459 protein-coding genes, 10 tRNA genes, 5 pseudogenes, 2 riboswitches and 1 other annotated feature (2 of these 477 only partly in view) are annotated in these 461,373 nt (G+C 41.7%); of the genes and pseudogenes, 411 read left to right on the top strand and 63 right to left on the bottom strand.

The features are described 5' to 3' along the window. Positions 1-934: the 3' portion of an N-acetyldiaminopimelate deacetylase gene (locus ABFG93_RS03185; RefSeq protein ID WP_347550587.1), read on the top strand. Its footprint begins 182 nt before the window's first position; only the last 934 of its 1,116 coding nucleotides appear in the window; the start codon falls outside the window, past its left edge; its stop codon occupies positions 932-934. 171 nt (positions 935-1,105) lie between these two features. Continuing rightward, entirely contained in the window at positions 1,106-1,348 is a 243-nt protein-coding gene (locus tag ABFG93_RS03180) for a YkuS family protein (protein WP_347550585.1), read from the top strand. A gap of 32 nt (positions 1,349-1,380) precedes the next feature. On the opposite strand, the gene ABFG93_RS03175 is transcribed toward ABFG93_RS03180, so the two are convergent. Both ABFG93_RS03175 and ABFG93_RS03170 read right to left on the bottom strand, forming a co-directional pair. Further along, complete coding sequence (locus ABFG93_RS03175; RefSeq protein ID WP_347550584.1) at positions 1,381-1,587, bottom strand: ChaB family protein; 207 nt, start codon at positions 1,585-1,587, stop codon at positions 1,381-1,383. A gap of 63 nt (positions 1,588-1,650) precedes the next feature. Beyond that, positions 1,651-2,487, bottom strand: a complete 837-nt coding sequence (locus tag ABFG93_RS03170; protein WP_347550583.1) for a mechanosensitive ion channel family protein — start codon at positions 2,485-2,487, stop codon at positions 1,651-1,653. 290 nt (positions 2,488-2,777) lie between these two features. Between ABFG93_RS03170 and ABFG93_RS03165 the strand changes: the two genes are divergently transcribed. The 6 genes from ABFG93_RS03165 (at position 2,778) to ABFG93_RS03140 (ending at position 10,532) form a co-directional block, all read left to right on the top strand. Beyond that, positions 2,778-3,323: a peroxiredoxin gene (locus ABFG93_RS03165; protein WP_347550581.1), complete on the top strand. Its 546-nt coding sequence runs from the start codon at positions 2,778-2,780 to the stop codon at positions 3,321-3,323. Between the two features lie 291 nt (positions 3,324-3,614). Then, positions 3,615-5,369, top strand: a complete 1,755-nt coding sequence (locus ABFG93_RS03160; protein ID WP_347550579.1) for an ABC transporter ATP-binding protein — start codon at positions 3,615-3,617, stop codon at positions 5,367-5,369. Positions 5,370-5,383: 14 nt separating this feature from the next. Further along, entirely contained in the window at positions 5,384-7,186 is a 1,803-nt protein-coding gene (locus ABFG93_RS03155; RefSeq protein WP_347550577.1) for an ABC transporter ATP-binding protein, read from the top strand. A gap of 201 nt (positions 7,187-7,387) precedes the next feature. Further along, positions 7,388-8,722, top strand: a complete 1,335-nt coding sequence (locus ABFG93_RS03150; protein WP_347550576.1) for a cytochrome ubiquinol oxidase subunit I — start codon at positions 7,388-7,390, stop codon at positions 8,720-8,722. Between the two features lie 22 nt (positions 8,723-8,744). Beyond that, positions 8,745-9,761, top strand: a complete 1,017-nt coding sequence (locus tag ABFG93_RS03145; RefSeq protein ID WP_347550574.1) for a cytochrome d ubiquinol oxidase subunit II — start codon at positions 8,745-8,747, stop codon at positions 9,759-9,761. 105 nt (positions 9,762-9,866) lie between these two features. Continuing rightward, the gene (locus tag ABFG93_RS03140) at positions 9,867-10,532 is read left to right on the top strand and encodes a potassium channel family protein (protein WP_347550573.1); all 666 of its coding nucleotides are present in this window, start codon (positions 9,867-9,869) and stop codon (positions 10,530-10,532) included. Between the two features lie 175 nt (positions 10,533-10,707). Here ABFG93_RS03140 and rnjA read toward each other — a convergent pair whose 3' ends face one another. Both rnjA and ABFG93_RS03130 read right to left on the bottom strand, forming a co-directional pair. Then, a complete protein-coding gene (gene rnjA, locus ABFG93_RS03135) occupies positions 10,708-12,375 on the bottom strand; it encodes a ribonuclease J1 (RefSeq protein WP_347550571.1) in 1,668 nt (555 codons plus the stop codon). Between the two features lie 3 nt (positions 12,376-12,378). After that, positions 12,379-12,588, bottom strand: a complete 210-nt coding sequence (locus ABFG93_RS03130) for a DNA-dependent RNA polymerase subunit epsilon (protein ID WP_347550569.1) — start codon at positions 12,586-12,588, stop codon at positions 12,379-12,381. A 369-nt stretch (positions 12,589-12,957) separates the two neighbouring features. On the opposite strand from ABFG93_RS03130, the gene ABFG93_RS03125 reads away from it, so the two are divergent. Next, complete coding sequence (locus ABFG93_RS03125) at positions 12,958-13,863, top strand: DMT family transporter (protein WP_347550567.1); 906 nt, start codon at positions 12,958-12,960, stop codon at positions 13,861-13,863. A 23-nt stretch (positions 13,864-13,886) separates the two neighbouring features. After that, on the top strand, positions 13,887-14,663 hold the full coding sequence (locus ABFG93_RS03120) for a Cof-type HAD-IIB family hydrolase (RefSeq protein ID WP_347550565.1): 777 nt from the start codon (positions 13,887-13,889) through the stop codon (positions 14,661-14,663). Positions 14,664-14,711: 48 nt separating this feature from the next. On the opposite strand, the gene def (ABFG93_RS03115) is transcribed toward ABFG93_RS03120, so the two are convergent. Beyond that, the gene (def, locus tag ABFG93_RS03115; protein WP_347550564.1) at positions 14,712-15,254 is read right to left on the bottom strand and encodes a peptide deformylase; all 543 of its coding nucleotides are present in this window, start codon (positions 15,252-15,254) and stop codon (positions 14,712-14,714) included. Between the two features lie 283 nt (positions 15,255-15,537). On the opposite strand from def (ABFG93_RS03115), the gene ABFG93_RS03110 reads away from it, so the two are divergent. The 6 genes from ABFG93_RS03110 (at position 15,538) to ABFG93_RS03085 (ending at position 23,065) form a co-directional block, all read left to right on the top strand. Beyond that, positions 15,538-16,206 (top strand): YkyA family protein, encoded by a 669-nt coding sequence (locus ABFG93_RS03110; protein ID WP_347550563.1) that lies wholly within the window; start codon positions 15,538-15,540, stop codon positions 16,204-16,206. A 455-nt stretch (positions 16,207-16,661) separates the two neighbouring features. Further along, positions 16,662-17,744 (top strand): pyruvate dehydrogenase (acetyl-transferring) E1 component subunit alpha, encoded by a 1,083-nt coding sequence (gene pdhA, locus ABFG93_RS03105; protein WP_347550561.1) that lies wholly within the window; start codon positions 16,662-16,664, stop codon positions 17,742-17,744. A 3-nt stretch (positions 17,745-17,747) separates the two neighbouring features. Then, the gene (locus tag ABFG93_RS03100) at positions 17,748-18,725 is read left to right on the top strand and encodes an alpha-ketoacid dehydrogenase subunit beta (protein ID WP_347550559.1); all 978 of its coding nucleotides are present in this window, start codon (positions 17,748-17,750) and stop codon (positions 18,723-18,725) included. A gap of 97 nt (positions 18,726-18,822) precedes the next feature. Then, a complete protein-coding gene (locus ABFG93_RS03095) occupies positions 18,823-20,142 on the top strand; it encodes a dihydrolipoamide acetyltransferase family protein (RefSeq protein ID WP_347550557.1) in 1,320 nt (439 codons plus the stop codon). Positions 20,143-20,146: 4 nt separating this feature from the next. Then, positions 20,147-21,556: a dihydrolipoyl dehydrogenase gene (lpdA, locus tag ABFG93_RS03090; protein WP_347550556.1), complete on the top strand. Its 1,410-nt coding sequence runs from the start codon at positions 20,147-20,149 to the stop codon at positions 21,554-21,556. Positions 21,557-22,204: 648 nt separating this feature from the next. Further along, entirely contained in the window at positions 22,205-23,065 is an 861-nt protein-coding gene (locus ABFG93_RS03085; RefSeq protein WP_347550554.1) for a polysaccharide deacetylase family protein, read from the top strand. A gap of 148 nt (positions 23,066-23,213) precedes the next feature. Here the strand turns inward: ABFG93_RS03085 and ABFG93_RS03080 are convergent, their stop codons facing one another. Then, positions 23,214-23,597 (bottom strand): DUF1885 family protein, encoded by a 384-nt coding sequence (locus tag ABFG93_RS03080; RefSeq protein ID WP_347550553.1) that lies wholly within the window; start codon positions 23,595-23,597, stop codon positions 23,214-23,216. Positions 23,598-23,803: 206 nt separating this feature from the next. Here ABFG93_RS03080 and ABFG93_RS03075 point away from each other — a divergent pair, with 206 nt between their 5' ends. After that, entirely contained in the window at positions 23,804-23,917 is a 114-nt protein-coding gene (locus tag ABFG93_RS03075; RefSeq protein WP_347550551.1) for a GapA-binding peptide SR1P, read from the top strand. A 93-nt stretch (positions 23,918-24,010) separates the two neighbouring features. Here ABFG93_RS03075 and ABFG93_RS03070 read toward each other — a convergent pair whose 3' ends face one another. Continuing rightward, on the bottom strand, positions 24,011-25,483 hold the full coding sequence (locus ABFG93_RS03070) for an aminotransferase class I/II-fold pyridoxal phosphate-dependent enzyme (RefSeq protein ID WP_347550549.1): 1,473 nt from the start codon (positions 25,481-25,483) through the stop codon (positions 24,011-24,013). Positions 25,484-25,755: 272 nt separating this feature from the next. On the opposite strand from ABFG93_RS03070, the gene ABFG93_RS03065 reads away from it, so the two are divergent. Together ABFG93_RS03065 and ABFG93_RS03060 are read left to right on the top strand one after the other, a co-directional pair. Then, on the top strand, positions 25,756-26,715 hold the full coding sequence (locus ABFG93_RS03065) for an NAD(P)H-dependent flavin oxidoreductase (RefSeq protein WP_347550547.1): 960 nt from the start codon (positions 25,756-25,758) through the stop codon (positions 26,713-26,715). Between the two features lie 14 nt (positions 26,716-26,729). Further along, a complete protein-coding gene (locus tag ABFG93_RS03060; protein ID WP_347550545.1) occupies positions 26,730-27,002 on the top strand; it encodes a UPF0223 family protein in 273 nt (90 codons plus the stop codon). Between the two features lie 63 nt (positions 27,003-27,065). Here the strand turns inward: ABFG93_RS03060 and ABFG93_RS03055 are convergent, their stop codons facing one another. Then, entirely contained in the window at positions 27,066-27,695 is a 630-nt protein-coding gene (locus tag ABFG93_RS03055; RefSeq protein WP_347550544.1) for a YktB family protein, read from the bottom strand. A gap of 255 nt (positions 27,696-27,950) precedes the next feature. Between ABFG93_RS03055 and ABFG93_RS03050 the strand changes: the two genes are divergently transcribed. The 3 genes from ABFG93_RS03050 (at position 27,951) to ABFG93_RS03040 (ending at position 29,535) form a co-directional block, all read left to right on the top strand. Further along, positions 27,951-28,139: a hypothetical protein gene (locus ABFG93_RS03050; RefSeq protein ID WP_347550542.1), complete on the top strand. Its 189-nt coding sequence runs from the start codon at positions 27,951-27,953 to the stop codon at positions 28,137-28,139. A gap of 92 nt (positions 28,140-28,231) precedes the next feature. Then, positions 28,232-29,074, top strand: a complete 843-nt coding sequence (locus tag ABFG93_RS03045) for an inositol monophosphatase family protein (RefSeq protein WP_347550540.1) — start codon at positions 28,232-28,234, stop codon at positions 29,072-29,074. After that, positions 29,071-29,535 carry a hypothetical protein gene (locus ABFG93_RS03040; protein WP_347550539.1) on the top strand — a complete coding sequence of 155 codons (465 nt, stop codon included), beginning with the start codon at positions 29,071-29,073 and terminating at the stop codon, positions 29,533-29,535. The genes ABFG93_RS03045 and ABFG93_RS03040 overlap by 4 nt, the downstream gene beginning before the upstream one ends. Before the next feature lie 68 nt (positions 29,536-29,603). Here ABFG93_RS03040 and ABFG93_RS03035 read toward each other — a convergent pair whose 3' ends face one another. Then, positions 29,604-29,777: a DUF5325 family protein gene (locus tag ABFG93_RS03035; protein ID WP_347550538.1), complete on the bottom strand. Its 174-nt coding sequence runs from the start codon at positions 29,775-29,777 to the stop codon at positions 29,604-29,606. A gap of 151 nt (positions 29,778-29,928) precedes the next feature. Between ABFG93_RS03035 and typA the strand changes: the two genes are divergently transcribed. The 3 genes from typA to ABFG93_RS03020 all read left to right on the top strand — a co-directional run bounded on the left by typA (position 29,929) and on the right by ABFG93_RS03020 (position 32,501). Beyond that, a complete protein-coding gene (typA, locus tag ABFG93_RS03030; protein WP_347550536.1) occupies positions 29,929-31,761 on the top strand; it encodes a translational GTPase TypA in 1,833 nt (610 codons plus the stop codon). A gap of 121 nt (positions 31,762-31,882) precedes the next feature. Beyond that, the gene (locus ABFG93_RS03025) at positions 31,883-32,206 is read left to right on the top strand and encodes a YlaH-like family protein (RefSeq protein WP_347550534.1); all 324 of its coding nucleotides are present in this window, start codon (positions 31,883-31,885) and stop codon (positions 32,204-32,206) included. Between the two features lie 22 nt (positions 32,207-32,228). After that, entirely contained in the window at positions 32,229-32,501 is a 273-nt protein-coding gene (locus ABFG93_RS03020) for a hypothetical protein (protein ID WP_347550532.1), read from the top strand. A 56-nt stretch (positions 32,502-32,557) separates the two neighbouring features. Here ABFG93_RS03020 and ABFG93_RS03015 read toward each other — a convergent pair whose 3' ends face one another. Beyond that, positions 32,558-32,857: a hypothetical protein gene (locus tag ABFG93_RS03015; protein ID WP_347550531.1), complete on the bottom strand. Its 300-nt coding sequence runs from the start codon at positions 32,855-32,857 to the stop codon at positions 32,558-32,560. 96 nt (positions 32,858-32,953) lie between these two features. Then, positions 32,954-33,154, bottom strand: a complete 201-nt coding sequence (locus ABFG93_RS03010) for a YlaI family protein (protein ID WP_347550529.1) — start codon at positions 33,152-33,154, stop codon at positions 32,954-32,956. A 95-nt stretch (positions 33,155-33,249) separates the two neighbouring features. On the opposite strand from ABFG93_RS03010, the gene ABFG93_RS03005 reads away from it, so the two are divergent. Beyond that, positions 33,250-33,714 (top strand): pyridoxamine 5'-phosphate oxidase family protein, encoded by a 465-nt coding sequence (locus tag ABFG93_RS03005; protein WP_347550527.1) that lies wholly within the window; start codon positions 33,250-33,252, stop codon positions 33,712-33,714. A gap of 55 nt (positions 33,715-33,769) precedes the next feature. Here ABFG93_RS03005 and ABFG93_RS03000 read toward each other — a convergent pair whose 3' ends face one another. Next, positions 33,770-34,360, bottom strand: coding sequence for a YhcN/YlaJ family sporulation lipoprotein (locus tag ABFG93_RS03000; RefSeq protein ID WP_347550526.1), 591 nt, complete (start codon positions 34,358-34,360; stop codon positions 33,770-33,772). Positions 34,361-34,531: 171 nt separating this feature from the next. On the opposite strand from ABFG93_RS03000, the gene ABFG93_RS02995 reads away from it, so the two are divergent. Then, positions 34,532-35,860, top strand: a complete 1,329-nt coding sequence (locus ABFG93_RS02995) for a PhoH family protein (protein WP_347550524.1) — start codon at positions 34,532-34,534, stop codon at positions 35,858-35,860. Here ABFG93_RS02995 and ABFG93_RS02990 read toward each other — a convergent pair. Further along, entirely contained in the window at positions 35,857-36,351 is a 495-nt protein-coding gene (locus ABFG93_RS02990) for a hypothetical protein (RefSeq protein WP_347550522.1), read from the bottom strand. The genes ABFG93_RS02995 and ABFG93_RS02990 overlap by 4 nt on opposite strands. A gap of 117 nt (positions 36,352-36,468) precedes the next feature. On the opposite strand from ABFG93_RS02990, the gene glsA reads away from it, so the two are divergent. From glsA to pyc, 5 genes are all read left to right on the top strand, one after another. After that, on the top strand, positions 36,469-37,398 hold the full coding sequence (gene glsA / locus ABFG93_RS02985; RefSeq protein ID WP_347550520.1) for a glutaminase A: 930 nt from the start codon (positions 36,469-36,471) through the stop codon (positions 37,396-37,398). A gap of 135 nt (positions 37,399-37,533) precedes the next feature. Continuing rightward, a complete protein-coding gene (locus ABFG93_RS02980; RefSeq protein WP_347550518.1) occupies positions 37,534-37,842 on the top strand; it encodes a YlaN family protein in 309 nt (102 codons plus the stop codon). Between the two features lie 129 nt (positions 37,843-37,971). Beyond that, positions 37,972-38,406: a site-2 protease family protein gene (locus tag ABFG93_RS02975; RefSeq protein WP_347550516.1), complete on the top strand. Its 435-nt coding sequence runs from the start codon at positions 37,972-37,974 to the stop codon at positions 38,404-38,406. A 222-nt stretch (positions 38,407-38,628) separates the two neighbouring features. Further along, positions 38,629-39,789 carry a putative lipid II flippase FtsW gene (ftsW, locus tag ABFG93_RS02970; protein ID WP_347550514.1) on the top strand — a complete coding sequence of 387 codons (1,161 nt, stop codon included), beginning with the start codon at positions 38,629-38,631 and terminating at the stop codon, positions 39,787-39,789. Between the two features lie 22 nt (positions 39,790-39,811). Next, entirely contained in the window at positions 39,812-43,252 is a 3,441-nt protein-coding gene (pyc, locus tag ABFG93_RS02965) for a pyruvate carboxylase (RefSeq protein ID WP_347550512.1), read from the top strand. Between the two features lie 30 nt (positions 43,253-43,282). Here pyc and ABFG93_RS02960 read toward each other — a convergent pair whose 3' ends face one another. Continuing rightward, positions 43,283-44,173, bottom strand: coding sequence for a COX15/CtaA family protein (locus tag ABFG93_RS02960; RefSeq protein WP_347550510.1), 891 nt, complete (start codon positions 44,171-44,173; stop codon positions 43,283-43,285). Positions 44,174-44,548: 375 nt separating this feature from the next. Here ABFG93_RS02960 and cyoE point away from each other — a divergent pair, with 375 nt between their 5' ends. The 5 genes from cyoE to ABFG93_RS02935 all read left to right on the top strand — a co-directional run bounded on the left by cyoE (position 44,549) and on the right by ABFG93_RS02935 (position 49,456). Next, entirely contained in the window at positions 44,549-45,490 is a 942-nt protein-coding gene (gene cyoE, locus ABFG93_RS02955; protein ID WP_347550509.1) for a heme o synthase, read from the top strand. A 113-nt stretch (positions 45,491-45,603) separates the two neighbouring features. Beyond that, positions 45,604-46,629, top strand: coding sequence for a cytochrome c oxidase subunit II (gene coxB, locus ABFG93_RS02950; RefSeq protein ID WP_347550508.1), 1,026 nt, complete (start codon positions 45,604-45,606; stop codon positions 46,627-46,629). 26 nt (positions 46,630-46,655) lie between these two features. Next, a complete protein-coding gene (gene ctaD / locus ABFG93_RS02945; protein WP_347550506.1) occupies positions 46,656-48,494 on the top strand; it encodes a cytochrome c oxidase subunit I in 1,839 nt (612 codons plus the stop codon). Next, positions 48,491-49,108, top strand: a complete 618-nt coding sequence (locus ABFG93_RS02940; protein ID WP_347550504.1) for a cytochrome c oxidase subunit 3 — start codon at positions 48,491-48,493, stop codon at positions 49,106-49,108. Before ctaD ends, ABFG93_RS02940 begins: the two co-directional genes overlap by 4 nt. Before the next feature lie 3 nt (positions 49,109-49,111). Next, positions 49,112-49,456, top strand: coding sequence for a cytochrome C oxidase subunit IV family protein (locus ABFG93_RS02935; RefSeq protein ID WP_347550503.1), 345 nt, complete (start codon positions 49,112-49,114; stop codon positions 49,454-49,456). A 76-nt stretch (positions 49,457-49,532) separates the two neighbouring features. Here the strand turns inward: ABFG93_RS02935 and ytvI (ABFG93_RS02930) are convergent, their stop codons facing one another. Then, complete coding sequence (gene ytvI, locus ABFG93_RS02930; protein ID WP_347550502.1) at positions 49,533-50,591, bottom strand: sporulation integral membrane protein YtvI; 1,059 nt, start codon at positions 50,589-50,591, stop codon at positions 49,533-49,535. Positions 50,592-50,745: 154 nt separating this feature from the next. Here ytvI (ABFG93_RS02930) and ABFG93_RS02925 point away from each other — a divergent pair, with 154 nt between their 5' ends. Beyond that, positions 50,746-51,105: an Asp23/Gls24 family envelope stress response protein gene (locus ABFG93_RS02925; protein ID WP_347550501.1), complete on the top strand. Its 360-nt coding sequence runs from the start codon at positions 50,746-50,748 to the stop codon at positions 51,103-51,105. A gap of 80 nt (positions 51,106-51,185) precedes the next feature. On the opposite strand, the gene safA is transcribed toward ABFG93_RS02925, so the two are convergent. Beyond that, a complete protein-coding gene (safA, locus tag ABFG93_RS02920) occupies positions 51,186-51,815 on the bottom strand; it encodes a SafA/ExsA family spore coat assembly protein (protein WP_347550500.1) in 630 nt (209 codons plus the stop codon). A 203-nt stretch (positions 51,816-52,018) separates the two neighbouring features. Here safA and ABFG93_RS02915 point away from each other — a divergent pair. The 3 genes and pseudogenes from ABFG93_RS02915 to ABFG93_RS02905 form a co-directional block, all read left to right on the top strand. After that, positions 52,019-52,360 (top strand): annotated as a pseudogene (locus ABFG93_RS02915) (YugN family protein); the annotation flags it as partial. A 21-nt stretch (positions 52,361-52,381) separates the two neighbouring features. After that, a complete protein-coding gene (locus ABFG93_RS02910) occupies positions 52,382-52,753 on the top strand; it encodes a CBS domain-containing protein (RefSeq protein ID WP_347552738.1) in 372 nt (123 codons plus the stop codon). 171 nt (positions 52,754-52,924) lie between these two features. Then, entirely contained in the window at positions 52,925-54,004 is a 1,080-nt protein-coding gene (locus ABFG93_RS02905; RefSeq protein WP_347550499.1) for a CAP domain-containing protein, read from the top strand. Here ABFG93_RS02905 and ABFG93_RS02900 read toward each other — a convergent pair. Further along, positions 53,991-54,491, bottom strand: coding sequence for a PaaI family thioesterase (locus tag ABFG93_RS02900; RefSeq protein WP_347550497.1), 501 nt, complete (start codon positions 54,489-54,491; stop codon positions 53,991-53,993). The two genes, ABFG93_RS02905 and ABFG93_RS02900, sit on opposite strands and share 14 nt — an antisense overlap. 148 nt (positions 54,492-54,639) lie before the next feature. Between ABFG93_RS02900 and ylbD the strand changes: the two genes are divergently transcribed. The 3 genes from ylbD (at position 54,640) to ABFG93_RS02885 (ending at position 55,781) form a co-directional block, all read left to right on the top strand. Further along, complete coding sequence (gene ylbD / locus ABFG93_RS02895) at positions 54,640-55,035, top strand: spore coat protein YlbD (RefSeq protein WP_347550495.1); 396 nt, start codon at positions 54,640-54,642, stop codon at positions 55,033-55,035. Between the two features lie 11 nt (positions 55,036-55,046). Next, entirely contained in the window at positions 55,047-55,280 is a 234-nt protein-coding gene (locus ABFG93_RS02890; RefSeq protein ID WP_347550493.1) for a YlbE-like family protein, read from the top strand. 105 nt (positions 55,281-55,385) lie between these two features. Continuing rightward, positions 55,386-55,781, top strand: coding sequence for a hypothetical protein (locus ABFG93_RS02885; RefSeq protein ID WP_347550491.1), 396 nt, complete (start codon positions 55,386-55,388; stop codon positions 55,779-55,781). Positions 55,782-55,808: 27 nt separating this feature from the next. On the opposite strand, the gene ABFG93_RS02880 is transcribed toward ABFG93_RS02885, so the two are convergent. Beyond that, on the bottom strand, positions 55,809-56,621 hold the full coding sequence (locus ABFG93_RS02880) for an ATP-grasp domain-containing protein (protein WP_347550490.1): 813 nt from the start codon (positions 56,619-56,621) through the stop codon (positions 55,809-55,811). A 160-nt stretch (positions 56,622-56,781) separates the two neighbouring features. Here ABFG93_RS02880 and ABFG93_RS02875 point away from each other — a divergent pair, with 160 nt between their 5' ends. Continuing rightward, complete coding sequence (locus ABFG93_RS02875) at positions 56,782-57,222, top strand: YlbF family regulator (RefSeq protein ID WP_347550488.1); 441 nt, start codon at positions 56,782-56,784, stop codon at positions 57,220-57,222. 23 nt (positions 57,223-57,245) lie between these two features. Here ABFG93_RS02875 and ABFG93_RS02870 read toward each other — a convergent pair whose 3' ends face one another. Further along, entirely contained in the window at positions 57,246-57,566 is a 321-nt protein-coding gene (locus ABFG93_RS02870; RefSeq protein WP_347550487.1) for a hypothetical protein, read from the bottom strand. A gap of 140 nt (positions 57,567-57,706) precedes the next feature. Between ABFG93_RS02870 and ABFG93_RS02865 the strand changes: the two genes are divergently transcribed. Together ABFG93_RS02865 and ABFG93_RS02860 are read left to right on the top strand one after the other, a co-directional pair. Then, on the top strand, positions 57,707-57,982 hold the full coding sequence (locus ABFG93_RS02865; RefSeq protein WP_347550486.1) for a YlbG family protein: 276 nt from the start codon (positions 57,707-57,709) through the stop codon (positions 57,980-57,982). Positions 57,983-58,157: 175 nt separating this feature from the next. Next, positions 58,158-59,387: an MFS transporter gene (locus ABFG93_RS02860; protein WP_431522037.1), complete on the top strand. Its 1,230-nt coding sequence runs from the start codon at positions 58,158-58,160 to the stop codon at positions 59,385-59,387. A gap of 207 nt (positions 59,388-59,594) precedes the next feature. Here ABFG93_RS02860 and ABFG93_RS02855 read toward each other — a convergent pair whose 3' ends face one another. Beyond that, positions 59,595-59,981, bottom strand: coding sequence for a DUF7147 family protein (locus ABFG93_RS02855; RefSeq protein WP_347550484.1), 387 nt, complete (start codon positions 59,979-59,981; stop codon positions 59,595-59,597). A 113-nt stretch (positions 59,982-60,094) separates the two neighbouring features. Between ABFG93_RS02855 and ABFG93_RS02850 the strand changes: the two genes are divergently transcribed. From ABFG93_RS02850 to coaD, 3 genes are all read left to right on the top strand, one after another. Then, positions 60,095-60,415, top strand: coding sequence for a hypothetical protein (locus ABFG93_RS02850; protein ID WP_347550483.1), 321 nt, complete (start codon positions 60,095-60,097; stop codon positions 60,413-60,415). Between the two features lie 256 nt (positions 60,416-60,671). Beyond that, positions 60,672-61,250: a 16S rRNA (guanine(966)-N(2))-methyltransferase RsmD gene (rsmD, locus tag ABFG93_RS02845; protein WP_347550482.1), complete on the top strand. Its 579-nt coding sequence runs from the start codon at positions 60,672-60,674 to the stop codon at positions 61,248-61,250. 2 nt (positions 61,251-61,252) lie between these two features. Continuing rightward, positions 61,253-61,747 carry a pantetheine-phosphate adenylyltransferase gene (gene coaD, locus ABFG93_RS02840; RefSeq protein ID WP_347550480.1) on the top strand — a complete coding sequence of 165 codons (495 nt, stop codon included), beginning with the start codon at positions 61,253-61,255 and terminating at the stop codon, positions 61,745-61,747. Positions 61,748-61,784: 37 nt separating this feature from the next. On the opposite strand, the gene ylbJ is transcribed toward coaD, so the two are convergent. Then, a complete protein-coding gene (gene ylbJ, locus ABFG93_RS02835) occupies positions 61,785-63,008 on the bottom strand; it encodes a sporulation integral membrane protein YlbJ (RefSeq protein WP_347550478.1) in 1,224 nt (407 codons plus the stop codon). Positions 63,009-63,135: 127 nt separating this feature from the next. Here ylbJ and ABFG93_RS02830 point away from each other — a divergent pair, with 127 nt between their 5' ends. Both ABFG93_RS02830 and ABFG93_RS02825 read left to right on the top strand, forming a co-directional pair. Next, positions 63,136-63,924 carry a patatin-like phospholipase family protein gene (locus tag ABFG93_RS02830; RefSeq protein ID WP_347552736.1) on the top strand — a complete coding sequence of 263 codons (789 nt, stop codon included), beginning with the start codon at positions 63,136-63,138 and terminating at the stop codon, positions 63,922-63,924. Further along, positions 63,921-64,949 carry a SepM family pheromone-processing serine protease gene (locus tag ABFG93_RS02825; protein ID WP_347550476.1) on the top strand — a complete coding sequence of 343 codons (1,029 nt, stop codon included), beginning with the start codon at positions 63,921-63,923 and terminating at the stop codon, positions 64,947-64,949. Before ABFG93_RS02830 ends, ABFG93_RS02825 begins: the two co-directional genes overlap by 4 nt. A 49-nt stretch (positions 64,950-64,998) precedes the next feature. Here the strand turns inward: ABFG93_RS02825 and ABFG93_RS02820 are convergent, their stop codons facing one another. Continuing rightward, positions 64,999-66,213, bottom strand: coding sequence for a nucleotidyltransferase (locus tag ABFG93_RS02820; RefSeq protein WP_347550474.1), 1,215 nt, complete (start codon positions 66,211-66,213; stop codon positions 64,999-65,001). Between the two features lie 187 nt (positions 66,214-66,400). Here ABFG93_RS02820 and ABFG93_RS02815 point away from each other — a divergent pair, with 187 nt between their 5' ends. From ABFG93_RS02815 to ABFG93_RS02800, 4 genes are all read left to right on the top strand, one after another. Continuing rightward, positions 66,401-66,937 carry a YceD family protein gene (locus ABFG93_RS02815; protein WP_347550473.1) on the top strand — a complete coding sequence of 179 codons (537 nt, stop codon included), beginning with the start codon at positions 66,401-66,403 and terminating at the stop codon, positions 66,935-66,937. 52 nt (positions 66,938-66,989) lie between these two features. After that, a complete protein-coding gene (gene rpmF, locus ABFG93_RS02810; protein WP_048309912.1) occupies positions 66,990-67,163 on the top strand; it encodes a 50S ribosomal protein L32 in 174 nt (57 codons plus the stop codon). A 63-nt stretch (positions 67,164-67,226) separates the two neighbouring features. Further along, positions 67,227-67,991: an enoyl-CoA hydratase/isomerase family protein gene (locus ABFG93_RS02805; protein WP_347550471.1), complete on the top strand. Its 765-nt coding sequence runs from the start codon at positions 67,227-67,229 to the stop codon at positions 67,989-67,991. Positions 67,992-68,093: 102 nt separating this feature from the next. Next, entirely contained in the window at positions 68,094-68,657 is a 564-nt protein-coding gene (locus tag ABFG93_RS02800) for an RsfA family transcriptional regulator (protein WP_347550469.1), read from the top strand. A 58-nt stretch (positions 68,658-68,715) separates the two neighbouring features. On the opposite strand, the gene ABFG93_RS02795 is transcribed toward ABFG93_RS02800, so the two are convergent. Further along, positions 68,716-69,189 (bottom strand): N-acetyltransferase, encoded by a 474-nt coding sequence (locus ABFG93_RS02795; protein WP_347550467.1) that lies wholly within the window; start codon positions 69,187-69,189, stop codon positions 68,716-68,718. 299 nt (positions 69,190-69,488) lie between these two features. Here ABFG93_RS02795 and ABFG93_RS02790 point away from each other — a divergent pair, with 299 nt between their 5' ends. From ABFG93_RS02790 to ABFG93_RS02560, 47 genes are all read left to right on the top strand, one after another. Beyond that, the gene (locus ABFG93_RS02790) at positions 69,489-70,829 is read left to right on the top strand and encodes an acetyl-CoA carboxylase biotin carboxylase subunit (protein ID WP_347550466.1); all 1,341 of its coding nucleotides are present in this window, start codon (positions 69,489-69,491) and stop codon (positions 70,827-70,829) included. Positions 70,830-70,848: 19 nt separating this feature from the next. After that, entirely contained in the window at positions 70,849-71,061 is a 213-nt protein-coding gene (locus tag ABFG93_RS02785; RefSeq protein ID WP_347550464.1) for a biotin/lipoyl-binding carrier protein, read from the top strand. 53 nt (positions 71,062-71,114) lie between these two features. Further along, the gene (locus ABFG93_RS02780; protein WP_347550463.1) at positions 71,115-72,647 is read left to right on the top strand and encodes an acyl-CoA carboxylase subunit beta; all 1,533 of its coding nucleotides are present in this window, start codon (positions 71,115-71,117) and stop codon (positions 72,645-72,647) included. Between the two features lie 119 nt (positions 72,648-72,766). After that, positions 72,767-73,642, top strand: a complete 876-nt coding sequence (locus ABFG93_RS02775) for a 2-dehydropantoate 2-reductase (RefSeq protein WP_347550461.1) — start codon at positions 72,767-72,769, stop codon at positions 73,640-73,642. A gap of 17 nt (positions 73,643-73,659) precedes the next feature. Then, positions 73,660-74,043, top strand: coding sequence for a DUF3397 domain-containing protein (locus tag ABFG93_RS02770; RefSeq protein WP_347550459.1), 384 nt, complete (start codon positions 73,660-73,662; stop codon positions 74,041-74,043). Positions 74,044-74,145: 102 nt separating this feature from the next. After that, positions 74,146-75,768, top strand: a complete 1,623-nt coding sequence (gene bshC, locus ABFG93_RS02765; RefSeq protein ID WP_347550457.1) for a bacillithiol biosynthesis cysteine-adding enzyme BshC — start codon at positions 74,146-74,148, stop codon at positions 75,766-75,768. A 146-nt stretch (positions 75,769-75,914) separates the two neighbouring features. Continuing rightward, complete coding sequence (gene mraZ / locus ABFG93_RS02760; RefSeq protein WP_347550455.1) at positions 75,915-76,346, top strand: division/cell wall cluster transcriptional repressor MraZ; 432 nt, start codon at positions 75,915-75,917, stop codon at positions 76,344-76,346. A 33-nt stretch (positions 76,347-76,379) separates the two neighbouring features. After that, entirely contained in the window at positions 76,380-77,309 is a 930-nt protein-coding gene (gene rsmH, locus ABFG93_RS02755) for a 16S rRNA (cytosine(1402)-N(4))-methyltransferase RsmH (RefSeq protein WP_347550453.1), read from the top strand. 34 nt (positions 77,310-77,343) lie between these two features. Further along, on the top strand, positions 77,344-77,712 hold the full coding sequence (ftsL, locus tag ABFG93_RS02750; protein ID WP_347550451.1) for a cell division protein FtsL: 369 nt from the start codon (positions 77,344-77,346) through the stop codon (positions 77,710-77,712). 19 nt (positions 77,713-77,731) lie between these two features. Then, a complete protein-coding gene (locus ABFG93_RS02745; RefSeq protein WP_347550450.1) occupies positions 77,732-79,930 on the top strand; it encodes a penicillin-binding protein in 2,199 nt (732 codons plus the stop codon). Between the two features lie 62 nt (positions 79,931-79,992). Next, the gene (locus ABFG93_RS02740; RefSeq protein ID WP_347550448.1) at positions 79,993-81,912 is read left to right on the top strand and encodes a stage V sporulation protein D; all 1,920 of its coding nucleotides are present in this window, start codon (positions 79,993-79,995) and stop codon (positions 81,910-81,912) included. A gap of 97 nt (positions 81,913-82,009) precedes the next feature. Beyond that, complete coding sequence (locus tag ABFG93_RS02735; RefSeq protein WP_347550446.1) at positions 82,010-83,473, top strand: UDP-N-acetylmuramoyl-L-alanyl-D-glutamate--2,6-diaminopimelate ligase; 1,464 nt, start codon at positions 82,010-82,012, stop codon at positions 83,471-83,473. After that, on the top strand, positions 83,470-84,822 hold the full coding sequence (locus ABFG93_RS02730; RefSeq protein WP_347550445.1) for a UDP-N-acetylmuramoyl-tripeptide--D-alanyl-D-alanine ligase: 1,353 nt from the start codon (positions 83,470-83,472) through the stop codon (positions 84,820-84,822). The genes ABFG93_RS02735 and ABFG93_RS02730 overlap by 4 nt, the downstream gene beginning before the upstream one ends. Before the next feature lie 18 nt (positions 84,823-84,840). Next, the gene (gene mraY / locus ABFG93_RS02725) at positions 84,841-85,815 is read left to right on the top strand and encodes a phospho-N-acetylmuramoyl-pentapeptide-transferase (RefSeq protein ID WP_347550443.1); all 975 of its coding nucleotides are present in this window, start codon (positions 84,841-84,843) and stop codon (positions 85,813-85,815) included. Next, positions 85,815-87,155 (top strand): UDP-N-acetylmuramoyl-L-alanine--D-glutamate ligase, encoded by a 1,341-nt coding sequence (murD, locus tag ABFG93_RS02720; RefSeq protein WP_347550441.1) that lies wholly within the window; start codon positions 85,815-85,817, stop codon positions 87,153-87,155. The genes mraY and murD overlap by 1 nt, the downstream gene beginning before the upstream one ends. A 69-nt stretch (positions 87,156-87,224) precedes the next feature. Continuing rightward, positions 87,225-88,325 (top strand): stage V sporulation protein E, encoded by a 1,101-nt coding sequence (gene spoVE / locus ABFG93_RS02715; RefSeq protein ID WP_347550439.1) that lies wholly within the window; start codon positions 87,225-87,227, stop codon positions 88,323-88,325. 38 nt (positions 88,326-88,363) lie between these two features. Next, positions 88,364-89,275 carry a UDP-N-acetylmuramate dehydrogenase gene (gene murB, locus ABFG93_RS02710; RefSeq protein ID WP_347550437.1) on the top strand — a complete coding sequence of 304 codons (912 nt, stop codon included), beginning with the start codon at positions 88,364-88,366 and terminating at the stop codon, positions 89,273-89,275. A 252-nt stretch (positions 89,276-89,527) separates the two neighbouring features. Then, a complete protein-coding gene (locus ABFG93_RS02705) occupies positions 89,528-90,310 on the top strand; it encodes a cell division protein FtsQ/DivIB (protein WP_347550435.1) in 783 nt (260 codons plus the stop codon). Positions 90,311-90,788: 478 nt separating this feature from the next. Further along, positions 90,789-92,066, top strand: coding sequence for a cell division protein FtsA (ftsA, locus tag ABFG93_RS02700; protein ID WP_347550434.1), 1,278 nt, complete (start codon positions 90,789-90,791; stop codon positions 92,064-92,066). Between the two features lie 30 nt (positions 92,067-92,096). Continuing rightward, on the top strand, positions 92,097-93,239 hold the full coding sequence (ftsZ, locus tag ABFG93_RS02695; RefSeq protein ID WP_347550433.1) for a cell division protein FtsZ: 1,143 nt from the start codon (positions 92,097-92,099) through the stop codon (positions 93,237-93,239). 169 nt (positions 93,240-93,408) lie between these two features. Continuing rightward, complete coding sequence (locus tag ABFG93_RS02690; protein WP_347550432.1) at positions 93,409-94,701, top strand: homoserine dehydrogenase; 1,293 nt, start codon at positions 93,409-93,411, stop codon at positions 94,699-94,701. After that, positions 94,701-95,759 (top strand): threonine synthase, encoded by a 1,059-nt coding sequence (gene thrC, locus ABFG93_RS02685; protein ID WP_347550431.1) that lies wholly within the window; start codon positions 94,701-94,703, stop codon positions 95,757-95,759. The genes ABFG93_RS02690 and thrC overlap by 1 nt, the downstream gene beginning before the upstream one ends. After that, positions 95,756-96,670, top strand: coding sequence for a homoserine kinase (gene thrB, locus ABFG93_RS02680; RefSeq protein ID WP_347550430.1), 915 nt, complete (start codon positions 95,756-95,758; stop codon positions 96,668-96,670). The genes thrC and thrB overlap by 4 nt, the downstream gene beginning before the upstream one ends. A 169-nt stretch (positions 96,671-96,839) precedes the next feature. Continuing rightward, entirely contained in the window at positions 96,840-97,757 is a 918-nt protein-coding gene (gene spoIIGA, locus ABFG93_RS02675; protein WP_347550429.1) for a sigma-E processing peptidase SpoIIGA, read from the top strand. Between the two features lie 28 nt (positions 97,758-97,785). Then, positions 97,786-98,505 carry an RNA polymerase sporulation sigma factor SigE gene (gene sigE / locus ABFG93_RS02670; RefSeq protein ID WP_347550428.1) on the top strand — a complete coding sequence of 240 codons (720 nt, stop codon included), beginning with the start codon at positions 97,786-97,788 and terminating at the stop codon, positions 98,503-98,505. Positions 98,506-98,588: 83 nt separating this feature from the next. Continuing rightward, the gene (gene sigG / locus ABFG93_RS02665) at positions 98,589-99,368 is read left to right on the top strand and encodes an RNA polymerase sporulation sigma factor SigG (protein ID WP_347550427.1); all 780 of its coding nucleotides are present in this window, start codon (positions 98,589-98,591) and stop codon (positions 99,366-99,368) included. 70 nt (positions 99,369-99,438) lie between these two features. Further along, positions 99,439-99,708, top strand: a complete 270-nt coding sequence (locus ABFG93_RS02660; RefSeq protein WP_347550426.1) for a YlmC/YmxH family sporulation protein — start codon at positions 99,439-99,441, stop codon at positions 99,706-99,708. An 88-nt stretch (positions 99,709-99,796) separates the two neighbouring features. Beyond that, the gene (pgeF, locus tag ABFG93_RS02655; protein WP_347550425.1) at positions 99,797-100,624 is read left to right on the top strand and encodes a peptidoglycan editing factor PgeF; all 828 of its coding nucleotides are present in this window, start codon (positions 99,797-99,799) and stop codon (positions 100,622-100,624) included. Between the two features lie 7 nt (positions 100,625-100,631). Then, positions 100,632-101,309 (top strand): YggS family pyridoxal phosphate-dependent enzyme, encoded by a 678-nt coding sequence (locus tag ABFG93_RS02650; protein ID WP_347550424.1) that lies wholly within the window; start codon positions 100,632-100,634, stop codon positions 101,307-101,309. Between the two features lie 27 nt (positions 101,310-101,336). After that, the gene (locus tag ABFG93_RS02645; RefSeq protein WP_347550422.1) at positions 101,337-101,768 is read left to right on the top strand and encodes a cell division protein SepF; all 432 of its coding nucleotides are present in this window, start codon (positions 101,337-101,339) and stop codon (positions 101,766-101,768) included. Positions 101,769-101,789: 21 nt separating this feature from the next. Next, positions 101,790-102,053 (top strand): YggT family protein, encoded by a 264-nt coding sequence (locus ABFG93_RS02640; protein ID WP_347550420.1) that lies wholly within the window; start codon positions 101,790-101,792, stop codon positions 102,051-102,053. Then, on the top strand, positions 102,053-102,826 hold the full coding sequence (locus ABFG93_RS02635) for an RNA-binding protein (protein ID WP_347550419.1): 774 nt from the start codon (positions 102,053-102,055) through the stop codon (positions 102,824-102,826). Before ABFG93_RS02640 ends, ABFG93_RS02635 begins: the two co-directional genes overlap by 1 nt. An 89-nt stretch (positions 102,827-102,915) precedes the next feature. Further along, positions 102,916-103,434, top strand: coding sequence for a DivIVA domain-containing protein (locus ABFG93_RS02630; RefSeq protein WP_347550417.1), 519 nt, complete (start codon positions 102,916-102,918; stop codon positions 103,432-103,434). A 74-nt stretch (positions 103,435-103,508) separates the two neighbouring features. Next, positions 103,509-103,723: a binding site (T-box leader), on the top strand. Positions 103,724-103,805: 82 nt separating this feature from the next. Beyond that, entirely contained in the window at positions 103,806-106,562 is a 2,757-nt protein-coding gene (gene ileS, locus ABFG93_RS02625; RefSeq protein ID WP_347550416.1) for an isoleucine--tRNA ligase, read from the top strand. Positions 106,563-106,777: 215 nt separating this feature from the next. Continuing rightward, a complete protein-coding gene (lspA, locus tag ABFG93_RS02620) occupies positions 106,778-107,239 on the top strand; it encodes a signal peptidase II (protein ID WP_347550415.1) in 462 nt (153 codons plus the stop codon). Continuing rightward, positions 107,239-108,153 (top strand): RluA family pseudouridine synthase, encoded by a 915-nt coding sequence (locus ABFG93_RS02615; protein WP_347550414.1) that lies wholly within the window; start codon positions 107,239-107,241, stop codon positions 108,151-108,153. Before lspA ends, ABFG93_RS02615 begins: the two co-directional genes overlap by 1 nt. A gap of 195 nt (positions 108,154-108,348) precedes the next feature. Then, entirely contained in the window at positions 108,349-108,891 is a 543-nt protein-coding gene (gene pyrR / locus ABFG93_RS02610) for a bifunctional pyr operon transcriptional regulator/uracil phosphoribosyltransferase PyrR (protein ID WP_347550413.1), read from the top strand. Between the two features lie 142 nt (positions 108,892-109,033). Further along, entirely contained in the window at positions 109,034-110,350 is a 1,317-nt protein-coding gene (locus ABFG93_RS02605) for a solute carrier family 23 protein (protein ID WP_347550412.1), read from the top strand. Positions 110,351-110,490: 140 nt separating this feature from the next. Beyond that, positions 110,491-111,390: an aspartate carbamoyltransferase catalytic subunit gene (locus tag ABFG93_RS02600; protein ID WP_347550411.1), complete on the top strand. Its 900-nt coding sequence runs from the start codon at positions 110,491-110,493 to the stop codon at positions 111,388-111,390. After that, the gene (locus ABFG93_RS02595) at positions 111,390-112,670 is read left to right on the top strand and encodes a dihydroorotase (protein ID WP_347550410.1); all 1,281 of its coding nucleotides are present in this window, start codon (positions 111,390-111,392) and stop codon (positions 112,668-112,670) included. Before ABFG93_RS02600 ends, ABFG93_RS02595 begins: the two co-directional genes overlap by 1 nt. Then, on the top strand, positions 112,670-113,758 hold the full coding sequence (locus ABFG93_RS02590; RefSeq protein WP_347550409.1) for a carbamoyl phosphate synthase small subunit: 1,089 nt from the start codon (positions 112,670-112,672) through the stop codon (positions 113,756-113,758). Before ABFG93_RS02595 ends, ABFG93_RS02590 begins: the two co-directional genes overlap by 1 nt. Next, positions 113,751-116,960 carry a carbamoyl-phosphate synthase large subunit gene (carB, locus tag ABFG93_RS02585; protein WP_347550408.1) on the top strand — a complete coding sequence of 1,070 codons (3,210 nt, stop codon included), beginning with the start codon at positions 113,751-113,753 and terminating at the stop codon, positions 116,958-116,960. The genes ABFG93_RS02590 and carB (ABFG93_RS02585) overlap by 8 nt, the downstream gene beginning before the upstream one ends. Further along, positions 116,957-117,724, top strand: coding sequence for a dihydroorotate dehydrogenase electron transfer subunit (locus ABFG93_RS02580; protein ID WP_347550407.1), 768 nt, complete (start codon positions 116,957-116,959; stop codon positions 117,722-117,724). Before carB (ABFG93_RS02585) ends, ABFG93_RS02580 begins: the two co-directional genes overlap by 4 nt. Further along, positions 117,721-118,662, top strand: coding sequence for a dihydroorotate dehydrogenase (locus ABFG93_RS02575; RefSeq protein WP_347550406.1), 942 nt, complete (start codon positions 117,721-117,723; stop codon positions 118,660-118,662). Before ABFG93_RS02580 ends, ABFG93_RS02575 begins: the two co-directional genes overlap by 4 nt. Then, the gene (gene pyrF, locus ABFG93_RS02570; protein WP_347550405.1) at positions 118,635-119,360 is read left to right on the top strand and encodes an orotidine-5'-phosphate decarboxylase; all 726 of its coding nucleotides are present in this window, start codon (positions 118,635-118,637) and stop codon (positions 119,358-119,360) included. Before ABFG93_RS02575 ends, pyrF begins: the two co-directional genes overlap by 28 nt. Beyond that, complete coding sequence (gene pyrE, locus ABFG93_RS02565; protein ID WP_347550404.1) at positions 119,344-119,991, top strand: orotate phosphoribosyltransferase; 648 nt, start codon at positions 119,344-119,346, stop codon at positions 119,989-119,991. The genes pyrF and pyrE overlap by 17 nt, the downstream gene beginning before the upstream one ends. Before the next feature lie 10 nt (positions 119,992-120,001). After that, complete coding sequence (locus ABFG93_RS02560) at positions 120,002-120,658, top strand: class I SAM-dependent methyltransferase (protein WP_347550403.1); 657 nt, start codon at positions 120,002-120,004, stop codon at positions 120,656-120,658. A 61-nt stretch (positions 120,659-120,719) separates the two neighbouring features. Here ABFG93_RS02560 and ABFG93_RS02555 read toward each other — a convergent pair whose 3' ends face one another. Further along, positions 120,720-122,417: an Rqc2 family fibronectin-binding protein gene (locus ABFG93_RS02555; protein ID WP_347550402.1), complete on the bottom strand. Its 1,698-nt coding sequence runs from the start codon at positions 122,415-122,417 to the stop codon at positions 120,720-120,722. Between the two features lie 116 nt (positions 122,418-122,533). Here ABFG93_RS02555 and ABFG93_RS02550 point away from each other — a divergent pair, with 116 nt between their 5' ends. From ABFG93_RS02550 to spoVM, 17 genes are all read left to right on the top strand, one after another. Then, the gene (locus ABFG93_RS02550) at positions 122,534-125,227 is read left to right on the top strand and encodes a calcium-translocating P-type ATPase, SERCA-type (RefSeq protein ID WP_347550401.1); all 2,694 of its coding nucleotides are present in this window, start codon (positions 122,534-122,536) and stop codon (positions 125,225-125,227) included. 380 nt (positions 125,228-125,607) lie between these two features. Continuing rightward, on the top strand, positions 125,608-126,486 hold the full coding sequence (locus ABFG93_RS02545; protein WP_347550400.1) for a YicC/YloC family endoribonuclease: 879 nt from the start codon (positions 125,608-125,610) through the stop codon (positions 126,484-126,486). 70 nt (positions 126,487-126,556) lie between these two features. Beyond that, a complete protein-coding gene (remA, locus tag ABFG93_RS02540) occupies positions 126,557-126,817 on the top strand; it encodes an extracellular matrix/biofilm regulator RemA (protein ID WP_159782328.1) in 261 nt (86 codons plus the stop codon). A 22-nt stretch (positions 126,818-126,839) separates the two neighbouring features. Continuing rightward, the gene (gmk, locus tag ABFG93_RS02535; protein ID WP_347550399.1) at positions 126,840-127,454 is read left to right on the top strand and encodes a guanylate kinase; all 615 of its coding nucleotides are present in this window, start codon (positions 126,840-126,842) and stop codon (positions 127,452-127,454) included. Beyond that, a complete protein-coding gene (rpoZ, locus tag ABFG93_RS02530) occupies positions 127,454-127,660 on the top strand; it encodes a DNA-directed RNA polymerase subunit omega (protein WP_431522036.1) in 207 nt (68 codons plus the stop codon). The genes gmk and rpoZ overlap by 1 nt, the downstream gene beginning before the upstream one ends. Positions 127,661-127,869: 209 nt before the next feature. After that, positions 127,870-129,075, top strand: coding sequence for a bifunctional phosphopantothenoylcysteine decarboxylase/phosphopantothenate--cysteine ligase CoaBC (gene coaBC / locus ABFG93_RS02525; RefSeq protein ID WP_347552734.1), 1,206 nt, complete (start codon positions 127,870-127,872; stop codon positions 129,073-129,075). Next, a complete protein-coding gene (gene priA / locus ABFG93_RS02520; RefSeq protein ID WP_347550398.1) occupies positions 129,072-131,471 on the top strand; it encodes a primosomal protein N' in 2,400 nt (799 codons plus the stop codon). Before coaBC ends, priA begins: the two co-directional genes overlap by 4 nt. A gap of 24 nt (positions 131,472-131,495) precedes the next feature. Beyond that, positions 131,496-131,975, top strand: coding sequence for a peptide deformylase (def, locus tag ABFG93_RS02515; protein ID WP_347550397.1), 480 nt, complete (start codon positions 131,496-131,498; stop codon positions 131,973-131,975). Positions 131,976-131,977: 2 nt separating this feature from the next. Next, on the top strand, positions 131,978-132,916 hold the full coding sequence (gene fmt / locus ABFG93_RS02510; protein ID WP_347550396.1) for a methionyl-tRNA formyltransferase: 939 nt from the start codon (positions 131,978-131,980) through the stop codon (positions 132,914-132,916). 3 nt (positions 132,917-132,919) lie between these two features. Beyond that, positions 132,920-134,254, top strand: coding sequence for a 16S rRNA (cytosine(967)-C(5))-methyltransferase RsmB (gene rsmB / locus ABFG93_RS02505; RefSeq protein ID WP_347550395.1), 1,335 nt, complete (start codon positions 132,920-132,922; stop codon positions 134,252-134,254). A gap of 78 nt (positions 134,255-134,332) precedes the next feature. Further along, positions 134,333-135,091 carry a Stp1/IreP family PP2C-type Ser/Thr phosphatase gene (locus ABFG93_RS02500; protein WP_347550394.1) on the top strand — a complete coding sequence of 253 codons (759 nt, stop codon included), beginning with the start codon at positions 134,333-134,335 and terminating at the stop codon, positions 135,089-135,091. After that, positions 135,085-137,136, top strand: coding sequence for a Stk1 family PASTA domain-containing Ser/Thr kinase (gene pknB / locus ABFG93_RS02495; protein WP_347550393.1), 2,052 nt, complete (start codon positions 135,085-135,087; stop codon positions 137,134-137,136). Before ABFG93_RS02500 ends, pknB begins: the two co-directional genes overlap by 7 nt. A gap of 10 nt (positions 137,137-137,146) precedes the next feature. Further along, a complete protein-coding gene (gene rsgA / locus ABFG93_RS02490) occupies positions 137,147-138,034 on the top strand; it encodes a ribosome small subunit-dependent GTPase A (RefSeq protein WP_347550392.1) in 888 nt (295 codons plus the stop codon). Position 138,035: 1 nt separating this feature from the next. Continuing rightward, the gene (rpe, locus tag ABFG93_RS02485) at positions 138,036-138,683 is read left to right on the top strand and encodes a ribulose-phosphate 3-epimerase (protein WP_347550391.1); all 648 of its coding nucleotides are present in this window, start codon (positions 138,036-138,038) and stop codon (positions 138,681-138,683) included. A gap of 89 nt (positions 138,684-138,772) precedes the next feature. Beyond that, the gene (thiT, locus tag ABFG93_RS02480) at positions 138,773-139,324 is read left to right on the top strand and encodes an energy-coupled thiamine transporter ThiT (protein WP_347550390.1); all 552 of its coding nucleotides are present in this window, start codon (positions 138,773-138,775) and stop codon (positions 139,322-139,324) included. Beyond that, a complete protein-coding gene (locus ABFG93_RS02475) occupies positions 139,321-139,986 on the top strand; it encodes a thiamine diphosphokinase (RefSeq protein ID WP_347550389.1) in 666 nt (221 codons plus the stop codon). Before thiT ends, ABFG93_RS02475 begins: the two co-directional genes overlap by 4 nt. A 99-nt stretch (positions 139,987-140,085) precedes the next feature. After that, positions 140,086-140,169 carry a stage V sporulation protein SpoVM gene (gene spoVM, locus ABFG93_RS02470; RefSeq protein ID WP_347552733.1) on the top strand — a complete coding sequence of 28 codons (84 nt, stop codon included), beginning with the start codon at positions 140,086-140,088 and terminating at the stop codon, positions 140,167-140,169. 44 nt (positions 140,170-140,213) lie between these two features. On the opposite strand, the gene rpmB is transcribed toward spoVM, so the two are convergent. After that, positions 140,214-140,399: a 50S ribosomal protein L28 gene (gene rpmB / locus ABFG93_RS02465; protein ID WP_347550388.1), complete on the bottom strand. Its 186-nt coding sequence runs from the start codon at positions 140,397-140,399 to the stop codon at positions 140,214-140,216. Between the two features lie 456 nt (positions 140,400-140,855). On the opposite strand from rpmB, the gene ABFG93_RS02460 reads away from it, so the two are divergent. The 11 genes from ABFG93_RS02460 to rnc all read left to right on the top strand — a co-directional run bounded on the left by ABFG93_RS02460 (position 140,856) and on the right by rnc (position 151,192). Continuing rightward, positions 140,856-141,218: an Asp23/Gls24 family envelope stress response protein gene (locus tag ABFG93_RS02460; RefSeq protein ID WP_347550387.1), complete on the top strand. Its 363-nt coding sequence runs from the start codon at positions 140,856-140,858 to the stop codon at positions 141,216-141,218. 22 nt (positions 141,219-141,240) lie between these two features. Continuing rightward, positions 141,241-142,917, top strand: a complete 1,677-nt coding sequence (locus tag ABFG93_RS02455; RefSeq protein WP_347550386.1) for a DAK2 domain-containing protein — start codon at positions 141,241-141,243, stop codon at positions 142,915-142,917. A 90-nt stretch (positions 142,918-143,007) separates the two neighbouring features. Then, positions 143,008-143,670 carry an L-serine ammonia-lyase, iron-sulfur-dependent subunit beta gene (sdaAB, locus tag ABFG93_RS02450; protein WP_347550385.1) on the top strand — a complete coding sequence of 221 codons (663 nt, stop codon included), beginning with the start codon at positions 143,008-143,010 and terminating at the stop codon, positions 143,668-143,670. Between the two features lie 14 nt (positions 143,671-143,684). Next, positions 143,685-144,572: an L-serine ammonia-lyase, iron-sulfur-dependent, subunit alpha gene (sdaAA, locus tag ABFG93_RS02445; protein WP_347550384.1), complete on the top strand. Its 888-nt coding sequence runs from the start codon at positions 143,685-143,687 to the stop codon at positions 144,570-144,572. Positions 144,573-144,578: 6 nt separating this feature from the next. Further along, positions 144,579-146,609 (top strand): ATP-dependent DNA helicase RecG, encoded by a 2,031-nt coding sequence (recG, locus tag ABFG93_RS02440; protein ID WP_347550383.1) that lies wholly within the window; start codon positions 144,579-144,581, stop codon positions 146,607-146,609. A 122-nt stretch (positions 146,610-146,731) separates the two neighbouring features. After that, positions 146,732-147,289, top strand: a complete 558-nt coding sequence (gene fapR, locus ABFG93_RS02435; protein WP_347550382.1) for a transcription factor FapR — start codon at positions 146,732-146,734, stop codon at positions 147,287-147,289. A 16-nt stretch (positions 147,290-147,305) separates the two neighbouring features. Continuing rightward, the gene (plsX, locus tag ABFG93_RS02430) at positions 147,306-148,304 is read left to right on the top strand and encodes a phosphate acyltransferase PlsX (protein ID WP_347550381.1); all 999 of its coding nucleotides are present in this window, start codon (positions 147,306-147,308) and stop codon (positions 148,302-148,304) included. After that, positions 148,304-149,245: an ACP S-malonyltransferase gene (gene fabD, locus ABFG93_RS02425; RefSeq protein WP_347550380.1), complete on the top strand. Its 942-nt coding sequence runs from the start codon at positions 148,304-148,306 to the stop codon at positions 149,243-149,245. The genes plsX and fabD overlap by 1 nt, the downstream gene beginning before the upstream one ends. A 2-nt stretch (positions 149,246-149,247) precedes the next feature. After that, positions 149,248-149,988 (top strand): 3-oxoacyl-[acyl-carrier-protein] reductase, encoded by a 741-nt coding sequence (gene fabG / locus ABFG93_RS02420; protein WP_347550379.1) that lies wholly within the window; start codon positions 149,248-149,250, stop codon positions 149,986-149,988. 67 nt (positions 149,989-150,055) lie between these two features. Then, positions 150,056-150,289, top strand: coding sequence for an acyl carrier protein (acpP, locus tag ABFG93_RS02415; RefSeq protein ID WP_048309824.1), 234 nt, complete (start codon positions 150,056-150,058; stop codon positions 150,287-150,289). A gap of 111 nt (positions 150,290-150,400) precedes the next feature. Beyond that, complete coding sequence (gene rnc / locus ABFG93_RS02410) at positions 150,401-151,192, top strand: ribonuclease III (RefSeq protein ID WP_347550378.1); 792 nt, start codon at positions 150,401-150,403, stop codon at positions 151,190-151,192. A 34-nt stretch (positions 151,193-151,226) separates the two neighbouring features. On the opposite strand, the gene ABFG93_RS02405 is transcribed toward rnc, so the two are convergent. Further along, positions 151,227-151,451 carry a DUF1128 domain-containing protein gene (locus ABFG93_RS02405; protein ID WP_347550377.1) on the bottom strand — a complete coding sequence of 75 codons (225 nt, stop codon included), beginning with the start codon at positions 151,449-151,451 and terminating at the stop codon, positions 151,227-151,229. Between the two features lie 249 nt (positions 151,452-151,700). Here ABFG93_RS02405 and smc point away from each other — a divergent pair, with 249 nt between their 5' ends. From smc to hfq, 84 genes are all read left to right on the top strand, one after another. Next, positions 151,701-155,264 carry a chromosome segregation protein SMC gene (gene smc, locus ABFG93_RS02400; RefSeq protein WP_347552732.1) on the top strand — a complete coding sequence of 1,188 codons (3,564 nt, stop codon included), beginning with the start codon at positions 151,701-151,703 and terminating at the stop codon, positions 155,262-155,264. Between the two features lie 18 nt (positions 155,265-155,282). Beyond that, positions 155,283-156,278: a signal recognition particle-docking protein FtsY gene (ftsY, locus tag ABFG93_RS02395; RefSeq protein ID WP_347550376.1), complete on the top strand. Its 996-nt coding sequence runs from the start codon at positions 155,283-155,285 to the stop codon at positions 156,276-156,278. Positions 156,279-156,380: 102 nt separating this feature from the next. Continuing rightward, positions 156,381-156,710: a putative DNA-binding protein gene (locus tag ABFG93_RS02390; RefSeq protein ID WP_347550375.1), complete on the top strand. Its 330-nt coding sequence runs from the start codon at positions 156,381-156,383 to the stop codon at positions 156,708-156,710. A gap of 12 nt (positions 156,711-156,722) precedes the next feature. Further along, a complete protein-coding gene (gene ffh, locus ABFG93_RS02385) occupies positions 156,723-158,072 on the top strand; it encodes a signal recognition particle protein (RefSeq protein ID WP_347550374.1) in 1,350 nt (449 codons plus the stop codon). Between the two features lie 83 nt (positions 158,073-158,155). Next, complete coding sequence (rpsP, locus tag ABFG93_RS02380) at positions 158,156-158,428, top strand: 30S ribosomal protein S16 (protein WP_347550373.1); 273 nt, start codon at positions 158,156-158,158, stop codon at positions 158,426-158,428. 83 nt (positions 158,429-158,511) lie between these two features. Then, a complete protein-coding gene (locus tag ABFG93_RS02375; RefSeq protein ID WP_347552731.1) occupies positions 158,512-158,739 on the top strand; it encodes a KH domain-containing protein in 228 nt (75 codons plus the stop codon). A gap of 123 nt (positions 158,740-158,862) precedes the next feature. After that, positions 158,863-159,279, top strand: coding sequence for a YlqD family protein (locus tag ABFG93_RS02370; RefSeq protein ID WP_347550372.1), 417 nt, complete (start codon positions 158,863-158,865; stop codon positions 159,277-159,279). Further along, a complete protein-coding gene (gene rimM, locus ABFG93_RS02365; protein WP_347550371.1) occupies positions 159,276-159,791 on the top strand; it encodes a ribosome maturation factor RimM in 516 nt (171 codons plus the stop codon). The genes ABFG93_RS02370 and rimM overlap by 4 nt, the downstream gene beginning before the upstream one ends. Before the next feature lies 1 nt (position 159,792). Beyond that, on the top strand, positions 159,793-160,524 hold the full coding sequence (trmD, locus tag ABFG93_RS02360; RefSeq protein WP_347552730.1) for a tRNA (guanosine(37)-N1)-methyltransferase TrmD: 732 nt from the start codon (positions 159,793-159,795) through the stop codon (positions 160,522-160,524). 126 nt (positions 160,525-160,650) lie between these two features. After that, positions 160,651-160,995, top strand: coding sequence for a 50S ribosomal protein L19 (gene rplS, locus ABFG93_RS02355; RefSeq protein WP_347550370.1), 345 nt, complete (start codon positions 160,651-160,653; stop codon positions 160,993-160,995). A gap of 165 nt (positions 160,996-161,160) precedes the next feature. Then, entirely contained in the window at positions 161,161-161,721 is a 561-nt protein-coding gene (lepB, locus tag ABFG93_RS02350) for a signal peptidase I (RefSeq protein WP_347550369.1), read from the top strand. 18 nt (positions 161,722-161,739) lie between these two features. Continuing rightward, positions 161,740-162,588, top strand: coding sequence for a ribosome biogenesis GTPase YlqF (gene ylqF / locus ABFG93_RS02345; protein WP_347550368.1), 849 nt, complete (start codon positions 161,740-161,742; stop codon positions 162,586-162,588). A 94-nt stretch (positions 162,589-162,682) separates the two neighbouring features. Next, the gene (locus ABFG93_RS02340; protein ID WP_347552729.1) at positions 162,683-163,420 is read left to right on the top strand and encodes a ribonuclease HII; all 738 of its coding nucleotides are present in this window, start codon (positions 162,683-162,685) and stop codon (positions 163,418-163,420) included. 71 nt (positions 163,421-163,491) lie between these two features. Next, positions 163,492-163,671: a hypothetical protein gene (locus ABFG93_RS02335; protein ID WP_347550367.1), complete on the top strand. Its 180-nt coding sequence runs from the start codon at positions 163,492-163,494 to the stop codon at positions 163,669-163,671. Between the two features lie 211 nt (positions 163,672-163,882). Next, on the top strand, positions 163,883-165,043 hold the full coding sequence (gene sucC, locus ABFG93_RS02330; protein WP_347550366.1) for an ADP-forming succinate--CoA ligase subunit beta: 1,161 nt from the start codon (positions 163,883-163,885) through the stop codon (positions 165,041-165,043). A gap of 16 nt (positions 165,044-165,059) precedes the next feature. After that, positions 165,060-165,968, top strand: coding sequence for a succinate--CoA ligase subunit alpha (gene sucD, locus ABFG93_RS02325; protein ID WP_347550365.1), 909 nt, complete (start codon positions 165,060-165,062; stop codon positions 165,966-165,968). Between the two features lie 85 nt (positions 165,969-166,053). Further along, on the top strand, positions 166,054-166,947 hold the full coding sequence (gene dprA / locus ABFG93_RS02320; protein ID WP_347550364.1) for a DNA-processing protein DprA: 894 nt from the start codon (positions 166,054-166,056) through the stop codon (positions 166,945-166,947). Positions 166,948-167,018: 71 nt separating this feature from the next. After that, a complete protein-coding gene (gene topA / locus ABFG93_RS02315; protein WP_347550363.1) occupies positions 167,019-169,091 on the top strand; it encodes a type I DNA topoisomerase in 2,073 nt (690 codons plus the stop codon). Between the two features lie 15 nt (positions 169,092-169,106). Then, positions 169,107-170,411: an FADH(2)-oxidizing methylenetetrahydrofolate--tRNA-(uracil(54)-C(5))-methyltransferase TrmFO gene (gene trmFO / locus ABFG93_RS02310; protein WP_347550362.1), complete on the top strand. Its 1,305-nt coding sequence runs from the start codon at positions 169,107-169,109 to the stop codon at positions 170,409-170,411. 61 nt (positions 170,412-170,472) lie between these two features. After that, complete coding sequence (gene xerC / locus ABFG93_RS02305; protein ID WP_347552728.1) at positions 170,473-171,378, top strand: tyrosine recombinase XerC; 906 nt, start codon at positions 170,473-170,475, stop codon at positions 171,376-171,378. A 20-nt stretch (positions 171,379-171,398) separates the two neighbouring features. After that, a complete protein-coding gene (gene hslV, locus ABFG93_RS02300) occupies positions 171,399-171,938 on the top strand; it encodes an ATP-dependent protease subunit HslV (protein WP_347550361.1) in 540 nt (179 codons plus the stop codon). Between the two features lie 30 nt (positions 171,939-171,968). Continuing rightward, the gene (gene hslU, locus ABFG93_RS02295; protein WP_347550360.1) at positions 171,969-173,360 is read left to right on the top strand and encodes an ATP-dependent protease ATPase subunit HslU; all 1,392 of its coding nucleotides are present in this window, start codon (positions 171,969-171,971) and stop codon (positions 173,358-173,360) included. Positions 173,361-173,382: 22 nt separating this feature from the next. Next, positions 173,383-174,159 carry a GTP-sensing pleiotropic transcriptional regulator CodY gene (gene codY, locus ABFG93_RS02290; RefSeq protein ID WP_347550359.1) on the top strand — a complete coding sequence of 259 codons (777 nt, stop codon included), beginning with the start codon at positions 173,383-173,385 and terminating at the stop codon, positions 174,157-174,159. A gap of 232 nt (positions 174,160-174,391) precedes the next feature. Next, a complete protein-coding gene (gene rpsB / locus ABFG93_RS02285) occupies positions 174,392-175,123 on the top strand; it encodes a 30S ribosomal protein S2 (protein WP_347550358.1) in 732 nt (243 codons plus the stop codon). A gap of 100 nt (positions 175,124-175,223) precedes the next feature. Then, positions 175,224-176,105 (top strand): translation elongation factor Ts, encoded by an 882-nt coding sequence (gene tsf / locus ABFG93_RS02280; protein WP_347550357.1) that lies wholly within the window; start codon positions 175,224-175,226, stop codon positions 176,103-176,105. A gap of 73 nt (positions 176,106-176,178) precedes the next feature. After that, positions 176,179-176,904 carry a UMP kinase gene (gene pyrH / locus ABFG93_RS02275; protein ID WP_347550356.1) on the top strand — a complete coding sequence of 242 codons (726 nt, stop codon included), beginning with the start codon at positions 176,179-176,181 and terminating at the stop codon, positions 176,902-176,904. A 1-nt stretch (position 176,905) separates the two neighbouring features. Next, positions 176,906-177,463, top strand: a complete 558-nt coding sequence (gene frr, locus ABFG93_RS02270) for a ribosome recycling factor (protein WP_347550355.1) — start codon at positions 176,906-176,908, stop codon at positions 177,461-177,463. 91 nt (positions 177,464-177,554) lie between these two features. After that, the gene (locus ABFG93_RS02265; protein WP_347552727.1) at positions 177,555-178,322 is read left to right on the top strand and encodes an isoprenyl transferase; all 768 of its coding nucleotides are present in this window, start codon (positions 177,555-177,557) and stop codon (positions 178,320-178,322) included. A 21-nt stretch (positions 178,323-178,343) separates the two neighbouring features. Continuing rightward, positions 178,344-179,150 carry a phosphatidate cytidylyltransferase gene (locus ABFG93_RS02260; protein ID WP_347550354.1) on the top strand — a complete coding sequence of 269 codons (807 nt, stop codon included), beginning with the start codon at positions 178,344-178,346 and terminating at the stop codon, positions 179,148-179,150. A gap of 45 nt (positions 179,151-179,195) precedes the next feature. Further along, positions 179,196-180,344 carry a 1-deoxy-D-xylulose-5-phosphate reductoisomerase gene (locus ABFG93_RS02255; protein ID WP_347550353.1) on the top strand — a complete coding sequence of 383 codons (1,149 nt, stop codon included), beginning with the start codon at positions 179,196-179,198 and terminating at the stop codon, positions 180,342-180,344. 15 nt (positions 180,345-180,359) lie between these two features. Then, positions 180,360-181,613 (top strand): RIP metalloprotease RseP, encoded by a 1,254-nt coding sequence (gene rseP / locus ABFG93_RS02250; protein ID WP_347550352.1) that lies wholly within the window; start codon positions 180,360-180,362, stop codon positions 181,611-181,613. A gap of 47 nt (positions 181,614-181,660) precedes the next feature. Further along, a complete protein-coding gene (locus ABFG93_RS02245; RefSeq protein ID WP_347550351.1) occupies positions 181,661-183,280 on the top strand; it encodes a proline--tRNA ligase in 1,620 nt (539 codons plus the stop codon). Positions 183,281-183,383: 103 nt separating this feature from the next. Then, entirely contained in the window at positions 183,384-187,673 is a 4,290-nt protein-coding gene (locus tag ABFG93_RS02240) for a PolC-type DNA polymerase III (protein WP_347550350.1), read from the top strand. A gap of 158 nt (positions 187,674-187,831) precedes the next feature. Then, positions 187,832-188,302 carry a ribosome maturation factor RimP gene (gene rimP, locus ABFG93_RS02235; RefSeq protein ID WP_347550349.1) on the top strand — a complete coding sequence of 157 codons (471 nt, stop codon included), beginning with the start codon at positions 187,832-187,834 and terminating at the stop codon, positions 188,300-188,302. Between the two features lie 19 nt (positions 188,303-188,321). After that, positions 188,322-189,431 carry a transcription termination factor NusA gene (nusA, locus tag ABFG93_RS02230; protein ID WP_347550348.1) on the top strand — a complete coding sequence of 370 codons (1,110 nt, stop codon included), beginning with the start codon at positions 188,322-188,324 and terminating at the stop codon, positions 189,429-189,431. 29 nt (positions 189,432-189,460) lie between these two features. Beyond that, complete coding sequence (gene rnpM, locus ABFG93_RS02225) at positions 189,461-189,721, top strand: RNase P modulator RnpM (protein ID WP_347550347.1); 261 nt, start codon at positions 189,461-189,463, stop codon at positions 189,719-189,721. Continuing rightward, positions 189,718-190,020, top strand: coding sequence for a YlxQ family RNA-binding protein (locus ABFG93_RS02220; RefSeq protein ID WP_347550346.1), 303 nt, complete (start codon positions 189,718-189,720; stop codon positions 190,018-190,020). Before rnpM ends, ABFG93_RS02220 begins: the two co-directional genes overlap by 4 nt. A 16-nt stretch (positions 190,021-190,036) precedes the next feature. Continuing rightward, positions 190,037-192,115, top strand: coding sequence for a translation initiation factor IF-2 (gene infB, locus ABFG93_RS02215; RefSeq protein ID WP_347550345.1), 2,079 nt, complete (start codon positions 190,037-190,039; stop codon positions 192,113-192,115). Further along, positions 192,112-192,387, top strand: a complete 276-nt coding sequence (locus tag ABFG93_RS02210; protein ID WP_347550344.1) for a DUF503 domain-containing protein — start codon at positions 192,112-192,114, stop codon at positions 192,385-192,387. The genes infB and ABFG93_RS02210 overlap by 4 nt, the downstream gene beginning before the upstream one ends. Positions 192,388-192,407: 20 nt before the next feature. Beyond that, the gene (rbfA, locus tag ABFG93_RS02205) at positions 192,408-192,758 is read left to right on the top strand and encodes a 30S ribosome-binding factor RbfA (RefSeq protein WP_347550343.1); all 351 of its coding nucleotides are present in this window, start codon (positions 192,408-192,410) and stop codon (positions 192,756-192,758) included. Positions 192,759-192,826: 68 nt separating this feature from the next. Further along, on the top strand, positions 192,827-193,723 hold the full coding sequence (gene truB, locus ABFG93_RS02200) for a tRNA pseudouridine(55) synthase TruB (RefSeq protein ID WP_347550342.1): 897 nt from the start codon (positions 192,827-192,829) through the stop codon (positions 193,721-193,723). Between the two features lie 18 nt (positions 193,724-193,741). Continuing rightward, a complete protein-coding gene (gene ribF / locus ABFG93_RS02195; protein ID WP_347550341.1) occupies positions 193,742-194,674 on the top strand; it encodes a bifunctional riboflavin kinase/FAD synthetase in 933 nt (310 codons plus the stop codon). A 131-nt stretch (positions 194,675-194,805) separates the two neighbouring features. Continuing rightward, positions 194,806-195,075 carry a 30S ribosomal protein S15 gene (rpsO, locus tag ABFG93_RS02190; RefSeq protein ID WP_048309782.1) on the top strand — a complete coding sequence of 90 codons (270 nt, stop codon included), beginning with the start codon at positions 194,806-194,808 and terminating at the stop codon, positions 195,073-195,075. 137 nt (positions 195,076-195,212) lie between these two features. Beyond that, positions 195,213-197,330, top strand: coding sequence for a polyribonucleotide nucleotidyltransferase (locus ABFG93_RS02185; protein ID WP_347550340.1), 2,118 nt, complete (start codon positions 195,213-195,215; stop codon positions 197,328-197,330). Between the two features lie 110 nt (positions 197,331-197,440). Continuing rightward, positions 197,441-198,403, top strand: a complete 963-nt coding sequence (locus ABFG93_RS02180; RefSeq protein WP_347550339.1) for a polysaccharide deacetylase family protein — start codon at positions 197,441-197,443, stop codon at positions 198,401-198,403. Between the two features lie 81 nt (positions 198,404-198,484). Beyond that, entirely contained in the window at positions 198,485-199,723 is a 1,239-nt protein-coding gene (locus tag ABFG93_RS02175; RefSeq protein ID WP_347550338.1) for a M16 family metallopeptidase, read from the top strand. A gap of 111 nt (positions 199,724-199,834) precedes the next feature. Continuing rightward, positions 199,835-200,077 carry a YlmC/YmxH family sporulation protein gene (locus tag ABFG93_RS02170; protein ID WP_347550337.1) on the top strand — a complete coding sequence of 81 codons (243 nt, stop codon included), beginning with the start codon at positions 199,835-199,837 and terminating at the stop codon, positions 200,075-200,077. 105 nt (positions 200,078-200,182) lie between these two features. Continuing rightward, positions 200,183-201,085: a dipicolinic acid synthetase subunit A gene (dpaA, locus tag ABFG93_RS02165; RefSeq protein WP_347550336.1), complete on the top strand. Its 903-nt coding sequence runs from the start codon at positions 200,183-200,185 to the stop codon at positions 201,083-201,085. Beyond that, the gene (gene dpaB / locus ABFG93_RS02160) at positions 201,082-201,675 is read left to right on the top strand and encodes a dipicolinate synthase subunit B (RefSeq protein ID WP_347550335.1); all 594 of its coding nucleotides are present in this window, start codon (positions 201,082-201,084) and stop codon (positions 201,673-201,675) included. Before dpaA ends, dpaB begins: the two co-directional genes overlap by 4 nt. A 133-nt stretch (positions 201,676-201,808) precedes the next feature. Further along, the gene (gene asd, locus ABFG93_RS02155) at positions 201,809-202,855 is read left to right on the top strand and encodes an aspartate-semialdehyde dehydrogenase (RefSeq protein ID WP_347550334.1); all 1,047 of its coding nucleotides are present in this window, start codon (positions 201,809-201,811) and stop codon (positions 202,853-202,855) included. Positions 202,856-202,874: 19 nt separating this feature from the next. Next, positions 202,875-204,125, top strand: coding sequence for an aspartate kinase (gene dapG / locus ABFG93_RS02150; protein WP_347550333.1), 1,251 nt, complete (start codon positions 202,875-202,877; stop codon positions 204,123-204,125). A gap of 23 nt (positions 204,126-204,148) precedes the next feature. Beyond that, positions 204,149-205,015, top strand: coding sequence for a 4-hydroxy-tetrahydrodipicolinate synthase (gene dapA / locus ABFG93_RS02145; RefSeq protein WP_347550332.1), 867 nt, complete (start codon positions 204,149-204,151; stop codon positions 205,013-205,015). A 108-nt stretch (positions 205,016-205,123) separates the two neighbouring features. After that, complete coding sequence (locus tag ABFG93_RS02140; protein WP_347550331.1) at positions 205,124-205,876, top strand: ClpP family protease; 753 nt, start codon at positions 205,124-205,126, stop codon at positions 205,874-205,876. Beyond that, a complete protein-coding gene (locus ABFG93_RS02135; protein ID WP_347550330.1) occupies positions 205,873-206,100 on the top strand; it encodes a YlzJ-like family protein in 228 nt (75 codons plus the stop codon). Before ABFG93_RS02140 ends, ABFG93_RS02135 begins: the two co-directional genes overlap by 4 nt. 111 nt (positions 206,101-206,211) lie before the next feature. Beyond that, entirely contained in the window at positions 206,212-208,545 is a 2,334-nt protein-coding gene (locus tag ABFG93_RS02130; RefSeq protein WP_347550329.1) for an FtsK/SpoIIIE family DNA translocase, read from the top strand. 320 nt (positions 208,546-208,865) lie between these two features. After that, entirely contained in the window at positions 208,866-209,963 is a 1,098-nt protein-coding gene (locus ABFG93_RS02125; protein ID WP_347550328.1) for a BMP family lipoprotein, read from the top strand. 129 nt (positions 209,964-210,092) lie between these two features. Further along, positions 210,093-211,622 (top strand): ABC transporter ATP-binding protein, encoded by a 1,530-nt coding sequence (locus ABFG93_RS02120; protein WP_347550327.1) that lies wholly within the window; start codon positions 210,093-210,095, stop codon positions 211,620-211,622. Further along, positions 211,619-212,677 carry an ABC transporter permease gene (locus ABFG93_RS02115; protein WP_347550326.1) on the top strand — a complete coding sequence of 353 codons (1,059 nt, stop codon included), beginning with the start codon at positions 211,619-211,621 and terminating at the stop codon, positions 212,675-212,677. Before ABFG93_RS02120 ends, ABFG93_RS02115 begins: the two co-directional genes overlap by 4 nt. Further along, on the top strand, positions 212,677-213,639 hold the full coding sequence (locus ABFG93_RS02110; RefSeq protein ID WP_347550325.1) for an ABC transporter permease: 963 nt from the start codon (positions 212,677-212,679) through the stop codon (positions 213,637-213,639). Before ABFG93_RS02115 ends, ABFG93_RS02110 begins: the two co-directional genes overlap by 1 nt. A 210-nt stretch (positions 213,640-213,849) precedes the next feature. After that, positions 213,850-215,127 carry an EF-P 5-aminopentanol modification-associated protein YfmF gene (gene yfmF, locus ABFG93_RS02105; protein WP_347550324.1) on the top strand — a complete coding sequence of 426 codons (1,278 nt, stop codon included), beginning with the start codon at positions 213,850-213,852 and terminating at the stop codon, positions 215,125-215,127. Between the two features lie 2 nt (positions 215,128-215,129). After that, entirely contained in the window at positions 215,130-216,416 is a 1,287-nt protein-coding gene (gene yfmH / locus ABFG93_RS02100) for an EF-P 5-aminopentanol modification-associated protein YfmH (protein ID WP_347550323.1), read from the top strand. 49 nt (positions 216,417-216,465) lie between these two features. Beyond that, positions 216,466-217,176: an elongation factor P 5-aminopentanone reductase gene (ymfI, locus tag ABFG93_RS02095; protein WP_347550322.1), complete on the top strand. Its 711-nt coding sequence runs from the start codon at positions 216,466-216,468 to the stop codon at positions 217,174-217,176. Positions 217,177-217,246: 70 nt separating this feature from the next. Further along, positions 217,247-217,498 carry a DUF3243 domain-containing protein gene (locus ABFG93_RS02090; protein ID WP_347550321.1) on the top strand — a complete coding sequence of 84 codons (252 nt, stop codon included), beginning with the start codon at positions 217,247-217,249 and terminating at the stop codon, positions 217,496-217,498. Positions 217,499-217,656: 158 nt separating this feature from the next. Then, the gene (locus ABFG93_RS02085; protein WP_347550320.1) at positions 217,657-218,439 is read left to right on the top strand and encodes a YmfK family protein; all 783 of its coding nucleotides are present in this window, start codon (positions 217,657-217,659) and stop codon (positions 218,437-218,439) included. Between the two features lie 17 nt (positions 218,440-218,456). After that, positions 218,457-219,374 (top strand): helix-turn-helix domain-containing protein, encoded by a 918-nt coding sequence (locus tag ABFG93_RS02080; RefSeq protein ID WP_347550319.1) that lies wholly within the window; start codon positions 218,457-218,459, stop codon positions 219,372-219,374. 241 nt (positions 219,375-219,615) lie between these two features. Next, positions 219,616-220,194 carry a CDP-diacylglycerol--glycerol-3-phosphate 3-phosphatidyltransferase gene (pgsA, locus tag ABFG93_RS02075; protein WP_347550318.1) on the top strand — a complete coding sequence of 193 codons (579 nt, stop codon included), beginning with the start codon at positions 219,616-219,618 and terminating at the stop codon, positions 220,192-220,194. Between the two features lie 191 nt (positions 220,195-220,385). Then, positions 220,386-221,615 (top strand): competence/damage-inducible protein A, encoded by a 1,230-nt coding sequence (locus ABFG93_RS02070; protein ID WP_347550317.1) that lies wholly within the window; start codon positions 220,386-220,388, stop codon positions 221,613-221,615. Positions 221,616-221,626: 11 nt separating this feature from the next. Beyond that, positions 221,627-223,195, top strand: coding sequence for a DEAD/DEAH box helicase (locus tag ABFG93_RS02065; protein ID WP_347550316.1), 1,569 nt, complete (start codon positions 221,627-221,629; stop codon positions 223,193-223,195). A gap of 199 nt (positions 223,196-223,394) precedes the next feature. Further along, positions 223,395-224,441 (top strand): recombinase RecA, encoded by a 1,047-nt coding sequence (recA, locus tag ABFG93_RS02060; RefSeq protein ID WP_347550315.1) that lies wholly within the window; start codon positions 223,395-223,397, stop codon positions 224,439-224,441. Positions 224,442-224,831: 390 nt separating this feature from the next. Beyond that, the gene (rny, locus tag ABFG93_RS02055; RefSeq protein ID WP_347550314.1) at positions 224,832-226,394 is read left to right on the top strand and encodes a ribonuclease Y; all 1,563 of its coding nucleotides are present in this window, start codon (positions 224,832-224,834) and stop codon (positions 226,392-226,394) included. An 89-nt stretch (positions 226,395-226,483) separates the two neighbouring features. Next, complete coding sequence (locus ABFG93_RS02050) at positions 226,484-227,278, top strand: TIGR00282 family metallophosphoesterase (protein ID WP_347550313.1); 795 nt, start codon at positions 226,484-226,486, stop codon at positions 227,276-227,278. A 107-nt stretch (positions 227,279-227,385) separates the two neighbouring features. Continuing rightward, positions 227,386-227,646 carry a stage V sporulation protein SpoVS gene (spoVS, locus tag ABFG93_RS02045; RefSeq protein WP_044391806.1) on the top strand — a complete coding sequence of 87 codons (261 nt, stop codon included), beginning with the start codon at positions 227,386-227,388 and terminating at the stop codon, positions 227,644-227,646. A gap of 121 nt (positions 227,647-227,767) precedes the next feature. Next, positions 227,768-228,691: a dipeptidase gene (locus tag ABFG93_RS02040; RefSeq protein WP_347552726.1), complete on the top strand. Its 924-nt coding sequence runs from the start codon at positions 227,768-227,770 to the stop codon at positions 228,689-228,691. A 109-nt stretch (positions 228,692-228,800) separates the two neighbouring features. Further along, the gene (locus tag ABFG93_RS02035; RefSeq protein ID WP_347550312.1) at positions 228,801-230,552 is read left to right on the top strand and encodes a 2-oxoacid:acceptor oxidoreductase subunit alpha; all 1,752 of its coding nucleotides are present in this window, start codon (positions 228,801-228,803) and stop codon (positions 230,550-230,552) included. After that, positions 230,539-231,405, top strand: a complete 867-nt coding sequence (locus ABFG93_RS02030) for a 2-oxoacid:ferredoxin oxidoreductase subunit beta (protein WP_347550311.1) — start codon at positions 230,539-230,541, stop codon at positions 231,403-231,405. Before ABFG93_RS02035 ends, ABFG93_RS02030 begins: the two co-directional genes overlap by 14 nt. Positions 231,406-231,585: 180 nt before the next feature. Further along, positions 231,586-232,626: an L-threonine 3-dehydrogenase gene (tdh, locus tag ABFG93_RS02025; RefSeq protein WP_347550310.1), complete on the top strand. Its 1,041-nt coding sequence runs from the start codon at positions 231,586-231,588 to the stop codon at positions 232,624-232,626. A 36-nt stretch (positions 232,627-232,662) separates the two neighbouring features. Further along, positions 232,663-233,838 (top strand): glycine C-acetyltransferase, encoded by a 1,176-nt coding sequence (locus ABFG93_RS02020; protein ID WP_347550309.1) that lies wholly within the window; start codon positions 232,663-232,665, stop codon positions 233,836-233,838. Positions 233,839-234,169: 331 nt separating this feature from the next. Then, the gene (gene miaB / locus ABFG93_RS02015) at positions 234,170-235,702 is read left to right on the top strand and encodes a tRNA (N6-isopentenyl adenosine(37)-C2)-methylthiotransferase MiaB (protein ID WP_347550308.1); all 1,533 of its coding nucleotides are present in this window, start codon (positions 234,170-234,172) and stop codon (positions 235,700-235,702) included. Beyond that, positions 235,702-236,118 carry a RicAFT regulatory complex protein RicA family protein gene (locus ABFG93_RS02010; protein ID WP_347550307.1) on the top strand — a complete coding sequence of 139 codons (417 nt, stop codon included), beginning with the start codon at positions 235,702-235,704 and terminating at the stop codon, positions 236,116-236,118. The genes miaB and ABFG93_RS02010 overlap by 1 nt, the downstream gene beginning before the upstream one ends. A 267-nt stretch (positions 236,119-236,385) precedes the next feature. After that, complete coding sequence (locus ABFG93_RS02005; protein ID WP_347550306.1) at positions 236,386-236,934, top strand: outer spore coat protein CotE; 549 nt, start codon at positions 236,386-236,388, stop codon at positions 236,932-236,934. A gap of 287 nt (positions 236,935-237,221) precedes the next feature. Further along, complete coding sequence (gene mutS / locus ABFG93_RS02000; protein ID WP_347550305.1) at positions 237,222-239,828, top strand: DNA mismatch repair protein MutS; 2,607 nt, start codon at positions 237,222-237,224, stop codon at positions 239,826-239,828. 21 nt (positions 239,829-239,849) lie between these two features. After that, a complete protein-coding gene (gene mutL / locus ABFG93_RS01995) occupies positions 239,850-241,718 on the top strand; it encodes a DNA mismatch repair endonuclease MutL (protein ID WP_347550304.1) in 1,869 nt (622 codons plus the stop codon). A 42-nt stretch (positions 241,719-241,760) separates the two neighbouring features. Continuing rightward, complete coding sequence (miaA, locus tag ABFG93_RS01990; RefSeq protein WP_347552725.1) at positions 241,761-242,705, top strand: tRNA (adenosine(37)-N6)-dimethylallyltransferase MiaA; 945 nt, start codon at positions 241,761-241,763, stop codon at positions 242,703-242,705. Positions 242,706-242,751: 46 nt separating this feature from the next. Continuing rightward, on the top strand, positions 242,752-242,985 hold the full coding sequence (hfq, locus tag ABFG93_RS01985; protein ID WP_347550303.1) for an RNA chaperone Hfq: 234 nt from the start codon (positions 242,752-242,754) through the stop codon (positions 242,983-242,985). Between the two features lie 64 nt (positions 242,986-243,049). Here hfq and ABFG93_RS01980 read toward each other — a convergent pair whose 3' ends face one another. Continuing rightward, positions 243,050-244,030: a tyrosine-type recombinase/integrase gene (locus ABFG93_RS01980; RefSeq protein ID WP_347550302.1), complete on the bottom strand. Its 981-nt coding sequence runs from the start codon at positions 244,028-244,030 to the stop codon at positions 243,050-243,052. Positions 244,031-244,156: 126 nt separating this feature from the next. On the opposite strand from ABFG93_RS01980, the gene ABFG93_RS01975 reads away from it, so the two are divergent. From ABFG93_RS01975 to glnA, 6 genes are all read left to right on the top strand, one after another. Then, positions 244,157-244,342 (top strand): cold-shock protein, encoded by a 186-nt coding sequence (locus ABFG93_RS01975; protein ID WP_224600068.1) that lies wholly within the window; start codon positions 244,157-244,159, stop codon positions 244,340-244,342. A gap of 13 nt (positions 244,343-244,355) precedes the next feature. Then, positions 244,356-244,712, top strand: a complete 357-nt coding sequence (locus ABFG93_RS01970) for a hypothetical protein (RefSeq protein ID WP_347550301.1) — start codon at positions 244,356-244,358, stop codon at positions 244,710-244,712. A 94-nt stretch (positions 244,713-244,806) separates the two neighbouring features. After that, positions 244,807-245,730, top strand: a complete 924-nt coding sequence (gene spoVK / locus ABFG93_RS01965) for a stage V sporulation protein K (protein WP_347550300.1) — start codon at positions 244,807-244,809, stop codon at positions 245,728-245,730. 55 nt (positions 245,731-245,785) lie between these two features. After that, positions 245,786-247,048, top strand: coding sequence for a GTPase HflX (gene hflX / locus ABFG93_RS01960; RefSeq protein WP_347550299.1), 1,263 nt, complete (start codon positions 245,786-245,788; stop codon positions 247,046-247,048). A gap of 12 nt (positions 247,049-247,060) precedes the next feature. Continuing rightward, entirely contained in the window at positions 247,061-248,326 is a 1,266-nt protein-coding gene (locus ABFG93_RS01955) for an aminotransferase class I/II-fold pyridoxal phosphate-dependent enzyme (RefSeq protein WP_347550298.1), read from the top strand. Between the two features lie 289 nt (positions 248,327-248,615). Continuing rightward, positions 248,616-249,953, top strand: coding sequence for a type I glutamate--ammonia ligase (gene glnA / locus ABFG93_RS01950; RefSeq protein ID WP_347550297.1), 1,338 nt, complete (start codon positions 248,616-248,618; stop codon positions 249,951-249,953). 622 nt (positions 249,954-250,575) lie between these two features. On the opposite strand, the gene ABFG93_RS01945 is transcribed toward glnA, so the two are convergent. Beyond that, entirely contained in the window at positions 250,576-251,343 is a 768-nt protein-coding gene (locus ABFG93_RS01945; protein WP_347550296.1) for a PAS domain S-box protein, read from the bottom strand. Between the two features lie 163 nt (positions 251,344-251,506). On the opposite strand from ABFG93_RS01945, the gene ABFG93_RS01940 reads away from it, so the two are divergent. Beyond that, positions 251,507-251,752, top strand: coding sequence for a MerR family DNA-binding protein (locus ABFG93_RS01940; RefSeq protein WP_347552724.1), 246 nt, complete (start codon positions 251,507-251,509; stop codon positions 251,750-251,752). Then, positions 251,749-253,313, top strand: a pseudogene (locus ABFG93_RS01935) (acyl-CoA dehydrogenase family protein). The gene ABFG93_RS01940 and the pseudogene ABFG93_RS01935 overlap by 4 nt, the downstream one beginning before the upstream one ends. A 248-nt stretch (positions 253,314-253,561) precedes the next feature. Here the strand turns inward: ABFG93_RS01935 and lexA are convergent. Beyond that, a complete protein-coding gene (lexA, locus tag ABFG93_RS01930) occupies positions 253,562-254,182 on the bottom strand; it encodes a transcriptional repressor LexA (protein WP_347550295.1) in 621 nt (206 codons plus the stop codon). A 152-nt stretch (positions 254,183-254,334) separates the two neighbouring features. On the opposite strand from lexA, the gene yneA reads away from it, so the two are divergent. From yneA to ABFG93_RS01880, 10 genes are all read left to right on the top strand, one after another. Next, positions 254,335-254,655, top strand: a complete 321-nt coding sequence (gene yneA, locus ABFG93_RS01925; protein ID WP_347550294.1) for a cell division suppressor protein YneA — start codon at positions 254,335-254,337, stop codon at positions 254,653-254,655. 3 nt (positions 254,656-254,658) lie between these two features. Next, a complete protein-coding gene (locus tag ABFG93_RS01920; RefSeq protein ID WP_347550293.1) occupies positions 254,659-255,309 on the top strand; it encodes a YneB family resolvase-like protein in 651 nt (216 codons plus the stop codon). Positions 255,310-255,375: 66 nt separating this feature from the next. Next, the gene (locus ABFG93_RS01915) at positions 255,376-255,612 is read left to right on the top strand and encodes a DUF896 domain-containing protein (RefSeq protein WP_347550292.1); all 237 of its coding nucleotides are present in this window, start codon (positions 255,376-255,378) and stop codon (positions 255,610-255,612) included. Positions 255,613-255,734: 122 nt separating this feature from the next. Continuing rightward, positions 255,735-256,019: a HesB/YadR/YfhF family protein gene (locus ABFG93_RS01910; RefSeq protein WP_347550291.1), complete on the top strand. Its 285-nt coding sequence runs from the start codon at positions 255,735-255,737 to the stop codon at positions 256,017-256,019. A 159-nt stretch (positions 256,020-256,178) separates the two neighbouring features. Then, on the top strand, positions 256,179-256,622 hold the full coding sequence (gene sirA, locus ABFG93_RS01905) for a sporulation inhibitor of replication protein SirA (protein WP_347550290.1): 444 nt from the start codon (positions 256,179-256,181) through the stop codon (positions 256,620-256,622). Between the two features lie 92 nt (positions 256,623-256,714). Beyond that, positions 256,715-256,942 (top strand): YneF family protein, encoded by a 228-nt coding sequence (locus ABFG93_RS01900; protein WP_347550289.1) that lies wholly within the window; start codon positions 256,715-256,717, stop codon positions 256,940-256,942. A 116-nt stretch (positions 256,943-257,058) separates the two neighbouring features. Next, complete coding sequence (locus ABFG93_RS01895) at positions 257,059-257,961, top strand: M15 family metallopeptidase (protein WP_347550288.1); 903 nt, start codon at positions 257,059-257,061, stop codon at positions 257,959-257,961. A gap of 106 nt (positions 257,962-258,067) precedes the next feature. Next, on the top strand, positions 258,068-258,778 hold the full coding sequence (locus tag ABFG93_RS01890) for a cytochrome c biogenesis CcdA family protein (protein ID WP_347550287.1): 711 nt from the start codon (positions 258,068-258,070) through the stop codon (positions 258,776-258,778). A 19-nt stretch (positions 258,779-258,797) separates the two neighbouring features. Beyond that, positions 258,798-259,253: a Na(+)/H(+) antiporter subunit B gene (locus tag ABFG93_RS01885; RefSeq protein WP_347550286.1), complete on the top strand. Its 456-nt coding sequence runs from the start codon at positions 258,798-258,800 to the stop codon at positions 259,251-259,253. A gap of 109 nt (positions 259,254-259,362) precedes the next feature. Continuing rightward, on the top strand, positions 259,363-259,851 hold the full coding sequence (locus tag ABFG93_RS01880; RefSeq protein WP_347550285.1) for a CcdC family protein: 489 nt from the start codon (positions 259,363-259,365) through the stop codon (positions 259,849-259,851). Between the two features lie 34 nt (positions 259,852-259,885). Here ABFG93_RS01880 and ABFG93_RS01875 read toward each other — a convergent pair whose 3' ends face one another. Both ABFG93_RS01875 and ABFG93_RS01870 read right to left on the bottom strand, forming a co-directional pair. Beyond that, the gene (locus ABFG93_RS01875) at positions 259,886-260,314 is read right to left on the bottom strand and encodes a DUF2621 domain-containing protein (RefSeq protein WP_347550284.1); all 429 of its coding nucleotides are present in this window, start codon (positions 260,312-260,314) and stop codon (positions 259,886-259,888) included. Between the two features lie 218 nt (positions 260,315-260,532). After that, positions 260,533-260,629, bottom strand: a tRNA-Sec gene (locus ABFG93_RS01870). Between the two features lie 493 nt (positions 260,630-261,122). Between ABFG93_RS01870 and selB the strand changes: the two genes are divergently transcribed. From selB to phnC, 4 genes are read left to right on the top strand one after another with little or no spacing between them, the layout of a single operon-like run. Continuing rightward, complete coding sequence (gene selB, locus ABFG93_RS01865) at positions 261,123-263,006, top strand: selenocysteine-specific translation elongation factor (RefSeq protein WP_347550283.1); 1,884 nt, start codon at positions 261,123-261,125, stop codon at positions 263,004-263,006. 40 nt (positions 263,007-263,046) lie between these two features. Further along, the gene (gene phnD, locus ABFG93_RS01860; protein ID WP_431522074.1) at positions 263,047-263,931 is read left to right on the top strand and encodes a phosphate/phosphite/phosphonate ABC transporter substrate-binding protein; all 885 of its coding nucleotides are present in this window, start codon (positions 263,047-263,049) and stop codon (positions 263,929-263,931) included. A gap of 2 nt (positions 263,932-263,933) precedes the next feature. Continuing rightward, positions 263,934-264,686 (top strand): phosphonate ABC transporter, permease protein PhnE, encoded by a 753-nt coding sequence (gene phnE, locus ABFG93_RS01855; protein WP_347550281.1) that lies wholly within the window; start codon positions 263,934-263,936, stop codon positions 264,684-264,686. After that, positions 264,676-265,428: a phosphonate ABC transporter ATP-binding protein gene (gene phnC / locus ABFG93_RS01850; RefSeq protein WP_347550280.1), complete on the top strand. Its 753-nt coding sequence runs from the start codon at positions 264,676-264,678 to the stop codon at positions 265,426-265,428. Before phnE ends, phnC begins: the two co-directional genes overlap by 11 nt. Positions 265,429-265,450: 22 nt before the next feature. Here the strand turns inward: phnC and selD are convergent, their stop codons facing one another. Next, the gene (gene selD / locus ABFG93_RS01845; protein WP_347550279.1) at positions 265,451-266,512 is read right to left on the bottom strand and encodes a selenide, water dikinase SelD; all 1,062 of its coding nucleotides are present in this window, start codon (positions 266,510-266,512) and stop codon (positions 265,451-265,453) included. 193 nt (positions 266,513-266,705) lie between these two features. Between selD and ABFG93_RS01840 the strand changes: the two genes are divergently transcribed. Next, positions 266,706-266,849, top strand: a complete 144-nt coding sequence (locus tag ABFG93_RS01840; protein ID WP_347552723.1) for an Rdx family protein — start codon at positions 266,706-266,708, stop codon at positions 266,847-266,849. Between the two features lie 49 nt (positions 266,850-266,898). Further along, the gene (selA, locus tag ABFG93_RS01835; RefSeq protein ID WP_431522035.1) at positions 266,899-268,293 is read left to right on the top strand and encodes an L-seryl-tRNA(Sec) selenium transferase; all 1,395 of its coding nucleotides are present in this window, start codon (positions 266,899-266,901) and stop codon (positions 268,291-268,293) included. Between the two features lie 41 nt (positions 268,294-268,334). Here selA and ABFG93_RS01830 read toward each other — a convergent pair whose 3' ends face one another. Beyond that, positions 268,335-268,472 (bottom strand): small acid-soluble spore protein P, encoded by a 138-nt coding sequence (locus tag ABFG93_RS01830; protein WP_347550277.1) that lies wholly within the window; start codon positions 268,470-268,472, stop codon positions 268,335-268,337. A gap of 115 nt (positions 268,473-268,587) precedes the next feature. On the opposite strand from ABFG93_RS01830, the gene ABFG93_RS01825 reads away from it, so the two are divergent. Next, positions 268,588-268,848 carry a hypothetical protein gene (locus ABFG93_RS01825; protein WP_347550276.1) on the top strand — a complete coding sequence of 87 codons (261 nt, stop codon included), beginning with the start codon at positions 268,588-268,590 and terminating at the stop codon, positions 268,846-268,848. A gap of 36 nt (positions 268,849-268,884) precedes the next feature. Here ABFG93_RS01825 and sspO read toward each other — a convergent pair whose 3' ends face one another. Beyond that, a complete protein-coding gene (gene sspO / locus ABFG93_RS01820; RefSeq protein WP_347550275.1) occupies positions 268,885-269,034 on the bottom strand; it encodes a small acid-soluble spore protein O in 150 nt (49 codons plus the stop codon). 190 nt (positions 269,035-269,224) lie between these two features. Here sspO and acnA point away from each other — a divergent pair, with 190 nt between their 5' ends. The 8 genes from acnA to ABFG93_RS01780 all read left to right on the top strand — a co-directional run bounded on the left by acnA (position 269,225) and on the right by ABFG93_RS01780 (position 274,836). Further along, entirely contained in the window at positions 269,225-271,936 is a 2,712-nt protein-coding gene (acnA, locus tag ABFG93_RS01815; protein WP_347550274.1) for an aconitate hydratase AcnA, read from the top strand. Between the two features lie 221 nt (positions 271,937-272,157). Continuing rightward, positions 272,158-272,286 carry an FbpB family small basic protein gene (locus tag ABFG93_RS01810; RefSeq protein ID WP_347550273.1) on the top strand — a complete coding sequence of 43 codons (129 nt, stop codon included), beginning with the start codon at positions 272,158-272,160 and terminating at the stop codon, positions 272,284-272,286. Positions 272,287-272,343: 57 nt separating this feature from the next. Next, the gene (gene sspN, locus ABFG93_RS01805) at positions 272,344-272,487 is read left to right on the top strand and encodes a small acid-soluble spore protein N (protein WP_347550272.1); all 144 of its coding nucleotides are present in this window, start codon (positions 272,344-272,346) and stop codon (positions 272,485-272,487) included. Between the two features lie 139 nt (positions 272,488-272,626). Further along, entirely contained in the window at positions 272,627-273,148 is a 522-nt protein-coding gene (locus ABFG93_RS01800; protein WP_347550271.1) for a hypothetical protein, read from the top strand. A 49-nt stretch (positions 273,149-273,197) separates the two neighbouring features. After that, complete coding sequence (locus tag ABFG93_RS01795) at positions 273,198-273,686, top strand: hypothetical protein (RefSeq protein WP_347550270.1); 489 nt, start codon at positions 273,198-273,200, stop codon at positions 273,684-273,686. 79 nt (positions 273,687-273,765) lie between these two features. Beyond that, complete coding sequence (gene tlp / locus ABFG93_RS01790; RefSeq protein ID WP_347550269.1) at positions 273,766-273,981, top strand: small acid-soluble spore protein Tlp; 216 nt, start codon at positions 273,766-273,768, stop codon at positions 273,979-273,981. A gap of 106 nt (positions 273,982-274,087) precedes the next feature. Then, positions 274,088-274,522: an acyl-CoA thioesterase gene (locus ABFG93_RS01785; RefSeq protein WP_347550268.1), complete on the top strand. Its 435-nt coding sequence runs from the start codon at positions 274,088-274,090 to the stop codon at positions 274,520-274,522. A gap of 2 nt (positions 274,523-274,524) precedes the next feature. Continuing rightward, complete coding sequence (locus ABFG93_RS01780) at positions 274,525-274,836, top strand: hypothetical protein (RefSeq protein WP_347550267.1); 312 nt, start codon at positions 274,525-274,527, stop codon at positions 274,834-274,836. Positions 274,837-274,853: 17 nt separating this feature from the next. Here the strand turns inward: ABFG93_RS01780 and ABFG93_RS01775 are convergent, their stop codons facing one another. Further along, positions 274,854-275,165 carry a HesB/YadR/YfhF family protein gene (locus tag ABFG93_RS01775; RefSeq protein WP_347550266.1) on the bottom strand — a complete coding sequence of 104 codons (312 nt, stop codon included), beginning with the start codon at positions 275,163-275,165 and terminating at the stop codon, positions 274,854-274,856. A 155-nt stretch (positions 275,166-275,320) separates the two neighbouring features. Between ABFG93_RS01775 and ABFG93_RS01770 the strand changes: the two genes are divergently transcribed. From ABFG93_RS01770 to ABFG93_RS22995, 6 genes are all read left to right on the top strand, one after another. Continuing rightward, positions 275,321-276,256, top strand: a complete 936-nt coding sequence (locus ABFG93_RS01770; protein ID WP_347550265.1) for a GDSL-type esterase/lipase family protein — start codon at positions 275,321-275,323, stop codon at positions 276,254-276,256. 68 nt (positions 276,257-276,324) lie between these two features. Beyond that, positions 276,325-276,849, top strand: coding sequence for a GDSL-type esterase/lipase family protein (locus ABFG93_RS01765; protein ID WP_347550264.1), 525 nt, complete (start codon positions 276,325-276,327; stop codon positions 276,847-276,849). After that, positions 276,819-277,154 carry a GDSL-type esterase/lipase family protein gene (locus ABFG93_RS23000; protein WP_431522073.1) on the top strand — a complete coding sequence of 112 codons (336 nt, stop codon included), beginning with the start codon at positions 276,819-276,821 and terminating at the stop codon, positions 277,152-277,154. Before ABFG93_RS01765 ends, ABFG93_RS23000 begins: the two co-directional genes overlap by 31 nt. Positions 277,155-277,170: 16 nt before the next feature. Further along, entirely contained in the window at positions 277,171-277,824 is a 654-nt protein-coding gene (locus ABFG93_RS01760; protein WP_347550263.1) for a uracil-DNA glycosylase family protein, read from the top strand. A 136-nt stretch (positions 277,825-277,960) separates the two neighbouring features. Beyond that, positions 277,961-278,098 carry a hypothetical protein gene (locus ABFG93_RS01755; RefSeq protein ID WP_347550262.1) on the top strand — a complete coding sequence of 46 codons (138 nt, stop codon included), beginning with the start codon at positions 277,961-277,963 and terminating at the stop codon, positions 278,096-278,098. Positions 278,099-278,191: 93 nt separating this feature from the next. Next, entirely contained in the window at positions 278,192-278,287 is a 96-nt protein-coding gene (locus ABFG93_RS22995; RefSeq protein WP_425589651.1) for a putative holin-like toxin, read from the top strand. A 1-nt stretch (position 278,288) separates the two neighbouring features. Here the strand turns inward: ABFG93_RS22995 and ABFG93_RS01750 are convergent, their stop codons facing one another. Next, a complete protein-coding gene (locus ABFG93_RS01750) occupies positions 278,289-279,179 on the bottom strand; it encodes a helix-turn-helix domain-containing protein (RefSeq protein ID WP_347550261.1) in 891 nt (296 codons plus the stop codon). Positions 279,180-279,320: 141 nt separating this feature from the next. On the opposite strand from ABFG93_RS01750, the gene ABFG93_RS01745 reads away from it, so the two are divergent. Then, positions 279,321-280,088, top strand: coding sequence for an SDR family NAD(P)-dependent oxidoreductase (locus ABFG93_RS01745; RefSeq protein ID WP_347552722.1), 768 nt, complete (start codon positions 279,321-279,323; stop codon positions 280,086-280,088). Between the two features lie 71 nt (positions 280,089-280,159). On the opposite strand, the gene ABFG93_RS01740 is transcribed toward ABFG93_RS01745, so the two are convergent. Next, complete coding sequence (locus ABFG93_RS01740) at positions 280,160-280,711, bottom strand: hypothetical protein (RefSeq protein WP_347550260.1); 552 nt, start codon at positions 280,709-280,711, stop codon at positions 280,160-280,162. A gap of 193 nt (positions 280,712-280,904) precedes the next feature. Between ABFG93_RS01740 and dat the strand changes: the two genes are divergently transcribed. The 4 genes from dat (at position 280,905) to ABFG93_RS01720 (ending at position 287,973) form a co-directional block, all read left to right on the top strand. Continuing rightward, the gene (gene dat, locus ABFG93_RS01735; RefSeq protein ID WP_347550259.1) at positions 280,905-281,738 is read left to right on the top strand and encodes a D-amino-acid transaminase; all 834 of its coding nucleotides are present in this window, start codon (positions 280,905-280,907) and stop codon (positions 281,736-281,738) included. 197 nt (positions 281,739-281,935) lie between these two features. Then, entirely contained in the window at positions 281,936-283,426 is a 1,491-nt protein-coding gene (locus ABFG93_RS01730) for a DEAD/DEAH box helicase (RefSeq protein WP_347550258.1), read from the top strand. A gap of 116 nt (positions 283,427-283,542) precedes the next feature. Continuing rightward, positions 283,543-287,157, top strand: a complete 3,615-nt coding sequence (locus ABFG93_RS01725) for a dynamin family protein (RefSeq protein WP_347550257.1) — start codon at positions 283,543-283,545, stop codon at positions 287,155-287,157. A gap of 3 nt (positions 287,158-287,160) precedes the next feature. Beyond that, positions 287,161-287,973, top strand: coding sequence for a sulfurtransferase (locus ABFG93_RS01720; protein ID WP_347550256.1), 813 nt, complete (start codon positions 287,161-287,163; stop codon positions 287,971-287,973). A gap of 58 nt (positions 287,974-288,031) precedes the next feature. Here the strand turns inward: ABFG93_RS01720 and ABFG93_RS01715 are convergent, their stop codons facing one another. Together ABFG93_RS01715 and ABFG93_RS01710 are read right to left on the bottom strand one after the other, a co-directional pair. After that, the gene (locus tag ABFG93_RS01715) at positions 288,032-289,189 is read right to left on the bottom strand and encodes an aminotransferase A (RefSeq protein WP_347550255.1); all 1,158 of its coding nucleotides are present in this window, start codon (positions 289,187-289,189) and stop codon (positions 288,032-288,034) included. Between the two features lie 721 nt (positions 289,190-289,910). Next, positions 289,911-291,356, bottom strand: a complete 1,446-nt coding sequence (locus tag ABFG93_RS01710) for a PucR family transcriptional regulator (protein WP_347550254.1) — start codon at positions 291,354-291,356, stop codon at positions 289,911-289,913. Positions 291,357-291,488: 132 nt separating this feature from the next. Here ABFG93_RS01710 and ABFG93_RS01705 point away from each other — a divergent pair, with 132 nt between their 5' ends. The 11 genes from ABFG93_RS01705 to ABFG93_RS01655 all read left to right on the top strand — a co-directional run bounded on the left by ABFG93_RS01705 (position 291,489) and on the right by ABFG93_RS01655 (position 301,251). Continuing rightward, the gene (locus ABFG93_RS01705) at positions 291,489-292,859 is read left to right on the top strand and encodes an aspartate aminotransferase family protein (RefSeq protein WP_347550253.1); all 1,371 of its coding nucleotides are present in this window, start codon (positions 291,489-291,491) and stop codon (positions 292,857-292,859) included. Positions 292,860-292,874: 15 nt separating this feature from the next. After that, positions 292,875-293,570: a CoA transferase subunit A gene (locus tag ABFG93_RS01700; RefSeq protein ID WP_347550252.1), complete on the top strand. Its 696-nt coding sequence runs from the start codon at positions 292,875-292,877 to the stop codon at positions 293,568-293,570. After that, the gene (locus tag ABFG93_RS01695) at positions 293,540-294,202 is read left to right on the top strand and encodes a 3-oxoacid CoA-transferase subunit B (protein ID WP_347550251.1); all 663 of its coding nucleotides are present in this window, start codon (positions 293,540-293,542) and stop codon (positions 294,200-294,202) included. The genes ABFG93_RS01700 and ABFG93_RS01695 overlap by 31 nt, the downstream gene beginning before the upstream one ends. Next, positions 294,199-295,449, top strand: a complete 1,251-nt coding sequence (locus ABFG93_RS01690; protein WP_347550250.1) for a peptidase — start codon at positions 294,199-294,201, stop codon at positions 295,447-295,449. The genes ABFG93_RS01695 and ABFG93_RS01690 overlap by 4 nt, the downstream gene beginning before the upstream one ends. Before the next feature lie 122 nt (positions 295,450-295,571). Next, positions 295,572-296,426 (top strand): putative beta-lysine N-acetyltransferase, encoded by an 855-nt coding sequence (gene ablB / locus ABFG93_RS01685; RefSeq protein WP_347550249.1) that lies wholly within the window; start codon positions 295,572-295,574, stop codon positions 296,424-296,426. A gap of 43 nt (positions 296,427-296,469) precedes the next feature. After that, on the top strand, positions 296,470-297,855 hold the full coding sequence (locus tag ABFG93_RS01680; RefSeq protein WP_347550248.1) for a sigma-54 interaction domain-containing protein: 1,386 nt from the start codon (positions 296,470-296,472) through the stop codon (positions 297,853-297,855). A gap of 142 nt (positions 297,856-297,997) precedes the next feature. Then, positions 297,998-299,407, top strand: coding sequence for a lysine 2,3-aminomutase (ablA, locus tag ABFG93_RS01675; RefSeq protein WP_347550247.1), 1,410 nt, complete (start codon positions 297,998-298,000; stop codon positions 299,405-299,407). Beyond that, positions 299,404-299,691, top strand: a complete 288-nt coding sequence (locus ABFG93_RS01670) for a YokU family protein (RefSeq protein ID WP_347550246.1) — start codon at positions 299,404-299,406, stop codon at positions 299,689-299,691. The genes ablA and ABFG93_RS01670 overlap by 4 nt, the downstream gene beginning before the upstream one ends. 111 nt (positions 299,692-299,802) lie before the next feature. Beyond that, positions 299,803-300,060 (top strand): IDEAL domain-containing protein, encoded by a 258-nt coding sequence (locus ABFG93_RS01665; protein ID WP_347550245.1) that lies wholly within the window; start codon positions 299,803-299,805, stop codon positions 300,058-300,060. Positions 300,061-300,119: 59 nt separating this feature from the next. Then, entirely contained in the window at positions 300,120-300,248 is a 129-nt protein-coding gene (locus ABFG93_RS01660; RefSeq protein WP_347550244.1) for a hypothetical protein, read from the top strand. A 124-nt stretch (positions 300,249-300,372) separates the two neighbouring features. Continuing rightward, entirely contained in the window at positions 300,373-301,251 is an 879-nt protein-coding gene (locus ABFG93_RS01655; protein WP_347550243.1) for a 5'-3' exonuclease, read from the top strand. 36 nt (positions 301,252-301,287) lie between these two features. On the opposite strand, the gene ABFG93_RS01650 is transcribed toward ABFG93_RS01655, so the two are convergent. Further along, positions 301,288-301,680, bottom strand: a complete 393-nt coding sequence (locus ABFG93_RS01650; protein WP_347550242.1) for a reverse transcriptase-like protein — start codon at positions 301,678-301,680, stop codon at positions 301,288-301,290. Between the two features lie 126 nt (positions 301,681-301,806). On the opposite strand from ABFG93_RS01650, the gene ABFG93_RS01645 reads away from it, so the two are divergent. Together ABFG93_RS01645 and ABFG93_RS01640 are read left to right on the top strand one after the other, a co-directional pair. Continuing rightward, positions 301,807-301,983: a zinc-finger domain-containing protein gene (locus tag ABFG93_RS01645; RefSeq protein WP_347550241.1), complete on the top strand. Its 177-nt coding sequence runs from the start codon at positions 301,807-301,809 to the stop codon at positions 301,981-301,983. Positions 301,984-302,000: 17 nt separating this feature from the next. After that, entirely contained in the window at positions 302,001-302,663 is a 663-nt protein-coding gene (locus tag ABFG93_RS01640; protein WP_347550240.1) for a reverse transcriptase-like protein, read from the top strand. 25 nt (positions 302,664-302,688) lie between these two features. Here the strand turns inward: ABFG93_RS01640 and ABFG93_RS01635 are convergent, their stop codons facing one another. Together ABFG93_RS01635 and ABFG93_RS01630 are read right to left on the bottom strand one after the other, a co-directional pair. Continuing rightward, positions 302,689-302,937 (bottom strand): DUF2564 family protein, encoded by a 249-nt coding sequence (locus ABFG93_RS01635; RefSeq protein WP_347550239.1) that lies wholly within the window; start codon positions 302,935-302,937, stop codon positions 302,689-302,691. 123 nt (positions 302,938-303,060) lie between these two features. Beyond that, positions 303,061-303,261: a cold-shock protein gene (locus ABFG93_RS01630; RefSeq protein WP_347550238.1), complete on the bottom strand. Its 201-nt coding sequence runs from the start codon at positions 303,259-303,261 to the stop codon at positions 303,061-303,063. Between the two features lie 219 nt (positions 303,262-303,480). On the opposite strand from ABFG93_RS01630, the gene ABFG93_RS01625 reads away from it, so the two are divergent. Beyond that, positions 303,481-305,169 (top strand): formate--tetrahydrofolate ligase, encoded by a 1,689-nt coding sequence (locus ABFG93_RS01625; protein ID WP_347550237.1) that lies wholly within the window; start codon positions 303,481-303,483, stop codon positions 305,167-305,169. 130 nt (positions 305,170-305,299) lie between these two features. Further along, complete coding sequence (locus tag ABFG93_RS01620; RefSeq protein ID WP_431522034.1) at positions 305,300-305,704, top strand: acyl-CoA thioesterase; 405 nt, start codon at positions 305,300-305,302, stop codon at positions 305,702-305,704. Between the two features lie 32 nt (positions 305,705-305,736). Here ABFG93_RS01620 and ABFG93_RS01615 read toward each other — a convergent pair whose 3' ends face one another. After that, on the bottom strand, positions 305,737-306,006 hold the full coding sequence (locus ABFG93_RS01615; RefSeq protein ID WP_347550235.1) for a DUF2524 family protein: 270 nt from the start codon (positions 306,004-306,006) through the stop codon (positions 305,737-305,739). Positions 306,007-306,137: 131 nt separating this feature from the next. Between ABFG93_RS01615 and ABFG93_RS01610 the strand changes: the two genes are divergently transcribed. The 8 genes from ABFG93_RS01610 to ABFG93_RS01575 all read left to right on the top strand — a co-directional run bounded on the left by ABFG93_RS01610 (position 306,138) and on the right by ABFG93_RS01575 (position 314,912). Further along, positions 306,138-306,998: a CvfB family protein gene (locus tag ABFG93_RS01610; RefSeq protein WP_347550234.1), complete on the top strand. Its 861-nt coding sequence runs from the start codon at positions 306,138-306,140 to the stop codon at positions 306,996-306,998. A gap of 81 nt (positions 306,999-307,079) precedes the next feature. Beyond that, on the top strand, positions 307,080-307,337 hold the full coding sequence (locus ABFG93_RS01605) for a YhdB family protein (protein WP_347550233.1): 258 nt from the start codon (positions 307,080-307,082) through the stop codon (positions 307,335-307,337). Positions 307,338-307,433: 96 nt separating this feature from the next. Next, positions 307,434-308,444: a glycoside hydrolase family 15 protein gene (locus ABFG93_RS01600; protein ID WP_347550232.1), complete on the top strand. Its 1,011-nt coding sequence runs from the start codon at positions 307,434-307,436 to the stop codon at positions 308,442-308,444. 257 nt (positions 308,445-308,701) lie between these two features. Further along, complete coding sequence (gene glgB, locus ABFG93_RS01595; protein ID WP_347550231.1) at positions 308,702-310,609, top strand: 1,4-alpha-glucan branching protein GlgB; 1,908 nt, start codon at positions 308,702-308,704, stop codon at positions 310,607-310,609. Further along, entirely contained in the window at positions 310,602-311,741 is a 1,140-nt protein-coding gene (locus ABFG93_RS01590) for a glucose-1-phosphate adenylyltransferase (RefSeq protein WP_347550230.1), read from the top strand. The genes glgB and ABFG93_RS01590 overlap by 8 nt, the downstream gene beginning before the upstream one ends. Positions 311,742-311,758: 17 nt before the next feature. Next, entirely contained in the window at positions 311,759-312,865 is a 1,107-nt protein-coding gene (gene glgD / locus ABFG93_RS01585; protein ID WP_347550229.1) for a glucose-1-phosphate adenylyltransferase subunit GlgD, read from the top strand. A gap of 15 nt (positions 312,866-312,880) precedes the next feature. Next, complete coding sequence (gene glgA / locus ABFG93_RS01580) at positions 312,881-314,314, top strand: glycogen synthase GlgA (RefSeq protein ID WP_347550228.1); 1,434 nt, start codon at positions 312,881-312,883, stop codon at positions 314,312-314,314. 124 nt (positions 314,315-314,438) lie between these two features. Next, on the top strand, positions 314,439-314,912 hold the full coding sequence (locus ABFG93_RS01575; protein WP_347550227.1) for an EAL domain-containing protein: 474 nt from the start codon (positions 314,439-314,441) through the stop codon (positions 314,910-314,912). Positions 314,913-315,167: 255 nt separating this feature from the next. On the opposite strand, the pseudogene ABFG93_RS01570 reads toward ABFG93_RS01575, so the two are convergent. Next, a pseudogene (locus ABFG93_RS01570) lies at positions 315,168-316,554 on the bottom strand (IS4 family transposase). A gap of 278 nt (positions 316,555-316,832) precedes the next feature. Between ABFG93_RS01570 and ytvI (ABFG93_RS01565) the strand changes: the two are divergent. The 6 genes from ytvI (ABFG93_RS01565) (at position 316,833) to ABFG93_RS01540 (ending at position 321,935) form a co-directional block, all read left to right on the top strand. Further along, positions 316,833-317,939 carry a sporulation integral membrane protein YtvI gene (ytvI, locus tag ABFG93_RS01565; RefSeq protein ID WP_347550226.1) on the top strand — a complete coding sequence of 369 codons (1,107 nt, stop codon included), beginning with the start codon at positions 316,833-316,835 and terminating at the stop codon, positions 317,937-317,939. 15 nt (positions 317,940-317,954) lie between these two features. After that, a complete protein-coding gene (locus ABFG93_RS01560; protein WP_347550225.1) occupies positions 317,955-318,548 on the top strand; it encodes a lytic transglycosylase domain-containing protein in 594 nt (197 codons plus the stop codon). Between the two features lie 62 nt (positions 318,549-318,610). After that, the gene (locus ABFG93_RS01555) at positions 318,611-319,741 is read left to right on the top strand and encodes a conserved virulence factor C family protein (protein WP_347550224.1); all 1,131 of its coding nucleotides are present in this window, start codon (positions 318,611-318,613) and stop codon (positions 319,739-319,741) included. A 16-nt stretch (positions 319,742-319,757) separates the two neighbouring features. Continuing rightward, entirely contained in the window at positions 319,758-320,186 is a 429-nt protein-coding gene (locus ABFG93_RS01550) for a BrxA/BrxB family bacilliredoxin (RefSeq protein ID WP_347550223.1), read from the top strand. A 177-nt stretch (positions 320,187-320,363) separates the two neighbouring features. Beyond that, positions 320,364-320,807: an OsmC family protein gene (locus ABFG93_RS01545; protein WP_347550222.1), complete on the top strand. Its 444-nt coding sequence runs from the start codon at positions 320,364-320,366 to the stop codon at positions 320,805-320,807. 159 nt (positions 320,808-320,966) lie between these two features. Then, the gene (locus ABFG93_RS01540) at positions 320,967-321,935 is read left to right on the top strand and encodes a rhodanese-related sulfurtransferase (protein ID WP_347550221.1); all 969 of its coding nucleotides are present in this window, start codon (positions 320,967-320,969) and stop codon (positions 321,933-321,935) included. Positions 321,936-321,971: 36 nt separating this feature from the next. On the opposite strand, the gene ABFG93_RS01535 is transcribed toward ABFG93_RS01540, so the two are convergent. Together ABFG93_RS01535 and ABFG93_RS01530 are read right to left on the bottom strand one after the other, a co-directional pair. After that, the gene (locus ABFG93_RS01535) at positions 321,972-322,835 is read right to left on the bottom strand and encodes a hypothetical protein (RefSeq protein WP_347550220.1); all 864 of its coding nucleotides are present in this window, start codon (positions 322,833-322,835) and stop codon (positions 321,972-321,974) included. A gap of 17 nt (positions 322,836-322,852) precedes the next feature. Beyond that, positions 322,853-323,917 (bottom strand): toxic anion resistance protein, encoded by a 1,065-nt coding sequence (locus tag ABFG93_RS01530; protein ID WP_347550219.1) that lies wholly within the window; start codon positions 323,915-323,917, stop codon positions 322,853-322,855. Positions 323,918-324,298: 381 nt separating this feature from the next. On the opposite strand from ABFG93_RS01530, the gene ABFG93_RS01525 reads away from it, so the two are divergent. The 19 genes from ABFG93_RS01525 (at position 324,299) to ABFG93_RS01435 (ending at position 331,548) form a co-directional block, all read left to right on the top strand. Continuing rightward, positions 324,299-324,532, top strand: coding sequence for a glutaredoxin domain-containing protein (locus tag ABFG93_RS01525; RefSeq protein WP_347550218.1), 234 nt, complete (start codon positions 324,299-324,301; stop codon positions 324,530-324,532). A 40-nt stretch (positions 324,533-324,572) separates the two neighbouring features. After that, complete coding sequence (locus tag ABFG93_RS01520) at positions 324,573-325,721, top strand: acyl-CoA dehydrogenase family protein (protein ID WP_347550217.1); 1,149 nt, start codon at positions 324,573-324,575, stop codon at positions 325,719-325,721. Positions 325,722-325,861: 140 nt separating this feature from the next. Beyond that, positions 325,862-326,470, top strand: coding sequence for a cell wall hydrolase (locus ABFG93_RS01515; RefSeq protein WP_347550216.1), 609 nt, complete (start codon positions 325,862-325,864; stop codon positions 326,468-326,470). Between the two features lie 78 nt (positions 326,471-326,548). Next, on the top strand, positions 326,549-326,944 hold the full coding sequence (locus ABFG93_RS01510) for a kinase-associated lipoprotein B (protein ID WP_347550215.1): 396 nt from the start codon (positions 326,549-326,551) through the stop codon (positions 326,942-326,944). Between the two features lie 74 nt (positions 326,945-327,018). Beyond that, entirely contained in the window at positions 327,019-327,915 is an 897-nt protein-coding gene (locus ABFG93_RS01505; RefSeq protein WP_347550214.1) for a rhodanese-related sulfurtransferase, read from the top strand. Positions 327,916-327,983: 68 nt separating this feature from the next. Next, on the top strand, positions 327,984-328,742 hold the full coding sequence (locus tag ABFG93_RS01500; RefSeq protein ID WP_347550213.1) for an NRDE family protein: 759 nt from the start codon (positions 327,984-327,986) through the stop codon (positions 328,740-328,742). Positions 328,743-328,872: 130 nt separating this feature from the next. After that, the gene (locus tag ABFG93_RS01495; RefSeq protein WP_347550212.1) at positions 328,873-329,028 is read left to right on the top strand and encodes a hypothetical protein; all 156 of its coding nucleotides are present in this window, start codon (positions 328,873-328,875) and stop codon (positions 329,026-329,028) included. A 211-nt stretch (positions 329,029-329,239) separates the two neighbouring features. Then, a tRNA-Val gene (locus ABFG93_RS01490) sits at positions 329,240-329,315 on the top strand. 17 nt (positions 329,316-329,332) lie between these two features. Beyond that, a tRNA-Thr gene (locus ABFG93_RS01485) sits at positions 329,333-329,408 on the top strand. 5 nt (positions 329,409-329,413) lie between these two features. Next, positions 329,414-329,498 (top strand) — tRNA-Leu (locus ABFG93_RS01480). A gap of 7 nt (positions 329,499-329,505) precedes the next feature. Beyond that, positions 329,506-329,580: transfer RNA gene (locus tag ABFG93_RS01475), tRNA-Gly, on the top strand. Positions 329,581-329,588: 8 nt separating this feature from the next. Continuing rightward, positions 329,589-329,665, top strand: a tRNA-Arg gene (locus ABFG93_RS01470). A 20-nt stretch (positions 329,666-329,685) separates the two neighbouring features. After that, positions 329,686-329,761, top strand: a tRNA-Ala gene (locus ABFG93_RS01465). A gap of 10 nt (positions 329,762-329,771) precedes the next feature. After that, positions 329,772-329,864: transfer RNA gene (locus tag ABFG93_RS01460), tRNA-Ser, on the top strand. A 3-nt stretch (positions 329,865-329,867) separates the two neighbouring features. Further along, positions 329,868-329,941: transfer RNA gene (locus ABFG93_RS01455), tRNA-Gly, on the top strand. Between the two features lie 6 nt (positions 329,942-329,947). Then, a tRNA-Glu gene (locus tag ABFG93_RS01450) sits at positions 329,948-330,022 on the top strand. Positions 330,023-330,142: 120 nt separating this feature from the next. Continuing rightward, positions 330,143-330,478, top strand: a complete 336-nt coding sequence (locus tag ABFG93_RS01445; RefSeq protein ID WP_347550211.1) for a transporter — start codon at positions 330,143-330,145, stop codon at positions 330,476-330,478. 146 nt (positions 330,479-330,624) lie between these two features. Next, complete coding sequence (locus tag ABFG93_RS01440) at positions 330,625-331,269, top strand: YpjP family protein (protein WP_347550210.1); 645 nt, start codon at positions 330,625-330,627, stop codon at positions 331,267-331,269. A gap of 51 nt (positions 331,270-331,320) precedes the next feature. Next, positions 331,321-331,548 carry a hypothetical protein gene (locus tag ABFG93_RS01435; protein ID WP_347550209.1) on the top strand — a complete coding sequence of 76 codons (228 nt, stop codon included), beginning with the start codon at positions 331,321-331,323 and terminating at the stop codon, positions 331,546-331,548. 188 nt (positions 331,549-331,736) lie between these two features. Here ABFG93_RS01435 and ABFG93_RS01430 read toward each other — a convergent pair whose 3' ends face one another. After that, positions 331,737-331,973 (bottom strand): YuzB family protein, encoded by a 237-nt coding sequence (locus ABFG93_RS01430; protein WP_347550208.1) that lies wholly within the window; start codon positions 331,971-331,973, stop codon positions 331,737-331,739. A gap of 197 nt (positions 331,974-332,170) precedes the next feature. Between ABFG93_RS01430 and trxB the strand changes: the two genes are divergently transcribed. Continuing rightward, positions 332,171-333,112 (top strand): thioredoxin-disulfide reductase, encoded by a 942-nt coding sequence (gene trxB, locus ABFG93_RS01425; RefSeq protein ID WP_347550207.1) that lies wholly within the window; start codon positions 332,171-332,173, stop codon positions 333,110-333,112. Between the two features lie 31 nt (positions 333,113-333,143). Here the strand turns inward: trxB and ABFG93_RS01420 are convergent, their stop codons facing one another. Next, the gene (locus ABFG93_RS01420) at positions 333,144-333,587 is read right to left on the bottom strand and encodes an Hsp20/alpha crystallin family protein (RefSeq protein ID WP_347550206.1); all 444 of its coding nucleotides are present in this window, start codon (positions 333,585-333,587) and stop codon (positions 333,144-333,146) included. 154 nt (positions 333,588-333,741) lie between these two features. On the opposite strand from ABFG93_RS01420, the gene ABFG93_RS01415 reads away from it, so the two are divergent. Continuing rightward, on the top strand, positions 333,742-334,536 hold the full coding sequence (locus ABFG93_RS01415; protein ID WP_347550205.1) for a thymidylate synthase: 795 nt from the start codon (positions 333,742-333,744) through the stop codon (positions 334,534-334,536). Continuing rightward, the gene (locus ABFG93_RS01410) at positions 334,533-335,018 is read left to right on the top strand and encodes a dihydrofolate reductase (RefSeq protein ID WP_347550204.1); all 486 of its coding nucleotides are present in this window, start codon (positions 334,533-334,535) and stop codon (positions 335,016-335,018) included. Before ABFG93_RS01415 ends, ABFG93_RS01410 begins: the two co-directional genes overlap by 4 nt. Before the next feature lie 36 nt (positions 335,019-335,054). On the opposite strand, the gene ABFG93_RS01405 is transcribed toward ABFG93_RS01410, so the two are convergent. Beyond that, positions 335,055-335,888, bottom strand: coding sequence for a YitT family protein (locus tag ABFG93_RS01405; protein ID WP_347550203.1), 834 nt, complete (start codon positions 335,886-335,888; stop codon positions 335,055-335,057). A 153-nt stretch (positions 335,889-336,041) separates the two neighbouring features. On the opposite strand from ABFG93_RS01405, the gene ABFG93_RS01400 reads away from it, so the two are divergent. Beyond that, the gene (locus ABFG93_RS01400; RefSeq protein WP_347550202.1) at positions 336,042-336,713 is read left to right on the top strand and encodes a GntR family transcriptional regulator; all 672 of its coding nucleotides are present in this window, start codon (positions 336,042-336,044) and stop codon (positions 336,711-336,713) included. Positions 336,714-336,755: 42 nt separating this feature from the next. On the opposite strand, the gene ABFG93_RS01395 is transcribed toward ABFG93_RS01400, so the two are convergent. Then, positions 336,756-337,076: a 2Fe-2S iron-sulfur cluster-binding protein gene (locus ABFG93_RS01395; RefSeq protein ID WP_347550201.1), complete on the bottom strand. Its 321-nt coding sequence runs from the start codon at positions 337,074-337,076 to the stop codon at positions 336,756-336,758. 165 nt (positions 337,077-337,241) lie between these two features. On the opposite strand from ABFG93_RS01395, the gene ABFG93_RS01390 reads away from it, so the two are divergent. The 9 genes from ABFG93_RS01390 (at position 337,242) to ABFG93_RS01350 (ending at position 347,417) form a co-directional block, all read left to right on the top strand. Beyond that, positions 337,242-337,673: a DUF2203 domain-containing protein gene (locus tag ABFG93_RS01390; protein WP_347550200.1), complete on the top strand. Its 432-nt coding sequence runs from the start codon at positions 337,242-337,244 to the stop codon at positions 337,671-337,673. A gap of 347 nt (positions 337,674-338,020) precedes the next feature. Beyond that, on the top strand, positions 338,021-339,904 hold the full coding sequence (locus ABFG93_RS01385) for an ABC-F family ATP-binding cassette domain-containing protein (RefSeq protein WP_347550199.1): 1,884 nt from the start codon (positions 338,021-338,023) through the stop codon (positions 339,902-339,904). A gap of 165 nt (positions 339,905-340,069) precedes the next feature. After that, positions 340,070-340,891 carry a M55 family metallopeptidase gene (locus ABFG93_RS01380; protein WP_347550198.1) on the top strand — a complete coding sequence of 274 codons (822 nt, stop codon included), beginning with the start codon at positions 340,070-340,072 and terminating at the stop codon, positions 340,889-340,891. 15 nt (positions 340,892-340,906) lie between these two features. Then, positions 340,907-341,836 (top strand): ABC transporter permease, encoded by a 930-nt coding sequence (locus ABFG93_RS01375; protein WP_347550197.1) that lies wholly within the window; start codon positions 340,907-340,909, stop codon positions 341,834-341,836. A gap of 70 nt (positions 341,837-341,906) precedes the next feature. Continuing rightward, positions 341,907-342,794 (top strand): ABC transporter permease, encoded by an 888-nt coding sequence (locus tag ABFG93_RS01370; protein ID WP_431522072.1) that lies wholly within the window; start codon positions 341,907-341,909, stop codon positions 342,792-342,794. 57 nt (positions 342,795-342,851) lie between these two features. Continuing rightward, complete coding sequence (locus ABFG93_RS01365; protein WP_347550195.1) at positions 342,852-344,483, top strand: peptide ABC transporter substrate-binding protein; 1,632 nt, start codon at positions 342,852-342,854, stop codon at positions 344,481-344,483. A 159-nt stretch (positions 344,484-344,642) separates the two neighbouring features. After that, positions 344,643-345,743, top strand: a complete 1,101-nt coding sequence (locus ABFG93_RS01360) for a dipeptide epimerase (protein ID WP_347550194.1) — start codon at positions 344,643-344,645, stop codon at positions 345,741-345,743. Next, entirely contained in the window at positions 345,730-346,638 is a 909-nt protein-coding gene (locus tag ABFG93_RS01355) for a C40 family peptidase (RefSeq protein WP_347550193.1), read from the top strand. Before ABFG93_RS01360 ends, ABFG93_RS01355 begins: the two co-directional genes overlap by 14 nt. Next, on the top strand, positions 346,635-347,417 hold the full coding sequence (locus ABFG93_RS01350; protein WP_347550192.1) for a serine hydrolase: 783 nt from the start codon (positions 346,635-346,637) through the stop codon (positions 347,415-347,417). The genes ABFG93_RS01355 and ABFG93_RS01350 overlap by 4 nt, the downstream gene beginning before the upstream one ends. A 58-nt stretch (positions 347,418-347,475) precedes the next feature. Here the strand turns inward: ABFG93_RS01350 and ABFG93_RS01345 are convergent, their stop codons facing one another. Then, positions 347,476-347,976: a L,D-transpeptidase family protein gene (locus ABFG93_RS01345; protein ID WP_347550191.1), complete on the bottom strand. Its 501-nt coding sequence runs from the start codon at positions 347,974-347,976 to the stop codon at positions 347,476-347,478. 42 nt (positions 347,977-348,018) lie between these two features. Here ABFG93_RS01345 and ABFG93_RS01340 point away from each other — a divergent pair, with 42 nt between their 5' ends. The 8 genes from ABFG93_RS01340 (at position 348,019) to ABFG93_RS01305 (ending at position 352,720) form a co-directional block, all read left to right on the top strand. Then, the gene (locus ABFG93_RS01340; protein ID WP_347550190.1) at positions 348,019-348,519 is read left to right on the top strand and encodes a metallophosphoesterase family protein; all 501 of its coding nucleotides are present in this window, start codon (positions 348,019-348,021) and stop codon (positions 348,517-348,519) included. A 205-nt stretch (positions 348,520-348,724) separates the two neighbouring features. After that, a complete protein-coding gene (locus ABFG93_RS01335) occupies positions 348,725-349,153 on the top strand; it encodes a phytoene/squalene synthase family protein (RefSeq protein WP_347550189.1) in 429 nt (142 codons plus the stop codon). A gap of 479 nt (positions 349,154-349,632) precedes the next feature. Continuing rightward, a complete protein-coding gene (locus ABFG93_RS01330) occupies positions 349,633-350,079 on the top strand; it encodes a GNAT family N-acetyltransferase (RefSeq protein ID WP_347550188.1) in 447 nt (148 codons plus the stop codon). Position 350,080: 1 nt separating this feature from the next. Further along, the gene (locus ABFG93_RS01325; RefSeq protein WP_347550187.1) at positions 350,081-350,347 is read left to right on the top strand and encodes a hypothetical protein; all 267 of its coding nucleotides are present in this window, start codon (positions 350,081-350,083) and stop codon (positions 350,345-350,347) included. 10 nt (positions 350,348-350,357) lie between these two features. Continuing rightward, positions 350,358-350,852, top strand: coding sequence for an aminoglycoside adenylyltransferase domain-containing protein (locus tag ABFG93_RS01320; RefSeq protein WP_347550186.1), 495 nt, complete (start codon positions 350,358-350,360; stop codon positions 350,850-350,852). A 41-nt stretch (positions 350,853-350,893) separates the two neighbouring features. Then, positions 350,894-351,448: a GNAT family N-acetyltransferase gene (locus ABFG93_RS01315; protein ID WP_347550185.1), complete on the top strand. Its 555-nt coding sequence runs from the start codon at positions 350,894-350,896 to the stop codon at positions 351,446-351,448. Positions 351,449-351,527: 79 nt separating this feature from the next. Beyond that, entirely contained in the window at positions 351,528-352,463 is a 936-nt protein-coding gene (locus ABFG93_RS01310) for an alpha/beta hydrolase (RefSeq protein WP_347550184.1), read from the top strand. 80 nt (positions 352,464-352,543) lie between these two features. Next, complete coding sequence (locus ABFG93_RS01305; protein ID WP_347550183.1) at positions 352,544-352,720, top strand: hypothetical protein; 177 nt, start codon at positions 352,544-352,546, stop codon at positions 352,718-352,720. Between the two features lie 122 nt (positions 352,721-352,842). Here the strand turns inward: ABFG93_RS01305 and ABFG93_RS01300 are convergent, their stop codons facing one another. Next, complete coding sequence (locus ABFG93_RS01300) at positions 352,843-353,253, bottom strand: phytoene desaturase family protein (RefSeq protein ID WP_347550182.1); 411 nt, start codon at positions 353,251-353,253, stop codon at positions 352,843-352,845. A 234-nt stretch (positions 353,254-353,487) separates the two neighbouring features. Between ABFG93_RS01300 and ABFG93_RS22990 the strand changes: the two genes are divergently transcribed. From ABFG93_RS22990 to msrA, 4 genes are all read left to right on the top strand, one after another. Then, positions 353,488-353,856, top strand: coding sequence for a hypothetical protein (locus ABFG93_RS22990; protein WP_431522033.1), 369 nt, complete (start codon positions 353,488-353,490; stop codon positions 353,854-353,856). Then, on the top strand, positions 353,837-354,880 hold the full coding sequence (fni, locus tag ABFG93_RS01295; protein WP_347550181.1) for a type 2 isopentenyl-diphosphate Delta-isomerase: 1,044 nt from the start codon (positions 353,837-353,839) through the stop codon (positions 354,878-354,880). Before ABFG93_RS22990 ends, fni begins: the two co-directional genes overlap by 20 nt. 123 nt (positions 354,881-355,003) lie before the next feature. Beyond that, a complete protein-coding gene (locus ABFG93_RS01290; protein ID WP_347550180.1) occupies positions 355,004-356,359 on the top strand; it encodes a Na+/H+ antiporter NhaC family protein in 1,356 nt (451 codons plus the stop codon). Between the two features lie 84 nt (positions 356,360-356,443). Continuing rightward, positions 356,444-356,558: riboswitch (SAM riboswitch) on the top strand. A gap of 102 nt (positions 356,559-356,660) precedes the next feature. Continuing rightward, entirely contained in the window at positions 356,661-357,305 is a 645-nt protein-coding gene (msrA, locus tag ABFG93_RS01285; RefSeq protein WP_347550179.1) for a peptide-methionine (S)-S-oxide reductase MsrA, read from the top strand. Between the two features lie 48 nt (positions 357,306-357,353). Here the strand turns inward: msrA and ABFG93_RS01280 are convergent, their stop codons facing one another. Then, positions 357,354-359,594, bottom strand: a complete 2,241-nt coding sequence (locus ABFG93_RS01280; RefSeq protein WP_347550178.1) for a hypothetical protein — start codon at positions 359,592-359,594, stop codon at positions 357,354-357,356. A 242-nt stretch (positions 359,595-359,836) separates the two neighbouring features. On the opposite strand from ABFG93_RS01280, the gene cydD reads away from it, so the two are divergent. The 23 genes from cydD to ABFG93_RS01165 all read left to right on the top strand — a co-directional run bounded on the left by cydD (position 359,837) and on the right by ABFG93_RS01165 (position 389,722). Further along, complete coding sequence (gene cydD, locus ABFG93_RS01275) at positions 359,837-361,570, top strand: thiol reductant ABC exporter subunit CydD (protein ID WP_347550177.1); 1,734 nt, start codon at positions 359,837-359,839, stop codon at positions 361,568-361,570. Next, entirely contained in the window at positions 361,567-363,276 is a 1,710-nt protein-coding gene (cydC, locus tag ABFG93_RS01270; RefSeq protein ID WP_347550176.1) for a thiol reductant ABC exporter subunit CydC, read from the top strand. Before cydD ends, cydC begins: the two co-directional genes overlap by 4 nt. A gap of 273 nt (positions 363,277-363,549) precedes the next feature. Beyond that, positions 363,550-365,697, top strand: coding sequence for a DNA topoisomerase III (locus ABFG93_RS01265; RefSeq protein WP_347550175.1), 2,148 nt, complete (start codon positions 363,550-363,552; stop codon positions 365,695-365,697). 178 nt (positions 365,698-365,875) lie between these two features. Then, positions 365,876-366,913, top strand: coding sequence for an N-acetyl-gamma-glutamyl-phosphate reductase (argC, locus tag ABFG93_RS01260; protein WP_347550174.1), 1,038 nt, complete (start codon positions 365,876-365,878; stop codon positions 366,911-366,913). A gap of 28 nt (positions 366,914-366,941) precedes the next feature. Continuing rightward, a complete protein-coding gene (gene argJ, locus ABFG93_RS01255; protein WP_431522032.1) occupies positions 366,942-368,174 on the top strand; it encodes a bifunctional ornithine acetyltransferase/N-acetylglutamate synthase in 1,233 nt (410 codons plus the stop codon). Continuing rightward, on the top strand, positions 368,137-368,973 hold the full coding sequence (argB, locus tag ABFG93_RS01250) for an acetylglutamate kinase (protein ID WP_347550173.1): 837 nt from the start codon (positions 368,137-368,139) through the stop codon (positions 368,971-368,973). The genes argJ and argB overlap by 38 nt, the downstream gene beginning before the upstream one ends. Beyond that, positions 368,964-370,130 (top strand): acetylornithine transaminase, encoded by a 1,167-nt coding sequence (locus ABFG93_RS01245; protein WP_347550172.1) that lies wholly within the window; start codon positions 368,964-368,966, stop codon positions 370,128-370,130. Before argB ends, ABFG93_RS01245 begins: the two co-directional genes overlap by 10 nt. A 2-nt stretch (positions 370,131-370,132) precedes the next feature. After that, positions 370,133-371,206: a carbamoyl phosphate synthase small subunit gene (locus ABFG93_RS01240; RefSeq protein ID WP_347550171.1), complete on the top strand. Its 1,074-nt coding sequence runs from the start codon at positions 370,133-370,135 to the stop codon at positions 371,204-371,206. Further along, complete coding sequence (gene carB, locus ABFG93_RS01235; protein ID WP_347550170.1) at positions 371,193-374,396, top strand: carbamoyl-phosphate synthase (glutamine-hydrolyzing) large subunit; 3,204 nt, start codon at positions 371,193-371,195, stop codon at positions 374,394-374,396. Before ABFG93_RS01240 ends, carB (ABFG93_RS01235) begins: the two co-directional genes overlap by 14 nt. Positions 374,397-374,400: 4 nt before the next feature. Further along, positions 374,401-375,372, top strand: coding sequence for an ornithine carbamoyltransferase (argF, locus tag ABFG93_RS01230; RefSeq protein ID WP_347550169.1), 972 nt, complete (start codon positions 374,401-374,403; stop codon positions 375,370-375,372). Positions 375,373-375,442: 70 nt separating this feature from the next. Beyond that, positions 375,443-376,654 carry an argininosuccinate synthase gene (locus ABFG93_RS01225; RefSeq protein WP_347550168.1) on the top strand — a complete coding sequence of 404 codons (1,212 nt, stop codon included), beginning with the start codon at positions 375,443-375,445 and terminating at the stop codon, positions 376,652-376,654. 12 nt (positions 376,655-376,666) lie between these two features. Beyond that, complete coding sequence (argH, locus tag ABFG93_RS01220; RefSeq protein WP_347550167.1) at positions 376,667-378,055, top strand: argininosuccinate lyase; 1,389 nt, start codon at positions 376,667-376,669, stop codon at positions 378,053-378,055. 322 nt (positions 378,056-378,377) lie between these two features. Next, the gene (locus ABFG93_RS01215; protein ID WP_347550166.1) at positions 378,378-378,515 is read left to right on the top strand and encodes a hypothetical protein; all 138 of its coding nucleotides are present in this window, start codon (positions 378,378-378,380) and stop codon (positions 378,513-378,515) included. 130 nt (positions 378,516-378,645) lie between these two features. Beyond that, a complete protein-coding gene (locus ABFG93_RS01210) occupies positions 378,646-379,515 on the top strand; it encodes a patatin-like phospholipase family protein (protein WP_347550165.1) in 870 nt (289 codons plus the stop codon). Between the two features lie 72 nt (positions 379,516-379,587). Continuing rightward, a complete protein-coding gene (gene aldA / locus ABFG93_RS01205; RefSeq protein ID WP_347550164.1) occupies positions 379,588-381,036 on the top strand; it encodes an aldehyde dehydrogenase in 1,449 nt (482 codons plus the stop codon). Positions 381,037-381,140: 104 nt separating this feature from the next. Then, the gene (locus ABFG93_RS01200; RefSeq protein WP_347550163.1) at positions 381,141-382,256 is read left to right on the top strand and encodes an aminopeptidase; all 1,116 of its coding nucleotides are present in this window, start codon (positions 381,141-381,143) and stop codon (positions 382,254-382,256) included. Between the two features lie 201 nt (positions 382,257-382,457). Next, on the top strand, positions 382,458-382,664 hold the full coding sequence (locus ABFG93_RS01195; RefSeq protein WP_347550162.1) for a hypothetical protein: 207 nt from the start codon (positions 382,458-382,460) through the stop codon (positions 382,662-382,664). Positions 382,665-383,024: 360 nt separating this feature from the next. Then, the gene (gene egtB / locus ABFG93_RS01190) at positions 383,025-384,311 is read left to right on the top strand and encodes an ergothioneine biosynthesis protein EgtB (RefSeq protein ID WP_347550161.1); all 1,287 of its coding nucleotides are present in this window, start codon (positions 383,025-383,027) and stop codon (positions 384,309-384,311) included. A gap of 394 nt (positions 384,312-384,705) precedes the next feature. Continuing rightward, a complete protein-coding gene (locus ABFG93_RS01185) occupies positions 384,706-385,020 on the top strand; it encodes a thioredoxin family protein (protein ID WP_347550160.1) in 315 nt (104 codons plus the stop codon). 481 nt (positions 385,021-385,501) lie between these two features. Beyond that, a riboswitch (cyclic di-GMP riboswitch) is annotated at positions 385,502-385,591 on the top strand. 24 nt (positions 385,592-385,615) lie between these two features. Then, a complete protein-coding gene (locus ABFG93_RS01180) occupies positions 385,616-385,765 on the top strand; it encodes an anti-repressor SinI family protein (RefSeq protein ID WP_347550159.1) in 150 nt (49 codons plus the stop codon). Between the two features lie 461 nt (positions 385,766-386,226). After that, positions 386,227-387,609, top strand: a complete 1,383-nt coding sequence (locus ABFG93_RS01175) for a glycine--tRNA ligase (RefSeq protein ID WP_347550158.1) — start codon at positions 386,227-386,229, stop codon at positions 387,607-387,609. Positions 387,610-387,672: 63 nt separating this feature from the next. Next, complete coding sequence (locus tag ABFG93_RS01170) at positions 387,673-388,239, top strand: HAD-IA family hydrolase (RefSeq protein ID WP_347550157.1); 567 nt, start codon at positions 387,673-387,675, stop codon at positions 388,237-388,239. A 76-nt stretch (positions 388,240-388,315) separates the two neighbouring features. Beyond that, positions 388,316-389,722 carry an MFS transporter gene (locus ABFG93_RS01165; RefSeq protein WP_347550156.1) on the top strand — a complete coding sequence of 469 codons (1,407 nt, stop codon included), beginning with the start codon at positions 388,316-388,318 and terminating at the stop codon, positions 389,720-389,722. Positions 389,723-389,764: 42 nt separating this feature from the next. Here ABFG93_RS01165 and ABFG93_RS01160 read toward each other — a convergent pair whose 3' ends face one another. Further along, the gene (locus ABFG93_RS01160; RefSeq protein WP_347550155.1) at positions 389,765-390,670 is read right to left on the bottom strand and encodes a LysR family transcriptional regulator; all 906 of its coding nucleotides are present in this window, start codon (positions 390,668-390,670) and stop codon (positions 389,765-389,767) included. Between the two features lie 177 nt (positions 390,671-390,847). Here ABFG93_RS01160 and gltB point away from each other — a divergent pair, with 177 nt between their 5' ends. Both gltB and ABFG93_RS01150 read left to right on the top strand, forming a co-directional pair. Then, positions 390,848-395,440 (top strand): glutamate synthase large subunit, encoded by a 4,593-nt coding sequence (gltB, locus tag ABFG93_RS01155; protein WP_347550154.1) that lies wholly within the window; start codon positions 390,848-390,850, stop codon positions 395,438-395,440. 14 nt (positions 395,441-395,454) lie between these two features. After that, positions 395,455-396,939, top strand: coding sequence for a glutamate synthase subunit beta (locus ABFG93_RS01150; RefSeq protein ID WP_347550153.1), 1,485 nt, complete (start codon positions 395,455-395,457; stop codon positions 396,937-396,939). A 49-nt stretch (positions 396,940-396,988) separates the two neighbouring features. On the opposite strand, the gene ABFG93_RS01145 is transcribed toward ABFG93_RS01150, so the two are convergent. Next, the gene (locus tag ABFG93_RS01145; protein ID WP_224880206.1) at positions 396,989-397,078 is read right to left on the bottom strand and encodes a putative holin-like toxin; all 90 of its coding nucleotides are present in this window, start codon (positions 397,076-397,078) and stop codon (positions 396,989-396,991) included. A 200-nt stretch (positions 397,079-397,278) separates the two neighbouring features. Between ABFG93_RS01145 and ABFG93_RS01140 the strand changes: the two genes are divergently transcribed. The 4 genes from ABFG93_RS01140 (at position 397,279) to ABFG93_RS01125 (ending at position 400,226) form a co-directional block, all read left to right on the top strand. Beyond that, on the top strand, positions 397,279-398,223 hold the full coding sequence (locus ABFG93_RS01140; RefSeq protein WP_347550152.1) for a ring-cleaving dioxygenase: 945 nt from the start codon (positions 397,279-397,281) through the stop codon (positions 398,221-398,223). Beyond that, positions 398,223-398,834: an alpha/beta hydrolase gene (locus tag ABFG93_RS01135; RefSeq protein ID WP_347550151.1), complete on the top strand. Its 612-nt coding sequence runs from the start codon at positions 398,223-398,225 to the stop codon at positions 398,832-398,834. The genes ABFG93_RS01140 and ABFG93_RS01135 overlap by 1 nt, the downstream gene beginning before the upstream one ends. A 120-nt stretch (positions 398,835-398,954) precedes the next feature. Further along, entirely contained in the window at positions 398,955-399,725 is a 771-nt protein-coding gene (locus ABFG93_RS01130) for a class I SAM-dependent methyltransferase (protein WP_347550150.1), read from the top strand. Between the two features lie 12 nt (positions 399,726-399,737). Next, positions 399,738-400,226 carry a mismatch-specific DNA-glycosylase gene (locus ABFG93_RS01125; RefSeq protein WP_347550149.1) on the top strand — a complete coding sequence of 163 codons (489 nt, stop codon included), beginning with the start codon at positions 399,738-399,740 and terminating at the stop codon, positions 400,224-400,226. A gap of 45 nt (positions 400,227-400,271) precedes the next feature. Here ABFG93_RS01125 and ABFG93_RS01120 read toward each other — a convergent pair whose 3' ends face one another. Both ABFG93_RS01120 and ABFG93_RS01115 read right to left on the bottom strand, forming a co-directional pair. Beyond that, positions 400,272-402,155, bottom strand: coding sequence for a vWA domain-containing protein (locus ABFG93_RS01120; RefSeq protein ID WP_347550148.1), 1,884 nt, complete (start codon positions 402,153-402,155; stop codon positions 400,272-400,274). Further along, positions 402,156-403,061, bottom strand: a complete 906-nt coding sequence (locus tag ABFG93_RS01115) for an ATP-binding protein (protein WP_347550147.1) — start codon at positions 403,059-403,061, stop codon at positions 402,156-402,158. It lies immediately after the preceding gene. 175 nt (positions 403,062-403,236) lie between these two features. Here ABFG93_RS01115 and ABFG93_RS01110 point away from each other — a divergent pair, with 175 nt between their 5' ends. The 3 genes from ABFG93_RS01110 (at position 403,237) to ABFG93_RS01100 (ending at position 405,959) form a co-directional block, all read left to right on the top strand. Continuing rightward, positions 403,237-403,578, top strand: a complete 342-nt coding sequence (locus ABFG93_RS01110; RefSeq protein WP_347550146.1) for a YojF family protein — start codon at positions 403,237-403,239, stop codon at positions 403,576-403,578. 10 nt (positions 403,579-403,588) lie between these two features. Next, complete coding sequence (bshB2, locus tag ABFG93_RS01105; RefSeq protein ID WP_347552720.1) at positions 403,589-404,257, top strand: bacillithiol biosynthesis deacetylase BshB2; 669 nt, start codon at positions 403,589-403,591, stop codon at positions 404,255-404,257. Positions 404,258-404,339: 82 nt separating this feature from the next. Continuing rightward, the gene (locus ABFG93_RS01100) at positions 404,340-405,959 is read left to right on the top strand and encodes an ABC-F family ATP-binding cassette domain-containing protein (RefSeq protein ID WP_347550145.1); all 1,620 of its coding nucleotides are present in this window, start codon (positions 404,340-404,342) and stop codon (positions 405,957-405,959) included. A gap of 36 nt (positions 405,960-405,995) precedes the next feature. On the opposite strand, the gene ABFG93_RS01095 is transcribed toward ABFG93_RS01100, so the two are convergent. After that, a complete protein-coding gene (locus ABFG93_RS01095) occupies positions 405,996-407,348 on the bottom strand; it encodes an MATE family efflux transporter (protein ID WP_347550144.1) in 1,353 nt (450 codons plus the stop codon). A 129-nt stretch (positions 407,349-407,477) separates the two neighbouring features. Between ABFG93_RS01095 and ABFG93_RS01090 the strand changes: the two genes are divergently transcribed. Continuing rightward, complete coding sequence (locus ABFG93_RS01090; RefSeq protein WP_347550143.1) at positions 407,478-407,885, top strand: thiol-disulfide oxidoreductase DCC family protein; 408 nt, start codon at positions 407,478-407,480, stop codon at positions 407,883-407,885. Here the strand turns inward: ABFG93_RS01090 and ABFG93_RS01085 are convergent. Next, positions 407,816-408,837: pseudogene (locus ABFG93_RS01085) on the bottom strand (alanine/glycine:cation symporter family protein); the annotation flags it as partial. The gene ABFG93_RS01090 and the pseudogene ABFG93_RS01085 sit on opposite strands and share 70 nt — an antisense overlap. 136 nt (positions 408,838-408,973) lie before the next feature. Here ABFG93_RS01085 and ABFG93_RS01080 point away from each other — a divergent pair. From ABFG93_RS01080 to ABFG93_RS00935, 30 genes and pseudogenes are all read left to right on the top strand, one after another. Further along, positions 408,974-409,555 carry a cell wall hydrolase gene (locus ABFG93_RS01080; RefSeq protein WP_347550142.1) on the top strand — a complete coding sequence of 194 codons (582 nt, stop codon included), beginning with the start codon at positions 408,974-408,976 and terminating at the stop codon, positions 409,553-409,555. A 232-nt stretch (positions 409,556-409,787) separates the two neighbouring features. Continuing rightward, positions 409,788-410,678 carry a nitrilase-related carbon-nitrogen hydrolase gene (locus ABFG93_RS01075; RefSeq protein WP_347550141.1) on the top strand — a complete coding sequence of 297 codons (891 nt, stop codon included), beginning with the start codon at positions 409,788-409,790 and terminating at the stop codon, positions 410,676-410,678. A gap of 74 nt (positions 410,679-410,752) precedes the next feature. Then, entirely contained in the window at positions 410,753-412,105 is a 1,353-nt protein-coding gene (locus ABFG93_RS01070) for an NAD(P)-dependent oxidoreductase (protein ID WP_347552719.1), read from the top strand. 20 nt (positions 412,106-412,125) lie between these two features. After that, the gene (preA, locus tag ABFG93_RS01065) at positions 412,126-413,406 is read left to right on the top strand and encodes an NAD-dependent dihydropyrimidine dehydrogenase subunit PreA (RefSeq protein WP_347552718.1); all 1,281 of its coding nucleotides are present in this window, start codon (positions 412,126-412,128) and stop codon (positions 413,404-413,406) included. A 16-nt stretch (positions 413,407-413,422) separates the two neighbouring features. Then, a complete protein-coding gene (gene hydA / locus ABFG93_RS01060) occupies positions 413,423-414,841 on the top strand; it encodes a dihydropyrimidinase (RefSeq protein ID WP_347550140.1) in 1,419 nt (472 codons plus the stop codon). A 23-nt stretch (positions 414,842-414,864) separates the two neighbouring features. Further along, positions 414,865-416,337 carry an NCS1 family transporter gene (locus ABFG93_RS01055; protein WP_347550139.1) on the top strand — a complete coding sequence of 491 codons (1,473 nt, stop codon included), beginning with the start codon at positions 414,865-414,867 and terminating at the stop codon, positions 416,335-416,337. Positions 416,338-416,351: 14 nt separating this feature from the next. Continuing rightward, complete coding sequence (locus ABFG93_RS01050; protein WP_347550138.1) at positions 416,352-416,582, top strand: hypothetical protein; 231 nt, start codon at positions 416,352-416,354, stop codon at positions 416,580-416,582. Between the two features lie 15 nt (positions 416,583-416,597). Beyond that, entirely contained in the window at positions 416,598-416,840 is a 243-nt protein-coding gene (locus tag ABFG93_RS01045) for a hypothetical protein (RefSeq protein ID WP_347550137.1), read from the top strand. Positions 416,841-417,100: 260 nt separating this feature from the next. Next, a complete protein-coding gene (locus tag ABFG93_RS01040) occupies positions 417,101-418,702 on the top strand; it encodes a PucR family transcriptional regulator (RefSeq protein WP_347550136.1) in 1,602 nt (533 codons plus the stop codon). Between the two features lie 111 nt (positions 418,703-418,813). After that, positions 418,814-420,280, top strand: coding sequence for a CoA-acylating methylmalonate-semialdehyde dehydrogenase (locus ABFG93_RS01035; protein ID WP_347550135.1), 1,467 nt, complete (start codon positions 418,814-418,816; stop codon positions 420,278-420,280). A 16-nt stretch (positions 420,281-420,296) separates the two neighbouring features. Continuing rightward, a complete protein-coding gene (locus ABFG93_RS01030) occupies positions 420,297-421,634 on the top strand; it encodes an aspartate aminotransferase family protein (RefSeq protein WP_347550134.1) in 1,338 nt (445 codons plus the stop codon). Between the two features lie 113 nt (positions 421,635-421,747). Beyond that, a pseudogene (locus tag ABFG93_RS01025) lies at positions 421,748-422,733 on the top strand (quinone oxidoreductase family protein). Between the two features lie 360 nt (positions 422,734-423,093). Continuing rightward, positions 423,094-425,952, top strand: coding sequence for a 2-oxoglutarate dehydrogenase E1 component (locus ABFG93_RS01020; RefSeq protein WP_347550133.1), 2,859 nt, complete (start codon positions 423,094-423,096; stop codon positions 425,950-425,952). Further along, positions 425,945-427,234 carry a 2-oxoglutarate dehydrogenase complex dihydrolipoyllysine-residue succinyltransferase gene (odhB, locus tag ABFG93_RS01015; protein ID WP_347550132.1) on the top strand — a complete coding sequence of 430 codons (1,290 nt, stop codon included), beginning with the start codon at positions 425,945-425,947 and terminating at the stop codon, positions 427,232-427,234. Before ABFG93_RS01020 ends, odhB begins: the two co-directional genes overlap by 8 nt. Positions 427,235-427,346: 112 nt before the next feature. Next, positions 427,347-427,517: a hypothetical protein gene (locus tag ABFG93_RS01010; protein WP_347550131.1), complete on the top strand. Its 171-nt coding sequence runs from the start codon at positions 427,347-427,349 to the stop codon at positions 427,515-427,517. Positions 427,518-427,519: 2 nt separating this feature from the next. Continuing rightward, positions 427,520-428,197, top strand: a complete 678-nt coding sequence (locus ABFG93_RS01005) for a GNAT family N-acetyltransferase (RefSeq protein ID WP_347550130.1) — start codon at positions 427,520-427,522, stop codon at positions 428,195-428,197. 68 nt (positions 428,198-428,265) lie between these two features. Next, a complete protein-coding gene (locus tag ABFG93_RS01000) occupies positions 428,266-428,472 on the top strand; it encodes a DUF6501 family protein (RefSeq protein ID WP_347550129.1) in 207 nt (68 codons plus the stop codon). A 373-nt stretch (positions 428,473-428,845) separates the two neighbouring features. Then, positions 428,846-429,913, top strand: a complete 1,068-nt coding sequence (locus tag ABFG93_RS00995; protein WP_347550128.1) for a nitric oxide synthase oxygenase — start codon at positions 428,846-428,848, stop codon at positions 429,911-429,913. 19 nt (positions 429,914-429,932) lie between these two features. Next, a complete protein-coding gene (locus ABFG93_RS00990; RefSeq protein ID WP_347550127.1) occupies positions 429,933-430,229 on the top strand; it encodes an antibiotic biosynthesis monooxygenase family protein in 297 nt (98 codons plus the stop codon). Between the two features lie 107 nt (positions 430,230-430,336). Beyond that, positions 430,337-430,759, top strand: a complete 423-nt coding sequence (locus tag ABFG93_RS00985) for a DUF4395 domain-containing protein (RefSeq protein WP_347550126.1) — start codon at positions 430,337-430,339, stop codon at positions 430,757-430,759. 105 nt (positions 430,760-430,864) lie between these two features. Further along, complete coding sequence (locus ABFG93_RS00980; RefSeq protein ID WP_347550125.1) at positions 430,865-432,169, top strand: lysine N(6)-hydroxylase/L-ornithine N(5)-oxygenase family protein; 1,305 nt, start codon at positions 430,865-430,867, stop codon at positions 432,167-432,169. 85 nt (positions 432,170-432,254) lie between these two features. Beyond that, entirely contained in the window at positions 432,255-432,875 is a 621-nt protein-coding gene (locus ABFG93_RS00975) for a methanogen output domain 1-containing protein (protein WP_347550124.1), read from the top strand. Between the two features lie 113 nt (positions 432,876-432,988). Then, complete coding sequence (locus tag ABFG93_RS00970; protein ID WP_431522031.1) at positions 432,989-433,156, top strand: hypothetical protein; 168 nt, start codon at positions 432,989-432,991, stop codon at positions 433,154-433,156. 90 nt (positions 433,157-433,246) lie between these two features. Next, positions 433,247-433,381, top strand: a complete 135-nt coding sequence (locus ABFG93_RS00965; RefSeq protein WP_347550123.1) for a hypothetical protein — start codon at positions 433,247-433,249, stop codon at positions 433,379-433,381. A 428-nt stretch (positions 433,382-433,809) separates the two neighbouring features. Beyond that, on the top strand, positions 433,810-434,637 hold the full coding sequence (locus tag ABFG93_RS00960; protein ID WP_347550122.1) for an aldo/keto reductase: 828 nt from the start codon (positions 433,810-433,812) through the stop codon (positions 434,635-434,637). A 265-nt stretch (positions 434,638-434,902) separates the two neighbouring features. Continuing rightward, positions 434,903-435,649: a pirin family protein gene (locus ABFG93_RS00955; RefSeq protein ID WP_347550121.1), complete on the top strand. Its 747-nt coding sequence runs from the start codon at positions 434,903-434,905 to the stop codon at positions 435,647-435,649. Positions 435,650-435,743: 94 nt separating this feature from the next. Further along, positions 435,744-436,922, top strand: coding sequence for an acyl-CoA dehydrogenase family protein (locus tag ABFG93_RS00950; RefSeq protein WP_347550120.1), 1,179 nt, complete (start codon positions 435,744-435,746; stop codon positions 436,920-436,922). 176 nt (positions 436,923-437,098) lie between these two features. Further along, the gene (locus ABFG93_RS00945; protein ID WP_347550119.1) at positions 437,099-437,245 is read left to right on the top strand and encodes a hypothetical protein; all 147 of its coding nucleotides are present in this window, start codon (positions 437,099-437,101) and stop codon (positions 437,243-437,245) included. Positions 437,246-437,371: 126 nt separating this feature from the next. Continuing rightward, positions 437,372-438,844 (top strand): D-alanyl-D-alanine carboxypeptidase/D-alanyl-D-alanine endopeptidase, encoded by a 1,473-nt coding sequence (gene dacB, locus ABFG93_RS00940; RefSeq protein ID WP_347550118.1) that lies wholly within the window; start codon positions 437,372-437,374, stop codon positions 438,842-438,844. A 186-nt stretch (positions 438,845-439,030) separates the two neighbouring features. Beyond that, a complete protein-coding gene (locus ABFG93_RS00935) occupies positions 439,031-439,651 on the top strand; it encodes a hypothetical protein (RefSeq protein WP_347550117.1) in 621 nt (206 codons plus the stop codon). Here ABFG93_RS00935 and ABFG93_RS00930 read toward each other — a convergent pair. After that, entirely contained in the window at positions 439,648-440,673 is a 1,026-nt protein-coding gene (locus ABFG93_RS00930; RefSeq protein WP_347550116.1) for a YeiH family protein, read from the bottom strand. The two genes, ABFG93_RS00935 and ABFG93_RS00930, sit on opposite strands and share 4 nt — an antisense overlap. A 112-nt stretch (positions 440,674-440,785) precedes the next feature. Between ABFG93_RS00930 and ABFG93_RS00925 the strand changes: the two genes are divergently transcribed. From ABFG93_RS00925 to ABFG93_RS00910, 4 genes are all read left to right on the top strand, one after another. Continuing rightward, positions 440,786-441,655: a LysR substrate-binding domain-containing protein gene (locus ABFG93_RS00925; protein WP_347550115.1), complete on the top strand. Its 870-nt coding sequence runs from the start codon at positions 440,786-440,788 to the stop codon at positions 441,653-441,655. Between the two features lie 85 nt (positions 441,656-441,740). Continuing rightward, on the top strand, positions 441,741-442,487 hold the full coding sequence (locus tag ABFG93_RS00920) for an AAA domain-containing protein (RefSeq protein WP_347550114.1): 747 nt from the start codon (positions 441,741-441,743) through the stop codon (positions 442,485-442,487). Positions 442,488-442,503: 16 nt separating this feature from the next. Beyond that, positions 442,504-443,967 (top strand): DEAD/DEAH box helicase, encoded by a 1,464-nt coding sequence (locus ABFG93_RS00915; protein ID WP_347550113.1) that lies wholly within the window; start codon positions 442,504-442,506, stop codon positions 443,965-443,967. A gap of 97 nt (positions 443,968-444,064) precedes the next feature. Next, positions 444,065-444,454 (top strand): VOC family protein, encoded by a 390-nt coding sequence (locus ABFG93_RS00910; protein WP_347550112.1) that lies wholly within the window; start codon positions 444,065-444,067, stop codon positions 444,452-444,454. A gap of 372 nt (positions 444,455-444,826) precedes the next feature. On the opposite strand, the gene ABFG93_RS00905 is transcribed toward ABFG93_RS00910, so the two are convergent. After that, positions 444,827-445,996, bottom strand: coding sequence for a lactate 2-monooxygenase (locus ABFG93_RS00905; RefSeq protein ID WP_347550111.1), 1,170 nt, complete (start codon positions 445,994-445,996; stop codon positions 444,827-444,829). A gap of 176 nt (positions 445,997-446,172) precedes the next feature. Here ABFG93_RS00905 and ABFG93_RS00900 point away from each other — a divergent pair, with 176 nt between their 5' ends. The 5 genes from ABFG93_RS00900 (at position 446,173) to kynA (ending at position 451,029) form a co-directional block, all read left to right on the top strand. Next, positions 446,173-447,546: a bifunctional metallophosphatase/5'-nucleotidase gene (locus tag ABFG93_RS00900; RefSeq protein ID WP_347550110.1), complete on the top strand. Its 1,374-nt coding sequence runs from the start codon at positions 446,173-446,175 to the stop codon at positions 447,544-447,546. 791 nt (positions 447,547-448,337) lie between these two features. Next, complete coding sequence (locus ABFG93_RS00895) at positions 448,338-448,688, top strand: DUF4440 domain-containing protein (protein ID WP_347550109.1); 351 nt, start codon at positions 448,338-448,340, stop codon at positions 448,686-448,688. A gap of 272 nt (positions 448,689-448,960) precedes the next feature. Further along, positions 448,961-449,503, top strand: coding sequence for a site-specific integrase (locus ABFG93_RS00890; RefSeq protein ID WP_347550108.1), 543 nt, complete (start codon positions 448,961-448,963; stop codon positions 449,501-449,503). Between the two features lie 44 nt (positions 449,504-449,547). Beyond that, positions 449,548-450,162, top strand: a complete 615-nt coding sequence (locus tag ABFG93_RS00885; protein WP_347550107.1) for a zinc dependent phospholipase C family protein — start codon at positions 449,548-449,550, stop codon at positions 450,160-450,162. 21 nt (positions 450,163-450,183) lie between these two features. After that, positions 450,184-451,029 carry a tryptophan 2,3-dioxygenase gene (kynA, locus tag ABFG93_RS00880; RefSeq protein WP_347550106.1) on the top strand — a complete coding sequence of 282 codons (846 nt, stop codon included), beginning with the start codon at positions 450,184-450,186 and terminating at the stop codon, positions 451,027-451,029. A gap of 58 nt (positions 451,030-451,087) precedes the next feature. Here the strand turns inward: kynA and ABFG93_RS00875 are convergent, their stop codons facing one another. Together ABFG93_RS00875 and ABFG93_RS00870 are read right to left on the bottom strand one after the other, a co-directional pair. Continuing rightward, on the bottom strand, positions 451,088-452,137 hold the full coding sequence (locus ABFG93_RS00875; protein WP_347550105.1) for an iron-containing alcohol dehydrogenase family protein: 1,050 nt from the start codon (positions 452,135-452,137) through the stop codon (positions 451,088-451,090). Further along, positions 452,137-452,787 (bottom strand): MtnX-like HAD-IB family phosphatase, encoded by a 651-nt coding sequence (locus tag ABFG93_RS00870; RefSeq protein WP_347550104.1) that lies wholly within the window; start codon positions 452,785-452,787, stop codon positions 452,137-452,139. The genes ABFG93_RS00875 and ABFG93_RS00870 overlap by 1 nt, the downstream gene beginning before the upstream one ends. A 169-nt stretch (positions 452,788-452,956) precedes the next feature. Between ABFG93_RS00870 and ilvA the strand changes: the two genes are divergently transcribed. The 7 genes from ilvA to ABFG93_RS00835 all read left to right on the top strand — a co-directional run. Continuing rightward, complete coding sequence (ilvA, locus tag ABFG93_RS00865) at positions 452,957-454,213, top strand: threonine ammonia-lyase IlvA (RefSeq protein WP_347550103.1); 1,257 nt, start codon at positions 452,957-452,959, stop codon at positions 454,211-454,213. Between the two features lie 102 nt (positions 454,214-454,315). Then, a complete protein-coding gene (locus ABFG93_RS00860; RefSeq protein ID WP_347550102.1) occupies positions 454,316-455,278 on the top strand; it encodes an LLM class flavin-dependent oxidoreductase in 963 nt (320 codons plus the stop codon). A gap of 151 nt (positions 455,279-455,429) precedes the next feature. Continuing rightward, positions 455,430-457,355 (top strand): ATP-dependent DNA helicase, encoded by a 1,926-nt coding sequence (locus ABFG93_RS00855; RefSeq protein ID WP_347550101.1) that lies wholly within the window; start codon positions 455,430-455,432, stop codon positions 457,353-457,355. A gap of 76 nt (positions 457,356-457,431) precedes the next feature. Continuing rightward, positions 457,432-458,379, top strand: coding sequence for a phosphotransferase family protein (locus tag ABFG93_RS00850; RefSeq protein ID WP_347550100.1), 948 nt, complete (start codon positions 457,432-457,434; stop codon positions 458,377-458,379). A 29-nt stretch (positions 458,380-458,408) separates the two neighbouring features. Continuing rightward, positions 458,409-458,984 carry a histidine phosphatase family protein gene (locus tag ABFG93_RS00845; protein ID WP_347550099.1) on the top strand — a complete coding sequence of 192 codons (576 nt, stop codon included), beginning with the start codon at positions 458,409-458,411 and terminating at the stop codon, positions 458,982-458,984. Between the two features lie 108 nt (positions 458,985-459,092). Next, positions 459,093-460,052, top strand: a complete 960-nt coding sequence (locus tag ABFG93_RS00840) for an MBL fold metallo-hydrolase (RefSeq protein WP_347550098.1) — start codon at positions 459,093-459,095, stop codon at positions 460,050-460,052. A 102-nt stretch (positions 460,053-460,154) separates the two neighbouring features. Then, positions 460,155-461,373 carry the 5' portion of a TrkH family potassium uptake protein gene (locus ABFG93_RS00835; protein ID WP_347550097.1) on the top strand. The gene runs 95 nt beyond the window's last position, so 1,219 of the gene's 1,314 nt are visible here — the first part of the coding sequence; the start codon lies at positions 460,155-460,157; its stop codon lies off the right edge, out of view.

Raw genomic sequence — 461,373 nt, 5'->3', positions numbered from 1 at the left:
TGGTTACCGAACAGATATTGATGGTCTACCTATCAATGAAGAGACCGGCTATGATTACCAATCTGACCATGAAGGATATATGCATGCGTGTGGTCATGATTTTCATATGACGATCGCGCTTTCACTTCTTGAGTATTATGCGAATCATAAAGTTAAAGACAATTTGCTGTTCATTTTCCAACCGGCAGAAGAAGGACCTGGTGGTGCGCTCCCAATGCTTAAGAGTGAAGAATTAACGGCGTGGAAGCCAGATCAAATGGTAGCATTACACATCGCACCAGAGTATCCTGTCGGAACAATTGCGACAAGACCTGGATTGCTGTTCGCGAATACGTCTGAGCTGTTTATTAATTTAAAAGGCAAGGGCGGTCATGCAGCATATCCTCATCACACGAGGGATATGGTTGTCGCGGCCAGCCATCTTGTTACACAGTTTCAGTCTATTGTAGCGAGAAATGTAGATCCACTTGATTCAGCTGTTGTAACAGTTGGTAAAATTGAGGGAGGCACCAAGCAAAATATTATTGCTGAGACGGCTAGAGTAGAAGGGACGATTAGAACTCTTACAGCAGATTCTATGTCCCTCGTAAAGAAACGAATTGAAGCAATAGTGAAAGGGATTGAGGCTTCATTTGAGTGTGAGGCTTCCATTGATTATGGTTCGAATTATTATCAGGTCTATAATGATACTGAACTAGTTCGAGCATTTATGGAAGAAGCTAGAAAACTTTCCGATATAGCTGTTGTTGAATGTCGTGAAGCCATGACTGGAGAAGACTTCGGGTATTTCCTAAAAGAAATTCCGGGATTTATGTTCTGGCTTGGTGTCAATTCAGAATCCGGTCTTCATTCGTCAACTCTAAAGCCGGATGAAGGAGCGATTGATACAGCAGTCCATGTGATGACAGCTTACTTAAATAAGATAGCGAATTAACGTGACGTAATCCTCGAGCAAATGCTCGGGGATTTTTCCGTGTCGTTTGGTGTTTTATACAATAAACTGTTAAAGGTGAATTCATTCTATTCACGTATAATCCTCCTTCCTGTGGTGATGATAATAGTGTTAGAGAGGATACATAATTGGATGGTGAAAGGAGTGAAGAATATGAAGAGAATTGCTGTAGAAGATACGCTTTCTGATGTAGCGCAGGCGCTCCAGGCAAAAGGTTACGAGGTTGTACCTTTGAAACAGGAGAGTGATGCGAATGGCTGTGATTGCTGTGTCGTATCCGGACAGGACCAAAATGTGATGGGAATGCAGACAGTGAGTACAAAGGGGTCTGTCATTAACGCAGATGGAATGACAGCTGATCAGGTGTGTCAGCAGGTAGATAGTCGTTACCAGTAAACATAGAAAAGAACCCCGAGAGGGGTTCTTTTTTATTCATTATCTTTTTTAACCCAGTTGCTATTGTCGTTCTTTTGATACTTTTCCTCGACTGCACTCCAGGCTACTTTAAACGCGGTTTTCTCCGAGTCATATTGCTTTGAAGCAGAATTAAACGCTTCTTTAAAGATATCTTGTGCGTGAGCGGGTAAGTTGTCTTTCACTTGCTCCGGAAGATCGTTTCGTGAATTGTAAGGCAAGGTAATCACACTCCTTTAGAAGGTCTGTGATTACTTTACCCATGCAAGTCGGTGAATAAACGATTACTGTTCTTTCTTCTCGATATAAACTTGGTGTGGGAAAGGAATTTCAATTCCGTTAGCATCAAGCGCTTCTTTAATTTCCTTGCGCAGCTGGCGCTCTACACCCCATTGTTCCATATTCTTTGTTCGACAAAGAACACGAAGCACAACATCTGATGAACCAAGACTTTGAACGCCAAGTACGTCAGGACCTTCAAGTACTGCTTCGTTCGAACTTGCTACATTGTCACATACGCTCTGGATGACTTTAATCGCTTCATCAATATTATCATCATAAGAAATACCGATATCTACGAGTGCACGCATGTTTCCTCGAGAGTGATTGCTTAATGAACTAATTTCTCGGTTTGGCACATAGTTCAGCGTACCGTCAAATGAACGAATATGAGTCGTTCTAAGACCAACTTCTTCTACGATGCCATCGAATCCGCCTGCTGTTACGTAGTCTCCAACATCCATCTGCTTTTCAAGTAGTATGAAAAACCCGGTTACCACGTCACTTACTAGACCTTGAGCACCAAATCCAACAGCAAGTCCGATAATACCTGCTCCGGCAATGAGTGCTTTAATATCAAATCCGAAAGTTTCAAATATGATAGCAACTGCCATGAAGATTAGAACATATGATAAGATGCTTTTCGCTAAATTTTTAAGCGTATTCGCTCTACCGGGGCTCATGTTTTGTCTTTCTGATACCTGACCAAATGTTCTCTCAATAAACCGATTTCCAATTGTTTTTACGATTGCATAAACGATTAGAATAGCGATTAGCTTCAATAAAATCAATCCGGTTGATACGAGGAGTCCTGCCCAGTCAATGTTTTCAAAGAGTTCCAATAAACTTCCTCCTTCAATTACGTCTCTAATATAGAGATAGTATACGGTCAAAGTATATCGAAAGCTGTCGTGTAAATTCAAGTAAAGTGTTGAAACAAGACGAATGAAACGATTTTCGGTATACTAAAGTTACCTTGTTTAGTTGCCTGTAAACGTGGGTACGATAGTGAGGGCAGGGTTATTGCGTACATTAAATTAATTATTAGTTAATATTGACTAAAAATAACTCGTGTACTATAATGGCATTTGTAGGCGAAAGCCGCAGGATATTTTCTAGGAGGGATTTACACATGGTAGAACGCATGGTAGGTAAACAAGCACCTCGCTTCGAAATGGAAGCAGTTATGACAGACAAAGAATTTGGTAAAGTAAGTCTTGAAGAAAATATGAAAAACGATAAATGGACAGTCCTTTTCTTCTATCCAATGGACTTCACATTCGTTTGTCCAACTGAAATTACAGCACTTAGCGATCGTTTCGAAGAGTTCGATGATCTAGATGCAGAAGTAATCGGTGTATCAACTGATACTATCCATACTCACCTTGCATGGATCAACACTGCTCGTGACGCAAATGGTCTAGGTGACCTTAACTACGCACTTGCTGCTGACACAAACCATAAAGTTTCTAAAGAATACGGCGTATTCATTGAAGATGAAGGTGTTGCACTTCGCGGACTATTCATCATCAATCCTGAAGGTGAACTTCAGTACTCTGTTGTTAACCACAACAACATTGGTCGCGACGTAGACGAAACACTACGCGTCCTTCAAGCACTTCAAACTGGCGGACTTTGCCCAGCAAACTGGAAGCCAGGTCAAGAAACACTTAAATAGAATGCAAACCAAACTCCAGGGAGGACAACCTCTCTGGAGTTTTTTTTGTATTAATTATTATAGTTAACCTTATGTTATCTTCAAAGGTGGGTTACGACGATATCTGGCTCATTCGAGTGGAACCTTCCTTCCACGGCTTAAGCCAAATATCAACTCCGCATCTTCGATAGGTACGTCATTTAAATAATTCAAAATTTTAGTCCTAATAGGTGGTTATTTATTTCGAAATCCGATATATTATGTATATTGTCACTAATTTCAAAATTTTTTATTGTCAGAGGGTGGTGTGGGATGGATACGTTTAAGAGATTAAAGGATTTTTACTGGCCATATAAGAAGCTTTTTCTTTGGTCCGTTTTCTCATTGGTGTTTGTGACGGGAATTACAGTTCTATATCCAATGGTATTACAATTTACAATTGATGATGTCATTCTAAAGCAGGAGTACAAATGGGTTCCATATCTAGCATTTGGCTTCATTGCCATTATGATCGTGAAAGGGATCGCTACTTTTTTCCATCAATATCTCGGTGATTTATTTGGAGTAACAGCAGTTTACAGATTAAGAGAAGAGCTTTATAAAAAACTACAATATTTACCTTTCCGTTATTACGATAATGCGAAGACCGGTGATTTGATGTCCCGTTTGACAGCTGACGTAGAAGGATTTCGTTTTTTTCTTTCGTTCGGATTTGCACAGGTCATCAACTTCATATTGATTGTTAGTTTTAGTTTGGTTGTCATGTTCAGTTATTCGGTACCGCTTGCTATCGTAACGCTTGGGATGCTGCCTTTCCTTGCGATAACAGTGTATCAGTTTGATAAACGCGTGCACCCTGCCTTCAGGGGAATTCGTAAATCGATGGCCAGGCTAAATACGAAAGTGCAAGAAAATATTAGCGGTATTAATACCGTTAAATCTTTATCACGAGAAGATTTTGAAATCAATAAGTTTGTTGATAGCAATACTGACTATCGTGATAATTACTTAACAACTTCTTATATCTGGGCAAAATTCTTCCCGCTAATGGAGTTTATCGGGAACTTATGTGTTGTGTTCCTACTATCGTATGGCGGCTACTTAGTATTTCAAAATCAGCTACAACCAGGTGAGCTTGTTGCGTTCTTCAGCCTTGTCTGGTATATCATATGGCCAATTATGAACCTCGGATTTGTCATTAATACGTTTTCGCAATCAAAGGCATCCGGAGAACGTCTGCTTGAAATTCTAGATGAATCGGAAGATATTTATGATAGAGATGGAGCCGTTGAGGTTGAGCGCATGGAAGGGCATGTTGTATTCAACCATGTGACACACAAATATGCTTCTGAAGATGATGAAGCTTTAAAGGATATTTCATTTGATGCACCAAAAGGAACGACGATTGGGTTGCTTGGTGCAACAGGTGCAGGTAAGACGACCATTACTCAATTGATTGCTCGTTTCTATGAGCCTAATCAGGGAGAAGTTCATATTGATGGAAGAAATATCAATGACTATACAGTTAAATCACTTCGAAGAAATATAGGTGTTGTATTACAGGAAACGTTCTTATTCTCATCAACGATACGAGACAACATTGCATACGGCGATCCAGACGTGTCATTTGAGAAAATAGAAGACGCTGCAAAGCGAGCGCAAGCTCATGAATTCATTATGGAAATGCCAGATGGGTACGATACGGTACTCGGGGAGCGCGGGATGGGACTTTCTGGTGGTCAGAAGCAGAGAATTGCCATTGCACGAGCGATTCTTACTGATCCGAGTATACTCATTCTTGATGATGCGACGAGTGCCGTTGATATGCAAACGGAAGGAAAGATTCAAAAAGCGTTCCAGGAAGTGATGAAGGGAAGAACAACTTTTATCATAGCTCACCGTATTTCATCTCTTAAGCATGCAGATGAAATTCTAGTGTTGAGTCAAGGAGAAGTTGTTGAAAGAGGAAAGCACGACGAACTAATTGAAAGCGATGGCTATTATCGCAGCATTTATGATATTCAGTATCAGGATCGGAAGGAAATACTAGCACGACAAACGGGTTGAAATGAGGTGAAGGAATGAAACAAAATCGTAGAGAGAGATTTCACTATTCACAGGATACTGCTATTGAGAAACAATTTAATTGGAAGCAAATGACGCGGTTACTAGGTTACATGGAGCCTTATAAGAAGAAATTAGTGCCTAAAGCGATCATTGCAATGCTTTTATCAACGGCTGTTAGATTAATCGTACCGATTTTTATCGGGGTCTTACTTTTTGACCACGCCATTAAGAACAAAGATCAAATGCTCCTTATTCAGTTAATAGTGGGAATTGCGGGGCTATATTTGATCTCCTGGATTGCCAATACGTATCGTATTAAATGGACTAACCAACTCGGGCAGTATATTATTTATGACATCAGGCAGGGGCTGTTTAAGCATATCCAGCGTCTGTCCCACGGTTTCTTTGATAAACGTTCTGCTGGGTCCATTCTTGTAAGAATCATTAATGATGTTAACTCTATGCAGGAATTGTTTACAAGCGGTGTTATTAATCTTCTGATGGACATTGTTCTACTTATGGGTATAATTGTGATCATGTTTGTGCTTAGTCCGCAATTAACACTAGCAATCATGATTATTCTTCCGCTTATGTTCTTAATTTCTACAAGCCTAAGGAAAAGAATCCGTCGCTCCTGGCAACAGGTGCGTATTAAACAGGCGAAAATCAACTCGCATTTGAATGAGAGCATTCAGGGGATTCGTGTAACACAGTCTTACACTCAAGAGAAAGGTAACATGGAATTCTTTGAAGGTGTGAATCATGAGAATTATGCTAGCTGGAAAGATGCGACACAGAAGAGTGCAATGTTTAGGCCCTTCGTTGAAATGTCAAACGCGATCGGGACTGCTATTCTAATTTGGTTTGGAGTTTACCTAATTCAAAATGGGATGGATTACGGGGTATTCGTTACATTTGCTTTTTATCTTGGTATGTTCTGGGAGCCAATTTCTCGTCTTGGCCAGGTATACAATCAGCTTCTTGTAGCGATGGCTTCATCTGAACGGATATTTGAATTTCTTGATGAACAGCCGAATGTCCCTGAGAAAAAAGATGCAGTAGAGCTTAAGGAAATGAAAGGTGAAATTACTTTTGAGAATGTGGAATTCTCCTATGATGAAAGCCGCAAAGCACTTCATGAAATGAGCCTTACTATGAAGGCTGGTGAGACGGTTGCGCTCGTCGGTCATACGGGTTCAGGTAAATCAACTATCGCGAATCTTATCAGTCGCTTTTACGATCCAACTAAAGGAACGGTGAAAATTGATGGGATGGACCTAAGAGACCTTAAGCTCGATAGTTTACGAGAAAAGGTTAGCGTCGTTCTTCAGGATACGTTTATCTTCTCTGGAACCATCATGGAAAACATCCGTTTCGGGAGACCCGATGCAAGTGATGAGGAAGTGATTGAAGCTGCAAAAGCAGTTGGCGCTGAACAATTTATTCAACGATTAAACAATGGATTTGAAACAGAGGTGGAGGAAAGAGGAAATGTGTTATCTGTCGGTGAACGACAACTGTTATCGTTCTCTCGTGCTCTTCTTGCTGATCCAAGAATACTTATCCTTGATGAAGCAACGGCAAGTATTGATACAGAGACAGAGCTGAAGATTCAACAGGCTCTAAACGTCGTTCTAAAGGGTAGAACAGCGATCATGATTGCCCACCGACTCTCTACAATCCGTGAAGCAGATAATATTATTGTCCTTGATCATGGGCGTATTCTTGAACAGGGCAACCACAGGGAGCTTATACAAAAAGGTGGAACGTACTACGAACTTGTTCGATCACAGTTTAATATGATGGATGCTGGATAAAGGAGCCAACTCGGCTTCTTTATTTTTTTTGCTCATTTCCTTACCGTTTTTTTTTAAAAAGTTTGTGATACTTGTCACAAACACGTCAATGATTCATAATAAAGTTGTCAAGAGTTTCACAGACTGTCTCGTTTCTATTGATTATAATGAGGGAAGTAGAGTAAAAATAGGTAGAAAACGTAAGTAAAGGGGATGAACGATTTGGAATTGGATTCAGCGATGCTAAGCCGCCTATTAACAAGCTTAACACTCGGGTTTCATATTATTTTTGCAACGCTTGGAGTTGGAGTGCCGCTCATGATCAGCCTGGCTGAATGGATTGGTATAAAGCGAAACGATCCTTACTACACATTGCTTGCTCGTCGTTGGACGAGAGGTTTTGTTGTGACCGTTGCAGTTGGAGTTGTTACAGGAACGGCCATAGGTCTCCAACTATCGTTATTATGGCCGAATTTTATGCAGCTTGCCGGACAGGTAATCAGTTTACCACTTTTTCTTGAAACGTTCGCATTCTTTTTTGAAGCCATATTCCTTGGAATCTATCTTTATACATGGGATCGATTCAAGAAGCCAATTTATCACTGGTTAATCTCAATTCCAGTTGTAATAGGATCAACATTGTCAGCTGTGTTTATTTCTACCGTGAATGCTTTTATGAATGCACCGCAGGGCTTTAATATGGTAGACGGAGTTTTAACGGATATAGAACCGCTTGTAGCAATGTTTAATCCAGCAACGCCAACGAAGGTAGGGCACGTTGTGATGTCTGCCTATTTGACGTCAGCTATCGTACTTGCAGCCATTACGGCTTTCCATATGTTGAGAGGGAAACGAAGCACTTATTACAAAAAAGCATTAAAGCTCACAATGACTGCAGGCTTTATATTTGCGATTGGAACTGCAATGATTGGAGACTTTGCTGGTAAATTCCTTGCGGAATACCAGCCTGAAAAACTAGCTGCAGCTGAGTGGCATTTTGAAACATCTGAAAATGCAGATCTTGTTGTAGGAGGGTTTTTAGATCAGGAAACGGAAGAAGTGAAGTATGGCCTCGTACTGCCTAATTTCTTAAGCATCCTTGCCCATGGTAATCCTAGTGCAGAGGTTATGGGCCTTGATCAGGTACCTGAAGACGAAATCCCGCCGTTATATATTCATTACCTGTTTGATGGTATGGTTGGGATAGGAATGTTCCTGGCGGCATTAACATTTTTCTATATGATTGCGCTACGTTTAAAGCGATTTAATTCAGAAAATAAGTGGCTGTTAAGGCTAATTGTACTTGCAGGACCACTCTCTATCTTTGCGATTGAGTTTGGCTGGATCTTCTCGGAGGTTGGACGTCAGCCATGGATACTCTGGGATATTCTCAGGACAGGCCATGCCGCTACAACTTCAGATCATGTCGGATTAATGTTAATTCTTTTTCTTCTGTTATATATCGTTCTGGGTACTCTTTGTGTCACAGTACTTCGTAAAATGTTTAATTCTAATCCTGCTGAGAATGAACTGGAAGAAATTGCAAGAACGAAATAAGTAGATAGAGAGGGGTGAAGGAATGGATATACAACTAGTAGGAATAACGGTATTATGGGTTTTCCTTTACGGTTATTTAATCACAGCATCAATTGATTTTGGCGCAGGTTTCTTTGCTTATTACGGTGAGCTTACCGGGCGTGAGCATATCATTAACAAAATTATTAGCAGGTACCTGTCCCCGGTCTGGGAAGTAACAAATGTATTTTTTGTATTCTTTTTTGTAGGATTGGTCGGTTTCTTCCCTGACACAGCCTATTATTACGGTACGGCTCTTCTAGTTCCCGGCAGTGTTGCGATTATATTGCTTGCGATTAGGGGATCATTCTATGCGTTCGGGAACTATGGAGCTAAGAAGAGCAGGGTGTATACCTTTTTGTATGGTGTAACAGGACTTCTTATTCCTGCTTCACTCTCAACAGCATTGACGCTCTCCGAAGGTGGCTTTATTGAGGAGGTAGACGGAAATGTTACCTTTCTTGCGGGTGAACTATTTACAAATTTTTATTCCTGGTCAGTTGTGCTTCTTGCAATTGTTTCAGTACTCTTTATAAGTGCAGCGTTTCTAACGTATTATGCCAATAGAGCAGGGGATGAGCCTGCTTTAGAACTACTCAGGAAGTATGCTTTATTCTGGAGTGCGCCAACAATCCTTGCAAGTATCCTTGTATTCGTTGCCCTTCAGCAGCATAACCCGGTTCATTTCGAAAGCATTCTCGATTATGCCTGGTTCTTTATTGCATCACTGTTCTGCTTTTTGGCTGCAACCTATCTAATTTTCAATAAGAAAAGATTTGGGACGGCGTTTATTTTCGTTATGCTACAATTCTTCTTTGCCTTCTTCGGATATGGGATTTCACACCTCCCGTATCTTCTGTACGATTACATTACAATTTATTCTGGTTATACGAATGAGACGATGGGCGTTTATCTCGTAATTGCCTTTATAGCAGGGTTATTCCTGCTTGTACCATCGCTTATCTTATTGATGAGATTGTTCCTGTTTGATGCGGAATATGTCAAAGGAAATAAGTCGTAAGGAAGAGATATTGACACAGGAAACCAACGTGATAGGATAGAAATGATAGTGCGTTAGCATACTTGCTGGCGTGGGTTTCTTTCTGGAAGAGTAGGAGGAGTAACGTTGAAAAAGCAATTTGCTGTTATAGGACTCGGCCGTTTTGGTGGGAGCATATGTAAGTCATTAAGTCAGCAAGGTATGGAAGTTCTCGCGATTGATATGGATGAGGACAAAGTAAACGAGTTTTCCTCGGTGGCAACACATGCAGTAATCGCTGATTCAACTGACGAGAGTGTTCTTAAAAACCTTGGTATTCGGAATTTCGATCATGTCATTGTAGCGATTGGTGATAATATCCAATCCAGTATTCTAACAACGTTGATATTGAAGGAACTTGGCGTTAGTAAAATTACAGTAAAAGCACAAAATGATTATCATGAAAAAGTTTTAAATAAAATTGGTGCGGATAAAATCGTCCATCCAGAACGAGATATGGGTGTTCGAATTGCACATAATATCATTTCGAATAGCGTTCTTGATTATTTAGAGCTATCAGATGAGCATAGCATTGTCGAGCTCATAGCCAACTCTCGAATGGATAACAAGACGATTATTGAATTGGACATCCGGGCAAAATATGGTGCTAATATTGTAGCGATTAAAAAAGGTGAAGAAATCATTGTTTCACCACAGGCGGACCAAAAGATCTATAAAGGTGATATTCTCATCGTGATCGGATCCGACCAGGATATCAATCGCATGGAACGTCAGTTATTAAATCGTGACTAGGATTAGATAACTCTTTATTAAACATTTCTAAGCGGTTGATATTTGGTTCATTTACGCCGTATGAGCATAGCTGAAAGTATAATGAAACTTAAGTTTAACTTCGAGAGTCACAAACAAAGATTAATCAATACAAAAAACAGCCTGTCAAATTGACAGACTGTTTTTTTGTATTGAATTAAATTTCCATAATGATCGGAAGGATCATTGGGCGACGCTTTGTTTTTTCATAAAGGAAAGGCGCAAGCGTATCAGTGATCTCGTTCTTAATTTCTGACCACTGACTTGTCCGTTTTTCCATGACGCCATTAAGGTGCTTATTTAGAAGCTCTTGAGCATCGTTAATCAAGTCTCCAGATTCTCTCATGTAAACAAATCCGCGAGAGATTATATCCGGTCCTGATAGGATTTTAAATTCTTTCATGTTGATGGAAACGACGACAATCACGAGACCTTCCTCAGATAGAATTTTACGGTCACGTAGAACGATATTACCGATGTCACCGATTCCTTTACCGTCTACATACACGGAGCCGGATGGGATTTTACCACTGATGGATGCTTCATTTTCGCTAAGAGCGAGAACTTCACCATTGTCCATGATGAATGAATGGTCCTGTGGAATGCCACAATCCTGTGCAAGCTTCGTGTGCATCTTAAGCATTCTATACTCACCGTGAATTGGCATAAAGAATTTAGGCTTGATCAGGCGAAGCATAAGCTTTTGCTCGTCCTGGCCACCGTGTCCGGAAGTGTGAATGTCACTAAGTTTATGGTGAATCACATCTGCCCCTGCACGAGAAAGCTGGTTGATGATTCTCGAAACGCTAACCTGGTTACCAGGAATAGGTGAAGAAGAGAATACAACTGTATCTCCAGGAATGATTTGAATTTGACGATGAGTTGCGTTCGCAATTCTTGAAAGAGCTGCCATCGGCTCGCCCTGACTTCCTGTACAAAGAATCGTTATTTTGTTCTCCGGAAGACGATTAATTTGATTCGCATCAATAAATGTATCTTTTGGAGCGCTGATGTAGCCAAGTTCCTGGCCGAGTGTAATGTTTGACTCCATACTGCGTCCGAACACAGCTACTTTACGGCCGTTTGCAACTGCCGCTTCAACTACTTGCTGAAGACGATGGATGTTGGATGCGAATGTTGCGAAAATAACACGTCCGTCAACTTTCCTAAAGATATCCTGAATTGTTTCACCAACGCGACGCTCGGACATGGTGAATCCTGGGACTTCACTATTTGTACTATCTGAAAGAAGGGCAAGAACGCCTTCTTTTCCGATTTCAGCCATCTTAGTTAGGTTAGCAGGCTCGCCAACAGGGGTGAAGTCGAACTTAAAGTCGCCTGTATGAACAATGTTACCTGGAGGTGTTTTCACTACAACACCAAACGAATCAGGAATACTGTGTGTTGTTCTGAAGAACGCAACAGATGTTTTTCTGAACTTAATAATGTCTTCTTCCGAAATTTCATTAAGTGATGCTCCGCGCAGCAGGCCGTGCTCTTCAAGTTTGTTTCTAATGAAACCTAAAGCAAGCTTACCGCCATAGATTGGTACATTGATTTCACGAAGTAAGTAAGGGATGCCGCCTATGTGGTCTTCGTGACCGTGCGTAACAAATAATCCTTTAATCTTATCCTGGTTCTTTACAAGGTAAGAGTAATCGGGAATAACATAGTCAATTCCTAGTAATTCTTCTTCAGGAAACTTAATTCCCGAATCGACCAGGATGATTTCATCCTGAAATTGAATACCGTACATGTTTTTACCGATTTCTCCGAGTCCACCAAGTGCGAATACGGCTGTTTGATGATTTTTAACAAATTTCATAGTCTATACATTCTCCAATTCAAAGTGCTCTGATTTTTGCTCAAACTCAAGAAAGTCATCTTCTACGGTTTGAATAAATTCGATATTAAGGTTGCGTTCCTTTAATTTGAAGCGAACTTCCCGTTCAGAATTAGCCTCTACGTAAAGGCTCTTTGTTCGCTCTCTTACAGGAACCTCCCTTTTCGTATCTTGATAAAAAACCTTATAAATCATTCTAAATCTCTCCTTAACTCAGACAATTTGTGTGCATCTTCGTTTATTATATAGGAAATTGGTTTCTTTTTCATGTTTCTAATAAATTTTCCACGATAATTAGGAGAATTTGCACGATTTTATCCCTATTATTACTTATTCAATCATATATTTGGGTTGCGGTAAAAGCATGTTTCTCCACGAGTTCTTTAATTTTCGTTTTAATTTTCGATACATTTTGATCATCCTTTCCTTTTTTCGTGTCTGCTTATAGTATTTAACAGCTAATCGCTAATTAGTTTGGGAAAAGATGGGGATGTGTGTTGAGAGACATAAATTTCCTTTTCATGTAACATAAGGTTGTAAATCACTCATTGGAGGAGGGGAGCTATGAGACTGTTTTCAGCTCTGTTCTCATTAAGTTTGATATGGGGCATGTCTTTTATGTTTATTAAATTGCTTGTTCCTGTTTTAGGACCATGGGGAGTAGTGTTTTACCGCTGTCTCCTTGGTGCATTGGCGATCTTTCTTTATTTAGTAATAAGAGGCAGGCTAAAAGAAGTAAAACGGAACCTGCCATGGAGAAGCTTGCTTCTGGTTGGTTTGCTGAATGCGCTTGTTCCCTGGGGGATGATTGCGCTTAGTGAAGAACGGATTTCGAGTAGTCTTGCAGCTACTTTGAATGCGACAACTCCTCTCTTCACGAGTGTGCTAGGCGCTATTTTCTTTAGCCGTAACCTTTATAAAAAACAGTGGTTGGGTGTTGGCGTAGGCTTCATAGGTATTCTTTTTTTAATTGATCTAGATCTAAATGCTTTATTTGAAGAGGATTGGCGTGGCATTCTTCCTATGCTCATTGCCACCGCATGCTATGGATTCGCTTCTCAATATACTAAGCATCACTTAAAAGGGGTATCCGTTGATATTCTCGCATTCATAACTCTTTCATTTGGTGCCTTAGGTGGTCTTATTATAATGATTATTACTGGTGGTGGGTCTGTTCAGTTTACGCCACTCCTTCAACGTGATATTCTAATATCGCTATTTGGTCTTGGTATACTTGGTTCGGGGATCGCATACTTACTTTTCTATTATATGATTCAAAAAGGAAGTGCAGAGTTTGCAACGCTTGTTACCTACCTCGTGCCTGTAACCGCCCTAATCTGGGGGAGCGTTTATTTGAATGAAATCATAACGCTACCAATGATCGTTGGATTGTTATGTATCTTTGCGGGTGTTTATTTGTCAGGGCGAACAAATGGTTCAGGACAAACGTTAATGAAAAAATCTGCATAAATTCAAAAAGACAGGTGAAAAAGATGAACAATGAAAAAATTGTATTCTTTGATATTGATGGAACATTGCTCGATCATGAGAAACAAATTCCAGCTTCTACAAGAGCTTCATTAAAAGAACTTACTAATAATGGTATCCACGTGGCCATCGCAACTGGTAGAGCACCCTTTATGTTCACTGATCTTCGTGAAGACCTTGGAATCGATACTTTTATAAGTTTTAACGGACAATACGTCATGCATAATGAGGACATTGTTCTAACAAATCCGCTCAGTAAAGAAGAAATCACTTCATTAGAAGAAGCAGCGAAAGAGAAGGGACACCCAATGGTCTTTCTAGATCATGAAGCCATGATGAGTAATCATGACCAACACTCTCACATTATAAGAAGTATGGATGATCTAAAAATGCACTATCCGGGTTTTGATCCTTCTTATTATCATTCTCGTGATATTTATCAAGCTTTATTATTTTGCGAAAGCAAAGAAGAAGCGAACTATAGAAACTCTTATGGAAACCTTGATTTTATTCGCTGGCATGATTTCTCTATGGACGTTATACCACCAGGAGGTTCAAAAGCAAGAGGAATCGAGGCTATGATTAAGCACCTTGGTTTCAAACGTGAAAACACCTATGCGTTTGGAGATGCACTCAACGATATTGAAATGCTTCAATTTGCTGGTACTGGTATTGCGATGGGAAATGCCTATAATGAAGTAAAAAAGGTGGCGGATCTCATAACCGACCCTGTTGATCAAAATGGGATTCAAAAAGGGCTGCAAAAAGCAGGCTTGCTTTAATAGAAAAGGATCGCGCATTTAGCGCAATCCTTTTTTGAATAAGTAAGTTTATCTAGTTAATGGAGAAAGTCCGTTTGCTTCTTCATTATCAATTCGATCATAAAACATGATGCCGTCTAGATGATCGATTTCGTGTTGCACGACGATGGAGGGCAGTCCTTTTAAGCGAAGCTTAACAGAATTTCCATCAGCATCTATGCCTTTAACTGTGATCCGCGCATAGCGTGGTACAGCTCCAGGTATTTCGCGGTCAACAGAGAGACAACCTTCACCGCCATCCAGGTATGTTTTCTCCACTGAGTGACTAATAATTTTAGGGTTCATAATACCGAAGCTGTATAACGTCCCTTTATGATCTGTTACGTGAATCGCAATCATACGTTTGCCTATTCCTATTTGAGGTGCAGCAAGACCTATGCCAGAACGAAGTTCGTATTTAATAGCTGCTTCTGGGTCTTGACTGTTCTTTAAGAACTCCAGCATCTCGCGGAGCGTCTTTTTTTCTTCGTCTGTTCCAGGAGGAACTACTTCATCTGCTTGCTTCTCTAAAATGGGATCGCCTTCTCTGCGAATATCTTTCATTGTTAACATGTAACCATTCACTCCTATTCAAAACCTTCACTTAAATAAGTATATTCAACTTCGCGGTAGGTTTAAAGTAAAAGAAATTAAAAACTTTCAGTTGTAGTTTAGCATACCACCCTTAAACAGGAAATCTTTCACCTTAATAAATAAATGTATGAATTACCGAATCCGTTACTAGTAAAATGGAACAGTCTTGAAAATGAACTATTCTATTGAGGAATGTATTATGGTATAGTAATCAAGGATAAAAAAACATTGGTATGAATTGGATATGTGGGGGGGACTTATTTTGTTTCGAAAATATCGAATGGGGATTATTTCAGTTTTTTACTGTTTTCTACTTGCTGGGTTAGCAGGCTGTCAATTTGGTGGTAGTACTGAAGAAAAAATGTATGATCATTTAGAAGAGGCTGTGGCTTTAGAGGATCAATTTAGAGAACAGCAAGAGCCGCTGGCTAAAGCGGAGAAAAAAGAGCAGGAGCTCTATAATGAAATTGTAGCACTTAGCATGGATGAATTTAATAAAATCGAATCGCTTTCTAAGGAAGCTGAAGAATATACGGATAAACGACTGGAGTATTTAAAGAAAGAAAAAGAAAGCATTGATAAAGCGTACGAAGAATTTGAAGAAGTTAAAGACTTAGCAGAAGATCTTGAATCTGATGCTGCCAAAGAAGCTGCAAATACGCTAATTGATAAGATGGATAAGCGTTATAAAGCATATCAGCAGTTAAGTAAAGAATATAAAGCTGCAGTAGAGCAGGATAAAAAGCTATATAGCTCTCTTCAAGATAAAGAGCTTACGCTTGAGCAGCTTCAAGAACAGATTAAAGGGGTAAACGAGCAATATAGTAAAGTTGCAGAACAAAAAGATGCGTTTAATACGTATACGACAGAATTTAATGAAGCAAAAAGAGCTTTCTATAAAGCAGCAGAGTTGAATGTGAATTACGAATAATACTGCAAACCGCTCATATGAGCGGTTTTTTTGTGTCTTGAAAATAATTTGTGTAAACATTCTCCAGGCTTCAGAACTGATACAGTTGAAGCAAATGGATTGTAACAGTTTAAGTATAATGGTCCGAAATGGATTTATAAATCAATTAATTGACTTGAAACTTACTGTATTGTAAACTTAAAAACGAACTTACTCATGAAGAGAAGCACTCCCTTAAACTTACTGATACAGACCATTTAACACAGTAATACATAGCGCCAGGGATTATTTCTTCAGAATTAAGGGTATGACATTGAGTGTTGTCTAGTGAAGCAAATTTAATGAATGCAAACAGTCATTTAATAAGGTTGAAATGGACATGCTAGTGATGTCTGTAAACTGAACGACCCACTCACTATTGCTTACTGCAATTCAATAATCTATCTCTTTATGAATGAAAGGATGAGGTGAAAAGTATGGGAACAAAAACCATCGAAAACATCGAAGGCCAATTTGAAATGTTCCAGATTCTAAATGAAAATGGCGAAATCGTAAATGAAGAAGCGATGCCTGAATTAACAGACGAGCAGCTTCAGGAACTTATGCGCCGCATGGTTTACACACGTATTCTTGATCAGCGTTCAATCTCCTTGAACCGTCAAGGACGACTTGGCTTCTACGCTCCAACAGCAGGACAGGAAGCTTCACAACTTGGAAGTCAATTCGCACTTGATAAAGAAGATTGGATTCTTCCTGGTTACCGTGATGTACCACAAATTATCTGGCACGGCCTTCCACTATATAAAGCGTTCTTATTCTCACGTGGTCACTTTGTAGGAAATCAGGCTGATGGCCTGAACGTATTGAGCCCACAAATCATTATTGGTGCTCAAATCACGCAAACTGCCGGTGTTGCACTTGGACTTAAGAAAAAAGGCAAGAAGAACATAGCAATCACTTACACTGGTGATGGTGGTGCTTCTCAAGGTGACTTCTACGAAGGAATGAACTTTGCAGGTGCATATGCGGCTCCGGCCATCTTCGTTGTTCAAAATAATCGTTTTGCTATTTCTGTACCAGTTGAAAAGCAATCTGCAGCGAAAACAATCGCTCAAAAAGCAGTTGCAGCCGGAATTCAAGGTGTACAGGTAGACGGTATGGACGTTCTTGCTGTTTATAAAGCAGTTACTGACGCTCGTGAGCGTGCGATCAATGGTGAAGGTCCAACGCTAATTGAGACTATGACTTACCGTTATGGTCCACATACAATGGCTGGTGACGATCCAACACGTTATCGTTCTGAAGATCTTGATAGCGAATGGGAAAAGAAAGACCCAATCGTTCGTTTCCGCAAGTATCTTGAAAGCAAAGATCTTTGGTCTGAAGAAAAAGAAACCGAAGTTGTTGATAATGCCAAAGAAGAAATAAAAGCTGCGATTAAAAAAGCAGATGGCACTCCGAAGCAGAAAGTAACGGATCTCATCTCTAACATGTATGAAGAGCTTCCTTACAACCTTCGTGAGCAATACGAACACTATAGTGCAAAGGAGTCGAAGTAAGCTATGGCGCAAATGACAATGATTCAAGCAATCACTGATGCGATGCGTACGGAGTTGAAAAATGACGAGAACGTACTCGTATTTGGTGAAGATGTAGGTCAAAACGGCGGCGTATTCCGTGCGACAGAAGGACTTCAAAAGGAATTTGGTGAAGATCGCGTATTCGATACTCCACTAGCTGAATCAGGTATCGGCGGTATGTCTATCGGACTTGCGCTTACTGGATTCCGTCCAGTACCAGAAGTTCAGTTCTTTGGCTTCGTATATGAAGTAATGGATGCAATTTCTGGTCAAATGGCTCGTCTTCGTTATCGCTCTGGTGGTTCTTTCCATGCACCAATTACAGTGCGTTCACCATTTGGTGGCGGCGTTAAAACCCCTGAACTACACGCGGATAGCCTTGAGGGACTTATGGCTCAACAGCCTGGACTAAAAGTTGTTATTCCTTCAAACCCATATGATGCAAAAGGACTTCTTATTTCTGCGATTCGTGACAATGATCCAGTTATTTTCCTTGAACACATGAAACTTTACCGTTCTTTCCGTCAGGAAGTTCCTGAAGAGGAATATACAATTGAAATTGGTAAAGCTGAAGTGAAACGTGAAGGCTCTGACATTACGATCGTTACTTATGGAGCAATGGTACAAGCTTCTCTTAAAGCGGCTGAAGAGCTTGAGAAGAATGACATCAGTGCAGAAGTAATCGACCTTCGTACAGTAAGCCCACTCGACATTGAGACGATTATCGCTTCTGTTGAGAAAACGAATCGTGCAATTGTCGTGCAAGAAGCTCAAAAGCAAGCTGGAATCGCTGCAAACGTTGTTGCTGAAATCAGTGACCGAGCTATTCTTAGCCTAGAAGCTCCAGTGCTTCGTGTAACGGCTCCTGACACTGTATTTGCATTTTCAGCTGCAGAAGATGTATGGCTTCCAGATCATACTGACATCGTTGAAAAAGCAACACAGGTGGTTAACTTTTAATTTACATTTATAAAACAACATGAAGTGAAGCTGCACAGTGCGCTTCGCTTCAGAACTTATAAGAGCAAATTTTTCTACAATTAGGAGGCGAAGTCCCGTGGCATTTCAATTCAAGATGCCGGATATCGGTGAAGGTATCCATGAAGGCGAAATCGTAAAATGGTTTGTTAAATCAGGAGACGAAGTAAAAGAAGACGACATTCTTGTTGAAGTTCAGAATGACAAAGCAGTCGTAGAAATTCCTTCTCCAGTAGACGGTACGGTTAAAGAAGTTCATGCTGAAGAAGGCGCTACTGTAATTGTTGGAGATGTAGTGATTACATTCGATGCTGAAGGCTATGAAGATGCAGAAGAAGAACCTGAAGCAGAACAGCCACAGGCAGAAGAAGAAGCTCCTAAAGCAGAAGCTAAATCTGAAGCTAAAGAAGATAGCGCTGGATCTAAGCCACTTCCAGAAGAAGAAGAGACTGATCCGACAAAACGTGTAATCGCTATGCCTGCAGTTCGCAAGTACGCTCGCGAAAACGGTGTTAGTATTTCTAAAGTGTCTGGCTCAGGTAAAAATGGCCGTGTACTAAAAGAAGACATCGATAACCATGTAAATGGTGGCGGAGAAGAAACAGCCTCGCCAGCTACTGAAGAAAAATCTGAATCAGCTGAAGCAGCGAAAGAAACAAAAGAAGCAGCTCAGCAGCCTTCAGCGGCAGCATCTGCACAACCAGAAACTCGTGAGAAAATGAAAGGTATGCGTAAAGCAATTGCGAAAGCGATGGTTAACTCGAAGCATACTGCTCCTCACGTAACACACATGGATGAAGTAGTTGTTACGGACCTTGTAGCTCATCGTAAGAAGTTCAAACAGTATGCTGCTGACAAAGATGTGAAGCTAACTTACCTTCCATACGTTGTTAAAGCACTCGTTTCGGCACTACGCGAATTCCCAATGTTGAATGCTTCAATTGATGATTCTACAGAAGAAATCGTACACAAGCATTATTACAACATCGGTATTGCTGCTAACACGGATGCAGGACTAGTTGTCCCTGTCGTGAAAGAAGCAGATCGCAAGCCACTTCTTAATGTTTCATCTGAAATTAATGAGTTGGCTAAAAAAGCTCGTGATGGTAAACTATCAGGGGACGATATGAAAGGTAGCACATGCACAATTTCTAACCTGGGTTCTGCAGGCGGGCAGTGGTTCACGCCAATCATCAACAACCCGGATGCTGCTATTCTTGGTATCGGTCGTATTGAGGAGAAACCGGTTGTTATCGACGGAGAAATCGTTGCAGCACCTGTACTTGCTCTATCGATCAGCTACGACCACAGACTTATTGATGGTGTAACAGCACAACTTGCACTTAACCACATCAAACGTCTGTTGAACGATCCACAACTCTTAATGATGGAGGCGTAATAATATGGTAGTAGGAGATTTTCCAATCGAATTAGACACACTTGTTGTAGGAGCTGGACCAGGCGGATATGTAGCTGCAATTCGGGCAGCGCAGCTTGGACAGAAAGTTGCAATTGCTGATAAAGGTACTCTAGGCGGTGTTTGTTTAAACGTCGGCTGTATCCCTTCAAAAGCAATGATTAATGCTTCTCATAAATATGAATCTGCAAAACATTCTGATGATATCGGAATTACAGCAGAGAACGTCAGCGTTGACATGAAGAAAGTCCAAGAATGGAAATCTTCTGTAGTCGACAAGCTTACTGGCGGAGTTGCAGGATTAATGAAATCTAACAAAGTTGATGTGATTAGCGGAGAGGTTTATTTCGTTGATAAGAACACGGTTCGGATCATGGATGATAAGAACTCTCAAACATACACATTCAATAACTGCATCATCGCAACTGGATCACGTCCAATCGAGCTTCCAAGCTTTAAATGGAGCAAACGCGTTATTTCTTCAACTGGTGCCCTTGCACTTGAAGAAGTTCCTGAAAAAATGGTTGTTATCGGTGGCGGATATATCGGTATTGAGCTAGGTACTGTATATGCAAACTTCGGTACAGAAGTAACAATCCTTGAAGGTACTAAACAGATCCTTCCAGGATTCGAAAAGCAAATGAGCTCTTTAGTTTCTCGTCGTCTTAAGAAGAAGGGCAATGTAGAGATCATCACTCAAGCGCTTGCCCAGGGCGTCGAAGAAACAGAAGATGGTGTAACAGTTACAGCTGAAATCAAAGGTGAAACGAAAACGTTTGACGCTGATTACGTGCTTGTAACAGTTGGCCGTAAGCCAAATACAAACGAAATTGGTCTTGAAGAGCTTGGCGTTGAAATGACGGACAAAGGTCTTGTGAAGATCGATAAGCAGTGTCGTACAAACTTTGATAACATTTATGCTATTGGTGATATTGTTGAAGGTCCTGCACTTGCTCATAAAGCTTCTTACGAAGGTAAAGTTGCTGCTGAAGTGATCAGTGGTGAAAACTCTGTGATCGATTATCTGGCAATCCCTGCGGTTGTATTCTCAGATCCAGAACTCGCTTCTGTTGGTTACACTGAACAAGAAGCTAAAGACCAGGGATTTGAAGTAAAAGCTGCTAAATTCCCGTTTGGTGCTAATGGTCGTGCACTATCCCTTAACGACAGTGAAGGGTTCTTGAAACTCATTACTCGTAAAGAAGATGGTCTAGTGATCGGTGCTCAAATTGCTGGTCCTAACGCTTCTGACATGATTGCTGAGCTTGGCCTTGCAATTGAAGCTGGTATGACAGCTGAAGACATTGCACTGACAATCCATGCTCACCCGACTCTTGGAGAAATTACAATGGAAGCTGCTGAAGTAGCTCTAGGTACTCCAATTCACATCGGTTAATTCTTATTTAAGACGCGGTTGAGTTTCTCACCGCGTCTTTTTCTATGTCTCTGTTAATGAACAGTGTTGATACTAACAGGGCTTTATTCTAAGGAATGAAATATGAAAGAAGAGAATTGGACATACTGAGGCGGAGTGTAACATATACCTTAGAAACAATTCTACGTGGAGGGCTTTTGTATGGTCAGATCTGGGATTGTATTATTTGTTCAATTAACGATCTGGTACGCCTTTTATCTTATTGTTCACAGTTCTGTACATGACCACTCAATCTTCAAAATTCTATTGTTTTTCGTATTTCTATACTTAGTCTGTACAATCACTGTTAAGATGATCTCACGTTTGAGAATCGTACTGGTATTAATGATAGTTTCGACGTCATTTTACATCATTGTTGAATTAACGATTTCTTTCATATGATGTCTTACTTTTATATTACAACAAAACACCATCGAGTCGAGTCAGTGGTGTTTTTAATTGCGTTGTATTAGTTGTTTTTCTTCCATGTCAAGGGAAATCGCAGATCTTCCGAATCAAAATTATAGTTTAATAATGAAAGTGAAAATTTGGTTAAATGTTACAATAATCTCTTTATCCTGAAGCACTTTTCATATATGATAAGGAAAGAATACATAGGGAGAGAGAGAAATGAAACTAACTATCAAATGGATGATGCTAGCTATACTACTGTTTACTGTAGCTTGCTCATCGAATGCTAGTTCTGAGAGTGAGAAGGCAGAACAGGAAAGTAATACTCAGGAAACAAATAAAGAAACGACAAGCGAGGATAGTAAAGAAAAAGCAGATGAACCAGGGGAATCAGAAGAAACAGAAGATGCGCAGGAAGAGGAAGAAGCTGTTGCTGAACCTGCTGAAGCTCAGTATCGCCTGAATGAAGCTTTCTGGGGCTTTGAACCGATTAACGATTCACCTGCTGAAGCTGTTCTACTAACGATTGATGATGCACCGGATAAGAATGCTGTTGAAATGGCAAAGACGCTTAAAGAACTGGAAGCTCCAGCAATCTTTTTTGTCAATGGGCATTTTATTGATACCAAGGAAGAGAAAGCACGTTTGAAAGAAATATACGATATGGGCTTTGAAATAGGTAACCATACGATGACGCATTCTGATCTTAAAACATTATCTGAAGAGGAACAAAGAGAAGAAATTGTGAAGCTAAACGATATCATTGAAGAAGTAATCGGTGAGAGACCGACGTTTTTCCGAGCGCCATTTGGGTCGAACACAGATTTCTCTAAGTCACTTGCAGAAGAAGAAGGCATGCTGGTAATGAACTGGACTTATGGTTATGACTGGGAAGAGCAGTACCAGGAAGAAGCTGCTATCGCAGACATTATGGTTAATACACCGCTTTTACAGAATGGAGCAAACTTATTAATGCATGACCGTGATTGGACTGCGGCAGGACTAGAAGAGATCGTCAAAGGATTACGAGGTAAAGGTTTTGAAATGATTAATCCTGAGGAAATTGAACCGGTACAATAAATTTCTGGTTCTTAAAACGGGCTGTCAAGTACCTCACGACAGCCTGTTTTTTTTGTTTAGTAAAGTTCAGCAATCCTATAATCAAGTTAAAGGTTGGTTGTGAATTCATAAATTTCACTCCACAAAAATAAACAATCGAAACGACTGTTTATTTTTGTGAGTAATACATTGTTCTCCCATTGAATAAGATTAAATCTGCGGTAATCTTATTAGCTAAAAATTTACATAGCTCATTTGCTTTGGCTTTATCTCCGTGGGTTGATTGGTCAGGTAAAACAACCTGAATACGGTCCTTAACTAAACCGATGATAATCATGTGGTAACCGTCAGTGATCCCTTTCAGATAAAACCAGTTATTCTCTGCTTCAGGCTTGTCGATAAGTGTATAAGGAAAAGCTGACTGCTCGTATGACCATGAAAGCTGCTTACCGGTTCTGGTTGTCAGTTCTACATAATAGTGAAGAAGGTCTTTAATCTGATTAAGCTCAATCAAGCTGTCCGTTTTGGGAATGAGATAGGCACTTTGTGGCAAATGAATTCCCCCTTCCTTTATATAGGTAGTTTACATCTGAATTAGTTTTCTGACAATTAGTTCACCAAAATAAAATGACACATATTAAAACGAAAAAGAATATAATGTGATATACAATATAGTGTTGACAAAACAATTGTGACACACTATTATGAAGTTAAGCGAAACGGAAGCGTTTTCAAAAAACTACTTAAGGGGTGTTTTGGATGGGAATCATTATTTGCCAGACTTGTGAAAAGACGATTGATCATGTACATGATGAAAAAGTAAGTACACTTTATAGCAGATGCCCGGATTGCAATACGAAAGATAAGAAATAACATATAAGCATAAGAGGAGGCCAATTGGCCTCCTCTTATTTATTTGGGTCTGTTAATGATTGATGTTGATATTTGGTAGCACACTAACACCATTTATTTAATTGCTTTATATTCTTTGATAACGCGAATATTTTTCAATTCATCATCTTCAGGTCCCTGAACAGGAAGGCCAGCTTCGATATTTTCTTCTATATACTGAAGATTTTCCTCTGTGATAATTTCTCCAGGAATGAAGATCGGGATGCCGGGAGGATAAATCATTACAAACTCTGCAATGATTCTACCAGCTGATTCTTTAAAAGGGATGACTTCTGTTTCAGAATAGAAGGCATCACGCGGTGAAACGGCTAAAATAGGAATGTCAGGAGCGTGTACCTCAACTTTCTGTAACCCTCCATTATTTTCCTTAAAAGCCTCAACCATGTCTTTTAGTGAATACACCAGTGCCTGCGTTGTTTCTTCTGTATCTCCCGGAGTTACAATACACAACAGGTTATATAGATCTGAAAGCTCAACTTCAAGATTAGCCTGTTTTCTTAACCATACTTCAGCTTCATAGCCTGTAATTCCGAGATCATGAACAGAAATGATTAGCTTAGTTGGATCGTAGTCATAGGTGGCATTTGTTCCAAGGATTTCTTTCCCAACACAATAGAGTGGAGAAATCGCATTAATTTGTTCGCGAGTTTTCTCAGCGAGTCCAATCGCCTGTTCCACAAGTTCATAACCTTCCATAAACAGTCTCTTTCTCGCAACATCAAGGGATGCGAGTAGAAGGTATGAGGTTGATGTTGTTGTTAGCATGCTGATAATGGTTTGAACTCGCTTTGCCGATACAAGTCCTTCCTTAACATTAAGGACTGAGCTTTGTGTCATCGAGCCCCCCAATTTGTGCACGCTTGTTGCAGCCATATCAGCACCGGCCTGCATGGCCGATACAGGCAAACGGTCGTGAAAATGGATATGAACACCATGTGCTTCATCGACTAGTACAGGAACATCATATTCGTGTGAAATGGAGACAATTTCTTTAAGGTTTGCAGATATGCCAAAATAAGTAGGATTGATAACAAGGACACCTTTTGCATCAGGATGTTGCTCGAGTGCTTTTTGGACAGCCACTGGTGTAATGCCATGTGAAATGCCTAGCTTTGAATCAATTTCTGGATGGATAAAGACCGGAGTTGCTCCAGAGAAGATAATCGCAGACATGACTGATTTGTGAACGTTCCTTGGTACGATGATTTTGTCGCCTGGTGAGCAGACTGTCATAACCATTGTCATGATTGCACCACTTGTTCCCTGGACAGAGAAGAACGTTGCATCAGCGCCAAAAGCCTCAGCCGCAAGATCCTGTGCCTTTTTAATCATACCGTGTGGGTGATGGAGATCATCAAGCGGTTGAATGTTTATTAAATCAATAGAAAGGGCGTTATCACCGATAAAAGAACGAAACTCAGGATCCATCCCTGTTCCTTTCTTGTGACCTGGTATATGAAATTGAATCGGGTTTTTGTTTGCGTGGTTGACTAATCCTGTGAATAATGGTGTTTCGTTTTGTTGCAAATCCAGCACCTCTTTATTTATACTTTAATAGTTAAAGCTTTCCACAAAATTTGTGGAAAGCCAGTTTGTTAGTGAATGGTATTCCAAATCCCCAGATGCACAATGAGGAAGCTCAGGTTACATATTCCGTAAACAAACTGAGTATAATCACATGCAACACAATTTGCAAGTTTTATTTTTGACCTATACAATCCTCTGGTACCTTCTATCCATCGAAAAAGAGGAGATTGTAACCTCTTCTCGAATTGTCTAATTCAAGGAGAGGATAAGTCATGAAGTGGAAAACGCGCATCACTCAATTGCTTGGAATTGAACGACCTATAATTCAGGGAGGACTAGCCTACCTCGCATATAATGAACTAGCCTCAGCCGTTAGTAATGCAGGAGGCCTGGGTCAACTAACAGCGATGTCGATGGAATCTGAAGAGCAGTTGAGAGAAGAAATTAATCTTACTAGGAGTAAAACATCAAACCCGTTTGGTGTGAACTTTGCAATTGGACAGCATGGACGACCTTTTGAACATATGCTTAATGCTGCACTTGATGAAGGAGTTCGCATTATCTCAGTAACAGGAGGTAATCCAAAGCCAGTATTTGATATGGTAGAAGGAACAGATGTGAAGGTTCTTGTTTTAACGGCGGGAAAGCGGCAGGCTTTAAAAGCTGAACAGCTAGGAGCAGCTGCTGTTATGGTCGTTGGTCAAGAAGGTGGTGGCCATCTTGGCAAAGAAGACACAGGTACAATCGTTCTCGTTCCTCAAGTTGTTGATGCTCTTTCAATTCCTGTCATCGCATCAGGCGGGATTAGTGATGGACGCGGATTAATGGCAGCCATCGCGCTTGGAGCTGAAGGGATCGAAATGGGAACAAGATTTATTGCAACCGAAGAATGTACGCATGCACATGAGAAATATAAGGAACGTATTCTTTTGAGTAACGAGACAGATACGGCTATTATAAAAAGAAGCATCGGGGCACCGGCGAGAGTGATTCGAAATTCGTTTGCTGATCGTATTATTCAAATCGAAGCAAATCAAGGTGGGTACGAAAGCTTGAAATCATACATAAGCGGTGAAGTAAATAGGAAATATGTTTATGAAGGTAAAGAAGATGAAGGCTTTGCCTGGGCAGGGCAGGTGATTGGAGCAATCCACGATGTACCTACCGTCAAGACTTTATTTGATCGTATCGACCAGGAAGCAGACCATATACGATTAAAATGGAGCATGTAGAAAGGAGAATAGAAATGGAAGTGCAATATCCAATATCAATCGATTGGAGCAAAGAAGAAGTTATTAAAGTTGTGACTTTTTTTCAACTAATCGAACAGGCTTATGAGAGTGGGATAAATAAAGGGGAATTAGTAAGGGCCTATTATGGGTTTAAAGACGTTGTTCCTTCAAAGTCAGAAGAAAAACAGATTTTTAAGCAGTTTGATAAGGAAACGGGTTACTCAACCTATCATGCGGTGAAAGAAGCTAAGGAAACAGAACGTGAAAAAGTAGTTATGAATAAATAGATGACTCTGTTGATATTTCGCTCAAGCTAAATAAACAAATAAATAAACCAGGGAATCCCTGGTTTATTTATTTGCCTTTAGTGAGAGTTGATAGATAGGCATAACGGTTTCAAACGTTTCTTTAACTGCCCCAATAAATTTCGATCCATCTTTAAGTAGAGGATCATCACTGGAGAAATGTCTGCCGATTAGAAACTCCCCTTTTTTAACGTCGCGGAAGCGAGTTAGTACCTTTTCTAAATCAACTTCTGTGACAGATTCACTTGCATTCTTCTTTGTATGATCTGTAGAAACCATATAAGACGAAGGGATCTTTTGATGAAGTTCGTCTAGATGTTCGAGAAACAAAGAAGCCATCTCCTCTTTACCTGGCAATTCATATATATAAGCAAGCCAGACGAAGACGTGATCATCGAAAAGGCCTATTTGAAAATGAGGGTGCATTTTATAGCCCCTTTTGTTGCATGAAAAGGCCATCCAAGTATCGGCGGGAGGATTTTTTGTGCGTCGGGCATGACGAGCAATGTGTAAATGCATTTCATTCCCAGCAAGTATTTCAAGGTCACTTTGAACTTCCTCACTGATCGCCTCAAATTTAGGCTGAATAAGCTCTTGAATAGCTTCCATGCGCTGTTCAAGCCCTTCGATTTGAAAAGACTCAAAATCTTTATTGGTGAAACCTCTAAATGACATAATAACCTCCAATATGACAATGTTTATGGTGATAGTTTACCATAAAACTGCCTTCAACATGAAAGATGACTATTGATGCGCATTGTAAGGTTTGAAAAATAAGCAAAAGAGGAAAAATAGTAACAAATAAAGAGGTTGCATTGTTGGAATGGAAGGCATAAGATATAGTAAACAAAGCAGAAAAATCAGAATATTCAGTCTTATACTTCCTTCTGATAGTTGCTGCTACTTCAACGAAAAGGGGTGTAGGTTACCATGAAACAAGTGATTCAGTCATTGCAAAGAAACGAGGCAGAAAAGCGGATTCCCGTTCTTAAGATGGAAATTGACTATGAGCTGGCAACACTACACGATGCAATGACGGCAAGTGATTCGGAAGCAATGACCCGGTGCAAAGTTAAACTTGAAGAGCTAAGACAGGAAATGGTCAGACTTGAAGCATGAAAAACGAACCTTGCAAAAAGGTTCGTTTTTTCTGCATTTCCTGTCATAATAAGAACATAGATTGAAAATTAAGGTAAAAAGGAGTTCGAATCATGACACAGCAGACAAACTGGGACACGGTATACACAGATGCAAGAGGATGGATTCGAGAAGCAGGTAAAGAAATCATTGCCTCCTTTACAACTTCCTTCTCTATTAACACAAAAAGTAACCCGAATGATCTTGTGACGGATATAGACAAACAAACTGAGAAATTTTTCATTGAACGGATTAAGAAATCATATCCCGAGCATCGGATTATGGGTGAAGAAGGATTCGGAGATAAAGTTGAAGACTTAAACGGAATTATCTGGTTCCTGGATCCTATTGATGGAACAATGAACTTTGTTCACCAACAAACTAATTTTGCGATATCGATTGGAATTTATGAAGATGGAGTAGGGAAAGCGGCTTTCATTTATGATGTAACAAAGGACGAGCTTTACCATTGCTCAAAAGGAAATGGCTTATATCTAAATGATGTTAAACTTGATCCACTTAAACCGATTACTTTCTCAGAGGCTCTTTTAGCAATTAATGCAACGTGGGTAACAGAAAATCATCGGATCGATCCCCGCACGTTCTCACCATTACTTAAAAAAATCCGTGGCACAAGATCCTATGGTAGCGCGGCGATCGAGATGGCATATGTAGCAGCAGGGAGACTTGATGGTTACGTTTCTTTACGATTAGCTCCATGGGATTTCGCAGCGGGTAAATTGTTAATTGAAGAAGCTGGCGGTGTCTGTACAACAGTTGATAACAAGCCAATTGATTTACTTGGTAAAAACACCATTTTCGTAGGAAATAAATCCTTCCATACTCAAGTTCAAAAGCAATATATTCAACCTGCTCTTGATCAGAACTTCTACTTAAGAACCCCCTCAACGAAATGATTGGAATAGCGCTCGGTCAACTCGACATTAGCCTTTCAGAATTACTGTTTGAATGGACGTTAGAGGATGAAGAATGGTTGCTGTCAGAGTTTGGTAGGCAACCATCATTAGCGGAAGTTATTTCATACATTCAAACCTATGAAGGAATTGGCTGTGAATGGAAAGTTTGGTTTGAAGAGGAGGAGGCGATCGCTATAACGTGTGTTCTAAACCAAGCTCCTTCTAATCTTCAGGCTTGGCTTGGAACGATAGTAGTCCGCCCGGATAAAAGAAACAGTGGGCGGGGGAGCAGTGTGATAAAATCTGAAACAAAAAGGTATCGACCTGTTATTTTTGCTGGTATTCCATATAACAGAAATGAATGGTCTATGTTTCTTGGGAAGTGTGGTTTTGATCAATACGGGATAGAAGAATCGCCCGAAGAAACGTTTTTAATTTTTGTAAAGCCAAGTGAAGAATAACCATAGGATAATAATAATAGAGGGTGCACCCTAAAAGCGGAAGCTACAGGTACACCCTCTTCTTATTGTTATTGTTCAGCTTTTCGTTTAATCCGAAAGCCCATTCCCATAAAGAAACCTACTCCGATTATTGAAAGCAATGACCCGATCCAGCTTTGCTCAGCAATTGAGACTCCAATTGCACACATGCTTGCTACAGCTAGAATGGCCATTAAGAGTAAAAGGAAATTATGCTTGTTCATGCGGAAAGCCCCCTTTATAGTACTAGTGTACATCAACGAGTTTCAGGGGGAAAGAAGAGAAATTTCGCGTTGAGCTATAACTGTGTTATAATGGTCTAGTTATTGAGTTTATCGTCAGATATAAGACGAGAATACGAGGAGAGAATAATTAATGCGAATAAGAGAAGATATTCGTAACATTGCAATCATTGCCCACGTTGACCATGGTAAAACGACGCTTGTAGACCAAATGCTACATCAGTCTGGAACATTCCGTGACAACGAGCAAGTAAGCGAACGTGCGATGGATTCGAATGACCTTGAAAGAGAACGCGGGATTACGATCCTTGCTAAAAATACGGCAATTAACTATGAAGACAAACGAATCAACATCATGGATACACCTGGACACGCAGACTTCGGTGGTGAAGTAGAACGTATCATGAAAATGGTAGACGGTGTTCTTCTAGTTGTCGATGCTTATGAAGGGTGTATGCCACAGACCCGCTTCGTTCTTAAGAAAGCACTTGAGCAGAAGCTTACTCCAATTGTTGTTCTTAACAAAATCGATCGCCCAGCAGCACGTCCTGCTGAAGTAGTTGATGAAGTTATTGATCTTTTCATCGATCTTGGAGCAGACGAAGATCAACTTGATTTCCCTGTTGTCTATGCTTCTGCAATCAACGGAACAGCAAGCCTTGAACCTGAAGTTCAGGATAATGATATGAAAGTTCTTATGGACACGATTATTGATAACATTCCTGCACCTCTTGACAATAGTGATGAGCCACTTCAATTCCAGATCACACTTCTAGATTACAATGATTATCTTGGAAGGATTGGAATCGGTCGTGTGTTCAGAGGCACTATGAAAGTTGGTCAGCAAGTTGCTCTGATGAAAATTGATGGTACTATCAAGCAATTCAGAGTAACAAAACTTTTCGGCTTTATTGGTTTGAAACGAACAGAAATTGAAGAAGCAAAAGCTGGAGATCTAGTTGCGGTATCAGGTATGGAAGAAATCAACGTTGGTGAAACTGTTTGTCCATACGATCACCAGGAGGCACTTCCGATCCTGCGTATCGATGAACCGACACTTCAAATGACGTTCCTTGTAAATAACAGTCCTTTTGCGGGTAAAGAAGGTAAATATATTACAAGTCGTAAGATTGAAGAGCGTCTAAGAGCACAGCTTGAAACAGACGTAAGTCTTCGTGTTGAGAACACAGATTCTCCAGATGCATGGGTTGTATCAGGACGTGGTGAGCTTCACCTTTCAATCCTGATTGAGAACATGCGTCGTGAAGGGTTTGAGCTTCAAGTTTCAAAACCTGAAGTTATCGTACGTGAAGTAGACGGCGTTGCAAGTGAACCAGTTGAACGCGTTCAAATCGATGTCCCTGAAGACTACACCGGTTCTGTTATGGAATCACTTGGTGAGCGTAAGGGTGAGATGGTGAACATGGTAAACAACGGTTCAGGACAAGTTCGTCTTGAGTTTATGGTTCCTGCACGTGGACTGATTGGGTATTCTACAGAGTTCCTGACTCAGACTCGCGGTTATGGAATCATTAACCATACATTCGAAACTTACATGCCTTTGATCAGCGGCCGCGTTGGTGGACGTCGTGCAGGTGTTCTTGTATCAATGGAAAGAGGAAAAGCTTCTGAATACGGTATTATGGGCGTTGAAGATCGTGGAACGATTTTCGTTGATCCAGGTACTGAAGTTTATGAAGGTATGATCGTCGGAGAGCACACTCGCGAAAATGACATTACTGTTAATATCGTTAAAGTGAAGCAGATGACAAATATGCGTTCTGCGAACAAAGATCAGACGGTTTCCATGAAAAAACCTCGCGTTCTAACTCTTGAAGAAGCTCTTGAGTACTTGAACGATGATGAGTATTGCGAAGTTACGCCGGATTCGATCCGTCTTCGCAAAAAAATCCTTGATAAGAACGAACGTGAAAAGCAAGCTAAAAAGAAAAAAACGGCCCAGTAAGGGTGTCTAAGGCGATTCAAAAGGGGCATCCTTTTGAATCGCCTTTTTATACTTAACCAGTTCTATTGATACTTGGGAAATGAGACTAAGCCACAAAATGTGGTTTACCGGGGGTGGAAAAATGAACAGTGAAGCTAATATTGCATCCAGTGATTTATCATTTTTTGCAAAGTTGGTGGGTATTGAAGACAACATGACGCTTGGCTTTTATTTACTTTATGCGATAATCGTCATCCTCTGTATTGTAGTGTTTCGTCTGGGGTTTGCAAAGAAGCTCCCAGTACTTAAAAATGTAGTTGTTTATGTAGTCCTTATTATTGGCTGTTTTCCATTAACGTTTTTCGGAATCGGATTGCCGGTAGCGGAAGGATTAGTGGCATCTGCTGTCGTATTAATTATTTATAAAGCTCGTCTGCATCAATCCAAAAAAAACGAAGCGAGCTAACGTCAAACCCCGGAGGGATTCATTGAATCTACAGGATGCGATGTATAACTGGCTAAGCATTAAAGTAGTGGCTGATAAACGACCGGATGATCAGGCAGCACAGGACACCCGGACGTTTTTTGAGGAGATCTTAACAGAAGACCATCATATCTCTTTGTTAGAGGTTAAATCGAATCACGACTATTACATTGTTCATTACCATAAGGATGAGCTGAAGGAGATCAAGAAGTTTCCGATTGAACTGATCGATGCTCTGTTAACATCGATTCAGAGTGAACCAAAATATAACGAATAATGTATAAATGAAAAGACGTGCGATTCGCACGTCTTTCTTCGAACAAAAATATCCAGTTAATGCTCATTGATAGTATACACCGCAAATAAAATGACAGCGTAAATAGCATGGCCAAGTGTCCAGTAGCCGATCGCAGTAAAATCCAGTAGCGGTGGAGTTGGTTTTTCAGCGAGATACGTTAGTGGGAAGTAAAGAAATACAGTCGGTAGGGTTAGAACATAAGCAAAGATGATCTGCGCCGCTTTATGCCGACGGAAATACCGATAACACCCGATGCTATAGAACACTCCAATTAACAAAGAAATAATATGATGAAAGATAAATTCTATTAGTTCAGGCCATTCAATTCTACCCACTACGGGTATGAAATCAATATTAAGTCCTCAATGGCTTTTAAGACTAGTCCAAGCACAAACCCTGAAATGGTACCGGCGAGAAGACCAAGTTTAACTTTACCACTCATCTGTTGATTCATCCTGATGAAACAGTTTAAAGTTACCCGTTTCTTTTCGTTCTTTCGTTCGATTTCCTATTCGTTCATCACATGATTCACACATATAGGTGTGGATGGGGCGGTTGCGAAGTTTTTTTGCAAGCGGACTCCCACTTTCAATTTTCTCAATTTTCTCACAGAGGACACATTTTACACGCACATTAAACACCTCTCATTCCATGATGCTAGTATAGCATAACGGTTTGTTTGCAGTATAATGGGCCGTATACCTGATAGAAAGATGGAGGGAATATTATGCCAAACAAAGTAGATACGACACTTTCTAAAGAACTGTTAACACTTTTGAGAAGAGAACAATACGTGCTACTATCCACGATTGATTATGAAACAACTGGACCGGATGTTAGCGCCATTTCATGGCTTTATGCAGTTGATTGTCAGACGATCGTATTTGCGGTAGATGCTAAATCAAGAATTGTTAAAAACATTCATGATAATGATCAGATTTCGATCACCCTGATCGGAAATGAAAGTACGTATGCAATATGTGGAGAAGCTCTAATGACTGAAGATCGAATGGAAGGCGTTCCTTTAAAGCTTGCCAAGTTTGAGCTTCAAATTAGTGAAGTCCGAGATATTATGTTCTATGGTGCAAAGATGTCTGTAGAGCCAGCTTATGAAAAGACATATGATCTTGAAGCCGCAGCGAAGCTTGATCGGTCCGTCATGATGGAATTGAAGAAATCGAATGCAAGATAAAAGCACCGGTTAAACCGGTGCTTTTATCTTGCAACTGAACCTGTTGAGAACTTCGCTATTTCTCGAGATCTTGTTTTTCCTGCTGTTTCTTTAGCTGCTTCTCACTTTCTTTTGGTAGCTGTTTGTCATTTGAACGAACCGGTTCATTCTCTGATTTGTTTTGTTCACTCGGAACTTCTGGCATGAGACGCCCAACTATGTCAGCTAATTCCTCCATTATTCCTCCGACAGGATGCCCTCTTCTGATTTCAGTGGCCATTTGTTTTAAGCGATAGGTAGTATCAGCATCAGCTGTAATAACTGCGTTAGCTCCGTATGGATCCTTTTGAAGTGCTTCAGCGACAGTATATTTAATAGAACTAACGCGAGAGCGATCGAGTTTTTCGTTCACATCAATTCCAACCACGGCATATTTCCCTGTCACGACTGCGGTTGCATCATTCACATCTGGAACCTGCCTGGCAATGGTGACAAGGTGCTCAGCAATCTCAGTCGCTGAACGTTTCTCATTTTCCGGGGTACGTACCGATTGCTTTACATACTGAACCCGTTCGGTCTGATCCTTCTTCTCAGCCATTTGCTCATCATTGGCCTGACAGGCTACGAGAAGACAAATTCCGAGTATAATCCATCGAATTCTCTTCATTTTTTATTACCTCCAGACGTTAGTTGTTATCAATTCGTATCTGATTGCTAATTATTTTTTGAATAACCGTCTAACTTTATACACGGTCTCATAGATTATAAAAAACGTAGATAGTCCCAACTGTCATTCGTACCTGTGATACCAACTTAAATCTGGTCAGGAGGCGAAGTGTTGGATAAGGTTTACGTCCTCGATACCAACGTGTTACTTCAGGATCCAAATGCCATCTATTCGTTTGAAACAAATGAGATTGTAATACCAGCTGTTGTGTTAGAAGAAGTGGATTCAAAAAAGCGTTATATGGATGAAATCGGTAGAAACGCAAGACAAGTCTCACGCATGATTGATGGGTTTCGTGAACGAGGAAAACTTCATGAATCGATTCCGCTCGAAAACGGAGGGACGCTCCGAATTGAGTTGAATCATCGGTCATTTCAATATTTACAGGATAAGTTTGTTGAAAAAACGAATGACAACCGAATCCTAGCCGTAGCTTTAAATTTGTTTTTAGAAGAAGGGAAGATAAAGTCAGGTAGAACGGTTATCCTAGTTAGCAAAGATGCTCTTGTTCGTGTAAAAGCAGATGCAATGGGCATTCAGGCAGAAGACTTTTTAAGTGACCGTGTTGTAGAATTCAATCAAATTTACACAGGGTATGAAGAGCGCTATGTCGATTCGGAGCTATTAAACAGCTTTTTCGAGCACCATTTTATTGACCAGAAGCTGTTAAAAGGAAAGCCTCTATATCCGAATCAATATGTGATCCTAAAGGATCCGGTTCAGGCATCCTCCTCAGGAATTGGTAAAGTAGATAAGAATGGGAATCGAATTGAGAAAACGGCCATGGAAACAGAATATATGTGGGGGATAGGTCCGAGGAATGTTCAGCAAAGGATGGCCCTGGATCTACTTGTGCGAAAGGATATCCCATTAGTGACACTTGTTGGGAAAGCAGGAACAGGCAAGACTCTTCTTGCTATGGCGGCCGGGTTAATGCAAACGGAGGATTTAAATCAATATAAAAAACTGTTCATTGCCAGACCGATCGTTCCGGTCGGCAAAGATATTGGATTTCTTCCAGGAGAGAAGGAAGAAAAACTACGCCCATGGATGCAGCCGATTTTTGATAATCTGGAATACTTATTTAATGTAAAGAAAACAGGGGAGCTTGAAAAAATCCTCTCAGGAATAGGCTCTATACAAGTAGAGGCACTGACCTATATTCGGGGAAGAAGTTTGCCTGATCAGTTTATTATCATTGATGAAGCGCAGAACTTAACGAAACATGAGGTTAAAACGATCCTTACAAGGGTAGGGGAAGGAAGTAAAATTGTGTTGTTGGGTGATCCGCAGCAAATTGATCATCCATACCTTGATGAGTATACAAATGGGCTGACATATGTAGTAGAAAAATTTAAAGATCAGCCGTTAAGCGGACATGTTAAGCTCGAGAAAGGTGAACGATCTCTGCTTGCCCGAATTGCGGCTGATCTTCTTTAAATGATCGTAATTGCTGAAATATCAGTATACGGAGTAGAAGCATTGGATCCATCACCGTAATAAAAATGAGTGGGTCCATCTTCCCTGAGCGGCTTTCCATCTTTTGAGAAACGTAGAAAGCCGTTCTTCGCTTCTTCCAAGGTGATTAAATAGTGATCTCCATTACTGGTTTCTAGTTGAACCTTAAGGCCATTTTCTAATGGACAGGCATTCGTTAAAAAAGGTTTGAGCGGAATCACGTAGCTTTCTTTTAGTACACGCTCTTTTTCGAACCTTTTAATACTCTTGTTAATAGGAGGCTTGATTCCTGTACGTTCTCGATCCCAGCGCTCGGCTTGAGTTCGGATGTAATCGTTCTCATTCTGTTCAGCTAAATCGTCAAATTTAAGGAATTCCTCAAGCTCTATCTTTCGATCATCAAAAATCCAAACGCTGGCATCCAACGTAATCGAATAATTGACTTTTCCCTTAATGGGTATAATTGTTTCCATTTCCTGCACCCCACAATCTAAATCTTTTCCAAAACAAGTATACCGGTTATGCTTGCATTTGTCACATTTAGGGAACAGTATGGTGAGAATCAATACGTTAGAGCGGGAGGATTCAATATGAGATGTCGCACAGAGGCAGAATTAGTTGAACTAGTGAGGCGCAGTAAGCCTTATACAAAAGATGGTAAAGTGGCTGATTACATCCCTGCCCTGGCTAAAGCAAACCCTGATAAGCTAGCAATTGCTATTTATTCCAAAGAAGATGGCTGTTTATCTGCAGGAGATGTAGGTGAAACCTTTACATTGCAGAGTATTTCTAAAGTACTCACGCTCGCCCTTGCGATTATGGATGCAGGAGAGGAGCATGTGTTCTCAAGAGTAGGAATGGAGCCAACTGGTGATCCATTTAATTCGATTGCGAAACTTGAAACGATGGTGCCCTCAAAACCGTTAAATCCGATGATTAATGCAGGTGCTCTGGTTGTTACAAATATGATCCACGGAAGCTCTGTAGAAGAGAAGGTAGGGCGCATACTTCAGCTTATTCATGATATGACTAATAACTCTAGCATAGGGATCAACTATGAAGTGGCTGATTCAGAGTATGAATCAGCGAACCTGAATCGAGCGTTAAGCTATTTCATGAAACAGCATGGGATTATTGATAATAACGTAGAAATGCTTTTAGAAGCATATACAAAGCAATGTGCCGTTGAAGTAAACTGCAAGGATCTTGCCCGCATAGGGATGGTTCTTGCGAATGAAGGAAAGGACCCTGAAACCGAGCGTCCAATTATACCAAAGTATATTGCCAGAATCGTGAAAACCTTCATGGTAACCTGCGGTATGTATAATGCCTCTGGTGAATTTGCTATTAATGTCGCGATCCCAGCAAAAAGTGGCGTATCAGGTGGGATTTTAAGTCTTGTTCCAAATGAAATGGGAATCGGAGTATACAGCCCACCTCTTGATATCAAAGGAAACAGTATCGCTGGAAACAAACTTCTAGAAAGTCTTTCTTCTCAGTATGAATTGAGTATTTTTTAATTTAGTATTTTTTATTATATTCACTTGATAATTTAAGTCAAAATGATTAATTTCTTGAAAAATTAATGGTTAAGTGTGCGTTTGTTCTGCTTTTTCTTGCATTTTTTTTGCATACCTTTTATGATAATAGAAGGAATGGGAAAGGGAACGGAGGGATCAGATTTGTCGACTGGGATGGCAACAGGACATCGTGAAAAAGCATACGAGCTGTTAAAAGCTGATGCACATAAGATCCTAAAACTCATCGAAGTTCAAATGGAGAATTTGACGATGCCTCAGTGTCCTCTGTATGAAGAGGTACTTGATACACAGATGTTTGGTTTATCTCGCGAAATTGATTTCGCGGTTCGTCTAGGATTGGTTAATGAAGAGGATGGCAAGGAACTGCTTGAATCTCTTGAGCGTCAGTTATCAACTTTACATGAAGCCAGTATGAGGAAATAACAAAAGCTCAAACTATCTCGTATAGTTTGAGCTTTTTTTGTTTTCGCTTTCAGTCAAATACGCTTAGAATATATGATAGAATACGAGTAGGTGTTAAAAGAATTCAGAAGATTTTAGGAGTAGATACGCATGAATGATTTGCTCATGGTGATCCTTATTATTTCTCCACTCAGCCTATTACTTCATGAGGCAGGTCATACACTGGCGGCAAACATCTTTACAACTGCTGGTGTTAAACTTCACCTGGGCATGGGTCCAAGACTATTCACCTGGAAACATGCTAGAGGAGAAGTAGCGGTAAACGCTATTTATTTTGCAGGAGGAATGACCATCAGCACGCAACCTGATAAAACGTCAAGTAAGGTTGTGATTGCACTATCCGGACCTGCAATGAACCTCAGCATCGCAGCACTGGCATTAGCACTCCCACTTCCTACATCACTCATTGCATGGGTACTGTTCTTTAATCTCTGGCTCGGTGTGACCAATCTAATCCCATTCAAAATACTGGGAAAAGAATCTGACGGCTGGACCATAATGAAAGCTATATTTCAAAAAGGATAACTACGACAGGCAGGTTTAACAAACAATCCATCGAATCCTATACATACTTCGAAAAGCGGAAACGCACGATTAGAAACGAAGATATTGGAACTCTTGCACTGTCAATTGAACACTTATCTAAGTTTTCCGAGGTTACACACAGAAACCAGAGCGGAACCCATATTTTGGACAAGTGCTAAAGCAAAACTTCTTAAGAGAAAATAAACAGGTAGGATGAAGTCTATGATTAAAAAATTATTTAAGCATTATGATTACTCAATCATCATTAGTGTTCTACTTCTGTGCGGGTTTGGACTCGTTATGGTGTATAGTGCAAGTATGGTATGGGCTGTTATGCGGCATGAGGCAAATAGCGCCTTTTTCTTTAACAGGCAAATCATCTGGCTCGCCGTTTCACTGATTATGTTATTACTCGCAATGCTTTTCCCTTATAAAGCCTACAGAAAGTTTATCATTCCTATTCTTGGAGGATCTATCTTTCTGTTATTGCTAGTAAGGTTCATTGGATCCACAACAAATAATGCTCGTAGCTGGATTGATTTAGGGCCATTCAGTTTTCAACCTTCTGAATTTATTAAACTTGGATTAATTATTTATCTAGCAGCAATTTACTCTAAAAAGCAGGCCTATATTTCTAACTTTGTTAGGGGAGCACTCCCACCCCTAATGGTTACGGGACTAATATTTGCTCTTGTGGCATCTCAACCAGATCTTGGAACTGCGATGATAATTGCATTAACCTCTGGTATCATCATCATTTGCTCAGGCATGAAATGGAAGCATTTATTGGGTCTAATCGTAATTGGAGGGATTATCTTTGCGGGTGCGTGGATGTCATTGTCTCCTGAGCAGGCCTCTAGATTTACAGGTGCTTACAATCCATTCTCTGATCCAGAGGATAGTGGATTTCACTTGATTAATTCCTATATAGCGATTGCATCAGGTGGTATCACCGGACAGGGTTTTGGCCAGAGTATTCAAAAATATGGTTTTCTTCCTGAGCCGCATACCGATTTTATTATGGCTATTATTGCTGAAGAACTCGGATTACTGGGTGTTGTTTTTGTTATAGGTTTACTTGGTTATATCGTCTTTAAAGGTTTTGTAATTGGCATTCGCTGCAAAGATACGTTCGGAAGCTTATTAGCGATTGGGATTTCCGGTATGATAGGAGTTCAAACAGTTGTAAATCTCGGGGCGATTACAGGTTGGCTTCCTGTAACAGGGGTTACGCTTCCATTTATTAGCTATGGTGGATCTTCTTTAATTTTATTAATGATGTCAGTTGGTATTTTAATCAACGTTTCAGCTTTTGTTAACATTAGAAAAGAACAAAAATCAGGGTACGCCAAGAAAGATAATGCAGTTCAAATGGAACTTTGACTTAGCTTGAGGAGGAACTTACATGACAGCAATCAAAAAAATTCTAGTTGCCAACCGAGGAGAAATTGCTATTCGAATCTTTCGTGCTTGTACAGAATTAGATATCCGTACAGTAGCGATCTATTCAAAGGAAGACAGTGGTTCGTATCATCGTTATAAAGCGGATGAAGCATATCTTGTCGGTGAAGACAAAAAGCCTATTGATGCTTATCTCGATATCGAAGGGATTATTGAAATTGCGAAAGCCAATCATATTGATGCGATTCACCCTGGATATGGTTTCCTTTCTGAAAACCTTCAATTTGCAAAACGATGTCAAGAAGAAGGTATCATCTTCATTGGTCCTGAGCTTGAACATCTTCGTATGTTTGGTGATAAGGTGGAAGCAAGAAAGCAAGCTATTCTAGCCGGATTGCCCGTTATCCCTGGTACGGATGGGCCAGTAGAAGGACTTGATGATGTAAGGCAATTTGCTGAGCAAAATGGTTATCCTTTAATGATAAAAGCTGCCCTTGGTGGTGGTGGAAGAGGTATGAGAATTGTTAGAAGTGAGGAAGCTTTAGCGGATGCTTATGAGCGGGCAAAATCAGAAGCCAAGGCAGCGTTTGGACGAGATGAAATTTATGTTGAGAAATTTGTTGAAAATCCTAAACATATCGAAGTCCAGATTCTTGGAGATAAACATGGTAATACCCTGCATCTTTATGAACGCGATTGCTCTGTACAACGGCGTCATCAAAAAGTCGTAGAAGTGGCGCCGAGCGTATCTCTAAGTGAACAGGCACGTGAAGAAATTTGCCAATCAGCTGTTACGTTAATGGAAAACGTCCAGTATGTAAACGCAGGTACTGTTGAATTTCTTGTCAATCAATCAGGTGATTTTTACTTTATTGAAGTTAATCCACGTGTTCAAGTAGAGCATACAATTACGGAAATGATTACAGGGATTGATATCGTCCAATCGCAAATTCTAATCGCTGAAGGCGAGCACCTTCACGGGGAAAGGCTCGGCATTCCATCACAGGATGAAATAGATTGTCATGGCTTTGCGATCCAGTGTCGTGTCACAACAGAGGACCCGGAAAACAATTTCATGCCTGATACAGGTAAATTAATGGCATATCGCTCTGGTGGCGGGTTCGGTGTCCGTCTCGATGCGGGGAATGCTTATCAGGGGGCTGTTATAACACCTTATTACGATTCGCTCCTTGTTAAACTTTCAACATGGGCCCTGAGTTTTGACCAGGCTTCATCCAAAATGGTCAGAAACTTAAAAGAATTTAGGATTAGAGGAATTAAGACGAACATTGCGTTTCTAGAGAACGTAATGAAGCATGAAAACTTTAGATCAGGAGTGTATGACACGTCATTTATTGATTCTTCTCCTGAGCTTTTTGTCTTTCCTAAGCGAAAAGACCGTGGAACAAAGATGCTTTCTTATATTGGGAATATTACGGTAAATGGATTCCCAGGTCTTGATAAGAAGAAAAAGCCGGCGTTCTCAAAACGAAGAGTACCTCATTTGAAATACAGTGAGGAAATCCCTAAAGGTACGAAGCAAATTCTTGATGAACAGGGACCTGAAGGACTAGTTAATTGGGTGAAAGAGCAGAAGAGAACGTTGTTGACTGACACCACTTTCCGTGATGGTCATCAGTCCCTTCTTGCAACCAGAGTTCGAACAACAGATTTATTCCATATTGCAGAGCCTACAGCACGCATGCTTCCTGAACTGTTTTCGATGGAAATGTGGGGTGGAGCTACGTTCGATGTATCCCTTCGCTTCTTAAAGGAAGACCCATGGGATCGCTTGATTAAGCTCAGGAAACAGGTTCCCAATGTAATGTTCCAGATGCTATTGAGAGCGTCGAATGCAGTAGGGTACAAAAACTACCCCGACAATTTGATTCGTGAATTTGTTGAAAAATCTGCAGATGCAGGAATTGATGTTTTCCGAATTTTTGATAGCCTGAACTGGGTTGAAGGTATGACAAAAGCGATCGATGCTGTTCGTGAAACAGGCAAAGTAGCAGAGGCTTCTATCTGTTATACAGGAGATATTACAGATTCTTCTAAAATAAAATATGATCTTTCTTATTACCAGCGTCTTGCTAAAGAGTTAGAGCTTGCTGGTGCACACATTCTTGGAATTAAAGATATGGCAGGATTATTAAAGCCTCAGGCTGCCTATGAGCTTGTTTCAGCCTTGAAGCAGACAGTTTCAATTCCAATTCATCTTCATACGCATGATACAAGCGGTAATGGTATTTATACATATGCCAAAGCGATCGAAGCGGGTGTTGATATAGTTGATGTAGCTGTTAGTTCGATGGCTGGACTAACGTCACAGCCAAGTGCAAACTCACTTTACTATGCGATGGATGGCTCTGATAGACAGCCGGATATTAACATTAAAGCGCTTGAAGAGCTTTCGCACTACTGGGAAGATACTAGGAAGTACTACGGTGGTTTTGAAAGTGGGATGACAGCTCCTCATACAGAAGTATATGAACATGAAATGCCAGGTGGACAGTATAGTAACCTGCAACAGCAAGCAAAGGGAGTAGGACTAGGTGATCGGTGGGATGAAGTGAAAAGAATGTACCGACGAGTGAATGAAATGTTTGGCGATCTCGTTAAGGTAACACCATCCTCAAAAGTAGTAGGAGATATGGCGCTGTACATGGTTCAAAACAGTTTAACAGAAGATGATGTGTACGAACGTGGTGAATCACTCGATTTCCCTGATTCCGTTGTAGAATTGTTCCAGGGTTATCTCGGTCAACCGTATCAGGGATTCCCAAAAGAACTACAACGGATTATTCTTAAAGGGCGAGAGCCGATTACCACACGACCTGGTGAGCTACTTGAGCCTGTTAATTTTACAGATTTAAAAGAAACGCTTTATCACAAATTTAATCGCCAGGTAACCAGCCATGACTTGATTTCATACGCATTATATCCAAAAGTATTCCTTGAATATGAAGATGTAAGAGACATGTTTGGAGACATTTCTGTTCTTGATACACCAACATTCTTTTATGGAATGCGTCTTGGTGAAGAGGTCGAAGTAGAAATCGAGCAAGGAAAAACCCTTATCGTTAAGCTTGTCTCAATTGGCGAGCCGAATCTTGAAGGGAAACGCACTCTCTATTTTGAGTTGAATGGCCAGCCCCGTGAAGTAGTGATTAAAGATGAAAATATCAAAACGGCTGTTAGTGCTAAACAGAAGGCAGATCGAACCAATGCAAATCACATCGGTGCAACGATGCCTGGAACAGTTATTAAGGTACTTGTAGAAAAAGGCGAACGAGTGAACAAAGGTGATCACTTGATGATTACAGAAGCAATGAAGATGGAAACAACAGTACAAGCTACTAGAAGTGGAGTTATTAAAGATATTCACGTATCGAATGGAGAAGGTATTGAAACAGGTGATCTCTTACTTGAAATGAGTGAATAGGAAAAAGCTGCGCAGCTGCGCAGCTTTTTCCTATTGTCGTGCACTTCTGAGAGAGAGCATGACGAGATATAACAGGACAGTAAAAAGTCCAGAAATAAATAAACCGTGGAAGAGAGCCAGAAAGAGATTAAGATTAGAAACAACTACAAGGATTCCACTTAGTGCCTGAAGGCTTACAAATATAAAAGCAATGATCAATCCTTTACGCATTGTTGATTCAGTACGCTGCTTTAATCCGATTATTAAAATGTACAAGATCCAAACAAATATAAGAATGGCGGCCGTTCTGTGAAGCATTTGGATACCCTGTTGACCTGTGAACGCGAATAACTGGTCATCATTACAGAATGGTACATTACCGCACGCCATACTTGAACCGGTGTGGCGAACCAGTGCGCCTGTATATACGACCAGATAGGAATAAATCGTAACAGCGTAAAGATGAACTCGAATTTTCTTTGAAACATTCGGCTTCTTTTGAGAGCCAGTGGCTTCAAAGGCGAGAATGGTTAATAATACGACACTCGCAAAGCTTGCAAGTGAAAAGCCAAAGTGTGAAGCGAGAACAAGATCTGATTGGCCCCATACAACTGCTGCGGCGCCAAGTAATCCTTGAAATACAATTAAGAAAACGGATGCGGTCGCTAGAAATTTCGTTTCACGAAGATGGGCCATCTTTCTCCATGACCAAATAGCGAGAATGATAACGAGTAAGCCCAGGGTGGCAGATACAACGCGATGACTGAGTTCGATAATCGTTTCTATTTCAGGTGCTTCAGGCAGGACTTTTCCATAGCATAATGGCCAAGAATTACCGCAGCCATCGCCTGAACCCGTTTTTGTTACGACTGCTCCCATTAACAGAACCAGAAGCATGCCTAGAGACGTGATTATCCCAAACAATTTCAACAATTTATTCACAAATAACACCTTCTTATCTATTTTGCTGTGAACCGTAGTACAATGAATATAGGAAGAGGGAGACAATATTCACATCATTTTACAAATTAGAACATAATCAGCCATCTTTAAACAACGTATACAAAACAATTAGATTCGTTTATAATGAATAAGGATTGCGGATACTGCTTCCTCTAACAAAACCAACATTATCTTACCATAGCTGTTACACATATTTAATATGAAGATGTGAAGATTGAATTACATTTTAAAACAGCTGGTTAGAAAACCTGGAGGGGTATACGTGAATAATTTAGACAAACAGGGCTTATACAGTCTTCCAATAAGATTGTTTAATGTGATTGAGATTGATGATTGTAAAAGGAGGTGTTTAGATTGAGTAAGGCTAGAACTGCATACGAAGCTTCAAACCGCGTAATGGAGCCTGGACCGCTTTCAGAAGCAAATCCAACGGGTACCTGGAAAGATTTCCTGACCCTTACAAAATTGGGGATTGTATTTGATAACTTGATTACCGCATTTACAGGATTGTGGGTGGCTTCCGTTGCTGCAGGGTTTGATCTATTCGCTAATCCGATGGTATTAATTTTGACGATGTTAGGAACAGCATTTGTTGTCGCCGGGGGAACATCTTTAAATAACTACATTGACCGCGATATTGACCAGGTCATGGCGCGGACGAATACAAGACCATCTGTAACTGGTAAAATACCTGCAAAACAGGTACTTTTTGTAGGTCTTGGGTTATCAATTGTAGGTTCAATCATGCTTCTTATTATTGAACCAATGGCAGCTCTTCTCGGGCTACTCGGCCTCGTGATTTACGTTGTCCTTTACACAATGTGGACAAAACGGACGACTTCATTGAATACAGTAGTAGGGTCATTTTCAGGTGCTCTTCCACCACTTATTGGGTGGGCAGCTATTGATCCGAATTTAAGTCCTGTTGCATGGGGAATGTTTTTAATCATGTTTATCTGGCAACCGCCACACTTTCTTGCACTTGCAATGAAAAGAGTTGACGATTACCGTGATGCAGGTATTCCAATGCTTCCAGTTGTTGCAGGATTTAAAATGACCAAGCGCCAGATTGTATTATATACAGCAGCGCTTGTACCGGTTTCGCTACTTCTATATAGCTTTGGACCTGTTTACGTTACAGTTGCAGCGATCCTTGGCTTTGGATGGTTTGCAATTGGTGTAGCTGGATTCTTCATGAAAGATGACATTAAGTGGGCACGAATTATGTTTGTATATTCATTGAATTACATTACAATTCTGTTCATTGTCATGATTGCAGTAAATATTAATCCTTAATAAGGATCAATTATGGATGGTCAGACAGGCCGGGGGGGGAAGAACGCCCGACCTGTCTTCCTATAACTCAATTTGAGTAAAAGCTACTAAGGAAAGTGAGGTTTAAGGTGCAAATGAAACGTTGGAGAAATGTTTGGCGTTTTTTACCACTGTTATCGGTAATTGCGTTAACGCTTACGGGTTGCGGTAACGAACAGCTAACAGCTATGCTCCCTAAGGGAGAAGGGGCTGAGATGCAATTTAATCTCATGATGTTAAGCCTTTACATCATGATTGGAGTCTTTGTTGTGGTAGCACTCATCTATACGGTTGTGCTTGTTCGCTTCAGACGACGTGGTGAAAGCGACAATGAAATCCCAGAGCAAACGGAAGGTAATGTTGTACTAGAGATTCTATGGACAGTTGTTCCTATTATTCTTCTTTTAATCCTTGCCGTGCCGACAGTAATGACGACGTTTGCATTAGACGAGGGAACTGAGAATGTCCCTAAAGATGCACTTGTTGTTAAAGTAACAGCTCACCAATACTGGTGGGAATTTGAGTATCCAGATCTTGAAGTAAAAACGTCTCAGGATTTGTATATTCCAACTGGAGAAAGAGTTTATTTTGAACTTGTCTCAAAAGATGTAACGCATTCGTTCTGGGTTCCAACTCTAGGTGGGAAAATGGATACGAATACAGCTACAACGAATAAAATGTGGCTTAATGCTCAAGAACCAGGTACATATTATGGTAAGTGTGCTGAGTTGTGTGGACCATCACATGCATTAATGGACTTTAAAGTCATTGCACAGGAGAAAGAAGACTTTGATGCATGGGCAAAGAGCATGAAAGAAGCTACTTCTACAGCGTCAACTGACCAGGCAGCTCAAGGTGAAGAGATTTTTGCGAACAGCTGTATTGGATGTCACGCTGTTGGAAGTGAAGGCGGTAACACAGGTCCTAACTTAACAAACTTTGGTGATCGGGAAAAAGTGGCAGGTATACTTGACCACACAGATGAAAACATCAAAGCCTGGATCAGTAATCCTTCAGATTTCAAACCTGGTAATAACATGCCTCAGTTTGGCGATCAGTTAAATGATGAAGAGCTTGATGCTCTTGTTGCTTACTTGAATGGTTTGAAGGTTGAAGAATAGTCATCGGAAATAAGGAGGTTTAACTCGTGTCAGCACATGCTTATAAAAAGAAAAATCCCGTATGGGATTGGCTCACTACCGTTGACCATAAGAAGATCGGGATCCTTTATCTCGCTTCCGGTGCGTTCTTCTTTCTACTCGGCGGTTTAGAAGCTATTTTACTACGGGTGCAGTTGCTTTATCCAGAATTTGATTTCGTAGGCGCTGAAACATTTAACCAGCTGCTTACTATGCACGGAACGACCATGATCTTTTTGGCCGCCATGCCCCTCATATTTGGGTTCATGAATGCGATCATCCCGCTCCAGATTGGCGCGAGAGATGTAGCGTTTCCTTTCGTAAACTCTCTTGGTTTCTGGCTTTTTACTGCAGGTGGTATTCTGCTTAACCTTGGTTGGTTCCTTGGCGGAGCTCCTGATGCAGGGTGGACGGGGTATGCACCACTCTCGACTACCAGTCCTGGTAATGGCGTAGATTTTTACGTGCTGGGACTTCAGATTTCAGGTATTGGTACTTTAATAGGGGGAATAAATTTCCTCGTTACAATTATTAACATGCGTGCACCGGGTATGACATTCATGCGTATGCCGTTGTTCACATGGTCTAGCTTTATTACATCCGGTCTTATTCTTTTTGCATTCCCTGCGCTTACAATTGGTCTTGCTCTTCTTATGTTTGATCGTTTGTTTGGTTCTCAGTTCTTCGCAGCTGAAGCAGGTGGTAACCCGATTATTTATGAACATCTATTCTGGATTTTCGGGCACCCGGAAGTTTACATTCTAGTGCTTCCAGCATTCGGAATGTTCTCAGAAATTATAGCAACATTCGCTCGGAAGCGTCTTTTTGGTTATTCAGCAATGGTTTTCGCAACAGCTCTAATCGGTTTCTTAGGATTCATGGTATGGGTTCACCATATGTTTACAGTTGGACTTGGTCCGATTGCTAACTCCATCTTTGCAGTTGCAACAATGCTCATCGCAGTACCAACAGGGGTGAAAATCTTTAACTGGCTCTTTACAATGTGGGGAGGAAAAGTTAGCTTCCCAACAGCAAACTTATTTGCAGTTGGATTTATTCCTTCTTTCGTACTCGGTGGAATGACAGGGGTTATGCTTAGTGTTCCACCTGCTGACTACCAGTACCATGACAGTTACTTTGTTGTTGCTCACTTCCACTACGTTATTGTTGGTGGGGTAGTATTTGGACTATTCGCAGGAATGTACTACTGGTGGCCAAAGATTTTTGGTACAGTATTAAACGAATTCCTTGGAAAGCTGCATTTCTGGTTATTCTTTATCGGATTCCATTTAACATTCTTCCCGATGCACTTCCTTGGTTTAATGGGAATGCCTCGTCGTGTTTACACATACCTTTCTGGACAAAGTCTTGATGAAGCAAACTTTGCGGCGACAATGGGTGCGTTCTTAATGGGACTTGCTACAGTAATTATGGTTTGGAACATTATCCAAACATCTGTTAAAGGTAAAAAAGCTGGAAACGATCCGTGGGATGGAAGAACACTTGAATGGGCAATTTCTTCACCAGCACCAGAGTATAACTTTGCTCAAACGCCACTTATACGTGGTCTTGATGCATGGTGGCTAGAAAAACGCGCGGGTAATAAAGAAATGATTCCTGCTGAACCTCTGGATGACATACACATGCCTGATGCTTCAATTCTCCCGCTTGTATTGTCAGCTGGCCTGTTTATTGCAGGTATTGCGGCTATTTATTCAAACTGGGTGATTGCAATTGGTGGGCTTGTTATTACAGCGGCAGCTATGATCCTTCGCTCAGTCATTGATTATCATGGCTATCATATTCATAAAGAAGATTTGCCTGCTGAAGGGGGGAAAGGCAAATGAAAGCTAACGAAACACTGAGCAAATTGCCTGCTAATCCGGAACGGGCTACGTTAGACGGTAAAAACAAATTTCTTGGTTTCTGGTTTTTCCTTGGAGGCGAAACCGTGCTTTTCGCCTCGCTTTTTGGGGTATACTTAGGATTAAGGAATGCAACAAACGGAGGAGTATCAGCACAAGAATTGTTCGAGCTTCCCCTTGTATTTATCGCGACGATGCTTCTTCTTACAAGTAGTTTGACGTCAGTATTTGCAACAATGGCTCTTAAAACAAATCACTTTAAACGTATGATTGGTTGGTTTGTGGTAACTGGACTCTTAGGGCTTGCGTTCCTTGGACTTGAGATTTATGAGTTTAATCATTATGTACATGAGTACGGGCATACGATTAAAAGCAGTGCTTGGGGTTCTGCATTCTACACGCTTGTCGGAACACACGGAGCTCACGTATTTGTTGGTATCTCATGGATTACACTCCTTATTATCCGTAACCTAAGACGTGGAATGGACCTGTATACGGCACCAAAGTTCTATTTATTTGCCCTTTACTGGCACTTTATTGACGTTGTATGGATTTTTATCTTTACAGTCGTTTACTTAATGGGAAAGGTGGGTTAATTAATGGCAAATCATGAAGGCACTGAAACGTTGTCAAAACATGATCAAAGTCATCTCGACATTCACCATAAGATCGCTCATGAAAAGGAATTCAAGCAACAGCTCGTTTCCTTTGCAATGATGATCTTCCTTACGATGATTGCATTTGTTGCGGTCGCAAGTGATGCGATCGGTGATGCGTTCACTGTTATTTTCATTATGATCCTTGCAGGAATTCAGCTGGTTTTTCAGCTTTATATGTTCATGCATTTAAGTCACAAAGGGCATCAGTACCCTGCTTGGGGGATTTTCTTTGGAGTTTTCGTCGCAGGCACTTGTGTCGTAGCTCTAATGGGAATGATCTGGTAGAACGATTGAAAGAAGCTGCTCAAAATGAGCAGCTTCTTTTTTGCATTAGAAAAGCGCGGCGTGTGCCGCGCTTTTGCTATAGTTTAAAGTTCATTTTGATTAAACCAGCTTCTCTTGCAGAATTAAAGGCAATTAATAGAATTGGGCCGATGATAAAGCCCATAATTCCAATCAGTTGCAAACCAATATACATCGAGATCAATGTAGATAATGGAGAAAGTCCGATATGTTGTCCCATCACTTTGGGTTCTACCGTACGTCGAATAACAAGAAGAACAACAGCTAATATGGCTAGCTGGCTACCCGTAGTGATATCTCCAATGATTAAATAATAAATTGCCCATGGACCTAGAATAACAATTGAACCGATGATCGGTATGAAATCAATAACCCAGATAATGAATGCCATTAGTAATGCCACTTTAGGTGTAATCATAAGGAGGCCAATTAAACTGACGACGAAAATAATAATACTAACAAGGAATTGTGCTTTAAAAAATCCAAAAATGACATAGGATAAGCGACTTGTCATGAATTGAACTTTTTCAGCGGTTTGTTCTGATAAGTACGAATAGCTTTTCCTCTTCAACCTTGGAAGGTCCATAAGGAATAAAAACAATGCAATTAAGTACACGAGAATACTAACAAGGTAATTTGGGATGCCTGTCACGATGATGGTAATGATTTTTAAGTAATCGATTCTGCTAATCGTATTTTTGGTGTTTTCAAGGAAACGTTCAATTTGATTCGTAAATTCCTGAACGAATTCAGGTGGAAAGCTTTTCGAGACTGCTTCCATATTTGTTTCCATGCTCTCCCACATCCGAGTGATGTTTTGTATGTATACCGGGGAGTTTTCAACCAGGGCGATTCCTTCCGTAACAACCTTTGTGATCAGGAAGTAACCCAATAAAGCAATAAGGATAACAAATAGGGTGAAGACAATAATAACCGGAAAATACCTTTTTAACTTCGTATTCTTCTGAATCAGCTTAACAGCAGGGTCAAGTGCAAGAGCGCTGAGGAAAGCAAGAATGAGTGGAATAGAAACGGGTAAAATCCAGAACGCTATTATTACAAGAACTACAATGATAAGTAACATAATGAAAAAGCGTTTTGAGAGGAACTTTGGCAATCTTGTTCTCCTTTCTAAGTCAAACCATCTATCTATATTATAGTACGGACGATTATGCTTTACCAGTAGAGAGCAATGAATAATAAGGACATAAATACTTTTTGTCTCTTCATACAATATAAAATACGGCAGGTAAGAAAGGGGACAGATCAGCATGAGAAAACAACTTAAACAGGGAACCCTTTCCATATCAGAGAATGTGATCGACTTTATATTGGATGTAGCAGTTAAGGAGACAGAAGGGGTAGAGCTTATTTCATCTCCAGTGAAACATACGTTAAAACGTATGATTCGAAAGGGGAGGACCTCTGTTGTCATGCAAGATGAGGAAGAGTTTAATTTATCGCTGCGTGTAGAAGTTGCAATAACATTTGGTGAGAACATCCCGTACACTTGTTTAATGCTTCAGGAAAGAATTAAGAATGATGTTGAAAAGATAACAGGGCTTGATGTGTACGAAGTGAACTTGTTAGTCACAGGTTTGCTTTTAAAGGAGGAAGTGGAGAAGATTTAACTAAATAAAAGAAGATTTAAAAACCCCGTCAAACAGGTTTTAAAGGAACTTTTTCCTGATTTGATGGGGCCATAATAGCGTTATTTGGAAATGAACATCTGAGTCCAGTAATGACCGTATGAGCCACCTGATACGTAACCCACACCGATCTGGGTATAACCTGGATTCAAGATATTTTTACGGTGACCTGCACTATTCATCCATGCTCTAACGACTTCCTCTGGAGTAGATTGACCAGCTGCTATGTTTTCTCCTGCACTTCGGTAGTTTACCCCGAAATTTTTAAGCATTGTAAAAGGAGAACCATATGTTGGCGATTGGTGTGAAAAATAATTTTTATTTCTCATGTCTGCAGATTTGTATCTTGCTATCCTTGCAACTTGCCAATCCCATGTTAATGGTGCAAGTCCATTTTTGGCTCGTTCCTGATTCGTTAAATCCATAACCTGCTGTCCCACGTCTTTTGATTTATTAATGGACGGGTTTGCAGTTGGCACGTTGACCTGGTCGCCAGGATAAATCAGATCCGGATTCTCAAATTGAGGGTTGGCGCTGATGATTTCAGTTAGCCCAATTTTATACCGTTTGGAAATCTTCCATAGCGTATCACCGGATTTAACGGTGTATGTAGATTGACCAAAAGCGGTATCTGGCATGAATATACCAGATGCAAAAAGCAAAACAATTAACATCGTAACAAGTTTTTTCATCTTTACATCTCCTTTCGTATGTAGTGTGACCACAATTAATAAAATTACGCTAATTGATTCATTTCTCTACTGAATTAATTTATGTCAATGATGGAGAGTATAATTCTGACAGTATCGTACTAAGTAAACATTGCAACGACAGTGTCCCTTATACTATTATTAGAGAGTGGAAGTGTTGTGAAAACAAAGGAGGCAAACGAATAATGAAATTCGAGAATTCAGGTCTGGAATCTGCGGTTGTTCAGTTTTCTATATTGGACCACATTATGCATGAAAACGGTTTAGTATTAGCTGGTCAGTGGGATTATGAGCGAGTTACATACGATTATAAATTTGAAGATATGACAAATGGTGATGTATATTATCTTCGTGTACCTGGTGTTGCCATTGAAGGAGAAGTTGAATCTGCTTACGCTGTGATCAAGCTTGGTAGGCCATATGTGGGTAAACATTATTATCCTCATGGGGTAGAGTATGATGAAGAATTTCCACAAACGATCGTCAACACATGCATCAAGAAACTTGAAATCGTTCGTGATCAACTCGGATCAGCTTTGCAGAAAAGCATGGTTTCTGTGGGAGATTTAGCAAGACACGTGACGCCATTCAAACCCGATGGTAATATCTTTGAAGCAGCGGCAGTAATGAAAAATGAGAACGTTACAATTGTTCCTGTATGTGATGAAAACGATCGTCTACTTGGTATCGTAACAGACCGTGCCATCGCAGTGAGCGGCATTGCTGACAAACAAGCAGGTTCTGCCACAATTCAAGAAGTGATGGAAAAGCCATCAATGGTGCTATCACCAGAGATGAAGCCTGAAGAAGCAGCGGCATTAATGAATGAATCCCGCCTTACTGAAGTAGTAGTCGCTGATGTAGATCGTTTTATTGGAATTGTTTCCTATTTCCATATAAAAGAGAAGACAAACGCATAAAGTGAAACTTCCATAAGAGGGGGGTTACTGCCTCTTAATGGTAGGATAAATAGAGCCTATGGGCTCTTTTTTTTGGAATTTGGGAGGTGTTTTTACTCGACTTGCACCATTCCTTTGTGTTGCGATTCTATTAATGGATAAGGCATAATAGGATGAAACGGAGGCGATCCAATGATAAAAAATGTACTTCGCTTCATTATTCTTATAGCCCTGGTTATTGTCTCAATGAATGTTTACGAACGTATAGAGTGGAATCAGGTTCTCCCTGAAGTCGAGCGAATCATAACGGAAGAAGATTTTGTATTAGATGAGACCGCGGAAGAAAAGGCAACTGAGACGGTTGTTGAAGAGAAAAACTTACCGCCGTTAACTGGGGTTGAAAAATGGATCGGAGAAAGTTCTGATGCTATTACAAGCAATCTTGGAAAGCCAGACAGAATTGATCCTTCCGCATATGGCTATGACTGGTGGATTTATGAAGAATCTAACACAGGGTACCTTCAAGTAGGAATTGAAGAAGGTCGTGTGGTGACCATTTTCTTTATGGGAAATGTTGTTGCGGGTGAGAATTACCCTATGGGTGAACAAGCTTCAACTGTTTTTAGCGATACCAGTCCGGAGGGAGAAGTGGCGCTTAGTATTAACGGAGATGATTACCGATTCCAGCTGTCTGAAGAGGAGAAGCAGCTTAAACCGTTAATGGCAATCAATAATGGTCTTTTTGCTCAGTATTATTTTGATAAATTCAATGGGAAATTAAGAGCTGTGAGGCTTGCTGAACCACATGTACTTGTTAAACAAAAGCCTTATGCTGTCTCTTATCGAGGAGAGCTGATAGAAGCTGAACCTCTTTCTGATGAAGAGTGGAAAAGTGTTCAGGCTGCTATGGAAAAGCAAATCTTTGGGATGACCAATGTCCTTCGTCAACTTTCTAACAAGGAAGTGCTTGTATACAATGATGAAGTTTCAGAGGTAGCAATCGGTCATAGTAAGGACATGCAGCAAAATAATTACTTTTCTCATACTTCTCCATCAAAAGGGGAGCTTTCAGATCGGTTAAAAAAAGGCGATGTGCTTTATAGCTATGCTGGTGAAAACATCGCTGCAAGATACCCAGATGCAGGTGCAGCAATGCTTGGATGGCTTAATAGTAAAGGACATCGTGAAGCGCTACTTAATGAAGAGTTCACAGATATAGGAGTAGGAGTCTACAGAGAATACTACACACAGAATTTCATTAAGCCTTTCTAGGGATAATCATGAAGTTTCCGGTAGCCGTTGCGATGATTTTCTGGTCATCGCGATACACGTTTGCCTTGACAACCCAGCGTGTATCACTTTTATAGACAACTTCTGAGCGACATCTTATTTCACTCCCTGTGCCTTTTGCTAGGTAATGAATGTTCATCTCGGATGTAACGGCTGCTTGATTTGAGGAGAGAGTCTGGTGAACTAGAGAACCCATCGCTATATCGATAAGGGATGCAGTGATGCCGCCATGTACGATGTCTAGTGGATTATGAATTAGCTCGCGATTTGGGATGATACTTTCGTAGGTATTTTCATTTAGCAGCTTGCTTTGAATACCCATATACCCAGCCAAATAAGTTTTATACTGATCTCTTTGTTTTTTCTGAACTCCTGTTAATAGTGATACTAGATTTTCTTTATCCTTCTCTGTCGCTTGATCGAGTAATTCTGTTAGTAGTTCGTAGATCTGGTCGTTTGTCTCGTTCATATGACATCCCTTTCCTATTGAGTCTCGTTCCTTTTCATTTTACCAGTCTAAATCAACATCTCAAATAAATAGGCGCACAATTGTTAAAAGTCTAATTATGATGTAGTAAGACCATATTGGTTAGGCTAGCAGATGGAGGGTAGAGAGTATGCCTGATGCAAAGGTGAATAACAATCAAAAGGTTCAGGAATTTAAGACGTTCGTCAGAGCCCATCCTCATGTATTGAAAAAGGTGAAGAGCGGGGACAAAACGCTTCAGGAACTGTTTGAGGAGTGGGTACTTTTCGGTGAAGATGATGAGACGTGGTTCAATGAGGAGAAAAAAGCTCAAGAAGACGAACACGCTGATGACAGTGGAAACAAGCTCAGTGGGATGCTATCAGCAATTAAACAGATGAATTTTGAAGAAGTACAGCGAGGTATTGAACAATTTAGCGGGGCTGTGTATTCCATTCAAGAGGTGCTATCACAATTTCGTTCAAAACCAAAGCATCAACCTCCCTATATGGACTCACATTCTCCATTTCCATTTCGTCATGATTAGGGGGGACCAGGATGCGTGAAGAAGTGCAGGCGTTTCTATCGACACGACAGGATCTGGTTATTTTCTTAAGAAATCAGCCTGTCTGGTATCGGCGATTAAGCCGTGAACCTTATGCACTTAAAGAATTTGAAGAAGCGTCAAAAGTATTTTATGGTCAAACCTTTCCGCAGAAAGTCGATCGATTCCAGAATCAGTTGAATATGGTAAATATGATGTTAGCGTTAATGACCCAGTTGAAAAATTAGGGTCTTTTTTGTTTGCGTTATTCCGCGTTCGATCACGCATTGTTTTTTTCATCATGAAAAGAGTGAGATTGGGCACACTTTATAACAAAGGAGTGTGTGTTAACAATGCGGATTAGTTTAAGTAGTGGTAAACAGCTTCTAATCATTTTGCTGATGGTTGCTTGCTGTGTACCTGTTGTCGGGTTTAGTGAGTCTTTTCAGTCAAATGTAGAAGCCGGTGAGAAGACTGATCCGGTTGTTGTGAATCACCGGACGAAAGGGGCGGACGTATTTGTTGAATGTGTGATTCCTAATTTCACATTTGATAAACAAAATGAGACGCAAGAGTATTATGGCTCGATTGATGTTTATATAGATGGGAAAAAACATCAAACTGTTCAACAGGCTGCATTTATTCTCCATAACCTGCCGGAAGGGAAACATACTATTCGTTTGGATATCATGCGGGAAGATGGGGGGAGGTACATCTCCCTAAATGAATTTAAGGTAGAAATTAAATAAGTCTCACGAATGAGACTTATCCAACCGTTATGAAATGATTTTGAAAGGTGCTGTTGGTGGTACAATAGGGGGGAATTGTTCCAATAAATAGTTGAAAATCATTCTTTCAACATGGATCCCCCGCTGAACGAGGGCCTTGTTACCAAATAAACAGTTAAATTCTAAGAAATAGAACTTTCCATTAGCAACAACGACATCAAATCCTGCATGATTAATGCCAAGCGCTTTTGCTGTTTGATCAACAAGCTGAAGTGCTTCGTCAGGTATGCTATGGAAAGAAAGCTTTCCTCCCTGTGCAACGTTATTATGAAACGAATCTCCCCCTATACGCCAATAAGCAGAAACGACTGAGTTCCCTACATAGACAACGCGAAGGTCTTTCTCAATTGGTAAATATTCCTGAACATAAAGGACATCATTGTTCTCAGCGTAGGTGATGAATTCTTCCGCTGAGTTGATAAGAAAAACGCCTTTCCCCATTGAACTGCGTACTTCTTTTGCGACAAACGGAAAAGGAAATGTATCTAAAATTCGTTCGATAGTTTCGTTAGATTTTCCTGCTATTTCTGTATACGGCATAAGATCATTTGAAATCGACCAGAATGCTCTTGTCATCTCCACTTTATCAAAACCTAGTTGGATGGATTGGATTGAGGGGAAAATGGTTTTATTCAAGCCATAGACAAGAGAGTTCACCTGCCATTTTTCCGGGAATAGAAGCACATCCGCTTCGCGAATATCATGAATTTTTTTAAACATGTGATCGGGTTTTACGTAAGAAATGCCTGGCATACCAAGGGTACGAAATGGATTAAAGGTAAGAAGTTTCAAAGTTATCATTGTCTTCCTTTCTAAGATAGAAACACACACAAATCTAGAAAATTATAGAACTGATTACAGAAAAAGTCAATAACCAAATCGTGGATTAAAAAGTCGGTTATTAATGAGAGACTGGTCAAGCCCTTCCTTGAGGTGGTAAGATAAGGATGGAGGTGTAAGTATGATTGCTACTCTCGATAGTGTAATGATTTTAGACCAGGCTGAAGAGCTTGGATTTTTGATAAAAGATTCAGAAGTAGCTCATGAATATCATGAGGCAAGAAGGCAGTTATCTAAAAACAGGGAAGCCCAAAGGCTGATCAAGCGTTTTACTGAATTGAAGGAACTGTATGATGAAGTTCAGCGATTCGGTCGATACCATCCTGACTTTATGACTATTACCGTGCAGGTCCGTGAAGCTAAGCGCGATATGGATCTTCATGAATCAGTTGCTTCGTTTAAAAAGGCTGAAACAGAACTTGAAGGACTTCTGGTTGAGGTATCTTCCCTACTTGCTGGTGAAGTTTCACCCTCAATTAAAGTACCATCAGGAAATCCTTTCTTCGACAATCAATCCTGTGGAGGAGGCTGTGGCTCTGGCGGCAGCTGTGGATGTGGATAACCAGAGCAAATTGCTCTGGTTTTTCAATTTCGAAATCGAATACAGTCAGGACAAAGGTTACCGCAGCAGAACATTTTTTCCTGAGGCACTAGAAATCGAACACGGTAAACAAGAAGAGTTTTTTCTTCTCGAACGAAGGAGTATTCCATTCTTAATTGTTTGCCTCTCATCACACGTGCGGCTTCTATTTTAATTAAGGTGTCAATCGTAGCTTTTCGGATGTTCGTATTTAATGTAAGATATAGAAAAGGAATCCCGGTGATGTTCTTTTTATAAACAGAGCGCACGGTGTCTGAGCTGGATAATCTGTTTAGAAATGGTTCCCAGATATCATCAAGGTTCATAGGATCGCATCCTTTCTCATACACAGTCTACTGTTATCCTAACTGAAACATACTAAAATGACCATCGCTCTGTTCATTCTTGCTACCATACAGCGTTCAGATTGAGGGAGACGATTTCATTAGCAAAGGGGAAGCATGTCATGTTTGTAGAACGAGTCGGCTTAGCAGTATATATACAGTCACTGAAACATGCTAAACAATTAAGAAGATTTGGTAATGTACATTATGTTTCTTCGAAACAGAAGTACGTTGTGATTTATATTAATCTTGATCAGCTCGAGACGACAAAAGAGCGGTTGAATTCTCTTCATTTTGTAAAACGAGTTGAACCTTCAAAGCGTCCAGAGGTGCGGACTGAATATCAGAATGCAAAGCCTGATAAAGCGAAAGAGTATGATTATAAAATGGGTCTGTAAAAGTCATTCCATCTGGGATGGCTTTTTATTTTGCTTACGGTATGGTGATGATATTTGGCTCATTTTACGCCCTGATCGGAAGGGACGATTAGACAGGTTTGGGTTTTGCGTGTAAATCGGTTGATTATTTCGGAGATCGAAGGATATAATGGTCGGGTTAAAGGATGTGACTAGCTTGAGTCGTTGGAAACGAAATGTGTGGATATTGTTTGTTAGTCAGTTTCTAGTTCTTGGTGCAATGACGATGATTATGCCGTTTCTTCCGCTTTATTTACAGGAGCTTGGAGTAGAGGGGGACAGTCAGATTAGTCTCTGGTCTGGTGTGATCTTCGGCGCAAATTTTTTAACAGCCTTTTTATTTTCACCTTTCTGGGGACGTCTGGCAGATCGTCATGGACGCAAGCTAATGGTGCTGCGTTCGGGCTTCGGTATGGCACTTGTTATTATATTAACCGGATTTGCCACAGGTCCCTGGTCCTTGCTTGGTTTACGGTTATTAAACGGAGTTGTTTCAGGTTTTATACCGGCCTCGATTGCACTGGTCGCGACTAACACTCCAAGAGAGCATGTAGGTTATGCGCTTGGGACATTAAATTCAGGCGCAGTCGCTGGTGCAATATGTGGTCCGCTATTTGGAGGCCTGATGGCAGAGGCGTTTGGATTTCGAATGATATTTAATTTAACCGGTTTTTGTATTTTACTTGCTGCACTTGTAGTCGTGTTTCTTGTAAAAGAAGAGACAAAGCCTGAACCGACTATGGTAGTGGAGAGAAGTAATGCAGTCAAAGATTTCAAACGGGTTACGGTTCGCTCACCAATGCTACCGCTTCTATTGGTTGGGTTTCTTGTTCAGTTTGCTCTGCTCGGTATGAATCCACTCATTCCGTTATTCGTTCAGCAGCTTACTTCCGGAGCGAATGTGGCTCTTTTTGCAGGGATTGCAGCGTCAGTGATGGGGGTAGCGAACATGGTCGCCTCACCAAAGCTCGGGAAAATAGGAGATCGAAAAGGAGCCCATTATGTATTGTATTATTCTCTAATTGGGGCAGCGGTCTTTTCCATTCCGCAAGCTTTCGTTCAGGAATTATGGCAGCTAATCGCACTTCGATTTATGCTTGGATTATGTATCGGAGGACTTCTGCCATCTGTTAATTCGCTTGTGAAAACTCTATCGCCTGAAGGAATGGAAAGCAGAACATACAGCTTCTCTAACAGTGCCGTCTATTTGGGGAATCTACTTGGCCCCGTGACGGGAGGAGCAATTGTGGCGCTTGTAGGCACAAGAGGCCTTTTTCTATTCGCAGGCATTATTTTACTCCTGAATGTCGCTTATGTGAAACGGAAAGTATTGCCAGTGCTAGATCGCAGACAACGTAGGTATGAAGCAAATGAAGTACCATCGTAATCTAAGAAAAGCAGGAAACAGGGGTTCTGCCCTGCTTCCTGCTTTTTTTGCTACTACTGTGTTGAAGCCACCTATAAGGAATAATAAAACCCCCACCACAGGAACGTTCAATCAAGACGTTTAGGCTGGGGTTAACAGTCCCTAATCTTCAGAGGGATGAAGTGAAAACCACCCACAAATGGAAGTTTCACTTAAAAAATCGTTTCACTATTGAAGAGGTGGAATGAGGTTATTTAATCGAAGGATGCCAATGATGTAATTGTAATACAGTTCTTTTTCATTAAAATCATGCGAGGGTTTCACTTCAATCGGAATGATCGGCACATCAAGTGTGGCGCTAATTTCCTCAAATAACTGCAGACGCTTAACAGATGGCTCTCTTGCAGGGATACCCTCTCTGCATATGTAAAGTGGCTGAAGGTTTCCTTCACCTGCTGGTTTCAATACGACGACAGGTGATACCACTTCGCGGTTTTGTTTGTTAGTCTTTAATACCAGTAAACGATGAACACGGTGCGAATTGGTTCTTGCAAGTTCAACAAGTTCATAAATATCAGAATAGCCCTCGCCAAGTTCAATAAAGCGTTGAATCATGGTGTCACTCTCCTTTCAGTCTGGAAGAAATCCTTTCATAATGTAGCATGAATTGTTAATGATGGAAAGGATAAAGCGTTTGCATTAGAATAAGAAGAAAGGAGGTTCTTCTATTGGGATCGATTCTGCTTCTGGTAACGGTAGTAGTGGGCTTGCTTTATATGTACTGGAAAGGAAGAAATGCTGAAGAGGAAACCATCGACAAAAATCTTATACAGGGTTTAATCATTGCAGATATCGTCGCTGTCCTTGTGATCCACGGGGTAATTACCGCTGCTGAGGCGGAAATGTTGTCAGATCAATCTCTTGCTGACGTGGAGAACTATTTAGTTAACGAGACAAACATTTCAGCAGAAGAGTGGGGAAACTGGATTCATCATGGTTGGGCTGGCCTTCACGCGGTCGAGATGCCGTTTGATCTTGATCCGGGGTGAATCTCTACAAAAAAATACCCGCAGGAGAAACTTCCTGCGGGTGCCTTAAGCCGTTAGGCCAAGGCAAATGGGAGAGGAGAAACCGGAGGAAGAACTTATGGGGAAACGTAAGTCTTCTCCGCGGTTGACAGCACCGTTTTGACGATACTGCTACGTTTAGTATCGCCAGCCTCAAATGGTTTATACATTCATTTTAGCTTTGGCATTTTTTATGGTAGGATAAATAGGAATATGGAATGATAAGGTTGTGACAGAAATGCGTATAATTGCAGGAGAGTGTAAAGGACGGCATATAAAGCCAGTTCCTGGTATGTCAACGAGACCGACGACAGATAAAGTGAGAGAGTCGATTTATAATATCATTGGTCCGTTTTTCGAAGGTGGAATGGCTCTTGATTTATACGGTGGAAGCGGCGCACTTGGCATAGAAGCTTTAAGTCGCGGCATAGAGAAGTGTGTTTTCGTAGATTGTGATACGAAAGCCATTGAAACAATTAAATGGAATCTTAAACAGACGAAGTTTACTGGGGCTGCAGAAGTTTACCGGAATGATTCAAAGCGTGCCCTTAAAGCTCTTTATAAACGAGAGCTTACATTTTCCCTTGTATTACTTGATCCTCCTTATCATAAGGAACAGATTCTTCATGATCTGGAGAAGCTAACTGATTATGAGCTCCTTGAAGCCGATGCAACGGTGGTTGTTGAGCACAAAAAGGAAGTCGTTCTTCCAGAAATCATTGCCGGATTAACGATGACACGAAGCGAGACTTATAGCGGCAAGACGACAATATCGATTTATACATATGAACAGTCTGGTGTTGAGAAGGAGGAATAGTCATGGGAAAGATTGCTGTTTGCCCGGGTAGCTTTGATCCGGTTACATATGGCCATCTAGATATCATCAAACGAGGAGCAAGGGTTTTCGATGATATTAAAGTGGTAGTTCTAAATAATCAAAGTAAGTCTACGCTTTTTTCAGTTGATGAGCGTGTGGCATTATTAAAGGAAGTGACAAAGGATATTGGGAATGTAACGGTTGATTCCTACCGTGGGCTATTAATTGATTATGCGAAAGAAGTAAAAGCGTCAACGATACTAAGAGGACTGCGTGCTGTTTCAGATTTTGAATATGAAATGAAGATTGCTTCCATTAATCGAAAGCTCGAAGATGAAATTGAAACGTTCTTTATGATGACGAATAATCAATATTCGTTCCTCAGCTCGAGCATTGTAAAGGAAATTGCAAAATACCATGCGCCTGTTTCAGATCTTGTTCCCGAGATCGTTGAGAGTGCGCTTCGAGAAAAATATGCAGCATCCCCGTTAGACTAACGGGGGTCTTTTTTCTACCTTTAAAAGCTTATGTCTTTTACCTGAGGTCGGGTTCTGATCTCGTTCTGCGGATGGCGAGGATGATAAATGCAATAAGGGAAAAGAACGTCATCCAGGGTCCAGTTAGCTGAAAAAACTGATAGAGTACTTCAGCTAGCGTTTCTGAGTCATCCCGATGGTAAACTGGAAGAACTACTTTTCCCGATGAGAGCATGTCAATATATATTGGCTTCCAGAGTACAAGCGTTAAAATCCCTGCAAAGGCGCCGTGCATCAGCCTTGCCATAAAAAAAGGTTTGAAACGGATATCGGTATCGGCAAGGATGCTTGCAACCTGAGCTTGAACTGAAAAGCCATTAAAGGCGAGAATAAAACTTGTGATGATGGCCTGAGGCAATAAGCCTGCTGAACTTTCGCTCGTTAATTGACTCCCAAGCGTGATTTCAAATAGTCCTGATAATAAAGGAACATCAAGAACTGTTGGAAGCTGCAGGAATAACAAGAGGGTCCTAACAGCCCCAGTAAGAAGAGTCGCAACACCGACAACGCTAATGAGCTCATTTAAGACAGAGAATAATATAATAAAGCCACCAACCATTAAAAGCGTTTTGATTGAAGAGTGGACGGCATCTCCCATCATTTTTCCAAAAGGACGATCATCGCTTAGGCGTGTTTCATGTAGAGATCGGAATGCCTGGTGCAACCTCGGCTCACTTGAACGAACGAGCTGTGTGTAATGTCTGTCATCTGGATGATGAAACCTCATAGCAAACCCTACGAGAATATTCCCGGCGTAATGAGCTGCAGCCAGGATAATTCCTAGTGCAGGATTGTGGAAAAAACCAACAGCTACAGCAGCAAAAATAAACAGTGGATTGGAGCAGTTGGTAAATGAAACAAGTCGTTCCCCTTCGACTGCGGAGATATCATTATTCTTACGTAAGTGCGCCGTATACTTGGCGCCAGCAGGAAAACCGGATGCAATTCCCATAGCAAAAACGAATGCTCCTGATCCTGGTACACGAAAGAGAGGTCTCATAAGGGGTTCAAGTAATATGCCGATAAAGCGAACAACCCCGATTGCAATAAGTAGTTCTGAAATGATAAAAAAGGGAAGTAAAGATGGAAATACGATTGTCCACCACATGGAGAGTCCACTACTCGAAGCTTCAAGAGTATGTTCCGGGTGCATAATGATTGAAAGAGCAACTGTAGTTACTGATGCTGCGAGCAAGATTGTTTTCATTATTTGAACATTCATGAAGGCAACCTCCTAAATAGTGGCGGCATTTGCGGGGACCGTAACCTGTCCGATAATTAAAATATACGTATGTGAAGAACAATTAGACCATATGATTAAGCAGGTATAGACTGGGGAGGCGTTCATGATGAACCGTCCTAAAATTGGTTTAGCACTTGGCTCTGGGGGAGCAAGGGGATTTGCACATTTAGGAGTATTGAAAGTACTGCTGCAGGAAAACATCCCGATTGATTACATTGCAGGAAGCAGCATGGGTTCGCTAGTTGGTGCCATTTACGGGTCAGGCCATGATGTTGAAACAATGGAAAAAATGGCGACGCTTTTTAAACGTAAATATTATCTGGATTTTATCGTTCCCAAAATGGGTTTTATAGCTGGAAATAAAGTAAAAAGTTTAATCGAGACGCTAACCCACGGAAAGCTTATTGAGGAGATGGTCCCACCGCTTGCGATCGTCACTACGGATTTAATTAAAGGAGAAAAAGTGGTTTTTCGATCAGGACCGGTTGCTCAGGCAGTTCGAGCTAGCATTGCAATACCCGGAATTCTTGTGCCAGAACGTATCGGTGATCGACTGCTTGTTGATGGTGGTGTGATTGATCGTGTTCCCGTTTCGGTCGCAAGGGAGATGGGGGCAGATCTCGTCATTGCAGTTGACGTGTCAGATGTTAAAAAAGAGCCTGATGTAACGTCGATTATCGATGTTATCATGCAAAGCATTGATATCATGCAAAATGAAATGGTCCGGCTGCATGAGATCAACGCCGACATTATGATTAAACCAATGCTTGCATCATATCAATCTCGAGCTTTTACAAATGTAGTGGATATTATTAAAATTGGAGAGGAAGAAGCCTATCGCCACCTTGATGATATACATAGGGCGGTGGAGGTGTGGAAGGAGAAGAATAAATGAACCGAAGCACCAGGAAATTTACATTTGGATGGGTCATTATACTCGTCATTGTAGCTGCGATAACATTTATTGACCTGCCTTACTATGTAACGACCCCGGGTGAGGCAAGGCAGCTTGATGATGTGGTTAGTGTAGAAGGTGGATCCGCTGATGGCGGGGAATTCATGTTAACGACAGTGAGAGTTGGAGAAGCAAACGTTATTCAATACGTCTGGGCTCAATTCAATGAATACCATGAATTGATTGCCGAAGAAATGATCAAGCGTGAAGAAGAAACGGATGAAGAATATCATCAGCGCCAGCTGGAGGTAATGGCTGGATCACAGGCAAGCGCTACGATTGTTGCGTACCAGGCTGCAGGTAAAGAGATTACCATTACAAAGGATGGTGTACTCGTAACAGGTATTATCGAAGGAATGCCTGCTGATGGAAAATTAGAATTAGGTGACCTCATTGTAAAAGTAAATGGAGAGACCGTGGAGGAAACGGAGCAGCTTCTTGAATTACTTGGACAGTATAGTGAATCAGATACAGTCACTTTGACAATCAAGCGTGTAGGGGAAGAACAAGAAGTTGAACTTGGTTTCCAGGCCTTCCCTGAGCCTTACAATACGGAAGATGGAAAAGTTGGAGTTGGCATAACAGGTCCTGTTACTGCGACAACGATTGAAACCGATCCTGAACTAAAAATAGACACCGATCAAATTGGTGGTCCTTCCGCTGGTTTGATGTTCTCTCTTGAGATTTACAATCAGCTAACCGAAGAAGACTGGACCAAAGGATACGAAATAGCAGGAACAGGCACGATTAATGAAGATGGAGAAGTTGGCCCAATTGGCGGCATTAAACAAAAAATTGTGGCTGCAGATGGATCCGGTGCTGAAATCTTCTTTGCTCCTGTTGCTCATTCTAATTACGATGATGCCATGGAAGCTGCAGATGACATTAAAACCGAAATGAAGATAGTACCGGTTGAAACTTTTCAAGATGCTGTTGATTATTTAAAGCAGCTTAAAGTGAAATAGAAGCGAGCGCCTTTCACCTAATGTAACGTGAAAGGCGCTTTTCTCTTATTTAAATCATAATGGGAGCTGATTTGTGCTCTTTTTGAAGAAAAGTTTCCTGATGCTCTCCTGAAAAACCCAGTGCATAAACTTGACTCACACGGCGCTCAATGGAAAGGAAAGGGTGTTCAAACTGGTTGATATTCGAGACTAGTGGAACAGGAAGATCACCTTTCTTCTCATTTAAATAGGATCTTCCAGCTTGAGACATACCAAGTAATCTGATGTAAGGGGCTGTCTCACTAAGCACTGGCTTCATTTCTTCCTTCGATGTATTCGTTAGAATATGAAGGGCAAACCGTTGAATGCGTGTCCATGTATACCGCTTTGTTTTAACTGCTTCCATAAAGGCTGGGAAGGTGTGGGCGGTTTTAGCAACCGTTACTAGACGGTTTTCAAGACCTTCTTCAGCTTCGTAAATGAGTGAAAGTTCTTCTTTTGATGCTGTTAATAATTTATATCTTAGATGATGAAAGACTCTGTGCCAGGCATGAAAAGTTTTATAAGTCTTTTGAAAAAAGTTCAGCTCATCAAAGGTAGCGGGTGGAACATAAGCGTTCACACTCTTAAGAGAACTTCCTTTCGTAATCAGTTCATGTCGGATGCCTGTGGCGCTTGCGATTTTGGTATCAGCCAGATTTTGATCATGGTATCCTGCTTTCGTCCGCAAAATCGTCGAAGGTTTCATGGGGGACTTCTGGGAGTCAATCGCTTTCACATAGTGATAACCTAGAATATTATTAGGCTGTGATAAATCGAGGACCTGTTCATGTCCATCGAGACTTTGAAAAGCAAGTGATGTTGCTTTCGGATAACTATTGCCTTTTCCCATATAGTATTTAATTCGTTCATTGTAGTGTTGCTCATGGTTATTAATAAACGAAATCGTATCAAGGAATTCCTCGATCGTTCCTGATTCACTTCCAAAGCATAGCTCATCTACACCAAGTGAAGAAAGAAGAGAAACTGCGCCTCGCGCAAAGATTTCTGCTTTCTGGGTAGCATACACATATGGAAGCTCAATCACAATGTCAACACCATTCATTAAGGCCATCCTTGTTCTCGTCCATTTATCAACTAGGGAGGGTTCTCCTCGTTGAAGAAAGGAACCACTCATTACAGCAATGACAATATCAGCCCCTGTCGTTCTTTTCGTTTCATTTAAATGATACAAATGTCCATTGTGAAACGGATTATACTCAACAATAACACCAGCAGTTTTCATCTAAAAGCTCCTTCCGATCCGCTTTCTTGGCGGGCAATCATTTCTATGAGTTGAATTCAATGTTTTTACTCTGGTATGATTAAGACTATACCAAGATCTTCAGCTTAACAACTGGTGTAAAGAAAAAATATTGACATTTACCTATTTTGTAGCTATAATACTTTTGTTGCCTTGAGGTGATAGACAGATGAAATGGTCAATTGAACAATTGAAGTCCTATAAGCTAAAAGGCCTTACAATTGACGAAGAAGTTAATGTAGAGGAACTAAAGGAACGTAATCCAGATATACGTGAGATTACGCCAGTTCACGTTACCGGTGAAACATCATTTCACGGTAATAAAGTTACTTTTCACTTAACAGTGAAAGGCAAAATGGTACTTCCTTGTGCCAACACGCTCGAAGATGTGGATTTTCCTTTCGTTCTTCGCCCAATCGAAACATTTGTGCTTGAAGCAAACACAAGTGGAGTTGATTTTGAAGACGAAGATGAAGAAATTCATCAAGTTTCGGGAAATACGGTTGACTTAGTTCCGTATATTAAGGAAAATATACTTTTGGAGATTCCGATTCGAGTGGTGAAATATAGCTCTGAATCAGAAGAAATGCCAAGAAAATCCGGTAATGGATGGGAAGTTGTTACGCAAGAGAAGCCGAAAGAAAAGGTGGATCCTCGCATGGCCGGTTTAGCTGATTTTTTCAATAATGAAAATGAGGATAAATAATCGGTAAGTATACTTCCATATCATCAGTTAACTTTTTAAGGAGGTGGAAACGATGGCAGTACCAGCTAGAAGAACTTCTAAAACGCGTAAAAATAAGCGTCGTACTCATTATAAATTAGAAGTACCAGGAATGGTAAAATGCCCTAATTGCGGCGAATTCAAACTTTCTCACCGTGTTTGTAAAGAGTGTGGAAATTACAAAGGTGAAAACGTAGTAAGCAAGTAATTTTGCGAAACAGAGAGAGCAATCTCTCTGTTTTTTTAATACCTGATAACTTGGAGGTACCGAATGGGTATACGTTATGAAGTGAAAAATGAAGGCGCTATCATTACAATTAATCGACCCGAACAGAGAAACGCAATCAATTATGAGGTCATGGAAGAGTTATCAGAAGTGATTTCAAACGCAGAAACCGACCCTGCTGTGAAATACATTGTTATAACAGGGAGTGGAGACCGTGCTTTTTGTAGTGGAGGCGACCTTGAGGTTTTTCGTGACCTCCGAACAGAGGACCAGGCTTATCCGATGTTGAGGAAGATGGGTTCGGTTCTTGAGCAGTTATTCTTCTGTAATAAACCGACGATCGCCTTGATAAATGGTCATGCTTTAGGTGGCGGCTCTGAGCTTGCAATTGCCTGTGATTATAGAATCGCGAGAAGTGGTGTTCAGGTTGGATTTATTCAGGGTTCAATCGGTTTGACAACAGGCTGGGGCGGTAGTGTTTATGCGCTTTTGCGCATGAACCCAACACAGGCACTTCAAATGTTGATGAGTGCCGACCGATATTCAGCAGAACAAGCCTTTTCACAGGGGTACCTTACATATGTAACAGCAACAAAAAACTGGGAAGTCGTGGCCCAAGACTTTATCAGAGACTTATTTAAGCGCCCAGCAAAGATTCTTTCTTCTTATAAAACGTACTGGTTAACTAGTCTTAATGAAGTAGACATAAGAGATCGAGTGGACAGTGAGATTAGAAACTGTGCGAACCTCTGGGCTTCAGATGAGCATCACAGGGCAGTGGATGCATTCCTGAGTCGAAAGAATCGCTAACCTGATTAGAAGTAGAAATGAAACTATTTCTTAAATCTGCAAGTCTACTACATCTATCAATCGCATAAGATGACTGTAAAACGGTTATTGGGGGGATTGCGATTGGTACCAATTCGCCAGGATGCATGGTCAAAGGACGAGGATATTTTGCTTGCTGAAGTAGTTTTACGACATATACGTGAGGCGAGTACACAGCTAGCAGCTTTTGAAGAAGTGGGAAAGACACTATCTCGTACACCAGCGGCCTGTGGCTTTAGGTGGAATTCGCTTATTCGGAAACAGTATGAAGCTGCTATTGCTCTTGCAAAAAAGCAGCGAAAAGAACAAAAGAAACATCAACCAGTGCAAAAAAGCGAAGCGAAAGAAGGCGGAAGTAGTCTCGAGTTACTAAATGACGCTATTAATCTTCTCCTGCAAACAAAAGCACGTTTTGCTGAATCGAATGAACGTGAACAAGCATTAAAAGAATCGCTTGAAGAAAACCTGCAGTTAAAGCAACACCTTCATGAGCTAGAGAAAGAATATATGATTGTACAGGAAGATTATCAATCTCTACTAGGAATTATGGAAAAAGCTCGGAAGATGGTTGTTTTCCAGGAAGAGGATCAGGGAAGTCTTCGCTTCCAAATGGATGCAAATGGTAATCTTGAGAAAGTAAAGAAATAGGAGCGGCCACTGGCCGCTCCTATTTCTTTACTATTTTAGCAGTGAGCAGGTGTTTCTACTACTCCTGCTCTGATACGCCATCTGGATACCACACATATGGATTTTCACCTCGATCACGTTCTGGGTGATACGTAACAGCCTCGAAGCCCATCTTTTCCCAGAACTCACCCGATCCCTGTCTTGCATTCGTTTTAACAGGGACATTGAAGGTTTTTGCAAAATTGACCAGGGATGAACCGTAGCTGCGATTATGATATTGAGGAAGCACCTCAAGTTTCCATAGTTCGAGATAATCCTGTGGTGGATCAAAATAACGGTCGTATTTTCCATCGATTCTATACAGACTCATTCTCGCGACTAGAGTATCTCCGAAATAAATACCGTAGAATGGTGATTCACTATCATTTTCGATGATGTTATCTTGCAAATCCTCCATCATTGATAGCTCCTGAATACCAAACTCTTTAAATTTCTTAAACTCTTCGAGAGTTTTGTAATTAATTACAAGTGGACGTACTGTCAAGTCTACCATAGCGGCCCCTCCATCATATAAGCTTTTCATTTTCTCTTAATAAAAAGGTTCTGTTAATTAATGTCGTTGATATTTAGTTCATTCCAACCCAATAAGGTAGTTTCAGCAATAGTAACTAACAGAGCCTAATAGAAAATGAATCCTTCCCTTTCATTATAACTGAAATCGCGAAATTTTTCTTTATTTCAAAAAACAAAGTCTAAAAGGAATAATTTGAATATTTATTGAAACGTGATCCGTAATTAATGATATGATAAATGTAAGGGTTTTCAACCCGTAAAGACGAGAGGGGCGAGAGTGTGAAAAAAATCCTGATTGCGAACCGAGGCGAAATCGCTGAACGAATTATAAGGACATGCAGTAGACTAGGAATTGAAACGGTCGCTGTTTATTCGAGTGCAGACAAAGAGCTTCCCTATGTTAAACAAGCAACACATTCATATGACATCGGAGATCCTCCTGCAGTGAAATCATACTTGAACCAGAAAGAAATAGTAAAGGTCGCTCAGCAAGAAAAGGTGGATGCCATTCACCCTGGTTATGGCTTTCTATCTGAAAATGCGTCATTTGTGAGAAAAGTTGAAGAAATGGGTATATCTTTTATCGGACCTTCAGCTGATGTGGTCGAAGCGATGGGAGATAAAATTACAGCACGAAAAACAATGGTAGAAGCCGGTGTACCGGTTGTGCCAGGAAGTACTGAAATAGAAAATGTCACAGGAGCAATTTCGTATGCAAACGAAATCGGGTATCCAATTATGCTAAAAGCTGCAGCTGGCGGTGGCGGAATAGGAATGCAGCGCTGTGAGAATGACCAGGAGCTTGAAAAGGCTTTTGCTTCCAGTCAAAACAGGGCAAAGGCTTATTTTGGTAATGGGGCCATGTTTGTTGAGAAATTCATTGATCATGCGAGACACATTGAAGTTCAAATTGTTGGAGACAGTCACGGAAACATTGTTCATCTCTATGAGCGAGATTGCTCCATACAACGAAGGAACCAGAAAGTTGTAGAGGAGACGCCTTCACCATTTCTATCATCGTCCACCCGAACGAAAATTGGAGAAGCTGCGATTAAAGCTGCAAGGCACGTTAAGTATCAAAATGCAGGTACAGTCGAATTTGTAGTAGATGAAAATGAAAATTTCTATTTCCTTGAAATGAATACACGATTACAAGTTGAACACCCAATAACCGAAGAAACCATTGGCGTCGATCTTGTTGAGTGGCAGCTATTGATTACAGAAGGAAAAGAGCTGCCGTTAAGACAGGAAGAGATTTTTCCATCAGGGCATAGTATGGAGTTCAGGTTATATGCAGAAGACCCACACACTTTCATGCCCTCTCCTGGGAAGATCGAGACGCTGGACTTTCCGAAGATGGATCTTGTTCGAATTGATTCCGGATATGAGAGTGGTTCGAGCGTATCTCCATTTTATGATCCTATGATTGCGAAAGTTATTATAAGTGGTACAGCGCGTGATGAGACAATCAAAACAGCTCAGGACTTTTTCGATCAGTTTTCACTAACTGGCATTAAACATAATGGGCCATTATTTACAGAGCTGCTTAGGGATGAGAACTTCAAGAAAGGCGAGTACTCGACCTCCTATTTAGCTAAGAAACTCGTTCATAAAAAATAAATAAAAAGGACTGATGAACATGCAAGAAATTAAAGCATCTATGGCAGGGACAGTATTAAACGTTATGGTGGGAGAAGGAGATTCTGTTACATCTGGACAGGAATTGGTGATGCTTGAATCTATGAAAATGGAAATTCCAATTGAAGGTGTGGAAGAAGGAACGGTTGCTGAAGTGAAAGTGGCTGTTGGAGATTTTGTTAACGAAGGCGATGTACTCGTTACCATTAAGTAGGAATCATAGCTGAGCGAGCGCTCAATCTAGATTAAAATGAAGGAGGATACTAGATGAATCATCTTGAAGAACTTCTGCAAACAAAAGCGACAGAAATTGCTTCTGGTGGTGCAGAGAAATACCACCAGAAGCTTAAAGAAACAAATAAGCTTTTCGTACGTGATCGTTTAAAACTGTTATTTGATAACGGCCAGTATATAGAAGATGGGAAATTTGCCAATAACCATGCTAAGGATCTTCCAGCTGATGGGGTTGTAACTGCAATTGGGAAAGTGAATGGTGAGAAAGTGTGCGTCATGGCGAATGACTCTACTGTCAAAGCCGGTTCATGGGGAGCAAGAACAGTAGAGAAAATAATCCGTATTCAAGAAACAGCGATGAGTTTAAAAGTTCCTCTTCTCTACCTGGTGGATTCAGCTGGAGCGAGAATTACAGACCAGCTTGAAATGTTCCCGAATCGACGTGGAGCAGGAAGAATTTTTCATAATCAGGTTAAAATGTCTGGAATGGTGCCACAGGTGTGTCTGTTGTTTGGACCTTCTGCAGCAGGTGGTGCGTACATACCAGCGTTTTGTGACATTGTCGTCATGGTCGATAAAAATGCATCCATGTACCTCGGCTCGCCACGAATGGCTGAAAAGGTTATCGGGGAAAGAGTAACGCTTGAACAGATGGGCGGAGCAAGAATGCATTGCACTACGAGCGGTTGCGGTGATGTTCTAGCGGAAAATGAAGAGCATGCAATTAAACTTGGAAGAGCTTATTTAGGTTATTTTCCGGGCAATTTCCACAAACGAACGCCGAAATTAGAAGGGCAATTGCCTTCACTTGAAAAATCGATTACAGATATTGTACCTGAGAATCAGAATGCGCCATTTAATATGTACGATCTCATTGATGCCCTTGTTGATGGAGAAAGTTTTTTTGAGATGAAGAAGCTATTTGCTCCAGAATTAATTACCGGATTTGCAAGGATTGATGGACGAGTTGTTGGATTGATCGCAAACCAGCCTAAAGTAAAGGGTGGCGTCCTGTTTGTTGATTCCGCCGACAAAGGAGCTAAATTTATTCAGCTTTGTGATGCGTATCATATCCCACTTATTTTCCTAGCGGATGTGCCTGGATTTATGATTGGAACGAAGGTAGAGAGCGCGGGTATCATTCGGCATGGTGCAAAATTGGTGGCAGCCATGAGCTCTGCCACGGTTCCGAAAATTTCTGTTGTCGTTAGAAAAGCATATGGCGCAGGTTTATATGCGATGGCAGGACCGGCGTTTGAACCTGACTGCTGCATTGCGCTCCCGACTGCACAGATTGCTGTTATGGGACCTGAAGCGGCTGTGAATGCGGTTTATGCGAATAAGATCAATGCAATCGAAGACCCTAAAGAACGGATGGAGTATGTCAAAGAGAAGCATCAGGAATATAAAGAGCATATCGATATCTATAAGCTTGCTTCAGAGCTTATCGTGGACGACATTGTCCCGGGAAGTGAGCTTCGAGAGGTGCTCGTTGATCGCCTTTCTTATTACGAATCAAAAGAAGTAGCAGCTCCTAGTAAGAAGCATCCAGTTTATCCTGTATAAATCAGAGAGAAATCCCTTAACTTTTCTGTTAAGGGATTTTCTAATGAAGAAAGCGGTAAAGATATGCTACACTTTAAGTAATACATGATTCATTTGACCTACAAAAGGTGGGGAACGGCTTGAGGATATCGATTATTGGAGCTGGAGCGATTGGGTTACTTCTCGGTACGAATTTCTCCATGTCAGGTCATGAAGTGACCATGATCTGCCATCGCAGGGAGCAAGCGGAGAGATTAGCGGCTAACGGCATCCATTACATAGGAAAAACGAGAAAAAACGTCTGTATTCAAGCTTCATCTCGGTTGTCAGCGGAACCGATGGATTTGCTTATTGTGGCGGTTAAATCCCCCCATGTCTCATCAATTATTGAGCAGATTCATGAAGCTTACCGGGGTGGCTTTTCACCGGACCTTCTTTTTATACAAAATGGAATGGGTCACATCGAACAGCTTTCAACTCTTTCACAGAACATTCTTGTAGGTGTGCTTGATCACGGAGCAATAAAAAGAGATGACGTGACGGTTGAGCATATTGGAGCAGGAGCTATAAGAGTAAGCGCCTTTACGGGGCTGCCAAACGACTTACAACATCTGTCGATGAAAGACTTCCCGATTTATTACGAAAAAGACTGGTATCAAATGCTCGCGAGAAAACTCATTGTTAACTGTGCTGTTAATCCGTTAACAGGGCTTTATCGCGTTCAAAATGGTTCCTTATTAACAAATGCGAGGTTTTACGCGATTATGCGAGAATTAGTAAGAGAATCTTCTCGTGTACTTGGATTAGACTTTGAAGCCTCCTTGAATAACGTGCAATCCGTTTGTGAAAGGACGGCACTGAATACGTCATCTATGCTAGCTGATCTAAATGCAGGACGTTCAACAGAGATCGACGCAATTACAGGCTTCATCCTGAAACGAGCTGAGGTAAGTGGAAGTGATGTTCCTTATTCAAGGTTCGTGTTTGAGAGTATTAAAGGGTTAGAGAGCCGATAGAAAGGAGTCAGTTAAACATGGAGCACATCGTATCGTGGATTGTGGCAACAGCAGTCACAGTTCCTCTGCTTGCGTGGTATATCGTGTATATCATTACGGTGAAAATGACGCGAAAGAAGAAATTTTCCTTTCGACTTGCGGTGGATCTATCAACTGTTTTCTTTATCCTCAGTGTCCATTTCATTGCAATTGAATTGTTCGGACGCTCTTTCTTGTGGCTCATCTTACTTCTCATCATCTCAGCAGCTGTAGGATTTACTATTCTGCACTGGAAAACGAAAGAAGACATCCACATTCGAAAAGTTATTAAAGGGGCATGGCGCTTTAATTTTTTATTGTTTTCTACAGGGTATTTCTTGTTATTGCTTATCGGGTTAGTTCACCGGATTGTTTCGGTCTAACTCATAAGCTTTTTTTTTGGTAGGTGTGAGGAAGTTTGATATACTAACAAAGGATTAAATAGGCGGAGAACCGCATTTGTGTCAAGAAAGGAAGAAATTTTAATGAAACTCACAGAAACTTTCCTTCCAGGAGCAAATGTAATTGCAACAGATTACATCGCTGAGAAGAAAACCATCTCGGCTTTTTTTGATTATACATATCAACACGAAGAATCATATGATCAGCGGTATCAGGAGTTGATGGAACGTCATCATGATCGGCTGTCATTAACGAGACACCTTGACACATTCAATGCAAAATTTGGTGCGGATGACCGGGCGATGGACAACATAAAACGTTTAAATCGCGTCGAGGCTGTAACAGTCGTAGCCGGACAGCAGGCCGGAATCCTAACGGGACCGCTTTATACAATTAACAAAGCGCTCTCCGTTATTAAACTTGCCGAGGAGAAAGAAAAGGCGCTTGGCATCCCTGTAATACCTGTGTTTTGGATTGCGGGTGAAGATCATGATTTTCATGAAGTGAATCACATTTTTACGTATGAATCGAAGCGTGAGAAAAAAGAAGCGGTCCCGCAGAAGCAATTAAGAAAGCAAGCTTTATCTGATATTTCCATTGATCGAGAGGCGCTTAATGCCTGGACGCGCGACATGCTGCATCGATTTGGGGAAACGTCTTTCACAAAGGATCTTCAACAATGGCTTGAAGACGTGACGGCAAAATCAGAAACGTTTGTAGATCATTTTTGTTACATGATGACAAAGCTGTTCTCTAAACACGGTCTGGTGCTTGTCGATTCAGGAAACCCTGATTTCCGAGAGCTTCAGGTCGAGGCGTTCAAAAAAATGATTGACCACAATGAAGAAATTAATGAAGCGGTACTGAAGCAGGCAGCACATCTTAGTGAAGATGGGTATCCAATTAGTGTAGATCTGGATGAATTTCAGGCTAATTTGTTTGCTAAAGTAAAAGGAGAACGAATTCTTCTAGAAAGAAGTGAAGGTGGATTTAAAGGAAAAACGACCGATACTGTATTCACGAAAGAGGAGCTTTACAAGCTTGCACAGGATCATCCAGAGGAATTAAGTAATAATGTCGTGACCCGCCCCATTATGCAGGAGGCCATTTTTCCTGTACTTGCTTTTGTTGCAGGTCCAGGTGAATTGGCTTACTGGGCATTGCTAAAACCCGCTTTTCGTGCATTCGATTTCAGAATGCCAGTGATCGTCCCGCGGTTAACCTTCACGTTTGTTGAGCGTCATATTCAAAAGCACATAGCAGATTTATCCCTTTCAATTGAAGATGTATTGAATTCAGGTGTTCGGCCTTTTAAAGATACTTATGTAAGCAATCTTGACGACGTGGGGATTGGTGGGTCATTTAAAGAAGCAAAAGAAAAAGTAGAAGCCATTCATCAGGAGCTTCGTAATTTGACAGAGCTTGTAGATAGGGGGCTCATGAAGTACGCCGAGAAAAATGGTCGCTTTCTTCAGAGGCAGCTCGATCTTCTCCAGAATAAACTTTATAGTTCGATTGAGTACAAGCACGAGAACGAACTTGCCAAATTTGATGAAATTGGACTTGCTTTAAAACCAGAGGGTGCTCCTCAGGAACGTAAATGGAATGCCGTCTATTATCTCAACTGGCATGGTCCTGATTTTGTGGACCGTTTAATGAATCTCGAGCTTTCTTTTAATGAAAGGCACAAAATTGTTCATTTGTAAGGTAAAAATTAATTTCATAATTTCTTAATAAAAATCCTGCTGAACAGCAGGATTTTTATATTGTGGTACGAATTAATTTTTTAGTGGTGAAAAGTGGGGAGTTGTGGTAACTTAGAGGTAGAAAGTGGGAGGGGTGGAGAATAGCCATGTTTATGGGGGAATATCAGCATACTGTTGATGAAAAAGGCAGAATGATCATCCCCGCTAAGTTTCGTGATGAACTTGGTGACACCTTCGTCCTCACCCGCGGGCTTGATAAATGTATTTTTGGCTATCCTATGAGTGAGTGGGAAGTCCTTGAGGAGAAAATGAAAACACTCCCTTTTACAAAGAAAGATGCTCGTGCTTTTACCCGATTCTTTTTCTCAGGTGCTACTGAATGTCAGCTTGATAAACAGGGCAGGGTAAATATTGCTGGAACGTTACGTCAATATGCCGGGCTTGAGAAAGAATGTGTTGTGATTGGTGTTTCGAACCGTCTTGAGATCTGGGATAAGTCGGTATGGGAAGAATATTTTAATGCCTCAGAAGAATCGTTCTCAGAGATCGCGGAGAGTATGATGGATTTTGATTTGTAGAAGGTCAATATGGAATGAGGATAAGGTGTAACTATGTTCGAACACATTACAGTTTTAAAAGAAGAAGCAGTTGAGGCACTTAACATTAAAGAGGATGGCGTTTACGTCGATTGTACGCTTGGGGGTGGAGGTCATTCCAAAGCGATATTGGACAGGCTCACCACGGGACACCTGTATGCGTTTGATCAGGATCAGTGGGCCATTGACAATGCCAGAGTGACACTTGCTGAGTATGAAGGAAGACTGACGATAATAGAACGGAATTTTAGTTTTATTAAAGATGCGCTTTCAAAACTCGGGATTGACGGTGTCGATGGTATTTTATTTGATCTCGGTGTTTCCTCTCCGCAGCTCGATCAGGGCGAGCGGGGGTTTAGCTATCAGCATGATGCGCAGCTTGATATGAGGATGGATCAATCCTCCAGTTTATCAGCGTATGAAGTAGTTAATGAGTGGGAGTATGAACGTCTCGTCTCGATTTTTTTCAAATTTGGTGAAGAAAAATTTTCCAAACAAATTGCTCGCAAAATTGAAAAAGCAAGAGACCAAAAACCGATTGAAACCACATTTGAGCTCGTGGAAATAATTAAGGATGCGATCCCTGCACCTGCGAGAAGGAAAGGGGGACACCCGGCTAAAAGGGTATTTCAAGCGATTCGAATTGCAGTAAATGATGAGCTTAAAGTATTTGAACAAGCTCTAATTGATGGCATGTCGATCTTAAATCCCGGCGGTCGAATCAGTGTCATAACGTTCCACTCTCTCGAAGATCGGATTTGTAAGACGGCGATGAAGGAAGCTGCTTCGGGTCCTGAACTACCACCAGGTATGCCTGTTATTCCGGATGCTTACCAGCCAGAAATGAAGCTTGTTACAAGAAAACCTATTCTTCCATCTGAGGAAGAGCAAGAAATCAACAGACGTGCACGATCGGCGAAACTTCGCGTAGCAGAAAAAATGTAAAACAAAAATAAGAGAAGGTGTTAGGGGGAAAACAATGAGTAACCTGGCGTATAAGTATCAGCAGCAGCAAACACAAAAAAAGCAAGTAGAAGTAAAACAGCAATCCGTTTATATCGAAAGTGGACGTATTACAAGAGGAGAGAAACTGCTCTGGATGATGCTTGTACTGGCGTTCGTCACAGCTTCTATTTTTATGGTTTCGAATTATGCTTCCATTTACAACATGAATACGAGTATTCAGCAAGTTGAAGCAGATCAACGGGTTCAATTGAAACAAAACGAAGAGTTGCAGGTGAAAGTAACTGAATTAAGTGCGCCGGATCGCATTATGGATATTGCCCAGGATGAATTAGGGATGACACTGGATGATCAAAATGTAGAAGTGATCAACAAAGGATCATAATTTCGGAGGTTGCACTGTAATGAAAGAAACAAACAAGAATTCACATATTAATGTTGGAGCAGCGATTTTAATGGCACTATTTATCCTGCTCTTTTTTGCTTTTATTGGGCGTTTTTTCTATATCGAATGGACACAGTCTGTATCAGGGGCTGATGGTGAACAGGTGGATTTAATGGAGCTCGGTAAGGAAAAGTGGACAAGAAGTAAAATTCTTGAAGCTGACCGTGGGACAATCTATGACCGCACAGGCGAGAATGCACTTGCCACCGATATTCCTTCATTTACACTACGAGCTATTTTAGATAAGGAATACGAGGATCACGTTGAAGACATAGATAAAACCGCTGCTGAACTTGCACCGATTATTGATATGTCAAAGTCTGAAGTGAAAGAGATTCTCTCAAGTGATAGTGCGTTTCAGGTAGAATTCGGTTCTTCTGGTAAGAACTTGAGCCTTACGCAAAAAGAGAAAATCGAAAAGCTTGATTTGCCTGGAGTTGGCTTTATACCGACCAAAACAAGACTCTATCCAAATGAAGATTTTGCTTCACACGTTCTCGGTTTCACTAATGAGAATGACAAAGGGGTGCAGGAAGGCCTACTCGGTTTAGAAAAACAGCTTAATAAATACCTTGTTCCACAAGAAGGAAAAGAAACCTATCAGAGTGATCGAGAAGGCTTTAAGCTTCCTTATGGGAATGAAAACGTTACGCCGTCTAAAAGCGGAAACGATGTGTACTTAACGATTGATGAAAAAATACAGCTCTTTATGGAACGAGCCATGGATGAAGCACAGGAGAAGTATGATCCTGAACGGATGACGGCTATTGTAGCTGATCCTGATACAGGGAAGATTCTTGCGATGGGTAACCGACCAACGTTTGACCCTAATTTAAGAAATATTTCGAGCTATACAAATATGGCCCTTACAGCATTTGAACCTGGATCAACAATGAAAATTTTCACACTGGCTGCGGCGATTGAGGAAGGGGTCTATAACGGGGATGAACTATTTCAATCAGGTCAATACTCTGTACCGGGTGGACGCGTAAGCGATCATAACGGTGGAGAAGGATGGGGAACAATTAGCTTTGATGAGGGGATTCGTCACTCTTCAAACGTTGCAGCTTCGATCCTTGTAAAAGAAAAGCTTGGTTATGATAAATACCGGGATTACTTAACTGAATTTGGGTTTGATGCTAAAACGAGTATTGACCTTCCGGGCGAAACATCCTCAAATATTATATACAGTGGTGAACTTGAGCGTATTACAACCGGATTTGGTCAGGGCTCAGCTATAACTCCGATTCAACAAGTTCAAGCAGCAACAGCCGTTGCGAACGGCGGAAAAATGATGAAGCCTTATGTAATTGAGAAGATTGTTGATCCTGAGTCGAATAAAGTGGAGCAGAATCATGAACCGGAAGTAGCGGGCGAGCCAATATCAAAAGAAACGGCAAGCCAGACGCGAGACATCTTACGTTCTGTTGTTACAGAAGGTACAGGCACACCTTATGACATTGAAGGGTATACAATCGCAGGAAAAACAGGGACTGCTCAAATATCAGAGGGTGCAAAAGGGTATATGAGTGGCTATGGGAATAACATCTTTTCCTTTATTGGCATGGCTCCTGCTGAGGACCCGGAATTAATTGTGTATGTAGCCGTTGATCGTCCACAGCTCGAATACCCTGAACTGGGGAGTGACCCGGTCTCACTCGTTTTTAATACCGTTATGAAAAACAGTCTGCAATATTTAAATATTGATCCAATTGAAGAAAAAGAAAAACCAAAGGAAGGCCAGACCGATGAAAATGGGAACTCGCTAAAAGACGTATCCGGAATGACAACCGAGCAAGCGAAGAAAGAGCTTGAAGCGGAAGGGTTGAGTGTTGTGACACTTGGCGAAGGAGAAATCGTTACTCAGTCACCTCACGCAGGTTCGAATATTCTTGATGGTGAACGAGTTATTTTACGTACTGATTCAACTGCAAAAATGCCAGATATTACGGGCTGGTCCCTTGCTGATGTTATGAAGCTTGTGGAGTTAATGGAGCTTAAACCAAACATTATGGGGTCGGGATACGTAACAAAGCAGGGAATTGAAAAGGGAAACAAGATTAAAAAAGATGACTATCTAGTAGTGGAATTAAGCTCACCATCCAGTGAATCGACCGAAGAGCCGGAAGAGAATGAAGCAGAGCCAATCACGGACTAGAAGGTCTAACAGCTGAAAAGTGAACATATAGTGGAACAAGCATAATCAGGGAGGATGAGTTTATGCGTGTTTCCAATGTCACTGTCCGGCGGAGGCTAGTCATCGCACTTGTGCTTGGGTTATTTATATTTGGTGTCATTGTTGTTCGTTTAGGGTATGTACAACTCGTCATGGGCAGCTGGCTAAGTGAAAAGGCAAAGGATTCTTGGAGCAGAAATATTCCATTTGAACCGAGTCGTGGAGAGATTCTAGATCGAAATGGTGAACCACTTGCTACGAATATTAGTGCGCCTTCAGTCCTGATCGTGCCAAGGCAGGTCCAAAATCCCGCAGCAACTGCAGAAGCCCTTGCTGCTTCCTTAAATACGAGCAAGGAAAAAGTATATGAGACGATTACGAAGGAAAAATCAATGGTTTGGATTCGACCTGAAGGAAAGAAAATGACCAATGAAAAAGCAAACGAAATTAGACAGTTAAATCTTAGTGGTGTTTACATTGCTGAAGATAATAAACGCCATTATCCTAACGGCGCATTTCTGTCACATGTGCTTGGTTTTAGCGGAATTGATAATCAGGGTTTAACAGGAATTGAGAGCTACTATGATGAAGAATTAAGCGGTGAGCAGGGGCAGGTTGAATATTACTCAGATGCGAAAGGGCAGAGGATGCCTTCGCTCGCGGATGATTATACAGAACCGGTAGATGGCTTGGATCTTCGTTTAACTGTTGATTTGCAGATTCAGACGATTATCGAACGAGAGCTTAATATTGCAGAAGCGACCTATAGCCCTGAAGGAGCTGTAGCAATTGCAATGGATCCTAATACTGGTGAAATCCTTGGCATGTCCTCTCGACCTGATTTTAATCCTGAAGCATTTCAAGAAGTCTCTCCTGATATCTGGAATCAGAACAAACCGGTTTGGAGCACATATGAGCCAGGATCAACTTTCAAAATCATTACTCTCGCAGCAGCACTTGAAGAAGGAGAAGTAGATCTTGAAAATGACCATTTCCATGATCCGGGTAGCATTGAAGTAGCGGGTACGAAACTGAGGTGCTGGAAAGCTGGAGGTCATGGGAGTCAGACCTTTCTTGAAGGGGTTCAAAATTCATGCAACCCGGGATTTGTTATGCTTGGTGAGCGTCTCGGCAAGGAAAAGCTTTTCTCTTATATCGATAAATTCGGCTTTGGAGAAAAAACAGGAATTGATTTACAGGGAGAAGCAAGTGGTATCCTATTTGATGTTGAAAACGTAGGACCTCTTGAACTTGCGACAACCGCTTTTGGTCAAGGTGTTTCCGTAACGCCGATTCAACAAGTTACAGCGGTGTCAGCTGCTGTTAATGGCGGTACCCTTTATGAGCCATACATTGCGAAAGAATGGCTAGATCCAGAAACCGGTGCGGTCGTCAGTAAGAATACACCAACGGTGAAGCGACAGGTAATTTCGAAAGAAACCTCTGAAGAAGTTAGACATGCGCTTGAGACAGTTGTTGCCCTTGGTACCGGGAAGAATGCATTTGTTGATGGGTACCGTGTAGGTGGAAAGACAGGAACAGCTCAGAAAGCGAAAGACGGTGCTTATTTAAAAAACAATCACATCGTCTCGTTCATTGGTTTTGCACCTGCAGATGATCCACAAATTGTTGTTTATGTTGCAATCGATAATCCAAAGGATACGCTACAATTTGGAGGCATAGTTGCAGCCCCGATCGTAGGTAATATTATCCATGATAGTTTAACGGTTATGGGTGTTGAGAAACGGGAAGATCAAATTGAGAAGGAAAAAACGTGGCAGGATGAAGAAATGATTGATATGCCTGATTTAGTTGGCATGACAACGAAAGAGATCCGTGAAGCCATGTACAATTTAAAGATTGATTCGAGCGGTGAAGGCGATACAGTTGTAGCGCAGGCGCCTGATCCAGGAGTGAAATTACCGGTCGGTTCAGAAATTCGGCTTTATATGGGTGACAAATAAGCATCCTGTGAGTACAATAAGTAGTGACCAAGCCAAGGCATATGCTCTTGGCTTGTTTTCTGAAAATATGTCAGCAAACTAGAAAGGTTTGATCGAGATGAAGTTAACTAATCTTCTCCAAGCATTATTTACATATAAACAACTGGGTGATGGAAACCCTGACATACTTACGATCGAAAGTGATAGTAGAGCCGTAACAGACGGTAGCCTGTTTGTCTGTATTCCAGGATTTACTGTAGATGGCCATGATTATGCTGAACTGGCCGTCCAAAAAGGCGCCGCTGCCCTCGTATCTGAAAAGGAACTGAATGTTTCGGTACCAGTTATTCTAGTAAGTGACGCTCACAGGGCACTGGCTGAAATGGCAAATCACTATTATCAGAATCCAACAAAATCCTTTTCGCTTATTGGCGTAACTGGCACAAATGGGAAGACGACTGTCTCACATTTGATTGAACGTATTCATCGTAATGAAGGTCAGAAAACGGGGTTAATTGGAACGATCAACATGAAGATTGGCGATGAAGAATACGAAACCAAAAACACGACACCGGAGCCGCTGCTTCTTCAAAAACAATTTGCAAGAATGCGCGATAAACAAGTTGATTCAGCTGTAATGGAAGTATCCTCTCACGCATTAACGTTAGGCCGTGTCAGAGGCTGTGATTATGATGTTGCCGTGTTTACAAATTTAACACAGGATCATCTTGATTATCATGGAACAATGGAAGAATATCGTCTTGCGAAAGGTCTTCTTTTTTCACAATTAGGTAATACATATGATACAGGTAGAAAAAAGGTAGCAGTTCTGAACGCTGATGATGAAGCCACTGATAAATATGAAATGATGACCTCAGCTCATATTCTTAAATATGGAATTGATCAGGAGGCAGATATAAAAGCTCATGACATTTCTTTCTCAGCTAATGGGACAAGGTTCCGCTTGACTACACTGCAGGAAGAGCATGAAGTGAAACTTATGCTAACCGGAAAGTTCAGCGTGTACAATGCCCTTGCAGCTATTTCGGCTTGTCTTGCGAGTGGCCTTCCCTTGGATCGTATTCTCAAAAGCTTAGAAGAAATAGAAGGGGTTCCAGGCCGCTTTGAACTTGTGGATGAAGGTCAGGGTTTTCCAGTCATTGTAGACTATGCGCATACTCCAGATAGTCTAGAGAATGTTCTCCTTACCGTGAAAGACATGGCAAAAGGCAAAGTATTTGCAGTAGTAGGGTGTGGCGGTGATCGTGATCGAACGAAACGACCACTAATGGCCAAAATTGCTTCTAAAATTGCCGATATTGCGGTGCTAACTTCAGATAACCCTAGAAGTGAAGATCCAGAGCGGATTCTGGATGATATGGTAGAAGGGATTGAAGGCGACTATACCCGGATTACAGATCGAGCAGCAGCAATCCAATATGCGATTGAACAGGCAAACGATGGCGATGTGGTTCTAATTGCTGGAAAAGGTCATGAAACATATCAAATTGTCGGCGATAATGTCCTTGATTTTGACGATCGCATACAGGCACGACAAGCAATAAAGGAGAAGAAGTCATGAATATTCAAGCATCGTTATTAAATGAATTTAGTCAAGGGCCAGTTGATCAAGAACTGGTCTTTGAAGGTGTGGCTACAGATACGAGAAAAGATTGTACGAATAAATTATTTGTTCCCATTGTTGGAGAAGTATTTGATGGTCACCGCTTTATTGATCGTGCCATTGCGAATGGAGCGACGGGTACGCTCTGGGAGAAAAGCAAACCATTCCCCGAGGACCTTAAGGATAGAATTCACGTTTACATGGTGGATGATACAACCATTGGCTTACAGAATCTTGCGATGCAAGTGCTTAAGCAGCAGAAGCCCTATGTAATTGGGGTTACCGGAAGCAACGGTAAAACCACGGTGAAAGATATGCTTGAAGCCGTTTTAAGTCCGAAGTACAAAACGTATAAAACACAGGGCAACCTTAATAACCACTGGGGTCTCCCAATGACGGTGCTAGCGATGCCTGAAGAAACGGAAGTATTAATTCTTGAAATGGGCATGAGTGGTGCCGGTGAAATTTCATTGCTTTCAAAGATCGCAAATCCTGATGTAGCGATCATTACGAACATTGGAGAATCTCATTTAGAGCAGCTTGGTAGCAGAGAAAATATTGCGAAAGCAAAGATGGAAATATTTGAAGGATTAAAAGCAGATGGATTACTTGTCATCGACGGTGACGAGCCACTGTTAAGTGGGATCGAGATCAATAAGGTGTCTTGTGGCTATGCAGAAACCAATGATCTGCAAATTGAAAGGGTTGAGAAGAAGGAGAAGGGCTATGCCTTTACACTAAAAAGTGAAACAGACTCTTTTGAAATCCATTTACTAGGAAAGCACAATATTAAAAATGCTGTTTATAGTATTGCTTCCGCTCGTAAGCTCGGTATGTCAGAACAGGAGATTCGTACAGGTCTCTCTTCTTTAAGACTGACTGGTATGCGACTAGAGCAACATCGCTTATTATCAGGGGCTTTGATAATTAATGATGCATACAATGCAAGTCCGACATCGATGAAAGCAGCACTAGAAACATTAGCCGAGTTGGAAGGATTTGATAAGAAAATCGCCGTGCTTGGTGATATGTATGAACTCGGGTGTAATGAAGAAGCTCTTCACCGTGACATCGGCTCATCGATTAGAAAACCAATATCCGAGGTTGTTACGGTAGGCGATAAAGGAAAGTGGATTTACGATGGGTTGACGGAAGATGAAGCACAAGTAGTGCCGGCTGTTTCCTTTGTAAATAAAGAAGATGCCGCATCATATTTAGCAGGTAAGCTTGACGACAGAACGGTTGTTTTATTAAAGGCGTCAAGAGGGCTTGGACTCGAAACTATTCTAAAGGCATTAGGGAATTAATCTTAAGGAGGCAGTACATTGATTGAACGATTATTAATCTTTAGTTTATTAACATCATTTATTATAGCTGTACTTGTTTCACCCGTATTCATCCCATTTTTAAGAAGGCTTAAATTTGGCCAGAGTATTAGAGAAGAGGGTCCGAAGTCACACCAGAAGAAGTCAGGAACACCGACAATGGGTGGTTTGATTATTATTCTTTCTATTATTCTAGGTACAGTTATCATCGCACTCAAGTACGATGAAATTTCGACGCAGATCTGGCTCTTATTGTTTGTCACGGTAGGCTATGGACTGATTGGATTTTTAGATGATTTTATTAAGGTAGTAAAGAAAAGAAATCTTGGTTTAACTTCGAAACAGAAGCTATTTGGTCAATTTCTAATTGCTATTCTTGTGTATTTTGGCTTAAGAACAATTGGGTTCGTTACAGCGATTCGCGTACCAGGTACAGAATGGAGCTTTGATATAGGGATTGGATACGTTGTGTTGCTTTTCGTTATGCTAGTAGGAGCGTCAAACGCGGTGAATTTAACGGATGGACTGGATGGGCTGGTTGCGGGAACTGCAGCCATTGCATTCGGAGCGTTCGCCATTCTTGCAGCTACGGCTTATATGTACGATGTTGCTATTTTCTCCGTAAGTGTTGTCGGAGCCGTTCTAGGATTCCTTGTTTTCAATGCCCATCCTGCAAAAGTATTTATGGGTGATACAGGCTCACTAGCACTTGGTGGTGCGCTAGCTGCAGTAGCGATAATGACGAAGCTAGAGCTGCTTCTCGTCATTATTGGCGGTGTGTTTGTGATTGAAACGTTGTCTGTGATCATTCAGGTGGCCACATTTAAGTCAACGGGTAAACGCGTATTTAAAATGAGTCCGCTTCACCATCATTATGAATTATCAGGATGGACGGAATGGCGCGTTGTTGCGACGTTCTGGACAGTAGGTTTATTATGTGCAACATTTGGAATCTATTTAGAGGTGTGGATGTAATGAAAAATGTAAACTACCAAAACAAATCAATCTTAGTTATGGGAATTGCCAAAAGTGGTTTTGCAGCAGCAAAACTGCTTCGCTCCATGGGTGCAAACGTAGTCGTAAACGATCGCGAGGAAGTTACGAATAACCCTAAAGCGCAGAAGCTTCAAGATGATGGATTTAGAGTTATCGGCGGAGGACATCCGCTTGAACTGTTAGAAGGAATAGATTTAATTGTAAAGAATCCCGGGATTCTTTATCATAATCCATTATTAGTTGAAGCAGAGAAACGGAACATTCCAATCGTAACAGAAGTGGAAATAGCTGGTGAGATTTCAGAAGCACCTTTCATTGCCATTACTGGTTCTAACGGGAAGACGACAACAACTACTCTTATTGGCGAATTGTTAAGCGAGACGCCTTCTAATCCTATCGTGGCAGGAAATATCGGAACGGTTGTATGTGAAGTTGCGGCGAAAGCAACCCCTGATCAAACGCTTGTAACGGAACTATCCAGCTTCCAACTACAGGGGACCGTTCATTTCCATCCTCATATTTCAGTCCTTTTAAACATTTATGAAGCCCATCTGGATTATCATGGCACGAAAGAAGCCTATGCAGAAGCGAAAGCGCGTTTGTTCACCAACCAAACGTCAACTGACTTTGCTGTCTACAATGCCGATGATGCGCTTGTTTCATCGTTTGCTGAAGCTTCAAAAGCTGCTCTTGTTCCTTTTTCGGCTACGAAAAAGCTTCGGAATGGTGTGAGTATTGATGATGGCTGGATCGTCTTTAAAGATGAGAAAGTGATTAAAATTGAGGATCTATCGATGAAGCAGAACGTCGAAAACACATTAGCGGCGATTGCCGTTGCTAAGTTATCAGGTGTTTCGAATGAGAAGATCTATAGTAATCTTACGAATTTTCATGGCGTGAAGCACCGTCTTCAATTTGTGGGGGAAGTAAGTGGGAGGAAATTCTTTAATGACTCTAAAGCTACAAATTCCATTGCCACAAAAAAGGCGCTCGAATCGTTTGAAAAGCCAGTTATTCTCCTGGCTGGTGGCCTTGATCGAGGAAACGGTTTTGATGATTTAATACCATACTTCCAAACAAAAGTAAAGCACTTGATAACCTTTGGACAAACAGCTCCAAAGCTAAAGGAAACAGCTTTAAAGTCAGGACTGAATTTCGTAACAGTTGTCGATAATGTAGAAAAAGCTGTAGAAACAGCTTACGATCTTTCTGAGTCGGGAGATGTCGTTCTACTATCTCCAGCTTGTGCAAGCTGGGATCAGTTCAAAACGTTTGAAGAGCGTGGAGACATCTTTATAGAGGCAATGCATAGACTCTAATGAGAGGTTGTCTTGCTTATCCGAAAAAGTTCGGTTAAGTAAAATCGACGATAACGGGGTGTGGGGCCATTGCCGAAAACAAAAACAACGCCAGACCTGGTTTTTTTAACTGCCACGCTTGTCTTATTAGCAATCGGACTAATCATGGTATACAGCGCCAGTGCTGTATGGGCTTCCTATAAATTTGATGATGCCTTCTTCTTCGCGAAAAGACAGCTTCTATTTGCTGGGATTGGTGTTGCAGCCATGTTTTTCGTCATGAATATTGAATACTGGACGTGGCGTACGTGGTCAAAGCTTGGCTTGCTTATTTGTTTTCTCTTGCTCATACTCGTTCTAGTGCCTGGAGTAGGACTCGTTCGAGGTGGGGCAAGAAGCTGGCTTGGTGTTGGTGCGTTTTCAATCCAGCCTTCAGAATTTACGAAACTTGCCATGATTGCATTTCTTGCAAAATACCTTTCAGAAAATCAAAAACGAATTACCTCGTTTAAAAAAGGCCTCGTCCCTTCACTTGGCATTGTATTAATCGCGTTCGCGATGATCATGTTGCAGCCAGATTTAGGGACTGGAGCTGTCATGGTAGGCACGTGTGTCGTAATGATTTTTATTTCAGGGGCAAGGGTTTCTCATTTCGTCTGGCTTGGAATGTTGGGAGTGGCGGGGTTTGTGGCATTGATCATATCTGCCCCTTACCGGATTGCAAGGATCACATCGTACCTCGACCCATGGAACGATCCGCTTGGAAGTGGGTTCCAAATTATTCAATCCCTTTATGCTATAGGTCCCGGCGGCCTGATGGGTCTTGGGCTAGGACAGAGCAGGCAAAAATACTATTACCTCCCAGAACCGCAGACGGATTTCATTTTTGCAATTTTATCAGAGGAACTGGGGTTTATAGGTGGGAGTCTCGTCATTCTCTTATTTGCCCTTCTCTTATGGAGAGGGATAAGAATCGCCTTACGGGCACCTGATTTATTCGGCAGTCTGCTTGCGGTTGGCATTATTGGTATGCTTGCCATTCAAGTGATGATCAATATTGGTGTAGTTACAGGTCTGATGCCTGTCACAGGTATCACACTTCCTTTTTTGAGCTACGGTGGCTCCTCCCTAACGCTCATGCTTGTGGCGATGGGGGTTCTCTTAAACATCAGTCGCTATGCTAAATTTTAGTATCAGTAGCCCTGGAGCAAGGAAGTCAGGAGGTTGCGATGAGTAAATTAACAGAATTAGAGAAAGTACTAAGTAACGAGGATGTTGGAAGAGTACGTTTGAACGAGCCAATGTCAAAACATACAACTATCCGTATCGGTGGTCCTGCTGATTTACTGATCGAACCAAAAGAGATAAAATCCCTCCAAAAAATCATTAAAATAATCAAACAGTTCAATGTGAAGTGGCGTGCAATCGGTCGTGGTTCGAACTTGCTTGTTAGTGACAGAGGGGTTGAAGGTGCAGTCATTAAGCTTGGAAAAGGTATGGACGTAATGAATATTGATGGAACAGAGTTACGCGTGGGTGGCGGTTTCTCTCTCATCAAACTAGTAACGCTCATTAGTAAAAATGGCCTGTCAGGACTTGAATTTGCGGGTGGGATTCCAGGATCAGTTGGCGGTGCAGTATACATGAATGCAGGGGCGCATGGTGCAGATGTTTCAGGTATTCTGAGAAAAGCGTTAGTCCTTTTCCAGGATGGAGAATTAAAGTGGGTAACAAATGAAGATATGGCATTTTCCTATCGAACATCACTTCTTCAGAAAAAACCTGGCATTATCGTGGAAGTTGTTTTCGACTTGCAAAAAGGTGATAAAAAAAACATCGTCGCTGAAATGGAAAAAAATAAAGATTACCGTGCTGCAACCCAACCCTGGACGGAGCCCTGTTGTGGAAGTGTTTTTCGAAACCCACTTCCTGAGCATGCAGGTCATCTCATTGAGAAGGCTGGCTTGAAAGGGCACATGATTGGTGGGGCACAAATTTCACCTTTACACGGAAATTTTATTGTAAATGTGACTGATGCAACTGCAAAAGACGTACTGGACTTAATCACCCTGGTGAAGGTTACAATACTTAAAGAGTACGGCATCGACCTTCAAACTGAAGTGGAGATCGTTTATGAGTAAGGTAAGTGGAGTGCTGATGAAAAGCACTCTTTTTTAATTTGATAGTCTGCAAAGCCGTTTGATTCCCTACTAATTTTGCTTAGATAATTCTATGTCATGAATTTCCTTCTTGTGGATAATTAGCGACTTTATTATGCTATAATGATGAAAATGAGACGAATAAGCTGAATCATGCTGTACGGTTGCTATGATCGGCATTCAGACACCTTGAGAATCGACAGAATTTCAATAACCGGAGACGGAGGCAAGACAATGGAAGATCGCAAAGTTGTTACAATTGAAGATCGGATTCCGACATTGAAAGCACAGCGCAAGCAGAGGGCAAACAGAAGGTTGGTTGTTTATCTATCGATCTTTTTCTTTCTTATTTTGCTGATCATTTACTTCCAATCTTCCTTAAGTCACATTCGGAACATTGAAGTCTCAGGTAATCATTATGTTTCCGATAAGGAAATTCAGAAGCTAAGCGGAGTGAATGACAGCATTAGCTTCTGGAATATCAACACTAAAGAAATTGAAACTAGTATTAAACAATCTAAAGAAATTGCGGACGTAACTGTTAGGCGGCAGTTCCCAGCTACTGTCACACTTGAAGTGATCGAGAACGAACGTGTCGCATATTTGAAAAAAGGAAGCAAGTATTTTCCTATTTTACAGACGGGAACGATTCTTGATGCTCTTCCATCAAGTGACACACCGGTAAGTGCACCAATCCTGATGCAGTGGGATGAAAGCACTGAGCTCTCTAACATGGCAGGAGAATTGCGAAAAGTAAAAATGAGTATTATTAACCGGATCTCAGAAATCCACTATACACCTGAAGGCGACAAAGCATTTAACATTACTCTTTTTATGACAGATGGATACGAAGTGAGGACAAGCATACTTCAGTTTGCTGAGAAAGTGAACAATTATCCATTGATTGTCAAAGAACTTAAAGATAAGCCAAAAGGCGTTCTTTACCTTAATGAGGGTAGCTGGCTGGAACCATATGAAGACATTTCGGTAGAAGAAGAGGAAAAAAAGGAATCTTAATGTTAAAATGGAGTGATTCTCGTTTTTTATGGACAAGGAATAGTGAAGCTGAACGAACGGTTATAAGCAGGGCGTATCACCGCAACGTATAACCCGAAGCGTAGGTAGAAAATGAGAAACTGTGAAATTCTCAAGCATTATTGAGAATCAGTGACTTTTCTACTGCTTTCACATGGTGTAGACTAGTATCTAACTGTTGCTTTTCCCCTTTATAGGTAAAAAGAGCTGTAAGATTCATAGTGGGAAATACAAAATGTAAAAAATCGAGAAAATCTTGTACAAAAGAAGGGAAATAAACGTATTTGTGGAATAGAGTCCATATATCACATTCTTCCCGGGAATTGACTCAGAGATTCTTGAGGAAGTTTTATACTTCTAGTTGTAGTGTATATAAAGGTGTTGAGGATTTCTTCAGCGCGATTATAGAGAAAATAAAAATACCTGAATATGGTAGTATTTTGAAGGAGGTGCCAGTAGAATGAACAGCAATGAGATTTATGTGAGTCTAGACATCGGTACATCCAATGTAAAAGTAATCATTGGTCAGATGACAAACGATTCATTGAATATACTTGGAGTTGGCAGTGCGCCTTCTGAGGGTATTCGCAAAGGGTCGATTGTGGATATAGATGAAACTGTTCGTTCAATTAAACAGGCAGTAGAAAACGCAGAAAGAATGGTAGGCTTATCCGTTCGTTCTGTGATTGTGGGAATTAACGGGAATCACGTCCAACTTCAACCGTGTCATGGTGTAGTTGCCGTATCAAGTGAAGACCGTGAAATTCATGATGAGGACATTGCAAGAGTAATTGACGCAGCGCAGGTAGTTTCTATCCCTCCTGAGCGAGAAATTATTGATGTCATTCCAGGACAATTCGTTGTCGATGGATTAGATGATATAACAGATCCACGTGGTATGATTGGTGTCCGTCTAGAAATGGAAGGCACAATCATTACAGGTTCTAAAACAGTATTACATAATTTGTTAAGATGCGTTGAAAAAGCGGGTCTGGAAATTGCTGATATTTGTCTACAACCGCTTGCATGTGGATCGATGGCGCTATCGAAGGATGAGCGGAATCTTGGTGTGGCGCTCGTTAATATGGGCGCGGGTTCTACAACGATCTCGATTTTTGAAGAAGGCTCTTTAAAAGCGACATCCGTGCTTCAAATTGGTGGCGACCATGTAACGAAAGATATTTCAATTGGTCTTAGAACAACGACTGAAGAAGCTGAGCGTATTAAGGTCAAGCACGGTAATGCTTTCGTTGATCTTGCTTCAGAAGAGGAATCTTTTACAGTATCGACAATAGGGAGCTCAGCTGAACAGGAATTTAATCAGTATGAATTAGCTCATATTATAGAACCTCGGATCGAAGAGATGTTAGAATTGATAGAAGACGAGATTAGGCGAATGGGAATTCGTGAGTTGCCAGGTGGTTTTGTTTTAACTGGCGGTATGGTGGGAATGGATGGCGTATTGGAGCTTGCAAGAGAAATTCTGCAGCACAATGTAAGGGTTGCTGTTCCAGACTATATTGGCGTTCGCGAGCCGCAATATACAACTGGTATTGGTCTTATCCAATTTACGTACAAGAACGTGAAAATTCAGGGGAAAGAAGTAGCAGCATCGCTTAACTCTGAAGAAGAAGTGAAGCCCAAGCGTAGAACAAAAGCCGAACCTCAACCGAGTGAGAAATCTTCACCGGGTATGAAAGAGAAAGTGAAGAATTTCTTTAATCTATTTGTTGAATAAAGGGCTATTACAAGATTAGGAGGACCTGAGATGTTAGAGTTTGATATGAATATGGAACAATTAGCACAAATAAAAGTGATCGGTGTCGGCGGAGGCGGAAGCAACGCTGTTAATCGTATGATTGAAAATGGTGTACAAGGTGTTGAATTTATCGCTGTTAACACCGATGCTCAGGCATTAAACCTGGCTAAAGCTGAAGTGAAAATGCAAATTGGTGGTAAATTAACAAGAGGCCTTGGTGCCGGTGCAAACCCTGAAATTGGTAAGAAAGCTGCTGAGGAAAGCAAAGAGCAGATCCAGGAAGCACTTAGTGGTGCTGACATGGTTTTCGTAACAGCAGGTATGGGAGGCGGAACAGGAACTGGAGCTGCTCCTGTTATTGCTGAGATCGCTAAAGAGCTTGGCGCGCTAACAGTGGGTGTTGTGACACGTCCATTTACCTTTGAGGGTAAAAAACGTTCAACTCAGGCAGTTACGGGTATTGCAATGCTTAAGGAGAAAGTCGATACGTTAATCGTCATTCCGAACGATCGTCTTCTTGAAATCGTGGATAAGAATACGCCAATGCTTGAAGCATTCCGTGAAGCAGATAATGTCCTTCGTCAGGGTGTTCAGGGTATCTCAGATTTGATTGCGGTACCAGGGCTTATTAACCTTGACTTTGCCGATGTGAAAACAATTATGACAGAACGTGGTTCTGCCCTGATGGGTATCGGTATTGCTACAGGTGAAAATCGTGCATCTGAAGCGGCTAAAAAAGCAATTTCCTCTCCATTGCTTGAGACATCTATTGATGGAGCAAAAGGTGTTCTTATGAACATTACAGGCGGATCTAACCTGAGTCTGTATGAAGTGAACGAAGCAGCAGATATCGTTTCTTCAGCTTCAGACGAGAACGTTAACATGATTTTCGGTTCAGTTATTAACGAAGAATTGAAAGATGAAATTCTAGTAACCGTAATCGCAACTGGATTTGATGAAAGTGAAAACAAAAAGAAAACAGTGCCTCGTCCTTCTGCGCAATCGAAGCAAAGTGCTCCGATTCAGCATTCTAAGCATGAAGAGGAAGAAGTTCAGCCTGAACCTTCCAAGTTTGGCGCACGAGTAGAGGAATCTAATGAAACACTGGATATCCCTACTTTCCTTCGCAACCGTAAGCGTAATAGAAGATAAACCAGTGAAACCAGCTCTTTTTAGAGCTGGTTTCTTTTTTCAGAAAAAATATTTTGTATTTAATTCTCTTTTTTCTGAGAATACGGTTGTGTTATTTGCCTATCACACGTATAATGTCCCTTATATAAAAACAAGTGTCCTCGCCAGAAGGACAAAGGAGTGGAGAGCTATGAAGAATTGCGTATCAGTTGGTTTACTAGGTCTTGGAACAGTAGGAAGCGGTGTGGTACATATGATTGATTCCCACCAGAAAGAACTTCAGCAGCGAGTTGGCTGCGAAGTGAAAGTAGCAAAGGTTCTTGTAAGAGATATGGATAAAGATCGAAGCGTGGACCTCGATGAAAGTGTTCTTACTTTAAATCCGGAAGACGTTATTCAAAATCCGGATGTGGACGTTGTCATTGAAGTAATCGGAGGAATCGACCAGGCAAAAGAATTTATTCTCAGCTCTTTAAATAATGGTAAGCATGTTGTTACGGCTAATAAAGATTTGATGGCCATCCACGGAAGAGAATTGCTATCAGCAGCAGTTGAGAACGAATGTGATCTCTTCTACGAAGCTAGTGTAGCGGGTGGTATTCCGATTCTTAGAAGTTTAGTAGAAGGCCTATCGTCAGACAGGATTACAAAGCTAATGGGGATTGTGAATGGCACAACGAATTACATTTTAACAAAGATGACGAAGAACAATGTGCCATACGAGAGTGTTTTGAAAGAAGCACAGGAGCTAGGCTTCGCAGAAGCAGATCCAACAGCCGATGTTGAAGGACTGGACGCCGCTCGCAAAATGGTTATTCTAGGTACGCTTGGATTTTCCATGAAGGTAGGACTCGATGATGTAAAGGTGGAGGGTATCACTCGCGTCGATGAGGATGATATTGCTTACAGTAAAAAGCTTGGTTACACGATTAAATTATTAGGTATTGCCAGTTCAACAAATGGCTCAATTGAGCTATCTGTTCAACCGACATTGTTACCTTCACGACATCCGCTAGCAGCTGTAAACGATGAATATAACGCGGTGTATGTATATGGTGAAGCAGTTGGTGAGACGATGTTCTACGGACCAGGAGCAGGACAACTGCCAACAGCTACCGCTGTTGTGTCTGACCTTGTTGCCGTTATCAAAAATATGAGACTTGGTGTAAATGGGAAAAGTGTCATTCTACCTCAGCATGAGAGAAAGTTGAAGGAGGATGAAGACATTAAGAGTAAACATTTCATCAGACTGATTGTAAAGGATGAACCTGGGGCGTTCTCGAAGATTTCACACCTATTCCAGGATCGTGGATTAAGCCTTGAGAAGCTTATCCAGGAGCCTGTCGTAAACAATGGCACAGCGGAGCTTGTGATCATTACGCATGAAACGAATCAGAAAGCATTTGAAGACGTTCATAACCGATTGAGAGATTTAGATGTAGTTGTAGAAGTGAAAAGTCGCTACCGTGTGGAGGGAATGTAATGGAAAGCTGGAATGGACTTCTGAAACAATATAAAGATTATTTACCGATCACAGAGCATACACCAGAACTCAGCTTGAATGAGGGAAATACCCCTCTCTTAAAGCTGGATCAGCTTTCAGAAGAGCTTGGCATTTCTCTTCATGTGAAGATTGAAGGCGCGAATCCGACAGGGTCATTTAAGGACAGAGGCATGGTTATGGCCGTTGCCAAAGCAAAGGAAGAAGGCAGTAATGCGATCATTTGTGCTTCCACTGGGAATACAGCCGCTGCTGCTGCAGCATACGGAGCAAGGGCAGGTCTTCGCTGCATTATTGTTATTCCGAAAGGAAAAGTTGCTCTAGGGAAGCTTGCCCAGGCCATGATCTATGGGGCGGAAATCTTTGAGATAGATGGCAACTTCGATCAGGCGCTCCGCATGGTTCGAGACATTGCTGAAACAGAGCCAATTGCTCTTGTGAACTCCGTTAATCCATACCGACTCGAAGGGCAGAAAACAGCAGCATTAGAAGTATGTGACCAGCTAGGTAAAGCACCTGATGTTCTGGCAATTCCTGTTGGTAACGCGGGGAATATCTCCGCCTATTGGAAAGGATTCAGAGAATACCTTGCTGAAAGCGATCGCCCGGAAATGCGCGGATTTGAAGCGGAAGGTTCAGCTGCCATTGTCCAGAAGAAAATCATCCAGGAGCCGGAAACGATTGCCACTGCGATTAGAATTGGGAATCCAGCAAGCTGGCATCTTGCAGAAGAAGCCGTTCTCGAATCAAATGGAAAGATTGATAGTGTAACGGATGAAGAAATTCTTTTCGCGTATCAAGAGCTGGCTAAAAAAGAAGGTGTGTTTGCTGAACCGGCCTCCTGCGCATCAGTTGCAGGCGTTATGAAGCAGGTAGCTTCAGGTGAAATCAAGAAAGGGAGCAGTGTTGTAGCAGTGCTGACAGGCAATGGACTTAAAGATCCAGCAACAGCGATGGACGCCGTCCTCGCGAAACCACGTGTAGTAGCAGCTGATAAAAATGCGTTTTTGGAAGAGCTTAAAGGATGTGTTAGCCATTGAGCAAAGGAGAACAAGTCCATTTTAAAATACCCGGAAGCACTTCCAATCTTGGGCCGGGTTTTGATTCCATCGGCCTTGCGATTAACCGATATTTGAATGTTCAGCTTGAGGCATCAGAAGAATGGACTTTCCAATACGTCAACTTTGATGAAACTTTTCCATCCGGAAAGGAAAATATGATCTATCAGGCAATCGAATATATTGAACAAACCTATGGACAGGGAAAAAAAGCACCTCCCCATATGGTTACGATGGAAAGCGAGCTCCCTCTTGAAAGAGGCTTGGGCAGTAGCGCAGCTGCAATTGTGGCAGCTGTAGAAATAGCAGATTACACGATGGATCTTCATTTGGACCTAGATGACAAGATCGAGATCGCAACATACTTTGAGGGACACTCGGATAATGTCGCCGCTTCTCTTCTAGGGGGTCTTGTCGTTGCCACAGGACAAAAAGAAATAGGTACCGTTTCGCACGTTGTTGAAAATCTCGAGATGATCGCTTTGATTCCGTCACACAAATTAAAAACGACCGATTCCCGATCGGTTCTGCCGGATGCGATTCCTTTTCAGGAGGCGGTTGAAGCAAGCAGTATTGCCAATGTATTTGTAGCGGCTGCACTTCAGAATAACTGGCAGCTAGCAGGGAAGCTGATGAAACACGATCTTTTTCATCAAACCTACCGAAAGCACCTTGTACCTGATTTAGACGCTGTTCAAGATTTCTCAATGGAACATGGAGCATATGGGGCAGCGCTCAGTGGTGCTGGTCCTACTCTAATAGTGTTTACTCCAGAGGGGTCTTCTGGCAAACTTTCCTCTAAACTTGAAGAAGCTTTTCCCTTATATGACTGTGAGGTATTATTAACAGCGCCAACGGGTGTTGAAAGAAGCGATGCTTTTCAAATTCAATAAATAATGTCTAAAAGTCGTCCAACCATGGGCGGCTTTTTGTTATGAGTTCTCATGACAAAACTAGTGATATTTATCCAAAATAACCTTAGTATGTGTGGCACAATCTGACAGTCTTTCAAAAGAATCTAGTCTATACTAAGTATCAAAATCGCATGGAAGGAGGCAATTGGTGGCAGTATACCTTGATGTAATTTGGCTGTTGAACGTTTGCTTTGATTACATGATTCTTGCGCTAACAGGACTATTACTAAAGAGACATGTGAAGAAGAGACGCCTAGCTGCCGGTGCACTAATTGCCTCCTTTTATGTGCTCTTCCTTTTTATACCAGGCATGGCATTCATGGCGAATCCGTTTATTAAACTCATCTACTCGTTTGTTATTGTCAGTGTAACGTTTGGTTTTACCCGCTTTCGAAGTTTTATTCAAAGCTGGTTATTGTTTTATTTCGTCACCTTTATGATTGGCGGCGGAATGATGGGAGCACATTATTTTATGCAGCAAGAAGTGACGATTTACAATGGGGCGGTAGCAACAAAAGGGGCTGGATTTGGTGATCCCATCAGCTGGATCTTCATATTAATTGGTTTCCCGACAATCTGGTTGTTTTCAAAGCGGAGAGTTGAAATGCTTGAAACAACTAGAATTCATTATGATCAGCTCGCAGATATTGTCATTCATATTGATGAAATTAGCATTTCGGCGTCCGCACTCATTGACAGTGGTAACCAGCTTCAAGACCCATTAAGCGGTTCACCTGTCATGATTCTCGACATGACGATTCATGCTTCACATTTCTCAACTGCGTTTCTAGAGAAAGCAAGAAATATTACAGAATTTCAAAGTGAAGGAGAGGGGGACAGGTGGGAACATCGATTACGTATTGTTCCGTATCGCGCTGTCGGACAAGATAACCAATTCTTGTGTGCCGTAAAGCCGGATGAAGTTATTATTACGATGAAAGACCATGCCATTACAGTGAAAAAGGTGCTCGTTGGACTTAGTTTCCAGAGTATATCTGGGGAAAAAGAATATAGCTGTATCCTTCATCCGAAAATGCTGACAGGACATAAGGCGTCTGCGTCTTAGAAAAAAGACAAACAAGGAGGAGTTCTGGATGGGGAAAATACGAATTAAACTTGTTCTCTTGTGGCAGCGAATTCTAATGAAGCTTGGGATTAAGCCGGATGAAATTTACTACATAGGAGGGAGCGAAGCGCTTCCTCCTCCGCTATCCAAAGAAGAAGAAGCTCATCTGTTAATTCAGCTACCAAAAGGGGATAAGGCAGCACGTTCCATTTTAATTGAACGGAATCTAAGGCTTGTTGTTTACATTGCAAGGAAATTTGAAAACACTGGAATTAACATTGAAGATTTGATCAGCATCGGTGCAATCGGACTAATAAAAGCAGTGAATACGTTTAATCCCGAAAAGAAAATCAAACTGGCAACGTACGCCTCCCGCTGTATCGAGAATGAAATTCTGATGTTTCTTAGGAGAAATAATAAGATTCGTTCAGAAGTGTCCTTTGATGAGCCGCTTAATGTGGACTGGGATGGAAACGAGCTCTTACTCTCTGATGTACTCGGAACAGATGACGATATTATTACGAGAGGAATTGAAGCACGCGTAGATCGAAGGTTGTTAGTAAAAGCGCTTGAAGCACTTAATGCCAGGGAAAAACAAATTATGGAACTACGGTTTGGTCTGGCGGGAGAGGAAGAGAAAACGCAAAAAGACGTAGCCGACTTACTTGGAATTTCTCAATCTTATATTTCAAGGCTTGAAAAGCGCATCATTAAGCGACTTCGAAAAGAATTTAATAAAATGGTCTAAGCATCCTGTTCTGACAGATGCATAAAATTCCCACTCGCGGAGATACTTTACTTTGACAGCATCTCCGATGAGGAGGGAAAGAGTTGACACGAAACAAAGTCGAGATTTGTGGAGTAGATACCTCCAAACTTCCAGTATTAAAAAATGAAAAAATGAGAGTTCTATTTAAGCAAATGCAGGAAGGAGATATCTCTGCTCGCGAGGAACTGGTGAATGGCAATTTACGCCTTGTTCTAAGCGTCATTCAGCGGTTTAATAATCGAGGGGAGTATGTGGATGACTTGTTCCAGGTCGGTTGCATTGGCCTGATGAAATCCATAGATAACTTTGATTTATCGCAAAACGTGAAATTCTCTACGTATGCAGTACCGATGATTATCGGTGAAATCAGGCGTTACTTGCGTGATAATAATCCGATAAGAGTATCACGATCACTGCGGGATATTGCCTACAAATCCCTCCAGGTTAGGGATAAATTGATGACGAAACATGCCAGAGAACCAAATCCTACTGAAATTGCGAAAGAATTGGGTGTGACGAAAGAAGAAGTTGTTTTTGCACTGGATGCGATTCAGGATCCTGTTTCATTGTTTGAACCAATTTATAATGACGGTGGCGATCCCATTTTCGTAATGGATCAAATTAGTGATGACAAACAAAAGGATGTCCAATGGCTCGAGGACATCGCTTTAAAAGAAGCAATGACGAGGCTAAATCAAAGGGAAAATATGATTCTCCAGATGCGATTTTTTCAGGGGAAAACACAGATGGAAGTGGCTGATGAGATCGGAATTTCTCAGGCACAGGTATCAAGGCTTGAGAAGGCAGCTATCAATCAAATGAACAAAAATATTCAAAGTTAGAATGAGACCTGTGAAACAGGTCTTTTCTTTTGCCTAGTTTTCATATAATGAAGTGAAAGGTGGGTGCGTGATGATAAAAATTTCTGAGTTTCAAGTAAAAGATGTTGTCAATGTTTCGAATGGGAAAAAACTTGGTCACATTGCTGATTTAGAGATTAATTTAACGACTGGGAAAATAGAAGCGATTGTGATTCCGGGCTCAGGTAAGATGATGGGCCTTTTCGCCCGTGAAAGTGACGTAGTGATTCCCTGGCGTAATATTGTTAAAATTGGTTCAGATGTCATTTTAGTCAGACACTATGATACGGCTGACGCGGAACCATATCAAAAAGAATCGTAAAGAAGAACTCACAATCTATATCCCTTAGATTCAACATATTATGATAAAATAGGGTATAAACATGATCAGGTATTAAAGGGGTGCAATTGTGGGGAAAGAACCATTTCAGAATACAGTATCCATGACATCACTGGCACTTTCGTTTTCAGATAAAGCTGATCGGGGGCATGCGCTAACTGCAGGCTTCTCAACCCGTAAAAACGGAGTAAGCCAGGCTCCGTTTTCCAGCTTGAATCTTGGATTCCATGTACAGGATCAACCTGAAGATGTTCTATCAAATCGAATGACGCTGGGAAACGCGATCGACTATCCGATTGATCACTGGGTCGTTGGAGAACAAGTACATGGCGCTTTACTTGCAAAGGTGTCAACTAGTGACTGCGGACGCGGAGTAAGAGACCATAAAGATGCGATAAAAGACGTTGATGGGTTGTATACAGATGATCATGATGTGCTTTTGACAGCGTTATATGCTGATTGTGTACCACTTTTCTTCTATGCACCTTCAGTGGGAAGAGTTGGAATTGCCCACGCAGGCTGGAAAGGTACGACGAAAGATATTGCAGGAGAGATGATTCGAGCGTGGAAAGCTGACGGCATTACGAGCGAAGATATTTATACTGCTATCGGTCCATCAATAGGAAAGTGCTGCTATGAAGTCGATGACGGTGTGATCGACCAGGTGAAAACAGTTGTGGAAGAGTCAGAAGTCTTTTTTGTTTCGAAACCAAATGGGAAATTTCAGCTTGATTTAAAAGCTGTTAACCGGTCACTTCTGCGTAAAGCAGGGATCCAAGAAAATCATATTGCCACTAGTGACTATTGTACAAGCTGCAGCAGTCTGTTCTTTTCTCATCGTAATGAGAAAGGCAGGACTGGAAGAATGATGGGCTACATAGGACTCGGGGAGGTATAACATTAACGTGGATGTAAAAGGAAATTTAGCTACAATTGAAGCAAATATCAAAGCGGCAGCAGAACGTTCGAACCGGGATGCTCATCGTGTGAACGTCGTAGCGGTTACGAAATATGTGAGTGTGTACCGTACAAAAGAGGCACTCGATGCTGGAATTAACCATTTTGGTGAAAGTCGTGTTGATGGACTGTTAGAGAAGGTGGAAGCATTAGGCTCTTATCCGAAATGGCATTTCATAGGCACGCTTCAGTCTCGCAAAGTGAAGGAAGTTCTTCCTTACGTGGATTATATTCATTCTCTTGATCGCCGATCGCTCGCGAAAGAAATTCAAAAACGTGCCAAACGTGAAATAAAGTGCTTTGTTCAGGTTAACGTTTCTGGTGAGGAGTCCAAGCACGGGTTGTCACCAGATGAGACAATTCCGTTTATTCAATCGCTGACAGATTATCCGCTGATTAAAGTGGTTGGGTTAATGGCGATGGCACCAAACACAGAGGATACAAATAAGATTCGAAGCGTATTTCAAAGGTTGCGAGAGCTTGGCGACAGTGTAAAGAAGCTTTCAGTCGAGCATGCGCCATGCACGGAGTTATCCATGGGCATGTCTAATGATTACGAAATAGCAGTTGAAGAAGGTGCAACTTTCGTACGAATCGGTTCATCACTCGTTGGTAATGAAAAATAAAATAAGCTCTCCAGGAGGTGCAGGGAATTGGGTATTAAAACGAAATTTAAACAGTTCTTTGAACTTGATGATGAAACAATAGAGTTGGATGAGCATCAGGAGCAAGATCTATACATGGAGGAAGAAGAAGAGCAGGAGCAAACAAGAGCAGCCAGAAAGCAAAGTAAACAAAATGTGGTTAGCCTTCAAAGCGTTCAAAAGAACTCAAGAGTTGTACTGGTTGAGCCAAGAGTGTATGCTGAAGCTCAGGATATTGCTGATCACGTAAAGAATCGTAAATCTGTGGTCATGAACCTTCAACGCATTCCTCAAGATCAGGCAAGACGAATTGTTGATTTTCTAAGCGGGACTGTCTATGCTGTGGGGGGCGATATTCAAAAGCTCGGTCCGGAAACGTTCTTATGTACACCGGATAACGTTGAGATTTCTGGCAACATCACTGATGAAATTTATGAATAACCATTAAGGAAGGTGAACAATTTGAACATTGCATCAATTTTACTTGGGGCCATACAAATTTACACATGGATCTTGATTATCTACATTTTCATGTCATGGATTCCAAACGCTAGAGAATCATCGATTGGAAAGATGATCGCTTCCGTAGCAGAGCCTTACCTTGCTCCATTCCGTAAGATTATCCCACCAATTGGCGGTATGCTGGATATTTCTCCAATCGTAGCGATTTTTGCTCTTCAGTTTGCTCAATACGGCATTGTTGCTCTCTTTAATATGATTGGCTAATGTCTATTTACGAACATTACCGTCCAGAAGAACGGACATTTGTGGATCGCGTCCTTGAGTGGCAGGATGAAGTGCAGGAAAGATATGTGCCGAAACTAACGGATTTCCTAGATCCTCGAGAGCAGGATATAGTTAAACTAATTATAGGGAATCATCCTGATGTTCGCCTGTTTTTCTCAGGGGGAGTGGCGGGGACAGAGCGACAGCGTGCACTGCTCGTTCCTCCGTATCTGGAGGTTTCTCCAGAGGACTTCGAGTTAACTGCATTTGAAATTACATATCCAGCTAAGTTCGTTTCCCTAACTCATCCTGATCTACTGGGTGCGATGATGGGACTTGGTTTAAAGCGAGACAAATTCGGTGACATTATAGTGCAGGAAAGCAGTGCTCATTTAATTGTAGCGAAGGAAATTGCCGATTTTGTGAAGATGAACCTGAACCAGGCAGGGAAAGCATCCATTTCACCCGAGGAAATTCCTTTATCTCATGTGCATGTTCATGAAGCAAAGTGGGAAGAGCAAACAGGAACGGTATCGAGTCTTCGGTTGGATGCGGTTCTCGCCGAAGTGTACAACATTTCACGAAGCAGAGTAGCGACTATGATTGAACATGAGAGAGCTAAACTGAATTGGAAAGTCGTTAACCAGCCTTCTTCAGAAGTCGGGGCTGGAGACTATCTATCTCTTAGAGGCTCTGGAAGAAGCAAAATAGTTTCAATAGATGGGAAAACAAAGAGAGATAAATGGCGAATAACCTATCATATAAGAAAATAGTTTGTCATAATTAGAAGGAATATCCAAAAGGTTTGTCGAAATACGTTAGGCCGGGTATATGAATAGAGAGTAAATCGGAGGTGGCTGAATTGCCTTTAACACCATTAGACATTCATAACAAAGAGTTTACTCGCGGATTCCGCGGTTATGATGAAGATGAAGTTAATGAATTTTTGGATCAGATAATCAAGGATTACGAAACAGTAATTAGAGAAAAGAAAGAGCTTAACGAGAGAGTGAAGCTTCTTGAAGAGCGACTGGGTCATTTTTCCATTCTTGAAGAAACGTTAAATAAATCGATTCTCGTAGCTCAGGAATCTGCCGAAGAAGTTAGACAGAATGCAAAAAAGGAATCTCAATTGATTGTAAAGGAAGCAGAAAAGAACGCTGATCGCATTATTAACGATTCTCTTGCGAAAGCAAGAAAGATTTCGATGGACAATGAAGAGCTTAAGAAGCAAGCAGCCGTCTATCGCACACGTTTTCGTATGCTTGTTGAAGCCCAGCTTGAAATGCTAAATAACGAAGACTGGGATGGACTCGTCGCTCGCTTCGATGAAGAAGAAGAGCAACAGCAACAGCAGGAGCAAAGCGAAGAGAAAGCATAGGGCACTTATATTTTATTTGTCATACACTTGACTTCTTATTTTTGTTTACACTATAATTTTACACATAGCAATAACGATCGACTAAGATGGGAAGAGTACCTGATTCTTACTTAACAAAGCGAGCCGGGGGAGGTGTGAGCCCGGTGTTAAGCAATCAGAGAAGATCGCCCCGGAGTCCCGTGCTGAACGATAAGTAAGCCCCGGCGAATCATTCATGTTACGAATGCAAAGTGAGCGCATCTAGCGCTTAAGTTGGGTGGTACCACGGGAAAACCTTCTCGTCCCTTTCCAGGGATGAGAAGGTTTTTTTTATTTAAATAAAGCCTGCCTATCGTTTATGTACGTCGTTATAACTTGAAGGAGGAAAGCTCATGAGCTTCAAAGAAACGCTCTTAATGCCGAAAACCAAATTCCCGATGAGAGGGAATTTGCCTAATAAAGAGCCTGACATGCAGAAAGAATGGGAAAGCATCAGCCTTTATGGAAAAGTTCAGGAAAGAACGAAGGATCGGCCACTCTTCGTCCTGCACGACGGACCTCCATATGCGAACGGCGATATCCACATGGGTCATGCCGAGAACAAAGTTCTTAAAGATATCATTGTCCGTTACAAATCCATGAATGGTTTCAACGCACCATACGTTCCAGGTTGGGATACACACGGTCTTCCAATCGAACAGGCGCTAACGAAAAAAGGCGTTGATCGCAAAAAGTTAACGGTTGCTGAATTCAGAAAGAAATGTGAAGAGTACGCTCTTAAGCAGGTGGACCGTCAACGTGAGCAATTTAAACGTCTTGGTGTAAGAGGTGACTGGGATAATCCGTACATCACGCTTCATAAAGGGTATGAAGCACAGCAAATTAAAGTGTTTGGCGAAATGGCGAAAAGAGGCTATATCTACAAAGATAAAAAAACCGTTTACTGGTCACCAACATCAGAATCTGCTTTGGCAGAAGCTGAAATTGAATATCAGGATAAACGTTCCCCGTCAATCTATGTCGCGTTTGACGTGAAGGATGGAAAAGGTGTATTAGATGGAGATGAGAAATTCATCATCTGGACAACAACACCATGGACGATCCCTTCTAACCTTGCGATCGCACTAAATGAGAAATTCGAATATAGCGTCGTCGAAGTAGATGGCAACAAGTATGTTGTGGCAACAGAGCTTGTTGAACAGTTGAAAGATGAGTTTGAATGGAACGAAGTAAAAGAATTGAAGCGTGTGAAAGGAAGCGAGCTTGAATATGTAACGGCTCAGCACCCAATCTATGATCGCAAGTCACTCGTCATTCTTGGTGATCATGTAACACTTGACGCCGGTACTGGTTGTGTTCATACGGCCCCAGGTCATGGTGAGGATGACTATGTAATTGGAAGAAAGTATAAGCTCGATATCCTTTGTCCTGTAGATGAGAAAGGCGTATTCACTGATGAGGCACCCGGCTTTGAAGGCATGTTCTATGATAAAGCGAACAAACCAATCACAGAGAAGCTAGAAGAAGTTGGCGCACTTGTTAAGCTTACGTTTTTCACGCACTCGTATCCACATGATTGGCGTACGAAAAAGCCAATCATTTTCCGAGCGACAGAGCAATGGTTCGCTTCGATTAAAGAATTTCGTCCTGAGCTTCTTCAAGCTGTTGCAGACGTGAAATGGTTCCCATCATGGGGTGAAATCCGCCTTCATAATATGGTGAAGGATCGTGAAGACTGGTGTATTTCCCGTCAACGTGCCTGGGGTGTTCCAATCCCGGTGTTCTACGGTGAAAACAACGAGCCGATCATTACGGATGAAACAATTGCACATGTATCAGATTTGTTCCGTGAGCATGGATCAAATATCTGGTTTGAGTGGGATGCGAAAGAACTTCTACCTGAAGGATATACATCCGAGCACAGCCCGAATGGCGAGTTCCGTAAGGAAATGGACATTATGGACGTATGGTTCGATTCAGGATCTTCACACCAGGCTGTACTCGAAGAACGCAGCGATCTGGCCCGTCCAGCTGATTTGTATCTTGAAGGTTCCGATCAGTACCGTGGATGGTTTAACTCTTCCCTTTCAACAGCTGTTGCAGTAACTGGCAAAGCACCATATAAGGCAGTCCTCAGCCATGGCTTTATCCTTGATGGCGAAGGAAAGAAAATGAGTAAATCACTAGGTAACACGATGGTACCAAATGATGTTATGAAGCAATTGGGTGCTGACATTCTTCGTCTCTGGGTTTCTTCTGCTGATTATCAAGCTGACGTTCGAGTGTCAGATGATATTTTAAAACAGGTAGCAGAAGTGTACCGTAAAATTCGGAATACGTTCCGCTTTATGCTTGGAAACCTAGAAGGTTTTGATCCTTCTCAGCATCAGGTTTCTTACGAAGCCCTCGGTGAGCTCGATCAATATATGCTAGTTAAGCTCAATAATCTGATTGAAAAAGTGAAGAAAGCGTATGATGAGTATCAATTTTTAACGGTTTATAATACGATTCATAACTTCTTTACAATCGAGATGAGCTCATTCTATCTCGATATTGCGAAAGATACGCTTTATATCGAGCATGAAGATCATCCGAAGCGTCGTGCAATCCAGACGGTCCTTTATCAGACGGCTGTTGCGTTAACGAAACTTCTTTCTCCAATCATTCCACATACAGCAGAAGAAGTATGGCAGTATGTACCTGGTGAAAAGGAAGAATACGTTCAGCTTTCTGATATGCCTGAAGTGGAAATCTTCGAAGGTACAGCGGACCTCGAGCAAAAGTGGGACCACGTCATGGAGCTTCGTGATGAAGTTCTAAAAGCACTTGAAGAAGCACGAAATGAAAAGAAAATTGGTAAATCACTTACAGCCGAGCTTCATATTTATGCTGACAATGGCACGAAAGAATTGTTAGAAGGCGTAGCTAATCTTGAAAAACTGTTCATCGTCTCTGCTGCATCTGTCGCTGGAACGATGTCAGAAGCTCCTGCAGAAGCGAAAGTCTATGAAGAACTAGCCATTTCAGTTTCACCTGCTGAGGGAGAAACGTGTGAACGATGCTGGCAAGTAAAAACAGATGTTGGAGCAGATAGCGACTACCCAACACTCTGTGCAAGCTGTGCTGAAACAGTTAAAAGTCATTACTAATAAACTTTGTTAGTTGAAACCGCGATCGTTTGCGTAAGTGAGCCAACAATCACTCATATCTAACATGATAAAAAGAAAAGACGCTTTGCCAAGCAAAGCGTCTTTTCGTTGTCTATGAACACCAGATTGAGGCGATCTTATTCAGTTTGGATTGTCTGCTGAAGCAAGCTGTGCTAAACTTTCATAGGAAGTAACATTTGATCGGAGGAGCGCACGTGTGGAAATATCTCATAGCCATTGTCATCATTATTCTTGATCAGTGGACAAAATGGCTTGTTGTCAAGAAGATGGATTATGGAGAAAGCATCACATTGATTAACGACTTTCTTTATCTGACCTCACATCGAAATCGGGGCGCAGCCTTTGGAATCCTTCAGGGACAGATGGTTTTCTTTTATATCATTACGATTTTCGTTATTGGAGCGGTTATTTATTACATGCAACAGTATCGCCATAGCCGTTTTGTCAGTGTAACGCTGGCACTTATACTTGGAGGAGCAATTGGGAACTTTATAGATCGAGTGCTAAGAGGAGAAGTCGTGGATTTTGTTAACACGTTTATCTTCTCATATGACTTTCCGATCTTTAACGTTGCGGATGCATCACTCGTAGTTGGTGTCATTCTTATTTTTATCGGAACAATTTTTGAAAGTAAGCAGGCTAAAGGGGAAAACTAATGGAAAAATTCACATTTAAAGTAACGGAAGAAGAAAAAGGCGAGCGAATCGATAAGCTTATCACATCATATGAAAGCGACTGGTCCCGTAGCCAAGTGCAGACATGGATTAAAGACGAAAATATTCAAGTTAACGGTGAAGCTGTGAAAGGAAATTACAAAGCTTCTGAGGGCGATGAAATTGAAGTAACTGTTCCTGAGCCTGAAGAGCTTGAAATTGTCGGAGAAGACCTGAATCTTGAAATTGTTTATGAGGATGCGGATGTTCTCGTTGTAAACAAGCCACGGGGAATGGTTGTTCACCCGGCACCAGGGCACGCCCGAGGTACGCTCGTGAACGGATTAATGCACCAGGTTAAAGATTTAAGTGGGATTAACGGCGTTGTCCGTCCTGGAATCGTTCACCGGATCGATAAAGACACATCCGGTTTGTTGATGGTAGCGAAAAATGACAGAGCTCATGAATCTCTTGTTAAACAGCTTCAAGCTAAAACTGTAAACCGCCGCTATACAGCAATCGTTCATGGCAATATTCAGCACGATGTTGGCACGATTGATGCACCAATTGGCCGTGATAAGCAGGATCGACAGAAGATGACTGTAACAGATGAGAATAGTCGAGATGCAGTCACGCATTTTAGAGTGCTAGAGCGTTACCAGCAGTACACGTACGTTGAGTGCCAGCTTGAAACCGGCAGAACGCACCAAATTAGAGTACACATGAAATACATTGATCATCCGGTCGCAGGTGATCCAAAGTACGGTCCGAGAAGAAAATCACTTCCAATTGATGGACAGGCGCTTCATGCGGGCCTGCTTGGCTTTAGACATCCGGTTTCAGAAGAGTGGCTTGAATTCTCATGTCCTATTCCTGAAGATATTGAAAGGTTGCTCAAGCGTCTCAGACAAGATTGAGGTTGACTTGATTCACCTTATCTGCCATAATCGTATTAGACAATAGCATACCCTTTAACGACAGTCCCGTGAGGCTGCAAAGGAAAAATGGCTAATGTACGAGATATCTGTACAGTTGTATGCCCAAAACCCTTTTGCTCTCATGGCATAAGGGTTTTTTTATGTAAACGAGAGATAGAGAAAGGGGTGACCTGCATGGATAACAAGAGAATTCTTCTTGATGACCAGGCGATTCGCAGAGCGTTAACACGAATTGCTCATGAAATATTAGAACGAAACAAAGGAATTGAGAATACCATGCTAGTTGGAATTAAAACAAGAGGGATCTACCTTGCTGAGCGTCTGGCCGAACGAATTGAACAGATTGAAGGATCAGCGATTACTGTTGGTGAGGTTGATATCACAATGTATCGAGATGATCTTACCCATAAGAATGAAGATCAAGATCCATTAATCAAAGGAACAAGCATTTCAAAAGACGTATCAGATCAGAAAGTGATCCTGGTGGATGATGTGCTTTACACAGGTCGAACAGTCCGTGCAGCTATGGATGCACTAATGGACCTTGGTCGTCCATCGCAAATTCAGCTGGCTGTGCTTGTTGATCGAGGGCATCGCGAACTGCCGATCCGTCCCGATTATGTTGGAAAAAATGTACCAACATCGAATGAAGAAATTATTGAAGTTGCCCTGAAGGAAGTCGATGACTTTGATCAGGTTAGCATTACACAAACATAAATCGTGCTCCCTTTAAGTTCGTCCAGTGAGACGGGCAAGGGAGGAGACGCGTTCCGGTTAGGGAACGCGTGTACCTCCTTGCGTCCGTGCAAGGAGTTTTTTATTGCACGGACAGGATGCACATTCAAGGAGGAAAGTAGATATGAAGCAAGCATTAGGCATTCGAGAGGTTCCGAAAGCATCAAGTTGGCTTACATTAAGTCTTCAACACTTATTCGCCATGTTTGGCGCAACGATATTAGTACCATTTCTAGTTGGTCTTGACCCGGCCGTAGCTCTTGTCTCAAGCGGATTGGGCACACTAGCTTACCTGGTGATTACAAAAGGCAGGATTCCAGCTTATCTTGGGTCATCATTCGCATTTATCGCACCTATTATTTCAGCGGTGTCCTTGCATGGCCCTGAAGGAGCAATGATCGGTAGCTTTTTTGCCGGGATTGTCTACGGTCTTGTAGCGATCGGAATCCGCGCACTAGGATTGAACTGGCTGCTCAAACTTTTACCACCGATCGTTGTTGGTCCAGTTATTATGGTTATCGGACTTGGCCTTGCCGGTACCGCGATCGATATGGCCATGAATAACCCTGCAACAGAATCTTATAGTGGTACACACATTACAGTCGCACTCGTTACACTAGGTGTCACCATTCTTGCTTCCATATTTCTAAGAGGGTTTTTCAGCCTGATTCCAATCCTAATCGGAATTGTTTCTGGTTATACATTCGCTTACTTCATGGGGATCGTTGATTTATCACCGATTCGTGAGGCATCACTCTTTCAAATGCCGAACTTTATCCTTCCTTTTGCGGACTATAACCCGGCAGAAGTGTTCTCGTGGGAAATTCTCTTCATCATGGTGCCAATTGCAGTAGTAACAATCGCAGAGCACATAGGAGATCAAATGGTTTTAAGTAAAGTAGCCGGAAAGAACTTTTTGAAAACACCTGGCCTCCACCGATCTATACTGGGCGACGGTGTTGCAACAATGATTGCTTCTTGTCTTGGAGGGCCACCAAACACAACCTATGGTGAAAACATTGGTGTGCTCGCGATAACGCGTGTGTTCAGCGTCTTTGTTATCGGTGGAGCAGCTGTCCTTGCTCTTATCTTCGGATTTGTTGGAAAAGTAACAGCAGTCATTTCAACAATTCCAACAGCAGTCATGGGAGGCGTCTCGATCTTGCTCTTCGGAATTATCGCATCATCAGGACTGCGTATGCTTATTGATAACAAAATTGATCTAGGGGATAAGAGAAATTTGATTATCTCCTCTGTTATCCTGGTCATTGGGGTAGGCGGGGCATTTATACAAGTAAGTGATAACCTTCAAATCGCAGGCATGGCCCTTGCTACAATCATCGGGATTGCACTAAATCTGATTCTCCCTGGTGGCAAAACACAGCCATCAGTTGAAAAAATATTTGAAGAAGAAATGGATAATAAAGAACCAGCTGCATAGCATCATCCTTTAAAAAGGTACTGAGAGACCTTAAAGGGTGGGAGATAGATGCGATCATAGGACGCGTCTATCCTTCTGCACCCTGAGAACGCTCAGGGTGCATTTTTTATGAAAATTTCTAAGGAAATGGAGTGAGTGGTGTGAAGCATTTACTTGATATGACTTCTCTGACACTTAATGAAATTCAAGAAATCCTGCAGCAGGCTGAACGATTCCGGAATGGAAAACAAAAAGAGAGCAATAACCCGGTTTTTGTAGCAAACCTTTTCTTTGAACCGTCCACACGAACACGATTCAGTTTCGAAGTAGCGGAAAAGAGGCTGGGATATGAAGTGTTAAATTTCGAAACCTCATCATCGAGTGTACAGAAAGGCGAAAGCCTTTATGACACGATTAAGACACTTGAATCGGTAGGGGCAAGTGCTGTTGTGGTGAGGCATCAAAATGAACGGTACTTTGAATCGCTTCTTGATCGAACATCACTATCTATAATCAATGCGGGAGATGGATGCGGTCATCATCCAACGCAGTCTCTCCTGGATCTTTTAACGATTCGTCAGGAGTTCAAGCAGTTTGAAGGGCTTAATGTCGTGATTGCTGGTGATATCAGGCACAGCAGGGTAGCACGATCCAATGCTCATGTCCTAAAAAGACTTGGGGTAAACGTAGTGTTCTCGGGTCCGCCTGAGTGGCAGGATGATACACTCTCAGAATTTCCATACTTGCCAATGGATGATGCGGTTGAATTTGCGGATGTACTCATGTTACTAAGAATACAAAATGAACGGCATACGGCGAAAAGCAATGCTCACTCCACCTACTTAGAATCTTATGGTTTAACGATTGAACGTGAAAAGAGAATGCAAAAACATAGTATCATCATGCATCCTGCACCTGTTAATAGAGGGGTCGAAATTGACACTAGCCTCGTCGAATGTGACCGATCACGCATTTTTAAACAAATGGAAAATGGCGTTTATGTTCGTATGGCTTGCCTGAAATTAGTCTTACAACCCAACCAGAAAGGAATGGTCGTGTAATGCTTATCCAAAACGCAAAACTACTAAATGAAACTGGAGAGCTTGTTAAGCTTGATGTACTCATTTCAAAAGAAGGTAAGATTGAGGAAGTTTCACATAATATTGATCCAGACCAGCACAATATTATAGATGCGAAAGGAAACCTGCTAGTTCCGGGTCTAGTGGATTTGCATGTCCACTTAAGGGAGCCGGGCGGTGAGCATAAAGAAACGATTGAAACTGGAACAAAAGCAGCTGCAAAAGGTGGATTTACTACGATTGCAGCTATGCCAAATACAAGACCTGTTCCGGATAATGAAGAGACGATGAAGAAGTTGATGGAGAGGATTGAAGAAACCGCGAGTGTTCGTGTCCTTCCATATGGTTCAATTACAACTCGACAGCTTGGAAAGGAACTGACGAACTTCGATGCTCTTAACAAAAACGGGGCATTCGCCTTAACGGATGACGGCGTAGGTGTTCAAAGCGCAGGAATGATGCTTGAAGCAATGAAGCGTGCTGCTTCAAAGAATCTATCAATCGTCGCTCACTGTGAAGAAAACACACTTATTAATGGCGGAAGCGTCCATGAGGGACATTTCTCTAGTGAAAATGGATTAAACGGTATTCCGTCCGTTTGTGAATCAGTCCATATTGCAAGAGATGTGCTGCTCGCGGAAGCAGCGGGCGTCCATTACCACGTCTGTCACATTAGTACGAAAGAGTCGGTTCGTATCGTTCGTGATGCGAAACGAGCGGGCATTAACGTAACCGCAGAAGTAACACCGCATCACATGCTTCTGTCAGAAGATGAAATTCCGGGAATTGATACAAACTACAAAATGAATCCCCCCCTTCGGTCAAAAGAAGACCAGGAAGCGCTCATTGAAGGATTACTTGATGGAACGATTGATTTTATAGCAACAGACCATGCGCCACATTCGCATGAAGAAAAATCAGCCTCAATGGAAAAAGCACCCTTCGGCATCGTTGGCCTCGAAACAGCCTTTCCGCTTCTCTATACAAACTTTGTAGAGGAAGGAAAGTTTACGCTAAAGCAGCTCGTCGACTGGTTAACAATTAAACCAGCGACCGCATTTGGACTTAAGCATGGAACACTTAAAGTTGGAGCGAATGCGGATCTCACGCTAATCGAACTATCGCATCAAGAAGAAATCAATCCTGAAACGTTCGTGTCAAAAGGAAGAAATACACCTTTTGCGGGATGGATGTGTAAAGGGTGGCCAGTGAATACATTTGTGAATGGAAAAATGGTGTATGCGAAAGGGAGCGATCAATAATGAAAAGACAGCTAATTTTAGAAGATGGATCTATATTTGTCGGGAAAGCATTTGGGAGCGATATTGAAAAAAGCGGTGAGGTTGTTTTTAATACCGGAATGACTGGGTATCAGGAGATTTTGTCAGATCCATCATACTGTGCACAAATTGTGACGCTCACGTACCCGCTGATTGGGAACTACGGAATCAATCGAGATGATTTCGAATCGATTAATCCTTCTGTCCACGGTCTTATTGTAAAAGAAGCGACAGCAGTTCCGAGCTATTGGAGAAATGAAATGACGCTTGATGAACTACTTCGAGTGAAAGGCATCCCTGGATTAGAAGGTATCGATACAAGAAAATTAACCAAATTAATCCGTGCCAATGGAACGTTGAAGGGGAAAATGTGCAGCATGGACGTTGATCCTGAGAAAATCGCACAGGACCTTCGGGAAACGCCGCTAAAACGCGATCAGGTGCAGCAAGTATCGATTAAAGCGCCTTATGCAAGCCCTGGTCGAGGTTATCGTATCGTACTTGTGGATTTCGGCATGAAGCACGGTATCCTTCGTGAATTAACAAGAAGAAAATGCGATGTAGTGGTTGTCCCTTACAATACATCAGCAGAAGAAATCCTTCGACTGAATCCTGACGGTGTCATGCTGAGCAATGGCCCTGGAGATCCAAAGGATGTGCCAGAAGCAGTTGAGATGATTAACGGCATTCTCGGTAAAATCCCACTCTTCGGGATCTGTCTCGGTCATCAGCTTTTTGCACTCGCATGCGGCGCTGATTCAGAAAAAATGAAGTTCGGCCACCGAGGATCAAATCATCCTGTTATGGACTTGAGTACGGGACGCGTTGCCATCACTTCTCAAAACCACGGTTACACAGTAGAAGCGGCATCACTGGAAAAGACAGAACTAGAAGTAACGCATGTCGCTGTAAATGATGGAACAATTGAAGGAGTGAAGCACACGATGCACGCTGCGTTCAGCGTTCAGTATCACCCTGAAGCATCACCCGGGCCAGAAGATTCGAACGGACTTTTCGATGATTTCATCACAATGATTACAACTTTCAAGGGGGAAAAAACATATGCCTAAACGTACCGATATCAAGAAGATTCTAGTCATTGGATCAGGACCAATCGTCATTGGCCAGGCAGCCGAGTTCGACTATGCTGGAACACAGGCCTGTCAGGCTCTAAAAGAAGAAGGATATGAAGTGATTCTCGTAAATTCGAATCCAGCGACGATTATGACGGATACTACCATTGCTGATGAGGTGTACATTGAGCCGCTCACCCTTGATTTCGTAAGCAGCATCATTCGTAAAGAACGTCCAGATTCCCTTCTGGCGACACTCGGAGGTCAAACTGGACTCAACCTTGCGATGGAGCTATCTGAATCCGGTGTTCTAGATGATTATAATGTTGAGCTTTTAGGGACAAGTCTTGATGCGATCCAGCAGGCGGAAGATCGTGATCAGTTCAGAACATTAATGAATGATCTAAATGAGCCTGTTCCTGAGAGTGATATCATTCATAACCTGGAAGAAGCGTATACCTTTGTGAAGAGAATTGGCTATCCCGTTATTGTCAGGCCGGCTTATACGTTAGGCGGGACAGGCGGTGGTATTGTGAACAATGATGAAGAGCTAGAAGAAATAGTATCGAGCGGATTGAAATATAGCCCTGTAACACAATGTCTTCTAGAGAAAAGCATCGCTGGATTTAAAGAAATTGAATATGAAGTGATGCGTGATGGACAGGATCAAGCCATCGTTGTATGTAACATGGAAAACATCGATCCGGTCGGAATTCATACAGGAGATTCAATTGTCGTTGCCCCAAGTCAGACGCTATCCGATCGCGATTATCAGATGCTTAGAAATGTTGCTCTCAAGGTCATTCGCGCCTTGAAAATCGAGGGCGGTTGTAACATTCAGCTAGCACTTGATCCGTATAGCTTTCAATATTACATCATTGAAGTGAACCCTCGTGTCAGCCGGTCATCTGCGCTTGCTTCAAAAGCGACTGGCTATCCAATTGCGAAGCTAGCAGCGAAAATTGCGGTGGGATTATCTCTTGCAGAAATGAAAAATCCAGTTACAGGTAAGACGTATGCTAGCTTTGAACCTGCACTGGACTACGTAGTTTCCAAAATACCGAGATGGCCTTTTGATAAATTTGAAAGTGCCAATCGAAAGCTCGGTACACAAATGAAAGCGACCGGTGAAGTGATGGCGATCGGGCGTACCCTTGAAGAATCCCTTCTTAAAGCAGTTCGATCCCTTGAATCCAACGTGATTCACCTTGCGATTCCATCATTTGAGAACATGGATGAGGACACGATGGAGAAGCGAATTCGTGTAGCGGATGATGAGCGGATTTTCGTTGTAGCGGAAGCATTCAGACGTGGAAAAACAATTAAAGAAATTCATGACTGGAGTGCTATTGATCATTACTTTCTTGTTAAAATACAGGGAATCATCGCCCTCGAAAAGCAATTAGAGGAGAATAAAGGGAATCTTGAAATCTTGATTGAAGCGAAGCGAAAAGGATTTTCTGATGATGTCGTTGCTCGCTTATGGAATCAAACTGAGCTTGAAATTTATGAATTACGGATGAAAGAAAGCATTCGCCCGGTTTATAAGATGGTTGATACATGCGCAGGTGAATTCGAATCAGAAACACCGTATTATTATTCTACTTATGAAGAAGAGAACGAATCATTTGAAACGCCGAAAGAAAGTGTGCTTGTACTTGGTTCTGGACCAATTCGAATCGGACAGGGAATTGAATTTGATTACGCTACTGTTCATAGCGTCTGGGCAATTCGTGAAGCAGGGTATGAAGCGATCATAATAAATAACAACCCAGAAACCGTCTCAACAGACTTCAGCATCTCGGATAAGCTGTATTTCGAACCGCTTACTGTAGAAGATGTTATGCATGTTATCGATCTAGAGAAACCAACCGGTGTCATTGTCCAGTTCGGTGGACAAACGGCCATTAATCTAGCAGATGAGCTTTCTGCTAGAGGCGTAAAGATTCTCGGAACATCGCTTGAAGATATGGACCGGGCAGAAGATCGAGACAAATTCGAAATGGCCATGGCTGAGCTTGGCATTCCACAACCAGAAGGAAAAACGGCTACATCCGTCGAACAGGCGATTTCAATTGCAACTCGAATTGGCTATCCGGTTCTTGTACGCCCATCTTACGTTCTAGGCGGCAGAGCGATGGAAATTGTGTATAAAGAAAGTGAGCTTCTTCATTACATGGAAAATGCGGTAAAAGTAAATCCGCAGCACCCGGTCTTAATTGACCGCTACTTGATGGGGAAAGAGATTGAGGTGGATGCAATCTCTGATGGAGAAACCGTATATATCCCGGGCATCATGGAACACATTGAACGAGCGGGGATTCACTCCGGGGATTCGATTGCCGTGTATCCACCACAGAGCCTTTCTGAATCGGTTAAACAAACGTTAATAGATGAAACCATTGCGTTAGCAAGAGGGCTGAAAATCAAGGGGCTTCTCAATATCCAGTATGTTATTCAGAATGATCAGGTTTACGTTCTTGAAGTCAATCCAAGATCAAGTAGAACAGTTCCGTTTTTAAGTAAAATAACAGGGGTTCCAATGGCGAATCTTGCGACGAAAGCGATTCTTGGCCAAACACTGAATGAGCTTGGATACAAAACAGGTTACGGCATTGAGAGAGACGATGTGTATGTGAAAGTACCAGTATTCTCCTTCGCGAAACTGCGTCGGGTTGATATTACGCTTGGACCTGAGATGAAATCAACAGGTGAAGTAATGGGGCGAGATTATACGCTTGAGAAAGCTCTGTATAAGGGACTAGTCGCTTCTGGTATGAATATTCCAACTCACGGTTCTGTGCTATTTACGATTGCTGACAAAGACAAAGAGGAAGCGACTGATATTGTAAAACGATTCCATGCGATTGGATATCATATTCTCGCAACAGAGGGTACAGCAGATAACATTCGGAATATGGGCATCCCTGTAACCGTCGTAAATAAGATTGGGGCTGAAAAGCCGAACTTGCTGCACGTGATTCGAGAAGGTCAGGCTCAATTCGTTATTAATACACTCACAAGAGGCAAACAGCCTGCCCGAGACGGTTTCCGTATTAGAAGAGAGTCGGTTGAGAACGGAGTCGTATGCTTCACATCGTTAGACACAGCCAAAGCATTATTGCGCGTCATTGAAACAATGACGTTCACAAGTACAAGCATGCCGAAATTTCATCAAAAAGAAGTGATTCGTTCATGAAGCAATACAAAACAGAACTAGTTGCTCAAAAAAAAATTGCAGCTTTTATTTTCGAGGTAGTCGTTTATCACGAAAAGATTGATGAACGTTTTCAACCAGGACAGTTCGTTCATGTGAAAGTTACATCTGGTTCAGACCCGCTGTTAAGAAGGCCGATTAGCATTTGCCATGTTGATCCAGAAAAACATTTACTAACAATGATTTATCGGGCTGAAGGCAAGGGGACGAGGATGCTGTCTGAGATGGTTCCGGGGGTCGAAGTTGACCTCCTTGGTCCACTCGGGAATGGATTTCCAATTGAAAGTCCGAAGCGGGGTGATACCGCATTACTTGTCGGCGGAGGAATTGGTGTGCCGCCACTGTACTATCTTTCCCGTGAGCTAACAAAGCGCGGTGTGTATGTAAAGCATGTGAACGGGTTTCAAACAGGTTCAGCGGTTTTCTATGAAGAAGAATTCAAAGCGTTCGGGCCAGTCACCGTGACAACTGTTGATGGGAGTTACGGGGAAGCGGGATTTGTAACAGCACAGCTTGACGATTCAGCAGATTATTTGTTTGCATGTGGCCCTTCTCCAATGCTTCGAGCCCTTGAAAGCTATCCGGCAAAAAAAGGGGTTTATTTATCACTGGAACAACGGATGGGCTGTGGAATCGGTGCGTGTCTCGCATGTGTTTGTCATGTGCAGGGCGATGAGACTGGTCTTGATTATCGAAAAGTGTGTAGCGATGGGCCAGTGTTTCAGGCAGGGGAGGTCGTATTATGAGTCGATTACGCATTCAACTTCCGGGACTCGATCTAAAAAATCCGATTATGCCTGCTTCGGGCTGTTTTGGATTCGGTCGTGAATACAGTCAATTTTATAAGTTAGATCAGCTCGGGGCGATTATGGTTAAAGCAACGACAAATGAACCACGCTTTGGAAATCCAACGCCGCGTGTGGCAGAAACAACCTCAGGGATGTTGAACGCCATAGGACTTCAGAATCCCGGCCTTGATCATGTAATGAATCATGAACTTCCATGGTTAGAAACGTTCGATGTTCCAATCATTGCAAATGTAGCGGGATCCACGATTGAAGATTATGTTGCTGTTGCAAAGCGAATTTCCACGGCGCCTAACGTTCATGCCCTTGAATTAAACATCTCATGTCCGAACGTGAAAGAGGGCGGACTTGCGTTTGGGACAGTTCCTGAAACGGCTTATGAAGTGACAAAAGCGGTTAAGGAAGTGGCACGGGTGCCCGTCTACGTCAAGCTTTCACCTAATGTGACGGATATTGTTCAAATGGCGAAAGTCGTTGAAAAGGCAGGCGCAGATGGCTTAACGATGATCAACACGCTATTAGGTATGCGGATTGATTTAAAAACTGGGAAACCGATTCTTGCAAATGGGGCAGGAGGATTATCAGGTCCTGCGATCAAACCGGTTTCGATTCGGATGATTCATCAGGTGAGTCAGCAGGTGGCGATTCCGATTATTGGGATGGGGGGCGTTCAGTCTGCTGAAGACGTAGTGGAATACTTTTTAGCTGGAGCAAGTGCAGTAGCGGTCGGGACCGCTAATTTCGTAGACCCAATGACGTGTCCAACTATTATTGATGCATTACCCGCAATGCTCGATGAAATGGGTGTAGGTCATATTTCGGAACTGACAGGAAGGAGCTGGAAAACGGAGTGGAATCTTCAATCATCCTCGCATTAGATTTTTCAAAGAAACAGGAGTTAGACGAATTTCTCACGCTTCTAAAAGATGAGAAACTGTTTGTAAAAGTAGGTATGGAAGCATTCTATCAGCATGGACCATCCTTAGTTAATGAGCTAAAGCAACTTGGGCATAACGTATTTCTGGACTTGAAGCTTCACGATATACCAACCACGGTTAACAAAGCAATGAAAGGCCTTGCTGGTCTTGGGGTTGATTTGATTAACGTCCACGCGAGCGGCGGCTCGCGGATGATGACAGCCGCCATGGAAGGACTTGAAGCAGGCACACGTGCAGGTGAGAAACGTCCAATGTGTATTGGGGTAACACAGCTAACGAGTACTTCTGAAGAAATGCTCCGAAAAGAATTAAATATGACAACTAACATGAAAAATAGCGTTGTTTCACTCGCGAGTTTAGCGAAAGCAAGTGGTCTTGATGGCGTTGTTAGTTCTGCCCTTGAAGTGCCGACGATTAAAGAAACTTGTGGAGATCAGTTTCTGACGGTTACGCCCGGAATTAGGCTTGAAGGAGATCTTGCAGGTGATCAGAATCGCGTTTGTTCACCGGCGAAAGCAAGAGTATTGGGAAGTGACTACATTGTAGTAGGCCGTAGTATCACAGCATCACCTGATCCATTAAAAGCGTATGAAAGACTAAAATCAGAGTGGGGGAATACTCATGAAATCTATCGCTAAATCACTTCTTGAGATTAAAGCTGTCAGTCTTCAGCCAAAACAACCTTTTACATGGTCATCGGGCTTATTATCTCCGATTTATTGCGACAATCGCTTGACCCTATCGTATCCGGCTGTAAGAAAAGAAATTGCAAAAGGCCTTGTAGAAATCATTAAAGAACACTATTCAGATGCAGAAGTCATTGCAGGAACAGCTACAGCGGGAATCCCTCATGCAGCATGGGTGAGCGACCAGTTAGAGCTTCCGATGGTGTATGTAAGAGGTAGTGCAAAGGGGCACGGCAAAGGGAATGTGATTGAAGGAAAAGTATCAGTAGGACAGAAAATTGTTGTCATTGAAGATCTTATTTCAACAGGTGGCAGTGCAATTGATGCGGTGAAACAGCTCCAATCAGCAGGTGCGAACGTGCTTGGCGTGGCGGCGATCTTTACATACGGCATGAAGAAAGGGGCAGAACAGTTCGCAGAGGAACAAATTACATGGCAAACCCTTACCAATTTCGATGAACTGTTAACAAGCGCGGTAGAAACAGGTATGATTGAGAAAAGAGAGGTTCAATCACTGCTAAACTGGCGTGACAATCCAGCATCTTCAGAATGGCTTGAGCAGTTGAAAGATCTCTCCGTTTAGGAGGGTTACGATGAGAAAAATGCAGGGAGAAGAGTTCGATTCGCTCGTCTCATTTTTTGATGATATGGCACGAACGAAGTGGCTTGGAAGCATTCATGATGAGTTAAAGGTCGCTTCCGGGTCATGGGAAGGGAAGTCGGTTCTTGATGTAGGCTGTGGAACAGGAAGGCTATTGCTTCGCGGGGTGGAGGAAGCATCGATACTCACAGGCGTTGATTTATCCTCTGAAATGGTAAAGGCTAGCAAGCAAAATTTCTTTTTTATAAATCGGTCGAATAAAAGTCACTTTTCTGAAGGTGATGCGTGTGATCTCTCGTTTGAAAACAGCATGTTTGATCTTTCGCTATCAACGTGTGTCATGTTTCTTCTGCCGGAGCCTGAAGCAGGGATGAAAGAAATGATTCGCGTCACAAAAGAAGGGGGGAAGGTTGTCATGTTGAACCCTTCTTTACAAATGGATCAGATAGCAGCGTTCGAGTATGCAAAGCAAAATAATATGAGTGGGTTTGAGCAAACATCCCTTTTGAAGTGGTCCAACGTTTCAACAAAAAGGCACCGCTATTCTTCGGAAGAATTAAGCCAAAAGCTGAAAATGCTCGGAGCAAAAGAAACCAGGCACGTTGAAGTGTTAGACGGATTAGCGATAATAACAATAGCCGATTTATAAGGCTCTGATAAAAGGATGTATCAAAAAAAGTCACGCGAATCCGCGTGACTTTTTTTGATGTTTATTTTTTCATTTTGAAAATCAGATCCTGATCCGGTGTTACGTAAAGAGTGTTCTGCTGATCGTAAGTTACAAAGCCTGGTTTCGCACCATTTGGCTTTTTCACGTGCCGAACTTCCGTATAATCGACTGGAACGGAGCCGGATTCACGCGCTTTGCTGAAGTAGGCTGCGAGGTTTGCAGCTTCTAGAAGTGTTTCCTCAGAGTAATCGGTGCTTCGAATCACAACGTGTGACCCTGGTATATCTTTTGTATGAAGCCACGTTTCACTTCTAGCTGCAAGCTTATTCGTTAAATACTCGTTCTGTTTATTGTTCTTACCAACTAGTATTTCCGTACCGTCTGATGATTCATACGTATCAAGCTTCGGCTTTGTTGGTTTTGATTTCTTCTTATGTGAGCGTTTCTTAATGTAGCCTTCTTCCTCAAGCTCCTCGCGAATTTCCTCGATGTCACGTGGGGAAGCAGATGTTAACTGCTGGATCAATTGTTCAAGGTAAGTAATCTCCTGATGGGACTTCTCGATTTGATCTTCAAGTACAAAAATAGAATTCTTTGCTTTATTGTACTTCTTAAAATACTGCTGTGCATTATCCGATGGTGATTTTTGAGGGTTTAATTCGATAACAACAGTTCCGCCATTTTCATCATAATAGTTCAGAACCTCAACCTTCTTATCACCACGCTTCACTATGTGCATGTTGGCAGTCAGTAGCTCGCCAAGAAGCTGATACTTATCTGCCTCTTGTGCCTGTTGGATTGTTCTAGTAAGCTTTTCAATTTTCTTCTCATTCTTCTTCAATTCATTAGAGAGGAATCGTTCAAGATCATTGGACTGCTGTTTAACCCTGTCACGATCGGCTTTACCGTAATAAAAACGGTCAAGCAGTTTACTCGCAGAGTCGAATGAGCGTGTTTCACCAACAAGGTGGGTTAATTCCACAACCGAGAAGTATTCCTTTTGGGAAGTGACCATCTGCGGAGTGTACGCGTGTTCCTCAAGCGCATTGAAAATAGTGAAAAAGGCTTCTGGCAATGTTTTACGAGTAGCAAGGCCAGCGCGATGCACTACTTCCTTTGCGATCAGTGGTGATACGCCCCCAAAAGCCTGAACAATCTGGCTGCTGAGCTTTCCGGCATTAAAGTCGATCTGCCTTAATAAGTCATCAGCGCTCAAACTGAATGGTGAAATTTTGTTCTGTGCGGGTGGTGCAATATAATCCTGCCCGGGAAGCACTGTTCTATGCCTATTTACGGCAGGAGAAAGATGTTTAATGCTATCAAGAATCATGTCAGATTCATTCAGAAGAATCACGTTACTATGACGTCCCATAATTTCTGCAATTAATGTGCGTTTTGTTAAATCGCCGAGATCGTTTCGAGCTTTAAACGTAACGTGAAGAATCCTTTCATTATCAATCTGTTTAATTTCCTCTACAATACTACCTTCGAGGTGTTTCCTTAAAAGCATGCAGAACATTGGTGGTTCCTTCGGGTTTGCATACGATTCTCCTGTAATTTGCACTCTTGCGTAAGAAGGATTAGCAGAGAGAAGGAGCTGATGGTTTTTCCCACCTGAGCGAATCACGAGCATCAAATCAGTTGCATACGGCTGATAAATCTTCGTTACTCGTCCACCTTTTAATAATTCATTTGTTTCATGCGCAACGGCTCTCATAACCATTCCGTCAAAAGACATATCGTTCACCTACATTCCTATCTATAGACATCGTTCTTAGTATAGCATTTTTTGAAGCTTGTCTGAATATAGATGAACTATTAGTGATATAACGTGCAGGATCGGGGTGAAAGTTCATGAACTGGTATAACATGACTAAACGAGAGGTAGCAGAAGAATTAGAGGCGGATGTAGACGTTGGCATGACCTCGGATGAGGCTGTTCGGAGAAGAAAAGCCTTCGGACCGAATCAGCTTGATGAGGCGGAACGACCATCTATGATTTTGATGTTCTTAGCTCAGTTTAAGGATTTTATGGTCGTTGTGCTGCTTGCCGCAACGCTTATTTCAGGGTTGCTTGGTGAATATCTGGATGCCATTGCTATTATCCTGATTATCCTCGTAAATGGGATTCTCGGTTTCGTACAGGAAAGAAAAGCAGAAAAGTCCCTTCAGGCGTTGAAGCAATTGTCCTCACCAAAAATGAAAGTTCTTCGGAATGCTCAGTGGGTAACAATCCAAGCACGGGAAGCTGTTATAGGGGATATTGTGCGTCTGGAAAGTGGCGACAGAATCGGAGCGGATGTACGGCTTCTTACCTGTCAGGATCTGCTCATTGAAGAATCAGCGCTTACTGGAGAGTCACTCCCCGTCCTCAAACATCCTGAGCCCATAATAGATAATGACCCTGGCCCCGGCGATCAACCTAACATGGGGTTTATGGGAACTCTTGTTACAAAGGGAAGAGGCACAGGGATCATCACGGCCACTGGTATGAAAACAGAAATGGGTAAAATTGCCCATTTGATACAATCGGCAGATACGATGGAAACACCGCTTCAGCACCGACTTGAACAGCTGGGAAAAATTCTAATTGCGGCCGCCTTGCTTTTAACGGCAATGGTTGTTGTCCTTGGTATCATTCAGGGCCGTGATGTGTATAGTATGTTTTTAGCAGGCGTCTCACTTGCGGTTGCAGCAATCCCTGAAGGATTGCCAGCCATTGTAACAATTGCTTTAGCGATTGGTATGCAGAAGATGAGTAATCGGAAAGCGATTGTGAGAAAGCTCCCGTCCGTTGAAACGCTCGGATGTGCAACGGTGATTTGCTCCGACAAAACAGGTACGCTGACACAAAATAAAATGATGGTGACGAAGCTATGGGCCGGTGGAGAAACATGGGATGTGACCGGGTCAGGTTATTCGCCATACGGTGACTTCTTTAAAGGGAAGACGCGTGTTTATTCTGATGAAGAGCGTTCATTAAAACAACTGTTAACATTTGGCTTGCTATGCAGTAACGCTAGTGTCGTTGAGCGGAATGGAGAATACCTTCTTGATGGCGATCCTACAGAGGGAGCACTAGTGGCCGCTGCGATGAAAGCTGGTTTGACAAATGAGATTAGGGAAGAAGAGTTTACGATTATTCAGGAGTTCCCGTTTGATTCGAATCGGAAAATGATGAGTATCGTAGTGGAAGATTCCGCGGGCAAGCGCTTTGTGATTGCCAAAGGGGCACCGGATATCGTACTCAAACAATGCGAGTCTGTTCTCTGGAATGAAAGAAAGGCTTCGCTCCGAAAAAGCTATGAACGAGAGATTCAGGATCAACTTGCATCGTTTGGGGAAATGGCGCTTAGAACAATAGCTGTCGCTTATAAACCGATTCAAAACGAAGACAATATGCTTCACAGTGTTCAAGCAGAGTCAAGACTGACATTCGTAGGCTTAGAAGGGATGATTGATCCTCCCCGGGAAGAAGTGAAACAGGCTGTCGCTGACTGTAAAACGGCTGGAATTAAAACGATTATGATAACGGGTGACCATGTCACAACGGCAACTGCTATCGCTCGTAACCTTGGGATATTACCGGAGCGAGGGCGGGTGATGGAAGGGAGCAAACTTTCTTCGTTAACAGTTGAAGAGCTTGAAAATCAAGTAGAAGATACGTATGTTTTCGCTCGGGTATCACCTGAGCATAAGTTGAAAATCGTAAAAGCTCTTCAAAATAAAGGTCATATTGTAGCGATGACGGGAGATGGGGTAAACGATGCTCCTGCAATCAAAGCAGCGAATATTGGTATCTCAATGGGGCAATCAGGAACCGATGTTGCAAAAGAAGCCTCATCTCTTATTCTAAGTGATGATAATTTCGCGACAATACGTGCAGCGGTTGAAGAAGGACGGAATATTTACGAAAACATAAGGAAATTTATCCGTTACTTACTGGCTTCAAACGTGGGTGAAATCCTCGTGATGCTGTTTGCGATTCTCTTAATGCTGCCGCTCCCCCTCGTCCCTATTCAGATACTCTGGGTGAATCTAGTAACAGATGGACTGCCAGCAATGGCACTTGGGCTTGATCCAGCAGAGGGCAATGTGATGAATAGGGATCCGAGGAAACCAAAAGAAGGCGTGTTTGCAAGAGGGCTTGGTTGGAAAATCATTTCACGTGGAATTATGATAGGAGCGTGTACACTCGCCGCCTTTATGATCTGTTATAGCGAAAATCCAAATGATCTCGTTAAAGCACAAACAGTTGCCTTCGCTACGCTTGTTCTTGCCCAGTTGATTCATGTATTTGACTGTAGAAGCGAACGATCTGTGTTTCACCGCAATCCATTTGAAAATAAAGCACTTGTTTTAGCCGTGCTTTCGTCAATAGGATTATTGGTAGGGGTCATTTACTATGAGCCATTGCAGCCTATTTTCCATACGACTTATTTATCGATGAGAGAATGGATGTTAATTCTTGTTTTCTCAAGTATTCCTACGTTTCTACTTGCCGGGGCTGCATTATTCAAGAAAAATAATAGCATCCACAGAGGATGAATTATATCCTCTGTTTTTTCTTTGAAATTCCATTAGTTCCTTTTGTTGTAAAAACGAAATTTGGCTTATTCTAGTGAAACTTTAGTTTCATAGGGCATTAATGAACCTAATATCAAAAGCGTGCATTAATAAAGCCTTTTGTTAGGACATATGACACATGGTGAGATATCCCTTTGTTTCAGTTTAATGAAGTGGTACAATTGGTAAGAATAGCTATTGGATGTGATAAAGTGAAACTTCCATCAGAGGGGGGGTTGTTTCATCCCGCTGATGGTTAGTTGAACCAATCGGACCTTTAGGGGCAGTTGACCCGCACCTAATTGTCTCGATTGATTTACATTTTGAGGTGGGGGTTTTACTGCCCCTTAAGGTGGGATAAAATGAGTAAAAGCATGACTGGATATGGAAGAGCATCATGTGAACGGAATGATATTCAGCTAACGATTGAAGTTAAATCGATAAATCATCGTTACTTTGATGGGTCATTTCGCATGCCCAAAGCTTTATTGCATTTAGAAAGTAAAATGAAGACAGCCATTCAGCGCTATGTAAATCGAGGGAAAATCGACGTTTACCTTACGATCGATGGGGCGGGATTTTCTTCGAGTGTCGTAAAGCCGGATTGGCATCTGCTCGATCAGTACATAACCGTTTTAAGGCAGGCAGCCGAACGCTACAGTCTTAAAGATGATGTCTCTGTTGCTTCGTTACTTAGCCTGGACGATGCCTTCTGTGTACAGAAGAAAGAAATAGGTATCGAACAGATGGAAGAATTGATTTTTGAAACACTTGATCAAGCAGTTAAGTCATTAGTTGAAATGAGATGTAATGAAGGAAAGGCCCTTAATCGAGATATTCAAGTGAAACTTACGGGGATGGAAGAGGAGATTGCAGCTATTTCTCATCTTTCCGAACAAGTACCCATCGCTTTTGAAAAGCGAATACGAAGCAGGCTTGAAGGGTTTAAGGAGCTTGAGGAAGTAGACGAAGGGCGGATTCTAGCAGAAGTTGCTGTTCTTGCTGATAAGGCAAGTATCGATGAAGAAATCATCAGGCTCCGTAGTCATCTAACCCAATTCCATGATATTCTTACTAGTGATGGTGTCGTAGGGAGGAAACTTGATTTCTTAGTACAGGAAATCAATCGGGAGCTGAATACTATCGGTTCAAAGTCTTCACACCATAAGATCAGTCAACATGTCGTTGATCTTAAAAGCGAAGTGGAAAAGATTCGTGAACAGGTTCAAAATATTGAATAAATCTGTATCTATCGTTAAAAAACACCCTACTGGTGTAAAAATAGAATCGTGATTCTTGGGAGGAACGACCATGAGTATTAAATTAATCAATATCGGGTTTGGTAACATCGTAAACGCCAACCGGATAGTCTCAATTGTTAGTCCAGAATCGGCACCAATTAAACGAATTATTACTGTTGCAAGAGATCGCAATATGCTTGTGGATGCAACATACGGTCGAAGAACACGCGCTGTCATTATTTCTGACAGTGACCATGTGATTCTTTCGGCGGTCCAACCTGAAACGGTAGCTCAACGTCTTGTTAATAAAGACGAGCTGTCAGACGAGTAACATCTAGAAAGTGGAGGTAAGTATGGAAAAAGAACGGGGATTGTTAATTGTTCTTTCTGGCCCTTCAGGCGTTGGAAAAGGAACAGTAAGGAAAGCATTCATGCAGGATGCAGAGGAAGTACAGTATTCCATCTCTGTCACAACACGTAAACCGCGTGAGGGTGAAGTGAATGGAGTTGATTACTTTTTTAAATCACGCGAAGAATTTGAGAGTATGATTGAAGATAATAAACTGCTTGAGTTTGCTCAATATGTTGGAAACTATTACGGAACGCCTGTTGATTATGTTGAAGAGACGTTACAGTCTGGAAGAGATGTGCTCCTTGAAATTGAAGTCCAGGGTGCGAAGCAAGTTCGTAAGCATTTTCCGGAAGGAGCTTTTATCTTCCTTATGCCCCCTAGCTTAAGTGAACTAAGAAATCGGATCGTCAACCGTGGTACGGAATCGAATGATTTGATAGATAACCGTATGGGTGTCGCGAAAGAAGAAATTGAATTGATTGATCAATACGATTATATCGTTGAAAATGATCAAGTCGAGTTAGCCTGTGAGCGAATTCATGCTATTATTACAGCTGAGCACCTTAGACGTGATCGTCTTGCCCATAAATATAAGAATGTAACGGAGGTTAAATAATGATTTTATATCCATCGATTGATTCACTAATGGACAGAATTGATTCAAAATACACGCTTGCAACGCTTTCGGCTAAGAGAGCGCGCGTTATTCAACAGACGGGTAACGTGTACGTTGACCGTCCACAGTCAGTAAAAGCTGTCGGTAAAGCACTTGAAGAAGTAATGGACGGCAAACTACTTGCTGATGGAATGATAGAAGATTGATGTGAGAGTAACAACCTATGAGAATAGGTTGTTATTTTTTTCTTGCTTCGGTTAGTTTTGGGATGATTCATGCTCTTTTACGCCGTGAAACTAAGGTTTCACTCGGATCAGCTCAAAATCGAGCGTGTAATGTAATTGATTTTATTATAGTGTAATAAAATTAACTATAATAATATTATGTTAACTATTGAGGTGGAAGGTGAAACGTGATGAGTCTCAAAGGGAAAAAGATTCTTCTGTGTGTTAGTGGAGGTATTGCTGTTTTTAAGGCGGCAGCGTTGACGAGTAAATTGTTTCAAACAGGGGCGGAAGTAAAGGTGTTAATGACCGATTCGGCCACTGAGTTTGTGACACCGTTAACTTTTCAAACATTGTCAAGAAATGATGTTTATAAAGATACATTTGAAGAAAAAGATCCAGGTTCCGTTGCACATATTGATCTTGCTGACTGGGCTGATCTTGTGTTGATTGCCCCAGCTACTGCGAATATGATCGGAAAGCTAGCAAATGGAATAGCAGACGATATGATGTCAACGACGTTACTTGCTACACAGGCACCTGTATGGGTTGCGCCAGCGATGAATGTTCACATGTACGATCACCCTGCGGTGAAGAAGAACATGAATGTGCTAAGGTCGTTCGGTTGTCATTTTCTTGAACCCGGTGAAGGATTGCTGGCATGTGGCTATGTCGGAAAGGGACGAATGGCTGAGCCGGAGGACATCCTTTCAACGCTTCATATCTACTTCAACAGCCCGAGTGATCTTGAAGGAAAAAAAATTGTCGTTACGGCAGGTCCAACAAGAGAACCCATTGATCCGGTCCGCTATTTTACAAACTACTCCTCTGGCAAAATGGGCTTTGCGCTTGCTGAAGAAGCTGCAAAGCGAGGGGCTGAGGTTACGTTAATTACAGGTCCTGTATCATTGTCAACACCCGAACGCGTCGAGCGAATCGATGTGGTTACGGCAGATGAAATGTATCATGAAGTTATGGCAGCTGCTGAGAACGCAGATGTGCTGATTATGGCAGCTGCAGTAGCTGATTATCGACCAGCCTACATAGCTTCTGAAAAAGTAAAGAAATCAGAGGGTTCTATGGCTATAGAAATGGAGCGGACAAAGGATATTTTGTGGACGCTCGGGCAAATGAAAACAAATCAAATTCTCGTAGGCTTTGCAGCTGAATCAGAGCGATTAGATGAGTTTGCACAGAAGAAGCTTGAAAAGAAAAACCTTGATCTTATCTGTGCCAATAACATTAAATCGGAAGGGGCCGGATTTGATAAAGACACGAATATCATGACGCTGTTAAGAAGAGATGGCGAGCGATTGGAGCTTCCTCTTCAATCGAAGCATGATGCCGCAAACCGTATTCTTGATGAAGTCATTCGATTGGACGTGACGCGTAAATGATTGCTAAAGTCATTGTGGACGTTCCGGCGAATCAAACGGATCGCTTGTTTGATTATGCTATTCCGGAAGCGTGGGAGGAAATGATTGAACCGGGAATGCGCGTTGTTGTTCCGTTTGGCCCAAGAAAAATTCAGGGTTTCGTGATTGCTGTTGCGACTGATTCTGAACACGATAAATTAAAAGAAATTAGCGAAGTGAAAGATGTTACGCCAGTGCTGACGAAGGAGCTCTTAGACCTGGGTTTCTGGTTAACAGAAAAAACGCTCTGTTACGCTGTTTCTGCACTTCAAGTGATGCTTCCCGCTGCAATGAAAGCGAATGTTACTAAGACAGTGGTTCATGGTAATTGCCAGAATGAAGCGGCTACCTGGCATCGGATGGTAGCGAATGGAGGGGTGAAGTGGGATGACTTTCTCTCTCATTTCAGTCATAAAGAGCTAAACCGTGCGATTAAGAATGATGAACTTGAAGTTCGGTATGATGTGAAAGAAAAAACAGCTCCGAAAACGATGCTTTCTATTACCTCCGTGCTAACTCCTGAAGAGCTAAGCGTGGAGAAAGAAAAGATGGGCAGCCGTGCATTAAAACAACAGGAAATCATGCAGTATTTTGTTGATCATACTGGTGCTGTCTCATATAAAGAATTAATGGGTACTCTCGATACAACGCGATCGACGATAAAATCGCTCGTTTCAAAATCCATTTTAAAAGAAGAGGAAGTAGAGCTATATCGCGATCCATACAAAGGGCGAAGCTTTAAGACTTCTGCTCCACTGGAGCTAACAGATCTTCAGCAACAGGTCATTTCTCCGATACTAGAAAGTATTGAAATAGAGAAGCATGAAACATTTCTTATCCACGGTGTAACTGGAAGTGGAAAGACAGAAATCTATTTGCAGTCGATTCATCGTGTTCTTGAACAGGGGAAAGAAGCGATTGTACTCGTACCGGAAATTTCATTGACACCTCAAATGGTGACCAGGTTTAAAAGTCGGTTTGGATCTGAAGTAGCGGTTCTTCACAGTGGACTATCCAGAGGAGAAAAGTACGATGAGTGGCGAAAAATCCACCGAAAAGAAGTGAAAGTCGTTGTCGGTGCTAGATCTGCTGTATTTGCTCCGTTTACAAACCTGGGTATTATTATTATTGATGAAGAACATGAAGGAAGCTACAAACAAGAAGAAAACCCACGTTATCATGCGCGGGATGTTGCGATTAAGCGTGGCGAGCAGTACCGCTGTCCTGTTGTGCTCGGTAGCGCTACACCATCACTCGAATCTTATGCCAGAGCTTCGAAAGGTGTTTACAAGTTGCTTGAATTATTAAAGCGCGTGAATAAACAGGAAATGCCCTCCGTATCAATTGTTGATATGAGAGAAGAATTGCGCTCAGGAAACAGGTCGATGTTTTCAAATGAGCTTTACGATAAGTTGAAAGAGAGACTAGAGAAGAAAGAGCAAACTGTTCTTTTTTTGAATAGGAGAGGGTATTCCACCTTTGTTATGTGCCGTGATTGCGGCTTTGTTGTTGAATGTTCGCATTGCGACATTAGTTTAACGTATCACAAAATCAATGGAACGATGCGCTGTCACTATTGCGGTCATGAGGAAAAGTTCCCTACCAAATGTCCAGAATGCGAAAGCGAACATATTCGGTTCTTCGGAACAGGGACACAGCGGGTAGAAGAAGAACTGACGAAAATTTTACCCGAGGCAAGGGTAGTAAGAATGGATGTCGATACGACACGTCGAAAAGGGTCTCATGAAAAGCTGTTGAATCAGTTCGGAGAAGGAAAAGCAGATATTCTTCTCGGTACGCAAATGATAGCGAAAGGCCTTGATTTTCCAAACGTGACGCTTGTTGGGGTTCTAGCTGGTGATGCGATGCTGCACCTACCTGATTTTCGAGCCTCAGAGAAAACGTTCCAATTACTTACACAGGTAAGTGGACGAGCCGGGAGACATTTGTTGCCAGGTGAAGTTGTGGTCCAATCATACACGCCTGAGCACTACAGTATTGAAATGGCTGCTGATCATGATTATCAGGCATTCTATCAGCGAGAAATGGTAACGAGAAAGCAATTCGGTTACCCGCCTTTTTATTTTCTAGCGATGATAAACGTGTCACATGAGGAGCTCACCAAAGCGGTGGATGTGACGGAAAAAATCACCAGCTTCTTAAAAGAGAATTTATCTCCAGCAAGTGTCGTGCTTGGACCAGTCGCCTCATCGATTCCGAGGATCAAAGATAGATATCGCTATCAATGCATGATAAAATACAAAGTTGAACCAAAATTACATGAGAAGTTACGAGAAATTCAAAAGCACTTTTCAAAAGAAATTAGCCGTGGTGGATTACAGCTAACAATTGATACGCAGCCTTATATGATGATGTAAATTAGTTCGAAAGGGAGAATGACGTTGGCCATAAGAGAAATTGTATTGCATCCAAATGAGGTGCTTGAAGTGGAATGTAGACGTGTTGAAACGTTTGATACAGCGCTACATAATTTGCTTGACGATATGTTTGAAACCATGTATGCAGCTGAAGGAGTTGGTCTTGCAGCACCTCAAATCGGAATCGATCACCAAATTGCGGTTGTTGATACAAGGGAGGAAGAAGCGTTGGAGCTTATTAATCCTGAGATCGTGAAATCTACCGGTGGAAATGAAGTCGATCTTGAAGGTTGCCTCAGTTTTCCAGGAGTGTTTGGAGAAGTAGAGCGTCCGTATCGCATAACACTAAAGGCCCAGAATCGTTTCGGTAAGGACTTTAAACTGAAAGCAGAAGGTTTTTTTGCAAGAGCGATTCAACACGAAATTGACCACCTGCATGGTGTTCTGTTTACTGAAAAAGTCATTCGCTATATTGATCCTGAGACGGAAGGAGAGGAAGAGTAACAATGGCGAAAATTGTATTTATGGGAACGCCTGATTTTTCTGTTCCTGTGCTTGATATGTTAGTAGATGAAGGGTATGAAATTACCGGCGTAGTAACGCAGCCTGACCGTCCGAAGGGCAGAAAACGTGTGATGACCCCGCCGCCTGTAAAGGTTGCTGCTTTGAAGCATGGTTTACCTGTTTTGCAACCTGAAAAGGTGAAAGATCCAAAACAACTTCAGCCGATCCTTGACTTGAACCCGGATTTAATCGTAACAGCTGCCTTTGGACAGATTCTTCCGAAACGGCTGCTTGATGCACCAGAATACGGATGTATCAATGTCCATGCCTCTCTCTTACCAGCATTTCGTGGAGGGGCGCCGATCCATTATTCGATTCTTCAGGGAAATAAGGAGACGGGCATTACGATTATGTATATGGTAGAGAAATTAGATGCAGGCGATATCCTAACGCAATCGGTCGTACCGATTGAAGAACGTGACCATACCGGTAGTCTGCATGACAAGTTAAGCGCATCAGGTTCCAAGCTTCTAAAAGAAACGCTTCCAAAACTCTTGAATGATAAACTAACGCCAGTCAAACAAAACGATGCAGAAGCTACGTTTGCTCCTAATATTAAACGTGATCAGGAGAAGATTGACTGGTCGAAACCGGGTGAAGAGATTTATAATCACATTCGAGGTCTTCATCCATGGCCTGTAGCATTTACAGAATATGAAGGTAAGGTAATGAAGATTTGGTGGGGTGAAAAGGTTGAAAGCGTTGAAAAGGCAGCACCTGGAACCGTGCTATACACTGAAAGCGACGGCCCAGTCATTGCAACGGGTAACACCACTGCGATTAAACTTACTGATATTCAACCCGCTGGTAAGAAACGGATGACATCCTCTCAGTATCTACAAGGACGAACATTCGATAAAAATGAAAGATTTGGTGAATAACACATGACTAATGTACGAGAAGCAGCACTTGACGTAATTGAAAAAATCAATAAAAATCAGGCATATAGTAACCTGCTGTTAAATGAAACGATTAAAAAGCATCAGCTGAGCCGTAAAGATACTGGTTTATTAACGGAGATCGTCTATGGAACGATCCAGCGTAAGAAGACGCTCGATTTCTATCTAGATGATTTTCTTACAAACCGCAAAAGAGTTCAAAACTGGGTTATTTCACTTTTGCAACTTTCACTTTACCAGATGATTTACCTAGATCGCGTTCCGGACCGTGCAATTATCCATGAAGCGGTGGAAATTGCTAAGAAGCGCGGACACAAAGGGATCAGTGGATTGGTCAATGGCGTTCTCCGCAATACCCAGCGTAAGGGCCTTAGAAATCCGGAGGAAATTGGAGACGTTGCAGAACGTATTTCGATTGCGAAAAGCCACCCGCTCTGGCTTGTTCAGCGCTGGATTGAGCAGCTTGGAGTTGAAGCTACGGAAGCAATGTGTGAAGAAAACCTTCTTGCTCCTTACGTGACAGCCAGGGTAAATTCGATGAAAACCTCCGTTGATCAGGTGATAAAGGATCTTGAAAGTGAAGGCGTTGAAGTTGTTAAGGGGAGCCTTTCGGTTGATGGTGTCAAAGTTATTGAAGGCAAGCTTTTTGAGACCAATGTTTATAAGCGTGGTGATTTAACGGTCCAAGATGAAAGTTCAATGCTTGTCGCAAGAGCGCTTGGAGTGGAGCCGGGTCAGTCTGTACTTGATGCATGTGCTGCACCGGGTGGAAAGACAACACATATTGCAGAACGTCTAAATGGCTCAGGCCACGTGAATTCACTTGAACTACATGCTCATAAAGTGAAGTTGATTAAGAAGCAGGCAGAACGATTGAAGCTATCTACGATTGAAGCAGAGACGCTTGATAGCAGAACGGTTTCTGAACGGTTTAAACCAAACTCATTCGATCGCATACTTGTTGACGCTCCTTGTACCGGTTTTGGTGTTCTTCGACGTAAGCCTGATATTAAATGGTCAAAACAAGAGGAAGACATAGATCGCATTACAAAGGTCCAAAAAGGGATTCTGGATTCACAGGCAAGTCTACTAAAACCTGGTGGAAAATTAGTTTATAGTACGTGTACAATAGAAGAGGCAGAAAACCAGGAAGTGGTAAAACAATTCCTCCAGGATCATCCTGAATTTGAGCTTGACCAGACACTTGCAGACCGATTGCCTGAAAAAGCTACACAGTATTGTGAAGATGGTCAGCTTCAACTGCTACCGCATTATTTCGGTACAGATGGTTTTTATATCGCATGTTTCATTAAAAAATAAAAGTTAACGGTGGTGAATCGCACAGAAATGAGCGGTTCATGCCACGTTAGCAGTGGAAATAAGAGACGGGGTGACCACATGCAAGCTGTAACATTGACAGACCGAGGACAAGTAAGGGCATACAATGAAGACAGTACAAATGCAGTGCAAAATAGCCTGGGTGAATATCTTGTAATTGTGGCTGACGGAATGGGCGGCCATCAGGCTGGAGATATCGCAAGTTCCCTTGCGGTTGAATCCATGCAAATGAGCTGGGAAGATGAGAAAGCTGGTTTCAGGCCAGGTAGAGCGGAAGCGTGGCTGTTACATACGATTCAAAAAGCAAATGAAACCATTCTAGATTACTCAAAAGAAAAGCCTGAATATGCGGGTATGGGAACAACCCTCGTTGCAGCCGTTTGTACGAATGAATTTATTACAATTGGTCATGTTGGAGATAGTCGGGCTTATTTGTTTGGTAGTAAGGTTCTTGATCAAAAGACCAGTGATCATTCTCTCGTCAATGAACTTGTGAAAAGCGGGCAGCTATCAGAAGAGGAGGCTGAGGATCATCCTCGAAAGAATGTCCTGTTGCGTGCGCTTGGAACCGACAAGGGTGTCAAGGTAGATATTCATACTTTCGAGTGGGACGAACAAGAGGCCGCCCTTTTTTGTTCTGATGGGCTAACAAATAAAGTATCAGACGAATTACTTCAAGAAGTGATGAATTCAGATCAAACGCTCGAAGAGAAAGCAGCTCAGCTAATCCGTTTCGCAAATGAAGCAGGGGGAGAAGATAATATCACAGTAGCGCTTATTCAGAATTCTCCTTCTGCAGGAAGTGATCGCTCATGTTAGGCAAACATATTAATGGGCGATATAAATTGCTTGAGGTCATCGGTGACGGTGGAATGGCAATTGTCTATAAAGCGCTGGATTTAATTCTTGATCGAACGGTAGCTGTTAAACTTTTGCGCCCGGAATTTTCACGAGACGATGAGTTTATTAAACGGTTTCGCCGAGAAGCGGAATCTGCAACCAGTTTGGATCACCCTAATATCGTGTCAATTTATGATGTAGGAGAAGAAGAAGACTTTTACTATATCGTAATGGAATACGTAGAAGGGACGACACTGAAACAAAAAATCCGTAACCGCGGAGCTCTACCCATAACAGAGGCTGTCGACATAATGAAACAAATGTCATCTGCCATTGAACATGCACATGAAAATCAGATTATCCATCGTGACATTAAACCTCATAATATTTTAATTAATGAGTATGGTGAAGCGAAAGTGACTGATTTTGGCATTGCGATGGCAATTACTTCTGCGACTATAACTCATACGAATTCTGTACTTGGATCCGTTCACTACTTTTCCCCGGAGCAAGCGCGTGGCGGCGTTGCAAATGAGCGATCGGACATTTATTCACTTGGTGTTGTGCTTTATGAAATGGTAACAGGGGTTCTTCCGTTTTCAGGAGATTCACCAGTATCCGTTGCTCTGAAGCATTTACAGGATCGTTTTCCGAAGCCAAGCTTGATCAATACGTCATTGCCTATAAATATCGAAAATATCATTATGAGGGCAATGGCAAAGGAGCCAGCTCAGCGATTTCAAAGTGCAAATGAGATGTATGAAGCACTTGACCTATCTCTAGACCCAACGAAAGAATATGACAGACCCGTCGAATCGACCGATGCTGAAGCAACCAAAATACTAACTCCTGTCACCCCAGATAACCCTAAAACAGAAGAAACAATAAAAACAGTAAAAACAGAGATTGATAACACTCCTCCCAAGAAGAAAAAGAAGGCAGGAAAAATCGCAACAATTGTCTTTCTCATTATACTTCTACTTGGTGGTGCTGCCGCCCTTGCCTTTACGTTTATGCCTGGCTTGTTTTATGTAAGTGACGTAGAAGTTCCTGATGTTACAGGTATGACCTACGAAGAAGCTAGAAACATATTAATTGAGCAGAAGCTTGATGTAAAAAAAGAAGAGCAGTTCAATGAAGAAGTAGAAGAAGATGATGTTATTAGCCAGGAGCCTGGGTCAGGGATTATGGTTAAAGAAGATAGCACCATCACGCTTAATGTCAGTTTAGGTGCGGAAAAAATGGAAATGGATGATTTTATTGGCAGATCCAAGAGTGAAGTAGAAGCATTATTAGATGAAGAAGGTTTTAAAAACGTGAAATACGAAGGGGAGTATCGTGACGATCCTGAAGGGGAAATCTATGACCAGAACCCTGAAGCAGGAAAAATGACCCTTCCGACGGAAGATCGCGTCATTATCTGGTATAGCCTCGGACCAGAGCCCGCCCTTCTTAAAGATTTAACGAATTTAACAAAAGAAGAAGCAGAAGCTTACGCAAAGGATATTAATGTATCTATATCGTATAACGATCCAGAGTTTAGTGATACGGTTGAAGAGGGAACTGTCATGGAGCAATCGCCTGGCGCTGTTACTGAGGTTAATGAGGGAGATGTCATAACCCTCACCTTATCTAAAGGGCCAGAGCCCGAACCAGAGCCTGAACCAGAGCCTGAACCAGAGCCGGAGCCCGAACCAGAGCCGGAGCCTGAACCAGAGCCGGAGCCTGAACCAGAGCCGGAGCCGTCTCCAGAAGAAGAAGCGATTGTTTTTCCAAACAAGTTCACTTTTGAAGTAAAAGAAGGCGAATCTCGTTTAATTGAAATTCTTTACACAGATTCGAAAACACCGAGTGGAGAAATTTCAGAAGAAATCACAGAAAAGAGTGAATTTGAGTTCGATATGACCATCTATCCAGGTGAGGAAGCATCTTATAAGGTCCTTGTCGATGGGAAAGAGAAAAAAGAGAATTCAAAAACGATCACGTACGAACAAGCGAAACAAAAATATGGAAAAAACGAGTAAGGAGTCCTACATGGCAGATGGAAGAATAATTAAAGCGTTAAGCGGCTTTTATTACGTGCAGGATGAAAGAAACAAGGAGATTTACCAGTGCAGAGGTAGAGGGAACTTTAGGAAGCGTAAAATCACTCCTCTTGTGGGAGATTATGTGGTTTATGAAGCAGAAAACAAAACGGATGGCTATGTTCTGGAGATTAATGAACGTGAAAACGAATTAGTCAGACCACCTATTGCGAATGTGGATCAGGCATTTCTCGTTTTTTCAGCTACCCAGCCTTCTTTTAATACCCAGCTGCTTGATAAATTTCTCGTTCATATCGAAGCAAGTGATATCAAACCGGTTATCTGTATTTCCAAAATTGATCTGGTTTCAGAATCTCTTGAAAAGGAGGTTCTGGCATATGGAGAAGACTATCAAGCGATTGGATATGATGTCGTAGTTACCTCCACTCAAAGCTTATCAGGTGTGTCAGAAATAGCACCGTATTTTGAGGATAAGGTGACTGTGTTTGCCGGGCAGTCTGGCGTTGGTAAATCATCGTTGCTTAATGCGATTAATCCTGAGTTAGATCTTGATACGAGTGACATTTCCACTCATCTTGGCCGTGGAAAGCACACAACCCGCCACGTGGAACTTATTCCATTTGGATCAGGGCTAGTAGCTGATACGCCGGGCTTTAGTTCGCTGGATTTCAGAGGAATTGAAGCTGATGATTTATGGCTTTATTTTCCCGAGATTAGAAAAATAAGCAATGAGTGTAAATTTAGAGCATGTACACATCAGGCTGAACCGGGCTGTGCAGTGAAAATAGCTGTTGAGAACGACGAAATTAAACCTTACCGGTACGATCATTATTCTTCTTTCTTTCAGGAAATTAAGGACCAAAAACGGAGGTACTGATATGATAAAAATTGCACCATCGATCCTCGCCTCAGACTTTGCGAGATTGGGAGAAGAAGTAAAAGATGTTGAAGCGGCGGGCGCAGATTATATCCATGTTGATGTAATGGACGGGCACTTTGTCCCAAATATTACGATCGGGGCACCGATCGTCCGTGCACTGCGACCAGTGACATCGCTCCCGCTTGACGTTCATCTTATGATTGAAAATCCGGATCTCTTCATCGAGGAATTCGCTCATGCTGGGGCGGACATACTCACCGTTCATGCGGAAGCATGCCCCCATTTGCACAGGACGATTCAGCTGATAAAAAGTAAAGGTGTAAAAGCAGGTGTTGTCATAAATCCAGCTACACCAGTTGATGCGATCAAGCATGTAATTGAAGACGTAGATCTTGTTCTATTAATGACAGTAAACCCTGGATTTGGCGGACAGGCTTTCATCGAGAGAGTCGTTTCCAAAATTGCTGAAACCAAACAACTAGCCGATTCACTTGGCGTGTCGCCTGAGATTGAGGTCGATGGGGGCGTCAATGAAGAGACCGCTCGGAAATGCATAGAAGCTGGTGCAACCGTTCTGGTCGCTGGATCAGCCGTTTACAATCAATCTGACCGAAAAGCGGCGATTGATCGGATTCGAAAGGCATAAGGCAGCGGGTGAAAACCCCGCTGTTTTTTTATACGATATGATCGTATCTAACAAACAGAAGAGAGCGATCATAAGGAAGGGGAGACAAAATGAAGAAAGACAATAGACTTGTGCTGCTCGTTGAAATTGCGCTTATGGCGGCAATAGGAATTATTCTTGATTTACTATCACTCAGACTATGGCCAAATGGAGGTTCTGTATCCCTTGCAATGGTCCCGATTTTTGTCATTTCCTTCCGCAGAGGGCTCGGTCCAGGTCTAATCGCAGGATTACTCGTTGGTATTTTACAGCCGCTGATCAGCGCTCCCTTCTATGTACATCCGATTCAATTTCTGCTCGATTACCCTATAGCGTTTATGTTAGTGGGGACTGCGGGGTTATTTAGCGTATCCGCTACAGCAGTGAAGAGAAAGCGGATAACGATGATCGCCATCGGTTGTCTTGTTGGCTCATTGTGCAGATTAGCCAGTCATTTTGTTTCAGGCGTAGTCTGGTTTGGATATATGGCTCCAGAAGGGACACCTGTTGCGCTCTATTCAATTCTATATAACGCTTCATATTTGCTTCCAACAGCAGCCATATCGTTCGCTGTTATTGCACTGCTTTCGTCTACTGCTCCTAAGCTGGTTCATAACAAATGAAGAAAGAGCTCATTTATATTGTTGCTGGCGGTCCATTAGAAGACCTTCCGATCAATTTACTTAAGAATAAAGGTCAGGTCCGATGGATAGGCGTTGACAGAGGGGTCTACACACTGCTAAAAAATAATATTTTACCTGAGCGGGGATTCGGCGATTTCGACTCGGTTTCAGCAGCTGAACGGGAGTGGATGGAAACGCATGAGCTTTCGTTTACAGTCTATCCATCGGAGAAAGATCAAACGGACCTTGAAATCGCACTTGAGTGGGCTTTGAGTGAAGAGCCTGCTGAAATCGTAATGTTTGGTGTAACGGGGGGGCGTCTCGATCATAGCTGGATAAATGTTCAGATGTTAATCAAAGGAATTCGTTCGAATGCAAAAGTTGCAATCGAAGACCGTCTCAACCGTCTGGAAATAAAAGAGCCAGGAGCATACGATGTAGAAAGGGATCCCCGTTATCCATACATGTCATTTCTCTCGTTTACACCAGAAGTGGTTGGGTTAACTCTCCGCGGATTTCGTTACCCACTCCAGAATGAAACGGTCGTCTGGGGTTCAAGTTTATGTATTAGCAATGAGGTAGTAGAGGAAAATGGGTCTTATTCATTTGATCAGGGCATACTATTGGTGGTAAGAAGTTCGGACGCCGAACAGGAGGTTTAGGTACTATTTAAATTTCGGCGAATATAATAGTAATGCATCTTATATTCTCATATTGTTCATCCTGAGGTCCATTTTTTGACTTTCTGAGGAGGGGGAAATATGAAGTTCTATACGATTAAATTACCAAAGTTTCTCGGCGGTTTTGTGAGGGCTGTGCTCGGGTCTTTTAAAAAAAATGATTAACAGAGCAACAAAAAAAGCACCCTACGGGTGCTTTTTTAATGTTATTATACGCGTTCGATTTTACCTGATTTAAGAGCGCGAGCAGAAACGTAAACTTTCTTTGGTTTACCATCTACCATGATACGTACCTTTTGAAGGTTAGCACCAAATTTACGCTTTGTTGTATTCAACGCATGAGAACGCTTGTTACCAAACGCAGTCTTTCTACCAGTGATTGCACATTTAGCCATTTATTTCGACCTCCTTACTGTCCTACATTGCACAAAAAGTGCAGGATAAATCCTCCACTATAGTATCATGTAGGTGTAGTGAATGCAAGATGTTTAACTCTGGTTATCAAGAAAAAAACTTAACAGTAAAAGGTGATCAGAATAGACGTTTTGAATGACGAACTTTTAATATCACTGATATTGTAGTAAAATAACGTTAGCTCTGTACAGGATTTATTCTATATATAAAGTGAAACTTCCATTAGAGGGTATTTTCATTCATCCCCTCTGATGCTTAGTTGAACCAAACGGACCTTTAGGGACAGTTAACCCCCCACCTAAATGTCTTGATTGACCTATGTTCCCTGAGGGGGGTATTACTGTCTCTAAAGGGTAGGATAAAATTCATCAGGAGTGTCTGAATTACGATAGAATGAATATATGGTCAACACCCAAATCGCTAAGGGAGGAAATAGAATGGCAATTGAAATGAAAACCCAATACGGACAGATTGATATTTCGACGGAAGTGGTAGCTGCGATTGCAGGTGGCGCAGCGATCGACTGTTATGGTATCGTAGGTATGGCTTCTCAGAAGCAGCTTAAAGATGGCATTACTGAATTATTGGGAAAAGATAACTTTAGCAGAGGGATTGTAGTTCGCAAAGAAGAAGATGAGCTTAATATCGATATGTATATTATCGTGAGCTATGGTACGAAAATTTCAGAAGTGGCTCATAATGTTCAAACAAAAGTAAAGTACCAGCTTGACCAGATGCTCGGACTATCGGTGGATTCAGTAAACATCTACGTTCAAGGGGTCAGGGTGACCAACCCTTAAGTGGAGTAAGGAGGAACAGTCTGTGACGATTGAAAAGATTGACGGTAAACGATTTGCGCATATGGTTCTTGAAGGAGCAAACAATCTTTCTAAAAATGCGAAAATGGTTGATGCGTTAAACGTATTCCCGGTTCCTGACGGAGACACCGGTACGAATATGAATCTGACCATTACGTCAGGTGCAGCAGAAGTAAGAACAAGTAGTTCTGAGAAAGTAGGAGATGTGGCATCTCTTTTCGCAAGAGGCCTGCTTATGGGCGCTCGCGGAAACTCTGGCGTTATTCTTTCGCAATTATTTAGAGGTTTTTCAAAAGCGATTGAGGGCAAGTCTGAGGTTACTAGCGTTGAATTTGCTGCTGCACTCGAACATGGTGTGGACTCTGCTTATAAAGCTGTGATGAAACCTGTGGAAGGTACGATTTTAACAGTAGCAAAGGATGCTGCTAGAAAAGCTGTGAAATCCGCTAAAAAAATAACCGATGTAGTCGAACTAATGCAGGTAGTTGTGCAAGAAGGCAAAGCGTCTCTAGATCGGACGCCAGATTTACTTCCTGTTTTGAAGGAAGTAGGGGTTGTCGATTCAGGTGGCCAGGGCCTTCTTCTTATTTACGAAGGATTCCTCGCAGTCCTCGAAGGAAGAGAAACGCCGGATTCTTCAGTAGATCAGGAAAAAATGGACGAGCTAGTGCGTGCTGAGCATCACAAAGGTGCACAGGGTCACATGAAAACAGAAGATATCGAATTCGGATATTGTACTGAATTTATGGTTCAGTTTGAGGATGAGAAGCTAGCTAATTCTCCATACGATGAGGAAGCATTCAGAAATGAACTTGATAAGCATGGTGATTCCCTTCTTGTCGTTTCTGATGAGGATCTAGTGAAGGTACATATGCATACAGAATACCCTGGTAATATCATGACGTATGCACAAAATTACGGTAGTTTAATCAAGATTAAAATTGAAAACATGCGCGAACAGCATTCAACGCTTCTTAAAGAAGAACGTTCAGCTTCTAAGAAACAGGAAAAATCGGCTGAGCGTAAGAAGTATGGAATCATAACCGTTTCAATTGGTGAAGGCATTGCTGAACTCTTTGAAAGTCTTGGAGCGAGTTATGTGATTCCTGGTGGACAGACGATGAATCCGAGTACAGAGGATATTATTAAAGCTGTTGAAGCCGTTCACGCAGAAAATATTATTATTTTACCAAACAATAGTAATATTGTGATGACAGCTGAGCAAGCAGCATCCGTAGTGGAAGAAAATGTGATCGTCATTCCATCGAAGACAGTTCCTCAGGGCATTTCAAGTCTGCTTGGATTCAATCCATCCGTTGAACCTGAAGTGAATGAAGAAACGATGAAGGAAAGTCTTTCAGCTGTTAAATCTGGTCAGGTTACCTTTGCAGTAAGAGACACAAAAATTGATGGTATAGACATCGCAAAAGATGATTTCATGGGCATTGCTGATGGAAAAATCATGGTTTCTGAGGAATCTCGATTCGATGTCGCTTCATCGCTTTTGCAGTCGATGATTACTGATGATGATGAGATTGTTACTATTATTTATGGTGAAGACGCTGATGAAGAGGAAGCTGAAAAGCTGTTATCTTTCGTTGAAGATACTTTCGAATATGTGGAAGTCGAGCTTCATGCAGGTAAACAGCCGATTTATGCTTATATTATTGCTGTCGAGTAGACCGATAGATAAATAAATGCAGAAAAAGAAACGTGGCATGAGCCAGGTTTTCTTTTTCTGTTAACTGCCCTAATGAAAGGTGGAGTCATTGTGAAGTTTCGCAGTGTTTTTGATATTATTGGTCCGGTCATGATTGGCCCTTCTAGCTCACATACAGCCGGAGCAGCAAGGATCGGAAGAGTGGCGAGGCATCTGTTTGGACGTGAGCCAAAAAGCATCACCATTTCACTTTACGGTTCATTTGCAAGAACATATAAAGGTCATGGTACAGACGTAGCCCTTGTAGGTGGCGTGCTTGATTTTGATACTTATGATGAACGCATCGTGAATGCGCTTACAATAGCGGAGGAAAAGAAGATAAAGGTTCGGTTTATTGAAGAAGATGCGTTGACCGATCATCCGAATACAGCTCGAATTCAGCTATCGGATGAAAAGGGTGTGCTTGAGCTTGTTGGGATCTCAATTGGTGGTGGGAAAATTGAGGTAATTGAACTTAATGGCTTTGCGCTTGGTCTTTCTGGGAATAGCCCTGCCATCCTAGTCGTTCACAATGATCGCTTCGGTGCAATTGCTGGCGTATCAAATACGCTTGCAAAACATGAGATCAACATTGGTCATATGAACGTATCCAGAAAAGAAAAAGGGAAAGAGGCTCTTATGACGATTGAAGTTGATCAGAATATTCCTCAAGTAGTTCTGGATGCAGTCGAATTGTTACCAAATATAATCCAGGTAGCTAAAATTAGTGAGTAAGAGGAGGAATGACAATGTTTCGTAATGTAGCAGAACTAGTCGAGCTCGCACAGTCGAAGAATATACCGATATCTGAAGTGATGATTGAGCAAGAAATGGACTTTCGAGGTAGTAGCCGCGAGCAGGTTTACGAACAAATGAGAAATAACCTCGTTGTCATGGAGCAGGCAGTGAAACGAGGAATTACAGAAAACGTTCGTTCACACTCTGGCCTTACAGGTGGGGATGCTGTTCTTTTGCAGAACTATATGAAATCAGGTAACTCGCTTTCAGGTCAAACAATGCTTGATGCCGTCAGTAAAGCGATCGCGACGAACGAAGTGAACGCTGCTATGGGTACCATTTGTGCAACACCTACCGCTGGATCGGCTGGTGTTGTGCCAGGAACGCTTTTTGCGATTAAGGAAAAAGTGAATCCAACCGAAGAACAAATGGTCAGGTATTTGTTTACTTCCGGAGCGTTTGGATTTGTTGTAGCCAATAATGCCTCTATTTCGGGTGCTGCAGGCGGTTGTCAGGCTGAAGTTGGGTCAGCTACAGGTATGGCTGCTGCTGCTATTGTTGAACTAATGGGGGGAACACCTGAACAATCTTCACATGCCTTTGCGATCGCACTGAAGAACATGCTCGGGCTTGTTTGTGATCCAGTCGCGGGACTTGTGGAGGTTCCGTGCGTGAAACGAAATGCGATGGGCGCTTCCAATGCTCTTGTTGCAGCTGATATGTCACTAGCAGGAATCACTAGCCGAATTCCATGTGATGAGGTCATTGATGCTATGTATAAAATTGGTCAGACAATGCCTTCAGCACTTCGTGAAACAGCACAGGGTGGACTTGCTGCAACACCGACCGGTCGTGAACTTGAAGCGAAAATATTTGGCGTTGCCCTTGATAAGAAGTGATTGGGTATGGAGGAGAATATAACGCAAATAAAAGGAATTGGGGATGAGAAGGCTGCTTCACTTTCTTCAATCGGTATAAACAAAATTCGAGATCTAATTGAATACTTCCCGTTTCGCTATGAAGATTACGAGCTAAAGGATCTCTCAGAGGTAAAGCACGAAGAACGCGCAACGCTAGAAGGGAAAGTGCACAGTGAACCTGTTGTCCGCTTTTATGGGAAGAAAAAATCAAGGTTGTCTGTAAGGTTGTTAGTAGGAAAGTTCCTCATAACAGCCGTTTTTTTTAATCGCGCCTTTCTAAAAAAACAGTTTACCCTCGGACAAATCGTTACCGTAACAGGGAAATGGGATCAGCACAAAATGACACTCTCAGCCAATGAAATTACATTTTCTAGCCACAATCCTGATGGAACAATTGAGCCTATCTATCCAGTTGGGGGAGACGTGACAGTAAAGGCAATGAAGCGATACATTCAGCTTGCACTGAAGCAATTTGGGGATCAAATAGATGAAAATCTTCCACCGCAAATGTTAGAGCGATATAAGCTGATGCCACGGAAGAATGCTATCTTTATGATGCATGCGCCCACATCCCATGATGGCTTAAAACAGGCGAGAAGACGCTTTGTATACGAAGAGCTTCTACAATTTCAGTTAAAAATGCAAGTGTTTAGAAAAAAGGAGCGTGAAAGCACGGAAGGCGCTTCCCAGTACTATGAAAAAAAAGGTCTTGAAGAATTTATTCAGAGCCTTCCGTTTCCTTTGACTGGCGCTCAAAATCGCGTTGTCGGTGAAATATTGCGAGATATGGAAAGCCCATATCGAATGAATCGCCTGCTTCAGGGGGATGTAGGTTCTGGTAAAACGGTGGTTGCGGCAATCGGGTTATATGCTTCATATCTCGCTGGTAACCAGGGAGCGCTCATGGTGCCGACTGAAATTCTTGCTGAGCAACATTTTGAATCATTTCAAGAACTTCTCGGCGGAATTCTTAAGGTTGAACTTTTAACAGGTTCTGTCAAGGGAAAGAAGCGACGGGAAATTCTCGAAAGACTCGAGAACGGAGAAGTTGATTTATTGATTGGTACACATGCGTTAATTCAAGATGAAGTTGTCTTTCTGAAACTTGGATTGGTCATTACGGATGAACAGCATCGGTTCGGTGTAGGGCAGCGACGGGTACTAAGAGAAAAGGGCCTTAGCCCGGACGTTCTTTATATGACGGCAACGCCAATACCTAGAACGCTTGCGATTTCCGTTTTTGGAGATATGGATGTATCGACCATTGATGAAATGCCAGCGGGTCGAAAGCCGATTGAAACATACTGGGCAAAACCATCTATGCTGACCAGGGTACTAGAATTTGTCAAAAAAGAATTGGATCAGGGCAGACAGGGGTATGTGATCTGTCCGCTAATAGAAGAGTCAGAGAAACTAGACGTACAGAATGCGATCGACGTTCATTTCCAGATGCAAACTGCCCTGCCAGAGTATCAAGTTGGGTTGATGCATGGAAGATTGAGCTCTGATGAAAAAGAAGCTGTGATGGAGCAATTTAGTACAAAGGATGTTCAACTTCTCGTTTCTACTACTGTTGTAGAAGTTGGTGTTAACGTCCCCAATGCTACGATTATGGTTATTTATGATGCCGAACGGTTTGGGCTAGCTCAACTTCACCAGTTAAGGGGACGTGTTGGTCGCGGTAAAGACCAATCGTATTGTGTGCTGCTCGCTGATCCGAAATCTGAGGTCGGAAAGGAACGCATGCAAATCATGACGGAATCCAATGACGGATTTGTGCTCTCACAGCGAGACCTTGAACTTCGAGGACCTGGAGACTTTTTCGGTCGAAAGCAAAGTGGTTTGCCGGAGTTTAAAGTAGCAGACCTTGTGCATGATTACCGTGTTTTAGAAGTTGCAAGAAACGATGCCGCTGCCCTTGTAGAGTCAAGTGCATTCTGGGAAGACAGCACCTATACTAGTCTTAGGAACTACCTGACTGAACAGGGCGTGTTGAGCGGCGAGAAGCTTGATTAGCTTGCAAAATCATATGCTGCAGTATATACTAACTTTTAGGACCTAGTCATAAGAGTGAGGTAAAGAGGATCAAGTGATCCTCTTTTATCCGTTTATTAATGCTAGATAGGCGGCGGTAGCGTATGAAAAGGAGTAAAAAAGATAGACAGCAGCTTTTAAAGGAAACAATTGAAAGTACTCCGTTTATAACTGATGAGGAACTTGCAGATAAATTTGGTGTAAGTATTCAGACAATCAGACTTGATCGGTTAGAGCTTTCCATTCCGGAATTAAGAGAACGGATTAAATATGTGGCTCAGCAGCAGCTTGATGAAGTCAAAGCACTTCCGATCGACGAAGTAATTGGTCAGGTGATTGATTTGCAGCTTGATGAAAGTGCAATCTCTATTCTTGATATACGCACTGAACATGTATTTTCTAGGAACAAGATTGCGAGAGGCCATCATCTCTTTGCACAGGCGAATTCGCTCGCCGTTGCCATTATTAACGATGAGCTCGCACTGACTGCAACAGCGAACATCCGCTTTTCAAGTCAGGTGAAAGAAGGCGAACGAGTAGTAGCAAAAGCAACCGTAACCGAACGAAGCAAAGATCGCACGACTGTCGAAGTAAATAGCTTTGTTCAGAACGAAATTGTTTTAACCGGGGAATTTGTGATGTACCGCTCGACGAAATCCTGAAAGGAAGTTGAATGAAATGAGACTTGCAATTGATGCAATGGGCGGCGATAATGCACCTCAATCGATAATTGATGGTGTTTACGAAGCGATAGAGGCATTTGAAGATCTATCTGTGACTATTGTGGGCGATGAGGAGAAGATTAATCCGCTTCTAAAAGGCAACAAAGATCGAATTTCGATTTTACATACAGAAGAATATATCAAATCAGAGGATCAGCCAGTACGTGCCGTTCGTCGAAAGAAGAAGGCTTCAATGGTTCTAGCGGTGAATGAAGTGAAGGAAGGCCGTGCCGATGCGGCCATTTCTGCTGGTAATACTGGAGCACTTATGTCAGCTGGATTGTTATACATCGGACGGATTGATGGAATAGAACGTCCTGGCCTCGCGCCAACACTTCCGACGATAGATGAAAAAGGGTTCGTTTTACTCGATGTTGGAGCGAATATGGATGCGAAACCTGAGCATTTGCTTCAATATGCGCATATGGGTTCCATTTATGCTGAAAAAGTACGCGGCGTTTCGAATCCACGAGTGGGTCTTTTAAATATCGGCACTGAAGAAGGAAAAGGGAATGAACTTAGTAAACAGGCATTTACATTTCTTCAGGATAGCGGACTTAACTTTGTAGGAAACGTCGAATCAAGAGACATCCTTGGTAATGCCGCGGACGTTGTCGTTTGTGATGGATTTTCTGGTAATCTTGTGTTAAAAACGATAGAAGGAACAGTCCTCACCATGTTTAAGATGTTGAAAGAAGAGCTAACGAGCTCATTCACAAGTAAACTGGCAGCAGGTGTTTTGAAGCCAAAGCTGAAGAACCTAAGCTCGAAACTTGATTATTCAGAATATGGCGGTGCTGGATTATTTGGTTTAAAGGCACCCGTTATTAAAGCACACGGTTCCTCAAATAGCCGTGCTGTCTTTAGTGCGATTAAACAGGCAAGAATGATGGTAACCGGTAATGTCGTTACAGCGATTCAAACTTCGCTTGTAAAAAAGGAAGGAGATCAATAATGGGTAAAACAGCATTTCTATTTCCAGGCCAGGGTTCACAGGCAGTCGGTATGGGACAGGCATTTATGGATGCCTATTCGGTATCGAAAGATGTTTTTAAAGAAGCCGATAACCGCCTCGATTTTGAATTAACAAAGCTAATCATGAATGGACCAATCGAAACTTTAACGAGAACGGAAAATACACAGCCTGCTCTTGTAACTGCTAGCGTAGCGGTACTTGAAGCCCTTCGTGAAAAGGGAATTACAGCGGACTACACGGCTGGCCATAGCCTTGGTGAGTATTCAGCGCTTGTTGCTTCAGGTGCCCTGTCATTTTCGGATGCCGTATTCGCAGTACGAAATCGTGGACTTTATATGGAAGAAGCTGTCCCTTCAGGTGAAGGTGCAATGGCGGCTGTTATGGGGATGGAGAGAGAAGAGCTACAGGCAGTAGTGGATGACGTTTCTGCGTCAACCGCAACGGTACAGCTCGCGAACTTAAATAGTCCTGGACAAATCGTTATTTCTGGAGCAAAAGAAGGCGTAGAAAAAGCATCGGAAGTAGCGAAAGAAAAGGGAGCTCGCCGCGTTATTCCGTTGCAGGTAAGCGGACCGTTTCACTCGAGCTTGATGAAACCTGCCGCTGATCAACTAGCTTCGATTCTTGAAGCGATAAAGATTCATGATGCATCGATTCCTGTAATAGCAAATGTCACGGCTGAGCCTACTACATCTGCTCTTGAGATTCATGAAAATCTTCTTAAGCAAATTTACTCACCTGTTCTCTTTGAAGATACAGTTCGTAAGCTTATGGACCTTGGTGTTGATACATTTATCGAAGTAGGACCAGGGAATGTTCTGTCAGGACTTGTGAAAAAGGTAAATCGTCGAGCATCCGTTCATGCGGTCGGTACGCCTGAGCAACTCGACCAGCTTATTGAAAAGTTAGGGGAGGAATAACGATGGCTGAAAATAAAACAGCGCTAGTAACAGGTGCTTCTCGTGGAATTGGGCGTGCAATTGCTCTTGAACTTGCTCGAGAAGGTATGAATGTAGCGGTGAACTACGCTGGAAGTGAAGCGAAGGCAAACGCAGTTGTGGAAGAAATCAAAGCGGCTGGTGGTCAGGCCATTGCGATCAAAGCGAACGTTGCCAGTATGGAAGAAGTACAGACGATGATTAAGGAAGTTGTATCAACGTTTGGTAGTATCGAAGTTCTTGTCAACAATGCAGGTATAACCCGTGACAACCTTATCATGAGAATGAAGGAAGAAGAATGGGATGCGGTTATTGACACGAATTTAAAAGGTGTCTTTAACTGCACAAAATCGGTTACACGGCAGATGATGAAACAGCGCTATGGGCGTATTGTAAATGTGGCATCAGTAGTAGGAGTCGCTGGGAACGCAGGACAGGCTAATTACGTTGCTGCTAAAGCTGGTGTAATTGGGTTAACGAAAACGACGGCGAAAGAGCTCGCAAGCCGGAACATCACGGTGAACGCCCTTGCCCCTGGATTCATTGAGACAGATATGACAGATGAGCTTTCTGATGAAGTGAAAAGCGGAATGAAAGGACAAATTCCGCTCGCAAGACTTGGGGTAGCTGAAGATATTGCGAAAGCGACGAAATTCCTTGTCTCAGATGATGCCAATTACATTACAGGCCAGACCCTTCACATTGACGGCGGCATGGTCATGTAACTTTTTATCCAATGTCTAGTTTTTTCGCTTTAGATATCCTATAATAGCTTGAGGGGAGGTGAGTCTAATGGCAGATACACTAGAGCGTGTAACAAAGATTATTGTTGATCGTCTTGGAGTTGAAGAATCTGAGATTAAACCAGAAGCTTCTTTCAAAGACGACCTTGGCGCCGATTCCCTTGATGTAGTGGAATTAGTCATGGAACTTGAAGATGAGTTTGATCTTGAAATTTCCGATGAAGATGCTGAGAAAATTGTAACAGTTGGCGATGTAATTGATTACATAAATAGCCATCAATAATCTTCAGGTTAAGCCTGAAGTTGTGGAATCAGCCCCGGTAAGCGGGGCTTTATTCCCTTGTAACTAAGAAATAGTAAACAAAGATGATAGTGATAAGTCGTGGAGGTATCTATGTCCAAATCAAAGCATTCACCAAAAACGAGAGCCAGACGTTTCAAACCTAAGCATTCACGACAACTCGTGGTTGGAGACGCGATTAAATCGCAATTTGCTGCATTTCAAGAGGAAATTGGTGTATCGTTCGAAAACGAACAGCTGCTTTTTCAGGCTTTTACCCATTCATCCTATGTGAATGAGCATCGACTGCATCCGCAGATGGACAATGAACGTCTTGAATTTCTTGGAGATGCCGTACTTGAGCTCACAATATCAAGATACTTATTTGAAAAGTACCCGAACATGAGTGAAGGCCAGCTGACAAAGCTTAGAGCCGCAATTGTTTGTGAACCCTCACTAGTTCAATTCGCAAACGATTTAAATTTCGGACATCTTGTGCTACTTGGCAAGGGCGAGGAAATGACAGGGGGGCGAATGAGACCCGCATTGCTTGCTGACGTGTTCGAATCATTTGTTTGTGCGATGTATCTTGATCGAGGCCTTGAAGTCGTCTTTGAATTTCTTGAGAGGTTTGTTTACCCTAAGATCAATGCCGGTGCTTTTTCTCATGTGATGGATTATAAAAGCCAGCTTCAAGAAGTCATTCAACGTGAAAGTCTTGGCATCATTGATTATGTAATTACAGAAGAAAAAGGACCTGCACACAATAGAGAATTTGGTTCAAAAGTAATGTTAAATGGAAACGACCTTGGCGTTGGGACCGGACGCTCAAAAAAAGAAGCTGAACAGATGGCTGCCCAGAAAGCACTAATGAATTTAAAAGAACGCAGTGAAAAAGAATCCTGATAAACAGGATTCTTTTTTTGAACGTTTCGCTTTCCTAAGATGCGCGCATTTTTCCGAGTTCAGCGAGTAATGCCTGCATTTCTCCAACACTAAGAGATTCTTTTTTGCTCACCATCACGTAAATTTCGTGAATGTCTTCATAAGAAGACATATCGTAGGATTCTGGTTTAATCATTCCAGCGTTAATCACCTGCATCTTTTCTTTAATACTTTCAATCATAAATGCAAGGTTTTCTTCAGATTTAATCGTAAGATCCATATGTACCACCTGCCTTAATAAGTTTTACTTAATTTGTTTCGAGTTCCAAACTCATGGAGAGGTGTATTCGCTCGCCATGTTAGTATGCCAGCTCTCATAAAGGAGCTTTAGGCTTTTCTTATTGTAACATGTCCTGACGTAGTATCGTAGAGGTCGTTAATATGTGATAAAATAAGGCAGTTAGTGAATTAAAAAATCAATTAGTGGTTGATTTTCATACATAGATGAAACAGATGAGGGGGAAAGATGATGTTCCTCAAACGATTAGATGTAGTCGGCTTTAAATCATTTGCCGATCGTATTTCAGTTGAGTTTGTCCCAGGAGTAACATCAGTTGTCGGTCCTAACGGAAGCGGCAAAAGTAATATAAATGACGCGATTCGATGGGTGCTTGGTGAACAGTCGGCCAGGTCACTCAGAGGCGCTAAAATGGAAGATATTATTTTCGCAGGGAGCGACACTAGAAAAGCTGTTAATCTAGCAGAAGTGACGCTGACTCTTGATAATACTAATCAATACCTTCCAATTGAATATAACGAAGTGAGTGTGACAAGGCGCGTCTATCGTTCGGGAGATAGTGAGTACTTATTAAATAATCAGACGTGCCGTCTGAAAGACATTGTTGAACTTTTTATGGATTCAGGGCTCGGTAAAGAATCCTTTTCGATTATTGGACAGGGTAGAATAGAGGAAATTCTAAGCAGTAAATCAGAAGAACGTCGTAAAATCTTTGAAGAAGCCGCAGGGGTTCTTAAATACAAAACACGTAAAAACAAGGCCGAATCACGTTTGAAAGAAACGGAAGATAATTTACATCGTGTAGAAGATATTTTGTATGAACTAGAAGATCAGGTAGAACCGCTGAGAATGCAGGCGTCAATTGCTAAAGATTACTTGCAAAAACGAGAAGATCTCGAAAAAATTGAAGCAGCGCTTACGGTTCACGAAATTGAAGAGTATCACCGTGCATGGAAGGAAAAGACGGCCGAGCTTGATTCATTAAAAGTGAAAGGTAATGAACTTGCTGAAGCGATCCAATTAAAGAAGGAAGACGTTACGAAGGCTCGTCTTAAACTTGATCAATCGGAAAATGATTTAGAAATGTATCAACAAAAGTTGCTTGATACGAGTGAAGAACTTGAGAAGCTAGAAGGAAAAAAGGAAGTACTGAAAGAGCGCAAGAAAAATGCCCATCAAAATCGATCGAATTTGAAAGAACGGATCGCGTTCTTACAAGAAAAGAAAACGTATTATGAACAAGAAATTGAACACCATCGCACGAAGTTCGAGCAGCAAAAGAGAGAACTGAGTGATTTAAAGGCACGTCTTAAAAAGGAAACAGAGCTGCTTTCTGATATCGAGCAGGATATTGAGCAGGAGATCGATCGAATGAAATCGGATTATTTCGAGCTTCTGAATGAACAGGCATCGGTTCGAAATGAAAATCGCTACCTTCAGGATCAACTATCCGTACTAAAGCAGCGAAAACAGCGCCTTGATGGGGATAACCATAAATTTATTGAAGAGCGAAGTAAGGTTGACGATAAGAAAACGGACCTCTCCAATCAATTAAACGAATCAAAGAAGCTTCTTGAAGTTCACGTTTCCCGTTTTTATAAGAGTAAGCATGATGTCGAGGAGAAGAAGAAATCCGTTAGCGAGAAAGAATCCAAACTATATCAAGCATATCAGTATATCCAACAGTATAAGTCAAAGAAAGAAATGCTTGAAGAAATGCAGGATGATTACGCTGGCTTCTTCCAGGGTGTGAAGGAAGTATTGAAAGCAAGAGAAGAGCTCCGAGGGATTGAAGGGGCTATCGCTGAACTTATTACGGTTCCAAAGGAAGTCGAGACGGCTCTCGAAACTGCCCTTGGTAGTGCGATGCAAAATGTCGTTGTACAGGATGAGGAGTACGGTCGTCAGGCAATTAGCTTCCTGAAGAAGAACCGTTCCGGTCGCGCGACCTTTTTACCTTTAACAGTCGTTAAATCCAGAAAAATCTCCGGGTATGACCTTGAGCGAGTTAAACAGCATGAGGCTTTGGTCGGTGTTGCCTCGGATTTATTTCAATATGATTCGAAATATAAGTCTGTTCTAGAAAATTTACTCGGCTCAGTATTGATAGCCAAAGAGCTGAAGGGCGCGAATGAGCTTGCGAAAATTATGCAATACAGAACGCGCATTGTTACGCTCGAAGGAGATGTAGTCAATCCCGGTGGCTCAATGAGCGGGGGGAGTGTTAAGCAGAAATCATCGTCTCTGCTAAGTCGTCAGCGAGATCTTGAGCAATTGGAGAAAAAGCTTGCAGATATGGAGGAGAAAACAGCTGGAGCCGAGCAAGAAATAAAAGAGGACAAGGCCGAACTTGCAGAATTAGAAGTGACTCTTGATTCGTTACGAGAAAAGGGGGAAAACCTTCGTCTCGAAGAACAATCTCTTCTTGGAGACTTGAAACGAATCGAGGGAGAAGAACGTAATACTAACGAACGTCTCGAGCTTTATGATCGTGAGAAAAAGGCTATTGATGATGAAGAAGAAACCCACCAGGCTAGAAGCGTTTATTTGTCTGATCGTTTGGAAATCATTACAAAACAAGCTGCGGAATTAGAAGAGAAGATTGAAAATCTGACGGCGAAGAAGCAGACCCAGCAGACTTCTCGTGAATCGATCCAAACCGAAATAACTGATTTAAAAGTGAAGGTTGCTGAACATCAGCAATCGTTCCAAAATCAAAAAGAGACGCTCCATCGACTAACATCAGAACAAAACGATACGAACACACAGCTTAAAGAAACAACAGAAGAGTATACGCTGTTATCAGAAGCCATGTCCTCTAACTCAAATGGGGAAGAAAAGCTGGATCAGAACATTATTACTCTGCGCACTGAGAAAGAAGCGTTGCTGACATCTCTTCAAAAGGAACGAGAAGTGAAGGTCTCCCTTCAAAAAGAGATCGAAACCATTAGCAAGAAGCTTGATCTGTTAATTGCAGAGGAAAAACAACTGTCAGGGCTCATGCAAGCAGTTGAAGTCAGGATTAACCGACTTGATGTAGAGCTTGAAAATCGTCTAACAATGTTGAGTGAAGAATACGGACTAACGTATGAAGCTGCAAAAGAGAAACATGTGCTCAAGTATGAACCGGATGAAGCAAAACGAAAATTAAAATTAATTAAGCTAGAAATTGATGAGCTTGGTACAGTTAACCTTGGCGCAATCGATGAGTATGAGCGCGTAAATGAACGGTTCACGTTCTTAAACGATCAGCAGGCGGATCTATTGCAGGCAAAAGAAACGCTTTACCATGTCATTGGTGAGATGGATGAGGAAATGAAAAAGCGTTTTGAAGGGACGTTTACGAAAATCCGCTCTCAATTCCAAATTGTATTTAAAGAGCTATTTGGCGGAGGGAAAGCGGATCTGATTTTAACTGATTCTGAAAATCTTCTCACCACAGGCGTTGATATTGTAGCGCAGCCTCCTGGCAAGAAACTTCAGCACCTCGCCCTTCTTTCAGGTGGTGAGCGCGCATTTACAGCGATTGCATTACTGTTTGCGATTTTAAAAGTACGACCAGTACCTTTCTGCGTCCTTGATGAAGTAGAAGCGGCGCTAGATGATGCCAACGTAAACCGATTTGCTCGCTATTTAAAGCAATTTAGTGAAAAAACACAGTTTATTGTCATTACGCACCGTAAAGGGACAATGGAAGAATCAGACGTTCTTTATGGAGTAACAATGCAAGAATCAGGTGTATCGAGACTTGTTTCGGTTAGACTGGAAGAATCGAAGCATTTAGTCTCGCACTAACGATCAGGGGGAATTAACATGAGTTTTTTTAAGAAGCTTAAAGATAAATTCACGACACAAACAGACGAAGTAACAGACAAGTTCAGAGACGGGCTAGAAAAAACAAGAACATCTTTCTCAACAAAGATGAACAACCTCGTTAAAAATTACCGGAAAGTCGATGAAGACTTTTTCGAGGAGCTAGAAGAACTCCTCATTGGGGCAGATGTTGGCGTCGCCACCGTGATGGACCTGATTGATGTGCTAAAAGATGAAGCCAGAACACGTAACATCAAGGACACAAAGGATCTTCAAAGCGTTATTTCAGAGAAACTTGCTGAACTTCTTCATAAATCTGATGAAGATGGTTCACTTAATGTCCAGGAGGATGGCCTAACCGTTTTCTTATTTGTTGGTGTTAACGGAGTAGGGAAAACAACAACGATCGGGAAACTTGCTCACAAGTTCAAGCAGGAAGGAAAGAAGGTTGTGCTTGCAGCGGGAGATACGTTCCGGGCTGGTGCGATTGAACAGCTAGATGTGTGGGGAGAAAGAGCGGGCGTTGATGTAATCAAGCACCAGGCTGGTTCAGATCCTGCTGCTGTTGTATTTGACGCTGTACAATCTGCGAAATCTCGTCAGGCAGACATCCTACTTTGCGATACAGCAGGACGGCTTCAGAACAAGGTCAACTTAATGAACGAGCTTGAAAAAGTTAAGCGTGTTATTCAAAAGGAAGTACCTTCAGGTCCACACGAAGTGATCCTGGTCCTTGATGCCACTACAGGACAGAATGCAATGAGCCAGGCGAAGCAGTTCGGTCAGTCGACCGATGTATCAGGAATTGCCCTTACTAAGCTTGATGGAACAGCGAAAGGTGGTATTGTGCTCGCGATTCGACATGAGCTCGATATCCCTGTTAAACTCGTAGGGCTCGGAGAAAAAATAGATGATCTTCAAGAATTTGATCCAGACACATTTGTTTATGGATTATTCTCTTCTATCATTGAAGAAGATCGTGAAAACGACGAATAAAATCAATGATCAATTGTGTTAAGAAAAAATCTTGACAAATAATATGACGCATAGTAGTATAATTAACGTAAAGGTGATTACCTTAACAAGGGGCTGTTAACAATGCTAGAAAAAACGATGCGAATTAACTCGTTATTCGACTTTTACCAGTCGCTCTTAACACCGAAACAGCGAAATTATATGGCATTGTATTATCTAGATGATTATTCCCTTGGTGAAATCGCAGAAGAATTTCAAGTTAGCCGTCAGGCTGTCTATGATAACATTAAGCGAACCGAGCAAATGATAGAAGAATATGAAGCAAAACTGTTGCTATTCGAGCGATACATCAAACGTCAGGAGCTGCTAAAGCAGCTCAGAGAAGCTATTGTGAGTGAGAATGAGAGCTCCAAGGCGCTGTCATTGATTAAATCTCTTGAAAAACTGGATTAGGAGGCGGCGAACATGGCATTCGAAGGGTTAGCCGACCGACTGCAAGACACCCTGCAGAAGATTCGTGGCAAAGGGAAAGTAACAGAAGCTGACGTAAAAGAAATGATGCGTGAAGTAAGGCTCGCCCTGCTTGAAGCTGATGTTAACTTTAAAGTCGTAAAACAGTTTATCAACAAGGTTAAAGAGCGAGCCGTCGGTCAGGAAGTTATGAAAAGCCTGACGCCGGGTCAGCAAGTCATTAAAGTTGTTAATGAAGAGCTGACAGCGCTAATGGGTGGCGAGCAGAGCAAAATTGCTGTTTCAAGCCGCCCGCCGACTGTTATTATGATGGCCGGTCTACAGGGTGCAGGTAAGACGACAACTGTCGGGAAGCTTGCAAACCATCTACGTAAAAATCATAATCGCAAACCATTGCTTGTAGCGGCAGATATTTATCGTCCTGCAGCAATCAACCAGCTCGAAACGCTCGGTAAACAACTTAGTATGCCAGTGTTTTCAATGGGCGATCAAGTTAGTCCAGTTGAGATTGCTTCCAAAGCGATAGAAAAAGCAAAAGAAGAACATCTCGATTACGTTATCATTGATACAGCAGGCCGTTTACACATTGATGAAAACCTCATGCAGGAACTTAAAGATGTAAAGGAAGCTGTAACACCTGATGAAATCTTCCTTGTCGTTGATTCCATGACGGGTCAAGATGCGGTTAATGTAGCTGAGAGTTTTAATGAGGCCCTCGACATTACCGGAGTTGTTCTGACGAAGCTCGATGGAGATACACGAGGGGGAGCTGCCCTTTCGATTAAGTCCGTTACAGATAAGCCAATCAAGTTCGCCGGTATGGGTGAAAAGCTTGATGCGCTTGAACCATTTCATCCCGAGCGGATGGCGTCGCGTATTCTTGGAATGGGAGACGTTCTAACGCTCATTGAAAAGGCACAAACGTCTGTTGACGAAGATAAGGCGAAAGAACTCGAGAAAAAAATGAGGACGATGAGCTTTACGTTCGATGACTTCCTTGAGCAGCTTGGACAGGTTCGAAGTATGGGACCGCTTGATGAATTGATGGACATGATTCCTGGTATGAACAAGAAAGCCATGAAGAATGTAAGTGTTGATGAAAAGCAAATCGGTCGAGTTGAAGCGATCATTCAATCGATGACAACTCGTGAGAAAGAGGAACCCGATATCATCAATTCGAGTCGTAAAAAAAGAATTGCTGTCGGAAGTGGAACATCTGTGCAAGACGTTAATCGTCTCTTGAAACAATTTGATGAGATGAAGAAAATGATGAAGCAGATGACGAACATGTCAAAAGGCGGCAAGAAAAAGGGTAAGGGCATGAATTTTCCATTCATGCAATAAAAACGAAATAAATTTTCTCTTTACAAGAGTATAAATTTATGATATTATATTTATTTATGTGAATATTTTTGGAGGTGAAAGACATGGCAGTTAAAATTCGTTTAAAGCGTATGGGTGCTAAAAGAGCTCCTTACTATCGCGTAGTTGTTGCTGATTCACGTGCACCACGTGACGGGCGTTTCATCGAGGAAATCGGAACTTACAATCCGGTTGCTAATCCTGTTGAAGTGAAAATCAACGAAGAGAAAGCTCTTGATTGGATGCTTAAAGGCGCTAAGCCTTCTGATACAGTACGTAACTTATTCTCCACTGAAGGACTTATGGAGAAGCTTCACAACGCAAAAAACACTAAGTAACATAACACCTTAGAGGAGGCTTTCTTGAAAGCCTCCTTTGGTGTATCCAGTCCGTCATTTTTTCAAAAGGTGGGGATATGACAATGGAAGCCCTAGTTGAGACGATTGTTAAAGCGCTTGTGGACCATCCCGATGAAGTTCGTGTTGAGAAGGAAGCGACAGATCAAGTAGATATTTACAAGCTTCATGTTCATGCTGATGATACTGGAAAGGTGATTGGCAAACATGGGAAGGTCGCAAAATCCATCCGAACAGTCATGAATGCAGCTGCTGTTCAAGCACCGAAACGTGTACAGTTAGATGTTCTGTAGGGAGGAGATGAAACTCCTCTTTTTTTTACGTTAGAGACGAAGGATAGCTTTTTCTCATCTTATCCTGGCGGCCATGTCAGAATCGGATAGTACCACCTATCTACATAATGGAGGGGTAGCGCTTTGAAAATAATAATGAAGTATGAAGTGAAACAAATTCTAACTGATTTAAGCCGGGCTTCCTATCTCAAAAAATGGCAGAAGGAGAGAAGTTCTCTAAAGCAAGAATGTGAGCACCTTCAGTTTGAAAAAAAACGATTACAGAAGAAACGTCCTTCAGATCAAAAATGGATTTCCGAACAATTCGATAAAGAAATCCGTTCACGATCTGAGCGGGTTTCGTATTTAGAATATAAAATTGATCAGCTTGATCTTCTGCCAGAGGGAAGCGAACTGTACGATGGAGAAGTGGAATCGGTTCAGGAAATCCAGGTTGGGGATGAGTGGCATGAAAGCGGAGAAAAAGGTAAAATAGTTGTTAAAGACGGGATTGTTCAAAGCATCTTCCCTGATTCAAGAGGAAAGGACATAATGAGATGACAGAATGGCTTAACGTTGGCAAGATCGTAAATACCCATGGTGTACGAGGAGAAGTCCGGGTTATTTCGCGTACGGATTTCCCTGAAGAGCGCTATGCTGTAGGTAGTCGCCTGTATTTATTTAAGAATGACGAACCGGTTGGGTTAACAGTGTCCTCACATCGAAAGCATAAGCAGTTTGATTTGCTTACGTTTGAAGGCTACCACAATATCAATGAGGTAGAACATATGAAAGAGGGCATCTTGAAGATCATGGAAGACCAGGGGGGACAATTAGAGGAGGAAGAATTCTATTACCGTGACATCATTGGACTTGAGGTGTACACCGAAGAAAATGAATTCCTAGGAAAGGTGAAGGAAATTCTTTCGCCTGGAGCGAATGACGTCTGGGTTGTTCAAAGTGCCGGTGGTGGTAAGGATCTATTATTGCCGTATATTGCTCAAGTTGTTAAGAAGGTGGATTTAACAGAGGCAAAGATTACTGTGCATTTAATGGAAGGACTTCGTGACTAGCATGAAGATTGATGTACTATCTTTGTTTCCTGATATGTTTACCGGGGTTTTTAGTCATTCCATCCTAAAGCGAGCAGAAGAAAGTGGAGCCGTCTCTTACCAGGTAACAAACTTTAGAGACTACAGTTCCAATAAGCATAAAAACGTTGATGATTATCCATATGGCGGTGGAGCCGGGATGGTCCTGACACCACAGCCTGTGTTCGACGCTGTAGATGCTCTGTCTGAAGGAAAACGTCCGAGAGTGATATTAATGTGTCCCCAGGGAGAGCGGTTCACCCAAAAGAAGGCGGAAGAGCTTGCGGAAGAGGATCACTTGATTTTTGTTTGTGGGCATTATGAAGGTTATGATGAACGGATTCGTGAGCATCTTGTTACAGATGAGATATCGATTGGAGACTTTGTCTTAACCGGAGGAGAACTTGCGAGTATGGTCGTGATTGATAGTGTGACAAGGTTATTACCTGGTGTTCTAGGTAATAAGGATTCTGCACCGAAAGATTCTTTTAGTAATGGTCTGCTCGAACATCCTCATTACACCAGACCTGCAGAGTTTCAGGGGATCGGGGTGCCAGATGTGCTCCTCTCAGGAAATCATGCCGCCGTTGATCGGTGGCGACTGAAAGAGTCCATAAGACGGACATGGAATAGAAGACCGGATCTCATTGAAGCCAAGAATCTTACAATTGAAGAGCAGAAAATGTTTGAAGAAATTAAGAAAGAATCCGACTGAATTCTTTCTTGTAATCTAAATTATGCTATGCTATGATATCAGTTGTGGCATTGGTCACGTATTACGATGTTCCGCTGTAATGATTCATTATTTATAAGAGCATCTGTGTGGAAGGAGGGTTACTTGATGCACAAGTTAATCCAGGATATCACAAAAGACCAGCTTAAGTCGGATCTTCCTAATTTCCGACCAGGAGATACTGTTAAAGTTCACGTTAAAGTTGTCGAAGGCACTCGTGAGCGTATTCAGTTATTCGAAGGTGTTGTGATTAAACGACGTGGTGGCGGAATTAGCGAAACGTTTACAGTACGTAAGATTTCTTACGGCGTAGGTGTTGAGCGTACATTCCCTGTACATTCACCGAAAATTGCTAAGCTTGAAGTTGCTCGTCGCGGTAAAGTTCGCCGTGCTAAGCTATACTACTTGCGTGCACTTCGTGGTAAAGCCGCTCGTATTAAAGAAATTCGATAAAGTTAAGGAAAAGGAGCTTGCTCAGTCAGGCTTCTTTTTTCTGTTTCTAAAGATACCCTCACTTAGAATGCTATGTTAAAATGGAGAAGTACATACAGGTTTGTAGGAAAGTCATAAAGGGAAAAGGATTTAAAAAAATACCCTTTTAATGTAGGAGGAACGAGCATGAATAGCAAGAGAACAGCAGATAAAAAAGACTCCTGGGAATGGATCAGAGCGCTCGTCATTGCGTTTATCCTTGCAGGAGCGGTTCGCTACTTTATCTTTGCTCCAATAGTTGTTGATGGGGAAAGTATGATGCCGACACTCCACGACCGCGACCGAATGATTGTTAACAAAATTAGTTATAATATTGGAGATGCAGAGCGCTTTGATATTATCGTATTTGAAGCAGTTGAAGGACGAGACTATATTAAACGAGTGATAGGGCTTCCCGGTGACAAAATAGAATACAAGGACGATACGCTGTATGTAAATGATGAACCAATTGAAGAACCGTATCTTGATCCATTTAAGAACGGTCTCGATGGAGATTTAACCTATGACTTTGATCTTACAGGGGTGACAGGTCAAATGACTGTACCAGAAGATCATTTATTCGTGTTGGGAGATAACCGTCAGCATAGCAAAGACAGCCGTTCCATTGGATTTGTACCAATGGAAAAAGTAGTGGGAGAAGCTAACATCATCTTCTGGCCACTAACGGATTTACAAGTGATGGAATAGAGAATAGGTGGAGATGGCATGACGATTCAATGGTTTCCTGGACATATGGCAAAAGCACGCCGGGAGATTACCGAAAAGCTGAAAATGATTGATGTTGTAATTGAACTGGTAGATGCTCGGATTCCTCTTGCATCACGAAATCCGATGATTGATGAAATCGTTTCTTCCAAACCGAGACTCATCTTGCTAAATAAGGCTGATATGGCTGATGACCAGAAGACGTCAGAGTGGAAGCACTATTTTCAATCGCTAGGACATAAAGCACTATCGATTGATTCTCAAACAGGCAAAGGAGTTAAGTCCATTCCTGGTGCAGCAAGGGAGCTTGTAAGTAATAAGATTGATCGAATGATTGAAAAGGGAATGAAGCCGCGTGCGGTTCGCGCCTTGATTCTTGGCATTCCAAACGTAGGAAAGTCTACCCTGATTAATCGTCTTGCAGGGAAAAGAATCGCTAAGACAGGTGACAGACCAGGTATTACCAAAAAGCAGCAGTGGATCAAGGTTGGAGATGAAATGGATCTTCTTGATACGCCAGGGATATTATGGCCGAAATTTGAAGATCAATTAACAGGATACAAGCTTGCCGCTACAGGTGCGATCAAGGATGAAATTCTTGATTTTCAGGATATTTCTGTGTTTGTGCTTAAGTTTCTTAGCGCTCACTATCCTGAACGTTTAAAGGACCGTTACAAGCTGGATCATATTCCTGAAGACGTTGTCGAACTCTTCGACGAAATTGGAAAAAAGCGCGGCTTTTTAATGAGTGGCGGCTGGATTGATTACGATAAAACTGCTGAAACGGTTTTAAGAGAGCTCAGAAGTGGCAAACTCGGTGACGTTACACTGGAGACGCCGGAAAGGTAAGGCCTGCGCCTTACCTTTTTTCGATTCAAAAGTGGAAAGAGGGAAACGTGTGAGTGGGAAAAGCAACCGATCGATAAACGAAATAGAACAGTTAATGGCTAACCAGCAATTCACTAGTGAAGATTGGGAAGAATTTAAGAAAGATGAACGTAAAGGCGTTATGAAATTGATTGCTCGTGAAGAGAAGAAAATACAAGAGAAACAAAAGCTAATTAACAAACATAAAGCAATGAGCGTCTTTGAAGCGCAATACAGCAATCTTGGCTATCAAGCTATAGCTGGAGTCGATGAAGTAGGAAGGGGGCCTCTGGCAGGGCCTGTGGTTGCTTCAGCGGTCATTTTAAACCCTGATGTCCCGATTCTAGGGTTGCAGGATTCGAAAAAACTGTCAAAACCGACCCTCAATGAGCTTTACGACAAAATACATATCCATGCGATTGCGATTGGTACTGGCATAATGACTCCGTTGGAAATTGATGAATTAAATATTTATCAGGCGACCCGAAAAGCAATGCAAAAAGCGGTGGAGGCTTTACGTTTTCCCGCAGATATGCTTCTTGTGGATGCGATGAAGCTACCTGTTCCTATTAAACAGGAGTCACTAATAAAAGGTGATGCAAGAAGCGTTAGCATCGCTGCAGCGTCCATTGTAGCCAAAGTGACGAGAGATCGGATGATGAAAGAGTTAGCACATACTTATCCTCGATATGGTTTTGAACGACATGTAGGGTATGGGACAAAGGAGCACCTATCGGCATTGGATGAATACGGTGTAACTGAAGCGCACCGAAAATCATTTGCGCCGGTGAGAGATCGACTCGGGATGTTTTAGAAGGAAGCCTGCATGAAATTACTGCTTTTGTTGATACTACTCCTATACCAGATAAAAGGAGAAGAGAATCAGTGAATGATCGTGTGCATCCAGAAAAGAACGATTCATTTTATGAAGAGGCAGGAGAAGAGTTTGGTGTTTATACTCCGGCTGCTGCAAGGGAATTAACAATCACAGACCATCAGAAACGGGAGCAGCAAGACAGCCCGCCTGGAAAGCAAGGGAAAGAAGAACAGGAAGACGGAAGATAATCCGTTTTTCTGTTTTTTTTGTTAAGGGGACAAACCCTATCTTTATCCAATAGAGTTTGCTGGTAATTCAACCTATAATAAGCTCCTAGGAATGAACCTATTTTATTAAGAATAGGGACTTTTAGACAAAAGGGTAGACAATCGGTGTGAATTTTCTATACAATGAAAACGTCGTCAAAGATTTGTTTGAGTAGGATAGGAGGATGAGAGAATGAATATCCATGAGTATCAAGGAAAAGAAGTCCTAAGAAGCTACGGGGTATCAGTCCCTAATGGACAAGTCGCGTACTCCGCTAAAGAAGCGGTAGACGTTGCAAAGCAATTAGACAGTAGTGTTTATGTTGTTAAAGCACAAATCCATGCAGGCGGTCGAGGTAAGGCTGGTGGTGTTAAAATTGCCAAAAACCTTGATGAAGTACGTACATATGCCGAGGAAATTCTCGGGAAAACGCTTGTCACTCATCAAACTGGACCAGAAGGTAAAGAAGTAAAGCGCTTACTTATTGAAGAAGGATGCGATATTAAGCAGGAGTATTATGTAGGTCTTGTTCTTGATCGTGTCACTTCACGAGTGGTTATGATGGCTTCTGAAGAAGGCGGAACAGAAATCGAAGAAGTGGCTGAACATAGCCCCGAAAAAATTTTTAAAGAGGTCATCGATCCTGCCGTAGGCCTTCAAGGTTATCAGGCTAGAAGGTTAGCATTTAATATTAATATTCCGAAAGAACAAGTAAATAAAGCGGTTAAATTCATGCTTGGTTTATACAAAGTTTTTGTAGAAAAAGACGCATCAATTGCAGAAATTAACCCTCTTGTTACAACTGGAGACGGTAATGTTATGGCGCTTGACGCAAAGTTAAACTTTGATCCAAACGCCCTTTATCGCCATAAAGATATCTTAGAGCTTCGTGATCTTGACGAAGAAGATACAAAAGAAATCGAAGCATCTAAATATGAGCTAAGCTACATCGCTCTTGAAGGTAATATCGGCTGTATGGTCAACGGCGCAGGGCTTGCTATGGCTACGATGGATATTATCAAGCACTACGGCGGCGACCCCGCTAACTTCCTTGACGTTGGGGGCGGCGCGACAGCTGAGAAAGTGACAGAAGCCTTTAAGATTATCCTTTCTGATAAGAATGTGAAAGGAATCTACGTTAACATCTTCGGCGGTATTATGAAGTGTGACGTAATTGCTGAAGGTGTTGTTGAGGCTACGAAACAAGTTGGTCTTGAAATTCCGCTTGTGGTACGCCTTGAAGGTACTAATGTTGATCTAGGAAAGCAAATCCTGAAAGATTCAGGATTAAATATTACCGCTGCAGAATCTATGGCTGACGGCGCAGAAAAAATTGTTTCATTAGTGAAGTAGAAAGGCGGGACTAGGAATGAGCGTATACATTAATCAAGAGACAAAAGTCATCGTTCAAGGTATTACTGGATCAGTTGGTTTATTCCATACACAGCAAATGCTAGAGTATGGTACGAAGATTGTTGGTGGCGTAACGCCAGGAAAAGGCGGTACTGAAGTTGAAGGCGTTCCTGTTTTTAATACAGTAGAACAGGCAGTTCAAAAAACTGGTGCTAATGCTTCTGTTATCTATGTTCCGCCTGCGTTTGCTGCAGATGCGATCATGGAAGCGGTAGACGCTGAAATGGATCTTGCTATTTGTATCACGGAAGGTATTCCGGTAATCGATATGGTTAGAGTAAAACGTTATATGGAAGGAAAGAAAACACGCCTTGTTGGACCGAACTGTCCTGGTGTGATTACACCTGAAGAATGTAAAATCGGTATTATGCCTGGATATATTCATAAAAAAGGTCATGTTGGTGTTGTTTCTCGCTCTGGTACATTGACGTATGAAGCCGTTCATCAGCTCTCAGAGGCTGGAATTGGACAGTCTACTGCCGTTGGTATTGGTGGAGATCCAGTAAACGGAACAAACTTTATTGATGTATTAAAGGATTTTAATGAAGATGACGATACGTATGCCGTTATTATGATTGGTGAAATCGGTGGTACGGCAGAAGAAGAAGCTGCGGAATGGGTGAAAGCGAACATGACCAAGCCGGTTGTAGGGTTTATCGGTGGTCAAACTGCACCTCCAGGAAAACGTATGGGACATGCAGGTGCAATTATTTCAGGTGGTAAAGGTACGGCTGATGAGAAGATTAAAACAATGGAAGCATGTGGAATTAAAGTTGCGCCAACCCCTGCTGTTATGGGTGATACGCTCATTTCTGTGCTTGAAGATAAAGGCTTGCTCGAGAAGTGCACAACACATAAAGCTTAATGACGATAGCTCCCGTTCGGGAGCTATTTCTCTTATACATAATGATAACTTTTAAAATTTAGTTCCTGATAGGGGAGAAGCGGTAGTGAGAACGTTTAGAAGCCGGTTAATTCAGCTACACCAGTGTCGAGGAGCAGATTGGAAAGTGATGGAATCCTTTCTCATATTTGACCCAACGCTTCAAAGCATATATGATATGTCTGCTACTGAGTTAAGGAGATTTGGCCTTACGAATGAGCAGGCCCACGTATTCTATGAAGATCTCCATATTAGAATGCCGTGGAAAATATCGCATGTAAAAGCAGGCGAAATAAAAGCTGTGACAAGGTATGATCAAGCATACCCGGAACGTCTTTCGCATATTTATGATCCACCATGGGTCATTTATTGTATTGGTAACCAGCAGCTTCTCCATGATCAGAAGGCATTAAGCGTCGTAGGATCGCGCTATCCTTCTAAGAATGCAGAGACAGCAATGAATTTTATCCTGAACCCAATCGTAAGTGAAGGATGGACGTTAATTAGCGGTCTAGCCATTGGAATTGATACCCTCGCACATCGTCTGGCGTTACATCAAGGTAGAACGGTTGCTGTATTAGGTAGCGGCTTTAAACATATCTACCCTAATCTTAATCAGGAGCTAGCTTCCCTGATCGCAAAAAAAGGACTTCTGATATCAGAATATCCACCTGATCGCCCTCCAGAGAAACACCAGTTTCCTGAGCGGAATCGAATTATCAGCGGGTTATCTGCAGGAACATTAGTTATTGAAGCAAGAAAAAGAAGTGGTTCATTGATCACAGCAGATCAGGCAATTGAACAGGGACGAGACGTATTTTGCTTGCCAGGACGGATAACAGATGCTCATGCTGACGGAACAAATAGGCTCATCCAGCAAGGAGCAAAGCTTGTATTAGAAGCAGATGATATCTTAAATGAATTAGCACATTTTTGGGAAAAAGAAACTAGCACTATTTGACAAAAGAGTTTTGAATAATTAATAATAAGGAAGATTTTAAAATTCACCTCAATGGGGGGAGGAAACGTACTGTGGCAGATTATCTAGTTATTGTTGAATCTCCCGCTAAAGCAAAAACAATTGAAAAATATTTAGGGAAGAAATATCAGGTGAAAGCTTCGTTAGGTCATGTTATTGACCTTCCGAGAAGCCAGATGGGCGTTGACGTTGAAAACAATTATGCACCTAAATATATAACAATACGCGGGAAAGGCCCTGTGCTGAAAGAAATTAAAGATGCTGCAAAAAAAGCGAAGAAAGTCTATCTCGCAGCTGACCCCGATCGCGAAGGGGAAGCAATTGCATGGCATCTCGCTCATAGTTTGAAAATCGATGAGCAGGCGGAGTGCAGGGTTGTATTTAATGAAATTACGAAAGATGCGGTCAAAGATGCGTTTAAACAACCGCGACCAATTAACATGGATCTTGTTGATGCGCAGCAGGCGCGCCGTGTGCTTGATCGCCTGGTTGGCTATAACATCAGCCCGCTTTTATGGAAGAAAGTTAAAAAAGGATTAAGTGCTGGTCGGGTACAATCCGTAGCAGTTCGCTTAATTATTGAAAGAGAAAAAGAAATCCAGAACTTTGAAGCCGAAGAGTACTGGAAAATCAAAGCCTCATTTGAAAAAGATGGTGAGCAATTTGAGGCTGGATTCTACGGGATAGAAGGAAAGAAAACGGATCTTCATTCAAAAGAAGATGTAGACAAGGTTCTTAATCGAATCGAGGGAGATCAGTTTAAGATTCAATCTGTTCAGAAGAAAGAACGTAAGCGAAACCCAGCCCTTCCTTTTACCACCTCTTCTCTACAACAGGAAGCAGCACGAAAGCTAAACTTCCGTGCGAAGAAAACCATGATGCTTGCACAGCAGCTCTATGAAGGGATTGCGATTGGAAAACAGGGTACGGTTGGTTTAATTACGTATATGAGAACGGACTCAACAAGAATCTCTGAGACCGCTAAGGATGAAGCCAAGAATTATATAGAAGGAAAATATGGAGAAACATACCTTGCTGGGAGGAAACCGGCTAAAAAACAATCCGGTAAATCTCAAGATGCTCACGAAGCAGTTCGTCCAACATCGGTAATGCGCGATCCAGCGGAAATGAAAGCTTACTTAAAAAGAGATCAGCTTCGCTTGTATAAGCTGATCTGGGAACGCTTTGTAGCCAGTCAAATGGCTCCGGCTATCATGGATACAATGAGCGTTGATCTAGAGAACAATGGCACTATGTTCCGCGCTACAGGCTCTAAAGTGAAATTTAAAGGATTTATGAAAGTGTACGTGGAAGGAAACGATGACAACAAGAAAGAAGAAGACAAAATGCTTCCTGACCTTGAAGAAGGGATGGGTGTGAAGTCGTCTGAAATCGATCCGACACAGCACTTTACCCAGCCGCCGCCAAGATATTCTGAAGCTCGTCTTGTAAAGACGATGGAAGAACTCGGGATTGGCAGACCATCAACATATGCACCAACCCTCGATACAATCCAACGTCGAGGATACGTGGCTCTTGAAGATAAGAAATTTGTACCGACAGAGCTTGGTGAAATCGTTCTTGAGCTTATTTTGGAATTTTTCCAGGACATTATTAACATTGAATTTACAGCCGGTCTTGAAAATAGTCTTGACAAAATCGAGGATGGGGATGCAGAATGGATTTCTGTCATAAACGAATTCTATCAGAACTTTGAGCAGCGTTTGAAAATCGCTGAAGAAGAAATGAAAGAAGTTGAGATAAAAGACGAGCCAGCTGGAGAAGACTGCGAGAAGTGCGGTTCTCCAATGGTGATTAAAATGGGGCGTTACGGTAAATTTATGGCATGCTCGAATTTTCCGGATTGCCGAAACACGAAGCCGATCTTAAAAGAGGTCGGGGTCACCTGTCCGAAATGTAAAGAAGGTAACGTCGTTGAACGAAAAAGCAAGAAAAATCGTATTTTCTATGGTTGCGATCGATTCCCGGAATGCGATTTTCTATCATGGGATAAGCCGATAAAGCGACCGTGTCCTAAATGCGGAGACTTGCTTGTTGAAAAGAAAACGAAGAAGAAAAAAGAAATCAAGTGTGTGAACTGTGATTTCATTGAAGAAGAAAACTAGTAAGGAGTTTTAGCAATGAGTAAACATGTTACGGTTATTGGAGCCGGACTAGCAGGGAGTGAAGCAGCGTGGCAGTTGGCAAAGCGCGGCGTAAATGTTCACCTGTATGAGATGCGCCCTAAGAAGCAGACACCGGCCCATCACACAGATAAGTTTGCTGAGCTTGTCTGCAGTAACTCGCTAAGAGCAAATACACTTACGAATGCGGTTGGCGTATTAAAAGAAGAAATGCGCATGATGGATTCAGTTATTATTAAATCGGCTGATGAGTGTGCAGTGCCAGCAGGTGGCGCACTTGCGGTTGACCGTCACGAGTTCGCTGCGAAAGTAACAGAAAACGTGAAAAACCATCCGAATGTGACTGTTTTTTCAGAAGAATGCACGACAATCCCGGAAGGTCCAACAATTATTGCAACAGGGCCACTTACGTCGAAAGATCTCTCTGATCAACTGAAGGCACTAAGTGGTGAAGAATACTTATATTTCTACGATGCTGCGGCACCAATTATTGAAACCGAAAGCATCGATATGAATAAGGTGTACAAAAAATCTCGTTATGACAAAGGGGAAGCAGCTTACTTAAACTGTCCAATGACAGAAGAAGAGTTTAACTCTTTCTATGAAGCGCTGATCTCAGCTGAAACGGTCCCACTTAAAGAATTTGAGAAAGAAATTTTCTTTGAAGGGTGCATGCCGATTGAAGTGATGGCACAGCGTGGTCACAAGACGATGACGTTTGGTCCGCTTAAGCCTGTGGGTCTCGAAGATCCGAGAACGGGAAAGCGTCCTTATGCTGTGGTTCAGTTGAGACAGGATAATGCATCGGGTACGCTATATAATATTGTAGGCTTCCAGACTCATTTGAAGTGGGGTCCACAAAAAGAAGTGATTCGGTTAATTCCCGGACTTGAAAATGCAGACATCGTCCGTTATGGTGTAATGCACCGCAACACCTTTATCAATTCACCGAATTTATTAAAAGCAACATATCAGTATAAATCGCGTGAAAACTTATTTTTCGCTGGCCAGATGACTGGTGTAGAAGGGTATGTGGAGTCAGCGGCTTCAGGATTAATCGCTGGTTTTAACGCAGCTCGTCTTATGAATGAAGAAGAGCCTCTTGTATTTCCTGAGGAAACGGCTCTTGGTAGCCTTGCGAATTATATTACAACTGCCAATCCGGATAACTTCCAGCCGATGAATGCAAACTTTGGTCTCTTCCCCCCTTTGGAAGCACGTATTAAAGGTAAGAAAGAGCGGAATGAAACGATTGCGACCCGAGCCTTAGAAACAATTCAGAATTTTTTAAAAATAATGTAAATTCCTATTGCTAAGGCTTCTAAATTGTGATACGATTTAGGAGCCTTTTGAGGTGATAACTATGAAAAGCAATCAAAAGACACATATTCAGTCTTTTTCTGAATATCTTCAGATTGAAAAGAATTGTTCACCACATACGATCTCAAGTTATTTACAGGACATCGAACACTTTAAGTCCTTCATGGAGCAGCAGACGATCGATGTCCTTGCTGCTGTTTCTTATGCTGACGTTAGAATTTACTTAACGGAGCTTCACGAAAGAGGTTATGCAAGGAAAACAGCTGCAAGGAAAATATCAACGTTACGTAGTTTATATCGCTTTCTTTTAAGGGAGAATATCGTCGAAGTGAACCCTTTCACAATGAGCTCGCTACCGAAACAGGAAAAGCGACTTCCTCAATTTTTGTATGAGAAGGAATTGAGTGAGTTGTTTGAAGCCCCGGATACAAGCACGTCCCTTGGTCAAAGAGACAGGGCGCTGCTAGAAGTCCTTTATGGGTGTGGCATTCGTGTTAGTGAGTGTGTTGCTCTTAATTTAGAAGACATTGATTTTGCAATCGGCACGATCTTTGTAATCGGAAAAGGGCGTAAGGAGAGGTACGTACCCATCGGTAGTTTTGCTATAGATGCGATTAAGAAGTATATGGATGATGGTCGTGTAAAGCTTCTTTCATCAGGGAAAGAAGCTACAAAAGCTCTCTTTCTGAACTTTAGAGGAGCTCGGGTAACAGCGAGGGGAGTTCGCACAATTCTTGATAAAATTGTGGAGAAGGCTTCGCTGCATGTACATATAAGCCCTCATGTGATGAGACACACATTCGCAACTCATTTGTTAAATGAGGGTGCAGACCTGCGGTCGGTACAGGAGCTTCTGGGTCATGCCAATTTATCTACAACTCAAATCTATACCCATGTGACAGGTGATCGATTGCGAAATATATATATGGACCATCACCCAAGAGCGTGATTGCTCGTGAGGAGGAACTTATGGGAGACTTTCATTCAACAACGATTTTTGCAGTACAGCATAATGGCAAATGTGCAATGGCTGGAGATGGCCAGGTGACGTTTGGAAATGCTGTAGTGATGAAGCATACAGCAAAGAAGGTTAGAAGACTCTTTCATGGAAAAGTAATTGCTGGATTTGCAGGGTCAGTAGCAGACGCGTTTACTTTATTTGAGAAGTTTGAAAGCAAGCTTGAAGAATACGGTGGCAATCTTCAACGCGCAGCGGTTGAGCTCGCTAAAGAATGGCGAAGTGATCGTGTGCTAAGAAAGCTTGAAGCTATGCTAATCGTTATGAATAAAGAAGAGCTTCTTCTTATCTCAGGAACAGGCGAAGTGATTGAGCCGGACGATGGCATACTTTCCATTGGATCCGGGTCTAACTATGCACTTTCAGCGGGCAGAGCGCTCAAGCGATACAGTGAGAACAAAAGTGCAGAAGAGATTGCGAGAGCATCGATGGAAATTGCTTCAGAGATTTGTGTCTACACAAATGATCAAATTATCGTGGAAACCATTTAGTATTAAAACTGTATCCCTGGAGGAGATCGTATGTCTAATCCATTAACACCGAGACAAATTGTTGAGAAACTTGATCAGTATATTGTTGGTCAAAATGACGCCAAAAAGGCGGTAGCGGTAGCACTTAGAAACCGTTATCGACGAGGGCTCTTAAGCGATAAGCTGAGAGATGAAGTCAACCCAAAGAACATTTTAATGATTGGGCCTACAGGCGTAGGGAAAACGGAGATTGCAAGGCGTCTGGCTCGACTTGTAAATGCGCCATTCATTAAAGTGGAAGCAACGAAATTTACTGAAGTAGGTTATGTTGGTAGAGACGTTGAGTCAATGGTACGCGATCTTGTTGAAACATCCATCAGGCTTGTGAAGGAAGATCGCATGGAACAGGTGAAAGGCAAAGCGGAGGAGAATGCGAATAAGCGTATTGTCGAATTGCTTGTTCCTTCTGGTAAGAAGCAGACCCAATACAAAAATCCGCTTGAAATGTTGTTTGGCAATCAAGGGCAGGACGACACGAGCACAACGGCTTCAGAAGAACAGTCGATCTCATCAAAGCGAAAGCAGGTTGCTCAACAGCTCGCTCTTGGAGAACTTGAGGATCGCATGATCACAGTTGAAGTTGAAGAACAAAATAATTCTATGATGGATATGTTTCAGGGTGCCGGTATGGAGCAGATGGGCATGAACATGCAGGATATGCTTGGAAATATTATGCCAAAGAAGAAGAAGAAGCGTAAGCTCCCGGTTTCTGAAGCAAGAAAAGTATTAACTCAGGATGAAGCTGCTAAACTCGTTGATATGGATGAGGTAGCACAGGATGCCGTTTCGAAAACAGAACAAACGGGTATCATCTTCATTGATGAAATTGATAAGGTGGCAGGGAAGAGCCAGCAATCTGCAGATGTTTCGAGGGAAGGCGTTCAAAGAGATATTCTGCCAATTGTAGAAGGATCTACGGTAACAACGAAATATGGTCCAGTTAAAACCGATCACATTTTATTCATGGCCGCAGGAGCATTTCATATGTCGAAGCCTTCAGACCTTATTCCAGAACTACAGGGACGATTCCCGATCCGTGTTGAACTAGCGAGCTTAACTGTGGATGATTTCAAGCGCATTCTCACAGAGCCTGATAATGCACTTGTGAAGCAATATACAGCTTTATTGGAAACAGAGGGTATTAAAGTTGAATTTTCTGACGATGCTATTCTTAAAATTGCTACAATTGCAACGGAAGTGAATCAGGATACGGACAACATCGGAGCACGCAGGCTACACACAATTTTAGAGAAGCTTCTTGAAGATCTTTCATTCGAAGCACCAGATATTAATCTAGAAAGCATTACGATTACACCGGAGTACGTTGAGGATAAGTTAGCTTCTATTGCTAAGAACCGTGACCTCAGCCAATTCATCTTATAATGCATACAGGAGGATAAAAATTATGAATTTACTTGAAAAAACAAGAAGAATCAATGGAATGCTACAAAAATCAGAAGGGGCGGTTAACTTTACGGATATGGCGGAAACACTCCGTGATGTGATCATGGCTAATGTGTACGTTGTAAGCCGACGCGGAAAGCTACTTGGGATCGCGATTAACCAGGAAATCGAAAACGAACGCATGAAGAAAATGTTCTCAGAGCGTCAATTCCCTGAAGAATATACGCAGAACCTGTTTAACATTAATGAAACCTCTTCTAACTTAGATATTACTAGTGAATATACAGCATTCCCGGTAGAAAACCGTGATCTATTTGAAAAAGGATTAACAACAATCGTACCAATCGTTGGGGGAGGAAGCCGTCTCGGTACGTTAATCCTTTCACGTCTGAGCGATTCGTTCTCAAATGATGACCTTCTTTTAGCTGAATACGGAGCGACAGTAGTAGGGATGGAGATTCTTCACGAGAAAGCAGAAGAAATTGAAGAAGAAGCAAGAAATAAAGCAGTTGTTCAGATGGCGATTTCTTCCCTCTCTTACAGTGAACTTGAAGCCATTGAGCACATTTTTGAAGAGCTTGAAGGAAACGAAGGGCTTCTTGTAGCAAGTAAAATTGCTGACCGTGTAGGAATTACGCGTTCGGTTATTGTTAATGCACTTCGTAAGCTTGAAAGTGCTGGCGTTATTGAATCACGCTCTCTCGGTATGAAAGGAACTTATATTAAAGTTCTTAACGATAAGTTTCTTGTTGAACTTTCAAAACTGAAGACACAATAACAAACGCGCTCCGGCTTAGCCGGAGCGTATTTCTGTGAGCAAGGGAAAACCTTGCCGAAATAGGTGAATGCTGAATTCCCAAATCCAACTTGCAGCATTTAATTCTATGTGGTATAGTAATCAACGGTGTTAATCACACACGCTTGTTGATTTGGGAAGTGGTGCTGCGACTGCAGTTTTTCCCGAACGAGACGCAAGCGGAGGCTAAAAAACCATTAGGAGGAACACAATCATGGCAGTAATCTCTATGAAACAGCTTCTTGAAGCTGGGGTACACTTCGGTCACCAGACTCGTCGTTGGAACCCGAAAATGAAACCTTACATCTTCACTGAAAGAAACGGTATCTACATCATCGATCTTCAGAAAACAGTGAAGAAAGTCGAAGAGGCTTATAACTTCGTTCGTGACATCGCTCAGGACGGTGGTAAAGTTCTTTTCGTAGGTACGAAAAAACAAGCGCAAGATTCCGTTAAGGATGAAGCGATCCGTGCAGGTCAATACTACATTAACCAACGCTGGTTAGGTGGAACACTTACGAACTTTGAAACAATTCAAAAACGTATTAACCGCCTTAAGAGCCTTGAGAAAATGCAAGAAGACGGCACTTTCGAAGTACTACCTAAGAAAGAAGTTATCCTTCTTAAAAAAGAAATGGATCGCCTAGAAAGATTCCTTGGCGGTATCAAAGACATGAATGGCGTTCCGGATGCATTGTTTGTTATTGATCCTCGTAAAGAGCGTATCGCTATTGCTGAGGCTCGTAAACTTCATATCCCTATCGTTGCGATTGTGGATACAAACTGTGACCCAGACGAGATCGACTATATTATCCCTGGTAACGATGATGCAATTCGCGCTGTGAAACTTCTAACTGCTAAAATGGCTGATGCTATTATTGAAGTAAGCAAAGTAGAAGAAGAAGCAGAAGTTGAAGCGGTAGAAACAGAAGAGACATCTGTATAAGAACACAAAGGGGTGATAAAGGGGAACTCTAACCCCTTTATCACCTTTTTTTAACCCACAAGGATAAAATTACATACTATAATTCAAGGAGGAATTACTAATGGCAGTAACAGCTCAAATGGTAAAAGAATTGCGCGCACAAACTGGTGCAGGTATGATGGATTGCAAAAAAGCACTAACTGAAAACGATGGTGACATGGACAAGGCAATTGACTGGCTTCGTGAGAAAGGCATCTCGAAAGCAGCTAAGAAAGCAGATCGCGTAGCTGCTGAAGGTCTTGCAACTATCGCAGTTGAAGGAAACAAAGCAGTAATCGCTGAGATTAACTCTGAAACTGACTTCGTTGCAAAGAACGAGAGCTTTACTACACTAATCAATGAGATCTCTCAGCACCTCCTTCAATCGAATCCTGAGTCTGTTGACGCAGCTCTTGAAAGTAAAATGGAAAACGGACAAACAGTTACTGAATACTTAAACGACAAAATTGCGAAAATCGGTGAGAAGATCTCTCTTCGTCGCTTCCAAATTGTTGAGAAAACAGACGCAGATGCATTTGGTGCATACCTTCACATGGGCGGACGCATTGGTGTACTAACTCTTCTTGAAGGTACAACTGACGAAGAAGTTGCAAAAGACGTAGCAATGCACACTGCTGCTGTTAACCCACGCTTCGTATCTCGTGACGCGGTTCCAGCTGAAGAGGTTGAGCGCGAGCGTGAAGTCCTTAAGCAACAGGCACTTAACGAAGGCAAGCCTGAGAAGATCGTTGAGAAAATGGTAGAAGGCCGTATCAACAAATTCTTCGAAGAAATTTCACTTGTAGATCAGCCGTTTGTTAAAGATACTGATCAAAAAGTAGGTAAGTATGTAGCTTCTAAAGGCGCTACAATTAAAGGATTCATCCGCTACGAAGTTGGCGAAGGCATGGAGAAGCGTGAAGATAACTTTGCTGAAGAAGTTATGTCTCAAGTGAAGAAGTAAAATAATGATAGGGAACACATCGTGTTCCCTATTTTTCAAGAACAAATACTGATAAACATGCTGGAGGGTAAAAATGAGCGGAGCCAAGTATGAACGCGTTGTGTTAAAATTAAGCGGAGAAGCATTGTCTGGTGGAGAAGGTCAGGGGATTTCACCATCAATCGTTCAATCGATCGCATCTCAAGTGAAGGAAATTCATGAAATGGGTGTGGAAGTTGCGGTTGTTGTTGGTGGGGGTAATATCTGGCGAGGTAAAGTCGGTAGCGAAATGGGAATGGACCGTGCTACTGCTGACTACATGGGCATGCTTGCCACGGTTATGAATTCTCTTGCCATGCAGGATAGTCTCGAGAGCATTGGAGTTGAAACACGTGTTCAAACTTCGATTGAAATGAGACAGGTAGCAGAACCTTATATTCGTCGAAAAGCAATTCGACACCTTGAGAAAAAACGCGTTGTCATTTTCGCAGCTGGAACAGGAAATCCATACTTCTCAACAGATACAACAGCGGCCCTACGTGCAGCCGAAATTGAGGCTGATGTTATTTTAATGGCAAAAAATAACGTTGATGGCGTATACACAGCTGATCCTACAATTGATGCTACTGCGAAGAAGTATGATACTCTTTCTTATCTAGATGTTCTTAAGGAAGGGCTGGCTGTTATGGATTCCACAGCTTCTTCACTATGTATGGATAATGATATTCCACTTGTTGTCTTCTCGATTATGGAAGAAGGTAACATTAAGCGTGCCGTTTGCGGAGAAGAAATTGGAACAGTAGTAAAGGGGAGAAATTAAGATGCCGAAAGATATTTTGAAAAATGCTGAAGAACGTATGCAGAGTGGTGTTTCAAGTTTGAAGCGTGAACTAGCAACATTGAGAGCAGGTAGAGCGAATGCTTCTCTTCTAGATAAACTTCAAGTAGATTACTACGGTGCTCCAACACCTGTTAACCAGCTTGCGGGCATTTCAGTACCAGAAGCTCGTATGCTTTTGATTCAGCCTTATGACAAATCAGCTGTAGGCGATATTGAGAAAGCAATTCTTAAGTCAGACCTTGGGCTCACTCCTTCAAACGATGGTAATGTGATCCGTATTACGATCCCAGCTCTAACAGAAGAGCGTCGTAAGGATCTTGTGAAGCTAGTTAAGAAATATGCGGAAGAGGGCAAAGTTGTCATCCGTAATATCCGTCGTGATGCCAATGATGAATTGAAAAAGAAAGAAAAAGATGGCGATATTACTGAGGATGAACTTCGTCGTGGTAATGAGGATGTTCAGAAGCTTACAGATAAGTACGTAGCTGAAGCGGACAGCATTGCAGCAGACAAAGAAAAAGAAATCATGGAAGTCTAACCCAATAACATGTAAAATAAGATAATAAAAGAACCCTCTTTTCCCACAGGGGGTTTTTTTGTTAAGTAAGCGACACAATGGAGGATTTGCAATGCTTGGGAAGTTCTCGAACTGGATGAGAAAGAATGAAGATGAGGAACATTATGAAATAGATGCATCTGCTAATATCCCAGGACACATTGCGATCATTATGGATGGCAATGGACGCTGGGCGAAGAAGCGAGGTCTTCCGCGTGTGGCAGGCCACCGTGAAGGTGTGAAGGTAGTTAAGAAAATTGTACGAAAGGCAAATGATCTAGGGGTAAGTTACCTGACACTCTATGCCTTCTCAACAGAAAATTGGAAACGACCGAAAGAGGAAGTGGACTTTTTAATGAAGCTCCCGGAACAGTTCTTGCTGAGCCATTTGCCAGAGTTAATCGAGCAGAACGTTCAGGTGAGAATTATGGGAGAACGAGAGCAATTACCACCCCACACGTTCAAAGCCATTAGTAAGGCGGTTAAGGAAACAAAGGACAATACTGGACTTATACTTAATTTTGCTCTTAATTATGGTAGCCGTCATGAAATGAAGACAGCTATGCAGCGGTTATTAAGTGACGTGAGAAAGGGGATACTGACAGAGGATGATATCACCGAGGAGAAAATTTCTTCTTATCTACTCAGTAGTCAGTACCCTGATCCGGATCTGTTAATACGGACAAGCGGAGAAATTCGGTTAAGTAACTTCATGCTGTGGCAGCTAGCGTATACGGAACTCTGGTTTACAGAGGTTCTCTGGCCGGATTTCACTGAACATCATTTGGTGGAGGCCATAGAGGAGTACCAGCGACGAGGAAGACGTTACGGCGGGGTGTAAGTGTAGGAGGACATTAACGTAATGAAACAACGTGTTATTACGGGTGTGATTTTTGGCGCCCTATTGCTAGGTATAATCATCTTAGGAGACTGGCCGTTTATCATTCTCATGGCGCTTATTGCTACTGTAGGAATGGTTGAGTTATTAGTAATGAAAAAAATCACTCTGGTTTCACTTCCGGGGTTACTAGCGATTGTGGGAACTTGGATACTTGTTATGCCAGATGATTGGATTGCAGCGCTCACTTCGTCTGTTTTTACAAAAATTGATCTCTTATTCTTTGGGCTGCTCATTCTGTTAGCAATGACGGTGTTGACGAAGAATAAATATAGTTTTGATGAAAGTTCGTTTATCATGATGGCATCTCTTTATGTAGGACTTGGATTCTATTATTTCACGGCCACTCGTTATTTAGGGGAAAACAATGTTGAAGGAATGGTTCAGCTGTTTTTTATCATTTTTCTAATTTGGGCATCTGATTCTGGGGCATATTTTGTAGGACGCTCATTAGGAAAGAAAAAACTCTGGCCGCATATATCTCCTAATAAGACGGTAGAAGGAGCCATTGGCGGCATTGTTATGGCTGTCATTGTCGGTATCGGATTTCAACTGATCTACCCGGTTTACGAATCGCTTATTATCGTCCTTATCGTATCAGTTCTAACATCTGTTTTTGGACAGATTGGAGACCTTGTAGAATCAGCATTCAAGCGCCATTATGGGGTGAAAGATTCTGGCAGCATCTTGCCAGGGCATGGGGGGATACTGGATCGATTCGATAGTCTCATTTTCGTACTGCCACTTCTGCATTTACTACACCTGGTTTAGCGTATTTTCTATTCCTAAACAGAGTGGATTGGAGGAACTGATCGATTGAAGAAAATCAGCTTACTGGGAGCTTCTGGTTCTATTGGAATACAGACTCTCGATATTGTGAGAATGCATCCTGACTTGTTTTCCCTTGTAGCCGTTTCAGTAGGAAAAAATGTAGAGAAAGCAATTGAAATTGCCAACGAATTCCAACCAAAGCTACTATCGGTTCAAGAGCGGGAAGATGCTGAGTCTCTTAGAAGAATTGTATCCAGAAAGACGAAGATAGTCTACGGAGAAGAGGGCTTGCTTGAAGTAGCGTGCCATCACGAAACGACGGTGCTAGTCAATGCCATTCTTGGAAGTATTGGTCTATCTCCAACCCTTTCTGCAATTGAACAGGGAAAAACGATTGCAATCGCAAATAAAGAAACACTCGTAACAGCAGGACACCTCGTTACGGAGGCTGCTAAAAGACATGGATCAGCTCTCCTCCCTGTTGACAGTGAACATTCAGCACTTTTCCAATGCTTGAATGGCGAAAAACAGGAGCAAATGGAACGGTTGATTCTAACAGCTTCAGGAGGCAGTTTCCGAGATAAGAAGAGAGAAGAATTGCAGGGTGTAAGTATACACGATGCCCTGAATCACCCGAACTGGTCAATGGGCGCAAAGATCACTATTGACTCAGCGACGATGATGAATAAAGGACTTGAAGTCATTGAGGCGCACTGGTTATTTGGGACACCTTATGATCAAATTGATGTTCTTCTTCATAGAGAGAGCATTATTCACTCAATGGTAGAGTACATAGACGGAAGTGTGATGGCACATCTTGGTACTCCGGATATGCGAATTCCAATTCAATATGCACTTAGCTATCCTGATCGACTTGAAATCAGAAATGCAAAACGGTTAAACTTATGGGAAGTTGGCAAACTTCACTTTGAGAAAGTGGACGTTGACCGCTTCCGTTCTTTAAAGCTCGCATATGAAGCAGGTCGTGCTGGTGGTTCATTACCGGCTGTCCTTAATGCGGCGAATGAGACAGCTGTTGCTGCCTTTCTTGAAGGGAAAATTGATTTCTTAACGATCGAAGAGCTCGTAGAAAAAGCGATGGAAAACCATGATAATGTTCAAAATGCGTCGCTTGAAGATATTCTTGGCATTGATTCTGAAACAAGATTGCGAGTTCAGTTATTAATTAAATAAAGGTGGTAAGTGGATATGAATACTGTGATTTCGATCATTATCATATTCGGAGCGCTTGTCTTCTTCCATGAATTAGGTCATTTGCTCCTGGCAAAACGAGCAGGAATTCTCTGCCGGGAATTCGCAATAGGCTTCGGGCCAAAGATTTTCACAATCAAAAAAGGGGAAACGGTCTATACAATTAGACTCTTACCTCTTGGTGGTTTTGTTCGAATGGCCGGAGAAGATCCCGAAATGATTGAACTTAAACCCGGGCAGCGTGTCGGGCTTATGTTTAACGATAAGAATAAAGTTGAGAAAATAGTTATCAATCAAAAATCAGCTTATACGAATTTGAAAGAAGTAACGGTGGAAGAAGCTGATTTGGAGCGTGCCCTTTACATTAAAGGTTATGAAGGCGAAGAAGAACCAGCAGTCGTATATCCGATCGATGAGATCTCTCACTATGTGATGGATGGCTCTGAATTCCAGATTGCTCCTTATGATCGTCAATTCGGTTCGAAGTCACTCTGGGATCGCTTCCTGGCTATATTTGCTGGTCCTGTGATGAACTTCTTGCTTGCGATTGTTATTTTCATATCACTCGGATTATTACAGGGTACGCCTACGAATGAAGTAAGTGAAGTTGTCGAAGGAAGTCCTGCAGAACAGGCAGGAATGATGAACGGCGATATCATTACTGAAATTAATGGGACCGAAATTACAAGCTGGGATAAAATGACGTCCATCATACAGGAAAATGCCAATAATCAACTTGGCTTTAAAGTTGATCGTGAAGGAGAAGCCGTTACCTTATCGATCACTCCAGAGAAGCAGGAACTTACCGAGAATCAATCTGTTGGTAGGATCGGCGTTGCGCCTGCATACCAAGTGGACTTCTTTGATTCAATTGCTTTTGGGTTTTCTTCAACGATTGAATTTTCAAAAGCTATATTTGTAGGACTTGGACAATTGGTAACAGGACAGCTATCGATTGATGCTTTTTCAGGTCCGGTTGGTATTTATAGTTACACAGAAGAAGCCGCATCTGGAGGACTATATGTTCTTATGAGATGGGCAGCCTTCTTAAGCATTAACCTCGGGATCTTTAACTTACTTCCGCTTCCAGCACTTGATGGAGGAAGATTATTATTTATAGGTGTAGAAGCATTAAGAGGTAAACCAATTGATCCTCAAAAAGAAAGTCTTGTGCATTTTATAGGATTTTCATTCCTGATGTTACTCATGCTTGTCGTAACCTGGAACGACATTCAACGTTTCTTTTTATAGAATGTAGCGGAAGGACCCGTTTTGAACAATGAAGTGAGGTGCAGTTCATGAAACAATCCAAATACTTTAATCCAACCCTTAGAGATAATCCAGCTGATGCAGAAATCAAAAGCCATCGGCTGCTAGTTAGAGCGGGTTTTATGCGTCAGAATGCTTCAGGCATTTATTCCTACTTACCACTTGGTAAAAAGGTGCTAATGAAAATAGAAGAGGTCATTCGTCGGGAACTTGACGAAGCTGGTGCGCAGGAATTATTGATGCCAGCCATTCAACCGGCGGAATTATGGCAGGAAACAGGGCGCTGGGATGTATATGGCCCAGAGCTCATGAGGCTCAAAGATCGTCATGATCGTGCGTTCGCTCTCGGTGCAACACATGAAGAATTGATTACAAGTCTTGTTCGAGATGAACTTAGTTCTTACAAGCAATTGCCTGTAATCCTGTATCAAATTCAAACAAAGTACCGTGACGAACGACGTCCGCGCTTTGGTTTGCTTCGAGGTAGAGAATTTATTATGAAGGATGCGTATTCGTTCCATTCTTCAGAAAAACAGCTCGATGAAGCATATAATTTGATGCATGCAACGTACAGTAAAATTTTCACGAAACTAGGTCTTAATTTCAGACCTGTTGTAGCTGATTCAGGTGCTATGGGAGGGCAGGATACCGAGGAATTCATGGCCCTTTCAAGCGTTGGGGAAGACACGATTGCATATAGTGATGCTTCAGACTATGCTGCTAACATTGAAATGGCTGAGGTTCACGTAGCGTATGAGAAATCTGCCGAAGCCGAATTTCCATTAACAAAAGGGGAAGCTGAGGCAGCGCTTGATCGTCAAATACACCCGACTATCGTGAAGGTGAAGGATGAGACGATTCTTGTACTAGTCCGAGGTGACCATAAGCTAAATGATATTAAGGTGAAGAACCTGTTTAGTACAGATATGGTGGATGTTCCAGATGAAGCAGTTGATATCAAGGAATTTAAAGGTACTATTATTGCAGATCATGCGGTGAAAGCAATGGTAAATGCTGTTGTGACAGGTGCTCACGCTTACCAAAACCTCAATCCAGAACGTGACCTTACGATTGAACGTTTTGAAGACCTTCGCTTCATTCAAGAAGGTGATCCCGCACCAGATGGTAAAGGCACGATTGTCTTCGCAGAAGGTATCGAAATTGGTCAGGTGTTCAAACTGGGTACAAAGTATAGTGAAACGATGAAAGCCTCCTTCCTTGATGAAGGTGGAAAAGCACAGCCCATTATTATGGGTTGTTATGGTATTGGCGTTTCAAGAACGCTTGCAGCAATTGCTGAGCAAAGCGCTGATGAGAACGGTTTGAAATGGCCGCTTGCCGTTACGCCATTTGACCTTCATTTAATTACGATTAATGTAAAGGACGCTGATCAAACCACCTTATCTGATCGCCTTTATAATACGTTGCGCGATATACGATATGATGTCCTTTATGATGATCGCAAAGAGCGTGCCGGAGTTAAATTTAAGGATGCCGATTTAATCGGTCTTCCACTACGTGTGATCGTTGGGAAGAAAGCAAGCGAAGGCATTGTAGAAGTGAAGCGTAGAGATACTGGAGAATCAGTTGAAGTACATGTGGATGAATTAACGACAACACTTCAGCAGCTTTTCTCACAGATGAACTAAATTGTGGATAGGTGCCATGGGCACCTTCCACCTTTTTTTACTTTTGGCGATAAGCCAAGTTTATCAAATCGTCACCATGCGTAGAAGAAGGAGGAAGAAATGAATGGATCAGGAGATAAAGATAAGAAAAGAACGACTTCAGTTGCTCCTTCAGCAAATATCGTTTCCAGATAAATTTGAAGAATATTTTAAAGAGGCCTATATATCGAAATTAACCGTTTATAAAGAAACAAGGAAGTGGCATTTTGAATTTCATCTACCGGATGTTCTTCCATTCCATGTTTACGACCTTTTTCAAAGTCGCTTAAAAGATGGATTGAGCCATATTGCGGCCGTTACCTATACGATTAAGACTGAGGGTGGTGGTTCTGAAGAGCTTGCGTCAGCATACTGGGAAAATGTCGTCGAACTCATGCGGGATCATTCAGCGTCACTGACAGCCCTTTTGAAAAACCAGGCACCAAAAATAAATGGAAATAAGCTAATTGTATCGGTTCGTAATGAAACAGAGGCTGCCATTGCGAAGCGGAAGCTATCTGGTCCCATTACTGAATGTTACGCGGCAGCAGGTTTTCCAAAGTATATGCTGGAAGTTGAAGTAAAGGAATCAGAACAGGATTATAAGAAGTTTGTTGAGCAAAAGCAGCAGGAAGATCAATCGAAAATGATGGAAGCGCTGATTGAGAAGCAAAAAGCTGACAGTGCTAGCAAATCGCAAGTTCCTGATTCACTCGTAATTGGTTATAAGATTAAGGAAGACCCTGTGCCGATTGAATCGATTCAGGATGAAGAACGGCGCATTGCTGTTCAGGGATATGTGTTCCATGCAGAAACAAAAGAACTCAGAAGCGGTCGTACGTTACTAACGTTTAAAATAACGGATTACACCGATTCTATCCTGGTTAAAATGTTCTCTCGCGATAAAGAAGATGTTCCAATTCTAGAGGCGGTAAGGAAAGGCATTTGGGTAAAAGTGCGCGGTGGTATTCAAAATGATACATTCGTCCGTGATCTCGTGATGATCGGAAATGACCTGACTGAAATTAAACCAGATCTTAGAAAAGATGAGGCACCTGATGACGAGAAGCGGATTGAACTACATGCTCATACTCAGATGAGTCAGATGGACTCAGTCAATACAGCTGGTGGATTAATTGCTCAGGCAGCCAAATGGGGCCATCCAGCTATCGCTATAACGGACCATAACGTTGTTCAATCATTCCCTGACGCCTATGCCGCTGGCCAGAAAAACAACATTAAAGTCATATACGGTCTGGAAGCGGATCTTGTCGATGATGGGGTGCCAATGGCCTATAATGAAGCGGATGTGGATCTGGAAACGGGAACCTATATTGTCTTTGACGTGGAGACAACGGGTCTTTCTGCTGTCTATAACAAAATTATTGAATTAGCGGCCGTTAAGTTGAAAGATGGAGAGATAATTGATAAGTTTGAGCGGTTTGCAAATCCCCACCATCCGCTTTCATCAACAACAATTGAGCTTACAGGGATTACAGATGATATGGTTATGAATGCACCAGAGATTGACGATGTCATAAAAGATTTCTATGAATTCATGGGCGATGACATTCTTGTTGCCCACAATGCGAGCTTTGATATGGGGTTCCTCAATGTGGGGTTACGGAATATTGGTCTTGGAGAAGCAAAAAATCCAGTCATTGATACGCTGGAACTTGCACGTTTCTTATACCCTGAGATGCGGAATCACCGCCTGAACACATTATGTAAGAAGTTTGATATTGATCTAACCCAGCACCATAGAGCAATTTATGATGCTGAGGCGACCGGATATTTATTATGGAAACTCGTAAAAGATGCACTTGAACGCGAGATTACTAACCACAATATGCTCAATGACAACATGGGACAAACTGGCTTCCAGCGAACTCGTCCATCTCATACGATTATTCTTGCTCAAAATGATGTAGGACTGAAAAATTTATTTAAGCTTGTCTCCCTGTCACATATCGATTATTTCTACAGAACCGCTCGTATTCCACGTTCAAAGCTTGAAAAATATCGAGAAGGCTTATTGATTGGTTCTGGTTGTGACAAAGGTGAAGTATTTGAAGGCATGATGCAAAAATCACCTGAAGAAGTAGAAGAGATCGCGAAATTTTATGATTACCTTGAAGTTCAGCCACCGCAAAATTACATGCACCTCATTGAACGAGAGCTTGTGCAGGATGAAATGGCACTTCGTGAGATTATCGGTAAAATCGTGAAGCTCGGTGAAAAACTAAACAAACCTGTTGTAGCAACAGGAAACGTTCATTACCTTGAGCCAGAAGACCACATTTATCGTAAAATATTAATCAAAGCCCAGGCTGGTAATCCATTGAATCGTCAAACGCTTCCGCAGGTTCATTTCAGAACTACGAATGAAATGCTTGACTGTTTCCATTTCCTTGGTTCAGACAAGGCAAAGGAAATCGTTGTCCAAGATCCGCAAAAAGTGTCAGATTTAATCGATGACATTAAGCCTATTCAAGATGATTTGTTTACCCCGAGGATTGAAGGGGCAGATGAAGAGATGAGAGAGATGAGCTATAATATGGCTCGAAGTATTTATGGTGACGAATTACCTGTAATCGTAGAAGAGCGTCTTGAGAAAGAATTGAAAAGTATCATCGGGCATGGGTTTGCGGTAATTTACTTGATTTCTCATAAACTCGTTAAAAAGTCATTGAATGATGGGTACCTTGTTGGATCCCGGGGTTCAGTTGGATCCTCCTTTGTTGCGACAATGACGGAGATTACTGAAGTAAATCCTTTACCACCGCATTACGTCTGTCCATCTTGTAAAAAGTCTCAATTCTTTGATGATGGATCTGTGGGCTCCGGGTTCGACCTTCCCGATAAATCGTGTGACGACTGTAATGTACCGCTTACGAAAGATGGACACGATATACCGTTTGAGACGTTTCTTGGCTTTAAAGGGGATAAGGTACCCGATATTGATTTGAACTTCTCAGGAGAATACCAGCCACGAGCCCACAATTATACGAAAGAACTATTTGGTGAAGATAACGTGTTCCGAGCAGGAACGATCGGTACCGTAGCTGAGAAAACTGCGTATGGTTATGTGAAAGGGTACATGGGGGACCATGACCTTCATTACCGAGGTGCTGAAATTGACCGACTCGTGTCAGGTTGTACGGGTGTGAAACGAACTTCAGGGCAGCACCCTGGAGGTATTATCGTAGTGCCGGATTATATGGACATTTACGATTTTTCACCGATTCAGTTTCCGGCAGATGACAAAACATCCGCCTGGAAAACAACGCACTTTGATTTCCATTCTATCCATGACAATCTATTAAAGCTCGATATTCTCGGCCACGATGATCCAACCGTGATTCGAATGCTTCAGGATTTAAGTGGAATTGATCCGAAAACCATACCAACGGATGATGCGGAAGTGATGAAGCTTTTTAGTGGTACAGAGTCGCTCGGCGTAACGCAGGATCAAATCATGTGTAAAACAGGCACATACGGCATTCCAGAATTCGGTACGCGCTTTGTTCGACAGATGCTTGAGGATACCAAACCAAGTACGTTCTCTGAGCTTGTTCAGATTTCAGGACTGTCTCACGGTACGGATGTATGGCTCGGTAATGCTCAGGAACTAATTCAAGCCGGTACATGTAATCTAAGTGAAGTAATTGGATGTCGTGACGATATTATGGTTTACTTGATCTACAAAGGACTTGATCCATCACTTGCATTTAAAATTATGGAGTTTGTTCGTAAAGGGAAAGGCCTGCAAGAAGAGTGGGTAGTTGAGATGAAGAAGCATGATGTGCCTGATTGGTACATTGACTCATGCTTGAAAATCAAGTATATGTTTCCGAAAGCTCACGCCGCAGCTTATGTTTTAATGGCGGTTAGGATTGCATACTTTAAAGTTCACCACCCAATTCTCTTTTACGCAGCATACTTTACTGTTAGGGCAGATGACTTTGATATTGATACGATGGCAAAAGGCTCAAATGCCATTCGGGCAAAAATCGAAGAAATCAATGAAAAAGGACTCGATGCATCACCAAAAGAGAAGAACCTGCTCACAGTTATGGAAATTGCACTTGAGATGTCAGAGCGTGGACTTCGTATGCAGAAGGTAGATCTGTATCGCTCAAAAGCAGCTGAGTTTGTAGTGGACGGCGATTCGCTCATCCCGCCATTTAACTCTCTACCAGGAGTTGGAACGAACGCAGCGCTTAACATCGTTAGCGCAAAAGAAGGCGGCGAATTCCTTTCGAAGGAAGACCTTCAACAGCGAAGCAAAATCTCTAAGACCGTTCTCGAATATCTGGACGATCATGGATGTCTCGAAGGTTTGCCAGATGCCAATCAGCTCAGCTTATTCTAAAGGGATGCATTCGCTTCTCTGTTGAATTGGTGATATGAGTATGGTATAGTAATTGTGGAAATACTAGTGAATACACACGCGACGGAAGAGTGGGGCTATCCCACTCTTTCGTTTTCGATTGGGACCCTGCTGTACAGGATCAGAAAGGAGGACAACCAATGACTGAGAACGTAATTACGGTTACAGAAGAACTAGTAAAACCAATAGTAGATGAAATGAACCTGGAACTCGTAGATATAGAATTCACGCAGGAAGGAAAGAACTGGTTTCTCCGTGTCTATATCGATTCTCCTCGTGGCGTAGATATTGAGGAGTGCGGTACAATTAGTGAAAAATTAAGCGAACAGCTTGATAAACATGATCCAATAACGCAACCTTACTTCCTTGAAGTATCCTCACCAGGTGCAGAGCGCCCACTAAAGAAACGTACTGATTTTGAAAAAGCGGTGGGCAAGCAAGTCTATATGACAACCTATGAACCCATTAACGGCGAAAAAAGCTTTGAAGGCATGCTTTCGGACTTCAACGGAGAAACGGTTGTCATCGAGCAGAAAGTTAAAACCAGAATTAAAAAGGTCGAATTACCTTATGAAAAAGTGGCAAGCGCAAGGCTTGCGGTTGTTTTTTAGTTAAAGGGGAGTATGAAAAATGAAGAGTAGTGATTTATTAGATGCGCTGACCGTTCTTGAGAAGGAAAAGGGTATCAGCAAGGATATTATCGTGGAAGCGATCGAAGCGGCGCTTATTTCTGCGTACAAGCGTAACTTTCACCAGGCACAGAATGTTAGGGTCGATTTCAACCAGGATACCGGGTCTATTCGGGTCTTTGCTCGTAAAGACGTTGTTGAAGAAGTAGAAGATTCTCGTCTTGAGATTTCGCTTGAAGACGCAAAAGATATTGATCCTCAGTATGAACTAGAAGATATTGTTGAAATTGAAGTAACGCCTCGTAATTTCGGCCGCATTGCTGCTCAAACAGCGAAACAGGTTGTTACTCAGCGCGTACGTGAAGCAGAGCGCGGCATTATTTTCAGTGAGTTCATCGATCGTGAAGATGATATCATGACAGGGATTGTTCAGCGTCAGGATCATCGTTTTATTTACGTTGACCTTGGAAGAATTGAAGCTCTTCTCCCAGCAGGCGAGCAAATGCCTAACGAAACATATCATTCACATGACCGGATTAAAGTGTATGTAACAAAAGTTGAAAAAACAACCAAAGGACCACAGGTGATGGTATCACGAACTCATCCTGGTCTTCTTAAGCGTTTATTTGAACTTGAAGTGCCTGAAATTTTTGACGGCACGGTTGAAGTAAAGTCAATTTCACGTGAAGCGGGCGATCGTTCTAAAATTGCCGTTCATGCGGAAGATCCGGAAATTGATCCGGTTGGCTCATGTGTCGGTCAACGTGGGCAGCGTGTCCAGGCGATTGTTAACGAACTTAAGGGTGAGAAAATTGACATCGTTCGTTGGTCAGAGGATATTGTTGAATATGTCGCAAATGCGCTTAGTCCATCCAAAGTACTTAAAGTAAATGTGAATGAAGAACAAAAAATGACACAGGTCATTGTACCTGATTACCAGCTCTCGCTTGCGATTGGTAAACGCGGACAAAACGCACGACTTGCAGCGAAGCTTACAGGATGGAAAATTGATATTAAGAGTCAATCTGAAGCGGAAGAGCTGGGCATTTATAGCCCGGGTGAAGCACCGTTATTTGACGATGATGATTCTGAAGAGTCTGAGTTAGACTAGCAACTGAACGATCAGGAGAGGTGTCCACCGTGCAAAAACGTAAAATTCCTATGCGGAAATGTGTCGCCTGCCAGGAAATGAAACCAAAAAAGGAGCTCGTTCGCGTCGTTCGCTCACCTGAAGGGGTTATATCAATTGACCTAACGGGTAAACAGAATGGACGGGGTGCTTATCTTTGCAACAATGAAGAATGTTTCAAGCTTGCTAAGAAAAGAAATGCTCTTTCTGCTCACCTAAAAGCAGAAGTGACAGATGAGATTTATACTTATCTTGAAGAGTCGCGATCATGAGTAAGAATTGGGAATCATTTCTGGGACTTGCTCAGCGTGCTGGCAAGGTCGTCTCTGGAGAAGAACTTGTTGTAAAAGAAATCCAGAGAAAGAATGCCAAACTCGTTTTGTTAGCAAACGACGCATCCGATAATACAAGAAAGAAAGTTACCGATAAAGCAACTACTTATAAAGTTCCATTATGTATTGTCTCAGATCGTTATGAACTTGGACACGCGATTGGCAAAATGCAGCGCGTAACCATAGCGGTGACTGATGCAGGCTTTGCAAAGAAACTTTTTGCGATTCTCGATCAATAATTCGGGGGTGAATCGTATGAGTAAGATGCGGATTTATGAATATGCAAAAGAACATAATACAACTAGTAAGGATGTTATCGAAAAGTTAAAAAGCATGAATATTACGGTTTCAAATCATATGTCTGTGATTGATGATCAGACAATGAGTAAGCTTGCTAACAATTCGAAACAATCCAAAAAGGGAAGCGACAAAAACAGTATGGAAAATAAAAACAATCGAAACAACCCAAATGCAAATCAAAAGAATAGTAAAAACACGCCTAACAACCGTCGAGGCGGGAGACGACCGAACCGACGAGGAAAAGGTCAGCCTCCTAAGAACACGGCTGCTCCAAGAAGATTGCCTGCAAAAGTAACGTTCATAGGATCATTAACGGTCGGACAACTTGCAGAAAAGCTTGGTAAAGATGCATCTGAACTGATCAAAAAGTTAATGGGTCTTGGCGTTATGGCAACAATCAACCAGGAACTAGATAAAGACACAATGGAACTTATTTGCGATGATTACGGCGTTAAAGTCGAAGAAGAAGAACCTTTTGAAGTTACGGATCTTGATAACTATACAAGTGAAGACAACGAAGAAAAGCTTGTTGAGCGTCCTGCCGTTGTTACAATCATGGGTCACGTTGACCATGGTAAAACAACACTTCTTGATAGCATCCGTGATACAAAAGTAACACAGGGTGAAGCGGGCGGTATTACACAGCATATCGGTGCTTATCAGATTGAAGAAAAGAACAAGAAAATCACGTTCCTAGATACACCTGGACACGCGGCATTTACAACAATGCGTGCTCGCGGTGCAAAAGTAACAGATATCACGATTCTTGTAGTAGCCGCTGATGATGGTGTTATGCCACAAACAGTTGAAGCCATTAATCACGCAAAAGCAGCAGAAGTGCCAATTATCGTTGCGGTTAATAAGATGGATAAAGAAGGCGCAAATCCTGATCGCGTTATGCAGGAACTTACAGAGTATGAGCTCGTTTCTGAAGCATGGGGCGGGGATACGATTTTCGTAAACCTTTCAGCGATTAAGCGTGAAGGAATTGATGAGCTTCTTGAAACGATTCTACTTATTTCTGAAGTAGAAGAATTTAAAGCTAATCCGGATAAGCTTGCAACAGGTACTGTTATTGAAGCACAGCTTGATAAAGGGCGCGGACCAGTCGCAACGCTTCTTGTGCAAGAAGGTACGCTTAAAGTTGGCGATCCAGTAGTTGTTGGGAACACATTCGGCCGTGTACGTGCAATGGTTAACGACCTTGGTAAGCGTGTTGACTCTGCTGCTCCTTCAACTCCAGTCGAGGTAACAGGTTTAAGTGATGTACCTCACGCAGGTGATCGTTTCGTTGCATTTGAAGACGAAAAGACAGCTCGCCAGGTAGGTGAAGCTCGTAACCAGCAGAAGATTGAAGCTCAGCGTAAAGAGTCTTCGAAAATGAATCTTGACGATTTATTTGAGAAAATTCAGCAGGGTGACGTGAAGGATATTAATGTGATCGTAAAAGCCGATGTGCAGGGATCAGTTGAAGCTCTTGCTGGCTCACTTCGTAAAATCGAAGTAGAAGGTGTGAAAATTAACATCATTCATACTGCTGTTGGTGCGATTACAGAGTCTGATATTATTCTTGCATCTGCGTCAAATGCACTCATCATCGGATTTAATGTGCGTCCAGATACAAATGCTAAGAAAGTAGCTGAATCTGAACAGGTTGAAATTCGTTTGCACCGTGTTATTTACACGGCAATTGAAGAAATTGAAGCTGCAATGAAAGGAATGCTTGATCCTGTCTATGAAGAAAAAGTCATTGGTCAGGCTGAAGTCCGAGAAACGTTTAAAGTTTCAAAAGTCGGTACGATTGCAGGTTCTTATGTAACTGAAGGTAAAATCACGAGAAACTCTGGTGTTCGTGTCATCCGTGACGGCATCGTTGTATTTGAAGGTGAAGTGGATACATTGAAACGCTTCAAAGATGACGCTAAAGAAGTCGCGAAAGGATACGAATGCGGAATTACGCTTGCGAAATTCAATGATGTAAAAGAAGGAGACATTATTGAAGCATACGTAATGGAGGAAGTTAAGCCTAAGTGATTGGATATGTAGAATGTGAATGTATCATTTATGATGCACAATCCTTGAAAGAAAAAAGATCAGTTCTTCAGTCGGTGATCAGCCGCCTGAAGAATTATAATCTTGCTGTTTCTGAACTTGAAAGCCAGGATTTGTGGCAACATACTGTTATCGGTATTGTTACTACGGCTTCAAGCAAAACAGCATGTGAGCGTGAGCTTCAGCGTGCTGTTTCATTGATTGATTCACGTCCTGATATCGAGCTCACTCGAGCTACTTATGAATGGCTTTAGGAAAGAAACGAGGTGGAACAATGAGTAATGTTCGCGCACACCGTGTTGGTGAACAGATGAAGAAAGAACTTGGTGACATCATCAGCAGAAAGATTAAAGATCCGCGCGTAGGTTTCGTTACGGTAACGGCTGTTGAAGTGACAAATGATCTCCAGCAAGCAACAGTGTTTATAACTGTTCTAGGTGATGAAGAGAAGAAAGAAGCGACCCTAAACGGACTTGCGAAAGCAACTGGTTTTATCCGTTCTGAAATTGGGAAGCGAATTCGCCTTCGCAAAACGCCGGAAATTTATTTTGAATTCGATGAATCGATCGATTACGGAAACAAAATCGAACGACTTCTTGCAGATTTAAATCAATCGGATGAGTAGCAGACGAAGGGATAGGCAGGAATGTCTATCCTTTCTCTATGTCATTATGACGAAAGGAGGCTACATAGATGAATGGAATTTTACCCTTGAAGAAACCAGCAGGCATGACCTCGCACGACTGTGTGGCAAAAACAAGGAAGCTATTGCATACAAAAAAAGTTGGCCATACAGGTACACTTGACCCGGATGTAACTGGAGTATTGCCGCTTTGTATTGGAAGAGCGACGAAGGTGGCCCAGTACATGACTGATTTTTCAAAAACATATGAAGCAGTTATTACGCTCGGGTTCTCCACAACAACGGAAGATGCATCAGGAGATGTGGTAGAGAAGAAAAAAGTGACGAATTCCCTTACACGTGAGCAAATAGAAGAAGCTCTTGGCGAGTTTCGTGGAGAGATTGAACAAACTCCTCCAATGTATTCTGCAGTTAAAGTGAACGGCAAACGGCTTTACGAATACGCGTTTAAAGGCGAAGTTGTTGAACGACCATCCAGACGAGTGAGGATCCATGATCTCGAACTTAATGGTGATATCTCACAGGATGGTGAGACGCTTTTAATTCCTGTACGAGCGACGTGTAGCAAGGGAACGTATATTAGAACGCTTGCCGTTGATATCGGACGAGAGCTCGGTTACCCAGCTCACATGTCTTTCTTAATTCGAACCGCTTCCGGCCCATTTAAGCTTGAAGAATGTTTGACATTTGAGGATATTACACAGATGATAGAAGATGAAACGCTGAACCTTTTTCCGATGGAATATGCTCTCTCTTCTATGCCTTCGATGACGGTAGGCAGTCAGTTAGAAGCAAAGCTTCAAAATGGGGCTGTTCTTCCACAGGTTGAGGAGATGACAGAAGAGAGACTAGTTATGTACAATGGAGAAGGAGAAGCGATTGCGATCTATCAGAAGCATCCTGAGAAACAGGGCATGATGAAGCCAGAAAAAGTGTTTTCTAGATGAAGTTAGAAGGTGAAACCGTTGAAGACAATTTATTTATCTCATCCTCATAAGCATGAAGAAAGCAAACCCTCTGTCATGGCACTCGGTTATTTCGATGGTATTCATCGTGGTCATCAGAAGGTTATTTCAACAGCAAAGTCGATCGCAGTTGAGAAGGGAATAGAGGCTTCTGTCATGACATTCTATCCCCATCCTTCAGTGGTGTTAGGCAAGTCCACCCCTCAAACAGAAGCGATCACGCCTCTGGATGAAAAAATAGACCTTATTGAACAATTAGGAATTGATGTCCTTTATGTAGTGAAATTTGATCCAACAATTGCAGGGTTAACGCCACAGCAATTTGTTGATGACTACATTATTGCATTATCGGTTTTACATGTGGTGGCTGGGTTTGATTTTACGTATGGAAGTAAAGGAAGAGGAACGATGGACTCCATGCCCTTTCATGCAAGAAACAAGTTTGAACAAACTGTAATTGATAAAGTATCAAAACAAGATGAGAAAGTAAGCTCCACCTTGATTCGTTCTTATATACGTAATGGAATGGTGGCGAGCGTAAAAGAAGTTCTTGGTCGTCACTACACAATTAAAGGAACGGTTGTGAAAGGTGACCAGCGCGGAAGAACAATTGGTTTTCCAACAGCAAACGTGGCCCTTAAGGATGAATATCTTGTTCCAGCTACTGGTGTATATGCAGTTCGCATGAAAACAGAAAGAACGTGGATGAACGGTGTTTGCAACGTAGGATATAAGCCGACGTTTTACGATGACAGGCCAGATAAACCATCACTTGAAGTGCATGTATTTGATTATGAAGGTGATTTGTATGATCGTGAAGTGGTGGTTGAGTTTCATCAAAAAATCCGTGGTGAAGTGAAATTCCCTTCCGTTGATGCTTTAATTAAGCAGATTGGGGAAGATGTGGAAGAAGCAAGACAAATACTTGAATAGTTTCCTCTTGCAATTTGGTGAGAAAACCTGTAATCTATTATCTGTACAGTAAGTACACAACCTATACTGGGCAATCGAGTCACCGACTTTTGCGCGGTATCAGGGGATTAGAAATTAAGGAGGTGAAACGGATGGCAATCACACAAGAGCGTAAGCAAGAGCTTATCACTAAGTTTAAAACTCACGAGAATGATACTGGTTCTCCAGAGGTTCAAATCGCTGTCCTTACTGAGGAAATCAACAATTTGAACGATCATCTACGTTTCCACAAGAAAGATCACCACTCACGTCGCGGTCTTCTTAAGATGGTTGGTAAACGCCGTAATCTTTTAACGTATCTTCGTAACAAAGACGTTACTCGTTACCGCGAACTTATCAAAGAACTTGGTCTACGTCGATAATGATTCAGAAAAGCGGGATAATTCCCGCTTTTTTATTAGGTTAAAATACATAGATTTCTTCCTTTCTTTTTAGAAGCAAAAAGGTTAGGGTATAATAAAAGAAATGATTTTATTGGATGAGAGGAGTTCTCACATTAATGGCACAGAACAAGCAAGTGTTTTCCATTGAATGGGCTGGTCGCGAGTTGTCAGTTGAGATTGGTCAGCTGGCTAAACAGGCGAGCGGGGCGGCGTTGATCCGATACGGTGATACTGCTGTATTAGCAACGGTTACAGGTTCAAAAGAGCCGAAAGACCTTCCGTTTTTCCCACTAACGGTTAATTATGAAGAACGATTATATGCAGTAGGTAAAATTCCTGGGGGCTTCATCAAACGTGAAGGCCGTCCGAGTGAAAAGGCAATTCTAGCGAGTCGTTTAATCGATCGCCCGATTCGCCCCTTATTCCCAGACGGTTTCCGTAATGAAGTACAGGTTGTTAGCACAGTAATGAGCGTGGATCAAAACTGTTCATCAGAGATGGCAGCTATGTTTGGTTCATCTTTAGCGCTTGGAATTAGTGATCTTCCATTCGATGGTCCTATCGCTGGTGTTATTGTCGGTCGTATCAACGGTGAGTTCGTTGTGAATCCGAACGTTGACCAGCTTGAAAAAAGCGACATTCACCTTACAGTTGCTGGTACGAAAGATGCGATTAACATGGTTGAAGCTGGCGCTGATGAAGTACCAGAAGAAACAATGCTAGAAGGGATTCTTTTTGGACATCAGGAAATTAAACGTCTGATTTCTTTCCAGGAAGAAATCATTGAAGCAACCGGTAAAGAAAAGCGCGAAGTTGTGCTTAAGAAAGCGGACGAAGCACTTGAAGCTGAACTTAGCGAGCAGTTCCTTTCAGATGTTAAAGAAGCTGTAAAGGTAATTGAAAAGCATGCAAGACAGGAAGCAATTGATGCTGTTATGGCTCGTGCGACAGAAGCTTATGAAGAAAATGAAGAAGTTAGTTCTGAAGAAGTGAAGTCCATCCTTAATAGCTTTGTGAAGCAAGAAGTTCGTCGTTTAATCTTAAAGGATAAAGTAAGACCTGATGGCCGTGGCGTTGACGAAATTCGTCCGCTTGATTCTGAAGTTGGCATTCTTTCAAGAACGCACGGTTCTGGATTGTTCACTCGTGGACAAACTCAGGCACTTAGCATTTGTACTCTTGGAGCACTTGGAGATGTACAAATCCTAGATGGTCTTGGTACAGAAGAATCCAAGCGTTTCATGCATCACTATAACTTCCCGAAATTCAGCGTAGGTGAAACAGGCCCGATGCGTGGACCGGGTCGTCGTGAAATTGGTCACGGTGCTCTTGGTGAACGCGCTCTTGAGCCGATTATCCCAACTGAGAACGATTTCCCTTATACGGTTCGCCTTGTATCTGAAGTGCTTGAATCTAACGGATCTACTTCACAGGCAAGTATTTGTGCAAGTACGCTGGCAATGATGGATGCAGGTGTGCCAATCAAAGCACCAGTTGCAGGGATTGCGATGGGGCTTGTGAGTGATGGTGAAGATGTTACAGTTCTTACTGACATTCAGGGCATGGAAGATGCACTTGGGGATATGGACTTTAAAGTAGCCGGAACAAAGCAGGGTGTAACAGCTCTTCAAATGGATATCAAAATTTCTGGAATTAACGAAGACATTCTTCGTCAGGCTCTTGAGCAGGCGAAAAATGGTCGTCTTGCGATTCTTGAAAACATGATGAGTGCAATTAGTGAACCTCGTACAGAGCTTTCTGCATACGCACCTAAAATCCTTACGATGTCGATTAAACCAGATAAAATCCGCGACGTTATTGGACCAAGCGGTAAAATCATCAATAAAATCATTGAAGAAACTGGCGTTAAAATTGACATCGAGCAGGATGGTTCAATCTTTATTTCTTCAACTGAACAGGAAATGAACGCAAAAGCGAAGAAAATCATCGAAGATCTTATCCGAGAAGTGGAAGTTGGTACAACCTATCTTGGTAAAGTTAAACGAGTTGAGAAATTCGGAGCATTTGTTGAGCTGTTTGCAGGTAAAGAAGGACTTGTTCATATTTCTGAACTTGCTGAAGAACGCACAAATAAGGTTGAAGATGTTGTCTCAATCGGTGATGAAATTATGGTTAAAGTAAAAGAAATCGATAAGCAGGGACGCGTTAACCTTTCTCGTAAAGAGTTATTGAAAGAACAGCGTGAACGTGAAGAACAAAGTCAAAAGAGTTAGGGAATTCGGCTACGGCCGGATTCTTTTTTTATGCTTTTTAATGGAAGTGAATACGATCAGTTCTACAGCTTGCCCTCTGAACATACTTTTTTACAAAAGGGGGCAGAAGTATGAAGAAATCCTGGATCCAACTGATTGTCTTTATCATGATCTTAGGCGTAGCAGCAGGTTCCCTTCAGAACCCCTACACTTCAATGTATTTAAGTGATTTGAAAGAGGAAGCTTCCATCATCACTGTTAGCGGAAATTCGCTTTATAATGAAATCCTGGAGGCCAAGGCAAAGCATGACATTGCACCAGAGAATGCGGTGATTGATCGTGTTTGGAAGGGAATTCCCGGCTATAACGGTATCGTGATAGATGTGAAGGCCTCCTATGAAAAAATGAAAGGGAAATCATTTGATGAGTCAATGCTAGTTAGAAGTGAAGTGGAGCCTGATATTCAGCTTGATGACTTAGAACCAGCACCTGTTTATAAGGGTAATCCTGAGAAACCAATGGTGGCGTTAATGATTAACGTGGCCTGGGGGGAAGAATATTTACCCGATATGCTCCAACTATTTAAAAAACATAGCGTACACGCTACTTTTTTCCTAGATGGATCTTGGGCTAAGAAAAATTCAGATGTGGTAAGAATGATTGATGAAGAAGGTCATGAAATAGGGAATCATGCCTATTCTCATCCAGATTTAAAGAGGTTAACTAATTCTGCTATTCAAAAAGAGCTTGAAGACACCAATAAAGTTATTGAAGCGACAATTGATAAAAAGCCAGTTGTTTTTGCGCCTCCGAGTGGAAGCTATGCTGCTAATGCGGTGGAGATCGCCAATCGTCTGGGGATGCAAACTGTTCTCTGGTCAGTGGATACAGTTGACTGGAAAAAACCTTCTCCTCAGGTGTTAACAGAGAGGGTGTTACAAAATGTACATGCAGGAGCACTTATTTTAATGCACCCAACTGAGCCAACAAAAAAGAGTCTAGAAGCGATTATCAGAGGTATTAAAGAAAGAGGATATACGCCAGGAACTGTATCACAAGTGCTAGACTCAAAGCGTATTGAGAACAGGCGATAGAATTGTTTCCTCTCTTTATTAATGATATAGTGATTTTGGAGTATTACGAAAGAGAATGGTTTCGAAACAGGAGGAACAGGCTTGATAAATAAAGTGACTTGTAAAAATGGAGTAAGAGTAGTGTTAGAAAATATACCAACTGTCCGTTCGGTTGCTATCGGCATTTGGATTGGAACTGGTTCACGTTTTGAACCAAAAGAAGTAAACGGAGTCTCCCATTTTCTTGAGCATATGTTTTTTAAAGGAACGGACACTCGTAGTGCAAAAGATATTGCCGAGTCTTTTGATAGCATAGGTGGTCAGGTGAATGCTTTTACTTCAAAAGAATATACGTGCTATTATGCAAAAGTTCTTGATGAGCACGCTGATTATGCGCTTGAAGTATTGACTGACATGTTCTTTAAATCGACGTTTGAAGCAGGAGAGCTTGCGAAAGAGAAGAACGTAGTACATGAAGAAATCAAAATGTACGAAGACACACCTGATGATATTGTGCACGACATGCTGAGCCAGGCAAGCTATGGAGATCATGAACTAGCTATGCCGATCCTCGGTACAGAAGAAACGCTAAAAGGTTTCTCAGGTGATACACTAAGACGTTACATGCAAACGCATTATACGCCAGACAATATCGTTGTTTCGGTTGCAGGTAACATCGATGAGAGCTTTATGAGCAAAGTTGAGGGCGCCTTTGAAAACTGGGAAACACCTGCGGGTAAACCAGAAGTGGAGCCGCCTAAGTTCCATTTGGGGCATATTGCACGTAAAAAGGAAACAGAACAAGCCCATCTTTGTCTCGGATATGCAGGTCTTCCTTTTGGAACAGATGACATTTATAGTTTGATTGTGATGAACAACGTGCTTGGTGGAAGTATGAGCAGTCGTCTTTTTCAGGACGTACGAGAAGATCAGGGTCTTGCTTATTCAGTGTTCTCTTACCATTCGGCATACAAAGACAGCGGTCTTCTAACAATCTATGCTGGAACGGCACAAAATCAGCTCGATCGACTATATGAAACAATTCAAAAGACATTACACGATTTCAAAAACGATGGGATTACATCAAAAGAGTTGAAGAACTGTAAAGAGCAGCTGAAAGGAAATTTGATGCTCAGCTTAGAAAGTACAAACAGTCGCATGAGTCGGAACGGAAAGAATGAACTGTTATTGAATCAGCATCGTACTCTTGATGACATCATTACGAATATTGAAAACGTTAATCACGAAAAAGTGAATAACATGATCCAATCGATGTTCACTGACGATTTTTCATGTTCGCTTATCAGTCCGAATGGAAATTTACCAGAAGGAATCAGCTAGTGTACAAAACCCGCCCAAAGAGGCGGGTTTTTGTTTTGGATAAATCATGTCTTCCATCAGATTCTATTTCATACACTATGATATGAAAAAAGTTTAGAAGGAGGAAAATTCATGAGATTGAGTCAACTGAGCGGAAAAGAACTTATTGATATTGAAAAAGGACAAAAACTCGGTGTCCTTGGACAAACCGATCTGTTATTTGACGAAAAGACAGGCCTACTAAAGGCCTTGATTATTCCACAATCCTCCTGGATGGGGTTGAAGCGCAGGGATCAGGAAATCTCAATTCCGTGGGATCATATCGAAACAATTGGAAGGGATATGATTATCGTTCAAAATCAAAAAAAGGGGTAAATCTGGGGAGATTCTAAATTCACCAAGCGTGCATTCACCACATAGAATGTTGAGAAATTACAATAATCCCCGTAGTAAGACGTGGAAAAGGAAAGGGGAGGAACGATGCTAACAAATCAACATATCGCTGTTATTGGCGGTGATGCCCGCCAGCTTGAAATTATTCGAAAGTTGACTGAACTGAATGCAGATTTGTATCTAATTGGTTTTGATCAGCTTGATCATGGTTTTACTGGTGCCACAAAGTGCGCGATCGATGATGTGCAGCTTAATACACTTGACGCAATTATACTTCCTGTTAGCGGAATGACACTACAGGGCGAAGTCGAAACGATATTTTCAACGGAAAATGTAATGTTAACAGCAGACCAGTTAAAACAAACTCCTTCCCATTGTACGGTCTATAGTGGAATTAGCAACAGCTGTTTAAATGGAATGGTTAAGGAAGCATCAAGAACGCTTGTTCGTTTATTTGAACGAGACGATGTTGCCATTTATAATTCCATCCCGACTGTAGAAGGAACTGTCATGATGGTTATTCAACATACCGATATTACGATACATCAATCAAATATAGCCGTGCTCGGACTTGGCCGTGTCGGCATGTCTGTTGCGCGCACATTTGATGCGCTCGGGGCCAATGTAAGCGTGGGAGCAAGAAAGCCCGAGCATATCGCGAGAATAACGGAGATGGGATTAAAGCCGTTTCATTTATCGGATCTTGTAAATCAAGTATCAGATGTGGACGTATGCATTAATACAATTCCAGCTCAGGTTGTGACATCTTCTGTTATCGCAAAAATGCCCTCCCATACACTCGTCATTGATCTTGCTTCAAAGCCAGGTGGAACCGACTTTCGCTATGCAGAAAAACGGGGAATTAAGGCCCTTTTAGCACCTGGGCTGCCTGGAATTGTCGCACCGAAGACTGCGGGGAAAATTATTGCCAACGTCTTGACTCAGCTGCTAATTGAACAGTCACAGAATGGAAAGGAGAACAATCCATGAGTTTAAAAGGAAAGCATATTGGCTTTGGACTAACGGGTTCTCACTGTACGTATGATGCAGTTGTACCTCAGATTGAAGAACTCGTGCAATTAGGAGCCACAGTCACCCCATTTGTCTCACACACTGTGTCAAATACAAATACCAGATTTGGTGATGGAGAAGACTGGGTAGCTCGCATTGAGGAAATTACTGGTCATGCTGCTGTTAATTCAATTGTAAAAGCAGAGCCATTCGGACCGAAGACACCTCTCGATTGCATGGTGATTGCTCCAATTACCGGAAATTCAATTAGCAAGTTCGCAAATGCGATGACTGATTCCCCCGTTTTAATGGGCGCAAAAGCAACACTCCGAAATGAGAAACCGGTTGTTCTCGGAATTTCAACTAACGACGGACTCGGGTTGAATGGCACGAATATATTAAGGTTAATGGCAACGAAGAACATTTACTTTATTCCGTTCGGGCAGGATGACCCAATTAAAAAGCCAAATTCTCTCGTAGCACGGATGCCTTCCTTAAGAGAAACAATCGAAAAAGCGATTTTGGGAAAACAGCTCCAGCCTGTAATTGTCGAACGGTATTTAGATTAACCAATTGATTTTTCTTTCTTTAAAACAGGTTTATGATAAAATAGAGAATAAAATCACCAGGAATGGGGAGAAACATCGGTTTCTCCTTCTGTTGTGATGTGTTTTGAATGGAATATGGGAGGAGAATAATATAATGAGCGGAAAACAATATCATGTAGCAGTAGTTGGAGCAACGGGTGCAGTCGGAGAACAAATGATTAAAACACTAGAGGAACGTAATTTTCCGATATCTACTTTAACGCTCCTTTCATCATCACGTTCAGCGGGAAAAAAAGTGATGTTCAAGGGTCAAGAATTAACAGTGAAGGAAGCAGTACCTGAAGCGTTTGATGGGGTGCAGCTTGCTTTGTTTAGTGCCGGGGGAAGCGTTTCGAAACAACTGGCACCTGAAGCCGTTCGACACGGTGCGATTGTGGTAGATAATACCAGTGCGTTTCGTATGGATCCTGAAGTACCACTCGTTGTGCCAGAAGTGAACGAAGGTGACCTTAACGATCATAAAGGCGTTATTGCGAATCCTAATTGCTCAACGATCCAGATGGTAGCAGCTCTTGAGCCGCTGAAGCAGGCATATGGTCTTAATAAAATCATTGTTTCTACTTACCAGGCAGTATCAGGTGCAGGTGCAAATGCGGTTACTGAGATGAAAGAGCAATCACAGGCAGTTTTGAATGGTGAAGCATACACACCTCAAATGCTTCCCGTGAAAGGTGCAAAGAATCATTATCCAATTGCGTTCAATGCTATTCCTCAAATTGATGTGTTTGAAGAAAACGGATTTACATTTGAAGAAATGAAAATGATAAATGAAACGAAGAAAATCATGCACGATGCCGAGCTGCAAGTAGCTGCGACATGTGTACGTCTACCAATTGAAACCGGTCATGCTGAATCCGTTTACGTTGAAATTGGCAGCGATGATGTAACAGTGGAAGATGTAAAAGAATTAATGAAAAATGCGCCAGGTGTCACGTTAAAAGATGACCCTTACAATCAAGTTTATCCGATGCCACTTGATGCAGTTGGAAAGTCAGATGTTTTTGTGGGTCGTATCCGAAAAGATCTTAATCAAAAAAATGGCTTCCATATGTGGATTGTCTCTGATAATCTACTGAAGGGGGCAGCGTGGAATTCTGTTCAAATTGCTGAAAGTCTGGCAGCCCTTAATATTTTGAAATAGACATAAGAAGGTGTTCTGAATGAAAGTCATCGTGCAGAAGTTTGGCGGCACTTCATTAAAGAGTGAAGACGGCAGACTGAGAGCTGTTAACCATATTAAAGAAGCAGTTAGCGATGGATATAAAGTAGTGGTCGTAGTGTCAGCAATGGGTCGTAAAGGCGATCCGTATGCGACGGATACACTTCTCGGGCTAATTGGCGACAGAGACCGTAAAGTCACGTCAAGGGAATACGACTTACTCGTTTCTTGTGGGGAAAGTATTTCTTCAGTCGTGTTTTCGAATTTACTTCTCGAACATGGGCTCAAAGCAACGGCATATACAGGCGGTCAGGCTGGTTTTATGACAACTGCTGAGCATAGCAAAGCGAGAATTCTTGAGATGAAGTCTGAGCGTCTTATTGATGAATTAAAATTGATGGATGTCGTAGTCGTAACAGGATTTCAGGGCGTTACAAAAGACGGCGACGTAACGACACTCGGTCGTGGGGGCAGTGATACATCAGCCGCGGCACTCGGAGCGGCACTTCCTGCTGAGTGGGTTGATATTTTCACAGATGTAGAAGGCATCATGACTGCCGATCCGAGACTAGTGGAGAAAGCCCGCCCGCTTTCAATCGTGACATATAACGAAGTTTGCAATATGGCCTATCAAGGTGCGAAAGTGATTCATCCGCGTGCAGTTGAGATCGCCATGCAGGCAAAAATCCCAATGCGGATCCGATCAACGTATTCGTCCTCCACTGGGACGCTGGTTACTTCTGCAACAGGGAAAATAACGGGGGAACAGGTTATTGATCGGCTAATAACGGGTATTGCCCATGTTAGTGGCGTCACCCAGATTAAAGTATACGCGAAAGAGGGACAATATGACCTGCAATCGCGTGTTTTCAAAGCAATGGCTCGTGAAGGCATTAGCGTAGATTTTATCAATATTAGTCTAACTGGCGTCGTTTACACGGTTATGGAAGAAATGACCGAACGAGCGGTTGCGACCTTAACAGAGATGGGTTATGACCCCGAAATCATTGAAAACTGTGCGAAAGTATCTGCTGTTGGGGCCGGGATGAGTGGTGTTCCTGGCGTAACTGCAAAGATAGTGGAGTCACTCGCAAAACAAAACATAGATATACTTCAGTCGGCCGATTCTCATACAACAATCTGGGTCCTTGTAAGGAAGCATGACCTTTCAGCAGCTGTCAACGCTCTGCATGAAACGTTTAATTTACACCTGGAACCAGGCCAGGAGATAGAGCAGATGAATCAACTGTAAGCTGAAGGCAAGGAGTGAAAGAAATGAATTTTGGTAAAGTACTATCAGCAATGGTTACTCCCTTTGACCGTAAAGGGTATATTGATTTTGCAAAAACAGAGCAATTAATAAACTACTTATTAAATAACGGTTCTGATGGACTTGTCGTAGCAGGTACAACTGGTGAGTCGCCAACATTAACTTCTGAAGAAAAAGTGGCACTCTTCAAGCATTCAGTAAAAATAGCTGATGGCAGAGTACCGATCATAGCTGGAACTGGTAGTAACAACACGCACGGTTCGATCGAGCTTACCAAAAAGGCAGAAGCGACTGGCGTGGATGCGATCATGATCGTCGCACCGTACTATAGTAAGCCTGGCCAGAAGGGTCTTTATGAGCATTACAAAGCGATCGCAGATTCTACAAAGCTTCCGGTAATGATCTATAACATTCCTGGTCGTTCGGTCGTTAATATGACGGCTGATACGATTGTTGAGCTTTCAAAAATTAGCAACATCGTTTCAGTTAAAGAGGCGAGTGGGGACCTTGATCAGATGACTGAGATCATTAGTCGTACGGATGACTCCTTTACACTCTATAGTGGTGATGACGGATTAACACTGCCCGTCATGTCAATCGGTGGAGATGGCGTGATTTCAGTTGCTTCTCACATTCTTGGTAACGAGTTGCAGGAGATGATTGCTGCTTACGAAGAAGGAAAAGTGAAAGAAGCAGCAGCTATTCATCATCAGATTTTACCGATTATGAATGAGCTATTTAAAGCACCAAGCCCTTCTCCAGTGAAAACAGCACTTCAACTTAAAGGGATGGATGTTGGAAGTGTCCGTCTACCGATGATTCCACTAACTGCTGAAGAACGCGCTTCATTAGTTAATGCATTAAATAAGTAAAAACGAATAGCGAAAACGGATGCCACTGGCGTCCGTTTTTTTCGTGTGAATGGTTAAACTGTGTATCGTTCATACTACTATTACCAGAGTAAGGAAGGGGTCATTAGTATGAACAATGCACAGTACAATCAAAATGATAATCAGGGTCACGAGCAAGACCCGAAGAAGGATGATCAGAAATCATCGCTTGTTGATAAAATTCAGCAGCTTGGCCAAACAAATGTACCAAGCATGGATCAATCAAACATTCACTGTTTGACAATTATCGGTCAAATCGAAGGACATGTTCAGCTACCACCTCAGAATAAAACAACAAAGTATGAGCATCTGATTCCACAAATTGTGGCGATAGAGCAAAACCCCAAAATTGAAGGAGTCCTTATTCTTTTAAATACAGTCGGTGGAGACGTTGAGGCGGGTCTTGCGATATCGGAAATGATTGCGTCACTTTCTAAACCATCAGTCTCGATCGTTCTTGGCGGTGGACATTCAATTGGCGTACCCATTGCCGTTGCCGCAAATCATTCTTTTGTCGCGGAAACAGCAACTATGACGATCCATCCAGTACGTCTTACAGGGCTTGTCATTGGCGTTCCACAAACTTTTGAGTATCTTGATAAAATGCAGGAGCGGGTCGTGAGCTTTGTGACACGACATTCAAATATTTCTGAAGAAAAGTTTAAAGAACTCATGTTTTCAAGAGGTAACTTGACAAGAGATATTGGGACGAATGTTGTAGGGGAAGATGCGGTAAGCTATGGACTGATTGATGAAGTTGGTGCAGTTGGACCGGCAATGAGAAAGCTTAACGAACTGATCGAAGAATACAAAGGTAAACAGGAAGGAGATCTTGTGCAATGATTTTATATACCATCCTTCCACACGAGGCCGTCTTTCCAACTGATCAAACGGCTTATGAACAGCAAAAGATCATCGAATGGAACGGCGTTCAGCTTCTCGTTGAACGAACATCATTGACAGAGTGCAGGGTGGTCCAGGTGTTAAGCACTAATCCTCAGGACTATTTAAATGAGAGTACACAGCCCGGTCAAATGTTAACACTCTCAACTTCTCCCATGAAATAGAGCCTATAGCACCACGGCAAGATGTGGTATACTAGGAATAGATTGGTGACAAAAAGCAGCCGGAGATGGCTGCTTTTTGTCACCACCTATGGCTTGTATAGAGGTGAGAGTATGGCAAAACGAAAGCGAAGGAAGTCAACAAAGAAACAGGCCTGGCAATCCCAAGTCAAAAGTGAATTTATTGGTCTGACCGTTCTGGCATTTACTGTTTTAGGTGTTTTGAAAATGGGAGTAGTCGGACGAGCATTTTATCATATGTTTCGGTTTTTTGCCGGTGAATGGTATGGGCTTATTATAGCTGGACTCGTTCTTTTCGCCGGTTATTTAATTGTGATGCGAAAACTGCCGCCATTTTGGACGAGAAGGTTAGCAGGATTCTATTTATTAGGTATTTCATTCTTATTATTAAGTCATGTTGGGTTATTTGAGACGTTATCACGACAGGGTGAATGGGGAAGTCCATCGGTTATCGCAAATACATACGAACTCTTCCGAATGGATGTTAGTGACCCAACTGAATCTAGCCCGCTTGGTGGGGGAATGATCGGTGCACTACTCTTTGCATTTAGTTATCGACTGTTTGATGCGACAGGCACACAGTTAATGGCGTTTCTCTTAATTCTTCTTTCCTTCGTTCTGATTACTGGTAAATCGTTCAGCGATGTTTTACTGAAAATAGGCGGATGGATCAAGGGCTTTGTTGTGAACACATACGACGAAGCGAGATCTCTTTTATCCGAAAGCAGAAATGCCAGAAGAGAAAAGAGGGAGCAGCGCGCAGCCTTAAGAGAACAAGAAGAATCGCTCGAGGAGACGGAGACGTACGAGGTTCCGCAGGAGAGTCAGGATGAGGAAGCTCCTTTTGAGCCTGAAATTCGAACATTTACAGAAAGTGCTTATCAAACAGAGCCAGAAGCTCCGACTCAAAAAGTATCAGAGAAAACGAGTGAACAGGGTACCGAAACAACTGATGCGACACCAATGCAATCTCTAACCGTAGGCGAGCTTGAAAACAAAGATTATCGCCTGCCGTCCCTTTCTCTGCTTCAGCCACCCAAAAAGGTGTCTCAGGATAAGGAGCGCCAACAAATTTCAGCGAATGCGAGAAAGCTTGAGAAGACATTTGAAAGCTTTGGAGTAAAGGCAAAAGTTATGAAAGTTCATCTCGGGCCAGCCGTAACGAAGTACGAGGTTTACCCAGATACTGGCGTAAAGGTTAGTAAAATTGTGAACCTGACAGATGATCTTGCACTTGCTTTAGCTGCAAGAGATTTACGAATTGAAGCTCCTATTCCAGGGAAGTCAGCGATTGGAATTGAAGTTCCAAATTCGGAAGTCGCGATGGTCACGTTGAGAGAAGTTCTTGAATCCAAAGAATATCAGTCGCATGAATCGAAAGTGGCGATTGGATTTGGGAGAGACATTTCCGGTGAAGCAGTTGTATCAGACCTCTCAAAAATGCCCCATTTACTAGTTGCCGGAGCGACAGGAAGCGGGAAAAGTGTCTGCATCAATGGCATCATTACTAGTATTATGATGAAAGCGAAGCCGCATGAAGTAAAAATGATGATGATTGACCCGAAGATGGTAGAATTGAATGTGTATAACGGGATCCCACATCTTCTTGCCCCGGTGGTCACAGATCCGAAGAAAGCATCTCAAGCTTTGAAAAAAGTGGTCAATGAAATGGAGCGAAGATACGAGCTCTTTTCTCATACAGGTACTCGAAATATTGAAGGATATAACAATTACATCAAAAAACAAAATGAAACATCTGAAGCAAAGCAACCGTCACTGCCCTATATTGTTGTGATTGTAGATGAGTTAGCCGATTTAATGATGGTTGCCTCAAGCGATGTTGAAGATGCGATTACGAGACTCGCTCAAATGGCACGTGCAGCAGGGATTCATTTAATTATTGCGACCCAGCGACCTTCTGTTGATGTTATCACAGGTGTCATTAAAGCCAATATACCTTCTCGAATCGCATTCAGCGTCTCTTCCATGACCGATTCAAGAACAATTCTTGATATGGGTGGGGCTGAAAAGCTTCTTGGTAAAGGTGATATGCTATTCCTACCTGTTGGAGCGAATAAACCAAAGCGTGTGCAGGGTGCGTTCCTATCTGATGAAGAGGTAGAGGAGCTTGTTGATTTCGTTATTGCTCAGCAGAAAGCGCAGTATCAGGAAGAGATGATCCCAACAGATAAGCCGGAAGAAGAACAGCCTGAAGTAGATGATGACTTATATGATGACGCTGTTCAGCTCATTACCGAAATGCAAACAGCATCCGTGTCCATGCTGCAGCGAAGATTTAGAATAGGCTATACGAGAGCAGCACGGCTGATTGATGCAATGGAAGCTCGTGGCATCGTAGGTCCTTATGAAGGAAGTAAGCCACGTGAAGTGTTAATAACCAAAGAGGAAGAAGCGCAATCCAGTTAGGATGCGCTTCTTTTTTTTGATCGGATCAGTTAGTTAGTGAGAGCCAAATATGGCCCCCCGCATTTAGTGTAAGAAATGCTACCATTAGAAATATTGGCAATCGAGTTTTTTTTCAAAAAACTATTTCTTTATTTCCCTTAAAATGGTATAGTTATTGTCGAAATATGACTTATTTTTCAAGAGTATTTCAGGCGTGTTTCAGGCTCGATTATAGATCTCATTATTTTTTTATGAGTCATGAAAACGCAACCAAACAAAGCTCAGCTCGAGTAGAGAGAAAGAGAGAGTAGTGGCGTTTAAAAAATTTGAGGGGGATTAAAATGAAGAAGAAGTATGGTTTCATGTTGTCGGCTGTATTAGCTGCCGGAACGCTTTTGTCTGCTTGTGGATCAAATGAAGCAAACAACGAGAGTTCTGGAGGCGGCAGTAGTGAAGGTGAGGGCAGCGATTTTAAAGTTGCGATGGTAACTGATACAGGCGGTGTAGATGATAAATCCTTTAACCAATCTGCATGGGAAGGTCTTCAGCAGTTTGGAAAAGATAACGGTCTTGAAGAAGACAAAGGCTATAAATATGTACAATCAACTGCAGCAAGTGATTACCAGCCGAACCTTTCCGGTCTAATCCGGGAAGAATATGATTTGATTTTCGGAATTGGTTTCCTTATGCAGCAGGATATTCAAACAATCGCTCAGCAAAAGCCCGAAAGCCAGTTTGCACTTGTTGATAGCGTAGCAGTTAACGAAGATGGTGATCCACTTGAAAACGTAGCTAGTATTACGTTTAAAGAGCATCAGGGATCATTCCTTGTTGGTGTCATTGCTGGTATGCAGTCTGAATCTAACAAGGTTGGCTTCATCGGTGGGGTTAACTCTGAGCTGATCAAGAAGTTCGAAAGTGGCTTCAAAGCAGGGGTTAAATCTGTTAATCCTGATGCGGAGATCTTTACACAATATGCTGATGATTTTAACGCTGCGGAAAAAGGACAGGCAATTGCCGTTACTCTATACGATAAAGGCGCAGATATCATCTATCACGCTGCCGGAGGAACAGGTAACGGTGTGTTCACAGAAGCGAAGAACCGTGCGAAAAACGGTGAAAAAGTCTGGGTTATTGGTGTAGACCGTGACCAGCATGAAGAAGGTATGCCGGAAAACGTAACGCTTACTTCAATGGTGAAGCGTGTTGATACAGCTGTAATCGAAGTGTCCAAGCAAACAATGGATGGAAACTTCCCTGGTGGACAGGTGACTGAGTTTGGTCTTGAAGAAGACGGCGTAGGTATTGCAGAAACGCAAGAAAACGTCTCTGAAGAAGCACTACAAAAAGTAGAAGAGTATAAAGAGAAAATCCAGAGCGGTGAATTGGAAGTTCCAAGTACTGACGAAGAATACAAAGAATTCGAAGGCTCTCTATAAGCATCTAACCGCTTCCGAGCAGTTAACGCTTAGGAAATCTCACCTACATTATAGCCAAATACGAACAAAGGCTAGTATTTTCATAGACTAGCCTTTGTTTCATGTTTTGGATAAGGGAGTGACATCTGTATGGAGTATGTAATTGAAATGAGAAATATTCGTAAGGAATTTCCAGGTATTGTCGCGAATGATAACATTACTCTCCAGCTGCAAAAAGGGGAGATTCATGCGCTGCTTGGTGAAAATGGTGCAGGTAAATCAACGCTGATGAACGTGTTATTCGGTCTTTATCAACCAGAGCAGGGTGAGATCCATGTTCGTGGTAAAAAAGTAAACATCACGGATCCGAACATAGCGAACGAGCTTGGTATTGGAATGGTGCACCAACACTTTATGCTAGTTGAAAAGTTTACTATAACCGAAAACATCATTCTTGGAAATGAACCTACCACAAAAGGACAGGTTAACCTTAAAAAGGCTGCTCGGGAAGTCGAATCGATTTCGAAGCAATATGGTTTGGCTGTTGATCCACATGCGAAAATTGAAGATATCTCTGTTGGCATGCAACAGAGAGTCGAAATTTTAAAAACCCTTTATCGCGGTGCAGACATATTGATTTTTGATGAACCTACTGCGGTGTTAACACCTCAAGAGATCAAAGAATTAATCATCATTATGAAAAAACTGATTTCGGAAGGTAAATCGATTATCTTAATTACACACAAGTTGAAGGAAATTATGGAAGTAAGTGATCGCTGTACGGTAATACGCCGTGGCGTAGGAATCGGCACGGTTGATGTTGCGAATACGAACCAGGATGAACTTGCATCAATGATGGTTGGACGCAAAGTGAACTTTTCCATTCAGAAAAAACCTTCAGAGCCGACAACAATTACGCTTGAGATTAAAAACCTTATTGTGGAGGATGCGAGAAAAGTCCCTGCTGTAAATGGAATGAATTTAACAGTCCGTGCAGGTGAAATTGTTGGAATCGCTGGTGTAGATGGTAATGGCCAATCTGAATTAATTGAAGCGATTACTGGACTCCGAAAATCAAAATCCGGTAGCGTCATGCTTAGCGGGAAAGATGTTACGAATTGGAAGCCGCGTCGCGTAACCGAAGGCGGTATTGGACATATTCCACAGGACAGGCATAAGCATGGCCTTGTATTGGATTTTTCTATTGGCGAAAACATGGTCCTTCAGACCTATTATAAAAGGCCTTTCTCAAGAAATGGTATTTTGAACTTTTCTACGATAATGGAAAAAGCAAAATCTCTTATTAAAGAGTACGATGTTCGTACGCCAAGTGAGGCAACCCCGGCACGAGCATTATCTGGTGGAAATCAACAAAAGGCGATTATTGCCCGTGAAATTGATCGTAGCCCTAAACTCCTGATTGCAGCCCAGCCAACCCGTGGACTTGATGTTGGAGCGATTGAATTTATCCACTCGAAATTGGTTGAAGAACGTGATAAAGGAAAGGGTGTCCTCCTGATCTCATTTGAACTCGAGGAAATTATGACCGTAAGCGATCGAATAGCGGTGTTATATGAAGGTGAAATGGTTGCGATTGTGAAGCCTGAAGAGACAACAGAGCAGGAGCTTGGCCTTTTAATGGCTGGAGGAAAGCGTGAAAAGGCTGGTGAAACACCATGACATTTTTAAAGGGGCAATGGTCCGGCATCTGGGTACCGCTACTTTCGGTAGCGCTCGGATTGCTTGTTGGCGGAATTATCATGCTCGTAAGTGGATACAATCCGATTGTAGCTTATGCGGCACTTTTTAATGGTATTTTTTCAAACACCTATGTGCTTGGTGAGACCGTACGTCAAATGACACCTCTCATTCTTTCAGGTTTAGCAGTGGCATTTGCTTTTCGTACAGGGCTTTTCAATATCGGAGTGGAAGGGCAGCTTCTCGTTGGATGGCTTGCTTCTGTATATGTCGGTCTTCAATTCGAAGGGTTGAGTCCCATTGTTCATATTCCATTGGCGGTTATTGCAGCAGCAGTCGCTGGAGCTCTTTGGGCATTTGTACCTGGATTTCTAAAAGCAAGATACCATGTACATGAAGTTATTACGACAATTATGATGAACTATGTTGCGCTACATGTAGTTAATGCTATTATACGAACCTATTTGCTTGCTCCCGGAGAGCGTACCGATCAAATCAATGAATCGGCGTCTCTTCAGTCTGCGTTTCTTGAGTCGATAACTGATTTTTCTCGCCTTCATTACGGCTTTGTAGTTGCGATCATTGGAGCGATAATTATGTGGTTCTTGCTCTGGAAAACGACTATGGGTTACGAACTTCGATCTGTAGGATTTAACAAATATGCTTCTGAGTATGCGGGGATTAACGTACAGCGTAACATTATCCTCTCGATGGTTATTTCTGGAGCGTTTGCCGGTGCGGCTGGTGCAATGGAGGGTCTTGGCACATATGGCTATATGACAGTTATGGCAGACTTTACTGGAGTAGGCTTCGACGGCATAGCTGTTGCACTTCTTGGTGCGAATGGTGCGCTTGGCGTTGTTTTTGCCTCAGCCCTGTTTGGCGGACTTAAAATTGGTGCGCTGAACATGCAATCTGTGGCGCAGGTACCAACCCAGCTTGTTGAAATTGTGATTGCGATGATTATTTTCTTTGTCGCATCCAGCTATTTGATTCACTGGATTAGCAACAGGGTGAACAAAAGGGGGAAAATTTAATGGATTTCATGCAGATTCTTCAGCTCGTTATTCCTGCGGCTATCTTTTCAGCAGCTCCCCTGATTTTCACTGCGCTTGGTGGCGTATTCAGTGAACGGTCAGGTGTTGTTAACATCGGTCTTGAGGGTCTTATGTTGATGGGAGCTTTTACAGGTGCGCTCTTTACGATTCTGGGTGAACAATGGGGGATGGGCGCGGCCTCTCCATGGTTTTCACTCATTATCGCGATTATCGTTGGTATGCTCTTCTCATTGCTCCATGCTGTAGCGAGTATTTCATTCAGGGCCGATCAGGTTGTTAGTGGTGTTGCCCTTAACTTCCTTGCAGCAGGACTTGCCATCTTCCTTGTGAAAAAGATCTTTGATGCAGGTCAAACACCGATTATTCAAGAACGTATTTATAAAACAGATGTGCCTTTACTAAGCGATATTCCTTTCATAGGACCACTGTTTTTCTCAAGTGCTTACTACACTTCTTATATTGCGATTGCGCTTGCCATTTTCGTATGGTGGGTGATCTTTAAAACACCATTTGGTCTTCGTCTCCGATCAGTAGGTGAACACCCGATGGCAGCAGATACAATGGGTATTAACGTAACGAAAATGCGCTACATCGCCGTCATGTTAAGTGGTGGATTTGCCGGTCTTGGTGGAGCTGTTTATGCAACGTCAATCGCTGGTAACTTCAGTCATGCGACCATTTCTGGTCAGGGCTTCATGGCGCTCGCGGCCATGATCTTTGGAAAATGGCATCCGCTTGGTGCGATGGGCGCGGCCTTATTCTTCGGTCTTGCTCAGTCGCTTAGTATTACAGGCCAGCAAATTCCTGGTTTAAAAGAAATTCCAGAAGTTTATCTTCTTATCTCTCCTTATGTTCTCACTATTCTTGCGCTTGCTGGACTTGTGGGAAGAGCGGATGCACCGAAAGCGATCGGACAGCCGTATGAAAAAGGAAAACGATAGGAATGAGAGCTCTCCGCAGAAGCGGAGGGCTTTTTGTTTTGGATAGGTTGTTTCCTGGGAGAGCTCCAATATCTCCGTTTCTAACCGCTCGTCTCTGCTTTTCTTTTAAAAAGTGTTAATTGCTTACACTATTAGACATACTATGGTATAAAGGGGTAAGTATGGCTTTCCTCTGATGGAAGTTAATGGATGAGAAAAGGAGTGAGGTAAATGGCTATTATCCCTCATGAGAAGACCTCGTGCGGTGGTTTAACGCTACATAGGATCCAGACGGATAAATATAAAACGACGACGGTCGTGATGCAATTTAAGGCTCGGTTAACTAAAGAGACGGTTACGAAGCGAGCACTTTTGCCTTATGTGCTACAAAGTGGTACGGGGACGTATCCTTCGTCAAAGGCGATTAGAACCGAGCTTGAGGAATTGTATGGTGCTACGCTTGGTGTTGATCTTGCCAAAAAGGGAGATTTTCATATCATGACGTTTCGAATGGATTTCGCAAATGAGAAATTCCTTTCTGATGACAAACCTCTAATGAAGAAAGTGCTTGGTTTGCTTGCGGATGTTGTTATGAACCCGAAAAAAGGTGATTCAGGCTTTGATTCGTCGATCGTTGAGAAAGAGAAGCGCACAATGAAGCAGCGGATTCAATCGATCTATGATGATAAAATGAGATATTCAAACATGAGATTGACGCAGGAAATGTTTCCTGATGAACCATTTGGGCTTCACGTATATGGAGAAGCTGAACGCGTCGATGACATTACACCTCAAATGCTTTATGACTATTATAAGCAGGTAGCAGCAGAGGATGAAATTGATCTTTATTTTGTCGGTAATTTAGAAGGAATCGATACAGAAGGTCTTGTGCAGGAGCTTTTTCCTTTCAAGGAACGGAGCACAAGGGAATCTGAAACAACCGTAAAAGCGTCGCTTGATATAGAAGAGAAGGAAGTACAGGAAACGCAGGAAATCAAGCAGGGGAAACTTCATATGGGCTTTCGTTCTGGAATTGGATATGTGGATGATGAATACTATGCGCTTCAAGTATTCAACGGCATGTTCGGTGGATTTTCTCATTCGAAATTGTTCCGAAACGTTCGTGAAAAAGAGAGCCTTGCGTACTATGCTGCATCGAGATATGAAAGCCATAAAGGGTTAATCATTGTCATGTCGGGAATTGAGTTTAAAAATTACTCCAAAACTGTTGAAATCATTAAAGAGCAGCTCCTTGCGATGCAAAATGGTGATTTTAATGAAGAGGAAATGAAGCAAACGAAAACAATGATTCGAAATCAGCTGCTTGAAACGGTGGACGATGCAAAAGGCATGGTAGAACTGCTATACCATGGCGTTGTTTCTCGTAAGCTTCGTACGATTGAGGAGTGGCTTGAAGGCATTGAAGGGGTTACGAAAGAACAGATCCTTGCGGTAGCTGAGAGGATTAAGCTCGATACAGTTTATTTCTTAAAAGGGGAGGAGACTTGATCATGAAAACTATTCCATTTGATCAACTACAAGAAACGCTTTATCACCAGACGATGGACAATGGTCTTGATGTGTATGTTCTTCCTAAAAAAGGATTTAATAAAACTTACGCGACTTTCACAACTAAATATGGTTCAGTCGATAATCATTTTATTCCTTTGAATGGGTCAGAGAATGTGCAGGTACCTGATGGCATCGCTCATTTTCTAGAGCATAAACTGTTTGAAAAAGAAGACCGTGACGTGTTTCAGGACTTTAGCAAACAGGGTGCATCATCCAATGCGTTCACCTCGTTTACAAGAACTGCTTATTTGTTCTCAACAACGCAGAACGTCATGAAGAATCTTGAAACCCTTGTTAATTTTGTGCAGGATCCTTATTTTAGCGACCGCAGTGTGGAGAAAGAAAAGGGCATTATCGGGCAGGAAATTGAGATGTATAATGACAATTCTGACTGGCGTGCTTATTTTGGAATCATTGAAAACATGTTCCATCATCACCCGGTGAAGATTGACATTGCAGGTACGGTAGAGTCGATTGCCAAAATTACAAAAGAGTCACTTTATACTTGTTATGATACGTTCTACCATCCTTCAAACATGGTTTTATTTGTAGTTGGAGCAGTAGAACCAAATGAAATTATGTCCTTCGTAGAAAAAAATCAGGCGGCTAAATCATATCAGGATCAACCACCAATTGAACGTTTCTTTGATGAAGAGCCGAAAACGGTTGCTGAAAAGAAAAAGGTTCTCCCAATGTCTGTTCAAGTGGCCAAATGCCTTGTTGGGTTTAAAGAGCCAAATCCAGGACGCCAGGGTCAGGACCTGTTAAAACATGAATTGTCGCTTAATCTTGCGCTCGATTTAATGTTTGGACAAAGCTCCGAGAATTATGAAACGCTCTATAATGAGGGATTAATCGACCAGAGCTTTTCATACGATTTTACGGAAGAAGAAAAGTTTGGCTTCTCGGTGGTTGGAAGCAATACAAGTTCTCCTGATGAACTCGCTGATCGACTATTCAAGATGATCCAAACGTTCCGAAATCATGCTGTTGATGAAGCGAAGCTTGAACGCATTCGTAAGAAGAAAATAGGGAGTTTCTTACGTGCATTGAACTCTCCAGAATTTATTGCGAATCAGTTTACTCGTTACCAATTCAACAACATGGATTTATTTGAAGTGGTACCTATGCTTGAGTCACTTACGGCTAAGGATGTTGAAGAGGCCGTTAAAGAACACTTTGCAGAGGAATCATTTACCGTATGCCAGGTTGTTCCAAAGGCATAAAAGCACCCATACGGGTGCTTTTTTCCATAAAGGGGGGGAGAGATTGGAAATGAAACGTATTTTGGTAACCGGCGCGAGCGGGGGCATTGGTTTAGCTGTGGCAGAACGGTATCTTAGGCAGGGAGATCAGGTTTACGCCCATTACCATTCCAATATTGATTCTATTACAAAGCTGCATCGCGATTATCCTGATGGTAACATAACACCGGTAAAGGCTGATTTAACAGAGAAAAGTGGCTTTAGAGCAATTGTGTCTGAGGTTCCTTCAATAGACACCCTTATTTTAAATGCCGGGAATAGCTTTATCGGATTATTAACAGATATGAGTGAAGAGGATATTGATGACATGATTAGCCTTCATTTAACATCTTCCATTAAGCTTGCAAGGTACTACACGAAAGAGATGGTTCAAAAGAAAAAAGGGTCGATTGTTGTGGTATCATCAGTATTCGGTCTAACTGGAGCTTCATGTGAAGCCGTGTATTCCTCTGTCAAAGGCGGTTTAAATGCATTCGTGAAAGGACTTGCGAAAGAGCTTGGTCCGAGTGGAATTCGCGTCAATGCAGTTGCACCTGGCTACATTGCTACTCCAATGAATGAGGAAATTACAGGAGATGATGAGCAGGTGCTAATCGATGAGATTCCACTCGGGCGCCCAGGTAAACCGGGTGAGGTTGCATCACTCATTTCATTTCTCGATTCTAATGAAGCGTTATACATAAGCGGCCAGGTGATTTCAATTGATGGGGCCTGGCAGTAAGAAATCAATGCATAAAGTGATTCCCTTCGTGACATCATATAGGTGATGACTTGATAAAGGAGGGACTTAGATGTCTGTACTAGATAATTTTGATTCGTGGAAAGGTTTCTTGCATGATCGCCTTAACCAGGGTGAGGAGCAAGGACTTTCTCAAGAAGTTGTCTCAGATGTTGCATTCCAGATTGGCGGATATCTCGCTGATGGTGTGAAAGCGAAAAATGAGCAAGAACAGTTGCTTGCAGATTTATGGCACGTAGCAAGTCAAGAAGAACAGCATGCCATTGCAAATATGATGGTTAAGCTTGTTCAAAACGAAAGATAATCGATTAAAAAGAAGGGAGATCAAAACCCTTCTTTTTTTATGTAAATGTACAGATAAGTAAGAAAAGTGTACAAAATCACACTTCATCTCTTTTATACTCATTGAAAATCATTTATGATAAAGGAACATAGGAAATTTGTGGTTGAAGGAGTTGGCATATGGAAAAAAAAGAATGGTACCTTGAATACGAAATCCATAAGAACAGGCCGGGTCTTCTTGGAGACGTTGCTTCGTTGTTAGGGATGCTTGGAATCAATATTATTACGATTAACGGTGTTGATGATATGAGAAGGGGACTGCTTCTTCTCGTTGATGATATTGAACAAATTGAACGCCTTGAATCAATACTAAACACGATGGATAATATTACAATTACTAAGATGCGAGAGCCAAAACTACGTGATCGACTTGCCGTTCGTCACGGCAGATACATTCAACGCGACGCTGATGATAAGAAAACATTTCGATTTATTAGAGATGAGCTAGGTCTTCTTGTCGATTTTCTTGCAGAAATTTTTAAACAGGATGGCCATAAATTAGTGGGCATTCGCGGAATGCCCCGTGTTGGAAAGACGGAGTCAATTGTCGCTTCAAGCGTATGTGCGAACAAACGCTGGGTGTTTCTATCCTCTACTATGCTGAAACAAACTGTCAGAACACAAATTGCTGATGATGAATTAAACAGTGATCATATCTTTCTTATTGATGGAATTGTATCGGCAAGAAGGGCGTCTGAGCGGCACTGGCAGGTCTTACGGGACATTATGAGACTACCTGCAACGAAGGTTGTCGAACATCCTGATATATTTGTTCAAGAAACAGAGTATACGATGAACGATTTTGATTATATAATTGAATTGCGAGATGATCCGGAAGAAGAAATTACATATCAGGTGATTGAAAATCAGGCTTCAGGATTCTCAAGCTTAGACTTTAACTAATTGGTAGGTGTTTTTCATTGACAGAGCTAGGTCAACGATTGAAAGAAGCTCGAAATGATAAGGGATTATCCATCGAGGAAATTCAGTCCATTACAAAGATTCAGAAGCGCTATCTTCATGCAATAGAAGAGGGAAATTACGAACTGCTTCCAGGTAATTTTTATACGCGTGCATTTATTAAAAACTATGCGGAAGCAGTTGGCTTGAGCGGAGAAGATCTGCTCGATGAGCATGCTTCTGAAATTCCAAAAGCAACATTGGATGTGCCTGAAAATCTTCCGCCGAGAAAGATGAGAACCCCAGGTAAATCATCGTCATCATCAAAATGGTCTTCACTGATGCCGTCGATCCTAGTGGTGCTCTTGATTATCGGTGTGGCAGCCTTGATCTGGTATGTGGTTCAAAGTGGTGATCAGGAAACAAGCAAGACTGCTTCTACAAACCAGGCAGAGGAACAGGTTTCAAGCGATGAAAACAGCAGTGACGTCCCGGCATCAGATGCAGTTTCTGATACAGAGAAGTCTGAAGAAGCGGCAGAACCGAAGGAAGAGGAAGCGGCTACTGAAGAAAAACCTGCTGAAGAAGAAACTACAGAAGAAGTGCCAGATGAAAAGCCGGAAATGGCTATAAAGAAAGTAAAAAGCAATACTGGGAGTTCTACTTTTGAAATCACTAATACTGATCAGTTTGAAGTAAAGCTTCAAGCTACTGGCGGCAGTTGGGTCGCATTAACCGGTGCAAGCGATAAGAAATACGTGTATGAAAGTCTTGGAAAAGGCAAAGAAGTGACGCAGAACCTTTCAAGTGAATCATCTGCAACGTTGCGACTTGGCAGCTCGCCGAACATTAACGTGTTTGTAAACGGTGAGAAAATCGATATTCCTAAGGAACCTGTAGTCCAGAATGTAACGTTTAACTTCAAGAAAGCCGAGTAGTGAGCGTGGGGGTCATCTTTTTGGGATGGCTCCTTTTCTTTCGTCCGATACTGGCGAAGTTTTCCTTTCTGCATGATTCAATCAATGATAGAATAGAATACGATTTAATGGCTTGGATTTGTTAGTTGTATAATGCGATTGTTGGCGCCTATGTCCAGTGAGAAAGAAACGAGTAAATGAGCCAACAATCAACACCGCCTAACAGATCTAATGTGTTAAATGATCTTGAGGAGGAACATATGTGAATTTACCTAATAAAATTACAGTATCCCGCATTTTTTTAATCCCTGTATTCCTCATTTTTCTACTTGCGCCAATTCCACTTGGAGAAACGGAGATTGCAGGTACCGTTTTATTAAACTCTCATCTTATAGCGACTGCGATCTTTATTTTCGCTTCTGTGACTGACTGGATCGATGGCTACATCGCAAGAAAGCATAACCTTGTAACGAACCTTGGTAAATTTCTTGATCCGCTGGCAGATAAGCTGCTTGTTACTTCAGCATTTGTTTCTCTTGTTGAGCTTGGTGCTGCACCTGCCTGGATCATTGTTGTGATTTTAAGCCGTGAGTTCGCGGTAACAGGCATCAGGCTTGTTGCTTCTTCAGAGGGAGAAGTGCTTGCTGCAAGCAACCTTGGGAAGTTGAAAACATGGATACAAATCATCGCCATCATTGCACTCTTAATCGAGAATGTCCCTTTTGAAGCAATTGGTTTTCCGTTTGCGACAATTTCTCTGTGGGCGGCTCTTATTATTACAGTGTATTCAGGCTGGGACTACTTTTATAAAAACCGTTCCGTCTTGCTTAAATCTCGCTAGCGTTATTCCGGGGAACAGATCATTCTGTTCCTTTTTGAAACCTTAAAAATGGAACGAATTGGGCATTTTTCCGGCTGTGTTAAGACGCTTTCTTATACGTAGAGTGGAATCCAATGTATAATATAAGGAGAAGAGTCACGAACTGGCTGGTGAACCTGAATGAGGGTTTGAATGAAAGGGATGTATGATATATGAACGCAGAGATTATTGGTATTGGTTCAGAGCTTTTGCTTGGACAAATCGCAAACACGAATGCCCAATTTATATCAACAAGATTGGCCGATCTAGGCATTAATGTCTTCTATCATACAGTAGTTGGAGATAACCATGAGCGTTTTAAGCAGGTCATTAAAACAGCGGAATCAAGATCAGATTTATTGATTTTTACTGGTGGGCTTGGTCCAACTAAAGATGATTTAACAAAAGAAACCATTGCTGAAACGCTTGATCGTAAACTTGTTTACAACGAGGATGCAATGAATACGATTCAGGCGTTTTATACAAAAACGGGTGCTCACATGTCTGAGAATAATCGTAAGCAAGCTCTCGTTATCGACGGTGCAGAAGTTCTCCGCAACGACAATGGGATGGCTCCCGGAATGGCTCTTACAGCTAATGAGCGAACATACATGTTATTCCCTGGACCGCCTAAGGAACTTTACCCAATGTTCACAAATTATGCGGAACCTTATTTGCTCAATCAAATGAAGTTTGGGGATACCATTTTCTCACGCGTGCTTCGTTTCTTTGGTATTGGAGAATCCAGGCTTGAAACTGAGCTTGAAGATTTAATCGATACTCAAACGAATCCTACGATCGCGCCGCTTGCTGGTGATTGGGAAGTAACCCTGCGCCTGACTGCAAAAGCTGACTCAAAAGCTGAAGCAGAAAAGCTCATTGATCAAACCGAGCAACAGATTCAAAAGCGTGTAGGACAATTTCTTTACGGCTATGATGCCACCACGCTTGCAAAAGAAGCCTTTTCTATGCTAGAGAAAAAGAAATGGACGATTTCAACAGCGGAAAGCCTCACCGGAGGAATGTTCAGTCAACAGCTGACAGATCTTCCCGGAGCATCATCTCTTTTTTATGGAGGGGTTGTGTGTTACTCTAACCAAGTAAAGCGAGAGGTCGGCGTAACAAAAGAAACGCTCGATACTTACGGCGCCGTTAGTGAAGAATGTGCGATTGAACTTGCCAGAAGTGTGAGAGCGAAATATAAGACAGATGTCGGCATCAGTTTCACCGGCGTAGCGGGTCCTGATCCTGATGAGGGGAAGGAGCCGGGTACAGTGTTCATTGGGGTGGCATCCCCTTCTTTCGAGAAAGTGATTTCACTTAAACTTGCTGGAAACCGTGATGCCATTCGCAAACGAGCAGTGAAACATGGATTTAATACATTATTGAAGTTAGAAAGGTGAATTATGGACGTATGAAGAATTTCGAAGACTTTGCATTATCCAATGAAGTAAAAAAAGCCGTTCTTGAACTTGGTTTTAAAGAACCGACACCAATTCAGGAAAAAGCACTTGAACCGATTCTAGAGGGAAGAGATATGATCGGTCAGGCACAAACTGGAACAGGGAAAACAGCCGCTTTTGGCATTCCCGTAATTGAGAAAGTAAAGAAAATTGGAGGTCCTGAAGCGATCATACTGACGCCAACACGGGAGCTTGCGATGCAGGTAGCAATTGAGCTTCAGAAGCTTTCAAAATACAAAGGGTTAAATGTGCTCGCGGTTTATGGCGGTGAACCAATTTACCATCAAATTCGTGCTCTTAAGAGGGGCGTCAATATCGTCGTCGGAACACCGGGCCGTATGCTTGATCATCTAAAGCGAAAAACGCTTCGCACAGAAAACGTTCATACAGCCATTCTTGATGAAGCAGATGAAATGCTCGACATGGGCTTTATTGATGATATTGAACTTATTTTTAAACAGCTCCCTGTTGAACGGCAATCGTTGCTTTTCTCAGCTACAATCCCTGCGCCGATTCGGAAACTTTCAGGAAAATATCTAAAGAACCCGATTACGATCTCTGTTTCAAAAGGAGACGTGACAGCCGATACGGTCGAGCAGGTTTACTACCGTACATTTGAAAGTGATAAATTTGATACGCTCTGTCGCGTTATTGAGAATGAATCCATCCGTCTTGGCATCATTTTTACTAAAACAAAGAAAGGTGCGTCTCAGCTTACGGAGTCACTAAAGAAACGTGGCTATCGTGCTGAAGAACTCCATGGTGATTTAACACAGCAACAGCGTTCTAAAGTAATGAATTTATTCAGACGCTCTCAAATCAACTTCCTCGTTGCAACGGATATTGCTGCAAGGGGAATTGACGTTGCCCATGTGAGTCACGTCATCAATTATGATATCCCTGAAGATCCAGAGCGTTATGTACACCGAATTGGACGTACCGGACGTGCGGGGAATAAAGGCGTTGCCCTGACACTTGTAACACCTAAAGATATGCGTTTCTTACAGTCTATCGAATCGAAAATCAAGTTAAATCTTTCGGCAGAGCCACTTCAGGATGAAACGATCGATCTTGATAACATTGTAAAATCTGTTGAAAAGCAGCTTAAAACGCAAAAAGCCGATTCATCAGTTCGTGAAACCTCAGAGCTTCTTCTTGCGAAATATGATGCTCATGCACTTGTGCAGGCGTTTTTGGAAAATGCGATTCAAGAAAAGCAGAATACCACACCATCTGAGTATAACTTTGGTGAGACCGGAGGCCAGAATGGCATGGTCCGTTTCTTCCTTAATGTGGGTCGTAACATTGACCTTCATCCGAAGAAACTTCATAGCGAGCTTTCAACAATGGCTGGTATTGACTCTGATTCCGTTGGACGAATTGACATTTTTGAAAAGTTCTCGTTCTTCGAAATTCAGGAAGATGTTGCGCCGTTCGTATATGAAGCGCTTCGAGCTAGTGGTATTGATGGTAAATCAATCCACTTAGAACCAGCTAAACCCCAAAAAAGCAGAGTTTAAGAAGAAAGATGATCAGCTCAAAGGGATGCGAGCTGATCGTTCTTTATGAAAACCCCCTTCGTTTTAGGAAGGAAGGTAGATAGGTCTGTCAATAGGCATGAAAAATAAAAAAAGACGAATAAATGTTCGGTTTTCTGTTGGCAAATCAATTAAAAAGAGATATGATAGTGATAGCTTAATAACGAGGAGGAATTCATTCGTGAGTGATCGCAAAGCTGCCTTAGATATGGCATTAAGACAAATAGAAAAACAATTTGGTAAAGGTTCAATTATGAAGCTAGGCGAACAAGCCGAGCAGAGAGTTTCAACCATTTCCAGTGGTTCACTGGCTCTTGACATTGCTCTTGGTGTGGGTGGATATCCACGTGGCCGTGTAATCGAAGTATATGGACCTGAATCTTCAGGTAAAACGACTGTAGCCCTTCACGCTATCGCGGAAGTACAGCGTAACGGAGGCCAGGCTGCCTTTATTGATGCGGAGCATGCTCTTGATCCGGTATATGCAGAAAGACTGGGGGTTAACATTGATGAGCTATTGTTATCCCAACCTGATACAGGTGAACAGGCACTTGAGATTGCTGAAGCTCTTGTTCGCAGTGGTGCTGTTGATATGGTTGTTGTTGACTCCGTAGCAGCTCTTGTTCCAAAAGCTGAGATCGAAGGGGAAATGGGAGACGCTCACGTTGGTTTGCAAGCGCGTTTAATGTCCCAGGCGCTTCGTAAGCTTTCTGGTGCAATTAACAAATCAAAGACAACAGCGGTCTTTATTAACCAGATTCGTGAGAAAGTCGGGGTTATGTTCGGTAACCCAGAGACGACCCCTGGCGGGCGTGCCCTCAAATTCTATGCATCTGTTCGATTGGAAGTTCGTCGCGCAGAAACATTGAAGCAGGGTAACGATATGGTTGGTAACAAGACCCGTATTAAAGTTGTTAAAAATAAAGTTGCCCCTCCATTCAAGCAAGCTGAAGTTGATATCATGTACGGTGAAGGTATATCAAAACAGGGTGAGATTCTTGATATTGGTTCAAACCTGGAAATCGTTCAGAAGAGCGGCTCATGGTTCTCATTTGAAGGTGAGCGTTTAGGACAAGGTCGTGAGAATGCGAAACAATTCTTGAAAGAAAACCCTGCCATTGAAGCTGAAATTGAAGGTCGCGTTCGTGCCCATCATAACCTTGATGCAGACAAAAAAACGGATGAGACAGCAGCTGCAAAGGATTCGCTTCTTCCTGAAGAAGAATAAGGGATAAGCTATGAAAAGTCGGTCACATGGACCGGCTTTTTCTGTAGCTACATAGGTTTTGAGATAAAGATTTACCTCTTCTGGCAGGAGCTGTAAGAGGTTAAACAGGTAGAGCGGGAGAAGAAAAGCCCATGGTTGAGGGCCTCGTTTTTCACTGATTTACATGTGAAAAAAAGAGAAATAGAGAGATATTCAAAGGGATATTGCCTCTATGTGCTCTCTTGACAACCTTTACGCTGAAAGATACAATATTAATTGTATAATTATAATTTTCTAGAATTATACTTTACATCTAACTAGTGACATGTGCTGGATTGAAATCTTGCAAGTGGTACAAAGAACTAACATGACAGCAAACCAACAAGTTGATAGCAGGAGGAGGTGAGTTCGATGGATATAATGATCATCATCTCCACTATGCTGGTCTCTGCAGTCGTCGGAGCAGTTGTTGGATTTCTTGTTCGCAAAACGATTGCTGAAGCGAAAATCTCCAGTGCAGAATTGGAAGCGCAACGGATTATCAAAGAAGGTAAAAACGACGCGGAAGCTTTGAAAAAGGAAGCTATGCTTGAAGCGAAGGACGAGAATCATAACCTTCGTGTTGAGGCTGAGCGTGAAATTCGTGAACGCAGAAACGAGTTACAAAAACAAGAGAATCGTTTGGTACAAAAAGAAGAGGTCCTTGATCGTAAAAGTGAGACTCTTGATAAAAAAGAGGATTCCCTCGAAAGAAGAGAGGACGCTCTCACCAAAAAACAACGACAAATTGAAGAGATGGAAGGCAAAGTGGAGGAGTTGCTTCAAGAGCAGCAACAGGAACTTCAGCGGATTTCCGGCCTTACGAGGGAAGAAGCGAAGCAGATCATCTTCCGTGAAAGCGAGCAGGAGCTGGAGCATGAGCTTGCGCAAATGGTTAAAGAGCGTGAGAACTATGCAAAAGAAGAAGCTGATAAGAAAGCGAGAGAAGTATTGTCGCTTGCGATTCAGCGCTGTGCAGCTGATCATGTAGCAGAAACAACGGTTTCCGTTGTTAACCTGCCAAATGACGAGATGAAGGGTCGGATCATTGGTCGTGAGGGCCGAAACATTCGAACTCTTGAAACGCTTACGGGGATTGACTTGATTATCGATGATACACCAGAGGCAGTTATCCTGTCCGGTTTTGATCCGATTCGAAGAGAAATCGCACGTAATGCCCTGGATAAACTCGTACAGGATGGAAGAATTCACCCTGCACGAATTGAAGAAATGGTTGAGAAATCACGCAGGGAAGTGGATGAGTACATCCGCGAAGTTGGAGAACAATCCACATTTGAAATTGGAGTTCATGGACTCCACCCGGATCTCATTAAGATTCTGGGACGTTTGAAATTCCGTACAAGTTATGGACAAAATGTATTGAAGCATTCGATGGAAGTTGCTTATTTAACAGGACTTATGGCAGCGGAGCTCGGTGAAGATGTACAGCTTGCGAGACGTGCTGGTCTTCTTCACGATCTTGGTAAAGCAATTGACCACGAAGTTGAAGGTAGCCACGTTGAAATCGGCGTTGAGCTTGCAACGAAGTACAAAGAGCATCCAGTAGTGATAAATGCAATTGCATCTCACCACGGTGATACAGAAGCAACATCTGTCATTTCGACGCTTGTGGCAGCAGCCGATGCATTGTCAGCTGCACGTCCGGGAGCACGTCGTGAGACGCTAGAAACGTATATTCGTCGTCTGGAGAAGTTAGAAGAGATTTCTGAGTCATTCGAAGGTGTCGAGAAATCATTCGCGATTCAAGCGGGTCGAGAAATCAGGATCATGGTTAAGCCTGATCTTGTCGATGACGTCTCCTCTTATCGTCTTGCACGAGAAATTACAAAGAAAATCGAAAATGAGCTGGACTACCCTGGGCACATTAAAGTCACGGTCATTCGTGAAACAAGGGCAGTTGAGTATGCAAAATAAAGCGATGCCACGTGCATCGCTTTATTTAATTCTAGCCGTTTCATAAATACGTACGGTTTAAGACTGAAATCAGAGATTGGAGTATCAGTATGCAAATCTTATTTATAGGAGACGTCGTTGGCTCTCCTGGTCGCAACATGATATCGACTTATTTACCGAGATTAAAACGAAAGTACAAACCAACATTTACTATTGTGAATGGTGAAAATGCAGCGAGCGGTCGTGGCATTACAGAGAAAATATACCGAGGTTTCCTCGAAGCAGGTGCACAAGTGATTACGATGGGGAACCATACGTGGGATAATCGCGAGATCTTTGAGTTTATTGACCGCGCTCCGAAGCTCGTTAGACCAGCGAATTTCCCTGAGGGTACACCGGGAAATGGCTCCACAATCGTAAATATTAATGGTGTTGAAGTTGGCGTCATCAATTTGCAGGGTAGAACTTTCTTGCCTGCGATTGACGATCCATTTCGAAAGGCTGATGAGCTGGTTGAAGAAATGAGGGAACGAACTCCTGTTATCTTCGTAGATTTTCATGCTGAAACAACAAGTGAGAAGCAGGCGATGGGCTGGTATCTTGATGGAAGAGTAACTGCGGTAGTGGGCACACATACGCATGTGCAAACAGCAGATGAACGTATTTTACCAGGCGGAACAGCGTACCTGACTGACGCTGGCATGACTGGACCATACGATGGAATTTTGGGTATGGAACGCGAAGCTGTCATTAAGAAGTTTCTCACAACGATGCCTGTCAGGTTTGAAGTGACTAAAGGTCGGGAACAACTTAGTGGGGTCTTTTTAACATTGGATCCAAAAACTGGTAAGGCGAAAAAGATCGAACGAATTGCGATTAATGAAGACCATCCATTCTACGATTAAGTTTCGAATGTTTTGAAAATTTGGCAGAAGGGCAGGAATACAAGCTTCTAATAAGGAATATAGTCTAGAGTGGTAATGGATGATCAAATTAAGGAGGGGCTATAAAAATGGATATATTAAAAGTTTCAGCAAAATCCAATCCTAATTCTGTAGCTGGTGCACTTGCTGGCGTCCTTAGGGAACGCGGGAATGCCGAAATTCAAGCGATTGGAGCAGGTGCACTAAATCAGGCTGTGAAGGCAGTAGCCATCGCAAGAGGGTTTGTAGCACCCAGTGGCGTTGACCTCATTTGTATCCCTGCTTTCACTGATATCTTAATAGATGGTGAAGAGCGTACCGCAATTAAACTTATTGTAGAGCCTCGCTAATTCATTCCTCCAAAAAACCTGTTTGTTCTTACAAACAGGTTTTTATACGTTATATTCAGCTCGACCATGGTACTGATGAACCTCAAAAATACATTACAATAAAGACATTAGGAGGCCAATGATGAACGTATATGATGCGCACTGTGATGTGCTATGTAAGATGTGGCAGGATCCGTCGCTATCTTTTGAAAATGGAGTCGGACTTCACACAAACCTTGAACAAATGAGAAAATCAGGAGCGAAATTTCAAATGTTTGCGATATACGTACCAGAAAGTGTACCCGAGTCGGCGAAGTTTGATTGTGCGCTAGATATGGTCGATATTTTCCATGAAAAAGTCATTAAACCTTATGATGAAGTGCTCCCAGTTTATTCGAAGGAAGAGGTTGAGAACCTTCCTGACGGGAAAATCGGGGTAATGTTGACTCTTGAAGGCTGTGATGCGATCGGGAAAGACGTGGTCAGACTTAAGACGCTGATTCGCCTCGGTGTCAGGTCGGTAGGTCTTACCTGGAATTACGGTAATGCCACAGCAGATGGGATACTGGAGTCAAGAGCCGCCGGATTATCTGATTTTGGAAAGCGGGTGGTTGACTTACATAACCAGCATCGCATCTGGACGGATGTGTCTCATCTCTCCGTCAGAGCATTCTGGGACGTCATCGATCAGGGGCGTTACGTCATCGCTTCTCATTCCAATGCGAAGGCGATTTGTACTCATCCGAGAAACCTTGATAATCACCAGCTAACTGCCTTAATTGAAAAAGATTCCCTCATTGGAGTGACGTTTGTTCCCAAATTTTTGCGGAATGATCGAAATGCAGGCATTTCAGATATCATTCACCATATTGAGCACATTTGTAGTCTTGGGGGAGTTAATAATATAGGAATTGGTTCAGACTTCGATGGAATTGATCAGGTGCCTGCGGGGCTTGAGCGCTATGACCATTATCCACGCTTGATTGAGGAGCTTCTCAAGTACTATAGCCATGATCAAGTAGAAGGGTTTGTAGGTGGAAATCTTCTCGCACGGATTCCTGGTTAAGTAAGAATTTAGTAATAGTCCTTCGATTGAGCAGGGAATCTTAATCCTATTTCGAACTAGTAATATAAGCAAGGGGTTTCAGGTACTAGATGAGAAAGGGTGGGACGTTATGATCGAACAACTTTCGTGGAAAGTTGGAGGACAGCAGGGGGAAGGAATTGACAGCACCGGAGAGATATTCGCAATAGCACTGAATCGTCTCGGGTACTATTTATATGGTTATCGCCATTTTTCGTCCCGCATTAAAGGTGGGCATACGAATAACAAAATTCGTGTCAGCACAAAAGAAGTTCGTTCTGTTTCAGATGATCTTGATATGTTAATTGCATTTGACCAGGAAACAATTGATGTGAATGCGCACGAGCTCCATAGCGGTGGCATTATTATTGGAGATGCAAAATTTAAGCCCGAAAAGCCAGAAGGCTGTCAGGCAACGCTAGTTAGCATCCCATTCACCGAAATCGCTACGGAACTTGGTACTTCATTAATGAAGAATATGGTCGCCATAGGCGCAACCAGTGCTGCCCTTGGCATTGATACGTCAACTTACCAGAATGTTGTTGAAGAGATTTTTGGAAGAAAAGGTGAAAAAGTTGTTACGAACAACATGGAAGCGATCCAGCGTGGAGCTGATGCTTTTATAGAATCAGAAGGGAGAGGGGTTCGAGCGCTATCTCTTGAAAAAGCTGATGGTAAAAATCGCATGTTCATGATTGGCAACGACGCCATCGCGCTTGGTGCCCTCGCTGCAGGTGCGAGACTTATGGCTGCCTACCCGATCACACCTGCTTCAGAAATTATGGAATACTTGATTAAAAAACTGCCGGAGTTTGGCGGTACGGTCATTCAAACGGAGGACGAGATTGCTGCAGCAACGATGGCGATCGGATCGAACTATGCTGGAGTCCGTACGCTAACGGCCTCTGCTGGTCCCGGGTTATCCCTTATGATGGAAGCGATTGGACTATCAGGAATAACGGAAACTCCTTTGGTCATTATCGATACCCAGCGAGGTGGACCGAGTACTGGTCTACCGACAAAGCAGGAGCAGTCGGATCTACTCGCGATGATTTATGGAACACATGGTGAAATTCCTAAAATCGTCATTGCGCCAAGTACGGTAGAAGAAGCTTTCTATGATGCGATCGAGGCGTTTAATTTAGCAGAAGAATACCAGTGTCCAGTTATCTTACTGTCTGATTTGCAACTTTCACTCGGGAAGCAAACAGTAGAACCTCTGGATTATCATAAGATCGAGATAAGGAGAGGGAAGCTTAATGCTTCTGAGATACAAGAGCGAGAAGACAAATCCTATTTTAAACGGTTTGAGGTAACGGATGATGGGGTGTCAAATCGAGTCATTCCAGGAACGAAAAACGGTATTTTCCATGTGACTGGTGTTGAGCATGATGAGACTGGCAAACCTTCTGAAGTACCACAAAACCGGAAAGATCAGATGGAAAAGCGTCTTCGAAAAGTCCATAATCTATCGTTTCCGGTGCCGATCTATAAACGAGAAAACCATGAAAAACCGGATCTCCTGCTAGTTGGTTTTAACTCGACGAGGGGAAGTATAGAAGAAGTGATACCTCGTCTAGAGAAGGACGGAATTAAAGTTAACCATGCTCAAATTCGCCTAGTTCATCCATTTCCATCAGATGAATTAAAGCCATTGCTTGATGCAGCGAAAAAGGTGGTCGTTGTTGAACATAATGCGACAGGTCAGCTCGCAAGTCTAGTGAAAATGAATGCAGGCTATGCTGAAAAGATTACTAGCTTGCTAAAGTATGATGGAAACCCATTCCTGCCAGGTGATATTCATCAACAATGCAAGGAGATGTTAGCGAATGGCTACATTTAAAGATTTTCGTAACCAGGTAAAACCAAACTGGTGTCCGGGGTGCGGTGATTTCTCTGTGCAAGCTGCGATACAACGTGCTGCGGCAAACGTAGGGCTTGAACCAGATGACCTTGCAGTTGTGTCTGGAATCGGCTGTTCAGGAAGAATTAGCGGGTACATTAATGCGTACGGTTTCCACGGTATCCACGGTCGTTCACTTCCGATTGCGCAGGGTGTGAAAATGGCAAACCGGGATCTAACTGTCATTGCTTCCGGTGGCGATGGTGATGGATTTGCAATCGGAATGGGCCACACGATTCATGCGATGAGACGGAACATTGACGTAACGTATATTGTCATGGACAATCAAATCTATGGACTGACGAAAGGTCAGACGTCTCCAACAAGTGCTGAAGGATTTAAAACAAAAAGTACGCCTTCTGGGTCAATTGAATCCTCGCTTTCCATAATGGAGCTTGCTCTTTCAAGTGGCTGTGGCTTTCTGGCACAGAGCTTTTCAACCGATTTAAAAGACCTTGTCTCGATCATTGAGCAGGGAATTCAGCATAAAGGTTTTTCTTTGATTAACGTATTCAGCCCGTGTGTCACCTTTAACAAGGTAAACACGTATGACTGGTTCAAACAAAACCTTGTGAGCCTGAAGGAAATTGAAGGGTATGATCCAACAAATCGTATGATCGCGATGCAGACCCTGATGGAGCACAACGGACTGGTGAAAGGACTCATCTATCACAATCCAACCAAACCATCGTATCAGGAATCAGTAAGAGGCTACAGTGATGAAGCTTTATCAAAACAGGACCTGACCCTGCCTGAAGAAAAATTCACAGAATTAATGGCTGAATTTATGTAAATCCTATTCTTGGCCCTCCAGACAGTGGAGGGTCTTTTTTGGGCGTGATACAAATCCATAAATAAAACTATAAGTGTCCGTGTGTGGAGGATGAATCAGCTTTACGCAAACTGGGATAAATGATAATATGGTTGTGTTATCAGTGTTTATTGCTAGTTTCTGAAAAGTGAGGTGTACGCCGTGGAAGGAAAGATGAGAGCGATTGTGAAGAGCGAGCGTGGAATAGGCGCTCAATTACAAACGGTTAATATTCCACTAATTAATGATAATGAAGTATTGATTCAAGTGAAGGCCACATCCATTTGCGGGACGGATGTACATATTTACACATGGGATGAGTGGTCACAAAGTCGCGTCAATCCTCCATATGTGTTCGGACATGAATTCGCGGGTGTTGTTGTAGAAAAAGGGCAGAACGTCACGAATCTAGAAATTGGCGATCATGTGTCTGCCGAAACGCATATTGTATGTAACCATTGTCCACAGTGTTTAACAGGTAAGTTTCATATTTGTGAAAATACAAAAATTATAGGTGTTGACACAGACGGCTGTTTTGCAGAGTATGTTGCACTTCCTTCTCAAAATATCTGGAAAAATCCTGAATCGTTATCATTTGATGTTGCAAGTGTTCAAGAGCCAATGGGGAATGCGGTGCATACTGTTCTTGCAGGGGACGTTGCTGGGAAGACAGTAGCGATTATAGGCTGTGGTCCAATAGGGATTATGGCAGTTGGTGTGGCCAAAGCGGCCGGGGCGTCTCAAGTAATTGCGCTTGACTTAAATGACTATCGACTTAATCTTGCAAAAGATATGGGCGCTACAACGACGATTAACTCAAGAAATGAAGATCCGCTTCAAGTTGCCAAAGAACTAACAAATGGACACGGAGTTGACGTGGTTTGTGAAATGTCAGGTCATCCGATCGCGATGAACCAGGGCTTTAAAATGGTTACAAACGGTGGACGCGTTTCTATTCTTAGTTTACCAGTGCGTCCTGTTGAAATTGACGTTACAAATGACATTGTTTTTAAAGGCATTACCGTGCAAGGGATTACTGGAAGAAAAATGTTTGAAACATGGCGTCAAGTATCCGGTCTATTGCAGTCAGGACAGGTCGATGTTGAGCCAATAATCACGCATCATTTCCCGCTTGAAGACTTTGAAAAAGGCTTCGAATTAATGATTGAAGGTAAATGTGGTAAGGTAGTGTTACATCCATAAGGCTCTGAGCCTTTACATAAAAGAGGAGGCCAATCAATGAAAGGTTTTGAATATCTCCAGGAAGAGCTCGATCAGATGCAGGAGGAAGGCGTATTTCGTAACCTGATTCCACTTGAATCAGCACAAGGATCACGTGTAACGATTAAAGGTAAAAATGTGATTCAACTTTCATCGAATAACTATCTTGGACTTACGGACCACCCGAAAATGAAAGAGGCAGCGATTGATGCTGTCGAAAAGTACGGAGCGGGGACAGGTTCTGTTCGTACAATCGCAGGTACTTTATCGATGCATGAACAGTTTGAAGAAAAGCTTGCGAAGTTCAAGCACACTGAAGCAGCACTTGTGCTTCAATCCGGGTTTGCTACAAACCAGGCCGTTCTCTCAGCGATCTTAACAAAAGAAGATGTCGTGATTTCCGATGAATTAAACCATGCATCGATCATTGATGGCATTCGACTTACGAAAGCTGGTCGCCGCATTTATAAGCATACGGATATGGAAGATCTTGAAAAAGCGCTTCAAGAGACTCAGGATTATCGGACACGCCTTGTTGTAACAGACGGTGTCTTTTCGATGGACGGTAACATTGCGCCACTTACAGAAATTGTTGAGCTTTGTGAAAAGTATGATGCACTCGTAATGGTTGATGATGCCCATGCAAGTGGGGTACTTGGTGAAAACGGTCGCGGAACAGTTGATCATTTCGGACTGAATGGTCGTGTCCATATCCAAGTTGGTACTTTAAGTAAAGCGATTGGCGTACTCGGTGGCTATATTGCAAGCACGAAAACACTTCGTGACTACTTAATTCATAAAGGCCGCCCATTCCTATTTAGTACATCACATCCACCGGCAGTAACAGCAGCTTGCTCTGCAGCGATTGATGTTCTCGTGGAAGAGCCTGAGTTGATTGAAAAGTTATGGAACAACACCAAATTCTTTAAAGCAGGTTTGGAAAAACTTGGCTTTAATACAGGCATTAGCGAAACGCCAGTTACACCTGTTATTATCGGTGACGAAGCAATGACGCATAAATTTTCAGATAAGCTGTTTGAGAATGGTGTCTTTGCTCAAGGAATCGCATTCCCGACGGTTGCGAAAGGGAAGGCTCGCGTGAGAACAATCGTTACAGCTCAACATTCCAGAGAAGAACTCCAAGAAGCACTGGATGCATTTGAAAAGTCCGCAAAGGAACTTGGCATACTTTAAGTGATGAGAGAGGAGGAGCAATCCTTCTCTCCTTTTTGCGTGGAAATAGAAAAGAGTTTGACACAAAAAGCATGTTCAACTTGTAAGGCTCCAGCGCTTGTCGGGCCTAAACGGACGCTTGCGCTTTTCTAACATTCATTGCTTAAATGTTATGAACCCCTTATAATAAAGGAATGTCCATTTGTTACAAAATTCTAATTAACCTTGAAGGATAACGGATAAAACGAAGGCTTTCTTTTATAAGGTTAAAAGCCATGTTTTTCTAAGTTTAGGAGCATCATGCTCTTTTTCATAGCAGGGTCATCCTTTAATTGGAAAGGAGTCGAACGACATGAACGAACAGCAGCGGTTAGATTCGCAATTGAACGTAAAGAAAACAGAGAAAACGACGGAAGATTTTGCGAAATATTTTCAAACAACGTATCAGGCACCCAATTTAAAGGATGCCAAACGACGTGGTAAAGAAAATGTGAATGTTCATTATGATTTTGAGATCCCTGAGAACATTAAACATCTTGGGAAAGATAAAAAATTCCTGATTCGAACATATGGCTGCCAAATGAATGAACACGATACAGAAGTGATGGCCGGTATTTTTGAGGAAATGGGTTATGAAGCAACAACGCAGGTGGAAGAGGCAGATGTTGTTCTTCTAAACACGTGTGCAATTCGTGAGAACGCGGAAAACAAAGTGTTTGGCGAACTCGGTCACTTGAAACCTTTGAAAATGGAAAATCCTAATCTGATCATCGGAGTATGCGGGTGTATGTCACAGGAAGAATCTGTGGTCAATCGCATCATGCAAAAGCACCAATTCGTTGACTTGATCTTTGGCACTCATAATATTCATCGCCTCCCCGAATTAATGGAGCAGGCTGTGTTCGGAAAAGAAATGGTGATGGAAGTCTGGTCTAAAGAAGGCGATATCATTGAAAATCTTCCTAGAACAAGAAAAGGTGAAATCAAAGCCTGGGTTAATATTATGTACGGATGCGACAAGTTCTGTACATATTGCATCGTCCCTTATACCCGAGGAAAGGAACGAAGCCGCAGACCAGATGATATCATTCAGGAAGTGCGTCACCTGGCTGCGAAGGGCTATAAAGAAGTAACGCTTCTAGGACAGAATGTAAACGCCTACGGGAAAGATTTAGAGGATATGAATTACGGTCTTGGCGACTTAATGAATGAGATTCATAAAATTGATATTCCGAGGGTTCGCTTTACGACAAGTCATCCGCGTGATTTTGATGATCGCCTTGTCGAAGTGCTCGGTCAGGGTGGGAACCTAGTTGATCACATTCATCTACCGGTCCAGAGCGGAAGCAATGAGGTTCTAAAACTTATGAACCGCCGCTACACGCGTGAGACGTATCTTGAACTAGTAGACAAGATTAAAAAAGTGATGCCTGAAGCAACGTTTACTACGGATATTATTGTTGGTTTTCCAAATGAAACCGATGAGCAATTCGAGGAAACGATTCAGCTTGTGAAAGAAGTAGAGTTCGATAGTGCATACACGTTTATCTACTCTCAGCGTGACGGTACACCTGCTGCTAAAATGCAAGATAACGTTCCGATGGAAGTGAAAAAAGAGCGTCTTCAGCGTTTGAATGCTCTTGTGAATGAAATGGCAGCAAAAAACAATGCCGTTTTTGAAGGTGAAATCGTAGAAGTGCTCGTTGAAGGGGAAAGTAAGAAAAACCCGGACGTGCTTGCAGGTTATACACGCAAAAACAAGGTCGTCAATTTCAGGGCGCCAAAATCATTAGTTGGTCAATTGGTTCAAGTGAAGATCACGAAAGCGAAAACGTGGTCCCTTGATGGAGAATATATCGAAAATACGGCAGAGGTGAATGTATAATGATAACGAGATTAGAAGTTATTGCAAAAGCAAAAGATCTGGCAAAGCTTGTTTCTGAAACAGAAGAGGTTGATTTCTTCAAGCGTGCCGAAGAAAAAATTAACGGCAACAAAAAAGTACAGAGTCTAATTGCTCGCATAAAGCTTGAACAGAAAGAAGCCGTTAATCTTCAACACTATAACAAACATGAAGCGTTAAAAGAAAAAGACGAACGCATTGATAACTTGATGCAACAGCTAGATGAAATTCCTGTCGTGCAGGAATTCAAACGTTCACAGTCAGATGTGAACGATCTACTTCAACTTGTAGCGAACACAATTTCAAACACAGTAACAGATGAAATCATTGAGTCAACTGGTGGGAACGTCCTTGAAGGTACAACAGGATCAACCCAACAGGGACCTGGATGTAAGTAAGCTTAAAGTCGGGAGATGATCCCGGCTTTTTTTATTTAAAAGCTAAAATAAATTTCATTCACCGTACTTTTTTTTAAAGAAAATTTCAAAAGGTTGTAAAGCATTGGACATTAAGGTCATAGACTGATAGTGGAACAGCCTTGCAAAAGTGAAACTTCCATCTGTATGGGTGTTTTACTTCCACTTAAGGGTGGGGAAAAAAAAAGGCACACTAGTCATCTGTCATGCATAGGATGAGAATGAAGATTGGAAGAGGAGGTATGATCGATGTCAGAGGATTACAATTACAGAGAGATATTCGCCAAAGCTGTATGCGGAAAAGGGCGTAAATTTTCACAGGATACAAATACAGTAACACCAACACACAGACCTTCAAGTATACTCGGTTGCTGGATTATTAACAATGAGTTCAAGGCGAAGAAGCATCATGACTGTGTCATCGTAGAAGGCTCTTATGACATTAATATCTGGTATTCATACAGCCATAACACAAAAACAGAAGTAGTAACAGAAACAGAAAAATACCATGAAGAAATTCCTCTTCGCTACAAGGATAAAGACTGTGTGGCTGATGAGGTTGTAGCGAAAGCAATTCAAGAGCCGAACTGCCTTGAGGCGACAATTGCTCCGAATGGTAATAAGATTATCGTTCAAGTTGAGAGAGAATTTCTCGTAGAAGTCATCGGAGAAACAAAGATTTGTGTATATGTAAATCCAGATGGTTGTGAAGATGATGAAGACTGGGATTATGATGTAGATGATGAAGAATTTGAAGATCTTGATCCGAACTTTTTAATTGGTGATCTTGAAGAATAGCTGCGCCAGGAAGAAGAAAACCTTCTTCCTGGTTTTTATTTTGAATTACACAAAAAGTGTTTCACCTTAACGGGTTCCAACTTCCTGCGGATTTTACCGGGCCCCCTCCGCTTTTCTGATCTAGCTGCAGTGGCCAGCCCCTCCGGCACTTCACCTTCCAATCTGACCACAAAGAGCGTGTTCAATTTGGAAGATTCCAGTACCGGTCGGGTCTAAACGGCCACTTCCGCTTTTTAAATATGCTATACTATTACCTGAATAGAATTGTAGATTGGTGGAAAATTATCATGGCTCGATATACCCCTATGATGGAACAATATCTTAGAATTAAGGCAGAGTATCAGGATGCCTTTTTATTTTTTCGTTTAGGCGATTTTTATGAAATGTTCTTTGAGGACGCGATGCGCGCTTCGAAGGAATTGGAAATTACATTAACTAGCAGAGATGGTGGCGGGGAAGGGCGCATTCCAATGTGCGGAGTACCGTACCATTCTGCTGAAAATTATATATCTCAGCTCGTAACAAAAGGGTATAAGATTGCGATTTGTGAGCAAACGGAAGATCCGAAGCAGGCAAAAGGCGTTGTGAGACGAGAAGTGGTACAGCTGATTACGCCGGGTACGGTGATGTCGGATCATTTGATTAAAGAAAAAGAGAACAACTATATTGTTGCCATTTCTTCATTTGACGATGACACATTTGCGCTTGCAGCCAATGATTTAACGACCGGTGAAACGATGGCGACGATTTTAGCTGGGGACCACCACGAGGTGATTGGTGAGCTTTCAAACCTTGCTCCACGTGAAGTGATTCTTGCGAGTGATAGTGAGGCCTTATCAGAAGCGATTCAGGAGCGAATGACGGTAACGGTATCAATTGAGGATAATGCATCGATTCCAGAATCGGTCAAACAGCTCAGCAATCATATCGATCAGCCAAAGCTTATAAGCGTATTTGGCCGACTCCTTCACTATTTGATCCGGACGCAGAAGCGGTCAATGGACCATCTTCAGCCTTTAAGACATTATCATGTGTCTCAATATATGAAGCTTGATGTGAATTCAAAACGTAATCTTGAGCTCGTTGAAACGATTCGTGATAAAAAGCGGACAGGTTCTCTCGTCTGGTTCCTCGATAGTTCTGTTACTGCAATGGGCGGTAGATTGCTAAAGCAGTGGGTGGAGCGTCCCCTGCTACAGCAGCGAGAAATTGAGAAGCGACAGGAACTTGTTGAAACGCTCATGAAGCAATTTTTTGAACGGGAAACCATCCGGGAACAGCTTCAAGGTGTGTATGACCTAGAACGTCTTGCAGGTAAAGTTGCGTTCGGCAATCTAAATGCAAGGGATCTTGTACAGCTTCGCAAATCACTTGAGAAGATTCCAGAGATTAAACAGGCGGTTCTTTCGCTTGATAATCCATACGCAAAGGAACTTGGCGAAGAAATCCTCCCATGCCAGGATCTTGTTGAGTTATTACAGGAAGCAATTGAAGATAACCCACCTCTTTCTGTGAAGGAAGGGCAAATGATGCGAGACGGGTATCATGCTGATCTTGATAAATACCGGGATGCGAGCCGAAATGGGAAGGATTGGATTGCTGCCTTGCAAATGCAAGAGCGCGAGCGTACTGGGATTAAGTCACTTAAAATCGGTTACAACAAGGTGTTTGGCTACTATATCGAAGTAACACGATCAAATCTTCCTCATTTACCTGAAGGACGATATGAACGAAAACAAACGCTTTCGAATGCGGAACGTTTTATTACTCCGGAGCTAAAGGAAAAAGAAACGCTTATCCTTGAAGCGGAAGAAAAAATTGTGGATCTGGAATATAATTTGTTTGCAAATTTACGTGAAGAAGTAAAAGCATATATCCCAGAGCTTCAGCAGCTTGCGAAGAAAATCAGTGAGCTTGACGTTCTTCAATCATTTGCGGTTGTAAGTGAAGAGAACCGTTTCACAAAGCCACTCTTTTCAAAAGAACGAAAAGTGGCCGTAGAAGGCGGGCGTCACCCTGTCGTTGAAAAGATGCTAAAAGGAAGAGAATATGTTGCGAATGATGTGATGATGGATCGCGATCGGGAAATTCTCTTAATCACTGGACCGAATATGAGTGGGAAAAGCACATATATGAGACAGCTTGCGCTGATTTCCATCCTCGGACAAATTGGGTGTTTCGTGCCAGCTGAGTCAGCTGTATTGCCCGTATTTGATCAAATTTTTACGAGAATTGGTGCAGCAGACGATCTAGCGGCAGGACAGAGCACGTTTATGGTTGAAATGCTTGAAGCGAACTATGCAATTACGCGGGCAACGCAGGATAGCTTAATTCTGCTTGATGAAATTGGTCGTGGCACATCGACGTATGATGGAATGGCGCTAGCGCAGTCGATTATTGAATACTTGCATACTGAAGTAAGAGCGAAAACGCTATTCTCGACACATTACCATGAGCTGACAACTCTAGAAGAAGAGCTTACGAGAGTAAAGAACGTTCACGTAAAAGCCGTTGAAGAGCAGGGCAGGGTTGTCTTTCTTCACCGTGTTCATGATGGTTCAGCGGATAAAAGCTATGGGATCCATGTGGCACAGCTTGCGAATCTACCAGATGCGCTCATTAAGCGTGCGGAAGCGATTCTGACAGAGTTAGAGGCTGAACCTGAGCCAGCTGCCCAAGCTGAACCGGCAAGGAAAGCTGAAACAAAACCAGAAAAAGTTGTGGAGCAGGATGAAGCACAGCTTGCTTTTTTTGATGAAGGAAAGGCAAGTAAGCCGTCCAGAACCCCTGTTGAAAAAGCGATTTTAGATCGCCTGAAATTGGTCGATATTATGGAAATGACGCCTATGGACGCCATTAATACGCTTTATGAGCTTAAAAAACAGCTAAAATAGGAAGAAAGACAGGTGAAACAAATGGGAAAGATCGTACAACTTGATGATCAGCTTTCGAATAAAATAGCCGCCGGTGAAGTGGTTGAACGGCCGGCCTCAGTCGTAAAGGAACTGGTCGAGAATGCGATTGATGCAGAGAGCAGTGAAATTACGGTTGAAATAGATGAAGGCGGTCTTTCCAGCATTCGCATTGTTGATAATGGGACAGGAATGGATGAGGAAGACTGCAAGCTCGCTTTCTTCCGTCATGCGACGAGTAAGATTAGAAATGAACGGGACCTGTTTCAGATTGAAACGCTCGGGTTTCGTGGTGAAGCCCTTCCAAGTATCGCCGCTGTTTCCCATCTGGAGCTTAAAACGTCAACAGGGGAAGCGGCAGGAACTTACGTAAGAATTGAAGCGGGGAAAGTCGCCGAATTTAAAGCAACGGATAGTCGTAGAGGGACTGAAATGACAATAACCGGACTTTTCTATAACACCCCGGCGCGTTTAAAGCATATGAAAACGGTCCATACGGAACTGGCAAATGTTGCGGACGTCATCAACCGGCAGGCGATGGCGCATCCAGACATCGCGTTTCGTTTTTACCATAATGGGAAAAAGCTGCTTTCTACAACCGGGAATGGTGATCTTCTCCAGGTGATTGCAGCAATTTACGGCTATAACACAGCGAGAAAAATGCTTCCATTAAGCACAGAAACAATTGATTTTAATGTGACAGGATATGTAGCAAAGCCGGAGTTAACCCGTGCGTCTCGACAATACATTTCATTAGTCATAAATGGGCGTTATATCAAAAACTACACGCTTACGAAGGGGATTCAGCAGGGCTACCATACGCTGTTACCAATTGGCCGCTATCCGATTGTCGTGCTGCATATTAGAATGAATCCGACGCTTATTGATGTAAACGTCCACCCTTCTAAGCTTGAAGCCCGCATTAGTAAAGAACAGGATCTTGCGCTTGCTATCGAGAATGCGATCAAGGGGATATTTAAGAAAATTGAACTTATTCCTGAACAAAGCTTGCTGAAGCAAAAAGAACCTGGAAGCGAGCAATCTTCTTTCCGTTTTCAGCACGCAGTGAAAAAGGAAGAGAGCGTACAGGAACCAATTCGTGTGAAACCTGATCCAGCCTCGGATCACGGTCATATGCCGTCGTTTAACAAGACTTTCACGGAGGAACCATTTAGTGTGAAGGAAGAGTTGAAAACAGAGCAGTATGAACCGGCTGTTCCCGATCGGAAGCAGAGAGATGAGCTTGAGATGGCAATGGACTATGTGAAGGAAACGAAAGAGGATGAGATGCGGATTCCGCCTCTTTATCCTATCGGTCAGATGCATGGCACGTATATTCTCGCACAAAACGAGAATGGGCTTTATATCATTGATCAGCATGCTGCACAGGAGCGAATTAAATATGAATTTTACCGAGAAAAAGTAGGTGAAGTTGATCCTGAAGTGCAGGAACTGTTGGTTCCATTTACACTAGAATACAATACGTCAGAATCGGCAATCATTGATAATCGGATCGAGGATCTCGCGAAGGTTGGGGTGTTTCTTGAATCATTTGGGCGCAATAGCTACATGGTTAGCGCTCATCCTGTATGGTTCCCAAAAGGGGCTGAACAGACAACGATCGAGGAACTGATTCAGGAAGTAGTTGATAGCCGCACAATTGACGTTAAGAAACTTCGTGAAGAAGCTGCGATTATGATGTCATGTAAAAAATCGATTAAAGCCAATCGTCATTTGCGCGATGATGAAGTGTTTACACTTCTTGAAACTCTGCGAAAGTCGATTGATCCTTACACATGCCCGCATGGAAGACCGATTATTATCCACTATTCCACTTATGAGATGGAGAAAATGTTTAAGAGGGTCATGTAACGAGCAAAATGAGAAAAGATTGAAGGAAAGTACGTGAGTGAAATGATGAAAGAACCGACACAGAAACTTGTCACTGTTCTCGGTCCAACCGCAGTAGGAAAAACAAAGACGAGTATTGAGCTTGCGAAAGCGCTAAATGGTGAGATTATTAGCGGTGACTCAATGCAAATTTATCGAGGCATGGATATCGGGACTGCAAAGGTAACCGGAGATGAGATGGAGGGGATTCCTCACTATCTCATCAACATCAAAGATCCGATGGAAAGATTTTCAGCAGCTGAATTTCAAACGTTAGCCACTGACCTCATTACTGATATCAATAGAAGAGGTAAAGTGCCGATTATTGCAGGTGGCACTGGCCTCTATGTGAAGTCAGTCACGCATCAATATGCTTTCTCAGAAGCGAAGGAAGATCCTGAGTATCGTCAGAAGCTCGAGGAGATCGCAGAAGAAGAAGGTCCTGTTCAGTTTCATCATCGACTTGAAACCATCGATCCAAAAAGTTACCATGTCATCCATCCAAATAATGTGAGAAGAGTAATTCGAGCGTTAGAAGTGTACTATGTGACAGGGGAACCTTTGTCAGCTTCGAAAGACGCCCTTCCTGAGCACTCACCTTACAATCTCGTAAACATCGGTCTTACAATGGATCGTGAGGCACTTTACAACAGGATTAACAAAAGGGTCGATCTGATGATGGAGGACGGCTTGCTTGAGGAAGCGCAGCGTTTGTATGCAGCGGGTGTACAGGAATGCCAATCCGTTCAGGCGATCGGCTATAAAGAAATCTATCGCTTAATCGAAAACCGTGTTTCGTTTGAGGATGCTGTGAACGAGTTGAAACTGAACTCCAGAAGGTATGCCAAACGTCAATTAACCTGGTTTCGCCATCAAATGGAGATCGATTGGTTTGACATGACAACTGATCGTGCAGAAAAAATCCAAAAAATCTTACAGGTTGTTGCAGGAAAGTTAGCAGAAAACTAGAAATATAGTTATTGAATGCCTTTAGAGAAAAAGAGGAGGACTGACAATGAAGCAGCAAATTAACATCCAGGATCAATTTTTAAATCAATTGAGGAAAGAAACCGTTTTTGTAACGGTCTATCTGTTAAATGGATTCCAGCTTAAAGGGACGATTAAAGGATTTGATAATTTCACGATTATCCTTGAGTCCGATGGTAAACAGCAGTTGATTTACAAACACGCGATTTCTACTTTCGCTCCACAGCGATCAGTTGAAATAAATTTCGAATCTGACAAGTAAAACATTAGTCCCCCGTTCTGACTGAAGCAGGACGAGGGGCTTTTTCATTTTCTTAAAATGTCAATTACGAAGTAAAAGCCTGTTTTTCGGTGTAATCAAAGTATCGTTTCAACGTTAAGTCTGATTTCATACCAAATTGAGTACGAAGTTGATCAATCGATCGATCGTTTTTAATCGCTTTTATTACACATGTTCGTCTCATATGCTGCGCTGATATACCTTTACGTAAGCCGGCGCGCTGTACTTCGAGACGGATCATTTTTTGAACAGCGATTTCCGATAATCGTTTTGGGCGATCCACCTCATAACTCCAGCGGTACGTCTGGCGCTGGAAGTCGAATGCAACGAAAAGAGGGTCATCACTATTTAATCGTGGTCTTACAGGTGCAGGTACTGTTTTATAATAAGAAAATAGAATTTTCTTGTGATCCGGCTCAAGGAGAACCGTCCTAATTCCATAAGCGGATTTAGCGATAAGTTCATTTTGTTCGAAAGAAACGTCTTTCATGGAAAGCCCGCATAATTCTTGTAGCGTTAGGCCATACGACATAAACAGATGAGCAATGATAAGGTTACGATCGATCAGAAGATCCCTTGCTCTTAGCTGGTTTTCAGTTAAGTCGTCTAAAGAGACGACCGTTTTCAAAAGCTGCTCACATTCTTCCTCAAGGAGAAAGTCAGTATCAACGTACCCGGAATCACCAGTGGTTGGAAGTACAACTTCTTTCATTGGATTGTTCTTTGTTCGATTCAACGACATATAATAACGATATACTTGATTTAGGACAGTCATAATGCGCTTGAGTGTGCGCTCGGAATAGTGACGCTCAATATGCAGGAAGCGAATGTATTCCTGGAGCTGACTGGGCGTCAACTGGCTAAAGCTTGTGAAATCGATTGATTGGTGAAATGTGCGCAACCACATTGAAAAATCGACAAGGTCATAGCGGTAACGCCGAATCGTTGAATTCCTGCGCCCCTTACGTTCGAGCGAGTGAAGGTATTCTTCCAGGAAGTCAGGAAGCGGCTGTTCGAAGAGCTCCATCTTATTACCTCCTCTATTTACCCCATTATAACAAAACTTGGGATTGGTCGCCCGGGATGTCGGGTTACATGTTTTTGGTTTTTTTGGAAATACTAATGGTAACCAAATAGAAAAGGAGCGGTTAAAATGGCTTTTTTCTCAAAACAGCAGCAAGAACCAATACCAGAAGTAGATACTGACGTCTGGTCTTGTTCGAGTGGAGATTGTGCAGGATGGATGCGGGCAGACTATTCTTTCTCTGACACCCCGGCATGCCCGTTGTGTGGTGCAGAAATGATGAGTGAAGTACGAAACCTCCCAGAAATCAAATAAATGGAGGAATATTATGAATAAAATTGTAGAAAAAGTAATGAGTAAAGCAGAACAGTTAGTCAGTGTCACAAAGGCTTCTGGAAAGGGAAAGCATGTTGTGCCCCAGCAGCGTTTTAGTAGTATCTTTAAAGAGTTGCCAGGAGTGCAAAAGAAAGAAACCAGCCATTTACACGTTCGTTTTAATCACTATACGCTTCAAGAAGGAGAGGTATTCATCCGAATACTTGAACGGTCGGATGGGCATTTGCTCGAATTGGATGTGACTGAAAAAGGGGAATTGCTTCATCACTATAGGGCTTATCAGAAGAAGCGCGGAGAACAGAAAGTAACGATACCGGATGCCTTAGTAGATCGGATGGTCATTAGTTAAACACTCTTAAAGGAGTGTTTTTCTTTTGGGCGTTTGTCACGGTTTGCAACTGTCTGCGTATAATATCGTGTCAGAATAAAGCGAGGTGAGCAGCTTGCAGCATTCCGTAACACAGCGTAAAAGCCAGATCAATATTGTGCTGCGTCAAACTGAAGGAAAACAGGAAGCCGCGGACGAGGCCCTCAGCGAAGCCGCCAAAAAACATATTCCGCTCGAACGCATTCAGCAGGAGATGGAGCAGTTAATTGGATTAAAAGAAATGAAATACTTATTAAAAGAAGTATACGCGTGGCTTTATGTGAATAAATGCCGAGAGGAAAACGGTCTAAAGCAGAATACCCAGGCGCTTCACATGATGTTTAAAGGCAATCCAGGGACAGGAAAGACGACGGTCGCTCGCCTGCTTGGCACCCTTTTTCTTGAAATGAATGTGCTCTCGAAAGGGCATTTGATCGAAGTAGAGCGGGCCGATCTTGTCGGTGAGTACATTGGCCATACCGCTCAAAAGACGAGAGAGCTTGTAAAAAAAGCAAAAGGCGGCATTCTTTTTATTGATGAAGCCTACTCACTTGCACGCGGCGGTGAGAAAGACTTTGGGAAAGAAGCGATTGATACGCTCGTGAAGGCGATGGAGGATTACCATAAAGATTTCATTTTGATTCTAGCCGGCTACTCAGAGGAAATGGAGTATTTTCTGTCGCTAAACCCAGGTCTGCCATCCCGTTTTCCGCTTGTGATTGATTTTCCGGATTATTCAAATGAACAGCTGCTTGAAATTGCGAAAAAGATGGCTGCAGAACGTCAATACCGTTTCTCAAAAGAAACCGAGTGGAAGTTGAAACAAAGTTTTATTAAAAAGCGCGAACAGGAAACGGCTGCTTTTAGTAACGGGCGCTTTGTTCGTAATATTATTGAGAAGGCGATCCGTAAACAAGCCGTTAGACTTCTCCAGGCGGATGTAATTGATCGGTCAGCCCTTGAGCTTTTATTACCTGAAGACATCCCTATAGAAGATTAAAAGCCATTCTGGTATGATTAGATCAGACTGATTGATAAAGGCAGGGAACGAACTTTTGAATAAAGAACGTATTGAGGCAGCTGAACCGGCCATTTTGATCGGAACTCAGCTTCAAAACCAAACCGATGAGCAGTTTGCTTATTCGATGAGCGAGCTTGCGGCTTTAACAGAAACGGCGGGCGGCGTTGTTGAAGGATCACTCTCACAAAAGCGAGAGCGCATCCATTCTGCTACGTATATAGGAAAAGGTAAAGTGGAAGAACTAGCAGAGCTAATTGAAGAGAAGGAAGCTGGCATTGTCATCTTTAATAGTGAGCTTTCACCAAGTCAGCTTCGCAATCTCTCAGAAGTGCTTGATGCGAGAGTCATTGATCGCACGCAGCTTATTCTGGACATTTTTGCACAGAGAGCGAGATCAAGAGAAGGCATGCTTCAGGTTGAGCTTGCTCAGCTTCAATATATGCTGCCACGCCTTGCAGGACAGGGAACGTCCTTATCAAGGCTTGGTGGCGGTATTGGAACAAGAGGACCGGGTGAAACCAAGCTTGAAACGGATCGCCGCTACATTCGTAACCGCGTCACCGACTTAAAGAAACAGCTTGATCATACAGTGAAGCACCGTGAACAATACCGTGCGAGACGTAAGCGAAACGAAGCGCTTCAGGTTGCCCTTGTCGGTTATACGAATGCGGGCAAATCAACGATTTTTAATCGCTTAACAAATGCGAACTCCTATGAAGAAGACAAGCTGTTTGCAACCCTTGATCCAATGACAAGGCAGCTGAAGCTTCCGAACGGCTACAATGTCCTGTTGACGGATACAGTTGGCTTCATCCAAGACCTTCCGACGACACTTGTAGCATCATTTAAATCAACACTTGAAGAAGCGACGGAAGCAGATCTAATTTTACACGTGATCGATGCGTCTCATCCTGATCGAGAGCGTCATGAGGAAATTGTTCTTAAGCTGCTGAAGGATTTAAAAGCTTCACATATTCCGGTTCTAACAGTATTTAACAAAATCGACCGAGCAGATCCCTCTGTTCAAAGCAGCGTCAATGAACAGATCCATATTTCTGCCTTGAAACAGGCTGATTTAAAGCGACTGAATGAGCGATTGCAGGGAGAGGTTCTAAAGCAGATGGAGTACTTCTCGATCGCGATCCATGCTGATCAGGGAGACAAGCTTGCGTATTTGCAGCGAAACACGGTTCTTATCGACCGCACATGGGATGAAGAGAAAGACCACTACAGATGTAAAGGCTACGCCCCGAAACATCTTTACGAACGAATCGTGAACGAGTGGAACAACGACTAGGAGTAGACAACTATGTTTAATCATTTTACGCATCAAGACGAACTGAATAAATTATCGATCACTGTTGAAGAAAAAATCCAGCCGGTTCATCGTGCTATTGATGAAATTGTTGAAGCGAATCAATATCGCGTTCTGCAGGCCTTTCATCAAAATAGAATCAGTGATTTCCATTTCACACCTTCAACAGGATACGGCTATGATGATGATGGAAGGGATACGCTTGAAAAGCTTTTTGCGAATGTATTCGGCGGGGAAGCGGGGCTTGTAAGACCGCAAATTGTTTCCGGTACACATGCGATCGCGACAGCTTTATTCGGCGTGCTCCGTCCGTTCGATGAGCTCCTTTATATAACAGGTGCGCCTTATGACACGCTTGAAGAAATTGTTGGTAAACGAGGTAGTGGTAATGGGTCTTTAAAAGACTTTCAAATTGGCTACAGAGATATTCCTCTAGCTGATGGTGCGATTGATTTTGACGCCGTACGTAAAGCCATGACGGATAAAACGAAAGTGATCGGCATCCAGCGCTCGAAAGGGTATGCGAACCGCCCATCCTTTACAATTAATGAGATAGAAGAAATGATCTTATTTGTTAAATCGATTAAGGAAGATGTCATCGTATTCGTCGATAACTGCTACGGTGAATTTGTTGAGGAGCAGGAGCCGTGCCACGTCGGGGCGGATTTAATCGCTGGCTCACTTATTAAAAACCCAGGAGCTGGCATCGTTAAAACCGGTGGTTATCTAGTTGGTAGGGACGATTTAATCGAGCTTTGCGGCTATCGCCTTACCTCTCCCGGGATTGGAAGAGAAGTCGGTGCGTCCCTATATTCACTTCAGGAGATGTTCCAGGGCATCTTCCTTGCTCCGCACACAGTCGGTCAAGCTGTGAAGGGGGCTGTTTACAGCTCAGCACTTTTAGAAGCAGCAGGCTTCAACACAACGCCTGAATGGGATAGTAAACGGACCGACCTAATCCAATCTGTTCAATTTAATGACAGAGAGCGAATGATTGCATTCTGTCAGGCAATTCAATCCGCGTCACCTGTCAATGCACACGTTCGTCCTGAACCTGCTTATATGCCGGGATATAAAGATGATGTGATTATGGCTGCGGGAACATTTATTCAGGGAGCAAGTCTCGAACTATCTGCTGATGGCCCCTTAAGGCCACCGTACGTTGCTTATGTTCAGGGGGGATTAACGTACGAACATGTGAAAATCAGCATCCTTACAGCAGTGGATGATTTGTTAACAAAAGGTTTAATAACCGTTTAATCAGGTAAGTGGTCAGAGGTGTATTGCATCTCTGACTATTTTATTGTTCTAAAAATCATGTCAGGTTATCTTACATACTTTAACACGATGACGTGCAAGCTATTGTATAGTGATAGTAAGTGAAGAAGGGAGCGGCAATTACGAATGTTCTTTTGATTCTGAATTTTGAGAGCAGTTTAGATTGCCCGTACATGACAAGTCGAGCAGTAGGCCTCCTGAGCGATCATTCGCGCAGATTGTCCAGCCGATTCACTAAATCTTTTTATTTCTTAAGGAGGATTCATTTTACATGGCGAACAATTTCACAGCAGACGATATTAAGAAAATGGCGCAGGACGAGAACGTTAAGTTTATTCGCTTGCAGTTTACTGATCTATTAGGGATTATTAAGAACGTTGAAATCCCGGTTGATCAGCTAGAGAAAGCTCTTGATAATAAAATGATGTTTGACGGTTCTTCAATCGAAGGGTTTGTACGTATTGAGGAATCTGATATGTACCTATATCCTGACCTTAATTCCTGGGTTGTTTTCCCGTGGTCATCTGAAAAAGGAAGAGTCGCACGCCTTATCTGTGATATCTACAGCCCTGATGGAACACCATTCGATGGGGATCCTCGTTCAGTTCTAAAACGCGTTCTTAAAGAAATGGAAGAGCTAGGTTTCTCTGATTTCAACATTGGACCTGAGCCAGAATTCTTCCTATTCAAAATGGACGAAAACGGTGAGCCAACGCTTGAACTTAACGATAAAGGTGGATACTTTGACCTTGCACCGACGGACCTTGGTGAAAACTGCCGTCGCGATATCGTGCTTGAGCTTGAAGACATGGGCTTTGAAATCGAAGCATCTCACCATGAGGTAGCACCTGGACAGCACGAAATCGACTTTAAATATGCTGATGCGATCACAACCTGTGATAACATCCAGACGTTTAAGCTTGCGGTTAAAACAATCGCCCGTAAGCACGGTCTTCATGCAACGTTTATGCCTAAGCCTTTGTTCGGCGTAAACGGATCTGGTATGCATGCGAACATGTCTCTCTTCAAAGACGGAGAAAACGCATTTTACGATCCAAAAGACGAGCTTGGCCTGAGTGAGACAGCTCGCCAATTCATCGCAGGAACAATGAAGCACGCTGAAGCGTTCACAGCGATTACAAATCCAACAGTTAACTCATACAAGCGTCTCGTACCTGGATACGAAGCACCTTGTTACGTAGCATGGTCTCTTCGTAACCGTAGCCCACTTATCCGCGTACCAGCTTCACGCGGAATCAGTACACGTATTGAAGTGCGTAGCGTCGATCCATCTGCAAACCCGTACCTTGCAATGGCTGTTCTTCTTGCAGCTGGTCTTGACGGCATCAAGAACAAAATGACGCCACAAGCTCCAACAGAACGCAACATCTACGTGATGGATAAGCAAGAACGCGTAGAAGAAGGCATCACAGACCTTCCAGCTACACTTCATGACGCACTTGAAAAGCTTAAGCAAGACGAAGTACTAATGGCAGCATTAGGCGACCACGCTTCTGAGCACTTTATCGAAGCGAAAGAAATCGAGTGGGACATGTTCCGTACGCAAGTACACCCTTGGGAACGTGAACAGTATATGACGACTTATTAAGAGCCAAACCCCTTGACATGACTGATGTTGAGGGGTTTTTCTTTTTGGTCAAAAGCACTTTTTCTTGTAAGTGGTTGTTTTGACCAAAAGATTGACCAAAATCACTTCAAAATATTCTTCATGTATTCCTCGTATTTTTCCAGTGTATTTGTCTCGATTTTTTTACTAAACCCAATCGAGGTCTGGACATAGTTCATATCAGCACCGGCTTCTAAAAGTAAAACGGCATGAGTATGGCGAAGAGAGTGAGATAGGTAAGTTCGGTCTGTTAGTTCTTTTTAGAATCCGGTTAAATGCATTAAACAAACTAGACTTCGGCATAATGTTTCCATTATTACGACAGAGCATCAAATTTAAATCATGATAAATTGCATTAAAAGCTAATTTATTTTGATTCTGTTGGAAAAGAAACTCGATTTCAAAACGCATTCTTAAGACGAATTATTCGGAGACACTAAAACCTTTTAATCAAAAAGAACATAATTTCCAAAAATAAATAACACTTCCTTAATGGAAAACCTCCTTGTGAAGAGAGGTTTTCCATTTTATTTAGTTTTATTAAATAGAAACTATTAGAAAAAATAAAGAGGATGATAATACCTTTAAAGGAATTTATCGCTGTTCATTCATCGAAATTGTATTGTATTCCTAAAGAAAGAAGTGCATCTTTAACACTGGATTTTGTGGGGATGGAGGTTAGTCTTGTATCAATCTGTAAGGCAAATAGTGCTAATTCAGGTCTGAGTCCCGTGAAAATAGAACGCACACCAAGTAGTGACAATACGGAATAAATTTGAAAGAGGTGTTCTGTAACAATATGATCTAACGTGTAAATTCCAGAAAAATCAATGATTAAATATTGTATATGATTGCTTTGTACTTTTAGAGGTATGTTTTCTAAAAGCTGTCTTGCCCTATCTTCATCAAATGAACCTACCAAAGGAAGAACTGCAATACCGTTTAGAAGTGGAACAATTGTACTAGATAGTTCGTTTACTTGATTAATTATTTCTGTTTGTTTCTTTTCAGCTTTCTTTCTATTAGTTATATCCTTAACATAGGTCTGAATGGCTAAAATATCTCCTATTTGAACTGGATGACAATATAATTCTACGTCGACTGTTGTACCATCCAACCTATAAATAGTTTCTTCGATGATGTTTGCTGGTTCCATATATGCAGAATGTATTCTTTTTTCTATACTTGCCTTGGAGGTTTCCTGGAATATATTTAAAGGACTAGCCCCTATAAGATCATCTTTTGTACCTCTAAAAAATTCTACTGCAACTTGATTAACATCAATTATTCTAAGCTCTGAATGGATAATTAGCGGGTCAAGCGAAAATTCCATAACTTGACGGTAATCAATATCTTCTATTTTATCTTTCAAATTATACACCCTCTAAAAGAATTGTTTTATATTAAAAATATAAATTATCACTAATAATACTTTAACAAAAATGATGGTTGAATGGAAACTACGTCTAAAAGTTCCAAACCTTACGATTAGGAAGTTGACCAAAATGTAACGAAAAGGTGATCGCGGAACCCGACTGCAACTCATTTTTCGGGGAAAGAATTTTGGTTTTCAACTAAATGAGATCCAGGAGAGGATCCAGCTATTTGATCAGGATCCTACTGGAGAAAGGCAATTGAAGAGAACAATTGAATACGGGAAGCAAAAAGTGTTGGAAGTGGATGAGCGCATTCAGGAGTTAATGATGCTAAAGGAAGAAATGAATAGGTACCTTGAGCATTTTCAAGAGAAATTAATAGAACTGAAAGGAGAGGTGAGATGAATAATTTCTTTAAACTGGATCCGAACTTATCCATTGTATTAAAACAATACATGGATAATTCGTTTTATGCGTGGACGGAAGAGGAGCTTAGTGAGTACGGGGCGCTATGTGCAACAGAAATAGATGAGCGGGCGTATCATACAGATCGAGAGGGACAGCCAAGATTGATCAAGTATGACAAGAAGGGCAATGACATTTCATATGTGTGGCGCAACGAAGGGTATCTGAAGACGGTCGAACAAACCTATAACAGAGGTATAGTTGGGTATGTTCATAAGGAAATTCCTGAACTTGGACACCGGGGGAATTATATCTATTCATTTGCTCAAGGGTATTTGCTTTCCCAAACAGAACCAGGATTTTATTGTCCAGTAACGCTAACAATGGCAACAGCGTATTTAATTGATCATTATGCCGATAAGGAACTTAAAGAAAAATACCTGCCGCATGTGCTATCCACAGGAAAGGTTGACCGATATGAAGGCGCAACATTTTTGACAGAACGACAGGGCGGATCAGATGTTGGCGCGAATGAAACACAGGCAGTAAAAGATGGCGATCATTATAACCTGTATGGTGAAAAATATTTCGCTAGTAATGCAGGTGCATGTGGGGTCGCCATGGTGTTAGGGAGGATCGACCCAGAACAAACCGGAACGAGAGGACTAAGTTTATTTTTGGTCCCATGGAAGAATGAAGATGGTTCTACGAATAATTTATCGATTCGAAGATTAAAAGAAAAGCTTGGCGTCAAAGCAGTGCCTTTGGTATTATGCAACGAGCGTACCTCGAGGCGAAGCACTATGCGTATGAAAGAGATGCCTTCAAACATAAACTGAAAGACTTTCCAATGATTCGTGAATCTCTGGTTCAGTTAAAGGTAAAGCAAGAAATTGAAGTGAGCGCAGTGTTTACGGCTATTTCACAATACGAGTGTGTCGTGAATAAAGACCCTGATTGTCTGGTTGAAGATGAAGCATTAAACAGATTGCTTATTGCGCTTGTAAAGAAAGAGTCGGGAACAAGCTGTCCATTTTGCTCACGAGGCAATTGAAATGCATGGTGGGAATGGGTATATAGAAGACTTTGTGACACCAAGACTTCTTCGAGATGCGCAGGTTCTAACGGTTTGGGAAGGGACCGCAAATATACTCGGCCCAGAGGTTTTGCGGTTAATTCATAAATATGAGGTTCTTCACATCTTCATCAATAAAATGAAGAACGAACTAGATCAGCTTCCTATAGAGTCGGAGAGGCAACACCGGTTTATGAGGCGATCAACAAATTTGAAAAGAAGATCGAACAACTTCTAGAGATGAATAAACAAGCGCAGTCCTACCATTCCAAACGAGTAGCTAAATGGCTGACAGACATTTTTGAGAGCACCATTGCTTTAAAGGACGTAGCAGTAGGCGGTGAAAGAAAGTGAGCGATCGCAACGGTTTTTCTTGATGCTACATGGAGCACTGAAACCTACAAGCTTACGGAGTTACCTTTAACGTATTTTGATATAATTATTGAGTGTACAGATCGAATTTCGCCTATTAAATCACATTCGTAAGTAGTTAGTCTTCATTTGAAATTAGCAATGACTATTGAAGCCCCCCTTATCACTAGGAGAAGGGGGGCTTCAATAGCTTTAAAAGGCCTGGCGCTGACCAAGATAAGTAAGGAGCGGGGGTGTGACCCTGAGCTAATTTTAATCTTTCAGCGATTGTCTAACTGTAAATGTGATCATTAGCAATACATATAAAATTTTTCCTATTCATGATAGTAATCGAATGAAAAAAAGAAGCGCAAGCAGCGCTTCTAGTGAATCGAACGAAATACTCCAACCACTTTACCAAGAATGGAAACAGAATCGAGAATGATCGGTTCCATTGAAGAGTTCTCTGGTTGTAGACGGAAGTAATTACTTTCTTTAAAAAATCGCTTCACGGTAGCTTCACCGTCATCCGTCATCGCAACAACAATATCTCCGTTGTTCGCAGTCGGCTGCTGTTTCACAATAACCATATCACCGTTATAGATACCAGCCTCGATCATACTGTCCCCTTCAATAACAAGAATAAAAGTATGCTCTTCATCTTGTGCAAATTGTTCTGGGAGCGGGAAGTATTCTTCCACATTTTCAATCGCAGTGATGGGTTGTCCTGCTGTAACTTTACCAATAACAGGGACGTTCACTGTGTGCTGACGTGGGATATCAACCGCTTCATCAAGTCCTAATACTTCGATCGCTCTTGGTTTCGTAGGGTCTCTTCGAATGTAACCTTTCTTCTCGAGCCTTGCCAGATGGCCGTGGACGGTTGAACTTGAGGCAAGTCCGACAGCTTCTCCAATTTCTCTTACGGATGGTGGGTAACCTTTTTGCTTCACTTCGACTTTTATAAAGTCCAGAATGTCCTGCTGACGCTTTGATAGTTTCATATTTCTGGCACCTCGTTCCAATCTATCTATTTGTTAGTAGTATACCAGAATTTTTGTTCGCATACAAACATAAGTTCGAAAAAAACGTTGACACGAACAGAGGTTCTGGTATACTGAAAGCAGAACAAATATTCGCATATGGGGTGATCGGGATGAGAAAGCAAGCTGGGGGCTTGTCTGGAATTGATTTTCTTGTCATTATATCTTTTGTAGCTGTGTTGATTATTGTGTTCGTATCTTTGCGAACGGCTGCAGCTGAGGACTACAATCGTTATACTAAGGTCGAATTGGAGCATGGTGATACTGTTTTGGAAATTGCGGAAGAATATCGAACCGCTCACGAGATGTCTAACAAGAAGTTTGTCAGTTGGGTAGAGGAAGCCAATCGCATTAATGCCAATCGAATCACAGCAGGAGATACTCTCATCATCCCTGTTGAAGCAAACGCTACGGCGCTTGGAGGTATAGAGTAAAGAATGAACGCAATTATTTATTGCCGGGTTAGTACGAAAAAAGAGGCACAGGAGTCCTCGCTCGCCAGGCAAAAAGAAGAGCTTGAGAAATTTGCAGTACAATCGGGATTTACAGTTTATAAGTTAATTGAAGAAAAGCACAGCGGCTATGACATTGACCGCGATGGGATACTTGAGGTGCTTGACTTATTGAAAGAAGGTAGTGCTGAAGCACTATTGATCCAGGATGAAACAAGACTTGGAAGAGGAAATGCCAAAATTGCACTTTTACACGCTGTTCATAAATACGGTGGAACAATTTATAGCGTCAATCAAAATGGGGAACTTCAACTATCAGAAGCAGACTCAATGGTGCTTGAAATTGTAAGTATCGTGGAGGAATTTCAGCGCAAGCTTCATAACCTGAAAATTAAGCGCGGTATGGATAAGGCCGTCAGAGACGGGTATCGGCCAGAGCGTAACCTGAGTCACCAGCATCATGGAGGACGGGGTCGAGTGGAGGTCCCGATCGAGGAAATTGTGAATCTCAGGCATCGCGGACTGACGTTTAATGAAATAGCTGCGACGTTAAAAGGCTTTGGTCATCATGCCTCTAAAGCTACCGTACATAGACGCTATAAGGAATATGTTGACGAACAAAAGGAGAAGCACTAAACTTGTCTATGATTAAAATATGCGATAGCATAAATGGTACAAGATGTAGTAAAGGAGCTAGGTTCTATGCTTTCTCAAGATAAAATCCAAAGAATTAACGAGCTCTCTCGTAAATCGAAAGAATCCTCTTTAACAGTTGCTGAGAAAAAAGAGCAAAAGGATCTTCGACAAGAATATTTGAAGAGTCTTCGTTCTTCCTTTGAAAATCAGCTTCACTCAATTAAAGTGGTTGATAAAGAGGGATCAGATGTTACACCTGAAAAACTAAAGGAAAGTAAGAAAAACCGTCCTTTCCTTCAGTAGTAAATAGCCTAATTTTGCGAATTGCAAAATTAGGCTATTTTTATGGTTGCAATTTTTAAAATATTCGTTATACTGTACTATAACAAGACATACTAATATAAAAAACGGAAAGGGCGGATAGGATGTTTGTTGTAACTGATTCAGCTGCAGAGTTTTACAGAAACGAGATGGAGTTACGAAATGGTGATTGCTTGAGATTATTTGTTCGATATGCAGGAAGTGGAGATAGCGGCGGATTTTCGCTTGGAGTCATGTCAGACCGGCCTTCATATGATGATTATAAGCAGGAAGTTGGAGGCGTAACATACTTTGTTCGCCCTGATGATCAATGGTTCGTAGATCGTATGAAATTAGACTATGATGAGAGCTGTGGCGGGGTGCTTTGCGACCTTCCAAGCATGGCATAATATTATATAAGGCCTGTACTATAACAAATATGTTATAGTACAGGCCTTTTTTTCATTCGACAAAACTAGTGGGATGATGCTGCATGTATAGACAATGATTTTACCGGTGTTCGTGTATACTATTTTTCATACTAGCCATCGCCTGACGGGGGGAAGTGTATGAGACACTATGAAATGTATATCATCAAACCTGATATCGCTATGCAATATGCTGGTAAAGAACTACTTCTTTATCAATTGTTTTCTGAAAGAAAGAATGCGCTATTAAATGAAGAAAAAGGATTATTAGATAAACAAATTTCTTTCATTACTGAGCGTATTAAAGATGAAGAACTTAATCGGCACGTTGTAAATGAAATTGGTGCTTTTCGTACGTATGAATTTAAAAATAATGGTCACCGCCTTTCAATTAAGCAGTCTAAAAGTGATGCCTCCTTATTTGTAAGACAGGATAAAGCCAATTTATATTCCGTTGGATCACAAGAAGCGGAGACTGTTTTCTTTGAGGTTCTCAGAAAGCTAACTCCTTCATTCTTTGCGATTGACTTCCAATCTGGCCAATACGGCTGGCTCAATCCGATTAAACAACGCAAACTAGTTTGAACAAACACCTACTATTTTAGTAGACGTTATTGTATAATCATTACGGGTTGTAGTACACTAATGGAAGAGAAAGAATAAGGAGGAAATCTAGAATGTGGTGGATGTACACGCTTGTGGGCGTTCTAGCGTTAATTGCTGGAGTAGCACTTGGCTTTTTTATTGCCCGCAAATATATGATGGACTATTTAAAGAAGAATCCCCCTATTAATGAAAACATGCTGCGCGTTATGATGATGCAGATGGGGCAGAAACCTTCTCAGAAGAAGATCAATCAGATGATGAAGGCTATGAATAGTCAAATGAATAATACCGATAAATAGCGTACGGGCACTCTGGTTGCAGAGTGCTTTTTGTATGGAGTGATTTTGGTTGACGGGTCTAAACCTTCAGATGGTATGATAGATTAGACTATAATAAACAATCAGGAAGTGTTCAAATGACAATGAGAAATCTAGTTTTTGCGACTGGGCTTTCATTTGCGTTGCTCGCAGGGTGTCAATCGAATGAAGGAAGTTCAACTGACACCGCTGAAAATAGCCAGAATCAGGAGCAGGCAAATGGGGATGTGAATGGCGCTGAAGGTAACGGCGCAGGCGCAAATGAAAATTCAGATCAAAACTCAAATCAAAATGAAGAGCAAAACAAATCTTCAGAGGATGATCAGGAAAAAAAGGACGCCAATAAAGATGAGCCAAAAGAGGAATCTGCATACCCAACTATGACTGAGACCGTTACTGAAACCGAAGGGGAACTTACTGTAACAAATCCAGATAGCATCTTTGTAGTGGCGAATAAAGAGAGGAATCTGCCTTCTGACTTTGTGCCGGATAATTTGGTTGAGCCTGATGTAGCTTTTTATGCTCCTGAAGGGGATCCGAAGAGGTTGATGGTGCAGGAAGCAGCGACAGCTCTTGAAAAAATGTTTGCTGGTGCGAAAGAAGCGGGCTATGAATTGAAAGCTGTTTCAGGTTATCGCTCTTATGATCGTCAGGAAACGATTTTCGCTTATAACGCAGACCGCTATGGGAAAGAAAAAGCGAATCAGGTAAGTGCCCAGGCTGGTCAAAGTGAGCACCAGACAGGATTGACAATGGATATTAGCACTCCTTCAATTGGAAGTGCGCTTACAGAGGAATTTGGAAGTACGCCTGAAGGTCAGTGGGTTGCTGAAAATGCGTATAAATACGGATTTGTTGTCCGTTACTTAAAAGGAAAGGAAGACATCACAGGATATCAGTATGAACCATGGCATGTGCGATATGTTGGAAGGGACGCAGGGAAAGCAATACACGAAGCTGGAATAACGCTAGAAGAATTTTTCGAGGCTGGAAATCGTTAACGAATGTTCATAGTTTGTAGGGGATAAATCGTTTACAATTGAGATTGGAATGGTTACCACATGCGCATGCTATAATGGGAATGTGCATTAGACAGGGAGTAATTCAATGGCAGACTTGAACTTGTTATTAGCGTTTGGTGCCGGTTTTCTATCGTTTGTTTCACCGTGTGTGCTGCCGCTATATCCAGCATTCATATCTTACATCACTGGCGTTTCAGTTGATGATCTAATAGAAGATAAAGGCATGATGCAGCGACGAGCGATCATGCATACCATCTTTTTTTTAGTAGGATTTTCGATCATTTTCCTCGTGCTCGGGATGTCGACCTCTTTAATTGGGAATTTATTTATCCAGTATAAAGAGCTGCTTCGTCAAGTGGGTGCAATTCTGATCGTTGTGTTCGGACTTATTGTCGTCGGGTTCTGGAAACCGACATTTCTAATGAAAGATCGCAGGTTAACGATTCGAAATCGTCCGTCCGGATTTATTGGTTCAGTGCTGATCGGTATGGGGTTTGCGGCAGGCTGGACACCGTGTACAGGACCAATCTTAGCTGCAGTCATTGCGCTCGGTGTATCAAATCCAGGTGCGGGTTTGTTGTATATGGTCGCTTATACACTCGGCTTTTCGGTTCCGTTTTTCATTCTTTCTTTTTTCATAGGTCGAATGCAGTGGATTAAGAAAAATAGTCGATTGATCATGAACGCTGGTGGGTATTTAATGATTGTGATGGGTGTTTTGCTTTACTTTAATTTTATGACAATGTTTACATCGTTCCTTGTGAATAACCTCTTTAATGGTTTCCAGGGATTTTAGCACGAAAGGGTGGAGTAGAGTGAAAGGAACAAATGATCTCATACTTAAAACGACGACGACGATCATCGTCTTTATTATTCTAGGTTTTTCAATATACTTATTTTTTGCGGGGCATAACGCACCGGGTGGCGGATTCATTGGGGGACTTATGACGTCGGGAGCTTTAGTTCTCCTTTATATTTCGTACGGGTTTAAAACGATGAATAAGGTTATCCGTATTGATTACAAAAACTTTATCCCAATAGGGTTGTTGATTGCTGTACTTACTGGAGCAGGCTCATTTTTATTCGGGCAGCCTTTTCTAAGCCAGACAGATGCTTATTTTGAGCTTCCAATACTTGGGTATTCTCATCTTGCAACGGCTATGTTGTTTGATCTTGGTGTTTATTTCACTGTAGTTGGTGTAACGATGACCATTATTTTAAGCATTGCAGAGGATGAAGGTGAAGAAGCGCTTTCAAAACAGAATGGTTGATTTAAGAACGGGGTCATGACCCTGTTCTTTTTTGTGAGCTTGTATTTTTTGTCTCTTCCACATACAATGGAAATGATACGGAGTAAAGGTATAGGTGAGGGATGAGGTTATGCTTGTTTTTAGTACGATTGTTGGGGCGATGATGGCCCTTGGGATGGTGGTTATCAGGTTAAAAGCTTCAAAAAAACCTGCAACGATAAAGAAAATAATATTGCCTCCTTTTTTTATGGCTACTGGTTTTTTTATGTTCGTGCTTCCAGACGCCAGGGTCCCATGGTATGAAGCAATTGAAGCGCTGTCAGTTGGGGCTGCATTTTCTTTGCTATTAATAAGAACATCAAAATTTGAAATCAAAAATGATCAGATTTACTTAACACGATCAAAAGCATTCGCTTTCATATTGATCGGCTTGCTTTTATTTCGAATTATTCTTAAAATGCTACTCGGACAATCGATTCCTGTTCTTCAAACGAGCTCGTTATTCTTTGTGCTGGCATTTGGGATGATCGTTCCATGGAGAATAGCGATGTATTATCAGTTTCGAAAAACAGAAAGAAGCCGAGGTCATAGCAGTACGCTGCATCAAACTTTATTATAAAAAACTCGTTTAGCTTATAAGCTAAACGAGTTTTTTATTGCAATAAATGATTGTAAGGTGCCATATCAATTCGCTTTTCATTAAGTTTTTTGATGAGCCATTTGTGATCTCGCTTAGGCGTTGCGATGATATAGCCTCTAATAATAAGGTCCTGTGACATGCTTTTTGCTTTTTCTCTTAAGGCAAGCTCTCCGATTGTTCCAGCTATTTTATATTTTGCAATATCCCTGAATAGCTCAGGTACAGGTGCCACTAATTCATCTAAAAGTTTCTTTTGATCAGAGCTCCACATATGCTTCGTTTGATCGATATAGTACTCCTGCCAGTCGAGTATAGACTTGCCATCTTCTTTAGGAAGGCGCTTAAGAAACTTCCGGAACATAAAGAATCCGCCGATCGCTATAAGGGAAATTAATATGACTGTCCAGCCTACAATAAACCATTGAAACCAACCTGCCAACACAATCACCTCTTGGCTTCATAAAGTATAATTTAAGTTTGAATACGGTCACATTATACGCCGAAAGCGCTTATTAATCAATAGGTGAGGTGGGTTAAGTTGGTAGAAGAGGGGAGGGGAGAACATTATAAATCCGAAAAAACCAGCTCCTGATCAGGAACTGGTTTTTGTGTATTGTATATTTAGCCAGGTGTATCGACCTGTGAAGACTGGTATAAAAATGGCGGGACTGTGTGGGAATCGAACCCACCGGAGACGGCACGCGCCTCCCAGGCGGTTTTGAAGACCGTGGCACTCACCAGACGTACAACCAGCCCCATATTGAATTATGCTTTTCATATACTATCGGAATTCGAACAAATATTCAACTTTTTTGCTCGGAAAAATATTTTAAAATAACATCTAGTAAAACTACTAGTAAATATTTACCCGAAGAATTCTTTTTTATATATAAAAATAGGTTTATGTCGAAACGTGACATCAGTGGTGGATATTTTCTTTATATCGACATGCTTCGCTCTTTTTTACACTCCTACATTATTCGACATCAGTTAGAATAAAACAGTTTCCTATAACGAACTAGTACAGTTTTGTGTATGATACAGCTCTTTATTTGTGGTGTGACAGTTTGAGTTGTGGATAGCTGTGAATAACTTTTAAAGCATGCAGTCATGAATAATTATACGGTGATGAATACGGTTCTAAGAAATGAAGTTTTGGCTATTTTGCGATGTGCAATGGCTAAAAGTTGCATCCTTGTCATACTTTTATTACTGTTAAATAATGATGACTTCGATAGGCTGGTGATGGGATGAACTATTACACAATTGGTCTAGCAGGACATATTGACCATGGAAAAACGACATTAACGGGAGCGTTAACAGGGGTAAATACGGACCGATTAAAAGAAGAAAAGGAACGAAATATTTCGATCGAACCAGGCTTTGCACCATTTCATTTGTCAGAAGATATGGTTGTTTCGATGATTGATGTGCCAGGGCATGAGCGCTTTATCAGGCAGATGATTGCTGGAGTTGCTGGCATTGATCTCGTCATACCGGTTGTGGCGGCTGATGAAGGGGTGATGCCGCAAACAAAAGAACACCTTGAGATTTTATCCCTTCTTGGTATCAAACGATCTATTATTGTCATCACCAAAGCGGATTTAGTTGAGGCTGATATGATAGAGCTTGTCAAAGAAGATATTAGAGATTACATAGAGGGGACTGGGTTTGAAGGGGCGAGCATACTTGTTGTTGATGGAAAGTCAGGCAGGGGAATTGAACAGCTAAAAACGAAGATTGGTTCTTTTCTGCCAGAAGTTCCTTCAAGAAACAAAGCTGGTGCGTTAAGATTACCCATTGATCAAGTGTTTTCACTTCAGGGTCATGGCACCATTGTGCGGGGTACGATATTTGATGGTGAATTGAAAGACGGCGAACAGGTGACGCTTCTGCCTGATCGTATTGATGCAAGAGTGAGACAAATTCAGACACATAATGAAAAAGTGGGGCGAGCCTATGCCGGCCAGCGTGTTGCTGTTAATCTTGCAGGAACGGGTAGAAAAGAGGTTAAGCGTGGCCATGTAGTAGTCAATTCGGACCATTATGCTGTAACATCTACGATTGATCTCATCTTTACTAAAGCCTTGACGATGGACTATGAGCTGAAGCAGCGTTCGCTTGTAACAGTACATATAGGTACGGCTGAAGTTAGAGGTACGATTGTCTTTTTTGACCGAAATGTTCTTAAAACGGGTGAGCGTGATTTTCTTTATTGTCAGATTCGACTTCAGAATCCTGTGGTTGCAAAAAAAGGTGATCATGTGATTATAAGAAGACCTTCACCAGTTGAAACGATTGGCGGGGGCACCATCTTAAATGTATCCTGTGAGCAGTACAAGTTTGGCGAGGAAACAATCGCTATGTTTGAACAGATGAGCAAGGGAACCCCTGCTGAACAGTTAGTTCAGATGCTTCATCGAAAGCTGGTTTTATCAAAAGAGCAGGTGATGCAGCAAATCGGTCTCACGGAAGATGAGGTTGAAGAACTTTCGGAAGAACCGGAGCTATGGTTCATGGAAAGCGGCATCACGTCAACGCCTGTTTTTGAGAGGGTATCAGAAAGGGTCCAAACAAACTTAACGAGCTACCACCAGCACTACCCTATGCGAAGGGGGATGCTAAAAGCAGAAGTGGTTCAGGAGATGGTGAGCATGTACCCATTAAAGCTTGTTGAGTCCGTATTGGATGTCTTACAACATAACGGGCTTGTTAGACAAAATGGGCCATTCTTGAGTAGGGATTCATTCACGCCAACTCTACCATCTTCTTGGAAAACGAAGATGGGCAGGGTGATTCAGTTGTTAGAAGAGCAGGGATCTAAGGTTACAGCGATTGATAAATTGATTGAAAACGAAAGCATTCCTGAAGCTTATAAAGAAGAGCTGAAGCAGTATTTATTAACTGAAAATGTGGCCGTTCGGCTGACCCCAGACCTTTACGTGCACCATATGAGCTGGGAGGCAATCGTTACAGATCTTAAATCAGGAACAAATGAGTCGTTTACTCTTCAAGAAGCGAAAGACATTCTTAAGGTAAGCAGAAAGTATCTTGTTCCGATTCTTGAGCACCTTGATGAGTCAGGGGCTACGATCAGAAACGAACAGGTTCGGTATTGGAGATCAGGGTCATAAGTAAACTTGAGGAGTGGGAGATTTGAAGAAAGTAATAGTAATGATGATACTCATGCTTGGTTTGCTTGCAGCATGTGGATCGAATGAAGAGAATAATCAAAGTGAAAATGCGGATAAGGCCGAAGTGACAAAGGCGTTTACAATCGGGGTTATTCCAGCCCAAACAGAAGGTGAAATTGAAGAAGCGATGAATAGGCTTCAAGCTGAACTTTCTGAGAAACTTGATCGAGAAGTCGAAATTTCGACCTTCCCTGACTATAACGGTGTTGTGGAAGCCATGAATTACAATCAAATTGATATGGCCTATTTCGGACCACTTACGTATGTGATTGCGCATGAGAAGAGCGGCGCTCAGGCAATCGTAACGCAATTAATAGATGGTGAACCTTTCTATCATTCATACGTGATTACGAATGCAGAAAATGAGTGGGAAACGCTTGATGAATTTCTCGCAGAAAGTGATCAGAACAGCTTTGCGTTTGGAGATCCCAACTCGACGTCTGGATCCCTTATCCCTTCAATTGAACTGCAAGATCGCGGGGTATTTGAAGATCAGGAGAATAACGATTTTAAATCGGTTACCTATACTGGCTCACATGATGCGACTGCGCTATCAGTTCAGAATAAACAGGTGGATGCCGGTGCGATAGATAGTGCCATTTATAATCAGCTTGTCGAATCTGGAAAAGTAGATGGCGATCAGCTTAAGGTAATCTGGGAATCAGAAAAGTTGTTCCAATATCCATGGGCCGTTTCAAAAGACACAGATGAAGAAACGATCACGAAGCTTCAGGATGCTTTCTTATCTATTGAAGATGAAACGATTTTAAATGCCTTTGGGGCTTCAGGATTCACAAAAGCAAGTAACGATGATTATGAAAGCATTCGCAAGGCTGCTGAGAAGCAGGGATTATTAGAAGAGTAGATATGGCCTGGTTTAAATGGAAGCACCTACTCATTTTGATTGGTATGATTGGATTGATGGTATGGAGCGCACAAGTAACTGAATTTGATCTGAGAAAGTTCAGCCAGTTTAGCAATATGGTCGATTTTCTATCGCATTGGTTTCCTCTGAACACAGGTGTTGTACCTGGCGTGGTGAAGGCGAGCCTGGTCACACTTGGGATGGCCTTCCTCGGGAGTTTTGCAGGACTGCTTGTTGCATTACCTGTGAGTCTTCTTGCAGCCAAAAATACAGGGGGACACTTTTACGGGTTTATTCGTATTTTGCTAAGCTTCGTACGATCAATTCCAGAAATTGTTCTTGGGTTAATGTTTTTAACAGTTGTTGGTCCGGGTCCTTTTGCGGCAACGATGGCGATTATTGTTCATAATGCGAGCGTGTTATCAAAACTAATAGCAGAACTCATTGAGGCTGCTGATAAAGGACCACAGGAAGCGATGAAAGCGGTCGGCGCCCGTCCAATAATCGGGGCGCTGTTTTCTATTTTTCCGCAAATCTGGCCAAATGTCCTTTCCCATTACTTTTACCGGTTTGAAGTAGCGATTCGTACATCGCTTATTCTTGGACTTGTTGGTGGGGGAGGTATTGGGCAGCAGCTCTTTATCCATTTCAAAACGTTTCAGTATTCAACAGTTGCCGTCGATGTGATGATCATTATGTTCATTGTAATCGCGGTTGACTTCCTTGGAAGCAGGGTGAGACAGTATGTTATGTGATGAGCTTTTAACAATACAAAAGGGAAATGTCACCTATCAAAATGATGCTGAACCAGCGCTTCATGACGTATCCCTTACGTTTCAGAAAGGGGAATTCGTATGTATCCTCGGCAAGACAGGAGCGGGGAAGTCGACGTTGATTCGAACCTTGAACGGCCTTCAAAAGCTCTCGAGCGGGGATATTTCATATGATGGCACTTCATTCAGTAAGCTTGACCTCGAAGGGTTAAGACTTATTCGGCGGAACATGGGGATGATCTTTCAACATCATCAGCTTATTCCGAGACTTACGGTCCTCCAAAATGTGTATACAGGATTATTTGGTTTCAGATCTGCCTTTCGCAACCTTGCGGGACTTTTTTCAGAAGATGAGAAGAAAATGGCGCAGGACGTGATCGAACAAGTTGAATTGCTCCCTTTTCAAAACCAGCGAGTTGATATGCTAAGCGGTGGGCAGAGGCAGAGAGTGGGCGTTGCAAGAGCACTCGTTCAGACACCTGGGGTTTTTCTTGGTGACGAACCTGTCGCAAGTCTTGATCCAGGCACAGCAAACCGTATTTTTCAGCTGATTGAAAAACTGCATACGGAGCGTCAATTGCTCACGATTATGAATGTCCATGATGTGAAGCTTGCGAGAAGATATGCAACTCGTATTGTGGCGCTTAGAGATGGTGAGGTTGTGTTTGATGGCAAACCGGAAGCACTGACGGAAGAACTTGAAGACATGATTTATAGAATTTAAAAAAAGACGGAAGGGTAGCCCCTTACCGTCTTTTTTTCTTTGTCGCCGTTATGGCTATTTCTTCTTTTTCTTTCACCTTGCCGATGATATGGGCTTGTTTGCCTTTAAGCTCCATACGTTTAGTATATTCGTCTGCTTGCTTCTCAGGAAGACTGATTAAAAGACCACCTGAAGTGACTGCATCGCACAAAATATATTGCTCGATATCACTTAAATTGTCATAGTGAACGGATTCTGAAATCCAACTATGATTCGCTTTTGAGCCGCCTGGAATAAATCCCTGTTCCGCAAGGTCATGTGTTCCATCGAGCACTGGCACTGCATTATAGTCAACATGGATGCTAACATCGCTTCCTGTTGCCATTTCGTAGGCGTGTCCAAGTAAGCCAAAGCCAGTTACATCAGTGACCGCATTTGGTGATAGGCCTGATAGCTCTTCGGCAGCCGTTTTGTTTAACTCGGCCATTGTTTCGGATACAACCTGAAGCTGTTGATCCGATAGTTTGTCCGGTTTAATGGCAGTTGTTTGAATGCCAACCCCAATTGGTTTCGTTAAGACGAGTACATCACCAGCTTTTGCACCGACGTTCATATAGTATTTAGCGGGATGAACAAGTCCAGTGACCGACAAACCAAACTTCGGCTCCTGATCATCGATCGAATGCCCACCAGCGATAACGGCACCAGCTTCTTCTACTTTATCTGCAGCACCCTTTAAAATATCTGCTAAGATATCGGGATCGAGATTTTTAATTGGAAAGCCAACAATATTAAGAACGGTTTTAGGTACACCGCCCATTGCGTAAACGTCGCTCAATGAATTAGCAGCGGCGATTTGGCCAAACATATATGGATCATCAACGATAGGTGTAAAGAAATCTACCGTTTGAATCATCGCAAGTTCATCTGTTAATCGATAAACTCCTGCATCATCGGATGTTTCAACTCCAACAAGTAAATTTGGATCTGTTTTCTTTTTCGGTAAATGACGCAGAACTTGCGTCAGGTCCTCTGGACCAATTTTGCATCCTCAACCACCTTTCGTTGAGAGTGACGTTAATCGGATTTTCTCATGACTCGACATATGACCACCTCCTTAGATGAGTATAAATCTTTTCATGCTTTTTTTGAAATGATATAGTATGTACAACGATCATTTTCTTGAGGAGGCCATTCTTATGAGGTATTCCATATCGATTGAATTTTGCATGCAGTGAAACTACGCACCTAAAGCCGCGAGTTTCGCGGAAGCGTTATTTAACCATTTCAGGCATGAGATCGGAAGCCTTGAACTAATCCCGAGTTCAGGCGGTGCATTTGAAATAACGGTTAATGAAGAAAGCATGCATTCTAAACTAAAAACCGGACAATACCCTGATGTTACTCATTTTATTGAAAAGATGGAGAAAATGAAGATGTAGAAATAGAAAGGCACCCTGAACCGGGTGCCTTTCCTTTCGCCGTTAGGAGATGAAACAAGTGAAATCACTGGCAAGAGAACTACCCCCAGTTTATCAAGTACTGGATGAATTAAAGAGGCAGGTCCCAGAACTTCCGCATAACGTGCAAAAACAAATGATCCAGGATGAAGTGCGTGAGCTTCGAAACAAACTGCTTAATGAATCTTATAAAGGAAGCTCAACCAACCGCATCGAATTCCTAAAGGAAATCATGGAGCAAATTCTAATGAAAGTTGATCAATTATTAACCCCCAATCTGCGATCGGTTATCAATGCGACCGGCGTAGTGCTCCATACAAATCTTGGCAGGTCACGTTTGAGTGAAGCTGCAATCGAGCAAATAGTGGAAGTAGCGAGAGGTTACTCTTCACTTGAGTATAATGTTGACAAAGGGACGAGGGGCTCGCGTCATACAATCGCCGAAAAGTGGATTTGCGATGCAACTGGTGCTGAAGCAGCAATGGTAGTCAATAATAATGCGGCAGCGGTTTATCTGATTCTTAGTGCGCTCGCAAAAGACAAAGAGGTCATAGTATCTCGTGGTGAGCTAGTGGAAATCGGTGGGTCATTTCGCGTGTCTTCGATCATGGAGGAAAGCGGTGCGATGCTTAGAGAAGTAGGAACTACTAACAAAACGCATCGGGCTGATTATGAACGGACAATTCATGAAGACACTGCAATGGTGATGAAGGTCCATCGCAGTAATTTTACGATGGTCGGTTTTACAGCAGAGGTCAATCGTGAAGACTTATCTGATATCGCCAAAAGGCATAACGTTATTTATTATGAAGATTTAGGGAGCGGCGCTTTATTTAATTATCGTGAGTACGGGATCGGGCAGGAGCCAACAGTTAGGGAAACGCTTGAAGCGGGTGTAGATATCGTTTCATTCAGTGGAGATAAGCTCCTTGGAGGACCTCAGGCAGGCATTATAGCTGGTAAGAAAGAATTCATCCAGAAATTAAAAACAAATCAGCTTGCGCGAGTTTTGCGCGTTGATAAATTTACTCTCGCCGCTCTTGAAGCGACATTAAAACAGTATATTTTTGGAAATGAGAAGGAAATTCCGGCAATTCGTGACTTATTACAAGGAGCGGATGAAATCGGACAGCGTGCAAAAAATTTCCAAGAAAAGCTTCATTCTTGGCCGACAACCTATACGACAGAAGTCTTCATAGGAACGTCTCAAGTTGGTGGAGGAACGATGCCAGCAGTTGAACTTTCAACGTCTCTGCTGTCAATTACGTTACCATCGAAAACAGCGAGCGAGTTAGAACATCTGTTGAGAAGATGGGAAGTCCCAATAATAACGCGGATTAAGGATGAGCGTGTACTAATTGACTTACGAACGGTAACTGAAGCGGAAGAGGAGGAAATTTTTAAAGCACTAATCGATCTTGCATAAGAAACGGCGGCCATCAGGGCCGCCGTTTTTATTAAAATGATTTAAAATCCTTCACCGTTTTTCTGCCTTGTATGGTTTCTGTTCTTCACTTTGTGAGAGCCCTTCATTGGTTCAGGCTGTCCCGTTTTTCCTTTAGGAGCATTTTTGCGGATGTCTTTAAATGTATTGCTTTCAGTCATGATCATCCCTCCTTATCCTTTTTAGTATTTGCGTTAAGCCCCGAGATATACACGAATAGGAGAACTTTCACTGGTTACACTATGGTGAAAGCAGAAGAAAAGGAGGGGTGGTTTCATGCCATACGAAAAAAATAAACAGCAGGCATTTCAAGCTGCTCAGCAAGGCTATGAACAGGCAGTAGATGCAAAGAAAGAAATTATCGTTAGCAGCAGTGGCTATGGAAAAGACATAAAGCATTTGCAACAGGAAGTTGGCGAAGCAAAGATGCAAATTGAGAATGCACTCGAGAATGCCTCTGAACACCAGCGTGCACAGCTTCTTCAGTTTCAGCAGGATTTGCAGTCAATCGAAGCGGAAATGAACGAGGATATCTGATGAAAACCCGTCATCAAAGGATGACGGGTTTCTATGCTACTGGCGCTTTTTCGTCTTTTTGTTATATTGACGTTGCTCTGCTGTCAGATGCTCATGTGCATATTCATTATCATATCCGGCTCCGTTCCCCTGTGCATCGGCATCATTCATCTCTGGACGAACACCGTTTGCTTTTCGCTTTCCCATTATGATCACCTCCCATCTTTATTTTCTCCTGAAGGGGTGAAATTATGTGGTGATAAGCTGGTCTTATGGAGTATAATAACAATCTTGTTATTTACTTATGTTTAGAAATTTACTAAACTGGATAAAGGGAAGTTGAAAACGTTTTTTTCGACATCCGCTGTGTAATGCAATTTGGAGGAGGGAACTACATATGGCTAATCATGAACTTTATAATTCAAAAGCAACATTCGATGCCAATGGTAAATCATATTCCTTCTATCGTCTTCAGGCGTTAGAAGAAGCAGGCATTGCAAAAGTAAGCAAGCTCCCTTATACGATTAAGATTTTGCTTGAATCTGTTTTGCGACAGTATGACGGTAAGGTAATTAAAGAAGAGCATATTGAGAATCTCGCTAAATGGGGAACTAGCGAGCAGAATAAAGATATCGACGTACCATTCAAACCTTCTAGAGTTATTCTTCAAGATTTCACAGGAGTACCAGCTGTTGTTGACCTTGCGTCACTTCGTAAAGCGATGGCTGATATCGGTGGAGACCCGGACAAAATCAATCCAGAAATTCCAGTTGACCTTGTCATTGACCACTCTGTACAGGTTGATAAATATGCATCAGATGATGCACTTGAATTTAATATGAACAAAGAATTTGAACGTAACCTTGAACGTTACAAGTTTCTGAAGTGGGCGCAGGATTCTTTTGATAACTATCGTGCAGTCCCGCCAGCAACAGGTATTGTACACCAGGTAAACCTTGAGTACGTAGCAAACGTAGTTCAAGAAAATACGGTAGACGGTGAAAACGTTGCCTATCCAGACACGTTGTTTGGAACAGACTCCCATACGACGATGATCAACGGGCTTGGCGTCCTTGGGTGGGGTGTAGGTGGTATTGAAGCTGAAGCAGGTATGCTTGGTCAGCCTTCTTACTTCCCTGTACCTGAAGTTATAGGGGTGAAGCTAATTGGAGAACTGCCAAGCGGAACAACAGCAACTGACCTTGCACTTAAAGTAACTCAGCTTCTTCGTGAGAAGAAAGTTGTTGGTAAGTTTGTTGAATTCTTCGGTCCTGGTCTATCAGGCATGCCGCTTGCTGACCGTGCGACGATTTCAAACATGGCACCTGAGCAGGGATCTACTTGTAGTTTCTTCCCGGTTGATGAAGAAGCACTTGAGTACATGCGCCTTACTGGTCGTTCTGAAGAGCACATTAACCTTGTGCGTGAATATTCCATTGCAAACGGGTTATTCTATAGGCCTGAATCAGAAGATCCTGATTTCTCAAGCGTAGTTGAACTTGATCTTGGAACAGTTGAGCCAAGTCTTGCAGGACCAAAGCGTCCACAGGATTTGATTCTGCTGTCTGATATGAAAGAACAGTTCAATAAAGCTCTTGTAGCACCAGCTGGTAACCAGGGGCTTGGCATGGATAAAAAGGAAATCAAGAAAGAAGCGGTTGTGAAGTTTAACGATGGCAGAGAAGTAACGATGAAAACAGGTGCTGTGGCAATTGCTGCGATTACAAGCTGTACGAACACATCTAACCCTTCTGTTATGCTTGGTGCAGCGCTTCTAGCGAAGAAAGCTGTTGAAAAAGGACTTAAAGTTCCTGATTATGTAAAAACAAGTCTTGCGCCTGGATCCAAAGTGGTAACAGATTACCTTGATAAATCAGGTTTAATGCCTTATTTAAGAGACCTTGGTTTCCACCTTGTTGGGTATGGCTGTACAACATGTATCGGTAACTCCGGACCTCTTAAAGAGGAAATTGAAGATGCAATCGCGAAAAGCGACCTTACAGTAACTTCTGTTCTTTCTGGTAACCGTAACTTTGAAGGACGCATCCACCCGCTTGTGAAAGCCAACTATCTTGCATCACCACCGCTTGTTGTGGCTTATGCACTTGCTGGTACAGTTAACTTTGATCTTCATTCTGAATCATTCGGAAAAGACAAAGACGGCAACGATGTATTCTTAAAAGACCTCTGGCCATCACCTGAGGAAGTGAAGCAGGCAGTGGCAGAGACAGTTACACCAGAAATGTTTAAGCGTCAGTACAAAACAGTATTTGATGAAAATAAACGCTGGAATGAACTCGAAACAAGTGAAGGAGATCTTTATAAATGGGATGATGAGTCCACTTATATTCAGAACCCTCCTTTCTTCGAAAATCTTTCTAAAGATCCAGAAGACATTCATGAGTTGAAAGACCTGAGAGCAATCGCGAAATTTGGCGATTCGGTTACTACGGACCATATTTCTCCAGCTGGGGCTATTGCTAAAGAAATGCCTGCAGGACAGTACCTGCAAGAAAATGGCGTTCGTCCAATTGACTTTAACTCATATGGCTCACGTCGTGGTAATCACGAAGTTATGATGCGCGGTACGTTTGGTAACATTCGAATCCGTAACGAAATTGCACCGGGAACTGAAGGCGGCTGGACTACGTACTGGAACACAGACAAAGTGATGCCAATTTACGATGCTGCAATGAAATATAAAGAAGATGGAACTGGTCTTGTTGTTCTTGCTGGTAAAGACTACGGCATGGGAAGCTCACGTGACTGGGCTGCTAAAGGAACAAACCTTCTTGGAATTAAAACCGTTATTGCGGAAAGCTATGAAAGAATTCACCGCAGTAATCTTGTTCTAATGGGTGTCCTTCCACTTCAATTCAGAGATGGCGAGAATGCTGATACGTATAACCTGACTGGTAAAGAAACGTTTGCTGTTGAAATTACAGAAAACGTGAAACCACGCGATGAAATTAACGTTACGGCTACATCTCCTGATGGCGAAAAGCAGACATTTAAAGTTCTTGCTCGCTTTGACAGTGAAGTTGAAATTGACTACTACCGTCACGGCGGAATCCTTCAAATGGTTCTTCGAGACAAAATTGCAAATTAATTAATACAAAAAAGGTGTCCTTTTAGGGGCATCTTTTTTGTGTGTTTTTGTGGTATTAATTGAAACCGTGCTATTTAGCTTAATCAAATGAAACCCCGGTTCCACTCGATATAGAAATAATAATAGTAAAAAGAATAAACAAAAAAATCCGAATATGTAATAAGTTTCGAGAAAACGGGAATACTGCCCATAAAGAAGTTCGTTTAAGAAAGGAGACCAATATGAGAAGAGCCAAAAAAGTTACGTTTAAAGAACTTGTCATGCAAAACAAGCTAGAGCTAATGAACGATAAGAAAGCGATTGAACGGATCGAAGACAAATTCGAACAAAAACACGCTAAAAATCTATAAGAAAATAGATATTTCTCCTTTAGTTGCACAGCATAAGAGGTAAAGGAGGAGTTCTAGATGAGCAATCCAAAACGATTTCCAAAGTCATTTAAGCCAAACCATCTTGCTTCAGTAAATCCAGAAGCAGAGGGGAACAAAGGGAAGAAAATGCAAACAAAAGGGAATCTTGAACCTGACTATGTTCCACCTAAAGGGAAGTAACCTGAAAACACAACCAGAAAGGCAACTACTTTCTGGTTTATTTCAATTTTAACAAGTTCTTTGCAATTCATGTAAAGCTGTCTGAAAGAGATCAGGGAGTTCGAATCTTTAAGCAAGATACGTTTTCGGGGGGACCAATATGACAATAACAGCAAGAATCGAACCTATTTCAGCGTTTGTAGATATCGGACCGAGTAAAGACCGATTAATCAAGCAACTTGACATCAAAATGCAGCAAATGGGGTACCTTGTACCTTATCGGGAAGAGCTCAACTGGGATAAAGCGATCGCAAGCCTTGAACTCGGAGAATCGCAAACGCTTCACCAATTAAAGAAAGCGGCGGCCAAAAATGATCGTGTGCTGCTTGTTTTTGCGAAATGGTTTAAAGGTACAATCTTCCAGCACTTAATCCTTCACCCGAACCATACTGGTATCTATCTCCCTTTTCGATTTGATGAGCCCTTCACAATTGAAGTGGAAGGACATAAAATCTGGATCGGATCATCTGTAAGGCTTCTTGAAGAATTATCATGGCTCCAGATCAGCTTTGATCAGGGGAATCATGAGGAGCATGTTAAAGAATACTGGCAGAACCTTAAAGAAATTACTAAGAAGAGTGTTGATTACATGAGCCCGATTATTTTTGAAGAAGCCAATTAGAAGATTTTAGCAGAGGTAAAAGGGGTATGGATCTATAAGGTGGGTGATAGTGTTGGATCGAACTATGTTAGGCAGTGCTATTTATCGCATGCTAGAAGAAACGGGGCCGCCATATGGATGTGGAACGGCGGCGATAACAGGAGGTTTTGCTGCGAGACTGGCGGTAATGAGTCTTACGATTTCAGACATTGAACATGAATTACATGACGTGCCGAGAACCTTCTTTCTTTTGTGTGATGAAGATAACCAGGAGTTTAAGGCGTATCTTGAAGGTGAAGATGAGCAGTCATTAAATGACGTTCCTTTACGACTTCTAGAATGCTCTTATCGACTACTCGTTGATTTATCTTCTTATGAAAATCGCATACAAAATAATGTTGTTGTCGATTATCGTATGGGAATCAGACTACTAAAACAGGTTTTTACAGCCGCTGAAAATATTTTATTATCAAATGGCTGTAGCGCAGAGATCCGAAAAGATATGCTTTATTATGAAGGGAAATTAGCTGGAGCGCTGCCAAAAAGTTTGCAGTTCTGATGGTTTTTAAGCATAGGTGACCCTCTCTTCAGACATACTAGAGGCGTAACATGTTTGAATAAATTAGGGAGGGCACAATATGAAATCAAACCCAGATGATCGCAGAGACAACGCAGGGAAGTTACAGCGAATGGTACAGGATACGATCGAAAATATACACGATGCAGAAGCATCGCTTGAATTGACGGATAGCGACCTACAAAAGAAGCTAATTAAGGAAAAAAATCATCGCCGTGAAGAGAGCATTGAAGCAATGCGTAATGAAATCAAAGACGAAGCAAACAATCAGCAGTAAAGTAAAAGACTGAATAGCGTCCAGCTATTCAGTCTTTCTGCTTCATGATTGGCAGGCGATGTATGGTAGAATAATACTGACATCGCGTGCAAGAGGAGGAATAGTTATGTACATAGCCACAACACCAGTTGAGGTTCGCTATGGTGAAACGGATCAAATGGGCGTCGTATATCACGCTAATTATTTAATCTGGTTTGAAATTGGACGGACCGCACTTATAAATGATTTAGGTTTTAAGTATGCTGATATGGAGAGAGAAGGAATTCTTTCGCCAGTCGTTGATATTAAAGCAAGCTACAAACATCCGGTTCGTTATGGAGATGACGTTACCATAAAAACGTGGGTAGAGAATTATAACGGCATTAGGGTTACATACGGTTATGAAGTCATGAGCGGAGACGAGCTTTGTGTAACTGGTGAATCGGTTCATACGTGCGTTAAGAAAGACACATTCAAACCCGTTTCTATTCGAAGAAAATTTCCAGAATGGCATCAAGCGTATGAAGAAGTGAAGAAAAAAACAGTAGCGGAACGAGCGTAACGATGGCATTTGGATTATCGAAGAGCGAATTAAATGAATGGAAAGAAAAGGTATCAGCGGGGGAAGTAGATTTTTTAACACATTTCTGGTATGATCCACGTTTTCCGGAATACAAGACAGTTACAAAAGCGGGTTGTAGTGACATTCAGAAACTTGCTGACTGGGGGAAAAAATATGGTTTTAAGCGCGAATGGATGCACAATCGCACAATGTTCCCGCATTTTGATTTACTTGGAAATGAACAGATTCGTGTTTTGGAATTGGAAGGACTGGATTCCCACATTAAGCGGTTTAACCTACGTCCTGAGGGCTAAAAGAAACGCGAAAGCATTTAAGCTTTCGCGTTTTCAGATTTATTACCGTGTACAAATTCGATTTCATCTTTATTCCTGCTGAATTTAACTGTAAAATCCAGTTCTTCGAAGAACCAGATATCCTTTTGTTCTACAAAAAAGGTGATACCTTCTTCTTCGGTTTGCAAGGCAGGTTCAGAAGGCTCTTCAACTGTCATGCCAAGAGAAAAACCGTCCTGCACAGTGCTGCATCCTCCAACGCGAACAAAGAAGCGAAGATGGTCTCCTTTCTCAAGATCCATTTCCCGCTTGAACCAGTTCATAGCTGGTTTTGTAATTGTCATTTTCATCTAATCATTCCCCCCTTGCCGAACGAGACGCTTCCCTTCTATTATAAAGAAGAAAGCTTAACATGCAAAAAGAAAACATTCATGAATTTTCGTATGAACTGTTAGATCTTCATACAATAAGGGTATAAAGAGAAGTGAAATGAGGAGGTTTTTGAATGAAAAAACAGAGAATATGGCTGTTTTTATTCCTCATTCTTGCTGGGGGTATTCTTCTAAGTGTGAAACCAATAATGGAGTACCGCAGTCAGCGTTTGAATGAAATAAAGCAAGCTGCATCTATGATGGACATGAATGAAGCACCTAACGATACGGTGATTTCATCCATTGCAAAGAAGAACGATACGAAAGGGACGGTCGTTACACCTGAAGTTTCGGGTGAAAAGACTAAAGAAGTGAAAACCGTTTCGAAATCAATGGAAGAAGCTACGAAAGAAGCGGATATGACAATGATCGGTCTTGGAGATTCACTTACAAAAGGCAGTGGTGATTCGACGGACCTCGGGTATATTGGCCGACTGGCTGAAAATATTGAGAAAGAAACAGATACTTCGATCCTGGTTCAGAATTATGCGGTTCACGGGAGGCAAACGCCTAAATTATATAAAATGCTAAAAGAAAAAAATGTAGAAAAATCTCTCTTTGAAGCTGATGTCATTGTGATGAGTATCGGTGGCAATGATCTCATGAAAGTGGTTAAAGATCATTTTCTTGATTTACAAATGGATGTCTTTCAAAAGGAGCAAACCAGCTACGTCGAGCGATTGGATTTGATTATGAATCGAATAAGAAGCATAAATTCTGAAGCACCAATTTTATTTATTGGCCTTTATAATCCATTATTAGAAAATTTCCAATCTGTCACTGAAATTGATCAAATTGTCCAGAGATGGAACGACGCAACGCAAAACACTGTGGAAAAAGATGGTAATACCACTTTCGTTCCCGTTTATGAATTGTTTCAGTCGGTAGATGAAAACCTGTTTTTTGAAGACGGCTTTCATCCAAATGATCAGGGATACGAATTAATGGCAAGACAAATTCAGTATCGCCTAAAACAGGATAATCTCGTTGAAGAAATTCCTTTTGAATAGCGAATGTACGCCTTTGTTCCGGTTTGATAGAATAGTAGTAACACACGGTTAAGTAAAGGAAAATGACTATGAGAAAAATGTGGAAGCTACTTCTCGTCTTAATAGCCATCATCGTGATCGGCACGACGGGTACGATAACTTATTTGTATGTGAAACCAGGGGCACTACCTGAATTCACTGATGCCCTTCCAGTCGGTGAAACAGTGCAAGAATCAGTCGAAGAAGAAGACATAACACCTGCTGAACCTGAGCGTGTCAACGTTGTCGGTCTTGGAGATTCTTTAACCAAGGGCGTTGGGGATAGAGATAGACAGGGATATATCGGTTATGTGAGTAATCGTTATTTTGAAGCTGATCAGAATCATGACGTCACCATTACCAATTATGCAATAACCGGGAATGAAACCGAAGATCTATTAAAAAGACTTGATGACAAAGTAGTAAAAGAAAGCATTCAGGAAGCGGACTATATTTTTCTAACAATTGGTGGAAATGACCTGTTTGGCGTTGTGAAGAATCATTTCTTAAATCTTGATCAACAGTATTTTGCTTTACAAAAGAAATCTATCTTGAAAATTTATCGAAAGGGTTAAAAGAGGTTAGAGAACTAAATAAAGAGGCGCCAATTTATTTTCTCGGCTTATTTAATCCTTTTTCAAAAGCATTTGGGGACATCCCTGAAATCGATGGCATCGTTAAAGAATGGAACGAAGGAAGTAAAGAGATTGCCAGTCAATATCATGATGTTACGTTTGTCCCAATTGCTGATATCTTTTTAGACACGGAGGAGAATCTCTTATATAAGGATGCTTTTCATCCTAATGATGAAGGGTATGACTTGATGGGCAATCGTGTTGTTTATTACTTGAAAGAAAACAAAGTAGTCGTAAACCAGTGAAGGCAGGGATCTTATTTTGAAAGATGTCCATACGTATGAAAAAGAATATAATGCGTTAGCTGAGCGATATGAAGTGAAGGGCGTCATTACCCCAAAAACGAAACTCATTTTCATTCTTGAGTCGCCACATGTCGCGGAGATAAAGAATGGTGTGCCTGTTGCAGGTCCATCAGGGTCCACGATGTCGAAGAAATTGTTTGGTGAAGAATATGCCAACCCGCTTGGTCTTCTTCTCAAGAAACATCAGGAAGAGAACATCGAACGACCTTCTCTTGACGTTGTAGGATTATTGAATGTATGTAACATTCCAATGCAAAAACGGCCATATAGCGCGGAGGATCTGCAGGGAAATCATGAGCTCCTTGAACGGTTTGAGTCGATTCGAAAAGCCAATCAAAAAACGCAGTTTAAAGATCAAGAGTTAAATCTAGTACAGCAGTTTATTTTGGAAAAATTTCAGCTTCGTCTTAAGAACCTGACTACCCGTGAAGTTACTCTTGTGCCGTGTGGGAGATTTGCTCAGAAGTTCTTTCGTCTTGCCGATGTATCAAGCGATAGATGGACAATTGTTGATGATGTTCCACATCCATCCTATAACTCGTGGAGTCGTGAGCGCTACAAGAAGGCAATCGATAGGGTACTCGTTGAATTAAATCGTCATAAAGTATAAGGATGTTTATGAATTGAATTAGAAAAGCCTCGTTCCTCTGGAATGAGGCTTTTTGCATATAGTAAATGACTTTGCAAGCCAAATGCATAAATATTGGGATCGTTGTAATATAAGTGTAATAAATGGAGGTGATCAAATGAAAAAATGGGCAGCACTACTAATCGTTTCGATTGTCCTTTTTGGTGGATACAGCGTTACACCCGTTACCTCTGCTGATATGTTGCAGTCAACAAACTATAGCCAACAGGATGAAGATTTACCTTACTGCCATTAATTAATGAAAAGGGGTTTGATGTGTGCTTGTACCTTGCCAGGTAATTTTAACAAATATGAACAGTCCTTGAATAAGTGGAGAGGAGGATATGCTATGGAAGAACTCACATTGTTCATCACAGCAGGACTATTCTTCGTATCACTATTTAATTTCATTGTGATCTTAATAGAAAAAACAAAGCACAAATAAATCATGCTTTATGAAGCATCATTCCGATTTTTCTAGCATACTGGTCAACATGGGTTTTAAAAACATGATTTTGATCAAGCTCAAAAATTGTAGAAGCAGTAGCGAGATACTCAGAAGCGAGCTCATGCTTTCCAAGTAAGTAATGAAGCTTGCCGCACTGGTAGCTAAGCTCACCAAATAAATAAAGTCGTTGTTTCTCACGGCATAAGAGAAACCCTTCCCTTGAGATAGATAATGCCTTCTCATACTTTTGGCAGGAAGAGAGTGCTTTTGCGTAATTATAATAAAGTCGGATTTCGATTGTTTCATCATTAATAATAGGGAAAAATCGGACATGGTAGAGTGCTTTATGAAACAATGGTAGGGCCTGGTCCCAATCTTTTTCTTCACTATATAGAATAGCCATACTAATTAGTATTTCTATTTCTCGTTCAGAAAAATTTTTAGACGTGGTTTTGGTATACTGAAGCGCTTTATTGAGAAGTTCAAGAGCAGCTGTTGAATCATGACTTAAGTAGTACATGCAAATCGCCTGATGCCAGAGATAGAACTGCTTGTTTTTGACGGTTTTAAAAAGGGGGTTCGACTTTTCTCCCTCGAGAATGTTGGCCACTTCATGGTATTCACGATGTTTAATATGTCGCCTTACCTGACGAATCACTTCGTTCACGTAATCCAGGCGAGGCGTTTCCCTCATGTGGAAGAAGTAATTAATATCTACCCCAAGTCTTGAAGCAAGTTGATAGAGTAACTCAGCTGAAGGAGAAACAGTGTTCGTTTCGATTTGACTAATTAATGCCTGTGTACAGATGCCATCCGACAGATCGGCCTGCGAAAGTCCAAGGTACAAACGAAGTTCCTTCATAGAAGATCCGAGTGTATCCTGACGCACCTGCAATCCCCCTTTTTTTCCTTTAATTATATCATGCACATACATATATTGTAATTAATGATGTTCATAATATTATTATGTAAACATAAGCCGAAGTAGGAATTTGATAGCACTTTCCAGAATAAATGGATTGGTAGACCTATAATAGAGGAGTGGAATCAATTTGTCTTATTTGCCATCGTAACGGGAGCCGGAAAAGGAATAGGCAGGGCACTCGCTATCGGCGCGGCTGAAGCTTCAGCAGATGTAGCAATCCTCGCAAGAACACTTGAGGATATTCAAGAAACAGCTGCGCTCGTTCGCGATCATGGAAGAAAAGCTTATCCGTTGCAAGTGAATATTACAAACCATGAAGAGATTACTGAGGCAGTGACGCGGATTAAGCAAGAAGCTGGACAAATAGATGTACTGATTAACAACGCAGGAATGAACATCCGCTCAAAAGCTGAGGATGTAACGGAAGAGGAATGGACGAAAATCTTTCAAACGAACCTGCAGGGTGCTTTTTTTATGTCCCAATCCTGCGCTAAAGTAATGAAAGAAAGTGGTGGAGGAAAAATCATTAATATCGCCTCTGTCGCTGGACAAGTCGCACTTCGAACTGGTGTTGTCTATGCAGCTACAAAAGCCGGGATGATTCAAATGACCAAAAATCTGGCGCTTGAGTGGGCAGTAGATCATATTTCAGTTAATGCGATCGGGCCATGGTACTTTAGAACCCCACTGACAGACAAATTATTACAGAATGAAGAGTATCTTCAGGACATCCTCGCAAGAACCCCAATGAAGCGCGTTGGAGAGCTGAAGGATCTTGTAGGGGCAGCAGTCTTCCTTTCATCAGAGGCATCAGACTACATGACTGGTCAGACGTTATTCGTAGATGGTGGTATGACCATTTATGGATTTTAAGCTATAAAAGCGATAACAATCTCGTTCAATCATAAAACAAACCCGTTACGCCATGTAACGGGTTTATTCAATCAATCTACAACATCTGCAGAAAAGCTTGGTGCACTAAGACCGGCGTCCTCATAAACAGATGCCATTTTTTCTTCAAAAGCTGTAAACTGTTCTGTTGACTCTTCATAAGCTGCTTCAGGCTCGTCCGAGAGATTAGCTGCTCTTGTTTCATATGATTTTGCAAGATCTTCTAATGCTGTTTCGATATCACTCTTGTAAGTATCAAGTTCAGCAGGTACTTCTACTGCACGAACTTCTTCAGCTACTGAATTTGCTGCAGCTTCAGCGTCTGATTTTAATGTAGCTAGTTCTTCATCAGAGGGTTTTTCTTCTGCGACTTTAGCAGCTTCAAAAGCATAGATCGCTGCATCATTTTTGTTAATGGTATTAATTAATTCCAGCTGAAAGTCAAGAAGTGAGCTTTTTACATCTGTTTCACTAGATCCAGTTTCGCTTGCTTCTTCAGTACCGTCGCTATTAGTAGCAGTGTTCTCACTGTTACCGCCATTATTACTACAGGCAGCTGTGAAAACAAGAACGAATAGCATCACTAGAGGCAATAGTTTTTTCATTCATAACCCTCCTAATTTTTTGAAAATGGTCCTTCGAATACAAATTTTAGTGTAATATTATAGGTTTGTAAATATCTATATAGAGATTTGGAAGAGAATGTAATAAGTGAAATTATTCAGACTATATTACGTGAGGCAAGTGAACAAAATGTGTTAAAGTGAAAGAGGATAAAGTGTGATGGGAGTGGAGCAAGTGATAATCGTTAATAATCAAATGATATCAAAAGAACAGGCGCAAATTGATATCGAAGACAGAGGCTACCAGTTCGGAGACGGTGTATATGAAGTTGTCCGCATTTATAATGGCGTCTTTTATGAACTGGATGCTCACTTTAAACGACTAGAACGAAGTGCCAGCGAAATTAAAATCAAGCTGCCTTTTCAACTTAAAGAATTAAAAACGAGAGTAGAAAAGCTAGTCACGTTAAATAATGTACATAGTGGTCATCTTTATTTACAGGTAACACGTGGTGCTGCACCGAGGAATCATCCCTTTCCTGTAAAGGCTGAACCCGTTCTTGTTGCCTATACGAAAGAGTACGACCATGAACCATCACGATTACCCGGTCGTGCAATGTTTACCGAAGATATTCGCTGGTTACGCTGTGATATAAAGAGTCTTAATTTACTTGGGAATGTATTAGCAAAGCAGGAATCTCAGGAAAGAGGTTTTGATGAAGCGATTTTTCATCGCGGAGACATTGTGACCGAAGGAAGTTCGACGAATGTGTTTATGATTAAGAACCGCATTGTCTATACTCATCCCGCTAACCAATTGATTCTAGATGGCATTACAAGGAGAAAGATTCTTTCGCTTGCGAATGATCTTGGTTTACAGGTAAAGGAAGAAGCGTTTACAAAAGATGAGCTACTTTCAAGTGATGAAGCTTTTATCTCAAGTACGACACAAGAAGTAAGACCGATCATTGAAGTAAATGGACACACAATTGGATCTGGAAAAGAAGGTGATGTAACGGCTGCCATTCACGCAGAATTTGTGAAAAGTTTACCTGTATCTGTGAATTGAAGGGAAAACTTTAGACCGACAGTTGAATTTTTAAGATAATAGTGGTATTGTTAAATATGGCTATATGTGAATGAAGAGTTGCTTGTTCTGAGCATTTTCCACTATTTAGGAAAATGCTTTTTTTGGACATTAACAGGAGAAAGTTCTCCCGTCTATAGCATTTAAAGCATTTAAAAGTATAAAGGAGTTTTTAAAAGTTGAAAAAATTTCAAGATCTAGGTTTAAGTAACACACTGATTGAAGCAGTTAATCAAATGGGCTTCGAAGAAACAACACCAATTCAAGCAGGTACGATTCCGATGGCCCTTGAAGGTAAAGATGTAATCGGTCAGGCACAAACAGGGACAGGGAAAACAGCAGCATTTGGTATCCCGATGATTGAAAAAATAGATACTTCCCTTTCACACGTACAGGGCATCATTCTTGCACCTACACGTGAGCTTGCTGTTCAGGTAGCGGAAGAATTAAACCGCATTGGACAAGCAAAAGGCGTTCGCGCTCTTCCGATCTATGGTGGTCAGAGTATCGTTCACCAAATTAAAGCACTTAAGAAAAGACCTCAGCTAGTTGTTGCTACGCCGGGACGTCTAATTGACCATATGGAACGTAAAACAATCCGTCTTTCAGAAGTTTCATTTGTTGTTCTTGATGAAGCGGACGAAATGCTTAACATGGGCTTCATTGAAGACATCGAGAAAATTCTTAAAGGGGTTCCAAATGAGCGTCAAACGCTTCTATTCTCAGCGACTATGCCAAAGCGTATTGCCCTTCTTGCTGAGAAGTTCATGTCTAACCCTGAAACAGTAAGAACGAAATCAAAAGAAATGACTGTTCCTTCTATTGAACAGCATTATTATGAAGTTCGTGATTCTAAGAAATTCGATATTCTTTGTCGTCTTCTTGATACTCAGTCTCCTGAGCTTGCGATTGTCTTTGCAAGAACGAAGAAACGCGTTGATGAAGTATCTGAAGGACTTAAGAAGCGCGGTTACATGGCCGAAGGAATTCACGGTGACCTTCCACAAGGCAAGCGTGATCAGGTTATTAAACAGTTTAAAGATAGCACGATCGACATCATGGTAGCAACAGATGTTGCAGCTCGTGGTCTTGATATTAGTGGTGTGACACACGTTTATAACTTTGATATTCCTCAAGATCCTGAGAGCTATGTGCACAGAATCGGAAGAACAGGACGTGCTGGTAAATCAGGTCTTGCTTCTACATTCATCACACCTCGTGAGTATGATCACTTGAAAGTGATTGAGAAAATCACGAAGAAAGCCATGCAGAAGCGTACTATACCAAGTTTTGCAGAAGCAATGGAAGGTCAGCAACAGATGGCAATTCAACAGCTTCAAAGCACGATCGAAGAACAGGACCACTCGGTTTACCGTTCATCAGCTGAACAACTGCTTGATGACCACGATTCAATTACGCTTCTTTCAGCAGCTCTTAAGCTGTTAACGAAAGAGCCTGATACTACACCTGTTAAGATTACTGAAATTGCTCCACTACGTGCGAAAAAAGCACAAAACCGTGGCGGTGGCGGTGCCCGCGGAGGTCGAAGCCGCAGTAATGATCGTGGAGGCCGTAGTAAAGGTGGAAGCGGTGGAGGTTACCGTGGAGATCGCAGTAGCGGTGGAAGTGGTAACAAGCGTCGTAAATTTAATGACAAAGGCAACAAATAATACAAATGGAAAGCTGGGGATTCTTCCCGGCTTTTTTTTTGTGGTCAAGACTGGGAAAAATCGACTGAAAGCGTTATTCTAAGAGAGACACTATTTACGAAAGGTAGCGGAATAATATGAGGCATGGTCATCAGACAGTATCGAAAGTAGACGTTCTGGTTGAACGTCTTGCGCTTATCGAAAAGCAATTACAGCCAAACGAAGCAACGAAAATCATGCAACTCATTCAAAAGCTAATGAGCGGGGAGCAGCACTTTTTATTTTCAGGACATTTTTCCGCCGGTAAATCCTCGTTAATTAATGCTTTGTTTGAAACAAACCTGTTGCCTTCAAGCCCGATACCGGCAAGTGCGAATACAGTAAGAGTTCGTTCCGGAGAGCCAGGTGCAACGGTTCATTTTGTAAACGGAAAGAAAATGGTATTCGAAGCCCCTTATGATATTGAAACAGTGAAGAGGTATTGTCTCGATGGGGACGAAGTGGAGCGGGTAGAATTATCGTCACCGTCAAAACTTGAGAAAGATGTTATTTTAATCGATACGCCTGGCATTGATTCCACGGATGAGGCGCACCGCCTTTCAACCGAGTCATCGATGTATTTAGCAGATGTCGTCTTTTACGTGATGGACTACAATCATGTTCAATCCGAAGTGAATTACCAATTTATTCGAGAACTTCACCGTCAAAACAAAAAAATCATTTTAATTGTGAATCAAATCGATAAGCATAAAGAGTCAGAAATTACCTTTAACAAGTTTCAACAGACTGTTGCTGAGTCGTTTGAATCCTGGGGCATGACCCTTGAGTCCTTCTTTTTTATATCGCTAAGAGATCAGGACCATCCTCATAACCAGTTTCATCAGTTAAAAGCGTATATTGAAGGGCTGGCTAAAAAGACAGGTAAGGAGAAAGTGAAGCGAATCTATAATGCTGCAGTCGAGCTACTCGGAGACATAACAACAGTTCAAGCAGAGAATCCCGACGTGAATGACGCATATCAATCATTGCGTAACAAGGTAGCATTCTCAAGCGAGCGCTACCAACTGATTGAGGATGAATTTCAATCGGAAGCCGCTAAGATCATGAAAAGTGCCATCTTAATGCCGTATGACGTTCGTGAAGCAGGGCGCGCTTATCTCGAATCACTTCAGCCTGAGTTTAAAGTAGGCATTGTTTTTCGTGAAAAGAAAACCGAGCAGGAGCGAATGCAACGCTACGAAGCATTTGCGAGTGGTTTGCAGGAGCAGGTTAAATCGCAATTAGAATGGCATTTTAAGCAGCTGCTGTCAGGACTAGTGGAGACGGCGCAGCTGAAAACGAAGGTCCAAGAGATCACAGATCGGGACTTTTCAGTCGATTATTCCGTTATAGAAGAAGAGGCGAATAAAGGGAATGGTGCAACAGGTGAAGCGGTCCTGCACTATACGGATAACCTCGCAAATCGCCTTAAGATTCAGATCAAGCAGCAGGCAGAGCGTGCAAAGGATGAGTTGATCGAAGAAGTGAAAGTAGATCACGGGAAGGTCATATCCGGTGCAAACAACGAGTTCAAAGAAACACTGGGTGATGGAGCTGCAAGTGCCTTTCTAAAACAAGTGGAAAAGGGTAATCGAGAATTTGACAAGCTATGGTCGATAATGAACGGTGAGCATGACAATGAGGCCACACAGGCCGCTATGGAGCTTAAACAGGCATTATTACAGGAAAAGGAAGAAGTGATTGTTGTTGAAGCTTCTCAGAAGATACCGGATAGGGCATACGCTCATCTGGAGAATAAGGAAGAAGCATCTGAAGAAGTTCGGTCAAAACTACCTGATCCAAAACGGACAGCGTTTGCGCTAAGAGAAGCTGCAGAAGAGCTGAAGGGTCTCCCTGGATTTGATAATACGCGGGAGATGCTCATGAAAAGAGCGGAGAAATTAACAAATAAGTCATATACCGTTGCCCTTTTTGGTGCATTTAGTGCTGGTAAATCGTCTTTTGCGAATGCGCTCATAGGTGAAAGTGTACTGCCTTCTTCACCAAATCCGACAACGGCTACGCTAAACCGAATCTGCCCGGTTACCGATCGCCATACACATAAAACCGCGACGATTTTTTACAAAACAGAAGACGAGCTTCTTGAAGATCTTCAGCATTCCTTATCTTATTTTGGGGAGAATACTTTTTCAATAGAAGACAGTCTGAGAATCATAACGAACGGGAAACTATTCCTGAGAGAGTCGGCTGACACGAAGCCTCATGCTTTATTTCTAAGGGCCGTCCTAGAAGGAAAGAAAGAACTCGATTATCTTGGTAAGGAAAAGGAAGTAACCATGGACGAATACAGTGACATGGTTGTAAATGAAGCAAAAGCCTGCTTTATATCGTCGATTTCGCTTTATTATGATTGTCCGTTAACAAAGGAAGGCATTACGCTAGTTGATACACCTGGGGCTGATTCCATTAATGCACGGCACACGGGTGTTGCATTTCAGTATATGAAAAGCGCGGATGCTATTCTCTATGTAACGTATTACAATCATGCTTTCTCAAAAGCGGATCGAGAATTTTTGATTCAGCTTGGTCGGGTGAAAGATGTGTTTGAAATGGACAAGATGTTTTTCTTATTGAATGCGGCTGATCTTGCTGAGAATGGGGGTGAAATACAGCTTGTTCTCGACCACGTTGCGAATCAGCTACAGCAGTACGGCATCCGTCAGCCTTCGCTTTATCCTGTTTCAAGCCTAGCTGGTATGCTTGATTCGAAAGATAATTTAGAAGAAGGTGAGCAACGCTTTTTAAGCAACTTACCTGAAAGGTTAAAGAGAAAAGGCGGCATAACAGTGTTTGAAACACGTTTTTACCAATTTATTCGATCTGATCTTTCAAAAATGGCGGTTGAATCAAATCTTAGTGAACTAGAACGCGTTCAGAAATTACTTCAACAGTGGCTTGTGAATTTTGAAATGAATACGACTGAGAAAAATGAAAAACTGTCATCAATAAAAAGACGTTCGGAAGAGTTGAAAGACGAAATCACAGCGTATTCTTTCGAATCATCGATTAAAGCTGTTCAGCAGGAAGTGATAGAACTTGTTCACTATATTCCTCAGCGCCTGTTTTATCGCTTTAATGATTTCTTTAAAGAAGCTTTCAATCCATCTGTTATATCAGGACGTGAAGGGCTGATGCAGGCTTCTCATACCCTCTTAGAAGACATCGGGCAGGACTTAATTCAAGAGTTGAGGGCAGCATCCTTGCGAATGGATCGGTTTATTAAGGAAGAGTTGAAGAAAAGTGAGCGAGAAATACAGCTAGTCATCATCCAAAGACTTCCTGAGTTCCGTTCTTCAGCGGAGAACGATTACGAAATGGATACACCTCTATTTTCGCAGTCGATTTCCTCATGGCTTTCACTTGATCTCATTCAAAAGCAATCGCGCAGTCTGTTTAAAACACCTAAACAGTTTTTTGAACAGGAAGGGAGAAGCCAATTACACGATGAGCTTAAGCGTTTGTTTGAACAACCAGTAAAAGATTACCTGAATGCTGAGCAACAGGTACTAAGCGATAGTGCACTTCATTTCTTTGATCAAATGATCGCTGATTTAAAAGCACAGTTTACAGATCAAGTGCAAGCTCACGCTGTATCGCAGTCACGCATGCTGACGAGTGATGTAAATAAAAAACAGTTAGAAGAAAAGCGACAGGCGTTTGTGCAAATTCAATCTGAACTAGTGGGGGAGTAACCAATGAAAAATCTCGTATCAGTGAAATGGCTTTCAGAGCATTTATATGATGATCAATTGGTAATAGTGGACTGTCAGTTTGTATTAGGTGATGCTGAAGTTGGGTATCAAACCTATCTTGAAGGACATATTCCTGGAGCTGTGTATGCGGACTTAGAAAAAGATCTTTCAAGTGAACCAGGCGAGCATGGCGGAAGGCATCCATTACCTGATCAGGAACAACTGCAAGATCTTATTGAACGACTTGGGATTGATCCGGATTCGAAAGTGATAGCTTATGATTCTCAGTATGGTGCAATGGCCTCAAGGTTATGGTGGCTGCTTGGTTTTGCGGGTCATAAACAACGAGCGGTTCTAGATGGTGGGCTTGAAGCCTGGAGAGGGGAGGGGTTGAAACTTGAAACGAAAGTCCCGACTCCTAATAAAACGCACTATCCAATCAGTCTAGATAAATCGATGATTGTGTCCGTGAATGATGTGAAGAAGGCTCAGGCTGAGGGGCGAACGATTATTGATTCCCGCGCACCTGAACGATACGCTGGAGATGTTGAACCAATCGATGCGAAGCCAGGACATATCCCGGAGGCAGTGAATTATTTCTGGAAAAACAACCTCACTGAAGATCAAAAATGGAAAGACCCAGGCGAGAGAGTAGGGGTGGATAGCGGCGAGGAACCCATTGTTTACTGTGGATCCGGAGTTACAGCATGCGTGAACTTGCTTGCATTTCAGGAAGCTGGTGTTCATGCGAAGCTTTATCCCGGCAGTTATAGTGATTGGATTTCGTACAACGAAAATGAAGTGAAATCAAAATAAAAAAGCCAGCCTGGACATCTCTGTCCTGGCTGGCTTTTTTATTTGGTGGACTAACTTATCATCGAATTGTATCAAGGAATCGTTCGAATCGATCCATACCTTCTTTTAATATGTCGAGATTATACGCAAAGGAAATTCGGACATAACCTTCACCATAATCCGAGAAAGCACTCCCAGGAACGACCGCAAGATTGCCTTCTTTTGCGAGCTTCATAGCAAACTCAAAGGATGTAAACCCGAACTGCTTGATGGATGGAAGAATGTAGAAAGAACCATCTGGTTTCACCGGGGAAAGCCCCATTTCTACCAGACGATCATAGACATAATTCATGCGAACGAGATATTCTTTTCTCATTTCGATAGGATCTTCCAGTCCACTTTCGAGCGCTTCAAGTGCCGCGTATTGTGAAATAGAGGAGGCGCAGGAAACGTTGTATTGATGAACTTTAAGCATGTGCTTGCAGATGTTCACAGGAGCGAAAAGAAACCCAATCCTCCAGCCGGTCATCGCATGGGATTTTGAGAGGCCGTTAATGACGATGGTTTTTTCGCGCATACCTTTAAATTGGGCAATGGAAGTGTGTGTGCCAGAGAAATTAAGCTCAGAGTAAATTTCGTCTGAAAGCAGAAAAACGTCTTTGTTCTTTAGAAGATCAGCAATATCAGCAAGATCCTCCTCAGACATCGCAACACCGGTCGGGTTGGAAGGGGAGGGGAGAATAATGCATTTTGTTCGTTCCGTAAGCGCATTTTCAATCAAAGAGCGCGTCATCTTAAATTCGGTATTTGTGGTATCAACATGGATAGGTGTTGCCCCGCAAAGCTTGATGATCGGTTCATATCCGGGATAGACAGGTCCAGGTAATATCACTTCAGATCCTTCCGTTAGGATTGTCCGAAGTGAGACATCAATTGCCTGGCTGGCACCTGCCGTTGTTATGACTTCACTTTCAGGTGAATAGGATAGTCCATATCTCGTCTTTAGAAAATGTGTAGCTGCTTTTCGTAACGGAAGTAATCCGGCATTGTGTGTGTATGTTGTGCGGTTCTGGTCGATCGCTATCTTAGCGGCATTTTTAATATGCGCAGGTGTTTCAAAATCAGGTTGGCCAATGGTGAGTGATATCATATTCTCGTAATCTGCCACCATATTAAAAAACGTGCGAATACCGGAAATTTCAATTGATTTAATCCGAGGGTTTAATAAGTGTTCCATAGGTGTGTCTTCCTTTCCGACTCCGTTATCATAAACATCATTGTAGCATAATTTTATCGTTATCGTCGAAAATGAATTTCTGTGTGGATTTAATCAAATAAGAAGGAAAAGACAACTTGTTGATAACTTACTTAAGTACTGGTATCATTGGGATTCTGAGACTTATCAACAGGAGTTTTCGTATACCCATATAGGGTATATTTTTTATTTGAGGGGGTATCAGTGTGGGTATATGGTTACCCACAAAATTCTGTGGATAACCAATATTCAGATAGTTTGTGATTCAATTTCATAGGAGGTCAGCCTATGTTAACGAAACAAAAACAAACGGTTATGCACAGCTATCCGGGGGTTAGTCGCACTCCTGACTGCCTAGCATGACGAAGAGCATTAATGGCTGCTGGATGTCATTTTTACATTTCTTACGTCTGCTGAGCTTGCCGGGGACATCCAGGCTGCTGGAACGATTAGTGGATAGCAATCCTCCGATAGAGCTCGGATTAGAAATATTTCAGGCCCGTGCGATTAGTGCACCGATTTAAAGAAAACCTATGTCGCATACGCATGCAAAATGACCGACCGTAACACATATCGCGATCATGATGGTTTGAAGCTAACATCGTGACATTCTATCGTGATCGATCATCTACTATTGTGGATACATAAAAAAATAGAAGACCTCCTTTTGTTGCGGGTGGCCTTCTATTTTTTGATAGTGTCGTTATTTCGATAGAATATGGTCTGTTACATAGGCGAGCAAAGCGAATTGGAGATGAATGCGCTGATCATAGGAATAAATATCAATCCCGGTTAGTTTTTCTAGTTGCTTGATGCGGTAGTTCAATGTATGTCGGTGAATAAATAATTTTTCAGCGGTGCGATTGATGACCAGGTTATTTTCTAAAAAGGTTTCGAGTGTCTTCATTAACTGCGACTGATGTTTTTCGTCATAGGTAACGATAGGCATCAGCAGGGGCTTGTAGTAAGCAGCTAACTCCTCGTCATTCTCTTTTAAGCGTATAAAAATCTGGTAAGCTCCTAGCTCGTCATAATGAAGGAGGGGAGTGTTCCGATACTTTGCGAATAAGTGAGCGATGGTTGCTTCCTTAAAAGCGTCTTCTAATTTGCGAATGCCATGAACATTGGAGCTGATTCCAGCATTTATTCCTCCGGCAGTCGAAATAGGACAACCTGCCCCGATGACAAGCATCACAACGTGATCCATTTTCTTTTTAATAATACCTTTTATTCGATTAAGAATGAGCAGCTGCTGACAATCTTGTTCTAATAAATCCAGGTTGTGTGAAGATAAAATGAAAACTTGATTTACCCCACTGAAGTCAAATCCCATCTCTTTACTTTTTTTCAACATGTAGGCTTCATCTTCATAAGAATGAGAAAGAAGTGTATCAAGGAAATCTGTTTCAATTTGAGTGCGGGTGTCTTTTATTATCTGTAGTTTTAGAAACTCGATCGCAAAAATCGTCGTAGCCTGTTTTAATGCAAGATGGTCAAGTGAGCTTAGTTCTGTTTGTTTCTGAATGAAAATTTCTCCGATCTGTTCATTCAGGCCGAGGATCGGATACCGTGCATCGATAAGCGACGTTCGATTAGCAAGTAATGTGCTGGCAACTAGTTCGTTCCTGCTGTTATATAAAGAGACATTGGCATGAAGTAATTTCGAGAGGGATTCTGTTATGGCTGAAAATCCTGCATTCTTTAGTACAAGTGAAGTGAGATCTTCTTGAATGCGCTGGGCATATGCTAACAGAGAAAGCTGTTTGTTAACTAGCTGTTCAAGAATGCTTCTCGTCACCATGGAAAAATTCATTGTTCTAGGAATTTCAAGAAGCGGCAGTCCGATCCTGTTAGCAGCTTCAACAATCTCGATAGGAATTACATCAAGATAAAAGCCTGTATGAATTGCGAGCGCAGATAATTGCCGATTCGCAAGTGCTTCGATTAAATTCGTATATGTTTCAGATTTTTCATTCCATCCGTAAGCTGTGGTAATTAAGAATTCACCTTCATGAAGACGCGACACATCCTCCATCACTTCCACAATTGTCAGCCATTTGATATCACGGTCAATTCCCTTTTTTCCTGCAATTAGTTTAATTTCTCTCATTTCTTTAAGTTGTAATGCTTCACGTACCGTTAGTCCCATAGACGTCCCCCCGTATTCTCTTATCCAAATCGTACAACAAAGTCGGAATTTTTTGTAGATAATGTGGAATAGATTTTTACTTCTTTTCATCATAGGCTGAATCTAAACACCAGAGAGAGTTGAGGTGACAAAATGGTAAACAAAACCCATTTAATTAAACCAATGCTTGGTACGGAATATGCAGTGATTTCGCACGGGAAAGGAATCTATTTATATGATGAGGACGGGAACGTATTCCTTGATGGTTCGTCAGGTGCCGTAACGGCAAACATCGGTCATGGCGTACAAGACATTACAGAAGCTATGGTAAAACAGGCTGCTCAGGTGTCATTTGTTTACAGATCGCAGTTCACTAGCCAGCCCGCTGAGGAACTTGCAAGACGGTTGTGTAATTTGGCACCTGGTGACCTTGACTGGGTATTTTTTGTTAACAGCGGATCTGAAGCGATGGAAACAGCATTAAAAATAGCGATTCAGTACTGGCAGGAACTGGGCAGACCTGCGAAGAACAGAGTCATATCGAGGTGGATGAGCTATCATGGTATTACGATGGGCGCCCTCTCTATGTCAGGACACGTGATCCGTCGCAGCCGTTTTACAGCGATGCTTGAGCACTATCCAGCCCTTTCCCCGCCATATTGTTATCGCTGCACTTTTGAAGAGCATTGCCCGAACTGTTCCGCACAGTACGCTCTTGAATTTGAACGAGAGGTTCAAAGACTTGGTGCAGAAACAATCGCTGCTTTTGTATGTGAACCAGTCATTGGAGCAGCTGGAGGAGCGGTCGTCCCTCCAAAACACTATTTTAAAGCGATGAAAGAAGTGTGCGATCGATACAATATCTTATTTATTGCTGATGAAGTGATGACTGGGATCGGCAGGACCGGGAAAATGTATGCACTGGAGCACTGGGGGATTGAACCCGATCTATTAGCACTTGGAAAAGGAATGAGCGCAGGCTACACACCAATGGCCGCTACGCTTGTATCTGATCGTATTATTCAAACAATCGAACGTGGCTCCAAAGTTGTGTTAAGTGGACATACGTTTAGTGCAAATCCACTATCAGCCGCTGTATGTCTTTCAGTGCTTAACTATATTGAGCAACATAAAGTCGTTAAGAATGCTGAGACAAGCGGGGAAGTGCTTCTTAAAGGGTTAAAACAGTTGAAGGCCTTGTACCCGATTATTGGGGATGTTAGGGGAATTGGGTTATTAACTGGAATTGAACTCGTCCGGGATAATCTGACCAAGGAGCCATTTCCGCTCCAGTATGAGGTTGCGAATCGACTGATCCGAAAATGCTATGAAGCTGGACTGCTTGTATACACGGCTGCAGGTGGGCTAAATGGGGTTGCTGGTGATGCGATTATGATTGCCCCGCCACTTGTCATTCAAGAGGATGAAGTTCAACTGCTTCTCGATAAGCTGAACCGGGGGCTCGCAAGTCTTGTTTCTGAACTTGAGGGAGAAGGCTTATATGAAAGAAGATCGATTAGTTAAGAAAGGGAGGCGTCTATGGCTATCAATAAAATTAGATCAGTAGCTGATTTAGATATTCTTAAGAGTGGGATGACAATTATGTGCGGAGGTTTTGGAGGGGTAGGATCTCCGCCAACGCTTATTGATTGGATTCTCGAATCCGGCATTGATAACATAACGCTCATTTGTAATGATGCAGGGTTCCCCTGGATCGGTCCAGGAAAACTCGTCACAGAGAAGCGAGTTTCAAAGCTGATTGCTTCTCATATCGGATCAAATCCAGAAGCGGGAAAGCAAATGCACAATGGTGAACTTGACGTCCACTTCTATCCACAGGGCACACTTGCAGAGAAAATTCGTGCAGGCGGCATGGGACTCGGTGGCATCCTTGTCGATGTAGGACTCGGGACATCGATTGAAGAAGGTAAAGAAAAGACGATCGTGAAGGGTAAAGAATATATGATCGAACCTGCGTTAACGGGGGATCTTGCCATTGTTTCATGTAAAAAAGCTGATCATTACGGAAACCTCATCTATGATCAAAGTGCACGAAATACCAACACTCTCATGGCTTCTGCTGGAGATGTTACAGTAGCTGAAGCCGTTGAGGTTGTGGAAACAGGTATTTTAAATCCTGAAGAAATCATTACGCAGGGCGTTTTCGTCGATCATGTGATTCAGAGTAAAGGGGTGAATTGGAAATGGGTATGGGAGTTGAAACGAGAAGGTTAATAGCTAGAAGGGCAGCAGAAGAAGTGAAGCAAGGTATGATGGTCAACCTTGGGATTGGCATACCGACTCTCGTAGCCGATTATCTTCCTGCTTCACTCGACGTTATGTTGCACACAGAAAACGGTATTCTCGGAATGGGTGGCAGTCCGGAACAGGGAAGAGAAGACGGCAATCTCTCCAATGCGGGTGGTTACCCGGTTACCCTAACGAGCGGAGCGTCGTTTTTTGATAGTGCAGAGGCATTTGGAATGGTGCGAAGGGGGCACCTTGACATCACGATCCTCGGAGCGCTAGAAGTAAGCGGGCGAGGGGATATCGCCAACTGGATCGTCCCGGGTAAGCGGGTTCCTGGAATGGGAGGTGCGATTGACCTTGCTCAAAAGGCAAAGAAAGTGATTGTATTGATGAGTCATACGACAAAAGAAGGTTCGCCAAAAATACTTAAAGAATGTTCTTTGCCCCTAACGGTCAGAGAGGGAGCACATATGATTATTACGGAACGAGCGGTCATGAAAATTGATAATGGAAAACTTATATTAGTAGAAGTCATGCCGGGCTATAAAGTAGAGGATGTAATCAAATCAACAGAAGCTGTTATCAATGTGGATCAGGTAAGGAGGCATACGTCTTGAAAGATAAAGTGAAGGATTGGATGAAAGCAAACGAGAAGTATGGAGTCGAGCTCCTTCAGAAATTAATTCAATGTGACAGCGTTCAGGGAAATGAACTAAAAGTGCAGAAACTTGTTGAAGGAGAGCTTCAGCAGTTAAATCTGACAGTTGATCGATTCGTTCCAGGAGAAGAAACGATATCACACCCAGCTTTTTGCGCGAATCGTACTGACTTTAAAGAAAGTCCAAATATTGTAGGGGTGCTAAAAGGAAGTGGCGGTGGCCGCTCACTCATCTTAAACGGTCACGTTGACATTGTACCGCCTGGAAATAAGGAAGATTGGAAGGCTAACCCTTACAGTGGTGAGGTTAAGGATGGACGCGTCTATGGTAGGGGCGCGACTGATATGAAGGGTGGAAACACCTCCATGCTTCTTGCGCTTAAATGCCTGAAGGAACTGGGGATAACTCTAAAAGGTGACATTATCTTTGAAAGCGTTGTAGAGGAAGAAAGCGGTGGAACAGGAACGCTAGCAGCGATTACAAGAGGATACCGTGCAGATGCGGCGCTCATTCCTGAACCAACAAAAATGAAGGTTTTTCCTAAACAGCAGGGTTCGATGTGGTTTCGATTGAAGATAACGGGACGCTCGGCTCACGGGGGTACGCGTTATGAAGGCGTGTCTGCCCTCGAAAAAAGCGTTTCCGTAATTCAGGCGATTCAAAGTTTGGAAAAAGAAAGAAATGAACAAATAACAGACCCGTTATATCAAAATATCCCAATCCCTGTTCCGATCAATATAGGGAAGATAACAGGGGGCGATTGGCCATCATCAGTTCCTGACCAGATCGTGATTGAGGGAAGAATGGGTGTCATTCCCGGGGAGGCGATGGAAGAAGCTAAGCTTGAGATGAAGCGTGCACTGGAATCCATTGAAGACCCGTGGCTACAAGAGAATCCTGTTAGTCTTGAATGGTTTGGAGCAAGGTGGCTTCCTGGAGAAGTGGAAGAAAACCATCCGCTTATGATGATCATAGGAGATCATTTTGAAAGAATAACTGGTAAGGATGTCACCATCGAAGCCTCCCCATGGGGAACAGATGGTGGGCTTCTTACGGAAGAAGGAGATACGCCTTCAATCGTGTTTGGACCTGGTGAAACCGCTGTGGCTCACTTTGCAAATGAATATATTGAGATTGACCAGATGATGTTAGCATCTGAACTGTTTGTTCATATTATCATTGACTGGTGTGGCAAGGCGAATTGAAGAGCGGGCAACCGTTCTTTTTTTACTTGTTAGCTCTCGCAACCACAATTTTTAGGGGAAGGATTTCACCTGTAAAGAGAGAAGAAAGGTTTGAGTAAGGGTTTGATGAGGGAGGGACATTCTTGAATAATCAAAAAAAGAAAGCAACGACTCATTTTTATAAGGGTAGGGACTATCATTTTAACTGCCATCACGATCCATTCAATGAACGAATTCGAATTGATGAATATGCAGGTAACAAACGGACGCTCGTTGATCACATTCTGGAATTGTTCAATGCTGATTATACAAAATGCATAATAAAAGTGAAGGATGGGGATGCAGCATTGTTTCAATCCCTCGGATTCTCATACGAAGGTGAAATCTGTGGGTACTTCTCAGGTGTGAACACGCTTCTGATGACAAAATACCGAGAAAATTGGAGGCGTAATAGTAAGAGTTGGATTGAAGAAGATGCAATTTTAGAAGGTGTACTTTCAAAAACACCAGGGGATTTATCGGAAAAACCTTTAATGAGACAGGCAACTAAAAAGGATGCAGGAGGATTAGCAGAGCTTTACAAGCATGTATTTGCAGTGTACCCAACACCGATGGACAATCCTGATTACATTCGTAAGGTAATGAAGGAAGGAACCATCTTTTTGCTGGTTGAAGAGCAGGGCACGATCAAAAGTGCGGCGTCAGCAGAGTTGAACAGGAAATGGCACAATGCAGAAGTAACAGACTGCGCTACATTACCTGATTTCAGAAAAGGCGGAACGATGAGACACCTGATCATGGAACTCGAAAAAACGTTATTGAAAGAAGAAATCTATTATGCTTACTCGATTGCCAGAGCCCGTTCCTTTGGTATGAATGCAGTGCTTCATCAGCTCGGTTATGCGTATGGAGGAAGGCTAGTTAATAACGTCAAAATTTATACAGACTGGGAGAATATGAATTTATGGAGTAAGATGCTGACTTATGATGCCCAATAATAGGCACAAAGAGACGAAAATTCGGCCGAAAGAGGGTGACGCAATGAAGCCAACTATTTCGCTTACGAATGGGATGTTCCAGGCGATTCTTGAGAGCATTGATGAAGGTATCCATGTGGTTAATAGTAAAGGCCTCACAATCTATTACAACGAAATTGCAGCGAAACACGATGGGTTGGAAGTAGAGGATGTGCTTGGGAAGCATTACCTTGAGGCTTTTCCATCTCTTTCGAAAGAAACGAGTACACTGTCACATGTATTAACAACTCGAAAAGCGATTTTTAATAAAGATCAAACGTATCGTAATATGAAAGGTAGATTAATTTCAACTGTAAATACAACCCTTCCGATTGAAGTGGGTGGGGAACTTGAAGGGGCAGTCGAAATCGCAAGGGATATCTCAAGGATTAAAACCCTTTCCGACAAAGTCATGGAGCTACAGGCGAAAATTAGTAAAAAAACGGCAATGGAGTTTGATAATGGGACAACGTATACGTTCGATCATATTATAACTGGCGATGATGCGTTTCAAAGAGTAAAAGCAAGGGCAGAGAAGGCAGCACAGCTTCCTTCTCCAGTCCTCGTATATGGAGAAACTGGTACGGGTAAGGAACTGATCGTTCAGGCTATCCATAATGCTTCAAATCGTTCGGGATCATTTATAGCACAGAACTGCGCTGCATTGCCAGCCTCGATTCTTGAATCCATCCTTTTTGGAACAACAAAAGGAAGTTTCACAGGAGCTGAAGAGCGGGAGGGGTTATTTGAATTAGCGGATGGTGGAACCCTTTTCCTCGATGAAATTAATTCGATGCCGATCGATGTTCAGGCAAAACTTCTTCGCGTTCTTGAAGATGGTGTCATTCGAAGGATAGGAGCGGGAAAAACGAGGAAAGTGGATGTCAGGATCGTTGCAGCGATTAATGAAGAGCCTGACGCTGCTCTTGAAGCAAAACGACTTCGAGTTGATCTGTTCTATCGATTGAATGTGATATATCTCCGTCTTCCTCCTTTAAGAGAACGCAGAAGTGATATACCAGAGCTGATGGATCATTTTATCCACAAGTATAATGTAAAGTTCGGCAAACAGGTGAAATCGATCGAACCGCGTACTGCGATGCTCTTAAATGAACGTAGCTGGCATGGCAATGTACGAGAACTCGAGCATGTTATTCAATCAGCGATGAACTTTGCAGAAGGGGAAGTGCTGACTTCAATTGATTTTCCGATGCTTCTGCCCGAGCGTGGAAAACAGCTTGAAAGCGAGCCTTTAAGGGAAGTGTTGCTACGAACGGAGAGAAGCTTAATTGAAAAGGCGATGGTTGATGCTGAAGGTAATGTAAAAAAAGCCGCAAAGCAGCTTTGTATCCCGAGACAAACCTTACAATATAAGTTATCAAAATTTCCAAAAAGCCAGAGTGCCGAATAATGAGCACGCCTGGTTTTTTATTATTTTTAATTCTGGATTTTTGGTCTTTTGATCAATGTCCCCGGTCACTTTTAAAGATTTAATGGAGCTGGCATCAAACTTGCATAGTATGAAAGTAGATTATACGAAGGGGGATTACGACATGCTTATGCAACTTTATAAGCCAGCACGCCATTGGAAGGACATTGAATTATGGAAAGATGTAACTGAGGAGCAGTGGAATGATTGGATCTGGCAGCTAACAAATACGATTCGTACGCTTGATGATCTAAAGAAAGTCGTGAACTTAACGCCTGATGAGGAAGAAGGCGTCAAAATTGCCACCAAAACAATTCCATTAAACATTACACCTTATTATGCATCACTAATGAATCCTGATGACCCCCGTTGCCCGGTCCGGATGCAGTCTGTTCCCATTTCACAGGAGATGTATAAAACTAAATATGACCTTGAAGACCCACTTCATGAGGATGAGGACTCTCCCGTGCCTGGACTTACACACCGATATCCCGATCGTGTACTGTTTCTCGTCACTAATCAGTGTTCGATGTACTGCCGTTACTGCACACGAAGACGGTTTTCCGGCCAAATAGGTATGGGTGTACCGAAGAAACAGCTTGATGAAGCCATCAATTATATTTCACAGACACCTGCAGTAAGAGATGTATTGATTTCTGGAGGAGATGGGCTACTCATTAATGATAAAATTCTTGAGTACGTGCTCAAAAACCTGCGAGCCATTCCACACGTGGAGATTATTCGAATTGGTACTAGAGCACCGGTTGTGTTTCCACAGAGAATTACCGAAGATCTATGTAATATATTGAAAAAATATCATCCAGTTTGGTTGAATACGCATTTCAATACAAGTATTGAAATCACTGAGGAATCGAAGAAAGCATGTGAAATGCTTGCTGATGCAGGGGTACCAGTTGGAAATCAGGCTGTTATACTGGCTGGAATCAACGATAGCGTAACAATTATGAAGAAACTGATGCATGATCTCGTGAAAATCAGAGTGAGACCTTACTATATTTATCAATGTGATTTATCAGAAGGCATTGGCCACTTTAGAGCGCCAGTGTCAAAAGGCCTTGAGATTATTGAAGGTTTGCGAGGCCATACGTCCGGATATGCGGTTCCTACGTTTGTTGTTGATGCTCCAGGTGGTGGTGGTAAAATTGCACTTCAGCCAAATTACATGATCTCTCAAAGTGCTGACAAAGTTATTTTACGAAACTTTGAGGGCGTAATCACGTCTTATCCGGAACCAGAGAATTATACACCAGGTACGGCAGACACATATTTTAACAACGTTTATGAAATGGAGAAAAAACCAGCGATTGGCATTCATTCCTTAATGACTGATGAACGTTTCAATTTAGTACCTGAAGGGGGGCAGAGATTTAAGCGAAGGAGTAAGTATGAACAGGACGTTCAGCACAGTTCACTTAAAGACCGTAGAAATAAACGTGATCAAATGAAGGAAAAGAAATATACCGCGGAACAGATGAAATATAAAGGCGGAGATAAAGAGGAGGAAAGCGTATGAAGTGTAAGTGGTGTGACGAAGAAGGGGCTTTTGAAACCCTTGATAAAGGCTACTGGGAGCTCCCGGATGGAACCAGGGCGGTAGAAATTAGTGACCTACCTTCGGTTCAGTGTATTCATTGTGGCATGAGCTATCAAACAGACGAATTAGTTGGGAACGTTGAGGAACAGCTAATGCTAATTGATACATCAAAGCTATCCTCCACATTTACGTATAAAGAGTTAATGAATCAGGAGCGGCTTCTTAAAAAGAATTATTTTGACCTTGATCGCTATCCACTATAGGACAAGAAAAAAATTGATAAAAGTTATATCGGAATATTCTGAAAAATATTGATATTTTGACGATTCCCTCGTATAATATAAAAAAGAGCTTCAAGAGGGGGGAGAGCTAACATGAACAATCATCATAAGTCGTATAAAGACAATATGAAACAGCGTGCCATGAAAAAGAAACAAGAACAAGAAACGTTTGAGTTGGAATTGTATGCCCAATTGATCCTTGATGAAGCCGTGTTTACTTTCCAGGAAGAACGTTACCAGAAAACTATTGATCGTGCTCTCGACCAAAAAGATGAAAAAGCATTTAAAGAAGCATCACAGCAGTATGTCGCGTTTCTACGCTCTTACCAACAGGCGCTTCATTTTGACTGAATAGAACAGGACCGATCTGACACAAACTAATAGGGAAATGACTACAAAGGAGTGTCACGATGGGTCGACAGAAAAAAGGTAATCCGAACGCACAGCGTAACAACAACGCCAAACAAGCAAAAGGAAAACATTCATTTGCCTCTTATGCAGAAATGGAAGCAGAAAAACTGAAAAATCCAAAGGAATAAAAGAAAAAGCCTTCACTGAAGGCTTTTTCTTTTATTTCATTATGATGCCTCCGAGTAGTGGAAAGGGGGTTTGTGTTACCATATATGAAGATCATGGTATAAGGGAACGAAAGGAAGAATGACAATGAACCGATTAATAATGATTGATGGATTTAACTTATTAAGTAGAGGGTACTTCGCAACAGCATATGGAAAAACAGAGGATCAATTAACGAAAACACCTGAGGGCTTATATACAAATGCGTTACGAGTCAAACTTCAGAAAATGATTTCTCTGATGAAAGAATACGAGCCGAGTCATTTCGTTGTCACCTGGGACGTAAAGCGTAATGAAACAAAGAGGAAAGCGCTTTTTGAAGATTACAAAGGAACGAGAGAGGATCTCCCTTCTCCGCTCATCCAGCAGTATGAAACGGCGGTAAATTTATTCCGATCAACAGGAATTCCGCAGTTAACTGTAGAAGGTTTCGAAGCAGATGATGTTATTGGAACCCTTTCTGACAGATGGACAAAAGAAGGAATGGGTGACTGCTTTATTTATAGCAATGATCGAGATCTTCTTCAGCTATTAAATCCATCCGTCTCTCAAATTATTGCGATTCGAAAAGAAGGGGACAGGGTATATACGGAGGAGCATTTTAAAACTGAGTATGAGATATCTCCTGACCAGTGGGTTGATGTAAAGGCACTTCTTGGTGACAAAAGTGATAATATCCCCGGGGTCGCAGGTGTTGGAGATAAGGCTGCACTGCCGCTTATTCAACAATATGGATCTGTGGATGGCGTCTACGAAAGCATTACAACGCTTGATAGCAAATTTAATCGCTACCGTAAGAAGTTAATGGAAGGTGAAGAAGTAGCAAAATTAAGCCGTCAGCTTGTGACGATCGAGCGAGCCATTCCTGAGCTTGATCACCACTCCTTCGATGATCTTAAGCTAACGCTTGATTACGATCGATTGAAAGAGGAGCTTGATTTGCTTGGACTCCGCATCAGAATGTAACTAAAAGAGAAGCGCCTATCAAGGCGCTTGCTCATTTTAGGCGGTATTTAGGGGAATGGCTTTCCTGGCAAGCTCATCAGCCACTTTATTTTTGGAGCTTGGAATCCACTTAATGAAACATAGCTCAAAGCGATCGACTAAAGCTAGTGCGTGTGTTAAATAAGGCTGATAGTTACGATTTTTAACATAGCGATTGTCCACAGAGCTGCTAACGAGCTGTGAGTCTGTCCGAATAGAAATGGACTGGAATTCGTTATCTATACAAATCGAAAGCGCGTGGATCAACGCTTCAAATTCAGCTTCATGGTTTGTAAGGTTGCCGAGCGGCTGGGACGCTCGGATAACATTACCGTCCGCTTTTATAAAAACACCGGCTCCTGAAGGACCCGGATTACCAGCACTTGCTCCATCTACATATACTTCAATCACATGGTTTACCTCCCTGTACGGTGGTCATGTTGTATTTTATCATAAACATGTTCAAACAGAGAAGACATACATTTAAGGTAAAAGGAGAAAGCTGTTAAGAAGGGATTGTGTGTAGGAGTGAAAAGTATGAAAAAGAAAGAGGTCATGATGGAAGTCGGTTTAATCCTTGATACATATTGTCAGGATTGCTTACTGAAAAGAGTGAATCAGCATGATTATGGGAAGTGTCATGCGCAACGTTTTTGTATTACGGAATGCAGCGTTGGAGATGAATTAAAAGAACTCGGCAAACATCTTTCTTAATCGAAGGAGTGGACCAAATGAAAGTCATCATAAAATGGAAATACAAGACGCCTCGAGGGATTCAGACATGGATGACTTCTGATGAGTTGCCTGCCCCAGAAGCGATGCTAATAGCACGAGATATTGCTAAAACTGGACGGTCGATCGATTTGTTTTTTATTGATCACCGCGGTTTGAAATGGTCTTTAAAAGAGTTTGAGACGTACATGACGAAGAAGGAAGAACGCCCAGCATCAATTGAACTTATTTTTGATGGCAGCTTTGATAAGGAAACGAAAAAGTCAGGGTGTGGAGCTGTTATTTATTTCTATGAAGGAAGAAAGAGGAAGAGGATCCGAGTTAACCGGGCTCTTGATTACCTTGAAAATAATAATGAAGCAGAATATGCTGCATTGTGGACAGGGCTTCAGGAAGTAAGAACGATTGATGTCGAGGATACTGAAATTCTAATTAAAGGGGATTCACAGGTCGTTATTAATCAGATGTCAGGTGAATGGGCGGTGTATGAGCCGCTTTTAAACAGATGGATGGATAGGATTGAAGTGTCGCTTCGCGATCTAAGACTTCAGCCAGTGTATAAACACATTTCTCGCGATGAAAATAAAGAAGCTCATCGTTTAGCTGCACAGGCATTAAAAGGAACGGAGATAAGCAGTTCGATTGAATTTGAGAACGAATAAAAGAAGCAGCCCCTGGCTGCTTCTTTTATTCGTTCGCTTCTTTTAATTGCGTTTCGCATTTTTCAATTAGCTCGCTTGAGAACTCATAGAACTGTTCATTTGTACCTGTCTTATGAGCAAGAGCTTGTTGAAATTGCTGTTTGGCCTGATCAATGGCATTCTGTGCCGCTTTAAGCTGATTGTCATTCATGCTTTTCGTAGCCTGTCCAACGAGGTGCTGCGCGGACTTGATAGACATTTCAATTTGTTGAAGATCAGAATATGGTTCTGACATACCATCCCACCTTTGCAAATCTTTCAGGAATAGTATGGCCAGTTCCAAACAAGCTTAAACGAAAAGAAAGCACAAAAAAAGGAACTGATGAAATCATCAGTTCCTTGTGCTCACATTTATATATTAGATTTTATTTACGTTAGCAGCTTGTGGTCCGCGATTTCCTTCGACGACTTCGAAAGAAACTTCTTGACCTTCATCAAGCGTTTTGAAACCTTCGTCATTGATTGCTGAGAAGTGTACGAATACGTCTTCAGCACCTTCGATTTCGATGAAGCCAAATCCTTTTTCTGCATTAAACCATTTTACTTTACCGTTTTGCATGTTTGTTCCTCCTAAAAGCTTAGCACGTTCATTGTGCACTTTAAAATTTCAACCACCAATCGAAGATAATGAAATATCTTTGTGATAAATGGTTAATTTAACTATAGCGTAAAATTAGAGAAAAGTCAAGTTTCAGTAGAGATCAGGAGATAATCCTTAACGGAATGAATAAACTTGGGTAAGATGGAAAAGACGTATTTCATTGGATGGAGGGATTTTATGAAATCAGAACTAACAATCAAGAGCGATATTGAAATTGCTCAAGGGTCCCAAATGAAGCGGATTAGTGAAATCGCTTATGACTTAGGATTAACAGAAGAAGAATGGGAGCCATATGGTCACTATAAAGCCAAGGTTTCACTAAATAGTATGAAGCGCTTAAACCAATATCCTTCCGGAAAAGTAGTGCTCGTAACTGCCATCAATCCGACACCTGCTGGAGAAGGAAAAAGCACGGTTACAGTTGGACTTGCTCAAGCATTAAACCGAATTGGGAAGAAAGCCATTGTTGCCATGCGAGAGCCTTCTCTTGGGCCAAGCATGGGAATTAAAGGTGGAGCAGCAGGTGGAGGGTACTCCCAGGTTATGCCAATGGAGGATATTAACCTCCATTTTACAGGTGATCTCCATGCCATTACATCTGCACATAATGCCCTGTCCGCCTTAATCGACAATCATATTCATCATGGGAATGAACTTGGTTTTGATACAAGGCGTGTGACTTGGAAACGCGTTGTAGATTTAAATGATCGTGCCCTGAGACAGGTGGTCGTTGGTCTTGGAGGTGCGACACAGGGAGTGCCTCGGGAAGACGGGTTTGATATTACAGTTGCTTCTGAGATCATGGCCATTCTCTGTCTAGCATCCGATTTAGCGGATTTGAAGAGAAGGATATCTTGCATTGTTATTGGCTATAGCACAACAAAGGAATCAATTACGGTTGCTGACTTAGGTGTACAGGGAGCGATCACGTTACTTCTAAAAGACGCGATGAATCCAAACCTTGTACAAACACTCGAAAATACGCCAGCCCTTATTCACGGAGGACCATTTGCGAATATTGCACACGGCTGCAATAGCGTGGCAGCGACAAAAATGGCTCAGAAGCTTTCTGACTACGTTATTACGGAAGCTGGTTTCGGGGCAGATCTGGGTGCCGAGAAGTTCTTTGATATTAAAACCAGGGCGGGACAAATTGATCCAGCTGCTACAGTTATCGTCGCAACGATTCGTGCGTTAAAGATGCACGGTGGGGTTCCGAAAGACAAGCTGAAGAAAGAAGACGTTAGAGCTCTTCAAAACGGACTTGCCAACCTTGAGCATCATGTATCATCCATCAAGAAATATGGCATACCTTTCGTCGTTGCGATAAATCGATTTGTTACCGATACGGAACTTGAAGTCAATTCCTTGCTCAACTGGTGTGAAAAAAACGATATTCCGGTGGCTTTGACAGATGTGTGGGCACGCGGAGGAAAAGGCGGAATAGAGCTTGCTCAAACGCTGCTTCAAGAAATTGAAAGCAAAGAAAATCATTTTAAACCGATCTATGAACTGCATGCATCTCTTGAAGAAAAAATCGAAACCATTGCTAAAGAAATTTATGGTGCAGACGGTGTGGAGTTCACGTCAAAAGCCATGAAACAAATGAAGGAATTTGATCAAAACGGCTGGGACCAGCTACCTGTTTGCATGGCTAAAACACAATATTCCCTATCAGATAATCCATCATTGCTCGGACGTCCAACAGGATTTAAAATAACGATTCGAGAATTCCGCCCTTCGATCGGTGCCGGTTTTATCGTTGCCCTTACCGGAAGCGTTATGACAATGCCTGGATTACCAAAAAAGCCGGCTGCATTGAATATGGACGTTATAGGGGATGGAACGACAATAGGACTTTTCTAGAAAGAGAGAGAAAAAAATGTCAGACTTTGCTTTAACCAAAAAACTAATACGCGTATCAAGAACAACGAAATCATGCTTTGTCCTACCCTCTGATACAAACACACATGGAACACTATTCGGAGGGAAGCTGATGGCTTATATCGATGATATCGCAGCGATTACAGCATCTAAGCATGCGCGATCAGCGGTTGTGACGGCTTCTGCTGATTCCATCGATTTTTTAAGTCCAATCAGGGAAGGTGAGGTCGTGAGTCTTGAATCTTATGTAAGCTGGACTCATAATACATCGATGGAAGTGTTCGTGAAAATTTTTGCTGAAAATGTAGTAACTGGAAAAAAGAAAGTGTGCGCTACTTCATTTTTGACGTTTGTAGCATTAGATGAAGAAAGCAAACCGTCTAAAGTCCCTGAGGCTATTCCTGAAACAGAAGAAGAAAAGTTCGTCTATGATGGCGGATATGAGCGAATGAAAGCAAGAAAAGCGCGGAGGAAGCATTCGCAGAAGTTAGCGAGTGAATTCGGTTCGTTCTCTTAAGGTCAAGCAAAAAGGACTGCAACATGCAGCCCTTAGGTATCAAATCCTAAAATAAAGTCATTCTGGCAATCCTGAATTTGCTGCTGGGCTCTCGAGAGGGCATCGCGCTGTTCGGGATTTGCACTGTGGATCATTTTATCAAGCTCAATCGACATACGCTCTAGAAGCTGCTGTGTTTCCGTGTATCCTTTATCGGTTACAACAGATTCTTGTCTGGTAGCAAGCTGTAGCTGCTCATCTGCATATTCAACGAGTTCATGAGCATTTTTTAACATTTCTTCAACTTTTCGATACGTTGACATGGTTCATTGCTCCTTTTTTCGTTTGTGTCGATGTTAGTATTTACAGGATCATAAGTTTTATGATAAAGAGGGGAAATAGATGTGAGTGAAGTGATATACTAAGACAAGAAAAAAGAAAGGCGTGAATCAAGTTGTCAAGTGAATTACTAGCAGGAGAAATTACACAATTACGTGTAGCACGTATTCAAGAATACGGCTACTTTTTAACAAATGGATATGAAGATGTATTGCTTCATAAGAGAGAATCTAAAAATCATTATGAGGAAAACGATAATGTGAAGGTGTTTTTATATCATGATCATGAAGGTAGACTATCTGCAACAGAAACAATGCCGCTTGTAACGCTCGACTCGTTTTCGATTTTAAAAGTGGTTGAAGTTAAGCACAGTCTGGGTGTCTTTGTGGATGTAGGGATTCAAAAGGACATGCTTCTTTCGAAAGATGATCTTCCATATGACTGGGCAACATGGCCAGCGATTGGTGACGAATTATATTGCGGACTAAAGCTTGATAAAAAGCAGCGTTTGTTTGCGGACTTAAGTAAATTTGAAGAAATCCAAGAGCTCTCTGTCAACGCTCCAGCTGAATGCAAAAACGCTGAAGTAGAAGGCCTTGTTTTTCGCTTACTAGATGATGGCGTCTCGATTTTAACAGGCGAAGGATACCTTGCTTATCTTCATAAAGATGAGATGAAAGAGCCGGTACGACTTGGCCAGCGACTTACGATGAGGATTACCTTCGTAAGAGAAGACGGACGAGTGAATGTTTCAACACGACCGCTTGTGAAAGAGGCTCGGCTTGAAGATTCCGATCGTCTTCTTTCCTATATGATGGAACGAGATGGGGAAATGCCATTTACTGACAAAAGTGATCCTGAAGCAATTAAGAAAGAATTTAACATAAGTAAAGCAGCTTTCAAACGAGCAATGGGCAAGCTGCTGAAGGAAAAAAAGGTCGAACAAAAAGACGGCTATACCTTTATTAAATCATAATATGACTGTTATCTTTTTCTTCGTGTAAGTGGAGCTGCCGGGCGAATACTACAGGTAAGCTCCTAGAAAGGGGGCAAGTCATTGGATATTACGGACTATGACAAAGCTCTTTATTACACACATCATTGCGCATGCATTGATTTGAGCGTTTTGATGATGAAAACTGAGGATGACATTCTTTCTAAAAGGATTGAACAATTCATTCACGCATTTATCCGTGAAACTGAATTTGTTAAAGTGAAAGCAGCCAGAGATGAGCTTCTTTCTTATATTGATTATGTTTATCAAATCGAACCAGAATCGACTGAAATTACAGCAATAAACCAGACTTTAGACTGACCCATTTATACAAGGGTCGGTTTTTTTGTGCTCAAAAGGTTTAAAATTGTCGAATAGGGTATAATTGTAGTAAAAAATAAGGAGCAGGTGAGAATTATGAATCAACAGAAGCTGCACAGTGTACTTGAAAGCATGCGACTACCAAATGGAGCATATGTAGCTAGTACATCTGATGATTATGACTATGTATGGGTCAGGGATGTATGCTATGCGGTAATGCCATATTTAAACTCAAAATGCACTAGATATGAAAAAGCATATCATGCGCTGTTCTCACTACTCAGGAAATATGAATGGAAGCTTGACATCCATACGGAGCAAAAGCCACATTATTTACATGAACACATTCATGCAAGGTATTCAAAAAGCCTTGATGAAATTCCTGTTGAATGGGGTCATGCTCAGAATGATGCAATAGGAATCATGCTTCATGGTATCGGTGAGGGAATTCAAGCAGGTAAGCCAATGTTACGAGATAAAGTAGACCATCGCATTGTTCAAAAACTCGTCGATTATCTTGAGTGTTTAGAATACTGGAGAAGCCCTGATAACGGAATGTGGGAAGAGAATGTGGAAGTTCATGCATCAAGTATTGGAGCTTGTGTGGCAGGATTAAAAGCAGTTAAAACATTAGTGGATGTTCGATCCTACATGATTGAAAAAGGAGAAGAAGCGCTTAATTGCCTCCTCCCCTGTGAAAGTAAGACGAAAGAAACGGATTTATCGCTATTATCCTTAATTTATCCTTTGAACGTTGTGACAAGAAAACAGGCAATTGAAATTCTTGATCGAGTGACAGGCCGTTTGGAACGTAAAAGAGGCATTATCCGTTATGATAACGATCAGTACTATAATGAAGGCAGCGAAGCGGAATGGTGTTTCGGATTTCCATGGCTCGGATTATGTTTCGAGCAAATTGGCGTACTTGATAAAATGAGTGAATACTGGTCGAAGACGATGAGTATTACCCCAGAAAGCGGTAAAATTCCAGAATTGTATATCGGAGGCACCGATATTCCAAATAAAAACACGCCGCTAGCATGGTCGATTTCAATGGCATATCAGCTTCAGGTAAGAATGAATGAAATGCAAGAGAATGTATCCTAATGTCACACCAGGTCTGCGAATCTTTTCGCAGACCGTTTTTTTTTGTAAAAAAACCTCGAAATTTGAAGAAAAATAATGGTATCATTCGACATTTTATTTTTTGAAAGGGAAACCTGCATGACGTGTCGAATTAGTTAGATGTAGAGGATGAAGGTGGAATCCCTCTATTTATACCAGCCGTATGGGGCAGTAAAACCCCTCGGATGGAAGATTCACTTTATTAATATTCACTTTATTAACGAGAGCGAGGTGTCGCAATGGCTGTATCGATGCCGACAGATTACGATCGGTACTTATTTCATCAGGGGAATTTATTTCAAGCATATCGTTCTATGGGCGCTCATATTAGAGTAGAAGATGGACGATCTGGAGTCCGCTTTACAGTCTGGGCTCCTCATGCTGCAGCATTATCTGTAACAGGGAATTTCAATCAGTGGGATCCCACAGCTCATCCGATGAAAAAGATAGAAGAATCAGGTATCTGGTCTTTATTTATCGAGGAGCTTTCAGAGAACGAGCTTTATAAGTACGCTGTAGAGACACAAAATGGGGAGATTTTAATGAAGTCTGACCCCTATGCTTTCTACTCCGAAATGAAACCGAAAACAGCGTCCATAGTAAAGAAAGTGGATGAATACGTCTGGCGGGATACCAGATGGATGAATAAGCGAAAGAAAACCGAGCCTTATCATGGGCCTCTTTCGATTTATGAAGTTCACCCGGGTTCATGGCGTAGGAAGGAAAATGGAAATTACTATTCATACAAGGATTTAATGAATGAGCTCATTCCATATGTGAAAGAGCACGGGTATACTCACATCGAACTTATGCCTGTGATGGAACACCCTTTTGACAAGTCGTGGGGCTATCAAGTTACCGGATATTTCTCCGTTACAAGTCGATTTGGTCAACCTGATGATTTAAAAGCGTTCATTGATCACTGCCACCAGGAAGATATTGGTGTTATTCTTGACTGGGTACCAGCCCATTTTTGTAAGGATGCCCATGGCCTGGGACAGTTTGATGGAGGACCGGTTTTCGAACCTTCTGATCCAGCGAAAGCAGAACGCCATAATTGGGGGACATATAACTTTGATTATAGCAAGCCAGAAGTAGTGAGTTTCCTCATTTCCAATGCGGTTTTCTGGTTTGATTATTACCATATTGATGGCCTTAGAATTGATGCTGTTTCCCAGATGCTACTCTATCATCACGATCATCAGAGTGGTGGTGAGGAAGGCGAGAATGCAGCAGCTAAGGAATTTATTCAGAAACTTAACCGGACGATCTTTGAAAAGTATCCCAATGCGCTCATGATGGCTGAGGAATCTACCGATTATCCGCTTGTAAGCGCACCAATTCATGAGGGTGGTCTGGGCTTCAATTATAAGTGGAATATGGGCTGGATGAATGATGTATTGAAATATATGGAACTCCATATGGATGATCGGAAACACCATCACAATTTATTAACTTTTTCCTTTTTCTATGCTTTTTCAGAAAATTACCTGCTTCCTCTTTCACATGATGAGGTTGTACATGGGAAAAAGTCGCTTCTTAATAAAATGCCGGGTGATTACTGGCAGAAATTTGCCAACCTTCGATCACTTTATGGCTATATGATGGCTCATCCGGGCAAGAAGCTTCTCTTTATGGGGGGAGAATTTGGTCAATACGACGAATGGAAAGACACTTCAGAACTAGATTGGATGTTATTTGATTACGACATGCATAAAAAAATGAACGTGTATGTCAAAGAGTTAAATCACTTCTACATCGATTCTAGGGCAATGTGGCGAATTGATCATGAACCTGAAGGCTTTGAATGGATTGATGCAAACGATAATAACCAGTCTGTGCTCACATTTATGAGAAAAGGGAAAGCGAAGGGCGACTGTGATATCGTCGTTATCAATTTTTCACCCAATGTATATTACGATTATCGCATTGGTGTCCCGTCAGCAGGCACATATATCGAAATGTTCACTAGCGATCAAGAAAAATATGGTGGATCAGGTCAGTTAAATGCAGATGAACTTCATAGTGAAAAGAAACCTTATCATGATCAACCCAACAGTTTAATGCTGAAGATCCCACCTCTTGGAATTGTGATTCTCGGCAAAAAAAATAAAAGCAACCTTGAGAGGAGAAATCGCTATGTCTAATAAACGTTGTGTAGCAATGCTGCTTGCAGGAGGGCAGGGGACAAGACTTGGAAAATTGACAACACGTCTAGCGAAACCGGCAGTCCCATTTGGAGGGAAGTACCGAATTATTGATTTTACTTTAAGTAACTGTAGTAATTCCGGTATTGATACGGTTGGCGTATTGACGCAATATCAGCCGTACATACTTAATTCTTATATCGGAATTGGTAGTTCCTGGGATCTGGACCGTAAGAACGGCGGGGTTTCCGTCCTTCCTCCGTACATGGGTCAAAAAGGCGGAGAATGGTATCGCGGTACAGCAAATGCCATTTATCAGAATATGTACTATATTAGACAATACGATCCAGAATATGTACTTGTTATTTCTGGTGACCATATTTACAAAATGGACTATTCCGAAATGCTTGATTACCATGAACAACGCGGTGCGGACGCTACGATTGCTGTTCTTGAGGTGCCGTGGCATGAAGCGAGTCGTTTTGGAATTATGAATACTGATGATGAAGATCGAATTGTGGAATTTCAAGAGAAACCTGCTGAACCAAAGACCAATCTCGCATCGATGGGGATTTACATTTTTAATTGGAAAGCGCTTGAAAAGTATTTAACTGAAGATGAGCAAAATCCGGATTCCTCTAATGATTTCGGAAAAGATATCATTCCGGCAATGATTGAAGATGAAAAGAATGTATTTGCTTACTCATTCAGTGGGTATTGGAAAGATGTGGGAACTCTTCAAAGTCTATGGGAAGCGCACATGGATTTACTTGATGATGATCCATCCCTGATCCTAAATGATCCAGCTTGGAAAATTTATTCGGTAAATCCTAACCAACCACCACAATATATTGCTCCTCAAGCGAAAGTTACGCGCTCACTTGTTAACGAAGGGTGTGTCGTATACGGCGATGTATATCGTTCTGTTCTATTTTATGGCGTGCATGTAGGACTTGGAAGCACTATCAAAAATTCAATCATTATGCCGAATGTAAAAATCGGAGCAAATGTGACAATTGAAAATGCTATTGTTGAAAGCGGTACAGTTGTAGAAGATGGAATGTCGCTTGGTTCAGCTGATGGCTCTATTTCACTAATTGCTGACGGGGAGATTGTATCAGTACCAAAATAGGATAGGGGGATGAAACGATGAAAAAAGTAGTAGGAGTTATTAATCTAGTAGATGAAAAAAACACCCTTAGTGAGTTAACCAATCATCGGAGCTTCGCCTCTGTTCCGTTTGCAGGGCGGTACCGATTAATTGATTTTTCGTTGTCCAATATGACCAATGCAGGAGTGAACACGGTTGCTGTATTTACTCGTGAGAAATACCGTTCACTATTTGACCATCTTGGCTCAGGTCGTGAATGGGATCTTGATCGTCATCAGGGCGGTCTGTTCTTTCAGCCTCCTGCCGATGATGAGCGCAAAAGTAAAGGAGATATTCATTCCTTTTATGAAAACATTTCGTTCTTCAAAAGAAGTCTTTCACACTATGTTGTCGTAACGAATGGACAGCTTGTTTGGAACGTAGATTTTGACCAGGTGATTAATGAGCACGAAGCCCAAAATGCTGATATTACAGTTGTGTATAAGCCATGTGATGATCCTTATACAAGTGGAGAAAATTATAACGTTCTTTATACAAATGATGATGAGCGAGTTGATCGACTAAACCTGGGTGTCCAGCCATTGCCAGGGGATAATGTATATTTGAATACTTTCATTATGAAATCCTCCCTTTTAATTTCAATGGTAGAAGAAAGCGTTGTATCCGGCAAGTTTCATTCGATTAATGAAACGATTGCTGGTAGTCTGGATCGTTATCATGTACATGCTTCCCATTTTGGAGGCTATGTTACTTTCATTGATAATATCGAGAGTTATTACCGATACAGCATGGAGATGCTTGATCCTAACGTGACTCAGGAGCTTTTCTACAACAAAGGGCCAATCTATACAAAGGTTAAGCACGAATCACCTGCAAAGTACCTTGAGAGCTCAAGCGTCTCAAATTCACTGATTGCGAATGGCTGTACAATTTCAGGTACTGTGGAAAATAGCATTCTATTCAGAGGCATACGCGTCGGGAAGGGTGCTGTTATTCGAAATAGCATTATCATGCAGAAATGTGAGATCGGTGAAGGCGCCGTCATTGAGAACGTCATTTTAGATAAAGATGTGTCTGTTTCACAGAACGAAAAAGTTACATCTGAAGATGAACCGCGTGTCATTGCTAAATCAACGGTCATATAGCAGGAGGAACTAGAAATGAATGTTTTATTTGCAGCGTCTGAAGGCTATCCTTTTATAAAAACTGGAGGGCTTGGTGATGTGATTGGGGCGCTCCCGCAGGCCCTTCAAAAGCAGGGAGCCAATGTATCGGTTATTTTGCCAAAGTATGAAGATATGAATGAATCTTTTAAAAATCAGCTTGAGCTCAAGGAAACGATCACAGTATCTGTCGGGTGGCGTCACAAATACTGTGGAATTGAAATGATGAAGTATAATGGCATTACGTACTATTTTATTGATAATGAATACTATTTTAAACGGAGTGGAAGCTACGGTTATTTTGATGATGGTGAGAGATTCTCTTTCTTCTGTAAGGCCGTCTTGGAAGCGATTCCTTATCTTGAAGAACAACCGGATATTCTCCATTGTCATGATTGGCAAACAGGGATGATTCCTGTTTTGAAGAAAGCTCATTACCGGAATCACCCGTCTTATCAATCCATTAAAGTCGTTTACACCATTCATAACTTGCGCTACCAGGGTGTATTTCCGAAATCGATTCTTCATGACCTCCTTGATTTAAGTGAGCTCCATTTTAATAATGAGGGTGTCGAGTTTCACGGCAACGTAAGCTTTATGAAAGGTGGCTTAGTATATTCAGATTACATTACTACCGTTAGCCCAACCTATGCTGATGAAATTAAACAGCCATACTTTGGAGAATATTTGGATGGGGTTATGAGAAAAAGGGAAGCTGATTTTGTAGGAATTGTAAATGGAATTGATACCAAAATTTATGATCCAGCAGGCGACAAAGCCCTTCCGTACACGTTTCATGCTAGCCATCCTTTGAAGGAAAAAAACAAGACAGACCTTCAAAAACAACTCGGTCTTCAGGTTGGAGAAGGTATTCCTGTTCTTGCGATGATTACGCGTCTCGTTGAGCAAAAAGGTATCGATCTTTTCTTTCGAGTGCTCCCACAGATGATGGAAGAAGAGAACGTACAAATTGTCGTATTAGGAACTGGTGATCAGCATTATGAACATATGCTTCGTGAAGCGGAAGCGCGCTATCCAGGAAGATTCTCAGCGAATATTTATTTTGATGATAGCTTTGCTAGGAAGTTATATGCCGCTTCCGACCTCTTTTTAATGCCTTCTCAATTTGAGCCGTGCGGACTCAGTCAGCTAATAGCACTTCGATATGGAAGTTTGCCGATTGTTCGGGAAACAGGTGGATTAAAGGACACTGTTAAGCCTTACAACAAATTCACTGGAGAAGGACACGGCTTTAGTTTTGCTAACTACAATGCCCATGAAATGTTAGGTGCAATTAAGCTTGCTCTTGATCTATATCATCATGATGACATCACATGGAGAAAACTAGTGACTCGAGCGATGCGTCTTGACTATTCATGGGAAGCGTCCTCTGCAAAATATATGAAACTTTATCTAAATCTATTAAAATAGTTAACAAATATACCGATAAGAAAAGCATGGGATGGCCATCCCATGCTTTTTATATATGGGTCCTGTATAATCAAAGGTTGAAAGGGATACTCGTGATGAGAAGGGAGCTGGATTACAGTCATTTTTGGATAGTGCAACGAGAATTGCTTCCATCCGTTTGAGTGCAGAACATCTTCCGAAAGGAATAAAGCGTTTTATTAATTTTCTCCCGTCCTCGATATACGACCCTGCCCATAGCCTGCGAACAACATTTCAAGCAGTGGAACAGTATGATGTCGATCCGAGCGACCTTGTTTTTGAAGTTGTAGAGACAGAGAAGATTGAAGAAGTTGAGCATTTGAAAACCATTTTCCAAACTTACAAACAAGGAGGCATGAAAGTGGCACTTGATGATGTAGGTGCTGGATACGCCTCACAAGAAATGCTCATTCAGTTAAAGCCGGATTATGCGAAGATTGACCGGAGCGCCATCTCGTTTTGTGATCAGGATGCTAAGAAGCAGAAGAACTTGTTCGATCTTGTTGACTTAGCACGTGAAGAGGGGATAACCCTTCTTGCTGAAGGGGATCGAGCGACAAGAAAAGGCGGATTTTTGTAGTGGAGTCGGTATGACGTACGGACAGGGTTACTATTTTGGACTTCCAGCTGAATACCCTAACAATATGCTTCAAAAATGACGTGCATAAGGAGGGGAAACCCTTCTTTTTCTTATTTTTAGGGTAAAACCACATGTCCCCTCAAGCTAACTACAGTGAAAAGTAAAGATCGACTTTTTCTTATAAAATCAGTTCCATTCTACTAAAGGAAGGCATGCCAAATAAACGTGAAACCGAGGATTTTTTAATGCTTAACGCTAGGCAACTTTCTCGTGACACATGGTATACTGATAGACAATACCCAATATATCGAAGACTGTTTTTTTCTCATATCGGTGGGATTTTCGTCCGTTTTTCTGTAGGAGGGTAAACAGGCGAAGCAGGATCTTTGATACTTCTTGGGTGTTTTTTTGTATCGCTTGATTCACTGAGTTCTCGTTTTTTCTTGGTCAGGAGTAGCTGCCTCATTTGAAACATGGTAGAAGAACAAAGAAGTATACCAATCAGTTGACCATAGAGATGGCATTCTAAACGTTCCTTTTTGATCTCTTTACAGTTATCTATTTCAAAGAAAGACTTCCATGTTTTAAAGAGTAATTCAATTTGCCAACGTAACGAATAAAAATCGTGCACGTGTCCCGTAGGGACATCTATCATTGATGCATTCGTTATGTATACATTCATAGCACTCAAACGTTTGCTCCGTTCTTTCATGATAATGCCTTTCTTTTTCTCCTTTACCGCATGGTTTTCCAATCGTGTTCGGGTTTGCTCTTCCGTAAGTCGGTGGATAATAACTCTAGTCGGCAGTTTTTGATTCTTTCCAATGTAAACATCAGAGATCTCATGGGTTTGTCCTGGTTTTAATTGATGCATGATCTCTTCCATATCTAATTGAATATATTCGGTTTGCTTTTTCGGTGTTCCATTTTTGAAGTATTCAGGATTAGGGTTCCTCAGATAAATCCGAGTGTTTAATTTTAAGCGAGAGATATAATAAGCTCCTTTCTCATCCATTTGATGGAGATCATTCAGGTCAAAATATCCTAAATCACGTATGCATAAGTCATCAGTTTGTACCGTTTGTAAGCACGTGGAACCGTAGGTTCGATCATTTTGTTTACCTGCACCCGAATGAACATGCAGGAATTGGCCACTGAGAAGATCATATTCCAGTTGGATTTTCACTCCAGCTGTATGGCTACTGCCTCCAGATCCTTGATAGGTGTCGGCAAAAACATCCGGCAATTGAAAGGTCGTAGAATCCAAGATTCGTATACTCCGAAACTGTGAAACGTAACGATGAGAAAGAGCCTGAGAAGTAGACAATTTTTGAGTAAGCAAGGAAGCAAAAACATGTCGTAAGAGCTCGACAGCCGTAGGATTAAATCGTTGATTGAGTCCTTCAGGACTCATTAAGACACCAGTTGAAGATTCTAAACCACTACATAACTGTGTTAAGGAAGTGCTTGCGACTTTTTGACTTAACCAAACACACAACGCGATTAAATCTTTCGTCTGGTACTTGCTCTTTCTTTGCACAAAACCGACCTTTTTCCCTAGCTTTTGAAGCCTTTTTGGCGACAACGATTGTTGTAATTCCTGTGAAAAGAGGGTCAGTTCAGCTGAAACCTCGCAGCCCATAAAAAAAACACCATCCTTTTCATCTTATTAAAGAAAGGATAGCGCTTTTTTCATTTTGGGGATAATGATATGCCTTAGCTTGATGGGCATGGGGTAAAACCAATATATGGAGTAAATGAGCTAAATGTAAACACCATTCATTAACAGAGTTAACTTTAACCGTTTGCTTTTCTCTTGCACATCTGAATACGACAAATAAATGTGTTTGCCAGTTCTCCGATGGAAATTTTGACAAAAAACCGATATGCTTACGATAAATGGATATTTGTTGAGGTGACATGATGTTAACTTTTTATCGACGCTACGCAAGAACAGCTTTTGATATTGGTCTTATTGTATTAACTGTATTCTTGATCATGCTGGTTTCCAGTTTCTTATTTGATATCGCCGCCCCGATTATTGTTGGCTATGTCATCTTCTTGATCATTGAACCATTCGCTCGTTTTTTAAATCGGAAGGGAGTGGGGAAAACAGCTGCTACAACGATATCGACGCTAGTGTTTGTTCTTATTGTTGTTAGTACTGTTTTTCTCGCAGGAGCGATCGTGGTGCTTCAGCTTCAAAATTTAATTGAATTAATCCCGGGTTACGTCGCTACATTTCAGGGACAGGTAATGAGCTATGTGGAGTGGGGCCAACTTCAAATGAACGCATTACCACCTGATGTCCTTGAAAAAGCACAGGATTTTTCACTTACACTTGTAGAAAAGGCTTCGTTCATGTTAACAGCTTTTCTTAATAGTATTTTTGCCTTTATTACATCAATTCCAACGCTTGTAATCAATTTCATTGTGGGAATTGTGCTGGCTTATTTCCTCAGTATTGAAATTGAGATGTGGAAACGCATTGCTGAAAAGCGCACCCCAAATACTTTCAAAACGGCGTACTTTTTCTTGAAAGTAAATGTATTGAGCGGTATAGGTGCTTACTTGAAGGCGCAGCTTAAGCTGATTACGATCACGTTTGTTCTCGTTCTGTGTGGCCTATTAGTCCTGAGTGTGGACAACGCTTTTACATTAGCTCTTTTATCTGCTTTCTTTGATGTACTTCCATTGCTTGGTGTATCAGCGATATTTTTACCCTGGGCTATCTACCTTTTGGCGATTGGCGAAACCACTCTTGCTGTTTCCTTATTGATTTTACTTGCCGTTGTAATGCTAGTAAGACAAATTATGGAGCCAAAGATAACAGGCGATTCTCTTGGGGTATCCGCGTTTACAATTTTATCTTTTATGATCATATCTCTTTCCTTATTCGGAATCGCGGGGGTAATTCTATCACCGATACTTTTAATACTAATTAAAGCCCTTTATGACCATGGATATCTTGGGAAATGGATTCATCTTCCAAGTGAAGAATTTTCAGATACGAAAGAGCACAGCTAGGAAGGAAGAAAGCAAGTGAAACGAACAGGAATGCTGATTATCATCACGATCGTGGTGAGTGTTGTTATTGGAACTGTACTTCAAAAGGGACCAGCTTCTCTGTCAACACCACTAAGTAAAGCGCAAGTGCCTGAAGAATACATTGATCTTTATCGAGAGGCTGGTGATGAATATGATGTGCAGTGGGAGTTATTAGCCGCTGTTCACCGAGTGGAAACGAAGTTTTCCACGATGCCAACCCTTAAAAGTCCTAAAGGCGCAATCGGTCATTACCAATTTATGCCTCTTACCTGGATTGGCTGGAGCTATGGAGGGAGTCGGCTTGGTGAATTGGATAAAGACGACCTTGTGGACATCACAAATCCGAAACTTATTCAGAAATATGGAGGGTATGGAAAAGATGGGGATGGAGATGGAAAAGCTGATCCCTATAACGTAACGGATGCCGCGTATACTGCTGCAAGTTACCTTTCTGCAAATGGTGCCAGTGAGGGTCGAATTGAGAGTGCTCTTTTTGCTTATAACCAGAGTGATGAATATGTGGAAGAAGTACTAGCTTTTTATAATGAGTATAAAGAAAACGCTAAAGTAGTGAAGCTTGAAGAGTGATTCACTCTAATGGTAGAGTGACTTCACATATGATAAAATCACTGATAGAAGGGGGCGATTGCGTGAAGATTGTTTCAATCGAACCGACACCAAGTCCAAATTCGATGAAAATTAACTTGGATCAGGAATTAGAAATGGGCGATACACGTCAATATAAATCTGGCGATGACCTAACGGAAGCACCTGACTTTATTCAAAACTTAATGGCGATTCCAGGAGTGAAAGGACTTTACCATGTAATGGATTTTATCGCACTTGAACGTAATGCGAAGTATGCATGGGAAGACATTCTTCCAGGTGCGAGAAAAGCGTTTGGTCAGGAAAGCGAAGAAGCACCGACAGGCCAGCCTTCTGCTGTAGGGGATTTTGGAGAAGTGAACGTGTTTATCCAGATGTTCCGCGACATACCGATGCAGGTGAAGCTTGAAGAAGGGGATGAAGAGCATCGATTTGGTCTCCCTGAACGCTTTATGGAAGCTGCTATGAAAGCCTCTTCAGCTTCAGAGAACATGGTGATGGAGCGAGAGTGGAAAGAAGTGGCCCCGCGCTATGGTTCTGTTGAGGAAGTTGGAACTGAGGTAACAGAAGAAATTGCCGCTACTTACAGTGAGGACCGGCTCGATAACCTTGTGAAAGCTGCATTTGATCCAGATCGACTGCAAGATCGCAAGAAATCCGATAAGAAAATCGTTACGCTGGAAATGCTTGATCAACCTGACTGGAAAGCGAGATATGCAGCGCTCGATGGGATGGATCCTGATCTTTCAGATTTGCCTGTGCTTGAGAAAGCGCTACACGATGAGAAGGCATCTGTTCGTCGTCTCGCAGCGGTTTATCTTGGCATGATAGAATTAAAAGAGGTGCTTCCATTACTGTATCAGGCGCTACGTGATAAGTCCGTTACAGTAAGGCGGACAGCGGGGGACTGCATGTCTGACCTTGGTTTTATCGAAGCTATACCTGAAATGATTGAATCATTGAATGATTCCAATAAACTTGTTCGCTGGAGAGCGGCCATGTTTTTATATGAAGTTGGAGATCAATCCGCCATACCAGCGCTGGAGAAAGCTCTTCATGACCCGGAATTTGAAGTGAAGATGCAGGCAGGAATGGCGCTTGAACGAATTAAAGGTGGGAAAGAAGCAAAAGGGTCTGTGTGGCATCAGATGACTCAGGCAAGAAAATCAAACTAAAACCAGGAGTGATTTTATGAATCCATATGAAGAATATATGCGCCAGATGGCACAGCCAATGCGTGATGAGCTAACATCAGCTGGATTTGAAGAGTTGACAACACCAGCAGAGGTAGCAAGCTTTGTAGCTGAAAAAAAGGGAACATCACTCGTATTTATTAATTCAGTCTGCGGCTGTGCGGCTGGTCTTGCTCGACCGGCTGCTCGTGAAGCGATTGAGAATGATAAGAAGCCTGATCATCTTGTAACAGTCTTTGCCGGTCAGGATCGGGAAGCAACAGGTAAAATGAGAGAATACCTTGAAGGACACGAACCTTCCTCCCCATCAATGGCATTATTGAAAGATGGACAGGTTCTTCACTTTATCCCGAGAGAAGAAATTGAAGATCATGAAGTGGAAGAGATCGTTCAGAACCTGACAGGTGCATTTGAGCAATATTGTTAACGAGGAACTCCACTCTTGAAGAGTGGAGTTTTGTTAATTCCACCTTAAAGGGCTGTAAAATTAAATCCCCCATTCAAATGGGAGGATAAACTGCCCCTAAAGGTCCGATTTGTTCAACAAAGCGTTAGAGGGGAATGAAGAATCTCTTTGATGGAAGTTTGACTGAAGGAGGTAATTATGATGGATCATATTTTCGAACTTAAAGGCAGCTGGAAGGGCGGACTATCGGGGGAAGGAAAGGTGGAGACGGATCATCTTTCTACTGACGTTTCGATTCCTGTCTCAATGGGAGGATCAGGAATTGGAACAAACCCTGATGAACTATTAGTAAGTTCATCTGCAGCCTGCTATTTTATGACGATTGGATTATACCTTGAACGGAACGGTATTCCATTTGAAGATGTAAAAATTTCCTCGAAATTGACAGTAAGTGAAGAAGGAAGACTTCATGTTGAATCCATTCATCATTATCCAGTGATTTACTTAGCAGAAGATCCGGATGAAGCGATGCTTGAGAAAATTCATTCTATCGCGCATCGTGCTGAAGATGGGTGTATGATTACACGGGCAATAAAAGGAAACGTGAATGTGATCGTGGAGCCGTCAATCAAAATAGTGTGATGTTTTGTACTGTATTCCATTTTAATAGTAGGGTATCATTGATTATGTCCGAACTATAAATCATCCTCTTTGCATTTGGAGAGAATTTTATTATAATAAGATTTTGGAACGGATCAACGACTGGAAAAGTGGATTCAGTGAAATAAAGGAGATACGAGTATGAATAAAGACTACCGCGTATTATTGTTTTATAAATATGTTCAAATTGATCAGGCTGAGCAATTTGTAGAGGAGCATCTCACATTTTGTAATGAAAACAACTTAAAAGGAAGAATTTTAATATCAGAAGAAGGGATCAACGGGACAGCTTCTGGTACTGTTGAAGACACTCAAGCTTATATGGATATGATGCATGCGGATGAGCGTTTTGCTGATTTGTTCTTCAAAATTGATGAAGCGACTGAACATCCATTTAAGAAGATGCATGTGCGCTATCGACCTGAGCTTGTAACGCTTCGTCTTGAGGATGACCATAATCCCAATGAAGTTGGCGGTAAGCACTTGAAGCCGGCAGAATGGCGTGAGGCGATGCAACAGGAAGATGTGATCATTCTGGATACTCGTAATGATTACGAATATGACCTCGGACACTTCCGCGGTGCCATTCGTCCGGATATTAAGAACTTCCGTGACTTGCCAGAGTGGGTCCAAGAAAATCTTGCTGATCAGAAGGATAAGAAGATTCTTACTTACTGTACTGGTGGGATTCGCTGTGAAAAGTTCACAGGTTGGATGGTTAACCAGGGATTCGAAGATGTAAACCAACTTGATGGTGGAATTGTTACGTACGGTAAGGATGAAGAAACGAAAGGCGAACTATGGGATGGTCAGTGTTATGTGTTCGACGGAAGAATCTCCGTTCCAATTAATCAAAAAGACCACGTCGTTGTAGGTAAAGATTACTTCACTGGTGAACCATGTGAACGCTACGTTAATTGTGCTAACCCTGAATGTAATAAGCAAATTATTACATCAGAGGAGAACGAGCATAAATATTTACGTGGGTGCACACATGAATGCAGAACTTCCCCTAGAAATCGTTATGTTGCTGAACAAGGTTTAACAGAGGAAGAAGTAGAAGAACGCCTTCAGAAGCTGATGCAAGAGCATATTGAACAAGAAGTGTAAGAAATAAAAGCTAGCTGTCCAATAGACAGCTAGCTTTTATTGTTTATCGTATCTTATTTTACTTACTTTAAGCAGATGATCGACCCTTGAGAGTCGGTGGCCTTCTAGTTTTTCTAGAAACTCATGTAGCGTTAATTCCATTTGACAGAGCGCTTGAAATAAATCCTGATGTCTGATTTCTTTATTCTCAGAAGATAGCGAAATGTATCCGGTTAGTAAGTCAGGTAATTCTGTTGAGAGCATACGCTTCACAATGTGTCGTTCTTCAAGGTCAAGAAGCTCAATTTCTGGAAGTATCTCGCTGAATAATTTAACGAGTCTTGCTGATCTTGAATGAATCACACCGCTAATCATCGAATGGTCTACGATTTTCTTTAGTCTATCTAGATGGTTGAAGAGAGCAGGGTCCATTTGATTTAAAGTACTGGACTGTGATGACCCAATAAGAGTGTGGTCGAGCAATTTAATACGCTGGAAAATTCCTGTGAAATACGGGGAGCGTTTAATATTGCGTTTAATAATTCTGCCGCGATCGTTAATTAAGATTGTTCCCTGCTTACATCTCCCGCTGTTTCTCTTCACTAACGTCTGTCTCTCCCATTGAATAAAAAACTTCTTGGGTGTTGATGCTCGGTTCTTTTGACTATCGTAGCCAGAGAATAAAATCAGATTCCTTCTGATTTTCAAGTATATCGTAAATCCACCCTCGGACCGTTTCCATTTCTGAGGTTTATCTGAGGAGGGGTCAAGTTTATCTATGAACTCATCAAGCAAATGCTCAGCATAGGAGAGGAAGCTTGTTGAGCTCTCATCCTGCAACAGTGAGGCTTCCACCGTCTTAAACTGTGATGGTAAAAGCTTCTCAAGCCACTGTGGTTCAGGAGAATCAAATAGTCCCATCGGATTACCCCCTGTCCTTATAGACGGTCGGCCGCGTCAGAAAGTTGTTTTTGCCGTTGCGTCGAACTGTCTAATTTTAATTTCATTTCTTTATTAAGCTGGTCCATTTCTGTTATAAATTTCTTTCCGCTATCGATGATACGAACATTTGATTTTTCGGTAATATCGATTGCTTCAAATACATCGTTGTATGCCTTTCGAAAGGATTCGATCGCAATTGCTGGTTTCTCAAGCGTTTTTACTGTATCTTCTGTATTTTGCTTCAGCATTTCGGCGTTACGAAGAAGCATCGATTCGGTTGCTTCATTCACATTCTGGACAGCCGTAATGACTTTCTGTTGATTCCCAAGCGCAAGCTGAATTGAAGCGGTAACGGTAATAATGTTTTTTGTCATGGTAACAGCATTGAAAATTGCCTCTTCTAGCTTTTCATTATTTTCCATAATAAGATCAACCGAAGCCATGGATTGACGAAGGACCATTACGGCTTGGGACATATTTTTCACTCGACTGACGACCTTTTGTTGCGCTTTCTGGAGTGGAAGAGGGTTTTCCTTCCACTGGTCTTTGGAAGCTTCTTCATCAAGCATCGTCATGAGCGTTTGACCAAGCTCCATCTGCTCCTCTAGACCATAAATCCGCTCACGTGCTACGTCTTTTAGTTCTTTTAACATTACATTGTCTTCCTGCAGCTTATCTTTTCCAGTTAACAGAGATTCCACAATCACTTCAACTTGTGATTCCACTGTTTTATATTTCTTTGCATATTGTTCAACTTCATTTCTGCCCATCACACGATTGACAAGTTTATTGAATTTACTTTTCTTAAGGTAAGAAGGCTCCAGCTCGGACACGTGCTCACGCAATTTATGAAGATTCTCAGGAAGATCATTGTCGGGCTGATCGATCATGCCTCTAACAGGACGTTTCAGTGCTTCAAGCGATTCACCTGCATGCCGCTGTGCGTCTTCTCCAAGTCCTGATAGAGATTGAAGAATTTTATCGGTATCATCCTCATGGTAGAAATTCTGGATGATTTCAGCAGCTTTTTCGCGTTGGTTCTCCTGTTCAGGTTTATCCATGTATGTCACTCCTTCAATAGAATGAATTCTGTTACTATTCTATACGATTAGATTTCGAGAAAAGTTTCAAAACACCTTCAGCAACCCTATTTCCCCCGGGTGGTCAATAACAAACTCTTATCTTCCTTTACGTGCAGTAAAATCCCATATGAAACGTCAGGTTATTATGAGGTTTAGGTGGAGTTCAACCGCCGTCCTATAAATCAAAGGAGATGAAGCACCCCCTTATCTGCTGGAAGTTCCACCACTTAAAAAGCGAAACGGTTGAAAGAACAGAAGGCTGGTGGTATGTTTTAAACGGAATTATCTCGATAATGCGCCAATAGCTTAGTGAGGTGTAGAAAATACCAATTGTAAAATCGTAACAGGATGTGATAAAAAATGAAAACTGTTAAATTGTACACACAGCCGGCATGTCCGCCGTGCGAATTTGTAAAAAACTATTTTAATATGCATGATGTCACGTATGAGCTCCTCGATATTAAAGAAGATCGCTCTGCCAAAAATGAATTAGTTAACGTCCATCAATCCATGTCCACTCCAACCATTGTGATTGATGGGGAAGTGATTATTGGGTTTGAGAAAGACCGCATCGATGAGCTGCTTGGCATTTAACTCATAATGTTTGGAAAAGGATTAGAAAGAGGTGTAAGAATTGATTCAACAGTTTATTCGAAATAAGCGGGAGGAAGAGCTTGTTCGATTAGCTCATAAGCATCGTGTTAAGCTAAACGAAAGTGCGTCGATAATCGATCAAGAAGCGAATATTCCTTCTGCTATCATCGAACAAATGAGAACATCAGGATTCAGTGCTTTATCTGTACCCGAACAGTATGGCGGAAAGGATCTTTCTCTTTATGAGCTTGTCTTAATTCAAGAGGAGCTTGGTAAAGGTGAAGCGGCAGGGGCTTTATCAATTGGCTGGCACCTAGGTATTATGAAGGATCTAAGTGATCGCCGCCCATGGAACGAGTCTGTTTATGAAAAGCTGTGTAAAGACGTTCTAAATGGAGTGATTATTAATCGTGCTCAAACAGAGGAAGAGACAGGTGACCCTACTAGAGGAGGCCTGCCTGCAACGATTGCTACTCCGGTTGAAGGTGGATACACCATTACAGGTAGAAAAACGTTTACGACGTTAAGTCCACACCTGGATCAAGTAATTGTTAAGGCGACGTGTGATGGCGTACCATCCGATTTTCTAGTCTCAATGGATCAACAGGGTGTATCGCTTGAACATACGTGGGATACGCTAGGTATGCGAGGAACGAGAAGCGATGATCTCGTGCTTGATAAGGTTATTGTATCAAAAGAAGCACTTCTTGAAACATATGACAAAGAAAGGAAAACATCATCACTCCCTCCAGCGTGGCTTCTTCACATCCCTGCCGTCTATCTGGGAATTGCGGAAGCAGCAAGACAGGAGGCAATTTCCTTTGTTACTTCTTACCAGCCAAATAGCCTTGATATCCCGTTAAAAGATGTTCCACATATTCAGGATAAATTCGGTAAAATATCACTTTCGTTGCTGGGTGCACGTCACTTTCTTTATTCAGTAGCTGATCAGTGGGATCGCTATCCTGATGAACGAATGAACATGCAGGGCCAGTTATTTGCAGCTAAGCACCAGGCTGTTAACGCAGCTCTCGAAGCTGTTGACCTGTCAATGAGAATTGTTGGCGGACGAAGTTTAATGAAAAAGCACAGACTTGAGCGTCTTTACCGTGATGTTCGTGCAGGCATTCATAATCCACCGGGGGATGAATTAACGCTACAGGTATTAGGAAAGAGCCAATTTAAATAGCGAAAAGCTCCTTCTACTGGAAGGAGTTTCTTTTTGTTCGTATTTAAGGAATTAACCCCTTCGTTTCCCTATTGAAACCATTGAAATCTTGTTCTATCCTGAAGTCCGTAATGTAGAACGGTAGAGAAAGGATGAGGTTCATGAGGAAACGGTTTTCAATTCTTGCTATAGTGAGTTTGTTTTTTAGTCTGTTTTCCGCACAATCTCATCAGGTAGAGGCAGTGTCTGTTATAAAAACAACTGAGCTGCTTTCAAATGAAAATGCAGAAAAAGAGATACTGGTAAAGCCTGAACCAAATACAAAGCAAGGTGTGACGTTGTTACTAAACCTTCCCGTGAAACAGATGGATGAAGTCAATCAAGTCACAAAAGATCAATTGTCGGTCACAAAATATTCAGTAGAAGAAATTGAAATGCTCGCAAAACTAATAAATGGTGAAGCAAGGGGAGAATCGTTTGAAGGAAAAGTTGCGGTTGCGGCAGTTACGATGAATCGCGTTTCTTCATCAGAATTTCCTAATTCCATTAAAGAAGTGATCTTTGAGAAAGGTGCATATACAGCTGTCTCAGATGGCCAATATGATAAAAAGCCAGGAAAAGAAGCATACCGGGCTGTTTATGCTGCACTATCAGGAGCAGATCCGAGTACTGGTGCTCTCTTCTACTACAATCCAGAAATCGCAACGGATTCATGGATTCGTACCAGACCTATCATTGAATCTATTGGAAAACATGTATTCACAAGATGAAATCCTCCGAAAAGTAGAGGGTTTTGTGATATCATCGACTTGAAGAGAGACAAAGTTTGATGAAGGAGTGAAGCTATCATGTCAGAAAAAAAGTCGTTTCAACTAGGTGAAATCGTGACTGCAGGCTACAAAACTGGAAGATACATTGGAGAAATTGTCGATTTGAAACAGCCGAAAGCTGTTGTGAAGGTATTAGCCGTCATGAAGCATCCTACTCAAGGGGATCTTCATAATCCGAAACAATTGGATGTACCACTCTTTCACCAGCGTAAAGCCCTCGCTGAATTTGAAAAAGCGCTGGTTCCTATTTCTGCGATCAATCATTATGACGAAAAAGTTCCTGGTTACAATGAATCACTGAAGGAAGCGATCGATACACAGGCTGCAGAATTAAAGCATGAAGGCGGTCGATGGGCAGAAGCTTCTTTATTAGAGTTAGAGAAGTTGAAAGACGATTATTTTTCAACAAGATAGCTACCTTTACATCGAACCTCAATTCAGGTAAGATATAAAATTGATTTTAGAAGACGCAAAAGGTGGTTTTTGATTTGCAATCAGAAGCTTCAGCATATCAAGTGCTGTTATATTATCAGTATGTCGAAATAGAGGACCCGGAATATTTTGCAAGGAAACATCTTAAGTTTTGCAAATCTCTTGAATTAAAAGGGAGAGTCCTCGTTGGTAAAGAAGGAATCAACGGAACTGTATCTGGAATGGAAGAAAATACAGAAGCCTACATGGAAGAAATGCGTAATGATCCGCGCTTTGAAGATATGGTTTTCAAGATTGATAAAGTAGAAGGGCATACGTTTAAGAAAATGCACGTTCGCGCAAGAGACGAGATTGTTTCTTTACGTCTAGAAGAAGACATTAACCCGAAAGAAATGACGGGCAACTATCTTGAACCTAAAGACTTCATGGAAGCGCTGGAAGATGATGATGTGATTGTCATTGACGCAAGAAACGATTACGAATATGATATTGGCCATTTTCGGAATGCGATCCGCCCTGACATTAAGGCTTTTCGCGAGTTACCCGAATGGATTGAAGCGAATCTTGCCGACAAGAAAGATAAAAAGGTACTAACCTATTGTACGGGTGGAATCAGGTGTGAGAAGTTTTCTGGTTATTTAATGAAAAAAGGATTTTCTGATGTCTCCCAGCTCCATGGTGGTATTGTCACATATGGAAAAGACCCGGACGTTCAGGGAAAATATTTTGACGGTAAGTGTTTTGTTTTTGATGATCGTCTTGCGGTCGATGTGAACCGTACAGATGAAGCAAAAGTAGTAGGCGAGTGTTATCACTGTCAAACGCCTGCAGATACTTACATCAACTGTGCCAATATGGAGTGCGATAAATTGCACATTGTATGTGAAGAGTGTGAGAAAACCCATCTTCATTATTGCTCAGCTTCCTGTGAAGAGCATGTTTTAAGCCGTTAAGTTGTTGCGCAGCGATATTTTCGCTGCGCATTTTTTACACAGTAATCTCTGAAAGAGGCGATAGAGTTATGTGTTTAATAGCAGTTGCGTTACATGCTCATGAAAATTATCCATTTGTTCTCATTGCTAATCGTGATGAGTTCTATGAACGGCCAACAAAGCAAGCTCATTTCTGGGAAGACATACCGGAACTTCTTGCAGGACGGGATCTTAAATCAATGGGAACCTGGCTGGGTGTGACGAAAAAAGGGAAGATTGCAGCGCTTACGAATTATCGTGAACCAGCTGAGGACACTAAAGAGAAATCGAGAGGTGAATTGACTGCCGATTTCCTGAAAAGTGAGCAATCGGCAGAAACGTACTTGACTAAAGTTGGTAATAAAGGGGATGAATACAATGGATTTAACTTACTCGTAGGAAAGTTTAATGAGTTGTATTACTATTCCAATCGTCAGAATGAAATAATTTCTATGGATGACGGTGTCCATGCGGTGAGTAATCATCTGATGAACACAAGTTGGCCAAAAGTTGATTTCATTAAGGAGGGTTTATCCCATTATCTCTCACATCACGAGGAGTTTGATATAAATGAATTACTTCAACTGCTTAAAAGGGCCGAACCAGCTCCGGATGATCAACTGCCCAACACAGGTGTCCCATTAGAATGGGAAAGGATGCTTTCTCCCATCTTTATATCCTCTAAATTATACGGAACACGGACTCAAACAGTTATAACCATTTCAAAAGAGGGAAACGTTACGTTTGCAGAAAAGACTGTAGGAATGGAAGACCTTAAAGTCTTTCAATTTGCAATTGAGTCTTCATAAAACCATTACCTGGTGAATATATTAGGTCTGACCTGTAACATTTTCCATTTGCTGAAATGGTAAAAAAGACCCGGTTTCAATAGGGTGCTACAGGGGTATTGTTAATTAATACTCATGAGGAGGGGTTTTTTTGAAACGAAAGCGTCACTATCTAGAAGATCAGCTTTTGAGGGAATCATCCGAGATGAAAGAGTACCGCAAATATGATTCTGAAATGGTGACCAGGAAAAAACCGAAACTCACTAATATGAAAAAGAATAAACCACTTATCAAATCACCAGTCTAAGCGGGGATTAAATCCCTGCTTTTTTTATTTGTAAATTCATTTGTTTTATAATAGACTCTCTAATCGTTATTAACTGATTTAAGTGAAGAAAGGGGGTTGCATTAGTTTTGAATGGGTGGTAAGATAAATCTTGTCCTTGAAAAAACGCTTTTAAAAAAGATATTGACGAGTTTAGGGGATTTATCTTATAATACAGAGGTCGCTGTTTAATGGAGGATTAGCTCAGCTGGGAGAGCATCTGCCTTACAAGCAGAGGGTCGGCGGTTCGAGCCCGTCATCCTCCACCATTTATTTAAAGCGATTCGCCGGTCTAGCTCAATTGGTAGAGCAACTGACTTGTAATCAGTAGGTTGGGGGTTCAAGTCCTCTGGCCGGCACCACACATGCGGGTGTGGCGGAATTGGCAGACGCGCTAGACTTAGGATCTAGTGTCTTACGACGTGGGGGTTCAAGTCCCTTCACCCGCACCATACATTTGCGAAAGTAGTTCAGTGGTAGAACACCACCTTGCCAAGGTGGGGGTCGCGGGTTCGAATACCGTCTTTCGCTCCAGGAAACACGCGCCCGTAGCTCAATTGGATAGAGCGTCTGACTACGGATCAGAAGGTTAGGGATTCGACTTCTCTCGGGCGCACCATATATTTCACTTTTGTTTTTGGGGCCTTAGCTCAGCTGGGAGAGCGCCTGCCTTGCACGCAGGAGGTCAGCGGTTCGATCCCGCTAGGCTCCACCATAAATTTATCGGAGGAATACCCAAGTCTGGCTGAAGGGATCGGTCTTGAAAACCGACAGGGGCTTAATCGCCCGCGGGGGTTCGAATCCCTCTTCCTCCTCCACTTGCGGGTGTAGTTTAGTGGTAAAACCTCAGCCTTCCAAGCTGATGTCGTGGGTTCGATCCCCATCACCCGCTCCATATATTGGCCCGTTGGTCAAGCGGTTAAGACACCGCCCTTTCACGGCGGTAACACGGGTTCGAATCCCGTACGGGTCACCAACGAATTTTAATTACATGATCGAATCTTTAGGCATACTCATTGAGGTGCTTTTTTTGTTGTTTGCTTTCGGTACGTCTCCCCCCTGTGCGGCATACATTGGCTGTATCAAGAGAGAAGGGATGGATCGTATGTATTATGAAGATCATGAACATATTGAGTATCATTATGACTATGGAGATAATCGGCAGCAACCAGTGACAGCACCAACATCTAGCCCGCCGGGTTCACAACCGCCAAGACCGCAGTCAGCTCAAGCAGGAACATTTGCAGTTGATCCAGGATCGATTAGAAGATGTATGTACCGCTTCACCTATATCTGGATGAGGGGAGGAAACTCTTTCTGGTTCTGGCCGGTTTTTGTAGGACGTACATCGGTTTCTGGCTTTCGATGGACCGGTAGAAGATGGGTTTACACCGGTATTAGTTTACGAAGAATTGACATGTTCACATGTTAAGAAGTTGAGCGCTTTCATTAAGCGCTCCTGCTACATACCATAGTGTGGGATAATAGGTTGTGAAATTTATGAAAACGTCTGGCTTTTTCGGTTTGTCCGTGCGACAATAATAAGAACCATTGAACTCGGAAAGCCAGGTGTACCCTATGAAATCTCCTCTTTGGATGAGAAAATTATTTGTAGCATTTGTTGCTGTTGTTACGCTCGGAACAGTCATTCCAACCGGTTACCTTGCAGACGATAAACTGGAGACTTCAGAGAATGTTCAAGAAGACAGTCGGTTTCTTTATGAAAAGCAGGATGAGCCTCCTCTTGATGTGATTACTCCTGAGCCCTCGTTAGAGGATTGGCCTGCACTTGCACAGCATGCCTCATCTTCTGAGCTTTATTCTGGTTTTATAAGCTATGCTAGTCTTCAATCTGAGGAAATTGGTCTTGCCAAGTTTGGGAGCACGATTTCAAACCGGGTAGGTTCAGAATACAAAGATTTTATAGTTCCTAAAATGGCTGAAACAATCGCTGCAACCGTTGAACAGCTTGATGAAGAAACGCTTCGATCACTTCGGTTAACGGACAACCCTTCAAGCGGGTATGGGGAACGAATTCTTCACGTCTACAATGAACAAAGCGGAGAAGATCTTCTTCGCTTTCATGTAAGGCGAGATCATCCGCCTCAGGATGGCTACTGGTTTAATTTTCACTATCATGATGCAGTTGATAACTTTGAAGAACATTACGAAGTAGGTAAAATATACTGGGATAAAAACACCCCGCCTAAGTGGCTCTCATAAGAGGCACGCGGGGTGTTTTTGGTTGGATAGTAAGGGAGGATTACAGCGTAGATGGAACTTGTACAGTGTATTAGAGATGTATTTGAGGAGGAAGGGCCTTTTTTAGGTTCTGAAAATAATATGGATCGTAAGCTCTTTAAAGAGGGGAACTTCTATCCCGTTTACCGTGATGAAAATAGCTGGATCACAGTTGATGAGGAAGGTGAACAGCATATCATTGCCACAGGCTCAACGCTTGAAGAAGATTTCTGGTTTACATTTCGATTTCGCATCGCATAAAAAAACGCCGCAAAGCGGCGTTATTTCTTCTTAGGTCTCGCATTTTGCGGGCCTCTTTTTTTATTCATTAGAAGCGCATCTTCGCCTTCTTTTTCACCCTGTAAACCTGTTTTGGGGTCGTATGCATTTCGCTTTTTCATTGTGAGTGCCTCCTTCTGGATTCACTCATTAGTATAGCCAAATGAGGTTTAAAACATCGGATTTTCTTCAATGAACTGATAGACATTATTGACAAGTTCATCAGGTGTTTCACCCGTTACGCGTTCCCCATTAACAAGACAGTACATTTCCTGGCTACAAAGCGTACAATGACCAAGACAGGAATATTCGAGTACATCTAAGTCTGAATCTTTTTCTAGAGTTTCCATTGCCTTATGAGAACCGCTTGAAAGATTGCTCATGCAAAATTCAACGATTGGATTCATGTTAACGATCACCTCAAAATTTCATACCAAATTATAAACTCCTTCCATTCTATCAAGAAGTAACAAAAATGAAAAATCATTTGTGTTAGAGCATTAAAAAATAATTAGATCATACGTTATATTATTTGTAACAGATGAGGGTTTATTTCTTAACAAATAGGAAAAATAGAGAGTGTAGTCTTAAGAGGAGGGTCATTATGCATAAAGCAGTTATAGTAGGAACAGGACCAGCAGGGTTAACAGCAGCTATTTATCTCGCTAGAGCTAATATGGAGCCCCTTGTGATTGAAGGACCCGAGCCGGGCGGTCAGCTTACGTTAACAACTGATGTTGAAAACTTCCCAGGATTTCCTGATGGGGTACTAGGTCCCGAACTGATGGAAAATATGAAGAAACAGGCTCTTCGTTTCGGGGCAACAATTGAACGTGGCTGGGTAAAGGATATTGACTTCTCAGAACGTCCTTATAAGCTAACAACTGATACCTTAGGCGAACTCGAAGCCGAATCTGTACTTATTTCAACAGGAGCATCAGCAAAGCTGCTTGGTATTCCTGGAGAATCAGAAAACATGGGTAAAGGCGTCAGTACTTGTGCAACGTGTGATGGCTTCTTCTTCCGTGGTAAGAAAATCGTGATAATCGGTGGCGGTGACTCTGCGATGGAAGAAGCGACCTTTTTAACAAAATTTGCTTCAGAGGTAACCGTGCTTCACAGACGAAATGAACTGCGTGCGTCTAAAATCATGCAGGAGCGAGCACGAAAAAACGCAAAAATTAGCTGGAAACTGAATTATTCGCCGGTCGAAGTTGTAGCGGAAAATAATAAGGTAAGTGGGATTAAAGTGAAAGAAAGCGATACCGGTAAAGAAGAAATTGTTGAAACAGATGGGATCTTTGTTGCGATCGGGCATCGTCCTAATACTGATTTTCTCAAAGGCAAACTCGACATGGATGATAAAGGTTATCTTAAAGTAGAGCCAGGAACGACAAGAACAAATATCCCGGGAGTTTTCGCGTGTGGCGACGTCCAGGACTTTACCTACCGGCAGGCAATCACAGCTGCAGGAACTGGCTGCATGGCCGCGATGGACTGTGAGCGATTTCTTGAAGGTAATGCCTTTATTGACTGGAGTATGTAGTCAAAAGAGCAGAGGGTTTCCTCCGCTCTTTTTAATCGATATTTAAATAGGCTTTGTGGTCCTTGATGCGATCTGATTTTGGTATTGTGATTTCAAGAATGCCATTTTCATATTTGCCTTTAATGTTTTTCATAGAAAAATGGTAGGGAAGCTTAATGATTCGACTCGTGCTTGAATAGGAACGCTCCTGACGGTAATACTTTTGTTTATCATTTCGTTCCTCTTCATATTTGTTTGATTCAATCGAAATGCTAATCCCGTCCCCGAGTGGCTCCACTTTTATCTGGTCCTTTGATATTCCTGGCAGCTCTGCTTCTACAATAAAAGCCGTTTCTATTTCATAAAGATCTACTCGAAATGACTGTACTGGCAGTAAGTTTACGAAGGGGTCTTTAAAGAAGTCGTCAAACGTATTCATCCAGTTCTGGATGTTCGGGTCCTGAAAGATCTTTGAGAGCTTATCTCCTTTTCCCATTTTGCTTCATCCTTTCACTAATTTCTGATATACAATATGACTGGATAAGATGAACGTTCCTGATCTATAGGGTTTGAATGAACACGATTTGAAGAGTTACGATTGAACATTCTTCGTGTTACAATGGTCTGTAGTGATTTAAAGGAGGAGTACGATGAAAACATATTTGCAATTATGCGAAGAAATTTTACATAATGGTACGAAGAAAGCTGACCGAACAGGCACTGGAACGATAAGCGTATTCGGCCATCAGATGAGATTTGATTTGCAGGAAGGTTTTCCTGCTTTAACAACAAAAAAGCTGCATTTACGCTCGATCATTCATGAGCTTCTCTGGTTCCTAAATGGTGATACTAATGTCAAGTATCTTCAAGATAACGGTGTGCGGATATGGAATGAATGGGCAGATGAAGATGGTGAACTAGGTCCCGTATATGGGCATCAGTGGCGCTCTTGGACGGGGGCAGATGGCACGACGGTCGATCAAATTTCAAAAGTAGTGGAACAGATCAAAACGAATCCTGATTCTCGCCGCATGATTGTGACAGCATGGAATCCCTCTCAAGTTGATGAGATGGCCCTCCCGCCGTGTCATTGCCTGTTTCAGTTCTACGTCGCAGATGGAAAGCTATCCTGTCAATTGTATCAGCGTTCTGCTGACGTTTTCCTTGGTGTCCCATTTAATATTGCATCATATGCACTACTTACTATGATGATGGCTCAGGTTTGTGATTTAAAGCCTGGTGAGTTCATTCATACTCTTGGAGATGCACATATTTATAACAATCATATTGAACAGGTACAGCTTCAGCTATCACGTGAACCGAGAACACTTCCGAAAATGAATATTAACAATGAAATAACATCTATCTTTGACTTTTCATTTGAGGATTTTGAATTAACGGAGTATGAGCCACATCCCCACATTAAAGGAGAGGTATCAGTATGATTTCTTTTCTTTTGGCGATGGATGAACAGAATTTGATTGGTAAAAACAATGATCTTCCTTGGCATCTTCCGGCAGATCTCGCCTACTTCAAGAAAACCACAACAGGTAAATCAATTGTGATGGGCCGAAAAACCTTCGAATCGATCGGAAGAGCTTTACCAGGGCGAGATAACTACATCATTACAAGGAAAAAAGATCTTCAAATTAAAGGCTTAACTGTCCTTCATTCCATTGACGCGTTTCTTGAGCTCACGAAAAACGATGAAAAAGAATGGTTTGTGATTGGAGGGGCAGAGATATATCGACAACTGCTGCCATATGCCGATCGATTGTATATTACTAAAATTCATGAAACGTTCGCTGGAGATACGTACTTCCCTGATTTTTCGAAGAAAGAATGGACGGAAACGTCTCGAGAGAAACATCAAAAGGATGAGAAAAACCAACATCCGTTTGATTTCGTGATATATGCCCGGAAATAGAGAAAATCCCGTGCGACAAGCACGGGATTTTTATGATCATGTTTTCGGGAATGTAAACCCTTCTCCAAATACATCTCTTACATCATGAACAACAACGAATGCTTTTTCATCTACCTTTTGAATCATTTTCTTCAAAAGAAACAGTTCCTGTTTGTTAATGACTATATAGAGAATATCTTTTGATTGATTCGAATAATGACCGCGGGCATTGATGATTGTTACGCCGCGATCCATTTCATCGCTAACTTTTTCTGCAATGGCTACTGTATTCTGTGAAATAATCGTAACTGCTTTTCGTGTATCAAAACCGTCTATTAAGTAATCCAGAATTTTGGTACTAATGTATATGGAAATACCAGTATACATCGTGTTTTCAATCCCGATTACAACGGATGATCCGAGCACGACGAGAATATCAAACACAAACATGGATGTGCTTACACTCCAGCCAAAGCGTTGATTTAACATACGAGCAACAATGGTTGAACCGCCTGTCGTACCACCGGAGCGCAGCACAAGACCAAGACCGATCCCGATAAAAACCCCGGCAAAAACCGTTCCGAGCATAATGTCTAATGGACCACCCATTCCCTCTGTTAATTTAATGAAGAGAGAAGTAAAGAAAATCGCGAGCATCGTATACCAGGTTACTCGTTTGTTTAAGACTTTATAGCCAATCGCTAGAAGGACCGCATTCATTAAAAAGTTGGTAATCCCTGGGGACCAGCCGAGAATATAGTAAAGCGTCATTGATATCCCCGTTACGCCACCTTCACCGAGTTCGTTTGGAATGGCGAACCAGTTGACACCAAGGGCAAAGAACAGCGAACCAATAATAATTAATGTAACTTCTTTCCATGTATTGTTCAAATCATCACTCCGTTCTATTCTAAATACGTAGGATAATATATCATAGGGATTTAAGATGAACAAGATTGTTGAACAATTTTGTTCAAACAATATGCACATGGAATTTCAAATATGTTAATATAGAGGAAATGAGAGTATGGGCGGGTCTAAGCGATGCGAAAAGAAACAGTAGAACAAAAAGTGTATTATTTAATAAAAAATGCGATATTAACACGGCAAATCGCTCCTGGAAACCAACTTTTCGAAAACGCAATCGCTGCAAAGGTGAACGCAAGTCGAACTCCGATTCGCAGTGCAATCGTGAAACTTGAAGCGGAAGGACTTGTGAATGTAGTACCAAACAAGGGAGCTTTTATTGTCCAGCCAACGATTGAAGAAATGATTCATGCATTTAATATGAGAAAAGTTCTTGAAGAGATGGCGATTCACGAGGGGTTTTTGAAGCTTCAACAAACAGAGATCAATCGACTTAAGCAGGACGTTGAGGAAATGAAAGCTGCCTACAATAACCAGCAAATCATTACTTATCATGAAAAAAACAATTTATTTCATCTCGTTTTTGCACTAGCGAGCGGGAATCGTTATTTAATTGAGTTTATGGAGAAAATTCTTGGGCAGATTACAATCTATATGGTTTTATATGATGTGTTTAAAGGAAATGACCAGTATGATATGGACATGCAGGAGCACGATGAGATGATCCGGCTGATTGAAGCTGGAAATAAAGAGATGCTTCTAAAACTAACTCTTCGTCATCTTGATGGAAGCTTAGAAAAGCTGCAGCAGGACAAGCTTAATTATCAGTCACTTTCCACCTTATTTTAAAACAAACAAAAGCCGACCTAACAGGTCGGCTTTTGTTCCTTCCTATTCAGCAGGTCTTGGGCCTGCATCAAGGCCAGAGCTTTCCACCGTCATTGCTGGTTTTACTTCACAATCTCCGTTTACGCGCACTTGACAGGATAACCGCAAGTTTTCTTCCACGCCTTTTTTCTTGAAAGCTTCTTTTTCAATTTCGGTAAGATCTCCAAATTCACCGCTTTGAACTTCAACACGACATGTGGTGCATTTCGCGTTACCACCGCAGCGATGAAGAATGTTAACCCCATTGTCTTCTAATGCAAGTGTTAGCTTTGTTCCTTCTTTTACTTCAAATGAGCCATGATCCTGTACGGTTACTTTTGCCAAAGAAATTCCTCCTTCATGTAAATGTCCCCCATACATGATCTATCATATCTGAAATGGGCGTATGTTTGAAGTCTTAAATGCAAATGTAAAAATTCGTCGAATGATGTGTAAAGTAATCATGTAAGGGTAAAGAGGAACTAGTAAAGTATAACCAGGAGGATAAACATGGAAAAAAAGTATTTCACAGTTGAAGAAGCCAATGGACTGCTTGCCGTGTTGAAGAGAGAACTTACCGGTCTTAAACGACTTAAAATTCAATTTAATGAACAGTATGAGCAGATTGAGCAGCATAAGAAGACGCTCCTTTACCGCCATAAAACAAAAGTGGATGAAGACATTATATTTAAGAAAGAAGCAAGAATGGAATTTATGGAAATGGAGGTCCAAACCTTTATTACAAACATCATGTCACTCGGTGTTGACATCAAAGACGTAGAGGAAGGTTTAATTGATTTCCCAGCATTAATCAACGGTAAAGAAGTATTGCTTTGCTGGAAAATTGGAGAAGAAGAAGTTTCTTTTTACCATTCTGATCTAGGTGGATACAAAACAAGAAAACCGATTGAAAACCTTATGCAAGATGGTGATAATGGCTGATCCTGATCAGTCTTATTTTATCAAATAATTAAATTTCATTTACCGTAATGAGTATAAAAAATTGGCAACAAGCTCACCTTAAGTCAGTGGAGGTGATACTGATGAAAAATCCGAAACAAAACCATAAGCATGAAACCGAATTAGCAAGTGAACTTTCCGCTGATCAGAATAACAACAAGAAGCATAAGAAAAACAAACAGCAGAAAAAGAACGCGTAATTGAAAAGAAGCTCTCCATGAGCTTCTTTTTTGATTTCATCTCATTCTTTTCAAGACTTGAACAGTTCCTTTCTGCAGCCAAAACGGGTAAAATAGGGAGTAGACTATAGAGAGAAAAGGATGAGTCACATGAGCTTGCTTCAAGCTGAAGAAATCACAAAATCGTACGGAGAGAAAACGCTATTCGATAGGATATCTTTTTCCCTAGAAGACCAGCAGAGAATTGGATTAATCGGTGTAAATGGAACAGGAAAATCATCCTTGCTTAAAATTCTAGCAGGCATCGAGTCGATGGACAGTGGACAGCTCCATCATGCCAATCAGTTTCATGTTGAATATTTACCGCAGGATCCTGTTTTTAATGAAAAGCGTACCATCCTTGACACGGTATTTGATTCTGATATTCCTTTATTTAACACGGTACGTACGTATGAAGAAGCCTTGCAGAATGTTACAAGTAATCCTGAGCGGGAAGAGTTTCAGGATCAGTTGCTTGCTGCACAAGAGGAAATGGACCGCTTGCAGGCATGGGATTTTAGTACGAAGGCAAAGACTATTTTAACAAAGCTTGGCTTAACTCAATTTGAGGCTATGGTAGATGAGCTTTCTGGTGGTCAGCAAAAGCGCGTTGCATTAGCTAAAGCGTTTATTAACCCCGCTGAATTGCTGATCCTGGATGAGCCGACTAACCATATTGATAATGCTACAGTAGAGTGGCTTGAACAATATCTAGCCAGCTATTCTGGTACTCTTCTACTCGTGACACACGATCGTTACTTTCTAAATCGAGTAACAAATCGTATCTTCGAGCTGGATAGAGGCCGTTTATTTGAATATGACGGGAATTACGCCACCTTCCTTCAGCAAAAAGCCCTTCGAGAAGAACGTGAGCTTCGAGAAGAAGATAAGCACCATAAGCTTCTAAAAAGTGAGCTTGAATGGCTTAAGAAGGGTGCCAAAGCAAGAACGACAAAACAAAAAGCGCGAAAGCAGCGTATTGAGAAAATGAAAGATGAACCGGGGCGCATACAGGAAGGTAATGTTGAAATGGCGCTTGGAGCAAGCCGACTCGGGAAGAAAGTGATTGAAGCAAAAGATGTTTCCAAAGCGATTAATGGAAAAACCCTGACAGATCAATTCAGCTATCTCGTACTTCCTCAGGATCGAATTGGAATTATCGGACCCAATGGATCTGGGAAAACAACGCTTCTTAATATGCTTGCTGGAAGAATAGCTCCTGATCAGGGTTCTGTCGATATTGGGGTAACGGTAAAGGCAGGGTTCTACACACAACAAAATGAAGGATTAGATGAATCCCAGAGAGTTATCGAATACATTCGAGCAGGTGGTGAAGAAGTTCGCTTAAGGAAGGGTGGAAGTGTTACAGCCTCACAAATGCTCGAACGATTTCTTTTCTCCCCGGATATGCAGTGGACGTATATTTCCATGCTTTCAGGGGGAGAAAAAAGGCGACTGTATCTGTTAAGGATTCTAATGGAAGAACCAAATGTTCTTTTCCTCGATGAACCAACAAATGATCTTGATGTTCAAACGCTTGCAGTATTAGAAGATTATTTATCGGAGTTTCCTGGAGCAGTTATTACCGTTTCCCACGATCGGTATTTTCTTGATAAAGTAGCACAGCAACTTTTCGTATTTGAAGGAAACGGTACGATTGATCATTATTATGGTTCATATTCAGATTACATGGATGTTGTTAAGAGAGAAAGAGAACTTGAAGCAGAAGAGAAAAAGTTTTCGGCGAAACCTGACAGTAGAGAGGCTAAATCGAAGCCGGTTAAGCTATCTTATAATGAAAAAAAAGAATGGGAAACCATACAAGAAACGATTGAAAAAATCGAACAGCGCATTGAAGACGTGAAAGACGAAATCACAAAGTCAGGGAGCGACTTTGCGAAAGTAGACGAGCTCTATAAAGAAGAACAGGCGCTTTCGATGGAATTAGAAGTGAAAATCGAACGGTGGTCAGAGCTGTCCGAAAAAATGGAATAATAGTCATCCTGTCCGGTGAAACGGACAGTTTTTTTTGTTTAAATGACTGTAAGAAATTTCAGGAATAGGTATATGGTTGGTATTAAAAGAATATTTTGAGAATCGAAGGGACTAGTGGTATAATTATTCAGAAAGTTAAGAATTGATTGAGAAGGGGGAGAGTTTGTGAAGTTTTACTTATCTGTTGATATGGAAGGGATTTCTGGACTTGTTGATGATACTTTCGTAGATTCAGCAAAACGAAATTACCAGCGAGGTCAGGAAATGATGACTGAGGAAACCAATCATGTCATCAAAGCAGCGTTTGATCATGGATGTACGGATGTGACGGTAAATGACAGCCACTCAAAAATGAACAATTTGCTTTTTGAGAGCATGCATCCTGAAGCGAAATTAATTTCAGGTGATGTGAAACCGCTTTCAATGATGCAGGGATTAGACAGTACATATGAAGGTGCGGGGTTTGTAGGCTATCACGCTAGTGCATCGAAAAAAGGTGTGATGGCGCATTCAATGGTTTTTGCGGTAAGAAATTTCTACATAAATGATCAGGTTGTTGGAGAGCTTGGTATGAATGCATACCTTGCAGGCTACTATCATGTACCAGTGCTTTTCGTAGCTGGTGATGATTGTGCTGCTATGGAAGCTGAGGAGCTTATTCCCAATGTTACGACAGCCGCAGTGAAAGAGACTATTACCCGTTCGTCTGCACTCGTACGATCACCTCAAAAAACAGGACAGCTTCTGCGGGAGCAAATCTCTAAGGCAATCGAGAACAGACATCGTGTGGAGCCGTTAACCCCACCAAAAAATCCAGTACTCCGGATTGAATTTACGAATTATGGTCAGGCCGAATGGGCCAGCATGATGCCTGGAGCGGAAATTGAAAAAGGAACATTCGTCAAGTTTCAGGCGAAGGATATGCTTGAAGCTTATCAAGCAATGCTTGTTATGACAGAAATAGCAACCAGAACAACATTTAGCTAGAAAGTAGGGATGCCTGTGGCGAAATATATAGTTAATCGTTTATTCGCCATGCTGATCACTCTGTGGATTATCGTAACCATTACGTTTTTCTTAATGCATGCGGTTCCAGGATCACCATTTAACCAGGAAAGAAACACGAGTGAAGCTGTTCAGCAAAATCTAGAAGCACATTATCATTTAGATGAGCCAGTTTTTATCCAGTATGCGATTTATATTAAGTCCCTTGCGACACTTGATTTTGGTCCATCTATTAAGCAATCGTCAACGTCTGTAAATGAAATGATCGGAAGAGGATTTCCCGTCTCTGCTGAGCTTGGAATCACATCTCTTTTGATCGCTATCATTTCGGGGATGATTCTAGGAATTATGGCAGCTCTTAAACACAACGGAGCGATCGATTACATAGCCATGACTCTTGCAGTTATCGGTATATCCGTACCTAACTTTATTATGGCAACCCTGCTTATCCAGCAGCTTGCGGTTTACTGGGAGATATTCCCGGTTGCGACTTGGGCTTCTCCAATACATATGGTCCTGCCATCGATTGCACTTGCAACAGGTCCAATGGCCATTATTGCTCGTTTAACGCGTTCTAGTATGATTGAAGTTTTGAATCAGGATTATATATTGACTGCTCGTGCAAAAGGGATGACAACATTTCAGATTGTCACGAAGCATGCGATGCGGAATGCGTTATTACCCGTTATCACTATTCTTGGCACACTAGTTGCTGGGGTTCTTACCGGCAGCTTTGTAATTGAGAAAATTTTTGCCATTCCGGGGATGGGGAAATACTTTATTAATGGCATTAATGATCGAGACTACCCTGTCATAATGGGAACCACCGTTTTTTATAGTGCCTTTCTGATTCTTATGTTATTTATCGTAGACATTGTCTACGGGATATTAGATCCAAGAATCAAGCTTCATAAGAGGGGGAATTAAGGTGGCTTTACCAGAACAAACGGAGAGAAAAGAACATTCTCTTTATGCACGAGACGATTTATTTGTACCATTGGAGTACACCTCAAATGATGCTGAGATGATTGCAAAACCGAGTATTTCCTACTGGAAAGATGCCTGGATGCGTCTCTCAGGCAACAAACTTTCCATGGCTGGCTTATCTATGTTGATTTTTCTCGTGTTAATGGCCATATTCGGACCAATGATTACACCATATTCATACGATCATCAAGTATTAACGGAAGGGAATCTCCCTCCTTCAGCTGAACACTGGTTTGGTACCGATAATCTTGGGCGAGATATGTTCACAAGAACGTGGAATGGGGCTCGAATTTCATTGTTTGTTGGATTTATGGCAGCATTCATTGATTTTATTATCGGGGTAGCTTATGGCGGGTTTTCCGGCTATAAAGGCGGTCGCACTGATAACTTTATGATGAGAATTATTGAAATTCTATATGGCCTCCCGTACCTTCTAATGGTCATTCTTCTTATGGTTGTTATGGGACCAGGCCTCTTTACCATCATAGTGGCCCTTACTGTAACAGGATGGGTCGGGATGGCGAGGATTGTTCGAGGTCAGGTCCTTCAGTTGAAAAATGCCGAGCATGTGCTTGCTTCAAGGACATTTGGAGCCAGTGCAGGACGAGTAATTCGAAAGAACCTTCTTCCAAATACAATGGGCCCAATTATTGTCCAAATGACTCTTACAGTACCTACAGCGATTTTTGCAGAAGCTTTTTTAAGCTTCCTTGGACTTGGCGTGCAGGCCCCTGTAGCAAGCTGGGGAGTTATGGCGAATGACGGACTTTCTGTCATTTTATCTGGCCACTGGTGGAGGTTGTTTTTTCCTGCATTTTTCATTTCTTTAACAATGTTTGCGTTTAATGTGCTTGGAGACGGTCTGCAGGATGCGCTGGATCCAAAGCTTAGAAGATAAAGTAAATACTCATCTAGATGAGATTTAACTTATAAAAACAATTGAGGGGGAATTTTTTTGAAGAAGATAGTTACAATGCTGTTCTCGTTATTGCTTCTAATTGGAATCGTTGGCTGTACAACAACTGAAAACAGCTCATCAGAGTCAAATGCTGGAAGCGACGATGCCAAGCAAGAAGAAGGTACAAAGGTTTTAAAGCTAAACAACGGAAGTGAACCAACATCGTTTGATCCACCAATTGGGTTTGATAGCGTATCATGGAATGCGCTAAATAACTTAATGGAAGGGATGACGCGACTTGATGAGAACGATAAGCCCCAGCCTGCAGCAGCGGAAGATTGGGAACTCTCAGACGATAAGAAAACTTACACGTTCGACCTTCGTGAAGATGCGAAATGGTCGAATGGTGAGCCTGTAACAGCAGAAGATTTTGAATATGCTTGGAAACGTCTTGCCAACCCGGATACAGCATCGCCTGCAGCTTTCCTGGCTTACTTTATTGAAGGGGCAGAAGCTTATAACAATGGAGAAGGTTCAGAAGACGAGATGAAGGTTGCAGCACTAGACGAAACGACGCTAGAAGTAACATTAGAAAGCCCTGTTGCTTACTTCCCAAGCGTCATATCAAATCCGGCTTTCTTCCCAGTGCATAAAGCGACCGTGGAAGAAAACCCTGAATGGCATACTGAAGCAGACACGTATGTTAGTAACGGACCTTTTAAGTTAACGAAGTGGGAGCATGACTCTGAATTCGTATTTACTAAAAATGAAAATTACTGGGACGCGGCTAATGTGAAGCTTGATGAAGTTCACTGGGCAATGGTTGATGACACAAACACAGAATACCAGATGTACAAAACAGGTGAACTACATACTTCTGATGTTCCAGCAGATTTGAGCGAAGAGCTCTTTAGTAATGGACAGGCACAGGTTGAAGATCAGTCTGGTACGTACTTCTATCGTTTTAATTTAGAAATGGAGCCGTTCCAGAATGAAAACATTCGGAAGGCCTTCGCGATGGCGGTCGATCAACAAAAGATCGTTGAGTTTGTAACAAAGAACCAGGAAAAACCAGCTAAAGGTTTTGTAGCATATGGATTTGAAGACGCTTCAGGAGGAGACTTCAGAGAAGTTGGCGGCGATCTGCTAACAACAGATGCTGAGAAAGCGAAAGAACTTCTAGAAAAAGGTATGGAAGAAGAGGGGTATGATGAGCTTCCAGCCGTTACACTGACGTATAACACAAGTGATGATCATAAGAAAATTGCAGAAACAATGCAACAAATGTATAAAGAAGCGCTTGGAGTAGATGTTGAGCTTGCGAACCAGGAATGGAACGTATTTTCTGATGAACAGAAGCAATTGAATCTCCAATTCTCCAGAAGCTCATTCCTTGCAGATTATGCAGATCCAATCAATTTCCTTGAAAGCTTCCAGACAGGACATTCTATGAACCGTACTGGTTGGAGCAGTGAGGAATATGACAGCTTAATTCAACAGGCAAAAGAAGAGACGGATGAAGCAAAACGCTTTGAATTGATGCATGAAGCGGAAGCTTTGTTATTTGAAGAAATGCCGATCTTCCCAATTCACTTCTACAATCAAGTATACCTCCAAAATGAAGATGTGACTGGAATTGTTCGTCACCCTGTAGGATATATGGAATTGAAGTGGGCAGAGATCAAATAGTAATGAAGAGCCAGCCTGGTGGTTAGCACCAGGGGCTTTTTTTAAATTCGGGAAAGATCGACTTAATGCCAACTTGTTCTGTTATTATTAGGAAGATGAATGAGTCTCAAAACTCTATGTTCAGATGAAGTGAATTATTTAGCAAAGGAGAAAGCGGCTATGAAACTAACAAACATTGAAACCTATATCGTATCTGTTCCGCTGAAAAAGCCCTTTAAAACAGCCCTTCGAACTGTAACGGAGGCTGAATCAGTGATTGTTAAACTAACAGCAGGTAAGGAGATAGGTTGGGGAGAAGCTCCTCCAACGGTTGTGATTACAGGAGAATGTACGGCAAGTATCGAATCAGCTATACGGAACGTTATAAAACCAAAATTACTAGGTTTGGATTTGACCGCTTACGAATCTGTTTTTCAGCAGTTGCACCGTCTTCTCGTTCGGAATACTAGTGCTAAAGCAGCCGTTGATATGGCTCTTTACGACCTTCTTGCAAAAAAATCACAGCTGCCGCTTTACAAGTATCTTGGCGGATATCAAAATGGTTTTGAAACGGATTATACGGTGAGTGTTAACGATCCAAAAGAAATGGGTCATGATGCTGTAGAGTACATAGAAGATGGGTTTACGATATTAAAAGTTAAGGTTGGTAAGGATTCGATACATCAGGATATCCAGCGAATTAAGGAAATAAGAAACCGAATTGGAGATCGTGCGCTCATCAGGATTGATGCAAACCAGGGCTGGAAACCGAAAGAAGCGATCAGTGCGATTAGAGAGATGGAGGATGCAGGGCTTGATATTGAGCTTGTTGAGCAGCCGGTCCTGGCTCATGATCTTGAAGGGCTCAAACGTGTGACTGAAGCGGTGCAGACACCAATTATGGCAGATGAAAGTGTCTTTTCGCCTCAGGATGCGTTAAAGGTGATCCAATTACGTGCAGCAGATCTGATCAATATTAAATTAATGAAAGCAGGAGGAATTCATCAAGCTCTCAAAATTAACGCATTGGCTGAAAGTGCAGGGATGGAATGCATGGTCGGAAGCATGATTGAATCGCGAGTCGGCATTACTGCTGCTGCCCATCTAGCGGCAAGTCAACCAAACATAACGCGCTATGATTTTGATGCACCTCTTATGTTGAAAGAAGATCTAGTTAGTGGGGGCGTTGTGTATGATAGGAATAAAATGAGCTTTACGGAGGACTTCGGATTAGGGATAAATGAGGTAAAAAGGGGAGGCGTTACGATTGGGAATAACTAGAAAAACAATTGCAGTAACTGCAGCAACACTCTGGACTTCACCAGAAAAGGCAAGGGTGATTGATGAAGATGCTATTAAAAACCCGGTAAAGCTTGAGAACTGGATTGAAGGTCTTACATACTCATTGAGTCTTGAACTTTGCAATAATAATCATATTCAATCTCAGGTTCTTTATGGGGAAGAAGTAATCGTTCTTGATGAGCGTGGCAATTGGTCATACGTACTAGTTCCATCCCAACCTTCATCAAAAGATGAAAGGGGATATCCCGGATGGATTCCTACCGGTCAGCTTTCGAAGCAACTTCCTGAACCGGGTAATAGGATGGTTTTGATCACAGATCATGATGTTCCAATGACTAATGAAGACGGTGTAATGAGTATAGCGCTTAGCTTCCAAACCCAATTACCACTACTTCAAGAACGTGAAAGAGATTACGTTGTCTGGACCCCTAATGGGAATCAACTCATCAGCAAATCAAGTGCTCGATTGCAACCGGAAGAAATACCATTTGGAACAGGTGAAGACCTCGTGAAAGAGGCTGAACGTTTTGTAGGTCTTTTATATTTGTGGGGAGGGATGTCTTCCTATGGTTACGACTGTTCTGGATTTAGCCACAACATGGCTCGTGCAATCGGATGGACCATTCCTAGAGACGCTCATGACCAGCTAAAAGAAGGAACAGTTGTTGATGGAGAGTGGGAAAAAGGTGACTTGCTCTTTTTTGCATACGAAGAGGGCAAAGGTTCTGTTCACCACGTAGGTATCTATTATGGGGATGGAAAGATGATTCACTCACCAAGCACAGGACGATTCATAGAAATCACCCCATTAAAAGGAACGATTTATGAAGAAGAATTGTGTGGTGTAAGAAGATATTGGGGGAATAAAGGATGAATTTTGAACACATCTCCGAAAAAATTCTGGCGTGCTTTCATAGTCTTGAAGGTAACCAATCACTATTTGTAATGGCACCAGATGGTGAAATCTCATACAATGCAGATCAGCCAGTATCGGCTGCGAGTGTGATAAAGCTAGGTATCATGATCGAGGCGCTGAAACAGATAGACGATCACAAGCTGGAGTTCGAAAGTGAGATCTCAATTGATCCTACCAATATTGTTGAAGGAGCAGGCGTTGTTGCCCTTCTTTCAAAACATCTCAATTGGACAATTTCTGATTTGATCAAACTCATGATCATTACCTCCGATAATACAGCTACGAACCAGCTAATTGATGTCCTTGGTAGAGCAGAAATTAATCATACCATGAAGAAAGCAGGAGCTTTTCATTCGAAGTTAATGCGTAAAATGATGGACCGAAAAGCTGTTAAAGCTGGAAAAGATAATATGGTTAGTGCAAAAGATACCTATCTACTACTTAATGAATTAGTAAACAGCCATCTTCTTTCAAAGTCCTCAATGGATTGGGCCATCGATGTCTTAAAGCAACAGCAGTTCAAAGACAAGTTTCCTGCAAAGATTTCAAACTTGAAGAATCAAGTTCTAGCGAATAAAACAGGGGAACTTCCAGGCGTTGAGCATGATGCTGGTATATTATCTACATCATCGGGCCCTGTTATTTATGTGTTTTTAACGGCGGGGTTAATAGAAAACCGTTATGGAAGAGAAGCGATCGCCAATTCGGGTCGTCTCTTATACGACTTTTATAAGTAGTGGAACAAAGGAAACACCGTCTTTAGCAGACGGTGTTTCCTTTGTATCCATCTTTAGGTCACTTTCCAATCGTTACAGCTGTTCCTATGGGAATTGTTTTTGCAAGCTCTTCCACGTCACGGTTATACATGCGGATACATCCCAATGAGACGTATTTTCCAATCGATGACGGATCGTTTGTTCCATGAATTCCATAGTGTATTTTTGAAATGCTCATCCACATCGTACCAAATGGACCACCGGGGTTCGGGGCTTTATTAATGATAATAAAATCTCCGGCTGGCGTATCGTGAAGCATGCGTCCAACGCCAACAGGGTAAACCTTACTAATGACCCCATTTTGGAAAAGGGTTAATGTTCGATTCGTGAGTGATATATAAATTTTAAATGGAATTGTGGAAGGATCTGGATAACCTGGGATGTTAATCTGTTGACCGGGGTAGATTAGATTCGGATTAGCGAGTGAATTTGCTTGAATAATAGTAGGAACAGAAACGCGATAATCGCCACTAATAGAAGAAATTGTCTCACCTGGTTTTACAATGTGCTGCACATGCATACCCCCTTGAAAGATACACTTTAAATGAAGGGATTGGAGAAATTGAATGTAATTATTATATCAGACACCCACATGCCACGGATGGCAAAGCAATTTCCAGAAGTTCTCGAAGTAGAGCTACGAAAAGCTGATCTCATTATCCATGCAGGTGACTGGAAGACAAAACAGGTCTATGAAGAATTAACGCAATTTGCACCAGTGACAGGAGTGTATGGGAACGTGGACGAATCATTTTTTTATGAGAACTTCCAGAATAAAATCATCCTTGATCTAAAGTCGCATCGAATTGGTGTCACTCATGGACACGGTAAGGGGAAAACAACTGAGAAAAGAGCAGTAGACCACTTCCAGGATGATGAGGTTGAATTAATCCTTTTTGGTCACTCACATATTCCGCTCCATAAAGGATATGAGGGAAAGATCATTTTTAATCCTGGATCACCAACGGACAAGCGAAAACAGTCTCATTATTCGTTTGGAAAACTTACTCTTCAAGAAGGTCAGCCCATTCATATTAACCATATTTTCTTTGAGAAAAAGTAAAATAGTCCGGTAATGTTCCAGGTTTGTGGTTAATTGTTGAACATATCCGCAACAGCATGTATAACATATGTTGAGGTGACATATGCGGACGGAAGTTATCCGATAAAGCGGATCACATCGTACCATTTCTATTTCTTCTCTGGGGATTCCAGCTTTATCTAGAAATTCGTAAATCATTTCAGGCAATAAGACAATTGTAGGACCTTTGTCGATTTTCGGTATGCAAATCACGAACATCCTTCGAGGTATTTCTGAAGATTTAGAGCGGAAACGAATCTATCTGCCTATTAATGAAATGATAGCTTCAGGTTATATGATCGATGATTTACTTAATCGCAGACTCAACAAAGAGTTTATCGACGTGTGGAAGAGACTTGCGAACAGAGCCGAATCACATTATGAGAAAGCTTTCTCAGCCATGGATCTCTATCCACTCGATGCTCGCCTTCCTGTCAAAAGCTCAGCCGTATTATACCGAGCAATTCTTAAATCGATTCGTAAAAAAGGTTATAACGTTTTTGAACAGCGGGCATTTGTGACAGATAAAGATAAGAAGAGCTTTTATCAGTTATCGCAGGAAGCTAATAATTCGTTAAAAAGGGCTATTTCAATTATTTGGAATAGCCCTTTTTGATGACATGATGGAATGGGATAAGGAAAAGAATAGCAACCTTCTAAAGATAACCTCCAACTGTTTCAGTGTCGAACCTTGCGATATTTCCTTCCATATTGAATTAAGTAAAAAACTAATTCAGAAATAGGAAATGATCATAGAGAATGATCACAAAGTAATTAAGGACCACTGGTCATTTTCGAACGAAAAAAGGGTTACAGCGGCTGCTAGGTGGCTGCAGTAACCTTCACTGTTATTGGATGAGGTGACAAACCCCGATCTTCAGTTTTTTATCGATAATGATATCCAGTTTTGTTTAGTATTGTTAAAATAAGGATAAGATCCTGGCTTGATCCTATGTATTCGATCTTAATGAAATGCTTTCAAATCAAGGTGGATAAATCTTTTCATTTACAAAGGTGTACATCAACAATTCACAGAGGATATGCAAGGAGATCTACTAGCATGGTTACAGAATTTAGCAAATCGGATGTGATGATGTGAAAAATGTTTCTTATGGGAAAATGATAGACCTTAAAGATAGTCTTCGAATTGATTCAGAGGTAATAGGCAATAACAGCAGAAACGAAGAAATAAGAGCTGCTATTGTAGAACAGAGGTGTTTGGTATATAAAATGAATGGCAAGAACGCAGGCTTCCTTATCTTTCATACTTCTTTTTTTGATAACGCTTTTATTTCACTCGTTGTGGTCAGCCCTACCGACAGAAGAAAAGGTGTAGCACGGTCATTAATGCGTAATTTCGAGGAGTTATCACCGACTGATAAGATTTTTTCTTCTACCAATCAATCAAATGAGGTGATGCAGCATCTTTTCCATTCACTGGGATATGTTGAATGTGGTTCAATTGATCATCTGGATGAAGGAGATCCAGAAATCATTTATTTTAAAGGAATAACCACTCGGATTAAACGTGGAGGAGACTAAAATGAAGAACCTTCCAACTATGGTACAGGGATGTATGGAAGATTACCTATTTATGTTTAATGAGCATCTTCCAAATAAGCTCGAGGGGCTATACATTCATGGATCAATTGCACTGCAGGCGTACGTGCCCGGGTCCAGTGATATTGATTTTATAACAATATTAAATCGTCGTTGTTCAGAGAGAGAAAAAGAAATACTTTTGATGATACATAGAGCGATTGAACATAAACACAATCTCCTTGAGCTTGATGTAGGTTATATTTGCTGAGAAGATTTTAGTGCTCTACAAGACAATCAGGGCTTGCTTTACTATAATAGCGGTGAACTGCGATCCGAATACTTGGTGGATTCTAAAATCTAGTGGTATTACGATTGCAGGGCCAGAGATTAAGTCACTACCTATTAATGTATCAGAACAGGATCTCGTGTATTATGTTAGTGAAAATATGAATGAATACTGGGCGCCACGTGTTAGTAGAATTGAAGATGCTGTTGAATATACTCTGTTACAAGATTCAGAAATTGATGCAGAAATCGAATGGTGTATTTTAGGTTTGCTGCGACAGTTCTATACGATTCGGGAACAAAAGGTTATCTCAAAAGCAGGTGCAGGTCACTATGGGTTAAAGCACATACCAATAAAATGGCATCCAATTATAAATAAATCACTCCATAAAGAAGTGAAAGCTCCTTTAAACTCTAGTAAAGAACAAATCGAATCAGCGATTGAGTTGTCAAAACAATCATTTCTGTTAGCAATCAGATTTTTATAGAAAGAAGCTATACGGAATGATACAAAAGGTGGGAAAGGGTATTGATTATAATTTGTAAAGAAAAAATCACGTTAAGACAGGCAACATGCCAGGACATTTCTGATCTTTATTACTGGAAGTTTGAAGAGGAAACTCAGGAAGCTAAGAAGTGGAATGGTCCATATATTCACGAAAGAAAGTTGACGAAGGAAGAATATCGAAATGAGTGGCATAATGCGGAAATCATGCCTGGAATTCCAGATACGCTTGTGATTTTAGCTGATGAACATGTAATCGGAACAGTGGGCTCCTATTGGGTTGATCGAAATACGAACTGGCTTGAAACTGGTATCGTGATATACAATAAGCAGTATTGGAATGGTGGTTATGGAACAAAGGCATATAAAGAGTGGATTGATTTTCTTTTTCGTTCCACGAACCTTCACCGTCTCGGTATGTCCACCTGGTCAGGGAATATCCGTATGATGAAGGTAGCTGAAAAGATTGGAATGGTAGAAGAAGCGCGAATAAGGGATGCTAGAATGGTAGATGGCAAGTACTACGACGCAATCAAGATGGGTATTTTACGAAAAGAATGGCTTAGTCTAATCTCCTGATGGAAAGCAGTTCCGTTCCAACACTTGATGTGGCATGATAGAAATCAGGAATAAGCAAAAGAACCAATTGGGGGACATTATGAAAAAGCGATATTACACGAGATTATTAAATGAGACTATTACGATTTATGAAGAAAGCGGAAGTTTAAAAGCTTACCAACATATTAAAAAATATGCAGATGACGTTGAGGGAAATAGAGCGCAGCTTTATAATTTCAAATACGCTTTAGCTGCTGCTTCCGGACTTGAAAAAGAAGCTCTTGCCATCCTGAAAGAAGCCGTAATCGATCATGGTTACTGGTATGCCTATGAGTATTTACAGGCAGATGAAGATCTGAATTCACTCCGAAAGTACGAGGAGTTCAAGGAATTGGTTCAGCTTTGTAAACAAAGAGAAGAAGAAGCAAAGCAGGCAGTGAAGCCTGAACTTCAGGTCGTTGAGGGGAATGGCAGTTCTATACTTATTGCCTTGCACGGGGATCAGGAGAATGCGGAGATCACAGAGCCTTATTGGAATTTGGCTGTTTCTGAAGGTTACACGCTTGCTCTACCTCAATCATCTCAAATCCAGTTCTCGGAAGCGTTTGAATGGGATGATCTTGATCAAGCTGTGGATGAGGTTGTGGCACATGATCAGCGTCTTGAGATGAAAGAAGATCTTGGTGGCCATAAGATCATTGGCGGATTCTCGGCAGGATGTCGTGTTGCACTGAAGACGGTTCTGGAAAAGGGTCTGTCAGTTAGCGGATTCTTGTTTGTTGCTCCGTGGCTACCGGAAATAGATGAATGGAGTGAGCTACTGAACAATCTGAAGGGAATGAACATTAGAGGATACATCATTTGCGGAGATCAAGATGAGGATTGCCTCGAAGGTTCGAGCAGGCTTGCAGAGCTATTAAAGAGTAAAGGAATACTACATCAGTTAAAAGTTGTAAGGGGCTTAGATCACGAATATCCTGAGAACTTTAACGAGATGCTTCTTGACGGGCTAACGTACCTGGAAGCTGCAAAATAAATTTACAAACTATTATTGAACCAAACAATTAATCATTTATATGAAAATTGTTTGGTTCTTCTTATAAAGGAGGAGTGACCATGATTGAAAAAGTTGGGCTTTGCGTAAACTGCAAGAAGCCAATATATTGTCGGGATGGTTTTCTCGATGGGATTTTTACGGAGGATAAAACACTTTACTGTTTTTCTTGCGTTGAAGATCATTCAGGAGAAAATAAGAGTGTAATAAGGGACCCGAGCTCTCAGAAAAGAGCTTAAATATAATATACGAGGAGGAAGGAGAAGTGAAATTATCTGAATGAAAAGCCAGGATTTTCTAATGCTAAAAATTCCGTCAGTACTAATGAATCTTTTTTATAAATCATCACGCTTCATGTTTTCTATAGCTCATAAAGCCGCTCAATTTCTGTTAGGTAGGCTGTATAGTGCTCTGCAGCATAGGGGTCAAGATCGCTTAGTTGATTAACCATATATTCCTTATCCGTATCCGTACTCATCATAAAGGAGTCACCATTGTAATCAATGTTACGTGTATGGTGATCGAGTTTGATCCAGTTAAAATAATCGCGCGGGTTGAGATTGGCATCTTCAAATACAGCATCAAATACTTTCGGCATCGTCATCGTGTTCGGACCAAAATCGAAGTGATAAGAGCCTAAATTAATAGGCATCATTTTGCCGCCAGCATACGTATTCTTCTCAAATACATGAACATCGTATCCTTTACTTGCGAGTCTGATCGCAGCGGAAAGCCCCCTGAGTCCAGCTCCTATAATAGCGATTGTTTTCATGAGTAAGTTCGTCCTTTCCATACATAACCTTTTTGCTTTAATCCTATCCGCATCGAATGAATCAGAAGGATCATAAAGGCCGCAGCACTTATAGGCTAAATCCAGATATGGCAAACCCTTTTCCTGCTACTGCAAGGCGAATAGCAGCTGAGAGCCCACCGAGCCATCCTATATTTGCCTTCGGTTGGCAGATTCCTTGTATGATTCACAAAAATCGACTGATTCTATAGGGGGATGGGAGTTAAAGATATATGCAAAGCTCAGAATTCGAAAATGGAAACCATATTACCAGATGGTGGTGTATTTAAAGGAGGATTCTGCAAAAAGGAGTTAAAAAAACTCACCTCTATTTATATTAGGAAGTTTATTATTGAAACGAGGCGAGCAGAGGTGACTCATTGGATGTTAATTCCACCTTCTATCTTATTTTTTCTATGGAATCCATCGTATATCGGATGGATCATGGTGGGATACGCTTTACTCATCAACATTCCTTTTATTATAATACAACGGTATAATCGGTTAAGACTTAAACCTTTGTTGGTGAAGCAAATGAAAAAAGAGCAGCGCAGGGGGATTTCGATTGAAACATACGGAACTTGATCAAACAGAAAAACGTAAAAATGAACATATTGATATTTGTCTTACTGAAGAAGTGGAGGGTAAAGAATTGAAAACCGGTCTTGAACGTTATCGGTTTAAGCATAATCCACTACCAGAAATTGATTATAAGGAAGTGGATCTTTCTACTACATTTCTTCATAAAAAAGTAAAGACCCCTTTTTTGATCAGTTCAATGACGGGTGGAACGGAGCGGGCGTGGCAAATTAATAAGCGACTTGCTAAAGCTGCTGAGGCACATGGTTGGACGCTCGGAGTAGGTTCCATGCGTGCTGCGATTCAGGAGTCGCGTTCAGTATATTCATTTGACGTTAGAAAGCATGCACCTTCAATTCCGGTCTTAGCTAACATTGGTGCTGTCCAGCTAAATTATGGGTTTACGATCGACGAGTGTAAAAAAGCGATTCATCTTATCGAAGCAGATGCACTAATTTTACACTTAAATCCACTTCAAGAAGTTTTTCAACCTGAAGGAGACACGAACTTTAAAGATCTCCTTGCTAAAATCCAGCAGGTAGCAGAAGCGATTGAAGTGCCGCTTGGTATCAAAGAAGTGGGGATGGGAATCGATGCAAAAAGCGCGCAACGGTTGGTCAATGCTGGTGCTCATTTCATTGATGTAGCAGGAGCAGGAGGTACCTCCTGGGTTCAAGTGGAAAGCCATCGGTCACATCAGACGATGAGACGTCAAGCAGCAGAAGCTTTTGACGGATGGGGAAATCCAACGTCAGAATGTCTGATCGATGTTCGCAAACAGCTTCCTGATGTCCCACTAGTCGCAAGTGGCGGGCTCAAGAATGGAGTTGATGCAGCTAAATCTATTGCGCTCGGGGCAGATATGGCCGGCTTTGGTAGAGCTCTTCTTGAGAATGCGGTTGACGATAGTGAGCAGGCGCTTTCAGATCAGCTTGCACGAATTGAATTTGAATTGCAAACAGCAATGTTCGGGATCGGAGCTTCGTCTATTAGCACTTTAAAATACACAAGGGCATTACGTCAGAAATAGCCAGAGCTCATGCTCTGGCTTTTTTGTATAGCTGCTCCCTCTTAGTACAAACTAGATGCAAAGGGGGCGGACGTTATAGATTGGTTATCCATCGTACCATTTATTGTGGTTATTATCGTAGCTATGAAGACGAAGCTTGTGATCCCTGGTTTAACAGCTGGATTGCTAATAGCATCGTTTCTCTATAAACCGGGAGTTATAACAGGGTTTCAGCAGTTTTATGAGTTTATAATGAGCGGTTTAAAAGATGAGAACAATATTAAAATCATTCTCTTTCTATATATGTTTACTGGTCTTATTGGCATGATGAAGTTCACAGGAGGGATCAAGGGATTCGTTGAGGCGGCCTCTTCGAAAATTAGCTCAAAAAAAGGAGCTCTTATGCTTACCTGGTTTTCCACGTTAGGAACATTTAGCGCACCGAGCTTCCGTATTGTAACAGTAGCACCAATAATGAAAGCTCTGTTAAATAAAGTGAAAATCACACCTCAGGAGCTTGGATTCGTGATCGAAACAACCGCTACGCCCATTATTGTCTTAATGCCAATAGCGACGGCTTTTGTTGGTTATATGTCTTCAGTTGTACAACTTTCTATCAGAGCTGAAGGTATCGAAGGAGATGGTTATCGTCTTTTTTTACAAAGCATTCCATATAATTTTTTCTCGATCAGCATCATTCTTATCGGTTTTTATTTAAGTTTCTTCCATGATCGTAAAAAGCCAGCAACAGATGCAGGTAATCCTGAGAAAAAGCTGGATGACAAATGGGAAGATTGCCATCCAGCTGTAGCGAAAGAACTTCCATCAAAACCATTTAATTTAGCCCTGCCGCTAGGTGGCGTTATACTACTAACCCTGTTGTTAACCTACTGGAGTGGGTTTGAAAAAGGCTTCACCTCACCTGTGAATGCTTTTATTGAAGCTGATGTGCTTGATGCAATGGTATTTGCTCTCTTAACTACCGTACTCTTTACGTTTTTGCTCTATTTATTCCAGCGATTTTCATTAAAAGAGCTCGTCCGTTTCTTTATCGAAGGTGGAAATGATATGATGCCTGTAATCGTTCTGCTCACGGTTGTATGGGGGCTTGCCGCCTCAGCCGAAGCTCTAGGCTTTTCTGAGTTTGTAACGGCCAATCTTGATTGGATCCCTGCGTTATTTGTGCCCCCAGTTCTTTTCTTAGTAGGCGCCTTTATCTCTTATTTTATTGGTTCATCGTGGGGCACGTGGGGTATCTTGATGCCGCTCGGGGTTTCTCTCGGCAATTCGACGGGTACGGATCTTCCACTTGTAATCGGAGCTGTTTTTGCAAGCGGAACGTTCGGCGCTTTTTCATCCCCATTAAGCGATAATACGAATACGATTGCGAGAATTCTTCAATTAAATCCCATGACGTATGCAAAATTTAAGCTTGGCCCAGCATTAATTGGAGCGGGAACGGCTGCAGTTGGCTATTTTATTATCTCTTTCGTCATTTAAAAAAGGTGAGTACATTTCTATTGACATTGCTAGGGAAACCATTTAATATTGACACTAACTTAATAATCCTTTGTTTAAAGGATCTTCTTATTCAGAGAGGTGGAGGGACTGGCCCTTAGATACCTCGGCAACGGACCCATGAACATTATGTTCAGGTGGAACCGTGCCAATTCCTGCGGCGAAAGTCGGAAAATAAGAAGAGGCTCGGTATAACCAAACCCTCTTCTGTTCGGACAGATGGGGGTTTTTTCGTATGCATCCACCATCTGGAATATTTATTTTGTAGAGGGAGTGAGTGAACTTGCATACATTAAATACCGAAACTAGAAAACAACAGCTTATTAACACCCTTCTTTCAAAAGGAATTTATAAGAGGGGAAGCAAGCAGCTTTATATGTTAACACTTAATGATTTAGAGAAAATATATGTAGAAGAGAATGCAGTTACCAATATAAGAAACGGAGTGGGCACAGTGAATCTAGCAACGTTTGCAGCAGGATGCTTTTGGGGTGTAGAGGCGCTTTTCCAACAATTACATGGCGTGATTTCGACTTCAGCAGGCTTTACTGGAGGCGAGACCATTAATCCAACCTACGAAGATGTTTATACAGAATTAACAGGGCATGCTGAATCTGTTCTTGTTGAATATGATCCAGCAGTGATCTCATATGAAGAATTACTCGAAGTTTTTTTCGATAATCATAATCCAACCTCATTGAATCGTCAGGGAGAAGATGTTGGTACGAGGTATCGCTCTGCTGTCTTTTTCCACTCAAAAGAACAGGCAGAAGCGGCACAGATTGTTAAAAACAAGCTAATAGCTTCAGGTCGCTTCAAGAAACCGATTGTCACGCAAATCGTTCCAGCAACGACATTTTATCGCGCTAACGAGTATCATCAAAGCTATCTCGCTAAACGAGGCCAGTCTTCTTGCAAAATTTCATGATCCAAAAAGGCTCTCCTTCAGCATTGAAGGAAAGCCTTTTTCTGTGGTCTAATCAGCATGATTAACACCAATATGATCAACGAAAATGGACCCTTTCATCGATTGATCAAACTGAAACGTAAGAGAATCCAACTTTTTAGGATCGAAAGATGGATTATTATCAATAAATCTTTCCATTGGAATGTTGAACGTTTGGAGAACCGGTTCTGTTGGCTCTCCATAACGTTCTTCTTCAAAGTATATGGTTTTTGTATGCTGTACCGGCAAAACAGGATGCATAGGCATGATGTCACTAAGAACAACACTGGCAGTTTCTCCATCTGAAGTCAACTTAACGCTGAAATCTACCGGTTTCTGATTTTCAACTTCAGAAAGATTCGCCGCAGTAAAGGTTAAAGAACTTCCCGCCTTGTAAGCAAAAGGATCCTGCAACAGCTTAGAAAAGCTTAGCGTATAGTAGCCGTTTTTAGAATAAGATTGGTCCCACTTCAGGAACACGCCATGATTGTCTCTTACTTTATCTCTTCTGAATTCTAGCTCTCCTTCGTACCATTGGAGTAAGCTTCCTGCCGTGATATCAATATATGGAGAAGTAGCAGTGGTGACATCGACATCTTCTTCAAAATCGCTATAGATGATGTAGGAAGGATCTTCGTATTTACTGATATACGTTGTTTTAGGAAGCCATTCAAGGGCATAGCGGTAATCTTCAAACATCGGTAAGTAAGAGTTATTGTCATGTAAAGTGGCTTCTAGAAAACCAGATACATACGTTTTGGCAATTTGTCTCTGTTCTTCACCCTCAAGTAGCGGCTCTTTATTTAATAACATGGTGAAGGGGAAATAGGTATCATTGTCTTCCCAGGTTGTATTAAATTGTCCGTGATTCGCGCGATCAATGTAAAGGGCAGATTTAATCGCCTCTTCACCGCCGGTTAAATTGATCCCATTATATTGACGATCGCCCTCAAATTCGGATACATCACTATCGTAAGAACCATGGAGCAATAAATAATTAACGTCATCCACTTCGATTTTACGGTCTGACAACGTTTGATAATCAGTTGGTGCAATGGCGATTACCGTTTTAATGTTGAAATCAAAATCAAAGCGCGTGATCGCATTGTTAGGGTAGCGGTCAAGCTGATTAAATTTTGCAGCTAGAATCGCTGCCTGCCCACCACGAGAATGTCCAATTAACGCTATGTTAGCCATATCGACGTTTTGATAAAATGGGGTGTTTTGTTTCGTGTTAAACGATTCCATTTCTTCTAGGTGTTGAAGAAGAAGCCATGCTCTGCCATTAATATCTCCCGAAAGACCACCAGACCACGATGAGTTAAAAAAGTTCTCGTCCACGGATACGGTAATGAAGCCCCTGCTCGCAAGGAGTTCTCCAAGGTAGGCGTAACCCTCATCCGAGAAGTCCTCCATCTTGTGATTCCCATGGACCATTAGAACGAGTGGAAAATGACCTTCTCCTTCAGGCATCCAGACCCGCCCATTAAGTGGAACATTCGTATCTTTAAATCCCCAGAACCATTTGCGCTCCTTTGACCACTCTCCAATCATGCTTGAAGCATTTACTGGGAGGGTCTCAATGTCAACTTTTTCACCGAACTCTTCTCTTTGCTTATCATCACCACTTCCGTAAGTAAGAGTTTGAACAGAATAGGTACCTCTTTCAGAAGGATTTGAACTGACAGGTGAGAATGGTGCAACTTCTATTGTTAATGAAGAGTTTTCAATGCCTGGTGAGAAGATCCAGTAGAAAAAGCCCGCTGTTACGATTGTACCGAGCGTAAGCATGATGATCGAGAGCGGTTTTTTTATTCCTTTAACAATTGGATAGCCGAATAGTCCACCGATTAAGACCCCGATCCCAAGCAGGGTCCAGGCAAGGGGTAGAATGTTATCAAGTACACGAAACTGATCGAGTGTATAAATAATCGCGCAGCTTGAAACCGCTATACTGGCAATAAAAAGGGAAGGGAGCTTTTTAATCTGTCTCGCTATCACTATCCCAACCTTCACTAACAACCATATTCCAACTATCCCAACCAGTAGAAAAAGAAATACGTCTAAGCCCTTTCCAAGCCCAGTATGAAAATCAAATCCAATTGAGAAAATGAGCAACATTGTCATCAAAATGACACCATAGGAGGCACCTCTCCAGACCGTTATGAAGAAGGCTTGAATGCCGTGACGCGTTCGTTTTACCATTGTTTTGATTCTTTTATGTTTGTGTGTTACTTTACGCGATTTCTCAAATTCAGGGCCTTGATCCACGCTAATCCTCCATTTCATTACATTCTTGCCTCATTATATCAAATCGTAGTGAGACAGAGTGTAAATTGAATTTTTTTGATAAGGAGGCAGGTTAGAGCGATCTGTTCAACTTTTTGTCATATACTACTGTCATATAATAGCAAAGGAGTTGCTTCCTGCAATCACTATCGATTACAATAAAGGCATAAATGTGAACTTATTCACAAACGTTTGTTTGTGATGAATAGAGGTGAGGGGTTGCAATGAGAAATGAATTAAGAGCATATGCAGCAGGGCACAGGGGAAAACAGCTCATGATGGTACTGGCTTCTTTTATAATTGGAGCGGCAATGATCGGCCAAGCCTACCTTTTTGTAACGATTGTTAACATGGTATTTATTGATAAGTCAACGTTTGAAGAGATCATTCCTTATCTTTTAGGGTTGCTTGTTGTATTGCTTTTTAGATCTTTCTTATCTCATGGGATTGGAAAGATGGGGGTGAAGATGGCTGCCTCTGTTAAACAGAAAGTCAGGCAGGCTTTGCTTCAGAAATTCTCCGGGAATCCACTTTTAGCATCTTACCAGGGGCACTCGGGTCATAAGGTAAGTGTTTTGCTTGATGCGGTAGATGAAATCGATTCGTACTATAGTAAGTATATTCCTCAGGTGATTCAAACCTCGATTGTTCCGTTATTTATCTTGGTTGCTGTTTCCATTCAGCATCTGCCAACTGGACTTATTATGGTCATCACTGCTCCTTTCATTCCGATTTTCTATATTATCATTGGGATCAGAACCCAGAAGAAATCAGAGGAGCAGCTTGATAAAATGACGGTTTTCTCAGGACGTTTTCTAGATACGATTCGGGGGTTAACCACTCTGAAATTGTTTCAGCGATCAACAAAGTACAAGGAAGTTATTAAGGAGAGTAGCCTGAATTATCGAGATGCTACGCTCGAGGTGTTAAAAGTTGCTTTCGTTTCTTCATTGATGCTCGAACTTATCTCGATGCTAAGCATTGGTTTAATTGCACTTGAAATTGGCCTCAGGTTAATTGTTTTTAACACGATGTCATTTACAACCGCCTTCTTTGTGCTAATGTTAGCACCTGAATTCTATCTTTCTTTAAAAGAGTTAGGCAGTGCTTTTCATACTGGTAGAGGGAGCATGAGTGCGATGAATAAAGTGAGCGAAGAGCTCAATGGTGAAACGAGAATCGTTGAATGGGGTGAGGGTATACTCCGTGATACAAAAATGCCCCCGACCATTTCATTAGCTGTTGTTTCATTTACGTATGAAAAGGACCGATTTGTGCTTTCACCGCTAAATACGACAATCAAACCATATGAAAGAATAGCGGTTATCGGAAAAAGTGGGTCAGGTAAATCTACCTTACTTCATCTAATCGGAGGCTTGCTTCCTGCGGATCAAGGAGAAATAAATGTAAATGGTATACCGCTAACTTATCTAAAGGAAAAAGAATGGTTCAATCAAGTTAGCTACATTTCGCAACGCCCTTATTTATTCACGGGTACTATTGCAGAAAATATTAAGATCGGTGCAAGGAACTCTTCGCAAGCTGAGATAGAAAAGGCTGCTGCAAAAGCTGGAATCGACAGCTTCATTTCTTCCCTCGAAAAAGGGTATGAAACTGTGATTGGCGAAAGTGGACGTGGGTTATCAGGCGGAGAACAGCAGAGGATTGCTCTTGCACGTGCATTCCTAAATCGGCCGTCGGTTATTTTATTTGATGAACCAACAACTGGGCTTGATTTGTTTACAGAGAAGGTGCTTCAAACATCAATCCAGGAACTTTCAAGGGAAGCGACGGTTATTACAGTCGCACATCGTCTCCATACGATCAGGCAGGCAGACAAAATTCTTCTTCTCGATGAAGGAAAGCTCGTAGCTCAAGGTACAGACGATGAGTTATTCAAGCAAAGTAAGCTATACCAGAAGATGGTTAACGTTCAGAAGGAAGGTGTAGCGTTATGAAAGAGTTGTCCTTTGTATTAAAAGAGATGATATCAGAAAAACGAGATGTTTTCCTATCAATCTGTTTTGGCTTTCTCGCAGGAATGACGGCTGTAGCGTTATTTGCTTCGAGTGGATTTCTCATTTCTAAAGCGGCCCTATCGCTACCAGTCTTTGCTCTGGCGATCTTAACAGCAGTTATTAAACTTTTTGGGTTAGCTCGCGCAGCAGGACGGTATTTTGAGCGGTATTATTCCCATCGAGCAACGTTTACCATATTAAGCAACATGCGAGTGTCATTTTATGAGAAATTGGAGCCGCACGCTCCGAGACTGTTTCAAACCTTTCGAAGCGGTGAACTGCTTGGGCGAATCGTTGGAGACATTGACAGGCTTCAACACTTTTTCCTTCGTGTCTTTTATCCGCCGATTATCTTTTTACTTATTTTTCTTGCTACAATTTTATTCACATTGTATTTTTCATTAGTGATATCATTCTTATTGATAGCAGGTGTGATCTTGACTGGCTTTATAGTTCCAATGTGGTTTGCATACAGTTTGCGACAAACAGATCGAGCTGTACGAGAGAAAAGAGGCATGTTTTCAGCGGATGTTGCCGAGTTTTTCTACGGGTTTCGTGATTTGAAGGTAATGAAGAGGCTGGATACCAGGAGAGAGGAACTTGAAGAAACGTCGCTAGCTTATATTGAGGCACAGAAGCGTGAAGGGGTCGTTGAATCCTTTCACCGATCAATGATCTCGTTCGTCTCTCTGTTTGTGTCATGGACAGTTATTACTGTCGGAGCTTACCTTGTTACTACCGGTGAGCTTGACGGTGTTTTTCTAGCAATGCTCGTTCTTATTTCGTTAACGGCTTTTGAAAATGCCAGTCCAATGGCCTTACTTCCTGCTTACGTTCAGGATAGTACTGTAGCAGCCCGTAGACTATCGAGTGTGGTCACTACCGATCATAAGGAAAAACAGGTAACAAGACAACTTGTTGATCATGAGGCATTCAGTATTACTATAAATGATCTTTCCTTCTCATTTCCTGGTGAACAGCGACTTGCATTAGAACATCTCTCTTTGCACATTTCAGCAGGAGAAAAGATAGCAATTGTTGGTCCAAGTGGTTCTGGAAAGTCCACCCTTATGCAGCTTCTTTTAAAATTTTACGAAGTCGAGGGTTCGATTAAGTTAAACAATGAACTGATTGACTCATTTTCAGAAGAGGATGTCTGGGGCAAATCGAACGTGGTGCTTCAAGATAATCATTTTTTCTATGGAACAGTCCGTGATAACCTCCTTCTGGCTTCCGAAGAGCTCCATGATGATGCCTTACGGAGCGCGCTTCATAAAGTGCAGCTTTCTTATCTTTCAATTGATCAGAACGTTCTTGAACGGGGGGAGAACCTTTCTGGTGGTGAAAAACAGCGGCTCGCGATTGCGCGAGCGATGCTAAAGAAAGGTCGTCTCTGGTTACTGGATGAGCCCACTTCGTCAGTTGATGTACTAACAGAAAAAGTTATCTTAGATCATCTATTTGAACAGGCAGCGGAAGATACACTTCTTCTTATTAGTCACCGCTTACACAATCTTGAACAGATGGACCAGATCTTCGTAATGGACAAGGGACGCGCCGTGGAATCTGGTACTTATGAGGAATTAATGAAAGAAAGAGGTTATTTCTACAAAATGAGAGAAATTGAGAAAAGTGTTCTACTCTGAAATGAATCAGAAGAGTGTGTGCAGGAAGCATTTCTAGGATAATTTTAACTTGATAATCCTTTTGAAATGCTTCTTTTTTCATGGAAACAAAAGGAATAATAGTTTTTGAATAAAGAGGATGATTTCTTTTAATAGATGCCGTGCCCCCTTATAGTTTTGAGAAAGCTAACTGAATTAAAAGTAAAAGACAAGCTATCATATACAATTAAGTGTACGATATACTTAATCTAAGCTAGAGAAAAGGTATCATTTTAGGAGAGAGGAATGTTTTGATTGGCTGTAGTTTGTATCATTGCCGAAAAACCCGATCAGGGCTCGCGCTTAGCGGCTCCTTATCCAACAGAAAAGAAACAGGGATATCTCTACATAAAACCAAATCCGGATTTCCCGGATGGTGCATATATGACATGGGCGGTCGGTCACTTATGTGAGCTTGTACCGCCGGAAACGTATGAACTGTCATGGAAGAAATGGTCTCTAAAAACCTTGCCAATGATTCCTCAGCAATTTCAGTATCAAGTGACAAAAGGAAAATGGAAGCAGTTTAAAGTGATTAAAGAGCTGGTGAACAAAAAAGAAGTAAGGTCGATTATTCATGCGGGAGATGCTGGGAGAGAAGGGGAGCTCATCGTACGAACGATCCTGAACCAGGCGGGATGTAAAAAACCAATGAAGCGGCTCTGGATTTCTTCTCTTACTGAACGAGCCGTTAAAGAAGGATTTGGCGCTCTTCTTGATGAAAAGGAAACACGTAATCTCTACTATGAAGCCTATGCAAGATCATGTGCTGATTGGGTCGTAGGGATTAATACTTCGCGAGTTTACACCCTCCTTTTTCAACAAAAAGGCGTTCAGGATGTGTTCTCAGCAGGTAGAGTTCAGACGCCAACGCTCGCTCTCGTAGTAAAGCGAGAGAAAGAAATTGCTGATTTTAAGTCAGAACCATTCTGGGAAGTAAAAGGAACCTTTGATTATAACGGGAGGCGAGTAGTCGGGAAATGGATAAAAGACGATCAAACCCGAATTGATTCACCTGACATGGCACAGGCAATTGCTCAATTTTGTGAAGGGAAAGATTGTGTTGCGAGCGATGTGAAGAAGGAGCGTAAGCAGTATAAGCCTCCATTTTTATATCAGCTATCATCGCTTCAATCAACCGCAAACAAGCGATATAAATTTTCGCCTAAAAAGACGCTTGATATTGCTCAAAAGCTCTACACAAAAGGAATGATTTCATATCCAAGAAGTGACTCAAGCTTTGTTACCAAAGACGAAGCAGCAGAGTTTCCTTCAATTTTGTCTAAACTTCAAAAGCAGCAAGCATATCAAGATTTATTCCCACTAACACTCGATTCGATTATCACTGATAAACGGTTTGTGAATGCAGCGAAAGTTAGTGACCACTATGCGATTATTCCAACAGAACAGGTTCCAAACATCGATAAGCTAGCAGGTGATGAAGCAAAGATCTATGATTTGATCGCAAGAAGTCTTCTGGCTGCACATGAAGAAGCAGCCATTGTGGATTATACAACATTAACAACGCTTGTAGAGGGACGTGCTGCCTATCAATCGAAAGGGCAGGTTCGTATTCAAGAAGGATGGCACCGTATCATTAAATCAAGTCAAAAGGATGAGGAACTTCCTGCGATTGAAAAACACGAACCAGGGAAAGTCGTTTCTGCAGAAGTTACCGAGGGGAAAACACAGCCTCCAAAGCGATTTACTGAAGGTCAGTTAATTACGATGATGAAAACGGCTGGTAAACACCTTGATAATGAATCACTTGAGAAAATATTAAAAGATACAGAAGGTCTTGGAACAGAAGCAACTAGAGCCGGGATTATTACAATGCTTAAGGATCGTAAGTATATTAACGTCGAGAAAAACCAGGTGTTTGCAACAGAGAAAGGTATATTACTCATCGATTCAATCGGGAATGCTGTGCTCTCAAGCCCTGAAATGACCGCCAAGTGGGAACAGCGTTTGAAGCAAATTGGAAGTGGTGAAGCTTCACATCAAACGTTTATGGATTCAGTGAAAAAGCTCGCTGCAAAACTAACTTCAGATGCAATCGAAGCTTCTGGATCGTGGAACCTGAAAGACATTAAAATCGAACCTGCCTCTGTATCCAAAAGGTTACTCGGAAAGAAAGTTGGACAGTGCCCTATTTGCGGATCAGAAGTTATTGATAAAGGAAAGCTCTATGGTTGCAGCAGCTATTCAAAAACGAAGTGCCCGTTTACCCTTTCAAAACGCATCCTCGGAAAACCAATCTCTCAAACCAATGCTAAAAAACTTTTAACAGAAGGTAAAACGAATGTTATCAAAGGCCTAAAAAGTAAAAAAGGGACGTTTGATGCCGCACTTGTATGGAATACTACTGAAAAGAAAACTACATTTGAATTTGATAAAAAATAGTTTTTCGCATGCTCTGACTTCAGGGCATGCGTTTTTGTTATGGCTTCGATTGAGCGAAATATCGTGTTATCTAACTTAGCATTTGATAATGTTTCAAAAAAAAGTGAAAAAGATGTTGTATAGATATACTAAAGTATGTATAATAATTCAATAAGAATAGCAAGAGGGAGTGGACGTAGTGAAAGCAGGTATTGTTGGTGCCAGTGGCTATAGCGGTCTTGAATTGATCCGTTTGCTGCTAGGACATCCAGAAGTTGAAATTGAAACCATTGTATCTCCATCAAATGCAGGTTCTAAACTTGATGATATATTTCCTCATCTTACGAATATACAGAATTGTGATTTTGACTCTCTTGATCTGAATGATCTTGCAGAACGAACAGATGTCGTTTTTTTTGCGACACCTGCTGGAATTAGTAGTCAATCCATTCCATCTTTACTTGAAAAAGGCGTTACCTGTATCGATTTATCGGGCGACTTTCGATTAAAAGAAGACGGATTATACGAAGAATGGTATAAACATTCATCACCGCCTGCTCAAACGCTAAAGAAAGCAGTATACGGATTATCCGAGTTTTATCCAGAAGAGATTGCATCTGCAGACTTAATCGCAAATCCAGGGTGCTATCCAACCGCTTCCCTGCTTGGCATTCTTCCTGTCATTCAGCAGGAATGGGTCGATCCGGCTTCACTTATTATAGATGGGAAATCAGGCCTCTCAGGAGCGGGGCGAAAAACTAGCATTGCCGCTCATTTTTCAGAGGTGAACGAGAACGTATCAGCTTATAAACTGGGGAGACATCAGCACATTCCCGAAATTGAGCAGATTATTTCCTCTCAAATCGGGAAAGACATTCAGCTTACCTTTTCTACGCATCTCATTCCATTAACAAGAGGAATGATGTGCAGCATGTATATTAATCTAAAACATGAAAAGACAGATCGTGAAGTTATTGAGCTTTATCAATCTTTTTATGAAAATCACCCATTTATTCGGATTATGCCTGAAGGGAAATGGCCAACACCAAAAGGGGTGGCGGGCTCAAATTATTGTGACATTGGATTTTCAGTGGATTCGAGGACAAATCGTCTCACTGTTATATCGGTCATTGATAATTTAATGAAAGGGGCAGCAGGGCAAGCTGTTCAAAATATGAATCTACGATTTGGTTATCCAGAAATGTTAGGTCTTACGCTTTCACCAGTATTCCCATAAGTCTATGAAAAGAAAGGATTTGAATTGTGTGGCAACATCTATAGTTAGTGAAGCACTTTATACAACAATTTCGGAAGGTACAGTTACTTCGCCAATGGGGTTTGAAGCAGGAGGTTTTCATGCCGGATTGAAGCGAAAGCGTAAGGATCTCGGTTGGATTGTATCTGATGTACCAGCTACTGCAGCGGGAGTTTTCACAATGAATGCGTTTCAAGCACCTCCGCTAAAAGTAACAAAGGAAAGTCTATCGGGTGGCATTCTGCAGGGACTAATCGTAAACTCAGGAAATGCCAATGCGTTTACTGGAAAAAAGGGACTGGAAGATGCTTATGAAATGCGCAAACAATTTGCGAAGGTGATGGGTTTAAAGGAAGAAGAGACCGCCGTTACTTCAACAGGTGTAATCGGTGAATATTTGCCAATGGAAGCCATTGTTGATGGCATCCAGCAGGTCCCGAATTTCAAAGAAACAACGAACGGAACAGACTTTGCTGAAGCGATTGTGACAACCGACACCATTACAAAACAGATCGCCGTGACATGTGAGATCAATGGGAAGCAGGTTACGATTGGAGGTGCAGCGAAGGGATCTGGCATGATTAAGCCGAACATGGCAACGATGCTTGCTTTTGTGACGACTGATGCGGATGTTGAAGAAAGTGCACTTCAGTCAGCCCTTAGTTCCGTTACGAATAATACGTACAACATGATTACAGTGGACGGAGAAACGAGTACGAATGATATGGTTCTGCTTTTAGCGAACGGAAAGGCTAAGAACGATCCACTATCAGAAAGTCATCCAGAATGGGAAACGTTCTTATCTTCACTAGAGGTTGTTTGTAAACAATTGGCCAAAATGATCGCAAAAGATGGTGAAGGAGCAACGAAGCTTGTTGAAGTGCATGTTAGTGGAGCTCAAACAGAAAACGGAGCGAAAGCGATCGCAAAATCCATTGTCGGATCGAGCCTGGTCAAAACAGCGATATATGGAACGGATGCGAACTGGGGACGAATTGTATGTGCCATTGGGTACAGTGGTGAATCAGTTGAAGAAGACTCACTCTCCATATCGCTTGGTGATATTAAGGTAGTGGATCATGGGATCACAACCGCTTTTAGTGAAGATGAAGCCAAAAGCTATTTAGAAAACGAATCGATTCACATCTATGTTGATCTCGATAAAGGGAAAGAAGAAGCAACAGCCTGGGGGTGTGATCTCTCTTATGACTACGTCCGAATCAATGCATCTTACCGAACATAACAAGAGAAAATTTTTCGTCATCAAGTGCGGAGGGAGCATTCTAAGTCAGCTTCCAGACGAATTTTATGAAGACCTTGTCACATTAAAGCGACAGGGTATCCACCCTGTGCTCGTTCACGGTGGAGGCCCGGAAATTTCAGATATGCTTGAAACTTTGTCGATTCACACACAATTTGTTGAGGGTCTTCGGGTAACGACCGCTGAAATGGTTGATACCGTGGAAATGGTTCTAAGCGGCAAAATCAATAAACAGCTTGTTAGAAACGTTCATCGGGCTGGCGGTAAAGCGGTTGGGTTAAGTGGTGTTGATGGAGGTATGTTCAAATGCAAACTGACCGATCAAGCACTGGGCCGTGTCGGTGAAGTTATTGAGGTTGAGAGTGCATTAATTAAACAGCTTTCTCATTCAGGCTACATACCAGTTCTTTCTCCGATCAGTATGGATCCCGCTGGACACTCTCTCAATGTGAATGGGGATGAAGCGGCTTCTGCCGTAGCAAAAGCCTTACAAGCTGAGATTTGTCTTGTGAGTGATATTGCCGGTATTTATGAACTCATCGATGGTGAGAAAGTGGTGTTCGAAACACTAGATGAAGAAGAAATAACTAAATTAATTGAGAAAGGAACGATCTACGGTGGAATGATACCTAAAGTAAAAGGAGCCGTTTCCGCCTTATCTGAGCAAGTATCATCCGTTATTATTCTTGATGGTAGAGAAAAACATGCTCTAAAAAAAGCAGTAGCACATGAACCGATTGGAACACGAATTGTTCGAAAGGAGCTTTTAGAATGTCACTAACTAAATCCACTCAAACGAGCATTATGAAAACATACAATCGTCTTCCTATCACGGCAATTAAAGGCGAGGGAAGCTTCCTATACGACGAAAATGGAACGGAATTTCTCGATTTCACCTCAGGAATTGCAACCTGCAACCTTGGCCATCAGCCTGAATCTGTTAAGAAAAAAGTCACTGAACAGCTCGATCTTCTCTGGCACTGTTCTAATCTATATCACATTCCAAAGCAGCAGGAGCTTGCTGATCTTCTTACAGATAAAAGTAGCTTTGATGAGGTGTTCTTTTGTAATAGTGGAACGGAAGCGAATGAAGCGGCGATTAAATTAGTAAGAAAGTGGAGTGGGAAGGATTCGATTGTAACGTTTACAAAGTCATTTCACGGGCGTACACTCGGCTCCCTTTCTGCTACTGCGCAACCGAACCTTCAAGAAGGGTTTGGATCCATGTTGGAAGGTTTCTATTACTTTCCTTATAACGAGTTTGATAGTTTAGCAAAAATCGAAGAATTGAAACCAGCTGCTGTTATGTTTGAGCTTGTTCAGGGGGAAGGAGGCGTTCGCCAAGCAGATAAGGAGTGGATTGCCCAACTCGTTAAAATCTGTCAGGCTAACAATATTCTCCTTGTAGTTGATGAGGTCCAAACAGGGATAGGGCGGACAGGTACGTTATTTGCCCATGAACAGTATGACTTTGAACCAGATATCATGACGCTCGCTAAGGGGCTTGGTTCAGGCTTTCCAATTGGTGCTATGCTCGCTAAAGGTTCAATTGCAAAAGCATTTGGTCCTGGTGCTCACGGTAGTACATTTGGTGGTAATCCGCTTGCGTCATCTGCTGCTGTCGAAACCGTTAAAGAAGTGTCTTCATTACTAAAGCATGTTAACAGCACTTCAGACTATTTAATAAAAGAATTGCAGCACCTGGCGGAACATCATTCATCAATTAGTGAGGTAAGAGGGCTTGGTTTACTCATCGGCGTTGAAGTAAAAGAGGCAGCATCCTATGTTACCAAGTTAAGAGATAAAGGTGTGCTTGTGTTAACAGCCGGACCGACTGTCATTCGGATACTTCCTCCTTTAAACGTCAGTCATCAGGAAGCAAACCAGTTTCTTTCAGTTCTAACAGAAGTGTTTCAGGTAGTGGAGGAGGGAATTTAGTTATGGGAAAAGGCTATCTCGTTTTAGAAAATGGCGCGGTATTTGAAGGAGAGTTAGCAGGTGACATAGAGGCATCAGGAGAAGTCGTTTTTAATACGAGTATGACCGGATATCAGGAAATCGTTTCAGACCCTTCTTATGCAGGGCAAATTATTGTTTTTTGCTATCCGCAAATCGGAAATTATGGAATAAATCATCTTGATAGCGAAAGTGAACACCTCCACCTTCACGGAGTTGTGACCGGTGAACAGTGTGAAACCCCAAGTCACTATTTATCAAACAGTTCATTTTCAAAGGGGCTCACAGAGCATGGTATTCCTTCATTAACGAACGTGGACACGAGAGCACTCGTTAAAATGCTGAGAGACCACGGAACAATGAAAGGGAAATTGGTGCCTGAAGTTCCAGCAGAACACAACAACTGGAATTTTGAGAAATCATACGTTCCATTTGTCTCTGTGAAGGAAATAAAACATTACCCCGGTAAAGGGCCACATATTGTTCTAATGGACTTTGGCTATAAAAAATCCATCTTAACTTCACTGCAATCTCTGGAGTGTGCTGTTACCGTCGTTCCTTTTAATACAACGGTGGATAATTTTGTTGACATTCAGCCAGATGGTGTTGTGTTAAGTAATGGACCAGGCGATCCTGAAGCATTATCTCCCTATTACGATACGATTCGAGTAATAAGTGAAACGTATCCCGTCTTCGGAATCTGTCTTGGGCACCAACTTCTAGCGCTTGCCCATGGTGCTACCACTCGGAAGCTCACGTTTGGGCATAGAGGGTCCAATCACCCCGTCAAGCATTTGGAGACTGGTAAGGTGTATATCACTTCTCAAAATCATGGATATGAGGTTGTGCGAGAAAGCCTGGAAAATACGGGGCTTAGTCCAACATTTATCAATTTAAATGACAAAACGGTTGAAGGATTAAAACATCATAAGTACGACATTCAATCGGTACAGTTTCACCCGGAAGCCCATGCAGGCCCAGCCGATACGGCCTTTTTATTCAAGACTTTTATGCAGCAGATTACAAGAACAGGAGACCAACATTATGCCTTTACGTAAAGAACTGAAAAAAGTAGTAATTCTTGGCTCAGGGCCGATCATCATTGGTCAGGCCGCAGAATTTGATTACGCAGGCACACAGGCCTGCCTCGCTCTAAAAGAAGAAGGAATCGAGGTAGTGTTAATTAACAGCAATCCAGCAACGATTATGACTGATACCTCGATTGCCGATCAAGTTTATATGGAGCCCATGACAATTGAGTATGTGGAAGAAATTCTGAAGAAAGAAAAACCCGACGGAATTATTGGAACACTTGGCGGACAAACAGGGTTAAACCTTGTTGTTAAACTATATGAAAAAGGTATTCTAAAGAAATTAAACGTGGAGCTTCTCGGAACTTCTGTTGAATCTATCCAAAATGGTGAAGATCGTGAGAAATTTAGACAAATGATGATCGACATCGGGGAACCGGTGCCTGAATCGAAAATCGCCGTAACGCGAGATGAAGCAAAAACATTTGCACATGAAATAGGATATCCGATTATGGTTCGTCCTGCTTATACAATGGGAGGCGAGGGAGGCGGCTTCGCAGCAAATGATGATGAGCTGCTTGAAATTGTCGAACGTGGCCTCGCTCTAAGCCCAATTTCTCAAGTCCTTATTGAGAAAAGCATGCTTGGTTGGAAAGAAATCGAATATGAAGTGATGAGAGATGAAAATGATACGTGCATGATCGTTTGCAACATGGAAAACATGGACCCGGTTGGGATTCATACCGGCGATTCGATCGTAGTCGCTCCATCGCAAACGCTAAATGATTACCAGTATCAAATGCTTCGCAATGTATCTTTAAAAGTCATCCGCGCCCTCAATGTGATCGGTGGATGCAACATTCAAATCGGATTGAACCCGAATTCAAACGATTATTACATTATTGAAGTGAACCCGAGGGTGAGCCGTTCTTCAGCGCTTGCTTCAAAAGCAACGGGGTATCCAATAGCACGAATGGCGGCAAAATGCGCAATTGGTTTTACACTTGATGAGCTGCCAAACCCCATTACAGGCACAACCTATGCAGCTTTTGAACCAGCACTCGATTACCTCGTTGTCAAGATTCCACGATTTCCCTTTGATAAATTTCCTGAAGGGGATCGTGCACTTGGAACTCAAATGAAAGCAACTGGGGAAGTAATGGCCATCGATCGCAGTTTCGAAGGAGCTTTAAACAAAGCGGTTCGATCTCTTGAGAATGGCCATCATTCCTTAACGGATCCCTTTTACAAAAATGTAAGTACTGACAAATTAAACACCCAGCTGAAGCATCCGACAGACGAAAGGCTTTTTTTAATTAGTGAAGCTTTTCGAAGAGGGTATTCAATTGAAGAGGTTAAGTCGCTTACTTCGATCGATTATTGGTTCCTTGTGAAAGTGAAGAATTTGGTAGAAGCTGAGATGGAGTTAATGGAAGTAACCGAGCTTTCTGAAGAGGTGCTAAAGCGTGCGAAGCGGTTGAATATTAGTGACGCATATATCGCAGAAGCAAGCGAATTAACACTTGATGCTGTGCTAGAGCGAAGTAGACTAGCGGGGATCCAGCGTGGGATGAAACAAGTCGATACCTGTGCTGGTGAATTTGAAGCAGTCACGCCTTATTTCTATTCCACTTTTCTTGGAAATGATGAAGTTGTGAAAGTAAGTGATCCAGGTATTCTCGTGCTTGGATCCGGACCTATACGGATTGGGCAGGGTGTCGAATTTGATTATTGTTCCGTTCACGCCGCGCAGGCGGTTAAAAAACTCGGATACAGGGCAGTAGTCATCAATAACAATCCAGAAACGGTAAGTACAGATTACAGTGTCGCTGACCGACTTTACTTCGAGCCTCTTGCTATTGAGGATGTTCTGGGAGTCATCGAGAAAGAGAATATAATCGGTGTAGCCGTTCAATTTGGTGGTCAAACAGCTGTTAATTTGGCGGAAGAGTTACACGAAAGAGGCATTCCGATCCTGGGCACTCCTGTTGAAAATATAAATAAAGTAGAAGATCGTGATCAGTTTTATCAATTGTTAGATTCTCTCGCTATTCCCTATATTGAAGGGAAAATGGCCTATCAACCGAGCGAAATGGTACGTCTTGCAGAGGAATTAGGGTTCCCGATTATCGTAAGACCGTCTTACGTGATCGGCGGGCAAAACATGTTTATCTTCCGTAACATGGATGAACTGAGACGATACGCCACTAAATTAGGGCAAAGTTCCAAAAAGATGTGGCCATTCCTGCTTGATCGCTTTGTAGAAGGAATTGAATGTGAAGTAGATGTGATCTGTGATGGAGAATCGATTGCGATACCGGGAATTATGGAGCATTTGGAACGAGCAGGCGTCCATTCAGGTGATAGCACAGCCGTTTATCCACCAATCTCTCTTACGAAAGATCAGAAGAAAATCATTACAGAGTATTCTCAAAAGCTATCTGAAGCGCTCAATTGTCGTGGTTTGATGAATATCCAGTTTGTCATTGATCAAAACATTATTTATGTTCTTGAAATTAATCCGAGATCATCGAGAACCGTGCCGGTGATAAGTAAAGTCACTAACGTGCCAATGGTTGAATGGGCGATTAAAGCTCAGTTGCAAACAGGATCACTTCAGGAAACAGGGCTTCTGGATGAAAAGCCTTACTATACAGTGAAATTCCCGATTTTTTCAAATGGGAAATTGAAAAATGTTGACCATGTGTTAGGACCTGAAATGAAGTCAACAGGAGAAGTGCTTGGGATTGCGAAGACCAAACAGGAAGCGTTATGTAAGGCTGTTTTATCAACATGGGATACCGAGAAACTGCCTTCTGCGATTCTTTGTTCAATCAGTGAGGAGCATAAAGAGGACGCTTCAGATACCTTATCCAACCTTACTGAAAAAGGGGTAGCAATATATGCAACCCAAGGAACCTATCGTTTTCTAACTGAAAAAGGAATAGAGGCTCAATTAATAAAGAGAGATCTTAATGAGATTGACCAGCTCATGAAGGATGATATTGATGCGATTGTCTCGATCCCGACGACTGGAAGGGAAAAAGAGCGATTAGGCTTTCAGATTCGCGCGCTAGCGACTCGATATAAAATTCCTTGCTTTTCTCATGTTGATACACTTCAGCTAATTGACTTAAGCGGAGCGAAAACGAAGGAAGTGAAAAGTCTTCAGGACTGGCATCAATCAAAACCTACTACAATTGGACAGGAGAGATGAGTTGATGATTCAATCAATACAGAAAACAGATAAAGAAATTGAAGAAGGAATGAAGGGAAAAGATTTTCTTACAATTGGTGAATTCACAACAGATGAAATTCACTATCTTTTAAATGAAGCCGTTGAACTGAAAAAACTGCAAAAGCAGGGTGTACCCCACGAAGCATTGAAAGGTAAAATCCTTGGAATGATTTTCGAAAAGTCATCAACGAGAACACGTGTATCGTTTGAGGTGGCCATGTTACAGCTAGGCGGTCATGCCCTATTCCTGAGCTCAAAGGATATACAGCTAGGAAGAGGCGAGACGATTGAAGACACTGCACACGTGCTTGCGGGCTATCTTGATGGTGTAATGATTCGTACGTTTGGCCATGAAACAATTGAACGTTTTGCACATGCATCATCAGTTCCGGTTATTAATGGACTGACAGATACCCATCATCCAGCTCAGATTCTTGCTGACTTGCTTACGATTCTAGAGCATAAAGGTTATTTAAATGGTTTAAAAGCTGCGTATTTTGGTGATGGAAACAATGTTGCTCATTCGCTAATTGAAGGTGCTGCTAAAGTAGGGATGCATTTCACGATTGCCTGTCCAAAAGGATACGAACCTGACGAAGCGATCATAACGAAAGCGAAGGAAGTTGGGAAAACGACGGGGGCTATTATTCAAGTAACGGAGGATCCCATTGATGCAGCGAAAGACGCAGATGTACTCATCACTGACGTATGGGCTAGTATGGGACAGGAAGAAGAGCAAGCAGAACGTGAAGGCGTTTTTGAACCGTATCAAGTGAATGAAGAGTTATGCATAAATGCAAATAAAAATTACATCTTTATGCATTGCCTGCCAGCACACAGAGGAGAAGAAGTAACAGAGGGAATTATCGATGGTTCACACTCTGTTGTATATCAGGAAGCAGAGAATCGTCTTCATGCTCAAAAGGCCCTTTTAAAACTTTTATTAAAAAATTGATTTTTTTTGATGCAATTTGAATAAATATACGTTATCATAGATATTAATACAAAGTTAAGGAGTGGATGACATGGCAAAAGAGAAGATCATTCTTGCTTATTCCGGAGGATTGGATACCTCCATTTCGATAAAATGGCTTGAAGAAAAATACGGGTATGAGGTTATTGCACTTGGACTTGATGTAGGAGAAGGGAAGGACTTAGAAACGATTAAGGATAAGGCACTCAAAGTTGGTGCATCAAAAGCGTACATGATCGAAGCGAAAGAATTGCTTGCGGAAAATTATCTTTTACCAGCACTAAAAGCAAATGCCCTTTATGAAGGAAAATACCCATTGTCCTCTGCGCTGTCACGTCCGCTTATTTCGAAGCTACTCGTTGAAGCAGCTGAACGTGAAGGAGCGACGGCAGTCGCTCATGGATGTACTGGGAAGGGAAATGACCAGGTTCGCTTTGAAGTTTCGATTCAGGCGTTGAATCCAGACTTGAAAGTGATCGCTCCTGTACGAGAATGGGGCATGACGCGTGATGAACAGATTGCTTACGCAGAAGAAAAAGGAATCCCAGTTCCTGTAAAGCTGGATAACCCGTTTTCCATTGACGCCAACATCTGGGGGCGTGCTTGTGAAGCGGGTGTGCTAGAAGATCCATGGGCTGAAGCGCCAGAAGCTGCGTTTGAATGGACAGCACCGATTCATCTAACTCCGGATGAGCCAGAATATATTGAAATTGATTTTGACGAAGGTCGTCCAACAGCGCTAAACGGCCAGCAAATGGGCCTAGTTGACCTAATTGAGAAGTTAAATGAAATCGGTGGGGTCCATGGAATCGGACGTATCGATCATATTGAAAATCGTCTAGTTGGTATTAAATCAAGAGAAGTGTATGAAAATCCTGGGGCGCTGATTTTAATTAATGCTCACAAAGAGTTAGAGTTTTTAACTCATACTCGTGAAGTATCACAATTTAAAACGACCATTGATCAGCAGTTGTCAAAGCTTATCTATGATGGTCTATGGTATTCACCATTACGTCAAGCGCTTGAAGGGTTTATTAACGAAACGCAGAAAGTTGTTAGTGGGAAAATCCGTATTAAACTTCACAAAGGTACCAACACCGTCGTTGGCCGTAAGTCAGAGAACTCACTTTATAACGAACAGCTTGCAACGTACCTTAAAGGAGATCTCTTTGATCATGATGCAGCAGTAGGATTCATCAAACTGTGGGGACTCCCAACGAAAGTGAACGCAGAAGTGCATAAGAAGCAAAAAGTTCATCAATAAGGAGATGTTAGTGTGTCTAAGCTTTGGGGAGGACGCTTTACGAAAGAAACAAATAAGCTCGTAGAAGAATATACAGCTTCGATCCAGTATGACAAAGAACTAGCAGAGGAAGATATCGAGGGCAGTCTCGCCCATGTGCAGATGCTTAGTGAATGCGGCGTTATTAGTTCGGCGGATATGGTCGAAATTAAGCGCGGACTGAATATTGTCCTTGAGAAAATCCAATCAGGCGAGTTTGACTATGATGTGGCTCACGAAGATATTCATATGAACATTGAGAAAGCGCTCATTGACGAAATTGGACCAGTAGGTGGAAAGCTACACACAGGGAGAAGCCGTAATGATCAGGTTGCTACCGATATGCACATGTATCTTGTAAAAAAGGTAAAACTGTTTATTTCTCATATTGAAGCTGTTCAGCAGGCGATTGTAAAGCAGGCTGAAGAGCATGTGGAAACGGTTCTGCCTGGATACACACATTTGCAGCGTGCACAGCCTGTCTCTTTTGCGCATCATATGTTAGCTTATTTCTGGATGTTCGAGCGTGATAAGGAAAGATTTCAGGATAGCATAAAGCGGACAAATATGCTCCCGCTTGGTGCGGGTGCACTCGCGGGAACAACATTCCCGATTGATCGTCATCGCACAGCTGAGCTTCTCGGCTTCGATGATGTCTATCCGAACAGTATGGATGCAGTAAGTGATCGTGATTTTATTCTTGAGTTTCTTTCGAATGCGTCCATGCTTATGATGCACATGTCTCGATTGTCTGAAGAAATGGTCATCTGGAGTAGTCAGGAATTTCAGTTCATCGAACTAGATGACTCCTTCTGCACTGGATCGAGCATTATGCCTCAAAAGAAAAATCCAGATGTTCCTGAACTACTTCGAGCAAAAACTGGGCGAGTATATGGTAATCTGTTCAGTTTACTGACTGTTCTTAAAGGATTACCACTCGCATATAACAAAGACATGCAAGAAGACAAAGAAGGCATGTTTGATACAGCAAAGACGCTTGACGGTGCACTTCAACTGTTAGCACCAATGATTGCGACAATGACAGTTAAAACAGAGAATATGAAGCAAGCGGTGAATGAGGATTATTCTAATGCAACAGATATTGCAGATTACCTTGTGAACAAAGGGATGACATTCCGTGAATCGCATGAGATTATTGGAAAGATTGTGCTGTACAGCATTCAGCATCAGAAGTACCTTCTGGATTTGACGCTTGATGAATATAAAAACTTCACCTCTTTATTTGAAGAAGATGTGTTCGAAATATTAAAACCAGCTAATGTAATGAATGCAAGAAAGAGCTATGGTGGAACTTCGCCAGAACAAATTAAAGTTCAACTTGATCTCGCGAACAACCATTTATCTGTTGCTGAAAATGCATAAAAGGCCCTATCCGAAAGGATAAGGCCATGAAGAAGGAAGTTATTAGCTTATGCTAAACAAGCGGTGGGGTAGAACGGTGAATTGTCTTTTGGAGACACCTCTTTCTAATGAAAGTTGTTAGAGCCTTGTTTTACCAACTGAGTAGTTCAACGCGACCATCTCCTTAATTGACGTTGCCGTTTTCCTTATGCACTTTTGATCTTCCTTCTTCACTAACTATGATGACCACCTTCCCAATATTCTATACACCCTCCTTTACATTTTTTAAAGGATAGCTTTTTCAATACGAGGGATACTATCCTTAGATGGAAGGAGGGATAATATGGGCAGAGGCAAAGCATTTGACCATAAGAAAAAAGGCATGGAGCGGGAACGTCCAAAGACGGCTGATGATACGAAGTTTCCGCATGAAGCATCAACCGGTCACAAAACAATCAAAAATGAAGAGCGTGAAGAATAATCTGCTTCCTGCACATGCAGGGAGTTTTTTTGTTAGAACGGTCTACACAATTTTACAAGGTTGTTTTCTTGAGGTTCATTTCCATATCCAGTAAACTTTGGGTAGATGATAGTAAAAGGGGACCTTTAATATGAATTCATTAGGGCTTGTTCTAGAAGGCGGAGGTATGAGGGGGGTTTATACAGCTGGAGTGCTCGAATATTTAATGGAGCATGAGCTCTATTTTCCTTATGTGATTGGTGTGTCAGCAGGTGCATGTAATGCAGCCTCGTATCTTTCCAGACAAAGCGGGAGAAATCGAACGGTTTTAATTGATTATGTGAAACATCCGGATTATATATCGTACAAAAATTTACTAAAGAAAAAACAGCTTTTTGGAATGGATTTAATATTTGATGAAATCCCTTCGCTTCATGTTCCATTTGACTTTGACACTTTCGCAAGTGCAGCTGAACGTTTTCTTATTGGCACAACCGATATGGAAACTGGTGAAGCAGTGTATTTCGATAAACACGAAAGCGGTGGACAGATCCTCTCGATTTTGAGAGCTTCAAGCTCTCTGCCGTTTATGGCACCGGCTGTTGAGATAGACAATCGGTTTCTTTTGGATGGAGGCATAGCAGATCCAATTCCAGTTCACAAATCAGAGGCGGATGGAAATCATAGTCACGTGGTTATCTTAACAAGGAATGCAGGATACCGAAAACAGAAATCACGAATGTCCTGGATGGTACAACGTCTTTATCGAAAGAATCCCGCACTTGCCATGGCGATTACTTCTCGTTACGAGAGATACAACAGTACACTTGAGCACATGGAAGCAAACCGTGACGACTATTTCATTATTCAGCCTTCTCAGGTACTTGAAGTGGCCAGGATTGAGAAATCTCAAGTCCGATTAACAGACTTATATAATCAGGGTTATGAGGATATGAAAGTGCGCCATGGCGAGCTTGAGAAGTGGATTGAACACAGAAGCAGGCTAAAAGAATCAGTCTAAATGAGTGTTCTTATGTTTCAAAGTGTTCCTTACTTGGGAACAGTTGACCATTATCATGTAGGAGGTATTCAAGTGAAAAGCTATCAAATCTACATTAATGGTGAATTTATAAGCAGCAATGGAGAAGAAATGCTTGACGTGATCAACCCGGCAACGGAAGAAGTGATTTCGCGTATCCCTAAAAGTAATGAAAAAGACGTCGAGCGCGCGATTGAGGCCGCGAAAGCATCTCAAAGAGATTGGGAGAAGAAACCCTCAATTGAACGCGCCGAATACTTATATACCATTGCAAATAAAGTGGAAGAGAAAAAAGATACATTTATCAAAATGCTAACTGAAGAAAATGGTAAGACAGTCGATGCTTCGAAAGCTGAAATCGAATTGACAATTGACTATTTCAGATATATGGCCGGTTGGGCTAGAAGATATGAGGGAGAGGTTCTCCCAAGTGACCGCCCCAATGAAAATATTCTAGTCTTTAAAAAGCCGATTGGAATTGTTGGTGGCATTGTACCTTGGAATTTCCCAATGTTTATTTTCGCACGGAAAGTAGCACCAGCATTCGTGACTGGTTGTCCGATTATAATCAAACCAAGTCAGTATACACCAAACACGGCTTGCGAAATGGCGAACATTATCCATGAAGCAGGCGTTCCAAAAGGTATATTTAACCTGATCACAGGTAAAGGCTCAGATATTGGTAGCCCTCTTGCATCATCTCCTGATGTCCAGATGATAAGCTTAACAGGAAGCTATCCTGCAGGATCGAAGGTAATGGAAGCTGCAGCTAAAAATATCACAAAGGTTAACCTGGAGCTTGGGGGTAAGGCTCCAGCAATTGTAACTAAGCATGCGAATGTAGACCTTGCTGTTGAAAAAATCACCACATCTCGTATTACGAATAACGGTCAGGCATGTACAAATGCTGAACGTGTTTATGTTCATGAGGATGTTGCTGAAGAATTCATTTCCAAAATCACTGAAACGTTTAAGAATACGAAAGTAGGCGATTCCTTGAATGAAGATGGATGTGATATCGGGCCACTTGCTAATAAACAGCAAATCGACTCCGTTGAAGAAGCGGTTAATAATGCGGTTAAAGCAGGCGCAGTAGTAAAAACAGGCGGCAAGCGAATTAATCGAGATAAAGGTTTCTTCTTTGAACCGACTATTCTTACAGATGTGTCACAGGATATGAATGTTATTCAGGAAGAAATCTTCGGCCCTGTATTACCGATTGTTGTGTATAGCAATTTTGATAAAGTGCTTGAAATGGCCAATGATACAAATTACGGCCTGTCTTCATCGATCTTTAGTGATAACATGCATGAAGTTATGAAAGCATCCAATGTACTTCGCTACGGTGAAACGTATGTGAACCGTGAGAACTTTGAAGCGGTTCAAGGTTTCCATGCTGGAATGGGTCAATCTGGTATCGGTGGCGCTGACGGCAAGCACGGCTTAAATGAATATTTAAAAACACACGTTATCTACATGGAGTATGATCAAGATATTAAGTAATGAAACCGGGCTAAGGCCCGGTTTTCTATTGTTTGAAGAAAATCAATAGGTAAGAGTATAATAGAAGAGACAATTACTTTTATTTTTAAGAAAAGAGGGAGAACATGTTTGATTCTCGTATAATAGAGTTTTCAGAAAAGTTAGTACAGTATTCAACGAAAATCCAACCAGGGGAACACGTTTTAATAGAAGCATTTGATGTAAACAATTCACTTGTTCGTAGCCTTGTTAAAGAAGTACATAAAGCAGGGGGCTTCCCACACGTTAATTTGCGTGATAACCAGGTGCTTCGTGAGCTTTTAATGAATGCAACAGAAGAACAAATAAGTGCCTGGGCTGAAGTTGACTTGAATCAGATGGAAAAAATGGACGCTTATATTGGTATCCGGGGCTCAGAAAACATTAACGAACTTTCTGATGTACCAGTTGCAAAGATGGCTTTATACAATCAGATCTATAAAACAAAAGTTCACAGCAATCAGCGCGTCAAGCATACGAAGTGGGTTGTGATGAGATACCCTAATGAATCCATGGCCCAACTTTCAGGCATGAGTACAGAAGCATTTGAAGAATTCTATTTTAATGTATGTACAATGGATTACGCGAAAATGAGTGATGCGATGGATGCCCTTGTTGATCGTATGAACAAAGCAGATATCGTACGTATTGTTTCTCCAGATACGAATTTAAGCTTTTCGATCAAAGATATCCCTGCGGTTAAATGTGCTGGTGAATTGAACATCCCTGACGGTGAAGTTTTTACAGCACCAGTGAAAGATAGCGTAAACGGAGTAATTACGTACAATACCCCTTCACCTTATAATGGTTTTGTGTTTGAGAATGTACAGTTAACCTTTGAAAATGGCAAAGTGATTGATGCAGAAGCAAACGATACCGAGCGTTTAGCTGAAATTCTGAACACAGATGAAGGCGCAAGGTTTATTGGAGAGTTTGCCATTGGCGTTAATCCTTATATTCGCGAACCAATGAAAGATATTCTTTTCGATGAAAAAATTGATGGTTCATTCCACTTTACACCAGGACAGGCTTATGATGAAGCGCCGAATGGTAATGATTCCTCTGTACACTGGGATCTTGTCTTAATTCAGAGACCTGAATACGGTGGCGGAGAAATCTGGTTTGATGACGAATTGATTCGAAAAGACGGCAAGTTCGTACCAGAAATACTTCAGAGCCTAAACCCAGAAAACCTTAAATAGGATTTCGAAGCGCATCCAAAGGATGCGCTTTTTTCACGACATAATGTTAAATTTTATAAAAGGGTAAAAATATAAGAAAAATGAAGGTTTTGGCTAGGAATTAGCGATAAGCCAATTTTTCTAAAGTACAGAAGACCAATCACATTTCACCTTATTTGAATATAAATAAATAAAACTATTTAAGACAGGAAGTGCCATCCAATGGAAATACATTGTGACGGATGTACGAAGGAGATGAGGGACTGGGAAACCATTCATATGGTAAAGTTCGATAAGTGGTATTTCGGACATTTCAATTGTTTATTGAACTTGAAAAAGAAATTAAATCTGAATCGACCGATTAAATGGGATAAAATTGAGGGGGAAAAAGGGAACCAGAAAGACTCTGATGGAAAAAAAGCACCATAGAGCCAGTAAGAAAGACGCTATAAACGGGGTAGCGTCTTTTCTTGCTTATTCTTTATTTTCAGTTAAGAATCTATATTTGGATGCACATTGAAGATGAACGTTATATTCTTAGTTAACCCTTGTGGAGCTTTCATAAGAATGATGAAATTAATTTTAGGTGAAGAAGTTGTGATTATAGACGAGCTATAAGTTTGATAACAAGAACCTAAATGGGATGGTCTTCATCTAAATACTAAGGGTCATTATGAAATTTCAAAAGCACTTTTAGAAACAGGAATTCGTATATAAAAGTTTAATATTGAATAATCTCGGGTAAAATTTGTTATTATCTTTATAAAAGAATGACTTGAGGAGGAACTTATGTCACAAACATCATTACAAGTTAACAAATTACGAGAGCAAGTACTTCAGTCATTTAAGAAAACCAGATTGATGACAAATCAGCTGGTAGAAACCCTTGAGACGGAAGACTATACTATTCAGGCTATTCCAGATGTAAGTCCGCCAAAATGGCATATGGCCCATACAACCTGGTTTTATGAGACGTTTATTCTGAAAGCATACAAAGAGAATTACATCTCCTACCATAAAGAATTCGATTATCTATTCAACTCCTATTATGAAAGTGTAGGAAGCTATTTTCCAAGGAGCTCTAGAGGGTTACTAAGTCGACCGAGTATTGATAAAGTCAGAAACTACCGAAGAGACGTTGATGAGGAAATCGTTTCTTTATTAACGAATTTAGATGAAAAAAAGCTAAAAGAAGTAGCTAAATTGATTGAAATTGGACTAAACCACGAGCAGCAGCACCAGGAGCTTATTCTAACTGATGTGAAATATAACTTTTCTATCAATCCATTGAAGCCAGTATATCGTGAGAGAGACACTATGAATTCAGACGAATCATCTCCAATGGACTGGGTTTCATTTGATGGAGGGTTAGTTGAAGTAGGCGTTAATGAAGAAGATGGCTTTTCTTTCGATAATGAACGACCTGTACATAAAGTGTGGCTAGAACCATTTAAGCTTGCAACACGAACGGTTACAAATGGCGAGTATCTTGCTTTTATGGAAGATGGAGCCTACGGGCGACCAGAGTTCTGGCTATCGGATGGTTGGGCAACAGTAAATGATCAGGGTTGGAAGTCGCCACTTCATTGGGAGAAAAAAGATGGAGAATGGTTTCAATTTACACTTCACGGACTCGTTCCTGTAAATTTAAATGAACCTGTTACACATGTTAGCTATTATGAAGCCGAGGCTTATGCAAGTTGGGCAGGGAAGAGATTACCTTCAGAAACTGAGTGGGAAGTAGCTGTTAGAGACCAGCCAATCTCAGGCAACTTTGTAGAAGATGCGAATTACCACCCGATAGCATCGCTTAAAGAAGATGAGGGACAGATCAAGAAAGCATATGGAGACGTATGGGAATGGACGAAAAGTCCCTATATGCCATACCCGGGAAACAAACCACTCGATGGAGCACTTGGTGAATATAATGCGAAATTCATGAGTAGTCAAATGATCTTAAGAGGTGGCTCCTGTGCAACTTCACAAACTCACATCCGTGCTTCCTACAGAAATTTCTTTGGCCCTGATAAGCGCTGGCAATTCACAGGAATTCGACTGGCAGGAGACGCTAAGTGATCATAACATCGAATGGTATCACAGAATAATTGACTAGCTCATAGAGGAAACAGATCACTTTGATGAAGTAATGGAGGGGCTAACGGCCCCTTTCAAAACGTTCAACCTAAATTTTTCTATGATCAGTATGGTTCTGAACGATTTGAAGCTTGAGGACTACTTAAAATTGAGTATGAAAGTGCGGCAAATAGGAAGATCAGACTAATGCTTTAATCGGGATTTAGAAGAATTTCAGTCGCTTGCAAACCTCTCACAATTTACGCATGAGTATACGTGGGTTGTTTCCAATGACTTGTTTAGTCTTCACTACCTTACACTTAAGTAATGTATGCCTCCTAACAGACATCAAATGAGTATTTTACTATAATTTACGATTATTAAAGGAGAGAGTAACGTGAACAAAATTGAGACAAACGAATCCTACAAATCATTTATCAATGATCCGAAAGTAGCAATACTAAAATATGAAGCAAACTGGTGTCCGGACTGGAAACGACTTGATTTTTTTATCGGAGATATCATGAATGATCACCAGGATAAAAAATGGGCTCAAATTGATATAGAGCAGTTGCCGGAAGTGACTGAAGAAAATGATGTAATGGGCATTCCAAGCCTTCTAGTTTACAAGGATGGGAAAAAAATTGGTCATCTTCATAGTGCGAATACAAAAAATCCAGAGCAAGTTAAGGAGTATTTAAGTCAGTTTTAATAATGGAGGAGGCACCTGCCTCCCCCATTATTTAGTTAGCACGTATTCGATGGTGCCATCAGATAGAGAATGAGCATATTGCAATGAATATCCTATGCTTAAGTAGATCGATAGGGTTTCGCTGCAAAAAGGATGGATGGGCTCTGTCGGTGCATGTAAGCTTTTGTGAAAGCCTATTACTTTATTGGTATATTGAGAACATCTGAGTAGAATAACGTGAGTTCCGGACCATGCTGTGCCGATTAGATTGGTTCTCATGCAGATCCTTCCTTCTTTAGGATAATGTAAACTATATTCACAGAGTATGTGAGCCTCACTATGATGTTAAAAAGAACTTTTTCCCTACAAATTATTAAAACATTTTGAATTTTTTAACGATTACTGGTATATTAGTAACAAAGTAAGGTATTTAAATAAGTGAACTTTTACGTCTTGTTGGTGTTTGTGTTAATAGTTGTCGGAGTGTGTCATTTCTGAACTCTCCTGTAAAAGGCAAACCATCTTAAAGGATGGGACGCAAAGACACAGGTCTAATGTTGGGATGCCCAACGATGACGGCTGGTCCTCCTAGAAACCCTATTTGAGGAGGAAGAGAATGGCTATAACGAACGTAAAACCTAACTTAGAACTTGATCAAGAATGGATAATATTAATGATGGTTGCCAGAGAATTAGGTCTTCAAAAAGATGAGGTAAAAGACTTCTTGAGAAAATACAAAACACAAAACAACCACGATATTACATAAATGATGAGCGGTCTATATGATCGCTTTTTTCTATTGATAAATAACATTCATCTGATCCATAACGAAGCTAGAAATATGATGCGGAACTATTAAACTGCATTAAGGCCATTTTTATCATTCTTATGAAGTCGTATAAAGATGGTCTCCTTCTAATGTGAACCCTTGACTTTATATAGTGATATTTTGTATCATATGTCATATCAATTGCATACATAAATGTTACAACAGTGAAGGACAGATAGTAACCAGAGAATCCGATTGAATAGCGATTCGGGGGCGGTGGAAGCCCGAAATTGGTCTGGTGAAACGGCAGTCTGGAGTTGATTTCTATAAGTGGGTGCGCAGTGCGTATCAACTAGGGTGGAACCGCGGGTGCAGAAGCTCTCGTCCCTGGATAATTTTTGTCCAGGGATCGAGGGCTTTTTATGTTGATAGAGATTGATGAAAAAGGAGAGATTGACATGAGTATTTCAATGGAACAAATAGTTTCTGTATCAAAACACAGAGGGTTTATTTTCCCGGGATCTGATATTTACGGAGGTCTTGCTAACACATGGGATTATGGTCCTCTTGGTGTAGAACTTAAAAACAACATTAAGGATGCATGGTGGAAAAAGTTTGTACAGGAGTCTCCATATAACAGTGGACTCGATGCAGCGATTTTAATGAATCCAAAAACCTGGGAAGCTTCGGGCCATCTTGGGAACTTTAATGATCCACTAATCGATTGCAAAAGCTGTAAAACTCGTCATCGTGCAGATAAATTGATTGAAGACGCTCTTTCACTAGATGGAAATGAAATGATTGCTGACGGGCTATCTTTTGAAGAGATGGAACGACTAATTAAGAACAATAACATTACATGTCCGGAGTGCGGAAGCCAGGACTTTACTGAAATTCGCCAGTTTGATCTAATGTTCAAAACTCACCAGGGAGTAACCAAGTCAAGCACAAGTGAAATTTACCTTCGTCCAGAAACAGCCCAGGGCATTTTCGTAAACTTCAAGAACGTTCAGCGTTCAATGCGTAAAAAAGTTCCTTTTGGCATTGCTCAAATTGGGAAAAGCTTCCGAAATGAAATTACACCAGGTAACTTTACGTTCCGTACACGAGAGTTTGAACAAATGGAACTTGAATTCTTCTGCAAACCGGGTGATGAGCTTGAATGGCATGAGTATTGGAAAGAATACTGTAAGAACTGGCTTTTGAATCTTGGTGTAAGTGAAGAAAGCATTCGTCTTCGTGAACATGCAGAGGATGAGCTTTCTCATTACAGTAATGCAACCACAGATATTGAATACAAATTCCCGTTTGGTTGGGGAGAACTATGGGGTGTCGCTTCAAGAACAGATTATGATCTGAAGCAGCACATGGAGCATTCGAATGAAGATTTTACTTACCACGATCAGCAAACGGGTGAGAAGTATGTACCGTTTTGTATCGAACCATCCCTTGGTGCTGACCGGGTAACATTGGCATTCCTAATTGAAGCTTATGAAGAGCAGGAGCTTGAAGATGGATCTTCACGAAGCGTGATGCACTTCCATCCTGCCATTGCACCATTTAAAGCAGCCGTTTTCCCGCTTTCTAAGAAGCTATCAGAAGAAGCAAGAGCTGTTCATGCTGAGCTATCCAAGTACTTCATGGTAGATTACGATGAAGCTGGATCAATCGGAAAACGATATCGTCGTCATGATGAAATCGGTACGCCGTATGCGATTACGTTTGACTTTGATTCTGTTGAAGATCAGCAGGTGACAATTCGTGACCGCGACACTATGGAACAAAAAAGAATGCCGATTTCTGAACTGAAAAGCTTTTTGGAAGAAAAAACTCAGTTTTAATTCATTTAAGCCGCTCGACCTGAGCGGCTTTTCTTTAGGATTTAAAAGAAAGGGGTTACATGAATGAGAATACTTTGGGATTTTGATGGCACACTTTTTAATACATATCCAGCCTTTACGAAAGTAATGAAGAAATTGCTTCCGGAAGTAAAAGAGGAGGACATCTTAAAAGAGTTGAAAGTGTCCTTTCATCATGCAAAGCAAGTTTTTCAGTTAACAGATGGACAGGTGAATCAATTCCGTGAGATGGACAGTGCACTATCGCCTGATGATAAACCGCCGTTTCAAGGCCTTGAGGATATTCTTCTAAAAGCAGATATAAACGTGATAATGACACATAAACCTCGTGCTGAGGTAAATGCTATTTTAAAACATTTTCAGATGGAACATCATTTTGCAGATTTAGTTGCGGGAGACGATGGGTATCCACGTAAGCCAGATGCGAGTTCTTATCGTTACTTACATAACAAGCATGAGCTAGATTTAGCAATAGGGGATAGGGTACTTGATATTCTTCCTGCTAAAGAACTTGGTCTGAAAACATGTTTATTTCAGAATGATGCACCCGGTGCAGATTTCTATGTAACCAATTACCATGCATTGAAAAAGCTGTTATGGCATGATATTTGAATAAGGTGATTTGAAATTCAATGTGAAGGTCTTTGCTATCTTACATATGAGTGGAATCTAAAGGAGATGGAGAGCAATGAATAAGGAGCTCCGTTTTGTACTGATAACGTTTCTATTAGGTGTGTTCCTTGGTGCGCTCGATTCAGGAATCGTATCACCAGCTCTAACCACTTTAATTGAAGAGCTTGGTATCGATCTGAAATGGACGGTCTGGGTTGTGACAATTTATACACTTGTATATGCCGTAAGCATGCCAATTGTAGGGAAACTTGCAGACTTATTTGGTAGAAAACGTGTTTTCCTAACGGGTATAGTTTTATTTGCAGTTGGATCGTTGCTTGCCGGTCTTAGCCAGTCGCTCCCTTTCCTTCTTGCCGGAAGAGCGGTTCAGGCGTTAGGTGGGGGAGGTATCATTCCGATTGCGAATGCAGTAATTGGAAGTAGTTTCCCGAAAGAAAAGCGTGGAATGGCCCTCGGCCTTGTAGGTGCCATGTTTGGGATCGCTACAATACTCGGGCCGAACATCGGAGGATTCTTCGTTGCCCAGTTAAGCTGGAGATGGATTTTCTTAATTAACCTACCGATTGCTTTCATTATTTTAATGATGGGACTAAAACTTCCTGAAGATCAGGCAAAAGTCAAAAAGCCTTCCCTTGACTGGGGAGGTGCTGCCGTACTTTCGTTCGTTATTATATCGCTTCTCCTTGGTTTAACGAACCTCGACACAAATGATTGGCTAACATCAATTAAATCGGACTTTGTTTGGCCATTGTTGCTTCTCAGTATTGTATTGATCTACCCGCTAATTAAATTTGAAAAAGTAGCAAAAGATCCGATTATTAAACTTACTTATTTCACTGATAGAAACATTGTGCTTGCATTACTTATTTCTACCATAACAGGAATTGGTATCATAAGTATGATTTTCGTCCCTTCTTTTTCAGAAATCCTCCTTTCTTTATCAAGAGGACAGGGTGGGTATGTCATGACTATTCTAGCCGTAGCTTCAGGATTTGCAGCACCGATCGGAGGGATCCTTCTTGATAAGTGGGGAGCGAAACAGGTCGTGCTGCTTGGATTCTCGCTAAGCTTGCTCGGTTCGCTCGTGTTCGTTTTTGCCGCTGACGGATGGATCATGCTCTCTATTGGTATGATCTTTGCAGGAGTTGGAATTGGGTTTACGATGGGCACACCGCTTAATTATATTATTTTGGAACTTACCCCAGATCAAGAAGCAGGTGCTGCACTGTCACTTGTCAGTTTGTTCCGTTCAATTGGAACGTCACTTGGCCCGGTCGTACTTGCAGGATTTATCGCTGCTTCAGGTGCAGCGACATTCAGTGGCAGCGGCATTTCAGAGACGCTTCGACATACGATTTTAACGGGATATGAACATATGTATCTTGCAAGTTCGGTTATCTTTTTGATCGGACTTGTGCTCGGCATCTTTTTAAAAATGCCCGAACGGGATTTCGAGAATTAATACATCAGTAAAGCCATGGGTCTTCCCAATGGCTTTTTCGCATTATTGACCAAAACGGTTAAGAACTTCATAAAAATGGGTAAGGAATTCAAAAAACTTCTTTTCAGACGGTGCAAGCTCTCTACCTTTAGGTATAATGACGCCAACCGTTCTCGTTACGTTAGGCTCGGATAATTCGATTTTCACTGTTTCACCGGGTAGCTGTTCAGAAAGCGTAACTTCCGGGAGGAGACTTACACCCAGGCCCGCTGCTACCAGGCCTTTAATCGTATCAATATCTTCCCCTTCAAAGGCGATTCGAGTTTTAAAGCCAACCTGCTGACAGGCTGATGTCACAAGGTGATGAAGAGCGTATCCTGAACGGAAAAGAACAAAAGGCTCATTTTTCAATTGACCAAGTCGCAACATCGGGTAGTCGGCAAGTGGATGTGAGATCGGAAGAAGTGCGAGGAGCTTCTCCGTAAAGAAAATATGGCCATCCACATCGTTTCGATCCTTTGGTACCGGGGATACGAATGCGATATCAATTTCCCCCTTACTCACAGCATCTGTCAGATCCTGAACTGACCCCTGACGCAGTTGGAACCCAACACTCGGGTGTTCCTTCCGAAAAGCTGAGATCACAGTCGGTAATGTTTTCGCTGCAAGGCTGTTAGGAAAGCCGATTCGAATTGTTCCTGTATCTGGATTAAGAAATTCGTATACGGCCTGTCTTGCCCGTTCAATTTCTGTGATCGCTGTTTCGGCATGATCCATAAAGATGTGTCCAACTTGTGTCAGCTTAACATTGCGTCCTTCTCGAATGAATAACTGAACCCCAAGTTCCGATTCCAGATTTGCTATTTGTCTACTAACGGCTGACTGTGCAACGTGTAAGGATGTTGCGGCTTCTGTCACATGCTCTCGTTTAGCGACTTCCATAAAGTAATATAGCTGTCTGAGTTCCACCTAAAACGACCCCTATCTCTAATTTATATCAATAATAGATTAATTATATCTAAATTATATATTGAAAGCATGGGTCCTGACAACGTACAATGAGTGTAGAATATTTAAACAATTTCGACGTTATGGCGTTAAAGCGAGAAACCATAATGAATTGGGATAAGAGCGAGGAGTGGGAATATGGATAGAACGAACTTTCCAGAGAAACAGGGATTATACGATCCAATTCATGAGCATGACGCTTGTGGCATCGGGCTGATCGCCAATCTGAATAATGAGCCAGCACATCATATAATTGAAAAGGGAGTTTATATGCTACGCCAGCTAGATCACCGCGGAGGGCAGGGAAGCGATCCTGACACGGGTGACGGTGCGGGTATTATGTTACAAATTCCTCATGAATTTTTTGTTGAACAATCAGGTTTTAACCTTCCAAATAAGGGAGAATACGGCGTAGGAATGATGTTCCTTCCCGTTGATAATCAGCTGAGACAGCGCGCAAAGCAAATTGTTGAGAATGCAATCAAGGAAGCAGGTCAAGAATTTATAGGCTGGAGAACGGTTCCTGTAGACGAAACGACAATTGGAGAAGCTGCATGTATTGCTCAACCTGTCATACGACAGGTCTTTATTAAGAAAAGCGATATTTCTAAAGAAGAGTTCGAGCGTAAGTTATACGTCATCCGAAAAAAAGCTGAAAAGCAGGTTGCGCTTGATTCACAGCTTTCGAAAACAAAATATTACGCAGCAAGTTTTTCAAAAGATACGATTGTTTATAAAGGAATGCTGACACCTGAACAACTTGATCAATTTTACCTTGATCTTAAAGACCCGAGTTTCAAGTCCGCATTCTCAATGGTTCACTCACGTTTCAGTACAAACACGTTTCCAAGTTGGGACCGAGCACATCCGAACCGCTATTTGATTCATAACGGAGAGATTAATACACTTCGTGGAAATGTGAACTGGATGAGAGCACGAGAAGGTGCCCTGCAATCTCAGGTCTTTGGTGACGATATGAAAGACATTGCCCCAATTGTACGTCCGAACGGGAGTGACTCTTCTTCACTGGACAACTGTCTGGAATTCTTAAATCTTTCAGGCCGTTCCCTTCCACATGCTGCGATGATGATGATTCCTGAACCATGGGATCGCGATGCATCGATGCAGGATCCAAAGAAGGCATTTTATGAGTATCACAGCTGTCTCATGGAGCCGTGGGATGGCCCGACAGCGATTGCATTTACAAACGGTCGTCAAATCGGAGCGATGCTTGATCGTAATGGTCTGCGTCCTGCTCGTTATATCATTACAAACGATGATACCTTTATTCTTTCATCTGAGGTTGGTGTCATCGAAGTAGAAGAAGAGAAAATCATTGAAAAAGGACGTCTAAGTCCTGGTAAAATGCTGCTTGTTGACCTTGAAGAGAAGCGTCTTGTTTATGATAAAGAGATTAAAGATCAGATCGCAACGGAGCTTCCATATCGCGAGTGGCTTGATCAAAACCTTATGAGTCTCTCTACCGAGGCTGCTGCTGATCGCAAAATTGATGAGAAAGAACTTGTCAAAACACAGCGTGCCTTTGGATATACGTATGAAGAATTGACTAAAAATATTGCTCCTATGGTTACTGAAAAGAAAGATCCAATCGGTTCAATGGGTAACGACGTGCCGCTTGCAGTCTTATCTGAACGTCCACAGCTTTTATTTAACTACTTTAAACAGCTGTTTGCACAGGTAACAAACCCGCCGATTGATTCGATTCGTGAAGAATCCGTAACATCAACGATGACGTTACTCGGTCCTGAGGGTAACTTGCTTGATACAGATCCAACTAGTGCACGACGCATACGACTAGAAACACCAATTCTAACAGAAGGTCGTTTCGACGCATTGAATGCCATTGAGGAAGATGATTTCCAGACTGAAACACTAAGTCTGCTTTTTGACGCAAAACGTGGCGAAACTGAAATGGAGCATGCACTTCTTGCCTTGTTCCGTAAAGCAGATCGTGCAATCAAAAACGGGAAAAGCATTCTCGTTCTTTCCGACTCTGGAGTGAACCATCAAAAAGCTGCTATTCCATCGCTTCTTGCGGTTAGCGGTCTACATCATCATCTGATCAAAAGAGAGACACGCACAAAAGTTAGTTTAGTTGTTGAAACAGGCGAAGCGAGAGACGTTCATCAGTTTGCTATGCTAGTAGGTTACGGATCAGATGCAGTCTATCCATATGCCGCATATGACTCGATTGCAGCAATGATTCAAGATGGCACAATCGAAGGCTTCACATACGCCGAAGCATTGGATAATTACATTGAAGCTGCAACAACTGGTATCGTAAAAGTTATGTCAAAAATGGGTATTTCAACCATTCAAAGCTATCGTGGCGCTCAAATATTCGAAGCAATCGGTGTTAGCAACGAAGTGATTGATCGTTATTTTGCTGGAACAGCATCTCAAATTGATGGTATTCCAATTGATATTATTGCAACTGAAACGTTAATGAGACATCATTTTGCATACCATGATTCTGAATATAGTGACATAACGCTCGAAACGGGTAGTGAGTTACAGTGGAGAAATGGTGGCGAACATCACTCCTTTAACCCGAAAACGATCCACACGCTACAGCATGCTGCGAGAAGCAATAATTACGATTTATATAAAAAGTTCTCTGGAATGGCTTTTGAGGAGAACTTAACCTATTTGAGACAGGCGATTGATTTTGGTTCGAATGATGCAATTCCAATTGATGAAGTGGAAAGTATTGAATCCATTACACGACGGTTTAAAACTGGTGCAATGAGCTATGGCGCACTAAGTGGTGAAGCCCATGAAGCACTAGCCATTGCGATGAACCGTATTGGAGGACGAAGCAATAGCGGTGAGGGTGGAGAAGACCCTTCCAGATTTACACCGGATGAAAACGGAGATTTACGTCGAAGTGCCATTAAGCAGGTAGCATCAGGTCGATTTGGCGTTTCAAGCTACTACTTGAGTAATGCTGATGAAATTCAAATTAAAATGGCACAGGGTGCTAAGCCTGGCGAAGGTGGTCAACTGCCTGGTAAGAAGGTTTACCCGTGGATTGCAGAAGTGCGCGGTTCCACACCTGGTGTAGGTCTTATTTCTCCACCGCCGCACCATGATATCTATTCCATTGAGGACCTTGCACAGCTTATTCATGATTTGAAGAATGCGAATCCATCAGCCCGAATCAACGTAAAGCTCGTTTCAAAAGCTGGTGTTGGTACAATTGCGGCAGGTGTAGCTAAAGGCCTTGCTGATGTCATTTTAATCAGTGGCTATGAAGGCGGCACGGGTGCATCACCTAGAACGAGTATTAAACACGCTGGGTTGCCATGGGAGCTAGGACTTGCAGAAACGCATCAAACGCTTGTATTAAATGATCTTCGTGACCGGGTTGTGCTTGAAGCAGATGGAAAAATGATGACCGGACGTGACGTTGTTATGGCGGCCATTCTTGGAGCTGAAGAATTCGGATTTTCAACTGCACCTCTTGTTGTACTTGGTTGTATTCTAATGAGGGCCTGTCACCTTGATACATGCCCGGTAGGCGTCGCAACGCAAAATCCAGAGCTTCGCAAAAAGTTCATGGGTAACCCGGATCATGTTGTGAATTATATGCAGTTTATTGCACAGGAAGTTCGTGAAATCATGGCCGAGCTTGGTTTCAGGAACATTGAAGAAATGATCGGAAGAACAGATGTATTAAAAGTCAGTCGCCGTACCAAAGATCACTGGAAAGCAAGATACCTTGATTTAAAGCCGCTTCTTTATCAGCCTCATGTTTCTGATGAAGTAGGTCGGTTCAATCAGCGTAAACAGGATCATAAGCTCGATGCGGCCCTTGATAATACTTCAATTATTCCGGCGTGTCTAGGTGCACTTGAAGAACAAAAGCCGTTTGAAGGCTCTTATACGATTCGAAATACGAATCGCGTAGCAGGAGCGTTACTAGGACACGAGATTACAAAAAGGTATGGTGCTGTAGGCTTACCGGAAGACATGATTCGCTTGCACTTTAAAGGGTCTGCTGGGCAGAGCTTTGGAGCATTCGTTCCTAACGGAGTAACTATGGAGCTTGAAGGAGATGCGAACGATTATGTTGGTAAAGGATTATCTGGTGGTAAACTGATAATTCATCCTTCAGGCAAAGCAGGATTTGTTCGAGATGAAAACACAGTGATCGGGAATGTCGCCTTTTATGGAGCAACTTCAGGTGAAGCCTATATTAGTGGTCTTGCTGGCGAACGTTTCTGTGTTCGAAACAGCGGAGTGAAAGCTGTTGTTGAAGGAATTGGTGACAATGGCTGTGAATATATGACAGGTGGTCGTGTCGTTGTTCTTGGAAACACAGGAAAGAACTTCGCAGCTGGGATGTCAGGTGGAATTGCCTATGTCCTCTCTGATGATCGCGAGGCGTTTATCAATAACGTCAATGCTGAAATGGTTCATATCGAATCGTTAAGTAACTATGAAGAAATTTTAGAAGTAAAGCATCTCATTCAACAGCATGCTTACTTTACAAATAGCCCGAAAGCTATTCGTTTCATTCAGAACTGGAACGAATATGTAGGAAAGATCGTTAAAGTTATTCCAAAAGAATTTAAGCGTATTACTGAATCGTTAGAAGAATTGAAAGAAAAAGGGTACGAAGATGACGATGCAGCATATGAAGTGTTCCAGCAGGCTAAGAACGGTCAAGTGAAGCCGCGTGAAGTAAGTGATCTGGAACCGGTATAAGGGGAGGTATTCGATTGGGTAAGCCGACAGGTTTTATAGACTATCCTAGAGAAAAGACAAGTGAACGAGATCTAACGAAACGTTTAAAAGATTGGGAAGAGTATCAGCTCCCTCAATCTGAGGAAAAGTTAAAGACGCAAGGGGCACGTTGCATGGACTGCGGCACCCCTTTCTGTCACTCAGGTATCGAGTTAAATGGAAGTGCATCTGGATGTCCGCTTTATAACCTTATTCCAGAGTGGAATCATCTAGTTTACCAGGGGAAATGGAAGGACGCGCTTGATCGCCTTTTGAAAACGAATAACTTCCCTGAATTCACCGGCAGAGTATGCCCGGCACCATGTGAAGGTGCATGTGTTGCTGCCATCCCAGATGATGCTGTTGCGATTAAGAGCATTGAGAAAGAAATTATCGACCGCGGATTTTCGGAGGGATGGATGACACCGAATCCACCAAAGAATCGTACAGGGAAGAAGATCGCGATTGTAGGCTCAGGTCCTGCTGGCTTAGCTGCCGCTGACCAGCTTAACAAGGCAGGTCATTCTGTAACCGTATTTGAACGTGACGATCGTATTGGTGGCTTGCTTATGTATGGTATTCCAAACATGAAGCTTGATAAAGAGCTTGTAGAACGTCGTGTGAAGCTATTAGAAGATGAAGGTGTTGCGTTCGTTACCAATACTGAAATTGGCAAGGATGTCACACGTGTAGAGCTTCGCGATCAGCATGATGCTGTTATTCTTTGTACGGGTGCGCAAAAGCACCGTGACCTTCCAATTGAAGGACGTAAACTTGGTGGCATACATTATGCAATGGATTACTTGAGAAAGAACACAAAGAGCTTGCTTGATTCAAAGCTTGAAGATAAGCAATATGTATCTGCTGAAGGAAAAAATGTCATCGTCATCGGTGGTGGTGATACGGGAGCAGACTGTGTAGCAACTGCCCTTAGACATGGATGTAAAAGTGTTCATCAGTTTGGGAAGCATCCACAGTTAACGGCTGATCGTATGATCGATAACCCCTGGCCTGAATTTCCTAAAGTGTTTACTTTGGACTATGCCTATGAAGAAGCACAGGCCGAGCATGGGGAAGACCCGCGCCAATATTCCATCATGACAAAGAAATTTGTTGGAGATGAGAATGGCAATGTCAAAGAACTTCATACCGTAACTATTGAAAAGCATGTCGATAAAAAAGGCAATGTTTTTATGAAAGAGCTGCCTGGGACAGAACAAGTATGGCCGGTTGAACTCGTTTTAATCGCAATCGGATTTACTGGACCTGAAGAAGGTGTTCTAGAACACTTCGAAGTGGAGCAGGACAATCGCAAGCGCGCAAAGGCTGAGTTTGAAGATTACCGTACAAACGTAGATGGTGTCTTCGCGGCTGGAGATGTGCGCAGAGGGCAAAGTCTGATTGTTTGGGCCATTAATGAAGGTCGGGGAGTTGCGCGTGAAACGGACCGCTATCTTATGAACAAAACTGTCATGCCTTAACCAAGCAAAATGTGAAAAGCACTCCGAATTCGGAGTGCTTTTCAGCATGTCATGATGACCGATCCTTCGTGTGGATGATGGCGAGAACTAGAGCAGAAAAGCTGACCATTAATGACAGAGCTTCAAATACGCTTAGCATCACATCACTCCTTTACAACTAGAATGTCTTATTCAGGGGTTGTCCTATACATATAGAATCAAAAACATTTGACAGATTGAAAGCTGTTCATTACACTTAAGTCAAATATCTCGAAGTAAAAGTATTTTTTAAGATTAGATTTGATTCGTTCAGGGAACCTTCTAAAATGGACGTAACATTAAAAAGGAGAATGGCAACTTATGAAGCATACGACAGGAATACATCATATAACTGCAATTGTAGGAAGTCCTCAGGAAAACGTTGACTTTTATAGTGGAGTACTTGGTCTTCGTCTTGTGAAGAAAACCGTAAATTTTGATGATCCAGGAACATATCACCTGTATTTCGGAAACGAAGAGGGTGCACCAGGCACTATCATGACCTTCTTCCCATGGTCTAACGCGCAAGATGGTACGATTGGATCTGGACAGGTTGGTGTGACAAGCTTTGTGATTCCAGAAGGTAGTTTTTCATTCTGGAAGACACGTCTGAATAAACTAAACGTCGAGTATGGTGAAATGACACGTTTTGGTGAGCAGGTTCTTGCATTTGATGACCCTCACGGCTTGCACCTTGAACTTGTTGAGCGTGAAGAAGGTGAACGAAACACGTGGAGCTTCGGCGGTGTAGATTCCAAGCATGCGATTAAAGGCTTTGCAGGTGCGACGCTATTAACAGGTCAGCCAGAGTCCACCATGAATGTGCTTGAGAATATTCTTGGCTTCATTCGCGTAGCAAAAGAAGAGGATTTTGTTCGCTTTAAGTCAAGTGATTCGATTGGCAATACGATCGATGTGAAAGATACACCACTTTCATCTGGTCGAATGGGATCAGGCACTGTGCATCACATCGCCTTTCGAGCAAATGATTTTGAAGATCATGAAGAATGGAGAAGTCTGCTTGAAGATAAAGGATATAATCCGACACCGGTAGTAGATCGTCAGTATTTTAATGCGATTTATTTCCGTGAAGAAGGAGGCATTCTGTTTGAAATCGCAACTGACCCACCAGGCTTCGGGAAAGATGAAGATCCTGATGATATGGGTAAGAATCTCCTGCTACCGCCATGGCTTGAGGAAAAGCGCCCACAAATTGAGAGTGTACTTGAGCCGGCAAATGCAAGAGTACTTGATGGTGATAAATAATGAAACATATATTTAAACAGGGAAATGAAGATCTTCCTGTTCTGTTGCTCCTGCACGGAACAGGTGGTACGGAAGAGGATCTTATTCCACTAGCAGAGCTCATCGCTCCAAATAACTCGATTTTGAGTGTCCGGGGAAATGTATCTGATAATGGGATGCCACGCTTCTTTAAACGTCTTGCTGAAGGGGTTTTTGATGAAGAAGATCTTGTGGCACGCACACATGAATTAAATGTATTTATCGGTGAAGCGGCTGAAAAATACAAGTTTAACCGTGACAACGTGGTAGCCATTGGATATTCAAACGGAGCAAATATCGCAGGTAGTTTACTTTTTCATGATAAAAATGCTCTTAAAGCGGCGATCCTTCATCATCCGATGGTTCCACTACGGGGGCTTGAGCTTCCTGATCTTTCAGAAGTATCGATTTTCATCGGGGCAGGAGAGAATGACCCGATTTGCTCTCCTGAGGAAACAAAAGAACTCGAACAACTTTTTGATGTGGCAGGTGCTAGTGTACAGGTTCACTGGGAGAAAGCAGGACACCAGCTTACAAGATCAGAAGCGTTAAAAGCAGCTGAATGGTATAAAAACGAATCTTTAAACGTGTAGGAGTAGCCAATTCGGCTACTCCTTTTCAATGTTATAGTTCGATCTTTTATTGGATGTGAGGAGAGTTCATCTTTGTAGCCGCATGGTATAATGAAAGGATGATAAAGGAGTTAATGTGAAATGATTTTTACGACAGCAGGAAGACCTACTGAGAACTCTATTCAAGAAGCAATGAGACTCGCACAATTATACAATGGCACATACATATCAAGACAGAAGCGATCCATCCAACAGCTCTTAGAGGTTGGGAAGAAGCCGGTAATCGTGACTGGCATTGACCGACTTTATCTCTATACGGATAGTTCTATAGAGCCTGTTTTCTTTCATCCAAACTCAGCAATGTTCAGATGCAAATCTCTTCTAAACGGTCACCATGATGCATTTATTGATGTGAGTGGCCTAACTGAGGGAATGTGCATGCTGGACTGTACAGCGGGACTAGGCTCGGACAGTATTGTTGCGAGTTTTGTGACAGGGGTAAATGGGGGTGTAGAAGCAGTGGAGGGGTCGAAGCATGCGATTCTGCTTCAGGAAGGTCTGAAAACCTGGGAGAGTCATAACGAACTGATTAATGCCGCTATGAGACGGGTATCTATTAAAAGGAAACGTTTCGAAGAAGTACTGCCCTATTTGCCTGATAACTCGGTTGATATTGTCTATTTCGATCCGATGTTTGAAGACGCCATACCGGATTCACATGGTGTAAGCGTGATTAAACAGGTTGCATTATACGATAGTTTAACAGAGGAGATGATAAACGAAGCGAAGAGAGTTGCGAGGAAACGGGTGCTGTTGAAAGATTTTTGGAAAAGCTCTCGTTTTGACCGACATGGTTTTGTCCAGCAGAAGAGAAAGACCGCTAAGTTTCATTATGGTACCTTTGAATGTTAGGAGGGAGAAAGTATGATACCAGATCATCTCGATAAGGACCTGAAAATCCTATTTATAGGTTTTAATCCAGGACTTCAATCTGAGAAGGAAGGTCATCATTATGCCAACCCTACGAATCGTTTTTACACCGTTTTAAAAGAAGCGGGACTCACTGATCAAAAGCTCCTTCCAGAAGAAGATCATAGATTACTAGAGTACGGCTACGGTTTAACGAATATTGTTGACAGGCCAACAAGAGGGGCTGCTGATTTAACCGCTGAAGATTATGCACATGGGAGGAAACGGCTGCGTGAGAAGATTGAAATGTACCGTCCACTTATCACCTGTTTCGTTGGGAAAGGGGTTTATCAGAAATTTTCAGGAGTAAGAAAGGCGGAATGGGGATTTCAACCGACAAATCATGTAGATGGCGTACGTGATTTTGTTGCTCCATCTACAAGTGGCCTTGTTAGAATGAGTCTTAATGAGCTCACAAGTATTTATCGAAAGTTAATCGAATGAGTGAAATAGAAAACGCGTCCGTTGAAGGACGCGTTTTCTGTCAGTTTACACAAATCGTAGCAGGAGGCGTTTTAGAAGTGGTGTTAAATATGCAGGAATTTCGTTAGCGGATGGAATAACGAGACTCTGAGTCCCATAAATGTTTCTCATTGTATTCTTTTCCTTATCTTGCGGTTCGCCGTTTGATAAAAATACACCAATCACTTCATAGCCCTTTTTCCTCGTTTGAATCACAGCTTCATGCGTATCAATGATTCCGTTTTCGCTATAATCATATGCGGATGGCTCACCATCCGTAAAGACGAGCAGAATTTTATGCTTTTCATTTCGTTCCGTAAGCTCCTGTGCCGCTTTCCGAATCGCATAGCCATCTCGATTATCTTCTTCTGGTTCAAGCTGCATAATTTTTGCACCTTCGCTTGGAAGGGTTGACCGATTATAATCTATAACCTGGAAGAGGGTATTTGGCTGTTCCTCATCATCTGCATCAAAAGCATCTTCGTAGAAACCAGTAATAGAATGCTTGATATCTAACCCTTTTAATGTTTCATGAAAAAGCGTAATGCCAAGTCTCGTTTCTTCCATTTTGTCATACATCGATGCCGAGCAGTCAACGAGTAGTGAGAAAGTCACATCAAGCTTCGAACTAGGGGCATTCTTCTTATAAAACAATCGTGGATTCTCATCTGTTAAAAGCCTGAGCAGCTTCCGGTTCAAACGCCCGAAATGCAGATCGCCTCTTGGGGCAATTTGTTTTTGTTCAATCGTTTTTTGAATAGCGGTTCGAAGCGATTTTTCGGCATATTGAATTTCTGTTTTTGCGGTACGATAGGCTTCCAGGTCATTACCCGAAGGTTTCTCGGAGTGTCGAATCACTTCTTTCACATTTCGATTGGCTTCACCAAAAGGATCCTGTTCACTCGCAAAGGCCTGTGTATCACGGCTTTCTAGAATGGCTTCTTCATCAAATTGACTGCCTTTTGATTGTTTCGAAGCTCCCTGAACACTAACAAACGCTTGATCCCCGGATTCTTCTTTTCGTTCACCTTCACCAATTAAATCTGATTTTGCACCTTCTTCTAAATCAAACTGAAGAAAGTTAGAGCCTTCTTGCTCCTGCTCTTCATGCCACGTATTCATTTCTTCATCATATGTTTCTTTATCTTCTTTATCTGAAGTTTCCATTGTTTCATCACTTTTTAACTCTCGTGCTTGTTCGTCTTCAACAACTGAGGCAGGATTGGACGCTGTGCCGTAAATTGTTAAATACTCTGTAGTCATATCAGCATGTTCTAAACTAAGTACGTTACAAAAAGATTTAGTCAAAACAGCAACGTCTTCAGTCGAATTCGCCTTACGAATTTCTGAAATTAAATGACGAATATAAGGTTTATAGGCGGTTAAACTTTCTCCAAGCGCTACTGGTTTTCCGATTGCTTGAAGATAGATAGCGCAGAATAAGGTATCAAGCACCTGATTCTGTCGGTTATGAACTTCTAACCGTCCGCGAAACCTTTTCTGGAAGAGAACTCGTCTTGTCTCAAATGCATAGCTCATGCCCGGTCGTTTTGATTTGCAAATTGTCTCAAGTCTCATATCCTCAAGCAACGCAAACAACTGCTTGCGAAGGAGCGGATATTTTCTCGAGCGGAGAGAAGAGAGGTACCGATCGACTGCGCTGAAGTTCGTATAATGAACGTTCCCAAGTGCTCGTAAATAGATATCACTTTTCATCCCGTCAAACTGCGTACCATCAAAAATATCATTCCAGTAGTGACTTACTGTGATTAATTGTTCTGATTGTCTGTAATAAGAGTGAAAGGCAAACTGAACTTCACATTCGGTGTTACTTAATGTTTCAGCCAGATCGGATAAGCTCAGGTGAAGAAACGGATCTGTCTGATTCTCCGCAAAGTTTAAAAACTTCATTTATGCCTTCTCCTGAACGCGACCAAAGATCGTTTCTGCAATGTTTTCAACCGCTGCTTTCTCCCGTTCATCTTCAAGCTTGTCTGTAATCGCACGTTTAATCGCACGTCTCGCTTCCATAAACGTAGTCAGATCACATGCATCAAGAAGAGAGCGAGGGGAGGCGGCCTCTTCAGAGATCTGGCCGTCTCTGACTTTTGATTGAAGGTCAGCTGATAACGTGACGAACTGATCAAGCTGATCAGACTCATCGAGTAATGATTGCTCGTTCAGCATTTCCTTTAGTGCAGGCCCCTGTAAGTATGGAACTTCAATTACAATAAAGCGGTTTTTTAGCGCCTCATTCAAGGGGGCTGTGCCGATATAGCCTTCATTGATTGCCGCAATTACCCCGAAGTTTTCTTTTGCCCGCACCGTTTCGCCTGTGAAAGGATTTAAAACCATACGTCTATAGTCAAGCACACCATTTAAAATAGGAAGTGTTTCAGCTTTTGCTGTATTAATTTCATCAATGTAGAGAAGCTCACCATTCTTCATGGCATTTTCAACTGGTCCCGGTATAAATGTAATATGTGCATTGTTGTGCTCATCATATGTGAGCGTTTTATATCCAAGGAGGGCTTCTGCATCAAGATCAACCGAGCAGTTAATTGAATACATAGGTTGATTAAAGAAGTAGCTGATTAATTCAGCAAGCTTTGTTTTACCTGCGCCGGTTGGGCCTTTTAGTAGAACATTTTTTCCTAGAATTAATGCTGTTACAGCATCTTTAACGATCGACATATCAGGCGCAGTATAGCCTTCATTGCCGATTAAGTAATGCTCTGGATTGTCGTTCGCATCGCGACGATCTTTAATACGGTCCTGAATTTTATCAGGTATATCAAATGTTTCATATAATTTCATGAGTCATACCTCCGAGTTTCAATTAGTCGCTTCTATTCAACAGTTAACTATAACGGAAAAAAACCTACCTTGTCTAATCAGAAGCCGGCGCTCAAGCGCCAATCATTTTACCCGACCGGATAGATAGGCTATACTAGTTTTAGCTACCAGGGCAATGGAAAAAGGGGGCAAAAAGATGAAGCCTATTCATATAGAAGAAGTTCAAAAAATACTTGAAACGTTTGAAAACCAAGATTTGTATTTTCACCTTGAAACAACAAGCGGAGCATATGCCGCGCAGGATAAAGAAAAACTTGCGGTAGGAGCTTACATAAGAAATGGTTCCCTGCGATTTTCAAACGTGAAAATGGCTGGCAGTGGCCCGTTTCGAGTTGGATTTAAATTAAATGAAGGTTGGATGTATGCTGAAGGAATTACTGACTACCAATTAGATGATGGTAGATTGTTAATGGCCGGACATGATAGTAGTGGACGCCTTGCCGTTGCTGTTCAATTAAGCTACACGCCATTTGATTAAGGAGGAAACCATTATGGAGAAACAAGTCCTCGTAGTCTTCCCACATCCGGACGATGAAGCTTTCGGAACAGCGGGGGTGATGACGAAATTTGTAAATGAAGGTGTTCCTGTTACCTATGCATGTGCAACTCTTGGAGAAATGGGACGTAATATGGGAAATCCGTTTTTCGCAACACGAGAAACGCTTCCTGAAGTGAGAAGGAAAGAATTGAAAGATGCGTGTCAAGTCATGGGAGTAGATGATCTTCGTATGCTAGGCTTTAGGGATAAAACACTCGAATTCGAAGATCCAGAATTGCTTGTTTCGACAATTGGAAAATTGATTGATGAGTTACAGCCGTCACTTATTATTACGTTCTACCCGGGCTACGGTATCCACCCTGACCATGATGCTTGTGCGGCAGCTGTAATTGAGACAGTGAAACGTATACCTAAAGAAAAACGTCCTACAGTTTATACACTGCCGATCACGCCCGATCGCGAGGCTGTGCTCGGTAAACCTGATAAAGTATTTGATGTAACAGACGTTCTCGAAACCAAAATCAAAACAATTGAGGCACACCGTTCTCAAACAGAAGCGATGGTAGCTCGTCTTGAAGACGGCTCACTTGATCCGAATTCTGAAATTATGACATTCATTAAGCAAGAATCTTTCTGGATATATCGTTTTGATGAATAAGTTCTTTAGGGTTCATATCTATTCCGTTCGGAACATGTTATAATTTGCACTATATTACGATAGATGGAGGAATATGACCTAAATGATTACAGTTACAGATGTCGGCTTACGATATGGTGATCGTAAGCTTTTTGAAGATGTTAATATTAAATTCACTCCGGGAAATTGTTACGGACTAATCGGTGCAAACGGTGCAGGTAAGTCAACTTTCCTAAAGATTTTATCAGGTGAAATTGAACCGCAAACAGGCGATGTTCACATGGGACCTGGAGAACGTCTTGCAGTTTTGAAACAGAATCACTTCGAGTATGAAGATTTTGAAGTACTAAACACTGTTATTATGGGGCACGCACGTCTTTATGAGGTGATGCAAGAGAAGAATGCAATCTATATGAAAGAAGATTTTTCTGATGAAGATGGCATGAAAGCTGCTGAACTTGAAGGCGAATTCGCTGACCTAAACGGGTGGGAAGCAGAGTCAGATGCTGCTGTCCTCTTGAAAGGACTAGGCATTTCTGAAGACCTTCATTATAAGAAACTTTCTGACCTAACAGGTTCTGAGAAAGTAAAAGTTCTTCTTGCACAGGCACTATTCGGTACACCGGATATCCTGTTGCTCGATGAGCCTACAAACAACCTTGATCTTAATGCGATTAAGTGGCTTGAAGAGTTCCTTATTAACTTCGAGAATACTGTTATTGTCGTTTCCCATGACCGTTACTTCTTGAATAAAGTTTGTACTCACATGGCTGACCTTGATTACGGTAAGATTCAAGTCTATGTAGGGAACTATGACTTCTGGTATGAATCAAGCCAGCTTGCTCGTACAATGAAAGAAGATGCGAACAAGAAGAAAGAGGAAAAGGTTAAAGAACTTCAGGCGTTTATTCAGCGATTTAGTGCGAACGCATCGAAGTCAAAACAGGCAACTTCACGTAAAAAACTTCTTGATAAGATTACACTTGATGACATCAGGCCTTCTTCAAGAAAATATCCTTACGTAGCATTTACGCCGAACCGCGAGATTGGAAATGATGTGCTTCGCGTTGAAGGCTTGACGAAAACAATCGACGGAGTAAAAGTACTTGATAATGTCAGCTTTATGCTTAATAAAGATGACAAAGTAGCACTCGTTGGTAAAAATGAGATTGCTAATACAACGTTAATCAAAATCCTTATGGGTGAAATGGAAGCCGATAGTGGTACATTCAAGTGGGGAGTAACAACTTCTCAAGCATACTTCCCTAAGGATAACTCCGAGTATTTCGAAGGGGTTGATACAAACCTTGTGAACTGGCTTCGTCAATATTCACCTGAGGATCAAAGTGAAAGCTTCCTGCGAGGTTTCCTTGGAAGAATGTTATTCTCTGGTGAAGAAGTATTGAAGAAAGCGAGTGTTCTTTCCGGAGGCGAGAAAGTGCGCTGTATGCTATCGAAAATGATGCTTAGCGGTGCTAACGTGCTTGTTCTTGATGATCCTACCAACCACTTGGATCTTGAATCAATCACAGCATTGAATAATGGACTTACAAACTTTAAAGGTGCAATGATCTTTACGTCTCATGACCACCAGTTTATTCAAACAATTGCTAACAGAGTGATTGAAGTAACACCTAAAGGAATCATCGATAAAGAAGCAACATATGATGAGTACCTTGAAAACACAGAGTTACAGGCAAAAGCACAGGCAATGTATAACTAATAGTAAAAGCGGATCCCGGTAACGGGGTCCGCTTTTTTAGTGAGCTGAAACGTTTGCTTTTTGTACAAAACGAAGTCTAATAAAGAGGGTTACAGCAGCCACAAAAAGTCCCGCACTAAGCCCGACCCAGTAGCCGTAAGGTCCAAATGCAGTGTGTTTGGCAAGCAAGAACCCAGATGGAAGTCCAATTACCCAGTAAGAGATTACACTCATCACTAGTGTGACATTTACGTCTTTATAACCTCGAAGTGCTCCCTGAATTGGCGCAGCGATCGCATCCGATAGTTGGAAGAAGATCGCATAAATGAGAAAAACTTTGGTTAATTCAAAAACAACTTGATTGCTTGTGTACCAGCTTGAAACGACATCATTGAAGAGTAACAAACATAGAGCTGACAATAGCGCCATACCTACTGCGAACGCTATACCCATATAGCTGTACTGCTTTGCATCCTGATAACGCCCTCCGCCTACTTCAAAACCAACCGCAATTGTTAACGCCATCGAAATACTGAGCGGAATCATATAAAGAAGTGAAGCGAAATTAATAGCTGCCTGGTGGGCTGCTATTGTCTCTGTCGTATACCTACTCATTAATAGCGTTACGGCAGCGAAAATACTCACTTCAATGAAAATAGAGAAGCCAATAGGAACGCCAATTTTCAGCTGTTCCTTCCAGGTTGAGAAAGAGATACCATAGAAACGTCTGAAGATCTCATATGTTCTGAAAGGATGAACTCTTAAAATTACAATAAGAGCAATGAATAGGATAAACCAATAAGTGATCGCAGAGGCATAGCCGGCACCAGCGCCACCGTATTCTGGAAAGCCAAATTTACCAAAAATCAATACATAGTTGAAGAAAACATTAATCGGTAATGAGGATAACGTCACAAGCATTGTCGTTCTTGTTTCGCCAAGTGCATCAATGAAACTTCGAAGAACAGAGTAAATAAATAGCGGAATAATCCCATAGGAAAGACCAACGAGATATTCTTTAGCAATGTGACTCACATTTTCATTCAAATCCATCAGGTTTAAAATTGGATCCAATATCAGGTTACCAGCGATTAAAATACTAATGGAAAGCGCAATGGACAAGTAAATACCCTGGAGAACAGAAAAAGAAACCCTGTCTTCTTGCTTTGCCCCGATATATTGCGAAACGATCGGTGTAATCGCGAGTAGTATGCCACTGAGTCCAGTAAAAACTGGTACCCAGAAACTTGATCCAATCGCAACACCAGCAAGATCATTGGCTCCAGCTCTTCCACTCATAATCGTATCAACGAAATTCATGGAGTAAAGGCCAACCTGAGTTATTAAAATCGGATATAAGATAATGATCAATAGTTTCAATTTTTCTCGAATCGACTTAGTCGGATACATGGTCTAACATCCTTGCTATGTAGTTTAATGAACACTGAAATTATAGCATATTCTGAATGGAGACAAGCTTTGATATGCTATACTTATCATGTGAAAATGTGAGCATAATATAGGTGGAGGTGAAAGAAAATGGATTATAGCCAACAAGTAAACGTGATCCTTTTTGATGGCGTATGTAATCTGTGTAATGGTGTTGTGAAGTTAATGTTTAAATATGATAAGAAAGCAGTGTTTTCTTTTGCGGCATTGGAATCGGAAGTAGCTAAGAGGCTTCTAAACGAAGTTGGTATGAAGAATAATGTTCCAGATAGTGTAGTGGTAATCAATGGCAGCAATGCATTGGTGAAATCAGATGCAGCTCTTTATATAGTAAAGCGATTGGGCGGTTTTTTTCAGCTTTTAGTAGTTTTCAAGATTTTGCCCCGGCAGTTGAGAGATAAACTATATGATGCTGTAGCTAAGAGACGTTACAGGTGGTTTGGGAAACAGGAGTCATGTATGATGCCTACACCGGAGCACAGGAAGAGGTTTTTATAGGAACGGATGGTGGTTATATTACTCACTGGAGCTTCTTCTTTGTCCCATGCTTCGGTATCTTTAATCCCAAGTTTAGTTGGGCTAAAAACTGGCTCTTTTCCTTCTTTACGCTGCATTTCGTAATCTTTTAATACAACTAAATGCTACTTTACCTAATAATCCAATTGGAATTAAGTTAATGACTGTCATGAGCTCCATGAATAAATCAGCCATTTTCCAAACAAGGCTTATGCTAGAAATGGAACCAATTAATACAAATGCCATTGTAGTGAGGCGGAAAACCAATAAGGTTGGCTTGCTTTCTTTAATAAACTCAAGGTTTGTTTCACCAATGATTGAATAAGTCCCTGTTTTGCCGGATCCGAAGTGGTAGACGTAGCTGCTGCGTTTGGTGCACTACCCATACCAGCTTCATTAGAAAATAATCCTCGTTTTACACCATTCATAATCGCTCCACCGAGAGCCTGGTCAAATCCAAAGGCAAGTCCAACGATTAGAGCAATAATTGAAGGCAATTCAGTAATATTCATGATTAACATGACTTTAGCAATTAATAGATAAAGGATAGCCATCACAGGAACAATAACACTTGATAGATTTGCGATACGTTGTACGCCACCAAAGATAACTAAGCCTGTAAGTGCTGTAATGATTAACCCTATTACTAATCGATTTATACCGAAAGCCTTTTCGAATGCTAATGCGATTGTGTTACTTTGCACGGAATTAAAAATAAGTCCAAAAGTAAACGCAATCAATACCGCAATAATAATTCCTTACCATCTTGCTTTAAGGCCTTTTTCAATATAATAAGCAGGTCCACCACGAAATGCGTTAGATCCCTTAACTTTGTAAACTTGAGCTAATGTACTTTCAATAAATGCAGTAGCTCCGCCAAGGTTGCTACAATCCACATCCAGAACACTGTCCCAGTACCACCTAATGTGATCGCCTAAATGTTCGAATTTCAATTCTTCCAAGAGCACTTTCAACCTCTTCTTCTGGAAACACTGGAAAGAATTAATAGTGAAATAGGTTTGGCTCCTATGTTACTTTATAAATGATCAAAATTTTGGGAGGTAGATTCATTGTTCAAGAAAATGGTGATGACTGGTGTCGGAGTTTTTTGTGTTCTAGCTTTCTCTTTTCCAACGCAAGGCTCTGCTAATAACGATACACATACCGTCCAAAAGGGCGAATCATTATATAAAATAGCTACAAAATACGATGTGCCGACAGAGCAAGTAAAAGCCATGAATAATAAATCAAGCGTTGAAATTCATCCTGGAGAACAATTGCAGCTTCCTGTCGTACCGAGTAAGTATGAGAAGGACCTTCTCGCACGCCTTGTCGAAGCGGAAGCAAAAGGGGAAAGCTATGCAGGTAAAGTCGCTGTCGCTACAGTCGTTCTCAACCGAGTAGAAAGCGATATTTTCCCGGACTCGATTCATGGTGTCATTCATGAAGGGATTCAATTCTCGCCGGTGTTAAATGGAACGATCGACCAACCGGCTGGGGAAGAATCAAAACGTGCTGTACAAGAGGCGTTGGCTTATCAAGGATATGACCGTGAATCACTTTATTTCTATAATCCTGATAAAGCACAAAGCAGTTATCTCAGCAGTAAAGAAGTGACAACAATAATTGATAATCACGTGTTTTTAAGATAAATAGTGAAAGGCAAGCATTCGATTTGAGTGCTTGCCTTTTTTTGGAAAAGTGTGATTTTGAAAAAAATTGATTGGCATAGTGGCCACCGTTACTTTTAATAACAACGACACTATGATTACTTTTCATTGAAACTATTTTACATTTTGTATAGTGCAACATGAATAGCATTCTTCTACACTTTTATTAGAAAGAAAATTCAGTTAATTAATTGTGTTAGAGGAGGGTTTACATATGGCAGATACGGTTACCATAGGGTTAATTCAGGCAAAGAATGATGTTGACGGGCTTGATCCGGTAGAGATTCATAAGGAAAAGGCGATTGAGAAGCATATCAAACTTGTCGAGGAGGCAAGTGAAAAGGGAGCACAGATTGTTTGCCTTCAAGAGATTTTCTATGGCCCTTATTTCTGTGCTGAGCAGAATACGAAGTGGTATGACGCTGCTGAGGAAATCCCAGAGGGTCCGACGACAGTGCGGTTTCAGGCACTCGCTCGTGAATTAGGCATCGTGATTGTTCTTCCCATTTATGAGCGGGAAGGGATTGCGACGTATTACAACACGGCTGCAGTCATTGACGCTGATGGTTCTTATCTAGGTAAGTACAGAAAGCAGCATATTCCGCATGTAGCAGTAGGTGATAACGGACATGGATTTTGGGAGAAATACTATTTTAAACCAGGAAACCTCGGATATCCCGTTTTCGATACTGCTTTTGGAAAAATCGGGGTTTACATCTGTTATGACCGCCATTTTCCAGAAGGGGCAAGACTTCTCGGCTTAAATGGTGCTGAGATCGTGTTTAATCCTTCTGCAACGGTTGCTGGATTGTCCGAGTATTTATGGAAGCTCGAGCAGCCTGCCCATGCGGTTGCAAATGGATACTACCTTGGAGCAATAAACCGGGTAGGTACGGAAGGTCCATGGAATATGGGGGAATTTTATGGTCAGTCTTACCTTGTCGATCCGCGGGGTAACTTTGTCGCGATCGGTTCGCGTGACCAGGATGAAGTGATTATTGGAGAAGTAAATAAGAAGTTGATTCGTGAAGTTAGGGATACGTGGCAATTTTATCGTGATCGACGTCCTGAAACATACGGTGAAATGACGTCATTATTACCTTAAGGATATGGAACAGGTGTAGCGGGAGAATACACCTGTTTTTTAATTTAAAAACAGGGGGGACGCATATGAGTACGATGGAATCATCTGTCCAGAAAGAACTGCAGAAAAGGTTTACAGAAGTTGTGCCATCTCTAACAAATCAGGAAGCGTTTCAAGAATCACAGCGGTGTCTTTATTGTTATGACGCGCCATGTATTAAAGCATGTCCAACGGGGATCGATATTCCAACGTTTATTAAAAAAATCGCTTCAGGAAATATGAAGGGTTCAGCGAAAACCATCATGACGGCAAATCCAGTAGGCGCAAGCTGCGCGAGGGTTTGTCCGACTGAAGAGCTCTGTGAGGGAGCGTGTGTGTTAAACCATTCTACAAAGCCAATTTTAATCGGTAATCTTCAGCGCTATGCAACGGACTGGGCGATTAAAAATGACCAGGTTCTATTTAAAGAGGGACAACCGAATGGGAAAAAGGTAGCGATCGTTGGTGGGGGCCCAGCGGGATTATCTGCAGCACGTGAGCTTGCGCTGCTTGGATACAACGTAACCATTTACGAAGCAGAAAAACAGGCGGGTGGTCTTGACACGTATGGAATCGTATCATTTCGATTACCAAAGTCCATATCCCTTTGGGAAGTAGAGCAAGTTGAAAAGCTCGGTGTCACGATAAAAACTGGAATGAGAGTGGGGGAAGATATTTCATTTGATGAATTACTTTCAACAAATGATCGAGTTATTTTAGCGATCGGTATGGCAAGTGTGCCGGATCTGCAAATTCCTGGAGAACAATCGGAAGGCGTTTATGACGCGATTGAGCTTGTGAAAATGACGAAAGCAGCCCCATTTCCTACAGAACTAAAAGGAAAGAAAGTCGTTGTAATCGGAGCAGGAAATACAGCGATTGATGGCGCAACATGCTCAGCACGTCTTGGCGCGGAAAATGTAAAAATTCTCTATCGACGGTCCGAGCAGGAGATGACGGCTTATGACTTTGAGTATGAGTTTGCAAAGCAAGATGGAGTTGAGTTTCGGTGGTTAACACAACCTGTTGAAATACTTACTGGTGAGGAAGGCGAAGTAAAGGGTATTAAATGCGTCAAAATGAAACTGATGGATGCAGCAGCGGATGGTAGAAGAAGAACAGAGCCGCTACCTGAATCGGAATTCACAATCGAATGTAATGCAGTTGTAAAAGCGATCGGACAAAAAAGACACTTGCCTTTCATCGAGGGACTAGGACTTGCTCACAAAGACGGTGTCATTTTAATCAATAAAGAAACAATGGAAACGTCTCATTCAAAAGTATATGCATGCGGAGATGTTATTTTCGGTAAAGGCCAGGGAGAAGCGATGGTTGTTTCAGCTGCTCAACAGGGGAAAACGGCAGCATACCATTTGCATGAAAGCTTGAAAGCGACGTATTCAGCTTAACAGGAGAAAGGGGAATGACGATGGCAGATCTCAGAACAAACCTTGCGGGAATTACTTCACCAAATCCATTCTGGCTCGCATCTGCACCACCAACGAACTCAGGCTACCAGGTGCAACGCGCCTTCGAAGCTGGTTGGGGTGGAGCAGTTTGGAAGACGCTTGGTGATCCTATTTTAAACGTATCATCGCGATACGCAGCTGTCCATTTCAACAGACAGCGTGTTGCGGGTTTTAACAATATTGAGCTTATAACGGATCGACCACTAGAAGTGAATTTAAAAGAAATTTATGAAACAAAAAAACGATTTCCACATCATGCGGTGGTCGCTTCGTTAATGGTTGAACCAAATCAAGAAGCGTGGCATGAGATTGTGAAAAAGACTGAAGCCGCTGGTGTCGATGGCCTTGAGCTGAATTTCGGTTGTCCGCATGGGATGGCTGAGCGGGGAATGGGTGCTGCCTCGGGACAGGTACCTGAGCTAGTAGAAAAACAGACTTACTGGGCAAAAGAAGCGGCTGAGACGCCAGTAATAGTAAAGCTAACGCCAAATATAACTGATATAACCGCTACCGCAGAAGCGGCCGTAAGGGGCGGAGCAGATGCCGTTAGCATGATTAACACGATTAATAGTTTAGCAGGTGTTGATATTGATACGTGGCAACCAATACCACATGTGGGAGGTAAAGGTGCACATGGTGGCTACTGTGGGCCAGCTGTAAAGCCTATTGCGCTTAATATGGTTAGCGAATGTGCAAGAAATAGCCGGATCAATGTTCCGATCTCAGGGATGGGCGGGGTATCAAACTGGCAGAATGCGATTGAGTTTATGCTGATGGGTGCGAGTAACGTTCAAATTTGCACGGCTGCCATGCACCATGGGTTCCGCATTGTGGAAGATCTTATTGATGGTCTATTAACTTACCTTGATGAACGCGGAATTCTCTCCGTCCAGGACATCATCGGAAAGTCGGTTCCAACCTTTTCTGATTGGGGAAATCTTGATCTTAATTATAAAGTGGTTGCAAGAATTAATAATGATGTGTGTATTAACTGTAACAAATGCCATATTGCGTGTGAAGATACATCGCATCAGTGTATTGATATGCTGAATGATCCAGTCGGTAACCCGATTCTTCAAGTCCGAGAAGATGATTGTGTTGGATGTAACCTCTGCTCGATCGTATGCCCAGTTGATGGGGCAATAGATATGATTGAGCTTCCACATGAGCAGCCTGCGATGACATGGAATGAACGTCAGTCTCTTATCGGCTCACTTAAAGATATCAAAGTATCCAAATAAGTAGGAGGATTTGATCATGAAGAAAATCATTCGAAATGGAACGATTGTTACTGCAAGCGAAACGTATCAAGCGGATATCCTTGTTTCTAACGGAAAAATCGCCTCAATTGGGACAAATTTGAAAGAAGAAGGTGCAGAGGAGGTGGATGCGAGCGGTCGTTACGTATTTCCAGGTGGAATTGATCCCCATACACATCTTGAAATGCCGTTTGGTGGAACAGTTTCAAAGGATGATTTTGAAACCGGGACAATTGCGGCAGCATTTGGTGGCACAACCTCTGTTATCGATTTTTGCTTAACTGAAAAGGGGAAGCCTCTCTCTCATGCGATCAAAACCTGGCATGATAAATCTAAAGATAAATCGGTGCTCGATTATAGTTTTCATTTAATGATTAGTGAAATGAACGATAGCGTGTTAGAACAACTTCCAGACGTGATTGATCAGGAAGGCATTACTTCCTTTAAAGTGTTTATGGCGTATAAGAATGTTTTTCAGGCGGATGACGAGACGCTTTATCGAACTCTTCTTGCGGCAAAGGAGCTAGGAGCACTTGTAATGGTACATGCTGAAAATGGTGATGTCATAGAATATTTAACAAAGGATGCACTCTCGAAAGGTCAAACTGAACCGATTTATCATGCGTTAACAAGGCCACCGGAAGTAGAAGGGGAGGCAACAGGACGAGCAGCACAGCTCACTGGTCTTGCCTCATCACAACTCTATGTCGTTCATGTAAGTTGTCAGGAGGCAGCAGACAAGATAGCAGAAGCAAGACGCAAAGGCTATGATATCCATGGGGAAACGTGCCCACAATATCTAGTTCTTGATCAAACGTATCTTGAGAAACCGAACTTTGAAGGAGCAAAGTATGTGTGGAGTCCGCCGCTTCGTGAAAAGTGGAACCAGGATGCACTCTGGAATGCGCTTCGAACCGGCCAGCTTGAGACGATTGGATCTGATCAATGCTCATTTGACTTTAGCGGGCAAAAAGACCTTGGAAGAGATGATTTTACGAAAATCCCTAATGGTGGACCAATGATTGAAGATCGATTTAGCATCCTTTTTTCTGAAGGTGTTCTAAAAGGAAGAATTTCATTAAATCAATTTGTAGACATAACGTCAACGAAGGCTGCAAAGTTGTTTGGACTGTTCCCAAAAAAAGGGACTATTTCCGTAGGAGCAGATGCAGATCTTGTTCTATTTGACCCGAGTGTTAGGCGTACGATATCTGCCGAAACGCACCATATGGCAGTAGACTATAATGCTTTTGAAGGAATGGAGGTAACTGGGGAGGCCCAGACTGTTCTTGTTCGAGGTGAGTACATTATTAAAGACAAGCAATTTGTTGGAACGCCTGGAACAGGAAAATACATGAAACGAGCAAAGTATGGAAAAATGGCTGACGTCTCTGATCGGACAATGAAGATCCAGTAAGTGAAAGAAGAGGAGATAACTCAATGAAAAAAGAGAAAAGCTATTTAAAATCACCGGACCTTCTGCCAATTGCGCACAAAGACAAAAAAATTGGAACAACGGGATTTGCGATGATGTGGGTCGGAATGGCCGTTGTACTTGCAGCTTTTGCGATCGGAGGAGCAGGTGTTCAGTCATTGTCATTGACCTGGGTTGTAGTTGCTACGATCATTGGTACTCTCGCCATTGGGTTATTCATCACGATTATTGGAGATATTGGAATCGAACACGGCCTTTCATTTCCGGTATATATGCGGGCCCCTTTCGGAACAATAGGTACACATATTCCATCTGTTGTAAGAGGGCTCGCAGCATCGTTCTGGTTCGGAATCAATACTTATTTTGGGGCGACGGCCATGAATGCAATTCTAAACGTGCTGTTTGGTTTTGATAACTGGTTCGTCTGTTTTCTTATTTTCGCAACGGTTCAATTAGTAAATACAGCTCTCGGAATTAAAGCAGTTGAACGATTTGCGGATCTGGCTGCTCCTGTCATTATCATTATTTCTGTTTGGATGTACGCTTCTCTTTCAGACCAGGCGATCTCTCAGGGAAGAGAAGTATGGGGGTGGATTGAGAGCCCTGTAACAGGAGGAGCTGCCGTAACGGCATTCCTGGTGGTTATTTTTAGTAACATGGGATTCTGGGCAACCATTGCGGCTGATATTCCTTCAATCTCTCGCTTTATTAAAGCACCTCAATTTGAGAAAAACTGGGTTAAACGAAACAAAGGGACGCTTGTAGGAAGCATGATCGCACTGCCGGTAACGCAAACATTTATGGTTATTATTGGAGGGGTATCCTATATCGCCGTTTCAAATTATGACCCTGTTGTAGCATTGCAAGAAGCTGCTACAGGGTTAGTACTGGGCGTCCTATTACTTATGATTGTTCTCGCCCAGTGGTCAACGAATGTATCCGCAAACCTTGTTCCAGCCGCGACGATTTTTTCAAACGTCGGGGGTCCAAAAGTTCCGTTCTGGGCTGGTGTATTCATTGCAGGGATTGTTGGGTCAGTTGTTCAACCATGGAGCTTGTTTAATATTCTAATCCCAATTCTTCTTATTGTCGGAGGGATATTATCAGCGATTGTTGGCATTTTGTTCTGCGACTATTATGTTTTAAGAAAACGCAGGGTCAATGTACCTGAATTGTATGAGCAGTTCGGCCAATACCGCTATGCAGGTGGTGTTAACGCTGCAGGCTTTATTTCATGGATTATTGGTGGACTTGCTGCATATTTTCTTTCTAACTACTCATTTCTAGTTGGATTTGTCGTAGGGGCAGGTACTTACTATGTTCTTGCAAAATACTGGTGGTTCAAAAAGTATGAACAGGCAGAGATTGTAGAGCCGAGTGATGAGAAATATCTTGGCATTACTGTTGGAAGGGATTGGATCATCTCAAGCGATAGCGAAGTACAAACGGTTAAAGAGGTTGGCAGTGCGATTGAATAGGGGAGGTAATGTGTATGAGAGAACATCAGCATTATTTAATTGAACGAGAAAAAATCGATTACTTTATTGATCGAGGGTATCGAATCCATGGTATTACAGAAAATCTAAGCGGGGCTTTTATTGAGTTTAAGCTAAAAGATAAGAATTCAGAAGAAGAATCAACTGAAACCCTTCATATTCAAACGGCAGATGGGAGAAAATACTTCTCAGCGCTTTTATTAAAGCAAATTCAGTCAGTTTCATAGAGAGGGAGGATCATAATGGAATACAATTTGTATTCTAAAGATAGTGCGTATCCGTGTGAGGTAACCATCGACGAGGAAAATGGCAGGTATATGATTCGAAAAGCGGATACAAGTGGTGAGATTTTTAATTCTGCCGAGGAGCTAACCACCTGGATTAGGGCGAATTGGAAGGAAGGAGATTTCCGTAGTAAAAAGCAATACCACTTTTTAATGGAGCTTTTAGATGAGTATGAGTGGGAGATGGAGGCCGGGCAATAGCCCGGTTTTTTTTATAGTCATATTAAATTTCATTTACCGTACTAGACATATAAAGTAACCAAGAGAAACCAAGGTTTATAGCTATTTATGTCGTATATTAGAGAATCAGTAGAAAACCATAACATGTTGTAGTAAAGTAATTCTTAAAAGATGTAAGCGCTGTCATAAGGGATACTGAAAGATTATCTTCCGGAATTTTCCTCAAAAGAAGCTCTTCATGGTTAGATAAAAGTACATAATTTCTAGAATAGGGGTGTGGTATGATGCTGCGAATGACCAGTTTAACAGTACATGAAGTGCTAGAAAGAGAACATTTTCGTCATGCTACTGTCATCGCTGGTAGAGGGGGATTAGATAGGAGAATAAAATGGGTTCATGTGATGGAAGTCACCAGCGTGAAGCAACTACTAGACGGTGAAGAATTAATTCTATCAACCGGATTTGTATGGAAAGATAATGTGAAGGTATTTCTATCGATCGTAAAGCAATTAATTCAAAGCAAAGCAGCCGGTCTTTGCATTGAAATTGGTACATATATGGACCAGATCCCATCAGAAATACTTGAACTTGCTGAACAGCACCAGTTTCCCATCATTGTCTTTAAGAAAGAAGTACGATTTGTTGATATTACCCAGGACCTTCACTCCCTCTTAATCGCACACCACTATCAGATGATTTCCAATCTTGAACAGTTTTCTCAAGAGCTAAATAATCTTCTACTCGCACCAGGCAGTCTTTATAAGATTCTATCCTTTCTCGCTGAGAAAACAGGGATGCAAGTCATTTATATACCGAAAGAAGCTGAACCAATTTTTGCGCCGGAAGCAACAGAAGAGAAGAAAGAAATTTTTCTGCATTTCCTGACATTTCAACCTGAAGGTAAAGGGTTAGTCCTGCAACATGTGCGCGCCATGGACTATCACTTTGCTAATTTAATTCTTGTTCCAGGCAGGCATACATCAGTTTCAGATTATGACATGCTTCTCCTTGATCGAAGTGCTACAGCTATTTCCCAATTTCTACTGCGTGAACTTTACATTGAAGAGAAAAAACGAGCACTTGAAACGGAATGGCTATATGACTGGCTTGAAGGGAAACACTCTGAAGAAAAAATTCTTTCTTATCTTGTTGATATGGATGAATCGCTTATTCCCCGTGGTCTTCAAGTATGTACATGCAAATTCAAGAAGCAGCTTGATGCGTACACCTCTTCACAGATCACCTATTTTATGTTGCTTATGCGTTCGGTATTTGAACAGGAGGGTTTTTTTATACTATCCCTTACGACTCGGAACAAACTTATTATCATCGTTTTAAATAGAAGAGATGAGGTTAACCTCATGGATCGTATACGTGAAGCTTTCAATCGCTTTATGATAAGTGATATTTTGCAAAAGGAAACCGTACCAGAAGTTGTGCAGATCGGTGTAGGGAAGCATGTGCGTCTTTTGAAAGAGATGCATAAAAGTTATGATTCATCGTTAGAGACACTAACAATGAACGATAAGCTTTCCATTCAGTCATCAAAAGTCATTTACCATACCGATTTTCATATTTACCGGATGATTTTCCAACTTGCTAGGGGCAAGGAATTAAATGAATTCATGTCTGAGTATCTTGCTCCAGTTATCCAATATGACGAGAATAACAATAGTAATCTCCTGAATACACTTAAGGTGTATATGTGTTGTAATGGCTCCAAAAAAGAAACAGCTGAGCAACTTTATGTGGTCAGACAAACACTTTACCATCGACTTGAAAAGCTAGAAGAGTTGCTTGGCTCTGATTTTATGAGCTCACCAAAGCGACAGGCAATTGAATTCTCTCTGCATGCTTACGAGTATTTGAAGCGAAAAGTCTAAAATGTGCAACGTGTACAATGGGGCATTAATCCATGTTACGTTTTGTCTAATGAACGTTAGCCACTCCATCCCCTACAATAAAGGTATGAATCAACCAAAGGAGGGCGTGCAATGGCAATCGTAAAAAACGAAACAGCTGTGCTAAAAAACTTTGTAAATGGTGAATGGGTAAGTGCGAGAAGTAATGAGACCCTTGATGTACCAAACCCTGCTACAGAAGAAAATTTGGCCTATGTGCCGTTATCTTCTAAAGAAGATGTTGATGTGGCTGTAAGCGCTGCAAAAGAAGCATTTGAGACATGGAGTAAAGTCCCTGTGCCAAAGCGAGCACGAGTACTTTTTGCTTATCATTCACTACTTGTAAAGCATCATGATGAACTCGCAGAGCTTATTGTGAAAGAGAACGGTAAGAGCTTTAAAGAAGCGTACGGAGAAGTACTTCGCGGCATTGAGTGTGTAGAGTTTGCAACAGGAGCCCCTACATTAATGATGGGGGACAATCTGTCTACTATTGCGGAAAGCATTGATTCTGAGATGTTTCGCTATCCAGTTGGCGTCGTAGGTGGGATCACACCATTTAACTTCCCTATGATGGTGCCACACTGGATGTTCCCTCTTGCGATTGCATGTGGAAATACATTTGTGTTAAAACCATCTGAACGCACACCCATTCTAGCTAACCGTATGGCAGAGTTATTATCAGAAGCCGGTTTACCTAAAGGTGTTTTTAATATTGTGCACGGAGCACATGATGTGGTCAATGGACTAATTGAACATGATGATGTGAAAGCAATTTCGTTCGTCGGTTCACAACCTGTAGCGAAATATGTATATGAACAGGCTGCTTCAAGAGGGAAACGTGTGCAGGCACTTTCAGGTGCAAAAAATCATCACATTGTGATGCCAGATGCTGATATTGAAAAAGCTGTTCAGCAGGTTATTAGTTCAACGTTTGGAAGTGCTGGGCAGCGCTGTATGGCATGTAGTGCGGTTGTTATTGTCGGGTCAGGGGAACAATTCATTTCTGCACTTAAAGAAAAAGCAGACGAGTTGAAGCTTGGAAACGGATTGGATGATGAGGTGCTATTAACACCTGTCATTCGAAAGTCTCATCGTGAAAAAGTGCTCTGGTTTATCGATAAGGGATTAGAAGAAGGTGCAGCCCTAATTCGTGATGGACGAAAAGAAATGGACTCCAACAATAAGGGGAATTTCCTCGGTCCTACCATTTTTGATGAAGTGACAGTTGATATGACGATTGCGAAAGAAGAAATATTTGCACCTGTCTTAAGTCTATTACATGCTGACACTTTAAACGACGCATTAGCCATTCTTCGAAAATCGAGATATGGGAATGGAGCGACGATCTATTCGAAAGACGCGGGGGCTATAAGACAGTTCCGCGAGGAAGCTGATGCTGGCATGCTTGGTGTTAATGTTGGTGTTCCTGCACCCATGGCATTTTTTCCATTTTCAGGGTGGAAGGATTCTTTCTATGGAGATCTACATGCAAACGGGAAAGATGGCGTCAATTTCTATACACGCAGGAAGATGATTACGACTCGTTTTGACTACTAGAAAGGGAGTGAAGCAGATGCATACAGCGCACGAGAATCTCGCTGGCAAAGATGAAAAGTATGTCTGGCATGCCATGCGCCCCTTTGATCCAAAAGCTACAATGGTTATTGAGAAAGCAAAAGGCGCCTGGCTCACCGACTATGATGGCAATCGGTTTTTAGATGCAATGGCAGGTCTCTGGTGTGTCAATGTCGGATATGGGCGAGAAGAACTTGCTGAGGCTGCATATGAGCAGCTTAAAACACTCTCTTATTATCCTTTAACTCAGACACATGCCCCTGCTATAAAACTCGCTGAAAAGTTAAATGACATGCTCGGCGGGGGCTATGTCATCTTCTTTTCTAATAGTGGCTCAGAAGCGAATGAAACAGCTTTTAAAATCGCGCGGCAATACCACGAACAAAACGGAGAAGGACATCGTCACAAAATTGTGTCACGATACCGAGCCTATCATGGTAATACGATGGGATCGCTTGCAGCCACTGGCCAGGCACAACGAAAGTACAAATATGAACCGCTTGGTCAGGGATTTTTACATGTACAGCCACCTGATACGTACCGGGATGCCCCTGATATAGACGGTAAACTTCAGTCTGTAAAAGCGGTTGATGACATGATGACATGGGAACTAAGCGAAACAGTAGCTGCGATGATCATGGAGCCGATCATTACGGGTGGTGGAATAATCATGCCTCAGCGTGAGTACATGAAATCTGTCCAAGAAGTGTGTGAAAAACACGGTGCTCTCCTCATTTGTGATGAAGTGATCTGTGGCTTTGGAAGAACAGGTAAACCGTTTGGGTTCATGAATTATGACGTTAAGCCAGATATCGTCACAATGGCAAAGGGGTTAACAAGCGGCTACTTACCATTATCAGCAACTGCTGTTAAAGAAGAAGTGTATGAAGCTTTTAAAGGAAAACTAGAGTATGACCATTTTAGGCATATTAATACGTTTGGTGGCAATCCAGCTTCATGTGCACTCGCTTTAAAGAATTTAGAAATCATGGAAACAGAAAAACTTTTCGACAGATCGAGAGATCTAGGAGAAAAGCTGAAGAAAGAGTTGGAAAATCGCCTTTCTTCTCATCCCCTTGTTGGTGATATTAGAGGGAAAGGATTGCTGGTTGGAATTGAACTTGTTGAGGATCGAGCGACTAAGAAGCCACTTGGTGTTTCTGAACTGAACAAAGTAATTGGCTATTGCAAGTCCCATCACGTCATTATTGGCAAAAATGGCGACACGGTAGCAGGTTATAACAACGTATTAACCATGGCACCACCGTTAACAATAGAAGAAAAAGATTTAGACATATTAGTTCATACAGTTGTCGAAGGCTTGATACAACTATGAAGTGCGCAAAGAGCGCACTTTTTTTAATTTAAAGTTTGAAAATTCAAGATAATTGTCGTATAGTAATAGCACATTACATACTGACTGGTTAGTTAGAGAAGGGGGGAAGAATAATGAAGGCGATTCAATTATCGGAATTTGGGGGTCCTGATGTTTTGAAGGTTATCGAAATGGATGTTCCTATACCCAGAGGGCATGATGTTTTAATCGAAATTCAAGCCATTGGGGTTAATTATGCAGATACCGCTAGGAGAGAGGGACAATACGTTGTAGATACACCACTTCCTTATGTACCTGGTTCTGAAGTGGCTGGGGTCGTAAAGTCAGTTGGTGAGAACGTCACTTCTGTGAAACCGGGATCTTCTGTAATAACCTAATTGGGTACAAAAAAAACGCGACAGGTTATGCTGAATATACGCTTGCAGATGAGCGTGGTTTAATTCCAATTCCAGATGGAGTGGATCCTCAATATGCTGTCGCTCTCCCTCTACAGGGGTTAAGTGCATACCATACGCTCAAAACGATGGGGCAGTTCAATATTGGAGATACGGTTTTGATTCATGCTGCCGCTGGTGGTGTTGGTACGATTGCGGTTCAACTGGCAAGACTCTGGGGAGCAAAAACAATCATTGGAACTGCTAGTAGTGAAGAAAAAAGGCAGCTTGCTTCGGAGATGGGTGCTGACGTAACGATTGATTATACAAAAGAAGGCTGGGAAGAAGAAGTGTTAAAAGCGACAGATAGCAAAGGAGTGGACGTCATTCTTGAAATGGCGGGCGGTGAAGTATTCAGAAAATCATTAAAGTGTCTTGCTCCTTTTGGGAGATTGGTCATTTACGGAGTTGCAAGCGGAGAACAAAGTCGCTTTTATCCATCCTCCTTAATGGAGAAAAACCAATCAGTCGTCGGCTTTTTCCTTCGGCAGATGATGAAAAAACCAGCTCTTTATCAAAAGAGTCTTGAGGAATTGCTGGCTTATATGAAAAGTGGAGAATTAAAACTAACTATTGGTGGGGTATTTGACCTTGAGAAAGCAGCAGATGTTCATCGTATGCTTCAAGGTAGAGTGACAAAAGGAAAGCTAATACTCACACCTTAAAAGTAAAAAAGTAATAGAAGCGACCTCATGCAGGTTGCTTTTTTGATGTAAACCGATTCTTTTTAACTTCAATGGCATAAAATCACTATTTTGTATTCACTATAGTTACTCTTTGTGGTAATTTAGTATTGCACTGTGTTAATATTCGAAAAATTTTTCTTGGAATTCATTTTACTAGGAAATTTTTTTTGGGGAATTGCTTGAAAGTTTTGTGAGAATCCCTACACTATGCTAAAATATCAATGTAAGCGTTTTTTTAATAATGAGGTTTTAAATGATTAAAAGAGTGTAAAGAACAAGTAATGAAGCTTTAATAATGTTTATGAAACGAGTTTAAACGCAGCAGGGAGGTTGCATGCTTTGAATATCAAACAGTCCAGAGTGGAACACCCATGGCAAGAATTTTATGGACCAAACCTTGGCTATGCCATTGAATTATATGAAAAATATCAGGAAGACCCGGAGTCAGTTGATCCGGACATGCGCCAGAAATTTGATCAGTGGGGACCACCTCCAACATCAGATAGCGCTGTTGAAACCAACTCTCAACCGGGTAACCTCAAAAAAGTTATATCTGCCGTTAAACTTGCCGACAAGATTCGTACATATGGTCATTTAGCAGCAGCTATTAATCCATTAAAAGATGAAAAGTCTTATCTTGATTTTATGACACCAGAGAAATACGGTCTTTCTTCAGAAGACTTGAAAGCGATTCCTGCTAATATCATTTGGGAAAAAGCACCTTCTGAGTTGTCGAATGGATACGAAGCCATCCAACGCTTGCAGGACCTATATACGAAATCTCTGTCCTATGAATTTTCTCACGTTCACGCAGAAGATGAACGTAAATGGCTCGATGAAATGGTTGAGAATGACTCTGTAAGCCGTACGTTGACAGATGACGATCGGAAAGCTCTTCTTCGCCGGTTAACAGAAGTAGAAGGATTCGAAAAGTTCCTTCACAAAACCTTTGTTGGCCAGAAGCGCTTTTCAATTGAAGGTGTTGATGCAATGGTACCAATGCTTGATGATGTTATTAAATGCGGGTCAAGCGATGGCGCTAAAAACGTCATGATTGGTATGGCGCACCGTGGGAGGTTAAATGTCCTAGCGCACGTTTTGAACAAGCCTTATGAAAAGATTTTTTCAGAATTCCACCATGCCCCTAATAAAGAGCTAGTTCCTTCAGAAGGTTCAATGGGAATTAACTATGGTTGGACAGGTGACGTTAAATATCATATGGGTGCCGACCGTAAGTTCGAAGGCTCTGAAACAGCTGAAGCAACCGTCACACTTGCGAACAACCCGAGTCACCTTGAATTTGTAGATCCTGTTGTTGAAGGGTATGCCCGAGCAGCACAGGAAACGCGAGATGAAAAGGGAGAACCAAAACAGGACTTCCGTAAGTCATTTGCTATATTAATTCATGGAGACGCTGCATTTCCTGGGGAAGGCGTTGTAGCAGAGACGCTGAATTTAAGCCAGCTTAAAGGCTATCATACAGGTGGAACTATCCATATTATTGCCAATAATCAGCTCGGATTCACGACAGAAAGCACGGATTCTCGTTCAACGAAATATGCGAGTGATCTTGCGAAGGGTTATGAAATTCCGATCGTTCATGTAAACGCTGATGATCCAGAAGCATGCTTAGCTGCAATGCATCTTGCTTATGAGTATCGAATGAAGTTTAATAAAGACTTTCTAATCGATTTGATTGGTTATAGAAGATTTGGTCATAACGAAATGGATGATCCTGCTGTAACTCAGCCACATTTATATGAAAAAATCAAAAACCATCCAACAGTTAGAGCTCGCTATGCAGAATACCTTACAGAACAAAAGGTAATTGAATCCGGCCAGGGCGAAAAGCTTGATGAGCAGGTGCTTGGAGAGTTGCAGGAAGAGTACGATAAAGTAGCTAAAGGTGCAGACAATAGCGGCGAAGTACAAGAATTACAGCCTCCGAAGGAAATTGTCAAAGGAATCCCGGCTATTGAAACGGCTATTCCTCTTGAAACATTGAAAGACATTAATGACAAGCTGCTCGTTCGTCCTGATGGATTCAACGTTTATCCGAAGCTTGAGCGTATTTTGAAACGCAGGCTTGATATGTTAGAAGAAGGTGGCAAAGTGGACTGGGCACTTGGTGAAACCCTTGCGTTTGCATCGATCCTCGGTGACGGTACGCCGATTCGAATCACAGGACAAGATTCACAGCGAGGCACTTTCGCCCAACGTCATTTAGTACTTCACGATAAAGAAACGGGTGAAACGTTCTGTCCGCTTCATGAACTGCCACAAGCAGTATCTTCATTCGCAATTCATAATAGCCCGTTATCAGAGGCTTCAGTAGTTGGATTTGAGTATGGCTATAACGTATTTGCACCTGAAACGCTTGTTATTTGGGAAGCGCAATACGGTGATTTCGCGAATGCGGCACAGGTCATTTTTGATCAGTTCGTTTCAGCTGGTCGAGCAAAGTGGGGACAAAAGTCTGGAATGGTACTTCTGCTTCCTCATGGCTATGAAGGTCAGGGACCTGAACATTCAAGCGGAAGAGTTGAACGCTTCTTAACACTCGCTGCTGAAAACAACTGGACAGTTGCAAACCTGACAAGCGCTGCACAATATTTCCACATTTTACGGAGACAGGCAGCAATCCTTGAAAAACAGGAAGTTCGACCTCTTGTCATCATGACGCCAAAGAGTCTTCTTCGTAATCAGCGTACATCTTCACCTGGTTTCGAATTTAGCCAGGGGCAATTTTTGAGTGTGGTTGAACAAGCTGGGTTAGGTGAGAAGAAAGATAAGGTAGAGCGTATTGTGCTTTGTACTGGTAAGGTTGCAGTGGACCTTGCAGCAGAAATTGAATCTTCAGAAGATAATTTGGATTGGCTTCATGTGTTAAGGGTGGAACAGCTTTATCCTTTCCCACTCGATGAGGTTAAAAATATATTTGAACGTTATGCTAACGTAAAAGAAATTATTTGGTTGCAGGAAGAGCCTAGAAATATGGGGTCTTGGAATTATATTTCTCCTCGTATTAATGAAACAGCTCCTGAAGGCGTATCTGTCAGCTATGTTGGTCGACCAGATCGTTCAAGTCCTGCTGGCGGAGAGCCAAATGTGCACAAAAAAGACCAGGAACGTATTATTCAAGAAGTACTAGAGCCATCCAAAACTGTTTCCCATCAAGGAGGTAATCGTCGTGATTGAAGTTAAAGTACCAGAACTAGCTGAATCTATTACAGAAGGAACAATCTCACAATGGTTAATCAAAGTAGGCGACAAGGTTGAAAAAGGTGACAACCTCGTTGAGTTAGAAACAGATAAAGTAAACATTGAAGTTAGCGCTGAGAATGATGGCGTAATCAAGGAGCTTTTAAAAGAGCCCGGTGATAACGTAGAAGTAGGTGAAATCATTGCTTATCTAGGCGGCGGTGAAGGCGCTTCTTCTGAATCTGAGGAGAAAGAAGAAAGCTCTGAAAAGACTGATGAAAAGAAAGAAGAAAAAGAACCCCCTGAAGAAGCAAAATCTGATGATGAAGCATCAGCACATGCAGCTCCTGAGCATGAAGAGAAATCTGAAAATGGACGTACAGTAGCTTCTCCTTCAGCTAGAAAGCTTGCTCGTGAACTCGGGATTGATCTTAATAGTGTTGAAACACGTGATCCACTTGGTCGTGTTCGTCCTGACGACGTAAAAGCACATGCAGAAAAAGGGAATCAAAAAGAAGCTCCAAAGCAGGAAAATAAACAGGAAAAGCAAGAAAAGAAATCTGACGCTAACGATGGTAAACCGGTTGAACGAGTGAAAATGTCTCGTCGCCGTCAAACAATCGCAAAACGTCTTGTAGAAGTTCAGCATACCGCTGCGATGCTGACAACTTTTAATGAAGTAGATATGACCGCGATTATGGAACTTCGTAAACGTCGTAAAGATAAGTTTCTTGAAGACAATGATGTGAAATTAGGTTTTATGTCCTTCTTTACAAAAGCAGTCGTTGGTGCTCTTAAGAAGTATCCACGTCTAAATGCAGAAATTCAGGAGACAGACATCGTTCTGAAAAAGTTCTATGATATTGGTATCGCAGTTGGTGCTGAAGAAGGTCTTGTTGTGCCAGTTGTTCGAGGTGCGGACAAGCTTTCATTTGCTGGAATTGAGCAGGAAATCGGTAACCTTGCGAAGAAAGCACGTGACAACAAGCTGAAGCTTGATGAGCTTCAAGGCGGTTCGTTCACGATCACAAATGGTGGTATTTTCGGATCAATGCTTTCCACTCCAATATTAAATGCTCCACAGGTTGGGATACTTGGGATGCATAAAATCCAGTGGCGTCCGGTTGCAATTGACCAGGAGCATATGGAAAATCGTCCGATGATGTATATTGCACTTTCATATGATCACCGAATCGTTGACGGCGGTGAAGCAGTTAGCTTCCTTGCTAAAATTAAAGAACTTTTGGAAGATCCAGAGCAGCTTCTTCTAGAAGGATAAAAAAGAACGAGAACCTGAATCTCAATGATTCAGGTTCTTTTCTTCATCATGTGAAAGCTCCATCAGAATCAAGAATCTTATAAACTAATCCATCATGTAAGCGGGGGATAAGGTGCAGCTAAAAATCTTTAGACAACCATCTGTATTTATGTCACACGTCCAGTCTTTTTTAGAACGAAACGAAGCTCTCAATAATTTACCACTCGGGATCTTGTATCGCCTTGTTCGGTTCGAGCAAGAGGGAGAGATGTCTGATCCGTTTCAACCATTGAAGATGATTTAGGAGTGATTCGTTTATGTCTTATTCAGACGCCGCCACATAACCTAACAATTGCCGGTGATCGTCTTATTGATGAAGCCATCATCAGGTTTGCAGTTGAAGAAATAGGTAAGAAAATGAGCCTTCCCGGGGTTTTAGGAGAAAGGCAACTTGTTGAGAGGTTTTCAGATCATTATAGCAAATTATCTAACCGACCAAGAAAAGTTCATATGAATCAGAGAATTTATCAGCTGGATAAAGTTGTCTTCCCGAAACAAGTACAGGGCACAATACGAACTGCAAGGGATACAGACCATCAGCTATTAACCCGGTGGATAAGGGAATTTACTGTAGCAATGGGACAGCCTGCTTCCACTGAAGAAAGCAAAGAACGGGCTAATCAGTTTATTGAAGAGCAAAGCGTAGTCCTGTGGGAAAATAATGGACAGGTAGTTTCTATGGCAAATCAAACGAGACCGACTATAAATGGGATGACTGTAAACTTTGTTTACACTCCACCTGAATTTGAGAAAAGGGGATATGCCTCAGCTTGTGTAGCGAAGCTCAGTCAGTCTCTTTTAGATAGAGGCTATCAGTTTTGCAGTCTCTATACGGACTTATCGAATCCGACATCCAATTCTATTTATATGAAAATAGGTTATAGACCTGTAGGAGATTCAACCGTCTTTCATTTTGAATCATGATGGTGTCAAGCTTTAATTGAAGCATTTTCTGGTGTAAAATAGAAGCTGAAATGAAAGGAGTGCTGAGATTGATTCATCAATTATGGAAAGATGCACCGACAATAAAGAATGTTAAATGCGTACATACGGATGCCAAAAAGTATTTAGTAAACCGAGTTTTAACTGAAGGTAAGACGTATGAAGTTAAGAATGAAACGGAAGAATTTTTGTTCGTTATTGACAATAGTGGTAAAGTAGGCGGGTTTTACAAAGAGTATTTTGAAGAACTCCAGTAGTAGACCATCCTACTGTGTGTCCTGAAGAGATTAAACAGGCTACATTGGCAAGCAGAAATAACGAAGAAAATAGAGTAATTTATTAGAAAAAGCCGAGCATCGAATGAGATGCTCGGCTTTTTGATTTTTTTCTACTTCTTATTTAACAGAATTGATCATCTTTCTTTGGGTTTCGCAGTCCAAATATTGGTCTCAAGTAGAGGGCAACATAAGACCCTGCAAGAGCGACAATCATTATTTGTTGGGTTTATTAGGGCGATTTTTTCATCGTGTGGTATAATACGCTAGGAAGTTTTTTGCTAATTGAAAGGTAATGACAGGTGAAGGTAAGATCTAGTTAAAGAACCGTCTCCGGCTCTAGGAGGGAGAAAAAGTGGAAAATGAAAAGCGTATCAAAAAAGCAATCACATTTTTAGAACAGGCATTCTATGAATTAGAGAAGGATCCAGACAAGTTACAACGTCGTAAAAGAGATGTGATTCACGAAATCAATACGACTGGAACCTATACACATACATATGAAGAGCTATCTCATGGCGCAAAGATGGCATGGCGAAATAGTAACAAATGTATTGGTAGACTATTTTGGAACACATTAACCGTTTTTGATGCTCGGATTGCTGATACTGAAGAGGAAGTAACAGAAGCATTATTCCATCATATTAGAACAGCTACGAATGCTGGTAAAATTCGTCCGACGATTACGATTTTCAAACCGGAAAAGGTGAGGATTTGGAACCATCAATTAATCCGATTCGCTGGTTATGAAGCAGAAGGGGATGCTATAGGGGATCCTGACTCTGTGGCTTTTACAAAGCAGGTAATGGAGCTTGGATGGAAAGGGGAAGGTACGCCTTTTGACGTCTTGCCACTTGTTTTTCAAATAGAAGGTAATGACCCTGTTTGGATTGATCTTCCTTCTAAAGAAGTTCTTCAAGTTACCATTGACCATCCAGAGTATGACTTCACTCCTCTACATGCTAAGTGGTATGCCGTGCCCATCATATCGGATATGTGCCTTGAAATTGGTGGAGTGGATTACAAAGCAGCTCCGTTTAATGGCTGGTATATGGGAACCGAAATTGGCGCCAGAAACTTTGCGGATACGGAGCGCTACAATTTGATACCAGAAGTGGCTAAAATCATGGATCTGGATATAAGTTCTAATGCAACATTATGGAAAGATCGTGCTCTAGTAGAACTGAATCGAGCTGTTTTGTATTCGTATCATAAAGAAGGGGTAAGCATTGTAGATCACCATACTGCAGCGAAGCAGTTTCATAAGTTTGAGCAAAACGAAGTGAAAGCAGAGCGGGATGTTACAGGTAATTGGACGTGGCTTATTCCCCCCGTATCGCCAGCTACAACACATATTTTTCATAAACCCTATCGAGATAAAATTTCATCACCAAATTATTTTTATCAAGAGAAACCATATTAGATAGAAGAGAGGAATCCTGATGGTTATTGAAAAAGCTTACTTTACGATAAATAAGGGTCTGGAGCTGGATTTTGAAGAAGCATTTACTGATGCTGTTAAATTAATTGCTTCTATTCCAGGCTATCAAAATTATCGTTTAACAAAATCAGTTGAAGCCGAGCGAAAATACGTTATTTTTGTTGAGTGGGAATCACTTTCTGCTCACACTGAAGGTTTTATGGAATCAAGTCAGTTTGAAGAGTTTACAAAGTTAATGGATCCGTTTTTGGCGAATGTTGAAATGGAACATTTAGTCACAATAGCATCAGACAACTAAACCCACTGAAGAGTGGGTTTTTATTATGAGCATAAGTGTATACAAATCGAATGAAACAGGATATGCTAAAATATAATTATATTCCTATATGAAAGGTTGGTATTGAAATGCCTTTATCGATTCCAAGACCTCTTGTTCGACTAAACCAATCGTTTATTTTTATTTTTGCAACTTCTTTCGTCCTTTTTAGCCAGTGGATTTTTCTAGCTCTACCACTTGGAGTTGGATTAATGGGATTACTATTCCACTTCAATCCAATCATCAAAGTAGGTAAATCCTTCCTAAGAAAGCCAATGAATTCCTATATTCCTGAGGATGCGGATCAACAAAATTTCAATCAAAAAATTGCTGTCATTCTTTTAACGGTATCCCTCATTTTCCACATAGCAGGTGTGCAGTGGCTTTCATTCACAGCCGCTATTATGGTTGCTCTAGCCTCACTTGTGGCGATTCTTGGTTTCTGCATTGGCTGTTTTATCCGTTTTCAATGGAAACAGTTTCAATACAAACGCTCTCACCAATCTTCTTAAAACAGCCTAATGGGCTGTTTTTTTTTGCGTAAAAAAAACAGCTAATAGAAAATCTGATATAATTGATTTAGAGAAAAAATGTAAGGACAGAAAGGATAGGGTAGGATGAGAGAGAAAATGTATGACTTGATAGGTGTAGGCATAGGGCCATTTAATTTAGGGTTAGCAGCCCTGCTGGATCCAGTTAAAGAAATCGATTCGCTTTTTTTTGAGAAGAAGGAAAAATTTGACTGGCATCCTGGAATGTTAATTGAGGGGACAAGGTTGCAAGTACCGTTTATGGCCGATCTGGTGACGATGGCTGATCCCACAAATCCATATAGCTATTTAAACTATTTGAAGCACCATAACCGATTATATAATTTCTATTTCTTACAGCGGCTAGAAATGCCACGTAATGAGTACAATCATTACTGCCAGTGGGCAGCAGATCTGTTAGAAAGTTGTCAGTTTGGAACAAATGTGACTGCTGTAGTACCAGTTGGCTCACCCATCACCCACTATGAAATTTCAGTTAACCAATCAGGAGAAGAAAAAAAGTACTTCGCAAAGAACATCATTCTTGGAGTTGGCACAGTACCTTCGCTTCCTTCATCGCTTCAAGGCATGTCTGAGCATGACGTTTTCCATTCTTCTACATTCCTTGATCACGTGGAGCGTTGTAAAGAAGCGAAGAGCATTACTGTTATTGGATCAGGACAGAGCTCAGCAGAAATTTTTCGTGAACTATTAAAGGAAAGAAATGACCATGGGTATTCACTAAACTGGATTACAAGGTCACAGGGGTTCTTTCCAATGGAGGAAACACGGTTAAGTCTTGAACATTTCTCACCTGAATATGTGGATTATTTCTATGACCTGCCACAAAATCAAAAGGATGATATTTTTAGTGGCCAGCAGCTTCTCTATAAAGGAATTAGCCCACATACGATCACAGATATTTATAATCTCCTTTATGAACAGTCAGTAGGCGGTAAACAAATGGATGTTATGCTTATGCCTCTCACAGAAATAAATGGGTTAAAAGAAAAAGAGGACGGAAGTGGATATGAACTTGAATGCCGTCAGTGGCAAAAGAATCGGAATTTCTTGATCGAAAGCGAAGTCATTGTAGCAGGTACAGGATATCGCCCACTAATTCCGGAGTGTTTAAACGATTTAAAAGATTTCATTGAATGGGATGAAAAAGGACGTTATCACGTATCGAAAGATTTTCGACTGACTCTTAATCAAGAATCATCCTCTAATATTTTTGTTCATAGCGGCATGCAGCACACACATGGGGTAGGCTCCACCAATCTTGGACTTGCTGTTAACCGTAATAAGATTATTATCAATGAGCTTGCAGGGAAAGCTATCTATCCCATTTTAGAAGGAAATATTTTTCAACAATTTGAATTTAAAGAGTAGTAATTCTTTTTTATCCTTTTATTTCATTATAATCCCTTATGATTAAGAAAAGTCATAGGAGGTTTGGCAAGGAGGGGATCTGATAATGAATCAGTTGCATCCATTAACTGCCAGTAGGTTTCTTGGGAAATTAATTACTCAATATGCCCATCTTCATGAGAAGACCATCGGTTCTGAAGCAAGAGAGTATATTTATCAATTAGGAATTCGGACTGGTGAATGGCTTGAATCTTACTATCCTGATAATAGTTGGACTCCAGATGACTATGCAAGAGCTATTGTTGATATAAAAAATTCTATTGGTGGCGAATTTTTCATTGCAGAAGTTACGGCTCAGTATGTTGTAGTTAAAGCACGAAGTTGTCCTTTTGGAGAACAGGTAAAGGAGGCACCTCACCTCTGTACGATGACGTCAAGTGTTTTTGGGGGAATTGCAGCAAGACATTTTAATTATGGAGAAGTCAATCTGCGAAAACGAAGTGCACTTGGCGATCCTGGTTGTGAAGTGATGATCGCTTTTGAACCTGGTATTGAGGAGGGAGACCGTTATGAGAACCTGCCGATAACACCAGATAATGGTGATCCGTTCACTTGGGAAGAAGATACCATTGCGCTTCTAAATAAAGAGCTCAAGCGGAGTGATGACATGGTCATCCAGCTTGTACAAGAGTTAGAAGATCTGAAAAATCAAGTAGGACAGAAATAAAGTGCAACTACCATCAGGTGAACACCTGGTGGTTTTTGTATGGATTTTAATCATTTGTTCAACCTAATAGAAAAGGAGGGATAAAGTCATTTGAGAAAAATGCAAGAGGTTACGTGCAGGATAGCTGTCAGGCGTTAGAACAAGCGAGTAGATGTCTTGAACAGGCGCTTTCTACTGTCGAAAAGGAGCAAAATCGAGAAAGAATACAGGAATCCTTGCAGCAATTAACAGCGGTTCAATCTTTCTGTAGTGACACAGCGAGTGTTCTTGAACAACAGTAAAAAATCATTGAAAAAATTATTACGATTAGGTTTTAAAATAAACAAAATCGGAAATGGTGTTTTAACGTTATATTAAAGGAGGCACTACCCATGAGTTTGTTGTTTGGGAAAGGCATGCAGGCATTCGAACAAGATGCAAAAGTAGAAAAAGAAAAATTCCAGACTGACCCTATTGCTCAGTTCAATAAAAAGTCTAGATTAAAGCAAAAACCAACAAAAATTTAACCATCCTCCTCTTGGATGGTTTTTTATTATGTGTTTCTTAAAACAATGGAATGGTTTTTTAGCTTTAGTGATTCCTTTACATAGTGGCACTAGCGTTTGGTGCTGGTTTAATAACTATGCTACTCCTTTTTGAGTGGAAGCATTTTGTCGCTCATCAACCTATTAAACCTAAAACATCTTTAGGTAAGTGGGTTAAAAAAACGTATTAGTTGCAACAATTCCTTCGTGGATGTGTTATTTGGAACATTTAAAAAGGAAAAAGACGTTTTAACGAGTACAACGGAGAAAGATCTTGAAAAAAGAATAAAACGTTAACAGCTCATAACAAACTGGGGCTTTAAAATGTTCCTTTCTTTGAAATAGATGTGTGAAGTGGAATTAAATGGGGAAACCCTTTATTGTGACTGAAAAAATGGAGGAGATTAAGAATGGCAAAACAATGGACTACAACGAAATTGCATAACGGCGTTGAAATGCCAACTCTTGGACTTGGTGTTTGGAAAATGGAAAACAATGACGAAGTGAAGACTGCGGTCAACGCTGCGATCGATGCTGGTTATAAAGCAATCGATACAGCTGCAGCATATAAAAACGAAGAAGGTGTCGGTGCAGCAATAAAGGAAAATAGCACACCACGTGAAGAGCTTTTTATTACATCTAAAGTCTGGAATGCTGATCAGGGCTATGAATCAACACTGAAAGCTTTCGAAGATACAGTATCGAAGCTTGGAATTGAGACGCTTGATTTGTATCTCATTCACTGGCCAGTAGATGGGAAGTATAAAGAAACATGGAGAGCAATGGAGAAGCTATACAAAAATGGTCGCATACGTGCGATTGGGGTGAGTAACTTTCATCCACACCATTTGGATGACCTATTGAACGATGCTGAAATCAAGCCGATGGTCAATCAAGTTGAATTCCATCCGCTTCTTAACCAACAGGAAGTTCGTGAGTATTGCAAACAATATTCCATTCAGATGGAAGCCTGGTCACCACTCGCTCAGGGTAAATTGTTGGATCACGAAGTTGTAAAAGGAATTGCAGAAAACCATGGTAAAACAACTGCACAGGTAATTATTCGATGGGACCTTGAACATGAGGTAGTCACTATTCCAAAATCGTCTAATCCAGAGCGTATTAAGCAAAACTTTGACGTATTTGATTTCGAGTTAACTCAGGAGGATATACGTGCACTTGATGAACTTAATCAAAATGAACGTATGGGTCCAGACCCCGATAATTTTGACTTTTAATTGAAAGCCGGCATTTTGCCGGCTTTTTACTATGCAACCTGGAAAATGGTTTTTAGGAATCATAATAACGCTCTTAATTCCTGTGGATCAAAATGCGAAAGATGTAAAATTAACGTTATCACCAGAATTTTATTATAAAGACATTGTTTTACAAATTCGAAAAGTAAGAAGTTCTGCAAGTGAAACCGTGCTCTTTGTTTGACAGATTGCTGAAAAAGAGCTAAAATTATCTCGAATTCAAGATATAATGAAAGTGGTGATGTCAATGAAGATAAAGAAGTATGATGTAAATCAACAGGGTGTTGGTCAATTTGATGGAGGTAAGATCACAGAACAAAAGCCTATAGGATTTCCTGGTGAAGGATCAGAAGTGAAACGTGTGGGACCACTGTTTTACTGGGCGTGGGCTAAATCTGAGGACGCTGGCTATATTTCTCTCCATCCTCATCAGGGATTTGAGATTATAACGTATGTCATTAGCGGTAAGGCAGAACATGGTGATTCGCTAGGTACGAAAAGCACTGTTGGACCTGGTGGGTTACAGGTGATGCAAACTGGTTCAGGAGTATCTCATGAAGAAGGATTTGTCGGTCCGGATATGCAGGGGTTTCAGATCTGGTTTGAACCACATTTGAGAGAAGCTTTACGCCGGAATCCTACTTATCAGCAATATGAACATGAAGAATTTCTGCTTGATAATGATGGGGGATTAACTGTTAAAGAGATATTGGGTGATGATTCTCCCGTTTCGTTTGTTACAGACGCGGGGATGTGGGACATCTTTATCGAAGAAGAATCTACTTTTTCTCGTGAGCTCAGTAAGGGACGTTCACTAAGTATTCTGATTCTTCAAGGTTCTGGAACACTCCAAGAAACCATATTCGATAAAAAGGATTTTATCGTAATTGAAGCAGATGAAAAGGATACAATTGAAATAAAAGCTAACGAGGCAACTAGAATCATTGTGATAGAAGTACCAACTACTGTAAATTATCCTCTTTATAGAAAATAAAAGTTTTATTTCCGATCGCTTTACTGGTGTATCTTACCTCCTGTGGTGTACGATTGAAGTGAGAGTACGTCGATCGGAAAGGTGGCTTTATGAGATGGCTTCACTTTATAACCCTTTTATTAAAAATAATAGACAGAAAAACCTATTAAAGCTTGGAAGTGATCTAGCGGATTCATTTGCGCTTCGAGCTGATAAAATTGATCAAGAGGGACGGTTTCCTTCCGAAAATTTCGAGGAGTTAAAACAGTCCGGATATGTGTCCTTAACTGTACCCGAACACTTTGGTGGTAATGGAATTAATTTATACGAGTTCGTTATGCTTCAGGAAAAAATCGCTAGTGGAGACGCTTCCACAGCACTCTCGATAGGCTGGCATCTTGGTATCATGCTCGAAATGAGAGATGATCAAACATGGTCAGATTCAGTATTTGAACGAATGGCGAAATTAATTGTAAATGAACATGCTCTTCTCAATCGTGCCGCTTCAGAACCCGCAACAGGCAGTCCAACACGCGGTGGCATGCCACAGACTAAGGCAATCAGTAAGAATGACAGCTGGATTATCACTGGAAGAAAGTCCTTTACATCGATGGCACCAGGTCTTCATTATGCACTCGTTTCCGCTCAGATTGATGACACAGAAGAAACAGGCTTCTTCCTTGTCGATATGAATCTGCCAGGTGTTAAGATAGTAGACAACTGGGATACGATGTCGATGAGAGGCACCAGAAGTGACGATCTTATATTGACTAACGTTGAGTTGCCTTTAGATGCACTTATAGAAGGTCCTGAAACAGAAAAAGGAGAATTACCAAAAGCCTGGCTCCTTCATATTCCTGCTTGCTATTTAGGGGTAGCGATTGCAGCGCGTAACGAAGCGATTACATTTGCTTCAGAGTATTCACCAAATAGCCTCCCTGGACCGATTAAAGATGTCCCTGAAGTACAGAGGAAAATTGGTGAAATGGAATTAGAGTTATTGAGAGCAAGAGAAATGATGTATTCCGTAGCGGACAGGTGGGTGACGGAACCTGAGAAGAGAGCCAATATGGGTCCAGAGCTTGCTGCCGTTAAACATGTAGCAACAAATAGTGCAGCTAGAGTGGTGGATCTCGCTATGAGAATTGTAGGAGCAAGAGGTTTATTTAAGGATAATCCAATGCAGCGATACTATCGTGATGTTAGAGCAGGTCTTCATAATCCACCGATGGATGATGCTGTCATTTCCATGCTTGCAAAAAGAGCATTATCTACTTCAGAAAAACCTTCCTGATGGAAGGTTTTTTGACGAAAAAATCAGGATGAAAGTCATAGGACAATCACATCATTCTACAGCTTTGTATTCTCTTTTACAGTTTTTCAGGTAATTAGAATTAATTTCGTCAGAAAAAAAGGAATATTCCATTCGAGTGACGAAATAGTGGATTATTAAACGAAAAGGAGGGGAGCATGTTGAGAGAGCAGCGTACAATATCGTTGAGTGGAAGTTTGCTGCTGACGAATGTTTGGGGATACGAACGAACGGAAGAGGTCACTGTAGAAAATAGAGATTATGCAAGAAATAACAGTAAACAGGAGCTGAAGGAAACCAAATGACCTTTCAAATGAACACTTTCGAGGAATCGACATAAATGGAGCCGGCCGCGAGTCATTATCGCTTCGGCTCCATTTTAATTTCCACATAATAACATAACACTAACTGAAAAGGAATGAGAAGTCATCTTGAATAAGAAGAGCATCACGGGCGCAGCAATTATGACAACATGTATGTTGATGTTCCCTATATTTTCTGCTAAAAAGCAAAGAATAGTTCGTGCTGGCAAACAGATCGATCCATTTCAGCCCATACATACCATTCTAAATGACGATCGGCTAAAAGGAGCGATTGCAGGGGTAAGCATTCGCTCGAGGTTAACTGGCAAACTTTTATTCGATCATCATGGCGATACAAGATTAACACCTGCATCTAATATGAAGCTTCTAACAGCTGCTGCAGCCCTTCAAACACTTGGCCCTGAATATCAATTTACAACTGAAATTTTGACAGATCAAGCTGTAGAAAATGGACAAACCGGTGACCTTTACCTTAAAGGAAAAGGTGACCCCACTTTATTACCTGAGGACTTTGACGAGATAGCGAGAACATTAAAAAAAGGCGGAATTAATCGCATTAACAATCTGATAGGTGACGAATACTGGTTCGATGATCAGTACCTTTCAGAAGATATAATCTGGAGCGATGAGCATGAATATTATGGTGCCCAAGTTTCTGCATTAACGGCTTCACCGGATAATGATTATGATTCAGGTACGGTAAAGATTGTAGTCACTGCAGGAGCTATAGGGGAAGAAGCAAGCGTAACTGTATTTCCAGAAACCGAGGTCATTTCAATTGTGAATCATGCCAGAACATCTGAAGCAAATAAAGAAACGGATATATCTATCCACCGAACACACGGAACTAACACGATTATTGTAGAAGGGACAATAGCAGAAAACTCACCACCAGAAAAATCATGGATTGCTGTATGGGAGCCCGCCAAGTATGCGCTGAATCTATTTGCGAATTCCTTAAAGAAGAATGGTATTGAAGTTGTCGGATTCGAAAAAGTGGCGAAAGTTCCTGAAAAAGCCACCGTACTCTTTGAAAAAAAGTCGATGTCGCTTTCTGAATTGCTTATCCCTTTTATGAAGCTCAGTAACAATGGACATGCGGAAGTTCTTATTAAAGAAATGGGAAAAGTGAAGAAAGGGGAAGGGAGCTTTGAAGCAGGTTTAGAAGTTGTGAAGGAAGTACTGAGAGAGGAAGGACTTAATCCTGACGAAATGAGTTTAAGGGACGGATCTGGTATTTCGCAAGTAACTCTCATCCAACCAAATCAACTTACTTTGCTCCTTTATAACCTTCAACAAAAAGAATGGTTTGAACCTTACTTTACATCTTTGCCAATTGCTGGCGTACCAGACCGTATGGTAGGTGGGACGCTTCGGGAACGATTCAGAAACACAGTAGCACAAAATGTCGTTCATGCGAAAACGGGTACCTTGATCGGTGTTACTTCGTTGTCCGGCTATATTGTGACAGAACAACCTCTTATTTTTTCTATTATCTTGAATAAGTTTCTTGATGAAGAAGAAATGGAAGAGATTGAGAATGAGATTGTTATATTTCTTGCTCAATACAAAAGAAGCTGAACAAGTGAAAGGGCTGCACTGCAGTCTTTTTTATTTGGTTTTTGGTGAATGAACGAGTTGCGTGCTAATCATTGGTATAATAAGGGTTAATTATCAAATATCAGCGGGGAACAATGCAACTTGAAACCGATCGCATTTATTTAAGATATTCTTTGATGGACCTAATAGGAAAAGGAGGACGACTGGATGTGGAAACTTTTATATCAATATCTTCTATTTGTTTGTGTCATTTTGTCCGTTTCGACAATTTGGTATGAGTCTCCTTTTCAAAGGGCAATTTTAATTGGGACATGGGTCGTATTTTTTATTGATTACATGGTATTTCTCTATGTATCTAAAGACAAATGGGAGTATATTAAAAAGCATCCATTTGATCTCATTGCTTTAATCCCACTTGACTCGATCTTCCAGGGGGCGAAACTTGCTAGGCTTTATCGTCTTTGGCGAATCAAGAAAATTGCGAAACGGTTTAGTAATCCCATTCTTGGGAAAGCAATGGGAATGTCTCCACAAACATGGTTTCTGACAAGCTTCGTGTTTGTCATTGTGTCGACGTTTCCGTTTTATTTTTATGAGCCTGTTGTCGATTCTTTTGGTGACGCAGCAATCTGGTCATTAGGTTTAATTGTATTCGTAGGTCGTTTTTCAGTCGAACCTACTTCTTTTGTCGGAAAATTTGTCATTGTTCTTCTTACAATCGTAGGGATCCTTCTCCATGCACTCATTGTGAGAACCCTCTTTCATTACGTTGATCGAATACGAAAAAAATGGTCATCCAGTAAGGATGGTCAATCAAATGAAGCTTAGTAGAACCATTTCACAATGAAAAAGGTCAGGACAGAAATTGTAATGGAAACGATTGTTATAATGACCATTGGTTTAATAGCTTTATTCTTTAAATCTTTTATACTTACGCTAAGGCCAAGTCCAACCATCGCGGCGGTAAGGCACCATGTTGTAAGCTCCGTTACTGCCTTCACTGCGGTATCTGAAAACGGTATAACCGGTCCCAGAATAAATGTACCAGCAAGACTCATGACAATAAATCCTACCAAAAACCATGGAAATGGAACTTGTTGTTTACTTCCAACATTCTTTCTATTCATAATATACATAAATAGGAAGCAAACCGGTACAAGAAGGAACACCCTGCCTAGCTTTGCAAGCAGCCCCATCGCAAGAGCCGATTCTCCACCTGGTGCTGCTGCGAGCGCCACATGAGCCACTTCATGAAGGGAGACTCCTGACCAAACACCATATTCTGATTCAGTGAGTGGCAAGAAAGGGCGAATAACCGTGTACCCTACAGAAAAAATCGTTCCAAATAACGCAATGATTCCTACGCCAATAGCAGTATCCTCTTCTTTTGCCTGAACGATTGGGGCAACGGCAGCAATGGCGGCTGCACCGCATATGCCTGTCCCAGCACCTAAAAGGAGAGTAATCGATTTATTAGCCTTCATCGTTTTTGAGAGCCAGACTGATGCCAATAGGGAAAAAGCGATAACACCAGCACCCAGGAGTAGTATGGGTAATCCATCCTGTAAAATAAGGCTCACATTCAGCTTAATACCATATAAAATGATCGCAAATCTAAGTAGTTTTTTTGAAGAAAACGTAATCCCTTCTCGTAGCCACTCAGGATAACCTGCAACCTGTCTATAAGCAATCGAAATAAAGATCGCAGAAGCTAGCTGCCCAGTGAGGCTAAAAATGGGAACTTTTGCTAATAAATACCCTAATAAAGCAATTAAGAATGTAAATATGACTCCTAAAATCCATCGCATGTTGGGTGAAAGCGTTTCTAGTTGTCTAATCGTGTTGATCATGTTGGCCCTTCCTCCGTTTCTCTTCTTTTAGTTTACTTAATTTTTTGTTATAAGTGAAATAAATAAATATAATAAGTACGATAAGCATTTGATTATGATGGGGTGTGTTACGATGGATCAACAGTTAAATGTATTTGTGACAGTGGTAGAAAAACAGAATTTCTCACGTGCTGCAGAAGAGCTGCATATGACGCAGCCAGCAGTTAGTCAATATATAAAAAACCTCGAACAAACGCTTGGCACAAAATTATTAGAGCGTAGCAATCGTTCGGTCGAAATGAACAAAGCAGGAGAAATCGTTTATCATCATGCAAAAGAACTTTTGAATCTTTATTCGAAAATGCACTACTTGCTTGATGACTTAACGAATCGTGCCAGCGGGATTCTAACAATAGGTGCAAGCTATACGTATGGAGAATATGTACTTCCTCATGTGATTGCTTCAATTAGAAAGGCTTATCCGCTTATTAAACTTGCTATTACCATTGGAAACTCAAGAGAAATTGGTGATCTTGTTTATTCACACCAGCTCGATGTAGGGATTATTGAAGGTGGTTATCCAGCACGTGATATGAAGGTGCAAGATTTTACTGAAGATGAAATGGTGATCGTGGCATCACCTTCCCACTTACAAGTGGAAGAGGGACGAGAACTTGAAGAAGAGATGTGGATTGTCAGGGAATCGGGATCAGGTACAAGAGAAGCAACCGAAAAAATGTGGGCTGAGCTTGAGGTTAATCCTTCCAATACGATGGCATTTGGTAGTACTCAACTCATTAAAGAATCGGTGGAGGCCGGTATTGGAATCAGCTTTTTATCGAGATGGACAATTCGAAAGGAAATAGAGCTTGGAACTTTATCAATTCTAGCGATTCCTGGTTTTAGTTATAAACGTACTTTTTCTATCTTGATGCGATCTCCATTCAAAACGAAGGTACTCGAAGTTTTTCTAAATGAAATCCACGATCATCATACTAAATGATCGAAAGGTAGAGAGTTTTCGATCACAATGGTATAGTAGAGAAATTGAAAAAGTGAGTTAAGGGTTGTAAAGGAAGCGATGTAAGATGAAAGATACAATAGAAGAATGGCAAATAGCGCTTAGAGCTGAGATTGCTCATCTGAAAAAATATGGGAGCAGACCACATCGAATTGTGAACGGTCGATTATTATCTTCGGATGATGATTTCCGTTATTATTTCGACGCCCTCATACCCATTCAAATACCCACTGGGTCAAAAATACGGATAGAAATGGGCCATGTGAAACGCGAAGGGCGTATGATATCAGCTGAAGGAAAGAATGTCATTCTAGCACTTGATGGTGGGTTTGGTGATTTCATTGGTGAAGCGGAGCTTTACCATGATCCATGGGAATTACTTGATGAACTTCATGAACGATTAGAGGAAGTAAAGAAAAGCAAGCGAAGATTAGCAAGAGTTAGTCGATTGATGAACCCTCCTGTTGAATTCAAGCATCCGGATGGAAAAGCCAAGAGTCCTCTTCACGAATTGATTCTTAGGTCTAAATATAATCCCGTGACGTTTGTATGGGGACCTCCAGGAACAGGAAAGACACATCATCTTGCTCGGGCAGCTGCCAATCACTTTTTTAAGGGGAATAAAGTTCTAATTCTTTCTCATAGTAACCAGGCAGTCGATGTACTTATGCGTGAAACGGCCATATTCGCAGAAAAGAGAGAGAAGTTTGAAGAGGGAAAAATCATGCGCTACGGCTTACAGCGCGATGTTCAATCAGATCTTCCCCTTTATACTGATCAGCTTTTGATGATGAAACACCCGGGAACTTGCTAATGATAAAGAAAGTATTATGGAAGAGCGGAGAATATTAAAAGAAGACTTAACGAAATCATTTAGTAAGCGAGATTCCGAACAGTTGCTTAAGGTTGAATCGAAACTCGGAAATGTTCTTGAGCAGATTCGCAGAAAAGAAACGCAGTTTGTTAAAGAAGCAGCGATCATCGGGACGACGTTAACAAAGGCTGCCATTGATGAGGCGATCTATAAGAAACGAGTCGATGTTGTGATGATCGACGAAGCAAGTATGGCTTATGTACCGCAGGCCGCATTCGCTGCATCACTTGGAAAAAGAGTGATCGTTTGCGGTGATTTTAAACAACTACCGCCGATCGCATCTTCAAAACATCCACTTGTCTCAAAGTGGCTTCGGGAGGACGTTTTTCATTGTTCCGGTATTGTTGAGAATGTAAAAAATGAAAAGCTTCATCCTCAATTATTTCTACTTAATGAGCAGCGAAGAATGCATCCGGTGATTTCGGCTTTCACAAATGACAAAATCTATCATTCTCTTGTAGGTGACCATCCCAAAACAAAGAAGTGGAGACAGCCCATCACCGATTGCGCACCTTTTCAAGGTCAGGCTTCTATATTACTTGATACTAGTCATACAGGACGATTTTGTTTCACGGGACGATCATCAAAATCACGAATGAATCTTTGGCAGCTTCTTTTATCATTTCAAGCTATTCAAGAGGCCTTACATGACGGAATAAAGTCAATCGGTTATGTAACACCTTACCGTGCTCAGGCAAAGATGATGAATCTACTATTTGAAGATCTTCTTTCCAAAGAGCGTGAGCAAGCAGATATCCTGGCGGCTACCGTTCATCGTTTTCAAGGAAGTGAACGGGACATGATGGTTTTTGATTCCGTTGATGGTGAACCTGAATATCGAGCAGGAATGCTATTAACTGGTGAAAATAGTGAACGACTCATTAATGTTGCGATGACGAGGACGAAGGGAAAGTTTCTTCACGTAAGTAACGTCGATTACGTGAGAAAGAAAGTTTCTAAGGGGAAAACGTTTCGTCAGTTAGTAGATCATCAGATCACTGAGAGCGAACTAATTTCACCTGCACAAATTGGAAAGTGGGTCAAACATCAGAATGAAGAGTTACGCTTTAGCCATGCGATGAAAACTGCTCACGTTTTTAAAGACATCGCGAATGCTAAGGAAATCATCCTGTCGATTCCAGAGGGAGCAACCTTAACGGATGAGTGGATTGAAACGATCAACAAGTCAAATGGAAAACTAACGGTCATTTCACCTATATTGCTACACTCGCTTCCATTAGCGAAGCATATTGACCTATCGCTATCCTTTCCATTCGTAGCACTGGATCGTAACATTCTCTGGCTCGGTGTTCCATTTGAAGCGATGAAAGGAACGTTGCCTCCGGCGGTCTCAATGCGCCTTCAATCTCGACTGGTGACAGGGGAGTTCTTGAATCAGATCGGTACATTCGAATCATAGTTTTAGCGTTTATCTTTCTTGCTTTCATTTCAGTAGCTTAGTATGATTGGTTTAAGTTAGACTATTACATACACTCTGGAAAGAAAGCTGGTGACTTATGGGAATACAAAAGCTTGAGCACGTAGGCGTACAAGTTAGAAACATAGAGGCTTCCAAAGGATTCTATCAAGGAATTCTAGGACTTGAGCTTCTAGACGAATTTGATCATCCAGATGGGGATAAGAAACTTGCTTTTCTTGGTATAAACGATAACATTATTGTTGAGTTAATTGAGGGCTACAACCCTGATCTACCTGTTGAAGGAAAAGTCCATCATATTGCCTTCACTGTATTTAATATTGAAGAGGAACGGACTAGAATTCGTGACCTTGGTGTAACATTTATTGATGAAGGTATTAATGAACTTCCAAACGGTGCAAAATATCTGTTTTTTGCAGGTCCAGATGGCGAATGGATTGAATTCTTTCAATCTCCGAATTTACAATAAGTGATAACAGCCTTCAGATTCTGAAGGCTGTTTCTCTTGTTACTGTTTGAAACATACTAAATGGGGAATGATAGGTCTTACCTTATTAGCCAATCAATTCATGTTACTTCTTGCAGCTGTTTTGTTTGGGATGGGGTTTGGTTCAGTCTAGCCTACTCTAAAGGCAAGGGCAGGACTCGGAGCATTGTTTTTCAGATTGATAGCAACAAAAATTGGTAAAACTGATATCTATTTTACTAATGGCATTTCTGTGATCATTTCAATGGTTATCTATCTTATTTTTTCCGTACAAACAAATCAAGAAGCTTTACAGTGGAAATAGAGAACAAACGCAGCACGGAATATCCTGTGCTGCGTTTCATTTGATAAGGACTATCGACTAGCTGGAATCACCATCTCTTTATTAATCTCTTTTAAATCACGACAACCTGACAAAGCCATTGTTAAATCAAAATCCGCAAGAAGATTTGTGATAACATGTCTTACACCGGTTTCTCCAGCAACTGCGAGACCATACATGCAAGGTCTTCCAACAAGGACTCCTTTTGCACCAAGCGCAATGGCTTTAAAAACATCAGCTCCACGCCGAATACCGCTATCCATTAGGACAGGGATCCGACCTTCGATTGCTTCAACAACTGCAGGAAGGGCATCGAGGGCGGCAATTGCACCATCTACCTGGCGACCGCCATGGTTTGAAACAATTATTCCATCTGCTCCATACTGTAAAGCTAGTTTTGCATCATCTGGATGAAGGATTCCTTTTAAAATAATAGGTAAAGAGGTCGTTTTCTTTAACTCCGCAAGATCTTCCCATGTTAATCCCGCGTGACCAAATACACGTGTCCAGTGCATAATTGCACCCATCGCATCTTCCTCAGGTGGCATCTCGAGTCCTGAACGAAAGGCAGGATCAGTAAGATAGTTTCCGATTCCTTCCCCAATTAAAAACGGTAAATAGACGTTTTGAAGATCCAGTTCACGCCACGCCATCATTGGCGTATCGAGCGTTACTACAATGGCTGTATAGCCTGCTTGTTCTGCACGTTCTACAAAGCTTTTTGCTATCTGAGGGTCACGGCTCCAATATAGTTGAAACCATCTAGGCGCGTCCCCCATTGCTTCAGCAATTTCCTCCATCGAATGAGAAGAAGCAGAGCTAGCGATGTAGGGCACACCAACTGAAGCAGCCGCTCTTGCTGAGGCAAGTTCGCCTTCTGAATGAATAATTGATTGAACCCCGATAGGAGCGACCATTACTGGTGACGGGAGCATGCAGCCATAAAGGCCAAGCTTGAGATTTCGTTTCTCTACATGTCGAAAAACACGAGGGACGATTTGCCATCGCTTAAATGCCTCACGGTTTGATTGAATCGTCTCCTCTGCACCTGAACCTCCCGCCACATAATCATATGGCCCATCATCTAATATATCTCGTGCTCGCTGCTCCCAATCCTCATATCGCATTGGAAGTCGATTCGGATCAGGCGCCTGCATATGCTTATAAATTCCAAATTGTACATCGTTCCCAAAATTCGTCATTTTGCATACTCCTTTATCGATTGATATCATGAACTTCTTGTTTATTCTTCCAATTCCTTCTCTATATCCTAAACTTAATAAAAGAGGATAGGGTGTTTCGGCAGGACATCGAAGTTTGATTCCGAAATAGTAGTATGGTAGTAAAAAAGTATATTTAGATAATATTGGGGGCCGACATGAAACTTAATATCATTCACACCAACGATGTTCATAGTCATTTTGAAAATTTCTCAAGAGCTACATCATTGATCCGACACTATTCTGATGACAATACACTTCTACTCGATGGTGGTGATTTCGCTGATTTTAAAAGTATCGAACTACAGGGAACAAGAGGAATAGCTGCGGTTAACATGCTTGCATCAGCTGGGTATGAAGCGATTACGATTGGTAATAATGAACTGTTTAATGGTAATGAAACTTTAGAGAACATGGCAATGAATAGTCCGATCCCATTTCTCAGTTGTAACCTTCTAAAAGCTAATGGTGAACCTTTCAAAGGTGTTAAAAGCAGCACAATAATACATAAAAATGGTTTTCGAATTCTGATAACGGGAGCATCTCCAGATTTGCAGGAATTTAATGATTTAATGGGCTTTCAAATTCTGGATTACAAAGAAGCTCTTCGTACAGAAATTAATAAACATCGAAATGAATATGATCTTTGCATCGTTCTAAACCACATTGGAACAGAAGCTGACATTGAACTAGCCGAAGCGATTGATGAAATAGACGTCATTCTCTCAGCTCACGATCACGTATTGTATGAAGAGGCGAAAATTGTAAATGAGACAATATTGAATTCAGCAGGGATGTATGGAGAGCATGTTGGGATTGTAGAGCTGGAATTCCTGGACGGCAGATTAGAATTGCTGGCATCATCTTCTATTCCTACTTTAAAAGCAGAAAAAGATGCAGAAATTCAGACCATTTTATCGAAAAGCAAAGAGGAGGCGATCACTACATTAAGCAAGCCGCTTTATGATGTAGAAGCACCTCTTTGGCACGATGTTCTGGAAGAGAATCCACTTACAAATTTAATAGCGGATGGCTTGAAAGATCGATTTGAATGTGATCTTGCTATCATTAACAGCGGGATAGCCAATGGAGGACTAGTTCACTTTGTTTCAAATAAAAAATTGATTGAAATTTGCCCGTCCCCCTTAAATCCAACGTATTTTGAGATTCAGGGTAAAAATATTCAGGCGGCACTGGAGAGTTCACTTGATAGTTCTGTTTGTATGGCAGATGGAAAAGGTCCGGGATTTAGAGGGAAATATGTCGGCAGACTGCATGTTTCTGGTGCAGAGGTGATTCATACCCATAACAAAGTGATGTTAGTGTCCATAAATGGAGAGTCACTTGAGGACGAAAAATGGTATCGGGTTGCATCATCTGATTATTTACTGAGAGGTTCAGGATATCCTGCCCTCGCAAACAATCGAAACTTTTCATATCAACCGGATGAAATAAAAGATGTGATTAGAGAATATGCAGAAAAAGATGAATTTATAAAGCGAGCATTTAAGAAACGTTGGTTGAATCACTAGTACCTATTGCTAATTCACTCATGTAGAAATCCCTTTCTGAGCCCCGAGTGCGTTTACTTTGCTCGGGTTTATATATACATAATAAATATATATAAAACTGGATTGAGAGAAGGAGGTTAAGTATTGATTCATCCCATTGAGTTATATGTGTTAAATTTTAAACAGTACTGTAAATTTTGGGGTTGGCTATTGGAAATGGAAGGATAGCTATATCGTAATTGTGGAAGTTGAAGAAGAGGATAAAGAAGAGGATAAAGAAGAAGGGTACCATCGGAATAAGAATAGGACTTAACCATCTGGCTTTTCACTAAAGTCAAATAAGCATGTAGATGAACTAAAGAGCAATTAGAGATGGAAGTAGCTGTGCTAGGATCTAAATAAATTTCAATTACCGTAATTATAATATAAATTAATAAATAACATCAATAAGATTCCAAACAAAGATTTAAAAAGCAAGAATAAACATTGCTTGCTTTTACGAAATAACCTTTATAAGTTTTAGATATATACCAAACAACTTTGCGAAATTCAATCGTTGTTGGACGATAAAAAGGACTTGTTTGTCTTTTGTTGGTAAAGTAAGCGAAAGAAAGTATGCCGATCACCGTGGGCTCCGTGATCTTCATCAGCTAGAACCAGTGAAGGAAAGGTTCTTTTTCTCAACCATTCATTCGGATCTGCCAATTTATCTGTAGAGATCGTTGTAATATGAGCGTTTTCCTTTCAAAGAAAACTGTGCTATCTTCAAGACATTCAAGATCACTTACAGAAACCGGAAGGGAGGAAGAATTATGAATGAATCAGCATCTCTTTTACTTAAACTTGAAAAGCAATTATTAAATTCCGAAGTACGAAAATCAGCGGCTAAACTTAATCTTTTGCTTGCTGAAGATTTTATGGAATTCGGCAGTTCAGGGAGAATCTTCCGCAAAAAAGATGTGCTGGATCATTTGCCAGATGAACGATCATTCGAGTATGTATTGGAACGGGCCAATGTGAAATTTCTTGAAAATCATACCGCACTTGTAACCTATACGTTGATTAAAGAAAACAAAATTAAAACGTTGAGAAGTTCCATTTGGAGAAAACACGAATCATCCTGGCAAATGATATTTCATCAGGGGACACGGGCATCGATATGATAAGTGATTAACACCTGTTTAATAAACAGGTGTTTTTCTTGATTTTCTCTTTTTGCATGAATCGATACAGGAACCGATATAAATAAACTAATTGTAACTATTTCTCTGCAATGATACAAAACATATATTGTGTATCATTATGAAAAGGGATGAAAGCTTATTTTTCCTGCATTTTTTCTGTTCGATCAACGGAAGGAAGGGTATAATGATACATATCGAACTATTACCGCTCATTTATAATACATAAAGGATATGGAAAGGAGGGAGTCTTCATGAACACGGTTCAGCCGATTCGAGACCCGCAGAAGATTAAATTGATTAAACAGAATTTAAGAAGAAGAAATTCAAGAGACTGGTTCTTATTTATCATGGGAATTAACACCGGACTTCGAATTAGTGATCTCCTTCCACTTCGCGTAAAGGATATTCGGAATCAGACTCATATTGTGATTAAAGAAAAGAAAACGGGAAAAGTAAAGCGATTTCCAATTAACTATTCACTTAAAGAGCTCATTGAATCCTATACCTTCGATATGCTAGAAGACGATTTTCTATTTCCTTCGCATAAAACAGACCTTCCTATTCAACGTGGGCAGGCTTATAAAATACTATACAAGGCAGCATCAGAAGCAGGACTTTCAGAAATCGGCACTCATACGATGCGTAAAACGTTCGGCTATTTCTATTACAAGCAAACGAAAGACGTGGCGATGCTTCAAAAGATCTTTGGACACTCAGCACCTTCAATTACGCTCAGGTACATTGGAATTGAACAGGAACAAATTGATGAGTCTCTTTTTAATTTCAGTTTGTAGGTAATGACGTCATGTTATAATTCTGATGAGAGAGGAGGGAGCTGTTGGGTTCTAGAATAATGCATCTTTTAATTGCTAGACGCCTTTCAGATCAAATCACCATTACAGATAAAGAGGCTTTTCTTGCCGGTAGTATTGCACCGGATGCGGTGTCAGGAGAAGCCAAGGACCGGTCCCATTTCTACGAAGGCCATACAAACGATTTTACAAGACGTGTTAATCACGAAGCATTTATTCAGAAATATTGTGGACAGCTTCCAAATGATTATCTGCTCGGTTACTATATCCATCTCATTTCGGACGAACTCTGGTTAAACGGCTTCTATTTCACATGGTTAAGGAATCGGATGGAAGAACGAGAGGGTTTTTATGAAATTTATCATGAAGATTTTAGGCGCTTAAATCGCAAGTTAGCGAACGCTTATGGAGTAAACGCTTCAGCTGTCCAGTTAACCAATCACCAATCCATTCTTGATCTCGATGAAGTACCTCGTGAGAACGTCATCCGTTTTCTTCCATATGTAGTTGATGATTTTATTGAAAGAGAAGATCAACCCCTAACCGTGTTTACACTTGATCAAATTGTTGGATATATCGAATCATCAGTTTCGAAAGGAAAACTTGCGGTACAGAGACTATTTAACGAAGAAACTCATTAAATGCAAGCAGGAGGGATTGCAATGGATAAAAAACGCTCTGAACAGAATCTAACAGAATCTTCCATACATACGGATTTTAAAAACACTATGACTTACGGAGAATATCTCAGTCTTGATCAAGTACTGAGTGGACAGAATCGAATGTCAGATCATCATGATGAAATGCTTTTCATTATCATTCACCAAGTGAGTGAGCTGTGGATGAAATTAATTCTGCACGAGTTGAAGGGAGCGATTCAGGCAATCGAAAAGGACGAGCTGTCGACTGCCTTCAAGATGCTAGCGCGCGTCTCCAAAACACAAACGCAAATTATCCAGGCCTGGGACGTGCTTTCAACCCTCACACCATCCGAATACATGGAATTTCGTGATTCACTAGGCCAGGCTTCAGGATTCCAGTCCTATCAATATCGCATGATCGAATTTGCACTAGGCTATAAAACATCTCATGTTTTGAAAATCTACGAAAAAGATAAGGAACTTCATGAAAGGTTATCAGAGGCATATCAAGCACCAGGCATCTATGACGTTGCGATTCAGGCACTTGCTCGGTCGGGGTTACCAATTGATAAGGACATTCTAAACCGGGATGTAACGGTTACCTATCAGAAAAATGAGTCGGTGATGAAAGCCTGGTTGACTGTTTACCGTGATGTAGACAAGTACTGGGATCTCTATGAACTTGCTGAAAAGCTCGTCGATATTGAAGATTGGTTACAGCAGTGGCGCTTCAGGCATATGAAGACTGTTGAACGAATCATTGGATTTAAACGTGGGACAGGTGGTTCGTCAGGCGTAGGCTACTTAAAGAAAGTTCTTGATCATCGTTTTTTTCCAGAATTGTGGGATATTCGGACTGAGCTATAGCGACAATAATTTCATTATGTTAACTAATATGAAAGACGCGCGGAAATGTGCGTCTTTTTTAACGTAGTAGTTCATTTAAACGGTCATCTTTCTCAAGAAAGGAAAGAGCTTTTTCTTGATACTGCGGATCATGAAGATAAGTATATCGATTCGGCTTCACATTGGGAGCAAACTCGATCGCGTCTCTTAGGTCACTTTTTTTCAGGCCGATTTCGTTCACATATGTAAAGAAGCCGGTTCGATCGAATACTTTCTCGATCCGCTCGGCACGATGTTCCTGTACATGTGCCATTATGTAAGTAGCAATCCCTACCTGAATCCCATGCATGTGAGGGTGCTTGGCGTGTTTATCGAGTGCATGTGAGATGTGATGTTCGGATCCACTGATCGGTGCGCTGTTTCCACTTATAACTGTTGCGATTCCGCCCATTGTGAGTGAACTGACAAGCTCCTTAATAAAAATAGGATCTGTGATGTTCGTCATGGGTGTTCGGATAAAACTATTCACGGCTTTTTTACTTAACATTGACGCAAAGGCGTTCACATACCCTTTCCCATGACGTTCTTCAAACTCCCAATCATACAGTGCCGTGATATTGCTCATTAAATCCCCAACACCAGCAAGAAGAAAATGAGCTGGAGCTCCCTGAATCACTTCAAGATCCGCAATAATGCCATATGGCACCTGAGCAGGAACAGTTGTTTTTTTACCATTAACAATAAGAGAGCAGTTGCTGCTAGCAAACCCATCATTAGAAGCAGACGTTGGCAAGCTGATAAAAGGTATTTTTTTTGAAAAGGCAATGTACTTCCCGTAATCAATGACCATTCCGCCACCCATCGAGAGTACAACATCATATGTCTCGAGTTTAAAAGCGAAACGAATGAGCTCTTCGATCGTAAGAGTAGACGTCATTTTATGGCATGTCACTTTAATCCCCGTCATTTCATTATGAAAGGACGCTGCATATTCTCGATATGTAAAATCATCAAACAAAAATAGTGCATTTTTAAAGTCATGCTTGGTGAGGATTGAACCCAATTGATGTCGAATTCCCGAACGGATCTCCAGAATTGTAGGAATTGGAATATTCGTTAACGCATGCATTACTGCAGTATTCCTTTTTCACGGAGTACCCTTTCAATGTCCTGAAATGAATCAACCCCTACGAATGGAACACCATTTTCCCTTAAAATTTCTTGAAGCGCATCTTTCGCAAAAGTAAGGTCCGCAACCTTTGCGGGGTGTGAGTCCGGCTCACTATCACCAGCAAAATAAACCACATTATACTTTTCCTTTAGTTCCTTTATGACGATCGATTTATCGATTCCGTATCGTTTGGAATAATGCCTGTGGTTCTCATCAATTTCTAAATGTACATTTTGATTCTCGTAGTAACCTTTGTTCGAGAACACCGGAACGTCTTGAATCCCGTAGTGCTTTAAAATATGGTGGATGTAAAAGTCTGTGCCAGCACTTAAGATATAGAAATCGCCTCCGCTATTCTGAACAGTCTCTATAAAGGAAGGAACGTGTTCATCAATAGGAAGAGAAAGAATGTCTTCAATGATTTGCGATTCTTCTTGACCGATGGATCGGAATACCTGTTGCAGGAAGTCGATATCCATGTATTCTCCCGCTTTCCACTTTGTATAAAGCTCTTTCCCTTCAGGATAATAGGTGTCAATCACAAGCCAGTAGAAATCCTTTTTCGAAATCGTGCCATCAAAATCAGATACAAATGCCCAAGTATTCATTGATAAAGCCTCCTTATAAACAATTTACGTGTCTATTAAAAGTGTAGCATGCTTTTTAGTGCAAAAGAAATCCAATTCTTTTAGAACAATAACGTACAACAGCATTAAATTGTGTTAAAATGAATTTTAAAAAGTTAAACAATTCTTATTAATCAGAAGGAGTGCGAGAATGAGCAAAACAATCAGCAAAGTCCAGATCGAAGATATCATTATCGCAAATCAAGTTTTAAAGGAAGTGGTCGTACCGACACCGCTCCAGCGAAATGACATCCTTTCTGATCGTTATAACTGTAATGTGTATCTTAAAAGAGAAGACCTCCAGAATGTTCGATCATTTAAGATCAGAGGCGCATATAACTTGATTCAGAGTTTAAATGATGAAGAGAAAGCTAACGGTATTGTGTGCGCGAGCGCCGGAAACCATGCTCAGGGCGTGGCTTACTCCTGTAAAACGCTTGGCATTCAAGGGCATATCTTTATGCCAGCAACCACTCCAAGACAAAAAATATCACAAGTTGAGCTATTTGGCGGGTCCTTCGTAGAAGTGATTCTTACAGGTGACACATTTGATGATTCATTTAAAACAGCTAAGGAATTTTGCAACACCAATGACAGAACATTTATTCACCCATTTGACGATTACCGAACGATCGCAGGTCAAGGAACAGTCGGTCTCGAAATTATGAATGACATTGACGAGGTTGATTTTGTGATGCTTGCGATCGGAGGAGGAGGACTTGCTTCAGGTGTCGGCTCTTATGTGAAGAGCATCAGTCCAGGTACCAAAATTGTAGGCATTGAACCCCAAGGGGCACCAGGTATGAAAAGTTCACTTGATCGGGATAGCGTCGTCCCTCTTGATTACATCGACAAATTCGTTGATGGGGCAGCGGTAAAACAAGTAGGGAAGCTTACGCTTGACATTTGCAAGCATATTCTTGATGATATCGTACTCGTTCCTGAGGGGAAAATATGTACAACGATACTAGAACTTTATAACCAAAATGCGATCGTCGCTGAACCAGCTGGTGCCCTTTCAATCGCAGCACTCGACTTTTATAAAGATCAAATCAAAGGCAAAAATGTCGTCTGTGTCATTAGTGGTGGGAACAACGATATTAACCGCATGCAAGAAATCCAGGAGCGGTCCTTAATTTACGAAGGATTGAAGCATTATTTCATCGTACATTTTCCACAGCGAGCTGGCGCATTGAAGGAATTTATGGCCGATGTCCTTGGACCAACTGATGACATTACTCGTTTTGAATATACCAAAAAGAATAACCGGGATCGAGGACCAGTTCTTGCAGGAATTGAACTGAAACAAAAAGAAGATTATGAACCTCTTATTGAGCGAATGGACCACAAAGGATTTTCATATATCGAAATTAATAAAGATCAAGATCTCTTCAACTTATTAATTTAAAACGCCCGCACAGGGCGTTTTTTTATCGCTCAAGCTTTATTAGTGTAAATCTGGGGATTCTATCTATATGATAGGAAGAGATTGTTTTAAAAGAGGTGCACGATGAAGCTAAGTATTCTCGATCAATCACCACTATTTCTAAATCATTCAGCAGCAGATGCCCTCGAAGCATCAAAAGAGCTTGCGATGCTAGCTGATCAGCTTGGCTATACACGGTACTGGGTAACAGAACATCATAATCTTACTAATCTGGCATGTCCCGCTCCTGAAGTTCTATTAGGGTTTATAGGCACCCACACCAAACGAATCCGCCTTGGTGCAGGAGCTATTTTGCTGCCACATTATCAACCCTATAAAGTAGCTGAAGTCTTCCATACACTCGCCACGCTCTTTCCAGGCCGTATTGACCTTGGCCTGGGGAGAGCACCTGGAGGGTCCGCCGTAGCGACAACAGCCCTTTCGCCACGTTTTCTTGAAGAGGTATGGAACATGCCAGAGAAAGTAGACGAACTGCTTGGCTTTCTATCAAATAGTTTTCCTACTGATCATCTATACCGAAACCTTCGTGCTGCACCGATCCCTGATACGGCACCTGAACCCTGGTTGCTCGGTACAAGTCTCAAAAGCGCAAGACTAGCTGCTGAGAAAGGCCTGTCATACGCTTTTGGTTACTTTATGAGTGATAAAGATGATCATGAGATCTTCGAAACATATAGAAAAGCCTATACGGGTAAGAATTCCAGAACCATTCTTGCAGTATCGGTTACTTGCAGTGAAACAGAAGTACTCGCAAATGAACTCGCCCACTGGTCACAAGTTGCAAGTGATTATCATGGAAAAGGAGCGAAAACACTTCTAACAATAGAAGAAGCAAGAAAAGTTTCTATAGAAGACAAGCAGCCCTCTAAATTGATTTCCGGTACGAAAGAAGAAGTTAAAGAGAAGCTCAAGCAGCTACAGGCTGACTATCACCCTGACGAACTTATGGTAACGACCATCACACCCAATCGCGAGGATCGCTTGACATCATTTCGACTGCTTGGTGAAGCTTTTCTTCAAGACTAGATCTTTTTTCACTATTATCCCGAAATCTGTTATGATAGAAGCTGGTTTCTTGTATTTTAGATTTAGTATATCTGCTTTAATATTAAGATTGAGCTGAGCAGAAGTTTTAGAAAAATAAACGGACGGATCAAGCTAGAAGAGGAGACCGTACATGACCCAATCATTACCATTCACGATCACAAAGGAAGACTCATTTTTTGAAAAACTCGGAGACTATGTAGGAGATGTTTTCTATGACATCCTTCCAGAACACGGCTATGAGCTCCGAGATGAACAAATCTTTATGGCCTTTCAAATAGAACAGGCTTTTAAAAATAAAAGTGTCGTTTTCGCAGAGGCAGGCGTTGGAACAGGGAAGACGTTTGTTTATTTGCTGTATGCGATTTGCTATGCGCGCTATACGCGCAAGCCTGCGATTATTTCTTGTGCTGATGAAACACTCATCGAGCAGCTCGTTAAAGAGGGCGGCGACATTGAGAAACTTGAAAAAGCGCTCGGCTTAACTGTTGATGTAAGACTTGCGAAAGCGAGAGAGCAATATGTTTGTGTTAAAAAGCTTGACCATCTTGCTCACCGTACGGATGATGAAGATATTTTAAGCGTTCATGATGAAATCCCTGAATTTGTTTATGAGCCAGCTGCGTCGATGAAATCTTTCAAGCGCTATGGTGATCGCAAAGAATATCCTTGGGTTCCAAACGATAAATGGGAAAACATCGCCTGGGATCCGTTGCAACAGTGTTCAACATGTGACTGGCGCCATCGCTGTGGCCAGACGTTAAACCGAGAGTATTACCGTCATGCGAGCGATTTGATCATTTGTTCACACGATTTTTATATGGAGCATATTTGGACGAAGGAGTCTCGAAAAAGAGAAGGACAACTTCCATTATTACCAGAAGCGAGTACCGTGGTTTTCGATGAAGGACATCTGCTTGAGTTTTCGGCTCAAAAAGGGCTAACGTATCGTTTTCACTCCGAAACGCTTTCAAGTATCCTGACTGGCTACATGGACCAGGATGTTCGGGAAGAGTCGCTCACGCTAGTAGAAGACATCCTTGAGCTCCACGATAACTGGTTTGCACACCTGAGCCAGACGTCAAAAGCCGTTGAAGGGTCAGTTCGAAAAGATGTCCCACGAACTGAAACAATGATTTCGACAGCCAAAACGATTGCTGAAAAAGTAGATGCGCTATTGGAACAGCTTGTCTTCGATTCAGAGCTCTACGTCATGGAAGACTACCATGTCAAAATCATGGAAGAGTACCTTGAGTTCTTTGCGTACGGATTAAGAACCCTCCTACAAGATGGAGAAGGGATCCACTGGCTTGAGGAAACTGAAACCCAGACATCACTCGTCATTATGCCAAGACTTGTAGAAGATATTTTACGAAAAGAAGTTTTCTCACAGAAAATTCCTTTCGTCTTCTCATCTGCTACATTATCACAGGCTGGTGATTTCTCTTATACAGCAAGCAACCTCGGGATTCAAAAATATGCTTCATTCTCTGTAAATTCGCCTTTCGATTATGAAGCTCAGATGAAAATGAACGCAACGGTCGCCAATAGCGAAATCGAGAAATGGAAAGCCATGGGAGATACACTTCACGGAAACAACGGCCATTCTCTTCTTCTATTTTCATCTCTTGAAGAAATGAACCGTTTCCGTCAGTGGGCAAGTGATCAAAGCTGGCCGTTTAATATGATTTATGAAGGTGATCGAGAAATTAGTGAAACGGTAAAAGAATTTCAGCGTGAACATTCTGCCGTCCTTTGTTCTTATCACCTCTGGGAAGGTCTGGATGTTCCAGGTGAGGCTCTTACACAGGTACTGATCTCATCACTTCCATTCCCGCCAAACGATCCTGTATTCCAGGCAAAACGAAGCCACTCACAAGATCCTGTTACAGATGTGGATCTTCCATACATGTTGCTTAGACTTCGCCAGGGAATTGGCCGCTTAATCAGAAGCAGTGCTGATTACGGTTCCGTACGTATCTGGATGACAGAAGATCAAGTCAAAACGTACGAAAAACAGGTACAGGAAGTCTTGCCGTTACCAATGAATTGGATGTAATGCTACGCGCTCTTTCTCACAATGAGAAAGAGCTTTTTCATTGTAAAGTTGATATGATAGTAAAGGGAGGGATTGAATGAAAACTAACTGGGAACGTCACAACCCGATCATCGAGCTACCACTCGAAGCCGTGAGGTCGATTGTAAGAAGTCATGATCGTGAAAGCATCGTCCAACAGGTCAATCTTCTCTCAGGAGGATTAAGTCACACGAACTACAGAGTAGATCGTGTCAATCAAGAGCCAGTTATCGTTCGAGTTACAAAAAATCGCGATAGCTTACTAAGAGAGAGAAACCTTCATACACGATTACCAGCTCCTGTCCGCGCTCCCCATTTCATGCATCTTACTCAGTGGAACGGCTACGGAATTGGAATTGTAGAATGGAAAAATGGCAACCTGCTTCGTGACCAATTCAGTCAATCCTCTGCAATAGAGATGGAACGAATGGGGCAATCGATCGGAGAGCAACTTGCTGCCATACGCGAGGTTCCTTTTAATACATATGGATTTTTAGATACCGATTTAGCGGTACAACAGGAATTTCGCCTGACACCTGAGACCTTTAAAACAACAATTGACTCATTTTTCAGCGGCTATTCATCAAAGTGGTTACCAGTTTACCTGATTGAGGAAATTTTATCCTATGTTAGCACGAATGCCTATTTATTTGAAGAAGATGATAGTGGAGCGCGGCTCGTACACGGAGACTTTAATGGACTAAATCTGTTAATGGAAGGAACAGATGTTAGCGCCGTATTAGACTGGGAGTTCGCGTTGTCAGGAAGCATTTATTTTGATATTGGCAATATGTTGCGCTATGAATTTTTGCACATGCGATCATTTGAACAGGGGATACAATATGGTCTGAATCGAAATGGCGTCATATTAACGAATAATTGGAAGACGTTAGCGAAACTCGCCGACTTAGTTGCACTTTGCAGCTTACTAAATCGTCCGGTTTGTGGAGAGAATCGCGTGAAAGATATCACAAATTTAATAAAAGGAACGATTTATACTGGATAATTAATGTAAGAAATGAGAGGGGAATCACTATGAGAATTGGCTTTATTCGTCATGGGAGTACATCCTGGAACAAAGAAAAGAGAGCGCAGGGAAGCTCAGATATTCACCTCGATGACGAAGGTCGTCTTCACGCAACAAAGCTTGCTGAACGGTTGAATGAAGAGAAATGGGATGTCATCTTTTCAAGCGGATTAGCGAGAGCCTACCAAACAGCTACTATCATTGCAGATTCTCTGGACCTTGAGGTCATTATTGACAACAGATTGCGCGAAGCAGGAGGCGGGCAGATAGAAGGCACGACTGAGGTGGAACGGATTAATAAATGGGGACCAAACTGGCGTGAACTTGATCTCGGCATAGAAAAAGCTGACCTTGTGGTCGCAAGAGCGCAAGAAGCCATTGAAGAATTTCATCAAAGCTACGAGGATAAAAACATACTTATTGTAAGTCACGGCTCATTTTTACACCATTTTTTCAAAAGTGCACTACCTGAGCTTGATCACGAAAAACACCTCGTGAATACGTCTCTTACAATCTTAAACAAACAGCAAGACGAATGGACACATGAAATATACAACTCTACCAGTCATCTAAACCGTTCATGATTACATATCGTGCTGATCTGATTGTTCATACAAAAAGGAATTTCCCTCCAATATAGAGAAGTGTTTCTTTAAGAAAGCGCAAACACGAACACAGGAGGGAATAAGACAATGCAGGAACCACTTAAAATAGGGAAAGATTTATCACTGATTGATCTTTATGACTTATCTTTAGAGAAGCGTACCGGAAGTTATGTGTTGCATGAAGAAGAACTAACAATTATTGAAACAAGCGCCAGTCCTTCTATTCCTCATTTAATCAAGGGGCTAGAAGCGCTTAAGATTGATTTAAATCGCGTTAAATACATCATTGTCACGCATATACACCTGGATCATGCCGGGGGTGCGGGTCTTTTTCTGAAAGAATGTCCGAATGCACACGTGATCGTGCATCCTAAAGGGTTGCGCCATCTGGAAAATCCGGCGAAATTGATCCAGGGTGCAAAAGCGGTGTACGTAAGTAAATTTGAAACTCTCTTTGATCCGATTCTTCCGATTCCGAATGATCGCTTGATGGTCATGGAGGATAACGATACATTAACAATTGGACCTGAACGCACCTTAACATTCATTGATACGCCTGGACACGCGAAGCACCACTTTTCAATACACGATTCCAAAACGAATGGCGTCTTTGTAGGAGATACCGTTGGTGTCTACTATCCTCATCTGGATTTTGATCTATATCTCCCATCGACATCTCCAAACCAATTTGATCCAGATGCCATGCTTGAGTCTGCTAACAAAATAATGTCCTTTCATCCAGAGTCGATATATTTTGGCCATTACGGCAAGTCCGACCAGCCATCAGACGTGATGAATCAACTGAAGTACTGGTTATCTCTATTTGTTGAAACAACGAAGGCGTACGTCGAGAAAATAAATGAACGTTCAGACGAAGAGAATAGTGTTCTCCTAGCAGAAAAGCTCCTTTTGCTCGTACGAAACGAATTGGACAAAAAGGGAGTACCACACAATCACGCCATATATGAATACATATTCCTCGACTTACAGGTCTGTGCACTTGGCCTTCTTGATTTTAACAGGAAAGTAGCAGGTAAAACCTCTTAAGAAGACTCTTAAGAGGTTTTCTTATGGAGGTGAAGCAAAACCATTTTTTTCATGATATAGTGAAATAACGGTTATACAGAACAATTCAAGTGGAGAGATGCTATGCTTAAAAATAAATCAACCATTCAATCCTTTCGATACATCTTTATCATGTATATGAGCACAATTCTTTTATTTGCCGCTCTTTACTTGCTTCCTTTCGCGCACACCGGTTCGCTACCAATTGTGGATGCCATTTTTGTTTCAACGAGCGCACTCAGTGTAACCGGACTATCCTCTATTGATGTCTCTTCTGATCTTACACGAATTGGTCAGGCGCTATTGATTATTGAGATGCAGCTTGGCGGAATTGGAATCCTCGTTCTCGTTAGTTATTTGTTCATGATGATGGGTAAAAAATTAACAATGTCGAATATGGTCCTCATTTCTAAGGATCAAAATCAAACACAGTTAAAAACGATCCGTTCGTTAAGTATTTCAGTACTAATGATCGCATTAACCGTTGAGACGATAGGATTCAGCTTAATGTTTAATGCGATTTCTGGGGAGTATAGCACTATAAAAGAAGCCGTGTTTGTGACTGTTTTTCACAGTGTTGCAAGCTTTACGAATGCAGGATTCGATTTATTTGGTGACAGCCTGATCTCTTTCCAGCACAACTGGTTACTGCTCCTCACATCTGCTACGATGATCTTTCTTGGGAGCCTTGGTTTCCCCACAATCGTAGAGTACATACTTTCATTTCGGAAAAAGAAAAGCTTATTTACAAAGGTGAACATTAGACTTCATAGTATTCTTTTTCTTGTCGGAACGGTTATTTATTTTTTGTTAGAACACAATGGGGTATTTGGTCACTTATCGATTCCAGATAAAATCGTCAATGTCATTTTCCTATCGGCCACTTCTAGAAACGGTGGACTAACGACAGTTGATATTTCCACACTGGATATTACAACTGTACTCATCCTAATGAGTTTGATGTTCATTGGCGGGGCTTCCTCAAGTACCGGAGGCGGTCTCCGTTTAACGACATTTGCCGTTTTACTCGCGAAGATGGTTTCTGTTGCAAGATCAGAGGAGTATACGACGTTATTTAAGAAGACTATATCCCAGGATTCCATTAATAAGTCTTTTTTAATTTTTCTAAGCTTCATATTCATGTTTGGGTTTTCCACCATCGTTCTATCTATTTTTGAAGCACAGGAGATCGAACTGGTCGCTTTTGAGGTGATTTCCGCACTAACGAACACCGGCTTATCCATGGGAATCACAGGAGAACTGGCCGGGATTTCGAAACTGCTGCTATGTATGTTAATGATTA

The organism is Pseudalkalibacillus hwajinpoensis, assembly GCF_039851965.1.
Taxonomy (GTDB): domain Bacteria; phylum Bacillota; class Bacilli; order Bacillales; family Guptibacillaceae; genus Guptibacillus; species Guptibacillus hwajinpoensis_E.
Note: the sequence above shows the minus strand (reverse complement) of the source record. Positions and strands in the feature narration are given on the sequence as shown.

Excerpts from the sequence above, each read along its gene's own strand:
- ABFG93_RS03180 (WP_347550585.1), top strand. The coding sequence starts at position 1,106 with ATGAAGAGAATTGCTGTAGAAGATACGCTTTCTGATGTAGCGCAGGCG.
- ABFG93_RS03165 (WP_347550581.1), top strand. The coding sequence starts at position 2,778 with ATGGTAGAACGCATGGTAGGTAAACAAGCACCTCGCTTCGAAATGGAA.
- ABFG93_RS03160 (WP_347550579.1), top strand. The coding sequence starts at position 3,615 with ATGGATACGTTTAAGAGATTAAAGGATTTTTACTGGCCATATAAGAAG.
- ABFG93_RS03155 (WP_347550577.1), top strand. The coding sequence starts at position 5,384 with ATGAAACAAAATCGTAGAGAGAGATTTCACTATTCACAGGATACTGCT.
- ABFG93_RS03145 (WP_347550574.1), top strand. The coding sequence starts at position 8,745 with ATGGATATACAACTAGTAGGAATAACGGTATTATGGGTTTTCCTTTAC.
- rnjA (WP_347550571.1), bottom strand. The coding sequence starts at position 12,375 with ATGAAATTTGTTAAAAATCATCAAACAGCCGTATTCGCACTTGGTGGA.
- ABFG93_RS03130 (WP_347550569.1), bottom strand. The coding sequence starts at position 12,588 with ATGATTTATAAGGTTTTTTATCAAGATACGAAAAGGGAGGTTCCTGTA.
- ABFG93_RS03125 (WP_347550567.1), top strand. The coding sequence starts at position 12,958 with ATGAGACTGTTTTCAGCTCTGTTCTCATTAAGTTTGATATGGGGCATG.
- ABFG93_RS03120 (WP_347550565.1), top strand. The coding sequence starts at position 13,887 with ATGAACAATGAAAAAATTGTATTCTTTGATATTGATGGAACATTGCTC.
- def (WP_347550564.1), bottom strand. The coding sequence starts at position 15,254 with ATGTTAACAATGAAAGATATTCGCAGAGAAGGCGATCCCATTTTAGAG.
- pdhA (WP_347550561.1), top strand. The coding sequence starts at position 16,662 with ATGGGAACAAAAACCATCGAAAACATCGAAGGCCAATTTGAAATGTTC.
- ABFG93_RS03100 (WP_347550559.1), top strand. The coding sequence starts at position 17,748 with ATGGCGCAAATGACAATGATTCAAGCAATCACTGATGCGATGCGTACG.
- lpdA (WP_347550556.1), top strand. The coding sequence starts at position 20,147 with ATGGTAGTAGGAGATTTTCCAATCGAATTAGACACACTTGTTGTAGGA.
- ABFG93_RS03085 (WP_347550554.1), top strand. The coding sequence starts at position 22,205 with ATGAAACTAACTATCAAATGGATGATGCTAGCTATACTACTGTTTACT.
- ABFG93_RS03075 (WP_347550551.1), top strand. The coding sequence starts at position 23,804 with ATGGGAATCATTATTTGCCAGACTTGTGAAAAGACGATTGATCATGTA.
- ABFG93_RS03065 (WP_347550547.1), top strand. The coding sequence starts at position 25,756 with ATGAAGTGGAAAACGCGCATCACTCAATTGCTTGGAATTGAACGACCT.
- ABFG93_RS03060 (WP_347550545.1), top strand. The coding sequence starts at position 26,730 with ATGGAAGTGCAATATCCAATATCAATCGATTGGAGCAAAGAAGAAGTT.
- ABFG93_RS03055 (WP_347550544.1), bottom strand. The coding sequence starts at position 27,695 with ATGTCATTTAGAGGTTTCACCAATAAAGATTTTGAGTCTTTTCAAATC.
- ABFG93_RS03050 (WP_347550542.1), top strand. The coding sequence starts at position 27,951 with ATGAAACAAGTGATTCAGTCATTGCAAAGAAACGAGGCAGAAAAGCGG.
- ABFG93_RS03045 (WP_347550540.1), top strand. The coding sequence starts at position 28,232 with ATGACACAGCAGACAAACTGGGACACGGTATACACAGATGCAAGAGGA.
- ABFG93_RS03040 (WP_347550539.1), top strand. The coding sequence starts at position 29,071 with ATGATTGGAATAGCGCTCGGTCAACTCGACATTAGCCTTTCAGAATTA.
- ABFG93_RS03035 (WP_347550538.1), bottom strand. The coding sequence starts at position 29,777 with ATGAACAAGCATAATTTCCTTTTACTCTTAATGGCCATTCTAGCTGTA.
- typA (WP_347550536.1), top strand. The coding sequence starts at position 29,929 with ATGCGAATAAGAGAAGATATTCGTAACATTGCAATCATTGCCCACGTT.
- ABFG93_RS03025 (WP_347550534.1), top strand. The coding sequence starts at position 31,883 with ATGAACAGTGAAGCTAATATTGCATCCAGTGATTTATCATTTTTTGCA.
- ABFG93_RS03005 (WP_347550527.1), top strand. The coding sequence starts at position 33,250 with ATGCCAAACAAAGTAGATACGACACTTTCTAAAGAACTGTTAACACTT.
- ABFG93_RS03000 (WP_347550526.1), bottom strand. The coding sequence starts at position 34,360 with ATGAAGAGAATTCGATGGATTATACTCGGAATTTGTCTTCTCGTAGCC.
- ABFG93_RS02990 (WP_347550522.1), bottom strand. The coding sequence starts at position 36,351 with ATGGAAACAATTATACCCATTAAGGGAAAAGTCAATTATTCGATTACG.
- glsA (WP_347550520.1), top strand. The coding sequence starts at position 36,469 with ATGAGATGTCGCACAGAGGCAGAATTAGTTGAACTAGTGAGGCGCAGT.
- ABFG93_RS02980 (WP_347550518.1), top strand. The coding sequence starts at position 37,534 with ATGGGAAAGGGAACGGAGGGATCAGATTTGTCGACTGGGATGGCAACA.
- ABFG93_RS02975 (WP_347550516.1), top strand. The coding sequence starts at position 37,972 with ATGAATGATTTGCTCATGGTGATCCTTATTATTTCTCCACTCAGCCTA.
- ftsW (WP_347550514.1), top strand. The coding sequence starts at position 38,629 with ATGATTAAAAAATTATTTAAGCATTATGATTACTCAATCATCATTAGT.
- pyc (WP_347550512.1), top strand. The coding sequence starts at position 39,812 with ATGACAGCAATCAAAAAAATTCTAGTTGCCAACCGAGGAGAAATTGCT.
- coxB (WP_347550508.1), top strand. The coding sequence starts at position 45,604 with ATGAAACGTTGGAGAAATGTTTGGCGTTTTTTACCACTGTTATCGGTA.
- ABFG93_RS02940 (WP_347550504.1), top strand. The coding sequence starts at position 48,491 with ATGAAAGCTAACGAAACACTGAGCAAATTGCCTGCTAATCCGGAACGG.
- ABFG93_RS02935 (WP_347550503.1), top strand. The coding sequence starts at position 49,112 with ATGGCAAATCATGAAGGCACTGAAACGTTGTCAAAACATGATCAAAGT.
- ABFG93_RS02925 (WP_347550501.1), top strand. The coding sequence starts at position 50,746 with ATGAGAAAACAACTTAAACAGGGAACCCTTTCCATATCAGAGAATGTG.
- safA (WP_347550500.1), bottom strand. The coding sequence starts at position 51,815 with ATGAAAAAACTTGTTACGATGTTAATTGTTTTGCTTTTTGCATCTGGT.
- ABFG93_RS02910 (WP_347552738.1), top strand. The coding sequence starts at position 52,382 with ATGGTTTCTGTGGGAGATTTAGCAAGACACGTGACGCCATTCAAACCC.
- ABFG93_RS02905 (WP_347550499.1), top strand. The coding sequence starts at position 52,925 with ATGATAAAAAATGTACTTCGCTTCATTATTCTTATAGCCCTGGTTATT.
- ABFG93_RS02900 (WP_347550497.1), bottom strand. The coding sequence starts at position 54,491 with ATGAACGAGACAAACGACCAGATCTACGAACTACTAACAGAATTACTC.
- ylbD (WP_347550495.1), top strand. The coding sequence starts at position 54,640 with ATGCCTGATGCAAAGGTGAATAACAATCAAAAGGTTCAGGAATTTAAG.
- ABFG93_RS02890 (WP_347550493.1), top strand. The coding sequence starts at position 55,047 with ATGCGTGAAGAAGTGCAGGCGTTTCTATCGACACGACAGGATCTGGTT.
- ABFG93_RS02885 (WP_347550491.1), top strand. The coding sequence starts at position 55,386 with ATGCGGATTAGTTTAAGTAGTGGTAAACAGCTTCTAATCATTTTGCTG.
- ABFG93_RS02880 (WP_347550490.1), bottom strand. The coding sequence starts at position 56,621 with ATGATAACTTTGAAACTTCTTACCTTTAATCCATTTCGTACCCTTGGT.
- ABFG93_RS02875 (WP_347550488.1), top strand. The coding sequence starts at position 56,782 with ATGATTGCTACTCTCGATAGTGTAATGATTTTAGACCAGGCTGAAGAG.
- ABFG93_RS02870 (WP_347550487.1), bottom strand. The coding sequence starts at position 57,566 with ATGAACCTTGATGATATCTGGGAACCATTTCTAAACAGATTATCCAGC.
- ABFG93_RS02865 (WP_347550486.1), top strand. The coding sequence starts at position 57,707 with ATGTTTGTAGAACGAGTCGGCTTAGCAGTATATATACAGTCACTGAAA.
- ABFG93_RS02855 (WP_347550484.1), bottom strand. The coding sequence starts at position 59,981 with ATGATTCAACGCTTTATTGAACTTGGCGAGGGCTATTCTGATATTTAT.
- rsmD (WP_347550482.1), top strand. The coding sequence starts at position 60,672 with ATGCGTATAATTGCAGGAGAGTGTAAAGGACGGCATATAAAGCCAGTT.
- coaD (WP_347550480.1), top strand. The coding sequence starts at position 61,253 with ATGGGAAAGATTGCTGTTTGCCCGGGTAGCTTTGATCCGGTTACATAT.
- ylbJ (WP_347550478.1), bottom strand. The coding sequence starts at position 63,008 with ATGAATGTTCAAATAATGAAAACAATCTTGCTCGCAGCATCAGTAACT.
- ABFG93_RS02830 (WP_347552736.1), top strand. The coding sequence starts at position 63,136 with ATGAACCGTCCTAAAATTGGTTTAGCACTTGGCTCTGGGGGAGCAAGG.
- ABFG93_RS02825 (WP_347550476.1), top strand. The coding sequence starts at position 63,921 with ATGAACCGAAGCACCAGGAAATTTACATTTGGATGGGTCATTATACTC.
- ABFG93_RS02820 (WP_347550474.1), bottom strand. The coding sequence starts at position 66,213 with ATGAAAACTGCTGGTGTTATTGTTGAGTATAATCCGTTTCACAATGGA.
- ABFG93_RS02815 (WP_347550473.1), top strand. The coding sequence starts at position 66,401 with ATGAAATGGTCAATTGAACAATTGAAGTCCTATAAGCTAAAAGGCCTT.
- rpmF (WP_048309912.1), top strand. The coding sequence starts at position 66,990 with ATGGCAGTACCAGCTAGAAGAACTTCTAAAACGCGTAAAAATAAGCGT.
- ABFG93_RS02805 (WP_347550471.1), top strand. The coding sequence starts at position 67,227 with ATGGGTATACGTTATGAAGTGAAAAATGAAGGCGCTATCATTACAATT.
- ABFG93_RS02795 (WP_347550467.1), bottom strand. The coding sequence starts at position 69,189 with ATGGTAGACTTGACAGTACGTCCACTTGTAATTAATTACAAAACTCTC.
- ABFG93_RS02785 (WP_347550464.1), top strand. The coding sequence starts at position 70,849 with ATGCAAGAAATTAAAGCATCTATGGCAGGGACAGTATTAAACGTTATG.
- ABFG93_RS02780 (WP_347550463.1), top strand. The coding sequence starts at position 71,115 with ATGAATCATCTTGAAGAACTTCTGCAAACAAAAGCGACAGAAATTGCT.
- ABFG93_RS02770 (WP_347550459.1), top strand. The coding sequence starts at position 73,660 with ATGGAGCACATCGTATCGTGGATTGTGGCAACAGCAGTCACAGTTCCT.
- bshC (WP_347550457.1), top strand. The coding sequence starts at position 74,146 with ATGAAACTCACAGAAACTTTCCTTCCAGGAGCAAATGTAATTGCAACA.
- mraZ (WP_347550455.1), top strand. The coding sequence starts at position 75,915 with ATGTTTATGGGGGAATATCAGCATACTGTTGATGAAAAAGGCAGAATG.
- rsmH (WP_347550453.1), top strand. The coding sequence starts at position 76,380 with ATGTTCGAACACATTACAGTTTTAAAAGAAGAAGCAGTTGAGGCACTT.
- ftsL (WP_347550451.1), top strand. The coding sequence starts at position 77,344 with ATGAGTAACCTGGCGTATAAGTATCAGCAGCAGCAAACACAAAAAAAG.
- ABFG93_RS02745 (WP_347550450.1), top strand. The coding sequence starts at position 77,732 with ATGAAAGAAACAAACAAGAATTCACATATTAATGTTGGAGCAGCGATT.
- ABFG93_RS02740 (WP_347550448.1), top strand. The coding sequence starts at position 79,993 with ATGCGTGTTTCCAATGTCACTGTCCGGCGGAGGCTAGTCATCGCACTT.
- ABFG93_RS02735 (WP_347550446.1), top strand. The coding sequence starts at position 82,010 with ATGAAGTTAACTAATCTTCTCCAAGCATTATTTACATATAAACAACTG.
- ABFG93_RS02730 (WP_347550445.1), top strand. The coding sequence starts at position 83,470 with ATGAATATTCAAGCATCGTTATTAAATGAATTTAGTCAAGGGCCAGTT.
- murD (WP_347550441.1), top strand. The coding sequence starts at position 85,815 with ATGAAAAATGTAAACTACCAAAACAAATCAATCTTAGTTATGGGAATT.
- murB (WP_347550437.1), top strand. The coding sequence starts at position 88,364 with ATGAGTAAATTAACAGAATTAGAGAAAGTACTAAGTAACGAGGATGTT.
- ABFG93_RS02705 (WP_347550435.1), top strand. The coding sequence starts at position 89,528 with ATGGAAGATCGCAAAGTTGTTACAATTGAAGATCGGATTCCGACATTG.
- ftsA (WP_347550434.1), top strand. The coding sequence starts at position 90,789 with ATGAACAGCAATGAGATTTATGTGAGTCTAGACATCGGTACATCCAAT.
- ftsZ (WP_347550433.1), top strand. The coding sequence starts at position 92,097 with ATGTTAGAGTTTGATATGAATATGGAACAATTAGCACAAATAAAAGTG.
- ABFG93_RS02690 (WP_347550432.1), top strand. The coding sequence starts at position 93,409 with ATGAAGAATTGCGTATCAGTTGGTTTACTAGGTCTTGGAACAGTAGGA.
- thrC (WP_347550431.1), top strand. The coding sequence starts at position 94,701 with ATGGAAAGCTGGAATGGACTTCTGAAACAATATAAAGATTATTTACCG.
- sigE (WP_347550428.1), top strand. The coding sequence starts at position 97,786 with ATGGGGAAAATACGAATTAAACTTGTTCTCTTGTGGCAGCGAATTCTA.
- ABFG93_RS02660 (WP_347550426.1), top strand. The coding sequence starts at position 99,439 with ATGATAAAAATTTCTGAGTTTCAAGTAAAAGATGTTGTCAATGTTTCG.
- ABFG93_RS02635 (WP_347550419.1), top strand. The coding sequence starts at position 102,053 with ATGTCTATTTACGAACATTACCGTCCAGAAGAACGGACATTTGTGGAT.
- ileS (WP_347550416.1), top strand. The coding sequence starts at position 103,806 with ATGAGCTTCAAAGAAACGCTCTTAATGCCGAAAACCAAATTCCCGATG.
- ABFG93_RS02615 (WP_347550414.1), top strand. The coding sequence starts at position 107,239 with ATGGAAAAATTCACATTTAAAGTAACGGAAGAAGAAAAAGGCGAGCGA.
- pyrR (WP_347550413.1), top strand. The coding sequence starts at position 108,349 with ATGGATAACAAGAGAATTCTTCTTGATGACCAGGCGATTCGCAGAGCG.
- ABFG93_RS02605 (WP_347550412.1), top strand. The coding sequence starts at position 109,034 with ATGAAGCAAGCATTAGGCATTCGAGAGGTTCCGAAAGCATCAAGTTGG.
- ABFG93_RS02595 (WP_347550410.1), top strand. The coding sequence starts at position 111,390 with ATGCTTATCCAAAACGCAAAACTACTAAATGAAACTGGAGAGCTTGTT.
- ABFG93_RS02590 (WP_347550409.1), top strand. The coding sequence starts at position 112,670 with ATGAAAAGACAGCTAATTTTAGAAGATGGATCTATATTTGTCGGGAAA.
- carB (WP_347550408.1), top strand. The coding sequence starts at position 113,751 with ATGCCTAAACGTACCGATATCAAGAAGATTCTAGTCATTGGATCAGGA.
- ABFG93_RS02580 (WP_347550407.1), top strand. The coding sequence starts at position 116,957 with ATGAAGCAATACAAAACAGAACTAGTTGCTCAAAAAAAAATTGCAGCT.
- ABFG93_RS02575 (WP_347550406.1), top strand. The coding sequence starts at position 117,721 with ATGAGTCGATTACGCATTCAACTTCCGGGACTCGATCTAAAAAATCCG.
- pyrE (WP_347550404.1), top strand. The coding sequence starts at position 119,344 with ATGAAATCTATCGCTAAATCACTTCTTGAGATTAAAGCTGTCAGTCTT.
- ABFG93_RS02560 (WP_347550403.1), top strand. The coding sequence starts at position 120,002 with ATGAGAAAAATGCAGGGAGAAGAGTTCGATTCGCTCGTCTCATTTTTT.
- ABFG93_RS02555 (WP_347550402.1), bottom strand. The coding sequence starts at position 122,417 with ATGTCTTTTGACGGAATGGTTATGAGAGCCGTTGCGCATGAAACAAAT.
- ABFG93_RS02550 (WP_347550401.1), top strand. The coding sequence starts at position 122,534 with ATGAACTGGTATAACATGACTAAACGAGAGGTAGCAGAAGAATTAGAG.
- ABFG93_RS02545 (WP_347550400.1), top strand. The coding sequence starts at position 125,608 with ATGAGTAAAAGCATGACTGGATATGGAAGAGCATCATGTGAACGGAAT.
- remA (WP_159782328.1), top strand. The coding sequence starts at position 126,557 with ATGAGTATTAAATTAATCAATATCGGGTTTGGTAACATCGTAAACGCC.
- gmk (WP_347550399.1), top strand. The coding sequence starts at position 126,840 with ATGGAAAAAGAACGGGGATTGTTAATTGTTCTTTCTGGCCCTTCAGGC.
- rpoZ (WP_431522036.1), top strand. The coding sequence starts at position 127,454 with ATGATTTTATATCCATCGATTGATTCACTAATGGACAGAATTGATTCA.
- coaBC (WP_347552734.1), top strand. The coding sequence starts at position 127,870 with ATGAGTCTCAAAGGGAAAAAGATTCTTCTGTGTGTTAGTGGAGGTATT.
- priA (WP_347550398.1), top strand. The coding sequence starts at position 129,072 with ATGATTGCTAAAGTCATTGTGGACGTTCCGGCGAATCAAACGGATCGC.
- fmt (WP_347550396.1), top strand. The coding sequence starts at position 131,978 with ATGGCGAAAATTGTATTTATGGGAACGCCTGATTTTTCTGTTCCTGTG.
- rsmB (WP_347550395.1), top strand. The coding sequence starts at position 132,920 with ATGACTAATGTACGAGAAGCAGCACTTGACGTAATTGAAAAAATCAAT.
- ABFG93_RS02500 (WP_347550394.1), top strand. The coding sequence starts at position 134,333 with ATGCAAGCTGTAACATTGACAGACCGAGGACAAGTAAGGGCATACAAT.
- pknB (WP_347550393.1), top strand. The coding sequence starts at position 135,085 with ATGTTAGGCAAACATATTAATGGGCGATATAAATTGCTTGAGGTCATC.
- rsgA (WP_347550392.1), top strand. The coding sequence starts at position 137,147 with ATGGCAGATGGAAGAATAATTAAAGCGTTAAGCGGCTTTTATTACGTG.
- rpe (WP_347550391.1), top strand. The coding sequence starts at position 138,036 with ATGATAAAAATTGCACCATCGATCCTCGCCTCAGACTTTGCGAGATTG.
- thiT (WP_347550390.1), top strand. The coding sequence starts at position 138,773 with ATGAAGAAAGACAATAGACTTGTGCTGCTCGTTGAAATTGCGCTTATG.
- ABFG93_RS02475 (WP_347550389.1), top strand. The coding sequence starts at position 139,321 with ATGAAGAAAGAGCTCATTTATATTGTTGCTGGCGGTCCATTAGAAGAC.
- spoVM (WP_347552733.1), top strand. The coding sequence starts at position 140,086 with ATGAAGTTCTATACGATTAAATTACCAAAGTTTCTCGGCGGTTTTGTG.
- rpmB (WP_347550388.1), bottom strand. The coding sequence starts at position 140,399 with ATGGCTAAATGTGCAATCACTGGTAGAAAGACTGCGTTTGGTAACAAG.
- ABFG93_RS02460 (WP_347550387.1), top strand. The coding sequence starts at position 140,856 with ATGGCAATTGAAATGAAAACCCAATACGGACAGATTGATATTTCGACG.
- sdaAA (WP_347550384.1), top strand. The coding sequence starts at position 143,685 with ATGTTTCGTAATGTAGCAGAACTAGTCGAGCTCGCACAGTCGAAGAAT.
- recG (WP_347550383.1), top strand. The coding sequence starts at position 144,579 with ATGGAGGAGAATATAACGCAAATAAAAGGAATTGGGGATGAGAAGGCT.
- fapR (WP_347550382.1), top strand. The coding sequence starts at position 146,732 with ATGAAAAGGAGTAAAAAAGATAGACAGCAGCTTTTAAAGGAAACAATT.
- plsX (WP_347550381.1), top strand. The coding sequence starts at position 147,306 with ATGAGACTTGCAATTGATGCAATGGGCGGCGATAATGCACCTCAATCG.
- fabD (WP_347550380.1), top strand. The coding sequence starts at position 148,304 with ATGGGTAAAACAGCATTTCTATTTCCAGGCCAGGGTTCACAGGCAGTC.
- fabG (WP_347550379.1), top strand. The coding sequence starts at position 149,248 with ATGGCTGAAAATAAAACAGCGCTAGTAACAGGTGCTTCTCGTGGAATT.
- acpP (WP_048309824.1), top strand. The coding sequence starts at position 150,056 with ATGGCAGATACACTAGAGCGTGTAACAAAGATTATTGTTGATCGTCTT.
- rnc (WP_347550378.1), top strand. The coding sequence starts at position 150,401 with ATGTCCAAATCAAAGCATTCACCAAAAACGAGAGCCAGACGTTTCAAA.
- ABFG93_RS02405 (WP_347550377.1), bottom strand. The coding sequence starts at position 151,451 with ATGGATCTTACGATTAAATCTGAAGAAAACCTTGCATTTATGATTGAA.
- smc (WP_347552732.1), top strand. The coding sequence starts at position 151,701 with ATGTTCCTCAAACGATTAGATGTAGTCGGCTTTAAATCATTTGCCGAT.
- ftsY (WP_347550376.1), top strand. The coding sequence starts at position 155,283 with ATGAGTTTTTTTAAGAAGCTTAAAGATAAATTCACGACACAAACAGAC.
- ABFG93_RS02390 (WP_347550375.1), top strand. The coding sequence starts at position 156,381 with ATGCTAGAAAAAACGATGCGAATTAACTCGTTATTCGACTTTTACCAG.
- ffh (WP_347550374.1), top strand. The coding sequence starts at position 156,723 with ATGGCATTCGAAGGGTTAGCCGACCGACTGCAAGACACCCTGCAGAAG.
- rpsP (WP_347550373.1), top strand. The coding sequence starts at position 158,156 with ATGGCAGTTAAAATTCGTTTAAAGCGTATGGGTGCTAAAAGAGCTCCT.
- ABFG93_RS02375 (WP_347552731.1), top strand. The coding sequence starts at position 158,512 with ATGGAAGCCCTAGTTGAGACGATTGTTAAAGCGCTTGTGGACCATCCC.
- rimM (WP_347550371.1), top strand. The coding sequence starts at position 159,276 with ATGACAGAATGGCTTAACGTTGGCAAGATCGTAAATACCCATGGTGTA.
- trmD (WP_347552730.1), top strand. The coding sequence starts at position 159,793 with ATGAAGATTGATGTACTATCTTTGTTTCCTGATATGTTTACCGGGGTT.
- rplS (WP_347550370.1), top strand. The coding sequence starts at position 160,651 with ATGCACAAGTTAATCCAGGATATCACAAAAGACCAGCTTAAGTCGGAT.
- lepB (WP_347550369.1), top strand. The coding sequence starts at position 161,161 with ATGAATAGCAAGAGAACAGCAGATAAAAAAGACTCCTGGGAATGGATC.
- ylqF (WP_347550368.1), top strand. The coding sequence starts at position 161,740 with ATGACGATTCAATGGTTTCCTGGACATATGGCAAAAGCACGCCGGGAG.
- ABFG93_RS02340 (WP_347552729.1), top strand. The coding sequence starts at position 162,683 with ATGGCTAACCAGCAATTCACTAGTGAAGATTGGGAAGAATTTAAGAAA.
- sucC (WP_347550366.1), top strand. The coding sequence starts at position 163,883 with ATGAATATCCATGAGTATCAAGGAAAAGAAGTCCTAAGAAGCTACGGG.
- sucD (WP_347550365.1), top strand. The coding sequence starts at position 165,060 with ATGAGCGTATACATTAATCAAGAGACAAAAGTCATCGTTCAAGGTATT.
- trmFO (WP_347550362.1), top strand. The coding sequence starts at position 169,107 with ATGAGTAAACATGTTACGGTTATTGGAGCCGGACTAGCAGGGAGTGAA.
- xerC (WP_347552728.1), top strand. The coding sequence starts at position 170,473 with ATGAAAAGCAATCAAAAGACACATATTCAGTCTTTTTCTGAATATCTT.
- hslV (WP_347550361.1), top strand. The coding sequence starts at position 171,399 with ATGGGAGACTTTCATTCAACAACGATTTTTGCAGTACAGCATAATGGC.
- hslU (WP_347550360.1), top strand. The coding sequence starts at position 171,969 with ATGTCTAATCCATTAACACCGAGACAAATTGTTGAGAAACTTGATCAG.
- codY (WP_347550359.1), top strand. The coding sequence starts at position 173,383 with ATGAATTTACTTGAAAAAACAAGAAGAATCAATGGAATGCTACAAAAA.
- rpsB (WP_347550358.1), top strand. The coding sequence starts at position 174,392 with ATGGCAGTAATCTCTATGAAACAGCTTCTTGAAGCTGGGGTACACTTC.
- tsf (WP_347550357.1), top strand. The coding sequence starts at position 175,224 with ATGGCAGTAACAGCTCAAATGGTAAAAGAATTGCGCGCACAAACTGGT.
- pyrH (WP_347550356.1), top strand. The coding sequence starts at position 176,179 with ATGAGCGGAGCCAAGTATGAACGCGTTGTGTTAAAATTAAGCGGAGAA.
- frr (WP_347550355.1), top strand. The coding sequence starts at position 176,906 with ATGCCGAAAGATATTTTGAAAAATGCTGAAGAACGTATGCAGAGTGGT.
- ABFG93_RS02265 (WP_347552727.1), top strand. The coding sequence starts at position 177,555 with ATGCTTGGGAAGTTCTCGAACTGGATGAGAAAGAATGAAGATGAGGAA.
- ABFG93_RS02260 (WP_347550354.1), top strand. The coding sequence starts at position 178,344 with ATGAAACAACGTGTTATTACGGGTGTGATTTTTGGCGCCCTATTGCTA.
- rseP (WP_347550352.1), top strand. The coding sequence starts at position 180,360 with ATGAATACTGTGATTTCGATCATTATCATATTCGGAGCGCTTGTCTTC.
- ABFG93_RS02245 (WP_347550351.1), top strand. The coding sequence starts at position 181,661 with ATGAAACAATCCAAATACTTTAATCCAACCCTTAGAGATAATCCAGCT.
- ABFG93_RS02240 (WP_347550350.1), top strand. The coding sequence starts at position 183,384 with ATGGATCAGGAGATAAAGATAAGAAAAGAACGACTTCAGTTGCTCCTT.
- rimP (WP_347550349.1), top strand. The coding sequence starts at position 187,832 with ATGACTGAGAACGTAATTACGGTTACAGAAGAACTAGTAAAACCAATA.
- nusA (WP_347550348.1), top strand. The coding sequence starts at position 188,322 with ATGAAGAGTAGTGATTTATTAGATGCGCTGACCGTTCTTGAGAAGGAA.
- ABFG93_RS02220 (WP_347550346.1), top strand. The coding sequence starts at position 189,718 with ATGAGTAAGAATTGGGAATCATTTCTGGGACTTGCTCAGCGTGCTGGC.
- infB (WP_347550345.1), top strand. The coding sequence starts at position 190,037 with ATGAGTAAGATGCGGATTTATGAATATGCAAAAGAACATAATACAACT.
- rbfA (WP_347550343.1), top strand. The coding sequence starts at position 192,408 with ATGAGTAATGTTCGCGCACACCGTGTTGGTGAACAGATGAAGAAAGAA.
- truB (WP_347550342.1), top strand. The coding sequence starts at position 192,827 with ATGAATGGAATTTTACCCTTGAAGAAACCAGCAGGCATGACCTCGCAC.
- rpsO (WP_048309782.1), top strand. The coding sequence starts at position 194,806 with ATGGCAATCACACAAGAGCGTAAGCAAGAGCTTATCACTAAGTTTAAA.
- ABFG93_RS02185 (WP_347550340.1), top strand. The coding sequence starts at position 195,213 with ATGGCACAGAACAAGCAAGTGTTTTCCATTGAATGGGCTGGTCGCGAG.
- ABFG93_RS02180 (WP_347550339.1), top strand. The coding sequence starts at position 197,441 with ATGAAGAAATCCTGGATCCAACTGATTGTCTTTATCATGATCTTAGGC.
- ABFG93_RS02170 (WP_347550337.1), top strand. The coding sequence starts at position 199,835 with ATGAGATTGAGTCAACTGAGCGGAAAAGAACTTATTGATATTGAAAAA.
- dpaA (WP_347550336.1), top strand. The coding sequence starts at position 200,183 with ATGCTAACAAATCAACATATCGCTGTTATTGGCGGTGATGCCCGCCAG.
- dpaB (WP_347550335.1), top strand. The coding sequence starts at position 201,082 with ATGAGTTTAAAAGGAAAGCATATTGGCTTTGGACTAACGGGTTCTCAC.
- asd (WP_347550334.1), top strand. The coding sequence starts at position 201,809 with ATGAGCGGAAAACAATATCATGTAGCAGTAGTTGGAGCAACGGGTGCA.
- dapG (WP_347550333.1), top strand. The coding sequence starts at position 202,875 with ATGAAAGTCATCGTGCAGAAGTTTGGCGGCACTTCATTAAAGAGTGAA.
- dapA (WP_347550332.1), top strand. The coding sequence starts at position 204,149 with ATGAATTTTGGTAAAGTACTATCAGCAATGGTTACTCCCTTTGACCGT.
- ABFG93_RS02140 (WP_347550331.1), top strand. The coding sequence starts at position 205,124 with ATGAACAATGCACAGTACAATCAAAATGATAATCAGGGTCACGAGCAA.
- ABFG93_RS02135 (WP_347550330.1), top strand. The coding sequence starts at position 205,873 with ATGATTTTATATACCATCCTTCCACACGAGGCCGTCTTTCCAACTGAT.
- ABFG93_RS02130 (WP_347550329.1), top strand. The coding sequence starts at position 206,212 with ATGGCAAAACGAAAGCGAAGGAAGTCAACAAAGAAACAGGCCTGGCAA.
- ABFG93_RS02125 (WP_347550328.1), top strand. The coding sequence starts at position 208,866 with ATGAAGAAGAAGTATGGTTTCATGTTGTCGGCTGTATTAGCTGCCGGA.
- ABFG93_RS02120 (WP_347550327.1), top strand. The coding sequence starts at position 210,093 with ATGGAGTATGTAATTGAAATGAGAAATATTCGTAAGGAATTTCCAGGT.
- ABFG93_RS02115 (WP_347550326.1), top strand. The coding sequence starts at position 211,619 with ATGACATTTTTAAAGGGGCAATGGTCCGGCATCTGGGTACCGCTACTT.
- ABFG93_RS02110 (WP_347550325.1), top strand. The coding sequence starts at position 212,677 with ATGGATTTCATGCAGATTCTTCAGCTCGTTATTCCTGCGGCTATCTTT.
- yfmF (WP_347550324.1), top strand. The coding sequence starts at position 213,850 with ATGGCTATTATCCCTCATGAGAAGACCTCGTGCGGTGGTTTAACGCTA.
- yfmH (WP_347550323.1), top strand. The coding sequence starts at position 215,130 with ATGAAAACTATTCCATTTGATCAACTACAAGAAACGCTTTATCACCAG.
- ymfI (WP_347550322.1), top strand. The coding sequence starts at position 216,466 with ATGAAACGTATTTTGGTAACCGGCGCGAGCGGGGGCATTGGTTTAGCT.
- ABFG93_RS02090 (WP_347550321.1), top strand. The coding sequence starts at position 217,247 with ATGTCTGTACTAGATAATTTTGATTCGTGGAAAGGTTTCTTGCATGAT.
- ABFG93_RS02085 (WP_347550320.1), top strand. The coding sequence starts at position 217,657 with ATGGAAAAAAAAGAATGGTACCTTGAATACGAAATCCATAAGAACAGG.
- ABFG93_RS02070 (WP_347550317.1), top strand. The coding sequence starts at position 220,386 with ATGAACGCAGAGATTATTGGTATTGGTTCAGAGCTTTTGCTTGGACAA.
- ABFG93_RS02065 (WP_347550316.1), top strand. The coding sequence starts at position 221,627 with ATGAAGAATTTCGAAGACTTTGCATTATCCAATGAAGTAAAAAAAGCC.
- rny (WP_347550314.1), top strand. The coding sequence starts at position 224,832 with ATGGATATAATGATCATCATCTCCACTATGCTGGTCTCTGCAGTCGTC.
- ABFG93_RS02050 (WP_347550313.1), top strand. The coding sequence starts at position 226,484 with ATGCAAATCTTATTTATAGGAGACGTCGTTGGCTCTCCTGGTCGCAAC.
- spoVS (WP_044391806.1), top strand. The coding sequence starts at position 227,386 with ATGGATATATTAAAAGTTTCAGCAAAATCCAATCCTAATTCTGTAGCT.
- ABFG93_RS02040 (WP_347552726.1), top strand. The coding sequence starts at position 227,768 with ATGAACGTATATGATGCGCACTGTGATGTGCTATGTAAGATGTGGCAG.
- ABFG93_RS02035 (WP_347550312.1), top strand. The coding sequence starts at position 228,801 with ATGATCGAACAACTTTCGTGGAAAGTTGGAGGACAGCAGGGGGAAGGA.
- ABFG93_RS02030 (WP_347550311.1), top strand. The coding sequence starts at position 230,539 with ATGGCTACATTTAAAGATTTTCGTAACCAGGTAAAACCAAACTGGTGT.
- ABFG93_RS02020 (WP_347550309.1), top strand. The coding sequence starts at position 232,663 with ATGAAAGGTTTTGAATATCTCCAGGAAGAGCTCGATCAGATGCAGGAG.
- miaB (WP_347550308.1), top strand. The coding sequence starts at position 234,170 with ATGAACGAACAGCAGCGGTTAGATTCGCAATTGAACGTAAAGAAAACA.
- ABFG93_RS02010 (WP_347550307.1), top strand. The coding sequence starts at position 235,702 with ATGATAACGAGATTAGAAGTTATTGCAAAAGCAAAAGATCTGGCAAAG.
- ABFG93_RS02005 (WP_347550306.1), top strand. The coding sequence starts at position 236,386 with ATGTCAGAGGATTACAATTACAGAGAGATATTCGCCAAAGCTGTATGC.
- mutS (WP_347550305.1), top strand. The coding sequence starts at position 237,222 with ATGGCTCGATATACCCCTATGATGGAACAATATCTTAGAATTAAGGCA.
- mutL (WP_347550304.1), top strand. The coding sequence starts at position 239,850 with ATGGGAAAGATCGTACAACTTGATGATCAGCTTTCGAATAAAATAGCC.
- miaA (WP_347552725.1), top strand. The coding sequence starts at position 241,761 with ATGATGAAAGAACCGACACAGAAACTTGTCACTGTTCTCGGTCCAACC.
- hfq (WP_347550303.1), top strand. The coding sequence starts at position 242,752 with ATGAAGCAGCAAATTAACATCCAGGATCAATTTTTAAATCAATTGAGG.
- ABFG93_RS01980 (WP_347550302.1), bottom strand. The coding sequence starts at position 244,030 with ATGGAGCTCTTCGAACAGCCGCTTCCTGACTTCCTGGAAGAATACCTT.
- ABFG93_RS01975 (WP_224600068.1), top strand. The coding sequence starts at position 244,157 with ATGGCTTTTTTCTCAAAACAGCAGCAAGAACCAATACCAGAAGTAGAT.
- ABFG93_RS01970 (WP_347550301.1), top strand. The coding sequence starts at position 244,356 with ATGAATAAAATTGTAGAAAAAGTAATGAGTAAAGCAGAACAGTTAGTC.
- ABFG93_RS01955 (WP_347550298.1), top strand. The coding sequence starts at position 247,061 with ATGTTTAATCATTTTACGCATCAAGACGAACTGAATAAATTATCGATC.
- glnA (WP_347550297.1), top strand. The coding sequence starts at position 248,616 with ATGGCGAACAATTTCACAGCAGACGATATTAAGAAAATGGCGCAGGAC.
- lexA (WP_347550295.1), bottom strand. The coding sequence starts at position 254,182 with ATGAAACTATCAAAGCGTCAGCAGGACATTCTGGACTTTATAAAAGTC.
- yneA (WP_347550294.1), top strand. The coding sequence starts at position 254,335 with ATGAGAAAGCAAGCTGGGGGCTTGTCTGGAATTGATTTTCTTGTCATT.
- ABFG93_RS01920 (WP_347550293.1), top strand. The coding sequence starts at position 254,659 with ATGAACGCAATTATTTATTGCCGGGTTAGTACGAAAAAAGAGGCACAG.
- ABFG93_RS01915 (WP_347550292.1), top strand. The coding sequence starts at position 255,376 with ATGCTTTCTCAAGATAAAATCCAAAGAATTAACGAGCTCTCTCGTAAA.
- ABFG93_RS01910 (WP_347550291.1), top strand. The coding sequence starts at position 255,735 with ATGTTTGTTGTAACTGATTCAGCTGCAGAGTTTTACAGAAACGAGATG.
- sirA (WP_347550290.1), top strand. The coding sequence starts at position 256,179 with ATGAGACACTATGAAATGTATATCATCAAACCTGATATCGCTATGCAA.
- ABFG93_RS01900 (WP_347550289.1), top strand. The coding sequence starts at position 256,715 with ATGTGGTGGATGTACACGCTTGTGGGCGTTCTAGCGTTAATTGCTGGA.
- ABFG93_RS01895 (WP_347550288.1), top strand. The coding sequence starts at position 257,059 with ATGACAATGAGAAATCTAGTTTTTGCGACTGGGCTTTCATTTGCGTTG.
- ABFG93_RS01890 (WP_347550287.1), top strand. The coding sequence starts at position 258,068 with ATGGCAGACTTGAACTTGTTATTAGCGTTTGGTGCCGGTTTTCTATCG.
- ABFG93_RS01880 (WP_347550285.1), top strand. The coding sequence starts at position 259,363 with ATGCTTGTTTTTAGTACGATTGTTGGGGCGATGATGGCCCTTGGGATG.
- selB (WP_347550283.1), top strand. The coding sequence starts at position 261,123 with ATGAACTATTACACAATTGGTCTAGCAGGACATATTGACCATGGAAAA.
- phnD (WP_431522074.1), top strand. The coding sequence starts at position 263,047 with ATGATGATACTCATGCTTGGTTTGCTTGCAGCATGTGGATCGAATGAA.
- phnE (WP_347550281.1), top strand. The coding sequence starts at position 263,934 with ATGGCCTGGTTTAAATGGAAGCACCTACTCATTTTGATTGGTATGATT.
- phnC (WP_347550280.1), top strand. The coding sequence starts at position 264,676 with ATGTTATGTGATGAGCTTTTAACAATACAAAAGGGAAATGTCACCTAT.
- selA (WP_431522035.1), top strand. The coding sequence starts at position 266,899 with ATGAAACAAGTGAAATCACTGGCAAGAGAACTACCCCCAGTTTATCAA.
- ABFG93_RS01830 (WP_347550277.1), bottom strand. The coding sequence starts at position 268,472 with ATGACTGAAAGCAATACATTTAAAGACATCCGCAAAAATGCTCCTAAA.
- ABFG93_RS01825 (WP_347550276.1), top strand. The coding sequence starts at position 268,588 with ATGCCATACGAAAAAAATAAACAGCAGGCATTTCAAGCTGCTCAGCAA.
- sspO (WP_347550275.1), bottom strand. The coding sequence starts at position 269,034 with ATGGGAAAGCGAAAAGCAAACGGTGTTCGTCCAGAGATGAATGATGCC.
- acnA (WP_347550274.1), top strand. The coding sequence starts at position 269,225 with ATGGCTAATCATGAACTTTATAATTCAAAAGCAACATTCGATGCCAAT.
- ABFG93_RS01810 (WP_347550273.1), top strand. The coding sequence starts at position 272,158 with ATGAGAAGAGCCAAAAAAGTTACGTTTAAAGAACTTGTCATGCAAAAC.
- sspN (WP_347550272.1), top strand. The coding sequence starts at position 272,344 with ATGAGCAATCCAAAACGATTTCCAAAGTCATTTAAGCCAAACCATCTT.
- ABFG93_RS01800 (WP_347550271.1), top strand. The coding sequence starts at position 272,627 with ATGACAATAACAGCAAGAATCGAACCTATTTCAGCGTTTGTAGATATC.
- tlp (WP_347550269.1), top strand. The coding sequence starts at position 273,766 with ATGAAATCAAACCCAGATGATCGCAGAGACAACGCAGGGAAGTTACAG.
- ABFG93_RS01785 (WP_347550268.1), top strand. The coding sequence starts at position 274,088 with ATGTACATAGCCACAACACCAGTTGAGGTTCGCTATGGTGAAACGGAT.
- ABFG93_RS01780 (WP_347550267.1), top strand. The coding sequence starts at position 274,525 with ATGGCATTTGGATTATCGAAGAGCGAATTAAATGAATGGAAAGAAAAG.
- ABFG93_RS01775 (WP_347550266.1), bottom strand. The coding sequence starts at position 275,165 with ATGAAAATGACAATTACAAAACCAGCTATGAACTGGTTCAAGCGGGAA.
- ABFG93_RS01770 (WP_347550265.1), top strand. The coding sequence starts at position 275,321 with ATGAAAAAACAGAGAATATGGCTGTTTTTATTCCTCATTCTTGCTGGG.
- ABFG93_RS01765 (WP_347550264.1), top strand. The coding sequence starts at position 276,325 with ATGAGAAAAATGTGGAAGCTACTTCTCGTCTTAATAGCCATCATCGTG.
- ABFG93_RS01755 (WP_347550262.1), top strand. The coding sequence starts at position 277,961 with ATGAAAAAATGGGCAGCACTACTAATCGTTTCGATTGTCCTTTTTGGT.
- ABFG93_RS22995 (WP_425589651.1), top strand. The coding sequence starts at position 278,192 with ATGGAAGAACTCACATTGTTCATCACAGCAGGACTATTCTTCGTATCA.
- ABFG93_RS01740 (WP_347550260.1), bottom strand. The coding sequence starts at position 280,711 with ATGAAAAAACTATTGCCTCTAGTGATGCTATTCGTTCTTGTTTTCACA.
- ABFG93_RS01725 (WP_347550257.1), top strand. The coding sequence starts at position 283,543 with ATGAGGCATGGTCATCAGACAGTATCGAAAGTAGACGTTCTGGTTGAA.
- ABFG93_RS01720 (WP_347550256.1), top strand. The coding sequence starts at position 287,161 with ATGAAAAATCTCGTATCAGTGAAATGGCTTTCAGAGCATTTATATGAT.
- ABFG93_RS01715 (WP_347550255.1), bottom strand. The coding sequence starts at position 289,189 with ATGGAACACTTATTAAACCCTCGGATTAAATCAATTGAAATTTCCGGT.
- ABFG93_RS01710 (WP_347550254.1), bottom strand. The coding sequence starts at position 291,356 with ATGGGACTAACGGTACGTGAAGCATTACAACTTAAAGAAATGAGAGAA.
- ABFG93_RS01705 (WP_347550253.1), top strand. The coding sequence starts at position 291,489 with ATGGTAAACAAAACCCATTTAATTAAACCAATGCTTGGTACGGAATAT.
- ABFG93_RS01700 (WP_347550252.1), top strand. The coding sequence starts at position 292,875 with ATGGCTATCAATAAAATTAGATCAGTAGCTGATTTAGATATTCTTAAG.
- ABFG93_RS01695 (WP_347550251.1), top strand. The coding sequence starts at position 293,540 with ATGGGTATGGGAGTTGAAACGAGAAGGTTAATAGCTAGAAGGGCAGCA.
- ABFG93_RS01680 (WP_347550248.1), top strand. The coding sequence starts at position 296,470 with ATGAAGCCAACTATTTCGCTTACGAATGGGATGTTCCAGGCGATTCTT.
- ablA (WP_347550247.1), top strand. The coding sequence starts at position 297,998 with ATGCTTATGCAACTTTATAAGCCAGCACGCCATTGGAAGGACATTGAA.
- ABFG93_RS01670 (WP_347550246.1), top strand. The coding sequence starts at position 299,404 with ATGAAGTGTAAGTGGTGTGACGAAGAAGGGGCTTTTGAAACCCTTGAT.
- ABFG93_RS01665 (WP_347550245.1), top strand. The coding sequence starts at position 299,803 with ATGAACAATCATCATAAGTCGTATAAAGACAATATGAAACAGCGTGCC.
- ABFG93_RS01660 (WP_347550244.1), top strand. The coding sequence starts at position 300,120 with ATGGGTCGACAGAAAAAAGGTAATCCGAACGCACAGCGTAACAACAAC.
- ABFG93_RS01655 (WP_347550243.1), top strand. The coding sequence starts at position 300,373 with ATGAACCGATTAATAATGATTGATGGATTTAACTTATTAAGTAGAGGG.
- ABFG93_RS01645 (WP_347550241.1), top strand. The coding sequence starts at position 301,807 with ATGAAAAAGAAAGAGGTCATGATGGAAGTCGGTTTAATCCTTGATACA.
- ABFG93_RS01640 (WP_347550240.1), top strand. The coding sequence starts at position 302,001 with ATGAAAGTCATCATAAAATGGAAATACAAGACGCCTCGAGGGATTCAG.
- ABFG93_RS01635 (WP_347550239.1), bottom strand. The coding sequence starts at position 302,937 with ATGTCAGAACCATATTCTGATCTTCAACAAATTGAAATGTCTATCAAG.
- ABFG93_RS01630 (WP_347550238.1), bottom strand. The coding sequence starts at position 303,261 with ATGCAAAACGGTAAAGTAAAATGGTTTAATGCAGAAAAAGGATTTGGC.
- ABFG93_RS01625 (WP_347550237.1), top strand. The coding sequence starts at position 303,481 with ATGAAATCAGAACTAACAATCAAGAGCGATATTGAAATTGCTCAAGGG.
- ABFG93_RS01620 (WP_431522034.1), top strand. The coding sequence starts at position 305,300 with ATGGCTTATATCGATGATATCGCAGCGATTACAGCATCTAAGCATGCG.
- ABFG93_RS01615 (WP_347550235.1), bottom strand. The coding sequence starts at position 306,006 with ATGTCAACGTATCGAAAAGTTGAAGAAATGTTAAAAAATGCTCATGAA.
- ABFG93_RS01600 (WP_347550232.1), top strand. The coding sequence starts at position 307,434 with ATGAATCAACAGAAGCTGCACAGTGTACTTGAAAGCATGCGACTACCA.
- glgB (WP_347550231.1), top strand. The coding sequence starts at position 308,702 with ATGGCTGTATCGATGCCGACAGATTACGATCGGTACTTATTTCATCAG.
- ABFG93_RS01590 (WP_347550230.1), top strand. The coding sequence starts at position 310,602 with ATGTCTAATAAACGTTGTGTAGCAATGCTGCTTGCAGGAGGGCAGGGG.
- glgD (WP_347550229.1), top strand. The coding sequence starts at position 311,759 with ATGAAAAAAGTAGTAGGAGTTATTAATCTAGTAGATGAAAAAAACACC.
- glgA (WP_347550228.1), top strand. The coding sequence starts at position 312,881 with ATGAATGTTTTATTTGCAGCGTCTGAAGGCTATCCTTTTATAAAAACT.
- ytvI (WP_347550226.1), top strand. The coding sequence starts at position 316,833 with ATGATGTTAACTTTTTATCGACGCTACGCAAGAACAGCTTTTGATATT.
- ABFG93_RS01550 (WP_347550223.1), top strand. The coding sequence starts at position 319,758 with ATGAATCCATATGAAGAATATATGCGCCAGATGGCACAGCCAATGCGT.
- ABFG93_RS01545 (WP_347550222.1), top strand. The coding sequence starts at position 320,364 with ATGATGGATCATATTTTCGAACTTAAAGGCAGCTGGAAGGGCGGACTA.
- ABFG93_RS01540 (WP_347550221.1), top strand. The coding sequence starts at position 320,967 with ATGAATAAAGACTACCGCGTATTATTGTTTTATAAATATGTTCAAATT.
- ABFG93_RS01535 (WP_347550220.1), bottom strand. The coding sequence starts at position 322,835 with ATGGGACTATTTGATTCTCCTGAACCACAGTGGCTTGAGAAGCTTTTA.
- ABFG93_RS01530 (WP_347550219.1), bottom strand. The coding sequence starts at position 323,917 with ATGGATAAACCTGAACAGGAGAACCAACGCGAAAAAGCTGCTGAAATC.
- ABFG93_RS01525 (WP_347550218.1), top strand. The coding sequence starts at position 324,299 with ATGAAAACTGTTAAATTGTACACACAGCCGGCATGTCCGCCGTGCGAA.
- ABFG93_RS01515 (WP_347550216.1), top strand. The coding sequence starts at position 325,862 with ATGAGGAAACGGTTTTCAATTCTTGCTATAGTGAGTTTGTTTTTTAGT.
- ABFG93_RS01510 (WP_347550215.1), top strand. The coding sequence starts at position 326,549 with ATGTCAGAAAAAAAGTCGTTTCAACTAGGTGAAATCGTGACTGCAGGC.
- ABFG93_RS01500 (WP_347550213.1), top strand. The coding sequence starts at position 327,984 with ATGTGTTTAATAGCAGTTGCGTTACATGCTCATGAAAATTATCCATTT.
- ABFG93_RS01445 (WP_347550211.1), top strand. The coding sequence starts at position 330,143 with ATGGATCGTATGTATTATGAAGATCATGAACATATTGAGTATCATTAT.
- ABFG93_RS01440 (WP_347550210.1), top strand. The coding sequence starts at position 330,625 with ATGAAATCTCCTCTTTGGATGAGAAAATTATTTGTAGCATTTGTTGCT.
- ABFG93_RS01435 (WP_347550209.1), top strand. The coding sequence starts at position 331,321 with ATGGAACTTGTACAGTGTATTAGAGATGTATTTGAGGAGGAAGGGCCT.
- ABFG93_RS01430 (WP_347550208.1), bottom strand. The coding sequence starts at position 331,973 with ATGAATCCAATCGTTGAATTTTGCATGAGCAATCTTTCAAGCGGTTCT.
- trxB (WP_347550207.1), top strand. The coding sequence starts at position 332,171 with ATGCATAAAGCAGTTATAGTAGGAACAGGACCAGCAGGGTTAACAGCA.
- ABFG93_RS01420 (WP_347550206.1), bottom strand. The coding sequence starts at position 333,587 with ATGGGAAAAGGAGATAAGCTCTCAAAGATCTTTCAGGACCCGAACATC.
- ABFG93_RS01415 (WP_347550205.1), top strand. The coding sequence starts at position 333,742 with ATGAAAACATATTTGCAATTATGCGAAGAAATTTTACATAATGGTACG.
- ABFG93_RS01410 (WP_347550204.1), top strand. The coding sequence starts at position 334,533 with ATGATTTCTTTTCTTTTGGCGATGGATGAACAGAATTTGATTGGTAAA.
- ABFG93_RS01400 (WP_347550202.1), top strand. The coding sequence starts at position 336,042 with ATGCGAAAAGAAACAGTAGAACAAAAAGTGTATTATTTAATAAAAAAT.
- ABFG93_RS01390 (WP_347550200.1), top strand. The coding sequence starts at position 337,242 with ATGGAAAAAAAGTATTTCACAGTTGAAGAAGCCAATGGACTGCTTGCC.
- ABFG93_RS01385 (WP_347550199.1), top strand. The coding sequence starts at position 338,021 with ATGAGCTTGCTTCAAGCTGAAGAAATCACAAAATCGTACGGAGAGAAA.
- ABFG93_RS01360 (WP_347550194.1), top strand. The coding sequence starts at position 344,643 with ATGAAACTAACAAACATTGAAACCTATATCGTATCTGTTCCGCTGAAA.
- ABFG93_RS01350 (WP_347550192.1), top strand. The coding sequence starts at position 346,635 with ATGAATTTTGAACACATCTCCGAAAAAATTCTGGCGTGCTTTCATAGT.
- ABFG93_RS01345 (WP_347550191.1), bottom strand. The coding sequence starts at position 347,976 with ATGCATGTGCAGCACATTGTAAAACCAGGTGAGACAATTTCTTCTATT.
- ABFG93_RS01325 (WP_347550187.1), top strand. The coding sequence starts at position 350,081 with ATGAAGAACCTTCCAACTATGGTACAGGGATGTATGGAAGATTACCTA.
- ABFG93_RS01310 (WP_347550184.1), top strand. The coding sequence starts at position 351,528 with ATGAAAAAGCGATATTACACGAGATTATTAAATGAGACTATTACGATT.
- ABFG93_RS01305 (WP_347550183.1), top strand. The coding sequence starts at position 352,544 with ATGATTGAAAAAGTTGGGCTTTGCGTAAACTGCAAGAAGCCAATATAT.
- ABFG93_RS01300 (WP_347550182.1), bottom strand. The coding sequence starts at position 353,253 with ATGAAAACAATCGCTATTATAGGAGCTGGACTCAGGGGGCTTTCCGCT.
- ABFG93_RS22990 (WP_431522033.1), top strand. The coding sequence starts at position 353,488 with ATGGGAGTTAAAGATATATGCAAAGCTCAGAATTCGAAAATGGAAACC.
- ABFG93_RS01290 (WP_347550180.1), top strand. The coding sequence starts at position 355,004 with ATGAAGACGAAGCTTGTGATCCCTGGTTTAACAGCTGGATTGCTAATA.
- cydD (WP_347550177.1), top strand. The coding sequence starts at position 359,837 with ATGAGAAATGAATTAAGAGCATATGCAGCAGGGCACAGGGGAAAACAG.
- cydC (WP_347550176.1), top strand. The coding sequence starts at position 361,567 with ATGAAAGAGTTGTCCTTTGTATTAAAAGAGATGATATCAGAAAAACGA.
- argB (WP_347550173.1), top strand. The coding sequence starts at position 368,137 with ATGACTACGTCCGAATCAATGCATCTTACCGAACATAACAAGAGAAAA.
- ABFG93_RS01245 (WP_347550172.1), top strand. The coding sequence starts at position 368,964 with ATGTCACTAACTAAATCCACTCAAACGAGCATTATGAAAACATACAAT.
- ABFG93_RS01240 (WP_347550171.1), top strand. The coding sequence starts at position 370,133 with ATGGGAAAAGGCTATCTCGTTTTAGAAAATGGCGCGGTATTTGAAGGA.
- carB (WP_347550170.1), top strand. The coding sequence starts at position 371,193 with ATGCCTTTACGTAAAGAACTGAAAAAAGTAGTAATTCTTGGCTCAGGG.
- argF (WP_347550169.1), top strand. The coding sequence starts at position 374,401 with ATGATTCAATCAATACAGAAAACAGATAAAGAAATTGAAGAAGGAATG.
- ABFG93_RS01225 (WP_347550168.1), top strand. The coding sequence starts at position 375,443 with ATGGCAAAAGAGAAGATCATTCTTGCTTATTCCGGAGGATTGGATACC.
- ABFG93_RS01215 (WP_347550166.1), top strand. The coding sequence starts at position 378,378 with ATGGGCAGAGGCAAAGCATTTGACCATAAGAAAAAAGGCATGGAGCGG.
- ABFG93_RS01210 (WP_347550165.1), top strand. The coding sequence starts at position 378,646 with ATGAATTCATTAGGGCTTGTTCTAGAAGGCGGAGGTATGAGGGGGGTT.
- ABFG93_RS01200 (WP_347550163.1), top strand. The coding sequence starts at position 381,141 with ATGTTTGATTCTCGTATAATAGAGTTTTCAGAAAAGTTAGTACAGTAT.
- ABFG93_RS01195 (WP_347550162.1), top strand. The coding sequence starts at position 382,458 with ATGGAAATACATTGTGACGGATGTACGAAGGAGATGAGGGACTGGGAA.
- egtB (WP_347550161.1), top strand. The coding sequence starts at position 383,025 with ATGTCACAAACATCATTACAAGTTAACAAATTACGAGAGCAAGTACTT.
- ABFG93_RS01180 (WP_347550159.1), top strand. The coding sequence starts at position 385,616 with ATGGCTATAACGAACGTAAAACCTAACTTAGAACTTGATCAAGAATGG.
- ABFG93_RS01175 (WP_347550158.1), top strand. The coding sequence starts at position 386,227 with ATGAGTATTTCAATGGAACAAATAGTTTCTGTATCAAAACACAGAGGG.
- ABFG93_RS01170 (WP_347550157.1), top strand. The coding sequence starts at position 387,673 with ATGAGAATACTTTGGGATTTTGATGGCACACTTTTTAATACATATCCA.
- ABFG93_RS01165 (WP_347550156.1), top strand. The coding sequence starts at position 388,316 with ATGAATAAGGAGCTCCGTTTTGTACTGATAACGTTTCTATTAGGTGTG.
- gltB (WP_347550154.1), top strand. The coding sequence starts at position 390,848 with ATGGATAGAACGAACTTTCCAGAGAAACAGGGATTATACGATCCAATT.
- ABFG93_RS01145 (WP_224880206.1), bottom strand. The coding sequence starts at position 397,078 with ATGCTAAGCGTATTTGAAGCTCTGTCATTAATGGTCAGCTTTTCTGCT.
- ABFG93_RS01140 (WP_347550152.1), top strand. The coding sequence starts at position 397,279 with ATGAAGCATACGACAGGAATACATCATATAACTGCAATTGTAGGAAGT.
- ABFG93_RS01135 (WP_347550151.1), top strand. The coding sequence starts at position 398,223 with ATGAAACATATATTTAAACAGGGAAATGAAGATCTTCCTGTTCTGTTG.
- ABFG93_RS01130 (WP_347550150.1), top strand. The coding sequence starts at position 398,955 with ATGATTTTTACGACAGCAGGAAGACCTACTGAGAACTCTATTCAAGAA.
- ABFG93_RS01125 (WP_347550149.1), top strand. The coding sequence starts at position 399,738 with ATGATACCAGATCATCTCGATAAGGACCTGAAAATCCTATTTATAGGT.
- ABFG93_RS01120 (WP_347550148.1), bottom strand. The coding sequence starts at position 402,155 with ATGAAGTTTTTAAACTTTGCGGAGAATCAGACAGATCCGTTTCTTCAC.
- ABFG93_RS01115 (WP_347550147.1), bottom strand. The coding sequence starts at position 403,061 with ATGAAATTATATGAAACATTTGATATACCTGATAAAATTCAGGACCGT.
- ABFG93_RS01110 (WP_347550146.1), top strand. The coding sequence starts at position 403,237 with ATGAAGCCTATTCATATAGAAGAAGTTCAAAAAATACTTGAAACGTTT.
- ABFG93_RS01100 (WP_347550145.1), top strand. The coding sequence starts at position 404,340 with ATGATTACAGTTACAGATGTCGGCTTACGATATGGTGATCGTAAGCTT.
- ABFG93_RS01095 (WP_347550144.1), bottom strand. The coding sequence starts at position 407,348 with ATGTATCCGACTAAGTCGATTCGAGAAAAATTGAAACTATTGATCATT.
- ABFG93_RS01090 (WP_347550143.1), top strand. The coding sequence starts at position 407,478 with ATGGATTATAGCCAACAAGTAAACGTGATCCTTTTTGATGGCGTATGT.
- ABFG93_RS01075 (WP_347550141.1), top strand. The coding sequence starts at position 409,788 with ATGGCAGATACGGTTACCATAGGGTTAATTCAGGCAAAGAATGATGTT.
- ABFG93_RS01070 (WP_347552719.1), top strand. The coding sequence starts at position 410,753 with ATGGAATCATCTGTCCAGAAAGAACTGCAGAAAAGGTTTACAGAAGTT.
- preA (WP_347552718.1), top strand. The coding sequence starts at position 412,126 with ATGGCAGATCTCAGAACAAACCTTGCGGGAATTACTTCACCAAATCCA.
- hydA (WP_347550140.1), top strand. The coding sequence starts at position 413,423 with ATGAAGAAAATCATTCGAAATGGAACGATTGTTACTGCAAGCGAAACG.
- ABFG93_RS01055 (WP_347550139.1), top strand. The coding sequence starts at position 414,865 with ATGAAAAAAGAGAAAAGCTATTTAAAATCACCGGACCTTCTGCCAATT.
- ABFG93_RS01050 (WP_347550138.1), top strand. The coding sequence starts at position 416,352 with ATGAGAGAACATCAGCATTATTTAATTGAACGAGAAAAAATCGATTAC.
- ABFG93_RS01045 (WP_347550137.1), top strand. The coding sequence starts at position 416,598 with ATGGAATACAATTTGTATTCTAAAGATAGTGCGTATCCGTGTGAGGTA.
- ABFG93_RS01040 (WP_347550136.1), top strand. The coding sequence starts at position 417,101 with ATGATGCTGCGAATGACCAGTTTAACAGTACATGAAGTGCTAGAAAGA.
- ABFG93_RS01035 (WP_347550135.1), top strand. The coding sequence starts at position 418,814 with ATGGCAATCGTAAAAAACGAAACAGCTGTGCTAAAAAACTTTGTAAAT.
- ABFG93_RS01030 (WP_347550134.1), top strand. The coding sequence starts at position 420,297 with ATGCATACAGCGCACGAGAATCTCGCTGGCAAAGATGAAAAGTATGTC.
- ABFG93_RS00990 (WP_347550127.1), top strand. The coding sequence starts at position 429,933 with ATGGTTATTGAAAAAGCTTACTTTACGATAAATAAGGGTCTGGAGCTG.
- ABFG93_RS00985 (WP_347550126.1), top strand. The coding sequence starts at position 430,337 with ATGCCTTTATCGATTCCAAGACCTCTTGTTCGACTAAACCAATCGTTT.
- ABFG93_RS00980 (WP_347550125.1), top strand. The coding sequence starts at position 430,865 with ATGAGAGAGAAAATGTATGACTTGATAGGTGTAGGCATAGGGCCATTT.
- ABFG93_RS00975 (WP_347550124.1), top strand. The coding sequence starts at position 432,255 with ATGAATCAGTTGCATCCATTAACTGCCAGTAGGTTTCTTGGGAAATTA.
- ABFG93_RS00965 (WP_347550123.1), top strand. The coding sequence starts at position 433,247 with ATGAGTTTGTTGTTTGGGAAAGGCATGCAGGCATTCGAACAAGATGCA.
- ABFG93_RS00960 (WP_347550122.1), top strand. The coding sequence starts at position 433,810 with ATGGCAAAACAATGGACTACAACGAAATTGCATAACGGCGTTGAAATG.
- ABFG93_RS00955 (WP_347550121.1), top strand. The coding sequence starts at position 434,903 with ATGAAGATAAAGAAGTATGATGTAAATCAACAGGGTGTTGGTCAATTT.
- ABFG93_RS00950 (WP_347550120.1), top strand. The coding sequence starts at position 435,744 with ATGGCTTCACTTTATAACCCTTTTATTAAAAATAATAGACAGAAAAAC.
- ABFG93_RS00945 (WP_347550119.1), top strand. The coding sequence starts at position 437,099 with ATGTTGAGAGAGCAGCGTACAATATCGTTGAGTGGAAGTTTGCTGCTG.
- ABFG93_RS00935 (WP_347550117.1), top strand. The coding sequence starts at position 439,031 with ATGTGGAAACTTTTATATCAATATCTTCTATTTGTTTGTGTCATTTTG.
- ABFG93_RS00930 (WP_347550116.1), bottom strand. The coding sequence starts at position 440,673 with ATGATCAACACGATTAGACAACTAGAAACGCTTTCACCCAACATGCGA.
- ABFG93_RS00925 (WP_347550115.1), top strand. The coding sequence starts at position 440,786 with ATGGATCAACAGTTAAATGTATTTGTGACAGTGGTAGAAAAACAGAAT.
- ABFG93_RS00920 (WP_347550114.1), top strand. The coding sequence starts at position 441,741 with ATGAAAGATACAATAGAAGAATGGCAAATAGCGCTTAGAGCTGAGATT.
- ABFG93_RS00915 (WP_347550113.1), top strand. The coding sequence starts at position 442,504 with ATGGAAGAGCGGAGAATATTAAAAGAAGACTTAACGAAATCATTTAGT.
- ABFG93_RS00910 (WP_347550112.1), top strand. The coding sequence starts at position 444,065 with ATGGGAATACAAAAGCTTGAGCACGTAGGCGTACAAGTTAGAAACATA.
- ABFG93_RS00905 (WP_347550111.1), bottom strand. The coding sequence starts at position 445,996 with ATGACGAATTTTGGGAACGATGTACAATTTGGAATTTATAAGCATATG.
- ABFG93_RS00900 (WP_347550110.1), top strand. The coding sequence starts at position 446,173 with ATGAAACTTAATATCATTCACACCAACGATGTTCATAGTCATTTTGAA.
- ABFG93_RS00895 (WP_347550109.1), top strand. The coding sequence starts at position 448,338 with ATGAATGAATCAGCATCTCTTTTACTTAAACTTGAAAAGCAATTATTA.
- ABFG93_RS00890 (WP_347550108.1), top strand. The coding sequence starts at position 448,961 with ATGAACACGGTTCAGCCGATTCGAGACCCGCAGAAGATTAAATTGATT.
- kynA (WP_347550106.1), top strand. The coding sequence starts at position 450,184 with ATGGATAAAAAACGCTCTGAACAGAATCTAACAGAATCTTCCATACAT.
- ABFG93_RS00875 (WP_347550105.1), bottom strand. The coding sequence starts at position 452,137 with ATGCATGCGTTAACGAATATTCCAATTCCTACAATTCTGGAGATCCGT.
- ABFG93_RS00870 (WP_347550104.1), bottom strand. The coding sequence starts at position 452,787 with ATGAATACTTGGGCATTTGTATCTGATTTTGATGGCACGATTTCGAAA.
- ilvA (WP_347550103.1), top strand. The coding sequence starts at position 452,957 with ATGAGCAAAACAATCAGCAAAGTCCAGATCGAAGATATCATTATCGCA.
- ABFG93_RS00860 (WP_347550102.1), top strand. The coding sequence starts at position 454,316 with ATGAAGCTAAGTATTCTCGATCAATCACCACTATTTCTAAATCATTCA.
- ABFG93_RS00855 (WP_347550101.1), top strand. The coding sequence starts at position 455,430 with ATGACCCAATCATTACCATTCACGATCACAAAGGAAGACTCATTTTTT.
- ABFG93_RS00850 (WP_347550100.1), top strand. The coding sequence starts at position 457,432 with ATGAAAACTAACTGGGAACGTCACAACCCGATCATCGAGCTACCACTC.
- ABFG93_RS00845 (WP_347550099.1), top strand. The coding sequence starts at position 458,409 with ATGAGAATTGGCTTTATTCGTCATGGGAGTACATCCTGGAACAAAGAA.
- ABFG93_RS00840 (WP_347550098.1), top strand. The coding sequence starts at position 459,093 with ATGCAGGAACCACTTAAAATAGGGAAAGATTTATCACTGATTGATCTT.